Origin of the sequence: Burkholderia aenigmatica (assembly GCF_048627025.1) — a bacterium.
Lineage (GTDB): Bacteria > Pseudomonadota > Gammaproteobacteria > Burkholderiales > Burkholderiaceae > Burkholderia > Burkholderia aenigmatica.
The window spans coordinates 1,882,055-2,337,118 of sequence record NZ_CP184469.1 but is presented as its reverse complement, the minus strand read 5'-3'; the positions used below and the strand labels follow the sequence as shown (position 1 = coordinate 2,337,118).

The 455,064-nt window shown below is 65.8% G+C and carries 404 protein-coding genes, 2 tRNA genes, 5 pseudogenes and 1 riboswitch (2 of these 412 only partly in view); of the genes and pseudogenes, 235 read left to right on the top strand and 176 right to left on the bottom strand.

Annotated elements, in window-relative coordinates; genetic code table 11:
* Positions 1-1,519, bottom strand: the 5' portion of a protein-coding gene (locus ACN8ZM_RS27435) for a GMC family oxidoreductase (protein ID WP_420211295.1). Its footprint begins 197 nt before the window's first position; the window shows 1,519 of its 1,716 coding nt (coding positions 1-1,519); the start codon lies at positions 1,517-1,519; its stop codon lies off the left edge, out of view.
* 26 nt (positions 1,520-1,545) lie between these two features.
* Positions 1,546-1,683, bottom strand: coding sequence for a hypothetical protein (locus ACN8ZM_RS27430; protein ID WP_420211294.1), 138 nt, complete (start codon positions 1,681-1,683; stop codon positions 1,546-1,548).
* 145 nt (positions 1,684-1,828) lie between these two features.
* On the opposite strand from ACN8ZM_RS27430, the gene ACN8ZM_RS27425 reads away from it, so the two are divergent.
* The 3 genes from ACN8ZM_RS27425 (at position 1,829) to ACN8ZM_RS27415 (ending at position 4,766) form a co-directional block, all read left to right on the top strand.
* Positions 1,829-2,860, top strand: coding sequence for an AraC family transcriptional regulator (locus tag ACN8ZM_RS27425; RefSeq protein ID WP_043178283.1), 1,032 nt, complete (start codon positions 1,829-1,831; stop codon positions 2,858-2,860).
* A 55-nt stretch (positions 2,861-2,915) separates the two neighbouring features.
* Positions 2,916-3,425 carry a GNAT family N-acetyltransferase gene (locus tag ACN8ZM_RS27420; protein ID WP_089453615.1) on the top strand — a complete coding sequence of 170 codons (510 nt, stop codon included), beginning with the start codon at positions 2,916-2,918 and terminating at the stop codon, positions 3,423-3,425.
* A 78-nt stretch (positions 3,426-3,503) separates the two neighbouring features.
* Positions 3,504-4,766, top strand: coding sequence for a YbfB/YjiJ family MFS transporter (locus tag ACN8ZM_RS27415; protein WP_420211293.1), 1,263 nt, complete (start codon positions 3,504-3,506; stop codon positions 4,764-4,766).
* Positions 4,767-4,786: 20 nt separating this feature from the next.
* On the opposite strand, the gene hpaC is transcribed toward ACN8ZM_RS27415, so the two are convergent.
* A complete protein-coding gene (gene hpaC, locus ACN8ZM_RS27410; RefSeq protein WP_043179186.1) occupies positions 4,787-5,332 on the bottom strand; it encodes a 4-hydroxyphenylacetate 3-monooxygenase, reductase component in 546 nt (181 codons plus the stop codon).
* Between the two features lie 352 nt (positions 5,333-5,684).
* Here hpaC and ACN8ZM_RS27405 point away from each other — a divergent pair, with 352 nt between their 5' ends.
* Entirely contained in the window at positions 5,685-6,317 is a 633-nt protein-coding gene (locus ACN8ZM_RS27405) for a response regulator transcription factor (protein ID WP_043178278.1), read from the top strand.
* A 46-nt stretch (positions 6,318-6,363) separates the two neighbouring features.
* Here the strand turns inward: ACN8ZM_RS27405 and ACN8ZM_RS27400 are convergent, their stop codons facing one another.
* The 5 genes from ACN8ZM_RS27400 to ACN8ZM_RS27380 form a co-directional block, all read right to left on the bottom strand.
* Entirely contained in the window at positions 6,364-7,107 is a 744-nt protein-coding gene (locus ACN8ZM_RS27400) for an SDR family NAD(P)-dependent oxidoreductase (protein ID WP_205824756.1), read from the bottom strand.
* A 59-nt stretch (positions 7,108-7,166) separates the two neighbouring features.
* Positions 7,167-8,291 (bottom strand): amidase, encoded by a 1,125-nt coding sequence (locus ACN8ZM_RS27395; RefSeq protein WP_420211292.1) that lies wholly within the window; start codon positions 8,289-8,291, stop codon positions 7,167-7,169.
* A gap of 38 nt (positions 8,292-8,329) precedes the next feature.
* A complete protein-coding gene (locus ACN8ZM_RS27390) occupies positions 8,330-8,851 on the bottom strand; it encodes a nuclear transport factor 2 family protein (RefSeq protein WP_420211291.1) in 522 nt (173 codons plus the stop codon).
* Positions 8,852-8,859: 8 nt separating this feature from the next.
* Positions 8,860-9,237: a hypothetical protein gene (locus ACN8ZM_RS27385; protein ID WP_011356094.1), complete on the bottom strand. Its 378-nt coding sequence runs from the start codon at positions 9,235-9,237 to the stop codon at positions 8,860-8,862.
* Positions 9,238-9,331: 94 nt separating this feature from the next.
* The gene (locus ACN8ZM_RS27380; protein WP_420211290.1) at positions 9,332-10,525 is read right to left on the bottom strand and encodes an acyl-CoA dehydrogenase family protein; all 1,194 of its coding nucleotides are present in this window, start codon (positions 10,523-10,525) and stop codon (positions 9,332-9,334) included.
* 166 nt (positions 10,526-10,691) lie between these two features.
* On the opposite strand from ACN8ZM_RS27380, the gene ACN8ZM_RS27375 reads away from it, so the two are divergent.
* On the top strand, positions 10,692-12,257 hold the full coding sequence (locus ACN8ZM_RS27375) for an ATP-binding protein (protein ID WP_420211289.1): 1,566 nt from the start codon (positions 10,692-10,694) through the stop codon (positions 12,255-12,257).
* Between the two features lie 77 nt (positions 12,258-12,334).
* Here the strand turns inward: ACN8ZM_RS27375 and ACN8ZM_RS27370 are convergent, their stop codons facing one another.
* The 3 genes from ACN8ZM_RS27370 to ACN8ZM_RS27360 all read right to left on the bottom strand — a co-directional run bounded on the left by ACN8ZM_RS27370 (position 12,335) and on the right by ACN8ZM_RS27360 (position 14,684).
* The gene (locus tag ACN8ZM_RS27370; protein WP_011356091.1) at positions 12,335-12,721 is read right to left on the bottom strand and encodes a tautomerase family protein; all 387 of its coding nucleotides are present in this window, start codon (positions 12,719-12,721) and stop codon (positions 12,335-12,337) included.
* Positions 12,722-12,900: 179 nt separating this feature from the next.
* Positions 12,901-13,404, bottom strand: a complete 504-nt coding sequence (locus ACN8ZM_RS27365) for an aromatic-ring-hydroxylating dioxygenase subunit beta (RefSeq protein ID WP_043179185.1) — start codon at positions 13,402-13,404, stop codon at positions 12,901-12,903.
* Positions 13,401-14,684: an aromatic ring-hydroxylating oxygenase subunit alpha gene (locus ACN8ZM_RS27360; RefSeq protein ID WP_043178265.1), complete on the bottom strand. Its 1,284-nt coding sequence runs from the start codon at positions 14,682-14,684 to the stop codon at positions 13,401-13,403. Before ACN8ZM_RS27360 ends, ACN8ZM_RS27365 begins: the two co-directional genes overlap by 4 nt.
* Before the next feature lie 139 nt (positions 14,685-14,823).
* Here ACN8ZM_RS27360 and ACN8ZM_RS27355 point away from each other — a divergent pair, with 139 nt between their 5' ends.
* Positions 14,824-15,744 (top strand): LysR family transcriptional regulator, encoded by a 921-nt coding sequence (locus ACN8ZM_RS27355; protein ID WP_043178263.1) that lies wholly within the window; start codon positions 14,824-14,826, stop codon positions 15,742-15,744.
* A gap of 108 nt (positions 15,745-15,852) precedes the next feature.
* Here ACN8ZM_RS27355 and ACN8ZM_RS27350 read toward each other — a convergent pair whose 3' ends face one another.
* Entirely contained in the window at positions 15,853-16,827 is a 975-nt protein-coding gene (locus tag ACN8ZM_RS27350; RefSeq protein WP_420211288.1) for a PDR/VanB family oxidoreductase, read from the bottom strand.
* A 157-nt stretch (positions 16,828-16,984) separates the two neighbouring features.
* Positions 16,985-18,382, bottom strand: coding sequence for a spinster family MFS transporter (locus tag ACN8ZM_RS27345; RefSeq protein ID WP_043178259.1), 1,398 nt, complete (start codon positions 18,380-18,382; stop codon positions 16,985-16,987).
* Positions 18,383-18,794: 412 nt separating this feature from the next.
* Here ACN8ZM_RS27345 and ACN8ZM_RS27340 point away from each other — a divergent pair, with 412 nt between their 5' ends.
* Positions 18,795-19,913: a porin gene (locus tag ACN8ZM_RS27340; protein ID WP_420211287.1), complete on the top strand. Its 1,119-nt coding sequence runs from the start codon at positions 18,795-18,797 to the stop codon at positions 19,911-19,913.
* A gap of 56 nt (positions 19,914-19,969) precedes the next feature.
* Here ACN8ZM_RS27340 and ACN8ZM_RS27335 read toward each other — a convergent pair whose 3' ends face one another.
* Entirely contained in the window at positions 19,970-21,004 is a 1,035-nt protein-coding gene (locus tag ACN8ZM_RS27335; RefSeq protein ID WP_420211286.1) for a LysR family transcriptional regulator, read from the bottom strand.
* Positions 21,001-21,975 carry an AraC family transcriptional regulator gene (locus ACN8ZM_RS27330; protein WP_420211285.1) on the bottom strand — a complete coding sequence of 325 codons (975 nt, stop codon included), beginning with the start codon at positions 21,973-21,975 and terminating at the stop codon, positions 21,001-21,003. Before ACN8ZM_RS27330 ends, ACN8ZM_RS27335 begins: the two co-directional genes overlap by 4 nt.
* Positions 21,976-22,124: 149 nt before the next feature.
* Here ACN8ZM_RS27330 and ACN8ZM_RS27325 point away from each other — a divergent pair, with 149 nt between their 5' ends.
* Together ACN8ZM_RS27325 and ACN8ZM_RS27320 are read left to right on the top strand one after the other, a co-directional pair.
* Positions 22,125-23,240 carry an NAD/NADP octopine/nopaline dehydrogenase family protein gene (locus ACN8ZM_RS27325; RefSeq protein ID WP_420211284.1) on the top strand — a complete coding sequence of 372 codons (1,116 nt, stop codon included), beginning with the start codon at positions 22,125-22,127 and terminating at the stop codon, positions 23,238-23,240.
* Entirely contained in the window at positions 23,237-24,247 is a 1,011-nt protein-coding gene (locus ACN8ZM_RS27320) for a 3-hydroxybutyryl-CoA dehydrogenase (RefSeq protein WP_420211283.1), read from the top strand. The genes ACN8ZM_RS27325 and ACN8ZM_RS27320 overlap by 4 nt, the downstream gene beginning before the upstream one ends.
* Positions 24,248-24,369: 122 nt before the next feature.
* Here the strand turns inward: ACN8ZM_RS27320 and ACN8ZM_RS27315 are convergent, their stop codons facing one another.
* Entirely contained in the window at positions 24,370-25,707 is a 1,338-nt protein-coding gene (locus tag ACN8ZM_RS27315) for an MFS transporter (protein WP_420211282.1), read from the bottom strand.
* A gap of 499 nt (positions 25,708-26,206) precedes the next feature.
* Between ACN8ZM_RS27315 and ACN8ZM_RS27310 the strand changes: the two genes are divergently transcribed.
* The 5 genes from ACN8ZM_RS27310 (at position 26,207) to ACN8ZM_RS27290 (ending at position 31,145) form a co-directional block, all read left to right on the top strand.
* Complete coding sequence (locus ACN8ZM_RS27310) at positions 26,207-27,334, top strand: porin (protein WP_420211281.1); 1,128 nt, start codon at positions 26,207-26,209, stop codon at positions 27,332-27,334.
* 39 nt (positions 27,335-27,373) lie between these two features.
* Positions 27,374-27,586, top strand: a complete 213-nt coding sequence (locus tag ACN8ZM_RS27305) for a DUF3311 domain-containing protein (RefSeq protein WP_043178234.1) — start codon at positions 27,374-27,376, stop codon at positions 27,584-27,586.
* Positions 27,583-29,061, top strand: coding sequence for a sodium:solute symporter family protein (locus ACN8ZM_RS27300; protein WP_420211280.1), 1,479 nt, complete (start codon positions 27,583-27,585; stop codon positions 29,059-29,061). The genes ACN8ZM_RS27305 and ACN8ZM_RS27300 overlap by 4 nt, the downstream gene beginning before the upstream one ends.
* A 64-nt stretch (positions 29,062-29,125) precedes the next feature.
* Positions 29,126-30,598: an amidohydrolase family protein gene (locus ACN8ZM_RS27295; protein WP_420211279.1), complete on the top strand. Its 1,473-nt coding sequence runs from the start codon at positions 29,126-29,128 to the stop codon at positions 30,596-30,598.
* A 172-nt stretch (positions 30,599-30,770) separates the two neighbouring features.
* The gene (locus ACN8ZM_RS27290) at positions 30,771-31,145 is read left to right on the top strand and encodes an Ivy family C-type lysozyme inhibitor (RefSeq protein WP_420211278.1); all 375 of its coding nucleotides are present in this window, start codon (positions 30,771-30,773) and stop codon (positions 31,143-31,145) included.
* A 229-nt stretch (positions 31,146-31,374) separates the two neighbouring features.
* On the opposite strand, the gene ACN8ZM_RS27285 is transcribed toward ACN8ZM_RS27290, so the two are convergent.
* Positions 31,375-32,460, bottom strand: a complete 1,086-nt coding sequence (locus ACN8ZM_RS27285; RefSeq protein WP_420211277.1) for a DUF1176 domain-containing protein — start codon at positions 32,458-32,460, stop codon at positions 31,375-31,377.
* A gap of 166 nt (positions 32,461-32,626) precedes the next feature.
* Positions 32,627-33,148, bottom strand: coding sequence for a GNAT family N-acetyltransferase (locus ACN8ZM_RS27280; protein WP_420211276.1), 522 nt, complete (start codon positions 33,146-33,148; stop codon positions 32,627-32,629).
* 203 nt (positions 33,149-33,351) lie between these two features.
* Between ACN8ZM_RS27280 and ACN8ZM_RS27275 the strand changes: the two genes are divergently transcribed.
* Positions 33,352-33,735 (top strand): hypothetical protein, encoded by a 384-nt coding sequence (locus ACN8ZM_RS27275; protein ID WP_043178226.1) that lies wholly within the window; start codon positions 33,352-33,354, stop codon positions 33,733-33,735.
* Positions 33,736-33,789: 54 nt separating this feature from the next.
* On the opposite strand, the gene ACN8ZM_RS27270 is transcribed toward ACN8ZM_RS27275, so the two are convergent.
* The 4 genes from ACN8ZM_RS27270 to ACN8ZM_RS27255 all read right to left on the bottom strand — a co-directional run bounded on the left by ACN8ZM_RS27270 (position 33,790) and on the right by ACN8ZM_RS27255 (position 37,788).
* Positions 33,790-34,278: a RidA family protein gene (locus tag ACN8ZM_RS27270; protein WP_420211275.1), complete on the bottom strand. Its 489-nt coding sequence runs from the start codon at positions 34,276-34,278 to the stop codon at positions 33,790-33,792.
* A gap of 277 nt (positions 34,279-34,555) precedes the next feature.
* Positions 34,556-35,326 carry an ABC transporter substrate-binding protein gene (locus tag ACN8ZM_RS27265; RefSeq protein ID WP_043178224.1) on the bottom strand — a complete coding sequence of 257 codons (771 nt, stop codon included), beginning with the start codon at positions 35,324-35,326 and terminating at the stop codon, positions 34,556-34,558.
* 158 nt (positions 35,327-35,484) lie between these two features.
* Positions 35,485-36,714 carry a cyanate transporter gene (locus tag ACN8ZM_RS27260; protein WP_420211274.1) on the bottom strand — a complete coding sequence of 410 codons (1,230 nt, stop codon included), beginning with the start codon at positions 36,712-36,714 and terminating at the stop codon, positions 35,485-35,487.
* Between the two features lie 216 nt (positions 36,715-36,930).
* Entirely contained in the window at positions 36,931-37,788 is an 858-nt protein-coding gene (locus ACN8ZM_RS27255) for a helix-turn-helix transcriptional regulator (RefSeq protein WP_420211273.1), read from the bottom strand.
* 95 nt (positions 37,789-37,883) lie between these two features.
* Between ACN8ZM_RS27255 and ACN8ZM_RS27250 the strand changes: the two genes are divergently transcribed.
* On the top strand, positions 37,884-38,777 hold the full coding sequence (locus ACN8ZM_RS27250; RefSeq protein ID WP_089453587.1) for an SDR family oxidoreductase: 894 nt from the start codon (positions 37,884-37,886) through the stop codon (positions 38,775-38,777).
* Positions 38,778-38,853: 76 nt separating this feature from the next.
* Here the strand turns inward: ACN8ZM_RS27250 and ACN8ZM_RS27245 are convergent, their stop codons facing one another.
* Both ACN8ZM_RS27245 and ACN8ZM_RS27240 read right to left on the bottom strand, forming a co-directional pair.
* The gene (locus ACN8ZM_RS27245) at positions 38,854-40,230 is read right to left on the bottom strand and encodes an FAD-containing oxidoreductase (RefSeq protein WP_420211272.1); all 1,377 of its coding nucleotides are present in this window, start codon (positions 40,228-40,230) and stop codon (positions 38,854-38,856) included.
* A gap of 217 nt (positions 40,231-40,447) precedes the next feature.
* The gene (locus ACN8ZM_RS27240) at positions 40,448-41,026 is read right to left on the bottom strand and encodes a hypothetical protein (RefSeq protein WP_420211271.1); all 579 of its coding nucleotides are present in this window, start codon (positions 41,024-41,026) and stop codon (positions 40,448-40,450) included.
* A 272-nt stretch (positions 41,027-41,298) separates the two neighbouring features.
* On the opposite strand from ACN8ZM_RS27240, the gene ACN8ZM_RS27235 reads away from it, so the two are divergent.
* On the top strand, positions 41,299-41,937 hold the full coding sequence (locus ACN8ZM_RS27235) for a LysE family translocator (RefSeq protein ID WP_043179179.1): 639 nt from the start codon (positions 41,299-41,301) through the stop codon (positions 41,935-41,937).
* Between the two features lie 87 nt (positions 41,938-42,024).
* On the opposite strand, the gene ACN8ZM_RS27230 is transcribed toward ACN8ZM_RS27235, so the two are convergent.
* Complete coding sequence (locus ACN8ZM_RS27230; RefSeq protein ID WP_420211270.1) at positions 42,025-43,236, bottom strand: hypothetical protein; 1,212 nt, start codon at positions 43,234-43,236, stop codon at positions 42,025-42,027.
* Positions 43,237-43,701: 465 nt separating this feature from the next.
* Here ACN8ZM_RS27230 and ACN8ZM_RS27225 point away from each other — a divergent pair, with 465 nt between their 5' ends.
* The 4 genes from ACN8ZM_RS27225 to ACN8ZM_RS27210 are packed head-to-tail and all read left to right on the top strand — an operon-like array spanning position 43,702 to position 48,807.
* Positions 43,702-44,490: a DUF3348 domain-containing protein gene (locus ACN8ZM_RS27225; protein ID WP_420212679.1), complete on the top strand. Its 789-nt coding sequence runs from the start codon at positions 43,702-43,704 to the stop codon at positions 44,488-44,490.
* Positions 44,491-44,500: 10 nt separating this feature from the next.
* Complete coding sequence (locus ACN8ZM_RS27220) at positions 44,501-47,548, top strand: DUF802 domain-containing protein (RefSeq protein ID WP_420211269.1); 3,048 nt, start codon at positions 44,501-44,503, stop codon at positions 47,546-47,548.
* A 3-nt stretch (positions 47,549-47,551) separates the two neighbouring features.
* Positions 47,552-48,196, top strand: coding sequence for an OmpA family protein (locus tag ACN8ZM_RS27215; RefSeq protein ID WP_043178214.1), 645 nt, complete (start codon positions 47,552-47,554; stop codon positions 48,194-48,196).
* A complete protein-coding gene (locus ACN8ZM_RS27210) occupies positions 48,193-48,807 on the top strand; it encodes a DUF2894 domain-containing protein (protein ID WP_301767023.1) in 615 nt (204 codons plus the stop codon). Before ACN8ZM_RS27215 ends, ACN8ZM_RS27210 begins: the two co-directional genes overlap by 4 nt.
* Positions 48,808-48,839: 32 nt before the next feature.
* Here the strand turns inward: ACN8ZM_RS27210 and ACN8ZM_RS27205 are convergent, their stop codons facing one another.
* A complete protein-coding gene (locus tag ACN8ZM_RS27205) occupies positions 48,840-49,412 on the bottom strand; it encodes an NADPH-dependent FMN reductase (protein WP_420211268.1) in 573 nt (190 codons plus the stop codon).
* A gap of 286 nt (positions 49,413-49,698) precedes the next feature.
* Between ACN8ZM_RS27205 and ACN8ZM_RS27200 the strand changes: the two genes are divergently transcribed.
* Positions 49,699-50,388 carry a hypothetical protein gene (locus tag ACN8ZM_RS27200; protein WP_420211267.1) on the top strand — a complete coding sequence of 230 codons (690 nt, stop codon included), beginning with the start codon at positions 49,699-49,701 and terminating at the stop codon, positions 50,386-50,388.
* Positions 50,389-50,415: 27 nt separating this feature from the next.
* Here ACN8ZM_RS27200 and ACN8ZM_RS27195 read toward each other — a convergent pair whose 3' ends face one another.
* Positions 50,416-50,997 carry a histone acetyltransferase gene (locus tag ACN8ZM_RS27195; RefSeq protein ID WP_420211266.1) on the bottom strand — a complete coding sequence of 194 codons (582 nt, stop codon included), beginning with the start codon at positions 50,995-50,997 and terminating at the stop codon, positions 50,416-50,418.
* 1,013 nt (positions 50,998-52,010) lie between these two features.
* On the opposite strand from ACN8ZM_RS27195, the gene ACN8ZM_RS27190 reads away from it, so the two are divergent.
* Positions 52,011-52,601 carry a hypothetical protein gene (locus ACN8ZM_RS27190; RefSeq protein ID WP_043178201.1) on the top strand — a complete coding sequence of 197 codons (591 nt, stop codon included), beginning with the start codon at positions 52,011-52,013 and terminating at the stop codon, positions 52,599-52,601.
* Between the two features lie 399 nt (positions 52,602-53,000).
* Complete coding sequence (cml, locus tag ACN8ZM_RS27185) at positions 53,001-54,233, top strand: CmlA/FloR family chloramphenicol efflux MFS transporter (RefSeq protein WP_420212678.1); 1,233 nt, start codon at positions 53,001-53,003, stop codon at positions 54,231-54,233.
* 89 nt (positions 54,234-54,322) lie between these two features.
* Here cml and ACN8ZM_RS27180 read toward each other — a convergent pair whose 3' ends face one another.
* Together ACN8ZM_RS27180 and ACN8ZM_RS27175 are read right to left on the bottom strand one after the other, a co-directional pair.
* A complete protein-coding gene (locus ACN8ZM_RS27180; protein WP_043178193.1) occupies positions 54,323-55,606 on the bottom strand; it encodes an isoprenylcysteine carboxylmethyltransferase family protein in 1,284 nt (427 codons plus the stop codon).
* Positions 55,607-55,726: 120 nt separating this feature from the next.
* The gene (locus tag ACN8ZM_RS27175; protein ID WP_043178189.1) at positions 55,727-57,031 is read right to left on the bottom strand and encodes a collagen-like triple helix repeat-containing protein; all 1,305 of its coding nucleotides are present in this window, start codon (positions 57,029-57,031) and stop codon (positions 55,727-55,729) included.
* On the opposite strand from ACN8ZM_RS27175, the gene ACN8ZM_RS27170 reads away from it, so the two are divergent.
* Together ACN8ZM_RS27170 and ACN8ZM_RS27165 are read left to right on the top strand one after the other, a co-directional pair.
* Positions 56,925-57,809 (top strand): highly repetitive protein, encoded by an 885-nt coding sequence (locus ACN8ZM_RS27170; protein WP_420211265.1) that lies wholly within the window; start codon positions 56,925-56,927, stop codon positions 57,807-57,809. The two genes, ACN8ZM_RS27175 and ACN8ZM_RS27170, sit on opposite strands and share 107 nt — an antisense overlap.
* A gap of 415 nt (positions 57,810-58,224) precedes the next feature.
* Positions 58,225-58,623, top strand: coding sequence for a carboxymuconolactone decarboxylase family protein (locus ACN8ZM_RS27165; protein ID WP_043178187.1), 399 nt, complete (start codon positions 58,225-58,227; stop codon positions 58,621-58,623).
* A gap of 57 nt (positions 58,624-58,680) precedes the next feature.
* Here ACN8ZM_RS27165 and ACN8ZM_RS27160 read toward each other — a convergent pair whose 3' ends face one another.
* The 3 genes from ACN8ZM_RS27160 to ACN8ZM_RS27150 are packed head-to-tail and all read right to left on the bottom strand — an operon-like array spanning position 58,681 to position 62,145.
* Positions 58,681-59,664, bottom strand: a complete 984-nt coding sequence (locus ACN8ZM_RS27160) for an alpha/beta fold hydrolase (RefSeq protein ID WP_420211264.1) — start codon at positions 59,662-59,664, stop codon at positions 58,681-58,683.
* 7 nt (positions 59,665-59,671) lie between these two features.
* A complete protein-coding gene (locus ACN8ZM_RS27155) occupies positions 59,672-61,246 on the bottom strand; it encodes a flavin-containing monooxygenase (protein WP_420211263.1) in 1,575 nt (524 codons plus the stop codon).
* Positions 61,243-62,145: an SDR family NAD(P)-dependent oxidoreductase gene (locus ACN8ZM_RS27150; protein ID WP_043178180.1), complete on the bottom strand. Its 903-nt coding sequence runs from the start codon at positions 62,143-62,145 to the stop codon at positions 61,243-61,245. The genes ACN8ZM_RS27155 and ACN8ZM_RS27150 overlap by 4 nt, the downstream gene beginning before the upstream one ends.
* 103 nt (positions 62,146-62,248) lie before the next feature.
* Here ACN8ZM_RS27150 and ACN8ZM_RS27145 point away from each other — a divergent pair, with 103 nt between their 5' ends.
* The gene (locus ACN8ZM_RS27145) at positions 62,249-62,890 is read left to right on the top strand and encodes a TetR/AcrR family transcriptional regulator (RefSeq protein ID WP_241018071.1); all 642 of its coding nucleotides are present in this window, start codon (positions 62,249-62,251) and stop codon (positions 62,888-62,890) included.
* A 109-nt stretch (positions 62,891-62,999) separates the two neighbouring features.
* Positions 63,000-63,422 (top strand): hypothetical protein, encoded by a 423-nt coding sequence (locus ACN8ZM_RS27140; RefSeq protein WP_420211262.1) that lies wholly within the window; start codon positions 63,000-63,002, stop codon positions 63,420-63,422.
* 129 nt (positions 63,423-63,551) lie between these two features.
* Here ACN8ZM_RS27140 and ACN8ZM_RS27135 read toward each other — a convergent pair whose 3' ends face one another.
* On the bottom strand, positions 63,552-64,493 hold the full coding sequence (locus ACN8ZM_RS27135) for a LysR family transcriptional regulator (RefSeq protein ID WP_420211261.1): 942 nt from the start codon (positions 64,491-64,493) through the stop codon (positions 63,552-63,554).
* A gap of 126 nt (positions 64,494-64,619) precedes the next feature.
* On the opposite strand from ACN8ZM_RS27135, the gene ACN8ZM_RS27130 reads away from it, so the two are divergent.
* The 3 genes from ACN8ZM_RS27130 to ACN8ZM_RS27120 all read left to right on the top strand — a co-directional run bounded on the left by ACN8ZM_RS27130 (position 64,620) and on the right by ACN8ZM_RS27120 (position 67,768).
* Complete coding sequence (locus ACN8ZM_RS27130) at positions 64,620-65,264, top strand: glutathione S-transferase family protein (RefSeq protein WP_043178169.1); 645 nt, start codon at positions 64,620-64,622, stop codon at positions 65,262-65,264.
* A 36-nt stretch (positions 65,265-65,300) separates the two neighbouring features.
* Positions 65,301-67,442 carry a pyridoxamine 5'-phosphate oxidase family protein gene (locus ACN8ZM_RS27125; RefSeq protein ID WP_420211260.1) on the top strand — a complete coding sequence of 714 codons (2,142 nt, stop codon included), beginning with the start codon at positions 65,301-65,303 and terminating at the stop codon, positions 67,440-67,442.
* A 122-nt stretch (positions 67,443-67,564) separates the two neighbouring features.
* Positions 67,565-67,768: a DUF2970 domain-containing protein gene (locus ACN8ZM_RS27120; RefSeq protein WP_043178166.1), complete on the top strand. Its 204-nt coding sequence runs from the start codon at positions 67,565-67,567 to the stop codon at positions 67,766-67,768.
* A 49-nt stretch (positions 67,769-67,817) separates the two neighbouring features.
* Here the strand turns inward: ACN8ZM_RS27120 and ACN8ZM_RS27115 are convergent, their stop codons facing one another.
* The 7 genes from ACN8ZM_RS27115 to ACN8ZM_RS27085 all read right to left on the bottom strand — a co-directional run bounded on the left by ACN8ZM_RS27115 (position 67,818) and on the right by ACN8ZM_RS27085 (position 77,413).
* Complete coding sequence (locus ACN8ZM_RS27115) at positions 67,818-68,957, bottom strand: porin (protein WP_420211259.1); 1,140 nt, start codon at positions 68,955-68,957, stop codon at positions 67,818-67,820.
* Between the two features lie 575 nt (positions 68,958-69,532).
* Positions 69,533-70,858 carry an NAD(P)/FAD-dependent oxidoreductase gene (locus ACN8ZM_RS27110; RefSeq protein WP_420211258.1) on the bottom strand — a complete coding sequence of 442 codons (1,326 nt, stop codon included), beginning with the start codon at positions 70,856-70,858 and terminating at the stop codon, positions 69,533-69,535.
* Positions 70,855-71,547 (bottom strand): S8 family serine peptidase, encoded by a 693-nt coding sequence (locus tag ACN8ZM_RS27105; protein ID WP_420211257.1) that lies wholly within the window; start codon positions 71,545-71,547, stop codon positions 70,855-70,857. The genes ACN8ZM_RS27110 and ACN8ZM_RS27105 overlap by 4 nt, the downstream gene beginning before the upstream one ends.
* On the bottom strand, positions 71,540-73,267 hold the full coding sequence (locus ACN8ZM_RS27100; RefSeq protein ID WP_420211256.1) for an ABC transporter ATP-binding protein: 1,728 nt from the start codon (positions 73,265-73,267) through the stop codon (positions 71,540-71,542). Before ACN8ZM_RS27100 ends, ACN8ZM_RS27105 begins: the two co-directional genes overlap by 8 nt.
* A 49-nt stretch (positions 73,268-73,316) precedes the next feature.
* Entirely contained in the window at positions 73,317-75,248 is a 1,932-nt protein-coding gene (locus ACN8ZM_RS27095) for a sigma-54-dependent Fis family transcriptional regulator (RefSeq protein WP_420211255.1), read from the bottom strand.
* A 232-nt stretch (positions 75,249-75,480) separates the two neighbouring features.
* Positions 75,481-75,801 carry a high-potential iron-sulfur protein gene (locus ACN8ZM_RS27090; RefSeq protein WP_080741423.1) on the bottom strand — a complete coding sequence of 107 codons (321 nt, stop codon included), beginning with the start codon at positions 75,799-75,801 and terminating at the stop codon, positions 75,481-75,483.
* A 118-nt stretch (positions 75,802-75,919) separates the two neighbouring features.
* A complete protein-coding gene (locus ACN8ZM_RS27085) occupies positions 75,920-77,413 on the bottom strand; it encodes an aldehyde dehydrogenase family protein (protein ID WP_420211254.1) in 1,494 nt (497 codons plus the stop codon).
* Positions 77,414-77,860: 447 nt separating this feature from the next.
* On the opposite strand from ACN8ZM_RS27085, the gene peaA reads away from it, so the two are divergent.
* The 8 genes from peaA (at position 77,861) to ACN8ZM_RS27045 (ending at position 88,846) form a co-directional block, all read left to right on the top strand.
* Positions 77,861-79,468, top strand: coding sequence for a quinohemoprotein amine dehydrogenase subunit alpha (gene peaA / locus ACN8ZM_RS27080; RefSeq protein ID WP_420211253.1), 1,608 nt, complete (start codon positions 77,861-77,863; stop codon positions 79,466-79,468).
* 71 nt (positions 79,469-79,539) lie between these two features.
* Positions 79,540-80,970: a quinohemoprotein amine dehydrogenase maturation protein gene (gene peaB / locus ACN8ZM_RS27075; protein WP_089453578.1), complete on the top strand. Its 1,431-nt coding sequence runs from the start codon at positions 79,540-79,542 to the stop codon at positions 80,968-80,970.
* A gap of 1 nt (position 80,971) precedes the next feature.
* A complete protein-coding gene (gene qhpC, locus ACN8ZM_RS27070; protein ID WP_014900223.1) occupies positions 80,972-81,295 on the top strand; it encodes a quinohemoprotein amine dehydrogenase subunit gamma in 324 nt (107 codons plus the stop codon).
* Positions 81,296-81,323: 28 nt separating this feature from the next.
* Positions 81,324-82,442 carry a quinohemoprotein amine dehydrogenase subunit beta gene (gene peaD / locus ACN8ZM_RS27065; protein WP_420211252.1) on the top strand — a complete coding sequence of 373 codons (1,119 nt, stop codon included), beginning with the start codon at positions 81,324-81,326 and terminating at the stop codon, positions 82,440-82,442.
* 45 nt (positions 82,443-82,487) lie between these two features.
* Positions 82,488-84,206, top strand: coding sequence for an AMP-binding protein (locus ACN8ZM_RS27060; RefSeq protein ID WP_420211251.1), 1,719 nt, complete (start codon positions 82,488-82,490; stop codon positions 84,204-84,206).
* Between the two features lie 484 nt (positions 84,207-84,690).
* Positions 84,691-86,922, top strand: coding sequence for a TonB-dependent siderophore receptor (locus ACN8ZM_RS27055; protein WP_420211250.1), 2,232 nt, complete (start codon positions 84,691-84,693; stop codon positions 86,920-86,922).
* A gap of 59 nt (positions 86,923-86,981) precedes the next feature.
* Positions 86,982-87,614 (top strand): nicotinamide riboside transporter PnuC, encoded by a 633-nt coding sequence (gene pnuC, locus ACN8ZM_RS27050; RefSeq protein WP_089453540.1) that lies wholly within the window; start codon positions 86,982-86,984, stop codon positions 87,612-87,614.
* A gap of 41 nt (positions 87,615-87,655) precedes the next feature.
* Entirely contained in the window at positions 87,656-88,846 is a 1,191-nt protein-coding gene (locus tag ACN8ZM_RS27045; RefSeq protein ID WP_420211249.1) for a phosphotransferase enzyme family protein, read from the top strand.
* A 143-nt stretch (positions 88,847-88,989) separates the two neighbouring features.
* Here the strand turns inward: ACN8ZM_RS27045 and ACN8ZM_RS27040 are convergent, their stop codons facing one another.
* Entirely contained in the window at positions 88,990-89,439 is a 450-nt protein-coding gene (locus ACN8ZM_RS27040) for a hypothetical protein (protein ID WP_420211248.1), read from the bottom strand.
* A 15-nt stretch (positions 89,440-89,454) separates the two neighbouring features.
* Positions 89,455-90,171 carry a M35 family metallo-endopeptidase gene (locus ACN8ZM_RS27035; RefSeq protein ID WP_420211247.1) on the bottom strand — a complete coding sequence of 239 codons (717 nt, stop codon included), beginning with the start codon at positions 90,169-90,171 and terminating at the stop codon, positions 89,455-89,457.
* 404 nt (positions 90,172-90,575) lie between these two features.
* On the opposite strand from ACN8ZM_RS27035, the gene ACN8ZM_RS27030 reads away from it, so the two are divergent.
* From ACN8ZM_RS27030 to ACN8ZM_RS27010, 5 genes are all read left to right on the top strand, one after another.
* Positions 90,576-91,898 (top strand): TolC family protein, encoded by a 1,323-nt coding sequence (locus ACN8ZM_RS27030; protein ID WP_420211246.1) that lies wholly within the window; start codon positions 90,576-90,578, stop codon positions 91,896-91,898.
* Positions 91,899-91,932: 34 nt separating this feature from the next.
* On the top strand, positions 91,933-93,405 hold the full coding sequence (locus ACN8ZM_RS27025) for an efflux RND transporter periplasmic adaptor subunit (protein ID WP_043178139.1): 1,473 nt from the start codon (positions 91,933-91,935) through the stop codon (positions 93,403-93,405).
* Between the two features lie 125 nt (positions 93,406-93,530).
* A complete protein-coding gene (locus tag ACN8ZM_RS27020; protein ID WP_420211245.1) occupies positions 93,531-96,743 on the top strand; it encodes an efflux RND transporter permease subunit in 3,213 nt (1,070 codons plus the stop codon).
* Positions 96,743-97,426: a heavy metal response regulator transcription factor IrlR gene (irlR, locus tag ACN8ZM_RS27015; protein WP_089497548.1), complete on the top strand. Its 684-nt coding sequence runs from the start codon at positions 96,743-96,745 to the stop codon at positions 97,424-97,426. The genes ACN8ZM_RS27020 and irlR overlap by 1 nt, the downstream gene beginning before the upstream one ends.
* Positions 97,423-98,859 (top strand): heavy metal sensor histidine kinase, encoded by a 1,437-nt coding sequence (locus tag ACN8ZM_RS27010; RefSeq protein WP_420211244.1) that lies wholly within the window; start codon positions 97,423-97,425, stop codon positions 98,857-98,859. Before irlR ends, ACN8ZM_RS27010 begins: the two co-directional genes overlap by 4 nt.
* A 79-nt stretch (positions 98,860-98,938) precedes the next feature.
* On the opposite strand, the gene ACN8ZM_RS27005 is transcribed toward ACN8ZM_RS27010, so the two are convergent.
* Positions 98,939-99,226, bottom strand: a complete 288-nt coding sequence (locus tag ACN8ZM_RS27005; protein ID WP_420211243.1) for a DUF4148 domain-containing protein — start codon at positions 99,224-99,226, stop codon at positions 98,939-98,941.
* Positions 99,227-99,367: 141 nt separating this feature from the next.
* Here ACN8ZM_RS27005 and ACN8ZM_RS27000 point away from each other — a divergent pair, with 141 nt between their 5' ends.
* Positions 99,368-99,772, top strand: coding sequence for a hypothetical protein (locus ACN8ZM_RS27000; protein ID WP_420211242.1), 405 nt, complete (start codon positions 99,368-99,370; stop codon positions 99,770-99,772).
* Positions 99,773-99,971: 199 nt separating this feature from the next.
* Here ACN8ZM_RS27000 and ACN8ZM_RS26995 read toward each other — a convergent pair whose 3' ends face one another.
* Positions 99,972-101,132 carry a porin gene (locus tag ACN8ZM_RS26995; RefSeq protein ID WP_420211241.1) on the bottom strand — a complete coding sequence of 387 codons (1,161 nt, stop codon included), beginning with the start codon at positions 101,130-101,132 and terminating at the stop codon, positions 99,972-99,974.
* A 317-nt stretch (positions 101,133-101,449) separates the two neighbouring features.
* Here ACN8ZM_RS26995 and ACN8ZM_RS26990 point away from each other — a divergent pair, with 317 nt between their 5' ends.
* Both ACN8ZM_RS26990 and ACN8ZM_RS26985 read left to right on the top strand, forming a co-directional pair.
* Positions 101,450-101,725: a DUF4148 domain-containing protein gene (locus tag ACN8ZM_RS26990; protein WP_420211240.1), complete on the top strand. Its 276-nt coding sequence runs from the start codon at positions 101,450-101,452 to the stop codon at positions 101,723-101,725.
* Between the two features lie 64 nt (positions 101,726-101,789).
* Positions 101,790-102,293, top strand: a complete 504-nt coding sequence (locus ACN8ZM_RS26985; RefSeq protein WP_420211239.1) for a hypothetical protein — start codon at positions 101,790-101,792, stop codon at positions 102,291-102,293.
* Positions 102,294-102,315: 22 nt separating this feature from the next.
* Here ACN8ZM_RS26985 and ACN8ZM_RS26980 read toward each other — a convergent pair whose 3' ends face one another.
* Both ACN8ZM_RS26980 and ACN8ZM_RS26975 read right to left on the bottom strand, forming a co-directional pair.
* On the bottom strand, positions 102,316-103,041 hold the full coding sequence (locus ACN8ZM_RS26980; protein WP_420211238.1) for a ZIP family metal transporter: 726 nt from the start codon (positions 103,039-103,041) through the stop codon (positions 102,316-102,318).
* Between the two features lie 183 nt (positions 103,042-103,224).
* The gene (locus tag ACN8ZM_RS26975) at positions 103,225-104,520 is read right to left on the bottom strand and encodes an O-acetylhomoserine aminocarboxypropyltransferase/cysteine synthase family protein (protein ID WP_420211237.1); all 1,296 of its coding nucleotides are present in this window, start codon (positions 104,518-104,520) and stop codon (positions 103,225-103,227) included.
* Between the two features lie 132 nt (positions 104,521-104,652).
* Here ACN8ZM_RS26975 and ACN8ZM_RS26970 point away from each other — a divergent pair, with 132 nt between their 5' ends.
* Entirely contained in the window at positions 104,653-105,321 is a 669-nt protein-coding gene (locus tag ACN8ZM_RS26970) for an O-methyltransferase (protein ID WP_420211236.1), read from the top strand.
* 9 nt (positions 105,322-105,330) lie between these two features.
* Here the strand turns inward: ACN8ZM_RS26970 and ACN8ZM_RS26965 are convergent, their stop codons facing one another.
* The 5 genes from ACN8ZM_RS26965 to ACN8ZM_RS26945 all read right to left on the bottom strand — a co-directional run bounded on the left by ACN8ZM_RS26965 (position 105,331) and on the right by ACN8ZM_RS26945 (position 110,376).
* Complete coding sequence (locus tag ACN8ZM_RS26965; protein WP_420211235.1) at positions 105,331-106,491, bottom strand: DUF1176 domain-containing protein; 1,161 nt, start codon at positions 106,489-106,491, stop codon at positions 105,331-105,333.
* Between the two features lie 260 nt (positions 106,492-106,751).
* Positions 106,752-107,564, bottom strand: coding sequence for a nucleotidyltransferase domain-containing protein (locus ACN8ZM_RS26960; protein ID WP_174916075.1), 813 nt, complete (start codon positions 107,562-107,564; stop codon positions 106,752-106,754).
* A gap of 55 nt (positions 107,565-107,619) precedes the next feature.
* Positions 107,620-108,843 carry an RtcB family protein gene (locus tag ACN8ZM_RS26955; protein WP_043179171.1) on the bottom strand — a complete coding sequence of 408 codons (1,224 nt, stop codon included), beginning with the start codon at positions 108,841-108,843 and terminating at the stop codon, positions 107,620-107,622.
* A gap of 62 nt (positions 108,844-108,905) precedes the next feature.
* Complete coding sequence (locus ACN8ZM_RS26950) at positions 108,906-110,045, bottom strand: slipin family protein (RefSeq protein ID WP_089453576.1); 1,140 nt, start codon at positions 110,043-110,045, stop codon at positions 108,906-108,908.
* A 258-nt stretch (positions 110,046-110,303) separates the two neighbouring features.
* Positions 110,304-110,376 (bottom strand) — tRNA-Phe (locus ACN8ZM_RS26945).
* 337 nt (positions 110,377-110,713) lie between these two features.
* Here ACN8ZM_RS26945 and rtcR point away from each other — a divergent pair.
* Together rtcR and ACN8ZM_RS26935 are read left to right on the top strand one after the other, a co-directional pair.
* Positions 110,714-112,333 (top strand): RNA repair transcriptional activator RtcR, encoded by a 1,620-nt coding sequence (rtcR, locus tag ACN8ZM_RS26940; protein WP_420211234.1) that lies wholly within the window; start codon positions 110,714-110,716, stop codon positions 112,331-112,333.
* 78 nt (positions 112,334-112,411) lie between these two features.
* Entirely contained in the window at positions 112,412-112,939 is a 528-nt protein-coding gene (locus tag ACN8ZM_RS26935) for an SUKH-3 domain-containing protein (RefSeq protein WP_420211233.1), read from the top strand.
* 38 nt (positions 112,940-112,977) lie between these two features.
* Here ACN8ZM_RS26935 and ACN8ZM_RS26930 read toward each other — a convergent pair whose 3' ends face one another.
* Positions 112,978-113,568 (bottom strand): nuclear transport factor 2 family protein, encoded by a 591-nt coding sequence (locus tag ACN8ZM_RS26930; RefSeq protein ID WP_420211232.1) that lies wholly within the window; start codon positions 113,566-113,568, stop codon positions 112,978-112,980.
* A 128-nt stretch (positions 113,569-113,696) separates the two neighbouring features.
* On the opposite strand from ACN8ZM_RS26930, the gene ACN8ZM_RS26925 reads away from it, so the two are divergent.
* Positions 113,697-114,239 (top strand): MarR family winged helix-turn-helix transcriptional regulator, encoded by a 543-nt coding sequence (locus tag ACN8ZM_RS26925; RefSeq protein WP_043178107.1) that lies wholly within the window; start codon positions 113,697-113,699, stop codon positions 114,237-114,239.
* 58 nt (positions 114,240-114,297) lie between these two features.
* On the opposite strand, the gene ACN8ZM_RS26920 is transcribed toward ACN8ZM_RS26925, so the two are convergent.
* Positions 114,298-115,509, bottom strand: coding sequence for an IscS subfamily cysteine desulfurase (locus tag ACN8ZM_RS26920; RefSeq protein ID WP_420211231.1), 1,212 nt, complete (start codon positions 115,507-115,509; stop codon positions 114,298-114,300).
* Between the two features lie 255 nt (positions 115,510-115,764).
* On the opposite strand from ACN8ZM_RS26920, the gene ACN8ZM_RS26915 reads away from it, so the two are divergent.
* From ACN8ZM_RS26915 to ACN8ZM_RS26895, 5 genes are all read left to right on the top strand, one after another.
* On the top strand, positions 115,765-116,313 hold the full coding sequence (locus ACN8ZM_RS26915) for a flavin reductase family protein (RefSeq protein WP_205823405.1): 549 nt from the start codon (positions 115,765-115,767) through the stop codon (positions 116,311-116,313).
* A 36-nt stretch (positions 116,314-116,349) separates the two neighbouring features.
* Positions 116,350-117,828: a 4-hydroxyphenylacetate 3-hydroxylase family protein gene (locus ACN8ZM_RS26910; RefSeq protein ID WP_043178102.1), complete on the top strand. Its 1,479-nt coding sequence runs from the start codon at positions 116,350-116,352 to the stop codon at positions 117,826-117,828.
* 48 nt (positions 117,829-117,876) lie between these two features.
* Complete coding sequence (locus ACN8ZM_RS26905; protein WP_089453518.1) at positions 117,877-118,263, top strand: cupin; 387 nt, start codon at positions 117,877-117,879, stop codon at positions 118,261-118,263.
* 72 nt (positions 118,264-118,335) lie between these two features.
* On the top strand, positions 118,336-119,025 hold the full coding sequence (locus tag ACN8ZM_RS26900; protein WP_174958266.1) for a DUF2848 domain-containing protein: 690 nt from the start codon (positions 118,336-118,338) through the stop codon (positions 119,023-119,025).
* A 319-nt stretch (positions 119,026-119,344) separates the two neighbouring features.
* Complete coding sequence (locus ACN8ZM_RS26895; protein WP_043178095.1) at positions 119,345-119,887, top strand: MarR family winged helix-turn-helix transcriptional regulator; 543 nt, start codon at positions 119,345-119,347, stop codon at positions 119,885-119,887.
* Positions 119,888-120,104: 217 nt separating this feature from the next.
* Here the strand turns inward: ACN8ZM_RS26895 and ACN8ZM_RS26890 are convergent, their stop codons facing one another.
* The 5 genes from ACN8ZM_RS26890 to ACN8ZM_RS26870 form a co-directional block, all read right to left on the bottom strand.
* The gene (locus tag ACN8ZM_RS26890; RefSeq protein WP_420211230.1) at positions 120,105-121,289 is read right to left on the bottom strand and encodes an OmpP1/FadL family transporter; all 1,185 of its coding nucleotides are present in this window, start codon (positions 121,287-121,289) and stop codon (positions 120,105-120,107) included.
* A gap of 476 nt (positions 121,290-121,765) precedes the next feature.
* On the bottom strand, positions 121,766-122,191 hold the full coding sequence (locus ACN8ZM_RS26885) for a nuclear transport factor 2 family protein (RefSeq protein ID WP_420211229.1): 426 nt from the start codon (positions 122,189-122,191) through the stop codon (positions 121,766-121,768).
* 23 nt (positions 122,192-122,214) lie between these two features.
* Complete coding sequence (locus tag ACN8ZM_RS26880; protein WP_420211228.1) at positions 122,215-122,967, bottom strand: alpha/beta fold hydrolase; 753 nt, start codon at positions 122,965-122,967, stop codon at positions 122,215-122,217.
* Positions 122,968-123,339: 372 nt separating this feature from the next.
* A complete protein-coding gene (locus ACN8ZM_RS26875; RefSeq protein WP_420211227.1) occupies positions 123,340-124,329 on the bottom strand; it encodes a helix-turn-helix domain-containing protein in 990 nt (329 codons plus the stop codon).
* A gap of 173 nt (positions 124,330-124,502) precedes the next feature.
* Complete coding sequence (locus ACN8ZM_RS26870) at positions 124,503-125,129, bottom strand: LysE family translocator (protein WP_420211226.1); 627 nt, start codon at positions 125,127-125,129, stop codon at positions 124,503-124,505.
* Positions 125,130-125,307: 178 nt separating this feature from the next.
* Here ACN8ZM_RS26870 and ACN8ZM_RS26865 point away from each other — a divergent pair, with 178 nt between their 5' ends.
* The 3 genes from ACN8ZM_RS26865 to ACN8ZM_RS26855 all read left to right on the top strand — a co-directional run bounded on the left by ACN8ZM_RS26865 (position 125,308) and on the right by ACN8ZM_RS26855 (position 127,743).
* On the top strand, positions 125,308-126,108 hold the full coding sequence (locus ACN8ZM_RS26865; protein ID WP_043178085.1) for an AraC family transcriptional regulator: 801 nt from the start codon (positions 125,308-125,310) through the stop codon (positions 126,106-126,108).
* Positions 126,109-126,232: 124 nt separating this feature from the next.
* On the top strand, positions 126,233-126,652 hold the full coding sequence (locus ACN8ZM_RS26860; RefSeq protein WP_301767070.1) for an ATP--cob(I)alamin adenosyltransferase: 420 nt from the start codon (positions 126,233-126,235) through the stop codon (positions 126,650-126,652).
* A gap of 95 nt (positions 126,653-126,747) precedes the next feature.
* On the top strand, positions 126,748-127,743 hold the full coding sequence (locus ACN8ZM_RS26855) for a LysR family transcriptional regulator (protein ID WP_420211225.1): 996 nt from the start codon (positions 126,748-126,750) through the stop codon (positions 127,741-127,743).
* 275 nt (positions 127,744-128,018) lie between these two features.
* Here ACN8ZM_RS26855 and ACN8ZM_RS26850 read toward each other — a convergent pair whose 3' ends face one another.
* Positions 128,019-128,927, bottom strand: a complete 909-nt coding sequence (locus tag ACN8ZM_RS26850; RefSeq protein ID WP_089453508.1) for a LysR substrate-binding domain-containing protein — start codon at positions 128,925-128,927, stop codon at positions 128,019-128,021.
* 108 nt (positions 128,928-129,035) lie between these two features.
* On the opposite strand from ACN8ZM_RS26850, the gene ACN8ZM_RS26845 reads away from it, so the two are divergent.
* The 3 genes from ACN8ZM_RS26845 (at position 129,036) to ACN8ZM_RS26835 (ending at position 132,140) form a co-directional block, all read left to right on the top strand.
* A complete protein-coding gene (locus tag ACN8ZM_RS26845) occupies positions 129,036-130,118 on the top strand; it encodes a tartrate dehydrogenase (protein WP_043178082.1) in 1,083 nt (360 codons plus the stop codon).
* A 219-nt stretch (positions 130,119-130,337) separates the two neighbouring features.
* Positions 130,338-131,648, top strand: a complete 1,311-nt coding sequence (locus tag ACN8ZM_RS26840) for an MFS transporter (RefSeq protein ID WP_420211224.1) — start codon at positions 130,338-130,340, stop codon at positions 131,646-131,648.
* Positions 131,649-131,774: 126 nt separating this feature from the next.
* Complete coding sequence (locus ACN8ZM_RS26835) at positions 131,775-132,140, top strand: nuclear transport factor 2 family protein (RefSeq protein WP_043179168.1); 366 nt, start codon at positions 131,775-131,777, stop codon at positions 132,138-132,140.
* A 33-nt stretch (positions 132,141-132,173) separates the two neighbouring features.
* On the opposite strand, the pseudogene ACN8ZM_RS26830 reads toward ACN8ZM_RS26835, so the two are convergent.
* The 6 genes and pseudogenes from ACN8ZM_RS26830 to ACN8ZM_RS26805 all read right to left on the bottom strand — a co-directional run.
* A pseudogene (locus ACN8ZM_RS26830) lies at positions 132,174-132,434 on the bottom strand (shikimate kinase); the annotation flags it as partial.
* Positions 132,435-132,528: 94 nt separating this feature from the next.
* Positions 132,529-133,902 (bottom strand): DUF6138 family protein, encoded by a 1,374-nt coding sequence (locus ACN8ZM_RS26825; protein WP_420211223.1) that lies wholly within the window; start codon positions 133,900-133,902, stop codon positions 132,529-132,531.
* A gap of 128 nt (positions 133,903-134,030) precedes the next feature.
* Positions 134,031-134,528 carry a shikimate kinase gene (locus tag ACN8ZM_RS26820; protein ID WP_420211222.1) on the bottom strand — a complete coding sequence of 166 codons (498 nt, stop codon included), beginning with the start codon at positions 134,526-134,528 and terminating at the stop codon, positions 134,031-134,033.
* Between the two features lie 300 nt (positions 134,529-134,828).
* The gene (argG, locus tag ACN8ZM_RS26815; protein ID WP_011355992.1) at positions 134,829-136,163 is read right to left on the bottom strand and encodes an argininosuccinate synthase; all 1,335 of its coding nucleotides are present in this window, start codon (positions 136,161-136,163) and stop codon (positions 134,829-134,831) included.
* A gap of 329 nt (positions 136,164-136,492) precedes the next feature.
* On the bottom strand, positions 136,493-137,563 hold the full coding sequence (locus ACN8ZM_RS26810; protein WP_420211221.1) for an FUSC family protein: 1,071 nt from the start codon (positions 137,561-137,563) through the stop codon (positions 136,493-136,495).
* Between the two features lie 163 nt (positions 137,564-137,726).
* Complete coding sequence (locus tag ACN8ZM_RS26805; protein ID WP_043178078.1) at positions 137,727-139,259, bottom strand: sensor domain-containing diguanylate cyclase; 1,533 nt, start codon at positions 139,257-139,259, stop codon at positions 137,727-137,729.
* On the opposite strand from ACN8ZM_RS26805, the gene ACN8ZM_RS26800 reads away from it, so the two are divergent.
* The 8 genes from ACN8ZM_RS26800 to ACN8ZM_RS26765 all read left to right on the top strand — a co-directional run bounded on the left by ACN8ZM_RS26800 (position 139,246) and on the right by ACN8ZM_RS26765 (position 146,765).
* Entirely contained in the window at positions 139,246-139,440 is a 195-nt protein-coding gene (locus ACN8ZM_RS26800) for a hypothetical protein (protein ID WP_155291760.1), read from the top strand. The two genes, ACN8ZM_RS26805 and ACN8ZM_RS26800, sit on opposite strands and share 14 nt — an antisense overlap.
* Positions 139,441-139,848: 408 nt before the next feature.
* Positions 139,849-141,384 (top strand): amino acid permease, encoded by a 1,536-nt coding sequence (locus tag ACN8ZM_RS26795; RefSeq protein WP_089453502.1) that lies wholly within the window; start codon positions 139,849-139,851, stop codon positions 141,382-141,384.
* A 264-nt stretch (positions 141,385-141,648) separates the two neighbouring features.
* Positions 141,649-141,894 carry a DUF3717 domain-containing protein gene (locus tag ACN8ZM_RS26790; protein WP_043178075.1) on the top strand — a complete coding sequence of 82 codons (246 nt, stop codon included), beginning with the start codon at positions 141,649-141,651 and terminating at the stop codon, positions 141,892-141,894.
* Between the two features lie 181 nt (positions 141,895-142,075).
* A complete protein-coding gene (locus ACN8ZM_RS26785) occupies positions 142,076-142,993 on the top strand; it encodes a LysR family transcriptional regulator (protein WP_011355987.1) in 918 nt (305 codons plus the stop codon).
* A 109-nt stretch (positions 142,994-143,102) separates the two neighbouring features.
* Entirely contained in the window at positions 143,103-143,948 is an 846-nt protein-coding gene (locus tag ACN8ZM_RS26780) for an alpha/beta fold hydrolase (protein ID WP_420211220.1), read from the top strand.
* A gap of 281 nt (positions 143,949-144,229) precedes the next feature.
* Positions 144,230-145,132 carry a hypothetical protein gene (locus ACN8ZM_RS26775; RefSeq protein WP_420211219.1) on the top strand — a complete coding sequence of 301 codons (903 nt, stop codon included), beginning with the start codon at positions 144,230-144,232 and terminating at the stop codon, positions 145,130-145,132.
* Positions 145,133-145,204: 72 nt separating this feature from the next.
* The gene (locus tag ACN8ZM_RS26770; protein ID WP_143331161.1) at positions 145,205-145,807 is read left to right on the top strand and encodes a hypothetical protein; all 603 of its coding nucleotides are present in this window, start codon (positions 145,205-145,207) and stop codon (positions 145,805-145,807) included.
* Positions 145,794-146,765 (top strand): WD40/YVTN/BNR-like repeat-containing protein, encoded by a 972-nt coding sequence (locus ACN8ZM_RS26765; protein ID WP_420211218.1) that lies wholly within the window; start codon positions 145,794-145,796, stop codon positions 146,763-146,765. The genes ACN8ZM_RS26770 and ACN8ZM_RS26765 overlap by 14 nt, the downstream gene beginning before the upstream one ends.
* Positions 146,766-146,867: 102 nt before the next feature.
* Here ACN8ZM_RS26765 and ACN8ZM_RS26760 read toward each other — a convergent pair whose 3' ends face one another.
* From ACN8ZM_RS26760 to ACN8ZM_RS26750, 3 genes are all read right to left on the bottom strand, one after another.
* Complete coding sequence (locus ACN8ZM_RS26760; RefSeq protein WP_043178067.1) at positions 146,868-147,221, bottom strand: hypothetical protein; 354 nt, start codon at positions 147,219-147,221, stop codon at positions 146,868-146,870.
* A gap of 179 nt (positions 147,222-147,400) precedes the next feature.
* A complete protein-coding gene (locus tag ACN8ZM_RS26755) occupies positions 147,401-149,011 on the bottom strand; it encodes an intermembrane transport protein PqiB (RefSeq protein ID WP_420212677.1) in 1,611 nt (536 codons plus the stop codon).
* 26 nt (positions 149,012-149,037) lie between these two features.
* Positions 149,038-149,700 (bottom strand): DUF3313 domain-containing protein, encoded by a 663-nt coding sequence (locus ACN8ZM_RS26750; RefSeq protein WP_420211217.1) that lies wholly within the window; start codon positions 149,698-149,700, stop codon positions 149,038-149,040.
* A 396-nt stretch (positions 149,701-150,096) separates the two neighbouring features.
* On the opposite strand from ACN8ZM_RS26750, the gene ACN8ZM_RS26745 reads away from it, so the two are divergent.
* Complete coding sequence (locus tag ACN8ZM_RS26745) at positions 150,097-150,705, top strand: TetR family transcriptional regulator (protein WP_089453495.1); 609 nt, start codon at positions 150,097-150,099, stop codon at positions 150,703-150,705.
* A gap of 120 nt (positions 150,706-150,825) precedes the next feature.
* On the opposite strand, the gene ACN8ZM_RS26740 is transcribed toward ACN8ZM_RS26745, so the two are convergent.
* Complete coding sequence (locus tag ACN8ZM_RS26740; RefSeq protein ID WP_420211216.1) at positions 150,826-151,446, bottom strand: TetR/AcrR family transcriptional regulator; 621 nt, start codon at positions 151,444-151,446, stop codon at positions 150,826-150,828.
* Positions 151,447-151,540: 94 nt separating this feature from the next.
* On the opposite strand from ACN8ZM_RS26740, the gene ACN8ZM_RS26735 reads away from it, so the two are divergent.
* Positions 151,541-152,782 carry a glycosyltransferase gene (locus ACN8ZM_RS26735; RefSeq protein WP_420211215.1) on the top strand — a complete coding sequence of 414 codons (1,242 nt, stop codon included), beginning with the start codon at positions 151,541-151,543 and terminating at the stop codon, positions 152,780-152,782.
* A 15-nt stretch (positions 152,783-152,797) separates the two neighbouring features.
* Here ACN8ZM_RS26735 and hutC read toward each other — a convergent pair whose 3' ends face one another.
* From hutC to ACN8ZM_RS26720, 3 genes are all read right to left on the bottom strand, one after another.
* Positions 152,798-153,493 carry a histidine utilization repressor gene (hutC, locus tag ACN8ZM_RS26730; protein WP_420211214.1) on the bottom strand — a complete coding sequence of 232 codons (696 nt, stop codon included), beginning with the start codon at positions 153,491-153,493 and terminating at the stop codon, positions 152,798-152,800.
* A gap of 182 nt (positions 153,494-153,675) precedes the next feature.
* Complete coding sequence (locus tag ACN8ZM_RS26725) at positions 153,676-154,803, bottom strand: porin (RefSeq protein ID WP_420211213.1); 1,128 nt, start codon at positions 154,801-154,803, stop codon at positions 153,676-153,678.
* A gap of 178 nt (positions 154,804-154,981) precedes the next feature.
* Entirely contained in the window at positions 154,982-155,296 is a 315-nt protein-coding gene (locus ACN8ZM_RS26720) for a hypothetical protein (RefSeq protein ID WP_080741418.1), read from the bottom strand.
* Positions 155,297-155,632: 336 nt separating this feature from the next.
* Here ACN8ZM_RS26720 and kdpF point away from each other — a divergent pair, with 336 nt between their 5' ends.
* From kdpF to ACN8ZM_RS26670, 10 genes are all read left to right on the top strand, one after another.
* Positions 155,633-155,713 carry a K(+)-transporting ATPase subunit F gene (gene kdpF, locus ACN8ZM_RS26715; protein ID WP_063623159.1) on the top strand — a complete coding sequence of 27 codons (81 nt, stop codon included), beginning with the start codon at positions 155,633-155,635 and terminating at the stop codon, positions 155,711-155,713.
* Positions 155,714-155,851: 138 nt separating this feature from the next.
* A complete protein-coding gene (gene kdpA, locus ACN8ZM_RS26710; RefSeq protein WP_205824249.1) occupies positions 155,852-157,555 on the top strand; it encodes a potassium-transporting ATPase subunit KdpA in 1,704 nt (567 codons plus the stop codon).
* Positions 157,556-157,565: 10 nt separating this feature from the next.
* The gene (gene kdpC / locus ACN8ZM_RS26705; protein WP_179258832.1) at positions 157,566-158,267 is read left to right on the top strand and encodes a potassium-transporting ATPase subunit KdpC; all 702 of its coding nucleotides are present in this window, start codon (positions 157,566-157,568) and stop codon (positions 158,265-158,267) included.
* 56 nt (positions 158,268-158,323) lie between these two features.
* Positions 158,324-160,372, top strand: a complete 2,049-nt coding sequence (kdpB, locus tag ACN8ZM_RS26700) for a potassium-transporting ATPase subunit KdpB (protein ID WP_420212676.1) — start codon at positions 158,324-158,326, stop codon at positions 160,370-160,372.
* An 80-nt stretch (positions 160,373-160,452) separates the two neighbouring features.
* On the top strand, positions 160,453-162,159 hold the full coding sequence (locus ACN8ZM_RS26695) for a DUF4118 domain-containing protein (RefSeq protein ID WP_420211212.1): 1,707 nt from the start codon (positions 160,453-160,455) through the stop codon (positions 162,157-162,159).
* Entirely contained in the window at positions 162,156-162,890 is a 735-nt protein-coding gene (locus ACN8ZM_RS26690; protein WP_301767088.1) for a response regulator, read from the top strand. The genes ACN8ZM_RS26695 and ACN8ZM_RS26690 overlap by 4 nt, the downstream gene beginning before the upstream one ends.
* A 291-nt stretch (positions 162,891-163,181) precedes the next feature.
* Positions 163,182-163,955, top strand: a complete 774-nt coding sequence (locus ACN8ZM_RS26685; RefSeq protein WP_043178037.1) for an ABC transporter substrate-binding protein — start codon at positions 163,182-163,184, stop codon at positions 163,953-163,955.
* A gap of 174 nt (positions 163,956-164,129) precedes the next feature.
* Complete coding sequence (locus ACN8ZM_RS26680; protein WP_043178036.1) at positions 164,130-164,819, top strand: ABC transporter permease; 690 nt, start codon at positions 164,130-164,132, stop codon at positions 164,817-164,819.
* Positions 164,816-165,529: an ABC transporter permease gene (locus ACN8ZM_RS26675; RefSeq protein WP_043178033.1), complete on the top strand. Its 714-nt coding sequence runs from the start codon at positions 164,816-164,818 to the stop codon at positions 165,527-165,529. Before ACN8ZM_RS26680 ends, ACN8ZM_RS26675 begins: the two co-directional genes overlap by 4 nt.
* A gap of 33 nt (positions 165,530-165,562) precedes the next feature.
* Positions 165,563-166,330, top strand: coding sequence for an ABC transporter ATP-binding protein (locus ACN8ZM_RS26670; RefSeq protein WP_043178030.1), 768 nt, complete (start codon positions 165,563-165,565; stop codon positions 166,328-166,330).
* Between the two features lie 33 nt (positions 166,331-166,363).
* On the opposite strand, the gene ACN8ZM_RS26665 is transcribed toward ACN8ZM_RS26670, so the two are convergent.
* Positions 166,364-166,636, bottom strand: coding sequence for a hypothetical protein (locus tag ACN8ZM_RS26665; RefSeq protein ID WP_420211211.1), 273 nt, complete (start codon positions 166,634-166,636; stop codon positions 166,364-166,366).
* Between the two features lie 137 nt (positions 166,637-166,773).
* On the opposite strand from ACN8ZM_RS26665, the gene ACN8ZM_RS26660 reads away from it, so the two are divergent.
* Together ACN8ZM_RS26660 and ACN8ZM_RS26655 are read left to right on the top strand one after the other, a co-directional pair.
* Positions 166,774-166,911, top strand: a complete 138-nt coding sequence (locus ACN8ZM_RS26660) for an HHHH-motif protein (protein WP_420211210.1) — start codon at positions 166,774-166,776, stop codon at positions 166,909-166,911.
* 61 nt (positions 166,912-166,972) lie between these two features.
* On the top strand, positions 166,973-167,440 hold the full coding sequence (locus ACN8ZM_RS26655; protein ID WP_420211209.1) for a hypothetical protein: 468 nt from the start codon (positions 166,973-166,975) through the stop codon (positions 167,438-167,440).
* A gap of 105 nt (positions 167,441-167,545) precedes the next feature.
* Here the strand turns inward: ACN8ZM_RS26655 and ACN8ZM_RS26650 are convergent, their stop codons facing one another.
* Positions 167,546-168,901, bottom strand: coding sequence for a polyhydroxyalkanoate depolymerase (locus tag ACN8ZM_RS26650; protein ID WP_420211208.1), 1,356 nt, complete (start codon positions 168,899-168,901; stop codon positions 167,546-167,548).
* A gap of 289 nt (positions 168,902-169,190) precedes the next feature.
* Here ACN8ZM_RS26650 and ACN8ZM_RS26645 point away from each other — a divergent pair, with 289 nt between their 5' ends.
* From ACN8ZM_RS26645 to ACN8ZM_RS26615, 7 genes are all read left to right on the top strand, one after another.
* Positions 169,191-169,853 (top strand): glutathione S-transferase family protein, encoded by a 663-nt coding sequence (locus tag ACN8ZM_RS26645; RefSeq protein WP_043178023.1) that lies wholly within the window; start codon positions 169,191-169,193, stop codon positions 169,851-169,853.
* 237 nt (positions 169,854-170,090) lie between these two features.
* A complete protein-coding gene (locus ACN8ZM_RS26640; RefSeq protein ID WP_043178021.1) occupies positions 170,091-171,335 on the top strand; it encodes a Crp/Fnr family transcriptional regulator in 1,245 nt (414 codons plus the stop codon).
* Positions 171,336-171,348: 13 nt separating this feature from the next.
* A complete protein-coding gene (locus ACN8ZM_RS26635) occupies positions 171,349-172,113 on the top strand; it encodes a flagellar motor protein (RefSeq protein WP_089453483.1) in 765 nt (254 codons plus the stop codon).
* A gap of 39 nt (positions 172,114-172,152) precedes the next feature.
* Positions 172,153-172,830, top strand: a complete 678-nt coding sequence (locus ACN8ZM_RS26630) for an OmpA/MotB family protein (RefSeq protein ID WP_420211207.1) — start codon at positions 172,153-172,155, stop codon at positions 172,828-172,830.
* A gap of 169 nt (positions 172,831-172,999) precedes the next feature.
* Entirely contained in the window at positions 173,000-174,862 is a 1,863-nt protein-coding gene (locus ACN8ZM_RS26625) for a methyl-accepting chemotaxis protein (RefSeq protein WP_420211206.1), read from the top strand.
* 105 nt (positions 174,863-174,967) lie between these two features.
* Complete coding sequence (locus ACN8ZM_RS26620) at positions 174,968-175,756, top strand: hypothetical protein (protein WP_420211205.1); 789 nt, start codon at positions 174,968-174,970, stop codon at positions 175,754-175,756.
* 192 nt (positions 175,757-175,948) lie between these two features.
* On the top strand, positions 175,949-176,404 hold the full coding sequence (locus ACN8ZM_RS26615; RefSeq protein WP_420211204.1) for a GNAT family N-acetyltransferase: 456 nt from the start codon (positions 175,949-175,951) through the stop codon (positions 176,402-176,404).
* Between the two features lie 246 nt (positions 176,405-176,650).
* Here ACN8ZM_RS26615 and ACN8ZM_RS26610 read toward each other — a convergent pair whose 3' ends face one another.
* Positions 176,651-177,625, bottom strand: a complete 975-nt coding sequence (locus ACN8ZM_RS26610) for a hypothetical protein (protein WP_420211203.1) — start codon at positions 177,623-177,625, stop codon at positions 176,651-176,653.
* A 260-nt stretch (positions 177,626-177,885) separates the two neighbouring features.
* Between ACN8ZM_RS26610 and ACN8ZM_RS26605 the strand changes: the two genes are divergently transcribed.
* The 8 genes and pseudogenes from ACN8ZM_RS26605 to ACN8ZM_RS26570 all read left to right on the top strand — a co-directional run bounded on the left by ACN8ZM_RS26605 (position 177,886) and on the right by ACN8ZM_RS26570 (position 182,576).
* Entirely contained in the window at positions 177,886-178,296 is a 411-nt protein-coding gene (locus tag ACN8ZM_RS26605) for a TIGR02594 family protein (protein WP_089428115.1), read from the top strand.
* Positions 178,293-179,393 carry a hypothetical protein gene (locus ACN8ZM_RS26600; RefSeq protein WP_420211202.1) on the top strand — a complete coding sequence of 367 codons (1,101 nt, stop codon included), beginning with the start codon at positions 178,293-178,295 and terminating at the stop codon, positions 179,391-179,393. The genes ACN8ZM_RS26605 and ACN8ZM_RS26600 overlap by 4 nt, the downstream gene beginning before the upstream one ends.
* 100 nt (positions 179,394-179,493) lie before the next feature.
* Positions 179,494-179,586: pseudogene (locus ACN8ZM_RS26595) on the top strand (TIGR02594 family protein); the annotation flags it as partial.
* A 173-nt stretch (positions 179,587-179,759) separates the two neighbouring features.
* Positions 179,760-180,335 carry a glutathione transferase gene (yfcF, locus tag ACN8ZM_RS26590; RefSeq protein ID WP_050781633.1) on the top strand — a complete coding sequence of 192 codons (576 nt, stop codon included), beginning with the start codon at positions 179,760-179,762 and terminating at the stop codon, positions 180,333-180,335.
* 141 nt (positions 180,336-180,476) lie between these two features.
* Complete coding sequence (locus tag ACN8ZM_RS26585) at positions 180,477-180,983, top strand: hypothetical protein (protein WP_420211201.1); 507 nt, start codon at positions 180,477-180,479, stop codon at positions 180,981-180,983.
* A 25-nt stretch (positions 180,984-181,008) separates the two neighbouring features.
* Positions 181,009-181,668: a hypothetical protein gene (locus ACN8ZM_RS26580; RefSeq protein WP_420211200.1), complete on the top strand. Its 660-nt coding sequence runs from the start codon at positions 181,009-181,011 to the stop codon at positions 181,666-181,668.
* Between the two features lie 82 nt (positions 181,669-181,750).
* On the top strand, positions 181,751-182,374 hold the full coding sequence (locus ACN8ZM_RS26575; protein ID WP_043177994.1) for a LysE family transporter: 624 nt from the start codon (positions 181,751-181,753) through the stop codon (positions 182,372-182,374).
* 7 nt (positions 182,375-182,381) lie between these two features.
* Entirely contained in the window at positions 182,382-182,576 is a 195-nt protein-coding gene (locus ACN8ZM_RS26570) for a hypothetical protein (RefSeq protein ID WP_043177992.1), read from the top strand.
* 50 nt (positions 182,577-182,626) lie between these two features.
* Here ACN8ZM_RS26570 and ACN8ZM_RS26565 read toward each other — a convergent pair whose 3' ends face one another.
* The 5 genes from ACN8ZM_RS26565 to ACN8ZM_RS26545 form a co-directional block, all read right to left on the bottom strand.
* On the bottom strand, positions 182,627-184,063 hold the full coding sequence (locus ACN8ZM_RS26565) for an efflux transporter outer membrane subunit (RefSeq protein WP_420211199.1): 1,437 nt from the start codon (positions 184,061-184,063) through the stop codon (positions 182,627-182,629).
* A gap of 19 nt (positions 184,064-184,082) precedes the next feature.
* Positions 184,083-185,657 carry a DHA2 family efflux MFS transporter permease subunit gene (locus ACN8ZM_RS26560; RefSeq protein WP_043177988.1) on the bottom strand — a complete coding sequence of 525 codons (1,575 nt, stop codon included), beginning with the start codon at positions 185,655-185,657 and terminating at the stop codon, positions 184,083-184,085.
* Between the two features lie 13 nt (positions 185,658-185,670).
* On the bottom strand, positions 185,671-186,765 hold the full coding sequence (locus tag ACN8ZM_RS26555; protein ID WP_420211198.1) for an HlyD family secretion protein: 1,095 nt from the start codon (positions 186,763-186,765) through the stop codon (positions 185,671-185,673).
* A gap of 64 nt (positions 186,766-186,829) precedes the next feature.
* On the bottom strand, positions 186,830-187,261 hold the full coding sequence (locus ACN8ZM_RS26550) for a MarR family winged helix-turn-helix transcriptional regulator (RefSeq protein WP_043177984.1): 432 nt from the start codon (positions 187,259-187,261) through the stop codon (positions 186,830-186,832).
* A gap of 81 nt (positions 187,262-187,342) precedes the next feature.
* Positions 187,343-188,263, bottom strand: coding sequence for a LysR family transcriptional regulator (locus ACN8ZM_RS26545; RefSeq protein ID WP_043177982.1), 921 nt, complete (start codon positions 188,261-188,263; stop codon positions 187,343-187,345).
* A 91-nt stretch (positions 188,264-188,354) separates the two neighbouring features.
* Here ACN8ZM_RS26545 and ACN8ZM_RS26540 point away from each other — a divergent pair, with 91 nt between their 5' ends.
* The 3 genes from ACN8ZM_RS26540 (at position 188,355) to ACN8ZM_RS26530 (ending at position 190,703) form a co-directional block, all read left to right on the top strand.
* On the top strand, positions 188,355-188,783 hold the full coding sequence (locus tag ACN8ZM_RS26540; protein ID WP_043177981.1) for a MarR family winged helix-turn-helix transcriptional regulator: 429 nt from the start codon (positions 188,355-188,357) through the stop codon (positions 188,781-188,783).
* 185 nt (positions 188,784-188,968) lie between these two features.
* Positions 188,969-190,216, top strand: a complete 1,248-nt coding sequence (locus tag ACN8ZM_RS26535) for an aconitase X (protein WP_420211197.1) — start codon at positions 188,969-188,971, stop codon at positions 190,214-190,216.
* The gene (locus ACN8ZM_RS26530) at positions 190,209-190,703 is read left to right on the top strand and encodes an aconitase X swivel domain-containing protein (RefSeq protein WP_420211196.1); all 495 of its coding nucleotides are present in this window, start codon (positions 190,209-190,211) and stop codon (positions 190,701-190,703) included. Before ACN8ZM_RS26535 ends, ACN8ZM_RS26530 begins: the two co-directional genes overlap by 8 nt.
* Here ACN8ZM_RS26530 and ACN8ZM_RS26525 read toward each other — a convergent pair.
* On the bottom strand, positions 190,643-191,749 hold the full coding sequence (locus tag ACN8ZM_RS26525) for an AraC family transcriptional regulator (protein WP_420211195.1): 1,107 nt from the start codon (positions 191,747-191,749) through the stop codon (positions 190,643-190,645). The two genes, ACN8ZM_RS26530 and ACN8ZM_RS26525, sit on opposite strands and share 61 nt — an antisense overlap.
* Positions 191,750-191,834: 85 nt before the next feature.
* On the opposite strand from ACN8ZM_RS26525, the gene ACN8ZM_RS26520 reads away from it, so the two are divergent.
* Positions 191,835-193,868: an FAD-dependent oxidoreductase gene (locus ACN8ZM_RS26520; protein ID WP_420211194.1), complete on the top strand. Its 2,034-nt coding sequence runs from the start codon at positions 191,835-191,837 to the stop codon at positions 193,866-193,868.
* A gap of 258 nt (positions 193,869-194,126) precedes the next feature.
* Here the strand turns inward: ACN8ZM_RS26520 and ACN8ZM_RS26515 are convergent, their stop codons facing one another.
* Together ACN8ZM_RS26515 and ACN8ZM_RS26510 are read right to left on the bottom strand one after the other, a co-directional pair.
* Positions 194,127-194,531: a DUF2471 family protein gene (locus ACN8ZM_RS26515; RefSeq protein ID WP_011355927.1), complete on the bottom strand. Its 405-nt coding sequence runs from the start codon at positions 194,529-194,531 to the stop codon at positions 194,127-194,129.
* Between the two features lie 163 nt (positions 194,532-194,694).
* Positions 194,695-195,588, bottom strand: a complete 894-nt coding sequence (locus ACN8ZM_RS26510) for a LysR family transcriptional regulator (protein ID WP_420211193.1) — start codon at positions 195,586-195,588, stop codon at positions 194,695-194,697.
* Positions 195,589-195,674: 86 nt separating this feature from the next.
* Here ACN8ZM_RS26510 and ACN8ZM_RS26505 point away from each other — a divergent pair, with 86 nt between their 5' ends.
* Positions 195,675-196,460, top strand: a complete 786-nt coding sequence (locus tag ACN8ZM_RS26505) for an NAD(P)H-dependent oxidoreductase (protein WP_043177973.1) — start codon at positions 195,675-195,677, stop codon at positions 196,458-196,460.
* A gap of 152 nt (positions 196,461-196,612) precedes the next feature.
* Positions 196,613-197,797, top strand: coding sequence for a hypothetical protein (locus tag ACN8ZM_RS26500; protein ID WP_420211192.1), 1,185 nt, complete (start codon positions 196,613-196,615; stop codon positions 197,795-197,797).
* 101 nt (positions 197,798-197,898) lie between these two features.
* Here ACN8ZM_RS26500 and catC read toward each other — a convergent pair whose 3' ends face one another.
* From catC to ACN8ZM_RS26485, 3 genes are read right to left on the bottom strand one after another with little or no spacing between them, the layout of a single operon-like run.
* The gene (gene catC / locus ACN8ZM_RS26495) at positions 197,899-198,189 is read right to left on the bottom strand and encodes a muconolactone Delta-isomerase (RefSeq protein ID WP_011355923.1); all 291 of its coding nucleotides are present in this window, start codon (positions 198,187-198,189) and stop codon (positions 197,899-197,901) included.
* A gap of 43 nt (positions 198,190-198,232) precedes the next feature.
* Positions 198,233-199,135, bottom strand: coding sequence for a catechol 1,2-dioxygenase (gene catA, locus ACN8ZM_RS26490; protein WP_043177969.1), 903 nt, complete (start codon positions 199,133-199,135; stop codon positions 198,233-198,235).
* A 31-nt stretch (positions 199,136-199,166) separates the two neighbouring features.
* Positions 199,167-200,300, bottom strand: a complete 1,134-nt coding sequence (locus tag ACN8ZM_RS26485; RefSeq protein ID WP_043177967.1) for a muconate/chloromuconate family cycloisomerase — start codon at positions 200,298-200,300, stop codon at positions 199,167-199,169.
* Between the two features lie 91 nt (positions 200,301-200,391).
* Here ACN8ZM_RS26485 and ACN8ZM_RS26480 point away from each other — a divergent pair, with 91 nt between their 5' ends.
* Positions 200,392-201,282, top strand: coding sequence for a LysR family transcriptional regulator (locus tag ACN8ZM_RS26480; protein ID WP_043177965.1), 891 nt, complete (start codon positions 200,392-200,394; stop codon positions 201,280-201,282).
* A gap of 146 nt (positions 201,283-201,428) precedes the next feature.
* On the opposite strand, the gene andR is transcribed toward ACN8ZM_RS26480, so the two are convergent.
* On the bottom strand, positions 201,429-202,388 hold the full coding sequence (andR, locus tag ACN8ZM_RS26475) for an anthranilate 1,2-dioxygenase regulatory protein AndR (protein ID WP_420211191.1): 960 nt from the start codon (positions 202,386-202,388) through the stop codon (positions 201,429-201,431).
* Positions 202,389-202,601: 213 nt separating this feature from the next.
* Between andR and andAc the strand changes: the two genes are divergently transcribed.
* The 5 genes from andAc to ACN8ZM_RS26450 all read left to right on the top strand — a co-directional run bounded on the left by andAc (position 202,602) and on the right by ACN8ZM_RS26450 (position 207,389).
* Entirely contained in the window at positions 202,602-203,873 is a 1,272-nt protein-coding gene (gene andAc, locus ACN8ZM_RS26470) for an anthranilate 1,2-dioxygenase large subunit AndAc (RefSeq protein ID WP_043177962.1), read from the top strand.
* A 14-nt stretch (positions 203,874-203,887) separates the two neighbouring features.
* On the top strand, positions 203,888-204,376 hold the full coding sequence (gene andAd, locus ACN8ZM_RS26465) for an anthranilate 1,2-dioxygenase small subunit AndAd (RefSeq protein ID WP_011355917.1): 489 nt from the start codon (positions 203,888-203,890) through the stop codon (positions 204,374-204,376).
* Positions 204,377-204,396: 20 nt separating this feature from the next.
* Entirely contained in the window at positions 204,397-204,723 is a 327-nt protein-coding gene (gene andAb / locus ACN8ZM_RS26460) for an anthranilate 1,2-dioxygenase ferredoxin subunit AndAb (protein WP_282511195.1), read from the top strand.
* Positions 204,713-205,933, top strand: a complete 1,221-nt coding sequence (andAa, locus tag ACN8ZM_RS26455; RefSeq protein ID WP_420211190.1) for an anthranilate 1,2-dioxygenase system ferredoxin--NAD(+) reductase — start codon at positions 204,713-204,715, stop codon at positions 205,931-205,933. The genes andAb and andAa overlap by 11 nt, the downstream gene beginning before the upstream one ends.
* A 169-nt stretch (positions 205,934-206,102) precedes the next feature.
* Positions 206,103-207,389 (top strand): DUF445 domain-containing protein, encoded by a 1,287-nt coding sequence (locus ACN8ZM_RS26450; RefSeq protein WP_420211189.1) that lies wholly within the window; start codon positions 206,103-206,105, stop codon positions 207,387-207,389.
* A 48-nt stretch (positions 207,390-207,437) separates the two neighbouring features.
* Here the strand turns inward: ACN8ZM_RS26450 and ACN8ZM_RS26445 are convergent, their stop codons facing one another.
* Together ACN8ZM_RS26445 and ACN8ZM_RS26440 are read right to left on the bottom strand one after the other, a co-directional pair.
* Positions 207,438-207,737 (bottom strand): addiction module antidote protein, encoded by a 300-nt coding sequence (locus ACN8ZM_RS26445; protein ID WP_021157290.1) that lies wholly within the window; start codon positions 207,735-207,737, stop codon positions 207,438-207,440.
* Positions 207,738-207,740: 3 nt separating this feature from the next.
* Positions 207,741-208,058, bottom strand: coding sequence for a type II toxin-antitoxin system RelE/ParE family toxin (locus ACN8ZM_RS26440; RefSeq protein ID WP_301806174.1), 318 nt, complete (start codon positions 208,056-208,058; stop codon positions 207,741-207,743).
* A 357-nt stretch (positions 208,059-208,415) separates the two neighbouring features.
* Between ACN8ZM_RS26440 and ACN8ZM_RS26435 the strand changes: the two genes are divergently transcribed.
* From ACN8ZM_RS26435 to ACN8ZM_RS26380, 12 genes are all read left to right on the top strand, one after another.
* A complete protein-coding gene (locus tag ACN8ZM_RS26435; RefSeq protein WP_043177949.1) occupies positions 208,416-210,056 on the top strand; it encodes an acetolactate synthase large subunit in 1,641 nt (546 codons plus the stop codon).
* Positions 210,057-210,085: 29 nt separating this feature from the next.
* Positions 210,086-211,519, top strand: a complete 1,434-nt coding sequence (locus ACN8ZM_RS26430) for an aldehyde dehydrogenase family protein (RefSeq protein ID WP_205823808.1) — start codon at positions 210,086-210,088, stop codon at positions 211,517-211,519.
* Positions 211,520-211,759: 240 nt separating this feature from the next.
* Positions 211,760-213,343 (top strand): Na+/H+ antiporter, encoded by a 1,584-nt coding sequence (locus ACN8ZM_RS26425; RefSeq protein ID WP_420211188.1) that lies wholly within the window; start codon positions 211,760-211,762, stop codon positions 213,341-213,343.
* Between the two features lie 481 nt (positions 213,344-213,824).
* Positions 213,825-214,958, top strand: coding sequence for a hybrid sensor histidine kinase/response regulator (locus ACN8ZM_RS26420; RefSeq protein ID WP_043177943.1), 1,134 nt, complete (start codon positions 213,825-213,827; stop codon positions 214,956-214,958).
* Positions 214,959-215,081: 123 nt separating this feature from the next.
* Positions 215,082-216,758 (top strand): methyl-accepting chemotaxis protein, encoded by a 1,677-nt coding sequence (locus tag ACN8ZM_RS26415; protein ID WP_043177940.1) that lies wholly within the window; start codon positions 215,082-215,084, stop codon positions 216,756-216,758.
* Positions 216,755-217,267, top strand: coding sequence for a chemotaxis protein CheW (locus ACN8ZM_RS26410; protein WP_043177938.1), 513 nt, complete (start codon positions 216,755-216,757; stop codon positions 217,265-217,267). Before ACN8ZM_RS26415 ends, ACN8ZM_RS26410 begins: the two co-directional genes overlap by 4 nt.
* Positions 217,264-218,664 carry a CheR family methyltransferase gene (locus ACN8ZM_RS26405; RefSeq protein WP_420211187.1) on the top strand — a complete coding sequence of 467 codons (1,401 nt, stop codon included), beginning with the start codon at positions 217,264-217,266 and terminating at the stop codon, positions 218,662-218,664. Before ACN8ZM_RS26410 ends, ACN8ZM_RS26405 begins: the two co-directional genes overlap by 4 nt.
* Positions 218,665-218,709: 45 nt before the next feature.
* Positions 218,710-219,417, top strand: a complete 708-nt coding sequence (locus ACN8ZM_RS26400) for a chemotaxis protein CheW (protein ID WP_420211186.1) — start codon at positions 218,710-218,712, stop codon at positions 219,415-219,417.
* Positions 219,414-221,726, top strand: a complete 2,313-nt coding sequence (locus ACN8ZM_RS26395; protein ID WP_420211185.1) for a hybrid sensor histidine kinase/response regulator — start codon at positions 219,414-219,416, stop codon at positions 221,724-221,726. The genes ACN8ZM_RS26400 and ACN8ZM_RS26395 overlap by 4 nt, the downstream gene beginning before the upstream one ends.
* Complete coding sequence (locus ACN8ZM_RS26390) at positions 221,723-222,742, top strand: chemotaxis response regulator protein-glutamate methylesterase (RefSeq protein ID WP_043177930.1); 1,020 nt, start codon at positions 221,723-221,725, stop codon at positions 222,740-222,742. The genes ACN8ZM_RS26395 and ACN8ZM_RS26390 overlap by 4 nt, the downstream gene beginning before the upstream one ends.
* Positions 222,743-222,831: 89 nt before the next feature.
* Positions 222,832-222,935: riboswitch (Fluoride riboswitch) on the top strand.
* A gap of 79 nt (positions 222,936-223,014) precedes the next feature.
* Positions 223,015-224,256 carry a voltage-gated chloride channel family protein gene (locus ACN8ZM_RS26385; protein ID WP_420211184.1) on the top strand — a complete coding sequence of 414 codons (1,242 nt, stop codon included), beginning with the start codon at positions 223,015-223,017 and terminating at the stop codon, positions 224,254-224,256.
* Positions 224,257-224,326: 70 nt separating this feature from the next.
* On the top strand, positions 224,327-224,914 hold the full coding sequence (locus ACN8ZM_RS26380; RefSeq protein ID WP_420211183.1) for a shikimate kinase: 588 nt from the start codon (positions 224,327-224,329) through the stop codon (positions 224,912-224,914).
* A gap of 29 nt (positions 224,915-224,943) precedes the next feature.
* On the opposite strand, the gene ACN8ZM_RS26375 is transcribed toward ACN8ZM_RS26380, so the two are convergent.
* On the bottom strand, positions 224,944-225,657 hold the full coding sequence (locus tag ACN8ZM_RS26375) for a riboflavin synthase subunit alpha (RefSeq protein WP_175025044.1): 714 nt from the start codon (positions 225,655-225,657) through the stop codon (positions 224,944-224,946).
* A gap of 214 nt (positions 225,658-225,871) precedes the next feature.
* Positions 225,872-227,734: an ABC transporter ATP-binding protein gene (locus ACN8ZM_RS26370; protein WP_420211182.1), complete on the bottom strand. Its 1,863-nt coding sequence runs from the start codon at positions 227,732-227,734 to the stop codon at positions 225,872-225,874.
* A gap of 489 nt (positions 227,735-228,223) precedes the next feature.
* On the opposite strand from ACN8ZM_RS26370, the gene ACN8ZM_RS26365 reads away from it, so the two are divergent.
* Positions 228,224-229,105, top strand: a complete 882-nt coding sequence (locus tag ACN8ZM_RS26365) for a Dyp-type peroxidase (protein ID WP_420211181.1) — start codon at positions 228,224-228,226, stop codon at positions 229,103-229,105.
* 101 nt (positions 229,106-229,206) lie between these two features.
* Here the strand turns inward: ACN8ZM_RS26365 and ACN8ZM_RS26360 are convergent, their stop codons facing one another.
* Together ACN8ZM_RS26360 and ACN8ZM_RS26355 are read right to left on the bottom strand one after the other, a co-directional pair.
* The gene (locus ACN8ZM_RS26360; RefSeq protein WP_301768032.1) at positions 229,207-229,608 is read right to left on the bottom strand and encodes an OsmC family protein; all 402 of its coding nucleotides are present in this window, start codon (positions 229,606-229,608) and stop codon (positions 229,207-229,209) included.
* 98 nt (positions 229,609-229,706) lie between these two features.
* Positions 229,707-230,630, bottom strand: a complete 924-nt coding sequence (locus tag ACN8ZM_RS26355; protein WP_043179151.1) for a LysR family transcriptional regulator — start codon at positions 230,628-230,630, stop codon at positions 229,707-229,709.
* Between the two features lie 496 nt (positions 230,631-231,126).
* On the opposite strand from ACN8ZM_RS26355, the gene ACN8ZM_RS26350 reads away from it, so the two are divergent.
* The 6 genes from ACN8ZM_RS26350 to ACN8ZM_RS26325 all read left to right on the top strand — a co-directional run bounded on the left by ACN8ZM_RS26350 (position 231,127) and on the right by ACN8ZM_RS26325 (position 237,123).
* On the top strand, positions 231,127-232,179 hold the full coding sequence (locus tag ACN8ZM_RS26350) for a helix-turn-helix domain-containing protein (RefSeq protein ID WP_420211180.1): 1,053 nt from the start codon (positions 231,127-231,129) through the stop codon (positions 232,177-232,179).
* On the top strand, positions 232,128-233,444 hold the full coding sequence (locus ACN8ZM_RS26345) for an Nramp family divalent metal transporter (RefSeq protein ID WP_043177919.1): 1,317 nt from the start codon (positions 232,128-232,130) through the stop codon (positions 233,442-233,444). Before ACN8ZM_RS26350 ends, ACN8ZM_RS26345 begins: the two co-directional genes overlap by 52 nt.
* An 81-nt stretch (positions 233,445-233,525) precedes the next feature.
* The gene (locus ACN8ZM_RS26340) at positions 233,526-234,116 is read left to right on the top strand and encodes a phosphatase PAP2 family protein (RefSeq protein ID WP_043177918.1); all 591 of its coding nucleotides are present in this window, start codon (positions 233,526-233,528) and stop codon (positions 234,114-234,116) included.
* Between the two features lie 441 nt (positions 234,117-234,557).
* A complete protein-coding gene (locus tag ACN8ZM_RS26335; RefSeq protein ID WP_043177917.1) occupies positions 234,558-235,346 on the top strand; it encodes an SDR family oxidoreductase in 789 nt (262 codons plus the stop codon).
* Positions 235,347-235,383: 37 nt separating this feature from the next.
* Positions 235,384-236,400, top strand: coding sequence for an NADP-dependent oxidoreductase (locus ACN8ZM_RS26330; protein WP_043177915.1), 1,017 nt, complete (start codon positions 235,384-235,386; stop codon positions 236,398-236,400).
* A gap of 207 nt (positions 236,401-236,607) precedes the next feature.
* Entirely contained in the window at positions 236,608-237,123 is a 516-nt protein-coding gene (locus ACN8ZM_RS26325) for a thioesterase (protein ID WP_420211179.1), read from the top strand.
* 43 nt (positions 237,124-237,166) lie between these two features.
* On the opposite strand, the gene ACN8ZM_RS26320 is transcribed toward ACN8ZM_RS26325, so the two are convergent.
* From ACN8ZM_RS26320 to ACN8ZM_RS26305, 4 genes are all read right to left on the bottom strand, one after another.
* The gene (locus tag ACN8ZM_RS26320) at positions 237,167-238,219 is read right to left on the bottom strand and encodes an AI-2E family transporter (protein WP_420211178.1); all 1,053 of its coding nucleotides are present in this window, start codon (positions 238,217-238,219) and stop codon (positions 237,167-237,169) included.
* A gap of 251 nt (positions 238,220-238,470) precedes the next feature.
* Positions 238,471-239,055 carry a BPSL1445 family SYLF domain-containing lipoprotein gene (locus tag ACN8ZM_RS26315; protein ID WP_089453450.1) on the bottom strand — a complete coding sequence of 195 codons (585 nt, stop codon included), beginning with the start codon at positions 239,053-239,055 and terminating at the stop codon, positions 238,471-238,473.
* A 64-nt stretch (positions 239,056-239,119) separates the two neighbouring features.
* Positions 239,120-239,506 carry a DUF883 family protein gene (locus ACN8ZM_RS26310; RefSeq protein ID WP_043177905.1) on the bottom strand — a complete coding sequence of 129 codons (387 nt, stop codon included), beginning with the start codon at positions 239,504-239,506 and terminating at the stop codon, positions 239,120-239,122.
* Positions 239,507-239,838: 332 nt separating this feature from the next.
* The gene (locus tag ACN8ZM_RS26305; RefSeq protein WP_420211177.1) at positions 239,839-241,674 is read right to left on the bottom strand and encodes an ExeM/NucH family extracellular endonuclease; all 1,836 of its coding nucleotides are present in this window, start codon (positions 241,672-241,674) and stop codon (positions 239,839-239,841) included.
* A gap of 203 nt (positions 241,675-241,877) precedes the next feature.
* Here ACN8ZM_RS26305 and ACN8ZM_RS26300 point away from each other — a divergent pair, with 203 nt between their 5' ends.
* The 8 genes from ACN8ZM_RS26300 (at position 241,878) to ACN8ZM_RS26265 (ending at position 249,017) form a co-directional block, all read left to right on the top strand.
* Positions 241,878-242,231: a YciI family protein gene (locus ACN8ZM_RS26300; RefSeq protein ID WP_034185206.1), complete on the top strand. Its 354-nt coding sequence runs from the start codon at positions 241,878-241,880 to the stop codon at positions 242,229-242,231.
* A gap of 125 nt (positions 242,232-242,356) precedes the next feature.
* A complete protein-coding gene (locus ACN8ZM_RS26295; protein WP_420211176.1) occupies positions 242,357-242,776 on the top strand; it encodes a YciI family protein in 420 nt (139 codons plus the stop codon).
* 42 nt (positions 242,777-242,818) lie between these two features.
* Complete coding sequence (locus tag ACN8ZM_RS26290; protein WP_420211175.1) at positions 242,819-243,235, top strand: VOC family protein; 417 nt, start codon at positions 242,819-242,821, stop codon at positions 243,233-243,235.
* On the top strand, positions 243,232-244,500 hold the full coding sequence (locus tag ACN8ZM_RS26285) for an RNA polymerase sigma factor (protein WP_089443032.1): 1,269 nt from the start codon (positions 243,232-243,234) through the stop codon (positions 244,498-244,500). Before ACN8ZM_RS26290 ends, ACN8ZM_RS26285 begins: the two co-directional genes overlap by 4 nt.
* Before the next feature lie 345 nt (positions 244,501-244,845).
* On the top strand, positions 244,846-245,268 hold the full coding sequence (locus ACN8ZM_RS26280) for a rubrerythrin family protein (protein WP_043177896.1): 423 nt from the start codon (positions 244,846-244,848) through the stop codon (positions 245,266-245,268).
* Between the two features lie 123 nt (positions 245,269-245,391).
* Positions 245,392-246,729: a heterodisulfide reductase-related iron-sulfur binding cluster gene (locus ACN8ZM_RS26275; RefSeq protein WP_089453445.1), complete on the top strand. Its 1,338-nt coding sequence runs from the start codon at positions 245,392-245,394 to the stop codon at positions 246,727-246,729.
* Positions 246,730-246,760: 31 nt separating this feature from the next.
* A complete protein-coding gene (locus ACN8ZM_RS26270; protein ID WP_420211174.1) occupies positions 246,761-247,342 on the top strand; it encodes a DUF3501 family protein in 582 nt (193 codons plus the stop codon).
* 733 nt (positions 247,343-248,075) lie between these two features.
* Positions 248,076-249,017, top strand: coding sequence for a transposase (locus tag ACN8ZM_RS26265; protein WP_043177893.1), 942 nt, complete (start codon positions 248,076-248,078; stop codon positions 249,015-249,017).
* 126 nt (positions 249,018-249,143) lie between these two features.
* On the opposite strand, the gene ACN8ZM_RS26260 is transcribed toward ACN8ZM_RS26265, so the two are convergent.
* Entirely contained in the window at positions 249,144-250,670 is a 1,527-nt protein-coding gene (locus ACN8ZM_RS26260; RefSeq protein ID WP_420211173.1) for a mannose-1-phosphate guanylyltransferase/mannose-6-phosphate isomerase, read from the bottom strand.
* 428 nt (positions 250,671-251,098) lie between these two features.
* Here ACN8ZM_RS26260 and ACN8ZM_RS26255 point away from each other — a divergent pair, with 428 nt between their 5' ends.
* From ACN8ZM_RS26255 to ACN8ZM_RS26210, 10 genes are all read left to right on the top strand, one after another.
* Positions 251,099-252,472 carry an undecaprenyl-phosphate glucose phosphotransferase gene (locus ACN8ZM_RS26255; RefSeq protein WP_122949728.1) on the top strand — a complete coding sequence of 458 codons (1,374 nt, stop codon included), beginning with the start codon at positions 251,099-251,101 and terminating at the stop codon, positions 252,470-252,472.
* Between the two features lie 73 nt (positions 252,473-252,545).
* The gene (locus tag ACN8ZM_RS26250) at positions 252,546-253,958 is read left to right on the top strand and encodes a UDP-glucose dehydrogenase family protein (protein ID WP_043177890.1); all 1,413 of its coding nucleotides are present in this window, start codon (positions 252,546-252,548) and stop codon (positions 253,956-253,958) included.
* A gap of 30 nt (positions 253,959-253,988) precedes the next feature.
* Positions 253,989-254,432 (top strand): low molecular weight protein-tyrosine-phosphatase, encoded by a 444-nt coding sequence (locus ACN8ZM_RS26245; protein ID WP_043177889.1) that lies wholly within the window; start codon positions 253,989-253,991, stop codon positions 254,430-254,432.
* The gene (locus ACN8ZM_RS26240; RefSeq protein WP_043177888.1) at positions 254,426-255,604 is read left to right on the top strand and encodes a polysaccharide biosynthesis/export family protein; all 1,179 of its coding nucleotides are present in this window, start codon (positions 254,426-254,428) and stop codon (positions 255,602-255,604) included. Before ACN8ZM_RS26245 ends, ACN8ZM_RS26240 begins: the two co-directional genes overlap by 7 nt.
* Positions 255,605-255,654: 50 nt before the next feature.
* On the top strand, positions 255,655-257,880 hold the full coding sequence (locus ACN8ZM_RS26235; RefSeq protein ID WP_043177886.1) for a polysaccharide biosynthesis tyrosine autokinase: 2,226 nt from the start codon (positions 255,655-255,657) through the stop codon (positions 257,878-257,880).
* A gap of 64 nt (positions 257,881-257,944) precedes the next feature.
* The gene (locus ACN8ZM_RS26230) at positions 257,945-258,904 is read left to right on the top strand and encodes a glycosyltransferase family 2 protein (protein WP_301768041.1); all 960 of its coding nucleotides are present in this window, start codon (positions 257,945-257,947) and stop codon (positions 258,902-258,904) included.
* 46 nt (positions 258,905-258,950) lie between these two features.
* Positions 258,951-260,087, top strand: coding sequence for a glycosyltransferase family 4 protein (locus tag ACN8ZM_RS26225; protein ID WP_420211172.1), 1,137 nt, complete (start codon positions 258,951-258,953; stop codon positions 260,085-260,087).
* Positions 260,088-260,097: 10 nt separating this feature from the next.
* On the top strand, positions 260,098-261,570 hold the full coding sequence (locus tag ACN8ZM_RS26220; RefSeq protein ID WP_420211171.1) for an O-antigen ligase family protein: 1,473 nt from the start codon (positions 260,098-260,100) through the stop codon (positions 261,568-261,570).
* On the top strand, positions 261,567-262,751 hold the full coding sequence (locus tag ACN8ZM_RS26215) for a glycosyltransferase family 4 protein (protein WP_043177882.1): 1,185 nt from the start codon (positions 261,567-261,569) through the stop codon (positions 262,749-262,751). Before ACN8ZM_RS26220 ends, ACN8ZM_RS26215 begins: the two co-directional genes overlap by 4 nt.
* Positions 262,751-263,917 (top strand): glycosyltransferase family 4 protein, encoded by a 1,167-nt coding sequence (locus ACN8ZM_RS26210; RefSeq protein ID WP_043177880.1) that lies wholly within the window; start codon positions 262,751-262,753, stop codon positions 263,915-263,917. Before ACN8ZM_RS26215 ends, ACN8ZM_RS26210 begins: the two co-directional genes overlap by 1 nt.
* A gap of 130 nt (positions 263,918-264,047) precedes the next feature.
* Here the strand turns inward: ACN8ZM_RS26210 and ACN8ZM_RS26205 are convergent, their stop codons facing one another.
* On the bottom strand, positions 264,048-265,283 hold the full coding sequence (locus ACN8ZM_RS26205; protein ID WP_301768044.1) for an MFS transporter: 1,236 nt from the start codon (positions 265,281-265,283) through the stop codon (positions 264,048-264,050).
* A gap of 154 nt (positions 265,284-265,437) precedes the next feature.
* Here ACN8ZM_RS26205 and ACN8ZM_RS26200 point away from each other — a divergent pair, with 154 nt between their 5' ends.
* Both ACN8ZM_RS26200 and ACN8ZM_RS26195 read left to right on the top strand, forming a co-directional pair.
* Positions 265,438-265,908 carry a winged helix-turn-helix transcriptional regulator gene (locus ACN8ZM_RS26200; RefSeq protein ID WP_196249761.1) on the top strand — a complete coding sequence of 157 codons (471 nt, stop codon included), beginning with the start codon at positions 265,438-265,440 and terminating at the stop codon, positions 265,906-265,908.
* Positions 265,909-265,976: 68 nt separating this feature from the next.
* A complete protein-coding gene (locus ACN8ZM_RS26195) occupies positions 265,977-266,912 on the top strand; it encodes a hypothetical protein (RefSeq protein WP_420211170.1) in 936 nt (311 codons plus the stop codon).
* A gap of 10 nt (positions 266,913-266,922) precedes the next feature.
* On the opposite strand, the gene ACN8ZM_RS26190 is transcribed toward ACN8ZM_RS26195, so the two are convergent.
* The 3 genes from ACN8ZM_RS26190 to ACN8ZM_RS26180 all read right to left on the bottom strand — a co-directional run bounded on the left by ACN8ZM_RS26190 (position 266,923) and on the right by ACN8ZM_RS26180 (position 269,719).
* Positions 266,923-268,371, bottom strand: a complete 1,449-nt coding sequence (locus ACN8ZM_RS26190; protein WP_420211169.1) for an MFS transporter — start codon at positions 268,369-268,371, stop codon at positions 266,923-266,925.
* Between the two features lie 197 nt (positions 268,372-268,568).
* Positions 268,569-269,342, bottom strand: coding sequence for a helix-turn-helix transcriptional regulator (locus ACN8ZM_RS26185; RefSeq protein ID WP_205823257.1), 774 nt, complete (start codon positions 269,340-269,342; stop codon positions 268,569-268,571).
* Positions 269,343-269,377: 35 nt separating this feature from the next.
* Complete coding sequence (locus tag ACN8ZM_RS26180; RefSeq protein WP_420211168.1) at positions 269,378-269,719, bottom strand: FKBP-type peptidyl-prolyl cis-trans isomerase; 342 nt, start codon at positions 269,717-269,719, stop codon at positions 269,378-269,380.
* Positions 269,720-270,300: 581 nt separating this feature from the next.
* On the opposite strand from ACN8ZM_RS26180, the gene ACN8ZM_RS26175 reads away from it, so the two are divergent.
* Both ACN8ZM_RS26175 and ACN8ZM_RS26170 read left to right on the top strand, forming a co-directional pair.
* Positions 270,301-271,218 (top strand): metal-dependent hydrolase, encoded by a 918-nt coding sequence (locus tag ACN8ZM_RS26175; RefSeq protein ID WP_043179148.1) that lies wholly within the window; start codon positions 270,301-270,303, stop codon positions 271,216-271,218.
* Between the two features lie 453 nt (positions 271,219-271,671).
* Positions 271,672-273,153 (top strand): annotated as a pseudogene (locus tag ACN8ZM_RS26170) (sigma 54-interacting transcriptional regulator).
* Positions 273,154-274,223: 1,070 nt separating this feature from the next.
* On the opposite strand, the gene ACN8ZM_RS26165 reads toward ACN8ZM_RS26170, so the two are convergent.
* On the bottom strand, positions 274,224-275,006 hold the full coding sequence (locus tag ACN8ZM_RS26165) for an ABC transporter substrate-binding protein (protein ID WP_175025070.1): 783 nt from the start codon (positions 275,004-275,006) through the stop codon (positions 274,224-274,226).
* 234 nt (positions 275,007-275,240) lie between these two features.
* On the opposite strand from ACN8ZM_RS26165, the gene ACN8ZM_RS26160 reads away from it, so the two are divergent.
* Together ACN8ZM_RS26160 and ACN8ZM_RS26155 are read left to right on the top strand one after the other, a co-directional pair.
* Positions 275,241-275,660: an MbcA/ParS/Xre antitoxin family protein gene (locus tag ACN8ZM_RS26160; protein ID WP_043177863.1), complete on the top strand. Its 420-nt coding sequence runs from the start codon at positions 275,241-275,243 to the stop codon at positions 275,658-275,660.
* Positions 275,661-275,662: 2 nt separating this feature from the next.
* The gene (locus ACN8ZM_RS26155) at positions 275,663-276,358 is read left to right on the top strand and encodes an RES family NAD+ phosphorylase (RefSeq protein WP_043177860.1); all 696 of its coding nucleotides are present in this window, start codon (positions 275,663-275,665) and stop codon (positions 276,356-276,358) included.
* Between the two features lie 40 nt (positions 276,359-276,398).
* Here ACN8ZM_RS26155 and ACN8ZM_RS26150 read toward each other — a convergent pair whose 3' ends face one another.
* Positions 276,399-277,130, bottom strand: a complete 732-nt coding sequence (locus tag ACN8ZM_RS26150) for a metallophosphoesterase (protein WP_089453433.1) — start codon at positions 277,128-277,130, stop codon at positions 276,399-276,401.
* A gap of 136 nt (positions 277,131-277,266) precedes the next feature.
* Between ACN8ZM_RS26150 and ACN8ZM_RS26145 the strand changes: the two genes are divergently transcribed.
* Positions 277,267-277,920 (top strand): DUF1345 domain-containing protein, encoded by a 654-nt coding sequence (locus ACN8ZM_RS26145; RefSeq protein ID WP_043177847.1) that lies wholly within the window; start codon positions 277,267-277,269, stop codon positions 277,918-277,920.
* Between the two features lie 6 nt (positions 277,921-277,926).
* Here the strand turns inward: ACN8ZM_RS26145 and ACN8ZM_RS26140 are convergent, their stop codons facing one another.
* Together ACN8ZM_RS26140 and ACN8ZM_RS26135 are read right to left on the bottom strand one after the other, a co-directional pair.
* On the bottom strand, positions 277,927-278,595 hold the full coding sequence (locus ACN8ZM_RS26140) for a glutathione S-transferase (RefSeq protein ID WP_043177845.1): 669 nt from the start codon (positions 278,593-278,595) through the stop codon (positions 277,927-277,929).
* Between the two features lie 125 nt (positions 278,596-278,720).
* The gene (locus ACN8ZM_RS26135) at positions 278,721-279,428 is read right to left on the bottom strand and encodes an SAM-dependent methyltransferase (protein ID WP_420211167.1); all 708 of its coding nucleotides are present in this window, start codon (positions 279,426-279,428) and stop codon (positions 278,721-278,723) included.
* 308 nt (positions 279,429-279,736) lie between these two features.
* On the opposite strand from ACN8ZM_RS26135, the gene ACN8ZM_RS26130 reads away from it, so the two are divergent.
* Positions 279,737-281,389: a DUF3459 domain-containing protein gene (locus tag ACN8ZM_RS26130; RefSeq protein WP_043179147.1), complete on the top strand. Its 1,653-nt coding sequence runs from the start codon at positions 279,737-279,739 to the stop codon at positions 281,387-281,389.
* Between the two features lie 74 nt (positions 281,390-281,463).
* Here ACN8ZM_RS26130 and ACN8ZM_RS26125 read toward each other — a convergent pair whose 3' ends face one another.
* From ACN8ZM_RS26125 to ACN8ZM_RS26105, 5 genes are all read right to left on the bottom strand, one after another.
* Positions 281,464-282,048, bottom strand: a complete 585-nt coding sequence (locus ACN8ZM_RS26125; protein WP_420211166.1) for a thiamine phosphate synthase — start codon at positions 282,046-282,048, stop codon at positions 281,464-281,466.
* A 22-nt stretch (positions 282,049-282,070) separates the two neighbouring features.
* The gene (locus ACN8ZM_RS26120; RefSeq protein WP_043177841.1) at positions 282,071-283,414 is read right to left on the bottom strand and encodes a hemolysin family protein; all 1,344 of its coding nucleotides are present in this window, start codon (positions 283,412-283,414) and stop codon (positions 282,071-282,073) included.
* 76 nt (positions 283,415-283,490) lie between these two features.
* Positions 283,491-284,270 (bottom strand): sensor histidine kinase, encoded by a 780-nt coding sequence (locus tag ACN8ZM_RS26115; protein WP_420211165.1) that lies wholly within the window; start codon positions 284,268-284,270, stop codon positions 283,491-283,493.
* A gap of 67 nt (positions 284,271-284,337) precedes the next feature.
* Positions 284,338-285,261: a DMT family transporter gene (locus tag ACN8ZM_RS26110; RefSeq protein WP_175025077.1), complete on the bottom strand. Its 924-nt coding sequence runs from the start codon at positions 285,259-285,261 to the stop codon at positions 284,338-284,340.
* Positions 285,262-285,302: 41 nt separating this feature from the next.
* Positions 285,303-286,160, bottom strand: coding sequence for a LysR family transcriptional regulator (locus tag ACN8ZM_RS26105; RefSeq protein ID WP_420211164.1), 858 nt, complete (start codon positions 286,158-286,160; stop codon positions 285,303-285,305).
* 115 nt (positions 286,161-286,275) lie between these two features.
* Here ACN8ZM_RS26105 and ACN8ZM_RS26100 point away from each other — a divergent pair, with 115 nt between their 5' ends.
* The 3 genes from ACN8ZM_RS26100 (at position 286,276) to ACN8ZM_RS26090 (ending at position 289,308) form a co-directional block, all read left to right on the top strand.
* On the top strand, positions 286,276-286,659 hold the full coding sequence (locus tag ACN8ZM_RS26100; protein ID WP_043177833.1) for a tautomerase family protein: 384 nt from the start codon (positions 286,276-286,278) through the stop codon (positions 286,657-286,659).
* 126 nt (positions 286,660-286,785) lie between these two features.
* A complete protein-coding gene (locus ACN8ZM_RS26095) occupies positions 286,786-288,423 on the top strand; it encodes a CHAD domain-containing protein (protein ID WP_301768050.1) in 1,638 nt (545 codons plus the stop codon).
* A 48-nt stretch (positions 288,424-288,471) separates the two neighbouring features.
* Positions 288,472-289,308: a TOBE domain-containing protein gene (locus ACN8ZM_RS26090; protein WP_043177829.1), complete on the top strand. Its 837-nt coding sequence runs from the start codon at positions 288,472-288,474 to the stop codon at positions 289,306-289,308.
* Positions 289,309-289,473: 165 nt separating this feature from the next.
* On the opposite strand, the gene ACN8ZM_RS26085 is transcribed toward ACN8ZM_RS26090, so the two are convergent.
* From ACN8ZM_RS26085 to ACN8ZM_RS26070, 4 genes are all read right to left on the bottom strand, one after another.
* Complete coding sequence (locus ACN8ZM_RS26085; RefSeq protein WP_043177825.1) at positions 289,474-290,175, bottom strand: sulfate/molybdate ABC transporter ATP-binding protein; 702 nt, start codon at positions 290,173-290,175, stop codon at positions 289,474-289,476.
* A 64-nt stretch (positions 290,176-290,239) separates the two neighbouring features.
* Positions 290,240-290,917, bottom strand: coding sequence for a molybdate ABC transporter permease subunit (gene modB, locus ACN8ZM_RS26080; RefSeq protein WP_043177823.1), 678 nt, complete (start codon positions 290,915-290,917; stop codon positions 290,240-290,242).
* 10 nt (positions 290,918-290,927) lie between these two features.
* Positions 290,928-291,728, bottom strand: a complete 801-nt coding sequence (gene modA / locus ACN8ZM_RS26075; protein WP_043177813.1) for a molybdate ABC transporter substrate-binding protein — start codon at positions 291,726-291,728, stop codon at positions 290,928-290,930.
* A 133-nt stretch (positions 291,729-291,861) separates the two neighbouring features.
* Positions 291,862-292,560 carry a phosphatase PAP2 family protein gene (locus ACN8ZM_RS26070; RefSeq protein WP_089453426.1) on the bottom strand — a complete coding sequence of 233 codons (699 nt, stop codon included), beginning with the start codon at positions 292,558-292,560 and terminating at the stop codon, positions 291,862-291,864.
* Between the two features lie 248 nt (positions 292,561-292,808).
* Between ACN8ZM_RS26070 and ACN8ZM_RS26065 the strand changes: the two genes are divergently transcribed.
* Positions 292,809-293,918, top strand: a complete 1,110-nt coding sequence (locus tag ACN8ZM_RS26065; RefSeq protein ID WP_420211163.1) for a PHB depolymerase family esterase — start codon at positions 292,809-292,811, stop codon at positions 293,916-293,918.
* A gap of 81 nt (positions 293,919-293,999) precedes the next feature.
* Positions 294,000-294,176, top strand: coding sequence for a DUF3563 family protein (locus ACN8ZM_RS26060; RefSeq protein WP_080741415.1), 177 nt, complete (start codon positions 294,000-294,002; stop codon positions 294,174-294,176).
* A 113-nt stretch (positions 294,177-294,289) separates the two neighbouring features.
* On the opposite strand, the gene ACN8ZM_RS26055 is transcribed toward ACN8ZM_RS26060, so the two are convergent.
* From ACN8ZM_RS26055 to ACN8ZM_RS26035, 5 genes are all read right to left on the bottom strand, one after another.
* Positions 294,290-294,709, bottom strand: a complete 420-nt coding sequence (locus ACN8ZM_RS26055) for an organic hydroperoxide resistance protein (RefSeq protein WP_011355825.1) — start codon at positions 294,707-294,709, stop codon at positions 294,290-294,292.
* A gap of 157 nt (positions 294,710-294,866) precedes the next feature.
* A complete protein-coding gene (locus ACN8ZM_RS26050; RefSeq protein ID WP_043177808.1) occupies positions 294,867-295,319 on the bottom strand; it encodes a MarR family winged helix-turn-helix transcriptional regulator in 453 nt (150 codons plus the stop codon).
* A gap of 187 nt (positions 295,320-295,506) precedes the next feature.
* Positions 295,507-296,316 (bottom strand): BPSS1780 family membrane protein, encoded by an 810-nt coding sequence (locus ACN8ZM_RS26045; protein ID WP_043177806.1) that lies wholly within the window; start codon positions 296,314-296,316, stop codon positions 295,507-295,509.
* Positions 296,307-297,305, bottom strand: a complete 999-nt coding sequence (locus ACN8ZM_RS26040) for a homoserine kinase (protein ID WP_089453423.1) — start codon at positions 297,303-297,305, stop codon at positions 296,307-296,309. Before ACN8ZM_RS26040 ends, ACN8ZM_RS26045 begins: the two co-directional genes overlap by 10 nt.
* 102 nt (positions 297,306-297,407) lie before the next feature.
* The gene (locus ACN8ZM_RS26035) at positions 297,408-297,803 is read right to left on the bottom strand and encodes a hypothetical protein (protein WP_021160838.1); all 396 of its coding nucleotides are present in this window, start codon (positions 297,801-297,803) and stop codon (positions 297,408-297,410) included.
* 129 nt (positions 297,804-297,932) lie between these two features.
* On the opposite strand from ACN8ZM_RS26035, the gene ACN8ZM_RS26030 reads away from it, so the two are divergent.
* Both ACN8ZM_RS26030 and ACN8ZM_RS26025 read left to right on the top strand, forming a co-directional pair.
* Positions 297,933-299,459: an AMP nucleosidase gene (locus ACN8ZM_RS26030; RefSeq protein WP_060309694.1), complete on the top strand. Its 1,527-nt coding sequence runs from the start codon at positions 297,933-297,935 to the stop codon at positions 299,457-299,459.
* A 163-nt stretch (positions 299,460-299,622) separates the two neighbouring features.
* Positions 299,623-300,249, top strand: a complete 627-nt coding sequence (locus ACN8ZM_RS26025) for a hypothetical protein (RefSeq protein WP_155291756.1) — start codon at positions 299,623-299,625, stop codon at positions 300,247-300,249.
* A gap of 163 nt (positions 300,250-300,412) precedes the next feature.
* Here ACN8ZM_RS26025 and ACN8ZM_RS26020 read toward each other — a convergent pair whose 3' ends face one another.
* The 3 genes from ACN8ZM_RS26020 to ACN8ZM_RS26010 all read right to left on the bottom strand — a co-directional run bounded on the left by ACN8ZM_RS26020 (position 300,413) and on the right by ACN8ZM_RS26010 (position 302,743).
* Positions 300,413-301,384: an aldo/keto reductase gene (locus ACN8ZM_RS26020; RefSeq protein ID WP_089453422.1), complete on the bottom strand. Its 972-nt coding sequence runs from the start codon at positions 301,382-301,384 to the stop codon at positions 300,413-300,415.
* A 26-nt stretch (positions 301,385-301,410) separates the two neighbouring features.
* A complete protein-coding gene (locus tag ACN8ZM_RS26015) occupies positions 301,411-302,220 on the bottom strand; it encodes an SDR family NAD(P)-dependent oxidoreductase (RefSeq protein WP_420211162.1) in 810 nt (269 codons plus the stop codon).
* Between the two features lie 64 nt (positions 302,221-302,284).
* Complete coding sequence (locus tag ACN8ZM_RS26010; RefSeq protein WP_089453421.1) at positions 302,285-302,743, bottom strand: cupin domain-containing protein; 459 nt, start codon at positions 302,741-302,743, stop codon at positions 302,285-302,287.
* 165 nt (positions 302,744-302,908) lie between these two features.
* Between ACN8ZM_RS26010 and ACN8ZM_RS26005 the strand changes: the two genes are divergently transcribed.
* Positions 302,909-303,841, top strand: coding sequence for a LysR family transcriptional regulator (locus ACN8ZM_RS26005; RefSeq protein ID WP_043177791.1), 933 nt, complete (start codon positions 302,909-302,911; stop codon positions 303,839-303,841).
* A gap of 260 nt (positions 303,842-304,101) precedes the next feature.
* Here the strand turns inward: ACN8ZM_RS26005 and ACN8ZM_RS26000 are convergent, their stop codons facing one another.
* The 4 genes from ACN8ZM_RS26000 to ACN8ZM_RS25985 form a co-directional block, all read right to left on the bottom strand.
* Positions 304,102-304,665, bottom strand: coding sequence for a tautomerase family protein (locus ACN8ZM_RS26000; protein ID WP_420211161.1), 564 nt, complete (start codon positions 304,663-304,665; stop codon positions 304,102-304,104).
* 146 nt (positions 304,666-304,811) lie between these two features.
* Positions 304,812-305,804 carry a GlxA family transcriptional regulator gene (locus ACN8ZM_RS25995; protein ID WP_420211160.1) on the bottom strand — a complete coding sequence of 331 codons (993 nt, stop codon included), beginning with the start codon at positions 305,802-305,804 and terminating at the stop codon, positions 304,812-304,814.
* Between the two features lie 169 nt (positions 305,805-305,973).
* On the bottom strand, positions 305,974-306,270 hold the full coding sequence (locus tag ACN8ZM_RS25990; protein ID WP_420211159.1) for a hypothetical protein: 297 nt from the start codon (positions 306,268-306,270) through the stop codon (positions 305,974-305,976).
* Between the two features lie 391 nt (positions 306,271-306,661).
* Positions 306,662-307,420, bottom strand: a complete 759-nt coding sequence (locus tag ACN8ZM_RS25985) for a TIGR00730 family Rossman fold protein (RefSeq protein ID WP_039358092.1) — start codon at positions 307,418-307,420, stop codon at positions 306,662-306,664.
* Between the two features lies 1 nt (position 307,421).
* On the opposite strand from ACN8ZM_RS25985, the gene polA reads away from it, so the two are divergent.
* From polA to ACN8ZM_RS25970, 3 genes are all read left to right on the top strand, one after another.
* The gene (gene polA / locus ACN8ZM_RS25980) at positions 307,422-310,175 is read left to right on the top strand and encodes a DNA polymerase I (RefSeq protein ID WP_420211158.1); all 2,754 of its coding nucleotides are present in this window, start codon (positions 307,422-307,424) and stop codon (positions 310,173-310,175) included.
* A gap of 270 nt (positions 310,176-310,445) precedes the next feature.
* Positions 310,446-311,780 (top strand): NAD(P)/FAD-dependent oxidoreductase, encoded by a 1,335-nt coding sequence (locus ACN8ZM_RS25975; protein WP_043177783.1) that lies wholly within the window; start codon positions 310,446-310,448, stop codon positions 311,778-311,780.
* A gap of 421 nt (positions 311,781-312,201) precedes the next feature.
* Positions 312,202-313,077: a dienelactone hydrolase family protein gene (locus ACN8ZM_RS25970; protein ID WP_089453416.1), complete on the top strand. Its 876-nt coding sequence runs from the start codon at positions 312,202-312,204 to the stop codon at positions 313,075-313,077.
* Between the two features lie 54 nt (positions 313,078-313,131).
* Here ACN8ZM_RS25970 and ACN8ZM_RS25965 read toward each other — a convergent pair whose 3' ends face one another.
* Together ACN8ZM_RS25965 and ACN8ZM_RS25960 are read right to left on the bottom strand one after the other, a co-directional pair.
* Positions 313,132-314,001, bottom strand: coding sequence for a sulfurtransferase (locus ACN8ZM_RS25965; RefSeq protein WP_043177780.1), 870 nt, complete (start codon positions 313,999-314,001; stop codon positions 313,132-313,134).
* Between the two features lie 117 nt (positions 314,002-314,118).
* Positions 314,119-315,225, bottom strand: coding sequence for an aromatic ring-hydroxylating oxygenase subunit alpha (locus tag ACN8ZM_RS25960; RefSeq protein WP_043177779.1), 1,107 nt, complete (start codon positions 315,223-315,225; stop codon positions 314,119-314,121).
* A gap of 271 nt (positions 315,226-315,496) precedes the next feature.
* Here ACN8ZM_RS25960 and ACN8ZM_RS25955 point away from each other — a divergent pair, with 271 nt between their 5' ends.
* The 4 genes from ACN8ZM_RS25955 to folE2 all read left to right on the top strand — a co-directional run bounded on the left by ACN8ZM_RS25955 (position 315,497) and on the right by folE2 (position 319,621).
* Complete coding sequence (locus ACN8ZM_RS25955) at positions 315,497-315,790, top strand: exodeoxyribonuclease VII small subunit (RefSeq protein ID WP_006479428.1); 294 nt, start codon at positions 315,497-315,499, stop codon at positions 315,788-315,790.
* The gene (locus ACN8ZM_RS25950; protein WP_043177777.1) at positions 315,787-316,671 is read left to right on the top strand and encodes a polyprenyl synthetase family protein; all 885 of its coding nucleotides are present in this window, start codon (positions 315,787-315,789) and stop codon (positions 316,669-316,671) included. Before ACN8ZM_RS25955 ends, ACN8ZM_RS25950 begins: the two co-directional genes overlap by 4 nt.
* 81 nt (positions 316,672-316,752) lie before the next feature.
* Entirely contained in the window at positions 316,753-318,657 is a 1,905-nt protein-coding gene (gene dxs, locus ACN8ZM_RS25945) for a 1-deoxy-D-xylulose-5-phosphate synthase (protein WP_043177775.1), read from the top strand.
* A gap of 154 nt (positions 318,658-318,811) precedes the next feature.
* Positions 318,812-319,621: a GTP cyclohydrolase FolE2 gene (gene folE2 / locus ACN8ZM_RS25940; protein ID WP_006486446.1), complete on the top strand. Its 810-nt coding sequence runs from the start codon at positions 318,812-318,814 to the stop codon at positions 319,619-319,621.
* A 92-nt stretch (positions 319,622-319,713) separates the two neighbouring features.
* On the opposite strand, the gene tsaD is transcribed toward folE2, so the two are convergent.
* On the bottom strand, positions 319,714-320,754 hold the full coding sequence (tsaD, locus tag ACN8ZM_RS25935) for a tRNA (adenosine(37)-N6)-threonylcarbamoyltransferase complex transferase subunit TsaD (RefSeq protein WP_039358123.1): 1,041 nt from the start codon (positions 320,752-320,754) through the stop codon (positions 319,714-319,716).
* A gap of 130 nt (positions 320,755-320,884) precedes the next feature.
* On the opposite strand from tsaD, the gene ACN8ZM_RS25930 reads away from it, so the two are divergent.
* The 6 genes from ACN8ZM_RS25930 to ACN8ZM_RS25905 all read left to right on the top strand — a co-directional run bounded on the left by ACN8ZM_RS25930 (position 320,885) and on the right by ACN8ZM_RS25905 (position 327,739).
* Positions 320,885-322,105, top strand: a complete 1,221-nt coding sequence (locus ACN8ZM_RS25930; protein WP_420211157.1) for an NAD(P)/FAD-dependent oxidoreductase — start codon at positions 320,885-320,887, stop codon at positions 322,103-322,105.
* A gap of 107 nt (positions 322,106-322,212) precedes the next feature.
* Positions 322,213-322,425 (top strand): 30S ribosomal protein S21, encoded by a 213-nt coding sequence (gene rpsU, locus ACN8ZM_RS25925; RefSeq protein WP_006479415.1) that lies wholly within the window; start codon positions 322,213-322,215, stop codon positions 322,423-322,425.
* Positions 322,426-322,626: 201 nt separating this feature from the next.
* Positions 322,627-323,073, top strand: coding sequence for a GatB/YqeY domain-containing protein (locus ACN8ZM_RS25920; RefSeq protein WP_043177763.1), 447 nt, complete (start codon positions 322,627-322,629; stop codon positions 323,071-323,073).
* Between the two features lie 71 nt (positions 323,074-323,144).
* The gene (gene dnaG, locus ACN8ZM_RS25915) at positions 323,145-325,022 is read left to right on the top strand and encodes a DNA primase (protein WP_089453413.1); all 1,878 of its coding nucleotides are present in this window, start codon (positions 323,145-323,147) and stop codon (positions 325,020-325,022) included.
* Positions 325,023-325,110: 88 nt separating this feature from the next.
* The gene (rpoD, locus tag ACN8ZM_RS25910; RefSeq protein ID WP_080741414.1) at positions 325,111-327,534 is read left to right on the top strand and encodes an RNA polymerase sigma factor RpoD; all 2,424 of its coding nucleotides are present in this window, start codon (positions 325,111-325,113) and stop codon (positions 327,532-327,534) included.
* A gap of 129 nt (positions 327,535-327,663) precedes the next feature.
* Positions 327,664-327,739, top strand: a tRNA-Ile gene (locus ACN8ZM_RS25905).
* A gap of 406 nt (positions 327,740-328,145) precedes the next feature.
* On the opposite strand, the gene ACN8ZM_RS25900 is transcribed toward ACN8ZM_RS25905, so the two are convergent.
* Both ACN8ZM_RS25900 and ACN8ZM_RS25895 read right to left on the bottom strand, forming a co-directional pair.
* Positions 328,146-328,715 (bottom strand): hypothetical protein, encoded by a 570-nt coding sequence (locus tag ACN8ZM_RS25900; RefSeq protein ID WP_420211156.1) that lies wholly within the window; start codon positions 328,713-328,715, stop codon positions 328,146-328,148.
* Between the two features lie 239 nt (positions 328,716-328,954).
* Positions 328,955-329,425, bottom strand: coding sequence for a hypothetical protein (locus tag ACN8ZM_RS25895; RefSeq protein WP_420211155.1), 471 nt, complete (start codon positions 329,423-329,425; stop codon positions 328,955-328,957).
* 340 nt (positions 329,426-329,765) lie between these two features.
* Here ACN8ZM_RS25895 and ACN8ZM_RS25890 point away from each other — a divergent pair, with 340 nt between their 5' ends.
* Positions 329,766-329,951: a hypothetical protein gene (locus tag ACN8ZM_RS25890; RefSeq protein ID WP_420211154.1), complete on the top strand. Its 186-nt coding sequence runs from the start codon at positions 329,766-329,768 to the stop codon at positions 329,949-329,951.
* A gap of 673 nt (positions 329,952-330,624) precedes the next feature.
* On the opposite strand, the gene ACN8ZM_RS25885 is transcribed toward ACN8ZM_RS25890, so the two are convergent.
* Genes ACN8ZM_RS25885 through ACN8ZM_RS25875 form a run of 3 tightly spaced genes read right to left on the bottom strand, consistent with a single transcriptional unit; the run spans position 330,625 to position 335,729 of the window.
* A complete protein-coding gene (locus tag ACN8ZM_RS25885; RefSeq protein ID WP_420211153.1) occupies positions 330,625-331,893 on the bottom strand; it encodes a TniQ family protein in 1,269 nt (422 codons plus the stop codon).
* A 26-nt stretch (positions 331,894-331,919) separates the two neighbouring features.
* Positions 331,920-332,963 (bottom strand): ATP-binding protein, encoded by a 1,044-nt coding sequence (locus tag ACN8ZM_RS25880; protein ID WP_420211152.1) that lies wholly within the window; start codon positions 332,961-332,963, stop codon positions 331,920-331,922.
* A gap of 9 nt (positions 332,964-332,972) precedes the next feature.
* Positions 332,973-335,729: a transposase gene (locus ACN8ZM_RS25875; protein WP_420211151.1), complete on the bottom strand. Its 2,757-nt coding sequence runs from the start codon at positions 335,727-335,729 to the stop codon at positions 332,973-332,975.
* 92 nt (positions 335,730-335,821) lie between these two features.
* On the opposite strand from ACN8ZM_RS25875, the gene ACN8ZM_RS25870 reads away from it, so the two are divergent.
* Together ACN8ZM_RS25870 and ACN8ZM_RS25865 are read left to right on the top strand one after the other, a co-directional pair.
* The gene (locus tag ACN8ZM_RS25870) at positions 335,822-336,079 is read left to right on the top strand and encodes a DUF6471 domain-containing protein (RefSeq protein ID WP_420211150.1); all 258 of its coding nucleotides are present in this window, start codon (positions 335,822-335,824) and stop codon (positions 336,077-336,079) included.
* A 1,533-nt stretch (positions 336,080-337,612) separates the two neighbouring features.
* The gene (locus tag ACN8ZM_RS25865) at positions 337,613-338,275 is read left to right on the top strand and encodes a hypothetical protein (RefSeq protein ID WP_234621223.1); all 663 of its coding nucleotides are present in this window, start codon (positions 337,613-337,615) and stop codon (positions 338,273-338,275) included.
* A 205-nt stretch (positions 338,276-338,480) separates the two neighbouring features.
* Here the strand turns inward: ACN8ZM_RS25865 and ACN8ZM_RS25860 are convergent.
* Positions 338,481-338,595 (bottom strand): annotated as a pseudogene (locus ACN8ZM_RS25860) (H-NS histone family protein); the annotation flags it as partial.
* A 368-nt stretch (positions 338,596-338,963) separates the two neighbouring features.
* On the opposite strand from ACN8ZM_RS25860, the gene ACN8ZM_RS25855 reads away from it, so the two are divergent.
* From ACN8ZM_RS25855 to ACN8ZM_RS25810, 10 genes are all read left to right on the top strand, one after another.
* Positions 338,964-339,986 carry a porin gene (locus ACN8ZM_RS25855; RefSeq protein WP_420212675.1) on the top strand — a complete coding sequence of 341 codons (1,023 nt, stop codon included), beginning with the start codon at positions 338,964-338,966 and terminating at the stop codon, positions 339,984-339,986.
* A gap of 422 nt (positions 339,987-340,408) precedes the next feature.
* On the top strand, positions 340,409-342,604 hold the full coding sequence (locus ACN8ZM_RS25850) for a hydantoinase/oxoprolinase family protein (protein WP_420211149.1): 2,196 nt from the start codon (positions 340,409-340,411) through the stop codon (positions 342,602-342,604).
* Positions 342,604-343,068 carry an acetone carboxylase subunit gamma gene (locus ACN8ZM_RS25845; protein WP_420211148.1) on the top strand — a complete coding sequence of 155 codons (465 nt, stop codon included), beginning with the start codon at positions 342,604-342,606 and terminating at the stop codon, positions 343,066-343,068. The genes ACN8ZM_RS25850 and ACN8ZM_RS25845 overlap by 1 nt, the downstream gene beginning before the upstream one ends.
* 19 nt (positions 343,069-343,087) lie before the next feature.
* A complete protein-coding gene (locus ACN8ZM_RS25840) occupies positions 343,088-345,217 on the top strand; it encodes a hydantoinase/oxoprolinase family protein (protein WP_420211147.1) in 2,130 nt (709 codons plus the stop codon).
* 14 nt (positions 345,218-345,231) lie between these two features.
* Positions 345,232-347,493 carry a hydantoinase B/oxoprolinase family protein gene (locus ACN8ZM_RS25835; RefSeq protein WP_420211146.1) on the top strand — a complete coding sequence of 754 codons (2,262 nt, stop codon included), beginning with the start codon at positions 345,232-345,234 and terminating at the stop codon, positions 347,491-347,493.
* A 146-nt stretch (positions 347,494-347,639) separates the two neighbouring features.
* Positions 347,640-348,329, top strand: coding sequence for a hypothetical protein (locus ACN8ZM_RS25830; RefSeq protein ID WP_420211145.1), 690 nt, complete (start codon positions 347,640-347,642; stop codon positions 348,327-348,329).
* 1 nt (position 348,330) lies between these two features.
* Entirely contained in the window at positions 348,331-350,331 is a 2,001-nt protein-coding gene (locus ACN8ZM_RS25825) for an acetoacetate--CoA ligase (protein WP_420211144.1), read from the top strand.
* A 302-nt stretch (positions 350,332-350,633) separates the two neighbouring features.
* On the top strand, positions 350,634-353,216 hold the full coding sequence (locus tag ACN8ZM_RS25820; protein ID WP_420211143.1) for a LuxR C-terminal-related transcriptional regulator: 2,583 nt from the start codon (positions 350,634-350,636) through the stop codon (positions 353,214-353,216).
* A 186-nt stretch (positions 353,217-353,402) separates the two neighbouring features.
* On the top strand, positions 353,403-354,416 hold the full coding sequence (locus ACN8ZM_RS25815; RefSeq protein ID WP_321812064.1) for a LysR family transcriptional regulator: 1,014 nt from the start codon (positions 353,403-353,405) through the stop codon (positions 354,414-354,416).
* 49 nt (positions 354,417-354,465) lie between these two features.
* Complete coding sequence (locus tag ACN8ZM_RS25810; RefSeq protein WP_234621215.1) at positions 354,466-355,479, top strand: AraC family transcriptional regulator; 1,014 nt, start codon at positions 354,466-354,468, stop codon at positions 355,477-355,479.
* A gap of 45 nt (positions 355,480-355,524) precedes the next feature.
* Here the strand turns inward: ACN8ZM_RS25810 and ACN8ZM_RS25805 are convergent, their stop codons facing one another.
* The 4 genes from ACN8ZM_RS25805 to ACN8ZM_RS25790 are packed head-to-tail and all read right to left on the bottom strand — an operon-like array spanning position 355,525 to position 359,391.
* Positions 355,525-356,310 (bottom strand): enoyl-CoA hydratase-related protein, encoded by a 786-nt coding sequence (locus ACN8ZM_RS25805; RefSeq protein WP_175691120.1) that lies wholly within the window; start codon positions 356,308-356,310, stop codon positions 355,525-355,527.
* A gap of 60 nt (positions 356,311-356,370) precedes the next feature.
* On the bottom strand, positions 356,371-357,306 hold the full coding sequence (locus ACN8ZM_RS25800) for a 3-hydroxyacyl-CoA dehydrogenase NAD-binding domain-containing protein (protein ID WP_234621213.1): 936 nt from the start codon (positions 357,304-357,306) through the stop codon (positions 356,371-356,373).
* A gap of 43 nt (positions 357,307-357,349) precedes the next feature.
* Positions 357,350-358,114, bottom strand: a complete 765-nt coding sequence (locus tag ACN8ZM_RS25795; RefSeq protein ID WP_175691119.1) for an acetoacetate decarboxylase — start codon at positions 358,112-358,114, stop codon at positions 357,350-357,352.
* A gap of 44 nt (positions 358,115-358,158) precedes the next feature.
* Positions 358,159-359,391: a CoA transferase gene (locus tag ACN8ZM_RS25790; RefSeq protein ID WP_321812065.1), complete on the bottom strand. Its 1,233-nt coding sequence runs from the start codon at positions 359,389-359,391 to the stop codon at positions 358,159-358,161.
* Between the two features lie 202 nt (positions 359,392-359,593).
* Between ACN8ZM_RS25790 and ACN8ZM_RS25785 the strand changes: the two genes are divergently transcribed.
* From ACN8ZM_RS25785 to ACN8ZM_RS25760, 6 genes are all read left to right on the top strand, one after another.
* Entirely contained in the window at positions 359,594-360,883 is a 1,290-nt protein-coding gene (locus ACN8ZM_RS25785) for a PucR family transcriptional regulator (RefSeq protein ID WP_244100125.1), read from the top strand.
* Between the two features lie 562 nt (positions 360,884-361,445).
* Entirely contained in the window at positions 361,446-363,236 is a 1,791-nt protein-coding gene (locus tag ACN8ZM_RS25780) for an acyl-CoA dehydrogenase (protein WP_420211142.1), read from the top strand.
* Between the two features lie 13 nt (positions 363,237-363,249).
* Positions 363,250-364,947 carry an electron transfer flavoprotein-ubiquinone oxidoreductase gene (locus tag ACN8ZM_RS25775; RefSeq protein WP_420211141.1) on the top strand — a complete coding sequence of 566 codons (1,698 nt, stop codon included), beginning with the start codon at positions 363,250-363,252 and terminating at the stop codon, positions 364,945-364,947.
* A 201-nt stretch (positions 364,948-365,148) separates the two neighbouring features.
* Positions 365,149-365,898 (top strand): electron transfer flavoprotein subunit beta/FixA family protein, encoded by a 750-nt coding sequence (locus ACN8ZM_RS25770; protein ID WP_420211140.1) that lies wholly within the window; start codon positions 365,149-365,151, stop codon positions 365,896-365,898.
* A gap of 16 nt (positions 365,899-365,914) precedes the next feature.
* A complete protein-coding gene (locus ACN8ZM_RS25765) occupies positions 365,915-366,850 on the top strand; it encodes an electron transfer flavoprotein subunit alpha/FixB family protein (RefSeq protein ID WP_420211139.1) in 936 nt (311 codons plus the stop codon).
* Positions 366,851-367,083: 233 nt separating this feature from the next.
* Positions 367,084-368,595 (top strand): complex I subunit 4 family protein, encoded by a 1,512-nt coding sequence (locus ACN8ZM_RS25760; protein ID WP_420211138.1) that lies wholly within the window; start codon positions 367,084-367,086, stop codon positions 368,593-368,595.
* Positions 368,596-368,702: 107 nt separating this feature from the next.
* Here ACN8ZM_RS25760 and ACN8ZM_RS25755 read toward each other — a convergent pair whose 3' ends face one another.
* The 14 genes from ACN8ZM_RS25755 to ACN8ZM_RS25690 form a co-directional block, all read right to left on the bottom strand.
* Positions 368,703-370,187 (bottom strand): mechanosensitive ion channel family protein, encoded by a 1,485-nt coding sequence (locus tag ACN8ZM_RS25755; RefSeq protein WP_321812911.1) that lies wholly within the window; start codon positions 370,185-370,187, stop codon positions 368,703-368,705.
* Positions 370,188-370,398: 211 nt separating this feature from the next.
* Positions 370,399-371,334 (bottom strand): 3-hydroxyacyl-CoA dehydrogenase NAD-binding domain-containing protein, encoded by a 936-nt coding sequence (locus ACN8ZM_RS25750; RefSeq protein WP_420211137.1) that lies wholly within the window; start codon positions 371,332-371,334, stop codon positions 370,399-370,401.
* 28 nt (positions 371,335-371,362) lie between these two features.
* Positions 371,363-372,568, bottom strand: coding sequence for an acyl-CoA dehydrogenase family protein (locus ACN8ZM_RS25745; RefSeq protein WP_234621204.1), 1,206 nt, complete (start codon positions 372,566-372,568; stop codon positions 371,363-371,365).
* A 21-nt stretch (positions 372,569-372,589) separates the two neighbouring features.
* Complete coding sequence (locus ACN8ZM_RS25740; protein ID WP_175691109.1) at positions 372,590-373,345, bottom strand: acetoacetate decarboxylase; 756 nt, start codon at positions 373,343-373,345, stop codon at positions 372,590-372,592.
* A gap of 86 nt (positions 373,346-373,431) precedes the next feature.
* Positions 373,432-374,664, bottom strand: coding sequence for a CaiB/BaiF CoA transferase family protein (locus tag ACN8ZM_RS25735; protein ID WP_420211136.1), 1,233 nt, complete (start codon positions 374,662-374,664; stop codon positions 373,432-373,434).
* Between the two features lie 88 nt (positions 374,665-374,752).
* Positions 374,753-375,556 carry an enoyl-CoA hydratase/isomerase family protein gene (locus ACN8ZM_RS25730; RefSeq protein WP_420211135.1) on the bottom strand — a complete coding sequence of 268 codons (804 nt, stop codon included), beginning with the start codon at positions 375,554-375,556 and terminating at the stop codon, positions 374,753-374,755.
* A 119-nt stretch (positions 375,557-375,675) separates the two neighbouring features.
* Entirely contained in the window at positions 375,676-376,080 is a 405-nt protein-coding gene (locus ACN8ZM_RS25725; protein ID WP_420211134.1) for a DUF3331 domain-containing protein, read from the bottom strand.
* A gap of 297 nt (positions 376,081-376,377) precedes the next feature.
* Positions 376,378-376,842, bottom strand: coding sequence for a two pore domain potassium channel family protein (locus ACN8ZM_RS25720; RefSeq protein ID WP_420211133.1), 465 nt, complete (start codon positions 376,840-376,842; stop codon positions 376,378-376,380).
* Positions 376,843-377,099: 257 nt separating this feature from the next.
* Complete coding sequence (locus ACN8ZM_RS25715; protein ID WP_420211131.1) at positions 377,100-378,341, bottom strand: PucR family transcriptional regulator; 1,242 nt, start codon at positions 378,339-378,341, stop codon at positions 377,100-377,102.
* A 298-nt stretch (positions 378,342-378,639) separates the two neighbouring features.
* Complete coding sequence (locus ACN8ZM_RS25710) at positions 378,640-379,917, bottom strand: c-type cytochrome (protein ID WP_420211130.1); 1,278 nt, start codon at positions 379,915-379,917, stop codon at positions 378,640-378,642.
* A gap of 2 nt (positions 379,918-379,919) precedes the next feature.
* A complete protein-coding gene (locus ACN8ZM_RS25705; protein WP_043184375.1) occupies positions 379,920-381,539 on the bottom strand; it encodes a GMC family oxidoreductase in 1,620 nt (539 codons plus the stop codon).
* Positions 381,539-382,045 (bottom strand): sugar dehydrogenase complex small subunit, encoded by a 507-nt coding sequence (locus tag ACN8ZM_RS25700; RefSeq protein ID WP_420211129.1) that lies wholly within the window; start codon positions 382,043-382,045, stop codon positions 381,539-381,541. Before ACN8ZM_RS25700 ends, ACN8ZM_RS25705 begins: the two co-directional genes overlap by 1 nt.
* Before the next feature lie 43 nt (positions 382,046-382,088).
* Positions 382,089-383,096, bottom strand: a complete 1,008-nt coding sequence (gene cydB / locus ACN8ZM_RS25695) for a cytochrome d ubiquinol oxidase subunit II (protein ID WP_420211128.1) — start codon at positions 383,094-383,096, stop codon at positions 382,089-382,091.
* A gap of 3 nt (positions 383,097-383,099) precedes the next feature.
* A complete protein-coding gene (locus ACN8ZM_RS25690; protein WP_321819606.1) occupies positions 383,100-384,500 on the bottom strand; it encodes a cytochrome ubiquinol oxidase subunit I in 1,401 nt (466 codons plus the stop codon).
* Between the two features lie 424 nt (positions 384,501-384,924).
* Between ACN8ZM_RS25690 and ACN8ZM_RS25685 the strand changes: the two genes are divergently transcribed.
* The 10 genes from ACN8ZM_RS25685 (at position 384,925) to ACN8ZM_RS25640 (ending at position 395,122) form a co-directional block, all read left to right on the top strand.
* Entirely contained in the window at positions 384,925-385,245 is a 321-nt protein-coding gene (locus ACN8ZM_RS25685; RefSeq protein WP_234621197.1) for a YtcA family lipoprotein, read from the top strand.
* A 14-nt stretch (positions 385,246-385,259) separates the two neighbouring features.
* On the top strand, positions 385,260-386,315 hold the full coding sequence (gene mdtN, locus ACN8ZM_RS25680) for a multidrug transporter subunit MdtN (protein ID WP_234621196.1): 1,056 nt from the start codon (positions 385,260-385,262) through the stop codon (positions 386,313-386,315).
* Positions 386,316-386,322: 7 nt separating this feature from the next.
* Entirely contained in the window at positions 386,323-388,419 is a 2,097-nt protein-coding gene (mdtO, locus tag ACN8ZM_RS25675; protein ID WP_420211127.1) for a multidrug efflux transporter permease subunit MdtO, read from the top strand.
* Positions 388,416-389,900, top strand: coding sequence for an MdtP family multidrug efflux transporter outer membrane subunit (locus tag ACN8ZM_RS25670; protein WP_420211126.1), 1,485 nt, complete (start codon positions 388,416-388,418; stop codon positions 389,898-389,900). The genes mdtO and ACN8ZM_RS25670 overlap by 4 nt, the downstream gene beginning before the upstream one ends.
* Positions 389,901-389,908: 8 nt before the next feature.
* The gene (locus tag ACN8ZM_RS25665) at positions 389,909-390,370 is read left to right on the top strand and encodes a MarR family winged helix-turn-helix transcriptional regulator (protein ID WP_321812421.1); all 462 of its coding nucleotides are present in this window, start codon (positions 389,909-389,911) and stop codon (positions 390,368-390,370) included.
* Between the two features lie 97 nt (positions 390,371-390,467).
* Positions 390,468-391,109 carry a paraquat-inducible protein A gene (locus ACN8ZM_RS25660; protein WP_175689078.1) on the top strand — a complete coding sequence of 214 codons (642 nt, stop codon included), beginning with the start codon at positions 390,468-390,470 and terminating at the stop codon, positions 391,107-391,109.
* Complete coding sequence (locus tag ACN8ZM_RS25655) at positions 391,106-391,747, top strand: paraquat-inducible protein A (protein WP_175689079.1); 642 nt, start codon at positions 391,106-391,108, stop codon at positions 391,745-391,747. Before ACN8ZM_RS25660 ends, ACN8ZM_RS25655 begins: the two co-directional genes overlap by 4 nt.
* On the top strand, positions 391,740-393,380 hold the full coding sequence (locus tag ACN8ZM_RS25650; protein ID WP_234621191.1) for an intermembrane transport protein PqiB: 1,641 nt from the start codon (positions 391,740-391,742) through the stop codon (positions 393,378-393,380). The genes ACN8ZM_RS25655 and ACN8ZM_RS25650 overlap by 8 nt, the downstream gene beginning before the upstream one ends.
* The gene (locus ACN8ZM_RS25645) at positions 393,377-394,072 is read left to right on the top strand and encodes a PqiC family protein (RefSeq protein ID WP_420211123.1); all 696 of its coding nucleotides are present in this window, start codon (positions 393,377-393,379) and stop codon (positions 394,070-394,072) included. The genes ACN8ZM_RS25650 and ACN8ZM_RS25645 overlap by 4 nt, the downstream gene beginning before the upstream one ends.
* Before the next feature lie 129 nt (positions 394,073-394,201).
* Positions 394,202-395,122: a LysR family transcriptional regulator gene (locus ACN8ZM_RS25640; protein WP_175689082.1), complete on the top strand. Its 921-nt coding sequence runs from the start codon at positions 394,202-394,204 to the stop codon at positions 395,120-395,122.
* Between the two features lie 193 nt (positions 395,123-395,315).
* On the opposite strand, the gene ACN8ZM_RS25635 is transcribed toward ACN8ZM_RS25640, so the two are convergent.
* The gene (locus ACN8ZM_RS25635) at positions 395,316-398,036 is read right to left on the bottom strand and encodes a LuxR C-terminal-related transcriptional regulator (RefSeq protein WP_420211122.1); all 2,721 of its coding nucleotides are present in this window, start codon (positions 398,034-398,036) and stop codon (positions 395,316-395,318) included.
* Between the two features lie 363 nt (positions 398,037-398,399).
* Here ACN8ZM_RS25635 and ACN8ZM_RS25630 point away from each other — a divergent pair, with 363 nt between their 5' ends.
* The 6 genes from ACN8ZM_RS25630 (at position 398,400) to ACN8ZM_RS25605 (ending at position 405,052) form a co-directional block, all read left to right on the top strand.
* On the top strand, positions 398,400-400,046 hold the full coding sequence (locus tag ACN8ZM_RS25630) for a fatty acid--CoA ligase (protein ID WP_321812425.1): 1,647 nt from the start codon (positions 398,400-398,402) through the stop codon (positions 400,044-400,046).
* Between the two features lie 246 nt (positions 400,047-400,292).
* Positions 400,293-400,757, top strand: a complete 465-nt coding sequence (locus ACN8ZM_RS25625) for a MaoC family dehydratase (RefSeq protein ID WP_234621186.1) — start codon at positions 400,293-400,295, stop codon at positions 400,755-400,757.
* Positions 400,758-400,775: 18 nt separating this feature from the next.
* Positions 400,776-402,494 (top strand): alpha/beta fold hydrolase, encoded by a 1,719-nt coding sequence (locus ACN8ZM_RS25620; protein ID WP_321812426.1) that lies wholly within the window; start codon positions 400,776-400,778, stop codon positions 402,492-402,494.
* A 56-nt stretch (positions 402,495-402,550) separates the two neighbouring features.
* Positions 402,551-402,979 carry a phasin family protein gene (locus ACN8ZM_RS25615; protein ID WP_175689087.1) on the top strand — a complete coding sequence of 143 codons (429 nt, stop codon included), beginning with the start codon at positions 402,551-402,553 and terminating at the stop codon, positions 402,977-402,979.
* Positions 402,976-403,878 (top strand): poly(3-hydroxyalkanoate) depolymerase, encoded by a 903-nt coding sequence (gene phaZ / locus ACN8ZM_RS25610; protein ID WP_420211121.1) that lies wholly within the window; start codon positions 402,976-402,978, stop codon positions 403,876-403,878. Before ACN8ZM_RS25615 ends, phaZ begins: the two co-directional genes overlap by 4 nt.
* Before the next feature lie 151 nt (positions 403,879-404,029).
* Positions 404,030-405,052 carry a porin gene (locus ACN8ZM_RS25605; RefSeq protein WP_420212674.1) on the top strand — a complete coding sequence of 341 codons (1,023 nt, stop codon included), beginning with the start codon at positions 404,030-404,032 and terminating at the stop codon, positions 405,050-405,052.
* 555 nt (positions 405,053-405,607) lie between these two features.
* Here ACN8ZM_RS25605 and ACN8ZM_RS25600 read toward each other — a convergent pair.
* Entirely contained in the window at positions 405,608-406,456 is an 849-nt protein-coding gene (locus ACN8ZM_RS25600) for a WYL domain-containing protein (RefSeq protein ID WP_420211120.1), read from the bottom strand.
* A 374-nt stretch (positions 406,457-406,830) separates the two neighbouring features.
* Here ACN8ZM_RS25600 and ACN8ZM_RS25595 point away from each other — a divergent pair, with 374 nt between their 5' ends.
* The 9 genes from ACN8ZM_RS25595 (at position 406,831) to ACN8ZM_RS25555 (ending at position 417,433) form a co-directional block, all read left to right on the top strand.
* The gene (locus tag ACN8ZM_RS25595) at positions 406,831-408,582 is read left to right on the top strand and encodes a ThiF family adenylyltransferase (RefSeq protein ID WP_420211118.1); all 1,752 of its coding nucleotides are present in this window, start codon (positions 406,831-406,833) and stop codon (positions 408,580-408,582) included.
* Positions 408,579-409,061 (top strand): Mov34/MPN/PAD-1 family protein, encoded by a 483-nt coding sequence (locus ACN8ZM_RS25590; RefSeq protein WP_420211117.1) that lies wholly within the window; start codon positions 408,579-408,581, stop codon positions 409,059-409,061. Before ACN8ZM_RS25595 ends, ACN8ZM_RS25590 begins: the two co-directional genes overlap by 4 nt.
* A gap of 120 nt (positions 409,062-409,181) precedes the next feature.
* Complete coding sequence (locus ACN8ZM_RS25585) at positions 409,182-409,946, top strand: hypothetical protein (RefSeq protein ID WP_420211116.1); 765 nt, start codon at positions 409,182-409,184, stop codon at positions 409,944-409,946.
* Positions 409,947-410,296: 350 nt separating this feature from the next.
* Positions 410,297-410,500 (top strand): hypothetical protein, encoded by a 204-nt coding sequence (locus ACN8ZM_RS25580; protein WP_420211115.1) that lies wholly within the window; start codon positions 410,297-410,299, stop codon positions 410,498-410,500.
* 1,176 nt (positions 410,501-411,676) lie between these two features.
* On the top strand, positions 411,677-413,269 hold the full coding sequence (locus ACN8ZM_RS25575) for an adenylate/guanylate cyclase domain-containing protein (RefSeq protein WP_420211114.1): 1,593 nt from the start codon (positions 411,677-411,679) through the stop codon (positions 413,267-413,269).
* On the top strand, positions 413,269-415,008 hold the full coding sequence (locus ACN8ZM_RS25570) for an E2/E1-associated domain-containing protein (RefSeq protein WP_420211113.1): 1,740 nt from the start codon (positions 413,269-413,271) through the stop codon (positions 415,006-415,008). The genes ACN8ZM_RS25575 and ACN8ZM_RS25570 overlap by 1 nt, the downstream gene beginning before the upstream one ends.
* Positions 415,001-415,570, top strand: a complete 570-nt coding sequence (locus ACN8ZM_RS25565; protein ID WP_420211112.1) for a Mov34/MPN/PAD-1 family protein — start codon at positions 415,001-415,003, stop codon at positions 415,568-415,570. The genes ACN8ZM_RS25570 and ACN8ZM_RS25565 overlap by 8 nt, the downstream gene beginning before the upstream one ends.
* A 47-nt stretch (positions 415,571-415,617) precedes the next feature.
* Positions 415,618-416,547, top strand: a complete 930-nt coding sequence (locus tag ACN8ZM_RS25560) for a TIR domain-containing protein (RefSeq protein ID WP_420211110.1) — start codon at positions 415,618-415,620, stop codon at positions 416,545-416,547.
* 262 nt (positions 416,548-416,809) lie between these two features.
* On the top strand, positions 416,810-417,433 hold the full coding sequence (locus tag ACN8ZM_RS25555) for a hypothetical protein (RefSeq protein WP_420211109.1): 624 nt from the start codon (positions 416,810-416,812) through the stop codon (positions 417,431-417,433).
* Between the two features lie 153 nt (positions 417,434-417,586).
* Here ACN8ZM_RS25555 and pycC read toward each other — a convergent pair whose 3' ends face one another.
* The 5 genes and pseudogenes from pycC to ACN8ZM_RS25530 form a co-directional block, all read right to left on the bottom strand.
* Positions 417,587-418,276, bottom strand: coding sequence for a Pycsar phage resistance system uridylate cyclase PycC (pycC, locus tag ACN8ZM_RS25550; protein ID WP_420211108.1), 690 nt, complete (start codon positions 418,274-418,276; stop codon positions 417,587-417,589).
* A 92-nt stretch (positions 418,277-418,368) separates the two neighbouring features.
* Positions 418,369-419,280 carry a Pycsar phage resistance system effector protein PycTIR gene (pycTIR, locus tag ACN8ZM_RS25545; RefSeq protein WP_420211107.1) on the bottom strand — a complete coding sequence of 304 codons (912 nt, stop codon included), beginning with the start codon at positions 419,278-419,280 and terminating at the stop codon, positions 418,369-418,371.
* A gap of 263 nt (positions 419,281-419,543) precedes the next feature.
* Positions 419,544-419,738: pseudogene (locus ACN8ZM_RS25540) on the bottom strand (hypothetical protein); the annotation flags it as partial.
* A 24-nt stretch (positions 419,739-419,762) separates the two neighbouring features.
* Positions 419,763-420,302: a hypothetical protein gene (locus ACN8ZM_RS25535; RefSeq protein ID WP_420211106.1), complete on the bottom strand. Its 540-nt coding sequence runs from the start codon at positions 420,300-420,302 to the stop codon at positions 419,763-419,765.
* A gap of 101 nt (positions 420,303-420,403) precedes the next feature.
* Positions 420,404-420,979: a hypothetical protein gene (locus ACN8ZM_RS25530; protein ID WP_420211105.1), complete on the bottom strand. Its 576-nt coding sequence runs from the start codon at positions 420,977-420,979 to the stop codon at positions 420,404-420,406.
* An 831-nt stretch (positions 420,980-421,810) separates the two neighbouring features.
* Here ACN8ZM_RS25530 and ACN8ZM_RS25525 point away from each other — a divergent pair.
* On the top strand, positions 421,811-422,293 hold the full coding sequence (locus tag ACN8ZM_RS25525) for a hypothetical protein (protein ID WP_234621164.1): 483 nt from the start codon (positions 421,811-421,813) through the stop codon (positions 422,291-422,293).
* A gap of 149 nt (positions 422,294-422,442) precedes the next feature.
* On the opposite strand, the gene ACN8ZM_RS25520 is transcribed toward ACN8ZM_RS25525, so the two are convergent.
* Positions 422,443-422,586, bottom strand: coding sequence for a hypothetical protein (locus ACN8ZM_RS25520; protein WP_321119254.1), 144 nt, complete (start codon positions 422,584-422,586; stop codon positions 422,443-422,445).
* Positions 422,587-423,461: 875 nt separating this feature from the next.
* Here ACN8ZM_RS25520 and ACN8ZM_RS25515 point away from each other — a divergent pair.
* Positions 423,462-425,012: a phospholipase D family protein gene (locus ACN8ZM_RS25515; RefSeq protein WP_420211104.1), complete on the top strand. Its 1,551-nt coding sequence runs from the start codon at positions 423,462-423,464 to the stop codon at positions 425,010-425,012.
* A 22-nt stretch (positions 425,013-425,034) separates the two neighbouring features.
* Here the strand turns inward: ACN8ZM_RS25515 and ACN8ZM_RS25510 are convergent, their stop codons facing one another.
* Positions 425,035-426,501 (bottom strand): PLP-dependent aminotransferase family protein, encoded by a 1,467-nt coding sequence (locus ACN8ZM_RS25510; RefSeq protein WP_420211103.1) that lies wholly within the window; start codon positions 426,499-426,501, stop codon positions 425,035-425,037.
* Positions 426,502-426,815: 314 nt separating this feature from the next.
* Here ACN8ZM_RS25510 and ACN8ZM_RS25505 point away from each other — a divergent pair, with 314 nt between their 5' ends.
* Positions 426,816-427,466, top strand: coding sequence for a pyridoxamine 5'-phosphate oxidase family protein (locus ACN8ZM_RS25505; protein WP_420211102.1), 651 nt, complete (start codon positions 426,816-426,818; stop codon positions 427,464-427,466).
* Between the two features lie 138 nt (positions 427,467-427,604).
* On the opposite strand, the gene ACN8ZM_RS25500 is transcribed toward ACN8ZM_RS25505, so the two are convergent.
* The 3 genes from ACN8ZM_RS25500 to ACN8ZM_RS25490 form a co-directional block, all read right to left on the bottom strand.
* Positions 427,605-429,308: a DUF3300 domain-containing protein gene (locus ACN8ZM_RS25500; RefSeq protein ID WP_420211101.1), complete on the bottom strand. Its 1,704-nt coding sequence runs from the start codon at positions 429,306-429,308 to the stop codon at positions 427,605-427,607.
* A 450-nt stretch (positions 429,309-429,758) separates the two neighbouring features.
* Positions 429,759-431,591: a S53 family peptidase gene (locus ACN8ZM_RS25495; RefSeq protein WP_420211100.1), complete on the bottom strand. Its 1,833-nt coding sequence runs from the start codon at positions 431,589-431,591 to the stop codon at positions 429,759-429,761.
* A 63-nt stretch (positions 431,592-431,654) separates the two neighbouring features.
* Positions 431,655-432,326, bottom strand: coding sequence for a hypothetical protein (locus tag ACN8ZM_RS25490; protein WP_420211099.1), 672 nt, complete (start codon positions 432,324-432,326; stop codon positions 431,655-431,657).
* 38 nt (positions 432,327-432,364) lie between these two features.
* Here ACN8ZM_RS25490 and ACN8ZM_RS25485 point away from each other — a divergent pair, with 38 nt between their 5' ends.
* Positions 432,365-433,159 carry an APH(3')-II family aminoglycoside O-phosphotransferase gene (locus ACN8ZM_RS25485; protein WP_420211098.1) on the top strand — a complete coding sequence of 265 codons (795 nt, stop codon included), beginning with the start codon at positions 432,365-432,367 and terminating at the stop codon, positions 433,157-433,159.
* Between the two features lie 79 nt (positions 433,160-433,238).
* On the opposite strand, the gene ACN8ZM_RS25480 is transcribed toward ACN8ZM_RS25485, so the two are convergent.
* The 5 genes from ACN8ZM_RS25480 to ACN8ZM_RS25460 form a co-directional block, all read right to left on the bottom strand.
* On the bottom strand, positions 433,239-433,850 hold the full coding sequence (locus ACN8ZM_RS25480) for an ankyrin repeat domain-containing protein (RefSeq protein ID WP_420211097.1): 612 nt from the start codon (positions 433,848-433,850) through the stop codon (positions 433,239-433,241).
* Positions 433,851-433,927: 77 nt separating this feature from the next.
* Positions 433,928-435,463, bottom strand: coding sequence for a catalase (locus ACN8ZM_RS25475; protein WP_420211096.1), 1,536 nt, complete (start codon positions 435,461-435,463; stop codon positions 433,928-433,930).
* Between the two features lie 327 nt (positions 435,464-435,790).
* On the bottom strand, positions 435,791-437,278 hold the full coding sequence (locus tag ACN8ZM_RS25470) for an efflux transporter outer membrane subunit (RefSeq protein ID WP_420211095.1): 1,488 nt from the start codon (positions 437,276-437,278) through the stop codon (positions 435,791-435,793).
* A 13-nt stretch (positions 437,279-437,291) separates the two neighbouring features.
* The gene (locus ACN8ZM_RS25465; RefSeq protein ID WP_205822809.1) at positions 437,292-438,878 is read right to left on the bottom strand and encodes an MDR family MFS transporter; all 1,587 of its coding nucleotides are present in this window, start codon (positions 438,876-438,878) and stop codon (positions 437,292-437,294) included.
* Positions 438,871-439,992 carry an HlyD family secretion protein gene (locus ACN8ZM_RS25460; RefSeq protein WP_420211094.1) on the bottom strand — a complete coding sequence of 374 codons (1,122 nt, stop codon included), beginning with the start codon at positions 439,990-439,992 and terminating at the stop codon, positions 438,871-438,873. The genes ACN8ZM_RS25465 and ACN8ZM_RS25460 overlap by 8 nt, the downstream gene beginning before the upstream one ends.
* A gap of 92 nt (positions 439,993-440,084) precedes the next feature.
* Between ACN8ZM_RS25460 and ACN8ZM_RS25455 the strand changes: the two genes are divergently transcribed.
* Positions 440,085-440,918 carry a CerR family C-terminal domain-containing protein gene (locus ACN8ZM_RS25455; protein ID WP_089453401.1) on the top strand — a complete coding sequence of 278 codons (834 nt, stop codon included), beginning with the start codon at positions 440,085-440,087 and terminating at the stop codon, positions 440,916-440,918.
* Between the two features lie 27 nt (positions 440,919-440,945).
* Here ACN8ZM_RS25455 and ACN8ZM_RS25450 read toward each other — a convergent pair whose 3' ends face one another.
* Both ACN8ZM_RS25450 and ACN8ZM_RS25445 read right to left on the bottom strand, forming a co-directional pair.
* Positions 440,946-443,393, bottom strand: a complete 2,448-nt coding sequence (locus ACN8ZM_RS25450) for a mechanosensitive ion channel domain-containing protein (protein WP_420211093.1) — start codon at positions 443,391-443,393, stop codon at positions 440,946-440,948.
* A 303-nt stretch (positions 443,394-443,696) separates the two neighbouring features.
* Positions 443,697-444,656, bottom strand: coding sequence for an LLM class oxidoreductase (locus tag ACN8ZM_RS25445; protein ID WP_420211092.1), 960 nt, complete (start codon positions 444,654-444,656; stop codon positions 443,697-443,699).
* 182 nt (positions 444,657-444,838) lie between these two features.
* On the opposite strand from ACN8ZM_RS25445, the gene ACN8ZM_RS25440 reads away from it, so the two are divergent.
* Complete coding sequence (locus tag ACN8ZM_RS25440) at positions 444,839-445,237, top strand: lysozyme inhibitor LprI family protein (RefSeq protein WP_420211091.1); 399 nt, start codon at positions 444,839-444,841, stop codon at positions 445,235-445,237.
* A gap of 31 nt (positions 445,238-445,268) precedes the next feature.
* On the opposite strand, the gene ACN8ZM_RS25435 is transcribed toward ACN8ZM_RS25440, so the two are convergent.
* Positions 445,269-446,000 (bottom strand): GNAT family N-acetyltransferase, encoded by a 732-nt coding sequence (locus ACN8ZM_RS25435; RefSeq protein ID WP_420211090.1) that lies wholly within the window; start codon positions 445,998-446,000, stop codon positions 445,269-445,271.
* Positions 446,001-447,037: 1,037 nt separating this feature from the next.
* On the opposite strand from ACN8ZM_RS25435, the gene ACN8ZM_RS25430 reads away from it, so the two are divergent.
* The 4 genes from ACN8ZM_RS25430 to ACN8ZM_RS25415 all read left to right on the top strand — a co-directional run bounded on the left by ACN8ZM_RS25430 (position 447,038) and on the right by ACN8ZM_RS25415 (position 450,627).
* A complete protein-coding gene (locus ACN8ZM_RS25430) occupies positions 447,038-447,934 on the top strand; it encodes an NAD-dependent protein deacetylase (protein ID WP_175023026.1) in 897 nt (298 codons plus the stop codon).
* Positions 447,931-448,572, top strand: a complete 642-nt coding sequence (locus ACN8ZM_RS25425; RefSeq protein WP_420211088.1) for a DUF938 domain-containing protein — start codon at positions 447,931-447,933, stop codon at positions 448,570-448,572. The genes ACN8ZM_RS25430 and ACN8ZM_RS25425 overlap by 4 nt, the downstream gene beginning before the upstream one ends.
* Before the next feature lie 97 nt (positions 448,573-448,669).
* Entirely contained in the window at positions 448,670-450,082 is a 1,413-nt protein-coding gene (gene gndA, locus ACN8ZM_RS25420; RefSeq protein WP_043177729.1) for an NADP-dependent phosphogluconate dehydrogenase, read from the top strand.
* Positions 450,083-450,282: 200 nt separating this feature from the next.
* Positions 450,283-450,627 (top strand): DUF4148 domain-containing protein, encoded by a 345-nt coding sequence (locus ACN8ZM_RS25415; protein ID WP_043177725.1) that lies wholly within the window; start codon positions 450,283-450,285, stop codon positions 450,625-450,627.
* A 118-nt stretch (positions 450,628-450,745) separates the two neighbouring features.
* Here the strand turns inward: ACN8ZM_RS25415 and ACN8ZM_RS25410 are convergent, their stop codons facing one another.
* On the bottom strand, positions 450,746-451,066 hold the full coding sequence (locus ACN8ZM_RS25410; RefSeq protein WP_043177723.1) for a hypothetical protein: 321 nt from the start codon (positions 451,064-451,066) through the stop codon (positions 450,746-450,748).
* A 425-nt stretch (positions 451,067-451,491) separates the two neighbouring features.
* Here ACN8ZM_RS25410 and ACN8ZM_RS25405 point away from each other — a divergent pair, with 425 nt between their 5' ends.
* Positions 451,492-452,226, top strand: a complete 735-nt coding sequence (locus ACN8ZM_RS25405) for a peptidoglycan DD-metalloendopeptidase family protein (RefSeq protein ID WP_043177721.1) — start codon at positions 451,492-451,494, stop codon at positions 452,224-452,226.
* 48 nt (positions 452,227-452,274) lie between these two features.
* On the opposite strand, the gene ACN8ZM_RS25400 is transcribed toward ACN8ZM_RS25405, so the two are convergent.
* On the bottom strand, positions 452,275-452,913 hold the full coding sequence (locus ACN8ZM_RS25400; RefSeq protein WP_043179140.1) for a Pr6Pr family membrane protein: 639 nt from the start codon (positions 452,911-452,913) through the stop codon (positions 452,275-452,277).
* Positions 452,914-453,138: 225 nt separating this feature from the next.
* Between ACN8ZM_RS25400 and ACN8ZM_RS25395 the strand changes: the two genes are divergently transcribed.
* The 3 genes from ACN8ZM_RS25395 to ACN8ZM_RS25385 all read left to right on the top strand — a co-directional run.
* The gene (locus ACN8ZM_RS25395; protein WP_089453395.1) at positions 453,139-453,675 is read left to right on the top strand and encodes a cytochrome b; all 537 of its coding nucleotides are present in this window, start codon (positions 453,139-453,141) and stop codon (positions 453,673-453,675) included.
* A gap of 155 nt (positions 453,676-453,830) precedes the next feature.
* On the top strand, positions 453,831-454,199 hold the full coding sequence (locus tag ACN8ZM_RS25390) for a DUF2946 domain-containing protein (protein WP_420211087.1): 369 nt from the start codon (positions 453,831-453,833) through the stop codon (positions 454,197-454,199).
* A gap of 82 nt (positions 454,200-454,281) precedes the next feature.
* Positions 454,282-455,064, top strand: the 5' end (the start) of a protein-coding gene (locus tag ACN8ZM_RS25385) for a TonB-dependent copper receptor (protein WP_420211086.1). Its footprint extends 1,350 nt past the window's final position; 783 of the gene's 2,133 nt are visible here — the first part of the coding sequence; the start codon lies at positions 454,282-454,284; the stop codon falls past the right edge of the window.

The window sequence follows — 455,064 nt, the reverse complement described above, 5'->3', positions numbered from 1 at the left end:
GCGTCGGCATGATCGATGCATCGACGATCCGCAGCCCCTGCAGGCCGCGCACGCGCAGTTGCGGATCGACGACGGCGAGCGCGTCGTGCCCCATCCGGCACGTGCCGACCGGGTGATACACGGTGTCGGTGCGCCGCCGCAGCACGTCGCGGATTTCATCGTCGGTGTGGACGTTCGCGGTGAACAGGTCCTGCGTGGTCCAGCCGGCAAGCGCCGGCGCTTCCATCAGCCGGCGCGTGAGGCGGAAGCCCGCGACCATGTCGTCGAGGTCGCGCGGATCGTCGAAGAACGCGGGATCGATGCGCGGCGCCGCGAGCGGATCGGTGCCGTTGAGCGTGACCGAGCCGCGGCTGCGCGGCCGCAGCAGGCACACGTGGCACGACAGCCCGTGGCCGGCATGCAGCTTGCGCGCGTGATCGTCGACGAGCGCGACGACGAAGTGCAGCTGGATGTCCGGTGCATCGAGCTCGGCGCGGGTCTTCAGGAAGCCGCCGCCTTCCGCGAAATTCGACGTCAGCATGCCGCGCCGTTCGCGGCGAAAACGCGCAAGCTCGCGCAGCATCCTCAGGCCGCCGCGCGCGGACACGCCCATCGTGTCGACGCTGCGCGTGCGATAGCCGAAGATGAAATCCGGATGATCCTGCAGGTTGCGGCCGACGCCGGGCAGGTCGGCGTGCACGGCGATGCCGTGCTGCTGGAGTTCGCGGCCCGGGCCGACGCCCGACAGCATCAGCAGCTGCGGCGTCTGCAGCGCGCCGGCCGCGAGCACGACTTCCCGCCGTGCGCGCAGCGTGCGGACCTCGCCATGCTGCCGCACCTCGACGCCGATCGCGCGCGTGCCGTCGAACAGGATGCGCAACACCTGCGCGTGCGTCTCGACCGTCAGGTTGTCGCGGCGGCCGACGTGCGGCAGCAGGTACGCGCGCGCCGCGCTCCACCGTTCGCCGTGCTTCTGCGTGACCTGGTAGAGACCGATGCCTTCCTGCTGCGCGCCGTTGAAATCGTCGGTGAGCGGCAGGCCGGCCTGCTGCGCGGCTTCCAGGTAGCGCGCATGGAACGGGTTCCCGGTGCGCAGGTCGCTCACCCACAGCGGGCCGTCGCGGCCGTGCCACGCGTCGTCGAAGCGCTCGTTGTGCTCGCTCAGGCGGAAGTACGGCAGCACGTCGTCGTAGCCCCAGCCTTCGTTGCCGAGCGCGGCCCAGCCGTCGTAGTCGACGCGATGGCCGCGGATATAGACCATCGCATTGATGCCCGACGAACCGCCGAGCATCTTGCCGCGCGGCTGATAGCCGATGCGCCCGCCGAGGCCCGGCTGCGGCACCGTGTCGAAGGCCCAGTTGTTGATGCGGGTCGGCATCATCGCGACCGCGCCGGTCGGCACGTTGACGAGCGTGCCGTCGCCGCGGCCGCCGGCCTCGAGCACGCAGACGGTCACGGCCGGGTCTTCGGTCAGCCGCCCGGCGACGACGCAGCCGCCCGAACCGCCGCCGACGACGATGTAGTCGAAAGTCTTGCTCATGGAATCGTCCTCAGATGGTCGATGGATCAGGCGGGGCGCGGCGGCGCGCACCGGCGGGCGAGGTGCGGCGGGCGGATCGCGAGCGGCGGGGCGGGATCGCGGGCGAACGCGGCGCGCTGGCGTGCGAAGCGGGCTGCGGTATCGGTCGGGCGACGTTGTCGCATGGTGTCTCCTCCGGAGGGCGATGGGGTCGTTCGGATGACGACTGGATGACGCCGATGGTGCTGGCCGCATGGGAAAACACCAATGCTGCTTCGGGACAATTGTTTTAGTATTTGGGCCAAATTGGCGCTTCGAGGGTTTCTCCGCATGAGCTTCTGGGATTTCACCCGGAGTCCGGCCAGCGCCCGGCTGCTGGTCGATTTCGGCGACGAACGCGGTGTGCCGCACACGACGCTGCTGGCCGGCACCGGGCTCGCGGACGCGCAGCTCGACGATCCGAAGGTCGAGGTGACGGCCGCGCAGGAGCTGCGGCTGACCGGCAACCTGCTGCGCGCGCTCGGGCGCGCGCAGGGCCTCGGGTTCGAGGTGGGCCAGCGCTACCATTTCTCCGCCTACGGCGTGTGGGGCTACGGGCTGATCGCCAGCGCGAGCGCGCGCGACGCGCTTGCGCTGGCGATGCGTTTCCTGCCGCTCACCTATGCGTTCACCGTCATCACGTACCGCGAGGAAGACGGAACGTGCGTGCTCAATTTCGGCGCGCCGGAACTCGATGGCGCACTGAGCCGGTTCCTCGTCGAGCGCGACATGACGGCCGCGGCCGTGCTGCTGCAGGAAATCGGCGGCGACGCTTTCGCGTTGTCGCGCTTCACGGTGCAGGCGACGCGCGTACCGTCCGCGCCGGTGCCGCGCATCGCCGGCGTCGAACCCGCTTTCTCGGCGCGCGCGAACAGCCTCGCCTTCGACCGCGTGTTTCTCGACCGGCTGCTGCCGCATGCGAATCCGCTGACGGTGTCGATGTGCGAGCAGATGTGCGGCCAGCTGCTCGATGCGCGACGCGCGCGCGTGGGCACGTCGGAGATGGTGCGCCAGTACCTGACCGCGACGCCCGGCTCCGCGCCGTTCTCGCTCGAGGACATGGCACGGCTGATGAACACGAGCCCGCGCACGCTCAAGCGCCGGCTGCAGGAGGAGGGCACGACGTTCCGGGCGCTGCTCGCGCAGGCGCGCGGCGCGATGGCCGAGACGCTGCTCGGCGATGCGCGCCTGTCGCTCGCGGAGGTGGCCGAGCGGCTCGGCTTCAGCGACCTGTCGAGTTTTTCGCAGGCATTCAAGCGCTGGTACGGCGTGCCGCCGGGTGCGTATCGCAGCGCGGCGCAACGGGACAGCGGCCATCCGTGAATCACGGTACGATCGCTGGCGTTCCTGCCGACATTCCAATCACGAGAGACACTGCATGATCACGATTCGCCCGATGACCCACGACGATTTCCCGCGCTTCTGGCCGAGCTACCGCGCCATCGTCGCTGCTCAGGAAACCTATGCATTCGATCCGGAGCCGACACCCGAGGCGGCGCGCGCGCTGTGGCTCGACGCGCCGCTCTGCACGTGGATCGCCGAAGAGGACGGCGTGGTGCTTGGCTCGTACTACCTGAAGGCGAATGCGGCCGGCCCCGGCAACCACGTGTGCAATTGCGGCTACATGGTGAGCGAGGCCGCGCGGGGCCGGGGCGTGGCGCGCCTGATGTGCGAGCACTCGCAGCAGGTCGCGCGCGAGCGCGGCTTCCTCGCGATGCAGTTCAATTCGGTGGTGTCGACGAACGAGGTGGCGGTCGCGCTGTGGCAGAAGCTGGGATTCGACATCGTCGGCCGCCTGCCGCGTGCGTACCGTCACGCGCGGCTCGGCTTCGTCGACTGCCTCGTGATGTATAAGTGGCTCGGCGACACGGGGGCCACTGAAGCCTGAGTACGCCGCGGTTTCGTCAGACGGTGAACGCGCTGTCTACCCGACAGCCGCCACACGAACAACGATGGAGACGACCCGATGCGTGTAGCGCCGCCACCGGAGCACGCCGTCCCGCCGGGGCGGGACGGCGGTGCGACCGGCCCCGACCGTGACCCCGATCGCATGGCCGCGTGGCGGCTCGCGATCGGCCTGTCGCTCGGCAGCGCGATCGCGCTCGGCCTCGCGCGCTTTTCGTACGCGCTGCTGCTGCCGCCGATGAAGGCCGATCTCGGCTGGACGTTCGCGCAGGCCGGCGCGCTGAACACCGCGAACGCGGCCGGCTACCTGGTCGGTGCACTCGCGTTTCCGTTGCTGTCGCGGCGCTGGCGAGCAGGCTCGCTGCTGGCGGCCGGATGCGTGCTGACCGCGTTGCTGATGGCCGCGTGCGGGGTCACGTCCGGCATGCACGCGCTGCTCGTGCAGCGGCTCGCGACCGGCGTCGGCAGCGCACTGATCTTCATCAGCGGCGGCGTGCTGGCCGCGCGGCTCGCGTCGGCGTCGCCGCGCGATGCGGGGCTGTTGCTCGGGCTCTATTACGGCGGCACGGGATGGGGCATCGTCGCATCGTCACTGCTCGTGCCGGCCACGCTGACGCAGGGTGTCCATGGCTGGCAGCCCGCGTGGTTCGCGCTCGCGTGCGCGTGCGTGCTGTTTTCTGCGGTGGCCGTGTCGGCTGCACGCCGTATCGAGCACGTTCACGCGGCACCGACCGTGCCGCGCGACGGCGCGGTGCCGGCCGCAACCGCGAGCCCCGTGCGCTTCGCACTCGCGCTGGCCGGCTACGGCCTGTTCGGCGTGGGCTACATCGGCTACATGACGTTCATCGTCGCGCTGCTGCGCGGCGCGGGGATGAGCGGCACGGTGGTCGCCGCGTTCTACGTGATGCTCGGCGTCGCGACCGTCGTGTCGGCGCGGCTGTGGTCGGGGCTGCTCGACCGGATGCGCGGCGGCCAGGCGCTCGCCGTGCTCAACGCGCTGCTCGGCATCGCGACGCTGATGCCGGCGATGTTCGTGCATCCGGTGGCCGCGTTCGCGTCGGGCGTGCTGTTCGGCGCGACGTTCCTGTCGGCCGTCGCGTCGACGACGGCCTTCGTGCGCCACAACCTGCCGCCCGACGGCTGGGCGAAAGGGATCAGCGCGTTCACGACGGTCTTTGCGTTCGGGCAGATCGCCGGGCCGGTCGCGATCGGCTGGGTGTCGGACAGCGCGGGGCTCGCGCGCGGGCTCGTGTATTCGGCGCTGACGCTGTTCGCGGGCGCCGCGCTCGCGGCCGGGCAGCGCGCGTTGCGGGCCGCCGCGTAGTCACGCGCGCCACGCGCCATTCATCGCACGCAGGCCGTGCGCGACACGCGATGAAACGCACGGCTGAAGTAGATCAGGCTGTCACCGTCGTCGCGTACGCGGATCGACGTCGCCTCGATGAACATCACCGAATGCGAGCCGACTTCCTTCATGTCGGCGATCGTGCCCTGCAGGCTCGCGAGTGCGTCGCGCAGCACGGGCACGTCCTGCTCGCCGCGATCCCACACCGGCAGATCGAAGCGCCGTTCCATCGACAGGTCGGTGAGCCCCGCGAAATGCCGCGCGAGTTGCTCGTGTTCGGCTGGCAGCACGTTGATGCAGACATGGCGGTTGCGTTCGAACGTTGCACGCATCGCGCTCGACCGGTTGAGGCACACGAGCAGCGTCGGCGGCGTGTCGGTGACGGAGCACACGGCGCTCGCGGTGATCCCGCAGCGGCCGTGCGGCCCGGCGGTGGTGATCACGTTGACGGCCGCGCCGAGGTGGGCCATCGCCTGGCGGAAGGCCTTCTGCGCGTCGGTCGGTTCGACGCGAGCCGGTCGCTGGATATCGGTCGTGGAAGACATGGGCGCTCCTGAGTGGACGAAAGCGGCGGTCGTGCGGCGCTGCCGGTGCAGCGCCGGATCGCCGACGATGATCCAAGCGTACGTCGCGAAAATGCCGGCGACCATTCGCACGATTGACGATGGAGATGGCGTTCTCGCCAACGCGTCTAAAGGTTCTACCTAGATGCGCGGCATACCGCGCGAAAAAAATCGAGATTGCACGTTCATGCGGCCCGTGAAGGGGTTTTCAGCGGGTTTTCGGCTCGTTATGATGTGCCGCACACCCCAGCGAACGACGCGCGCGACGAGCCGGAACCCGGCCCCGTATGCGGCGCGTGCGATACCCATACCGATATTCAGTGAGACACCCGCGATGACGTCACCCGCACCGATCGTATACATCGTCGACGACGACAACGGCATGCGGACGTCGCTCGCGTGGCTGCTCGAATCGGTCGGCATCGCGTCCGAGGGATTCGCGAACGCCACCGATTTTCTCGCTCGCTTCGACGTGAACCTGCCGGCGTGCCTGGTGCTCGACGTCCGGATGCCGGAGAAGAGCGGCTTCGACGTGCAGGCGGAACTGAACGCGCGTGGCGCGACGCTGCCGGTGATCTTCGTCAGCGGGCACGGCGATATTCCGATGTCCGTGCGCGCGCTGCAGAACGGCGCGATCGATTTCGTCGAGAAGCCGTACAACTCGCAACAGATGCTCGAGCGCGTGCAACGCGCGCTGCGGCTCGCGCAGCAACGGCATGCGGTCAGCCAGCGTCACCGCGAGCTGCGCCAGCGGCTCGATGCGCTGACCGCGCGCGAGAAGGAAGTGCTGCGCGGCGTGGTGGACGGCAAGGGCAGCAAGCAGATCGCGTCGGATCTGTCGATCAGCGTGAAGACCGTCGACGTGCATCGCGCGAGCATCAAGGAGAAGCTCGGCGCGACGTCGATCGCCGCGCTCGTGCGCGACGTGATGGTCGTGTGGGGCGACGACGGCGAGTCGTCGCGATAGGGCCTCGCCGGCGCTTCCGCGAAGCGCCGCACGCAACGCTCGACGCTCAGCGCATGTACAACCCGCCGTTGATGTCCCAGCATGCGCCGTTCGCGAAATGCGCGTCGCCCGACGCGAGCAGCACGGCCGCATCCGCAACGAAGCCGGCCGAGCCGAGCTTGCCGCCCGGCAGGCTCGCGAGCACCTGGCGCAGCTTCTCCGGCGCGACGCTTTCATGGACGATCGGCAGATCGAGCGGGCCCGGCGAGATCGCGTTGACGGTCACGCCCTGTGCGGCGAGATCGCGCGCGAACACCTTGGTCAGCGTCAGCGTGCCGCCTTTCGCGGCCGCGTAGTGCGCGCCCGTCGCCGAGCCGCCGTTCTGCCCGGCGAGCGACGCGATGTTGACGATACGGCCCGCGCCGCGGGTCGCGAAGAACTGGCCGAACACCTGGCAGCCGAACAGCACGCTGCGCAGGTTCACGTCGATCACCTGGTCGAACTGCTCGGCCGTGATCTCCATCGCGGGCACGACCTTCGATGCGCCCGCGTTGTTCACCAGCACGTCGATCGTGCCCCAGCGCGCGACGAGCGCATCGCGCGCGGCTTCGAAATCGCGTTTCGACGTGACGTCGAGCGGCAGCGCGATCGCGCGTTCGCCGCTCGGGTCGAGTTCGCGTGCATGCGCCTGAATGGCGTCGGCGGCGATATCGGCCAGCGCGACGCGGTAGCCGGCCGCATGAAAGCGTTCGGCGATGACGGCGCCGAGCCCGCGCGCGGCGCCGGTGACGAGGACGACTCGGTCTGACATGGTGCGTATTTCCCTGGTTCGCGGGCGCGTGCAGCGTGCCGCCGCGCCCGCATCGTGATTCATGCGGCGAGTGCCGCCTCGAAATGTGCCGCGATCGCGCAGACCTGCTCGTCGGCGCCCTTGCGCCCGACGATCTGCAGGCCAGCCTTCAGCGGCGAACCGGCCAGCGGCAGCGGCAGGCTGAGCGCCGGATGGCCGCTCAGGTTGAACGGCCGGATCAGCGACGACATCGCGATCACCGACACGCCGTCGCGTGCCTGCTGCAGCGTGATCGGCAGCGCGGGCAGCGTCGGCAGCACGAGCACGTCCGCGTGTTCGAGCGCGGCGTCGACCTGCGCGGTGAAGCGTGCGCGGACGGCTTCGGCTTCCGCGAGGGCGGCAGGCGTCGTCGTGGCGGCCGTGCGCAAGCGCGCATCGAGATCGGCGCCGAGCTGGCCGGTCGCGACCAGATGGCCGAACGCGCGCGACGTTTCCGCATTGATCACGGTGAGTCCCGCCGCGAATGACGCGGGCATTTCGTCGAGCACGACCGCGTGCGAACGCAGGCCCGACGCGCGCACGGCCGCGTCGAGCGCGGCGGCGATCGCCGGATCGGCGTCGACCGTGATGTGCGCGACCGTGCAGCCCGCGGCAGAGGCCGCCGCTTGCGCGCGATCGAAGCCCGGCGCGATCGCGGCCATCACCGCGACCAGCGTGCGGATATCGCGCGCGAACGGCCCGACGCAATCGAGCGTGGTGACGGCCGGGGCGACGCCGCGCCGCGACACGCGGCCGAACGTCGGCTTCAGCCCGGCCACGCCACAGCAGGCGGCCGGCCCGCGGATCGAGCCGCCCGTGTCGGTGCCGAGCGCCGCGTCGACCGTGCCGAGCCCGACGAGCGATGCGGAACCGCTCGACGAGCCGCCCGGAATGCGCGTCGCATCCTGCGGATTGACGGGCGTGCCCGTGTAGTCGTTGATGCCGGTCATGCCGAACGCGAGCTCGTGCATGTTCGCCTTGCCGGCGATCTGCCAGCCGGCGTCGAGCAGCAGGCGGACGACGTCCGCGTGTTGTTCCGCCGGCGGTGCATCGGCGAGCGCGCGGCTCGCCGCGCGGGTCGGATGGCCCGCGATGTCGATCGTGTCCTTGATCGCGATCGTGGGGCCGGGGCCGCCGAGCGTAAAGGTGTCGATGAAGCCTGTCATGGTCGGTATCGTGAGCAAGCGTTGGAAAGCATCGGGAATCAGGACCGTGGCGCGGCAGCGAGCGGCCACGGGCCGTCGAGCACGCGTTCGGTGCGGAAGTGGTGGATCAGCCAGGTCGAACCGTCGCCAGCTGGCGCGAAATCGACGGTCAGCCGCGCGGCGATCAGTTCCGCCGTGCCATCGGCATAACGCGACGCCTGCAGCATGATCCAGCGGCCGCGCGCGCTCGCGTTGCCGGCGCCGATCTCGATCGACTCCGAGGTCAGGAAATGCAGGTTGGCCGAGAAATGCGGATCGGGCGGCAGGTAGCGGCCCAGCATCGCGATGATCGCGGCCGTGCCTTCGAGGCGGCCGAACTTGTGCGCGTACTGCGGGCCGATGCCTTCCCATACGGCATCGGCGGTGAACAGCTCGGCGAGCGACGGGCCGTCGCCGGCATCCTCGGGCACGTCGCACAGCGCCATGTAGCGCGTGATCGTCGCGCGCACCGCGCGCTCGGCGTCGAGCGCTGCCAGGCGCTGTGCGAGCGCATCGATCAGGCCGGGAGACAGGTCGGTCATCGCGCGCCTCACGCGGCGGGCTTCGCGGCCGGCGGCACCGTCAGCGCGCGGCCGACGCGCGCTTCGATCTTGCCGTAGCGCCACAGGTTGTATTCGCCGACCGGCGTCGTGCGGTACAGGTTGCACACGGCGACCGTCGTGTCGAAGTCGGCGACGTCGGCCATGATGTAGAAGGTCCACGGCGCGCCGTCGGCCTGGCCGACCACGAGGCGGTCGTCGTCCATCACGCCGAGCACGCGCACGCCGGGCATCGCTTCGACGGCCGCGAGCATCGCGCCGTACGCCTGCCACACTTCACCGATCTTCTCGCGCGGCAGGTCGAAGAAGTTTTGCGACACGCCGCAGCAGAACAGGACGCGCAGCGGCAGCGGATTGGAATCGGACATGTGAGGTTCTCCAGAGGAATCGGTGGGGTGCATGAACCGGCCAGCGACGGCGCTTCGGCTTCATGCGTGTTAAAAAAAATTCGGTCGATGCAGGTTACAGATAGCCGGGAAACGGCGTGACGCCGGTGAACACCGCGCCCGCGCCGTCGAAGTTGCCTTCGCCGAGAAACGCGTGCTGCGTGACGACCATGGCATCGCGCAGCAGCCGCTGCAGCGGGTGCGTGCGATAGATCGCCGCCGTGCCGCCGAGGCGGTACGCGCGTTCGACGACGCTCGCGCCTTCGCGTGCGATCTGCGTGGCCGCGAGCCGCAGCAGGCTGACCTGGTCGGGCGTCACCGGGTTGCCGGCGAGGATCGATTGCCACACGCCGTCGGTCGCGTCGTAGAAGAACGCGCGCGCCGAGCGCAGTTGCGCCTCGGCCTTCGCGAGTTCGATGCGGTAGTACGCGCGATCGGCGAGACGCGGTGCGCCGGTCGTCGTCTGCCGGCCGCCCGACATCCGGTTCACGACGTCGAGCGCCGCGCGCGCGAGGCCGAGGTTCACGACGGCGAGCACCTGCGCCGCATACGCGACGGTCGGGTAGCGGTACAGCGGCTCGTCGACGGTCGGCTCGCCGCCGCGCACGAAGGTCCATGCTTCAGGCACGAAGCGGTCGTCGACGCGCAGGTCGTGGCTGCCGGTGCCCTGCATGCCGACCACGCTCCAGTTCTCGACGATCTCGACCTGGTCGGCGCGAAACACGGCCGTGCGCGGCTTGTTCGGCGCGGCGTCCTGTGCGCCCGGCACCGCGATGCCGACGCCGAGCCAGTCGGCGCCCTTGCAGCCGCTCGCGAATTTCCACGTGCCGTTCACGCGCCAGCCGCCCGGCGCGGGCTGGGCCGGCTGCACCGGAAACAGGCCGCCCGCGAACACCTGGTCGGGGCCGCTCGCATACAGCTCGGCCTGGGTCTCGAGCGGCAGCGCGGCCAGATAGACGTTCGCGGAGCCGAAGCTCGCGACCCACGCGGCGGAACCGTCGGCGGTCGCGATCCGTTCGATCATGTCGAGGAACGCGGTCGGCGCGAGCGCATCGCCGCCGAAGCGGCGCGGCGTGCCGGCGCGATAGATGCCGGCCTGCTTGAACAGCGCGATCACGTCGCGCGGCACGTGCGACAGGCGGTCGAATTCTTCGCGGCGCGCGGCGACGGTCTCGATCACGGCGTCGAGCGGCGACAGCCGGGCGGCCGGTTCGCTGGCCGCGTGGGGGGCGCTCGGTGCGGAGTCGAGGGCGAGGGCGGCGTGGGGCATGGCTGTCTCCTGGGGCGGATTGGGGTTCGAATTCGGGGTGGCATGCATGCCGCGCGGAAAGCGGCACGACGATGCAACCAGTCTAGAAACGCCGAAAACGCGCAGCAATTGGTGCGTTGGGCCGTGCGACTGGTGACGTTCCGTGCCGCACTAAAGAAATCTTCAGATGCGGGCGGCGCGCGCCGGTGCTATGTTGGGTTTCCGGTCGCGCGATGCCGCGCGGCCTCATCCGAAGCCGATCATGAGTTTCCCCGACGACGACGATTTCCACCGGCTGCTCGACGCGCTGACGACCTGCGTGCTGCTGCACGACGCGCATACCAAGGCGATCGTGTGGGCGAACCGCGCCGCGTGCATCGCGCTCGGTTTTTCCGTCGAGGAACTGCTGCCGCTGAAGGCGCCGGACATGACGCGCCCCGAACCGAAATACCAGCGCGAGATCGCGGTGAGTGCGTGGGATCGCGCGCTCGTCGACGGGCCGCAGGTGTACGAGTGGTGCTACCGGTCGCGCACGGGCGTCGACATGCTGTCCGAGGCGACCGCCACCTACGTGCCGCTGCGCGGGCGCGACGTCGTGATGGTGCAGTTCCGCGACATCAGCGCGGAAGAGGCGGTGCGCCAGCAACTGCGCCGCTACGAGGCGCGGCTGCGCGAGTTCATGCAGGATCTCGACGAAGGCATCGCGGTCGTCACGCCGCACGGCGGCGTGCAGTTCATCAGCGAGTCGGGCCGCCGCGTGCTCGGGCTCGCGCCCGACGAAGCGCTCGGCGAGGTGCTCGACTACTGCTCCGAGGCCGATCGCGACCGGCTCGTCGCGCAGCTGCGCGATGCGCCGTCCGCGTATCCATCCGCGCCGCAGCGCTACCGGATCGTGCGGCGCGACGGCTCGACGTGCTGGCTGCGCATCCTGTGCCGGCAGGTCGAGATCGAGGACGATCTCGACGGGCTGCTCGTGCAGTTCCGTGACGTGAGCGACGAAGTCGCGATCGAGGACGCCCGCCGCGCCGAAGCACGCATGCTCGAACACGCGGGCCGTTACAACGCGATGGGCGAGATGGCGAGCGTGATCGCGCACGAGCTGAGCCAGCCGCTCGCGGCCGTGCGCAATTTCATCGAGGGCGCGGTGCAGCGGTTGAACGGGCGCGGCGCGATCGACGACGCGATCTGGGGGCTGCGCAGCGCCGACCGGCAGGCCGAGCATGCGGCGCTGATCATCAAGAGCGTGCGCGAGTTCATCGTGAAGCGCGAGCCGGTCGTCGCGCTCGCCGACCTGCGCGACATCCTCGCGGACGTCGCGTATTTCATCGAGCTGCGCGCGAAGGAGGCTGGCGTGACGGTTGCGATCGTGCAGGCCGACGCACCGCTGCCGATCCGCTGCGAGCGCGTGCTGATCGGGCAGGTGATCCTGAATCTCGCGTTCAATGCGATCGAGGCGTTCGCCGGTTGCGAACGTGTGCCGCGCACGCTGACGCTCGGCACCGCGAATGTCGGCGGGCATGCGGAGCTGCGCGCGATCGACAACGGCCCGGGCATCGCGGCCGGCGCGCACGACCGGCTGTTCGACGGCTTCTCGTCGTCGAAGGCCGGCGGCAACGGAATCGGGCTGTCGCTGTGCAAGAGCATCGTGACGCGCCACGGCGGCCGGATCGGCGCGAGCCCGGCCGAGGGCGGCGGGCTCGACTGCCGCGTGACGCTGCCGCTCGCCGGTACGCACGCGAACGCAAGCGCGTAGGCGCGGCGGCGCGCATGGCGCTGCTGCGGCCCGGTGGTCGTCGCGCATGAGCGGGCAGGCTCGCACGCAGCGCATGGTCAGCGCCCGAGCGCCCGTGCGGTTTGCCCGCCGATGCCGAAATCGGTGTTCGGGATGTCCTTGATCATCACGCGGGTGGCTTGCAGGGGCGCGTCGAGCACGCTGGCGCTCGTCTCCGACAACGCGGCGATCAGCGCGCGCTTTTGTTCGTCGGTGCGGCCGGCGATCAGGATCGCGACGATCACGGGCAGCGACGGCGGCGCGCCGTCCGCGGCGCTGCGACCGCCGAGGCCGATGTGCGTCGCGGGCAATTCGGTGAGCAGCACGCGCACCGATTCGATCGGTGCGCCGATCGAATCGACGGTCGCACCGGTCAGCCGGGCAATCAGTTCGGCCTTGCGGGCGTCGTCATGGCCGGCCGGCAGGAAAACTTCGAGTGTGGGCATGGTGGTCCGGAAAGGTGAAGGTTGCCGGCTCACCGTTGCGCTGGCGATGGCGAATCGGTGGCCGCTTACAGGTGAAGGTGGCCGGCTCACCGTTGCGTTGGCGATGGCGAACCGGTGGCCGCTTACAGGTGAAGGTGACCGGTTCACCGTTGCGACGGCGACGGCGAACCGGCGGCCGCTTACAGCAGGAAGCCGATTGCGCTGAGCGCTTCGGTCGAGTCGATCAGGCGCACGACCTTTTCAGCGATCCGCATCTCGCCGTCGGCGTCGACGTGCAGCTTGTGCGTGACGTCGGCCGCGAACAGCGTCGCGACGCCGCGCTTGTACGCGACGACGACCTGCGCCGATTTCAGTTCGACGGTGTCGGCGCTGCCGCTTTCCAGCGTGAAGCGCGACACGGTGCGCACCGTGCGCGCCGCGTCGGTCGCCGACGCCGAATAGCCGGACACCATCCGCTGCACGCGCTTCTCGCGCATGTCCTGGTCGTCGAACACGTAGTTCAGCGTCGCGGCGAAATCGGTCGCATCGGGATCGATCGGCACCACGTAATGGCCGGCCGGCTCCCACAGGTCGAGCCATGCGCGATAGTCGCGGCGGTCGAGCATCTCGGCTTCGCGCCACACGAATTCGACCGCGCGGGCGAAGGTCTGCTCGGAAAAGAGGGCGTTGCGGTCGTCCATTATTGTTGCTCCATCATCTTGCGCCATTGCTGGTAGGCCTCGCGCATGCCGGTCTCGTCGGTCGCATGCGCGGTCTTTTCGCCGTTCGCGGCGGTCGTCTCGCGGTTCAGCCCGCGATTCACGAGGATCGGCACGTCGGGGCCCGCGTGCGCGCCGCGTTGGACGCGTTCCCACGCTTCCGCGTCGTCGGGGCTGCCGAAGCCGAACGGGCCCTGGAAGTGCTCGTGGATGCGCAGCCGCTCGCGGTTCGCTTCGTCGGGGCCGCCGTCCATCGCGAGCGCGACGTGGCGGATCTCGGTTTCGTTCGCGGAGATCGGCCGCAGCACGCGGAAGAACGCCATCGACAGCGCGAGGTTCGGGAACAGGTTCAGGTTGAAGCCGACGCCCATCAGCGAGCGCACGATGCGGCGCACTTCTTCCGGCGTATGGCGCTCGGCGAGCTTCGCCGCGAGCGGCGCGAAGCGCTCGGGCAGCGGCGCACCGTCGTCCTGGTCGAGGTCGATCAGCTCGGGCATCAGCACCGCGAGGCTGTGGCCGTTGCCGAGCCCGCGGCAGAACGCGTCCTCGCTCGTCATGAAGCTCGTGATCGCGGCGGCCGTCTCGTCGTCGATCGACTTCATCCACGACTTGTGCACGACCGGGAAGTGATAGAGGTCGGTCGTGTTCTCGAGCTGGATCTTCCAGTTGCCCTTGAACTTGAACTTGTGCTCGCCGTTGGCCTTGATCGGGTAGCCGGCGCCCTGTTTCATGAACAGGTCGATCCACGGCTTGGCACCGCCGAGGAAATCCTCGAGCGATTCGATGTCGTCGTTGAAGCTCGCGAAGATCAGCCCCTGGTACACGCCGACGCGCAGCTTCACGAGCGGCAGGTCGCCTTTCTCGCACACGCCTTCGTAGCCGTCGCCGTACGGCAGCGCGCGCAGCGTGCCGTCGAGTGCGTACGACCAGCTGTGATACGGGCACGTGAAGCCCTTCGCATTGCCCTTGTGCGATTCGCACACGGTCGCGCCGCGATGGCGGCAGCGGTTCTGCAGCACGTTGATCTCGCCGGTCTTGTCGCGCACGACGATCACCGGCTGGCGGCCGATCGTCGTCGTGATGAAGTCGCCCGGGTTCGGCAGCTCGCTCTCGTGCGCGACCCAGATCCAGGTGCGGTAGAAGATGCGGTCGAGCTCGGCTTCGAACAGCGCGGGATCGTGATACATCGCGGGCGCGATGCGGTCGGGTTGCGCGAGACCGTGCAGCGCGCTGGTGTCGATCGTCTGGTAGGAAAGGTCGCTCATCGTTGTCGTGGGGAAAGAGTCGCGAAATCGGGCCGCGCAGCGCGCGGTGTCGAGTACCCAGTCTCGTCTTCCACTACATATCCGTCAAATTGATCTAAAATTATCCAGTCAATAAATACGGCAAATAATGGAGGCTGCGATGACATCGGTCGATCATCTCGATCTGAACCTGCTGCGCGTATTCCAGGCGATCGTCGAGGAACGCAGCCTGACGAAGGCCGGCGAGCGGCTCGCGCTGTCGCAGCCGGCCGTCAGCTATTCGCTCGGCCGGTTGCGCACGCTGTTCGACGATCCGCTGTTCGTGCGTACGCGCTCGGGCATGCAGCCGACGCCGGTCGCGCTCGAGCTCGCGGGCATCGTCGGCAAGGCGCTCGACATGGTGCGCGTGGCGCTGCGCTACGCGGAGCGCTTCGATCCGGCCACCAGCACGCGCACGTTCCGGCTGTCGCTGTCGGATGCGGGCGAGATGGCGTACCTGCCGGCGATCTGCCAGGCGCTGCGCGAGCGCGCGCCGCGCGTGACGCTGAGCGTGCAGCCGCTGCCGGTGGAGGAGATCGAGGAAGCGCTGCGCGCGAGCCGGCTGGATTTCGCGATCGGCAACCTGCCCGAACTGATGCCGCGCACGCGCCACCAGGTGCTGTTCGAGGAAACCTATGTGTGCATGACGGGCCGCCGGCGCGGGTTGCCGAGCGGCGCCGCGCTGAGCCTCGACCAGTTCGTGCGCGCCGCGCACGTCAACGTGAAATCGGTCGAGCACAGCCACCACGCGCTCGACGATGCGCTGCGCACGCAGGGCGTGGGCCGCAACATCGCGCTCGAAGTGCCGCACTTCGTCGCGCTGCCGAGCGTGCTGTCGGTCACGGATCTCTACGCGACGCTGCCGAAGCGGCTTGCGCAGATCCTGAACCGCGACAATGCGTTTCGCCTGTATGACCTGCCCGTCACGTTGCCGCCCGCGCCGGTGACGATGCACTGGCACGAGCATTTCCATGAGGACGAGGGCAACGCGTGGATGCGCACGCTGCTGGTCGAGCTCGTCGAGCGGTTCGACGATGCGTGACCGATGAGGACGAGGGCAACGCGCGGGATGCGCGCGTTGCTGGCCGAGGGCGTCGAGCAGTTCGACGGTGCGCGACGTCGTGAGCCGGCAGCGCTCGCGCCGCGTGCGTCAGAGATCCAGAACGAGCACCGCCGAACGCGCACGCGACACGCAGCAGCAGATCACCGTGTTGCTCGCGCGCTCGGCCTTGCTGAGACAGTGATCGCGATGATCGGGCTCGCCGTCGATCACAGGCACCATGCAGGTGCCGCACACGCCTTCGCCGCATGACGTGTCGACCTCGATGCCGATGCGCGCGAGCGCGTCGACGATCGACGTGTCGGGCGTGACGCGTACCGATTGTCCGCTGCGCTGCAGACGCACTTCGAAGCCGTCGGCCGGGCCGGCGCCCGCATCGGCGGCGGCCGGTTCCGCCGCGAAGCGTTCGAGATGGATCGAATCGTCGGGCAAGCGCGTCGCGGCTGCCGCGACGACCGCATCCATGAACGGCCCCGGGCCGCACGTATAGACGTGGGCGTGCGCGTCGACCGATTCGACGCAGCGGCCCAGCTCGGCCGCGAGCGCGTCGGGCTCGATGCCGTAGTGGAACGTCACGTGCGACGCGAACGGCTCGGCCGACAGTTCGTCGACGAAGGCCGCATGCTCGCGGCTGCGGGCGAAATAATGCAGCCGGTAACGCGTGCCGCGCTGGTGCAGCGCATACGCCATCGACAGCAGCGGTGTAATGCCGATGCCGGCCGCGATCAGCACGTGCTCGCTCGCGTCATCCGTCAGACGAAACAGGTTGCGCGGCGCGCCGATCGACAGCTCGGCGCCGACCTGCACGTCGTCGTGCAGCGAACGCGAGCCGCCGCGCGACTGCGCTTCCTTCTTCACCGCGAACAGGTAGCTGCCGCGTTCGTCGGGGTTGCCGCACAGCGAGTACTGCCGCGTGATGCCGGACGGCGCGGTCACATCGATATGGGCGCCCGGTTCGTATGCGTCGAACGGCTGGCCGTCGACGCGCGAAACCCGGAAACAGCGGATGTCCTGCGCCGCGTCGATCAGCGCGTCGATCCGGACTTGGTGGCGGTTCGCTTGCATGGGGAAATCCGTGGGGTAGGGGAAACGCGGCGCGGCAGACACCGCGCCGTCATGCGATCGAGAATAGGGATGGGCATCGCATAAATCAAATCGATTAAAAAGCGATGCCTGAATCAGTGGGATGGATGATGGTCGGGCGACGGAATGCGCCCGACGTTCAGCGCGCGGCGATCGGATTGCCCGCTTCGGCCGCCTGCGGCGCCGCTGCCGACGCATGGCCACGTTCGCGATCGAGGCTGCGGCGATAGTGCCGGCACCCGGCGGCGAGCAGCAGCGCGGCGAGCGTGGCCGCCGCGACGTTGACGATCGACATCGAATGGCCGACCGCCGCCGGCGCGCCGAACACGCGATCGGTGAACAGCGCGACGACGGTCGTGCCGATCCCGAGCGCGATCAGGTTCGACACGAGCAGGAACAGCGCGGAGATCTGCGCGCGCATCTGGTTCGGCGCGAGCGTCTGCATCGCGGCGGTGGATGTCGGCATCGGGAACGACGCGAAGAACATCGCGACGACGAGCATCGCGAGCGATGCGGGCAGCGAGTCGAGCTGCGTGAACAGCGTCGCGGGGATCACCATGCACGCGGCGCCGATCGCGCCGGCACGCATCGGTGCATCGTGGCGGCCGCGCCGCAGCAGCCAGTCGTTGAGCCATCCGCCGCAGAACACGCCGGCGGTGTTCGCCACCAGCAGCACGATGCCGAGCGTGTAGCCGGCTTCGACGGCCGTCATCCCGAAGTGGCGGATATAGAACGCGGGCGTCCAGCTCAGCAGGCAGTACAGCGTCATCGCGTAGAACGAGAAGCCGAGGTAGTGGCACGTGAAGGTCGCGCGATGCGTGCCGACGAAGCGCAGCGAATCGCGCATCGACACGCGCCGCACGGCGCCCGAGCGATCCTGCGCGAGCCCCTTGCGCTGCGGGTCGCGCACGGTCGCGGCGAACAGCAGGGCGACCAGCAGCCCCGGCAGCCCGACGATCAGGAACGTGACCTGCCACGCATGCACCTGCCCGACCACCGGCAGCGTGAATGCGCTCGCATGCTTGAGCAGCGCGATCACGTAGCCGCCGATCAGGAACGCGATGCCGCCGCCGATGAACGAGCCGAGCGAATACACGGCGATCGCGCGCCCGAGTTTCTCCTTCGGGAAGTAGTCGGCGAGCATCGAATACGCGCCGGGCGACAGCGCGGCCTCGCCGACGCCGACGCCCATCCGTGCGATGAACATCTGCACGAAATGCTGGCTGAGCCCGCACGCGGCGGTCGCGACGCTCCACAGCGCGATGCCGAGCGAGATGATTCGCGGGCGCGCGTAGCGATCGGCGAGATACGCGACGGGCAGCCCCATCACCGCATAGAACAGCGAGAACGCGAAGCCGTTCAGCAGGCTGAACTGCGTATCGGACAGGTGCAGGTCGCGCTTGATCGGCTCGATCATCAGCACGAGGACCTGGCGGTCGACGAACGAAAAGATGTACGCGAGCATGCAGATGACGACGACATACCATTCGTACGTATAGCGCTTGCCGTCGGCAGCGCGGGCCGTGGATGCGGACATGCGGATTCTCCAGGAGCGGGCGGTGGAAACGCGCGGCAGCGGCCTTGGCGGCAAGGGCGCCGTCGCGGCGCGAAAGCGTGCGGGGGGCACGTGTCGGAGACGCAGCGTAGTCGGCCAATTTCAGCCGCCATAGCCGGAGTGACAGCCGCGCCACATGGGCATTTACCGACCCGGATAAAGAAAACACCAGGGTCGCGCGCGCCGGCCGCCGCGCAGCGCGCTTGCGGCGGGGCGCGCACGCATCATGCGGCGCATCTATAAGCGTTATAGAGCGCATTGCGTCGACGTCCGAAATTGTCGTTCCTAGACTCGGCCCGGTTTTGATCGGCAGCGTTGGCCCTTCGCGGCGAACGCGCTTCACACCATGCGGCGCAAGGCCGACAGGCGCCGGAAACTCTACGGGACGACGACGATGAACCAACCGAACGGGCGGGCCGACCGGCTTGCCGTACCGCTTGCCGCGCTGCTTGCCTGCGCGGCGCTGCCCGCTTTCGCACAATCGAGCGTGACGCTCTACGGCCGCGTCGACACCGCGATCGAATACGCGAACGCCGGGCCGAACCACGTGACGCGCATGGGCAGCGGCAACCTGTGGGCATCGCAGTGGGGGCTGAGGGGTGTCGAGGATCTCGGCGGCGGCTACGCGACGATCTTCAAGCTGGAAGACGGCTTCAATGCGGGCAGCGGTGCGCTGTCGAACAGCAGCGCACTGTTCGGCCGCGAGGCGTGGGTCGGCATCACGGGGCCGTTCGGCGGCGTGCAGGTCGGCGAGCTCTACACGATCCTGCACACGACGCTCGTCACGTACAGCCTGCCGGGCCTCGGCGCGGGGCTCGCCTGGGGCAACGCGACCAACAACTTCGTCGGGCCCGCGTTCCTGCGCGTGCGCAACTCGATGCGCTATACGTCGCCGCGCTACGCGGGCTTCATGCTGCGGGCGATGGCCGCACGCGGCACCAACGGCGCGGCCGGACAGCCGGCGACGCTCGGCGATACCTACGGCGCAGGGCTCAACTACGTGCGCGGCGGCCTGTCGGTCGACGTCGACTACATGCAGCAGAAGTTCAGCCCGGTGGCCGCGTCCGCGCTCGGCGACTCGAGCCCGGCTGCGAACGGCAACTACACGCTGGGCGCGATTTCGTACGATTTCAGCGTCGTGAAGGTGGCCGCGCTGTACATGCGCCATCGCGGCGGCCCCGACGTCGCGACCGCGATCGACAGCCAGAGCGCGTATCCGCACAGCGACATCATGGAGCTGAGCGCGACGGTGCCGATCGGGCGTGCGTCGCTGCTGCTGAGCGTCGGCCATTACCGCAAGGTCGCGGACAGCGACGGCAACGCCGATTCGTATGGCATCCGCTTCGACTATCCGCTGTCGAAGCGCACGGTGCTGTACACGGGCGCCGCGATGGTGCGCAACGGCGCGCACGCGCGCTTCGTCGTCAACGGCGCGGCCGGTGGCGGCGTCGCGGTCGCGAAGCCGGGCGCGACCGCCAGCTCGATCGTCGCGGGCATCCTCACGGCGTTCTGACCGGCCCGCGCCGGTGCACGCTCGCGCTGCGTGCGCCGCGCGCGGCGTTCGCGTCGTTATGCGCAGGCGGGCGGCTGCGGCGCAAGCCATGCGTCGAACGGCGCCAGCTCGCCGATGTTGAACAGTTCGAGCAGCAGCGCGCGCAGCCAGCGATGGCCGGGGTCGGCGTCGAAGCGCCGGTGCCAGTACGCGTTGACGGCCCATTCGCTTGCGCCGGCGATCTCGTACAGCGTGCACGGCTGCCGCGCCGCAAACGTGATCGCGATCGTCTCCGGCAGGATCAGCGCGTAGTCGCCGTCCTGCAGCAACGCGGGCACCACCATGAAATCGGGTAGCGCCGCGCGCACGCGCGGCATCAGCCCGTGCCGCTCCAGCAGCTGCATCGATTGCGGATGCGACGTGACCGCGACGAAGCGCAGCGCGTCGGGCGCCTCGCCATCGAGCACGTAGTCGTCGGGCAACGCGACGCGCTGCGCGGTGCGGCGCGGCATCAGCAGCACGCAGCGCTCGTGCAGCAGCGCGGCGCGCTGGAAATGGCTCGACGCGTCGGCGAAATGCCCGAGCGCGAAGTCGATGCGCCCCGATTCGAGCGCGACGTTGAGCTGGCATTCGTCGACGTGCAGCGTCTCGATCACCGCGCCCGGCGCGCAACGGGCGAATTCGGCGAGCAGCGTCGGCAGGAACGCGCTCGCCGCGAAATCGCTCATGTGCAGGCGGAACACGCGCTGCGTGCTGTCGGGCGTGAAGCGCGAGCCTTCGTCGAGCACGTCCTGCAGGATCGCGAGCGCCTTGTCGACCGACAGCGCGAGCCGCTGCGCGCGCGGCGTCGGCTCGACGCCGGTGCCGGTGCGCACGAACAGCGCGTCGCGGAACATCAGCCGCAGCCGGCCGAGCGCATAGCTGACGGACGGCTGCGTGACGCCGAGCCGCAGCGCCGCGCGGCCGACGTGCCGCTCCTCGTAGACCGCGCGAAACGTCTTCAGCAAATTGAGATCGAGATCCTGCACGCGCAGTTCGGACGGGTCGCTGTCGTGCGGCGCGGATTCGGCGCGGGCCGGGGCCGCCGGGCGGCCGGTTGCGGAGTGCGTCATCGGGGTTGCCTCGCGGTGACGGAAGGCGCGTGGCCGTAACGCCGCGCATACGCCTTCGCGAAATGGCCGAAGCCATGGATGCCGTGCGCGATCAGCACGTCGGTCACGCTGCGCGCGTCGCCGCGTTGCAGCGCCGTGTGCACGGCGGCGAGCCGGCGTTCGCGCACGTAGGCGGCCGGCGTGGTGTGCAGGAACGCGCGAAACGCGTGCTGCAGCGTGCGTGGCGCGACGCCCGCGACCGCCGCGAGCGCGGCGAGTGCGAGCGGTTCGCCGAGGTGCGCATCGACGTGATCGCACGCGCGGCGCACGTGGGCCGGCAAGGGCGGCGTGCCGCGCGCGAGCGCATCGCTGTACGAATGCGGCAGGTGCGTGAGCAGCAGCGACATCAGCCACGCGGTGAGGTCGGCGCCGAAGGTCGTCGCGGCCGTGCCGATACCCGGCTGCGCCCCGAGCCGGCACAGGTATTCGAAGGTCGGCAGCAGCAGCGCGGCGCCCGCGCCGGCGCCGCCGGCCGCGAGATCGAACTGCAGCGGCCGCGTGAGCGTGGCCTGCAGCATGTCCTGCAGCTTGCGTTCGAGCGCGCCGCGTTCGAGCCGCAGCACGAGGTTGCGGCAATCGGGGCTCGTGCTCAGGCGGCTCGCGAGTGCGGGCGACGACACGGTCAGCTCGCCGGGGCCGGCGCGCGCGACGACGCTGCCGGCCTGCAGCTCGCAGGCACCGGCGAGCGTCAGCCGGAACAGGAAGTGATCGGCATCGCCGCCGAAATCGATGCGCGTTTCGCGGCCGTAGCAGAGTTCGAGCAGCGCGCCGTGATGCAGCGGCACCTCGTACAGCTCCGCCTGAAACGGATCGCGGCCACGTGCGGCCATCCGGTGCGGCCCGAGCCGGTGCGCGACCGCGCGTTCGACTTCGTCGGGGGCGTGCAGCGTGCCGAGCCGGTTCGGCGCATGGCGGGACAGGGCGATATCCATTCACGGACCTCGTAGCGGATGCAGGGGCTTGGCGGCAGGCGCATCGCCGCGATTGCGTTGCGCGAACGGGCGTGCCGTTGCGCGTTTTGAAGCGACGCGGCGAAAGCCGCCGCGTAGTCTCGACAACACTCAATCACCGGGAGAAGACGATGAAGGTATGTGTTCTGGGCGGCGGCCACGGCTGCCATGCGGCGGCCATCGACCTGCTCGAGAAGGGCCACGACGTGACGTGGTGGCGGCGCGACCGCGAGCCGCATGCGCGGGTGCGCGAACTCGGCGTGCTGAACGTGACCGACTATCGCGGCAAGCGCACGGTGCCGCTCGGCGATGCGCCGGGTGCGATCCGCCTGACCGGCGATCTCGCGGCCGCACTGCGCGGCGCGCAACTCGTCGTGGTGCCGCTGCCTGCCACGTCGCACGACGCGCTCGCCGCGCAGGTCGCGCCGTTGCTGGAGGACGGCCAGGTCGTCTTCCTGCCGCCCGGCACGTTCGGCAGCTTCGTGTTCGCGCAGGCGGCGGCCGACGCCGGCAACCGTTCGCGCGTCGCATTCGCCGAGACGGGCACGTTGCCGTACCTGGTGCGCAAGCATGGCGACAACGACGTCGTGATCAGTGCCTACGCGACGCGCTTGCCGACCGGCGTGTTTCCGGCGAATGCCGCCGGTTGGGCATTCGACGTGCTGCGCGCGGGCTATCCGTCGGTCGAGCCGGTCGAGGATGCGTTGTCCGGTGCGTTGATGAACGCGGGGCCCGTGATCCATCCGCCGCTGATCCTGATGAATGCCGGGCCGCTCGAACACTTCGACGCATGGGACATCCACAACGAAGGCACGCAGCCGTCGATCCGTCGCGTGACGAACGCGCTCGACGCCGAACGCATCGCGGTGCGCGAAGCGCTCGGCTACCGCGCGCCGCATTTCCCGCTCGCGGATCACTACGCGGCCGAAGGCGACGAATGGATGTACGGGCGCGGCGCGCACGGCAAGCTGACCGATAGCGGCGACTGGCGCGAGAAGATCGATCTGCGCACCCATCGCTACATGCTCGAGGACACCCGGCTCGGGCTGTCGTTCATCGTGTCGTGCGGGCGCTGGGCCGGGGTGCCGACGCCGGTTGCGCAGGGGCTGTTGAGCATCGCGAGCGCGGTCGCGGTGCGCGACCTGTATGCGGAAGGGCGCACGCTGGAGCGGCTCGGGATCGCAGCGCTGTCGAAGGATGCGATGCGCACGCTGCTCGACAAGGGAGTCGCCGGAGTCGCGGCATGAGCGCGGCCGCCGAAGTGACGCGCGTGCACGTGCTCGGCGCAGGGCGCATGGGGCAGGGGATCGCGCTCGTGTTCGCGTTCGCGGGCCTCGACGTGACGCTGATCGACTTCAAGCGGCGCGATGCGACTGGCCAAAGCGCGTTCGACGATCGCACGCGCGACGAGATCGCCAGGCCGCTGCACGCGCAGGTCGCGCTCGGCCGTATCGATGCCGCGCAGGCCGATGCGATCGTCGCGCGCATCGCGCTCGTCGCGCGGGAAGGTGCGGCGGAGGCCGTGCGCGATGCAGACGTCGTGTTCGAGGCGCTGCCCGAAGTGCTCGATGCGAAGGCTGACGCGCTGCGCTGGCTCGGCGCGCATGTCGATGCGCGCGCAACGATTGCGTCGACCACGTCGACGTTCGTCGTCACCGAATTGCAGCGCCATGTCGCGCATCCGGAGCGGATGCTGAACGCGCACTGGCTGAATCCCGCGCTGCTGATGCCGCTCGTCGAGATCAGCCGCAGCGATGCGACCGACCAGTCGGTGGTCGACGCGCTTGCCGCGCTGCTCGAACGCGTCGGCAAGAAACCGGTGATCTGCGGGCCGGCGCCCGGCTACATCGTGCCGCGCATCCAGGCGCTCGCGATGAACGAGGCAGCGCGGATGGTCGAGGAAGGTGTCGCGAGCGCGGAGGACATCGACACGGCCATCCGCACCGGCTTCGGCCCGCGTTTCGCGGTGCTCGGGCTGCTCGAATTCATCGACTGGGGCGGCTGCGACATCCTGTACTACGCGTCGAAGTATCTGGCCGGCGAGATCGGCCCGCGCTTCGCACCGGCCGCGAGCGTCGTACGCAACATGGAAACCGGGCGCGACGGGGTGCGCACGGGGACCGGCTTCCACGACTATGCAAACGTGGATGTGCCCGCGTACATGCGGCAGCGGCTCGGCGAATTCGCGCGGCTGCTCGATCATCTCGGGCTGGCGCCGGTGTTCGACGGCGCGCGGCGCAACCCGGACGCGTAGCCCGGACGTCGCAGACGCGTGAGCTTGCGGTGCCACGAAAGCGCGCACGTGGCACCGTGAACCGGCGGGGCGCTCGCCCGTCGGCAAAGGCACGGGCGTGGCGGCCGGCACGGGCCGCGCGCTCATGCCGCCTCGCCGCGCGCGTCGGCGGCCGGGGCGGTACGCGTCTCGCGCATCACGCACAGCGTCGCGACGGTCACGAGGCCGAGCGCGATGAGGAACAGCGACACCGGCCACGACGCGTGATAGTGCGCGAGCAGCGCCGTCGCGATCAGCGGCGACATCCCGCCCGCGAAGATCGATGCGACTTCATGCCCGAGCGCGACGCCCGAGTAACGCACCTCGGTGCTGAACAGCTCGCCGACGAGCGCGGGCAGCGTGCCGATCATCGCGCCGTGACTCACCGCCGTGCCGACCGTGAGCGCGAGCCACACGAGCGGCGTCACGCGTGTGTCGAGCAGCCAGAAGAACGGGAACGCGCATGCGACGAGGCTCAGCGCGCCGATCAGGTACACGGGCTTGCGGCCGATCCGGTCGGACAGCCGGCCCCACGCGAGCATTGCCCCCATCTCGACGATCATCGCGATCATCACGCCGGTCAGCATCACGCCGTTCGGAATGCCGACGTACTTGCCGTAGACGAGCGAGAACGCGAGGAAGATGTACGCGCTGCCGTTCTCGGCCACGCGCAGCCCCATCGCCAGCAGGATTTCCTTCGGGTGGCGACGGACGCATTCGACGATCGGCAGATGCGTGTGCGCGCCGCGCTTGCCGGCCTGCTCGAAGTCGCGGCTTTCCGGCAGATGGCGGCGGATATAGATGCCGATCGCGAAGATGACGATGCTCGCGAGGAACGGCAGCCGCCAGCCCCACGTGCGGAACGCGTCGTCGGGCAGCGCCTGCGCGGCGAGAAACGCGGCCGACGACAGCACGAAGCCGCCGCCCACGCCGAGCTGGCTCCACGCGGCGTAGTAGCCGCGCTGTTCCGGCGGTGCGTTTTCGCTGATCATCAGCACGCCGCCGCCCCATTCGCCGCCGGACGCGATCCCTTGCAGCAGGCGCAGCGCGACGAGCGCGGCCGGCGCCCACACGCCGACCTGCGCATAGGTCGGCAGCAGGCCGATCGCGAAGGTCGACGCGCCCATGATCAGCAGCGTCCACACGAGCGACGCCTTGCGCCCGTAACGATCGCCGACGTGGCCGAACACGATTCCGCCGAGCGGCCGCGCGACGAAGCCGAGCGCGAAGGCCGCGAACGCGGCGAGGCTGCCTGCGAGCGGCGACGCGCCGGGCGGGAAGAACACATGGCCGAACACGAGCGCCGCGGCCGTGCCGTACACGAAGAAGTCGTACCACTCCATCGCGTTGCCGGCGACGGAAGCGATGACGATCCGGCGCAGCTGCCGGTCGGCGAGCGGCCGGGCGGCGCTCGGGAATTGCACGGTGTCGGTCGGGACCATGGCGGACTCTGAAGGGGAGGCGGGCGCGTGCCGTCTTTGCAGCACTGCGGGCTAGTGTTGTCGGCACCGTGCCCCCGGTCAAATCCGCAGAAAAAGGGGAGGGTCATCACTCCGGCTGATGATGGCGATGGCGCGGCCGCGCATGGATCCGTTCGCCGCCGCGCTACCCCTGCCATCCGGGAAAACCACATCGGCACATCGCCCGTCGCCGTTTCGTCAGCTTGCTTACGCAGGCCATTCACGTCCGATCAAAACGCCCCGCGTCCAGCGGACTCGCGCGCTTTCGTTTCTCTTGCAGGGGCGCACCGTCCCTGCTCATCTCCCCGCTATTCGATTTTCAACTGTCGCCCAGTTGAACATTTCATTTCTTGATGTGATTGCGGCTGGATACCATCCAGCAAATGTCTATACAACCCGAACCCGATCGGCGCGTATGGGCAGGATCAAAAAAAAACACAACACAACATCGATGAACAGGTTTGGAGAAGAGGAGACGGAGATGGTGCGAATGAAGGGTGGGAAAACAGGCGCCGCAGGCGTGGGCGCGGCGGTCGCGATGCTGTTCGCCGGCGCCGCGCATGCGCAGTCGACGGTGACGCTGTACGGGATCGTCGACGCGGGCGTGACCTACACGAACAACGCGAAGGGCCATGCATTGTGGCAATTCACGGGCGGCAACGAATCGGGCCCGCGCTGGGGCTTGATCGGCACCGAGGATCTCGGCGGTGGCCTGAAGGCGAACTTCCGCCTCGAGAACGGCTTCAACGTCGCGAACGGCGCGCTCGGGCAGGGCGGCCGGATGTTCGGGCGTTCGGCGTGGGTCGGCCTGAGCGGCGCGAACTGGGGCGCGGTGACGCTCGGCCGTCAGTACAACTCGGTGCAGGACATCCTCGGCTCGCTGCAGATGAGCAGCTTCCTCGCGCAGTACTCGACGCACCCGTTCGACAACGACGACGTCAACAACACGTTCCGCACCAACAACGCGGTGAAGTACGTGTCGCCGACGATCGCGGGCCTGCAGGCGAACCTCGTGTACGGCTTCTCGAACTCGACGGGCTTTGCGAACGACAACAGCTGGAGCGCCGGCGTCACGTACGCGAACGGGCCGCTCAACGCGGGGGCCGCGTATGCGCGCGTGAACCATCCGGCGGTCAGCACGACCGGTGCTGTGGCGTCGGACAACTACTATCCGGCGTCGGAATCGGTGTTCGGTGCGAGCCTAGGGAACGCGATTCGCCAGCAGATCTGGGGCGCGGGCGGCAGCTACGCGATCGGGCCGGCGACGCTCGGCCTGCTGTACACCGGCTCGAACTTCGGGCAGGCGACGGGCGGCGCGCTGCGCTTCAACAATTACGAAGGCAGCCTGCGCTACATGGTGACGCCGGCGCTGATGGCCGCAGCCGGCTACACCTATACGCAGGTCGCGCGCGGCAGCGACAGCGGCCACTACCACCAGGTATCGGCCGGCGTGCAGTACCTGCTGTCCAAGCGCACCGACGTGTACGTGAACGGCTTTTACCAGAAGGCGTCGTCGGGTATCGGCCAGGCGTGGATCGACGGCACCGACAGCGCGTCGTCGACGACGTCGCAGGTGGCGGTGGTGGTCGGCATCCGCCAGAAGTTCTGATGTTCTGACGCGTTCGCGCGTCTTCCGGAGGAGACACTCATGAAACTCAAACTGTTGCTGGCGGCGTTGCCGTTCGTCGGGATGTACGCCGGCGGCTCGCTCGCCGAGGCGCGGCCGCTGCTGTTCGGCTTGCCGTTCCTGCTCGTGTGGAACCTGATCTGGATGGCGGCGACCGCCGCGATCCTCGCGATCCTGTTCCATCTCGACGAACGCGACGCAGCACGCGACGGCCGCCCGGGAGACGCGCGATGAACGCTTCGATCGTCATCATCGCGGCGTTCGCCGTGTTCGCGCTCGCCATTGGCGTGATGGCGCGCCGCGGCCGCAAGCTCACGCTCGAGCAGTGGGCGGTCGGCGGGCGCGGCTTCGGCTCGCTGCTGACGTTCCTGCTGATGGCCGGCGAGGCGTTCTCGACGTTCTCGTTCCTCGGCGCGAGCGGCTGGACCTACAGCAAGGGCGTGCCCGCGTTCTACATCCTGACGTACGGCTGTCTCGCGTGCGTGATCGGCTACTGGATGCTGCCCGCGATCTGGCGCCACGCGAAAGCGCGCGGGCTCGTGTCGTTCGCCGACTACTTCGCGTCGAAGTACGACAGCCGCGCGATCGGCGTGCTGGTGTCGGTCGTCGCGGTGTTCGCGATGGTGTCGCTGCTGATGATCCAGCTGCGCGGGCTCGGCGTGATCGTGTCGGAGATGTCGTACGGGCTGATCCCGCAGGCGGCCGCGATCTGGATCGCCGCGACGCTGATGGCCGTCTACATGGTCGTGTCGGGCATTCACGGCTCGGCGAACATCGCGATCGTCAAGGACGTGCTGATCCTCGGCATCGCGATCTTTCTTGGCTTGTACCTGCCGATCCACTACTACGGCGGCCTCGGCGCGATGTTCGCGAAGATCGACGCCGTGCATCCGGAACTGCTTCGGATGCCGGAACATGGCTTCAACCTGAGCTGGTACAACTCGACGATCCTGCTCACGTCGCTCGGCTACTACCTGTATCCGCACGGCTTCACGGCGATCTACGTCGCGAAGGACGAGCGCGCGTTGCGCCGCAACGTGATCCTGATGCCGCTGTACCAGGTGCTGATCGCGTTCCTGTTCCTGGTCGGCTTCGCGGCCGTGATGACCGTGCACGGGCTCGAAGGCGCACAGACCGATCTCGCGCTGCTGCGGCTCGTGAAGCAGACGTTCCCCGCGTGGTTCGTCGGCATCGTCGGCGGCACGGGCCTGCTGACCGCGCTGGTGCCGGGTTCGCTGATCATGCTGAACGCGTCGACGACGGTCGCGCGCAACATCTACCGCGAAGGCTTCGCACCGAACGCGACCGACCGCGAGGTGACGCGCGTCGCACGCATCGCGCTGCCGATCTTCACGCTGGTGGTCGTCTACTTCGTGCTGCGCGGTGGCGCGACCTTCGTCACGCTCGCGATCTTCTCGTCGAGCCTGCTCACGCAGCTCGTGCCGATGCTCGCATCGAGCTTCCTGAAGCGGCCGTTCGGCACGCGCGAAGGCGCGTTCGCGGGCATTGCAGCCGGTGCGATCGTGATCGCGATGACGAACTACTATGGCGTGACGCTCGCGTCGCTGTTCCCCGGCGCATCGACCACGCTGACGTCGATCAACCCCGGGCTCGTCGCGCTCGCGGTGAATGCGGTGGTGTTCATCGCGATCAGCGCGGGGCAGCGCAAGCTGAAGGCGCGTGTCGCGGCGCCGGTCGGTTCCGCGTGACCGCTTTCGTGCAGGGCCGCTGGACGGCCACCCGATCAATCGAACACCAACAGGACACCGAGCGATGACTACCGAGGACCAGCAACAAGACAACCGCGAAGCGATCGACACGCTGATCGCGCATGGCTGCGTGATCACGATGGACCCGCAGCGGCGTGTGATCGAGAACGGCGCGGTCGCCGTGAAGGGCGATCGCATCGTCGCCGTGGGCGGCACCGATGAGTTGCAGGCCCGTTACCGCGCCGTGCGCACGATCGACGCACGCCGCAAGGCCGTGCTGCCGGGCCTGATCGATGCGCATGCGCATGCGGGCCACGCGATGCTGCGCACGATCGGCGGCGCGGATGGCGACGCGTGGTCGGCCGCGGCCGAGACGATCTACACGCGCGCATCGGACGAGGCGTTCTGGGAAACCGAATCGCATCTCGCGGCGCTCGAACGGTTGAAGGCCGGTGTGACGACGGGCGTGTCGCTGCTCGGCGGCGGCAATTCGATCATGCGCGTCGACGATCCGGTCTATGCGCGGCGCCATTGCGATGCGGTCGTGCGTACCGGCACGCGTTCGATCGTCGCGGTCGGCCCGTCGCGTCCGCCCGCACCGCGTGTGTACACGCGCCACACGCCGGACGGCAGCGTCACGCGCGACATCGATTTCGACACGATGCTCGAAGTGTCGAAAAGCATCGTCGACCAATGCCACGGCGATGCCGACGGCCGGATCCGCATCGCACTCACGCTGCCCGTGTACGGGCCCGAACACGATCCCGAACTCGCGCAGTACGAACGCGACTTCCGCGATCAGGCCGCGTGCTACGGCGCGCTCGCGCGCGAGCGCGGGCTGACGTTCACGCAGGACGGCCACCGCGCGGGCACGCTCGCGTTCGCGCATCGCGAGCTCGGGCTGCTCGGCCCGACGTCGTTCATGTCGCACAGCATCGACCTGACTGACGACGACATCGCGGCGTGCGTCGAGACGGGCACTGCGATCGTCCACAACCCGAGCGCGATCATGTCGATCATCGGGCGCTGCCCGGTGCCCGAGCTGATCGATGCGGGCGTGACGGTGGCGATCGCGTCGGACGGCGCGGCGCCCGATCGCGGCTACGACATGTTCCGCCACATGTGGCAATGCATGCATTACCACCGCCGGCATTTCCGCGATCCGGACGTGCTGCCGCATGGCAAGGTGCTGGAGATGGTGACGATCGACGCGGCGAAGGCGCTGTCGGTCGATCACGAAGTCGGTTCGCTCGAAGCCGGCAAGCTTGCCGACCTCATCCTCGTCGACCTGTTCCGGCCGCACATGATGCCGATGAACATGCCCGTGTATCGCGTGACGTGTTTCGCGAATGCGGCCGACGTGTGCATGACGATGGTCGGCGGAAGGGTGCTGATGGAGGATCGGCGCGTGCTGTCGGTCGATGAGGAGGCGATTCTCGAACGGGTGAACGAGGTCGCTGCGATCACGATCGAGCGCGGCGGGTTGCGTCATTTGCTCGACGAGCCGAAGACGCTGTGGGGGCGCAGCCGCTATTGATTTACAAAAGTTGACGCGACGGGCAGAACTCTTTTCGGTGTTACGGCGACTAAGGAGTCGCCATATTGATAGGAGTGGATATATGAACTTGAGGATTCCTCTCGCCGCTGCCGCGCTGATCCTCGCCCAGGCCGCATGGGCCGCGGGCCCCGCGCCCACGAAAACATGGACGATGAGTGCAATCCCCGGCGATCGCGCGGCGAGCGACGCGTTCACCGCAATGAAGAAAGGTCACGCAGTGCCGGCATGGGTGACGAACGGCACCGAATCTCCGGGAACCACCGTCGTGTTCGGCGAGCACGACGTCTACGTGATGACTGCCTGTAAGCCGCACAACTGCGGCTCGGAGCGCATCGCGGTGCTGTACGATCCGCAGAAGAAGGTGATGTACGGCGTGCTGTCCGTCGCAGGTCCGAAGGATGGTGCCGAGAAGCTGACTTGGCTCAATATCGGCGGCGGTAGCGAATCGATCGACGGACGGACGATTCTGTATGCGGCACTGACGGGCAGCCTCGAGAACCACCCTGAAGCGTTCAATTACAAGTGACGCCGGCCGCTTGCCGGCCTGTCATGCATCCGTCGTCATCGCTGCACGAACGGGCTGTCCGAAGCACGGGTGCGGGGGCAGGTCGGTGAGTATGTCGATCCGCGGTCGGTCTGGCGGTCGCACAATCTCGTCTTTGCGTGGGACGACCTGGCGAATCTCGTCATTCGTTGAGGTCCGGTGACGGAAGCGCGGTGGTGTGGAACCGGCGATATCGAAGGTGCTCGTCGGCTTACTTTCTTCGCGACCGATAAAGCGTGGGCCAGTCGCCCGGTTCGACACCGCCGCAGGTCTCCTGTCGCGACGCGGCGGCAATCTGAAATGCCTGGCCATCCCAGATCCAGTCGGCCCGAAAACCGCAGTCAGCCAGGCCGCGCCCCTTGGCAACCGTCGACAGGGTGCCGGTAGCCGGATCAAAGTCTGGTTCGACCAGCGAGGGATTCAGAACGCCGCCCGCGGGATCCGTCAGCTTGATCGGCTCCGGTGCGCCGCCCCCCGCTCGCGGGGCGATGAACACGTCCGACGATCCCTGGTACGCCCCCGCGATGCATGGAAGAAACACCAGCGCCTTCCGTGAGTCGAGTGCATGGGCGGCTTCTTCGAGATGGTTTGACGCATTCTCCTCACAGCTGCTCGCGTCCCGGATGCGTTTCGTGCGTGCGATCAGGCTTTCCTCCTCCTGATCGGACAACCGCGCAGCGATCTTCCGTGCCGGCACGACCGGCAGTGACGGTGCGGGTGTCACCTGGGAGGCGGGCGTAGGGCCCGTGCGGATCCACGCGGTCACACCGCCGATGCGCCCCTGCCGGTCATCGATGCGCAGGAGGGCGGCGGCCAGGCCGTCGAGCGGAATATAGGCGTTCTTGTCCGAACCGACCTGAAGCCTGGCGCCGTTGCGTAGCCGCGATACGAAGGCTGCCACGGCCGCCGGCCGCTTTGTCGACAACGTCGCGAGATTGCTGGTGGAGTCGACGTTCACGCGCCAGGCCGACTCGTCCAGCCGCAGCGGCTTCCCATCTACACGCAGGTCATCGAGATCGACACTGTCGTTGGTGACGACATTCAGCCGTGCTTCGAGCGAACCGTCCGGCCCGGCGCTGCGAATGAAGCGCAAGTCTGCGCTGGCTTCCCCGCCGCTCGCGAAACCCTTCGCCTCGCAGGCCAGGCCGTTGTCGCAGGCGACCAGCCATGACTTGAAGGTGTCGTAGCTGCCCGCACTGACCGCTTGGGGAGGCGTTGCCCTGGCGACGTGCGGGACGGCTGCGCTGGCGCAAAGCGCAATGAGTGCCGCGCTCAGCTCGATGGCGCGAGTTTTCATGGGCTTCCATGGAGTTGAGGATGACGTGCATCGTAACGCGCGTGATGCCACGGGAACGAAAGGGTCGCGGTGTCGCGTTTGTTCGACATCGGATCGAGCCGCGCACGGTCAGGACAATCCGATCGGCCGCGACGTGTCGATTGCACCGGCGTTTCCATCCATCGCGTCAGCGACGGAAGATGAATTCCAGATCGGTCGCGTCGCCGACCTTGAATTCGTACGTGCCGACGCGCTTGAAACCGGCCTTCTCGTAGAAGGCGATGGCCTTCGCGTTGCCGGACCACACGCCCAGCCATACCGGGCCGGGGCGTTCCGTTGTCAGATAATCCAGTGCGGAGTCGAACAACGCGCGCCCGGCGCCGGTCCCTTGCGTCCCCCGTCGAAGGTAGATTTGATGGATCTCCCCCGAACCGTCGGCCACTTCCGGGTGCGGGAGCTTGCATGGCCCCGCGTGGGCATACCCCACCAGCTGGCCGTCGTCGCTTTCGGCGACCCACGTACGGCACTCGGGATCGTTGAGCTGGCCCGTGATCGTTTCGACCGAGTAGGTCTCGGCCTCGTACGCAGCCAGATCGTTCGGCGGGTAGTCGATGCCGAATCCGTCGTGCAGAAAGGTTTCGCGAAACGTGTCGCGCTTCAGTTCGGCAAGCGGGATGGCATCGGACAGGGTGGCAACGCGGATCAACATGGAGGCGGGTTCGGTTCGTCGGTCGGGCAGACAGTTTATCCCGGGTGACGAGAGGTTTGCGATCGCCTGGTTGACCTGCGTGCGCGGCGTGCAAAGGGCTTTTGCGCTCGACCTTGATCACCCGCACTGCATTCATGCGGATGCCGGTGGTTGACCGCCGACGGACATGCTAGGATTTCCGACAAATAACTTCGGAGACTGCCATGCCGTTCATCTGCGAAAACGTTGAATGCCGCGCCGTGCTCGCGCGTGGGCAGGTCAGGCCCCATCAAGAGGACGGGGGGTGGTGCTTCTACTGCCCGGACTGCAAAGCCAGGAACGAGTTGATGCATGTCGACGGGGCCGGCGGCGCTGTCGAGCTGGTTCAGCCGGAGCGAGCCAGCCCTCCGCATAAGGTCGTTGCGACGGCTCGACCGCTGGAGGATGGCAAATACGCGGCGCAATTGAGCGTTCAGCGGGCGCTCGCCGTGAGAGGAACGTACGCGGCCGAAGAGCACTGGGATCAGCTCGGTGTATTCGGCGACGAACAGGAAGCCGTCGCGCACGCGAAGTCGTTCGCCACCGACCTGTTGCAGCGAGCGGCATAGTCGCCCCATTCGATGCTGACGGGCCGTGCAGGTCGCGATCGTTCGCGACATGTGTCATCGCTTGTCCAGCACGGCGATACAGTCGATTTCCACGAGGAAGTCCGGATTCGGCAATGACGCCACGATAGCGGTACTTCGGGCCGGGAATTTCCCGGCCTGGAAGTATCCCGCGTAAATGCGGTTCATCTCCTTGAAGTCTTCACGCCGCACCAGCATCACATCCACCTTCACCACGCGACCCCATCCCGTGCCCGCGGCCTTGAGGATGCCCGTGACGTTCTCCATCGCCTGATTCATCTGTCGGCTGAAGTCACCGACGGCGAGCTTGCCGTTCCGGTCATAAGCGGGAATGCCCGAAACGAACAGAAGATTGCCGGCTTTGACGGCCGGGGCGAGCGGTACGGGGATCGTGTACTGGTCGGCGGCCTGCACATATTCCAGCGGTGCTCGTGCGGAAGCGGCTTGCTGACCGAAGGGGGGCGTGCAGCCGCATAGAAGGAGGCCGGATCCGATGAATCCGGCAACAAGGCAGCGCGTTCGCATCGTGTTTTCTCCCGGGATCGGTCCTGTGCGCGATCCGGCAGTGGGGACGTTGCGAGACAGCGGATCGTGAACTCCTCCAAACAGTTTAGGAAATCGAAGCACGAACGGTTAGGCCGCGCCGTGCGGGATGGCTTCGTATCGCGAAGCACGGATTGCCGGCGCGCCGTTTGTCCTACGAAACAGCCGCCTGACGATCGGCGTCGACAAGTCGAGAACGTGAAGAAGGGGCGTCGTGCATTCGCGCATGGCGCCCCTTCTCGTTGTCCGCTTTCGTCGGTCAGTTATAGATATCGAACGAAAAATACTTCTTCGCGATTCGCTGGTACGTGCCGTCCTGGATCAGGCTCGCGAGCGCCTGGTTGATCTGCGTGCGCAGCGCGTCGTCGTCCTTGCGCACGCCGATCGCGGACCCCACGCCGAGCGTCTTCGGATCGTGCAACGGCGGCCCCGCGAACGCGAAGTTCGCGCCCTTCGCGGTTTTCAGGAAACCGAGGTCGGCCTGCACCGACGATTGCAGCGATGCGTCGAGCCGCCCCGACAGCAGGTCCTGGTAGACGAGATCCTGCGTCTGGTACGTGCGGACGACCACGCCCTTCGGCTCCCAGTACGTGCGCGCATACGTCTCCTGCGTCGAACCCTGCTCGACGCCGACGCTCTTGCCCTGCAGCGATTCGGGCGTCGGCTGCAGGTTCGCGCCGCGCCGCGCGACGAGCCGGGGCGGCACGTTGTTGATCTTGTCCGTGAACGCGATCTGCGCGAGGCGCTTCTCGGTCACGCTCATCGACGACAGCACGCCGTCGAACTTGCGCGCCTTCAGCGCCGGGATCATCCCGTCGAACGCGTTCTCGACCCACACGCAGCGCACCTTCATCCGTTCGCAGATCGCGTTGCCGAGATCGATGTCGAAGCCGACGAGCTTGCCGTCAGGCGCGAGCGATTCGAACGGCGCATAGCTGGGGTCGACGCCGAGGCGCAGGACCGCCGGATCCTTCGCGGCGGCGACGCTGGCCGTCAGCGCGAGCGCAACGGCCAGAACGAGCTTTTTCATGACTGTCTCCATGTTTGATTTTCGATCTTCGATCGATGTGGTTGGTCGTAATGCGAATCAGTGGCCGTCGGGCGTGACTACCCGCGCCCGGCCATGCGCGGGCGGCTGGACAGTGCGCCGGAAGCGGCCGGCGAAAAGTCCGGATTCGAAAGGGGGCGTTAGCGGGCGGCGCCGGTGATGCGCGCCATGCTGTGCCGGTAGCCGGCGGGCGTGAACGCGGCGTTCAGCGTGGCCATCGCGGCGATCACGCCGAGATGCATCCACCACGCGATCGCGAAGCCGCCGCCCGCGTCGCGCAGCCAGCCGATCAGCCAGGGGCTCGCCGCGACGGTCAGGAAGCCGATGCCCTGCACGAATGCGGCGAGCGCGCCCGCGAGCCGCGCATCGGGCAGGTGGTCGAGCGTGACGATCAGGCTCATCGAGAAGAAGCCGCCGAGACCGAGGCCGACGCTCGCGACCCACAGCCACGGCGCGAGCGCGGGCAGCGTCGCGAACCCGGCGAAGCCGGCCGCCTGCAGTGCGAGCGTGAGCCACAGCACGGCGCGGCGGTCGGGCGAACGCTTCGCGAGCATCGGCATCGCGAGCGCGCCGGTCGCCTGGAACAGCGCCATCCACGCGAGCAGGTTGCCGCTCGCTTGCGGACTCATGCCGATGCTGCGGTAGAACGCGGGCAGCCACGCGACGAGGCTGGCGTAGCCGCTGTTGCTGAGCCCGAAGAACAGCGCGAGCTGCCACGCGCGCGGAATGCGGGCGAACGCGAGGATCGGCGCCGACACGGCTGTTGCGGGCACGGCGTCGCGCGGTGCCTTCGCGCGCCACAGCGCGAGCGTGACGAGCGCGGGCACGGCCCACACGGCGAGCGACAGATGCCAGCCGCCGTGCGCGGCGAGCCACGGGCTCGCGACCGCGCCGAAGGCGCCGCCGCCGACCAGCGCGGCCGAATAGAGGCCCATCGCGAGCGGCAGCCGGTCGATGAACCAGCGCTTCGCGAGGCCGGGCACGAGCGCCTGGACCACCGCGACGCCGGCCCCTGCGACGATCGCGGTCGCGATCAGGCCCGCGCTGCCGCCGGTCCACAGGCGCGCCGTGCAGCCGGCCGCGATCAGCGCCAGCGCGACGGTCAGCGCGCGCTGCTCGCCGACGCGCCGCGCGAGCCCGACGCCGATTCCGGCGACGACACCCATCAGCACGAACGGCAGCGTGGTCAGCAGCGCGGCCGCGCGAAAGCCGAGGCCCGTGTCGGCGCGCACGACGTCGAGCACGGGGCCGAAGGCGGTCAGGAACGGGCGCAGGTTGAGGCCGGCCAGCACCAGCAGCGCGAGCGCGCCATAGGACACGGAAGCCGCATGCGGGCGGGGGACGGCTTGCGCGGTGCCGGGTTCGGACATCGGGATGCTCCAGGGAGGGGCCGGTGGCCCGGTGATGCGATGCCGAAAGGGTAAGCGCGCGCTACGCCAGGTGAAAATTAAATATTCGACTGGGAATCAGTGCGGAATGCGATGGATTCTCACGGGGCGACGGGGACGGATGGGGGCGGCCGGCGGCGGCGGGCGATACAGCGCGATGGCGCGCGACGGCGCGTTCGTCAGACGAAACGCGTACCGTCATGCGACGGGTATCTGCTCGGCCCGGGCTTGCTCGCGTGCGGCCACCAGTTTCCGGACGAGCGCGCGATCGGCCGCCGTTTCCGGCGTAAAGATCACGAGCGTCTGGTCGGGCCGGCCGCTCACCGCGAACGCCGAGTATTCGAGCGCGATTCGCCCGACTGCGGGGTGGTGGATTTCCTTGGTCCCTTCTTCGTGCGAGCGGACATCGTGGTCGCGCCACAGCGCGTCGAACTCGGCGCTCGTCGCGCGCATCTCGTCGACGAACGCCTGCACGGCCTGCGTCGCGCCGCCGCGCGCGACGTCGGCGCGAAACGCGCCTACCGCGAACCGCGCGACGCGTGCCCAGTTCGCCTGCACGCCGCGCACGTGCGGATCGATGAAGATGAGCCGCAGGATGTTGCGCCGTTCCGGCGGCAGCGTCGTGTAGTCGGTCAGCGTCGCGGCCGCCGCGTCGTTCCACGCGACGACGTCCCACGTCGCCGAGCGCACGATCGCGGGGCTCGCCTCGAGCGAATCGAGCACGTGCTGCACGCGCGGCGACACATGGTCGGTCGCGTGATAGCGCACTTCCGGCAGGTGGCCGACGCCGATCAGGAACAGGTGCTCGCGCTCGGCGTCGTTCAGCAGCAGCGCGCGGGCGAGCCGGTCGAGCACGTCGGCCGACGGCGCGCCGCCGCGCCCCTGTTCGAGCCACGTGTACCACGCGGTGCTCACGTGCGCGCGCTGCGCGACTTCCTCGCGCCGCAGGCCCGGCGTGCGGCGGCGCGTGGCCGGCAGCCCGAGCGCGGCCGGGTCGAGTTTCTCGCGGCGGTCCCGCAGGTACGCGCCGAGCAGGTTGTCGGGGGCGTCTGGCATAGCCTGTTAGTTCGTTTACCGGTAAACCGTCACGACTTCACCGTGCGCGGCGGTCGACAGATAGTAAGCCTCCATGCCATTCGGAGGGGTTGAACATGCGTGTCTTTGTTACTGGAGCGTCGGGGTTCGTCGGCTCGGCCGTCGTGGCCGAACTCGTTGCCGCCGGGCACTCGGTGCTCGGCCTTGCGCGGTCCGATGCGGCTGCCGAGTCGGTCGCGGCGGCTGGCGCCGACGTCCTTCGCGGGTCGCTGGAGGATCTCGACAGCCTCACGCGCGGCGCCGAAGCCGCCGATGCGGTGATCCATACGGGATTCAATCACGACTTCTCGCGCTTCGCGCAGAACTGCGAGCTCGATCGTCGCGCGATCGAGACGATCGGCGCGGCGCTCGCGGGCTCGGCGCGCCCGCTGGTCGTCACGTCGGGGCTCGCGCTCGTCGCACCCGGGCGCGCGGCGACGGAAGACGATCCGCACGTGCCGGTGTCGTCGGCCTACCCGCGTGCGTCCGAAGCGACCGCGGTCGCGCTGGAAGCGCGCGGCGTGCACGCGTCGGTCGTGCGCCTGCCGCCGTCCGTGCACGGCGACGGCGATCACGGCTTCGTGCCGCGCCTGATTGCATTCGCGCGGGAGAAGGGCGCGTCGGCCTATCTCGGCGAGGGCGACAACCGCTGGCCGGCCGTGCACCGGCTCGATGCGGCGCGCGTGTACCGGCTCGCGGTCGAACGCGGTGCGGCCGGCGCGCGCTATCACGCGGTCGACGATACGGGCGTGCGGTTCCGCGACATTGCGGACGTGATCGGCCGGCGGCTGAACGTGCCGGTCGTCGCGAAAACGGCGGCAGAAGCCGGCGAACACTTCGGCTGGTTCGCGATGTTCGCGGGGATGGATGCGCCCGCAACGAGCGCGCGCACGCGTGCATCGCTCGACTGGGCGCCGACGCAGCCGGGGCTGCTGGCCGATATCGACCGGCCGCGGTATTTCGAAGGCTGAGCGGGCGGGTGGCGGTCGTGCCGTCGCTGACGACAGGCACGCCCGCCGCCCGCATGACACCCATGCGGGCCGCGCGTCATTCCGCCGGATGCAGATCCTGCAGCAGCGTCGGCACGAGCTCCGACACGGTCGGGTGGATGTGCATCGCGCGGCTGATCGTCGTGTACGGCGCACCCGCGGCCATCACGTCGAGCATCCCGTGCACGACTTCGTCGCCCGTCACGCCGAGGATCGACGCGCCGAGGATCGCATGGCTGTCCGCGTCGACGATCACCTTCATGAAACCCTGGCTCTCGCCTTTTTCCACCGCGCGGCCGACGCGCGTCATCGGGCGCGTGCCGACGAGCAGCCGGCGGCCCGTCTGCTTCGCTTCCGCGAGCGTCATGCCGACGCGGCCGAGCGGCGGATCGATATACATCGCGTACGCGGTGATGCGATCGGACACCTTGCGCGGATCGCCGTCGAGCAGATTGGCCGCGACGATTTCGTAGTCGTTGTACGCGGTGTGCGTGAACGCGCCGCGCCCGTTGCAGTCGCCGAGCGCCCAGATGCCGGGCACGTTGGTGCGCAACTGGTCGTCGACCTCGATATAGCCGCGTGCGTCGATCGCGACGCCCGCACGGTCGAGCCCGAGATCGTCGGTGTTCGGCACGCGTCCGACCGCAAGCAGCAGGTGCGAGCCCGCGACCTCGCGGCCGCCGCCCGCGCAGTCGAGGCCGACCGCGATGCCGTCGCCGTCGCGCCGTGCGCTCAGGCAGGTCGCATCGAGCTGCACGTCGATCCCTTCGTTTTCGAGAATCTCGCGCACGGCCTGCGACACGTCCTCGTCCTCGCGGCGGATCAGGCGCGCGCCCTTCTCGACGATCGTGACCCGCGACCCGAAGCGGCGATACATCTGGCCGAATTCGAGCCCGACATAGCTGCCGCCGACGATCACGAGATGCTCGGGCAGGAAGTCGACGTCCATCATCGTCGAGTTGGTCAGGTACGACACCGAGTCGAGGCCCGGCATGGCCGGCACCTGCGCGCGTCCGCCGACGTTGATGAAGATGCGTTCCGCTTCGAGCACGTCGTCGCCCACGCGCACCGCATCGGCGCGCTCGAACCGGGCGTGCCCCTGCAACACGGTCGTGTTCGCGAGGCCGCGCACCCATTGCTCGACGCCGTGGTTCGAGCGGCCGGAGATCTGGTCCTTGCGCGCCTTCACGGCTTTCATGTCGACGGTGACGGGGCCGACCGACACGCCGTATTCGCCGGCGCGTCGCGCGAGCTGCGCGGCGTATGCGCTCGCGATCAGCGTCTTGGTCGGAATGCAGCCGGTGTTCACGCAGGTGCCGCCGAAGCGGCCGCGCTCGATGATCGCGACCTTCATCCCGGCGGCGGACAGCCGCGCGGCGAGTGGCGGCCCGGCCTGCCCGGTGCCGATGACGATCGCGTCGAAGTGTTGCGTCATGACGTCCTCCTGTGCGGGTGCAGCGAGGGAACGCGTGCGGGCGAGCCGCGTGCGATGCCGGCGCACGGTCGCGCGACGGCGAGCGCCTATGGTAGCCCTGTTGGCGTGCGCTCGCGAGTGCGGGCAGGGCGGGGGCAGCGGGGCGTGACGGCGTCGGGTCGTGCCCGCGCCGGCCGGCGTGCGATGCAACCGGCCGCAGCGCGTCGCCCCGGCCGCGTCAGTCCTTGCGTTGCCACTGACTGAACGACACCGGCCGGTGCGCGTCGGCGCGCGTGACGGTGACGTGGTCGGGCTGGTCGTCGAGCGGAAACGATTCGGTGACGATCCGGTTCGAAAACAGCCACCCGTGCGTGTGCGGGTCGTAGCGGAACGTCACGTAGTCGCTCCAGTGCTGCCCGCACGCGACGAAGTTCTGCACGGTGAAATAGCGGCCTTTTACGGCAAAGCCGTTGTCGCCGGCATCTTCGGGATCGAACGGGTCGCACTGGCCGCCTTCGTTCGCGCGCAGCACGACCTGGTCGTTGCGCGCGACGAGCCGGAACGCGTGATCCGGTTGTTCCTCGAAGATCAGCAGCGGACGCGGCGACGGCTGCTCGCGCGTATCAACCGCCCGATGCACGACCACGAGAAAGCTGTGCCGCCCGTTGTCGAGATCCGGCCCGGCCTGCGCGAGCAGCGGCTGGTAGCCGGGCGGCAACTGCGTGGCGATCGATTTCGGCAGGTCGCCGGCGCGGGCGTCGAGCGACAGCGCGGCGAGCAGCGGGAGGAGCACGAAGGGCAGTCGGGAAACGCGCATGACGGGGTGTCCGGTCGAAAGGAGGAAGGGCGCGTCGAGCGCGCGGGTCTACCGATCTCGCCCGAGAAATTCGGTGCCCGGCATCGGATTGAACGCGACGGGCGGCGCGGATCTCGATCATGGGCGGCGGCGCGAATGACGGGAAAGAGGGCCAGCATAGCAGCGCAAGGCCGCTTTCGGCCATGCGCGAAGCGTGCCAGAATCAGCGGCTCGACCGTCGGAAACGACACGCAGGCGTCGGCGATTCGGCGTCGCTCATCAAGGAGACTTCGATGACTGCATCGGCTGCCGTACTCGCCATCCTGGCTGCGCTGTTTCTCGGCGCGATGATTCCGGGCCCGAGCTTCGTGCTGGTTGCCCGCAATTCGATCGGGCTGTCGCGCCGCGACGGGCTGGCCACCGCGCTCGGCATGGGCATCGGCGGCATCGTGTTCGGCGGCGTCGCGCTGGCCGGGCTCTATACGCTGCTGCAGGCGGTCGAATGGCTGTACGTGGGCCTCAAGGTGGCGGGCGGCGCGTACCTGATCTACATGGCGTCGAAGATCTGGCGCGGCGCCGACCGGCCGATCGCGATGGACGATCCGCAGGCGATGGCCGGCGGCAGCGCGCGCAAGTCGTTCTGGACGGGCCTCACGACCCAGCTCAGCAACCCGAAGACGGCGATCTGGTACGGCAGCATCTTCGCGGCGCTGCTCCCGCAGCATCCGCCGCTGTGGTGCTATCTGGCGCTGCCGCCGCTCGTGTTCGGCGTCGAGTTCGGCTGGTACACGATCGTCGCGCTGTGCTTTTCCACGCGCCGGCCGCGCGAGCTTTACCTGCGCGCGAAAAAGTGGGTCGACCGCGTCGCGGCCGGCGCGATCACGCTGCTCGGGCTGCGATTGATCCTGAACGCGCCGAAAGCGGGGATCTGACCGCTTCCATTCCCGATCTGCATCGCACGGCGGCCGGCCATTCCCGTGGCTGGCTGCTGGCGCGCACCGCGCGTACGCGCATCGGCATCAGGCTTCGCTGAACCGCTCCAGCAGCGCCGCGAACCGCGTGTCGTCCGGAAATTCCTTCACTTCATACCGCACCGGGTGATGCCCGGTGGCCGTCATCAGGTCGCCGCACGTGCGCTGCAACTCGGCCATCGGCACGTAGGCCGACTGTCCGGTCGACGCGCGATGGAGCGCGACGATATCCGTCTCGGGCAGCAGGGACGGCACGCCGTCGCTCCACACGCCGATGCTGAACAGGCTGCCGTCCTGGCGCTTGTATACCGAGTAGGTCGCCACGAAGATGTCGGTGCCGTCGCGCTCATGCAGGTCGTTGAGCAGCATCCGCTGATCCTGGTAGTCGCCCGCGAGCTCGCCGATGCGCAGCGCGTGGAGTTTCGATGCGAGTCCTTCCGGCACGAAGCGCCGCCAGGCGGCGCCGTCCCAGCGCAGCATCAGCGGCGGTAGCGGGCGCGGCTGCGCCTGCGCCTGTTCGGCAAGGTCGACCATGGCGGCGAGCCCGGCCGGATTGCGGTCGCCGGTGAGCAGCAGCACCGCTCGGTTCGGTGCCATCACGACCGGCGCGCCGGCGATCGGCTGCCGGTGGAGCAGGTCGGTCAGCAGCAGCCGCGCCGCGTCGTAGGAGTCGTCGAATTGCGACAGGAATACCCCGTTCGGCAGCGCGGCCCACGGCTTCGACGATGCGGCCCGCAGGTTGTCGATCGCGATGTCGCATGCGTCGTCGAACGAGACGCCCCATTGGTCGAGCGTCGCGGTCGGCAGGCGTGCGATGTTGAACTCGCCGTCGTACGCGATGCCGATCTCGATGTTCTCGCACAGCGGCCGGAACGCCAGCTCCGTGATGCCGAACTGCCCGGCCGTTTGCAGCGCGGTCACGCAGCGTTCGGTCGCGCTGCGGATCACGGGGCGCAGCCTGGCGCGCGCGGCGGCGAAATCCGCCGGGATCTCGTGCTGCATCATCGCGTTCGCCTGGCGCTTCAGCACGGTGTCCCGTTCGGACGGCTTCGCGGCCGCGTAGTCGCGGAACAGGTTGTTCAGGTTGATGATGTTCGACGGGGCATCCGACTGGACGAGACAGCCCTTCTCGTCCTCGTGGCGCCAGGTGCGTGTGTCGCCCGATGCGCGCAGCGTGGCGATCAGACGTTCGGCGAAAGCCTGCGGGGTCGGCGGTTTGCCGAAACGGTCGCGCAGGCGCGTGACGAGATTGGCAAGCATCGTAGGCGGTCGGGACGGGCCCGTCTGTTGTCGTTGTGGGTCGGTGGCGCCCGGTCTCGGCGGCGCAGCCCGCGGCCGGCACGCGTGGCTCGGCGGGTGCTGCGATGGTAGCGCAACGCGGCAGGTATCGTCGGAGGATATTCGCGATCGGCGGGCGACACTGCTGTGGGCGAGGGCGAGGGCGAGGGCGAGGGCGAGGGCGAGGGCGAGGGCGAGGGCGAGGGCGAGGGCGAGGGCGAGGGCAAGGGCAAGGGCAAGGGCAAGGGCAAGGGCAAGGGCAAGGGCAAGGGCAAGGGCAAGGGCGCGGCAGGACCGTCGCCGCAGCAGCCCCCGGTTGCCCGCCAAGCCTTGCGCGGCGGGCGTTCGCGTATGTTGCGCGCCGCACCGAACGGCGCCGCTTCCCCGATTCTGGCGGCCGACCTCCCGGCGACGTGTAAACTGCTGCCTTTTTTGACGGTTTGCAGCATGGTGCAAGCACCTCCGCGCCCGGCGCTGAGCGGACCGACGCTCGTCCGGCTGCTCGCGCGCCTGGCCGATGCCGACGTCGCGGAATCCCGGCAGACGCTGTCCGACCGGCTGAGCCAGTGGCTCGGCTGGACCGACGCGATCACGCTGTCGTCCGCGCTGAACGCGAGCCCGCCCGGCGTCGCGGCCGGCGTGCGCGGCTACGACGCGGAGCGCGACTTCGCGCGCGTGCGCCACGAGCTCGCGCAGGCGATCACGTCCACCAACCGGCCGCGCGCGCGGCGCCGGCCCGGCGATCCGCCGCCGCCAGCCGCCGACACGGCCGATTTCGCGGACTTCCGCCAGCGTTACCTGTCCCTGCAGCAGGACATGGAAACGGCGATCGGCCAGTTGCGCGGCCGCCTGCGGGTCGCGGTCGCCGCGCGCTCGTCCGGGATGGCGCGGCTCGCGACGCTCGACGCGATCATGGAGCGCGTGCTCGGTGCGCGCGAGCGCAGCCTGCTGTCGGCCATCCCCGCGCTGCTCGGCACGCGTTTCGGGCGGCTGCGCGACGCGGAGCGGCAGGCGCTGGCCGATGCCGAATCCGCTGCTGCTGCCGCCGAATCCGCTGCCGCAGCCACCCCGGCCGATGACGGCGCGGTGGTGGCCGACGGCACGGCCGTCGCGGCGATCGTGCCCGGCGCATGGCTCGATACGTTTCGCGACGAGATGCAAAGCATTCTGCTTGCCGAACTCGAAGTCCGGTTTCAAACGGTAGACGGGCTGCTCGCGGCCCTTCGCACCAGCTAATCAACACGCTATGTCCAGAATTCGCCTTGATCTCGTTGTCTTCGTCGCCGGTCTGCTCGCTGTGGGCTGGATCGGCGTCGGCTATGTCGCGTCGAACCCGCTGGCGTCGGCCGTCACGCTGCTAATCGCCGCGTGCTATGTCGCCGGCGCATGGGAGCTGCTGCGCTACCGGCAGGCCACCGCGACGCTGTCGCGCGCGGTCGCCGGCCTCACCGAGCCGCCCGCGAAGCTCGACACGTGGCTCGACACGCTGCCCCCGGGCCTGCGCAGCGCGGTGCGTGCGCGGGTCGAAGGCGCGCGCGTCGCGCTGCCGGGCCCGTCGCTCACGCCTTACCTCGTCGGCCTGCTCGTGCTGCTCGGCATGCTCGGCACGCTGCTCGGGATGGTCGTCACGCTGAAGGGCACGGGCGCCGCACTCGAAAGCGCGACCGATCTCGACGCGATCCGCGCGTCGCTGATCGCGCCGGTGAAGGGCCTCGGGTTCGCGTTCGGCACGTCGATCGCCGGCGTCGCGACGTCCGCGATGCTCGGGCTGCTGTCCGCGCTCGTGCGCCGCGAACGGATCGACGCGGCCCAGCAGCTCGACGCGAAGATCGCGACGACGTTGCGCGTGCATTCGTCCGCGCACCAGCGCGACGAATCGTTCCGGCTGCTGCAGCGCCAGGCCGACGTGATGCCGGCGCTGGTCGACCGGCTGCAGACGATGATGACGACGCTCGAGGCGCGCAGCGTCGCGCTGCACGATCGCCAGATCGAAAGCCAGCAGGCGTTTTTCGAGCGGACCGAGCGCGCGTATGCGGGCCTCGCGTCGAATGTCGGCGACGCGCTGAAGGAAAGCGCCGTCGAAAGCGCGCGCGTGGCGGGTGCCGCGCTGCAGCCGGTCGTCGCCGCGACGATGACGGGGCTCGCGCAGGAGATGGCCGCGTTGCGCGACACCGTGACGGGCGCCGTGCAGCGTCAGCTCGACGGGCTGACGGACGGCTTCGAGAAGACCACCGGCAACGTGACGGCCGTCTGGAACCGCGCGCTCGACGAACAGCGCCGCGCGGGCGAGGCCGTCGCGCAGCAGCTGCAGACGACGCTCGGTCAGTTCACCGACACCTTCACGCAGCGTTCGACGGATCTGCTCGACGGCGTGGCGACGCGCCTCGAATCGACTGAAAGCCGCCTGTCGGACGCCTGGCGCGATGCGCTGGCGCGCCAGGAGCAGGTCGGCGAGACGCTGGCCGGCCAGCATGCGCGCGCGCTGGGCGAGGCCGCCGCGACGTTCGAACGCCATTCGGGCGCGACGCTTGCCGCGATGCGCGAGTCGCACGCGGGGCTGCAGACCGACCTGGCGGCGCGCGACGAACAGCGCCTCACCGCATGGCACGACTCGCTCGCGGCGATGGCGGCGAAGCTCGGCGACGAATGGCAACGCGCAGGCGTGCACAGCGCGGGCCGTCAGCAGGACATCTGCGACGCACTCGCACATACGACGCGCGATCTCACGGCACAGGCGTCGACCTTCGAGCAGCGCTCGAACGATCTGCTGTCGACGATCCGCGAGTCGCACACGGGGCTGCAGACGCAACTGGCCGCGCGCGACGAAGCACGCCTGTCGGCATGGAACGACTCGCTGGCCGCGATGGCCACGAAGCTCGGCGACGAATGGCAGCGCGCGGGCGTGCATAGCGCGGGCCGCCAGCAGGAAATCTGCGACGCCCTCGCACACACGACGCGCGACCTCGCTACGCAGGCTTCGACGTTCGAGCAGCGCTCGAACGATCTGCTGTCGACGATTCGCGAGTCGCACACGGGCTTGCAGACGCAACTGGCTGCGCGCGACGAAGCACGCCTGTCGGCATGGAACGATTCGCTGGCCGCGATGGCCACGAAGCTCGGCGACGAATGGCAGCGCGCAGGCGTGCACAGCGCGGGCCGTCAGCAGGAAATCTGCGACGCACTCGCACACACGACGCGCGACCTCACGGCACAGGCGTCGACCTTCGAACAACGCTCGAACGACCTGCTGTCGACGATCCGCGATTCGCACACGGGCCTGCAGACGCAACTGGCCGCACGCGACGAAGAACGTCTGTCGGCATGGAACGATTCGCTGGCCGCGATGGCCACGAAGCTCGGCGACGAATGGCAACGCGCGGGCGTGCACAGCGCGGGCCGTCAGCAGGAAATCTGCGACGCACTCGCACAAACGACACGCGATCTGACTGCGCAGGCATCGACCTTCGAACAGCGCTCGAATGACCTGCTGTCGACGATCCGCGAGTCGCACGCAGGCCTGCAGACGCAACTGGCCGCGCGCGACGAACAGCGCCTGTCCGCGTGGAACGACTCGCTCGCCGCGATGGCCGCCGCGCTGCGCGACGAATGGGCGAACACGAGCGCGCAGGCCGCGACGCGCCAGCAGGACATCTGCGACACGCTGGCCCGCACCGCGAACGACATCACCGCACAGGCACAGGTGCATGCGAGCGACACGATCAACGAGATCGCGCGCCTCGTGCAGGCTGCGTCGGAGGCGCCGAAGGCCGCGGCCGACGTCGTCGCCGAGTTGCGCCAGCGCCTGTCCGACAGCCTCACGCACGACACCGCGATGCTCGAGGAACGCAGCCGCCTGCTCGCGACGCTCGAAACGCTGCTCGGCGCGGTCAACCACGCGTCGACCGAACAGCGCACCGCGATCGATGCGCTCGTCAGCACGTCGGCCGACCTGCTCGACCGCGTCGGTGCGCGCTTCAACGACACCGTCGATGCCGAAACGCGCAAGCTCGACTCGGTCGCCGCGCAAGTCACGGCGGGCGCCGTCGAGGTCGCGAGCCTCGGCGACGCGTTCGGGATGGCCGTACAGGTATTCGGCGAGTCGAACGACAAGCTGCTGACCCATCTGCAACGCATCGAGGCCGCGCTCGAGAAATCGCTCGCGCGCAGTGACGAGCAGCTCGAGTACTACGTCGCGCAGGCGCGCGAGGTGATCGACCTGAGCATGATGTCGCAGAAGCAGATCGTCGAAGACCTGCAGCAGCTCGCCGGCCGGCGGGCGAGCGTCGGAGCGTAACGCATGCACGACGAAATCGACGACGGCGCGCCCGCCGCGCCGGTGTGGCCCGCGTTCGCCGACCTGATGTCGGTGCTGCTCGGCGCGTTCGTGCTGATCCTCGTTGGCGTGATCGGCATGCAGCTGCAGCTCACGTCGAAGCTCGAGGAGGCCGTGCGCGCGCGCCAGCAGGAAGCGCAGCAGCGCAAGTCGCTCGAGCAGGCGCTCGCCGGGCCGCTCGCGGCCGGCCGCGTGACGCTCGTCAACGGTCGCATCGGCATCAGCGGCAACGTGCTGTTCGCATTGAACTCCGACCAGTTGCAGCCCGCGGGCCGTGACCTGCTGACGACGCTGGCCGCCCCGCTGGGCGCGTACCTGAAGACGCGCGACGAGATCCTGATGATCAGCGGCTTCGCCGACGACCAGCAGGTGCATGCCGGCAACCGCCAGTTCGCGGACAACTGGGAGCTGTCGGCCAAGCGTGCGTTGACGGTCACGCGTGCGCTGATCGACGCTGGCGTGCCGGCGTCGTCGGTGTTCGCGGCCGCGTTCGGCTCCGAACAGCCGGTCAGCTCGAATGCGGACGATGAGGGCCGCGCGAAGAACCGTCGCGTGGAGATTGCGCCGGTGCCGCGCAAGTCGGCTTCGAACGGAGGGAAGGCGCAGTGACCGGCGATGCGACGCACGTCCGCGCGACGCTCGACGCATGGCGCGAGCAGGGCGCCGACCGGCTCGATCCGGTGCGCTTTCACCGGATCGACGCGCTCGAACGGCGCGCGGCCGCGCTCGACGGCGACGCGCGTGCGTTGCTCGACGCACGGCTGGCGACACTGCTCGACGCTTTCGCGGAGGTTGTAGCGCACGCGGGTGAAGCGGCAGCCGTGAGCGACGCAACAGGTGCGCCCGCACGCGGTGCGCTGGCGGAACTCGTCGAGCGGCTTGCGCGCGATGCGCAGGCCGACCGGCGCGGGCTCGATCCCGAGCTGGTCGACTACTTCCGCACGATGTGGTCGAAGGTCCGCACGGAACAGCAGTATCGCCAGTCGCTCGACCAGGTGCCGCGCAACGCGGGGCCGCTCAATTCGAACAGCCTCGTGCACCGGTCGCTCGCGACGATGCGCGAGTTGTCGCCGGCCTATCTGCAGCAGTTCCTGTCGTATGTCGATGCGCTCGCATGGCTCGAGGATCTCGCCGGCGGCGGCGCGCAGCCCGAGAAGGAAGCGCCGCGCGCGAAGGCGGCCAAACCGGCGAAGAAGGTGACGCGCGCCAAGGCGCGGTAACGCGACGCGCGCTCACGAACGAACGCAAGTTGCTACCGGCCCGGCTCCGCCTCGTGGATCGCCGTACGCAGCGCATGCAACGCGTCAGCCAGCGCCGACGCGAACGGCGGATGCGCGGCGATGCCCGTCGCGTCGAGCTGGCTCCCGAGGATCGGCAGCGTGATCGACGCGGGTTCGACGATGCGTGCCGACATTACCGACAGCGTTTCCCGCAGCGCTGCGTCCGCATGCGTCGCGCGCGGCGACGCATTCAGCACGGCGACCGGTTTGTACACGACGGCTTCGCATCCCACGATCCAGTCCAGCGCGTTTTTCATCACACCCGTTACGCCGTGCGCGTATTCCGGGCTGGCAATCAGCAGGCCGTCGGCGGCATTCACGCGGTCGATCAGGTCGCGCACCGCGGCGGGCGACGGATATTCTGCATCGGGATTGAACAGCGGGAATTCGCCGAGACGATCGAAGCGCACGATGCGCATGCCGCGCGGCGCGACTATCGCGGCTGCATCGAGCAGCGCGGCGTTGTACGACTGGGCGCGGAGGCTGCCGCACAGTGCGACGATGTCGAGGTGGCGGGTGACGTCGGTTCGGGGATCGGTGGTCATCGATGGGCGTGTCGGTTGGCGCGTGGCGCAGCGGTGAGCGTCGCACGGATTATCGCACTGGCGTTCAGGTAGCGTTGTGCGCGAGCGCAGGCGCTACAATCGCCAGGATCGATCCTGCACGCGTGAGAGGGCGGATGCCTGGAAACGAAATAAGACAACTGAGGGCTGGCATGAACCCGTGTTCCGGAATGACTGCCGCAGCGCTGTCCGCTGCAATCAGGGGCGAGCGCGCGGCGAGGTGTCGCGCTGTCGTCCTGCCGTCGAACGGCAAGCGACGGTGAAGCCGATGCCGTTCCGCAAATACATCGACCATACCGACCTGCCGCCGACGGTGGCGGCAGCGATTCCGGCGGAAAGCTACCTGACCGCATACGATCGTCCCGACACCGCGACACTGGTCATCTGGGTCGTCGATCCGTCACTCAACCGCCAGCGCGAACGCGAGTATTCGCATGCAACCGGCGCATTCCTGACCGTCGCCGAGCGGCACGCGCTGTGTCCGCCGAACCGGACGTTCGCGATGCCGGACGGGCGCGTGACCGTCCACGTCGGTTATCGCTTCGATCCCGATACGGATGTCTGCAGCGAGACCTATGCGGCATTCGACAACGCAACGTCAGCCTTGCTCGTACAGAGCGAGCAGATGTGTTTCTCGCCCGCGATGAGCGATCCGGAAGACGTCGTGCGCGATGCGCTGCGCAAGACCGAGTTCCCGCGCACCTATGCCGGCTGGATCGTGCCGGAGCGCATCGGCTACTGGGTCGGCGTGCTGTACCGGCAGCGCCGTCAGGCTGGCGAATCCGGCACGCACGAGGATGCGGCGTTCACGGCCGCGCTGGCCGCGCAGATGAAGCGTGTCGATCCGAACATCGACTGGCTGCTTCCGTCGGTGCTCGCCGAGCTCGCCCGGATGGAGATGACGGACGAGCACGCATTGCGTGCGGCGTTCAGCGAACGAACAGGCATCGCGATCTAGCCGCAGCCGTGCCCGGCGCGCGAACGCTCACATGCAGACGGCGCCAGCCATCCCCGCGACGCGCGCGAATTCCCCGATTTCCCACCCGTTGCCGAGCATCAGCCGCCGCGTATGCAGCGCGCCATGCACGTCGTCGGCAACGGTTTCGCCGAGATAACGGAGCGCACGCCCGTCGATATCGACGAAGCCGTGCCGGTAATCCTGCGCGAGCGCCGTCCATAAATGCGCGGCGCCGACCGACTGGCGAGCGCCGCTGATCAGGCACAGGCCCGCGTCGAGCCCCCAGCGATACAGCGTCGTCGCAAGCCCCTTGCGTTGCGCGGACCCGCGCAGCCGCGTATGCGGCGCGCGCAGGTAGCGGTCGGCGCGGCGCGGGATTTCGGGCAAGCGGTTGAACACCGTATAGCCGGCGAGCTGGCGCGCGGCCGGATCTTCGACATACAGGAAGTATTCGCCGTCCGCCTCGCGGTGGCGGACGATCAGGCCGGAGCGGCCGAGCGCGACGGCCGGCAGGCCGTGCAGGCGGTGGCCTGGCTGGTGCAGGCGTGCGTAGAGCGTGTCGAGTTCATCGTCGATGTCGTGTTGGGAATGCTGTACGTCGATGCGCATGGCAAAGGTCGCCCGTCCCGGGCGGTCCGAGAAAGTGGTTCATCGCAAATGGGGAAAAGAATGGCTGCGGCCCCCGGGCTCGGCGAAGCGAGCCGGGGCCGCGAATCAGCTGGGGATGTGCTGGAAACCGGCGGCGATCGCGGCGAGGCCCGCGATGCAGAGTGCGAACAGGATCAGGACTTTGTGGATCACGTCTCTCTCCTCATGAATGCGCGGCGCCGAAGGGCGGCATCGCGGAGACGGTGAGCGGCGGGCGAGGCCCGCGCGGCCGTCGTGCGTGACGACGGTCGTAGGTCCGGGCGACAAGCGCGCGGACGGTCAGCACCATACGCGACAGGCACGGAGCGGGCAATCGGACTGGCGGAGAAAAGCGACGAAACGCGGGGGAATCGGGTGTTTCGCGACGATTGGTCGCAACGGCGGATGCCGATGCGTCCACGCGAACAGCGCGTGCATTGTGACCTCGTGCGCGTGTTGCGGTGGCACGTTCACGACGTGACTGACGGGTTGCCGATCATGAGGCTGCCGCGTATCGAGTTATCTCAAATATAAGGCCTGTTTTTAGCAATCGCTTCCGATTGTTAAAGAACGGTGGGAAATAACGAAGTTTTTTTGGGCGGTACTTGGCGCTGATACGTCGAAAAATGAGGAATACCGATCAGGAAAATCGATGGTGGTGCATTTCCGAGTGCCGCGACTTTATCAATTCCTGACACTGTGCCGACAGATGTTTCGATATATTTCGACGCGAGATACTCATTAGATTCACGACGACCTGAGTGAAGAAAACGCGGGGAAATCCAGACAGGTCGATTCCGGCGTTGCCACCTCTTCATCACCGGCTGTGGCGTTCCAAACGTATTCGACCGGTGCGTAAAAGCGCGCCCGCCGCACCTTGAACAAGAATTCAACTCGCCTGGTATTCAGCCGCGCATGCCGCCGGGCAGTCGACAGAAAACCGATCACGAGGGAGATGTTTTGTTAGTTGTATTGATCAATAGAGAGAGTGGAAGATGAAAAACAATATTATTCTGGCGATCCTGGCGGGTTCTACCGTCCTGTTGTCGGCATGCGGTGGGGGCGGTGACGGCGGCGGGAGCAACGCGACGAGTAGCGACAGCGCGACGGGAACCCCTTCGCCGACCGCACCGGACCCGCAGCCTGTGACGTTCAAGTGTCCGGACGGCTACAAGTCGATCCAGCTCACCAAGAGTGCCGTTGCGAATGCGACGATGACGCTGGTCACCGACGACGGCATCGCGACGTTGACCTTCAAGACCCCGCCGGATGGCGTGGTTCGCGACGGATTGATTTGCCTGGGCAAACCGGATCCGGTGCCTGCAGGCGTGAATGCGGACTTTGTCTACGAGATCAAGTCCTACGGTGGGTTCGACAACATGTACAACCGTACGCTGACCCTGAACTTCACGTCGAACATCATTCCCAATCCGAGCCCGGCGGTTATCGAAATGGCCGACATCTCGGGCGGGACCGTCACCTACAAGCCGACCATCATGGAGTCGATCATTTCGACCCCGCCGAACTTCAGTCTGGCGGTGGCTGCAAACTTCACCGGCCTGTACGTTGTGCGTCTGAAGCATTAACGCCCGGCGACGCGAGCCGGGGCCGCGAATCCGCCGGGGACGGGGCGATTCGCGGCGAGGCCCGCCATGCAGCGGGCGAGCAAAGTCGGGACTTTGTGGATCACGTCCCGTTCCACCGGCATGCGCGGCGCCGTATCGCACGCGGCTCGTCAGCACGATACGCGAGCCGGCCGGATCGCAACCACCCGGCCATGCGTGCACGGCTGGCACCCTTCTGTCGAACCGACTACACTGCACGGTCATCGCACACCACCAGGATTCCTCCATGGGAGCCGGCCCGTCCACGGATCGCTAAGCCGCAACGACCTTCGTCAACCGGTCGTTGCGGCGATCTCCCGTTGTCCCTCGCTGACCAGGCAGATCGCCGCCAGATTCCCTTTTCTGAGCGGATGCCTTGTCATGCCTGAACAATCCACGCCCGTCTGGGCCTATTCGTTGCCGTCGGCGCTCCTGCTGATGGCGCCTTTCGATCTCCTCGCTTCGCTGGCGATGGACGTGTACCTGCCGGTGATCCCCGAGATGCCGTCCGCGCTCGGCACGTCGCCGGCGATCGTCCAGTTGACGCTGAGCGTCTACCTGGTCGTCCTCGGCCTGGGCCAGCTGATTTTCGGCCCGTTGTCGGACCGCGTCGGCAGACGGTCGGTGGTGCTGGGCGGCGCGCTGTGTTTTGCGGCGGCTTCCCTGGCGCTTGCGGTTGCCACCGGGGGCGGCCTGTTCGTCGCACTGCGCGTGCTGCAGGCGCTGGGTGCGTCGGCGGCCCTCGTCGCCACGTTCGCGACGGTTCGCGATGTCTATGCCGACCGCCCCGAAGGCCGCATCATCTACAGCCAGTTCGGCGCGATGCTGGCGTTCGTGCCCGCGCTGGGGCCGCTGCTCGGCGCGGCCATCGCGATGGCCTGCGGATGGCGCGCGATCTTCATGACGCTCGGCGTGCTGGGTGTGCTCGCGTGCGGTCGCGCGTGGCCACGCTGGCACGAAACGCGGCCGCGGACGGCGAACCCGCAGGGGCCGTCCGTCGTATCGATTCTGGGCAGCCGGCCCTTTCAGGTTCACACGCTCGCGTTTGCTGCCGCGATGGGGGCGTTCTTCGTGTTCTTCTCCACCGCGCCGCGCGTGCTGGTCGGCGGCGCCGGCTATTCCCGCGTGGCGTTCAGCGCGGCCTTTGCGACCGTCGCGATCGTGATGGTCATCGTGTCGCGCTTCGCCGGGACGTTCGTGTCGCGGTGGGGCGAGGCAGGGTGCATTGCGCGCGGGGCGCTCACGATGATGACGGGGGCGATCGTGCTGGCGGTCTGCACGGTCCTGACGAAGCCGTCGTTCGCGACGTTCGTGATGCCGATGTGGCTGGTGGCGGTCGGCATCGTGCTGATGTCGTCGGTGACGGCGAACGGCGCGCTGCGCGACTTCGGCGATGCCGCCGGCAAGGCGGTCGCGCTCTACTACGCGGTGCAGAGCGTGATCACCACCGGCGTGGGCACGTTCGCGACGCTGGTCTTCGACGGCGCGACCGCGTGGCCGCTGGCGGCCTCCTGCTTCGGCATGGGCCTCGCGAGCTTCGTCGCAATCAAGGGGCTGACGCGCTCGACCGGGCGTGAGCGTGACGGAAGCGCTCGCGGCGTCTCGTTCGACTGAGCACGCGCGCGGCGATGCGCGGCGGTTTCGGGTGGCGCGGCGCCCCGGTGAAGTCAAGGCGGCGTCAGGCCCCGCCTTGCGCCGCCGCGTCAGGCCGGCGCGCGCTGCCCGAATGCCTGCCTGATCCGCGCGAACAACCCGTGTTGCGCGATCCATTCGGCATACGCGCGATAGTCGGGGTCGCGCATCAGGTGACGCTCTTCGGTCTTCGCCCGCGTGTAGTAGATCAGGTTGACCGCGACGAGCCCGGCGCAGTGCATGAGCCCGACCTGCCAGCCGAGCGGCTCGACGAACGGCACCGACACCATCCAGTACGACAGGTTCTTCGTGATGTACGCCGGATGTTTCGTGAAGCGGTACGGGCCCGACGTGATGATCCCGCGGTTGGTGAGGTTCGAGAAACGCAGGCCGAACGAGATCGTGCACAGCGCGTAGGTCAGCAGCAGCAGGATGATCACCGTGCCCCAGATCACGCGCAGCGTCGGGGCCGACAGCAGCCAGTTGTCCCAGAACATCGAGCCTTCGTAGCGGATGTAGTTGTTCGAGAACAGCGACCAGAACGGCTGGTAGCACATCAGCGCGGCCACCCAGCCGAGCGTCGTCGGCTCGACGGTGCGCACGTGGCTGTCGAGGATGCGGAACGTGCACAGGTAGCCGACGGTGCCGAACATCAGGTCCATCGTGAACGACAGGTCGTACATGAACACGAAGGTCGCGAGCGTCATCGGCGCGTGCATCGCGTTCGCGAGCGACGCAGTGAGGTGATCGGCGTCCTTCGACAGGTAGACGGTCATCAGCGGCAGGAAGAACGCCTTCACGCCCCAGCCGGCCAGCATCTCGCGCACCGGCTTCCAGCTCGCGGGCTGCGCGCGGCGGAACAGGAAGCGCCCCCACAGCAGGTACGCGTCGTCGGTTTCGCGCTGGTGGCGGTCCATCCACGCGAAGTAGAACGGCGCGGCGACGATCACGTACGGCGCGAGCGAGCGCAGCAGCGACCAGAACGGCAGGTAGAACGCGCCGTGGTATTCGGGCAGCAGCCAGTAGATCGCGCCGATGCCCGCGTAGATCGACGCCAGTGCACCGAGCCGCGTCGCGACGCGCGCGATGCCGAGCGGCCGGACGGCCTGCCGCGACAGGCCCGCGCTCGGGCGCAGGTAGACGCGCGAGATGAAGATTTCGTGCAGCGCGATCGTGCCGATGATCGCGAGGCTGGCGATGACCGCGCGCGTGGCTGCATCGAGCGTGGGATGGTCGCGCGTGATCCACAGCGCGCAGAGCCCGGCGGCGATGCCGAGCAGGCCGGCGCGGAGGGGCGTGGCGGAACGGGGTGGGCGGTCCTGGGCCGCGGCGATGCCGTCGAGCGTGGAATTCATGATCGGATCCTCGTACGGATGAGGGCCGGCGCCCCCGCTTGGCGGGTGACGCCGGCCATCGGCCGGGCTTGGTATGGATGCGCGCCCGGCCATTGGCCTGTGGTTCTGATAGGTAAAGCGTTACTTCTTGGTGCCGCCGCCCAGCAGACCGCCGACGAGGTTCGTCACCGGCGACAGCAGGTTGGCGGCGCCGCCCGCGGCACCACCGTTCGAGCCGCCGGTCAGGCCGCCCACCACGGTGCCGCCGCCAGCCGGTGTCGTGACCGTGCCGGCCGCGCCGGTCGGGCTGGCCGTGCCGGTGGCGCCCGCGGCGCCCGCCGGCGTCGTCAGTGCACCCGCCACCGTGCCGACCGGGCCGCTCGACAGCAGGCCGCCGAGCGTGCCCGTCACGTTGCCGCCCGGCGTCGTGACCGTGCCGGTGAGGCTGGCGCCGAGCGGCGTCAGCGAGTTGACGAGGTTGGTGACCGGCGCCAGCAGGCCGCCGACCCCCGAGCCACCGGTACCGCTGGTGCCACTCGTTCCGCCGGTGCCGCTCGAACCGAGGCCGCCGAGCGCACCCGTTACCGTGCCGAGCAGGTTCGTGACCGGGGCGAGCGGGCTGCCGCTCGTCCCGCTGGTGCCGCCGGTGCCGCTCGAGCTGCTGCCGCCGAGCGCGCCCGTCAGCGTGCCGAGCAGGCCCGTGACCGGCGCGAGCGGGTTGCTGCCGCTCGTGCCGCTGGTGCCGCCCGACCCGCTGCTGGAACTGCCCGCGGGGCTGTTCAGGAGGCCGCCGACGGACGTCACCGTGTTGCCGAGCTGGGTCACGGATCCGCCGAGACTCGTACCGGTCGGGTTGCCGGTTGCGCCGCTGACCTGCGAGCCGACGAGGCCCAGGCCGCTGCCGAGCGTGCCCAGCAGGTTGCTGAGCGGCGCGCCGAGCTGGGTCACGCTGCCGAGCGTCTGCGTGGCGCCCGGCGTCGTGACGCCGCCCGTCAGCGCGTTCGTGATCGGGTTGATCAGCGTGCCGACCTGCGTGCCGAGCTGCTGGACCGGTGCGCTGTTCAGCGCGGTGTTGAGGCCCGATGCGGTGGAGTTGACCGCGCCGCCGACCGTGTTGACGAGCCCGCCGACCAGCGTCGTCACCGGCGAGAGCGGCGCCAGCGGCCCCGAGCCGAGGCTCGTCACCGCGTTGCCGAGGTTGTTGACCGCGCCGCCGGCGCCGGTCAGCAGGCCGGTGGTCGACGTGAGCGTCGGTCCGAGCGGGTTCGCCGACACGCCGATCGAGCCGAGGCCGGCCGCGACGCCGTTGCCGAGCGACTGCACACCGTTGCCGAGGCTCGTGACGGCATTGCCGACGCTGGTAGCCGTCGTCGGGTTCGTGCCGGGGATCTGCACGCCGCCGATCTGCGCGCCGCCGTTCGCGACCGTCGTGCCGAGTCCCGTCACGAGCGTGCCGGTTTGCTGGAGGACATTGCCGAGCGGGGTGACGCCGGTGCCGGAGGTGCCCGAGGTGCCGGAGGTGCCGGACGTGCCGGAAGTGCCCGAGGTGCCGGAGGTGCCCGAGGTGCCGGAAGTACCCGAGGTTCCGGAAGTGCCCGACGTACCGGAGGTGCCCGACGTACCGGAGGTGCCCGACGTACCGGAAGTACCCGAGGTACCGGAAGTACCCGAGGTACCGGAAGTGCCCGAGGTACCGGAGGTGCCCGACGTACCGGAAGTGCCCGACGTGCCGGAGGTGCCGGAGGTGCCGGAGGTGCCGGACGTACCGGAGGTGCCCGAGGTACCCGAGGTACCGGAGGTGCCGGACGTGCCGGAAGTGCCCGACGTACCGGAAGTGCCTGACGTGCCGGAAGTGCCCGACGTACCGGAAGTGCCTGACGTGCCGGAGGTGCCCGACGTGCCGGAAGTACCCGAGGTACCAGAAGTGCCCGAGGTACCGGAGGTGCCCGACGTACCGGAGGTGCCCGAGGTACCGGAAGTGCCCGACGTACCGGAAGTGCCCGACGTACCGGAGGTGCCCGAGGTACCGGAGGTGCCCGAGGTGCCGGAAGTGCCCGACGTACCGGAGGTGCCAGACGTACCGGAAGTACCCGAAGTGCCCGAGCTACCCGAAGTACCGGAGCTACCCGACGTACCCGAAGTCCCCGAGCTGCCGCCCGTCCCTGACGTGCTCGGCTTGATCGTCGGCGGGGTCGTCGGTCCATCGACCGAGCCGCAACCATAGAGTGCGAGCAGCGACGAGACGGCCATCGTTACCGTCGTCTTCTTGAAGAATTTATGCATGTTGGCCTCGACATTGGAAGTGTGTCCAAGCCTCCACTGCAAATTCCGCGCCACGCCAGCTTTCCCGAAACGGTGTCGCGCTTTATTGCAGGAATCGGGGATATACGCGCGATTTAAACGGAGTAACGGTGCTTTCGCGCGACGGGTACGCACGGCGCGCCGGCGCGGCGGTTGCGATGTTCCCGTAAGCCGCCGTAACGCGCGGCGCGATGTTACGTAGCGCGCGATAGCGCGTGACGCGGCCAGCCTCGAACCGAGGGCCGCATCTTTGACGAAACGTGCCGGCCCGATGAACATGGCGCGACATCCCCGGCTGCCGGCGAAGCCGCGGCCACGACTCCAAACAGGACACGGACATGAGCGAACAGGACAGGGAATACGGCAAGGCGCGACGCATCGACGTGATGGGCGAGGCGTTCGTCGAGCGTGCGATGCACGACCTCGACGGGTTTTCGCGCCCGCTGCAGAACTGGTTGAACGAGCACGCGTGGGGCAGCACCTGGCAGCGGGGCGGGATCGATCTGAAGACGCGCAGCCTGTGCACGTGCGCGATGCTGGCGGCGCTGGGCCGCAGCACGGAACTGAAGGGTCACATTCGCGGCGCGCTCAACAACGGCGCGAGCCTCGTCGAAATCCGCGAGGTATTGCTGCACAGCGCGCTGTACGCGGGCGCGCCGGCCGCGGTCGAGGCATTCCGCAGCGCGCGCGAGGTGATCGCGGATCTCGGGCTGTCGGTGCCCGACGACGAAGCCTGATTCCGCCGCAGCGCTGGCTGCGCAGCACGGAATCAGGCCCTGTTACGCGGTCGCGGCTTACGCGATGCGTGCCGTCGGTGCGGCCACCTCGGCCGGTGCAGCAGCGACTTCAAGCAGCCAGTCGGCGGTGGCCTCCGGAATCGTGACCGGCAACATGTGTCCGCCTTCGACGACCTTCAGCCGCACGCGCGCCGACTTCTTCGCGAGCGCTTCGCCGTGCTCGCGCCAGTTCAGGATCGGATCGGCGCGGCCGTACAGCACGTCGACCGGCAGTGCGAGGTCCGCGTAGCGGCGCACCATCGCAGGCAGGTCGACGGGTGCCGACAGCAGGTCGGTCGCGGTCGCGTAGAACACGTGCGGGCGCATCCCGAGCAACCCGCCGCCCTTGACCGGGAAGTCGCGCGGCACGTCTTCCGGCGCGAACACCTGCGTGACCGCCTTGCGGCCGGTCAGGATCGTCAGCGGAATCGCGAAGGTCCACGACACGAAGCGGCGCACCAGCGGCGACGGCAGCATCAGCGGCTTGAACGGCGCCGGCGGCTCGGTCTGCTCGTGCGACAACGGCGCGATCAGCGCAAGCCGGCTCACGCGATCCGCATGATTGAGGCCGACCGCGAGCGCGATGGCGCCGCCGAGCGAGTGGCCGACCAGCACCGGTTTGTCGAGCCGCAGCGCGTCGATGAATGCGGCGACCGTGCGGGCCTGCGCGAACACGTTCGCCTGCGAGCTTGCGCCGCGGATCGAGCGGCCGGCGCCCGGCCGGTCGATGAGGATCACGCGATGCTGCTGCGCGAGCCGCGCGAGCGGCAGGTACGCAAAGTTGCGCAGTTGCCCCGCGAGCCCGTGGACGAACACGAGCGGCGGGCCATTGCCGTATTCGACGTAGTGGATGCGGTCGCCGCCGATGTCGACGAAGCGGCCTTCGGGCGGAAACGCGCGCGTCACGCGACGGGCCACGTAAGCGGTAAACAGCGCGAGCGCGGCGAGCACCGCGACGACGCCGAACAGCACGTTCTGGAACAGATGGAGCGTATGGGTCATGTCGGCCTCAGCGGGTTTCGAGTGCGGGTTCGGCAACCGGCGTCGTGGCGGCCGGGCCGGCTTTCGCGCGGCGTTCGAACTGCATCGCCGAATCGGCGAGTCCGCTGAACTTCAGCGATGCGAGATCGAGCACGTAGTTCTGGTGGAACTTCCACGGCTTGCTGTGCCCCTGCTTCGGCAGGATGCCGGCCGCGCGCTGGATGTAGCCCGAGCTCAGGTTGACGGCCGGCACGTCGCCGAGGTCGCCGGCGCCGAGCCGCGGCACGCAGGTGTCGTAGCCGTTCGCGCGCATGTGGTTGAGCAGCCGGCACACGTAGCGCGCGATCAGTTCGGCCTTCAGCGTCCACGACGCATTCGTGTAGCCGAACGACGACGCGAGGTTCGGCACGTCGCTGTACATCATCCCCTTGTACGACACGGTGTCCGGCAGGTCGACCGCGCGGCCGTCGACCGTGACGCGTGCGCCGCCGAGCATCTTCACTTTCAGCCCGGTCGCGGTGACGATCACGTCCGCGTCGAGCTGCTGGCCGCTCTTCAGCTTGAGGCCGGTCGGCGTGAAGCGCTCGATCTCGTCGGTGACGATCGATGCGCGGCCCGAGCGGATCGACTTGAACAGGTCGCCGTTCGGCACGAGGCACACGCGCTGGTCCCACGGCATGTAGCGCGGCGTCAGGTGCTTCGCGACATCGAAGCCGGGCCCGACCTGCTTGCTGGCCGCGCGGATGATGAACCGCTTCGTTCGGTCGGGCTTGCGGCGCGACACGTTGTACAGGTACATCGTCAGCAGCACGTTCTTCACGCGCACGAGCCGGTGTGCGAGCCGCGACGGCAGCACGCTGCGCAGCGCATTCGCGATCTTGTCGCGGGCGGGCAGCGACACGATGTAGGTCGGCGAGCGCTGCAGCATCGTCACGTGCTGCGCGTCGGCCGCCATCGACGGCACCAGCGTGACGGCCGTCGCGCCGCTGCCGATCACGACGACGCGCCGGTTCGCGTACGACAGGTCCTTCGGCCAGTGCTGCGGATGCACGAGCTTGCCTTCGAACGTGTCCATGCCGGCCCAGTCGGGCAGGTAGCCGGCGTCGTAGTCGTAGTAGCCGCTGCACATGAACAGGAAGCGGCAGGTGTAGACGAGCTTGTCGGTCGCGCCGTCGCGCGTGCGCTCGATGCGGACCGTCCAGCGCGCGCGGTTCGAGTCCCAGTCGGCCGCGACCACCTTCTGGCCGTAGCGGATCGTCTTGTCGATGCCGTACGCGCGCGCGGTGTCGCGGATGTAGTCGAGGATCGTCTGGCCGTCCGAGATCGCCTTGTCGCTGTGCCACGGGCGGAAGCTGTAGCCGAGCGTGAACATGTCGGAATCCGAACGGACGCCCGGATAGCGGAACAGGTCCCAGGTGCCGCCGATCGCGTCGCGCGCCTCGACGATCGCCACGCTTGCATACGGGCAGCGCTGCTTCAGGTGATACGCGGCGCCGATGCCGGACAGGCCGGCGCCGACGATCAGCACGTCGAGGTCGTAACTGTCGCCACGGGCGCCGGGGGCGGACGGCGCGTCGCGCCGGTCGGTCGTCGTCGAGGTCATGCGGGATCCTTGGTCGGCGTGGTCGGGAGCGCAGCCGGGGCGTGCGCGCGTTCGAGGTTGCGGGCACGGGCGCGGCGCACGTGGCGCAGCATCAGCCTTTGGTAGCCGGCGCCGAGCAGGCGCGCGATCCGGTCGAGCCGGCGCGCGTCGGCGCCGACGAGCACGCGGCGCGCATTGCGTTCGACGCCCGCGAGGATTTGCCGCGCGGCGTCGTCGGCCGTCGTCGCGTTGATCAGGCGGTTCGCCTGGCGGCGATGGGTCGCTTCGTCCTGCCCGGTCAGCGCATGGATGCTGGTATCGACGCGGCTCGCGTCGACGATGCTCGTCGCGACGCCGCCCGGATGCACGCAGGTCGCGCTTACGGGCGCGCCGTCGAGTTCGAGCTCCATCCGCAGCGCCTCGGTGAAGCCGCGCACGGCGAACTTGGTCGCGTTGTACGCGCTTTGCGTCGGCATCGCGACGAGCCCGAACAGGCTCGACGTGTTGACGACGTGACCGTCGCCCGACGCGCGCAGGTGCGGCAGGAACGCCTGCGTGCCGTGCACGACGCCCCAGAAGTTGATGCCGACGATCCATTCGAGATCGGCGACGCGCGCGGTCTCGGCGCTGGCGGCCAGCGACACGCCCGCATTGTTGAAGATCAGGTTGACCTTGCCGTGCTCGGCGCGCACGAAACCGGCCCACGCGAACACCGCCTCGCGGTCGGACACGTCGAGCCGCCGCGTGCTCACGCGCACGCCGTGCTGCGCGCAGGCGGCCGCCGTGCCGGCGAGCCCGACGTCGTTGACGTCGCTCAGCGCGACTTCACAGCCGCGCCGCGCGAGCTCGACCGCGAGGCTGCGGCCCATGCCCGAACCGGCGCCCGTGATCGCGGCAACCTTGCCGGAAAACCTGTTCATCCGTCGCTCCTCCTGTTCCGCTTGCACTGCGTCGGCGGCACGTCTAATGTGGTGTTGGTCGTCACCACTTTAGTTTTCGGGTGTCCTGATGTCAAATAGCGGAATGGAGAAAGCACTCGAAACGGAAAAACGGGGCCGCTCGTATGGCGGCGTGGCGCCCGAGGTACGGGCCGCCGAGCGGCGCGACGCGCTGATTCGCGCGGCGACGCGCGTGTTCGGCACGGTCGGGTTCCGCAAGGCGACCGTGCGGTCGATCTGCCAGGAAGCGAAGCTGAACGATCGCTATTTCTATGCGGCGTTCGACAGCACCGAGGATTTGCTGCGCCACACCTACCTGCATCACGCGCAGCAGTTGCACGAAGCGGTCGCGCGGGCGGTGGCCGCGCGCGGCGGCGATCTGCGCGAGAGCGTCGACGCGGGGCTCGCCGCGTTCTTCGCGTTCCTGCGCGACCCGTGCGCGGCGCGCGTGCTGCTGCTCGAGGTGATGGGCGTGAGCGCGGACACCGACATGACGTACCAGCGCATGCTGATCGATTTCGGCAAGCTGATCATGGCGATCGGCGTGTCGCGCGAAGCGACGACGCCCGCGGAACGTACCGAGCAGCGGCTGATCGGGCTCGCGCTCGTCGGCGCGATGACGAACGTCGGCGCGGCGTGGCTGCTCACCGACTATCGCGATCCGGAGGCGCAGATGATCGCGAGTTGCCGGAAGGTGTTGCTGGGGACGTTGCGGGAGGCGGGGTAGATTCGCGGGAACGGGGCCGGTTGCCCGCGATCATGCACGGCCGATAATCAATAACAAGGAACCTATGCAAGTACGAAACCGATGGTTGCGCCGCATGACGTCGGCGGGGATGGCTGTTTCCGTCCTGGGGCTGACGGGCTGCGGCTGCTGGCCGTTCAGCGAGTCCACGACGTATGAAACCGTATGGAAGTCGCAGACTTTCGCGGCGAAGTTCAAGAACCGGGACCAGGAAGGGGATCGATGCCGCGACGCGGTCTACACGCGACACCTCAATGAGGCCATCGCGGCCTGCAAGAGCGGGGAATATGAAAAGATCCGCAACGTCATTACCGGGGAGCCCGTGAAGCTCAGCCTGGCCAAGGCGACCTGCGAAGAGGCGCAGGACGAACTGGATCATGGCCTGCCCACCGCGCTCGACCAGCGGATCTTCAATCTGAAGCCGTTGCCCGACGAATACGAAGCGTGCATGGCCGACAGCGGATTCAAGCGCGAACAGGTCGAGAAGAAGGCGTGCTACGTCAAGTTCATGTGACGGGCTTGTTGCCTGGCGAGACTGGAGTCGGACCATGGCAGCGGCGAAGCGGAACTTGCCGTCATGGAGGTCGGATCATGCGACGCGTATGACGAGATGCTGCGTCGTCCCGCCGCGCCGTCTTCTTTGTTAAGCAGGGCGTGAGCGCTTCGTCGTTGGCGCCCCCGCCGTCTCCCCGATCCTCGCCTTCATCGCCTCGACAAACGCCCGTACCTTCGGCGACGGCAGCCGCGTCGACGGATACACCGCATGAATCCCGGCCGGCGCCGAGCGCCACGCCGGCAGCAGCCGCACGAGCCGGCCGGCCGCGACGTCGTCGGCGGTCGAGAAATCCGTCAGCAGCCCGAAGCCGCCGCCCGCGAGCACGATCGCGCGGCACGTGGTGGCGGTGTTCGACACGACCGGCGCGACGCAGCGCACCGACGCATTGCCGCCGTTCGCGTTTTCGAGTTCGATCGTATGCGGGCGCGGCAACGTCGACAGCATCACGAACGGCAGCGCGGCGAGCGCATCCGGATCGTGCGGCCGCCCGTGGCGTGCGACGAACGCGGGGCTCGCGACCAGCCATTTCTCGTACGTGCCGAGCTGCGCCGCGCGATAGTTCGAATCGGCGAGGCGGCCGATGCGGATCGCGACATCGAGATTGTCGGCGACGAGATCGACCACGCGGTCGTTCGCGACGAGTTCGACGTCGAGCCCCGGATGCCGGTCGCGCAACGCGACGACGGCCGGCGCGACGACCAGCGCGCCGTAGTCGATCGGCACGCTCACGCGCAGCGTGCCGCGCAGCGGCCCCGCGTCGGACGATACCGCGTCGAGCGCGCTCTCGGTGGCGCGCACGATATCGCGGCACGCGTCGTAGAACGCGCGCCCCGCGTCGGTCACGCTCAGCCGCCGCGTCGTGCGTACCAGCAGGTTCGCGCCGACCTCGGATTCGAGGCGCTGCATGTGCGTGCTGACGACCGTCTTCGCCAGGCCGAGCCGCTCGGCCGCGGCCGTCAGCGAGCCGGCGTCGACCACCGCGACGAAGATCGCCAGCCGGTTCAGGTTCACGTCGCGCAGATCGGCCATCGTCGATTGTCCTATGGGAAAGGATAATGTTTCCGCGATTATCCGTCTTCTGGCGACGAACGGCGAGCGCTACGCTGCGGTTGTGCGTCGCCGATCCCCGGCGGCGCGAGATACCGGAGCGTACCCATGTCTGCCGCCAACAAGCCTGCCGCACCCATCCGCGTCTACTCGTTCCTGCTGTCCGGGCACGCGCATCGCGTCCGGTTGTTCCTGTCGCTGCTTGGCCTGTCGTCCGAGACCGTCGACGTCGATCTGGCGGCGGGTGCGCAGCGCGAACCGGCGTTCCTCGCACTCAATCCGCTCGGGCAGGTGCCCGTGATCGACGACGGCGGCACGGTGATCGCCGATTCGAATGCCATTCTCGTGTACCTCGCGAAGCGCTACGGCGACGCGCACTGGCTGCCCGACGACCCGGTCGGCGCGGCGATCGTGCAGCGCTGGCTGTCGTATGCGGCCGGGCCGATCGCTTCGGGGCCGGCTGCCGCGCGGCTCGTGACCGTGTTCGGCGCGACGCTCGACCAGGAGGCCGCCAAGCTGACGGCCGCGAAGGTGCTCGACGTGATCGATCGCGAGCTGGCCGGCAAGCCGTTCGCGGCCGGCGCGCAGCCGACGATCGCCGACATCGCCGCGTACTCGTACATCGCACACGCGCCGGAGGGCGGCGTGTCGCTCGAACCGTATCCGCACGTGCGGGCGTGGCTGGCGCGCATCGAGGCGCTGCCGGGCTTCGTCGCGATGCCGACGACGCGCGTGGGCCTGCTCGCCGCGTAACGCCCACCGAAGCCGCGCCTGCTCAGGGAGAACGCGATGAATGCCCCGATTGCCCCGACCGCCGTCGTACCGGGCTGGGAACTCGACGCCGCGCCGTTTCACGCGGGCGAGCTCGCCGTGCAGCAGCGCGCGGGTGTGACCGAGGCCGCGGGCTCGGCCGGCCGGCGCGGGATCCGGCGTTTCATGCCGGATCAGCACCGGACGTTTTTTGCGCAACTGCCGTTCTTCGTGCTCGGCGGCGTCGATGCGCACGGCCAGCCGTGGGCGACGCTGCGGGCCGGCGCGCCGGGGTTCGTGACGTCGCCGGATGCGCGCACGCTGCGCATCGCGGCGCACGCGTTGCCGGGCGATCCGCTGGCCGGCACGTGGCGGCCGGGCGCGCCGCTCGGCGGGCTCGGCATCGAATTCGATACGCGGCGGCGCAATCGCGTCAACGGCGTCGTGCGTGCGGTCGACGGCGATGCGCTGACGATCGCGGTCGAGCAGAGCTTCGGCAACTGCGCGAAATACATTCAGGGCCGCAAGCCGACGTTGGTCGCACGGGAAGTCGATGCGTCCGCCGGGCCCGACGTGTCGGATGAGTTGGACGATGCCGATCGCGCGCTGCTGGCGCAGGCCGATACGTTCTTCGTCGCGAGCGCGAACACGTCGGCGGACGCGGGCGCCGCGCGCGGGGCGGACGTGTCGCATCGCGGCGGGATGCCGGGGTTCGTGCGCGTCGAGGATGCGCGCACGCTGACGACGCCGGATTTCAGCGGCAACCGCTTCTTCAATACGCTCGGCAACCTGCAGCACGATCCGCGCGCGGGGCTGCTGTTCGTCGATTTCGACAACGGCGACCTGCTGTATGTGGCTGCGCGCGCCGAGATCGTGTGGGACGGGCCGCTCGTCGCGTCGTTCGTCGGCGCGCAGCGGGTCGTGCGGTTCCATGTGCGGGAAGTGCGGCGCATGCGCGCGGTGCTGCCGTTCCGGTGGTCGGCGGTTGAGCGTGCGCCGCAGTTCGCGGCGATGGCGGCGGCGGGGGCGGGGGCAAGCGCCGTCGCAGGGGCGGTGGTGGTGCCGTCCACGTCCGCACCCGAATCGGCATCGACACCGGCGATCGCACCCGCACCCGCACCCGCACCCGCACCCGCACCCGCACCCGCACCCGCACCGGCATGGCGGCCGCTGCGCATCGCGAAGATCGTCGACGAAGCGCGCGCGATCCGCTCGTTCCATTTCGAACCGGCGGACGGCGGCGCGTTGCCCGCCTACGAAGCCGGGCAGCACCTGACGCTGCGCGTCGCGCTGCCGGGCAGCGATTCGCCGGCGATCCGCAGCTACACGCTGTCCGATGCACCGGGCGGCGCGCATTACCGGATCACCGTGAAGCGCGAAGGGCGCGTATCGGCGTGGCTGCACGATCACGCGCAGGCGGGCATGACGCTCGACGCGCAGATGCCGCGCGGCCGCTTCACGTTCGATCTCGCGAGCCCGCGCCCGGCCGTGCTCGTGTCGGCCGGCATCGGCATCACGCCGATGGTCGCGATGCTGCGCCGTGCGTTGGCCGACGATCAGCCGTCGCGCCGCGTGATGTTCGTGCACGGCGCGCGCGAAGCGGCCGACCGGCCGTTCGCGGCGGAGCTGGCGCGCCTTGCGGCCAACGACGAACGGTTGTCGCTCCACTGCTTCGACAGTCGTCTGCACGACGGCTCGGCCGCGCGGGCAGGCCGTATCGACATCGCGCAACTGAAGCGCGTCCTGCCGTTCGACGACTACGACTTCTACCTGTGCGGGCCGTCGGCATTCATGCGCGACCTGTACGACGGGCTGCGCGCACTGAACGTGCCGGACGAACGCATCCGTTTCGAGGCGTTCGGGCCGTCGAGCGTGGCGCGCAGCACGACCCGCGCGGCCGACATGCCGGCGGCGGCAAGCGTGCCCGTCGTATTCCGGCGCACGGGGCGCGATGCCGCATGGACGCCCGCCGACGGCACGCTGCTCGAATTCGCGGAAGGGCAGCGCATCGCCGTGCCGTCCGAATGCCGCTCCGGTTCATGCGGGACGTGTGCGACGCGCGTGCTGTCCGGTGCGGTCGACTACGAGCAGGTGCCCGATGCACCGGTCGAGCCCGGCTGCGCGCTGCTGTGCGTCGCGCGGCCCGCACAAGGGTCGGAACCGCTCGTGCTCGACCGCTGACGCACCCTGCGGCATGCCGCCGCAGATGGCCTGCTGCGCGAAAAGCACGCGCAACTGCTTCTTTTTCCGGATGCCGGTCGGATCGACGATAGCGTCAACCGATAGATGAAAGGAGCGCAATCATGAAACTGCTCGGCATGATCAAACTGGTCCTGTGGAGTTTCTTCGGCGTACGCAACAGCAAGGCGCACGCAACCGATCTCGCGAACGCCAACTTCACGATGCTGCCGTTCGTGGCGATCATCCTCGCGGTGCTCGTCGGCGCGGTCATCTACGGCGTCGTCCACCTGGTCGTCGATCCGACCGTGACGATGCAGGGGTTCTGAGCGTCGCGCGTGCCGCACGCGTTCCCGTGTCGGCACGCGGCGCACGCGCTCAGAACGTGTGGTTCACCGCGACGCGGGCGACGAGCTGGTGCCCGTTCGACGACGCGCCGGGCGAACCGGGCACGAGCCCGCCGTCGAGCGGCGTGCCGGTCGCGCTGCCGCCCGCCAGTTGATACGCGACCTGCGTATAGACCGAGGTGCGCTTCGACAGCAGGTACTGCGCCATCGCGCCGAACTGGTTCCAGTGGAGCGACGACTTCGCGCCGGCCCGATCGAGGCCGCCGCGCGTGTACGTGTACATGCCGCCGACGAGGAACGCCGGCGTCACGTTGTACTTCGCATTGACTTCGACATTGTCGAACGTGAGCCGCGCATTCGCGAGGCCCAGGCTGCCCGCATAGATCGACGCGTCGGGCTGGCCGACGTTCACGTGCGAATAGACCGCGCCCAGCGTTGCAGGCCCGATTCCGTAGTTCACGCCGATCCCGTAGATCTTCTGGTTGCCCGCGACGAAATCCGTGTCGTCCGGCGTCAGCGCGCCGCCCGTCGTGGTGCCGGGGTTCGACATGTTTTCGTAGACGGCGGCGACCGACAGCGTCTGGTACGTGTAGTTCAAGCCTACGCCGAGCATCCGGTTCTGCGCGAAGCCGCCGGCCTGGTTGCTCAGTCCGTAGATGACCGTGCCGGAAAAACCGCCAAACGTGGGGCTCGTGTACTTCACCGCGTTGTTCGCGTGGAACGACGCATCGGTGTTGTCGTTGTCGAGCGGATGCGAGAACAGGAAGCCTGCCCAGCTGCCGTTGGCGGTCAGCGGCCCGATCGTGTCGGCGACGGTATCGAACTGGCGGCCGAGCGTCAGCGTGCCGAGTTGGTCTGACTGCAGCCCGACATACGACTGGTAGCCGAACAAACGGCCGCCGTAGCCGAGCTGGCCGTTTTCGACCAGGAAGCCGCTCTCGAGGTCGAAGATCGCGCGCAGCCCGCCACCGAGATCCTCGTTGCCCTTGATGCCCCAGCGGCTCGTCGCGAGATCGCCGCTCGCCATCTGCCATGACGACTTGCCGCCGACATTGCTGGTGTAGTTGATGCCTTCGTCGAGAATGCCGAACATCAGGACGGAGCTTTGCGCATGCGCGTTCGTGAAACCGATCAGGAATCCTGCTGAAAGGATGAGGCGTGATTTTTTCATGTGGGGTGCGGGCTGGAAAGGTGAAACGGTCGATGGTCCGGCGCGCGGCGTGAGCGGCGCGTGACCTTCGACAAGCAGATGGCGTGCCATCACGCGTTTCAAGACCGCGATGCGCGGGCTGCGTTCCGTTTCATGGTGATGTGATCGTCGAACGGGCTTGATCGCGCGCAAATCGCGTAGCAATTCGCATCGCGTGTCGCATGTTGCGTCTCAGATTGAGACGGGCGGCGATGCGGGATCGTGCGGGCGCGAAGGCGCGTGCCGCGATGCGTGAGTCGCGGAGCGATGAAGTGGCGGAAGCGGAGAAAGCGGAGGAAGCGGAGAAAGCGGAGGAAGCGGAGAAAGCGGAGGAAGCGGAGGAAGCGGAGGAAGCGGAGGAAGCAGAAGAGGCAGAAGAGGCAGAAGAGGCAGAAGAGGCAGAAGAGGCAGAAGAGGCAGAAGAGGCAGAAGAGGCAGAAGAGGCAGAAGAGGCAGAAGAGGCAGAAGAGGCAGAAGAGGCAGAAGAGGCAGAAGAGGCAGAAGAGGCAGAAGAGGCAGAAGAGGCAGAAGAGGCAGAAGAGGCAGAGGCGCGCGCGTCACGCGCGTACGAACGGATATCCCTGCGTTTCGAGCCAGTGCCGCACCAGCGCGGCTTGCGGTGGCGCGAACTCCGCCAGCACCTGCGCCACTGGCCGCTCGCGCAGCGCCGCGACGATCGGCGCGAGCGGGATGCCTTGCAGATGCCAGCTGCCGAGCGGCTGATCGGGGCTCGTGACGACGTCGGCCTCGACGATCGTGTCGCCGTCGATCACGGGCGCACGCTCGATCGCGAGCGCGTCGAAATCGGGGGCGCGATGCGACGGCGCATCGTCAGGCCACGCGCGGCGCGCATCCCAGAACGGCCGGTCGGCCCATTGCGTGTCGAGCGCGTAGAAGTCGCGGCCGATCCGCGCGAAACGCATGAACAGCGCGGTGATGCGGCGCGCGTGAAAGCGCAGCGCGAGTGCCGCACGCTCGGGATGCGCGAGCAGCGTATGGATGACGGCCGGCGCCTGCAGTGCCGACGACAGCGACTGGAAGATGCCGTTGCCTGACAGCGGATCGACGGCCATCGCCGCGTCGCCGACGCGCAGCCAGTTCGCGCCGCCGGTATCGCCGCACAGCGTCGCGCTGCTGGTGCGCGCGAACACGCGCGCATCGGCGCCGGTATCCGCGCCTCCCGCACCGAAGAAGTCACGCGCGAGCGGCGTCTGCCGCAGCGTCGCGCACCACGCGGGTAGCGCGTCGCGTGGCGGCAGCGTCGTGGTCGCGACGTCGAGCGTCGCCTGCCAGTAGCAGCGGCCGTCAGGCAGGCGCGCCATCCACGCCCAGCCGTCGGGCATGCTCTCGATCGCGGAAGCCGCATCGCCGGGCGTGCCTTGCCACACGTTCAGCAGGCTCAGCGTCTGCGGGCCGCGCATCGCATCGCGCGCGTGGGGCGCGAGCCGGCCGCGCGCCTCGACGACGAACGCCGCGTGCAGCGTTGCGTCACCGGCGGGCGTGTCGATGCGGATCGCATGCCCGTCGCCGTCGGCTTGCACCGCGCGTACGGTCGCTTCGCGCACCGCAATGCCCGCATCGGCCAGATCGCGGCGCAGCGCCGCGTCGAAACGGCGGCGGTCGATCAGGTGTTCGTGATTGAGCGTACGCGTGTCGCCGTTCCAGCGCGTCGTGCGGGCACAGGGCGGCAGCGCACAGGCGGCGGCCTGCGCGAGCCCGGCATGACGCAGCCCCTGCAGCACGCGCTCGGACACGCCTTCGACCGCATCGAAGCGTCGCCATTCGCTGACGACCGTGACCGGATAGCCGAGCCGCGCGAGCCCGAGCGCGGTGGCGGCGCCGGCCGGCCCCGCGCCGAGCACGACGACCGATGCGCGGTTCATGATGCGTGCGTGCGTCGCTCGACGCCGATGTAGGTAGCGTCCGTGCGCAGATGATCGAGCAGGGCAGCCGTATCGTCGTCCGGGTGACGTGCGAACCAGTCCGCCGCATGGCCGCTGAGCGCCGCGCACGCGATGCTCGCGCCGGCCGGTGCGCGCGGTGCGCCGCTCGACACGACCGCGCCGAAATCGGCCTGCGCACTGTCGAGCCACGACCATTGGCCCGACACGCAGCGCGCATCGCCCGTGACGCGCACGATGCCCGGATAGCTGGCCGGAAACACCGGCGTGCCTTGCGCGGGGCTCGACGCGAAGACGGTCACGCGTTGCGCGACGGCTGCCGCGCACGCATCGCGCAGCGTGTCGCGATCGGCGCGCACGCCGAGGCTCAGGTTGATCACGCGAACGCGCTGCAGGAGCAGCCAGTCGATGGCGTCGGCGATCTGCGCGGCGCTCGTCACGCCGCGCGCCTCGAACACCTGCGCGACGCACAACGCCGCCTCGGGTGCGGCGGCCGCGATCGTCGTGCAGATCGCGCTGCCGTGACCGATCCGGTCGGGCTCGACGGCACCGGCCTGCACCACGGAAGCCGCGTCGAACGAGAAGCGCCGCGCGGCGGCGACGCGTGCGTCCAGTGCAGGCGGATAGCCGCTGTCGACGACGCCCACGCGCACGGCCCGATCGTCACGCATGCGCGACATCCCGGTGCGTGCGCCGCGCGAGTCGTCCGTCCGCGAGCTCGAAATGCAGGTCGACGCCGGCGAGCGTCGACGCGCGGTGACTGACCAGGATGCGCGTGCGGTCGCCGAACAGCGTGTCGATCTGCGCGATGACCTGCCGCTCGGTCGCTTCGTCGACGGCCGACGTCGCTTCGTCGAGCACGAGGATCGCCGGCGCCTGCAGCAGTGCGCGTGCGATCGCGATCCGCTGCTTCTGGCCGCCGGACAGTTGCTGTCCGCGTTCGCCGACCGGCCCGTCGAGCCCGCCCGGCAGCGTCGCGATCAGTTCGTCGAGCTGCGCGGCGCGCGCGGCATGCACGATGTCGTCATGGGTCGCGAGCGGCGCCGCGTAGCGAATGTTGTCGGCGAGACTGCCGCGAAACAGCACGATGTCCTGGCTGACGACCGCGACGTGGCGGCGCAGCGCGTCGAGATCGACGTCGCGCAAATCGATGCCGTCGATCCGCACGCTGCCGCGCTGCGGGTCGTAGAAGCGCTGTATCAGGTCGATCAGCGTCGACTTCCCGCTGCCCGACAGCCCGGACAGCGCGACCTTGCTGCCGGCCGGCACGCGTGCACCGGCGCCGCGCAGCACCGGTTGCGCGCGCTCGTCGTGCGCGAACCACACGTCGACGAACTCGAGATCGCCGCGCGCGGGCAGCTCGCGTGCGTCGGCCGGCGGCTGGACGGCGACCGGCGCGCGCTGCAGCTCCATCACGCGCCCGAGGCTGACCGTCATCCGCTGCAGCGCGACGTAGAGCCCGAGCAGGCTCTTCACGGGGCCGATCGCCATCCCGAGATAGCTCGAGAACGCGATCAGCGAACCGAGCGGCCAGTCGCCGCGAATCACCCAGTAGCCGCCGACGATGAAGGCGCCCGCGCGCGACAGCGACGTCAGCGTGCCGGGCACCGATTGCGTGATGAACTCGGTGACCTGCAGCTTCAGCAGGCGTTCCATGTAGCGATCGCCGAGGCCGTCGAGCCGCGCCTGTTCCGCGCGCTGGCGACCGGCGGCCTGGATGAACTTCATCGCGGGCAGCGTCTCGACGAGGAACGACGACACGTCGGCCGCGCCTTCGCGCACCGATCGCGCGTCGCGCTCGACCTTGCGGCGCATCGTGCGCAGCCACAGGATCTCGAACGGAATCAGCAGCAGCGCGAGCAGCGACAGCTTCCACGACAGCGTGACGAGCAGCACCAGCGTGCCGACGAGCCCGATCACGTTCGACACCGCGGAGAACAGCGCGTCGAGCGCGAAGCGCTGGATCTCGGCGACGTCGCCGTCGAGACGCGACAGCAGGTCGCCGAGGCGGCGCTGGCCGTAGAACGACGGCGACAGCCGCTGCAGGTGCGCATAGACGGCGCTGCGCAGCGAGAACAGCACGCGGCCGGACAGCCGCGTGTGCAGATAGCGGTTGATGCCGCCGAGCAGCGTGCCGACGAAGCCCGCGAACACCATCGCGAACGCGACCACCACCAGCATCCGGAAATCCTTGCCGACCAGCCCGCGGTCGATCAGCTCCTTCGTGAGCCACGGTTGCGCGAGCGCGAGCAGCGATGCGCAGGCCGACAGCGCGAGCAGCCCGGCGATCGCGAGCCGGTGCGGCCGCACGAAACCGTACAGCCAGCCGAACGCGCGCGCGAGCTGCGCGCGGTCGTCGGTCTTCACGAAACGCAGGACGAGTTTCAGCATCGGCGCGACCGGCCCGTCACGAACGCAGCGGACGAACGCGCGCGCGACCTCATGACTGCAGCCGCTTGAGGCGACGGTACAGCGTCGCGCGGCTGATGCCGAGCGTCTGCGCGGCGGCCGCGACGTTGCCGTCGTGGCGCGCGAGCGATTCGCGGATCAGGTCGTCCTCGTGGCGGCGGATCAGCCCGAACGACGCGTCCGGTGCCGGGCATACGCCGTCGATGAAGCCGTCGCACAGATGGTCGAGGCCGAGCACGTCGTCGTGCTCGTCGCGCACGGCGAGCGCGGTGCGCAACACCATCTCGAGCTGGCGGATGTTGCCGGGCCAGCGATGCTGGCGGAACACGTCGGCGAGTTCGGCGTTCACGCTCACATGCGGCGCGCCGAGCCGCGCGAGCAGCGCCGTGACGATCAGGTCGACGTCGTCGCGTTCGCGCAGCGCGGGCAGCAGCACGTTCACGCCGTGAATCCGGTAGTAGAGGTCTTCGCGGAAGGACTTGTCGCGCACCATCGTCGGCAGGTCGCGGTGCGTCGCGCAGATCACCGCGATGTCGATCGCCTGCTCGTCGCCCGCGCCGAGCGGCGCAACCTTGCGTTCCTGCAGCACGCGCAGCAGGCGCGCCTGAAGGTGCAGCGGCATGTCGCCGATCTCGTCGAGGAACAGCGTGCCGCCGTGCGCCTGCATCAGCCGGCCCGTCATCCCGCCCTTGCGGGCGCCCGTGAACGCGCCGTCGCGATAGCCGAACAGCTCCGACTCGATCAGCCCTTCCGGAATCGACGCGCAGTTCACCGCGACGAACGGCTTGCCGGCGCGCGTGCTCGCATCGTGCAGCGCACGTGCGACGACTTCCTTGCCGGTGCCCGTCTCGCCCTGCACGAGCACGGGCAGCCCGTTGTTGAGACCTTGCCGCGCCATCGTCAGCGCGCGCAGCAGGCGCGGCTGGCGGCCGGCGAGGGTCGCGAGCGCCTGCGCGCCGGCATCGTCGCGGACGGCGGCAGCCGGGGCCGGCCCGCGTCCGCGCAACGCCGGCACCGCGGTTGCGCGCGGCAGGCGCAGCGCCTTGCAATGGAACGCGGCGTCGACGCCTTCGACGCGCAGCATCCCGCCTTGCTCGGCGAACGCGACGAACGACGGCATGCGCGTGACCGCCGCGCTTTCGCAGCGGCGGCCGACGAGCGCGTCGCGCGCGGTGCCGAGCAGGTCGCACGCATGCGGGCTCGCGGCGACGATGCGGCCGTCTTCCGACACGGCAAGCACGCCGCTCCAGCTCGAACCGAGATACGCATGGCGCGGGTGGAACACGAGCACGACGTGCTCGGGGAAATAGACATCGAACAGGCGCGTCTCGATGTGCGTGGCCGCCGCGCTCATCAGCATCGACATGTCGTCGAGCGTGAGCGGCAGTTCGCCTTCGCGGGTGAGGTCGAGCACGCCGATCGGCTTGCCGTGCGGGTCGCACAGCGGCAGCGAGCGGCACGAGAAGCGGCTCAGCCGGCCGAGGAAATGCTCGCCGCTGTCGATCGCGACCGCGCGGCCTTCGACGAGCGCGGTGCCGAGCGCGTTCGTGCCGCGCAGCGATTCGCACCAGCTCGCGCCGGCGCGGATGTCGCCGATGCCGAGCGCGGCGAGCTGGCTCGCGTCGCCGTCGACCGACAGGATCGTTGCGCGCGCATCGGCCAGCAGGATCATCCCGTCGCGTCCGCAGCGCTCGGCGAGGAATTCGAGTTCGGGGGCGGCCGCGGCGAGCAGCAGGCGGTTCGCGTCGTGCAGCTCGTCGAGGTTGCAGAATTCATGCAGGTTCAGCCGCGCGTCGTCGTCCCAGCGCACGCCGTGATCGAGGCTGCGCCGCCACGACTGGTCGATTTCGATGCGCAGGCAACCCTGCGGCAGCACGCCGTCGGAACTGAGGCGCTCGCGAATCAGGCGGGTTGCCTGCAGCCGGTCCGGAAGTCGTTGGCCGGAAGGGAAGTAGTCTTGCACGTCGCCCCTCCTCAGGAGAATGTCGGGCCGTCCGATCCGGCGCGGCCGCACGCAAAAAGGCCCGGCGAGTCTGGCATAAGCCCGGGCATAAATCCATCCGGTCAAAAACCTAAGGCCCAGGCGCGGCGCGGCCGTGCGGGCGATTCGCGCGGGCGGGCGGACCGCAATCGACGTGCGTGACGGGGCGGCGTGCATGGCTCGAGGGCGTGCGGAATGCTTGCGGCGGCGGCGCTTACGTTCGCGGGTTGTACGCGTTGCACCAGCCGCCGTTCGCGACCCGTTTTCCGGCGAACAGCGGGCACGGTGCGTTCGGATCCGCGGCCTTGCCCTGGTACAAGCTGCAGCGGCCGCAGTCCTGGCCAGGGGTATAGCGTGCGAACGCGGCGCGGTTCACGTGAGCGGCGTCGGTGCGATAACCGAGCGCTTTCGCGGCCGGATCGGTTTCGTCGAGCAGCGCCGGCGCGGCAGAGGCGGCGCGCGGCAGCGCGGCGGCCGACAGCAGGCCGGCCGCGGCGATCATGAAGGTACGGCGGGAAGCGGGGAGGCGGGGCATCGGGTGTCTCGTTGTAGTTAAAGTTTGGGAACAGCGCAGCGGAAGACGAACACGGGCCGACCTGCGCGCCGCGCGATCGTGTCGCGCGGCGCGGGCGTCGCTCAGCTCGGCGACGCGATCACACGTTCATCAGCACCGATTTCAACTCGGTGTAATGCTCGATCGCGGCCGCGCCCATTTCGCGGCCGAAGCCCGACATCCGGTAGCCGCCGAACGGCAGCGCCGGATCGAGCGCGCTGTGGCAATTGACCCAGACCGAACCCGAGCGGATCTTCGGGATCATCCGGTGCGCGGCCGACAGGTTGTTGGTCCAGATGCTCGCGCCGAGCCCGTAGCGCGTGTCGTTCGCGAGGCGGATCGCGTCGTCGATCGTGTCGAACGGCATCGCGACCAGCACCGGCCCGAAGATTTCCTCCTGCACGAGCGGCCCTTTCTGGTCGACGTCGACGAGCACGGTCGGCTTCACGAAGAAGCCGGGGCCGTACGCTTCGCCGCCGCACGCGAGCTGCGCGCCCAGTTCGCGGCCGCGCTCGATGTAGCCGGCCACGCGCTGTTGCTGCTTCGCCGAAATCAGCGGGCCCATGTCGACCGACGGGTCGAGCGCGTTGCCGAGCTTCATGTTGCTCGCGATGCCCGCGATGTCGCCGACCACGCGATCGAAGTGCTTGCGCTGCACGTACAGGCGCGAGCCCGCGCAGCACACCTGGCCGTGATTGAAGAAGATCGCGGTGGCCGCGCCCGCGGCCGCGACGGCCGGGTCCGCATCGTCGAACACGATCGTCGGCGATTTGCCGCCGAGCTCGAGCGTCACGCGCGTCATCGATTCCATCGCGGCCTTGCCGATCAGCTTGCCGACTTCGGTCGAGCCCGTGAACGTCAGCTTGTCGACGTCGGGGTGGTGCGCGAGCGCGGCGCCCGCTTCGACGCCGGTGCCGGTGACGACGTTGAACACGCCGGCCGGATAACCGGCTTCCTGCACGAGTTCCGCGAGCCGCAGGGCGGAGAGCGGCGTTTCGTCGGCCGGTTTCAGCACCATCGTGCAGCCCGTCGCGAGCGCGGGGCCGAGCTTCCAGCACGCGAGCAGCAGCGGGAAATTCCACGCGACGATCGCGCCGACCACGCCCACGGCCTCGCGGCGGATGAAGCCGTGGAACTGGCTGTCGGGCATCAGCGGCATCGACACGTCGACGGTCGCGCCTTCGATCTTGGTCGCCCAGCCGGCCATGTAGCGCAGGAAGTCGATCGACAGCTGCACGTCCATCGCGCGCGCGATCTGCTCGCTCTTGCCGTTGTTCACGCATTCGAGCTCGGCGAGCTGCTGCGCGTCGCGTTCGAGCAGATCCGCGAGACGCCACAGCAGGTTCTGCCGTTCGCGCGGCCGCATGCGGCTCCATGCGGAATCGTCGAACGCCTGGCGGGCGGCGCGGACCGCGCGGTCGACGTCGGCCGCGCCGGAGGCCGGCACGCGACACAGCTCGTCGCCGGTCGCGGGGTTGTGGACGGCCAGGGTGGCGCCGCTTTCGGCGCCGCGCCACGTCTCGCCGATCAGCATCGACGGCGTGCGTGCGATGAACGACTGGGTTTGCGGAAGTAACGACAACGTTGCCTGCATGGAAGCTCCTCGCTCATCGGGGTTCGGGTGTCGAGGCGAAAAGCAGCTTCCATACCAACGTTGACGCGGCGGCCTGCATGCGGGCCGCACACGCCATGCGGCGCGGGGCGCGCGGCGTGACGGCCCGCGATCGCGCACCCGTCCGGCGTCGCGCCGCGTTGGCCGAGCGGCGTCTCAATTTGAGAATCCGGATGCAACGTGAGACGCGACATGCGGCACGCGCGCGGCCGGCCGTCATGGCCACACCGCGGCAAAGGCGCGCGAATGCCGGTTTGGCGCGCCGGTTTGAATCGGGATTTTCCCGAGCGTTCGGCGGTAAAAGCGCGTGTTTTCCTTGTGGCAAACCCGACGTCGGCAATTGGCACGGCCTGTGCTTGAAGAGCATGAGACAAGCGCCGCAGCGCTGCAGGCCGGACGATTCGAGACCCCACGTAAAGGAGCAGAGCCTTGTTCAAGACTTTCATTCGACGCAGCCGGCCGCCCCGCGCGGCCGCCGCCGTCGCCGCCGCCGGTGCGCTCGCGCTGGCCTCGGGCGCCGCCCAGGCCCAGGCCCAGGCGCCGCGCGACGCTCACGCGATCCTGAGCCAGACATGCGCGGCGTGTCACGCGGCCGAGTCGAAGGATTCGTGGAGCCGCATCAGCCATCAGCGCAAGACGCCGGAAGGCTGGCTGATGACGATCGCGCGGATGCAGACGATGCACGGCCTCACGATCAGCGACGACGAACGACGCATCCTCGTGAAGTACCTGTCGGATACGCAGGGCCTCGCGCCGTCGGAGTCGAAGGATTTCCGCTACGCGCCCGAGCGCCGCCTGAACACGCAGGAGACCGTCGGCAACGAGGAGTTCAAGCAGATGTGCGCGCGTTGCCACTCGGCCGCGCGCCCGCTGCTGCAGCGCCGCCCGGTCGCCGAATGGGACAAGCTCGTGAACTTCCACCTCGGGCAGTGGCCGTCGATCGAGTATTCGGCGATGGGCCGCGACCGCGACTGGTTCAAGATCGCGCTGACCGACATGGCGCCGCTGCTCGCGAAGGACTACCCGTACAACAGCAGCGCATGGACCGCGTGGAAGCAGCACCATCCGCCCGCGACCGCGCTGGCCGGCACGTGGAGCTTCGGCGGCCACATGCCGGGCAAGGGCGATGCGTACGGCACGATGACCGTGAAGGGCGGCGCGGGCGACCGCTTCGACGTCGAGCTGAAGGGCCGCTTCGCCGACGGCAGCCCGCTCGTCGGCACCGGCACCGCGACGCTTTATACCGGCTACGAATGGCGGGCGAGCGTGAAGGTCGGCGACACGACGATGCGCCAGGTGCTGATGGCGAGCGACGGCACGCTGCGCGGCCGGATGTTCGACGATGCGCACGACGAACGCGGCCTCGACTTCAACGCGGCGAAGCTCGGCAACGCGCAGATCGTGGCGGTGCAGCCGGCTTACGTGAAGGCGGGCGAGGAGACCGATGTGACGATCGTCGGCGCGAACCTGCAGGGCACGCCTGCGTTCGGCACGGGCGTGACGGTTGCATCGGTGCTCGAGCGCACGCCGGAATACCTGCGGGTGCGCGTGAAGGCCGCCGACGGCAGCGCGGCCGGCGCGCGCCGGGTGAGCGTCGGCGCCGCGCATGCGGACGGCTTCGCGGTCTATCGCGAGATCCACGACGTGAAGGTCGAACCCGACTACGCGGTCGCGCGCATCGGCGGCAACGGCGGCTCGACGCCGAAGGTCGAAGGGCGTTTCGACGCGGTGGCATGGGGTGTCGACGGCGCGGGCAAGCCGTTCCGCATCGGCGTGGTGCCCGCGCAATGGTCGGTCGCCCCGTTCGACGATCAGTCGAAGGGCGATCGCGACACGCAGTTCGCCGGCACGATGCAGGCGTCGACCGGCATCTTCACGCCGGGCAACGCGGGCCCGAACCCCGCGCGCCGAATGGGCACCAACAACACGGGCAACCTGAACGTCGTCGCGACGGTGACGGACGGGGCACGCACGGTGACGGGCACCGGGCGCATGATCGTCGGCGTGCAGCGCTGGAACAACCCGCCGCTGCCCTGACCGGTCCGCCTGTCCGCACGCCGGGCCGCGACGCGGCCCGGTCCGAATCCGACGAACGCAAGGAGAATCCGATGAGCGCCATGCTGAACGTGGTCGAACGCAACGTGCACGAAGTGCGCGTCGACGACGAGCGCCTGATGTTTCATGTGCCGAGCAGCTCGCTGTTCGCGGCCGATCGCGTGACGGCCGACATCATCGACGCGCTGCGTGCGAGCAGCTGCACGGCCGATGAGCTGTTCGCGCGGCTGGCCGGCCGCTCGCCGCACGGCGAACTCGCCGAGACGCTCGGCGAGCTGATGGCCCTCGAGGTCGTCAGCGACGGCTCGCCGCTTACGCCCGAGATCGCGGTGAAGCGCGTCGAGCGCACCGCGATCGACACGGTCGTGCTGAACGTGAACACCGGCTGCAACCTGAGCTGCACGTATTGCTACAAGGAAGACCTCGACACGCCGTCCGCCGGCCGGCGGATGGACATCGACACCGCGAAGGCGTCGGTCGAGATGCTGCTGAAGGAATCGCCCGACCTGCCGCGCTACACGGTCGTGTTCTTCGGCGGCGAGCCGCTCAGCAACCGCAAGCTGATCGAGTGCATGGTCGAGTATTGCGAGCTGCGCTTCGGCGCGCTCGGCAAGCAGGTCGAGTTCGTGATGACGACCAACGCGACGCTGCTGACCGAGGAGGTCGTCGACTGGCTCGACGCGCATCGCTTCGGGCTGTCGGTCAGCATCGACGGGCCGCGCTCGATCCACGACCTGAACCGCCGCACGGTCGGCGGCGCGGGCACCTACGACGTCGTGCGCCGCAAGGCCGAGATGCTGCTCAAGCGCTACCGCAGCCGCCCGGTCGGCGCGCGCGTGACGCTGACGAGCGGCGTGACCGACATCGAAGGCATCTGGGATCACCTGTTCAACGAACTCGGTTTCGCGGAAGTCGGCTTCGCGCCGGTCACGTCGGGACAGCTCGATACGTTCAACCTGCAGACCGATGAACTCGCGCAGGTGTTCGCGAACATGAAGGCGCTCGGCCGGCGCTACCTGGCCGCCGCGCTCGAGAACCGCAACATCGGCTTCTCGAACCTGCACCAGCTGATCACCGATCTGCACGAAGGGCACAAGAAGTCGCTGCCATGCGGCGCGGGGCTCAAGATGCTGGCGGTCGATCACAAGGGCGACCTGAACCTGTGCCACCGCTTCACCGGCTCGGCGCTGCCGACTTTCGGCAACGTGCATGAGGGCGTCGCGCAGGCGGAGCTCAACGACTTCCTGTCGCAACGCCTCGAGCGCAGCGGCACCGGCTGCGAAACCTGCCGGATCCGCAACCTGTGCTCGGGCGGCTGCTATCACGAGAGCTATGCGCGTTACGGCGACCCCGCGCATCCGACCTACCACTACTGCGAGCTGATGCGCGACTGGATCGATTTCGGCATCGAGGTCTACAGCCGGATCATCGCCGGCAACCCGGCGTTCATCGACAACCACATCACTCCGCGCAAGGCGAACTGACATGAAACATCTGAAGCCGCTCAACAACAAGGCGAAAAAGCTCGAGGAGGCCGTGCAGCAGGACCGCCTCGAGGAAGTCGTCGCGATGACGTCCGTCGCGGGCTGCACGTCGACGACCGACCCTGGCTGGGAAACGGACGTGTTCGGCGGGGTCGCGTCGCTGTGCCAGCCGATGGAGGCCGACCTGTACGGTTGCTCCGACCCGTGCTGGTGGCCCGCGCAGGTGCCCGACATGATGAGCACCTATCCCGACTGGAACAAGCACGCGACCGATTCGGGCGCGGACTGGCGCCAGCTCGGCAGCGTGTTCCCCAAAGACAAGTGATCCACCTGGCACCGATCAAGGATTCTCCATGCGATTCACGACACCCCTGAGCCGCGCGCTCCTCGCCGCCGCGCTCGCCTCGGCCGCGTCGCTGTCGGCCGCGGCCGACCGCCCGCTGCAGGCCGGCCACGAGTACCTCGCCGTTACGAACTATCCGAACAACCTGACGGTGATCGACACGGGCACCGACAGCATCGTCAAGACCTGCTCGCTGCCCGACGCGTTCGGCCCCGGCACGATCCAGATCAGCCCGGACCGCACGCGCGCCTACGTGCTGAACAACCATTACGGCGACCTGTACGGTGTCGATCTCGATTCGTGCAAGACCGTGTTCCATGCGGAGCTCGCGGAAGCCGGCAACGAGCGGGCGCGCGCGATGTTCTCGATCGGGCTGAGCCCCGACGGCAAGGAGATCTACAGCGTCGTCAACCCGACGAAGCTGAACCGCGACAGCTACGAAGTGCAGTCGCCGCGCCTGCAGGTGTACCGCACCGATGGCGGGCTCGACGCGAAGCCGGTGCGCACCTTCCCCGCACCGCGCCAGACGACGATGCTGCAGGCCGCCGACGACGGCTCGCTGTTCGTCGTCGGCGCGGACATCTACCGGATGAACGCGCAGACCGGCAAGTACGACGTCGCGGTGCCGCTGCGCAACTGGAAGCGGCCGCTGCACGGCCAGCCGGACGTGCTGTACGTGTGGCCGCAGCAGCGTCCGCAGCATACGTTGAACCTGCTTTATACGGCCGATCGCTTCAAGGACGAGAAGAAAGACCCGGCCTCCGCGCAGACGATGTATGGCTACGTCGACATCGACCTGAAGACGGGCAACGCGACGGTCAAGGATTTCACGCCGGTGACCGAGGTGTATTTCACGGGCGGGCTGTCGCCGAAGGATCCGAACGCGATGTACGGCGTGCTGAACCGGCTCGCGAAGTACGACGTGAAGAACGAGAAGCTGGTCGAGGCCGCGCCGCTCGATCATTCGTACTACTGCCTGTCGTTCAATCGCGAAGGCAGCAAGCTCTACCTCGCGGGCACCTTCAACACCGTCGCGGTGTATGACGCCGATACGCTGAAGAAGCTGAAGGACATTCGCGTGCCGGGCGGCGACATGGCGATCACGACCGCGCAGATGTTTACACGATGATGCACGCGCCGGCCCGCGGGCCGGCGCGGCCGATCAGGAGACACCATGACCACCGCCATCGCCACCGGCGCGCCGCTCGACGGCCTGTCGATCGTGCGGGGCCGCACCGACGTGCCGCTGTCGGATGCGACCGTCGCCACGCTGCTGCACGACACCGCGTCGCGCTTTCCGGCGCGGCCGGCCGTCGTGTTCCGCGAGCAGGGCATTCGCTGGGACTGGCGCACGTTCGCGCACGAGATCGACGTACTCGCGGCCGGCCTCGTCGCACTCGGGATCGAGCCGGGCGACCGCGTCGGCATCTGGTCGCCGAACCGCGTCGAATGGCTGCTCACCCAGTTTGCGACCGCGCGCATCGGCGCGATCCTCGTCAACATCAACCCGGCGTACCGGCTCGCGGAACTCGACTACGCGCTGAACAAGGCCGGTTGCCGCGCGCTGATCGCGGCCGAGCAGTTCAAGTCGTCGAAGTACCTGGAGATGCTGCAGGCGCTCGCGCCGGAACTCGCGCATTGCGCGCCGGGCGAGCTGCATGCCGCGCGGCTGCCGGCGCTGCGCATCGTGATCCGGATGGGCGACGGCCGCACGCCGGGCATGCTGTGCTACCCGGACGTCGTCGCGCGCGGCCGCGACACGCTCGATGTCGCGCGGCTCGATGCGATCGGTGCGACGCTCGCAGCCGCCGATCCGATCAACATCCAGTTCACGAGCGGCACGACCGGCAGCCCGAAGGGCGCGACGCTCACGCACCGCAACGTCGTCAACAACGCGCGCTTCATCGCGATGGCGATGCGGTTCAGCGAGCAGGACACGCTGTGCATCCCGGTGCCGCTGTATCACTGCTTCGGGATGGTGCTGGCCGTGCTCGCATGCGTGTCGACGGGCGCGGCGATGGTGTTCCCCGGCGAGGCGTTCGACCCGGCCGCGACGCTTGCGGCGGTGGCCGATGAACGCTGCACCGCGCTGCACGGCGTGCCGACGATGTTCATCGCGGAGCTCGATCATCCGGAATTCGCTCGATTCGACCTGTCGACGCTGCGCACCGGGATCATGGCCGGCTCGCCGTGCCCGATCGAGACGATGAAGCGCGTCGTGTCGCAGATGCACCTGTCGGAGATCACGATTGCGTACGGGATGACGGAGACGAGCCCCGTGTCGTTCCAGAGCTCGACCGACGATCCGCTCGAGAAGCGCACGACAACGGTCGGCCGCGTGCAGCCGCATCTGGAAGTGAAGATCGTCGATCCGGACGGGCGTATCGTGCCGGTCGGCGCGACAGGGGAGCTGTGCACGAAGGGCTATTCGGTGATGCTCGGCTACTGGGAAGACGAAGCGAAAACGCAGGAAACGATCGTCGACGGCTGGATGCACACCGGCGACCTCGCGACGCTCGACGCGGATGGCTACTGCAACATCGTGGGCCGGCTGAAGGACATGGTGATCCGCGGCGGCGAGAACATCTATCCGCGCGAGATCGAGGAATTCCTGTTCCGCCATCCGAAGATCCAGAGCGTGCAGGTGTTCGGCGTGCCCGACGCGAAGTACGGCGAAGAGCTGTGCGCGTGGATCGTGTTGCGCGCGGACGAGCAGATGTCGGAGGACGACGTGCGCGGGTTCTGTCACGGACAGATCGCGCACTACAAGATTCCGCGCTACATCCGCTTCGTCGACGAACTGCCGATGACGGTGACAGGCAAGGTGCAGAAGTTCGTGATGCGCCAGCAGATGATCGACGCATGGGGGCTGAAAGCCGCCGATACCGCGTAGTACCGGACGGGCGGCCGCCGTGCCGCCCGCTACGCTGCGACAACCACCCGCCGGGCGGCTTTCCCTGCCGCCCCGTCCGCCCGGGGTAAAATGCGCGCCACGCCGCGATGTCGCGCGCGACGGACATCCGCCGTTCCGACGAACGGCGCACGCAAATGCCCGGCGCCCGCACCGGGGCGTTCGAAGCGTCCCCCCGCATGACAAGACCGCGCGAGGCAGCCGGCCGCCCGACAGGCACGCGATCCACGGATCGGCGGCTGCGGCGGCGCCCGGCGCGTCGCCGGCCTCCGATGCCCATCCTGCGCTTTCCCGATCGAACGGCACGCATGCGGCCGGATCGTCCGATTCGTCAGATGAATGTCGTGCCGATTTGCCGACGGTGTCCGGCGGTTCGCCGGGATCGTCGCGGGTTCATGCGCGGGCACGCTTCGCAACGGCGTAGTGGTTTAGACAGGGTCGAGTGGCGAGTTTTCCATCCAGAACAATGACGGTGAATAGAACAACAGCGTCGCCCGCACGGCGGCGGCGCGCGAAGGTCGGGCTTGGCGTCGGTCTCGGCATCACGCTTTTCGCGGCACAGGCCGCCGCGGCGCAGGGCGACACGCCGGCGCCGGACGCCGAGGCAGCCGGTAGCGCGACGCTGCCGACGATCACGGTGAGCGGCGAGCGCGGCAACGCGCTGCGCGCCCGCAACGCCTCGGTGGCGGGGCTCGACGACACGCCGCTGCGCGACACGCCGGCGTCGGTGAGCGTCGTCACGCGCGCGCAGCTCGACGACCAGCAGGCGAAGCGGCTGAGCGACGTCGTGCGCAACGACGCGTCGGTCGTCAACGACTATGCACCGGTCGGCTATTTCGAAGGCTTTGCGATCCGCGGTTTTCCGGTCGATCTCGCGAGTGCGATCCGGATCGACGGGCTGACGGTGTCCGGCGAGCAGAACGTGCCGCTCGAGAACAAGGAGCGCGTCGAGATCCTGAAAGGGCTCGCCGGTATCGACAGTGGCGTCGTCGCGCCGGGCGGCGTGATCAACTTCGTGACGAAGCGTTCGGCGAACGTCGCGAGCGTGACCGGTGGCGTCGACAGCCGCGGCTCGACGTCGGCGGCCGTCGATCTCGGCCGCCGCTTCGGCCCCGACAACCAGTTCGGCTTCCGGATCAATGCCGCGAAGGAGAACATGCACTCCTACATCGACGGCACCAACGGGCGGCGCACGTTCGGCTCGATCGCCGCCGACTGGGACATCAGCCCGCGCGCGAGCCTGCAGCTGAACGCTGAATTCCAGCAGTGGATCCAGCGTTCCGCACCCGGCTACCAGCTGCTCGGCGGCACCGTCGTGCCGTCGATCAAGACGACGTCGAAGGCGCTCGGCACGCGGCCGTGGGCGAAACCGGTGACGACCGACGCGCTGAACCTGAACGCGCGCTTCGACTACCAGTTCAACGACGACTGGAAGGCCTATATCGCCGCCGGCCGCAGCCGCACGATGATCGACGACAACAGCGCGTTCGCGTACGGCTGCTCGTATGCGGCGAGCTGCGCGGCCGGCGCGACGTCGCCGTTCTTCTTCGGCGCTAACGGCGACTACGACGTCTACGACTTCCGCAGCCCCGGCGAATACCGGCGCAACGACGACCTGCGTGCGGTCACGACGGGCAAGTTCGCAACGGGCCCGCTGCGGCACGAGCTGACGCTCGGCGTGAGCGTGCAGCGCCGCGTCGTGAGCATGGCCGACGCGGTGTACGACTACGTGGGCAGCGAGAACATCTACGGGCCCGACACGACGTTCTCGCCGTCGCCGAATTCGCCCGGCCCGTCGTATCCGCGCCTCGACGCGTGGCAGTACGGCGTGTTCGGGCTCGACCGCATCAGCATCGGCGAACACTGGCAGGTGCTCGCGGGCGGCAAGGAAGTGCTGCTGCGCCAGCGCAGCTGGAGCAGCCTCGACGGCGACGCGACGCATACCGACCGCTCGGTGTTCTTGCCGCAGGTCGCGCTCGTCTACAAGCCGGTGAACGTGCTGTCGCTGTACGCGTCGTACAGCAAGGCGCTGTCGCTCGGCGACCAGGCGCCGGTGCGCGCGACCAATGCGTATGCGTTCCTGCCGCCCGTCGAATCGCACCAGATCGAGGTCGGCGCGAAATACGACTGGCTCGACCGGTTGAGCCTCACGGCTGCCGTGTTCTCGATCAGCAAGCCGTTCCAGTTCGCCGACCCGGACCCGTCGGGTACGAGCTACACGTTCGTGCAGCGCGGCACGCAGCGGCACCAGGGGATCGAGCTCGGCGCGGCCGGGCGCGTGACCGAGCGGCTCGGGCTGACGGCCAGTGTCGCGGCGATTCGTGCACGTGCGTACGATTCGGGTTCGCCGGCGTACGAAGGGCACCAGATCATCAACGTGCCGGCGCTGCGCGCGTCGCTGTATGCGGACTACGCGGTGCCGGGCGTCGCGGGGCTGAACGTGCTGGGCGGCGTCGAGTACAGCGCGGCCCGCAATGCGAACGAGGAGGGCACCGCGCGCGTGCCGTCGTGGTTCGTGTTCAATCTCGGCGCGCGCTATACGACGAAGATCGGCGGCCATCGCACGGTGTTGCGCGTGTCGGTGGACAATCTGTTCAACAAGTTCTACTGGCGTGACGCGGGCGAGCAGCAGGGCGATGCGTACCTGTTCCCGGGTGCGCCGCGCACCGCGCGCGTGTCGTTGACCTATGATTTCTGACCGTCCGGAACCGGCTGCGTGACGCGCGGCCCCGGCAGCTAACCTGGAGAGCACAGACGATGTCCCCACTCGAAATCGCCGGCGTGATCGTCAGCGCGCTCGCGATCTGGCTGACCGCGAAGCGGCGCATGCTGTGCTGGCCGGTCGGGCTCGTGTCGGTCGCGCTGTACGGCTGGATCTTCTTCGACGCGAAGCTGTATTCGGACATGCTGCTGCAGGGCGCGTTCGCGGTGCTGCAGGTGTACGGCTGGCAACGCTGGCTCGCGCAGCGCGCGAGCGAGGCCGATGGCGGCGCGGCGCCGGCAGGCGACGTCGCGCCCGTCACGGGCGTGCGGCCGCTGCAGATGCTGCCCGACCTGATCGCGGCCGTCGTCGGCAGCGCGCTGCTGGGCGGCATGATGGCGCGCTGGACCGACGCGGCGCTGCCGTTCGTCGATGCGTCGCTGACCGCGTTCAGCCTCGTCGCGCAATACTGGACCGCGCGACGCTACATCGCGTCGTGGGGGCTGTGGATCGTCGTGAACGTCGTGTACGTCGGGATGTTCGTGTTCAAGGAACTGTATCTGACGGCCGGACTCTATGCGCTGTTCATCGGGCTGGCCGTCGTCGGCTGGCGCGACTGGAGCCGGACGGCCGCGGCGCTGCGCGCGGCGGCCGGCGGCGCGCTGGCAACGGGCGGCGGCGCGCGCTGAGCCACGCGCCGATCTGAATCAACCACGGAGCAACGTCGTTCATGTCATTCCCACTCGAGCCGGACGGATCCCTGTCGCGTGACGTCGCGCCGCCGCAATTCGGTGTCGACGGCGAACAGGCCGAACGCGACTGGCCGCTGATGACGCACGACGAAGTGGCGGCGGTGCTCGCACGCATCGACGGCGCCGGCGAGCCGGCGCGGTTGACGTGGCACAGCCCGCGGCAGTTCGCGGCGGCCGTCCTGGTGCAGATGACGGACGGGCGCGGGCTGTTCGTCAAGCGCCATCACGTGAGCCTGCGCGATGTCGCAGGGCTCGAGGAAGAGCATCGCTTCATCGCGCATCTGCGCGAACGCGGGATGCCCGTGGTGGACATTCTCGCGGATCGCGACGGTGCGACCGCGTTCGCGTCAGGCGACTGGACCTACGAGGTGCACGTGCGGGCGCCCGGCGTCGACCCGTATCGCGGCGTGATGTCGTGGCAGCCGTTCACGCATCCGTCGCACGCGTACGCGGCCGGACGCGCGCTGGCCGAACTGCATTGCGCGTCGGCCGGCTACGATGCGCCGGCGCGGCCGGTGCGCACGCTGCTGTCGAGCTTTCGCGTGCTGTCGTCCCCCGATCTGGCGGGTGCGCTCGAACGCTGGGTCGACGCGCAGCCGCTGCTCGTGCGCGCGCTCGGCGCGCGCGACTGGCGCGGTGACGTGGCCGACGCGATCGGCCCGTATCACGCACGCCTCGTGCCGCTGCTGCCCGCGTTGCCGCCGCTGTGGACGCACGGTGACTGGCATGCGTCGAACCTGTTGTGGACCGAGGCGGGGCCCGGCGCGCAGGTGCGGACCGTGCTCGATTTCGGGCTGTCGGATCGCACCTGCGCGGTGATGGATCTCGCGCTCGCGATCGAGCGCAATACGGTCGACTGGATGGCGCCGGCTGATGCGCGCCGCGTCGAGTACGCGCAGATCGGCGCGCTGCTCGACGGGTATGAATCGCTTGAGCCGCTGGGCGACGAAGCCTATGCGGCGCTGGTCGCGCTGCTGCCGATCGTGCATACGGAGTTCGCGCTGTCGGAAGTCGCTTATTTCGGTTGCATCATCGATGCGCCAGCCATCGTCGACATCGCGTACGACGGCTATCTGATCGGGCACGCGCGCTGGTTCGGCGAACGCGACGGGCGGCAACTGCTTGAATGGCTCGTGCAGCGTCGGCGGGTGAGGCAAGGGGCGGTTTGATTCATGAGAACACCCTGATAGCTGCTATTTCGCTCGAATCATTATCGATTCGAACATCGAAATCTCGCCCGGATAGATTCGATGGGCCGTCGCACAGCTGCGCTGGACGTGTGGGGTTCAACGCAAGCGCGGTGGCGTTCATGTCAATGGCCCGTACAGCAGTTGTCGAGGCAGCCGGGGCTCACTTGAACGGTGACCTCACGGGTGTCCGACGTTGACTCGGTTGTGCTATTGGCTGGATAAATTTGCGTTTTTATCAGAAGTGGCGCGTTTATCAGGCCATCATCTATGACCACCTTCGCCGTCGCGGAAGCACGTTTCGTTGCAAGTTGATCGGGGCCAGTTTCATTTCTTGATGCGCTGCCAATGATGTCGATCCAGTTTTGAATTGGATACTTGGCGTTCATTGCTGAGACCCATCGTCCAATTCGCATCCGTTCGGATTTGGAGACTTCGTGACTGTCAGGTGAGAAGGCCACGAAAAATTGCTGTGACGGCAGATTTTGTGACCCCTGGCACTCTGCTGCAGCATTTGTGGAAAAAAAGAACGATGTTGTGATGGGTGCGATTAGTGCCGAGATAAAAATTTTCATGCTGATGCCGGCTCCTTACTCTGCAAATAAATCTTCGCCGTAGATCACGAATCCGGTGAGTGTGTCCGCATTTCTCAACGCCAGGCCGGGATTAGCTCTTGCCCATGCAGCTGCTGTGGGGTCGAGCCCGTAACGAGGGTCACGGCTGCCGAAGGTGTCAATGAAATGTGTTACTTCGTGAATGAGCGTAGATAGGCGGGAATCTCCGTACATATTCTGGTCGCGCAAGCCGGTGCAAAATTTCGCGGCGATACTTATAAGCCTGCGCTCCGTGTTAGGCCCGCAAACATGAGCGGCCTCGTTGTCAATGTCACCCATATTCGGGACGCAACCTAACATTCTATCGAGATTCGGATCAGATCGAACGAAGTTGTGTGGCGTTAGTGTTTTAAGAACGGAGAGTTGTCGTGAGAAGCCGTTGATAAGATATTGTCTTGTATTCTCATCACATCGATTGAGCCAATAGATCATTCTTTCTTTGGTTCTTTCGTCATGTCGCTTCAGGTCGGCGATCCTTCGATCCACTAGAATTGTGGACCATTTAATCAGTCGGTCGACCATAGTTCTAAATTCTCTATTGGTCATGTTGGGGCAAATGGGTGTCGTGTTGATGTAAACATGAACCACTGACCCTGGATTTGTGTTGGTGACGGCCCCAGAGTGAACGACAAACCATTCGTTGTCTTCATCGGCATCAAAATCGTAATCGTTTCGATCGGGGAAATTGTTCATCTATTTAGAGATCTGCTGTCTAGGTTTTCAAGGATTTCGCCCGCCCGAGGGGGCATGGGGTGGCATGGTTGCGTTCGTGTTCCCGGAACCTTGAACAGTCATATTTTCGAGTGACTCTGTCTATAGAACTCGTTCGAAATTTTAGAATTCAAAATATTTTTATGATTTTGACGCGACCGAATTGAATGATCGGGAGCGATGCGACGAGTCCGATGAACTTTGACGGCATCGTCGGATCGGCGCGCGGCGCTTGGACGTCGCGTACAGTTGGCCACCAGGGCAGATGTGCACGCTGGCTCGGCGAGTACGGCGCACCCAAGATGACGGAAATATCATCTTCGCCTCATGTTCGCACTGCGGCCGAACCGTAGCATCGGTCGCGAACCGTTACCGCAGAACCGAACATGCTCAAGCTCAACCTCGCCGTGGCCGTCGTCTTCGCGATGGCCGCGACGGCTCATGCGCAGCCGTCGCTGTCGCCGGGGCCGGCGCCGGCTGCCTCCGGCAGCGCCGCGCCGATCGGCGCACCGCCACCCGACACCCTTCCTTCCCCCTCGTTGACGCTTGCCGATGCGCTGTCGATCGCGGCCCGGAACAATCCGGCGCTGCGCGGCGCGCGTGCGGACGTCGATGCATCGGCCGGCGCGCTGCTGCAGGCCGGCGCGCGCCCCAATCCCGAAGTGTCGTTCCTGCAGGAAGGCTTCCGTCGCGCCGAACGCACGTCGACCGCGCTGATCAACCAGACGATCGAGCTTGGCGGCAAGCGCAGCGCGCGGCTCGACGTCGCGTCGTACGGCCGGGAATCGGCCAATGCGTCGCTCGACGAGCAGGGCGCCGTCGTGCGCGCCGACGTGACCGCCGCGTTCTACGGGCTGCTCGCCGCGCAGCGCCAGCTTCGGGTGACCGAGGAATCGGCCGCGATCGCCGCGCGTTCCGCGGATCTCGCGAACCGCCGTGCGCAGGCCGGCAAGGTGTCGCCGGTCGAGGCGACCAAGGCGCACGTGGCGGCGGCCGGCGTGCAGATCGAAGTCGTGACCGCGCGCGGCCGTGTCGAGGTCGCGAGCGAGAAGCTGAACGCGGTGATGGGCGAAGCGCGCGACAGCCGGCTTGCGGTGCAGGGCGACCTCGAAGCCGTGCCGCCGGTCGAGCCGCTGTCCGCGCTGACCGTGCTGCTCGACGATGCGCCGCTCGCGCGGATCGCACGCGCCGAAATGCTGCGCTCGAACGCGGCCGTGTCGCTCGAACGCGCGCGGCGCATGCCGGACGTGACGATCAGTGCAGGCGTGAAGCGCGTGACCACGGGCGGCGTGCCGGACAACCAGGCCGTGGTCGGCGTGTCGATCCCGATCCCGCTCTTCAACACGAACAAGGGCGCATTGCTCGAAGCGACACACAAGGCCGAGCGCGCAAATGCCGATCTCGATCGCGAACGCACGCGCCTGCGGCTGGACCTCACGCAGGCGTACACGAATTTCGAAGCTGCCGCGCAGGAAGCGCAGCGCCTGAAGGCCGACATCCTGCCGGCCGCGCGCCTTGCGCTCGACGCGATGTCGCGCGGCTACGAGCTCGGGAAGTTCAGCTTCCTCGACGTGCTCGACGCGCAGCGCACGCTGTTCCAGGGCCAGTCGCAATACGTGCGCGCGCTCGCCGATGCCCATACGGCCCGCGCCGACATCGGCCGGCTCGTCGGTACGCCGCTCTCACCGCTTGCACCGGTCGCGCAATAGCGCAACGGACGCCTCTTTTACCTGAAGGATCACCATGTCACGCAGCAGAATCCTGATCATCGCGGCGGTCGTGCTCGGCAGTGCCGGAATCGTCATCGGCGCACTCGGCGTCACGCGCAACGGCGGCAACGGCGCGTCCGCGTCGGCGGCTGCCGAAGCCGCTTCGTCCGTCGAAGCCGCCGGGGAGCGCGGCGGTGTCGTGCTCAAGCGCGGCAAGCTGTCCGTCGAAATCGTGATGACGGAGAAGCCCGGCGATGCGCGCCTCATCGTCTATCCGTTCGTCGATGGCAAGCCGGCCGACAAGGGCGTGACCGTGTCCGGCACGCTGGTCCGCTACGACCGCACGCACGAACCCTTGCGTTTCGACGCGGCCGGCCAGAAGTTCGTGTCCGCGCAGTCGATCGGCAAGCCGCACGTGTTCGACGCGACGATCGACGTGAAGGCGGGCAACGAAGCCGCGTCGTTCCCGTTCGCCCGCGCCGACGGCGCGATCGCGCTGACCGATGCGCAGCTGGCGACCTCGAAGATCGCGCTCGCGAAGGCCGGCCCCGCGCAGATCGCGACGCCGTTCCAGTTGCCGGGCGAGATCAAGTTCAACGAGGATCGCACCGCGCACGTGGTGCCGCGCGTGGCCGGCATCGTCGAGCAGGTGTCGGTGTCGCTCGGACAGAACGTCGCGAAAGGGCAGGTGCTGGCCGTGATCGCGAGCACCGATCTTGCCGACCGGCGCAGCGAGCTGCTGACGGCCGAGCGCCGGCTGTCGGGCGCACGCGCGACCTACGAGCGCGAACGGACGCTGTGGCAGGAGCGCATCTCGGCCGAGCAGGACTACCAGCAGGCGCAGGTGCAATTGCGTGAAGCCGAGATCGCCGTGCAGAACGCGCGGCAGAAGCTCGCGGCGCTGAACGCGCCGGTCGGCGCGGGTGCGCTGAACCGCTACGAACTGCGCGCGCCGTTCGCCGGCACGATCGTCGAGAAGCACGCGACGCCGGGCGAAGCGATCGCCGCCGATGCCAGCATGTTCGTGATCTCCGATCTGTCGACGGTATGGGCCGAGATGGCCGTGCCGGCGCAGCGGTTGAACGACGTGCGGGTCGGCCGCGACGCGACGGTCGTCGCGACCGCGTTCGAATCGCGTTCGAGCGGCCCGATCGCGTACGTGGGTTCGCTGCTCGGCGAACAGACGCGCACCGCGCCGGCGCGCGTCGTGCTGCCGAACCCGGACGGCGTGTGGCGGCCCGGGATGTTCGTGAACGTATCGGTCGACGCGGGCAAGCAGGGCGTGCCGCTTGCGGTCGCGAGCGATGCGCTGCAGGACGTCGACGGCGCACCGTCCGTCTTCGTGCGCTCGTCGAAGGGTTTCGTCGCCCAGGCGGTCGAAACCGGGCGGCGCGACGAACGGGCGACCGAGGTGTTGAAGGGGCTCAAGCCGGGCCAGGAATACGCGGCGTCGAACAGCTTCGTGCTGAAGGCCGAACTCGGCAAGGGGAGTGCGGAACATGAATGAGCGTTACGTGTGTGCCGTTGCACGACTCGCGGCCCGCTATGCGGCCCGCTTTCCGGCCCGCCGCGTGACCGGCCGGGCGGCCCGTCCGTCGACGGTGACCGTGCCCCGTTTCAAGGAATCCCGTCATGTTTGAACGCCTGATCCGCTTTGCGATTGCGCACCGCTGGCTCGTGATGCTGGCGATCGCGGCCGTGGCCGCGCTGGGCGTGTTCAGCTATCAGAAGCTGCCGATCGACGCGGTGCCCGACATCACCAACGTGCAGGTCCAGATCAACACGTCCGCGCCCGGTTATTCGCCGCTCGAAGCCGAGCAGCGCATCACCTATCCGGTCGAAACCGTGATGGCCGGCCTGCCGGGCCTCGAGCAGACGCGTTCGATCTCGCGCTACGGGCTGTCGCAGGTCACCGTGATCTTCAAGGACGGCACCGACATCTATTTCGCGCGGCAGCTCGTCAACGAGCGCATCCAGGAGGCGAAGGACAAGCTGCCGGCCGGCATCGCGCCTGCGATGGGGCCGACGTCGACGGGCCTCGGCGAGATCTACCTGTGGACCGTCGAGGCCGACGCGGCCGCGCGCAAGCCCGACGGCACGCGCTATACCGCGGCCGACCTGCGCGAGCTGCAGGACTGGGTCGTCAGGCCGCAACTCCGCAACGTGCGCGGCGTGACCGAGGTGAACTCGATCGGCGGCTACGTGAAGGAATACCGCGTCGCGCCGAACCCGGCGAAGCTGATGTCGTACGGGCTGACGCTCGCCGACGTCGTGCGCGCGCTCGAACGCAACAACGACAACGTCGGGGCCGGCTACATCGAGAAGCGCGGCGAACAGTATCTCGTGCGCGTGCCGGGTCAGGCGCGCACTGTCGACGACATTGCCAACATCGTACTGACCAACGTTGGCGGCGTGCCGGTGCGGATGAAGGACGTCGGGCTGGTCGACATCGGTCGCGAGCTGCGCACCGGCGCGGCGACGTCGGACGGCGAGGAGGTCGTGCTCGGCACGGTCTTCATGCTGATGGGCGAGAACAGCCGCACGGTCGCGAAGGCCGTCGCCGCGAAGATGGACGACGTGAACCGCACGCTGCCGTCGGGCGTGAAGGCGATTCCCGTGTATGACCGCACGGTGCTCGTCGAGAAGGCCGTCGCGACGGTGAAGAAGAACCTGCTCGAAGGCGCGATCCTCGTGATTGCCGTGCTGTTCCTGTTCCTCGGCAACATGCGCGCGGCGCTGATCACCGCGCTCGTGATCCCGCTGTCGATGCTGATGACCTTTACCGGGATGGTCAACGCGAAAGTGAGCGCGAACTTGATGAGCCTCGGCGCGCTCGACTTCGGGATCATCGTCGACGGCGCGGTGGTGATCGTCGAGAACTGCGTGAGGCGGCTCGCGCATGCGCAGGCGGCCGCCGGCCGGCCGCTCACGCGCGACGAGCGCTTCTCGGAGGTGTTCGGCGCGTCGCAGGAAGCGCGCCGCGCGCTGATCTTCGGGCAACTGATCATCATGGTCGTGTACCTGCCGATCTTTGCGCTGACGGGCGTCGAAGGCAAGATGTTCCACCCGATGGCGATTACCGTCGTGATGGCGCTCGCGGCCGCGATGGTACTGACCGTCACGTTCATTCCGGCGGCTGTCGCGCTGTTCATCGGCGAGCGCGTCGAGGAGAAGGAGAACCGGCTGATGGGCTGGGCGCGGCGCGCGTACGAGCCGGTGCTCGCCGCGTTCATGACGCGCCCGGCGCGCGTGATGATCGGCGCGGGTGCGATCGTGCTGGTCACGCTCGGGCTTGCTACGCGGCTCGGCAGCGAGTTCATCCCGAGCCTCAACGAAGGCGATCTGGCCGTGTCCGCGCTGCGGATTCCCGGCACGAGCCTGTCGCAGTCGGTCGAGATGCAGAAGTCGATCGAGAAGACGCTGAAGGCGCGCTTCCCCGAGATCGAGCGCGTGTTCGCGCGCACCGGCACGGCCGAGATCGCGGCCGACCCGATGCCGCCGAACCTGTCGGACGGCTACATCATGCTGAAGCCCGCCGACCAGTGGCCCGATCCGAAGAAGCCGCGTGACCAGCTCGTGCGCGAGATCGAGGAAGCGCTCGCCGAGCTGCCGGGCAACGCCTACGAGTTCTCGCAGCCGATCCAGCTGCGCTTCAACGAACTGATTTCGGGCGTGCGCAGCGACGTCGCCGTGAAGATCTTCGGTGACGACATGGCCGTGTTGAACCAGACCGGCGAGCAGATCGCGGCCGCGTTGCAGAAGGTACCGGGCGCGTCCGAAGTGAAGGTCGAGCAGACCACCGGCCTGCCCGTGCTGACCGTCAACCTCGACCGCGACAAGCTCGCGCGCTACGGCGTGAGCGTGGCCGACCTGCAGGACTCGGTGGCCGCGGCGGTCGGCGGGCAGAAGGCCGGCACGCTGTTCCAGGGCGATCGCCGCTTCGACATCGTCGTGCGGCTGCCCGACGAGCTGCGCTCGGACATCGAGGCGATCAAGCGGCTGCCGATCGCGCTGCCCGCGCCGGCGGCCGGTGCCAGCGCACCGCTCGCGGCGGCGCCGTATGTGCCGCTCGCGGAGCTCGCGACGATCGACGTCGCGCCGGGCCCGAACCAGATCAGCCGCGAGGACGGCAAGCGGCGGGTGGTCGTCAGCGCGAACGTGCGCGGCCGCGACGTCGGCTCGTTCGTCGCCGATGCGCGCGAGCAGTTGCAGCAGGACGTGCGCGTGCCGGCCGGCTACTGGGTGTCGTGGGGCGGGCAGTTCGAACAGCTGCAAAGCGCGAGCGAGCGCCTGAAGCTGGTCGTGCCGCTCGCGCTGTTCATGGTGTTCGTGCTGCTGTTCGTGATGTTCAACAACGTGAAGGACGGGCTGCTCGTGTTCACCGGCATTCCGTTCGCGCTGAGCGGCGGCGTGGTGTCGCTGTGGCTGCGCGGGATTCCGCTGTCGATCACGGCGGCGGTCGGCTTCATCGCGCTGTCGGGCGTGGCCGTGCTCAACGGGCTCGTGATGATCTCGTTCATCCGCAACCTGCGGGACGAAGGGATGCCGCTCGAGGCCGCCGTGCGCGACGGCGCGCTCACGCGGCTGCGGCCGGTGCTGATGACCGCGCTCGTCGCGTCGCTCGGCTTCCTGCCGATGGCGTTCGCGACCGGCACCGGCGCCGAGGTGCAGCGCCCGCTCGCGACGGTCGTGATCGGCGGTATCCTGTCGTCCACGGCGCTGACGCTGCTGGTGCTGCCCGTGCTGTACCGCGTGAGCCATGCGGTGTCGTGGCGCGCGGCGTTGCGCGGCGGCTTCGGCTCGGGCGTGCTGCGTCGCCTGGGTTTCTTCAAGGGTAATGCGTGATGCGAATTCTGATTGTCGAAGATGAACCGAAGACGGGCGCGTACCTGCGCAAGGGGCTGACCGAGGCCGGCTATGTCGTCGACTGGGTCGAGGACGGCATCACGGGCCAGCACCAGGCCGAAACCGAGGAATACGACCTGCTCGTGCTCGACGTGATGCTGCCCGGGCAGGACGGCTGGACGCTGCTGCAGAACCTGCGGCGCAGCAAGTCGACGCCCGTGCTGTTCCTGACCGCGCGCGACGACGTCGGCGATCGCGTGAAGGGGCTCGAGCTCGGCGCCGACGACTACCTCGCGAAGCCGTTCGACTTCGTCGAGCTGACCGCGCGCATCAAGTCGATCCTGCGGCGCGGCCAGCCGCGCGATTCGAACACGCTGCGCGTGGCCGACCTCGAACTCGACCTGACGCGCCGCAAGGCCACGCGGCAGGGCGACACGATCCTGCTGACCGCGAAGGAATTCGCGCTGCTGTGGCTGCTGATGCGTCGCGAGGGCGAGATCCTGCCGCGCGCGACGATCGCGTCGCAGGTGTGGGACATGAACTTCAACAGCGACACGAACGTCGTCGATTCGGCGATCCGGCGCCTGCGCTCGAAGATCGACGACGCGTACGACCCGAAGCTGATCCACACCGTGCGCGGGATGGGCTACGTGCTCGAGGCGCGCGGCGGCAGCGCGACATGATCGCGCGCCTGCTGCCGCGCACGCTGCGCGGACGCCTGACCGCATTGATCATCCTGTCGACGTCGGTGATCCTCGCGTCGAGCGGTGTCGCGCTGTACGAGGCGCTGAGCAATCGCGTCGAAACGACGGCGGCCGAGCAGATGGCCGGGATTTCCGCCGCGCTGGGTGCGCACCTGGCCGAAGCCCGTTCGACGGCCGACGTCGCGCGCAACACCGATATCTGGATCGACCAGCTGCACGGCCATCCGAACATGGATCTGTCGATCTACGATGCCACGGGGATGCGCCTGGTCGGCACGCCCGGTTTCCGCCCGTATGGGCCGCTGATGTCGCTGGATGCGGGGCGCGTGCCGGTCGGCGTCGCGCCACCCGGCGCGCGGCATCAGTATCTGGTGACGAATGTGCCGCTGGCCGGTGCAGGTGCCGGCGCAGGTGCGCCCGTGGTGCGCGTCGTGGTGCAGTACGACCGCAGCGCCGACGTGCTGCTGCTGCGCACGCACGCTTATACGATCGTCGTGATCGAGGTGTTCGGCGTGGTGCTCGCGGCGGCGATCGCGTACGGCATCGCGGCGCTCGGGCTGAGCCCGCTGCGGCGGTTCGCGGCGCGCGCCGAGCAGATGTCGACGAGCCGGCTTGCCCATCCGCTGCCGGCGCTCGACACGGCCGGCGAGCTGAAGGAGCTCGAGCATGCGTTCAACGGCATGCTCGAGCGGCTGAACGAGTCGTTCACGCGGCTGAGCCAGTTCTCATCGAATCTCGCGCACGACATGCGCACGCCGCTCACGAACCTGCAGGCGGCTGCGCAGGTCGTGCTGTCGCAGCCGCGCAGTGCGGACGAATACCGGAACGTGATCGAGTCGAGCATCGACGAATACCAGCGGCTGTCGCGGATGATCGAGGACATGCTGTTTCTGGCGCGCTCGGAACAGGCCGGCACGTCGATCGACGTGCGGCGGCTGGATGCGGCGGAGGAGGCCGGCCGTGTCGCCGGCTACTACGAGCCACTGGCGGAGGATGCGGGCGTGCAGGTGAAGGTCGACGGCCATGCGTGGGTCGATGCCGATCTGACGCTGTACCAGCGCGCGCTGAGCAACCTGCTGTCCAACGCGCTGAGGTACGCGCCGCGCGGCAGCGTCGTGACGATCGACTGTGTGGAGCAGGGCGGCGCGACGACGATCGCCGTGTCGGATACGGGGCCCGGCATCGCCGCGGAGCATGTCGGGCGGATCTTCGAGCGCTTCTATCGCGTCGATCCGTCGCGGCACAATTCGGCGTCGGGGACCGGGCTCGGCCTTGCGATCGTCCGGTCGATCATGGACAACCACGGCGGCGAATGCGGCGTCGACAGCGACCCGGGCCGGCGCACGACGTTCTGGCTGCGCTTTCCGCGACGGCCGGCCGAGCTGAAACGGCCGGCGGCCATCAGTACCTGACACCGCGGGCGGACCCGCCCGCGCGTTCGCCATGAGGCGGCCGCGCGCGGCGCGCTGCCTGCGGTCGCGTACCCGAGCGTCATTGCTGCGCAGTCAGGTTGTCGTGGTTGTCGGTCTGCGGCTTCCTCTCGCCGCCATGCACCGAAATCCCGTGAAGTTCCTTGTTGCGCGCGACGAGTTCGCCGGTCGGCGGGTACTGCGTCTTGCTCACCGGCACGACGCCGTCGTGCTGCGCCTGCTTCAGTTCATTGACGACCTGCGTGCGGGTCTTGCCCTGCGTTTGCGTCTGCGCGAATGCGGCCTGCGTGGCCATGCCGAGCGACAGCGTGGCGGAGACGAACAGTGCTGCGAGTTTTGCGGTTTTCATCGAGTGCTCTCCTTGATCGGGGCCGCCGGTTGGCGAACCGTGGACCCAGTATGCGAAAGCAGCCGTGCGTGATCGTGATCGCGAGATGAAAAATGCGTCAGATTGCGTGATGCGGAGATGCGTCGTTCGGATGCGACCGACATGACGCAAGTGTCATGTTCGCGTCATGGGTGCGATGAGCGGGAAGCGGAACATGAAGTCTGCCGATGGTCGACGTGGCCCACGGCATTCACGCCGTTCGCGACATCGGTATCGAAAGCGGGCGGCCTTGTTCAGACTTTCCTTCCGGACCGAAAAGTGCATCGTCCCGCCATTCGCCTAGCCTTGATCGCAGTCCTGATCGTACCGTTGTTCGCCGGCTGCGCATCGACACGTTCCGGCACCACGCCAACCGCGCAGACTGCACCGACCGCCGCAAAAAAGCCGGTGCCGACCGACCTCATGCCTGGCGAGCAGATCGACTATGCCGGGCATCGCTGCGGCAATCCGAACCTCTATGTGAAAACGCATAACTGCCTGTTTCCACAGCGCAATTCAACGCCCTGATCATCGGGGTGCAACCAAAAAAAAGCCCGGCACTCGACGTGTCCGGGCCTAACGCGTGACGTGCCGTGCGGCAGCGACCCGCTTGCGTGGTCTGGAACGGGGGCTGCCCGTCACGTCTTCGATCGTAGCGATACGACGCTTCGCGAACCTGATCGGAACATGAAATTTTCGTCACGTGGCGCGCGTATCGCCGCCGCGCTCAGAACCGGTGGCGCAACCCGAGATTGACGATGCCCTGCGTGCGCGTGCCGCCATAGCCATAGGAACCGATCGACGCCTGCGCCGTTTGCGTGCCGCCGTCGAGTGTGCGTTGCTCGCCGTTCGCGCGTTGCCATGCCCCGACCGCGTAGAGATCGGTGCGCTTCGACAGCACGTAATCGGCGCCGGCCGACACCTGATGGTAGGTCGCGCTCGTATCGCCGCGGGCGCGCGTGTAGCTGTAGCCGACGCCGACGAGCACGCTGGGCGTCGCCTGGTAGTTGAAGAAACCGCGCGCGGTGTCGTACTTCTGCGTGCTGCGAAACGCGGACATCGCATCGGCCTTGTACAGCGCATTGCTGTAGTCGATGCCGACCGCGAACGGCGCGAAGCTGTAGCGCAACGCGCCACGCGCGATGCCGATCGATTTTGCCGAGATGTAGCCGCCGTTGACCAGCGACCCGTCGAACGTGCCGTCGGAGGTGCCGTTCCAGCCGGTGCGGATGCCGTTGGCGAGCGACGAACGATTGGCCGCGTAGTAGTAGCCGCCAGCCACGTCGACCGGCCCGTTGCTGTACGACAGGCCGGCCGACCAGGTTTGCCCGGCGCCGCTCTTGCCGGCCACGCCGCCGAGTGCGTACATGCCGACGAACTGGAATCCGTTGATCATCGGCGAGGAGTATTTCACCGCGTTGTCGGTGCGCGACGACGTGTCGTAGTTGTCGACGTCGCCGGGTGTCGCGTAGACGCTGCCGAAGTAGAAGTCGCCGGTGACCGGCCATGCGACATCCGCGAGCGCGTCGTACTGGCGGCCGAGCGTCAGCGTGCCCCAGCGCGCGCTTTCCAGGCCGACGAATGCCTGCCGGCCGAACATCCGGTTGCCTTGCCCGAGCGCGCCGGTATTCGGATTGAAGCCGTTTTCCAGCGTGAAGATCGCCTTCAGCCCGCTGCCCAGATCTTCCGCGCCCTTCACGCCGAAGCGGTTGCCGAGCAGGTTGCCGTTGCCGAGGCCGACGAGATTCTTGCCTTCCGCGTTGGCGTTCCATACATAAGTCAGCGACGTATCGAACAGGCCGTATAGCGTGACTTCCGACGCATGTGCCGCGTGAGTGGCCGCGAGCAGCGCACCCGACATCATGGCGAGCCGAACTGGAGTTTTCATGGTGTGCCCCTGGAGTTCAAGATGATCGTTTTGTGCATCGCTCAATTTCGGTACCGCGTGCTTGGCCGGCGGGTGGGAAATATCGCGATCGCGTTGCCGATTCTGGAAAGCGGTTGAATCGTGAAGGTGAGGGACAAATGAGAAAAATGTCATCGCCGCGTCACGAGCGCAGAAACGCGTGAAGAATGTTCATTCGCAGTGCGATGCAGAAGATGTCTCGGTGGTGACGAAACCGTCATGCGGCAATCACGATTCCGCACCGCCGCCGGATCAAAGTGAAGGCTCCTGTCTCGGATCTACATCAAGGAGCAAACGACATGAACATTCCGCGACCGATGATCGTCGCCGCCGCTGCCGCACTGTCGATGGCGGCGCTCTCGCAAGCGATGGCCGCACCGCAGAAGACCCGGCAGGAAGTCCTTCAGGAACTGGTGCGGGCGCGCCACGACGGCGTGATCCCGAGCCCGAATCACGACTACCCGGCGAGCCCGGCCGCCGTCGCGCGCAACCAGGAAATCCATCGCGCGACGGTGCATCGCGGCGAGACGGCGCCGCTGGTCGATGCGCACGACAACCGGTTTGCGGTGCGTTGATCGTCATTCACGGCCGACCGGCGTAGTGCCCGCCGGCCGCACCCCACAAGAAGAGGAGCGTGCCATGCGCAATGTTGCGAAAGGAATCGTGCTCGCGGCGTGCCTGATGTCGACGGCCGCGATGGCGGCCGGCTGGCCGGAACGTGCGCTGTCGCACGCGTCGGCGCATGATGTCGGCCGGCGCACGAACGAACGGATGCGCTGCGAGTTCGCGGCCGTGCCGGCCGGCGAGTGGAGCGCGACGTTCACGCGCGGTCAATGCGAGGTCGACAACGGCCGGCTGACGTTCGTGGCGGCCGATGCCGGCGGCGGATCGACCGTCGCGGAGAGGCGGATCCTGCTCGGCGAAATCCGCAGCGCGTCGCATCAGTCGCGCAAGCTGAAGGAGCAGCTGCAACTGACGACACGCGACGAAGTGATCGCGCTGAACGTGCTGACCGACGACGGCAGCCGCAAGTCGCGCGAGCATGCGATCGACCTGTGGGCCGCGCTGCGCAACGAAGGTGTGACGCCCGTCAACGGCACGCGCATCGTCGAACCGTATCCGACGGGCGCGACGACGTGGTAGCCGGTGCGCGGCTGTGCGCGGCTTATCCGGCCTTCACCGATCCTTCGATCAGGAAGAACACGATGAAGCCGATGAAGAACGCGGCTGTCGCGAACGGTGTTTCGGGGACCTCGTGCGCTTCGACCAGCAGTTCTTCGGTGACGAGGTACAGCAGCGCGACGGTGCCTAGCCCGAGAAGCGCCGCGTAGAGATTGGCCGGAAGCCCGGCGAACGCCGCGTTACCGGCCACGGCGGCGATGCTCAATAGCGCCGCGAGCCCGACAGGTACGACGATCGACAGCAAGCGGCCGACGCCGGCGGCCGCGAGCGCCGCGCTGACCGACAGTGCGAGGAACAGCACCTCGAGCGTCAGCGCGACGGTCAGGATGATGCCGCTTTCGTCGCTCGCGGAGAACGCGATGCCGAGCACGAGGCCGTCGACGACGAGATCGATCGCGGTGACGATGATCAGGCTCACGGGCAGTTGCGCTGCCTCGAAGCGCGTCTCGATCGCGCCCGACAGCGCACGGATCGCGAGCATCAGCGCGATGCCGAGCACGAAGCCGACGACGACCGGAAACAGCGCATGCGCGCGGTCCTGCGGCAACAGCTCGAGTGCGGCGGCCGAGAACACGATGCCGCCGGTGAAATGCTGGATGACGCTCGACGTTTTCGGGCCGGGGGCGCGCCATGCCGCTGCGAGGGCCCCGAAGCAGGCCGCCAGCACGGGCGGTAACGTGAGCAGCGCAAGCTTCGCGGTCGGTGTCATGAGGCCTCTCGAACGGTTGGCGTACCGCAGCAGGGCCGGCGTCTGGCTACTCGGCTGCCTGATGCGGTTCGTACGCGCCGGGCGGGTGCCCCGGCTTCAACCGGGGATTGAACACCTTGAAGCCGCTTCAAGGTCAACCCATTCGATGCCGGGTGCACCGGCCAGCCGGAGCGCCCGTCCCGGTCAAAGCTGCGCGAGCGCCTGGTCGATATCCGCGAGCAGGTCGTCGATATGCTCGATGCCGATCGACAGCCGTACCGTTTCTTCCTTCACGCCGGCCTTCGCGAGTTCGGCCGGCGACAGTTGCCGGTGCGTCGTCGATGCCGGGTGCGTCGCGAGCGATTTCGTGTCGCCGATGTTGACGAGCCGCGTGAACAGTTTCAGCGCGTCCTGGAACTTCGCACCGCCGTCGCGACCGCCCTTCACGCCGAACGTCAGGATGCCCGGCGCGCGGCCCGACAGGTAACGCGCGACGAGCGCATGGTCGGGATGATCGGGCAGGCCCGCGTAGTTCACCCACTCGACGTTTTCGTGGCGTGCGAGATGCTGCGCGATCTTCAGCGCGTTGTCGGTGATCCGCTCGACGCGCAGCGCCAGTGTTTCGATCCCCTGCAGGATCTGGAACGCATTGAACGGCGAGATCGCCGCGCCCATGTTGCGCAGCGGCACCACGCGCGCGCGGCCGATATAGGCGGCCGGCCCGAACGCTTCCGTATAGACGACGCCGTGATAGCTGACGTCGGGCTGGTTCAGCCGCTTGAAGCGGTCCGCATGCTCGGCCCACGGGAATTTGCCCGAATCGACGATCGCGCCGCCGAGGCTCGTGCCGTGCCCGCCGAGATACTTCGTCAGCGAGTGGACGACGATATCCGCGCCGTGCTCGAACGGGCGCAGCAGGTACGGCGACGGCACCGTGTTGTCGACGATCAGCGGGATCCCGTGGCGATGCGCGACTTCCGCGAGCGCGGCGATGTCGGTGACGTTGCCGAGCGGGTTGCCGACCGATTCCGCGAAGATCGCCTTCGTGCGCGCGTCGATCAGCGGTTCGAACGACGCGGGGTCGCGCGGATCGGCGAAGCGCGTGGTGATCCCGTATTGCGGCAGCGTATGCGCGAACAGGTTGTAGGTGCCGCCGTACAGCGAACTCGCGGACACGATGTTGTCGCCGGCTTCCGCGATCGTCTGGATCGCATACGTGACGGCCGATTGCCCCGAGGCGAGCGCGAGCGCGCCGATGCCGCCTTCGAGTGCGGCGATCCGCTGCTCGAGCACGTCCGTCGTCGGATTCATGATCCGCGTGTAGATGTTGCCCTGCACCTTCAGGTCGAACAGGTCGGCGCCGTGCTGCGTGTCGTCGAATGCGTACGCAACGGTCTGGTAGATCGGTACGGCGACCGCGCGCGTGGTCGGGTCGGGACGATAACCGCCGTGCACGGCGATGGTTTCGAGACGCCAGTTCGAAGAGGCCTGATCGGTCATGGGTGCTCCGTGTGTTGTTGTGGTGGTCGAGCGATTATAGGAGCACGCGCGCGACGGCTCTTAGAACGAATGGTTTGTTGCTTATGGCCGGGTGCCGCATAAAATGCCTGTTCCGCAAACAAGGGGTGCGCGATGAATCAGGATCATTGGAACCAGGTGGATGCGTATTTCTCCGCGACGCTCGTGCCGTCCGACGACGCGCTCGACGCCGCGCTGGCGGCGAGCGACGCGGCCGGGCTGCCCGCGATCAACGTCGCGCCGAACCAGGGCAAGCTGCTGCAAGTGCTCGCGACGATCCGCGGCGCGCGCCGGATCCTCGAAGTCGGCACGCTTGGCGGCTACAGCACGATCTGGCTCGCGCGCGCATTGCCGCCGGGCGGCACGCTCGTGACGCTCGAACTGAATCCCGAACACGCGAAGGTCGCGACGCAGAACATCGCGCGTGCCGGGTTCGCGGAGGCCGTGACGGTGGTGGTGGGTAGCGCGAAGGACAGCCTCGCGCGGCTCGTCGACGCGGGTGGCGCGCCGTTCGATTTCATCTTCATCGATGCCGACAAGGACAACAACCCGGTCTATCTCGACGCGGCGCTGAAGCTGTCGCGGCCCGGCACGGTGATCGTCGTCGACAACGTCGTGCGCGCCGGGCGCGTGGCCGATCCGGACAATCGCGAGCCCGACGTGGCCGGCGTGCGCGACGGGTTCGCGCGTCTCGTGGCCGCCCCGAACGTCACGACCACGGCCGTGCAGACGGTCGGGCAGAAGGGCTGGGACGGGTTCTCGATCTCGATCGTCGGCGCGTAACGGGGTGCGTCAGCGCGGGCTGGCTGGCGCGTCGGCCCGTCGATACAGGCGTGGCCACTGATCGTCGGACAGGCCGTTGCAGGTGCCGTGCGTGGCGATATCGCTGAGCATGAAGTGCCGGCCGTCGAAGATCCACGTGGCGGTCGAGCCGCAATCGCCGGCACTGCGCAGCTTGACCTTGCTCGACAGCATCGCGCCGATCGTGGCGTAGCCGGCGTCGGTCAGTTCGTTCGCGAATGACGCCGAATCGAGCCCCGCATTCGCGTTCTCGCCGAAATTCATCGCCGTCGGCGTGAACGGTGCCGTCCGTCGCACGCGATACCACAGGTCGGTGTGGTTATACAGGCTGCTGGTCTGGCACGGAATCGAGACGAGCGCCTCGTCGGCGGAGATCGCATAGGCGAACGACGCCTTCCTGCGATCGCTGGCGGACATTTCGTCTTCGACATCGGCCGCACATTGCTTCACGTCGCCGCCGAATTTCGCGAGCACCGCGTCGACGAGCGGGCCCTGCTCGGCGGCCGACACGGCGCCGCCCGGCAGCGGCGCCGGCACGACGGCGGGCGGTAGTGCCGGTGCGGCCGGCACCGACGACGCGGGCCGGGTGCCGGGGTGCAGCAGCGCCGTGACCGTGCCGACGCGGCCCTGCGTGTCGTCGATCAGCAGCAGCGCGGCGCTCAATCCCGACAACGGCGTGCGGGCGGGTTGGGCCGACGCGGGATCGCCGAAGCTCAGCAGTTGCCCGTTGCGCGATGCGGCGAGCCAGGCGGCAACCGTTGCCGGATCGCTGGTCCGGATCCGGACACGCGTCCAGAACGAGGGCGCGTCGTCGTTCTTGTCGCCGGACGGCTGCCATTGTGCGGGCGCCGCATCGAACGGCCGGCCGTCGACGCGTGCGGTGCGCAGGTCCAGCGGCACCGTCGCGTAGAGGTCGAGCGAGGCTTGTGCGTCCGGGCCGGCATCGCGCGTCACGCGCAGGATGACGCGCGTGCGTGCGTCGTCGATATCGTCCGTGTGGCTTTCGGCAATGCAACGGTTGCTGTTGTCGCAGACGACCGACCAGTTCTTGAAGTTGCGCTCGACCGGCGGCCGCGCGAGCGGGCGAGCCTGGGCAACGATCGGGGAAACGGCGAGGAGGGCGGCGATGGCGAGCGAAAGGCGGTGCGACATGACGGTTCGGATCGGCTGTGGATGGGCGGGCGGAAGACGTCGGACTGCAAGCGCATCGTCAGCAAGCGGGGCAGGTCGAGGGCTGCAGCGCATGCGGCGGCGCGCGTGACCGAACGGCATCGAGTATACCGCCGCCATGCGTGGCGATCGCGACGACGACGCGTAGTGTGCAGGCACGGACATTGCTGCCCGGTATGGGTCGGACAAGTGAGGGTGCAAAAAAACGGTGCGATCCCCGCAGGCATCGCACCGTTCGCTTTTCATCGACCGTCGACCACGTCGCGCAAGAACGCGTCGAGCATCGCCACGTCGCCCCATGGCCGCTTGTATTCGCGATCGTGTTCGGCATCGGCGAGCATCGTCTCGACGAGCGCGTGGATTGCCGGCCGGCGCGGCCCGTATTCGCTTTCGTTCGCGCTCATCTTCAGCGCGAGCAACGCGTCGAGCTCCGCGCGCACCGCCGGCTCATGCACGGTGCCGTCGACGAGATCCACGAAGCGCATCGGCGGCATCCCGAGCCCCGAGTCGATCCAGCGTACCGCGAGCAGCGGCCGCAGCACGTACAGGTACTTCTTGTAACGCACCGTGTCGCCTTGCAGATAGCCGCGAAAGTTCTTCTTCGCCATCGCGAGGTAGTGATGACGGCCGCGCACCGGCGAGAAGAACGCCGACGCCAGCGACCTGAGCCGCGGCGCCCAGCGCGCGTCTTCGCGATACACGACGGGCGAGTCGAGCCATTCGAGCAGCGTCGGGTTCGAGCGGCGCAGCAGTTGCAGCGCCTTGCGCAGTTCCCAGCCGCTGACGTCGAGCTCGTCGTCGAGCGGCCGCTCGATCACGTCGCGTTGCGGTTCGACGCTCAGGTACCAGTCGCGTCGGTGCGCATACACGAAGCGCACGTCGTAATCGCTGTCGGGCGATGCGAAGCCCCAGCCGCGGCTGCCCGATTCGCACGCGAACAGCACGCTCACGTCGTGGCGTCGCTCGACTTCCGCGAGCTCCGCCATCACGCGCGCTCGCACGGCCGGGTCGACCGGATGCGCGCTGCGCACGGTCGTCAATTTTTCCGTTTTCATTATTGTTGTTTCCCTTTCGTTGTGCGCGGCCGCCGGCCATCGGCCGCGCACCGCGCTATCCTTTCACGCACACCACCTGGCGCAGCGTGTGCACCACTTCGACGAGGCTGCGCTGGGCCGCCATCACCGCGTCGATGTCCTTGTAGGCCATCGGGATTTCGTCGACGACGCCCGCGTCCTTCCGGCATTCGACGCCCTGGGTTGCCTTGACCTGGTCGTCGACCGTGAAGCGGCGCTTCGCTTCGGTACGGCTCATCGTCCGGCCTGCACCGTGGCTGCACGAGCAGAAGCTGTCCGGGTTGCCGAGCCCGCGCACGATGAAGCTCTTCGCGCCCATCGAGCCCGGAATGATCCCGAGCTGCCCCTTCTGCGCGGACACCGCGCCCTTGCGCGTCACGAGCACGTCTTCGCCGAAGTGGCGTTCGCGCTGCACATAGTTGTGGTGGCAGTTCACCGCGTGTTCGTCGACCGAGAACGGCTTCGCGATCACGCCGCGCGCCGCGCCGATCACCGCATCCATCATGGCCTGCCGGTTGCGGCGCGCGTAGTCCTGCGCCCAGCCGACCGCTTCGACGTAATCGTCGAAGTGTCGGCTGCCCTCGGTGAAATACGCGAGGTTGCGATCCGGCAGGTTCGCGATGTGCTGCCGCATGTCCGCCTGCGCGAGTTCGATGAACAGGCTGCCGATCGCGTTGCCGACGCCGCGCGAGCCGCTGTGCAGCATGAACCACACGTGGTCCGCTTCATCGACGCACACTTCGATGAAGTGGTTGCCGGTGCCGAGCGTGCCGAGATGCGCGTAGTGGTTCGTCTTTTCCAGCTTCGGATACTTGTCGACGATCCGCTGGAAGCCCGGTTGCAGCGACTTCCACGATTCGGTCACGGCGGCCGGCGTGCGGTCGCCCCATGCGCCCGGATCGCGGCGGCCCGGCGCGCGGCCGTGCGGCACCGCGCGTTCGATCGCACTGCGCAGGCCCGCGAGCGAATCCGGCAGGTCGGACGCCGTCAGCGTCGTGCGCGCGGCCATCATCCCGCAGCCGATGTCGACGCCGACCGCGGCCGGAATGATCGCGCCCTTCGTCGGGATCACGCTGCCGATCGTCGAGCCCTTGCCGAGGTGGACGTCCGGCATCACCGCGACGTGGCTGAAGATGAACGGCATCTGCGCGGTGTTGCGCAGTTGCGCGCGCGCTTCGTCTTCGACGGCGACGCCTTGCGTCCACATCTTCACCGGCTTGCCGTTGGCCAGTTCCATTACCTGGTAATCCATGTCAGTCATTTGCTTCACCTGATTCATTCGTTCGTCTGGCGCGGCACACGTGTGCCGCGCCGTTTGATGCATTACGCACCCTTGATGCTGACGAGTCCGTTCAGCACCTGGTCGAGACCGCCGAACACCGAGATGCGGTCGATCCGTTCCGCGACGCGCTCGAGCGTTTCCAGCTCCTTGAGCCGCAGCGCGGTCGGGTTTTCTTCCATCACCTTCGCGGTGTTCAGCAGCGAACGCGTGGCCGCGGTTTCCTCGCGGCGGCGAATCACGTTCGCCTGCGCGGACTTTTCCGCTTCGACCACCTGCGCAAGAATCGTCTTCATGTCGCCCGGCAGCACGATATCCTTCACGCCGACGCTGCGCACCTCCACGCCCGAATGGCCGAGGCGATCACGCACCTGGGCGATCACGACGTCGTCGATCGACTGCTTGTCCTCCAGCAGCTCGTCGAGCGAACGCGTGCCGACCGCCGATCGCAGTGCGAACTGCAGCTCGCGATACAGGTGTTCGACCGGCTTCTGCAGCTGGCCGAACGCGTGCAGCACGTCCGCATAGCACCACGTCGCCGACAGGTTCAGCCGCAGCGCGACCTTGTCGCGCGTCAGGATTTCCTGTCCGCCGACTTCGATCGCCTGCAAACGCAGGTCGACGAGTTCGACCGTGACGTCACGGTTGAAGCGCCAGAACGCCGAAGTACCCGCGTCCAGCAACCGCTCGATCTTGCCGTCGATCTTCAGCACGCCGACGTGGTACGCCGGCACCTGCGCCAGCAGCACGCCCGTCAGGCCCGCCACACCGCGCGCCCGCAGTGCCGGTTGCGCGATGCGCTTCACGAGCGCGGCCGGCAGCATGCTGTCCTGCGCGAGATCGACGCGTTCGAGTCGGTGCGTGGCCAGGCCGCGCCAGTACAGCCGGCGCGTGCCCGGCGCCAGGATCTCGACGAGCACGTCGTCTTCGTAGCGCAGGCCGGCTTCATCGTCGGCGAGATCCATCGCGACGAAGTGCCGGGCGAGCACGTCCGGTGCGTCGTGACGCAGGTAATTGGCCAGTGCCGTGTCGGCGAGCGGCGCGTCGAGACGCGCGGTCTGCACCGACAGGCGCTTGAACGGATCGAAGGCCTTGAACACGCCCGGTTCCAGCACCTTCACGAAATCGCCCTCATTCATCAGCAGCGCGCGTTCGTTCTTTTTCACGACATGTCGCATCCACATATTCTTGTCCTTTTCTTCAATGACCGCCGGGTGACACGCATCGTGCGGATCGCGGGGCGACGCAACCGGGCGGGCGGCGCGCTGGCCCGGCGTCGAAGGGCACGGCGACACATCCTGCATCGCGTCGTCGTGCGCCTTCGCGCGGGCCGTGCGGCCGTCCGGCCGATCGCGCGGAACCGCAACCGGTCCGACGCGCGGCGGGCCTTGCGGCCCGCACCGGCGGGTACTGCTTCTATCAACAGACTGTCGTTACGGACAGTGTTCGAGCGGGATTCGAACCCGCCACCGGCCGGCTTTCGCCGGCTGCTCCACCTGGCTGAGCTTCCGAACAATGGGCGCCCCGGGATTCGAACCCGGACGAAGCATCCTGGCGCGCGCCCGTTTGCCTTCATCTGTCCATGGCGGCATGCGCTGCCGCAACGAACCAAGTTCGGCGGCGGCGCACCAGCAGGGCTTGTTGAACCCTGGCTCGCGGGCCAGCGGGACATCCGGCGCTTTCTATTTAGCGAGGAGCGTGCCAGTGGGCGCGTTTGGGCTTCGAATATTTTTTAAGCAATTGAAAATAAAGGGAATTTATTTTTTCGGTGGGCTGGGTGTCGATGCTTCCCGCATCGCGTTATCGAGAAAATCCGATACAATCAGATCGCTTCTTATCCCATGAGATAAACATGCGAAAGACTGTTGCCATCGGTTTTCTCGGCACCGTGCTCGATCAGGGCGGCCGCGCGCCGCGCCGTTACCGCAAATGGCGGCCGACGATTTCGCTGTGCGAGCAGCCCGAGCTGCCGATCGACCGGCTCGAACTGCTGCATTCGCTGGACTACACGCGTCTCGCCGACCAGGTGCGGGACGATCTCGCGCGACTGTCGCCGCAGACCGACGTGCGGCTCACGCCGGTCACGCTCCACGATCCCTGGGATTTCGAAGAGGTTTATGCGACGTTGCACGACTACGCGCGTGCGTATCCGTTCGACCTCGAACGCGAGGATTACCTGATCCACATCACGACCGGCACGCACGTCGCGCAGATCTGCTGGTTCCTGCTGGCGGAAGCGCGTTACCTGCCCGCGCGACTCGTGCAGACGGGGCCGCCGAAGCAGACCGACGAGGGACCGAGCGGGCCGGGCACGATATCGGTGATCGATCTCGACCTGTCGCGCTACAACCGGATCGCGCAGCGCTTCACGCGCGAGCGGGACGAAACGGTGTCGTTCCTGAAGGCCGGCATTGCGACCCGCAACGCGCGCTTCAATGCACTGATCGAGCAACTGGAGCGCGTGGCCGTGCGTTCGCGCGCGCCGATGCTGCTGGTCGGGCCGACGGGCGCCGGCAAGTCGTTTCTCGCGAAACGCGTGTACGAGCTGAAGCGCGGCCGCCATCGGCTCGCGGGGCCGTTCATCGAGATCAACTGCGCGACGCTGCGCGGCGACGCGGCGATGTCGACGCTGTTCGGTCACGTGAAGGGCGCGTTCACGGGCGCGCAGACGGCGCGGGCCGGGCTGCTGCGCGCGGCGGACGGCGGCCTGCTGTTTCTCGACGAGATCGGCGAACTCGGGCTCGACGAACAGGCGATGCTGCTGAAGGCGATCGAGGAAAAGCGCTTCCTGCCGGTCGGCGCGGACGTCGAGGCGACCAGCGATTTCGAGCTGATCGCGGGCACGCACCGCGACCTGCGGCAGATGGTGGCCGCCGGCTCGTTCCGCGAGGATCTCTATGCGCGGATCAACCTGTGGACATACGAATTGCCGGGGCTGGCCGAGCGCCGTGAGGACATCGAACCGAACCTCGAATTCGAACTCGACCGTTTCGGCCGCGAGCAGGGCGAGCAGGTACGGTTCAACGTCGAGGCGAAGCGGCGCTATCTCGCGTTCGCCGCGTCGCCGCGCGCGGCGTGGGCCGGCAACTTCCGCGAGCTGTCGGCATCGGTCACGCGGATGGCGACGCTGGCCGATGCGGGGCGGATCACCGAGGCGCTCGCGGAACAGGAAGTCGAACGGCTGACGCGCACGTGGTCGTCGCCGGGCGGCGCGGGTGCGTCCGATGCCTGCGTCGACGCGGTGTTCGGCGCGCGTGCGGCGGAACTCGACCTGTTCGACCGCGCGCAGCTCGAACGCGTGCTCGACGTGTGCCGCGTGTCGGCCAGCCTGTCGGAAGCCGGGCGCACGCTGTTCGCGGTATCGCGGCAGAGCAAGAAGCAGCCGAACGATGCGGACCGGCTGCGCAAGTATCTCGCGCGGTTCGGGCTGGAGTGGGAAGGCGTGCGGAAGGCGCTCGACGGGGTGCGGTGAAGGGCCGGTAGGGGTGATGCCTCAACGGCGGCGGGCGTTCACGTGTGCCGTATCGTGTGCGAAAACTTCAGGAGCGTTGTGTTGATCGAGATTCCTTCGACTGTCAGGCCGCTATTCGTCGCGGCCGGTTGGCGCGGCGATGCAGAGGGCCGCGTGTCGTCGCACGATGGCGACCATCCGGGCGATACGATCCTGCGCGCGTTCGACGGGTTGATCGTGGGAACGGATCGCGCCGATCGCCGCGGGGAAACCTGCGCGCGGATGGGGCTCGCGTTTCATCCGCTGGCGCACCGGGATCGCCAGATTGCCGCGTGGGAACAGGCGCTCGGGACGACGATGATCGGCGTCGCCGAGGACGATCTCGGGTACGTCGAGTTTTATGTCGATGCGCACGGGCGTGTGTTCGCGACGAACTGCGTGGTCGACGGCGTGTATCTGTGCGGATTCACGTTCGGCGAAGCGGTCGAGCGGACGTTGTGCGGGCGGGTCGCGATTCCGCTATTGCTCGACGAACGCGCGACGATCGCCTATTACGGCGGGGATCTGACGAGTGACGATCCCCGCGTGATGACGGCCGCGCAGCTCCTTGCCGGGCGCGACGGTTAGCGGCCGCGCCGTGATGCGGTGGCTCGTCCGGCCGTCCTTCAGCCGGCCGCGGCTGCCTGCCGGAACGGCGCGAGGAACGCCCATTCCGGTTGCATCGCCGCGACATCCGCGAGCCCGTGCGCGAACGCGTGCGCCGGCAGCCACGGATACCCGAGCGCCGCGTGCAGCGCATCGAGTTTCGCCGACTGCGGATCGTCGATCGTATCCATTCGTGCGATATGAATATGCAGCGCGGCAATCCGCGTGGCATGTTCGCTTTCGCCGTTGCCCGCGAACTGCCAGCGGTACGTGCCATGCCCGATCCGCAACGCGCCGTTGTCCTTCTGCCGCATCACGACGAGCCACGACATCCCGCTGACGCCGTGTGAGTCGATTTCGGGTTCCGTGCAAACGTAATACGTCCGGCAGCGCTCGAACCGCTCGCCGAATTCCTCCACCAGCGTGCGTGCAATCGCGGCCGCGCCGGTCACGCGCGGCGGAAAATCGATATCGTCGTTCGCGAGCGAAAAGCTCAGCTCGGCATCGGCCGCGAAGCAGTCGGCGATCAGCGCGGGCCGGTTCAGGTCCTTTGCGCGCAGATAGCATTCGAGCAGCGCGCGAACCGTTGCGGGATGAAGCGGGAAGGGCATGGACGAGCCTCCTGTATCGGGAAATCGGGCCGCATGCGCCGGCCGGCCTTGGCCGGGAGCGGATGTGCCTTTGCCGTATAATTTCGTTTCAAAGCTAAATTCGCATGACCGTACGGAGCGTCGAAGTCATGGCCAAGCAGCAAGAGGAGTCCGTTCTGACCATTACCAACCCGGCCTGCCTGATCGACGGCACGGACACGGAATTTCGCCATCTGATCAACGGGCTGCTGCCGTTCGCGGCCCGCCTGCTGTCGGTGCGCGACGGCTTCGGTTCGCTGATGGGCCTCACCGGCATCCAGTATTCGTTGCTCGTATCGGTCGCGCATCTGTCGCACGACGACGTCGTGACCGTCAACCGCCTCGCCGATCACCTGCACCTGAGCGGCGCCTTCGTCACGATCGAGACCGGCAAGCTGAAGAAGCTCGGCCTGATCGATAAACGTTCGGATCCCGACGACAAGCGCAAGATGCGGCTCACGGTCACGCCGGCCGGCTCGAAGCTGCTGAAGGCCCTCGCCGATACGCAGCAGCGCATCAACAACGTGCTGTTCGAAGGCGTGACGAAGACCGAATTCAAGGCACTCTGCTCGGTGATCGACCGCCTCGTCACCAACGGCGACCGCGCGACGCTCGATCTCGCACACCTGATCGCGCGCCAGGAAAAAGGCTGACGCGCGCGAGCCGCAGGCCGGCCCGCGATCGCCGGGCGGCCTGACGCATCGGCCATGCTCAGTGCGCGGCCCACTCGATCGTATTGAGGTCGACCCCTTCGAGATGCATGTCCCACAGCGGGCTCAGCGCACGCAGCTTGCCGACCGTGTCGCGCACCTGCGCGATCACGCTGTCCACTTCGGCTTCGGTCGTGAAGCGGCCGAGCGTGAAGCGGATCGAGCTGTGCGCGAGCTCGTCGCTGCGGCCCAGCGCGCGCAGCACGTATGACGGTTCCAGCGACGCCGACGTGCATGCGGAGCCTGACGATACCGCGACACCCTTGATTCCCATGATCAGCGATTCGCCTTCGACGAAATTGAAGCTGACGTTCAGGTTGTGCGGAATCCGGCGAGCGAGATCGCCGTTCACGTAAACCTCGTCGAGCGTCGACAGGCCCGCCAGCAACCGGTCGCGCAATGCGCCGACGCGGCGGCTTTCTTCCCCCATCTCTTTCTTCGCGAGCCGGAACGCCTCGCCCATCCCGACAATCTGGTGCGTCGGCAGCGTGCCTGAGCGCATCCCGCGCTCATGGCCGCCGCCGTGCATCTGCGCCTCGATCCGCACGCGCGGCTTGCGGCGCACGTACAGCGCGCCGATGCCCTTCGGGCCGTAGACCTTGTGCGCGGTCACCGTCAGCAGGTCGACGTTCAACGCATTCACGTCGACCGGAATCTTGCCGGCCGCCTGCACGGCATCGCAGTGGAACACGATGCCGCGCGCGCGGCACAGCGCGCCGATTTCGGCGACGGGCTGGATCACGCCCGTTTCATTGTTCGCGAGCATCACCGACACCAGGATCGTGTCGGCGCGCAGCGCCCGCTGCACCGTATCGAGATCGAGCAGGCCGTCTTCCCGTACGTCGAGATACGTGACGTCGAAGCCCTGGCGTTCGAGTTCGCGGCACGTATCGAGCACGGCCTTGTGCTCGGTCTTCACCGTGACGAGGTGCTTGCCCTTGCCCTGGTAGAAGTGCGCGGCGCCCTTGATCGCGAGGTTGTTGCCTTCGGTCGCGCCGGAGGTCCACACGATTTCGCGCGGATCGGCGCCGAGCAGTGCCGCGACGTGCGCGCGCGCTTCCTCGACGGCCTGCTCGGCATCCCAGCCGTAGCTGTGGCTGCGTGAAGCCGGATTGCCGAACTGCTCGTGCAGGAACGGCACCATTTTGTCGACCACGCGCGGATCGACGGGCGTCGTCGCGCTGTAGTCCATGTAGATCGGACGGGATTGCATCGAAGCGGCTCCGGAAAGCGGTGTCTCCCGCGGGGCATGAAAGCCCCGCGGCACAGGGTAGCCGCAGTGTACGTGGACATTCGCGGGCGCCGCGCAACATCCATCACGCCAGTAGGGTTGTCTTTCAAACAAAGCTTTCAAGGTCAGGGTTTACGACAACTTGAACCTGCCTTTGTGTTTACATTTAATAAAAGCTAAATAACAAAGCTAAATAACGGTGCTTTGTTGGGCTGGATTCCGCAGCGGAATCCAGCGATGCAACCCAAGGAGGACGAGATGAGCGAGAACCATGCCGGAACCGGTGCGGGTGCCGACGCGCAGCGGCGCTTTCGCACCGCGCTGTCGATGTTCGCGACGGGCGTCGCGGTGATTACCGCCCCGCGCAAAGAGGGGATGCCGATCGGCATCACGGTCGCGTCATTCAATTCGGTGTCGCTGGATCCGCCGCTGATCCTGTTCTCGGTCGACCGTCGCAGCCTGAGCCTCGGCGACCTGGCCGGTGCGGGCGGCTATGCGGTCAACGTGCTCGACGAGACGCAGCAGCACCTGTCGAACTGCTTCGCGAAAGCGAACGGCGACAAGTGGGGCTGGCGGGCCGACGCGGCCGATGACGACGGCGCGGTGCTGCTGCCCGACGCGCTCGCGACGTTCGAATGCGAACCCTATGCGCAGTACGACGGCGGCGATCACGTGATCTTCGTCGGCCGCGTGACGCGGCATTGCGCGCGCTCGGAAGGGCGCCCGCTGATCTTCTTCGGCGGCCGTTACCGCACGCTCGACGGCGTGCACGCGCCGTCTGCCTGAATGCAATCCACGCTTCATTCCACCCAGGAGGACATCATGATCAAGAACGGGACTCAGCACATCGCGTCGCTGCGCGACGGGCGGCAGGTCTACCTGAACGGCCAGCCGGTCGGCGACGTGACCGCGCATGCGGCATTCCGCAATTCGATCCGCAGCTACGCAAGCTTGTACGACTACCAGGCGCGCGACGAGAACGTCGAGAAGATGACGTTCGTGTCACCCGACACGGGCAACCGCGTCAGCCGGATCTGGCAACTGCCGACGTCCTACGACGAACTCGTCGAACGCCGTGCCGCGATGGAAGCGTGGTCGGAGCTGCATTACGGCTTCATGGGCCGCTCGCCTGACCACGTCGCGTCCTGTCTTTCCGGTATGTACATGGGCGCCGACGTGTTCGAACAATACGATCCGGCGCGCGCGGGCGCGCTGCGCGACTACTACCGCTATGCGCGCGACAACGACCTGTTCCTGACTTACGTGATCGTGAATCCGCAGGCGAACCAGTCGAAGGCCGCGCATGAGCAGGAGGACAAGTACCTCGCGGTCGGCATCGTCGATCAGGATGCCGAAGGCATCACGGTGCGCGGCGCGAAGATGCTCGCGACGAGCGGGATCATGGCGAACGAAGTGTTCTGCAGCTGCATCCAGCCGTTGCGCGAAGGCGACGAGATGTACGCGCTGTCGTTCGCGGTGCCGATGAACGCGAAGGGCATGAAGATCCTGTCGCGCAAGTCGTACGAGGAAAACGCGACGTCGGTGTTCGACAACCCGCTGTCGAGCCGCTTCGACGAGAACGACGCGGTGCTGTATTTCGACGACGTGAAGGTGCCGTGGGAACGGATCTTCGTCGCCGGCAACCCGGCGATGTGCGCGAAGCAGTTCCACGCGACGCCCGCGCACGTGTACCAGAACTACCAGTGCCAGGTGCGGCTGATGACGAAGCTGCGCTTCCTCGTCGGGCTCGGCCTGAAGATCTCCGAGGTCAACGGCACGAATGCGTTCCCGCAGGTGCGCGAAACGCTGGGCCAGCTCGCGGCCGAAGCGTCGATGGTCGAGGCGTGGGTCTACGGGATGGAAGCGAAGGGCACCGTCGTCAACGGCTTCTACGTGCCCGACCGCAACATGCTGTACGGCTCGCAGGTCGTCACGCAGCAGCTCTATTCGAAGGTGCTCAACACGCTGCGCGAGCTCGCCGGCGGCGGAATGATCATGCTGCCGTCGAGCGTGCGCGACTTCGAGAACCCCGACCTGCTGCGCATCATCGAGAAGACGCAGAAGTCGCCGGTGTGCTCGTCCGAGGAGCGCGTGAAATTCTTCAAGCTCGCGTGGGACGCGGTCGGCTCCGAATTCGCGTCGCGCCACAACCAGTACGAACTGTTCTATGCCGGCGCGTCGTTCGTCACGAAGGGGCACGCGTATCGCACGTACGACTGGCAGCGCGCGTCGCATCTGGTCGATTCGATGCTCGGCAGCTATTCGCTGAACCAGGAACTGTCGACGCCGCGCGCCGCCTGATGTGTCGCATCGCGCCCGACTTACCCGCTATCGCAACAGGAGAGACAGATGGCCATCAACAAGCTTCACGACGAATTCCATACGCTGGACATGCAGCGCGACTGGCGGCTGCCGGAAGGCTATGACCCGGCGTCCGGCGCGCAGGAACTGATCCTGTCCGGCGCGCTCGACACCGAGCGCAAGCGCGGCAGCCGCACGCGCCTGCTGCGCCTGCCGGCCGGGCTGCACACGAAGAAGCCGTTCGTCCACGACTACTGGGAAGAGGTGTTTCTCGTCGAGGGCGACCTGACCGTCGGCAACGACGAGCACGGCAACGGCGGCACGCCGTTCAACGGCTACACGTACGCGGTGCGACCGCCCGGCGCATGGCACGGCCCGTTCAAGTCGAATGGCGGCTGCGTGCTGCTCGAGATCCACTACTACGACCCGGCGTAAGCGCGGCCGATCCATGACATACGGCGGGCGGCGGCGCATCCCGTGTGCGCTGCCCGCCACGAGGAGTATTCGATGAAAACCATCACGTTCGCGATCGACGGTCGCGACGGCCGCACCGAGCGCGCGATCGCGATCGACACGCTCGTGATCGCAGGCTGGACGGGCCGCGACACGGTCGCCATGGAGAAGCACATCCGCGAGCTGGAGGAACTCGGCGTCAAGCGTCCGGCGACGACGCCGGTGTTCTACCGCGTCGCGGCCGATCGTCTCGATCCGGCGCCCGCGATCCAGGTATCGGGCGGGCAGAGCAGCGGCGAAGCCGAGTTCGTGCTGGTGCGCGACGGCGGCGAGACCTTCGTCGGCATCGCGTCCGACCACACCGATCGTGAAGTCGAGACGTACGGGATCACGGTGTCGAAGCAGATGTGCGGCAAGCCGTGCGCGAACACGCTGTGGAAGTTCGACGACGTGGCCGGGCACTGGGATCAGCTCGTGCTGCGCGCGTACGCGACGATCGACGGCGAGCGCGTGCTGTACCAGGAAGGCAAGGTAACCGCGATGCGCGCACCGGACGACCTGCTCGCGCAGTTCGCACGTCACGACGGCCGTTTCGTCGACGGCACCGCGATGCTGTGCGGCACGCTTGCGGCGATCGGCGGCATTCGGCCGGCCGAGCGGTTCGAGGTCGAGCTGGAGGATCCGGTGCTGGGCCGCACGATCCGGCACGCGTATGCGGTGGATACGCTGCCTGTCGCGGGCTGACGCGTTCTCCGCGAACACACCATCACGCGCGGCAGATCGCGATGACCTTTGCGCGGGGCACTGTGCTTGCGCGACCCGGTGGCCACAACGAATCGTGGCGCCGGTCTCGTTCGCGGTGGCTCTGCCGACGGATTTCTCGTCGGTTCAACGCGATCGCGCAAGCGGTTGGCGTCTCTTTGCTTGAATGCGGCGATCTGCGGGCACGACGGAAGACGTCGCTTGGCTTGGCAGTCTCCAAAAATGACACTGGTTATCAAAAAAGATTTGATCTATACCTATTCAACAAAGCTAAATGATGTGCCATCAAGGAGCGACTGCCATGGCGAACTTGAACGACGAGCGCATTCTGTCCATCACCACCGGAGCGTGTCTGGTTGACGGGACGGATGCGGCGTTTCGGTGCCTGGTCAACGGGCTGTTGCCGTTCGCGGTGCGGTTGCAGTCGGTGCGCGACGGTTTCGGGTCATTGATTGGGCTGACGGGCATCCAGTACTCGTTGCTGATCTCGATTGCGCATCTTTCGTCGGATGGCTCGGTGACGGTAGATCGTCTGGCGGACCAGTTGCACCTCAGTGTCGGGTACGTCACGGTCGAAACCGACAAGCTCAAGAAATACGGGCTGGTCGACAAACAGCGCCGTCCGGAGGACAGGCGGCGAACGCTGTTGACGATCACGTCCGCCGGTTCAGCGCTGCTTCGGGGGCTGGCGCGCCGGCAACAGGACATCAATAACGTACTGTTCGAGGGCGTCACATCGGCCGAGTTCAAGGTGCTTTGCTCGCTGGTCGACCGCCTCGTGATCAATGGCGATCGGGCGACGCTCAATCTGAACCAGTATCTGGCAGACCTGGGAACGATCTGACCAGCGCATTCATGCCGATGGCGAAGCGCCGTCGGGTTACGCTGCCGCAACTGGCAGGATCGGATGCGCGTCGCGTCACCCGTGTCCGCTGCAATGTCCTTGGTCGATTGGTTCGCACGCACGGGTTCCATCGGTCACATCGCGCACTCGATGAACAATGCAACGGCTCGCCCGCCGTGCATTGTTCATGCGTTCGTTTTTTCAGCATCGTCCGCCGTCAAAATTTCCTTGTGTACGTGAGCGCAACGTAATTGTTTTGCAAAAACGGGTTGGTCCCCGCACTCAGACCGGTTCCATTCACCTGCACACGCGGCGAGATGGCATACGCGAATGACAGCTCCGACTGCTTGTTCATCCGATACGTCGCGCCAACCGTGTAGGTGCGCTTGAGCGTGATGGGAACGAGGAACGTAAATGCCGTATTCGCCGGTGTCACGAGCTGGTTCGTGATCTCGAAGCCTCCCCGCAACGTGAGCTTGTCAGTCACGTCGTATTGCACGCCGATGCGGTAAGCGTTGATATTGGTCAGGCCGAACCCCGGGCCGTTCGCTGCACCGAGCGGCGCGGAGAAGGTGACCGGATTGCCGAGCACACGCGTGCCGCCGTAGTTGAAGCGAATCCAGTCGAACCCGATCAGCCACTTCGGCGTCGGACGGAAGGCGATGCCGATGCCGTATTGTTCCGGTTCGGCGAACCGGCCCCCGTCAGGGAAGATCGCGCGGTACTTGTGCCAGGGCGTGTAGCGGATCTTCGATGCGTAGAACGCACCCATCGACAGCTGAGACGTGATCTGGCTCATCCACCCGATCTTGAAGCCGTAGCCCGGCGTCCAGTTGCGCCCCTGGTTCGGTAGCCCGGTCTGCGCCTCGACACCTTCGACGTCGATGGTCGACAGCGCGCCGACCACGGACAACGCAATCGCGTGGTTCCGTGCCGCGCCGAAGCGATACGCGACGGTGGGCGCGACGTGCACGAAGACGCCTTGCGCAAACGTGTTCGAATTTCCCGGGATGCCGCCGTAGGGTGTTCGGTAACTCATCAATGCACCCGATGCCCAGGATGCCACCCCGAACACGAGCGACGGAGACAGCGACTTGACATAGCCGAATTCGGGCATCGGCACGATGCCCGTTCGCGTGTCGTATGTCGCTCCGTTGACTTGTGCGCCGCCGTGGATCGCGAACAAACCGCCGCCAATCTCCACCCGATCGCCGGAAAATGCGATGCCGGCCGGGTTCACTGCCGGTGCCAGCGCCGACTCTCCGGTCGCGATGCCGACGCCGCCCATCCCTTGCTCACGGGTGCCATAGCCGGTCGTATAAATTCCGGTGCTGGCGACACAGACATTCGCGACGCCGGCCGATAATGCCACGGCCAGCGAAATGACTTTACGCTGTTCCATCCTGTCTCACTTGTCCTGTTGTTGCTTTTGTTCGGTTCGCAATAGCATTGCGACTTGTTATGTCGACATGGGGTTAATATGTTCGTGAATATGAATACGTAATCCTAATCATGATGATGAGGTGGATTTCCTGAGCGATTGATCTGCTGCGGAAGTCCTTGCTACGACGAAGCGATACCTATCGATTTCCACCCGTGGTGACGACGTCTACGCGAATGTCGGTTTCAGTCATGGCAGGAAGCCAAGGCGCGGTGTATCGAGAAGACGATTGACCCGCATCGCAAGCGCGTCGCCCTTGTGCGATCGTGCGCACCGCTTGCGCCTGACGCTATCGAAAGCAGGCCAACGTCGTTGCCGGGAGGCTTGCGCCGTGGTGTACCGACGTGAGCGAATGCCGGCAGAGGCGCGTTGTTGCTCCAGCGATGTCCGACACAAGGCGGCATGCGTGGAGCAACCCATCCGACATGCGCGACGGCCTACTCGGTCGGCATCGCGGGCGAAGGCGCCGTAAGCGTGATGGCCAACGTCAGGTGCTCGAACATCCACCGTCCGGCTTGCCGTGTCATCCGGCCGATCAGCTTTGCGCAACCGAGGATCTCGACGGGGCGCCGATCCATGCCGAACTTCACGACGTATCCATGAATCACCGGCGCATCGTTGCTGCCCTCGACAACGAAGTTGGTCACGGTATGCATCGCGCCGGTCTCCGCTCCCTTGTCGATATGGCTCTGAATGAATGCTTCGATTTCCCCGCGCCCGTGGAACGCGCCATAGATCGCTTCGAACTTGCCGTCCTGGGTGAAGGACTCGGCCCAAGCACGCGCGTTGTGACCGTCGAGCGCCTGATAGGCACGCGCGACGGCTTCCTGGACTTCAAGTTTGGTTTCTGCCGATAACGTCATGTTGATTCTCCTTGGGGGTGGCTTCAGGCGGGTGCACGCGCAGCGCTTTGCCAGAACTGTTCGAGCACATCGTTGAAAGGTTTGCCGATCCGCTGTACTGCGTGCGTCGAGCCGGGGAAGACTGCTCGTTGGGCGCTCAGCTCTGCAGCCAGCGTGTCGCAGATCGCTTCGAACACCGGGCTGCACTGCCCCGAGACGATCAGCTTCGGGAACCGGGCGCGCTTGAGCTGCGCGAGCGGAATGTAGGTTGCCCACGGTGTCTCGGTCTTCAGGTTGGCCGTTGCCGCAGCAAGCCCCGGCGGAAGCGGCGAGGGCAGTTGCAACGGCATCTGCAGCGCGGCGGCAAAGCCGTCGAGGAAGGTGGCGGCGGTTGCCGTCGACGAGCTGGCCCAGTGCCTTTGCATCGCCAGCGATGCTTCGGCCACGACCGGATGGCCCGCCGCGTTGGGGAATGCCGGTGGTTCGATGAGTGTGAGTGAACGAACACGATCCGGCGCGAGCGCCGCCGCACGCGCTGAAATGACGCCGCCCATCGATGTGCCGACCAGATGCGCGCCGTCTTCCAGCAGTTCGACGATATCCAGGGCGTCCGCTTCGGGATCGACGCAGATGATCGGCGGATTGTCGCCGTATCCGCGTCGATTCACGATGACCAGCCTGACTCGCTCGGCCAGCGAACGCTGTTCCGAAAAGGCCGCTCGCCCGTCGTTCAGGCTGCCGTGAACCATCACGACCCGGTCGCCGTGGTCTCCCAGTGTCTCGATATCGAGTTTCATTGCCTTTGTCCCCATCACGTTGAATTCGCTCGTGACGGCGCCGAAGCATGTGATTGCCTCAGCGCACCACGATTCAGGAGGATTGCGGTGCCGTTTCAGCGGTGGTTGGCCGAAACAGCCAGGTGCGCAATTTCTGAAGACAGGGTAGGTGGCCGGAAATCCGTGAACTATCGGAAACGCGAAGACTTGCTATCGGAATCGCGCAATTCGCAGCAACGTGATGGAGGCGACCGGACGCATCGCCCCGTTGAACCGGGAGCGGCACAGGGCAGGCGCGGGTGAGGACGTGAGGTCAGGCCGAATGGGTGGCGTGCAACGCGGGGCGCAGCTGCGTTCAGAAGGAGGAGGGCAGGAGCAGGTGCCCGGTCTCGCCTATTTGTTCAGGACTTCGGAGGGCTTTTTTCCGTAGCGACGCTTGAAACTCGTCGAGAACTCGCCGAGATGGGTGAAGCCGCACTGGAGCGCGACATCCGTCACGGACGTGCCGCCCGGTGTGGCAAAAGCAAGCGATTCGTACGCGCGTTCGAGGCGCTGGGTGCGCAGCCACTGGGCTGGCGTCACGCCAAGATCTCGCTGGAAGCCCAGTTGCATGCTGCGCAGGCTGACGTTGCATGCGCGGGCGACTTCGCTGAGTCTGACGGGCTCGCCAAGGCGCTCGAGCATGTATGTCATGGCCCGCCGGATCTGTGCGGCAGGCGCCCGCTGTTGATTCGCGTTGATCGACGCACTGAAATTGTGGGGTTGTGCCAGAAGGAGCGTTTCGATCAACAGCTCTTCGATCTGAACGAAAAGCCGCGGGTGAGCGTGCGCGTTGTCGAGTGCGGTCAGGCCCACGGCGGTTTCAATGAGCGTCAGCCAGGGCGTGGGCAGCTCGACTAATGAAAGATTGAAATGCACGGGCTCGAAGGTGGTCTTCCCCAGCATGCTCGCGCAGACCGACTCGACTCGCCGTCGATCCAGACGCAGCATGAGCTGGTCAAAACTCGCGCCGATATCAAGCTTGAAGTCGTGGTACGGTCCGACGATCGTGCCGCACCCCCTGGATAAGGGGGCCATCGACGAACCATAAGAGAAGCTGGCTTTCCCGCCCAGCGGGATCGAAACGATGAACGTGTCTTCTTCCGGCATGGCCGGCACGATCGTGACATCGCCACCGTAAAGTAACCGGCTGAGCGATAACGGCCCCATTGGCAGGTGATGAAGACGCGCGGCAATCCGTCCATGCCGACGCCTCAGAACGAGCTGGTGCGGGCGAAGCGCTTCGGCACAGCCGCGTACGACAGCGTCCGGGTCTTCGCTGGCGAGCATGAGGTGCTCGGCCTGGAAGAGATTATCGGCAATTCTCGATATGGACGTGCTCATCGACTCGCTCCATCGTCGGCGGTCCTGACTGATCGCTCATGCGTTCTGGCGTTCGCTGTTTTGCGGCCGTTGGCGCTTGTCCAGGCCCGATGTTTCGCGGTGATTGGCGGCGCGGGTCGGTGTAGAGGGCTTCGCCGGCGCGCGCCACGGCAGACGTCATGCGGCCGCGTGCGTCAGCGCTGCTGCACGGCCACGCGCAGCCCGAGCGCGATGAAGATCGAGCCGATGATCTTCCCCTGCCAGCGCGTGAGCCACGTGAGCCGCTTCACGAGGCGGCCGAGCGGGCGGATCGAGCACGCGATCAGCGTCGTGTAGAGCGAACTGAGCACGACGAAGATCAGCCCGAGCACCGCGAACTGCACGAACGTCGAGCCGCGTTCCGGATGCACGAACTGCGGCATGAACGCGAGGAAGAACAGCGCGGTCTTCGGATTCAGCACTTCGGCGGGAATCGCCTGCAAGTACGCCTTGAGCGGCGTGACGGGCGCTACGCTCGGCAGCGACGGATCGGACGGCTTCTCCAGCAGCGCACGCGCGCCGAGATAGATCAGGTAGGCGGCGCCGACCACCTTCACGACGTTGAACGCGAGCGCCGACGTCATCAGCAGCGCCGACAGGCCGACGGCCGCGAACAGCGTATGCACGAAGTCGCCGCTCGCGACGCCGAGGCCGGTCAGGATGCCGGTCTTGCGGCCGCCCTGCACGGTGCGGCTCAGCACCAGCAGCACGGCGGGGCCGGGAATCAGGAACAGGCCCAGGACGACGGCCGTGAAGGTGGTCAGCGTGGTCAGGTCGAACATGGCGGCTCCGGCAGGTGGGCGCAGCGGGGGGATCGGGGCATTGTATGCGCTTCGGCGCGCGGCTGCTGACGGAGCGCGGGCACCCGCCCGACGGCAGGGCCGCGCCGGCGCCTTTCTGGTATAAGCACGACAGGACGCGCGGGCAGCGCGTCCGGCTTCCTCCAACGTCCACCGTTTCATGCGCAAGCTTCCACCGACCACCGATCCCGCAGCGGATGACGACATCTTCCACGTGCCGCGCCCGCTCGTCGTGTTCGGCGGCTCGGTCGTCGAGCCCGAATGGCGGCTGGAGCGGCACAGCCATCCGCAGGCGCAACTCCTTTACACGCTGAGCGGCGTCATCTACTGCGAGATCGACGGCGGCGTGTGGAGCGCGCCGCCGCAATGCACGGTGTGGATTCCCGGCGATGTCCCGCATGCGGCGCGCGGCTCGGCCGGCGCGACGTTCTACGCGGTGCTGGTCGAACCGGACGCCGCGCTCGACCTGCCGGCGCGCTGCTGCACGCTGTCGGTGTCGCCGCTGCTGCGCGAACTGCTGCTGAAGGCGGCGAGCTTTCCGAACCTGTACGACGTCGACGGGCCGCAGGGGCGGCTGATGGCGACGCTGCTCGACGAACTCGTCGCGGCGCCGGTCGAGGATCTGTACCTGCCGATGCCGGCCGATCGCCGGCTGCGCAAGCTGATCGACCATCTGCTCGACGATCCGGCCGACAAGTCGCCGCTGCCCGAACTCGCGCGCCGCGCGGGCATCAGCGAGCGCAGCCTGACGCGGCTCGCGGCGAAGGAGCTCGGGATGAGCCTCGGCGACTGGCGCCGGCGGCTGCACGTCGCGCTGTCGCTGCGGATGCTGACGACCGGCCGCCGCGTGCACCAGATCGCGATCGACCTCGGCTACGAGAGCGCGAGCAGCTTCGTGACGATGTTCCGCAAGGCGACCGGCAAGTCGCCGACGCAATTCCTGACCGACCGGCAACGCTGACGTTGAAGGTCGCGCCACCCTTTGTGCGCGATTGGCCGGATTGAGCAAGCGGTTGGCCGGGACGATAAATGACGCGATGGGCCTCGATCCATAAAATGAGAATCGTTCTCATCTGGAGGCCAACATGCAGATCATCACGACCGAATTCCCGTTTGTCTGGTTGCGTTACAGCGGTTCGACGCACACCGATCCCGCCCGTCTGATCGCCGAACTCGACGCGTTGCTCGCGCGTCGCGAGCCGTTCGTGCTTCTGACCGACGATGCGCCGTCCGGCGACGATCGCGGCGCGGACGATCACGAGTTGCGCAAGCAGCTCGCGAAGTGGAGCAAGGCCAACCGTGCGCAGTCGCGCGAGTGGATCCCCGCGATGATCGCGATCGAGCCGGACGCGTCGCGGCGCGTGGCGCTCAACGCCTTCTCGGGCGCATTCGAGAAGGTGTGGGGCTATCCGCTGAACGCGACCGAAAACCGCGACGATGCGCTCGCGCTGGCGCGGCGGCTGCTCGACGAACCGGCGCGCGGCGCCGTGGCGGCGAACGGCTGAACCGTCTGCCGCGCCGGCGGCGCGGCGTTCCTCGATACGCATGCACGGTGCGCAAGCGCGCGCCGCGGCATGCGGCAAACATGCAGGGGTGTCCGGTGGACAATCCGATCCGCGCGATGCGCATCTTCACGCGCATCGTCGAAATGAACAGCTTTACGCGTGCCGCGCAGGCGCTCGGCATTTCGCGCGCCACCGCGACGCGGACCGTGCAGGAACTTGAAACGGCGCTCGGCATGCCTTTGCTGGTGCGTACGACGCGCGCGCTGCGGGCGACGCCCGAAGGCGACGCGTACTACCGGCGCTGCGTGCGCATCACGGCGGACGTCGACGAGCTTGAAGCCAGCATTCGCGGCGCCGCGCTGCATCCGAGCGGGCCGCTGCGCGTCGAGCTGCCGCCGGCGGTCGCGGACGCGATCGTGCTGCCGGCGCTCGGCGAGTTTCATGCACGGTATCCCGACCTGGTGCTGACGTTGGGCGTGTCCGGCCGCGCGGCCGATCGCGCCGGCGACGCGATCGACTGCAGCGTGCGGCTCGGCGAACTGCCCGACTCGTCGCTCGTCGCGCGCCGGCTCGGCATGCTCGAGCGCGTGACCTGCGCGAGCCCCGCCTATCTCGACCGCTACGGCGTGCCGCGCACGCTCGACGAGCTGGCCGCGCATCGCGCGGTCAGCGCGTCGTCCATTCCGGGCCAGCGCACGGCCGAACTCGAATGCCTCGTCGATGGCGCGGTGCGCAAGGTGCGGCTCGACGGGATCGTCAGCGTGGACGACGAGCAGGCGTATCTGGCGTGCGGCGTGCACGGCCTCGGGCTGATCCAGCCGCCGCGCGTCGCCGCGCAGCCGCTGATCGACCCGGGGCGGTTGCGGGAAGTGTTGTCGCAGTGGCAGCCGGCGGCGATGCCCGTGTCGGCGGTGTATGTGAAGCGCCCGCATGTGTCGCCCGGCGTGCGCGCGTTCGTCGACTGGATCGCGGAGAGGTTCGATGCGGCGGTGAGCGGCTATGCGGGCATGGTCACCGCACGAGTGTGGCGGCCGATGGTGGGCGCCGCGGACAGGGTTGATCAGGTGGACGCCCAGATGGCCGCAGCTTGATCAGCAAGTGTCGAGTCGGGCGCGGGCAACGGTTCGCAATCGTCGTGGGTGCGCTCTCTTGACCGACGATATTGCGGAAGCAGATCGATGATCCCGCCGGGTTGCCGTGGCGGAGCGGACGGCGCCGGCCGCGCGTGAATCCAGGGGATGCCGGCTCATATGAAAGTGTCAATATTCTGGCGATTTTTTGACGAAATAGCTGAAATATTGGCTCTTTTGACCGAGCCGCACGTTTGTCTCTCTCGAATCGACGTGCGTCGTTTCCTGCGTCCCGATCACCGCCCGAGCTCACCCGCCAGAAAATCGACGAACGCCCGAATGCGCGTGGACATCTGGTGCCGCTGCGCATACACCGCATAGATATCGGCGCTTGGCGTCTCGTGGTCGGGCAGCACGACGACCAGGCGGCCGTCGGCGAGATAGTCGCGCAGGTCCCATTCCGCGCGCATCAGGATCCCGTGCCCGTCGAGCGCCCATTTCACGGCGATCTCGCCGTCGTTCGTTGTCAGGTTGCCGTTGATCCGCACGGCTTCCGTGTGGCGTGCCGTGCCGCGCCCGCTCGTCAGGCGCCAGACGCCGTAACCTTCGTCCCCCTGCCGGATGCCGATGCAGTTGTGCCGCGTCAGGTCGTGCGGCGTGACGGGGGTGCCGTGCTGGGCGAGATACGCGGGCGCCGCGCACAGCAGCCGGCGGTTCGGCGCGAGCCGCCGCGCGACGACGCGCGTATCGGGCGGCTCGCCGAAGCGGATGCACACGTCGAACGCGTCGTCGGTGAGCGGCGGCGGCATCACCGACAATTGCAGTTGCACCGACACCTCCGGATAACGCGCGACGAAGCGCGAGATCGCGGGGCCGACTTGGTTGCGCCCGAAACCGAGCGTCGCGTTCACGCGCAGCAGCCCCTTCGGACGCTGCTTCGCGCTGCCGAGCAGTTCGCCGAGTTCGTCCATCTGGTCGAGGATCCGGCGCGCGTAGTCGAGATACACGTCACCTTCCGGCGTCAGCATCATTCGCCGCGTCGTGCGGTTCACGAGCGTCACGCCCGCGCGCCGCTCCATCTGCGTGAGCCGTTTGCTGACGGCCGCCGCGGTCAACCCGAGTTCGCGCGCGGCCGCGCTCAGGCTGCCCGACGCGGCGAGCGTCGAGAAGAAGCCGAGATCGGCCGGCTGGACGGTATCCGCCATGACGAGATTCGTGAATTAAAGTTAAAGATGCTTTGAGTTTAGCACCGGTTCCAGCACTTCTGGTTCGGTAAAGTGCATCCACGCTTACGATCAATCGAGGATGTCCGCATGAAGACCTACCGTATCGCAACGATTCCCGGCGACGGCATCGGCAAGGAAGTGGTGCCGGCCGGCAAGCAGGTGCTAGAAGCGCTGGCCCGCGGCAGCGACCGCTTTGGGTTCGAGTTCGAGGATTTCGACTGGGGCGCCGATTACTACCGCCAGCACGGCGCGATGATGCCGGCCGATGGTCTCGACGCATTGCGCGGCAAGGACGCGATCCTGTTCGGCTCGGCGGGCGACCCCGACGTGCCCGATCACGTGACGCTGTGGGGGCTGCGCCTGAAGATCTGCCAGGGCTTCGACCAGTATGCGAACGTGCGCCCGACGCGCATCCTGCCCGGCATCGACGCGCCGCTGAAGCGCTGCGGGCCCGACGACCTGAACTGGGTGATCGTCCGCGAGAACTCCGAAGGCGAATACGCGGGCGTCGGCGGCCGCGTGCACCAGGGCCATCCGATCGAGGTTGCGACCGACGTATCGATCCTCACGCGCGCCGGCGTCGAACGCATCATGCGCTTCGCGTTCCGGCTCGCACAGTCGCGTCCGCGCAAGCTGTTGACCGTGATCACGAAGAGCAACGCGCAGCGGCACGCGATGGTGATGTGGGACGAGATCGCGAAGCAGGTCGCGCAGGAATTCCCCGACGTGACGTGGGACAAGGAGCTCGTCGATGCGGCGACCGCGCGCATGGTCAACCGGCCGGCGTCGCTCGACACGATCGTCGCGACCAACCTGCATGCGGACATCCTCAGCGATCTCGCCGCCGCGCTCGCCGGCAGCCTCGGCATCGCGCCGACCGGCAACATCGATCCCGAGCGCCGTTATCCGTCGATGTTCGAACCGATCCACGGTTCTGCGTTCGACATCATGGGCAAGGGGCTCGCGAATCCGGTCGGCACGTTCTGGTCGGTCGTGATGCTGCTCGAGCACCTTGGCGAAACGGAAGCCGCCGCGCGCGTGATGCAGGCGATCGAGGCGGTGACGGCCGACCCGTCGCTGCACACGCGCGATCTCGGCGGCAGTGCGACGACTGCGCAGGTGACTGCGGCCGTCTGCGAGCGCGTCGCTAACGCGGCGGTCGCAGCCTGATGACGAGGGCGGCAATGGGCATGCCGGCTGCGACCTAGCGGCTAGCGGCGGCGCGCTTGCGCAACCGGTCACCGGCCGTCGCCCGTTCATCGCCCCCCGGATTTTCCTGCCCCGAGACTCGCGCATCCGACGCGAGCCGGGCGTCGGCCCGCCCGCTTCGCGGTGGCGCCGGCGAGCATTCACAGACAGAGCACGGCTCGACCTCGAAGGAGGAGACACATGCAAGCGGATCTGGAAACCCGCGTCGCGCGGAAACTGATGTGGCGCATCATTCCGTTCGTGATGCTGCTTTACTTCGTCAGCTTTCTCGATCGCGTCAACGTCGGCTTCGCCGCGATGACGATGAACAAGGCGATCGGCCTGTCGCCGACCGCGTTCGGGTTCGGCGGCGGCCTGTTCTTCATCGGCTACTTCCTGTTCGAAGTGCCGTCCAACCTGATTCTTCATCGCGTCGGCGCGCGCATCTGGATCGCGCGCGTGATGATCACGTGGGGCATCGTGTCGGCCGTGTCCGCATTCGCGGCCGGGCCGACGAGCTTCTACGTGCTGCGCTTCCTGCTCGGCATGGCCGAAGCCGGATTCTTCCCCGGCATCATCCTGTACCTGAGCCTGTGGTTTCCCGCGAAGCAGCGTGCGGTGGCGGCCGCGTGGTTCATGGCAGCCGCGCCGATCTCGACCGCAATCGGTTCGCCGATGTCGGGCGCGATCATGCAGATGCCACCGATGTTCGGGCTCGCGGACTGGCAGTTGCTGTACATCATCGAAGCGCTGCCGGCGGTCGTGCTCGGCTTCGTCGTGCTCAGGTGCCTGATCGATTCGCCGTCGCAGGCCGCGTGGTTGCGCGCGGACGAGCGTGACTGGCTGATCGCGAAGCTGAAAGCCGAAGCCGATGCGCGCCACACGCATGCCGGGCATACGGCCGGCGCGTGGCAGGCGCTGCGCGATCCACGCGTGCTGGCGCTTGCGCTGATCTACTTCGGTACGTCGGCGGGGCTGTACACGCTCGGCCTGTGGGCGCCGCTGATGGTCAAGCAGTTCGGCTTCACGGCGCTGCAGACGGGCTTGCTCACCGGGATCCCGAGCATCGCGGCCGTCGTCGCGATGATCGGGTGGGCGCGGCATTCGGATCGTACCGGCGAGCGTACGTGGCACGTCGTGATTCCGTGCGTGCTTGCATGCATCGGCTTCGTGTTCGCGGGGCAGGCGAGCACCGCGCTGCTGACCGTGCTCGCGCTGGTCGTCGTCAACATCGGGATCAGCGCGGCGAAGGCGCCGCTGTGGGCGATGCCGAGCGCATTCCTGTCGGGCGCCGGCGCGGCAGCGGGCATCGCGATGATCAACTCGATCGGCAATCTCGGCGGGTTCGTCGGGCCGTTCGCGATCGGCTGGCTGAAGCACGTGACGGGCGGGTATGCCGCGGGGCTCTATGTGGTGGCGGGCACGCTCGCGGTGTCGGCAGTCGTCACGCTGATGCTGAGCCGCAAGGGGGCACGCGGGCAGGTCGTGTCGGGCGTGCAGCACCATCATTGACGATGCGCTTCGTTGGTGTAGCGTGTCGAACGAGGCGACTGCGTGCGGGCTCCGCGGATGCGGCTACACTCGTGTGCGCGGGCCGGCATGCAGGCAGCGTTCGACGACAGGGAGGCGACGAACCGGATGGAACCGATCACCGATGCATTCGCGCAGCACTTCGCACAGGAATGGGTCGACGCGTGGAATGCGCACGATCTCGACCGCATCCTGTCGCACTACGACGACGCGTTCGTCATGCATTCGCCGATGATTGTCCGGATCGCCGGCGAGCCGAGCGGGTGTCTGCGTGGCAAAAACGCGGTGCGTGCATACTGGGCGAAGGCGCTGCAATTGATCCCCGAGCTGCGTTTCGAGTTCATCTCGGCGCTGGCGGGTGTGGACAGCGTTGCGATTCACTATCGCGGCGCGAACGGGCGCGGCGCGGTCGAGGTGTTCCACTTCGGCGCCGATCATCGTGTGCGGGAAGCCTTCGCACACTATGCGGCGTGACGTGTCGGCAACGTCGCTCCTTCCGCGGCAAGGCTAGGTGCCGAGCGCCTCGATGCTTCGTGCAATCTCCTGCGCGCACGCATCGGACGATGTGCGCGACGTATCGAGGAAACGATTGCTGAACGCCCGCGCCGCATACCCTTCGCGATACATCTCGGCAACACGTTGGCGCTCCCAGTCCGTCAGCGCGCGCGAGCCGCGATTCGACGAGGCGACCGCTTCAGGCGGCGCGAGCGTCACGACGAACAACCGCGCATCACGCGCATCGCAGGCGGCGCGCAGCCGCTCGAACTCCGGATGGCGTGGAGCGCAAGGTGCGGCTCGCCAGTCATATGAGCGAGTGCCGATATTCTGGCGATTATCGCCATGAGATCGCCAGAACGGCGCGCTATGCCAGCACCGCCTCGTACAACGCCCGGAGTTCGTCCGGCGCGCCGGCAATCAGCTTGTCGGGATGACGGTTCGCGGCTTCGCCCCAGATCGCATGCACGACCGCCTTCCACACATGTTCAGGCACGCGGCGATCGCCGTCGAGGCTGGCCTTCAACTGGCCGATCGCCGAAGGCGCTTGCTGCGAGGCCGCTCCGCGCGCATCGGCGAGTGCGGCGAGGCTGTCGCGGTTGGCGATCGCCGACGCGTAAGCCTTGATCGGTTCGAGGTGCTGGATGTTGCCCGCGCACGCCACCAGCAGCGCGATCGCGTTCGGCGTGAAGCCGTGCGCGGCGATGTATGCGTGCAGGAATTTCGCCTGGATCGACTGGTGTTCGCCGTCGCACCGATGCAGATAGTCGAGCGCGAGCGGCAGGTAGCGATCGTCGGCCAGCGCGAGCGCGAACACGGCGAACGTGCCGGGCATCGCCGCGTCTTCGCCGTCGAAGTTGGTGTACCACTCGTACTCGCGCATCGCCGATCGCGCGTAGTGCTCGATCAGCGGCCACAGCGCAGGATGGCCGGACGCACTCGCGAACAACGCGTGAACGCCTTTCTTCGGCAGCCCCTTGACCGGCAGGTATTGGCTGGCCGGGCTGCGGAACTCGATGGCGTACGAGCGCGGGAAATCCGCTTCGAGCAGCCGGCACAGCAGCGTCAGTGCCGTGCGGTAGCTGTTTTCCGCATCGTCCTTCAGCGTGATCCTGATCGTGCCGAATGCGTCGTTCGCGACACAGGAAACCGTATCGTCCCGGTGCCGCACGAGATCGGCCGGCAACTGGCCGGACCCGTGCGCCTTCAGGCGCGCGGGCAGGTCGGAGCCGAGCGCGGTCACCTGGTCGAAGATCGCGTTCGCATTGACCGAGTCGAAGCTCATCCCGTACTTCATGAAGCCCACCGCGATCCAGCACGCGAAACGCAGCCATGCCGGATTCACGCGGGCGAGATCGGCGTCCGGTTTCAAGACCCAACGCTGCACGGAGAGCCAGCCGCCGCCCGCTTCGTCGTGGAGAAACGGATCGCGCACGGTCGGCTCGTACCAGCTCGACGTCAGCGTGTAGCTGATCGACGTCCAGCCGAGCAACTTGCGCATCTTGTCGGTGAAGGCCTGTGCGGCATCAGCGTCGAAGCCCTCGGCGTTCTGGCCGGCCAGGAAATATTCGAGCACGGCCTCGCCGAGCACACCCTGTCCGTCGACCTTGAAGCCTTCAGCGCGGCTCAGCTTGCGAACCCGCGCGGTGCCGGCCTCGATCTGCGCGACGATCGCGTCGAATACCGGTTTCGTGTCGGGTCGGCGAATCGTGTCTTCGTAGATCAGGTAGTCAATCGACATCGGGGCTCCGTTCAGGGGAAGGCGTCGGGTTGAAGGTCGGTGGCTGGGCGGTGTTCGACCGGGCGAGGGTTCGTCGACGGCAGCCGTGCAACGCACGCGGGGCGTGCTTCACGCGGCCACGCGTACCGCTAGGCGCTGGTCGCCGCGACGCGTCGCGCGATGTCGTCCGTGCACGCGTCCGCCGATGCGGTCGACGTATCGATCAGGCAATCGCTGAACGCACGCGACGCATACCCTTCGCGATACATGTCGGCAACACGTTGGCGCTCCCAGTCCGTCAGCGCACGCAAGCCGCGATTCGACGAGGCGACCGCTTCAGGTGGCGCGAGCGTCACGACGAACAACCGCGCATCACGCGCATCGCAGGCGGCGCGCAGCCGCTCGAACTCCGTTTCGCCGATCGGATAGGCGATGACCAGATGACGCTCGCGAGCGTTGGCGATCTGCGTGACGAGACGTTCGAGCGCGATGGCCCACTGCACGTCGAACGGTGCGTCTTCGGGCGCATCGTGGTCGTCGCCGTCGATGAAGCGCGCATCGGGCAGCACGCGGGCGAGCGCGAGACCGATCGTCGTCTTGCCGCTGTTGATTGGGCCGTTCAGGTGGATGACGGTAAGGGCGGTCATGAGTCGGCGCGGGAATCGGAAGACTCGCAGCTTGCCATGACTGGCGCGGCGGTGCAGTACCGTTGGTCCGTCACGCGGGGCGATGCGATGAGCGGAAGCGGAAAGGCGGAAAGGCGGAAAGGCGGAAAGGCGGAAAGGCGGAAAGGCGGAAAGGCGGAAAGGCGGAAAGGCGGAAAGGCGGAAAGGCGGAAAGGCGGGGAGAGAAGAAGCGGCAGACTGCGCGCGTGGTGATGCGCAACGCACGCAGCCTGCCCGGCCGTGCCGCATTCGACGATGCGGCACGGCGTCGAGCGAAGCGACTTACTTGTCGTCGCCCTTGATCTGCGGCAGCGCCGACGTTTCACCCGGCGTCAGCAGGCCGACTTGCGAATACACGCGCAGCTTGTCGCGCGTATCGGTGATGTCGAGGTTGCGCATCGTCAGCTGGCCGATCCGGTCGCGCGGCGAGAACGTCGATGCCACCTTCTCCATCGACAGGCGTTCCGGCTGGTACGTGAGGTTCGGCGACTTCGTGCTCAGGATCGAGTAGTCGTTGCCGCGGCGCAGTTCGATCTTCACTTCGCCGGTGATCGCGCGCGCGACCCAGCGCTGCGCGGTTTCACGCAGCATGATCGCCTGCGGGTCGAACCAGCGGCCCTGGTACAGCAGGCGGCCGAGGCGGCGGCCGTTCTCGCGGTACTGCTCGATCGTGTCTTCGTTGTGGATGCCGGTGACAAGACGCTCGTATGCGATGTACAGCAGCGCGAGGCCCGGGGCTTCATAGATGCCGCGGCTCTTCGCCTCGATGATGCGGTTCTCGATCTGGTCGCTCATGCCGAGGCCGTGGCGGCCGCCGATGCGGTTCGCTTCCAGCAGCAGCTCGACCGGGTCGCTGAATTCGACGCCATTCAGCGCGACCGGCTGGCCGGCTTCGAAGCGCACCGTCACTTCTTCTGCGGCGATCTTCACGTCGTCGCGCCAGAACGCGACGCCCATGATCGGGTTCACGATCTTGATGCCGCTTTCGAGGCTTTCCAGATCCTTCGCTTCGTGCGTCGCGCCGAGCAGGTTCGAATCGGTCGAGTAGGCCTTCTCGGCCGACATCTTGTACGCGAAACCGGCCTGGTTCATGAATTCGGACATTTCGGCACGGCCGCCGAGCTCGTCGATGAACGTCTGGTCGAGCCACGGCTTGTAGATCTTCAGATCCGGGTTCACGAGCAGGCCGTAGCGGTAGAAGCGCTCGATGTCGTTGCCCTTGTACGTGCTGCCGTCGCCCCAGATGTTGACGCCGTCTTCCTTCATCGCGGCGACGAGCATCGTGCCCGTCACGGCGCGGCCGATCGGCGTGGTATTGAAGTACGTGACGCCGGCCGTCGTGATGTGGAACGCGCCGCTTTGCAGCGCTGCGATGCCTTCGGCGACGAGCTGCGCGCGGCAGTCGATCAGGCGGGCGCCGGCTGCGCCGTATTCGATCGCGCGTTTCGGGATCGCGTCGTAATCGTCTTCGTCGGGCTGGCCGAGGTTCGCCGTGTATGCGTACGGGACGGCGCCCTTGAGTTTCATCCAGTGCAGCGCTGCGCTGGTGTCCAGGCCGCCGGAGAAGGCGATACCGACCTTCTGGCCGGTCGGGAGGCTTTCGAGAATCGTGCTCATAGGAATAACCGTGGATTGAAGCCGGTGGGATCGTATTTCGCGGAATATGCGAGTATCGGCTGTCCGGGAGGTTGGGGCAAGGGTTGATTTTGGTGCGGAACCGTCGTCGGGCCTGTCGCAGCGGGCCTGACGGGCGGTTAACCGGGCGGAGAATGCCGTGCAAGCCGGGGCGAAATCGCGGCAGAAACAGGCATCGACGCGCCCGGCCGAGCGCCGTGTTTCCGGGGCCGGATCGGCCGAAGGGCGGGGCTGTCGCCGTCAGGATGCCGGTTTGCCATCAAGAAAGGCAAATGAAAGATTGATGCGCGAAGCCCGGATTCTCGCGAGCCTCAGATATTCCACGACTGCGCGGTATCGAGCAGCTTCTCGCGCAACTGGTCGACTTCCCCGGCCAGTTTGGCCGTGATCGACACGTACCCGGACAGCTGCGGCGGCGGTGCGTCGTGCGGCGGGTCGGCCGGCCGGCGGCGCGCGGCGAGCCGGCTCGGCGTGCCGAACTTGAGCGCGCGGCTCGCGCCGACCAGCGTGTCGCGGATGCGCCGGTTCACGGCCTTCATGTCGACGCGCATGTATTCGCGCGCCGCGACGTCGTCGCGGGCCGGCACCGCGCTCGACAGGATCTCCAGATAGCCGATGCACAGGCGCAGGCTGCGCTGGATCGCCTCGAGCTGCGTCATCGACGTCTCGCATTCCTTCGATACCGACGGCATCAGCGAGCGCAACTGCACCAGCAGCGCGCTCAGTGCGGCCATTTCCTTCAGGTGCGTGTCGTCGCTCACGTGGCGATCGCCCGCGAGCCGCGCATGCACGGCCGCGCACGCGCGCAGCGCATCGGCGAGCTTGTAGCGCCACGAGTAGGTCGCATAGAGCGGCAGCGCGAACGAGAACGCCAGCGCGATCGCGATGCCGGTCAGCACGTTCACCGCGCGCCACAGGCCATCGACGATCTCGTTGTCGCCGTGCCCGGCGACGATCACCATCGTGATCGCCGACAGCAGCGCGATGTAGCCGGCCTTGCCGATCGCGTGATACGCGCAGAAGCCGCACGCGAGCGCCATCAGCAGGTAGATCGCGAGCGGCGCGTGCAAGAACGAATAGAGCAGGATCAGCCCGAGCCCCGCGAGCGCGCCGATCGACGTGCCGAGCGCGCGCTCGGCCGCCTTCTTGCGGATGTTGCCGTGGTGCTGCAGCCCGCCGACGACGATCAGCACGGTGATCGTCGACCATTCGCCGTGCGGCACGTTCAGGCCGGTGGACAGCGCGATCGACACGAGAATCGCAAGCGAGACGCGTGCCGCATGGATCAGCTTCGCGTGCCGGTAGCGGCGGTACGGGTCGAGCAGCGGGCGGAGCGCGTTGCGCAGGAGCGGCGGCAGCCGGGTAGGGAGCGGGGCGGTCATGTCGGAGCTGGGGTGGCCGGAACGCGCACGGCGGCCTGCGCGGGCCGGCGCCGCGCCGCATGTGCAGCAGACGTAACGCTAGCCGAACGCGGGAGGACTGTCCACGGCGCGGTCATCCGGCCTGGCCGGCCGCCGAGCGACTTCACGTCGCGTCAGGGCGATGTCATGCGTCCGCGGCGGTCGGCTGCGCCTCCAGCACGCGGTTGCGGCCGCCGGACTTCGCGCGGTACAGCGCCTCGTCGGCACGCCGCAGCAGCGTCGCGGCGCTCAGGCGGCCGTCGGCGGCGGTCGCCGCGCCGATGCTCGCCGTGACCCGCCCGTACGGGCTGTTCATGTGCTCGATGTCGAGCCCCACGATCGCGCGCCGGATGGCCTCGGCGACGATCGCGGCGCCTTTCGCATCGGTGTCGGGCAGCGTGACGACGAATTCCTCGCCGCCGTAGCGCGCGACGTGATCGCTGTCGCGGCGCAGGCAGCGCGACGCGGTTTGCGCGACGCGCCGCAGCACGTCGTCGCCGGCCGGGTGGCCGTAGTAGTCGTTGAACGCCTTGAAGTGATCGACGTCGACGAACAGCACCGACAGCGGGCGGCCGCTGCGCGACGCACGCTGCGCCTCCTTCGCGAGCACCGTGTCGAACGTGCCGCGATTGTCGAGGCCCGTCAGCGCATCGGTGTGCGCGAGCCGGTACAGCTTCGATTCGGCGATCTGCCGGCGCTTCAGCTCGCGCGACAGCGCCAGCGACCCCCACGCGATGAAGCCGGTGAACAGGCACATCAGCACGACGGTCCAGATCGCGCGGTGGTGCCACGACGCGTAGATGTCGATCTCGGCGGGCGCGACGTCGACGATCAGCGGCAGGCCGGCGAGATGCTTGTAAACATAGATGCGCCGGATGCCGTCGATCGCGCCGATGCCGGTCAGCGCGCCGGTGCGGGCGCGCTGCGATTCGATGAACAGCGGCGAGTCGTGCAGGTCGAGGCCGACCACGTGCGCGTCGTACGGCAGGCGCGACACGAGCGTGCCGTTGTCCTCGACGATTGCCGCGCTGCCGTGCTTGCCGACCGCGAGGCCGTCGAGCAGCGCGTGAAAGTAATCGATGCTGAGCGTGCCGACGACGATGCCGGCGAACGTGCCGTCGGGCCGGCTGATCCGGCGGCTGAGCGCGATCGTCAGTGCGCCGCCACGCAGCCGGGCCGCATACGGCCGGCTGATGTAGAGGCCCTGCGTGAGCCCGTCGCGATGCACGGCGAAGTAGTCGCGGTCGGCGAAATTACCTTGCCGCGCGGGCGACGCGCTCGAATCGATCGCGATATTGCCGTGCGCGTCCATCACGAAGATCGATCCGAGATACTCGCCGGTCGCCGCGCGGTCGAACAGCAGCCGGTGGCGCTGGCGCGGCGGCAAGGTCATCAGTTCCGGGTCGGCCATGCCGTCGACGACGTTCTGCAGCGACAAATCGTAGAGTTCGATATTGCGCGCGATATCGCGTTCGATCAGCAGCATCAGGTTGCGCGCATTTTCGACCGCATGGTCATATGCGTCGCGCCGCGCCTCGATTAAAAGCGACGTGGAAAGCCCCCAGCTGAACATCAGCAGCACGATCCCCGCAACGAGTACGCCGCGGGGCGACAGAATGCGTGCCACGATCGACGCGGTATGGCGGCGCAGCGCGGCGGGCAGCGTGAATGACTTCATCCTCGGGGGCGGCGGGCGGCGGATTTTCGCGTCGTTGGCGATTCCGCGTGCTGTTTATTTCGAATTGGCTCGCATTATCTCGCGATTTCCTGACATTCGCGTGCGCATGCAAAACATGCATGCGGATACGGCGATTCAGAATTGTTACGCATCATTACCGCTTTACGCGCGGGTGATTTGATTTGAATCAATCGTCGATATCGGTTGTTTTGTCTGAATAATCCCGTGATTACCCGGCGATTATGTAGGTCGGCGCGGGGGCGGGAGGATGGCGACAGGACAGCAGCGAAATACCGGGCGGATCGGAAACCGGATAACCACCGGGCGCATGTGGTTTTTATGCCGGCCTGCGGCGACGCCCCGGTTCGACGCGGCCAACTCCTTGATTCTGCGAAATCTCCGCGGCGGCGGCGGGTGGCGGAACCTGAGCTGTCCCCGTGACGAATCAGGTAGAATCCGCGCTTCGCCGCAGGCGCCCGCCGCGCAACGCGTATCGGGGCCGCATCGAATGCATCGCAGGACGCGCACCGCGCTCCGATTCCGCATGCGCCGGCTACGGATGCCGGCCCGCTCAACGTTCGTCTCGTTTATGTCCGCAATTCCGAAATCCGACCCACCCGGTTCGCCCGCGAACCCACCCAAGCTTCATCGCGCGCTGAAGGCGCGCCACCTGACGATGATCGCCATCGGCGGCTCGATCGGCACGGGCCTGTTCGTCGCGTCCGGCGCGTCGATCTCGCAGGCCGGCCCCGGCGGCGCGATGGTCGCGTACATGGCGATCGGCCTGATGGTCTATTTCCTGATGACGAGCCTCGGCGAAATGGCGGCGTTCATGCCCGTGTCGGGCTCGTTCGCGACCTACGGCGCGAAATACGTGGACGAAGGCTTCGGCTTCGCGCTCGGCTGGAACTACTGGTACAACTGGGCCGTGACGATCGCGGTGGAGCTCGTCGCCGCGCAGCTCGTGATGCATTACTGGTTTCCGGACGTGCCGGGCGTGTGGTGGAGCGCGGCCTTCCTCGGCGTGATGTTCCTGCTCAACGCGCTGACCGTGCGCGGCTTCGGTGAAGCCGAATACTGGTTCGCGCTGATCAAGGTCGTCACCGTGGTCGCGTTCATCGGTGTCGGCCTGCTGATGATCTTCGGCATTCTGAAGGGCGCGCCGAGCAACGGCTGGGGCAACCTGACGATCGGCGACGCGCCGTTCGCGGGCGGCCTGCCGGCGTTGATGGGCGTCGCGATGATCGCCGGCTTCTCGTTCCAGGGCACCGAGCTGATCGGCGTCGCGGCCGGCGAATCGGAAAACCCGCGTACGACGATCCCGCGCGCGGTGCGCCAGGTGTTCTGGCGGATCCTGCTGTTCTACGTATTCGCGATCTTCGTGATCGGCGTGCTGATTCCCTATACTGACCCGAACCTGCTGAAGACGGACGTGACCGACATCGGCGTGAGCCCGTTCACGCTGGTGTTCCGCCACGCGGGCCTCGCGTTCGCGGCCGGCGTGATGAACGCGGTGATCCTGACGGCCGTGCTGTCGGCCGGCAACTCGGGCATGTACGCGTCCACGCGGATGCTCTACAACCTCGCGACCGAAGGCCGTGCGCCGAAGATCTTCGCGAAGCTGTCGCGCGGCGGCGTGCCGCGCAACGCGCTGTACGCGACGACGGCCGTCGGCGCGTTGTGCTTCTTCACGTCGCTGTACGGCGACAAGACCGTGTACCTGTGGCTGCTGAACACGTCGGGGATGACGGGCTTCATCGCGTGGCTCGGCATCGCGGTCAGCCATTACCGGTTCCGCAAGGGCTACGTGAAGCAGGGCTACTCGCTCGACCAGTTGCCGTACCAGTCGAAGTGGTTCCCGTTCGGCCCGCTGTTCGCGTTCGTGCTGTGCCTCGTGATCGCGCTGGGCCAGGACTATCAGGCGTTCCTCGCGAACCGGATCGACTGGGCCGGCGTCGCCGCGACCTATGTCGGCATTCCGCTGTTCCTCGTCGTGTGGCTCGGCTTCCGGTTCCTGAAGAAGAGCCGCTTCGTGCGCTACGAAGACATGGAAATCGCGCCGTGGATCGCCGCGAGCCGCGGCGCGCAGCGGGAGCCGGTGGCGAACCGCGAAACCGTGGGCTGACGCAGGCGCGGCCAGCGGCCGCACGACATGCGACGAAACGGGAAGCCTTGCGCTTCCCGTTTTTTTTGCCCGGCTTTTGCCTGCACGGGGTCAAAGCCGGTTATATTGCCCGACCCTACCGGGCCACGGCCCGGCCGGCGCGAGGCGCGCCGCGCGGATCGGCATCCGGCGCGCGCGAGGTGCGGCGGCCGGCGACATGTCCGGCGTTTTCATCGTTCCATCCGGGCTGCTCCAGCCCGCGGAGCGCGCAACCCAGAGGAATCCATGAGCGCATCACCCGCCGAGCGGAAGGCCGGACCCGTTTCCATCGTGCGACTCGAAGCCGCGATCAACGCGTGGCGCGAAGTGTACCCGCCGGCGCCGGACGGCGAGGACGGCTACGCGCTCGACGCCGGCAGCAATTGCCTCGCGGAGCTGTACGGCACGATGATCTGCTATCAGTTGCCGGACGTGCCGCTCGACTCGCTGAGCGACGCGCAGCGCGACGCGCTCTACGCGACCGAGGTGTGACGGACGGCGCGTGACGCCGCCGTGCCGCGGCGTCGATGAAACAACGGGAAGCTCGCGGGCTTCCCGTTTTGCTTTGGGCGGCGCGGGGCCGTGCGCGTGGCGGTTGGCGCTGCCTGCGGTATCGTGACGACATCATCCGGCCCGGGTTGAACGCCGGATCGCTGTCCGGGAGGCATCGAACATGGAGTTGAGACACCTCCGCTACTTCGTCGCGGTTGCCGAAGAGCGGAATTTCACGCGGGCGGCCGAACGGCTGCACATCGCGCAGCCGCCGCTGAGCCGCCAGATCCAGCAGCTCGAGGAAGCGCTCGGCGTGCCGCTGTTCGAGCGCAACGCGCGCCCGCTGAAGCTGACCGACGCGGGGCGCTTCTTCTATTCGCACGCGGTGCAGCTGCTCGCGCAGACGACCGAGCTCGAATCGATGACGAAGCGGGTCGGCAAGATCGAGCGCAGCATGTCGGTCGGTTTCGTCGGCTCGACGCTGTACGGGATGCTGCCGAAGATCATCCGGCGCTTTCGCAGCGAGTATCCGGCCGTCGAGCTGAGCCTGCACGAGATGTCGACGATGGACCAGATCAAGGCGCTGAAGGAAGGGCGCATCGACGTCGGGTTCGGACGCATCCGCCACGAGGATCCGAGCGTGCGGCGCGTCGTGCTGCGCGAGGAGCGGATGATCGTCGCGCTGCCGGTCGGCCATCCGCTCGACAGCGCGAAGCCCGTGCTGTCGCTGCACGATCTCGTGAACGACACGCTGATCATCTTTCCGAAGGCGCCGCGCCCGAGCTATGCGGACCAGGTGCTCGCGGCGTTTCACGATCGCGCGTTGCAGCCGCGCAAGATCTACGAGACGCGCGAGCTGCAGATCGCGCTCGGCCTCGTCGCGATGGGCGAGGGCGTGTCGGTCGTGCCGCACAGCGTGTACGGGCTGAAGCGCGACGACATCAGCTACAAGCCGCTCGACGATCCGAACCTCGTGTCGCCGATCATCATGAGCATGCGGATGCTCGACGAATCGGAGGATCTCCGCGCGATGCAGGCGCTGATCTACCGGCTGTACGACGAGGCGCAGATGGAGTATCTGCCGCCGCAGCCCGAATGAACGCGCGGGCGGTGGGGGCTTGCTTGACGCTGTGTGCGGACGCGGGCCAACATCGCAGGATCCAGTGGGGCCGCCGAGGGGCGGCCGCTTTCATGCAGACGACAGACACATGACCGACATCGTGACCGAGGAGACAACCGTCGAGACGCCGCAAGGGCGCCTCTTTGCGAAACGCTGGCGCGGTGGTCCGGCGCAACAGGCAGCGGGTGCGTTGAATGTAGGCGCGCCTGGGCCGGCCGCGCCTAAGCCGGTCGCACCGATCGTGCTGCTGCACGATTCGCTCGGCTGCGTCGACCTGTGGCGCGACTTCCCCGCGCAGCTTGCGAGCGCCACGCAGCGCGACGTGATCGCATACGATCGCCTCGGCTTCGGCCGTTCCGATCGTCACCCGGGGACACTCGGCACGACGTTCGTGCGCGACGAGGCCGATCGTGCGTTCGCGGCGCTGCTCGAACAACTGGGCGTCGACGCGTTCGTCGCGCTCGGGCACAGCGTCGGCGGCGGGATGGCGGTCGGGTGTGCGGCCGCGCATCCGGAGCGTTGTCGCGCGCTCGTGACGATCGCCGCGCAGGCGTACGTCGAGGAGCGCACGCTGGCCGGCATTCGCGACGCGGGGCAACAGTTCGACGAACCGGGCCAGCTCGACCGGCTCGCGCGCTATCACGGCGACAAGGCCGAATGGGTGCTGCGCGCGTGGGTCGATACGTGGCTGTCGCCGGCCTTTCGCGACTGGAGCCTCGACGACGTGCTGCCGCACGTGCGTTGCCCGACGCTGGCGATCCACGGTTCGCAGGACGAATACGGCTCGTCCGTGCACCCGAACCGCATCGCGTCGCGCGTGGCCGGAATGTCGTCCGTCGTGATGCTGAAGGAATGCGGGCATGTGCCGCACCGCGAGCGCACGGCCGACGTGCTCGACGCGGTGAAGGATTTCCTGACGCGGCATGGGGTGTGAGCGCAGGATGGTCGTGCGATGAGTTGTCGATCCGCCGTCCTGGCCTGAAAACAGGGGAATCGTTCGCGCCTGCGCAGCGTATATTGGCCCGCGCGAGACCGACGAGGGGGACTGCATAAGACGACAACCATCGGGTTGAAACAAAAAATGGCGACCTCACGGACGCCGAATTGAGAATGTGACCGCGCGGTGTCGGTATTTTTTCTGAACATCGAAGTATTTCGGAGCGATCCGTACACGGTGTATCGATACTACATCCTTCCGTCTGCCGAAGATTGCAAATGATGAAGAGTGCGAAGCGATTTTTGATCGGGGCGGTTATGGCGATGGCGGCCACCTGCGCACAGGCCTTCGAGTTCGAAGATGCGGTGCCGCTGACGATCGGCGCGATACAGCGCAACGCCCGGCCATCTGACGTCGAGGTGTCGCTGGATGGGAAAACAATCACCGTCTCGGCGCGATTGAGCAATGAAACGCATGCTTTGGTGAAGAGGGGGTATTACGCATACACGCCACTGTTTCACCGTCTTGGCGCTGGCGAGGAGAATGATGACAAAAGCTTTTCTGATTTGAAGGTGACCTTCGACGGAAAAGCGATTCCGCTCGTCACCGGGCGGCGCGCGTTCTTTCTCGGCAAGGACGTGACCGGCGAGGTAAGGGCGGCAGGCCTGGATCCGCTTCCGAGTGAAGAGAGCGATCTCGCGAAAGTTGCTCGAATTAAACCTCAGTTGGGAATGAAACTGAGCGATGGCCGCGATTGGGAAGGTTTCGTGTCGTACTCCTGGGTCATTCCGGTGCCGGCTGAGTCGACGGGCGTATTGACCATCCGCTATCAGGCGCTGCCGCAGTTCAGTCTGGATGAGGTGACGAGTGCGCGTTTTGCCCGTCTCGTCGAGCAGCACTGCGGTGACGTCGCGCAAGTGACACAAAGGCTGCACGCGATGGATGCGGGATCCGGACAGATTCTGGTTCAGCGATACGTCGTGCCCGTTTCCTTCATAAACAGGGCGCCGGTCAAAGTGAGCCTGTCGCAGCCAAGCCCCGACTGGATGGGCGGACGACCGTTGTTGTCGCTCACGTGCGGCTTGACCCCGCGCGACGGTGCGTCGCTTCCTGCAACAGGCCGGATCGACGATTCGGATGCGAAGTTATCGATTCTGGTTATTTCGAGCCCGGCCCGTTAACTATCGCTGTAAATCAGCAAATCGTACGAAGAACGGCTTACAGTTCTGCAAGTGCATCAGGAGAAACAGGCAATGGCCCAGGCACAAGGAAAGGTCACCCCTAAAAATGATTCGGCAGGCGTTGAGGTCAATATTTGTCAACCCCAATGGATCGCTGAGCAAGAAACGTTCAAGATCGCCAACAGTCCTCCGCGTACGGCAAATCTGACGTTCTCTGGGGCAGACCTGAATTACCTGGCCCGGGTGTTGTATGCGGAGTCGAGCGGGGCAGGGATACTGCCCGATGAAAGCGATCGCCGGATCGAGAAAGAGGCGCTGCTGAACGTTTTCTATTTCAGATTGAATCGAAAGGGCTATCCAAGAAACGATTACATTGCCAAGAATTTTTCCATGGTTTGCAATGCTGCTGGTCAATTTGACTCGTTGCAACCGAAGCCGAGGCCGAAATTCATTAATTCTGGAAATCCGAAGTATAAGGCGTTGGGAAAGAGCGAGTGTTCTGATTTGCAGGAATCAATCGACGCAGTGCAGGCTTTCATTGCGGGTGGGCCGAACTCGAAATATATATACGATAACTTCAGATCCCGCTCGGCGCGTCATAGTGGCACGATTATCGGCAACTCAAAGTTTTGGCTTTCGGAATTGGGTAAGGAAGAATCCGATGCAGTGCGCTAAATGGATCAAGACTACGCTCGCTGCAGCCTTGTTTGCATTCGGGGGCGCGGCAAGCGTCGCTGATGCGGCGAATTCAGGCGCAGACAATCCGGTACACAAGCTGGAGATCGGTCGGCTGACGATTTTCCAGAAGTACTCGGAGTACCTGCGGTTCGTCTTGACTGATGGCCGGCAAATCGCCGTGACAGATACGGCGGGTTTCTATTGGCCATTGGTGAGCGCCGACATGCAGGGGCGCTTCTACATCGGCAACAGGGTCATCGATAGCGCCAATGGTCGTGTGGTAAAAACCGACGCAGATCGACGAGCCATCGTCCTCGGCGCTCATTACACCGTGTCTGCTGACGATGTTCGTCATTCGGTGAAGGTCCGGCGTGGTGGGCACGTGTGCGAAGTCGATGTCAGGAAACTGGGCCTTGATCCGGCAGACGGAAGTGCCAGCGAGTTCCTGCGCGGTGTCATCCGCTTCGTCGATGCGGACGGGCCGCTGGTCGGCCTGGTGACGTTGGGCGGCAATCAGGCCGGCGATACCCGTTATCTTGCCGTCAGTATTTCGCCCGAGACATGCGCCGTAAAATCGACCGATCTCGGCAACCCGGATTATCTGTTTGAACTGGGTTGGACACCGAACGGACATTGGTGGATAACGGGCACGACCGAGGGAACGTTGATCCGCTCCGACGATGGCATGACGTGGGTCACGACCCAATTGCCCGATACGATATCCCAGGCTGTCAGTGCGTACGTTGCCGATCCGAACCATGTCTGGCTCGCAGCCAATTATGCGCATATGGCGGACAAGGACACTCCCGAGATCGTGTATTCGGAGGATGGTGGCAAGACATGGACGCCGCTCACGTGGCAGAGCAGCTTGATGTCCCGTATCCCGCCATACTGGCTGGAAGGGCAAATGCGTTCTAGAAGCAAGCCTGTCATGAACGAGTCCAAGACTCGCTGACGCAAGTCATCGAGCGACGATGCGGACGGTCGACGTGCTCGCCGCGGTCTGCGAGTTCCTGCACCGCTCGGGCGCCTGAGCCCCCGAGCGGGCAGCGGGCCCTCAGAACGCGAGCTGGATCGCGAGGTCGATCGCGAGCAGTGCGATCGAGCAGCCGATACCGAGGACCACGTTCGGCAGCCGGTGCTCGAAGTCGCGATTGTCGCGGCGCATCGCGGCGCCGAGCAGGAAGATCGCTTCGACGAATATCTGCAGCCCGACGAACAGCAGCATCAACAGATACTCGTAACCCATCTGCTTGAACCCGGCGAAGTGCATCCCGTGATCGCGGATCCATTGGCCGACGCGCAGCAGTTCGTAAACGAACAGCAAGGCGGGAAACAGGTAGCTGATGAAATAGGTCGGCGCGGTGGCGTGCCGTAGTTCGAGGTGGAAGTGCTGATGCGTGGTTGCCATCACGAATCCCTCCTTGCAACGCATGATTGCGGTCGCGACGGCGGCGCGACAACGTGCAAATAAAGGGATTACCCGAGGCGTCGTGCGCAGCCGTACGACATCAGCATACTGCTGCACGGGAAATTTGGCATGCGGTGCGTGCGGTCGTCGTAAAAATGCATCTGCGCCGCGCGCCGCGTTTATTGCGCCGCATTCGCTGCATTCGCCGGATGCGCGGCGCCAGTCGGTCGTGTGGTGCTCGATGCATGCGGCCGCCACCACTCGGGATGCTGCTCCAGATCGCCGGCCAACGCGCGCAGCGCGCGCGAGGTGCGCGCGAATTGCGTCAGCGTGAGGCGGACGTTCGATGTATTGGCACCTTGTTGCGCGAGCATGGCCTGCGCGGCCGCGAACGACTGCCGCGCGGTGCCCAGCGCCGCGCGTGCATGCGGGGCGAGTTCGGTATCGAGTTGCTTGAACAGCGCATCGGTATTCACGAGCGCGGCGCTCAGATCCGTACCCATGCGATCGAGCGGCAACCGGGAAAGCGTGCCGGCGATATCGGTCATCTGGATGCGCAGGACGTCGAGTGTGCCGGGCACGGTCGGCAACACGATTGGCTCGCGATGCGTGTCGACCGAGGCGGGCGGGGCATTCGGGAACATGTCGAGCGCGACATACGAGCGGTTCGCGATCGGGTTGCCGACGCGCAGCTGGCCGCGCAAACCGCGCGCGACGAGCGTGCGCAGCAGTGCCTTGCCGGCTTCGCTGGCGCCGTTGCCGAGCGTGTCGCGGTAGCGCTGCCCGAGGCGATCGGGGTAGAGCGCCATCGTCACGCGCATCGCGACGTCGCCGCGTGCCGCATCGTATTCGGTACCGACGGCCGTCACGTTGCCGAGTTCGATGCCGCGAAACTCCACCGGTGCGCCGATCTCGAGGCCACGCAGCGAACGATCGAAACGCATCACGACGGGGGCGGCCGGCGCGTTCGGCGTGCGCATCGCGTCGATTTCGTCGTCGGCCACGCGAAAGCGCGCGCCGTCCGGTGCCGCGACACCCGTTGCGTGTCCGAGCGGCGAGGCGAACGCAAGTGCGCCGCCGAGCAGCGCGGCGAGCGACGGCGTGTCGAGCTGCATGCCGCCCGCGCCGAGCCGCAGGCCGAGGCCGCCGGCCTGCCACCAGCGCGCATCGACGTCGACCGCTCGATCGAATGGCGCGGCGACGAACACGTCGATCGAGACGCCGTGCCCGTCGGCATCGAGCGCATAGCCGGTCACCTGGCCGACGCGTGCGCGCCGGTGATAGACGGGCGAACCGATCGCAACCGAGCCGAGCGAGGTCGCGCGCAGCGTGTAGTGACGGCCGCCGTCTTCGGTGACGGGCGGCGCATCGAGCCCGGTGAACGTCGTGCGCGGTTCGCGCGAATGGCCAAGCGCGGCCGCGATGTACGAACCGGACAGCGCCGCATCGAGACCGGAGAGGCCGCCGGGCCCGATGCGCGGCCGCACGATCCAGAAGCGTGAGTCCGCCGCCGCCAGTGCGTGCGCGTCGGCGTCCAGCCGCACATCGATCGTCACGCCCGGTTGTCCGCGCAACGCGCGAACGCGCGTGACGCGGCCGATGTCGACATTGCGCAGCCGCAGCGTCGATCGGCCGGCGGCCAGCCCGTCGGCGCTTGCGAAGGCGATCGAGATCGTCGGCCCGCGGTGGCCGAGCGACGCGATGCCCCATGCGAGACAGAGCGCAGCGGCCGCGAGCGGCACGATCCAGACGAGCGCCGCCCGCGTGCGGGCCGGCACGCCTCTGCGCATCACGGGCTACCGTGTGCCGGCGGGTTTCAGTCGAATTGCGCGACGAGTGCATCGGCGCCCTTGTCGATGCCCGTCCTGGCCGCGCTGAGTGCGCCGAAACTCGCGCCGATGTTCATCGCATTCGGATACTGCTTCGTCACGTACGCGTTGATCAGCCGGTTCGTCGCCGCATCGCGAATCTCCACCGCATACATGACCGAGCCCGTGAACGCGCCTTCGCGGCCACGAATCGCCTGCACGCCGTTGTACACGTTGCCTGCGAGATCGAAGTGCGCGAACGCGCCGGCAAACGTCGTCGTCGTCGCGGCACCCGTCAGCGTCAGCTTCACGCGCAGCGTGTCGGGGCCGGGCGTGCTCGTCAGTTCGAAGCGCTTGCCGAGCTTCTTCGCGAACGTGTCGCCCATGTACGCAGCGAGCGTCGATTTGTCCTGGTCGGTCAGGTCGCCGAACTGGTGGTCGGTGCCGCGATAGATGGCCACCGGGTCGAGGATCAGCTTCCGGTAGGTGTGCCAGTCCGCCGGCAACGCGTAGCGGTAGGGCACGTGGCCGGACTTGTCCTGCGGATCGCTGCGCAGGTACGGCGACGATTCGATGCCGCTGTAGCGGGCGGGCTGGACGCCGGCGCATCCGGCGAGCGCGACGCAGAGCGCGGCGTTGAGCAGGTGGCTGGGCTTGATCGATCGGTTCATCTGACTCTCCGGGTCGGGGTTCGCGCCGGTAGCGCCGGGCGAAGGGGGGTGAAACAGGGCGGTATCGCCACGTCGTGTTGATGGAAGAAAACCAACCAGACGGTTTGTTTTTGGGGCGCAGTCACCCCATGAATGCCGGGTACAACAAGCCGTCGGGCACGGGGCATTGGCCGGACAGCCAGGCTGCAGGCTGCGCGCACATCGCACCACGCGATGCGCGGTGCGATCCGGTATCCGGACGGGGCCGATGCGGGAGCCGATCGTAGCACCGCCATTTCTTGAAGTAAACCGTCCAGGCGGTTTGTTTGTGATAGACTCCGCGCACTTCCTTCATACGATCACGATCGCGCCGGTTCGGCGCGTTCGCCTTGCATGACTCCATAGCGGGGAAATTTCATGGACAACCCGACGCGTTCCGAGCGAACGCGCACTGCCGCGATCCAGGCGGCGCTCGCGATTCTCGAGCGCGACGGCCCGGGCAAGCTCACGTTCGATGCGATTTCGCGCGAAAGCGGCATCAGCAAGGGCGGGCTGATGCATCAGTTCCGCACGAAAGGCGACGTGCTGAACGCGCTGATGGAACATCAGCAGGACTACTACCAACGATTCCAGCGCGATTACCTGGCCGCGCGCGATCCAGGGGCCGCGCAGCCCACGCTGTCCGCGCAGATCGCGACGATGCGCGAAGTGATCGACCAGCAGCCGTCGGCGGCGCTGGCGATCATGGCGGCGCTGGTCGAGGATCCCGCGCCGCTGCAGCAGGTACGCGATATCGACGCCGAGAACGCGAAGCGCATCGCGGCCGAATCGGGCGATCCCGATCTTGCGCTGCTGCGCTGGAAGGCGGCTTGGGGGCTCGCGCTATCGGCGATGTTCGGGTTGTGCCCGCTGTCGTCCGACGAGCGCGCGCGGCTGTTCGACCGGCTGCTCGACGAGACGCAATGGCCGTCGGGCGGCGGCGCTGCCGCTGCCGCGCCGGCCGCGAAAGCGTCGCGGAAAAAATGAAGCGGGCATTCGTCGCATGCGGGGTAGCGGTCGCCCGTTTCGGGCGCTCGCTGCTCGCGGTCGTGCTCGGGCGCTTGTGATCCGGTGAGCGCCTGGCCGGCCACCGGCCTCCGGCGCTGCTCAGTTTTTCGCTTCCGCGCCTTCGACGAACAGCTTCGCGACCGCCTGGAACTCCCGTTTCAGCGACAGCCCCGGCACGGTCAGCCAGCGCAGCATCGCCGCGAGATACAGGTGATGGAACCACGTCGCGAGCTGGTCGGCTCGCAGCGTGCCGTTCAGTTCGCCGGATTGCTGCCCGGCTGCGATCAGTTGCTGCCACACGAGCGCGATATCGCTGCCGTTCTCTCCACCGCTTGCCGGTTCAACCGCGCCGATGCTCAGGAAGCGATGGCGCAAATACGCGAGCAGGTACGCGGGATGCTGCTCGCACCACGCGGCCGACGCATCGAGCACGCAGCCGATGCGCGACGCGAAGGTCTTGCGCCGCGCGACGTCGCGCTGCAGATGTGCGAGATCGCGCGCGAGTTCGCCTTCCAGCCAGTGCGCGAGCACGGCTTCCTTCGTTGCAAAGTGGTTGTACAGCGTGCGCTTCGCGACATCGGCCTGTGCGGCGATCTGTTCCATCGTGACGGCGTCGTAGCCGTGCGCGTCGAACAGGCGTGCGCCGGTGGCGGCGAGATGCGCGAGCATCTGGATGCGCTTGCGCGCGCGACGGCCCGGATCGTCGGTCGGAATCGGCATGGCGGGGGATTGACTGAAAGTGTACGAGTTGCATTAGTATACGACGTGCATTTTTTAGAATCCACCCGTTCCCGCCGTGTACGAGGAGTCACGCATGAAGCTCGTCATCGCCACCTACGGCACCGAAGGCGACACGCGCCCGCTTGCGGCGCTCGGCCGTGCGCTGATCGACGCCGGCCATGAGGTCCGGTTGCTGGCCGACGCGGCGACGCTCGGGGCGGCCACGGCGCTTGGCGTGCCGTCGGCGCCGTTGTCCGGCGACATCCGCCGGGCGATTGCGCCGGATGGCGCGTTGGCGGATGCGGTGCGCGGGCGCGGTGGTTTCAACGACACGTCGAAGGCGCTCGCGGCGATCGCCAATGCGAACACGACCGCCTGGATGCGGGAAATCGCGGAGGCGTCGGAAGGCTGCGATGCGATCCTCGTGTCCGGGCTCGCATCGTTCGTTGGCTTGTCGGTCGCCGAGTTTCGCGGCGTGCCGGCGATCGGCACCGGCATGATCCCGATCACACCCACTACGGCATTCGCGTCGCCGTTCCTGCCGCCGCAGACGCTGCCGCGCTGGCTGAACCGCGCGAGCCACCGGTTCGTGAACGCGCTGTTGTGGCAGGCGTTCAGGAAGGCGACGAATGCGGCACGTGCGAGCGTGTGCGGGTTGCCGCCGCGCAGGCAGGTATGGACCGATCATCCGATGCTGTACGGCGTGTCGCCAGCGCTGTTGTCCGGCCCTGGCGACTGGCCGTCGAACGTGCAGGCGTGCGGCCAGTGGCGGATCGATGCGCATGCCTGGGCGCCGCCGTCCGAGCTCTCGGCTTTTCTCGAAGCGGGCGATCCGCCCGTGTACATCGGCTTCGGCAGCATGGCCGGCTTTGATCGCGTCGCGATGGTCGATGCGCTCGTGCGCGCGCTCGCCGGCCGGCGAGCGTTGTTCTATCCGGGCTGGAGCGGTATCGACGTGTCGATGCTGCCCGCGCACGTTCACGTGATCGGCGATACGCCGCACGACTGGCTGTTCCCGCGCGTGTCGATGGCGATCCATCACGGCGGGTCGGGCACCACGCATTCGGCCGCACGGGCCGGCATTCCGTCGGTCGTCGTGCCGTTCGCGGGCGATCAATTCTTCTGGGCGAACCGGCTGCAAAAACTCGGCGTGGCCGATGCGCCGGTTGCGGGGCGGCGCATGGACGCTGCCGCGCTGGCGCAGGCCATCGCGTTTGCCGAACGGGACGAAACGAAAGCGCGTGCGCTCGAACTCGGCGCGCGCATCGCGCAAGAGGAAGGTCTGAAGCGGGCCGTCAGTGCGATCGAGCGGTGGGGGCAGCCGGGCGCGCGGTAAGCCCGCGCATCACCGTCAGAAATGCCCGGTGAACCGGTAACGGCTGCCCGGGTGCCACAGGTTGGCGACCGACGCGACCAGCCCCTGCGACCACGTGCGCCGATGCAGCAGCAGGCACGGCTCGCGGTCGTCCACCGTCAGGTGGCGGCGCGTTTCGGTGTCGGGCATCGCGGCCTCGATCCGGTATTCGACCCGCTGCAGTGGCGCGACGCGCGTCAGGTACTGGTTCGGCGTCGTCGTCGTGAAGTCCTGCAACGCGTATTCCGGCGCGCAGGCCGGATTGACCCAGCGCTCCTCGAGCTGCACGGGCGTGTCGTTCTCGAAGTGCAGCACGCGCGAATGGAAGATCGGGCTGCCGGTGTCGATCTGCAGTTCGTCGGCGAGCTTCGTATCGGCGACGGCCGCGCCCACTTGCAGCACCTGCGCGCGATAGCCGTGGCCGCGCGCGGCGACTTCGTCCGAGATGCTGCGGATCGCGACGAGCGTCGATTCGTACTTCGGCGACGCGACATACGTGCCGGAGCCGCGCGTGCGCGTGAGCACCTGCTCGGCGGTCAGCTCGCGCAGCGCGCGGTTGACGGTCATCCGCGCGACGTTGAATTCGCGCGCGAGCTCGTTCTCCGACGGCACCTGGTCGCCTTCCGCCCATTCGCCGGCATGAATGCGCGCGAGGATGAAGTCCTTGATTTCCTGATAGATCGGTGTGGTCATGGGATCACGATTCCAGAGTCGGCAGCGGCCCGCCGCCGAATGCCGATCCGGCGCGCGCCCGGCGCCGAGTGTACCGGTTTCGCGGACGCGTGGGCCCGGATTTCCCGAATGATCCCTGTTCGGCCGGCGCGCGTCCATGCGGGATTGCACAGAGCGGCCGGCCTTTCGCAGCCGGCGCGCGGTCAGAACCGATGCCGGATGCCGACCGTCCCGACCACCTGCGTGTGGTTCGACGAAGCCGCGAGCCCCGTGACGTTCGCGAAGCCGAGCGTCGCGCCCGACGGCACGCCGAACTGGTGCTGGTAGACGGTTTCCGCGTACACGTCGGTGCGCTTGCTCAGCGCATAGTCGGCCATCAGCGTCACCTGATGCCATTTCGGCCGGTGGCTGCCGGTTGCGTCGTCGTAGCGGCCGTTGGTAAACGTGTAGGCGCCCGCGAACGAGACGGCCGGTGTCAGCGCATAGCGTGCGTTGACCTCGAAGTTGTCGAAGCGCAGCGCGTTCAGCGCGCCGGCCAGCGACGACGCGGCCGTTTCATCGAACATCGAATGCGTCCACAGCGCGCCGACCGTCAGCCGGTCGAATGCGTAGCTGCCGCCTGCGCCCATCACGCGCTGGCGCACGGCCGGGAAGTTCGGCCCGTCGTTGGTCGACAGCGCACCGCCGGCCGTCAGCCCGCCGCGGTTGAGCTGCAGGTACGCGGCGCCGAGGCTGACCGGCCCGTTCGCATACGACACGCCCGCGCTGTACGCGCGGTTGTTCGCGAAGCCGCCGGCCGCGTTGCTGAACCCGTACAGGCCGCCGAACTGCCAGCCGGCGAGTGTCGGGCTCGTGTATTTCACCGCGTTGTCGATGTAGAACGAATCGTCGATGTTGTCGTTGTCGAATGGGTGCGACGCGAGGTTGTTGCCGTCGCCGTTGTTCGCCATCGCGAGCGGGCCGAGGTAGTCGACCACGGCGTCGTATTGGCGGCCGAGCGTCAGTGCGCCGTACTGGTCGCTCTGCAGGCCGACGTACGCGCGGCGGCCGAACATCGTGTTCTTGTAGGACTGCGTGCCGTTGTTCAGGTTGAAGCCGTTCTCGAGGCGGAACAGCGCATGCAGGCCGCCGCCGAGATCCTCGTTGCCGCTCAGCCCGAAGACCGTATTCGACAGCAGGCCGCTGCCTTGCTGCCACGCGCTTTTACCCGACTGGTTGTTCGTATAGACGATACCCGCATCGAGCATCCCGTAGAGCGTGACGCTGCTTTGCGCATGCGCGGCGGCGCTGAGGAATGCGAGGGAGAGGGTACCGGCGACTGCTTTTTTCATTGTGAGTGCTTCCTGGAAAGGCCCGTAGCGACGGGAACGACGATCCGGCGCGCGTGCCGGCGGCGGACGGGCGCGGCTCGTGACGAACCGCGCGCGCTCGCAACGGAAACGCGCGTTCGAATCGATGAAAGGGGAGCGGGCGCGTGACGCGTGTCACGCGCGACGCAATGGATGCCGGCTAGTGCTGCAGCAGGCGGATCGTGCCGAATTCGGCGGCCGGCAGCACGCGGAGGATCGACAGGATGGCCGGCGACGCCTGCGAACGCGCGACTTCGAGCTCGATGCAGGCGCGCCCGGTGCGTTTGTCGATCGCGGCCGTGTAGAAATTGAGCGCGGCGCCGACGGCCTGGTGCAGCAGGCGCCGCACGACGGCGAGGTTGTCCGATTCGACGCGGATCGACAGCAGCACGCGTTCGTCGGCAGGGTACCGGCGTCGCGAACGAACGGGCGGCAGGGCGCGTGAACTGGCGGATTCGATTCTGGTCGGTTTCATGCTGGCACCCCCGGGTCGCATCGTGCTCCGCACCGCGGAGATTTCGTCTTGGACATGCCGCCCATTCTAGGAATCGCGGCGGCGATACGGTGTATAGACTCGAACCGGCCCTGAAAAGAACGCATAAAAACGCTATCGCCCCCGGCTTTCGTCTTTACAGCTTTTTTATTCCTTGTAAAGAAATTGAACACCGCTTTGATACGTGGATTTCTACACTGTCGCATCCCATTCGCCAGATGAGCATGGGGGCGTCACACGGGCCTGCGCCGACACGGCGAGGCCCGGTACGCCGACGATCGCGCGGCGAGGCCGCGCATATGAAAAAAGGGGAAAGCCATGTTGTGGATCACCGGCGCGTTGTCGCTCGCGCTCTTTATCTATCTGTTTCATGCGTTGATCAAGCCCGAGCGGTATTGATCGGCGCGATTCAACAGGAATTCGAAAATATCGGTGAATGTCATGAGCGATCTGCTTTTCATTTTGTTCACGCTCGCGTTCTTTGCCTTGACGGCCGGTTTCATCACCGGCCTTGACCGGATCTGAGCGAGCGTCGACATGTTCAACAATCTCATTCAATTCGCGATCGTTCTCGCGATCATGCTGGCGCTGGTGCCCGTCGTCGGGAAGTGGCTCGCGCACGCCTTTACGAGCCCGCGCCACGCGTGGGTCGAACGCCGTACCTATGCGCTGCTCGGCGTGAATCCCGACGAAGCGATGTCGTGGCAGCGCTACGGCATGGTGCTGCTGCTCAGCAATGCCGGGATGATGCTGGTCGGCTACCTGCTGCTGCGCATCCAGGACGCGCTGCCATTCGACGCACTGCAGCGCGCGGCGCAAAGCCCCGACCTCGCGTTCAACACCGCTGCGTCGTTCATCACGAACACGAACTGGCAGGCGTATGCGGGCGAGAGCAGCCTGTCGAACTTCTCGCAGATGGCCGTCATCACGTTCCTGATGGTGGTCAGCGCGGCGACCGGCGTCGCGGCCGCGGGCGGCTTCATCCGCGGGCTGAGCCGCAAGAGCGCGGCGGACATCGGCAACTACTGGGTCGACTTCACGCGCGTGACCTATCGCGTGCTGCTGCCGCTCAGCTTCGTGATGGCGCTCGTGTACGTGTGGCAGGGCATGCCGCAGACGCTCGCGTCCGATGCGTGGGCGACCACGCTCGAAGGCGCACGCCAGCAGATCGTGATGGGGCCGGTTGCGAGCCTCGAATCGATCAAGCATATCGGCACGAACGGCGGCGGCTTCTTCAGCATGAACGCCGCGCACCCGTTCGAGAACCCGACGCCGCTCACCAACACGCTGCACATGCTGTCGATGCTGCTGATTCCGTCCGCGCTGACCTACGCGCTCGGCACGATGATCGGCCGGCGCCGCCAGGGCTGGGTGATTCTCGGTGCGTTCGTCGTGATGTTCGTCGGCTTCCTGGCCGTGATCTATTCGGCGGAGCAGCACGGCAATCCGCTCGTGACCGGGCTCGGCGTCGACCAGCAGATGAGCGCCGTGCAGCCGGGCGGCAACATGGAAGGCAAGGAGATGCGCTTCGGCATCGCGCAGACGAGCCTGTTCGCCACCGTCACGACGGCCGCGACCACCGGGTCGGTCGATGCGATGCATGACTCGCTGACGCCGCTCGGCGGGCTCGTGCCGATCGCGCAGATGATGCTGAACAACGTGTTCGGCGGCGACGGCGTGGGGCTGATCAACCTGTTCACGTTCGCGATCCTCACGGTGTTCCTGGTCGGGATGATGATCGGGCGCACGCCGGAATTCCTCGGCAAGAAGATCGAGGCGCGCGAGATGAAGCTCGTGATGCTCGCGGTGCTCGCGCATCCGTTCAGCATCCTCGGCTTCACCGCGGTGGCGTCGATGCTGCACTCGACGATGGACAGCCTCGCGAACCTCGGCCCGCACGGCTTCAGCGAAGTGCTGTACGCATACACGTCGGGCACGGCCAACAACGGTTCGGCATTCGCGGGCCTGAACGCGAACACGCCGTTCTTCAACACGACGATCGGCTTCGCGATGCTGATCGGCCGTTACCTGACGCTGCTGCCGATGCTCGCGGTCGCGGGCAGCCTCGCCGCGAAGAAGAGCGTGCCGGAAAGCGCGGGCACGCTGTCGACGTCGACGGGCCTGTTCGCCGGCCTGCTGATCTTCGTGATCCTGGTCGTCGGTGGCCTCACGTTCCTGCCGGCGCTCGCGCTCGGCCCGGTCGTCGAGCACCTGATGATGTCGGGCGGCCAACTGTTCTGAGGAAAACATCATGATGCAAGGCAATCGCCAGGCAGCGGCCGCCGCCGCGCCGGCACCCGGTTCTTCGTTCGGCGCGGCGACGCGCGGCCTCGTGCGGCCCGTGATCGCGTCGTCGGTGCTGTTCATGCTCGTCACGGGGATCGCGTATCCGCTGCTCACCACGGGCGTCGCGAACGTGCTGTTCCCGTCGCAGGCGCGCGGCAGTCTCGTGCAGCAGAACGGCACGACGGTCGGCTCGGCGGTGATCGGGCAGTACTTCACGCGCGCCGGCTACTTCCACGGGCGGCCGAGCGCGACGACCGGCACCGATCCGGCCGATCCGTCGAAGACGGTCGACCAGCCGTACAACGCGGCCGGCAGCGGCGCCAGCAACCAGGGCGCCACCAGCAAGAAGCTGCTCGCGGATATCGCGCAGCGTGTGCGTGCGTACCGGCAGGAGAACGCGCTCGCCGCCGGCACGCCGGTGCCGGCGGATGCCGTGACCGCGTCGGCATCGGGGCTCGATCCCGAGATCTCGGTCGCGAACGCGCGGCTGCAGGCGGTGCGGGTGGCGCAGGCGCGCGGCGTCGACGCCGCGCAGGTCACGGCGCTGGTCGACCGGATCGCCTCGCCGCGCCAGCTCGGCGTGCTCGGCGAACCGCGCGTGCGCGTGCTCGACCTGAACCTGGCGCTGGACCGCGCATTCGGCCAGGCGGCCGGCGCGAAGCAATAGCAGGAACCACGGAGTCACTCATGTCCCATATCGAAACCCCGATCAATCCGGCGGCGATGCCGGTCGGCGGCGTGCCGCCGATGCGCTGGACGGCCGTGCTGCGCGAGGCATTCCGCAAGCTTGCGCCGCGCGTGCAGTTGAAGAATCCCGTGATGTTCGTCGTGTATCTCGGCAGCATCGTCACGACCGTGCTGTGGCTGCAGGCGCTGACCGGCACGGGCGATGCGCCGGCCGGCTTCATCTTCGCGGTCGCGTGCTGGCTGTGGTTCACCGTGCTGTTCGCGAACGCGGCCGAGGCGCTGGCCGAAGGGCGCGGCAAGGCACAGGCCGACGCGCTGCGCGCGGCGCGCAAGCGCGTGTACGCGAAGGTGCTCGACGAGCCGAAGCAATTCGGCAGCACCAGCCATCGCGTGCCGAGCGACGAGCTCGCCGCCGGCAGCGTCGTGCTCGTCGAAGCCGGCGACACGATCCCCGCCGACGGCGAAGTGATCGACGGCGTCGCGTCGGTCGACGAATCGGCGATCACCGGCGAATCCGCGCCGGTGATCCGCGAGTCGGGCGGCGATTTCTCGTCGGTGACGGGCGGCACGCGCGTGCTGTCCGACTGGATGATCGTGAAGATCACCGCGCAACCGGGCGAGGCCTTTCTTGACCGGATGATCGCGATGGTCGAAGGCGCGAAGCGCGGCAAGACGCCGAACGAAGTCGCACTGACGATCCTGCTCGTCGCGCTGACGATCATCTTCCTGCTCGTGTGCGTGACGCTGCTGCCGTTCTCGCAGTTCAGCGTGCTGCTGAACGCGTCGGGCACGGCGGTGAGCCTGACCGTGCTGATCGCGCTGCTCGTGTGCCTGATTCCGACGACGATCGGTGCGCTGCTGTCGGCGATCGGCATCGCGGGGATGAGCCGCATGATGCGCGCAAACGTGCTCGCGACGTCGGGCCGCGCAATCGAGGCGGCGGGCGACGTCGACGTGCTGCTGCTCGACAAGACCGGCACGATCACGCTCGGCAACCGCGAGGCCGTGCAGTTCCGGCCGGCGCCGGGCGTGGACGAGCGTGCGCTGGCCGAGGCCGCGCAGCTGTCGTCGCTGGCCGACGAGACGCCCGAGGGGCGCTCGATCGTCGCGCTCGCGAAGCAGCGCTTCTCGCTGGACGTGTCGGCGGCCGCCGGCAGCATCACGGTGCCGTTCAGCGCACGCACGCGGATGAGCGGCCTCGACATCGGCGAGCGTCAGGTGCGCAAGGGTGCGGCGTCCGCGATTCGTGCACACGTCGATGCGCTCGGCGGCGCGTTTCCTCACGCGGTCGAGACGGCCGTCAACGATATCGCACGACGTGGTGGTACGCCGCTCGTCGTCGCCGACGGTTCGCGCGTGCTCGGCGCGATCGAACTGAAGGACATCGTCAAGCACGGGATCGGCGCGCGCTTCGCGGAGCTGCGCAAGGTCGGCGTGAAGACCGTGATGATCACCGGCGACAACCGGCTCACCGCGGCCGCGATCGCGGCGGAAGCCGGCGTCGACGACTACCTTGCCGAAGCGACGCCCGAAGACAAGCTGCGGCTGATCCGCGAGCACCAGGCGAAGGGCCATCTCGTCGCGATGACGGGCGACGGCACCAACGACGCGCCGGCACTTGCGCAGGCCGACGTGGCCGTCGCGATGCACAGCGGCACGCAGGCGGCGAAGGAAGCGGCCAACATGGTCGACCTCGACAGCAACCCGACCAAGCTGATGCAGGTGGTCGAGGTCGGCAAGCAGATGATCATGACGCGCGGCGCGCTGACCACGTTCAGCGTCGCCAACGATCTCGCGAAGTATTTCGCGATCATCCCGGCCGCGTTCGTCGCGACCTATCCGGCGCTCGGCGCGCTGAACGTGATGGGGCTGCACAGCCCGACGTCGGCGATCCTGTCGGCGGTGATCTTCAATGCGCTGATCATCGTCGCGCTGATCCCGCTCGCGCTGAAAGGCGTGAAGTATCGCGCGGAGCCGGCCGAGAAGCTGCTGGGGCGCAACCTGCTGATCTACGGCGTGGGCGGGATCATCGCGCCGTTCATCGGCATCAAGCTGATCGACATGCTGTTGACGCCGTTTATCTGACCGAACGCGCCGTCGCGGCCCCGCTCACGCCTTCGCGGCGTGCGCGGGGCCGTTCGGCGTTTCAATTGCCGGAAGCGATCATGGATGTGAATGTGAACGTGAGCGAAGCGAATCGACGGGCAACGGGGCCGCGGGACACCGCCACCCGGCGCAGCGGGGACGGCGTGCGCCGCGACCGCTGGCGCGGCGTGCTGCGCGCGTGCGCGGCGCTGGCCGACCGCATCGCGGGCGCGGGGCCCGATCCGCGGCCGGCGCTGGCCGTGCGCGAAGCGCGACCGCGCACGCACGTTTGGGTATCGCAGTACGCGGTGCCGCTGCTGCTCGCCACGCTCGTGTGCGCGCTGGCGACGCTCGCGGCGAGCGCGCTGCTGCGCGTGTTCGACCTGTCGAACGTCGTGATGCTGTTCCTGATGACCGTCGTGCTGATCGCGCTGCGGCTCGGCCGGCTGGCCGGCGCATGGGCCGCGTTCGTGTGCGTCGGCTGCTTCGACTTCTTCTTCGTCGAGCCGAGGCTGTCGTTCGCGGTGTCCGATACGCAATACGTGTTCACGTTCGCGCTGATGCTGGCCGTCGCGCTCGCGATCGGCCAGCTCGCGGCGCGCCTGCGCGCGGAGGCGCGGGCCGCACGCGCGAACGAGAAGCGCTCGGCCGCGCTCGCGCGGGTCGCACACGACCTGTCGGCTGCGATCGAGACCGAGCAGATCGCATCCATTTGCACCGGCACGATCGCGCCGCTGCTCGGCGTGCGCGTCGCGCTCGTGCTGCCGGATGCGGATGACCATCTGATGCCGGCGCAGCACGCGCGGTTCGTCGAAGCGCCGATCGCGCGCTGGGTCTACGAGAATGCGCGCGGCGCCGGGTGCGGGCTGCCGCCGTTCGAGCGCGCGGCCGCGCAATACCTGCCGCTGAAGGCGCCGATGCGCGTGCGCGGCGTGCTCGTGCTGTTCGGTGATGCGCAGCCGGTCCCCACCGACCCCGACGATCGCCGCCTGATCGACGCGCTGTGTTCGTCGATCGCGATGGCGCTCGAACGTGTGCACTACGTCGGCGTCGCGCAGCACACGCTCGTCCGCATCGAAGGGGAGCGGCTGCGCAATGCGTTGCTCGCCGCGGTGTCGCACGACCTGAAGACGCCGCTGACCGCGATCCGCGGGCTCGCCGAGACGCTGGAGCGGCCCGAGCGGCTGGCCGACGGGCAGCCGGCCGCGCTCGCGCACGGCATTCGCAACCAGGCCGAGGCGCTGCACGGGCTCGTCGTGAACCTGCTCGATCTCGCGCGGATGCAGAGCGAGGGCGTGCGGCTGAATCGCGAGTGGCACATGCTCGACGAGATCGTCGGCAGCGCGCTCGCGCATTCGGCCGGCGTGCTGGCCGGCCGCGACGTGAGCGCCGACCTGCCGGCCGACCTGCCGCTGATCGACGTCGACGCGCTGCTGATCGAGCGCGTGCTGATGAACCTGCTCGACAACGCGTCGAAGTACGCGGGCGCGGACGCGGCCGTGGCGGTGCGTGCGCGCGTGTTCGGCGAAACGCTGTACGTGTTCGTCGAGGACGACGGGCCCGGCTTCGTCGCGCGCAACACCGAACCGCTGTTCGAGCCGTTCGAGCGCGAACGCAAGGAATCGTCGATCAGCGGCGTCGGGCTCGGGCTCGCGCTGTGCCGCAGCATCGTCAACGCGCACGGCGGCTCGATCCGCGCGGTGCCGCTCGATCCGCACGGCGCGCGGTTCGAGATTCGCCTGCCCCTGGGCGCGCCGCCCGATATCGAACACGAGAGCCGGACATGATCAGATCGCGCGTACTTATCGTCGAGGACGAATCGGACATTCGCCGTTTCGTGCGGATGGCGCTGGAACAGGAAGGGCTCGACACCTGCGAGGCGTCGACGGCCCGCGAGGCGCGGATGTATGCGTCGAGCAGCAAGCCCGATCTCGTGATCGTCGATCTCGGGCTGCCGGACGATGACGGCAAGACGTTCATCCGCGAGCTGCGCGAATGGTCGACGGTGCCGGTGATCGTGCTGTCGGCGCGGCAGCAGGAAGTGGAGAAGGTCGCGGCGCTCGACGCGGGCGCGGACGATTACCTGCCGAAGCCGTTCGGCGTGCCCGAACTGCTCGCGCGGGCGCGCGCGCAGTTGCGGCGCGCGGCGTTCGTGTCGGCCGACGGGCAATCGTCGTCGATCGTGCGGTTCGGTGACGTGACGGTCGATCTCGGCAAGCACGAAGTCGCGCGTGGCGGCGAGCCCGTCCATCTGACGCGCCTCGAATTCCGGCTGCTCGCCGCGCTGATTCGCGCGCGCGGCGGTGTGATCGCCGCGCGGCAATTGCTGGCGGAGGTCTGGGGCATCCACGACGCGGAGCGCGCGCACTACGTGCGTGTGTACATGACGAACCTGCGGCAGAAGCTCGAACCGGTGCCGGCGCGCCCGCGGCACCTGCTGACGGAGCTGCAATTCGGCTACCGGCTGGTCGGTCTGGAAACGGTCGGGGTGGCGGACGGGCCGCGCGCTGCGGTGTAGCCAGGTCTAGACAAGTGAAAGCCGGCGCATGGCGGCGCATGTACGCCTGGAGAAAGCTGTTGTTTAGCTTCGCGAAACCCGTAATTAATTGAAATTTAAGGAAAAATCCCATTGTCGAAACAATCCGCCGACAACTAGAGATAAACACGGATTGCTGGCGAACCTGCAGAAAAGGCAAAGTTGTATGTACAACTTGGGGTGTCGCCGAAAGGGGCGGTCTCCGGGTTGGAAGGGTTCACGGCGGCGCCGCCCGACGGGACCCCAGCCCAGTTCGCCTCTGACAGGAACGCCATGAAGAAACTCGCGCTCAGTATTGCCCTTGCCTGCATCGCGGTCGGTGCCCACGCCAAGGATTGGTCGACGATCCGGTTCGGCGTCGACGCCAGCTATCCGCCGTTCGAATCGAAGGACGCAAGCGGCAAGGTCGTCGGCTTCGACGTCGATCTCGGCAACGAGATCTGCGCCCGCCTGAAGGCGAAATGCGTGTGGATCGAGAACGACTTCGACGGGATGATTCCCGCGCTGAAGGCGAAGAAGTTCGACGGCGTGCTGTCGTCGATGTCGATGACGCCGGCGCGTGCCGAGCAGATCGCGTTCTCCGACAAGCTGTTCAACACGCCGACGCGCCTCGTCACGAAGAAGGGCGCGAACCTGCAGCCGACGGCCGAATCGTTGAAGGGCAAGTCGATCGGCGTCGAGCAGGGCACCATCCAGGAAACCTACGCGAAGGCGTACTGGGCGCCGAAGGGCGTACAGGTCGTGCCTTACCAGAACCAGGACGGCGTTTACCAGGACCTGATGTCGGGCCGCCTCGACGCAGCGCTGCAGGACGCGGTGCAGGCGGACATCGGCTTCCTGAAGACGCCGCGCGGCGCGAACTTCGAATTCGCCGGCAAGGACATCGACGATCCGAAGACGCTCGGCAACGGCGCCGGCATCGGCCTGCGCAAGGACGACGCCGACCTGAAGGCGAAGATCGACCATGCGATCGCCGACATCATCAAGGACGGCACGTACAAGAAGCTCGAGAAGAAGTACTTCGCGTTCGACGTCTACGGCGGCTGATCGTCCATGCGGCGCGCACCGGCTGTGGCGCGCGCCGCGTCTGTTGTGGGTGCAACCCGCTTCGCGTGATGCGTCCGACTTGATGAGCAGGTTGCATCAGGTAGTGCGCAGATATCGTTTGATGCGGGGTTAATGGCTGTCGAAAATCCAGCCACCTCGTTCTGGATCCCTCATATGATCTTCCAAGGATTTGGTCCGCTGCTGTGGGCCGGCACGGTGGAAACCGTGAAGCTCGCGGTGCTGTCGCTTGCCGCGTCGCTCGTGCTGGGCCTCGTCGGCGCGAGCGCGAAACTGTCGACGAACCGCGTGCTCAAGGCGATCGGCACCTTCTACACGACGCTGATCCGCGCGGTGCCGGACCTCGTGCTGATGCTGCTGCTGTTCTACGGGATCCAGATCCTGCTGAACAACTTCACCGACATGCTCGGCTGGGACCAGATCGACATCGATCCGTTCGTGGCGGGCGTCATCACGCTCGGCTTCATCTACGGCGCGTACTTCACCGAGACGTTCCGCGGCGCGTTCCTCGCGGTGCCGCGCGGCCAGCTCGAAGCGGGCTTCGCGTACGGGATGAGCGGCTGGCGCGTGTTCCACCGCATCCTGTTCCCGCAGATGATGCGCTTCGCGCTGCCCGGGATCGGCAACAACTGGCAGGTGCTCGTGAAGGCCACCGCGCTGGTGTCGATCATCGGCCTCGCCGACGTCGTCAAGGCGTCGCAGGACGCGGGCAAGAGCACGCTCGATTTCTTCTTCTTCACGCTGGCTGCAGGCGCGATCTACCTCGCGATCACGACGGTGTCCAACGTCGTGCTGCATCGCCTCGAGAAGCGTTATTCCGTTGGCGTCCGGAGGCTCGCACTGTGATCGAACTCGTCAGCCAGTACTGGCAAAGCTATCTCTACACCGACGGCTACCGCTTCAGCGGCCTCGCGATCACGCTGTGGCTGCTGGTCGTGTCGATCGCGCTGGGCTTCGCGCTCGCCGTGCCGCTCGCGATTGCGCGCGCGTCGTCGAACCGCTGGATCTCCGGCCCGGTGTGGCTCTATACGTACGTGTTCCGCGGCACGCCGCTCTACGTGCAGCTGCTGATGTGCTACACGGGCATCTACAGCCTGCAGGTCGTGCACAACCATGTGCTGCTCGACACGTTCTTCCGCAACGCGATGAACTGCACGCTGCTCGCGTTCGTGCTGAACGAATGCGCGTATGCGACGGAGATCTTCGCGGGCGCGATCAAGGCGACGTCGGCCGGCGAGATCGAGGCCGGCATGGCCTACGGGATGTCGCGCTTCAAGCTCTATACGCGGATCATCCTGCCTTCCGCGCTGCGCCGCTCGCTGCCGAGCTACAGCAACGAAGTGATCCTGATGCTGCACGCGACGACGCTCGCGTTTACCGCGACCGTGCCTGACATCCTGAAGGTCACGCGCGACGTCAATTCGGCGACGTACATGTCGTTCCAGGCCTACGGCATCGCGGCCGTGCTGTACGCCATCGTCGTGTTCACGCTCATCTGGGCGTTCCGCAAGCTCGAGACGCGCTGGCTCGCGTATCTCTCGCCGCGCGGCCATTAACGCTTTCGCAAGATTCGCAAGGAAGGACCAAGCATGTACAAGCTCACCGTTGACAACCTGCACAAGAAGTTCGGCGACAACGAGGTGTTGAAGGGCGTGTCGATGAAGGCGAAGGCCGGCGACGTGATCAGCATCATCGGCTCGAGCGGCTCCGGCAAGAGCACGTTCCTGCGCTGCATCAACTTCCTCGAGCAGCCGTGCTCGGGGCAGATCACGATCGGCAGCGAGCCGATCCAGACCACCCGCGACCGCAACGGCTCGCTGCGCGTGACCGACCAGAAGCAGCTGCAGCGGATGCGCACCAAGCTGTCGATGGTGTTCCAGCACTTCAACCTGTGGGCACACATGACGGTGCTCGAGAACGTGATCGAAGCGCCGATGGCCGTGCTCGGCGTCAGCAAGGACGAAGCGATCGCACGGGCGCGCAAGTATCTCGAGAAGGTCGGCCTCGCGTCGCGCGTCGAGGGCATGTACCCGTCGCACCTGTCGGGCGGCCAGCAGCAGCGCGTCGCGATCGCGCGCGCGCTCGCGATGGAGCCGGAAGTGATGCTGTTCGACGAGCCGACGTCGGCGCTCGATCCGGAGCTCGTCGGCGAAGTGCTGAAGGTGATGCAGAAGCTCGCCGAGGAAGGCCGCACGATGGTCGTCGTCACGCACGAGATGGGCTTCGCGCGCAACGTGTCGAATCACGTGATCTTCCTGCATCAGGGGAAGATCGAGGAGGAAGGGAATCCGCAGGACATTCTCGTGAATCCGAAGAGCGAACGGCTCGGGCAGTTCCTGTCGGGACGGTTGAAGTAAGCCGGCTGACGGCGTCGCGGATTACCAGGGACGCTAGAGGCTTGCCACGCGGGATTCTTTCGACGAAGGACCGTGCGCCGTGCCGCTGTCGACGCCGTGGGGGAGACGGGTGCATAGCTTGATGATTTTCCGACGGGCGTCATCCGTCCTCTTGCGATAAACCGCCTTCGGGCGGTTTTTTGTTGCGCGTTCCACGAACGCCGCCGTGTGCGCCGCTCGCACCGGCGATCCGCTTGCCCCTTCGTCACATTCTTTCGAATTCCGAATGGTCGCGAAGCTGAAGATCCGGAAAGAAAAGAAAGACATTCGTCAGCTTCGATGCGTTGACCGCGCTGCGATGTCAAAGATCGTCAATTGCGCGTGGACGCGGTGCACGGCTTGTCGACGACCGGCGTTAAGGAGGTACCAGCCGGATCACCGGTTGACCTACCCGGGAGAGTTTCATGAAGCGCATCGCGAAGATCCTGCCGGCCGCCGCAGTCGCATGTGCCGTTCTTGCTCCGGCACTGGCCGAAGCGCATTCGCACCGTGTGTGCCACGTCGATCATCACCACCATCGCGTGTGCCGCTGGGTGCGGTAACCGTGACTTTCCCGGGGATACCCGGAACGCATTCTTCATTCAGGCAAATCAGGAGAGGACTATGAAAAAGACGATGTTGATCGCCGCGCTGGTCGCCGGCATGGGTATGTCGATCGGTGCGTTCGCGCAGGTTCCGGCCAGCGCGCCGGCCGGTACGACCGGTCTGTGCAAGGACGGCTCGTTCTACTCGGGCGCGTCGAAGAAGGGCGCATGCGCGGGCCACAAGGGTGTGAAGACCTGGTACGGCGCATCGTCGGCGGTAGCCGCGAGCGCACCGGCCGCAGCGCCGGCCATGGCGGCTTCCGCTGCCCCTGCATCCGGCACCGCGCCGGCGAAGAGCGCGGCCGCGACGACCACGGCGGCAGCGCCGGGCGGCGGCGCGGGCAAGGTGTGGGCCAACGACAGCACGAAGGTCTATCACTGCTCGACCGACAAGTACTACGGCAAGACGAAGCACGGCAGCTACATGTCGGAAGCCGATGCGAAGGCGAAGGGCTACCACGCGTCGCACGGCAAGGCCTGTTCGTAAACCGGCTGACGCACGAGGCCGCTTCCTCGCGCGTCGTCCGCACGCCGCAGCACCTCACGCCCCGCCACCCCCGGCGGGGCGTTTCATTTTCAGCGCCGTCGGGCTTCAGTGAGCGTGGTCCGACGGCGTGTCGGCCGACGCCTCGTGCGCTGCTGCGCGGGCATCGAGCAGCGCGCGCAGCGTCACGTAGTGCGTGCCGTCCGCGTCGCCTTCCGCACCCGCGGTGCGATCGTACGGCTCGTTGTCGTGGATCGTCGCGCGCACGATCGGATAGATCTGCGTTTCCCAGCGGCTGCCGTTGAACACGCCGTAGTGGCCTGCCCCCGTCTGCACGTGGTGCGTCTTCAGATACGGCGGCAACCCCGAGCACAGTTCCTGCGCGGCCACCGTCTGGCCGACCGCGCAGATGTCGTCCTTCTCGCCTTCGATCGTCAGCAGCGCGGTGCGATGAATCGCCGCCGGCTCGACGAGCCGATCACCGACCGTCAGCTCGCCGCGTGCGAGCGCGTATTGCTGGAACACCTTCTCGACCGTTTCCAGATAGAACTCCGCGGTGAGATCGGCGGTCGCGAAGTATTCGTCGTAGAAGTGCCGCAGCGTGTCGGCTTTCGCCGGGTCACCTTTCGCGCGCTCGTAATACAGGTCGGCAAACGACGCCGCATGGCGATCCGGATTCATCGACATGAACGCGCCGACTTGCACGAAGCCCGGATACACGCAGCGCTGCGCACCGACGAAGCCCGCCGGCACGACGCTGATCAGGTTGCGCGCGAACCATTCGATCGGCTGGCTCGTCGCGAGCGCGTTGACCTTCGTCGGATTGACGCGGCAGTCGATCGGCCCGGCCATCAGCGTCAGGCTCGCGGGCTGCGCCGGATCGCCGCCGGCGGCCATCAGCGCGACCGCCGCGAGCGCGGCGACGGTCGGCTGGCAGATCGCGAGCACATGCGCGTCCGGCCCGATCTGGCGGATGAAGTCGATCACGTGCGCGACGTATTCGTCGAAGCCGAATCGTCCGGCCATCAGCGGGATGTCGCGCGGGTTGTGCCAGTCGGTGATGTACACGTCGTGGTCGGCGAGCATCGTGTGCACGGTGCCGCGCAACAGCGTCGCGAAATGCCCGGACATTGGCGCGACGATCAGCACGCGCGGCTGGCGCGCAACCGGCAGCGCCTTGCGGAAATGCAGCAGTGTGCCGAACGGTGTGGCCGCGGCGGCTTCCTCGACGATCGGCACCGTTTCGCCGTCGACGACGATCGACGCGATGCCGAACGGCGGACGCCGGTGCGAGAACGCGCAGCATTCGAGCAGTTCGCACAGCGCGTCGAGCATGCGGCCGGTCGGCGTCGCGGTGGCGGGCGGCCACAGCGACATCGTCGCGCGCGCGGCGGCGGCCCATGCGCGCGCCGGGCGCACGCATTCGGCAGACCATTGATAGAACGGATAGGCAAGCAGATTCATGGCGGTCGCTCGTTGTGCCGCGTTGCATGGAACGAGGCAAGCGATGTGCCAGCCTGCGGCTGGCACGCGCGTTGCACGCGGTTCGGGAACGCGGCGACGCAGGCCGCAGGCGACAACCGGCAGCCGCACCCGATGCATGGCCGCGCCGATCTGGCGGGCGGCACGTGCCGCGACAGTGTGCGGCGCTGCGCCAGTTTGGCGAATGCGCCGCACCGGCATGGTGCGGGTGACGCCACGCGGCGTCCGTTTTCGGTGCAGGGGCACGAACGGCTTTGGACAGGGGAGCGACATGGAAGTCACCGGACAGACGACGCTGACCATCAGCAGCCGCAATTACTCGTCGTGGTCGATGCGCGGCTGGCTGCTCGCGAAGCTGAGCGGGCTCGTGTTCGAGACGGTCAGCGTGCCGATCGATGCCGCGTCGCGCGCGGAGCTGCTGCTGCTGTCGCCGTCGATTCTCGTGCCGTGCCTGACGCACGACGGCAACACGGTGTGGGACACCCTCGCGATCGCCGAATACCTGAACGAGATCCGGCCACAGGCGCGGCTGCTGCCCGAAGACCGGCAAGCCCGTGCGCATTGCCGGTCGATCTGCGGCGAGATGCATTCCGGTTTCAGCGCGTTGCGATCCGCGTTGCCGATGAACCTGCGCGCGCATTTCCCCGGCTTCCGGATCTGGTCGCGCGCACAGCACGACATCCAGCGGATCGTGACGATCTGGCGCGAGTGCCTGGCCGCGTACGGCGGCCCCTGGCTGTTCGGCGCGGAGATCGGCATCGCCGACGCGATGTATGCGCCGGTCGTCACGCGCTTCCTGACCTATGACGTGAAACTCGAGCCCGATGTGGCCGAGTACTGCATGCGGGTGCTCGCGCATCCGTTCGTCATGGAGTGGATCGAGGCCGCGAAGGCGGAGCACGAAGACATCGACGAACTCGACATGGAGTTTTGACGAACGGGGTGGCGTGGCGCTTTCAATTGCACTACACGAACACGCATAAAAACGAACTTTCTGGTGTGGCTGCGCGACCCGCAAACGTTTTACCTTGATTTCGCGTCGAAACGAGGACGAATTCCCTAAAGGATGTTGAGCCCGATGACGTAAACGGGTCACGGGGATGACTCGTGATCGCATGCTTCCGACGTGCGACGCGCGGTCCGCAACATTCAGCGCAGCAGGGGAATCGACTTGAATCGTCAGCAATCGTGGACGCGTACGGCGGCGCCCGGGGAAATCATTTATTCCGAGGGGTTCGCCGGCGAGCCCGTCATCTTTCTGATCACCGACGGCAAGGTCGAGCTGTCCACGCGCTGCGACGACAAGCGTGTCGTCGTCGCGACGCTCGGCCGTGGCGAGTTCTTCGGTGAGTCGGCGCTGCTCGGGGCCGAGCCGCGTGCCCAAACCGCGAAGGCGCTTTCATTCTGTCAGCTCACGGTCGTGCCGGCCGGCACGCTCGACGAAGAAATCGAGCGCGTGTCGGCGCTGCTGCGTCACATCGTGCGGACGATGATCCGTCGCGTGAAGCGCAAGGACGACCAGCTCGCCACCTATACGCACGCCGACTTCATGCCCGGCGTGCTGTCGTACGCGCATGTGCTGGCGCTGATGGCGGGTGCCGATGCGCGCGAGGGCGGCGACGCGTGGACGCGCCGGCCGATGCAGGCCCATGCGGCCGAAACCTCGGTGCCGCTCGCCGACGTGATCCGCAAATGCCGCGCGATTGCCGGCCACTCGCGGCCGCACGTGCTCGCGATGCTGCGACGCATGGAGAAGCTCAATCTCGTCACGATCGAAGCCGCGCAAGCGGATCACGCCGGCGCGGCAACCGACTATGCGGCGTCGTCGGATGCGCGCCAGGTCGTCACGTTCGACGCCGCGCGCGTGATCGATCGCGCGCAGCAGGTTGCCGATCACGATCTCGACCTGTCGATCAACAGCGAACTTGAACTCATCGAGCTGGCCGATCTCGAATCGCTGATCGGCGTCGAGAAGACCATGCTGCTCAACAAGCTGTCGAACGGTGAGATCGCCGAAGAGGTGTTCGCGTTCCGCAAATCGAAGGTGCTCAGTTACGTCGAGCAGAAGGGTGTCGCGTACTTCTCGCGGCGCAATGCGCGTCGCGGCGGCGACGTGCGCGCGCTGGCGGATCTCGTGTGGATCGACTCGCGCACGCTGTTCGACGTCGTCAGCGCGTTCGATACCTACGATCTCGCGAAGCTGATCGCGAATCTCGACGATCGCGCGGTGGCCGACAAGCTGTTTTCCGTGATGACCGAGGCTCGACGCAACGAGGTGTCGTGGGTGATGCGTCGCGAACTCAAGCTCGATCCGGTCGAGATCGAGGACATCGAGCGGCGCGTGCTGGATGCCGTTCGCGCGGCGAAGGCGCCGGCGGCGGGCGCAGCGCCCGTCGCGTCGGCATCGGATGCATGACAAGGGGGCGCGCATGGATCTGTTGACCCTGGCCGGTGTAGTGCTTGGCGGTGCGGCGATCGTGTTCGGTTTCGCGCTGGAAGGCGGGCATTTCTCGATGCTGTTCCAGTTCGAGGCGCTCGTCATCGTGCTCGGCGGCACGCTCGGCGCGGTGATGATCCAGAACACCTGGGCGCGCTTCTTCGACGCGGTGAAACAGTTGCGGCTCGCGTTCGTGCGGGCGCGCGAAGTCGATCGCAAGAACCTGTCCGACCTGCTCGAATGGGGCGACCGCGCGAAGCTCGACGGGCTGCTCGCGTTCGAATCGATGGACGTGAGCGGCATCCATCCGTTCGCGCGCCGCGGGCTCGAACTGCTGGCGAACGGCGTATCGACCGCCGTGCTCGAGGACGCCTTGCAGCGCGAACTCGATGCCTACGAACGCAGCCGCTTGGCTGCCGCGCGCGTGTGGCAGCAGGCCGGCGGCTATGCGCCGACGTTCGGCATTCTCGGCTCGGTGCTCGGGCTCGTGCAGGTGACCAGCCATATTCTCGAACCGGCGCAGCTCGGGCCCGGCATCGCGGTCGCGTTCATCGCGACGTTGTATGGGTTGGCGTTCGCTAACCTCGTGTTCCTGCCGCTGTACGGCAAGCTGCGCGCGCAGATCGACAGCGAGCTGCGGTTTCGCAAGCTGTATCTCGACGGCTTGCTGGCGATTTCGCGCAAGGAATCGCCGCATACGATCGAAACGCGCCTGACCGGCGACGTGCGCGGGCGCGCGGCCGAGTCGCTCGCGTGATGGGCGAGTGTCGAACGACGAACCCGGAATTCCGACCGCATGACTGCTCGAACTGACGGCGCTTCCGCTGCCGATCGCGACGACGACGACGCACACGACGGCGCGCAATCCGGCCGCTGGCTGATTTCGTACGCGGATCTCATCACGACGCTGATGGTGCTGTTTCTCGCGCTGTATGTGCTCCAGCTCGCGAAATACAACGCGCTCGATGCGCGGTACCAGACGCTCGCACGGCATGCCGAAAGCGCAGCGAGCGCATCCGCTGCCGCTGCCGTGACGCCTGAGCACTCACCGCCCTGGCTCGCATTGCTCGATTCGTTGAAGTCGAACGGCCGGATCTCGCTCGTGAAAGCGCCGCATGGCGTCGAGATCGGCATCGACGCGAAGATCCTGTTCAACGTCGGCGATGCGCGCTTGCTGCCCGATTCGTCGCCCGTGCTGAACCAGATCGCGCAGGCACTGAGCGATCACGCGACCGGCGACATTCTCGTCGAAGGGCATACCGACAGCGTGCCGATCGCGAACGCGAAATACGAATCGAACTGGGAGCTGTCGTCGGCGCGCGCGGGGAGCGTCGTGCGCTACCTGACCGAGCGCGGTATCGCACCGCACCGGCTCGCGGCGATCGGGCGGGCCGATACGCAGCCGCTCGTCGCGGGAGACGATGCGGCCGCGCGGGCGCGAAACCGGCGGGTCACGATCTTCGTTGCATACTGATTGACGCTGAATTTTCGTTGATCGCGCATCTATAGGCGGCCGCTTATGCCCGCCTGACAACAACATAACGAATCTCGTATGATGAACATCTGAAATCAGCGATGCGGTTCTGCGCGTGCATGCCGATAACCCAAACTGGCTCAGACCGAGCGGTTATCGAGGGTTCCCCATGCATTTCTGGCGCAAGCTTTCCATTCAGAACAAGCTGATTCTCAGCATGACAAGTTGCCTGCTCGTGTTCGTCGCGATCTCGAGCGGACTCAGCCTCCGTCTGATCGGCAACGCGGTGCGCGATCGCGTCGTCCGCGAAGAGCTGCCGACGGCCGTGAACGGCATCCGCGCCGACGTGCAGCGGCAGATGGCCGGGCCGATCGCCGCGTCGCGGATTCTCGCGCGCGACGCGTTCCTGCTGCAATGGGAAGCCGACGGCGAACCCGACGCCGGCACGCGTAACTGGATCCAGCTCGCGAAGAACGTGAAGGACGAGCAGAAGGCTGCGTCGGTGCAGTGGGTGTCCGTGAAGAGCGGCAACTACTACAACGAATCGGGCCTGCAGCGGAAGGTGACCGACCAGGATCAGTGGCTGACCGGTTTCCTGTCGTCCGGCAAGGCGTTCGACGTGAACATGGACCGTGAGGTGACGGTCGGTGGCTACATGATGTTCATCAACAGCCGTGTTGAGCTCGATGGTGTGCCGATTGGCGCGGCGTGCATGAGCCTGTCTGTCGATGCGCTCGCGAAGGGTATCGCGGCTTACCGGATCGGTGAGACCGGGTTCGCGTATCTCGTGCGTCCCGACGGCGCGATCATGATGCATCGCGATTCGTCGCTGATCGACGGCAAGCATTTCATGAAGGATGAGCCGGGGCTGCCGGGTGATGCGTCGTCTACCCTGCTGGGCGGCAAGCCGTATGCGTACCTGAGCTACAACGGCGATGGCGGTGCGCGTTTTATCGCGACGTCGTTTATTCCGGAATTGAATGCGTATGTTGTCGTTGAGGTGCCGCAGGCCGAGCTGCTCGGGCCGGTGACGCGTGCGATTCGTAGCGCGGCGCTGGTTGCGGCGGTGGTGGGCCTCGGTGTCGCACTGCTTGTGATCTGGCTGGTGGGGCGCGCGATTGCCGCGCCGATTCGTCGCGCGGCGACGCTGCTGTCGGAGATCGCCAGCGGCCAGGGCGACCTGACGCGCCGGATGACCGTTGAGAGCCAGGACGAGATCGGGCAGTTGTCGGATGCGTTCAACCGGTTCGTGTCGTCGCTTTCGACGTTGGTGCATAGCATTCGCGCGGCGTCCGCGTCGATTGCGACCGGGTCGGCGCAGATTGCGACGGGGAATGCGGACCTCAGTGAACGTACGGAAGGACAGTCGAGCAACCTGGAGCGCACGGCTTCGTCGATGGAAGAGATTACGGCCGTGGTGCGGAACAACACCGAGACGGCGACGACTGCGGCGAAGATGATCAATGGCGCTTCCGATACGGCGGCGCGCGGCGGGCAGGTGGTGGGTGAGGTCGTGACGACGATGGAGCAGATCAGCGACGCGTCGCAGCGAATCTCCGAGATCATTGTGATGATCGACAGCATCTCGTTCCAGACGAATATTCTTGCGTTGAATGCGGCGGTGGAAGCAGCGCGGGCCGGGGAGCAGGGGCGCGGGTTCGCGGTGGTGGCGTCGGAAGTGCGGAATCTGGCGCAGCGCAGCGCGCAGGCGGCGAAGGAGATCAAGGCGCTGATCGAACATAGCGCGGGGACGGTGAATACCGGGTCGCGGCTGGTTACGGAAGCCGGGAAGGTGATGAGCGACGTTGTCTCGCAGGTTCAAGGAGTCAGCGCGATGATGAGCGAGATCGCTGAGGCGAGCCTGGAGCAGAGCGCCGGTATCGACCAGATCGGGGATGCGGTGCAGTCGCTCGATCAGATGACACAGCAGAATGCGGCGTTGGTGGAAGAAAGTGCGGCGGCTGCGGCGAGTTTGAAGCAGCAGGCGGCGGAATTGACCCGGCTGGTGTCGGCTTTCAAGGTGGATGAGTAAAGTCTGATTCGCGATTTAGAATAAGGCGTTTCTGAGGGACGGCTGCCGTGGGTTCACGGCAGCCGTTTTTGCATGTCGGCGCGGGATTCGGTGGCGGTTATAAAAATGAAACGCATTTCCAAGTGGAAGATCGGGGTGGGGGCGGTGGTGCTCGTCGCGGTAGCGGCTGCGGTGGGGGCGAAGGTGATTGCGTCGCCTACCGATTCTTATCTTGCCTATCGGAAGAAAGCCGTCGACGCGATTACAGCGGCGCGGATGGAAGATCAGGCGGATCTGGACAAGAAATACACGGCTGAGGTGAATGCGCGGCTGGTTAAGCTTGTTGGGACGGTCAGGGCGAGAGGTTTTTCCGCGAAGGCGGGGAGTACCGTGGATACCCTCTACATCGACAACGGGATGACGCCCGGGCCGGATGGACTGCTCTTGCAGTCGAATGACGGGAAGGTGAGTCTCGTTGTGACGACTGTTCCGCTTTTGAAGGCCTGGGTGGCGACGGCGGATGCGGGGATCAAGTCGGCGGATGATGTTGCGGCGATTTTCGACAACGAGACGTTTTACACCGACGTGCTCGGTGGCGACGCTGCGGAGTATCGGTTTGCGGAATTGCCAGTGAAGCGGAAACCGACTGATGCGGTGGTGAAGGCGTTGCTGCTGGGTGACAGCCAGGACGGGATGCCGGATGGGCCGAATACGTTGATGGTGTCGGTCAGGCAGGGCACACGGGTTTATCTCATGTGGCGGGATGCGACGTTGCCGGCGATTGTCGCTTGCAGTGCGGGGCACGTGGCTGAGGAGCAGCGGCCAGCCTGTTACGCGCAGCAATTACCTAAGCAGAGGCGCTATTCACGGTTTGTCTCCGAAGCGCAGGCAATGGTCGATGCCGTTGTTCAGTAGGATGGAATTGTCTTGATGGTCGGTGAATCGGGCGATATCACGAGGTGATCGGATTCGCCCGCAATTTTGAGAGGTTCGACAACATTGGACACATCGCTGACAATCAGCGGCTGAAGACCGGGCAGCCTTCGATGTCGAGCACTGCGCTGTCGCTGGGTACTTCAACTTCCCATTTGCCCAGCTTCGTCTGCCATGACTATCGCTTTCGAGTCCCCCGACCAGCCCGACGTGATTGCCCTTATCGCCGATCTGGACGCGTACCAAGACACCCTGTACCCGCCTGAGAGCCGGCACGCTCTGGATATCGCGTCGCTGAAGCAATCCAATGTGCTGTTCGCCGTTGCGCGGGACAGCGAGGGCAACGCAATCGGGTGCGGGGCGATTGTCCTCAACCCCGAATTCGGCGAATTGAAGCGGATGTTTGTCAGCCCGCGCGGCCGCGGGCAGGGCGTCGCGAGGAAACTCATCGGCGTGCTCGAGGCACGGGCGATCGACCTGGGTTGCAAGTTGCTCACGCTTGAAACCGGACCTTATCAAAACGAAGCGCTGGCTTTGTATGCGTCTGCGGGGTATCAGCGCCGAGGGCCGTTTGGCGATTACAAAAATGACCCGTTGAGCGTATTCATGCAGAAGCACATTGCAGTCTGAGGGGCTGGTTTGTGTGGACACGGCGGCGGGGATTTCCAGTCGGTCGGCCGGTTTCGGCCAATAACTGCCAGCCTGCAATCACGGGGAACGGTCATTTGAATGATTGTTCCCCGTCCGAAGGCAGTCGTTGACTAATGGCATCCAGTGTTTCCAATGCTAGGTCGGCAGCGAGCAACACCTTGGTGTCACGTGAGCGACGGAATGCGTGCATTTCCCCGAGCAGGCCCGCTGCGTGCGCCCGCTGCTTCAACGGCCGCTTTCGTCGGCCGTCTCGCTATCGTCGATGCGAAAAACGATCGGCCCTCGCGGATAGTTCTTGATATCCGGAGAGAAGTTGTGCTTCCCCTCGCCGCAATAATATAAAAACGTAACGATCCAGATCGCGAAGGAGAAGATCAGCGAGAGGCGTCCCCAGATGAAGAAAGCCAGCAGGCCGAGCGCGGCGAGAGTGGAGAAAAAGACGACGGCCTTGCGCCACGGCGTCCTGAGCTTCTGCCAGGTCTCCGGGTGAATGCCGGCGGCAATGAAGGTATTGCGATTGAAGCGCAGCCCCTGGTGTGCGAGGCCGCACAGAATGGCGACGAGCAGATCGTGACGATTCTTGAAGCCCGCGCAGCGAATGACATCATCGGCGTCGGTCGAGATGAGATTCATGCGCAGCGTATAGGCCGTGGCGGGTTCGCGCGTGGCGCGTCGCCAGAACTGGAAGTTCGCGGGGCTCCTGGTGATGCTGGACGCCATGTTGTATTCGACGTCATAGGGGCGGTCGGGGTTGGCAACGGCTTCGCGCCATTCGACGCACTGTTCTTTCGGGATGGCGGCCGGTTCCGGACGCGTGCCGAGGCCATAGCGAAAGCCGGTCGAGTCGACCTCGAACCAGGCGCCGGCATGTCTCGCGCCACGCATGAAAATCTTCACGGCCCACGCGAGCACGCCCAGCAGCACGAGCCACAGGACGAACACGATGAAGCCTTTGTTGAAAAAGGCGCCGTCGTAAAACGGACTGACGAGCAACCCCGTGAACATCGTGCCGAACATCAGCGTCAGGCCGATATTGATCAGGTAGGTGGTGAACAGGTCGGGAACGCCTTCGCAGGCAGGGATGCTGCGCAGGTGCGCCGGCAGCGTGATGACGCGCGGCTGCGATTCCGCATCCCCATCCGGGCGAGCCGATGCGCTGTCGAGTTCGGGCGAGGCGGAGTCGTCGGAAGGTGTCGTCATGGTGCGCGGATGAGGCGGTCGAGACCGGTTGGATTTGTCATATGGTAGTCGATCTGGCGGGCGTGTCTGCCCACTACCCGGAGGCCGGTAGACGGTAAAAAGCGATACGACCGGCGCGGACTGAAAGGCAATCACAAGCCGAAAGGGCGCTGTCGCGCTGCCGTATTCATGCGAAGATTGACCGCACAACACACTCGCCCGAGAACGACGTGACCCTATTCAATCCTGAGAGCAAACCGGACGCCGCCCATCCGCCGTGGATGCCCGTCGCGATGGCCGAACTCGGCATCCGCCGCCACCCGCCCGGCAGCATCAACCCGCGCATCGTCGAATACAACAACCAGACGAACCTGGTCGGCTACGACGACAAGATTTCCTGGTGTTCGTCGTTCGTCAACTGGTGCATGACGCACGCCGGCATTCGCGGCACCGGCTCGGCACTCGCACGCTCATGGCTCGAATGGGGCCGTCCGCTTGAACGCCCCGTCTACGGCTGCATCGCGATCCTGACCCGCGACGACCCCGCGAGCTGGAAAGGGCATGTCGGTTTCTACCTGCGTCACGACGATGAACAGGTGTATCTCTTCGGCGGCAACCAGCTGGAAGAAGTCCGCGAACTCGCGTACCCGTTGAACGAAGTGATCGGCTACCGCTGGCCCGACGCCGCATGATCCCATCGCTGCAGCACACCCAACAACATTGGGTCCAAGCATTTGGCAATGCCATCTTGAAAGACTCGGCGCTAAAACTGACGAAGCCACGTGTTCCGTTGTTTCGGGAAGGTACCCCTTGCAGGCTTGTCACGCATGTCGGAACGATGCTCGCGATGACCATGCTTTGGTCAGGTCTTGCAAGCGCAGCACCGCAGTCCACTCTACGTTTTGCATTGCCTGGCGGAGCAGCGGTGATCTATAGCAATGCTGCGAACCCTCAGGCACCTTTGTCCAACCGATCTTGGAAGCGCGCGGTATTTGTGTTCCCCGATGGAACGACGTTCGGTGTGTTGCCGCGTACCGGCCAAACGAATACGGAAGGTACCGAGATTGAGCCGCCGAAAGCCGAGGACATTTCGCCGTCTGGGCAATATGTTGTCATCGGGCGAGTGGAGACTGGAACAGTATGGCAAGGGCAAGGGAAACCCGAATCTGTCCTGAGCCGGGAATATTGCCCAGTCGTCGAGGTACGCACGGGGTGCATTACCTCAGATCAAACGGGTGAAATTTGCGGGCAAGGTTGGACTGCTGGTCAGCCTGCTCAATGGGGAACGGACGAGCAAACTTCCACGATGCTGAAGAGCGATCGTCCATCGGTAAGTAACGTCCTCCGCTACATCGAAGCAGGGCATCCGGCGGATTGGGTTCTTCGCGACGATTCTGGGGCCGACAATGTGCTTCGTTGTGACCCGTTGTCGTCGAGTAATCGTGCATCCTATCGAAAGATAGCAGCAGCTTTGCTCACGAAAAGTGCAACGAGTGATGCACGTTTGATCGAAGCGGCGCTTTCGAAAGGCCTCGGCGGCTCTCTTGGTACGCGAGAGTCGAAAGACGCGGATGCCGAACGCCGGACCGCTATCGTATCGGTCGCAAAAGCAACGCTGTTCACAGCTCCCGACGACGCGACCGTAAGTCGAGCCTATCTCGTCCAGAATGATGTCGTAACCGTACTGAAGCAATCTCCGGCTGGGTGGGCCTATGTGGACTACGTCAACGCATCCGGTAAGCATGTGCTTCGTTGGATCAAAGCCGATCAGATCTCGATCAAGCAATGATGCAAGTTGCCAAGCCCCGCTCGAGAATATGAGTTTCATTCAAGCTGTCGAAGTGAAATTTCGAACGGGTTGGAGCATTGAGCAGTTTGGGGAGCAGGCGTATCGCCTCGGTGGCAATCAACTGGAAGAAGTCCGCGAACTTGCGTACCCGTTGAACGAAGTGATCGGCTATCGTTGGCTCGACGCCGCATGACCACGTAGCAACAGCACACGCAAAACCACAAGCATGACGAAACCAGCCGCTGCTAACCTGTCACGCAACCGCATCAACCAGCAGCCGCGAACATCCGTACCCACAAGGAGCCTTCAGTGCAAACCGGTCATCTCCGCCTTTACGCAGATACGCAATACGCGAGCCCTTACGCAATGTCGGTCTTCGTTGCGCTCGAGGAAAAATCGCTGCCTTACGAACTGGTGACCGTCGATCTCGGCAACCGCGCGCATTTCGCGCCCGACTACGCGGCGACATCGCTGACGCAACGCGTGCCGACGCTCGTGCACGACGATTTCGCGCTGTCGGAATCGTCGGCGATTACCGAGTATCTCGACGAGACCTTCCCGGGCACGCGGCTCTATCCGGTCGAGCCGCGCCAGCGCGCACGCGCACGACAGGTGCAAGCGTGGCTGCGCAGCGACCTGATGCCGGTTCGTACGGAGCGGTCGACCGAAGTGCTGTTCTACGGGCCGTCGAGCGAGCCGCTGTCGAGCTTGGCGCAGGCCGCCGCGCAGAAGCTGTTCGCGGCCGCCGACAAGCTGCTTGCGCCGGGCGCGGCCAACCTGTTCGGCGAGTGGAGCATTGCCGATGTCGACCTGGCGGTGATGCTGAACCGTCTGGTGCTGAATGACGATCCGGTGCCGCAGCGTCTCGCCGACTATGCACGTGCGCAATGGGAGCGGCCGTCGGTGCAGCGCTGGGTGAAGTTGAAGCGTCCGCCGCTGTAAATCGCGGGGTAGGGGGCGGCGGCGCGGTCGTTTGCGCCGCGCGCCGATGCGTCGTATCTCGGTCCGCCCAGCCCACGTCGGGAGGCAGCATACCCGCGTGACGTCATTCCGCCCACCGACTCTGAGTGGGAGTGATTCCCGATGAAGAAAATTTGTTTGACTGGCGTGGTCATGGCCGCTTACAGCATCGGATGGGCGGCATCTCCGGGCGAGGGCTTGGTTAAAAGCTGCCTTCTGGCGCAGTCCGTTTCTCAGTCCGTCGCGATCGGGGGCATCAATACGCACGAGGTGTCACAAGAGGACGACTACGCAGCCGGCTTTAACGCAAGCTATCTCGTCAAACATGACCGTGTCGACGTCGGCTACGCGGAAGGGACGTCGACGCAGGCGTTGATCTATGCTGGAAAACTCTACCGATTGCCGGCTGCCATGCCTGTTGGAAATAACGGCGGAATCAAGCCAACGGCATTCAATCCCGCGCTGGCAGAGTGGAGCATCGCAAGAGCAGGCCGTCAGCGTTATCTATGTGTGAGCTTCAATTTTGACGGGCTTGGGAGAAGTGGGTCATTCCAGAGGGTTCGTGGTGGATATCTCCTGGATTCGGTGAGTAGAGTGTTGTATTTCTTTGTTCGCAATGTAGATGGGTAATTTTTGTATTTTCCTTGGAGGAGAGATGCGGTTTTTGATTGTTTTTCTTCTTTTCTTCGGGATTGGAAAGGTTTTTGCAGAGGATCAGTCGTCTTCCCAGTCTCTATCGGTTGTGTCGGGCGGAAAGACGCTTGTCTTTGTGTGTGATCGTGCACGATCGGAAGTCATGGTGTTTGATGGTGATGGAGCGGGAAAGGCGGGAGATTGGGTAGCGAATCAAAAATTGGATGATTCGGATAGTTGCAGTGGTGGTGTGTGGGTTGTGAACGAGCTAACCGGCACTGATACGAAGTTGGTCATGATAAATCTCGGTAGGTCGGGGGCTAACGCCAAAATGAACGTTTATGCGGTTCGAGGCGGGGGCGTGACGTTTGCAGGGTATTTGCCGGTGGGAGCAGATTATGTGGGAGGGAGTCAGTATTCCTACGATTTTGACCAGGCAGATGGCCGGTGGCGGGATTTTTATGAGGTGTCTGACGGAAAAATCCGCTTGTCGAAAGAAATCTGGCTGGTGCAGTCTGGTGGGGTGTGTGTTGACAAAGCAGGGGGCGTAATGGATGGATCTGAGTGTAAGGGGAAGACGATGCACGCCAGTGAAGATAGGCCGTTATGTGTCCTTTATGGAGGGCGAAATGGAAAAATTGCTCCAATTGAAGCGTGTTCACAGTTGATCGATCGCCCATGAGCGTGCCATTCCGCATGCACCCATAATTGGCATGCTAGAGTAGATCGGCTTTCCCCCTTTACCCAAATCCTCCCGAACCGCCATGAGCTATCTTCCCCAACTCGCCGCAGTCGGCGGCGTGATGTTGCTGGCGTGCGTCAGCCCCGGCCCCGACCTGATCGCCGTTTCATCCCACGCACTCGGCAATCGCCGAGCGGGCCTGCTGGCCGCGCTGGGCATCGCGTCGTCGCATGCGGTCTGGGCCGCGATGGCGATTTTCGGGCTCGGGCTGATCGTCGCGAAGCTTGCGTGGCTGTACGAGGCGATTCGCATCGCCGGTGCCGCGTATCTGATCTATCTGGGTATCAAGACGCTGTCGGGCCTGCGCCAGTCGGCACAGCAGGCTGAAGCCGCGAGCCAGCCGGTCATTCGCGGCGGCGTGCATGCCTACCGGAAAGGGCTGCTGGTCGGCCTGACCAACCCGAAAGCCGCGGCGTTCTTCGGCAGCCTGTTCGTCACGCTGCTGCCCGCGCATGCGCCGGCATGGGTGCATGGCGCGACGCTGGCCGTGGTCGTCGCCGTATCGGTGACGTGGTTCTGCACGATCGCCGTGCTGTTCTCGACGAACCGCGTGCAGACGGGCTACGCGAAACTGCGCAAGCCGATCGACGCGGTGATGGGGACGATCCTGCTGGGGCTCGGCGCAAAGCTGGCACTCGACCGATAACGCTGCAATGAATGTGCTCGGCCCGATCCTCATCGGGCTCCTGCTGGCTGCCGGCGTGTTCGTTGCGATCCGGTTCTGGCACAAGCCCATCACGCGTATCTTCACCGTTATCGTCGCCGTTATCGCAGGACTGGGTATTGCGTGGGCGGCGGTTTATCTGATCGCGTTGTCGTCGGTCCAATGTCTGGGATCGTGTGGCTGACGGGCGGGGCGCCGGCAAGTGTTGATGCCGGCGCCGTATCGTGATCACGCTTAGTTTTTCGCCACGGCCTCCACCTCCGGCCCGCCCGCCGCGTCATTCCTGTTCCACCCACCCCCAAGCGACCGATACAGCGCCACCGCTGCCAGCGCATGCTCGCGCTTGACCTGATTCAGCGAATCCGAATCCCGCAGATACACCTCCTGCGCGGACAGCACATCCAGAAAATCCGTCGCGCCGCCCTTATAGAGCTGATTCGCCAACCCAAGCGCCTTGTCCGAAGCAGCAAGCGCACTACCCAGCCTCCGCGACGCCTCATCGGAACTAACGAGATTCGCCCGCGCATCCTCGACTTCCCTCAACGCCTGCAGCATCGTCTGCCTTAACCCGAGTTCCGACTCGCGCATCCGGCTTTCGCTCTGCGAGATATCGGCGGTAATCCGCCCCGCATTGAAGATCGGGCTCGTCGCACTCAACGCGGCGCTGAACAGGTTATCGGTCAACGTAGGTAACCCGAGATAAGAAGCGGCCAGAATCCCGTCCGTCAGGTTCAACGAAAACTTCGGATACCGCTCGGCCTTCGCCACACCGACTTGCGCCGCCCGCCGCTCGACCTGCGCATACGCAGTCAGCACATCGGGCCGGCGCAACAGCGCCTGCGAGGGCAACGTCCCCGGCGAGCCCACCGGCGGCGCCGGAATCTCCCCGGCCTGCGCAAGCACGAGCCGATCGACCGATTCCGGCGTGCGCCCCGAATACACGGCGATCAGATTGAGCTGATGCGCAATCTGCGCCTGCGTCGGCGGAATCCGCGCTTCGAGCGCATCGAGCTGGTTCTGCGCGCGGGTAACGTCGAGTTCCGTCGACAGCCCGAACGCCTGCCGCTTGCGCGTGAGTTCGAGCGCATGCTGCCGGATCTTCGCGTTGTCCTGCAGGATCTTCAATTCCTGCTGCGCCCAGCGCAGATCGACATACGCGGAAGCCGCATCCGCCGCGAGCGCGAGCCGCATCGCATCTTCCGCATGCTTCTGCCCGACGAGCTCGGCCTGCGCGGCGAGCAGGTCGAGCCGTTCGCCGCCGAACACATCGGGCGACCAGCTCAGCGCGAGTCCCGCACCGGCCTGTCGCACATAGCCGAGCGGCGGCGGCGTGTTCTGGCGCGCGTCGGCCGCATGCGCGGTCGCGTCGAGTTCGGGCAGCAGCACCGCGCGCTTCTGCACGGTCAGCGCCTGCGCCTGCTTCACGCGTTCGGCGGCTGCCTGCAGATCGAGGTTGCCGTCGAGCACGGTGGCGATCAGCCGGTCGAGCACGGGATCGTGGAATTGCGCCCACCACGCGGCGGCGTCGATGTCCGCGCGCGGTACATCGGTATCCCAACCATCCGGCGCGAGCGTGCGAACCGAATCCTGAAGCGCCGGATGCTGCGCGGGCTGCACCGCACATCCTGCGGCGAGTGCGCTGACGGCGAGGGCGACGAGAAGTTTTTTCATGATGGCGATGACCTCAACCTCAGTGCGCGTCCGGCGGCGGCGCGTTCAGGGAAATGGGTTTGGAGAAGACGACGGCGAGCAGCGCGACGACGAAGCACAGCGACAGCGCGTAATACGCATCCGCATACGTGAGCGTCAGCGCTTCGCGATAGATCAGGTGGTGCAGGTTAGCGAGCCCGGCTTGCGCGGTGTCCAGCGTGTTGCCGGCCACCGACGACCAGTACGCGGCCTGGCGATCGAGCAGCGAGGCGATCTGCGGCTGGCCGGCGCTCACGTGCTCGTTCAGGCGCAGGTAATGAAAGTTCAGCCGGTCGTTGAGCATCGTCGCGCTCACCGCGATGCCGATTGCCCCGCCGAGATTGCGCATCAGGTTGAACAGGCCGCTGGCCGATTTCAGGCGCGACTGCGGCAGCGAGCCGAGCGCCATCGTCACGATCGGCGGCACGCTGAACTGCTGGCCGATGCCGCGCAGTGCCTGCGGCAGCAGCAGTTCGCGCCAGCCCCAGTCGTGCGTGATGGGCGTGTACAGGTAGCAGCCAAGCCCGAAACAGATCAGCCCGAACACGAGCAGCGCGCGCAGGCTGAAGTAGCGCGCGGCGAACGCATACGCACCGAGCGCGACCAGTTGGAACGCGCCGACCGACAGCAGCGCCATGCCGATCTGCAGCGAGCTGAACGCACGCACCTGCGCGAGAAACAGCGGCGTCAGGAACACGGTCACGAAGATCCCGATGCCGGTCACGAACGACAGCAGGCTGCCGATCCCGAAGTTGCGCACGGCGAGTGCGCGCAGGTCGACGACCGGATCCTTCGCGGTCAGCGCATGCACGATGAACAGGAAACCGCAGATGCCGGAGATCCACGCGCAGATCACGATCACGTCGTCGCCGAACCAGTTCTTGCGCGGGCCTTCTTCCAGCACGTATTCGAGGCAGCCGAGGAAGCCCGACATCAGCACGATGCCGAGATAGTCGCCGCGCTTGATGAGGCTGAGATCGGGCTCGTCGATGTGCACGTAGCGCGGCACGAGCGCGGCCACCGCGATGCCCGGCACGAGGTTCAGGTAGAACAGCCAGTGCCACGACCATTGATCGGTGATCCAGCCGCCGATCACGGGGCCGATTGCCGGCGCGAGCGATGCGAGCGCGCCGATGGTCGTCGACGCGATCAGCCGCTGCTTGCCGGGGAACAGCACGAACGCGGTGGTGAACACGGTCGGGATCATCGCGGCGCCGAGCGCGCCCTGCAGCCCGCGAAACAGGATCATCGAGTTGATGTCCCACGCGAGCCCGCACAGCATGCTCGTGATCGTGAAGCCGATGGCCGACGCGACGAACAGCCAGCGCGTCGACATCACCTTCGACAGCCAGCCGGACATCGGGATCACGATGATCTCGGCGATCAGGTAGGCGGTCTGCACCCACGACAATTCGTCCTGGCTGGCAGAGAGGCCGCCGCCGATGTCGCGCAGCGACGATGCGACGATCTGGATGTCGAGCGTCGCCATGAAGAAGCCGACGCACATCAGCGCGAACGCGAACACGCGCTGCTTGGTCGGTTGCGACGCCGGGTCGCCGGAAAACGCGGTGGTCATCGTCGTCTCCCGTTCAGCTCGCGCGGCCGGTATGCACGGTCACGACGGCGGACAGGCCGGGGCGCAGCACATGGTCGAGGCCCGGCTGCGGATCGAGATGCACGCGCACGGGCACGCGCTGGACGATCTTCGTGAAGTTGCCGGTCGCGTTCTCGGGCGGGAGCACGCTGAAAGTCGCGCCGGTGGCGGGCGCGAGGCTGTCGACGCGGCCGCGCAGGCGCGTGCTCGACGCATCGAGCGACACGTCGACGCGATCGCCCGCGTGCATCTTGCGCAGCTGGTCTTCCTTGAAGTTCGCGTCGATCCACAGCCCGGAAGCCGGCACGACCGTCAGCAGCGGCACACCGACGTTCGCGAGCATCCCGACGCGGCCCGTGCGATTGCCGACGTAGCCGTCGACCGGCGAGCGGATCGTCGTGTATTCGACGTTGAGCGCGGCGACGCGCTGCGCGGCGAGCGCGGTGTTCACGCGAGCTTGCGCATCGGCGAGCTGCGCGCCGAGCACGTCGAGCTGCCGCTTCGACGCGAGCAGCGCGGCGTCGCTGCGTTCGACGGCGGCGCCGGCCTTCGAGTAATCGGCGTCCGCGCGTTCGACGATCTGGTTCGACACGGCGTCGGATTTCACGAGCTCGCGGTAGCGCACGCGATCCGATGCGGCACGCGTCAGCTCGGCCGACGACGCGTTCTTGTCGGCCGCCTGCTGGCCGATCACCGCGTATTGCAGTTGCTGCTTCGCCGCGAGTTCGGTCACGGCGGAGCGCGCGCTGTCGACTTCGGCGCTGGCCTGCGCGAGCTTCGCGTCGTAGTCGCGTGCATCGAGCTGCACGAGCACGTCGCCGGCCTTCACGCGCTGGTTGTCGGTCACAAGGATCTTGTCGACGAAGCCGTTGACCTTCGGCGCGAGCACCGTCACGTTGCCGCCGACATACGCATCGTCGGTGCTCTCCTGGAAACGCAGCACGAACAGCCAGTCGAGCGCGGCGGCGGCAACGACGATGACGACGGCACCCACCGCGATGCGCATCCACGGCACGCGGCGCTGTTGCTTCGCGGGCCGGTCGAGTGTGGCTGCTTCACGGGATGAGGCAGCGGCTTGGGTCGTTTCCATCGATTCACCTATGTATATGCACTTATCAAGTCGATCGACGAAGTGTCGTCGATCGGGGAAGGGGCTAGCGTTCCGGCAGGTTGTGCGTGATCCGGAACAATTCGTCTCTCAGGCGGGCCGCCTGCGTCGACCCGAACCGCTGCTCGAACGCTTCCTGCGCGGCGAGCCAGTGCACTTGCGCGTCGGCGACCTTCGTTTCGCCGTGCGCGGTCAGCGCGAACGTCTGGCGGCGGCACGGCGGCTCGATCCGGCCGGCCACCAGCGCCGCGCCGACGAGCGGCTTGAGCGCGCGCAGCAGCGCGGTGCGCTCGATCACCAGCACGGCCGACAGCGTCGCCATCGTCAGGCCTGGCCGATCGCGCAGCAGCGCGAGAATGCTGTACTGCGACGGCGTCACGCCCGCCCGCGACAGATAGCGCTCGTAAAACTGCGAGATCCGGCGGGCGGCTTGCCGGACCGCGAAGCAATCGTCATCGGTGAGCGTCGTCTTGTGCATGTACACATGTTAGGGGGCAATACGGCGCGAAGCGAGCGGCGGGGCGCGATCAGATTGTTGTCATGGCTGTACCAATCGGCGTCAGGCCGCCGCGGGCACGATCCAGCCTTCGCGGTCGCAGTAGGCGGCCGTGTAGTCGATGAACGCCTTGACCTTCGCGGGCAGCAGCGCGCGGTTCGCGTAGGCGAGCTTGATCTCGACGAACGCGTCGACGAGATCGGCGTTCGGCAGCAACTGCACGAGCGCGCCCGATGCGAGTTCGGCCTGAACGAGCGTTTTCGGCACGACGCCGATCCCGAAGTCGTGCATCACCATCTCGCGATTGAAGACGGGGCTGTTCGACGAGATGTCGAAGCGGAACGGCACGGTCAGCAGGTCGCCATCGACGCGGAACGACAGCGCAGGCCGGCGCAGCGACGGCGACATCGGCACGAACGGATGGTCGGCGAGATCGGCCGGCGCGGCCGGGTGCGGATGGGCGCGCAGGTAGGCGGGCGTCGCGACGATCACGAGCGGGATCCGCTCGACCAGCCGCACGACGGTCGATTCGTTCGTCAGCATGTACGGCACGACGATGGCGATGTCGTAGCCTTCGCCGACGAGATCGATGGGCCGCTCGGTCAGCGTCACGTCGAGGCGCACCTTCGGGTGCGCGGCCTTGAAGCCGGCAATCAGCGGCACCAGCCGGTTCAGCGTGGCCGTCGTGTGCGCGACGAGCCGCAGCAGGCCTTCGGGCTCGCGCGTTGGCGCCTGCGCTTCCGCTTCGAGCGAGTCGAGTTCGTCGAGCACGGCCGCGCAGCGCTCGTAGATGCGCTCGGCCGTTTCGGTCAGCGACACCTGGCGCGTGGTCCGGTGCAGCAGCCGGCTGCCGAAGCGCGCTTCCAGATCCGCGACCGCGCGCGACACGACAGGCCGCGCGAGGCCGTGCATGTCGGCGGCGCGCGTGAAGCTGCGCATCTCCACCACCGACCGGAAAATCCGCAGCTTGTCGATGTAGTCCATGTCCGTCTCCTTGACGCGAGGGCCGGCCACCGGCCTTGTTACGGCGGAGTGTACATTGACTTTATGCATATGCACATATAAATTGCCAAGCATGAACGACACCTCGATTGCCCAGGCGTGCAACTGCCTCGCGCTGCGTCAGGCGGCGCGCTTCGTCACGCAACTGTACGAGCGCCATCTGGCCCCGGTTGGCGTCACGCCGGCCCAGTTCTCGATCATGGCGAACCTGACGCGCAGGCCCGGCTTGCTGATGAGCGAACTCGCCGATGCGCTCGTGATGGATCGCACGACGCTGCTGCGCGCACTGAAGCCGCTGCAGCGCGACGGGTTCGTCGCGACGGCCGCCTCCGAGCACGATGCGCGCGCGCATGCGCTGAGCCTCACGAAGCTGGGCGAGCGCACGTTCGCGCAGGCGCTGGTCGCATGGCAGGCCGCGCAGGACGAATTCGAGACGCAGTTCGGCCGCGACCGCGCGAAGGCGCTGCGCGATGAGCTGTTCAGTGTGACCGCGGAACGCTAGACGGCGCGGCGGCAAACTGGAGCGGAATTCGAGCCATTGCCCACTTCGGTGGCGCTCAAGAGCGGAAATTGGTTTTTGAAACTGTCCGGATCGATGGCGATCTGGACAGTTTTTATTTCCAGTTGTAGAGTCCCCTGACGGATTTCACGGGCCGGCGCCGCCGGCACGCGTCAGAGGAGCCACCGATGCTGCAGTTGAGTGACCGCGACAGCGCGATGCTGCGCGGGGATTTCGGCGAGGGCGTCGCGCGTGCGATGCGGATCGTCGCGCGCACGGCGCAAGTGATGTCCGCGCCGCACCTGATCGACATCACGTCCGCGCATATCGACGGCTGTCTGTACCACGGCCAGACCAGCCTCGACTTCGTCGAGTATTTCGTCGACACCGGCGCGAAGGTCGCGGTGCCGACCACGCTGAACGTCGGGTCGCTCGACCTGATCCATCCCGAGCTGTACCACGGCGACCGCGCGATCCAGCGCGACGCGCAGCGCCTGATGGATGCGCATCTGCAGCTCGGCTGCGAATCGAGCTTCACGTGCGCGCCGTACCAGCTGAAGAACCGTCCCGCGAAAGGCGAGCAGATCGCCTGGGCCGAATCGAACGCGATCGTGTTCGCGAACTCGGTGCTCGGCGCGCGGACGAGCCGGTACGGCGATTTTCTCGACCTGGCCGCCGCGATCACCGGGCGTGCGCCGTATGCGGGGCTGCATGTCGAAGCGAACCGTGTCGCTCGGATCGTGTTCAACGCACCGGACTTCAGCCACCTGTCGTCGCGCGACATCTATTTCGCCGCACTTGGGCTGCTGATCGGCAGGATCGCGGGCGCGGTCGTGCCGGCGATCGTCGGGCTGCCGGCGGACACCACCGAAGACGAACTCAAGGCGCTGGGCGCGGCTGCCGCGTCGAGCGGTGCCGTCGCGCTGTTCCATGCAGTCGGCGTGACCCCCGAGGCGCCGACGCTCGAGGCCGCGTTGCACGGGCAAGCGGCGCAACGCACGGTCGACGTCACGATGGCCGATCTCGACGCGATTCGTCACACGCTGAACCACGGCGCGGCCGGCGACGCGCTCGTCGCGGTGGCGCTCGGCACGCCGCATTTCTCGCTGGCCGAATTCCGCACGCTCGATACCTTGCTCGATGCATTCGACGGCAAGCCGGCCTGCGATTTCTACGTGAACACGAGCCGGTTCATCCTGTGGGAACTGGAGGAGGCCGGCCTCGCGGAGAAATTCGCTGCGCGCGGCATTCAGATCGTCGTCGATACCTGCACGTACATCACGCCGGTGATGAAGCAACTGTCGGGGCTCGTGATGACCAATTCGGGGAAATGGGCGTCGTATGCGCCCGCGAACATCGGCGTGACGGTCGCGTACGGCAGCATGCGCGAATGCGTGCGTTCGGCGTATGAAGGAAAGGTGCGATTCGATGACTGAAGCGACGGGCAAGCTGTTGACGGGCGACACGCTCGTGCCGGGCAGCGCATGCGCGCGGCCGTTCGTGCTCGACAAGCCGCTCAGCTTCTGGGGCGGCTACGACTCCGGCGCGGGAAAGATCGTCGATCGCGGGCATCCGCAGGCCGGCGCGAGCCTCGCCGGCCAGGTGATGGTGTTGCCGCACGCGAAAGGCTCGAGCTCGAGCAGCAGCGTGCTCGCGGAAGCCGTGCGCAACGGCACGGGGCCGGTCGGGATCGTGCTGAAGGAGCGCGACCTGATCATCTCGATCGGCGCGATCGTGGCCGCCGAACTGTATGCGATCGCGGTGCCGGTGGTGTGCGTGACCGATGACGTGTACGACGCGATCGTCGCCGCGACGGGGGAGGTGCGGATCGAAGCGGCCGAGGGCGACGGCGGTGCGAGGATCTATCTCGGCGACGCGGAACTCGACGCCGGCTTTCCCAATCCGCCTGCTGCCTCCCGGTAAGCACTCGGCGTCTGCCCGGCCCAGCGCCGGAACGCACGCGTGAAATTCGCCGGATCGGTGAATTGCAGCCGCTCGGCGATCGTCTTCAGGTCGAGATCCGACGCGGCGAGCAACTGCTTCGCGTCGCGAAACCGCGCTTCGTCGAGCAATTGCCGATAGCTCGAACCGGCTTCCTCCAGCCGGCGCCGCAGCGTACGCGTCGACACGAGCAGCGCATCGGCGAGCGTCTCCGGCCCCGGGTAGGCACCGGCCCCGCGTGCCAGCTCCGCGCGCACGCGCTCGACGAGATCGCCTTCCTCCTGGCGCACCTGCGCGTACTCGCGCTCCACCTGCACGAGCGCCTGCCGGTGCGCGACTTCGTCGGCGAGCGGTAGCGGCCAGTCGAGCACGTCGTGCGCGATCCACAGCGCGTTGGCGGCGCAGCCGAATTCGACCGGCGGCAACTGGCCGCGATAGCGCGCGAAATAGGGCGGCTCCGGCCACGCGAATTGCAGCTGGATCGGCGGCGACGCGCGCCCGGCCCATTGCGAGATGTTCTGCGCGAGCCCGGTCAACACGAACTCGAACATCACGTGATGCTGCAGCACGGGGCTGGCCTGCACGCCGTGCAGTTCGAGCGTCGCACCGCGTGCGTCTTCCTCGTAGGTCAGCCGATATTGGCGGTTGCGCATCCGGAAGTAGCGCTGCGTGACGGACAGCGCCTCGCGGATGTCCCGCGCGGTCAGCGTCGCGTAGCCGAGAAAGCCGTGCACGGTCGGCTTCAGCAGCAGCCCGAACGCGAGCCCGATGCCCGGATCGCCACCGATCTCGATCGCATTGAGCACGAGCCGCCCCCATTGCGACGGCGCGACACGCGCGTCCGGTTCGGCCAGCACCGCGTCGCGCAGGCCCGTGCCGGCGCGCACGGCGGCCAGGTCGACGCCGCGCGCGGCCAGCGCCTGCAGCAGCAGGCGCGTATAGGCGACCGGAATCGTCGGCCGGCGCAGCCCGAGGCGGTCCTTGGCGAGAGGGGAAGTCATGTCGTCTTGGCCGGAAATGACAAGCATTATGGCTGTTTGCCCCCTCACGTTCAAGGCGGCGCGCGCCTACGATGTCACGCATCGCTCATTGGCACGCATTGGCACGAACATCATGACCACGACCTTTCCCCACCTGCTCGCCCCGCTCGATCTCGGCTTCACGACGCTGAAGAACCGCGTGCTGATGGGCTCGATGCACACGGGCCTCGAGGACAGCCGCAAGACGCTGCCGCGGCTCGCCGAATATTTCGCCGAACGCGCCCGCGGCGGCGTCGGCCTGATCGTGACGGGCGGTTTCGCGCCGAACGTGGCCGGCTGGACCAAGCCGTTCGGCGGCACGCTGATGACGTCGGCCGCCGCGCGGCGGCATCGCCAGATCACGGAGGCCGTGCACGCGGAAGACGGCAAGATCGCGCTGCAGATCCTGCATACGGGCCGCTACGGCTATCACCCGTTCGCGGTCGCGCCGTCGAAGATCAAGTCGCCGATCTCGCCGTTCGCGCCGCACGAACTGAGCGCGGCCGGCGTCGAGCGGCAGATCCGCGCGTTCGTCCGCTGCGCGAAGCTCGCGCGTGAAGCCGGGTATGACGGCGTCGAGATCATGGGCTCCGAGGGCTACCTGATCAACCAGTTCATCTCGATGCACACGAACAAGCGCACCGACCAGTGGGGCGGTTCGTACGAGAACCGCATCCGGCTGCCGATCGAGATCATCGAGCGCACGCGCGAAGCGGTCGGCCGCGATTTCATCCTGATCTACCGGCTGTCGATGCTCGACCTGATTCCGGACGGCAGCGACTGGAGCGAAACCGTGCAGCTCGCGAAGGCCGTCGAGCGCGCGGGCGCAACGATCATCAACACGGGGATCGGCTGGCACGAGGCGCGCGTGCCGACGATCGCGACGTCGGTGCCGCGCGGCGCGTTCGCGTGGGTGACGAAGAAGATGAAGGGCGAGGTCGGCATTCCGCTCGTGACCACCAACCGGATCAACCGTCCCGAAGTGGCCGAGCAGATCCTCGCGGACGGCTGCGCGGACATGGTGTCGATGGCGCGCCCGCTGCTCGCGGATGCGGAGTTCGTGGTCAAGGCCGCGCAGGGCCGCGCCGACGAGATCAATACCTGTATCGGCTGCAACCAGGCGTGTCTCGATCATGCGTTCAAGAACAAGATCGCGTCGTGCCTGCTGAATCCGCGCGCGTGCCACGAGACGGAGCTGAAATACACGCCCGCCGCGCAGCCGAAGCGCATCGCGGTGGTCGGCGCGGGGCCGGCCGGGCTCGCATGCTCGACCGTGCTCGCGCAGCGCGGCCATCAGGTCGACCTGTTCGACGGCGCGGCCGAGATCGGCGGCCAGTTCAACATGGCGAAGCGGATTCCGGGCAAGGAAGAGTTTCACGAAGCGCTGAGTTACTTCGGCCGCCAGGTCGAGCTGACCGGCGTGAATCTGCACCTGAACCGCCGCGTCGACGCGAGCGACCTGATCGCGGGCGGCTACGACGAGATCGTGCTCGCGACCGGCGTCGCGCCGCGCGACCCGAAGATTCCGGGGCAGGACGGGCCGAACGTGCTCAGCTACATCGACGTGCTCGCGGGCAGGCAGCCGGTCGGCCGGCGTGTCGTGGTGGTCGGCGCGGGCGGGATCGGCTTCGATGTCGCCGAGTATCTGGTGCAGGAGGGTGAATCGCCGGCGCTCGATCTGGACGAGTGGAAGGCCGAGTGGGGCGTGACCGACCCGGCCGCGACGCGTGGCGGTGTGACGCGTGCGCAGGTGACGGCGCCGGCGCGCGACGTGACGCTGCTGCAGCGCAAGGCCGCGCCGCTCGGCAAGGGGCTCGGCAAGACGACCGGCTGGATTCACCGCGCGACGCTGAAGATGAAGCAGGTGAAGATGATCGGCGGCGTGAACTATGAACTGATCGACGCGCGCGGGCTGCACGTGTCGTACGGCGAGCAGCGTACCGATCACGAGCTGATCGAGGCCGACACGATCGTGCTCTGCACGGGGCAGGAGCCGCAGCGCGCACTGCTCGCGCCGCTGCAGGCGGCCGGGCGCTCGGTGCACCTGATCGGCGGCGCGGAACTGGCCGCCGAACTCGACGCGAAGCGCGCGATCGATCAGGGCTCACGGCTTGCGGCGCGGTTGTAACGGGTGGTTGCTGCGGCGTTCGTGACGATGTTCGTCGCTTGACGGCGCGACGAACCACAATTTGCCATCTGATCCGCTGATCCGCTGATCCGCTGATCCGCTGATCCGCTGATCCGCCGATCCGCCGATCCGCCGGTCCGCCGGTCCGCCGATACGCCGATACGCGCGCGCATGTGGTCAATGTAGCGGGTGTCCCGCGCCACCACGCAACGTGGCGGCACGATCCCGGCAAGCGCGAGCGGCCGGCGTCGGCGCCGTTCAGGCCGCTTCGGCCCGTTCTTCCTCTTCCGCGTCGAGCATCGCCTTGACGATCAGATAGATGGCCGGCAGGTCGTCATCGTCGCGGCGCCAATCGACCGGTTCCTCGACGTCCGCGGCGACCAGGCGGCTGTCGCGCAGCCGGATGAACGCGTCGACGACGGCCGGCTCGTTGCGGTTCAGGAAGCCGGCATTCGAGAATGCCAGCTCTTCGACGTTCAGCAGCGCCTGCCAGCTCATCGTGCGGACGGCCGCAGGATGGGTGCGGCGCCGCAGGCCGAGCGCCCGCTGCGCGGGGCCGCCGGCGACACGCTGCAGATCGACGACCGCCCGCTGCGCGGCGCGTTCGAAGTGGACGGGGTTGAAGCCGGGTTGCTCGGGATCGAATGCGGATGCCTGGAACATGGTCGCCTCACAAAGGTCCGTCCGTCTGTGATGACGGAATTCGGGTCAAATGGTGCAAAAGCACTGTAAATATATACAGTGTTTGGCGCGGTTTCAAGCCCCGGATGAAGGATTTTGTGCGATGGCCATCGAAGCGGGCGGCCGCACCGGGCAGGCGAACGTTCTACACCGCTGCCGCGATCGTCTCCCGCAACCACCGGTGGGCCGGATCGCGATGCACGCGTTCGTGCCACAGCATCGACATTTCGTAGCCAGGCACGTCGACGGGCGCTTCCACGACCCGCAACGCGGGCACGTTGCGCACCAGCCGCTCGGGCACCATCGCGACGAGATCGGTGCTGGCGACGGCCGACATCACGAACAGGAAGTGCGGCACCGACAGCACGACGCGCCGCGTGGCGCCCACCTTCGCGAGCGCTTCGTCCGTCACGCCGAAGAAGCCGGCGCCGTCGGGCGACGTGATCACGTGCTCGAGCGTACTGAACTGCGCGAGCGTGGGGCGCCGCTTCAGCTTCGGGTGACCGGCGCGGCCGATGAGCACGTAACGCTCGACGAACAGCGGCAGCCGCCGCATGCCGGCCGGTGATTCGTCGGTCGTGTGAAAGGCGAGGTCGATGCCGTTTCGTTCGGTATCCTGTTCGATTCTCGGCGGGACGAGCTCGACGATCGCGAGCCGCGTACCGGGCGCGGTCGAACGCAGCGCGTTCAGCGCGGGCAGGACGATCGTCGATTCGCCGTAGTCGGTCGCCGCCACGCGCCACGTGTTCTGCGCGGTGGCGGGATCGAACGGCGTGGCGGGGATCACCGCGCGTTCGATCGCTTCGATGGCGTCCCGCAACGGCTCGCGCAGCGCCTCCGCGCGCGCGGTCGGCCGCATCCCGCGCGGCCCCGGCAGCAGCAGTGGATCGCCGAACAGGTCGCGCAGCTTCTGCAACTGCACGCTCACCGACGGCTGCGACATGTTCAGCTTCTCGGCCGTGCGCGTGACGTTGTGCTCGGCGAGCAGCACGTCCAGCGTGACGAGCAGATTGAGATCGAGTCGCCTGAGATTATTCATGGCTATACCTGCAATATCAGGAATTCATTTCAAATATACCTTCGGTCACGGCATCCTGCAGTCATTCAATCAACGGAGTACCGAACATGAATGTGCTGATCGTCTATGCCCATCCCGAACCGCGTTCGCTGACCGGCTCGTTGCGCGACTTCACCGTCGAGCATCTCGAAGCGGCCGGCCATACGGTGCAGGTGAGCGACCTGTATGCGATGAACTGGAAGGCGGCCTTCGACGCGGACGACATGACCGGGCGTGAGCCGGACGCGCGTTTCGATCCGTCGAACGACTCGAAGCACGCGTTCGCAACCGGCACGCAGCGCGACGACATCGTGCGCGAGCAGGACAAGCTGAGGTGGGCCGATGCGGTGATCCTGCAGTTCCCGCTGTGGTGGTTCTCGATGCCGGCGATCATGAAGGGCTGGTTCGAGCGCGTGTATGCGTGCGGCTTTGCCTACGGGGTGGGCGAGCATTCCGACACGCATTGGGGCAATCGTTATGGCGAGGGTTCGTTCGTCGGCAAGCGCGCGATGGTGATCGTCACGGCAGGCGGGTGGCAGTCGCATTACAGCCCGCGTGGCATCAACGGACCGATCGACGACGTGCTGTTCCCGATCCAGCACGGGATGCTGTATTACCCGGGCTTCTCCGTGCTGCCGCCGTTCGTGATCTACCGCTCGGGGAAGATGAACGAAGCACGCTTCGACGAAACGCGTGCAGCGCTCGGCCAGCGTCTGGATGAGCTTTGGACCACGCAGCCGATCCCGTTCCGGCGCCAGAACATGGGCGATTACGAGATTCCGGCGTTGACGCTGAAGGACGAGATCGCACCGGGGAAGGTGGGGTATGCGGCGCATCTGACGCACGAGGCTTGATGTCGGATGGCGGGCCCGCGCGCACACGCGACGCGCGGGCATATCGACACATGCGCTCGAATCAAGTAGTTTCCGGGGATCGACGCGATTCGTCTGCACAATGGGCCGGCGTGGCCCGCGCAGCGAATCGGTCTCGACGGAGAACTACAACCATGTCTTTCGAACAACCGGGCCAGGCAGAACCGATCGATGACCCGCGCGCGCCGCTGCTGATCGCACTCGAAGCCGGCGGCTATCTGACGGAGGAGCAGGCGGCACGCGTCACCCAGCGTCTGCGGGACGCACCGGCCGCGCTTCCCGATACCGATTCCGTGCGCGTCATGCTCGACTGGCTGATCGCCGAGGGCTACACGACGGCGGACGCCGAGGCGAAAGCGACGCATGAGCTGCTGGATGGCCACTATGCGACCGGCAACGCGAAACTCATCCTGCTGACGGTGCTGGAGGAGATCGATCCGCCGCGGTTCGAACAGCGTCGGAACGAAACGGTCGCATCGATGCAGCGCGAGCAAAAGAAGAAGCAGATGCTGATCGGCTTCGGCGGCCTGGCTGCCGCGCTCGCGGTGGGCGCCTACCTGTTGTGGCCCGCATCGGCGCCCGCGTGCGGCGCGTCGAGCACCACCAAGGCGCTGAATTCGCTGTTGTTCGACGCGCGCAGGGACATGATGCTCAAGAACCCGATGCAGATGCTCGACCAGGGCAGCAAGTCGTTTCCGCACGTCAGCAACCCGCGTGAAGTCGGCTACGACGAGGCGAATCGCGCGCGCGGCTGCCTGGTGGACGTGAGTATCGCCGACGAGCAAGCGACGATCGGCTATGTGGTCCGGCACGACGACAAGGACAAGAGCGCCTTTGTCGTGCAGATGTTCCCGCCAGAGTACGTGACGGTTCGCTACAGTGCGCAGGGCCTCAATCCGAAGCTCGGCGCACCGCTCGGCCGCGACGTCATCAGCACGGCTTTCATGGCGGGCGTCGCGCAATTCGACAAGGCGGTGTCGGCGCGCATGCCGAGCTACGGCAAGCCGATGTTCGGCGACGACAAGCCGACGACGCTGACGAGCAACGTGCTGGGCGTCATGCCGGCCGCCGATTGCCGGCAGATCGACGGCGACCACGTGTCGTGTCCGCTGCTGATCGATTATCGCGACCGGCTGCTCGGCGCGATCGGCGCGCCGTCGATGCTGCAGTTGAAGGGCGATTTCACGTTCGTCAAGGACGGTAGCGGCTGGAAAACCACCGACGATTTCGACAAGACGCTGATGGAGGCGATCGTCGCGCGACGCATCGCGAAGGTGTACGGCGATGAAGCCGCCGACAAGATGGAGGCGCAGAAGTAAGCCGCGCGGCAACCCGATTCACCGCTGCGGATGACGCAATGAAACGGGCGGCCTGCGAGGCAATCGCAGGCCGCCCGTATCGTCAGTGCTCGACCGCCTGCTTAGCGATCGTCTTCCCGTACCGAAGACGGATGCCGGCACAGCGCCCGCACTTCCATTTCCATATACGGGAACAGCGGCAGCTGGCTCAGCAGGTCATGCAGTTGCTGCACGCTTTCGACGTCGAAGATGCTGACGTTCGCATACTGCCCGGCGATCCGCCACAGATGCCGCCAGGTTCCTTCGTTCATCAACCGCTGGCACATCGCCTTTTCTTCCGCCTTCAGCGTGGCCGCCTTGACCGGATCCATGTCCGTCGGCAGACGGACGGTCATTTCCACATGAAACAGCATCCTGCACTCCTTGCGTTATCGGTTCGTCGAATCGGAAGGCCGCTCACGCCTGCGCGCGGGCCCGCTCGACTTCGCTGCCCGGCACGTCCTGCTTTTCCTTGAGCAGCGAGAAATCGAAGTCGATCAGCGCGAACTGCCCGTCGACGCCATACGGCTTGCCTTCCGCGCCTTCGGCCTGCTTCACCGGCGGGATCAACCCGTCGCGCGTCGCGAAGGCGAAGTCGTCCCACAGATGCGGATCGCCATCGATGTTGATCTGCGTCGTCAGCTTACGATAACCGTCCGCCGAAACGAAGAAGTGAATGTGCGCCGGACGATGGCCGTGGCGGCCGAGCTGGTCGAGCAGTTGCTCGGTCTTGCTGCCCGGCGGCACGCTGTAGCCGACCGGCAGCACGCTGCGGAAGCTGTAGCGGCCATCGGCATCGGTGCGGATCGAGCGACGCAGGTTGAACGCGGGCTGCGACTGATCGAAGTACGAGTAGTTGCCGAGATGGTTCGCGTGCCACACCTCGACCAGCGCGTTCGCGAGCGGCGCACCGTCCTGGCCGAGCACCTGGCCGCGCATGATGAGCGTCTGGCCCGGATCGGTGCCGTCGTCCAGACGTGCATGGCCGACCGATTCCGGCGCACCGGCGACGTACAGCGGCCCTTCGATCGTGCGCGGCGTGCCGCCCTGGATGCCGGCCTTTTCCTCGGCTTCGTCCATGCGCACGTCGAGGAAGCGCTCGAGGCCGAGGCCCGCGGCGATCAGCCCGAATTCGCGGCCGGCTTCGTTCAGGTAGTTCAGCGCCGTCCAGAATTCGCTCGGCTGCACGTCGAAGTCCTCGATCGTGTAGCAGATGTCCTGCACGATCCGGTTGACGATCGCACGCACGCGCGGGTTGCCCGGCTTTTCTGCGGCGTCGTCGAAGGTCTTCAGCAGTGCGTCGATGGCTTGCTTGTTCATCTGTGTCTCCGGTTTCGGTTGTCGTGTGGGGTCAGCGGGCGTCGCGTCGCATCCGTTCGATGCGGGCCCAGTCGAAGGTGATGCCGAGGCCGGGCGCTGCCGGCAGGTGCAGCTTGAAATCCTCGTAACGCAGCGGCTCGACGAGGATTTCCTCGGTGAGCAGCAGCGGGCCGAACAGTTCGGTGCCCCATTTCAGCGAGTCGAACGTGCTGAACAGTTGCGCGGACGCCATCGTGCCGGCCGCGCCTTCGAGCATCGTGCCGCCGTACAGTTCGATGCCGGCCGCCGCCGCGATCGACGCGACGCTCGCCGCGCCCTGCAGGCCGCCCGATTGCGCGATCTTCACCGCGAACACGTCGGCCGCGCGGTCCTGCGCGAGCGCGAACGCATCGACGGGGCCGTGCAGCGCCTCGTCGGCCATGATCGGCACCTGCGCGAGTTGCGTGAGGCGTTTCAGCCCCGCACGGTTGGTCGCGGCGATCGGCTGCTCGACGAGGCTCACGCCGGCTTCCGCAAGCCGTGCGCCGGCCCAGATCGCGTCGGTTTCGCTCCATGCCTGGTTCACGTCGACGCGCACGTCGCCCCGCTCGCCGAGCGCGCGCTTGATCGCGATCACGTGCGCGACGTCGTCGGCCACGGCGTTCGAGCCGATCTTCAGCTTGAACGCGCGGTGGCGACGGGCGTCGAGCATCGCTTCGGCTTCCGCGATGTCGCGCTGCGTGTCGCCGCTCGCCAGCGTCCATGCGACGTCCACCGCATCGGTCCGGCGGCCGCCGAACAGCTCGGACAGCGGCACGCCGAGGCGGCGCGCCTGCGCGTCGAACAGCGCGGTCTCGATCGCGCATTTTGCGAAGCGGTTGCCCTGGAACAGCTTGCGGGCGCGCGCCAGCGCGGCGCCCGGACGCGTCGCGTCCATGCCCTGCAGCAGCGGTGCGAAGTAGGTGTCGATGTTGACCTTGATGCTTTCGGGGCTCTCCTCGCCATACGCGAGACCGCCGATGGTCGTCGCCTCGCCGACGCCTTCGATACCGTCCGTGCATCGAACACGCACCAGCACGAGGGTCTGGCAATTCATCGTGGCGACCGACAATTTGTGGGGCCGAATCGTTGGCACGTCGACGAGCAGCGTCTCGATGCGTTCGATGGTGGCGGCAGTTGCTATCATGCGATTCCTCCTGTTGGTGCACATGGTAGGAATTCCCGCCCCGCGTCGTCCAACACTCTTTCCGACTACTTCCATACCTTTGAGGCATGAAATGGAATTGCGTCAGCTCCGCTACTTCATCGCCGTCGCCGAGGAAATGAACATCACGCGGGCGGCCGAGCGGCTGCACATGACGCAGCCGCCGCTGAGCCGCCAGCTTCAGGCGATCGAGGACGAGATCGGGTTGCCGCTGTTCGAGCGCGGTGCGCGGCCGCTGAAACTGACGGATGCGGGGCGCGTGTTCTATGCGCAGGCGAAGCGCCTCGTCGACCAGGCCGACGAGCTCGGCCCGCTGACGCGGCGGCTCGCGCAGCTGTCGGAGCGGATCGTGATCGGCTTCGTGCCTTCGACGCTGTACGGCGCGCTGCCGGACGTGATCCGCGCGTTTCGCGAGGCGCAGCCGGACGTCGAGCTGTCGCTGATCGAAATGTTCACGCTCGAACAGCTCGGCGCGTTGAAGGGCGGGCGGATCGACGTGGGGTTCGGCCGGCTGCGGTTCGACGACGATCAACTGGTGCGCGAGGCGCTGATCGAGGAAAAGCTGATCGCGGCGCTGCCGGTCGGGCATCCGCTCGCCGATCCGGCCCGGCCGCTGACGCTCGCGGATATCGCGAACGAGACGCTGATCGTCTATCCGAGCACGCCGCGGCCGAGCTTTGCCGATCAGCAGCTGTCCGCGCTGCGCGACGGCGCGCTGGTGCCGACGGCCGTTCACGAGGTGCGCGAGCTGCAGACGGCGCTCGGGCTCGTGGCCGCGCAGGTCGGCGTGTCGCTGGTGCCGGAGAGTGTGGAGGGGGTGCGGGTGAAGGGCGTGGTCTACCGGCGGTTGCCGGAGCCGGCCGCGACGTCGCCGATCATCATGAGCCGCCGGCTGCACGGCGAAAGCGCCGCCACGGCGGCGTTTTGCGCGATTGCGCGGGAGATGATCGTGCCGGTGGCGTAACGATCGCTATTGTTTTCGCAGATCGCAACTAACGGTCTGTCTCGGCAGGCGCAGGCAAAGGCGGGGAGGGCGTCGCGGTTTCAGGTCGTGCCGTGCAACGTCCCGACCGGCCAGGCAAGCCGCCGGGCGCGCGAGCATAGGCGGCGCTAGCGCTTCCCGTCGAGCGTTTCCGACGGCGATTCCCCGAACTTTTCCCGATACGCGATCGCGAACCGCCCAAGGTGCGTAAACCCGCAATCGAGCGCGACATCGGCGATCCGCCGGTCGGACACCGCGCCGCGCAGCAGCTCGCGTGCATGGTCGAGCCGGGTCGCGCGCAGGTATTGCATCGGGCTCATCCCGCGGAACTGCAGGAACGCGTCGCGCAGCGTCCGTTCCGGCACGTTGGCGGCCTGGACGATATCGGCGAGTTGCAGCGGCTGCGTGTAGTGCGCGTTCACGAATTCCTGCGCGCGCCGGACGAAACCCGGCGCCGGGTCGCGGTGCGACGCCTGCAGCACGGACGGCGGGTGGCCTTCGATCAGCAGGTCGATCAGCAGGTGTTCGAGCTGCGATGCGACGCGCGGGTTCGCGTTCGCGCGTTCGAGCAGTTCAGGTGAGCGTGCGACCAGCATCAGTTGCTGGCGCCATGCGGCGAGCGCGGCGTCGCTGACATGCAGCACCGGATCGAGCGTCGCGCGCGGGTCGCCCGTCAGCGAGCCGACGGTCGCCGCGTCGATGCGCAGCACGAACTGCTCGCAATCGGCGGACAGCACCGCGTCGAAGCGCTCGCCGGGGGCGCACAGCACGCCCGTCTGGCCGTCGACGCCGAGTTGCCGGCCCATCGCGCGCACCTCGGCCTGGCCGGACAGGCAGAACATCAGCAGGTAATAGCCGTCGACCGCGTCGACCTGCACGCGCATCGCGTCGCCGAACGCGATCGTGCCGATCCCGAGCCCGCCCAGCTTGACGAAATCCATGTGCGACGCACCATGCGTGCGGCCGCTCGGCAGCAGCGCATGCGGCTGCATCACGCGCGAGATCCGCTCGCGCGTCTCGTCGAGATCGCGGGATTCGAACAGCCGGTGCGCGCGCAGCGCGAGCGGCTCGAACGACGTTGGGGACATGGGCCTCAGCCTTGGTATGGGCGACGTGCGCTTCGATCCGATCAATGGGTCGCGATCGTGCGCCGGGTCGTGTGTGCCGTCATGCTAGCGCAGAAATCCGCCGAAAGTGGATATTGCACCGCCGCAATCGCACTTTCCGGATAGACGGCGAATATTAGCTTTTCAAAAATCGGCTCCATGCATTCAACGAAACGGATCGACCAGGAGTCCGACATGGAGCAGACAGAATCCCCCGTCGTTTTCGCCGCGCGCGGCGACGCGTCCGACGTGACCTTTCCGCACGACGACGGCTCGCGCGTGCCGTACAAGGTGTTCAGTTCGCGCGCGGTCTACGATCGCGAACAGGAACGCATCTTCCGCGGCCCGACGTGGAACTTCGTCGCGCTGGAAGCGGAAATTCCGAACGCCGGCGACTTCAAGAGCACGTTCGTCGGCGATACGCCGGTGGTCGTCACGCGTACCGAGGACGGCACGCTTTCCGCGTGGGTGAACCGCTGCGCGCACCGCGGCGCGCAGGTGTGCCGCAAGTCGCGCGGCAACGCGAGCTCGCATACGTGCGTCTATCACCAGTGGAGCTTCGACAACTCGGGCAACCTGCTCGGCGTGCCGTTCCGGCGCGGCCAGAAGGGGATGTCCGGGATGCCGGCCGACTTCGACCCGAAGCAGCACGGGCTGCGCAAGCTGCGCGTCGACAGCTATCGCGGGCTCGTGTTCGCCACCTTCAGCGACGACGTGATGCCGCTGCCCGAGTATCTCGGCGAGCAGATGCGCCCGTGGATCGACCGGATCTTCCACAAGCCGATCGAGTATCTCGGCTGTACGCGCCAGTATTCGAAGTCGAACTGGAAGCTGTACATGGAGAACGTGAAGGATCCGTATCACGCGAGCATGCTGCACCTGTTCCATACGACCTTCAACATCTTCCGCGTGGGGATGAAGGCGCGCTCGATTCCGGATGCGAACCACGGGCTGCACAGCATCATCACGGTGACGAAGACCGGTGACGACACGTCGGCCGCGTACAAGCAGCAGAACATCCGTTCGTTCGACGAAGGCTTCCATCTGGAGGACGAATCGATCCTCGATCTCGTGTCGGAATACGACGAGGACTGCACGAATCATATCCAGCCGATCTTCCCGCAGCTCGTGATCCAGCAGATTCACAACACGCTGGTCGCACGCCAGATCCTGCCGAAAGGCCCCGACAACTTCGAACTGATCTTCCACTTCTTCGGCTACGCGGACGATACACCCGAGCTGCGCGCGCTGCGCATCAAGCAGGCGAACCTCGTCGGGCCGGCCGGCTATATCTCGATGGAGGACACGGAGGCGACCGAGCTCGTGCAGCGCGGCACGGTGCGCGACGGCGACGCGACGTCGGTGATCGAGATGTCGCGCGGCAATCCGGACCAGCAGGACACGGTGATCACCGAAAGCCTGATCCGCAAGTTCTGGGTCGGCTACCAGAAGCTGATGGGCTATTGACGCGGGAGCGCGGAATGATGGAAAACCTGACGGAAGACATGAAGACGTGGTTCGAGATTTACATGCTCCAGAACCGCTATATCGGGCACCTCGACAACAACCGGCTCGAAGCATGGCCGACGATGTTCACCGAGGACTGCACGTACGAAATCGTGCCGAAGGAAAACGCCGACCTCGGGCTGCCGGTCGGGATCGTCCACTGCACGAACCAGCGGATGCTGCGCGACCGCGTGGTGTCGCTGCGGCACGCGAACATCTACGAAGAGCATACGTACCGGCACATGACGTCGGGCCTGACGATCGTGGCGGAACGTGACGGCGAGATCGACACGGAAAGCAACTACGTCGTCGTGCAGACGCGCAGCAACGGCGAGTCGAACGTGTACCAGGCCGGCAAGTACTACGACACGGTCGTGCGCACGCCGGACGGGCTGCGCTACAAGACCAAGCGGGTGATCTACGACACGTCGCGCGTGCAGACGCTGCTCGCCACCCCGATCTGATACGGATGCAAGGAACAGACATGACCGAAGCAACGCTCGCCGAGTGGCATCCGCTTGGCGCTTTCGACGAATTCTCCGAAGACGAACCGGCGGCGCGGGTCGCCGGCCAGAAGCCGATCGCCGTGTTCCGGATCGGCGACGAACTGTTCGCGATGCACGACCTCTGCACGCACGGCCATGCGCGGCTGTCCGAAGGCTATGTGGAGGATGGCTGCGTCGAATGCCCGCTGCACCAGGGGCTGATCGACATCCGCACCGGCGCGCCGAAATGCGCGCCGATCACCGAACCGGTGCGGACCTATCCGATCCGGATCGTCGACGGGCAGGTGGAAGTCAATGTCGACTGATCCGTTCGTGATCGTCGGCGCCGGCCACGCGGCGCGGCGCACGGCCGAAGCGCTGCGCGAACGCGACGCCGCGGCGCGCATCGTGATGATCGGCGCGGAACGCGAGCTGCCGTACGACCGGCCCGCGTTGTCGAAGGATGCGCTGCTGAGCGATGGCGGCGAGCAGCGTGCGTTCGTGCGCGATGCCGCGTGGTATGACGCGCAGCGTATCGAGCTGCGGCTCGGCACGCGTGTCGATGCGATCGAGCGGGAGGCGCAGCGCGTGCGGCTCGACGACGGCGCAACGCTGCCCTATGCGCGGCTCGTGCTCGCGACGGGCTCGCGGGTGCGCACGTTCGGCGGGGCGATCGACGAAGGCGTCAAGCCGCATTACGTCCGTACCGTCGACGATGCGCGTGCGTTGCGCGCGCAGCTTTCGCCGGGCCGCCGCGTGGCGGTGCTCGGCGGCGGTTTCATCGGTCTCGAGGTCGCCGCCGCGGCGCGTCAGCTCGGTTGCGACGTGACGGTGATCGATCCGGCGCCGCGCTTGCTGCAGCGTGCGTTGCCGGAGGTGGTCGGCGCGTACGCGCATCGGTTGCACGATGCACGCGGCGTGCTCTTTCAGATGGCGACGCTGCCGCGCGCGATCCGTCGCGCACCGGGCGGCGGCGCGATCGTCGAGACCGATCGTGGCGACGTGCCGGCTGACCTCGTCGTGGTCGGCATCGGTGTGGTGCCCAATGCCGAGCTGGCACAGGCGGCGGGGCTCGAGGTCGACAACGGGATCCGCGTCGACGCGGGCTGCCGCACGGTCGATCCGGCGATCTTTGCGGCCGGCGAGGTGACGATGCACTTCAATCCGCTGCTCGGGCGTCACGTGCGGATCGAATCGTGGCAGGTCGCCGAAAACCAGCCGGCCGTCGCGGCCGCGAACCTGCTCGGTGCCGACGAGACTTATGCCGAGTTGCCGTGGCTGTGGTCCGATCAGTACGACTGCAACCTGCAGATGCTCGGGCTGTTCGGCAGCGAACGCACGATCGCCGTGCGCGGCGATCCCGCGAACGGGCCGTTCACGGTGTTCGGGCTGGGCGATGACGGCAGGATCGTCGCGGTGGCCGCGGCGAACCTGGGGCGCGACATCGGTGCATCGCGCCGGCTGATCGCGGCGGGGGCGGTGCCGGACCCGGTGAAGCTCGCCGATCCGGCCGTGAACCTGAAGACGTTTCTGTAGCACGCGCATGGTGATCCGGCCCGGCTGGCGGTGACGACGCCGGCCGGCATCGTGCGCGCCCCGCCGGTTCGTTCCGGCGGGTTGCGGCCGGAGCGATGCGCGTCGCAATGTTTGTCGGCAACACCGCAACCGGTGCATATTAGCGGCATCGTTCGCCCGACCGTTGCCCATGACGCCAGACAAAGCCCTCGAACTGAAACGCAGCAAGCGCCGTGCGCTATGGCTGCTGCTGGCCGCCGTCGCGGTGTTCGTCACGACGATCCTGCTGCCGCGCGGCCCGTGGGTCGACGGCATCAAGGCCGTGGCCGAAGCCGCGATGGTCGGCGCGCTCGCCGACTGGTTCGCGGTGGTCGCGCTGTTCCGTCGCGTGCCGATCCCGTTCGTGTCGCGCCATACCGAGATCATTCCGAAGAACAAGGACAAGATCGCCGACAACCTCGCGGTGTTCGTGCGCGAGAAGTTCCTCGGCCCCGACGCGCTTGCCGCGCAGATCCGCCAGCACGATCCCGCGCAGAAACTCGGTGCGTGGCTCGGCGAGCCGGCGAACACCGAGGCGCTCGGCGGCTATGTGACGAAGCTGATGAGCTTCGCGCTCGACATGACCGACGACGCACGGATCCAGTCGTTCGTGCACGACGCGTTTCGCGCGGTGATCGACCGGGTCGACCTGTCGCAATCGGCCGGCGCGGTCCTCGACACGCTGACGAAGGACGGCCGCCACCAGGCGCTGCTCGACGACGCGATCGAGCAGGTGGTCGATGTGCTCGACAAGGAGGAGAACCGCGAGGTGATCGCCGGCTTCATCGTCGAATGGCTGAAGACGCAGTACCCGAAGGTCGAGAAGATCATGCCGACGCAGTGGTTCGGCGAGAACGGCGCGCGGATGCTGGCGAACGCGGTGAGCCGCGTGCTGGAAGGCGTGGCGGCCGACCCCGAGCACGAACTGCGGCAGCGCTTCGACCGGACGGTCGTGCGGCTGACCGAGCGGTTGAAGCACGATCCCGCGTTCATCGCGAAGGGCGAGGAGATCAAGCACTATATCCGCGACGGCGCTGCGTTCAACGAGTACGTGCGCGACTTGTGGGATCAGTTGCGCGCGTGGCTGAAGGCCGATCTCGCGCGCCCCGATTCGGCGCTGCACCGGCAGGCCGCGACGCTCGGCGGCTGGCTCGGCGCGCGGCTGGCGGAGAGCCCGGCATTGCGCGCGTCGCTGAACGAGCACGTCGAGAAGGCGGTGCACGAGATGGCGCCGGATTTCGCGGATTTCCTGATGCGTCACATTCGCGACACGGTGCGCAACTGGGATGCGCGCGAGATGTCGCGGCAGATCGAGCTGAATATCGGCAAGGATCTGCAATACATCCGCATCAACGGCACGCTGGTCGGCGGGCTGATCGGGCTCGGGCTGTATCTGGTGTCGCTGGTGCCGCGCTGGGCGGCCGGCTGGCTGCACTGACGCGGCCACGGGTATCGCGCGGCGGGCGCGCCGGGCCGCGCCCGCGCATCATGCGTGCGCTTTTGCGCCGTGCAGTTGCAGGCCGAGCGCCTTGATGACCTTCAGGATCGTGCCGAAGCTCGGGTTGCCGTCGTGCGACAGCGCCTTGTACAGCCCCTCGCGCGACAGGCCCGCATCGCGGGCGACCTGCGACATGCCGCGTGCGCGCGCGATCACGCCGAGCGCGTGCGCGATGAAGGCCGGATCGTCGCCGGCTTCCTGCAGGCACGCTTCGAAGTAGTCGGCCATGTCGTCTTCGGTTTTCAGGTGGTCGGCCGAATCCCACGGCCGGGTGCTGATCTTGTCCATCGATTACTCCATGTCGAGATGCGCGAGCATCGCGTGGGCGGCGCGGATGTCGGCCTGTTGCGTCGATTTATCGCCGCCGCAGAGCAGGACGACCCAGATCGTTCCGCGCCGGACGTAGTAGACGCGATAGCCGGGGCCGTGGTCGATCCGCATCTCGACGACCGGCGAGCCGGCGGACTTCCAGTCGCCCGGATTGCCCATCGAGAGGCGGTCGATGCGTGCCTGGATGCGGCGCTTCGCGACGCGATCCGGCAGGCCGGCAAACCAGGCGTCGAAGACGTCGGTGGTCCGGATGCTGAACGTAGGCGCACTGTAGGGCATGGATTGAAGTGTGTCAACCATGGTTCACATGTCTGATCGGTTGATTGCGTTGCCGCTACAGTAGGGCCACGCGCTGTGTTTGCGTGCTAAATGGCCGTTTGGCCGAAGTCGGGATCTTCCGAATCCGTCTACAATCAAAAACGTCTTTGCCGCCCGTGCGCGCCTGCCGCGCGCGGGCGGATCCGTTTGTCCTCCGGTATCCGGAGGCGCCGCCGCGCAGCGCGTGTTGCGCGGCGGGCAGTGCCGTGGTTTGTGTCCAGTAGGTAAAGCGTCCGCGTGCCGTAGGCCGGCGCGCGTTCTGAACGTGAACGCTGCGTGTCCGTAGGCCGGGCAGGCGGCATCAACCGAGAGTCCCCCATGAAAGCATCGGATCTGTTCGTGAAGGCGCTGGAAGCCGAAGGCGTCGAGTACGTGTTCGGCATTCCCGGCGAAGAAAACCTCGATCTGCTCGAATCGCTGCGGCGATCGAAGATCAAGCTCGTGCTGACCCGGCACGAGCAGGCGGCCGGGTTCATGGCCGCCACCTACGGCCGCCTGACGGGCCGCACCGGCGTGTGTATCGCCACGCTCGGGCCTGGCGCGACCAACTTCGTGACGGCCGCCGCCTATGCGCAACTCGGCGGCATGCCGATGCTGATGATCACCGGGCAGAAGCCGATCAAGTCCAGCAAGCAGGGCCACTTCCAGATCGTCGACGTGGTCGACATGATGCAGCCGCTCACGAAGTTCACGCGGCAGATCGTGTCGATCGGCAACATCCCGTCGGCCATACGCGAGGCGTTCCGCCGCGCGGAGGAAGAGCGCCCGGGCGCCGCGCACCTCGAGCTGCCGGAAGACATCGCGCACGAGGAGGGTGACGGCAAGCCGATTCCGCGCAGCTACAGCCGCCGGCCGGTGGCCGAGGAGAAGGCGGTCGCGCATGCGGTCGACGCGATCCAGGCCGCGCGCCATCCGCTGCTGATGATCGGCGCGGGCGGCAACCGCAAGACCACGTGCAAGATGCTGCTCGAATTCGTCGACAAGACGGGCATCCCGTTCTTCACGACGCAGATGGGCAAGGGCGTGATCGACGAGACGCACCCGCTGTGGCTCGGCAACGCGACGCTGTCCGACGGCGATTTCGTGCACCGCGCGATCGAGCAGGCGGACTGCATCATCAACGTCGGCCACGACGTGATCGAGAAGCCGCCGTTCTTCATGCGTACCGACGACAAGACCGTGATCCACGTGAACTTCCTCGGCGCGCAGGTCGACCCCGTCTACTTTCCGCAGATCGAGGTGGTCGGCGACATCGCGAACGCGGTGTGGCAGATGAAAGAGGCGCTCGCGCCGCAGCCGCACTGGGATTTCGCGCGCTTCGCGATGATCAAGGAGCATTTCGACGCCCATCTGGAGAAGGGCCAGCACGATCCGCGCTTCCCGATGTACCCGGTGCGGATCGTCAACGATCTGTACAACGCATTGCCGCTCGACGGCATCGTCTGTCTCGACAACGGGATGTACAAGATCTGGTTCGCGCGCTACTGGCGCGCGCACGAGCCGAATTCGCTGCTGCTCGACAACGCGCTCGCGTCGATGGGCGCCGGCCTGCCGTCGGCGATCGCGACCAAGATCGTGCATCCGCAGCGCAAGGTGATCGCCGTGTGCGGCGACGGCGGCTTCATGATGAATTCGCAGGAGCTCGAAACGGCCGTGCGGCTGAAGCTCGACATCGTCGTGATGATCCTGCGCGACGACGCGTTCGGGATGATCCGCTGGAAGCAGGAGAACATGAACTTCCCCGATTTCGCGATGACGCTGCAGAACCCCGATTTCGTGTCGTATGCGCAAAGCTACGGCGCGCACGGGCATCGTGTCGAATCGGCCGACGATCTCGAGCCGCTGCTGCGCGAGTGTTTCTCGTCGCCGGGCGTGCACGTGATCGACGTGCCGATCGACTACTCGGACAACGAGCGCGTGCTGAACCGCGAAATCAAGCGCCTGTCGGCGCAACTCTGAATGTCCCGTTCACAGGAAGGAGTCGTTCCATGTTGAAGGAAACCTATCCGTACTACCTCGCCAACGAAGCCGTCTACGCGAACACCGATCTGGACGTGACGGACAAGTTCAGCGGCAAGGTCGCGACACGCGTCGCGCTGGCCGACGCGAAGGCCATCGACGCGGCGATCGGCGCGGCGGTCGAGGCCGCGAAGCCGATGCGCGAGCTGCCGGCCTACAAGCGGCAGGCCGTGCTCGACCATTGCGTCGCGCGCTTTCGTGAGCGCTTCGACGAGCTGGCCGAGGCGCTGTGCATCGAGGCCGGCAAGCCGATCAACGATTCGAAGGGCGAAGTGACGCGTCTGATCGACACGTTCCGCGTGGCGTCCGAAGAATCGGTGCGCATCGACGGCGAAATCATCAACCTCGAGATCTCCGCGCGTGCGCAGGGCTATACGGGCTACACGAAGCGCGTGCCGGTCGGCCCGTGCTCGTTCATCTCGCCGTTCAACTTTCCGCTGAACCTCGCCGCGCACAAGGTCGCGCCCGCGCTCGCGGCCGGTTGTCCGTTCGTGCTGAAGCCCGCGAGCCGCACGCCGATCGGCGCGCTGATCATCGGCGAGGTGCTCGCGGAAACCGATCTGCCGAAGGGCGCGTTCTCGGTGCTGCCCGCGCATCGCGACGGCGCCGACCTGTTCACGACCGACGAGCGTTTCAAGCTGCTGTCGTTCACGGGTTCGCCGGCCGTCGGCTGGGCGCTGAAGGAGAAGGCCGGCAAGAAGAAAGTCGTGCTGGAGCTCGGCGGCAACGCGGCCGCGATCGTCGATGCGGACCAGCGTGACCAGCTCGACTACGTGGTCGAGCGTCTGGCGTTCGGCGCGTACTACCAGTCGGGCCAGAGCTGTATCGGTGTGCAGCGGATCCTCGTGCATGCCGATCTTTACGACGCGCTGCGCGAGAAGCTGATCGCGAAGACGCGTTCGCTGAAAATGGGCGATCCGAAGGATCCGTCGACGTTCGTCGGCCCGATGATCTCCGAATCCGAATCGCGCCGGCTGTCGGGCTGGATGGACGCAGCCGTCGCGGCGGGCGCGAAGATCGTCGCGGGCGGCAAGGTCGACGGCGCGATGTTCGAGGCGACGCTGCTGGAAAACGTCGGGCATGAGCAGGACCTGTACCGGAAGGAGGCGTTCGGCCCCGTTGCGATCCTCGAGAAGTTCGACCGGTTCGACGATGCGCTCGCGCGCGTGAACGACAGCGATTTCGGGCTGCAGGCCGGCGTGTTCACCGATTCGCTGACGCACGCACAGCGCGCGTGGGACGAGCTGGAGGTCGGCGGCGTCGTGATCAACGACGTGCCATCGTTCCGCGTCGACAACATGCCCTATGGCGGCGTGAAGGATTCAGGCCTCGGCCGCGAAGGGATCCGTTACGCGATCGAGGACATGACCGAGCCGCGGCTGATGGTCGTGCGGCGCCGGTAACGCGCGGGCAGCAGCAGGGTGCCGCGACGGCACGCGGGCGGGCGATCGGGCCGGCCCGCGTGCCGTTTTTCATGGCGGCGCGCGTATCGGGCCGGCACCGGGCGTGCGCCGTGCCCGCGCTGCGTGGTCGCCAGCCCGACCGCGCTCGACTGCGGGCCTCGCCTCGTGATGTAATCGCGCGAAACTGCCGACCGGGGTACGACGCCGGAAAGCGCAATTCATTCTTCACGAGGTCGATTCATGTCTCCCGTCTCGGCATTCAAGCTGGTTTTGTTGTCATTCCTTGCGATCGTCGCGCTCGAATGCATCGCCAAGCGGCTGCGGCTGCCGCTCGCGGCCGCGCTGCTGATCGGCGGCATCGGCATCGCGTTCATCCCCGGCCTGCCGCCGATCAATCTCGATCCCGAACTGGTGCTGCTGGTGTTCCTGCCGCCATTGCTGATGGATGGTGCGTATTTCTCGGTGTGGGAAGAGTTCAAGCGCAATGTCGGCGGCATCCTGCTGCTCGCGATCGGCGCGGTCGTGTTCACGACGTTCGCAGTCGGCTTCGCCGTGCACTGGGTGGCGCCGTCGCTGCCGTGGGCCGCGTGCTTCGCGCTCGGTGCGATCGTGTCGCCGCCCGACGCCGTTGCAGCGAAGGCCGTGCTGGAACGCGTCGCGCTGCCGCGCCGGCTGATGGTGCTGCTCGAAGGCGAGAGCCTGCTGAACGATGCGGCCGGCCTCGTGCTGTTCCGCTTCGCGGTCGCGGCCGCGCTCACCGGCGCGTTCAGCCTCGAGCACGCGGTCGTGCGCTTCGCGGAGCTCGGGCTCGGCGGCGTGGCGATCGGCTTCGCGGTCGGCAAGCTCGTCGTGTGGTTCCTGAAGCAGCTCGACGACGACTACCTCGTGATCACCGTCGCGGTGATCGCCGGCTGGATCGCCTATATCGCGGGCGAAATGGTCGAGGTGTCCGGCGTGATCGCCACCGTCACGGCCGGCATGATCGTCGGCTGGCATCAGCACGAGGTGTTCTCGGCGGCCGTGCGCACGCGCGGCACCGCATTCTGGCAGGTCATCGTGTTCCTGCTCGAAGCGATGGTGTTCGTGCTGATCGGGCTGTCGCTGCGCGGCGCGATCCACCGGCTCGGCGGCTTCGAGCAGGTGCTCGCCACGATGGTGCCGCCGATGCTCGCGGTGCTGGCGGCGGTGATCGTGTCGCGTTTCGTGTGGATCTACGCGGTCGAGGCATTGAAGTGGCCGGTGCGCGGGATCGCGCGGCGCGGCGAAGCGCCCGACTGGAAGGCCGCGACGATCATGAGCTGGGCCGGGATGCGCGGCGTCGTCACGCTGGCGATCGCGCTGTCGCTGCCCGAGGCGATGCCCGGCCGCGACGTGATCCTGGTCGCGTCGTTCGCGGTGATCCTCGTCACCGTGCTGCTGCAGGGCACGACGATCGGGCCGTTGATCCGGCTGCTGCGCCTGCCGGAGCGTGAAGAGCGCGAGGCACATCACCTGACCGAGCCGCAGACGTGGGCGTACGTCGAGGCTGCCCAGCTCGCGGCGATCCAGCCGCTCGTGCGCGACGAAAACGGGGTCGTGATTCATCCGCGCCTGCTCGAGCAGTACACGTATCGCGCGGAACTGACCGAGCGGGCGAAGGACGAGCCCGCGTTTCCGGCAGAAGTGCGTACCGCGCACTACGACGTCGTGCTGGCCGCGATCCGGGCCGGGCGCGCGGAATTGTTGCGCCTGCACCGTTCGGGGCACATCCACGACGAGATGCTGCACGCGCTCGAACGCGACCTCGATCTGCAGGAAGTGTCCGCGCAGCACGCGCGCGGGTAAGGCCGCACACCGCCGTCATACCGCCGTCGCGTGGCCGGCTCCGGCCGGCGCGACGCGCGCGGGCCGATCGTTGCCCGGCGCGCAATTTTTTCTTCCGCCTGCGCGCCGATTCGGCGCTTTTTCATCCGGCCCCCAATGCGACGGGCAGCCGGCCTTGCAGCGCATGCAAACCTTATGGCACTGGTCTCGCAAACGTTATCGTCTTTCGGATCCGGAAATGATCTGATTTAACTGTTTCCGGCTCCTTCGTCATATTTGGCAAAACTAAACCGGAAGGAGATAGATGCTGTGTTCTAATTTCATTTAGAATCAGCCGGTTATGTTTATTGAGAGAAAGGATGCGGAGGTAATGCGGCCGTCAACGGGGAGAAATCGGCGTCCGAAGCCCCGCTAGGCAGTGCCGACAGGCCAAATCGGCGGAATCGGGCGGGATTTTCAACCGCTGAAATAAGATAGCGTCCAAGCCGGATAAACAACTCCTATGAAAGAATCGATTGGAGAATCGGCGTTTGAAACTGTATTTATGAAAGAATCGAGCGGTGATAATGCCTCGGATTGTCTTGAATCGGGGTTATCGGTCCTTCTCGTCGACGATCAACCGTTCGTCGGCGAGGTGATCCGCCGCGCGCTGCGCAGCGAACACGACATCGACCTGCACGTGTGCACTGACGCGCACCGGGCGATGGCGGTCGCGCGCGACGTGAAGCCGACGGTCATCCTGCAGGATCTCGTGATGCCGGAGATCGACGGCCTCGATCTCGTCCGCGCGTGGCGCGCGGATGCCGGCACCGCACGCGTGCCGATCATCGTGCTGTCCGCGAAGGAGGAGCCGATCGTCAAGCGCGAGGCGTTCATTGCCGGTGCGAACGACTATCTGGTGAAGCTCCCCGACGCGATGGAGCTGGCCGCCCGGATCCGCTATCACTCGAATTCGTACCTGATGTCGCGGCAGCGCGACGAGGCGCTCGATTTCCTGTCGCACGACATGCGTTCGCCGCAGACCTCGATCCTTGCGCTGCTCGACGTCTACCGGGCCGAGCACGGCGACATGCCGGCGATCATGGAGCGCATCGCCGGCCATGCGCGGCGCGCGCTCGCACTGGCCGACGGCTTCATCCACCTGACCCGCGCGCAGTCCGAGCGCCGCGCGCACGAGGTCGTGAGTCTCAACGAGATCGTGCTCGACGCCGTCGACCAGCTGTGGGAGAAGGCGGCCGGGCTCGGCAGCCGGGTCGCCGCGCAGGTGCCCGATACCGAGTGCGTGACGATGGGCGACCGCATGATGCTCACGCGCGCGGTCGCGAACCTGATCGACAACGGGCTGAAGTACGGCCCGGCCGGCACGGACGTGCACTGCACGCTGGGCGGCGAGGATGGTGCCTGGCTGATCGGCGTCGAGGATACCGGCGCCGGGATCGCACCGGAGCAGCGCACGGCCGCGACCGAGTCGTTCGTGCAGCTCGAATCCGTGCATGGCGCGGCGCGCAGCGGCTTCGGCCTCGGGCTCGCGTTCGTCCGCGCGACGGCGGCGCGGCATCGCGGCCAGATCCTGATGCGCAATACGGCGCGCGGCTTCATGGTCGCGCTTCGGCTGCCGGCGCAAGCGGAGCGGTGATTTCGCGGCGCGGCCTGCCGGCGCCGCGCTGCCCGCAGACCCCGATGCGCTCGTGGCGCGCCGTCCGGCGCACAGGCGGGCGCGAATTTTTTCAACGCTGATTTTAGAAAGCCCATAACGAACATGGCCACCGTGACGCCCCGCGCGACCAATGAAAGCCTGCATCCGACGATCGGCGCTGCCCGGCTGACGCTCGGCAATCGCATCCTGCTCAGCTTCGGCGTGCTGTTCGTGCTGATGCTGGTGACAGCCGGCGTGTCGTACGAGCGACTGCGCGCGATCAATACCGAAGCCATCAGCATCGAGCGCGACTCGCTGCCCGGCGTCTACCTCGCGTCGACGCTGCGCGGTTCGGTCAACGAATCGTTCACGCTGCTGCAGCAGGCGACCTTCGTCGACACCGAGCCCGAAACCGTGCAACGCGATCTCGCGAAGATCTCCGACGCGCTGAAGGACATCGAGTCGCTGACCGCCGACTATCAGAGCACGACGTTCCGCGACGACGACCGGCAGCGCTTCGCGGCGTTCCGCGGCGCGTACGACCACTACGTGCCGCTGCTGAACGAAGCCGTGCAGAAGAGCCGCGTGTCGCGCGAGGAGGCCGTCGCCGCGTACGCGAAAACGCTGCCCGCGTGGACCGAGGTCGTGCGCAACGCGAACGTGCTGGTGCAGGAAAACCGCAAGTTCGCCGAGCAATCCGCGAAGCTGATCCGCGAATCCGTGCAGGATACCGAGGTCGTGCTCGCGGTCTCGGTGACGTTCGTGCTGCTGTCCGCGCTCGCGCTCGGCTACGTGCTGTACCGTTCGGTGACCGTACCGATGGCGCGGCTCGTCGAGGTGCACGACGTGATGCGCACCGGCAACCTGACGCGCCGCCTCGACCTGCGCCGCCGCGACGAATTCGGCACGCTCGAGACGGGCTTCAACCGGATGGCCGACGAGCTGACCGAGCTCGTCGCACGCGCCCAGCAGTCGTCGCTGCAGGTTACGACGTCGGTGGCCGAGATCGCGGCGACGTCGCGCGAGCAGCAGGCAACCGCGAACGAAACCGCAGCGACGACGACCGAGATCGGCGCGACCTCGCGCGAGATCTTCGCGACGTCGCGCGACCTGCTGCGCACGATGAACGAGGTGGCCGGCGTGGCCGAGCAGTCGGCGACGCTCGCGGGCGTGAGCCAGAGCGGGCTCACGCGGATGGGCGAGACGATGCGCAGCGTGATGGACGCGGCCGGTTCGGTGAACGCGAAGCTCGCGATCCTCAACGAGAAGGCGCTGAACATCAACCAGGTGGTCGCGACGATCACCAAGGTGGCCGACCAGACCAACCTGCTGTCGCTGAACGCGGCGATCGAGGCCGAGAAGGCCGGCGAGTACGGCCGCGGCTTCGCGGTCGTCGCGACCGAGATCCGCCGCCTTGCCGACCAGACGGCAGTGGCGACCTACGACATCGAGCAGACGGTGAAGGAAATCCAGTCGGCGGTGTCGGCGGGCGTGATGGGGATGGACAAGTTCTCCGAGGAAGTGCGCCGCGGCATGCTCGACGTGCAGCAGGTCGGCGGGCAGCTGTCGCAGATCATTGCCGAGGTGCAGACGCTCGCGCCGCGCTTCCAGATGGTCAACGAAGGGATGCAGACGCAGGCGAACGGCGCCGAGCAGATCACGCAGGCGCTGTCGCAACTGTCGGAGGCCGCGCAGCAGACGGCCGAGTCGCTGCGCCAGTCGTCGCAGGCGATCGACGACCTGACGCTCGTCGCGAACCAGTTGCGTACCAGCGTGTCGCGTTTCAAGGTCGACGCGTGACGCGCGCCGACACGCAGAACGGCGCCCACGCGCTGTTCCTGATGTTCGAGCTCGACGGCGAACGCTATGCGCTCGACGCGGCCGGCATCGACGAGGTGCTGCCGCTCGCGGTCACGAAGGCCGTGCCCGGCGCACCCGACTGGATCGCCGGGCTGCTGATGCGCGGCGGCCAGCCGGTGCCGGTGATCGACGTGCCGATGCTGGCGCTCGGGCGCCGCGCGCATGCATTGCGTTCGACGCGGCTCGTGATGGTTCGCTACCGCGCGGACGAGGCCGGCGGCGAGCGCACGATCGGGCTGATCGTCGAGCGCGCGACGCAGACGATGCGGATCGACCGCGCCGCGTTTCGCACGAGCGGCATCTCGACCGCGCGCACGCGCTGGCTCGGGCCGGTCGCGAACACGCCCGACGGCGTCGTGCAACAGGTGTCGGTATCCGACCTGATCGACGACGTCGCGCGCCTGTATCTGTTCGACGGCCTGCCGGGCCACGGGGGAGAGTCTGCATGAAAGAGTCCGAATCGCGATTTCGCGGCTGGCTGCTGCGCGAGACCGGCATCGACCCCGATTCGCTCGGTAACGATTTCCTGAGCCGCGCGCTGACGGAACGTGTGCATGCGCTGCAGGCGGACGGCGAGCGCCTGCCGTCGGCCGCGCGGCCGCCCGTGACGCAGGACGCGCTCGATGCCTACTGGCAGCAGCTCAACGCGTCGGCCGACGAGCGGCGCGCGCTGATCGAGCTGTTCGTCGTGCCCGAGACCTGGTTCTTCCGCGACCGCGAGGCGTTCGCGACGCTCGCGCGGCTCGCGGCGGAGCGGCTCGCCGCGCTGCCCGGCCGCGTGATCCGCGTGCTGAGCGCGCCGTGCTCGACGGGCGAGGAGCCGTATTCGGCGGCGATGGCGCTGCTCGACGCGGGGCTCGACCCGGCCAGCTTCACGATCGACGCGATCGACCTCAGCGCGCGCGCGATCGAGCAGGCGCGGCTCGGCTGCTACGGGCGCAATGCGTTCCGCGGCACCGCGACGGAATTTCGCGCGCGGCACTTCACGCCGACCCGCGATGGCTGGCTGCTCGACGAGCGCGTGCGCGCGTGCGTGCAGTTCAGTCAGGCGAACCTCGTCGAACCGGCCGTCGATACCGGCATTCGCTACGATTTCGTGTTCTGCCGCAACGTGCTGATCTACTTCGATCGCGACGCGCAGGATCGCGTGATCCGCTCGCTCGACGCGCGTCTTGCTGGCGACGGCATGCTGTTCGTCGGGCCGGCCGAAACGGGTGTCGCGATGCGGCACGGGATGCGCTCGGCGCGCGTGCCGCTGGCATTCGCGTTCCATCGCGAGCCCGCCGGCGCGACGGCCGACGCCTGCGCGGCCCGCCCGGTGGCGTCGTTGTCGGCGGCGGCGTCGAATCGGCGCACGGAGCGCTTCACGGTCGCGCCGCTCGCGGCGGCGCGCTCGGTGCTGGCGGTCGCGCCGCCGCCCTGGCTCGGCGGCGCACGCCAGCCGTTCGCGGCGCCGCAGCCGGCCATGCACGCGGCCGCGTTCGACACACGGGCCGACCTGCCAGTGGCCGTGGCCGAACCGGCTGTACCGGTCGCCGAAAGCGCCGCGCCGACGCTGGAAGAGGCGCAGGCGCTGGCGAATGCCGGCGCGTTCGACGAGGCCGAGCGCGTGCTCGCGCAGTTCTCGGCGCGCGTCGGGCCGCATGCCGATGCGTTCTACCTGAACGGGCTGATCGCGGATGCGCGCGGACGCGCCGCGGAAGCCGGCGACTTCTACCGGAAGGCGCTGTACCTGCGGCCCACGCACCACGAAGCGCTGACCCATCTTGCGACGCTGCTCGACGTCGGCGGCGATCGCGCGGGCGCGCAATGGCTGCTCGAGCGCGCACGGCGCTCGGCCGGCTGACGACACCAAGGTTGGGGACCGATATCGCGATGACCAGAGGAATTCATGAACCGCGCCGCCGCTGCCATTGACGAGACGACGATCGACGTCGACGATTGCTGGAACCGGATCGGCACGCGCGGCGACCGCTCGTGCGAGCGGCTGAACGACTGCCTGCGCTGTCTGAACTGCCCGGTGTACGCGTATCACGCGGCGAAGCTGCTCGAGCGTCCGCTCGACGGGGCCGAGATGGCCGACGCCACGCGCCGGATGAGCGCATTCGGTGCGCCGCACGTGCGCGATGCCGACGCCGATACGCACCATGCGGCGCTGGCGTTCCGGGTGGCCGACGAATGGCTCGCGCTGCCGATCGGCGTGCTGCGCGAGATTGCCGGCACGCGCCCGATCCATTCGCTGCCGCATCGCCGTAATTCGGCCGTGCGCGGCGTGGTCAACATCCGCGGCACGCTGCGCATCGCGATCTCGATCGGCGCGCTGCTCGGCCTCGACGCCGGCAAGGGCGGCAACGGCGGCGGCGATGGCCGCTTCACGCGGCTGCTGGTGGCGGCGCACCAGGGCGAGCCGGTCGTGTTCCCGGTCGACGAAGTCGAGGGCGTGCTGCGCTTCGGCGCATCCGACTGGGTGCCGGTGCCGGCGACGGTCGGGCGCGCGAGCGCCGGCCTGTCGCGCGGCGTGCTGTCGTGGCGCGGCAAGTCGGTGGGCCTGCTCGACGACGACCGCCTGTTCGACGCCGTGACACGGAGCATGCGATGAGCGGCGATGACGACCTGAGCCACCTGTCGCTGCTCGAGCTGTATCGCGAGGAGACCCGCACGCAGACCCAGGCGCTGTCCGAGCGGCTGCTCGCGCTCGAATCGGGCGAGCCCGATTCCGTCGCGCTCGAGGCATGCATGCGCGCCGCGCATTCGCTGAAGGGCGCCGCGCGCATCGTCGGCGTGCCGCTCGGCGTCGAGATTGCGGGGCGGATGGAAGAGTGCTTCGTCGCCGCGCAGTCCGGCACGATCGCACTGACGGCCACGCACGTCGACGTATTGCTGGCCGGTGTCGATTTGCTGGTGCGCGTCGGCGATCCGCAGGGGCCGCCCGTGTCGCAGACGGAGATCGACGTGTTCGCGGCAGCGCTGACGGGTGCCGATGGCGTGCAGACGATGCAGGCGCCGGCCGCCGTCCCGCCGCCGATGCCGCCGTCGATCGTGCCGCCGTATCGCGAGCACGACGGTGCCGCGAACGAGCCCGTCGGGGCCGGCGCCACCGTGCCGCCGCTCGCCGTGTCGGGCACGGTGCCCGATCCGGCCCAGGCCGGCCGCGTGGCCGGCGCCGGCGCGATGCGCCGCGTGCGGGCGGACACGCTGAACCGGCTGCTGAGTCTGTCCGGCGAATCGCTGGTCGAATCGCGCTGGCTCAAGCCGTTCGCCGAATCGATGCTGCGCGTGAAGCGCGCGCAGCGCGACGCGGCCCGCTCGCTCGATTTGATGTACGAACAATTCGCCGACGATCTCGACGCGGGCATGCTTGCGTCGATGAACGAAGTGCGGCACATGCTGAACGACCTGCAGCGTTCGCTCGCCGAGCGCATGGACGAATTCGACCGCTTCGAGCGGCGCAGCACGCATATCGCCGAGCAGCTTTACGACGAGGCGCTGCAGTGCCGGATGCGGCCGTTCGGCGATGCGACGCGCGCGTACCCGCGCATCGTCCGCGATCTCGCGCGCTCGCTCGGCAAGCAGGTGCGTTTCTCGATCGTCGGCGAGGGCACGCAGGTCGACCGCGACATCCTCGACCTGCTCGACGCGCCGCTCGGCCACCTGCTGCGCAACGCCATCGATCACGGCGTCGATTCGCCGGAAGCACGGCGTGCGCGCGGCAAGCCGGCCGAGGCGAGCGTGACGCTGGAGGCGCGCCACAGCGCCGGCTCGCTGCTGGTCAGCGTGATCGACGACGGCCCGGGCGTCGACATGGACGCGCTGCGTGCGGCCGTCGTGCGCCAGCGCCTGACCGACGACGAGACGGCCGCGCGGCTGTCCGATCCCGAGCTGCTCGAATTCCTGTTGCTGCCGGGCTTCTCGATGCGCGATGCGGTGACCGACGTGTCGGGTCGCGGCGTCGGCCTCGACGCGGTGCAGGAGATGGTGCGCGGCGTGCGTGGCGCGGTGCGGATCTTCAACGAGCCGGGCGCGGGGATGCGCTTCGTGCTGCAGTTGCCGCTCACGCTGTCGGTGATCCGCAGCCTGCTCGTCGAGGTCGGCGGCGAACCGTATGCGTTCCCGCTCGCGCACGTGCGCCGCACGCTCGAACTTCCGCACGACAATATCGACGTGCTCGAAGGGCAGCCGCATTTCCCGTTCGACGGCCGGCGCGCGGGCCTCGTGGCCGCGCACCAGCTGCTCGACGCAGGCGAACCCGATGCGGCGCGCACGAGCACGGCGGTGGTGGTCGTCGGCGGCGAGCCCGAACTGTACGGCGTCGCGGTCGACCGCTTCCTCGGCGAACGGATGCTCGTCGTGCAGCCGCTCGACAGCCGTTTGCACAAGATCCAGAACATCGCGGCCGGCGCGCTGCTCGAGAACGGCGACCCGGTGCTGATCGTCGATGTCGAAGACATGATCCGCTCGGTCGACAAGCTCGTGCGCGGCGGGCAGCTCGCGCGGCTCACGCGCGACCCGCAACTAGCGCTGGCCGACCGGCGCCGCCGCGTGCTCGTCGTCGACGACTCGCTGACGGTACGCGAGCTCGAACGCAAGTTGCTGGAAAAGCGCGGCTACGACGTGACGGTCGCGGTCGACGGGATGGAGGGCTGGAATGCGGTGCGCAGCGATGCGTTCGATCTGGTCGTCACGGACGTCGACATGCCGCGCATGGATGGCATCGAGCTCGTCACGCTGATCAAGAGCGATCCGATGCTCAAGCGCGTGCCGGTGATGATCGTGTCGTACAAGGATCGCGATGAGGACCGCCGGCGCGGGCTCGATGCGGGCGCCGACTACTACCTCGCGAAGAGCAGCTTCCACGACGAAGCGTTGCTCGATGCCGTGCACGACCTGATCGGAGATGCGCGCGGATGAACATCGGCATCGTCAACGACCTGCCGCTGGCCGTGGAGGCGCTGCGCCGCGTGATCGCGCTGCGCACGGACCACCGCGTGCTGTGGGTCGCGACCGACGGCGACGAGGCGGTGGATTTCTGCGTCGCGCATCCGCCCGATGTCGTGCTGATGGATCTGGTGATGCCGAAGGTCGACGGCGTCGCCGCGACGCGCCGGATCATGGCGCGCGCGCCGTGCGCGATCCTGATCGTGACGGCGAGCGTCAGCGCGAACACGTCGTCGGTCTACGAGGCGATGGGCGCCGGGGCGCTCGATGCGGTCGACACGCCGACGCTCGCGCTCGGGCTGTCGGCCGACGCGTCGCCGCAGGCGCTGCTCGCGAAGATCGACCAGATCGGCCGGCTGCTCGAAAGCCGCACCGCGGTGCTCGTGCCGCCGGGGCCGACGCCCGAGCGCGGCCAGCCGACGCTCGTCGCGATCGGCGCGTCGGCGGGCGGGCCAACCGCGCTGACCGCGCTGTTGCGGGCGCTGCCGGCCGACTTTCCGGCGGCGATCGTGATCGTCCAGCACGTCGACCAGGCGTTCGCGCTCGGGATGGCCGAGTGGCTCGACGGCTATACGCGGCTGCCGGTGCGCGTCGCCCGGCAGGGCAGCGTGCCGCAGGCCGGCGAGGTGCTGCTCGCGGCGACCAACGATCACCTGTATCTGTCGCCGCGCGGCGTGCTCGGCTACACGCGGCATCCGGCCGAGACACCGTACCGGCCGTCGATCGACGTGTTCTTCAACAGCGTCGCCGACGGCTGGCAGGGCGAGGCGTTCGGCGTGCTGCTGACGGGCATGGGGCGCGACGGTGCGCTCGGCCTGAAGGCGATGCGCGCGAAGGGCTGCCACACGATCGCGCAGGACGAGGCGACCAGCGCCGTCTACGGGATGCCGAAGGCGGCCGCGGCGATCGGTGCGGCGTCGGCGATCCTGCCGCTCGAGCGGATCGCGCCCCAGCTGATTTCGCGGATCACGCGCCCGCTGCGCGACTGACGGCGCTCGCGGGGCGCGCGACGCGGTCTTGCCCGGTTTCGATGCGTCGGTGGCCGCATTGCGGGCGGCGCGCGGCGTCGCGTACAATGGCGGCCAGCGGAGATGGCATGCCTCCCTGCGGTCGTACGCGGCGCGTTGCGCACGGTGCGGCCCTCAACCGCCGGTTCGCCCGGCTGATGATGCCTGCGTGTTCCTGGGTCGTCAGGAGGTCGCAGGCCGTCCATGCGGGTTTCTACCGCCCAGGTTTTGATGTTCCGTCGAATCTGGAAATCATGTTTTTCACGACTTCTGCCGATCTTCTCGCGACCGTGCGCTATGTGTGCCGCTGGCTCGCGCTCTCGGCCCTGCTTGGCACGCTGGCCGGCACGGCTTCCGCGTTGTTCCTGATCGCGCTCGACTGGGCGACCGGCACGCGCGTGGCGCATCCGTGGCTGCTGTGGGGGCTGCCGGCCGCCGGTTTCGCGACCGGCTGGATCTACCATCGCTTCGGCCAGTCCGTCGCGCGCGGCAACAACCTGCTGATCGACGAGATTCACGACCCGAAGGCGCTCGTGCCGAAGCGGATGGCGCCGCTCGTGCTCGTCGCGACCGTCGTCACGCATCTGTTCGGCGGCTCGGCCGGCCGCGAGGGCACGGCCGTGCAGATGGGCGGCGCGCTCGCCGATCGCGTCACGCAGGTGTTCCGCCTCGATCGCGAGCATCGCCGCGTGCTGCTGATGGGTGGCATCGCGGCCGGGTTCGCGTCGGTGTTCGGCACACCGCTCGCGGGCGCCGTGTTCGGGCTCGAGGTGCTCGCGATCGGGCGCGTGCGGTACGACGCGCTGCTGACCTGCGTCGCCTCCGCGATCGTCGCGGACGTCGTCTGCCGCGCGTGGGGCGTGCATCACACGGCCTATGCGATGCCGTTCGTGCCGGCCGTGTCGGCGACGGGGCTCGCCGTGACGGTCGTCGCGGGCATTGCGTTCGGCGTAGTCGGGCGGCTGTTCGCGTTTGCGACGCATGCGCTGACCGCGTGGTTCCGGCGCGTCGTCCGCTATGCGCCGCTGCAGCCGGTGCTCGGCGGCCTGCTGGTCGCCGTGGCCGCCACCGTGCTGAACGTGCCGCAGTATCTCGGCCTCGGTATCCCGACGATCGAGGCCGCGTTTCACGGTCCGCTGCCGCTCTACGATTTCGCGGGCAAGTTCGCGTTCACCGTCGTCACGCTCGCGTCGGGGTTCAAGGGCGGCGAAGTGACGCCGCTGTTCTACATCGGCGCGACGCTCGGCAACGCGCTCGGCCAGGTGCTGGCGCTGCCGGTGCCCGTGCTCGCGGGGCTCGGCTTTGTCGCGGTGTTTGCCGGTGCGGCGAATACGCCGATCGCGTCGACGATCATGGCGATCGAACTGTTTGGCGCGGATATCGGCGTGTATGCGATCGTCGCGTGCGTCGTCGCGTATCTGTTCTCGGGGCACGCGGGGATTTATCGCGCGCAGCGCGTGGCGGTGGGGAAGGGCGCGCAGGCGGAGGCGGAATGACGCGGGCGCGGGAGGCTGAATCGTCGCGGTGCGTGCGGGAACGCGATGCATGCGATGCCGGAGGGGAAACGTGTCGTTGCGGGTACATCTGATCGGGCCGGGCGGCGCCGGCAAGACCACGGTCGGGGAGATCGTCGCGGCGCGCCTGAACTGGCGGTTCGTCGATGTGGATCGGTGCTTCCTGGCCGCGCACGGGAACATCGCCGATTTCATCCGGGAGCGCGGCTATGCCGAGTATGCGTCGCACAACGTCCGGCTGTACGAGCAACTCAGGCGCGGGATGTCGGCGCCCACGATCTGCGCGGTGTCGTCCGGTTTCATGCTGTATCCGGACGATGTCGCGCCGGCCTATCCGGCACTTCGCCGTGACATCGAGGCGGACGGATTCACTGCGCTCCTGCTGCCGTCGTTCGACCTCGAACGCTGCGCGAACCTGATCGTGGCCCGGCAGGTGTCCCGGCCGTATCTCCATGCGAACGAAGCCGACGAGACGCGCAAGATCCGCGCTCGGTTCCCTGCGTTCATGCGCCTGAACTGCAAGCGGTTTGCGAGCGACGGCCCACCCGAACATGTGGCGGCCGACATCGAACGCTTTATCGTGGCGTCGATGGCTTCGCGCGAACACGGTTCGCATGCGGTCGCGGGCGGTACGCGGTGATCCAGCGGATCACCGCGTACCGGCACCCGTTACGGCTTCGGCAGGCGCGCGACATGGCGCGCCAGTACTTCCTCGATATCGATGCCTTTTTCCGCCAGCAATGCGGTCACGACGCCGTTCAGTTCGCCGAGCGTTTCCTTGACCGATTCCCGGATCGTATCGACGACCACCTGCGTGCTGCGCTCGATCTCGATGTTGACCGTGTCGTTGACGCCCTTCCCGTCGAAGGTCGTCGCGCGTCGCGTTTCGGGAATCAGCCAGACATCGAACCAGCCTTCGTCGCGGTTGACGTCGGACACCGTCAGGCTGCAGCCGTTGATCGCGATATAGCCCTTTGCGAACACATACCGCTTGAAGGCGTCCGGCACGCCGATGCGCACCATCCGGTTATGTTCGGACACGGCGATGTGCCGGATGGTCCCGGTGAAGTCGACATGGCCGGACAGCGGATGCCCGCCGATCTCCGCGCCGTCCTTCGCGGCTCGCTCCACGTTGACGGGCGCGCCCGTCACGAGATCGGCCAGCGTGGTGATCCGCAGGCTCGGCAGCATCACGTCGAAGTCGATCAGCTCCGGCGAATGGATGGTCGTCACCGTCAGGCAGACGCCGTCGACCGAGACGCTGGCGCCGATCTCGATGTCGTCGGTAAACCGCTCCGGGAATTCGATGCTGAAGGTTCTCAGTTCCCCGTGATCGGCGATCGTCTTGATGGTGGCAACGCCCTGGACAATTCCTGTAAACATGGTCGATCCCTTGTCGCGAATTTGCTGGCCGACATGATAAGGGATCCCGGAAAGGGACACCTCGCGGCGCGCAGTTGCGGGGCGGCAGGCGTGAGGCGCTGACGTAAAAAAGGCCGTGCACCTGGCACGGCCTCGATCCGGATCCATTATCCATGTGCAGACGCGCGCCGGCGGTGATGACCGCACCGCCGACGCGCACCGCGACGCGCTTGGGTCACACCTCGGCCGGCTCGCCCAGCGGCCCGGTGTCGTCGTCCGCCGTGCGCCGCGGCGAATCGGCGAGCCCCTTCGCGAGTTCCAGCGCCTGCCGCTCGAACAGCCGGCGATAGATGCCGCCTTCGATCCGGATCAGCGCGTCGTGGCTGCCTTCCTCGATCACCTTGCCGCGATCGAGCACGAGCAGCCGGTCGAGCGCGCGCACGGTCGACAGCCGGTGCGCGACCACGAGCGTCGTGCGGCCGACCATCAGCCGTTCCATCGCCTGCTGGATCAGCAGCTCGCTTTCGCTGTCGAGGCTCGACGTCGCTTCGTCGAGGATCAGGATCGGCGCATCGGCGAGGAACGCGCGCGCGATCGCGACCCGCTGGCGTTCGCCGCCCGACAGCTTGATCCCGCGTTCGCCGACCAGCGTGTCATAGCCGTCCGGCAGCGTGGCGATGAAATCGTGCGCGCTGGCCAGCCGCGCGGCGCGCTCGATGTCGGCCCGGCTCGCGTCGGGGCGCGCATACGCGATGTTCTCCGCGAGCGTGCGGTGGAACAGCACGGGCTCCTGCTGGACGATCGCGATCTGGCTGCGCAGCGAATCCTGCCGCACCCGCGCGATGTCCTGGCCGTCGATCGTGATGCGGCCGCCCGACACGTCGTACAGGCGCTGGATCAGCTTGATGAACGACGTCTTGCCCGACCCCGAGTGGCCGACGAGGCCCACGCGCTCGCCCGGCGCGATCCGCATCGAGAAATCGTCGTACAGCGGCACCGGATGGTTGTCGTAGCGGAACGTCACGTGCTCGAAGCGGATTTCGCCTTGCCCGATCCGGATGGCCGGCGCGCCGGGACGATCGTCGATGCCGAGCGGCTGGCGTTCGAGCGCGACGAGTTCTTCCATGTCGTTCACCGAGCGTTGCAGGTTGCGGATGTGCATGCCGACGTCGCGCAGGTAGCCCTGCAGCATGAAGAACATCGTCAACGCGAATGCGATGTCGCCGACGCTCGCCTCGTCGTTCGCCCACAGCCGCAGCGCGACGCCGATCATCGCGGCCTGCATCGCGACGAGCATCGCGCCCTGCAACCCGCCGTTGAGCGTGCCGCGCACCCAGGTGCGGCGCGTGCGCTGCCGCCACTTGCCGATCACGCGCGCGAGCCGCGCTTCCTCGCGCGTTTCCGCGCCGAACGCCTTCACGACCGCGTTGCAGCTCACGGCATCGGCGAGCGCGCCGCCCATGCGCGTATCCCACAGGTTGCCGAGCCGCGCGGCCGGCGCGACGATGCCGAGCGACACGGCCACCGTCACCGCGATGTACAGCAGCGAACCCGCGCCGACGACGAGCCCCATCACGGGCCAGTGCGTGCCGAGCAGCACGGTGGCACCGACGAGCATCGTGACCGATGGCAGCAGCGCAATCAGCACGGTGTCGTTCAGCAGGTCGATCGCCCAGATCCCGCGCGTGATCTTGCGCACGGTCGAGCCCGCGAAGCTGTTCGCGTGCCAGTCGGTCGAGAAGCGCTGCACGCGATGGAACGACGCGGCCGCGATCTCGCTCATCATCTTCAGCGTGAGCTTGATGATGTTCAGGTAGACGCCTTGCCGCAGCACCGTCGCGCCGAGGCCGAGCGCGGCGAGCGTGCCGAACGCGACGAGGGCCGCATGCCACGCGGCGGCGCGGTCGGTCACGCCCATCGACAGCGCGTCGACGAGGCGACCGGCGAACAGTGGCGTGAGCACGTCGGCGAGTGCGGCGAGCAGCGCGAGGCCCGCGACCGTGGCGGTGCGGGCCGGCTGCTTGCGCCAGTAACGGAAGGTGAAGCCGAAGACGGCCTGGAATGCCTGGCCGCCCAGATGGGAGGTTTTTCTGGTCATTTATCGTTGCCCGGCGCATCGCGCGACGGGACTTTCCGGTTCGGAGAACATCGAAAACGCAACAGCCGGGCCGCGCGAAAATGGCGGGTGGAAAACGAAACAGGCTGTCGGGAAACGGCGCGGCTGACGGGTTAGCGGAAAACTCGGGAGCCGGCGCGGACGGCGGGCTGGATCAGCTGTGCCGTGGGACCACGTTCGGGAAGGTTGCTGGCATTGGGAACATCTGCACCTCCCCTGAAGTGAACGGTTGAAAGGACGCCGAAAAGACGTGAAAAGATTCTATCAGCAGAGTCGGGCGCGCCGCAACGTCTGACGAATGGGCGTGGCCGCGTCGATACGGTTAGTATTCAGGGTTTCGGCCCTTCTTTTGCGGCCCTTCCACAGTGCGGCAACGCAAGGGCCGGCACGCGCATCGATTACACTCCAGCGTCTGCGGCGCACGCCGCCGCGGCCCTCGCAGATTCACCACGATACATTCCTGAGGAAACGATGAGCGACGTTCAGCAAGGCATCCTGACCCCGATCGATACGGTGTCCCGATACCTCACTTTTACGATTTCGAATGACGGCAATGTGGCAGCGGCGCTGGCCGCGCTGCGCGAGATCGTCGACGGACGCGACACGGTGGTCGGGTTCGGGCACGCGCTGGCGGCGCACCTCGGGCGCCCGGTGCCGGGCCTGACCGAATTCCCGGCGTTCGCGGTGAAGGACCGCACGCTGCCGGCCACGCCGGCCGACGTGTGGGTCTGGCTGCGCGGTAATGACCGCGGCGAGATCGTGCTGCGCGCGCGGACGATCGAACGCGCGCTGGCGCCGGCGTTCGCGTTGCAGGACGCGGTCGACGGTTTCCGCTATTCGACCGATCGCGACCTGTCCGGCTATGAAGACGGCACCGAGAATCCGGACGGCGACGAAGCAGTCGCCGCGGCGATCGTGACGGGGCAGGGCGCGGGGCTCGACGGTGCGAGCTTCGTCGCGGTTCAGCAGTGGCTGCACGACTTCGACCAGATGGAGCGCATCCCGTCGGGCGACATGGACAACATCATCGGCCGCCGCCGCTCGGACAACGAAGAACTCGACGACGCGCCCGAGTTCGCGCACGTGAAGCGCACCGCGCAGGAAAGCTTCGAGCCCGAGGCGTTCATGCTGCGCCGTTCGTCGCCGTGGTCGGACGCGCGCCGCGCGGGCCTCTATTTCGTGGCGTTCGGCTGTTCGTTCCGCGCGTTCGACGTGCAGATGCGCCGGATGAGCGGCGCGGAAGACGGCATCGTCGACGGCCTGTTCCGCTTCACGCGGCCGCTGACGGGCGCGTATTTCTGGTGCCCGCCGTTGAAGGACGGCAAGCTCGACCTGTTCGCGCTCGGACTGTAAGCGCCTGACGGGTTCGACGAAACGGGGGGCCGCGCATCGTGCGCGGCCCCCCGTTTTTTTGCGCGGCGATCGTGCGCCGCGTGCGCTGTGTGCGTTGCGGGTCAGCTCAACGTGGTGTCGATCCGCGTGCCGCGCTTGATGAACAGCGTGACCGGCGTCTTCTCGCAGATTTCGGCGAGGCGCTGGCGTTGCGCGTCGTCGAGCGGGCCGTCGAGCGTCACGACGCGGCGCACGTATTGCGTGCCGTCGCGATCCGCATGCAGCTCGGTGCGCACGTCGATGCGCGCGGCCGGCCACGCCTTGCGCTGCATATACATGCGCAGCGTCGCGGCCGTGCATTGCGCGAGGCCGGCCAGCACGAACGCGAACGGTGCCGGCCCGCGATCCTGGCCGCCTTCGCGTGGCGCTTCGTCGCCGGTCAGCGCGTGGGTGCCGGCTTGCAGCTGGACGACGTAGTCGGGCGCTTCGGCGTCGAGGACGGCGGCGGCATGGATGAGCGACATGGCAGGTCTCCGGTCAGCGGGAACAAGAAAGCGGGCGCCGCGGGGCGGCGTGCAGCCGTCAGCATACCGTCCCGATCGCAATGGCGCGCGCGGTGCGGCTACGCGTCGGCGACGCCGGCGCTGCTGCGGACGAGCGCGGCGATGCGTTCGCGCACCCACTGGTGCGCGCGATCGGCGTCGCGCGATTCGTGCCAGTACGCGAGCAGCGGGAACGGCTTGAGCCGCAACGGCAGCGGCCGCACGACGATCGGCAGCAGCGCGGCCATCCGCAACGCATAGGTGTGCGGCAGCGTGACCAGCAGGTTGCCGGTCGCGGCGATCTGGCACGCGGCGAAATAGTGCTGGCAGGTGAGCCGGATGTCGCGGAAGCGTCCGTCGTTGCCGAGCAGCACGTCGAGCGATTGCGGCTCGCCGAGCGACGACACCGCGACATGCTGCGCCGCGAAATAGTCGCCGCGCCGCAGCGGGTCGCGCGCCAGCGGGTGATCGCCGCGCAGCGCGACGACCAGCGAATCGTCGAGCAGGTGTTCGGTGGCGATGCGCGGGCCGGTCGGCACGCGGCGATCGACGGCGAGATCGAGGTTGCCCGATGCGAGTTCGCGCTCGATGTCGGCCACCGCGATGCGGCGGCTCACGAGCCGCAGGCCCGGCGCTTCGTCGGCGAACGCGGCGACGATCCGCGGCAGCGCGATCGATTCGAGCACGTCGCGAATGCCTACCGCGATGCTCAGGTCGAGCGTCGCGGGATCGAATGCCGACGACGCGCGCGCGGTGCCTTGCAGGCCCTTCAGGTGGACCTGCACGTCCGCGATGATCGAACGCGTGCGTTCGGTGGCCACGACGCGGTTGCCCTGCCGCACGAACAGCGGATCGTCGAAATGCGCGCGCAGCCGGTTGAGCGCATGCGTGACGGCCGGCTGCGTGAGATGCAGCGCGCGGGCGGCCGCGCCGATGCCGCCATGTACGTAGACGGCGTCGAGCACGCGAAACAGGTTCAGGTCGAGACGGTGATCGGCGGGCACGGGCACGGGCGGCGTGGTGAATCGTGGCTCGATTCTAAAGGATGCGCAGGCAACGGATACGCAGGCGTTCCGGCGTGGCGATCGATGGCGCGGGACAGGTGCCGATATCGTTTGGGCCGATATCCGGCTGCGCATTTATCCGGATACCCGAGGCATCCTGTCGTCATGAAATGCGCAGCGTGCGACGCACATCATCGCAATAATCGGCGAGAACGGCCGGTGCGACTTCACGCAGGCCCGCCAGTCACCCCCGACAGCCTGTAGTAATCCGCCATCATGCTGTCCGCGTCGGCCATTTCGCGCCAAAGGCGCGACCCGTTCGGCTAAGATGCCGTCGCTTCATATTTCGGGATAGCCGTCCTGTCGCACGCATTCAAACCAAATATAAGCCTGACAGTTCGACGGTAATAAAAGAAGTCGAAACAAGTCGGGGGCTTGGCCAGTGAATGCAGCAGATCAGAGGTGGGTCGTTATCTATTTGAGTACGGGGTTTTCGTTGGCCCAGGCCGCGCGTCTTGGCGAGGCTTTCAACCTGGCGAATCGCCTGCACGCATACAGTGCGGATTACCAGTTGAAGTACGTATCCGAAAGCGGGGGGCTGTTGCAGTCGTCGTCCGGCGTGAGCATCGCGGCCGATCCGCTCGGCGACGAGCACGGCCGCCGTGCGCTCGCGTTCTTTCATCTCCACGGCGACCGCGCGGCCGTCAACTGGGACGGCGCATTGCAGCGTCGCCTGACCGACATTCGCCGTCATGCGCGCTGGATCGTCGACGCGATGGACCTGCCCGCGCTCGCGGCCATGCAGCGGCCGTCGGCGACGCTCGAAGAGCGGCCCGGCCGGGCCGGGCGCCGGGTCGCCACGACGGTCGAGCTGCAGGCCGGCGAAACCGACGTGTTCGCCGCCGTGCTCGACATGTTCCGCGTCGATCTCGGCGACAGCGCCGCGCAGGAGATCGCCAGCAACATGCTGCGGCCCGTCGAGCAACGCTATACGCAGTCGATGTGGGCCTTTCGCGAGCTGAGCGCGAGCCCGTCGATCCGGATGTCGGCGCAGCGGCTGCGCGCGCAGAGCGTGAACCGCATCTCGATCGCGAACGCCGCTCAGGCCGCCGCGATGAGCGAACGCAACTTCCTGCGGCGCTTCAAGAAGGAGATCGGCGTGACGCCGACCGAGTTCGTCCAGCACGTGCGGCTCGAGCGCGCCTGCCACATGCTGGTCCACACGACGCTGCCGGCCGACAAGGTCGCGCGCCGCACCGGGTTCGGCAGCGGCGAGCGGCTCGCGAAACTGTTTCGTCAGCGCATGCTGATGTCGCCGACGGAATTTCGCGTCACCGAACGCGAAAGGATCCTCACCCGAAGCGCCACGCCACCCGATGCGGACGGGGGGGCCTGCGACGACGCCGGGGGGCAGTGCGCCGCATGCACCGCCGCGCGGGAGAAAACCGGACGGATACCCGTAGAATCGTCGTGTCGCGATCTCGATCCCCGGTTTACATGCCCCTCCTCCCCACTACCGCCACCGCCCCTTTCTGCCCGTCGGAAGTAAAGGGCAGCATCACGATCGATGCCGGCGCGCCGCGCTGGCAGAAGCTCAAGCGCTTCTTCGGCCCCGGCCTGCTGGTCGCGATCGGCTACATGGATCCCGGCAACTGGGCGACCGATATCCAGGCCGGCTCGCAGTTCGGCTATTCGCTGCTGTGGGTCGTCGCGTTCTCGAGTCTCGCGGCGATCTTCCTGCAGATGCTGGCGGCGCGGCTCGGCCTCGTCGCGGGCAGGGATCTCGCGCAGGCCAGCTACGACCGCTACGGCCGGCTCGGCCGCATCGTGCAGTGGGTGACCGCCGAAGTGTCGATCATCGCGTGCGACATCGCGGAAGTGCTCGGCTGCGCGCTCGCGTTCAAGCTGCTGCTCGGCGTGCCGCTCGCGTGGGGGATCGTGCTGACCGCGCTCGACACCGTGATCGTGCTCGGCCTGCAGGGCAAGGGGTTCCGGCAGATCGAGGCGATCGTGCTCGCGCTGATCGCGACGATGGCGTTCTGCTTCGTCGCACAGGTCGCGATCACGCCGCCCGACTGGCATGCGGTGGTCGGCGGGCTGGTGCCGGGCGATCCGGGCCACGACCGCAAGGACGCGATCGTGCTCGCGCTCGGCATCGTCGGCGCGACGATCATGCCGCACAACCTGTACCTGCATTCGTCGGTCGTGCAGACGCGGCGCGTGGTGGGCGGTGCGCGCGGGACGATTCGCGACACGCTCGCGCTGGTGCGCATCGATACGTTCGTGTCGCTGTTCGTCGCGATGCTCGTCAACGCGGCGATCCTGGTCGTCGCGGGTGCGGCGTTCCATGCGACGGGCCAGCACAACGTGACCGACATCGAGCAGGCCTACAAGCTGATTACGCCGATCGCGGGCGGCGCGGCCGCACTGCTGTTCGGGATCGCGCTGCTCGCGTCGGGGCAGAGCTCGACGCTCACCGGCACGATCGCCGGCCAGGTGATCATGGATGGCTTCCTGCATACGAAGATCCCGTGCTACCAGCGCCGGCTGATCACGCGCGGGCTCGCGCTCGTGCCGGCGCTGATCGGCGTGCTGTGGCTCGGCGACGGCTCGGTCGGGCAGCTGCTGGTGTGGAGCCAGGTGCTGCTGAGCCTGCAGCTGCCGTTCGCGATGTGGCCGCTGATCCGCTCGGTCAGCGATCGCAATACGATGGGCGAGCACACGATCGGGCGCGGGATGCAAATCGCCGCGTGGGCGCTGTTCGTCGTCATCACCGGTACGAACCTGTTGCTGATTACCGGTGTGGCGGGCTGATACAGCCTGTCACAGGCTGACACAGTCGCGCGGCGCGCATGCGGTAAACTGCGGCCTTTCGATCGTCGTCCGAAGTCCGTTATGTGGAGTGAAATCAGCAACATCGGCGATGCCGCGCTGACCCTGCCGATCGCGCTGACGTGCGCGGCGTGGCTCGCGCTGACCGACTGGCGCCTCGCCGCCCGCTGGGGCGTGCTGCTCGCCGCCGGCATGGGCCTCGTCGGCGCAACGAAGATCCTGTATGCCGGGTGCGGCATCGAGCTGCCGCAATTCGATTTCCGCGTGATCAGCGGCCATACGATGCTGTCGACGTCCGTATGGACGGTCGCACTGTCGATGCTGTGGCAGGCGTTCCGGCCGGGCAAGGCGCCCGGCATCGCGGCCGGGCTGGCCATCGGCGCGGTCACGGCCGTTGCGCGCGTGTTCGATCATTCGCACACCGTCCCGGAAGTGATCGTCGGCTGGATGCTCGGTGCGCTCGTCGCGCTGGTGTTCCTGCGCGGTTACGACGGCGCGCGGCAGCGTGCGTTCTCGCCGCGCGTCGCGGCCGTCTGCCTGCTGCTCGTGTCGGGCATTGCGTACGGGCACCGCGCGCCGTTCCAGCAAATGATCGATACTCATTCGCCGCAACTCTGCGCGTTCGTGCGCGCGCCGTCGGGCGACGGTTTCTGACGATAGCCTGCCGCGGCGCCCCGGCGCCGCTTGCTTGCCGCCGGCGTTCGCCCGGCGGTGCCACGATTCCACACCGCTTCATCTTCCCGAGCGCTTCCTCGCCCGCGCGGAACGCATCCCCCGTCATTCCCCGAATCATTGAATCAGCCGGCCCGTGCGCGCATGCCGGCAAACGAAGGTCATGAACCAGGTCTATGACCGGGCATAAGGAATATTCATTTCATCGATTGGCGCCATTCGCGTACGCTGGCTGTCGTTCAACCGGGGCCGGCTACCCGGCCTGCCCGGTGCGCGTCGCGTTCATCTCGATATACTCGCGGAAACCGTGCGGTGCCTCGTGAGGTCGAGGCACGGCCAACCGGTCCGCAGCGGCCGGAGCAGGCACGGCCAACCCGTCGCGGCAGCGGTTCGCGACGACGATTCACGATAGGAGCAGGTCACATGACAGTCGTTTCTTCGCGCCTTGCCGGCAAGTGCGCATACATCACGGGCGCCGCGGGCGGCCTCGGCCGCGCGATCGCGCGCCGGATGGTCGAGCAGGGCGCGCGCGTGTTCGTGACCGACATCGCCGACGCCGCGGTGCTCGACGCGTTCGCGCAGGAACTCAACGCGGGCCATGCGGCGCCGGTCGCGTTCGCCGCGACGCAGGACGTGCGCGACGAAGCGCGCTGGCAGGCGTTGCTCGCGCAGGCGGTCGATGCGATGGGCGGGCTGTCGGTGCTCGTCAACAACGCGGGCGTCGGCTCGATCGGCTCGCCCGCGCAGATCGAACTGGACGAATGGCGGCGCGTGATGGCGATCAACGTCGAGAGCATCGTGCTCGGCTGCAAGCATGCGCTGTCGTATCTGGCCGAGAGTCATCCCGCGTCGATCATCAACATCTCGTCGGTCGCCGCGTTCAAGGTCGAGCCGGATTTCACCGCGTACAACGCGTCGAAGGCGGCGGTCGCGTCGCTGACGAAGTCGGTCGCGATCGACTGCGCCCGCCGCGAGATCGACGTGCGCTGCAACTCGATTCACCCGGCGTTCATCCGCACGGGGATCGTCGAGCCGCTGTTCCAGTCGCTCGGCGAACGCGACGCCACGCGCAAGCTCGCGCGCGGCATTCCGCTGCGCCGGCTCGGCGAACCGGACGACGTCGCGCACGCGGCCGTGTATCTCGCATCCGACGAGAGCCGCTTCATGACGGCCGCCGAACTCGTGATCGACGGCGGCATGTGCGCGGTCTGACGCGCATCCCGAACAACAACGCCTGGAGGAGAACATCGTGTCGACACCCGTGAACCGCCAACTGCTGCTGAAGACGCGCCCGGAAGGGCGGGTCGGCCGCGAACACTTTTCGCTCGTCGAGACGCCGGTGCCGGCGCTCGCGGACGGCGAGGTGCTTGTGCGTGTGCTGTATCTGTCGATGGACCCGACCAACCGCGTGTGGATGAGCGACGTGCCGCAGTACCTACCGCCCGTCGCGATCGGCGAGGTGATGCGCGCGCTCGGCATCGGGCGCGTGGTCGCGTCGCGCCATGCGGGGTTCGCGGAAGGCGATCTCGTGCAGGGGCTGGTCGGCTGGCAGGACTATGCGGTCGTGCCGGCCGAGCAGGCCGCGCAACTCGTGAAGCTGCCCGCGCAGTCGGGCCTGCCGCTGCCGACGCTGCTCGGCGCGTGCGGGATGAGCGGGCTGACCGCTTACTACGGGCTGACGGACATCGCGCCGGTGCAGCCCGGCGAGACGCTCGTGGTATCGGCGGCGGCCGGCTCGGTCGGCTCGATTGCCGGGCAGATCGGCAAGATCCACGGCGCGCGCGTGGTCGGCATCGCGGGCGGTGCGGACAAGTGCCGCTACCTGACCGAGACGCTCGGCTTCGACGCGGCCGTCGACTACAAAGCCGACGATTTCCGACAGCAGCTGAAGGCGGCGACGCCGGACGGCGTGCACGTGAACTTCGAGAACGTCGGCGGCGAGGTGATGCGCGCGGTGCTGTCGCGGATGGTGATCGGCGGGCGCGTCGCGCTGTGCGGCGTGATCTCGAACTACAACAGCGGGCGCGCGGCGGATGACGTCGGCGTGCTGATCTCGAAGCGGCTGACGATGCGCGGCTTCCTGATCCTCGACTATCGCAAGAGCCGCGAGGCGGTGCAGACGCTCGCGGGCTGGCTGCGCGACGGCCGGCTCAAGGCCGAGGAGACGGTGGCGGACGGTCTCGAAAACGCGCCCGACGTGCTGAATCGCCTGTTCGACGGCGATCATCGCGGCAAGCTCGTGCTGCGCGTCGATCCAGACGCGTGACCGGCCCGCGGCACGGCGTGCGCGGCCGTTCGTGCGCCGCCGCGAGCGGGTGTCGAACGCGGTGCGTTCGATCGATCGTTTCTTAGTTTCGGACTTGTCCCATATATCGTCCGGGCTTCTCTCCCTAAAGTGACTGCCAGCAGACAGGCGGCGTGACCGATGCGTCACGCCGCCTTTTTTCTGGTCACGCGGCAGAGGAGAGGGAACATGCGAAACGACACGAAGCGGGCGGTATCGGTGGCGATGCGCAATCGAACGGTGCAGGGTGCCGGTGCCGTGCGGAGGATCGCGATCGGGCTGGGCGTGGCGTTCGCGATGTCGAATGCGGTGGCGGCCGGGCACGCCGCGTCAGGCGGCATCGTGCGGTTCACCGGCGCGCTCGTCGATTGCTACGACGTGACGCTCGATGCGCGGTCGCGCGTGGTGGTCGAGGGACGAGAGCGGGCGAACGGCGAGGTGGCGGCAACGCTGCGATTCGATGCGCATGGCCGGCGTTTGCCGGGTGCCCATGTAGCGCTGGTCGCGCCCGACGGCGCGCCGTTCGCGCCGGATGTCGCTGCGGGTGTGCGTGCAACCTGGCGCGATGCACACGACGATCGAAGCGTGCCGCTGGTATCGGGCCGTACGTATCGCGTGGGGCCGTATGGCGGTGTGATGAGGCTGGCGGTGGATGAAGAAACGGGCGCCGTGGCGCCCGTCGTGATCCGCATTCGTCATCCGTGACGGCGAATGTCCGCCGATGCGCGGCACGTGGCCGCGCGGCGTGTCATTCGGCCTGTTCCGCGCGTGCGTAGATGTCCCAGCTCGCCATGAACAGCGCGGCGACGAGCGGCCCGATCACGAAGCCGGTGATGCCGAACAGCGCCATCCCGCCGAGCGTCGAAATCAGCACGACCCAGTCGGGCATCTTCGTATCCTTGCCGACGAGGATCGGGCGCAGCAGGTTGTCGACGAGGCCGATCACGCCGACGCAGAACGCGACGAGGATCGCGCATTTCCACACCGCGCCGATCATCAGGAAGTAGAGCGCGGCCGGCACCCATACGAGGCTCGCGCCGATCGCGGGCAGCAGCGACAGGAACGCCATCAGCGCGCCCCACAGCACGACGCCTTCGATCCCGAGGATCCAGAAGATCAGGCCGCCGAGCGCACCCTGCACGAGCGCGACCGCGATGTTGCCCTTCACGGTCGCGCGCACGACCGTCGTGAATTTCGCCAGCAGCAGGTTCTTGTGCTCGTCGTCAAGCGGCAATGCGCGGTGCACGCGACGGCCGATCTCGCCGCCGTCGCGCAGCAGGAAGAACACCATGTACAGCATCACGCCGAAGCTCACGACGAACTGGAACGTGTTCTGGCCGATGCTGAGTGCCTGCGCTGCCGCGAGCTGGCTGATCTGCGCGGCGCCATCGGTCAGTCTCTTCTGGATGCCCGGGAGGTTGCTCAGCCCGTATTTCTGCAGCAGGTGCTGGATCGACGACGGCAGCGCGTGGATGATGTCCTGGAAGTATTGCGAATAGTTAGGCTGCGCGGTCTTGATTTCCTGGTACACGTACGCGATTTCCTGCACGAGCGTCGCGGCGACGAACACGAGCGGCAGGATCACGATCAGGACGATCAGCGACAGCGTCACGAGCGCGGCCAGGTTGCGCCGCTTGCCGAAGCGCGCGGCGAGCCAGCGCTGCACGGGCTGGAACAGGATCGCGAGAATGGTGCCCCAGAACACCGCACCGGAAAACGGCGCGAGGATCCAGCAGAGTCCGACGGTGACCGCGGCCAGCAGGAAATAGAAGAATTTTTGGTGGTCGTGTCCGCTTTCCATGGATGACATTCGCGCAGATTGATGCGTGGTTTGATTGAATCTCGTTGTCCCGCGCGCGATCGGTTCGCGATCGTCACGGGTTCGCGGCGAAACGCGCCGCGGGGCGGCCGTCCGCCGGTCGGCTCGATCCGGAGTATGCCCGCAAAGGTGCCGCCATCATAGCCGCTGCGCGCGGCACATGCGAAAACGCCGCGGCCGGGGCCGCGGCGCTGCCGGGAAGCCGACGCGGCGCAACACCGCGTGTCGCATCGTCAGATATTGAGCTTCGTGACCTTGGTGCCGTTCACCGACAGGTCGCCCATCAGGCCGGCGTTGGTCAGGACCAGCACCTCGACCGGTGCGGTGGCCGTGGTCGTATCGACCGCGCCGTTCGCGCCGACCTTCACGACCGCGACCGATGCGTCGGCGCCGGCGGCCCAGCCTTCGGACTTGCGGAACGAGTCGAGCGCGTCCTGCGTCATGAACAGGAACACGATCGCCTTCGATTGCGCGCCGGCCTGCAGGCCGACCGACAGCGACGACGTGTTGTAGTAGCCGACCGTGCTGCCGCCGACGCGCAGCGCGCCGTTGCCGGACTGGCCGCCGACGATGAAGCCGGCCTGCAGCACGCTCGGGAACACGAGCACGCCGCGCGATTTCCCGACGAGTTCACGCGAACCCGGCACCGTCGAATAGAGGCGCGACAGCGTCGCGTTGACGCTGGCGTCGATCGACTGGCGCTTCGACGCGCTGGCCGCGGCGCCTTCCGGTTTGTCCGGGGTGGTCGTGCAGCCGGCGAGCGCGAGGCCGCCGAGCAGGACGGCGGCGGCGGCTTTCATGGCAAAGGTCTTCTGCATGGCGTTTCTCCTTCGTTATCTGATTGAGGACGGACGGTGCGGGCAGCGGAGCGGCCGGCCCCGTTCAACGGCGGGCAAGGAGCAGGCCCGCAACGAACGCGAGGCCGGCGACGACGCCGGCGGTTTGCCACGGGTTGTCGTGCACGACCTGCGACACGCGTTCGGCCGAATCGCGCAGCCGGGCCGCCGCGCTGCCCGACGCATGGTCGAGCGCGCTGCGCGCTTCATCGAGCCTGGATTGCACGCGCTTGCGCAGCGCGGCGATATCGCCGTCGCCGTCGTTTTTCAGCAGATCTTCGAGTTCGTCGACCAGCCCGCGCAGATCGTCGGTGACGTCGGCATGCAGGTCGCGGGCGGCCGAGCGCGTCGTGCGGCCCACGCGCCGGCCCGTGCGACGAATGTCGGCGAGGCCGCGATCCAGCTTGTGTTCAATCGAGTCGGTGAGCGCCATGGTGTTTATCCTCCTTCGATTCAAGGCAAATTTGAAGATAAGACGAATCCCAGCAACTTATGTGATTCACGTGGCCCAATTTTGTTTCGAGACAAATTTTCAATTCGTCGGCAGGATCGCCGCGAAGCCCCGCCACATGGGGCGGCACGGCGGTTGAAAAAAATTCGCATGCCGGGCGAAGCGGCGTATCGGGCTGCCGTACGCGGTGAAAGCCTGGTAAATATGGCGTCGCCAGGGTGGTTCGGTAAATAGTGCCGTTGCAGGCCTTGTGCTGATGCAAATGCACTAGTCGATGCTGTGTGGACGCGCACGGTTCGTGCCCGCGGCCGCCCCTATGCGCTGTCGCCAAGCGCGACGTCGATCACGACGGGATCGTGGTCCGATGAGCGGTACGCGTCGGGTGCGTAATAGGACGACCGTTGCGCGGACGTTTTGTAATCGGGCAAGGGTTGCAGGGCCACCGGTTCGTCGGCGTTGATGTGCCAGACGTGCACGGCTTTCACGCGCGCGGCGAGTGAAGGCGTGGCGAGCGCGTGGTCGAGGTTGCCCGCTTCGCCGTGAAATACGTAGCTGTACGCAGCATCGCCGCCGAAGCGGGCAACCAGGTTCGCGTAGCCGCGCGATTCGAGCGCGCGAACCGGATCTTCCTTCGCGTAGCTGTTCAGGTCGCCGATCAGCAATATGCCGTCGGCCGCGGTGCCTGTCGGCGACGTGGCGAGCCAGTCGGCGACGCGCGCGGCGGCCTGCGTGCGCGCTGCGTTCCAGCAGCCCTGGCCGTCCGACTGGTCGCGATCGGCGCCGGTCGCGTTCGGGCAGTTCTTCGATTTCAGGTGATTGACCGCGACCGCGAAGGCGCGCGAGCCGCCGATGCGCCGGAATGTCTGCGCAAGCGGCGGGCGGTGCCGGCCGCCGAGCGCGACGGTCGCCGCGCGCCCGGCCGGCTCGACCGTGCGGCTGTCGTACAGCAGCGCGACCGCGATCGTATCGAGGCCGAGCCGCGCGGTGCCGGGCTCGACCGCACGCCAGCCGTCGCCAAGTTGCGCGGCGAGACGCCGCACGGCGCTCGCGTCGCCGTAGCCGTTGTTCGCGATTTCCATCAGCCCGATCACGTCGGCACGCAACGCGCGCAATGCCGCGACGATCTTCGCCTCCTGCCGCGCGAACGCGGCGGGTGTTTTCGCGCCGCGGTTGGCCGGGGCATCGAATCCGCCGCCTGTCCCGTCGCCGTTGAAATAGTTGAATACGTTGAACGACACGATGCGCACGTCGGCAGCGGGATGCCGGGCCGGCGCATCGGTACGCGGGTTCGCGGCGGCATCGAACACCGGTGCCGCACCGGCAACCGGTTGCAGCCGCCACGCGCCGTGGCGCAGTTCGAGCACGCCTTCGACGCCGCGCACCGTGTAGCCCGCGCGCAGCGTGTTGGCGGCACTCAGCGCGGGCGGCGGATAGCGCACGGTCGCGGGATCGCGGCGGTTCGAGCCGTCGTCGAGCACGATGCGGTTGCGTGCGTTGGCGGCCGCGAGCGCGACGGCCTCGGCCGGCGGTGCGACGTGGGTCGGGATGCGCAGCCGGCCGTTGCTGAGGACGATGCTGCCGTAGCGGCCGAGTTCGTGCGTGTCGCTGACCGTCAGCGTTTGCGGCAGGCGCACCCGCATGCCTTCATGTGCGGCCAGCACGGCGGGCGTGGCGACCGGCAGCGTGAGTGTTGCCGGTGTGACCGTCTGTTCGCGTGCGCAGACGGTCATGCCGCCCGACAGCGTGAATTGCGTCCGGCCGTATCGCTCGTCGACGCGGCCCGTGAGATGCACGAGATCGCCAGCCTTCGCGCGCGCGTTCGGTGCGTACACGAACACGCCTTCCGGGACGCCCGGCCGGTGCCGTCGCTGCGCGTCGGCCTGCTGGACGAAGAAGCCGCCCAGGCCGTCGGCGCCGCCGAATGCCGCGGTGACGACCGCTTCAATCGAAGTGGTTCGGCCGGAAAGCGGCGACGGGCCACCGGCGCCGCGGAGGTCGGCAATCGGCGTGGTTGCGCCGCCGCAGCCGGCGCTGATAGGCGGTGTGGCCGCGGCCGGCCGGGCGAAGAGGGTGGCGGACGCGGCGGGGGCGAAGAGGGTGGCCAGGGCGATGAACGGTGCAACGACAAGCGGCGCAAGCAGGCGTGACATGGGGCGGTCCACAGGAAGAAAATCCGAAGGTTCGGGAAGGCATCTTGACGGCAAAATGTCAGGAAGCGGCCGAAATGGCCGTCCGGCCAGTACCGATTGGCCGACGATGCAAGCCACCCGGCGGCTGCTACGCTTTTGCATCGGTCGGCGCATCCCGATCGCGCAGCGCACGCTGCCGCGCCCCGTTCCCACAGGAGAAATCCATGTCTTACATGCTGTTGATTGTCGAGCCGACCGACCAGCGCGCCGAACGCACGCTCGACGAAGGTCAGGCGCTGTACGCGCGGATGGTCGATTTCGCCGAGACGCTGAAGGCGCGCGGCGTGCTGCGCGGCGTCGAGTCGCTGGAGCGTTCCGAGCGCGGGACGCGCGTGCAGGTGCGCGACGGCGAGACGCGCCTGCTCGACGGCCCGTTCGCGGAGGCGAAGGAGATGGTCGGCGGCTTCTTCCTCGTCGACGTCGACACGCGCGAGGAGGCGATCGAGATCGCGCGCCAGTGCCCGGCTGCGCAATGGTGCACGGTCGAGGTGCGCGCGGTCGGCCCGTGCTTCCTGTGAAGGTCGCGACTCGGTAGATACCCTGATCTGTCGCGGAATGTGTCGATCCGGCCGTCTTCCGGCCGTCGTCCGGATAAGGCGCCGAAGAACGGGCGCCGCCTGCCACCGATGACAAGGAGTCAACGATGCGATTCATGATCATGATCCGGGCGAACGCCGTCAGCGAGTCCGACGCGCTGCCCGACAACCGGCTGGTCGAGGCCATGACCGTCTATCACGAGGAACTGGCCAGGGCCGGCGTGCTGCTCGACGCAAACGGGCTGCGACCGAGCGCGAGCGGCTGGCGCGTGCGCTACACGGGCGGCCAGGGCACGGTGGTCGACGGCCCGTTCGCCGAAACGAAGGAACTGATCGCCGGCTATACGCTGATCCAGGTGCGTTCGCGCGAAGAAGCGCTCGAATGGACGCGCCGGTTTCCCGCGCCGTTCGGCGCCGAGATGGATTGCGAGATCGAGGTGCGGCCGCTGTTCGAGCTTGACGACCTCACGCCGAGCGACGCGGTCGAGCGGTTTCGCGAACTCCACGTCGGCCGCACCGGCGCCTGATTGATTGCCCACCTGAATCCAACCTCACCGGGAGTACCCGACATGCACAAGATGGTCTTCATCAACCTGCCCGTGGCCGACCTGCCGCGTTCGAAGGCGTTCTACCAGGCGCTCGGCTTCGAGGTCGTGCCGGCCTATACCAACGAACAGGCCGCCTGCATCAAGATCAGCGACACGATCTTCGCGATGCTGCTCGTGCGACCGTTCTTCCAGACGTTTACCGGCAAGACCATCATCGATCCGGCGACGCAGGTGCAGGTGTTGTCGTGCCTGTCGTGCGAAAGCCGCGCCGAGGTCGACGCAATCGTCGCGAAGGCGCTGGCGGCCGGCGGGTCCGCACCGCAAGCGCCGCGCGAGTACCCGAACATGTACGGTCACGGGTTCGACGATCCGGACGGCCATGCATGGGAGCTGATGGCCATGCCGCTGGATGCGTCCGCCCAGGGGCAGGCGTCGTGACGCGTGAGGCGACTCACCGTGCGATCGAAGCGGTCTGGCGGATCGAGGCGCCCAAGATCATCGCGCGCGCCGCGCGCGTGGTGCGCGACGTCGGCGTGGCCGAGGAGCTGGCGCAGGACACGCTCGTCGCGGCGCTCGAGCACTGGCCCGTCGACGGCGTGCCCGACAACCCGGCCGCCTGGCTGATGACGGCCGTGAAGCGTCGCGCGCTCGACCGTGTGCGCCAGGAGTCGCTCCATGCGGCCAAGCGCGACCAGCTCGGCCACGAGATGGACGCGCTCGAAGCGCATGTCGTCCCCGACATCGCGGAGGCGCTTGCCGACGCGAGCGACGACGACATCGGCGACGATCTGCTGCGGCTGATCTTCACGTCGTGCCACCCGGTGCTGTCGACCGATGCGCGCGTCGCGCTGACGCTGCGGCTGCTCGGCGGGCTGACGACGGGCGAGATCGCGCGTGCGTTCCTGACGCCCGAGCCGACGATCGCGCAGCGGATCGTGCGCGCCAAGCGCACGCTCGCGGCGGCGCACGTGCCGTTCGAGGTGCCGGCCGCCGATGCGCGGCCCGCGCGGCTCGCGTCGGTGCTCGAAGTGATCTATCTCGTGTTCAACGAAGGCCATGCGGCGACCTCGGGCGACGACTGGACCCGCCCGGCTCTGTGCGACGAGGCGTTGCGGCTCGGTCGCGTGCTGGCGGGGCTGGCGCCGGACGAAAGCGAGGTGCTCGGGCTCGTCGCGCTGATGGAACTGCAGGCGTCGCGCATGCATGCGCGCACCGACGCGCAGGGCCGGCCCGTGCTGCTGCTCGACCAGGATCGCAGCCGCTGGGATCCGCTGCTGATCCGGCGCGGCCTCGCGGCGCTCGAACGCGCGACGAAGCTCGGCGGCGTACGCGGGCCGTATGCGCTGCAGGCCGCGCTGGCCGCCTGCCATGCGCGCGCGCGGCATGCGTCGGATACGGACTGGGCGCAGATCGTCGCGCTGTATGACGCGCTCGCCGAAGTCGCGCCGTCGCCCGTCGTCGAACTGAATCGCGCGGTGGCCGTCGGGATGGCGTTCGGGCCCGCTGCGGCGCTCGAACTCGTCGACGCGCTGCGCGACGATCCCGCGCTCGCGCGCTATCACTGGCTGCCGAGCGTGCGCGGCGACCTGCTGGCGAAGCTTGGCCGCGCCGACGAGGCCAAGGCCGAATTCCGCCGCGCGGCGGAACTGACGCGCAACGAGCGCGAACGCGAATTGCTGCTCAGGCGCGCGACGGACGCGTGACGCACGCAGGACGCACGCAGGACGCACGCAGCCCGCACGGATGCACGGACGCAGCCCGAAGCCCGAGGCCCGAGGCCCGAAGGGCGCAGCCCGCAGGACGCCCGCCTGCGGCGCACCGTGCGCCGGGCTCCATGCACTGATGTACCGAGCGCGCCCGGCCGCACGCCCCGCGCGTCGCATCCCACCCGGCACTATCGCCCGGATTGAAAAAGCCTATTGGGGGATGCGAACGCGAGCGCCTAGATTGAAGAGCACGATGCGCGCGCCCCGGCACACGCATCGTTCCCCACATACCTGATCGGCCCGGCTTCGCATGCGGCCGCGCCGACTCGAACGGAGGCGCAAATGGCTCAACTCAAGGGCAGCAAAACCGAAGAGAACCTGAAGGCCGCATTCGCGGGCGAATCGCAGGCGAACCGGCGCTATCTGTATTTCGCTTCGAAGGCTGACGTCGAAGGCCAGAACGACATCGCCGCGCTGTTCCGCTCGACCGCCGAAGGCGAAACCGGCCATGCGCACGGCCACCTCGAATACCTGGAAGCCGTCGGCGATCCGGCCACGGGCTTGCCGTTCGGTTCGTCGCGGCAGAATCTCGAATCGGCGATCGCCGGCGAAACGCACGAATACACCGACATGTATCCGGGCATGGCGAAGGCGGCGCGCGACGAAGGCTTCGACGAAATCGCGAACTGGTTCGAGACGCTCGCGAAGGCTGAACGCAGCCACGCGAACCGCTATACGAAGGCGCTGGACAGTCTCGTCGACTGACGGGCCGCCGCGGGTCGCACGGCAGGCGGTGCGATCGGCAAGCGGCCGGCTGTTCGTTCATCGCTGCCCGCATCGCGCGGGCGGCGCTGGCGCGCATGCGCGCCACGCTGGATGGAGCGCCCCATGCCCCACAAGGAAGGCAGTCTCGAAGCCCCGACCCGGCATCCGCTCGACTGGCAGTCCGAAGCGTTCTACGACCAGGCCGCGATCGATGCGGAAATGACGCGCGTGTTCGACATCTGCGCCGGATGCCGGCGCTGCGTGTCGTTGTGCGGCGCGTTTCCGACGCTGTTCGATCTGGTCGACGACACGCCGATGGGCGATATCGAGGAGGTGCCGAAGGACGCGTTCGGCAAGGTCGTCGACCAGTGCTACCTGTGCGACCTCTGCTACATGACGAAATGTCCGTACGTGCCGCCGCACGCGTGGAACGTCGACTTCCCGCACCTGATGCTGCGCGGCAAGGCCGCGCGCTACAAGCGCGGCGAAGCGACGCTGCGCGACAAGGTGCTGTCGAACACCGATGCGCTCGGCCATTTCGCCGGCATTCCGATCGTCACGCAGGCGGTGAACGCGGTGAACCGCACGCCGCCCGCGCGCCATGCGCTCGAAGCGGCGCTCGGCGTCGATCGCGATGCATGGCTGCCGGAATTCGCGCCGCGCAAGTTCCGGCGCACGGCGAAGCCCTCGGACGGCCTGCCCGTGCGCGACGGCGAACGCACGCCCGGCAAGGTCGCGATCTACGCGACGTGCTACGTGAATTTCAACGAGCCGGGCATCGGTCACGACCTGCTCGCGATCCTCGCGCACAACGAGATCCCGTACGAACTCGTCACGCGCGAAGCCTGCTGCGGGATGCCGCTGCTCGAGCAGGGCAACCTCGCCGGCGTGGCCGCGAAGAAGGCCGTGAACCTGCCCGTGCTCGAACGCTATGCGCGCGAAGGCTATGCGCTGATCGGCGCGATCCCGAGCTGCGTGCTGATGTACAAGAGCGAGCTGCCGCTGATGTTCCCCGGCGACGAAGCCGTGCGCGCGGTGGCCGACGCATTCTGGGATCCGTTCGAGTACGTGATCGCGCGCCATCGCGACGGACTGCTGAAGACCGATTTCAAGACGGGCCTCGGCACCGTGTCGTATCACGTGCCATGCCACGCGCGCGTGCAGAACATCGGCCGCAAGACGGCTGACGCGCTGTCGCTCGTGCCCGATACGCGCGTGAATGTCGTCGAGCGCTGCTCGGGCCATGCGGGCACCTTTGGCGTGAAGAAGGAATTCCATGCGGACGCGATGCGGATCGGCGGGCCCGTGTTCAAGGCGATGGCCGAGCCGCAGCCGGATTTCGTGTCGTCGGACTGCGCGCTGGCCGGCCATCACATCGTGCAGGGCATCGACGACAAGGGGCTGCCGTCCGCGCCGCTCGCGCATCCGCTTACGCTGCTGCGCCGTGCGTACGGCATCTGAGCCGCCGCCGGCCGACCCACGAGGACCTCCCATGACGTTGACCCGCGACTCCCTGCTGACGCTCGAAGCGTACGCAAAGATCCGCAAGGCCGAACACGCGCGGCTCGTCGCGTACAAGCGCCGCCGCGCGGTGGCGCTCGGCAATCACCTGCGCTTCCTGTTCGAGGACGAGACGACGATCCGCTACCAGATCCAGGAGATGCTGCACATCGAGAAGATCTTCGACCAGGCGGGCATCGAAGGGGAGCTGGAAGCGTATCTGCCGCTCGTGCCCGACGGCACGAACCTGAAGGCGACGATGCAGATCGAGTACGAGCACGAGATCGAACGGCGCGCGGCGCTCGCGCGGCTGATCGGCGTCGAGGATCGCGTGTACCTGCAGGTCGACGGGTACCCCGGCGTCTACGCGATCGCCGACGAGGATCTCGAGCGCGACAACGCCGAGAAGACGTCGGCCGTGCACTTCGTGCGCTTCGAGTTCGGCGCGCCGATGCGTGCGGCGCTCAAGGGCGGGGCGGCGCTGTCGATCGGCTGCGATCACCCGGCCTACACGATGCCGGCGCAGCGGGTGGACGCGGACGTGACCGCATCGCTGGCCGGCGATCTGCGCTGACGCGTCCGCTGCGCATCCGGCACGACCTGCGCACCGTTTTCCGTTTTTCCGTTCCGACCCGAAACAGGATTTCCGCAGACGATGCGGCGCTGTCGCGCGCCTGCCGCCGCCAAGATGTAACAGACGTCACGAGTTTGCATGTGGCGAAAAACGTGCATCGCGCGTCGCCGTGCTTTCATCACCCGCAGAGAAACAATAAAAAGATTGTGCACGGAGATAATTAAAATCGGCAGAATTTGAATGATTTACCGATTCGTGAATATCTTGTTACGCTTTTTCCCCTGATTTACCGATGTCGGGCAGCAATGCGCCGGATTGTTGCCGGCAGGGGTCGGAGCGGCCCGAAAATGCACATAAAAAGCTATTCTTCATACGCTGCAGAGCCCCGCCAGACGGGGCTTTCCAGCGACGGGCATAAAGATCTCGCAAAAAAATTCATGCGTAAATACATTACGCATCCATGGCTGGTTGTTTCAGTGCGTAACATTAAGTCATTGTCATATTGAGATTAACCCTAGGGATGGTATGCTTCGTGCACAAAAATTCCCACATTGGAGTGAGACCGTGATTTGTGCGTCATAGCCGGGAATCGCGGCACCGTGAAAGTGCGGTGCGGCACCGGCATGCACAACCCCGGATAACCATAATGTGCAACCTGGCCGCCCCGCGACGCGATGTGTCGCGACGGCGCCGCCAATCGCAGCCCCGGCCTGGCTGCGTGGAGAGATCTACTATGTTCTTCGATGAGCTTAACGATGAAGAGTGGTTTCGTCTTTCAACGCTGATCGCCGATGAACCCATCCGGCTGAACCGTCGTGGGCGTCCACGCGCCGAACCGCGCGTCGTTGCCAATGCGGTGCTCTGGATCCTGACGACCGGTGAAGCCTGGTCGAAGCTGCCCGGTCGTTACCCGTCCGGGCCGACGTGCCGTCGCCGCTACGAAGAGTGGCTCGCGTCCGGCACGCTGCTGCAGATGATCGACGTGCTGACCCAGTTCAGCGGGCGCACGTTCGCGTATATCCCGCCGCCGCCGGTGCCGGTCGTGCCCGCGCGTCGTGCCGAGCCCGTGCCCGACAACGACCGTTTGCGCGGCGTGTTCTGGCAAAACCCCGAATCGTGGCAATTGCCGGTCGCGCAGGCAAACGTTTGGGAGGGCGAGGGCGCGTCGCTGAGCGCGATGCCGGTCGACGAAGTGGTCGATCCGTCGGCCGCGTCGTTCACGGTGCCGGGCGCACCGTCGACGGAGTTGCGCCATGCGCATGCGTCGTCGGCGAGCTTCGCCGCGGCCGAACCGCAAGTCGACGAATATCGCGGCTATACGATCTGCGGTATCGCGCAGCCCGTGCAGAACCTGATGTATCGCGCGTGGGCCGAGATTACGCGGGACGACCGGCGCGTCGAGCGCTCGGGCCTCATCGGCCCGCGCTTCACCGATGCCGAGGAAGCCGAGCAGTTCGCGCTCGACTGGGCGCGCCAGTGGATCGATCGCCATGGCGCGAGCGACGAACCGGTGCGCGAGCCGCAAGGCGAGGTGCTGGCCGGCCTGTCCGCGCTTGCGCGTGCGGAGTCGGACATCAAGCGCTTCATCGCCGAGCGTCATGCGGGCGCGCTGTCCGAAAGCCGCAACGATCCGGTGCAGTCGGAGCGTCGCGAATACGTGTACCGCGTAGGCTGATCGCCGTTCCGATGCAACGCGCGGGCGGTCGTGTGCCACGACGCCCGCGCGGAAATTCCGTCTTTCCATGTCTGCCTTGCCCGGGGCGCCGCTGTCGAAGCGGCGCCCCGGGCATACCACGCGTTGTTACTGCCGGCCGTAGGTATCGTCGAAGCGGACGATGTCGTCCTCGCCGAGATACGCGCCCGACTGCACCTCGATCAGCTCGAGCGGCATCTTGCCCGGGTTCTCCAGGCGGTGCGACACGCCGAGCGGGATGTACGTCGATTCGTTTTCCGACAGCAGGAACGTTTCGTCGCCGCGCGTGATGCGCGCGGTGCCGCGCACGACGATCCAGTGTTCGGCGCGGTGGTGGTGCATCTGCAGCGACAGTCGCGCACCCGGCTTCACGACGATGCGTTTCACCTGGAAGCGTTCGCCCATGTCGACCGAGTCGTAGTGGCCCCACGGGCGATGGACCTTGCGGTGATCGGCAGCTTCCGCGCCGCGTTGCGCCTTGATTAGCCCGACGATTTTCTTCACGTCCTGCACGCGCGACTTGTCCGCGACCAGCACGGCGTCGGGCGTTTCGACGACGACGAGGTTCTGCGTGCCGACGCAGGCGACGAGCCGGCTTTCCGAATGCGCGAACGTCGATTCCGCGCCTTCGAGCAGCACGTGCCCGCGGCCGACGTTACCGGCTTCGTCCTTCGGCGAGATCTGCCAGATCGCGTCCCACGAGCCGACGTCCGACCAGCCCGCGTCGAGCGGCACGACGACGCTCTCGCACAGTTGCGGCAGGGTCGCGAGCGGCTCCATCACCGCGTAGTCGATCGAATTCGACGGCGACGCGGCGAATGCGTCGCGATCGACGCGGAAGAAATCGCCATCGGCCTTGCCCTGGGCGACGGCCTGTTCGCAGGCTGCGTAGATCGCCGGTTCGAGCTGGCGGATCGCTTTCAGCCAGACCGACGCGCGAACGATGAAGATCCCGCTGTTCCACCAGTATTCGCCCGATGCGACGTACTGCTGAGCGAGTTCGAGATGCGGCTTCTCGACGAAACGGTCGAGGCGGCGCACGTCGAGGCTGCCCGTTCCGGCATCGCCGAGCGGCGCGCCGACGCGGATGTAGCCGTAGCCGGTTTCCGCGTGCTTGGGGACGATGCCCATCGTCGCGATCTTGCCTTGCATCGCGCAGTGCACGCCGGCTGCGACAGCCGCGTGAAAGCGCGGCAGGTCGGCGACTGCATGGTCGGCCGGCATCACGGTCATCACCGCATCGTTGCCGCCGGCGACGAGCCGCAGGGCGGCGAGCGTCAGCGCGGGCGCGGTGTCGCGGCCGATCGGCTCGAGCATGATCGATGCCGATTTGCCGGTCAGGCGCAGCTGTTCGGCGGTCGTGAAGCGGTGATCCTCGCCGCATACGATCAGCACGTCGTCGTTCAGCGGATAGGCGGCCGTCAGGCCGTCGAGGCGCAGCGCGGTCGACTGCAGCAGCGAATGTTCGCCGAGCAGGCCGATCAGCTGTTTTGGAAAACGTTCGCGCGACATCGGCCACAGGCGCGTGCCGGAACCGCCGGCGAGAATCACCGGTTGCACGGCGACGCGCGTGCCGGCGGCGGGCGCGGTGGAAGAAGAATGGCGCGTTTCGGCAGCCACGGCCGGAGCATTCATGAGGACACTCTCCACGGTTGAAGTCAGTGCCTATCTTTGTAGCACGAAGTAAATCGACAATAAAACCGGGTCCATTGTTTGATATTCGCCAGGCATTCATCAGGAAGAATTTTCCGCGCTAGCATCCGATGCAAATAAAAAAATAAAAAATAAATCGGGGAATCGGCCGGTCTTGACCGCCCGCAAAGGGTGCGCGGAAATCGTAAAGGTTCCGAAAAATTCCCGATTCCTGAGCATTTCGGGAAAACCTGCCGATTTAATTCAAAAACTTCGCGGCAAGAATTTCCGATTATTTTTCGAAATACTTGTGCGCTTGAGGAGGAATTTTCTTACCGCTTCAATAGCGTCATGCAACGTTTGAATCGAATGTGCGGCACGGGTCGCACAAGGAGCTGTTCGGCAAACGCCTGTTCAAAGAGGAAGCAGACATGTTGAGCGTGCTGGCGAGAGTCATCGATATCGCGATGGTCGTGATGGGGGCGTTGATCGCCGCCACGCTGCACGGTGGCAGCATCTGGCTCAACGACCTGCAGCGCACGATGATGCTGTTCGACTGCCTGCTCGTCGTCGTGTGCTTTCCTGCCTTCGGCATCTACCAGTCGTGGCGCGGCAAGCGTCTCGTCGGGCTGGTGGGGCGGGTTGCGTTCGCGTGGCTCGTGGTCGAGCTCGCGGGCATCCTGTTGAGCTTCAGCTTTCATCAGTCGGGCGACCTGTCGCGGCTGTGGCTGGGTTACTGGGCGCTCGTGACGATGGCGCTGCTCGTCGGTTCGAAGGCCTGCGTGCACGTCGTGCTGCGGCAGCTGCGTCGCGGCGGCTACAACCTGAAGGCGGTCGCGATCGTCGGCGGTACGCCGGCGGCGCGGCGGCTGATTGCGCAGATGCGGGCGCGGCCGGAAGCCGGTTTCAATCCGGTGTGCGTGTACGACGAAAGCGAAGCGCCGGGCGAAGTCGCGCTCGACGACGTGCGCATCGAGCGGCAGTTCGACTCGCTGGTGTGGCTGGTGCGCAGCCGTGCGATCAGCGAGCTGTGGCTCACGCTGCCGATCACGGAGGAGCGCCGGATTCACCAGATCGTGACGGTGTTCCGCCACGACTTCGTGAACATCCGCTTCATCCCGGACGTGCGCACGCTGTCGTTCTTCAACCAGGAAGTGGTCGAGGTGCTCGGCGTGCCGGCGATCAACCTTGCGGCGTCGCCGATCACCGACGTGCGGATCCTGCCGAAGTTCGTGTTCGACCGGGCGTTCGCGCTGGTGGCGCTCACGGGCCTCGCACCGGTGATGCTGCTGATCGCGTGCCTGATCAAGCTGACGTCGCGCGGGCCGGTGTTCTTCCGCCAGAAGCGCAAGGGCATCGACGGGCACGAGTTCGAGATCTACAAGTTTCGCTCGATGAAGGTGCACCAGGAAGTGGCGGGGCAGGTCACGCAGGCGAAGAAGAACGATTCGCGCGTGACGCCGGTCGGCCGGTTCCTGCGTCGCACGAGCCTCGACGAGCTGCCGCAGTTCATCAACGTGCTGAAGGGCGAGATGTCGGTGGTCGGCCCGCGCCCGCATGCGCTTGCGCACGACGACATCTACAAGGATCTGGTCAAGGGCTACATGTTCCGCTACCGGATCAAGCCGGGCATCACCGGGTGGGCGCAGATCAACGGCTTTCGCGGCGAGACCGACCAGATCGAGAAGATGATGGGACGCGTGAAGCTCGATCTGTACTACATGCAGAACTGGTCGTTCTGGCTCGACATCAAGATCGTCGTGCTGACGCTCTGGAAAGGCTTCACCGGCAGCAACGCTTACTGAGTCTCGAGGCCGCGCCACGCAGGCATTCCGGCTTTACGAATTTCGAATCATTGGTCAAGAGGTCCGACACATCATGAATCTGACTATCATCGGCAGCGGTTACGTAGGTCTTGTCACCGGCGCCTGTCTCGCCGACATCGGGCACGACGTGTTCTGTCTCGACGTCGACCAGGCAAAGATCGACATCCTGAACAACGGCGGCGTGCCGATCCACGAGCCGGGACTCAAGGAAGTGATCGCGCGCAACCGCTCGGCGGGCCGCCTGCGGTTCTCGACCGACATCGAGGCCGCGGTCGCGCACGGCGACGTGCAGTTCATCGCGGTCGGCACGCCGCCCGACGAGGACGGCTCGGCCGACCTGCAATACGTGCTCGCGGCGGCGCGCAACATCGGCCGCCACATGACGGGCTTCAAGGTGATCGTCGACAAGTCGACGGTGCCGGTCGGCACGGCCGAGCGCGTGCGCGCGGCGGTGGCGGAAGAGCTCGCGAAGCGCGGCGCCGACCAGATGTTCTCGGTCGTGTCGAATCCGGAATTCCTGAAGGAAGGCGCCGCGGTCGACGATTTCACGCGGCCGGACCGCATCGTGATCGGCTGCGACGACGACGTGCCGGGCGAGCGCGCCCGCGAGCTGATGAAGAAGCTGTACGCGCCGTTCAACCGCAACCACGAACGCACGCTGTACATGGACGTGCGCTCGGCCGAGTTCACGAAATACGCGGCGAACGCGATGCTCGCGACCCGCATTTCGTTCATGAACGAACTGGCGAACCTCGCCGACCGCTTCGGCGCGGACATCGAGGCCGTGCGCCGCGGGATCGGCTCCGATCCGCGCATCGGCTATCACTTCCTGTATGCCGGCTGCGGCTACGGCGGCTCGTGCTTCCCGAAGGACGTCGAGGCGCTGATCCGCACGGCCGACGAGAACGGGCAGGCCCTGCAGATCCTGAAGGCGGTGTCGTCGGTCAATGCGACGCAAAAGCGCGTGCTCGCCGACAAGATCGTCGCGCGCTTCGGCGAAGACCTGACCGGCCGCACGTTCGCCATCTGGGGCCTCGCGTTCAAGCCGAACACCGACGACATGCGCGAGGCGCCGAGCCGTGAGCTGATCGCCGAGCTGCTGTCGCGCGGGGCGCGCATCGCCGCGTACGACCCGGTCGCGCAACAGGAAGCGCGCCGCGTAATCGCGCTCGATCTCGCCGATCACCCGAGCTGGCTCGAGCGCCTGAGCTTCGTCGACGACGAGGCGCAGGCCGCCCGCGATGCCGACGCGCTCGTGATCGTCACCGAATGGAAGATTTTCAAGAGCCCCGACTTCATCGCGCTCGGCCGCCTGTGGAAGACGCCGGTGATCTTCGACGGCCGCAACCTGTACGAGCCGGAGACGATGAGCGAGCAGGGCATCGAATACCACCCGATCGGCCGGCCGGGCTCGCGCCAGGCCGTCGCCGCCCGTGTGCCGGGCACCGCGCCTGCAAGCGCGTAACCCGTTTCCCGTCACTCGTTACGAGACGCCATGTTCCGGAACATCCTGATCGTCTGCCACGCGAACGTCTGCCGCAGCCCGGCAGCGGAAATGCTGTTCAAGTCGCACGTCGCGTCACGCGGCGGCCCGCGCCCGACGTTCCACTCGGCGGGCGTGCATGCGAACGACGGCGACGGCATCGATCCGGTGATGCGTCAGCTGCTTGCCGAGCGGGGCGTCGATGCGACGACCCACCGCTCGCGGCGGCTGTCGCGCCGGATCGTGCGCGACGCCGACCTGATTCTCGTCAGCGAGCGTGGACAGATCAAGGCCGTCGAATCGGTCGATCCGTTCGCGCGCGGCAAGGTCCACCTGCTCGGCAAGTGGGAAGGGGCCGAGATTGCCGACCCGCACGGCGGCCCCGAGGCCGATTACCGCGAGAGCTACTCACTGATCGAACGTCTGGTTCAAGGATGGCTACAGAAACTATGCTGAAACGCCCGATGCGCCCGGTGGCGCTTGCCGTCGCGCTGACGACTTTCCTGTCAGCCTGTGCAACCGCTCCCGGCAACTACCTCGACTCGTCGAACCTGAAGGACGAAGGCCGGCAGGAAGCGGCCGAAACCTATCCGGTTCATTACATCGACGCCAAAGTGGTGATGGACCAGCTGCAGAAAGCGCAGGTCGACCATCCGCTGCCGCCCGGACGTTACACCGATCCGTCGGAGTACGTGTACCGCGTCGGCCCGCAGGACATCCTCGGCGTCACCGTGTGGGACCACCCCGAGCTGACGACGCCGCAGGGCCAGTCGTTCTCGAGCGGCGGCAACACGACGCAGTCGGTCGCCGGCGCGCTGCAGCAGCCGTATACGACCGCGCTGCCGGGCCAGGCCGATCCGTACGGCCAGACGGTCGCATCCGACGGCACGATCTTCTTCCCGTTCGTCGGCCGCATCAAGGTGGCCGGCAAGACGGTCGCGCAGATCCGCGAGCAGATGGCCACCACGCTGTCGCGCTACGTGAAGAATCCGCAGCTCGACGTGCGCGTGCTGTCGTTCCGCAGCCAGAAGGTGCAGGTGACGGGCGAGGTGAAGCAGCCGGGCCCGCTCGCGGTGAGCGACGTGCCGCTGACGCTCGTCGACGCGATCTCGCGCTCGGGCGGCTCGACCAACGAGGCCGACCTGCAGCGCGTGCGCCTGACGCGCGACGGCAAGCTCTACACGCTCGACGCGAACGGCGTGCTCGATCGCGGCGAAGTGAAGCAGAACGTGATGCTGCAGCCGGGTGACATCATCAACGTGCCGGACCGCAGCGACAGCCGCGTGTTCATCATGGGCGAGGTCAAGACGCCGGTCACGGTGCCGATGCTCAAGGGCAAGCTGACCCTCGCCGATGCGCTGACGTCCGGCGGCGGCATCCTCGACACGGATGCGAACCCGCGCAAGATCTACGTGATGCGCGGGATGCATGACAACCCGACGAAGCCGGAAGTGTTCCGTCTCGACATGACGCAGCCGGATGCGCTGATGCTGTCGAGCCGCTTCCCGCTTCAGCCGCTCGACGTCGTCTACGTCAGCACGGCCAGCTCGGTGCAGTTCAACCGTGTGCTGCAGCAGGTGCTGCCGACGATCCAGACGATCTTCTTCATGCGACAAATCACGCGCTGATAGCCCGCCGGGGCGGCGCCTCCGCCCCGGCACCACTCAAGCGGGAACGAATGGTGAACACGCAAGCGAAACACTCCTACGCGGATCTGTCCGCGAAAACCGAGGAAGAGGACGTCGTCCTCGGCCAGTTGCTCCAGGTGATCATGGACGACATCTGGCTGCTGCTCGGCATCGCGGTGACGGTCGTCGCGCTCGCCGGCCTCTACTGCTTCGTCGCGAAGCCGGTCTATCAGGCCGACGTGCACGTGCGGGTCGAGGGCAACGACAACACGTCGCAGGCGCTCACGCAGACGCAGACGGGCGCGTCGATCAACAGCGGCCCGCAGCAGGCGCCGACCGACGCGGAAATCGAGATCATCAAGAGCCGCGGCGTGGTCGCACCGGTGGTCGAGCAGTTCAAGCTGAACTTCTCGGTCGTGCCTAAGACGCTGCCGGTGATCGGCAGCTTCGCCGCGCGCGTCGCGACCCCGGGCGAACCGGCGCGGCCGTGGCTCGGCCTGAAGTCGTACGCCTGGGGCGGTGAAGTCGCCGACGTCGATTCGATCAACGTCGTGCCCGCGCTCGAAGGCAAGAAGCTGACGCTGACAGCCGGCCCGAACGGCACCTATTCGATCGTCGACCAGAACGGCATGCGGCTGCTGTCGGGTCATGTCGGCGAATCGGCGCAGGGCGGCGGTGTGACGCTGCTCGTGTCGAAGCTCGTCGCGCGCCCCGGTACGCAGTTCACGGTGGTCCGCTACAACGATCTCGACGCGATCAGCGGCTTCCAGACCGGCATCCAGGTGACCGAGCAGGGCAAGCAGACGGGCGTCGTGCAGATCTCGCTCGAAGGCAAGGACCCGGACCAGACCGCCGCGATCGCGAACGCACTCGCGCAGTCGTACCTGAACCAGCACGTGGTCGCGAAGCAGGCCGAAGCGACCAAGATGCTCGACTTCCTGAAGGGCGAGGAGCCGCGCCTGAAGGCCGACCTCGAACGCGCGGAAGCCGCGCTGACGCAGTATCAGCGCACGTCGGGCTCGATCAACGCGAGCGACGAGGCGAAGGTCTACCTCGAAGGCAGCGTGCAGTACGAGCAGCAGATCGCCGCGCAGCGCCTGCAACTCGCGTCGCTCGCGCAGCGCTTCACCGATTCGCACCCGATGGTGATCGCCGCGAAGCAGCAGCTCGCGGAGCTGCAGGGCGAGAAGGACAAGTTCAGCAACCGCTTCCGCAGCCTGCCGGCCACCGAAGTGAAGGCCGTCCAGCTGCAGCGTGACGCGAAGGTTGCCGAGGACATCTACGTGCTGCTGCTGAACCGCGTGCAGGAGCTGTCGGTGCAGAAGGCCGGCACGGGCGGCAACATCCACCTCGTCGACTCGGCGCTGCGTCCGGGCGATCCGGTCAAGCCGAAGAAGGTGCTGATCCTGTCGGCCGCGGTGTTCCTCGGGCTGATCCTCGGCACGGGCGTCGTGTTCCTGCGCCGCAACATGTTCCAGGGCATCGAGGATCCGGACCGCATCGAGCGCGCGTTCAACCTGCCGCTGTACGGGCTGGTGCCGCAAAGCGCCGAGCAGGTGAAGCTCGACGCGCAGGCCGAGAAGGGCGGCAGCCGTGCGCGGCCGATCCTCGCGAGCCTGCGTCCGAAGGATCTCAGTGTCGAGAGCCTGCGCAGCCTGCGCACTGCAATGCAGTTCGCGATGATGGACGCGAAGAACCGCGTGATCGTGCTGACGGGCCCGACGCCCGGCATCGGCAAGAGCTTCCTGACGGTCAACCTCGCGGTGCTGCTCGCCCATTCGGGCAAGCGTGTGCTGCTGATCGACGCCGACATGCGTCGCGGCCTGCTCGACCGTTACTTCGGCCTTACGTCGCAGCCGGGCCTGTCCGAGCTGCTGAGCGACCAGTCGGCGCTCGAAGATGCCGTGCGCGAGACGCCGGTGCAGGGTCTGTCGTTCATCTCGGCCGGCACGCGCCCGCCGAACCCGTCGGAGCTGCTGATGTCGACGCGCCTGCCGCAATACCTCGAAGGGCTCGGCAAGCGCTACGACGTCGTGCTGATCGATTCGCCGCCGGTGCTGGCGGTGACCGACGCGACCATCATCGGCCGCATGGCCGGCTCGACGTTCCTCGTGCTGCGCTCGGGCATGCATACCGAGGGCGAGATCGCCGACGCGATCAAGCGCCTGCGCACCGCGGGTGTCGACCTGGAAGGCGGGATCTTCAACGGCGTGCCGCCGAAGGCGCGTGGCTACGGCCGCGGCTATGCGGCCGTGCATGAATACCTGAGCGCCTGATCCGCATCGCACGTAACCGGGCGGGCAGCGAGCGTTGCCCGCCCGGCCGACAGGAGAACCAACGATGAAAATTTCCGTGCTCGTTCCGACCTATCGGCGTCCCGCCGACCTCGCGCGCTGCCTGGCGGCGCTGCAGCGGCAGCATCGGCTGCCCGACGAGGTGATCGTCGTCGCGCGCCCGGAGGACGACGCCACGCACGAACGGCTCGCCGATCCGGCGGTCGGCGGCGCGCTGCCGCTGCGCATCGTGCCGGTCGAGGTGCCGGGCCAGGTCGCCGCACTGAACAAGGGGCTCGACTCGGCGAACGGCGACGTCGTCGCAATCACCGACGACGACGCGGCGCCGCATCCCGACTGGCTTGCCCGCGTCGAGTCGGTGTTCGCAGCCGATCCGCGCGTGGGCGCGGTCGGCGGGCGCGACTGGGTGCACGAGAAGGGCCGCGTGCTCGACGAATCGCGCGAACTCGTCGGCCAGCTCACGCTGTCCGGCAAGATCGTCGGCAATCATCATCTCGGCGTCGGCGGTGCGCGCGAAGTCGACATGCTGAAAGGCGCGAACATGAGCTATCGCCGTGCCGCGATCGAGCGGCTGCGCTTCGACACGCGGCTGCGCGGCGCCGGGGCGCAGGTGCACAACGACATGGGTTTCAGCATGCGCGTGCAGCGCGACGGCTGGAAGCTCGTCTACGACCCGGCAATCGCGGTCGATCATTTCCCGGCCGAGCGCTTCGACGACGACCGGCGCGATGCCGCGTCGCTGAATGCGATCAGCAACGGCGCGTACAACATGCACCTGATCCTGCGCGAGCATCTGTCGCCGGTCCGGCGCGAGATCGCGTGGTGGTGGTGGACGCTGGTCGGTACGCGCGTCTACCCGGGCCTCGCGCACGTGCTGCTGTCGCTGCATACGGCCAAGCGCGAGCGGATCCGCGAGCACTGGCGCGCGGTGCGCCGCGGCGCGCGCGATGCCCGCCGCGCGAACCTTGCCCCCCATCGTGCGGCGATGCCGCCGGTGACGTCTTGAACGAGCCGCGCGCGCAACGTCGCGCGGCCACCCTCGGAGGGCTCGAATGACTGCAACCAAGGTCCACGTTCACCTGTTTTACGGCGCCGATCCGCGTACCTACCGGAAAGGCGAGGACATCGGCTGCCTGTACGGCTATCACCATGCCGAATCCGACGAATTCCGGCTGACCTATTCGCAGGATGGCGGCGAGAACCGCGTAGCCAGCCTTGCGCGCCGTGCGCTGAAGGCGGCGCTCGGCTTCGACGTCGTGCATGCGTGGCGCAACCGCGCGGCGCTGCTGAACACCGACGTGATCTGGACGCACACGGAGCAGGAGCATCTCGCCGCTTCGCTGATCCTGAAGCTCGCCGGTGCACAGGGCAAGCGCCCGCTGCTGCTCGCGCAGAGCGTGTGGCTGTTCGACAAGTGGGGCAGCTTCGGCGGCCCGCGCCGCTGGCTGTACCGCAAGCTGATCGCGCGCGCCGACGCGCTGACCACGCTGGCGCGCGACAACGCCGACCTGTGCCGCCGCTATCTCGGCCGCGACGCCGAGTTCGTCTACTACGGGCTGAACACGCAGGACTTCCCGATCAACGAGCCGCAGCAATGGCAACCGAACCGGCCGCTGCGGATCGCGGCGATCGGCAACGACCGCGACCGCGACTGGCGCACGTTCCTCGCCGCGTTCGGCGGCGACGAGCGCTACGACGTGCGGCTCGCGACGCGCCGCCGCGTGCCGCGCGAGTGGCATGCGCCGAACGTGAAGATCGGCTCGGCGTCGGGACTCGCGAAGCAGCACGAGCTGTACGCGTGGGCCGACGTGATCGTCGTGCCGCTGCGGCCGAACTTCCACGCGTCGGGCATTACCGTGATGCTCGAGGCGGCGGCCGTCGGCAAGCCGATGATCGTGTCCGACGTCGGCGGGCTCAGCGACTACTTTCCGCACGATACGGCCGCCTATGTGCCGGCGTTCGACGCACAGGCGATGCGTCAGGCCGCCGATCGCTTCGTGGCCGATCCGGCCGCGGCGCTGGGCTGCGCGCAGGCCGCTGCCGCGTGCCTGCGCGAGCGCGACCTGACCACGCAGGCGTTCGCCGAGCAGCACGTGCGGATCACGCGCGACATGCTGCGCCGGCGCCGGACGCCGGCAGCCGCGGGCCTGGCGATGCCGCTCGCGGATTCGCGACCGTCGTCGCGGTGAGAGCGGATCGATGAGTACGATTACCGCCGAACGCGCGCCGTCGCGCAACCGCAACCGCAGCTGGCTACCCGAGCCGAAGCACTGGGTCGGGCAGGCCGGGCTGTGGACGTTCACCGCCGCGCTGATCGCCATTCACCAGGGCAAGGTGCTGACGCTCGCGTTTCCGGTGCTGGCCATCGCGGTCGGCATCTGGCTGTATTTCAAGAGTCCGGCGCGCTACGTCGGCTTCATGTGGTGGGTGTGGTTCCTGAGCCCGGAAGTGCGGCGTCTCGCCGACTGGTCGAAGGGCGCGTTCACGCCAACGAGCCTGATCCAGGTCGCGCCGCTCGCGGTGACGATGATCGCCGGCCTCGGGCTGATCCGGCATTACCGCGTGCTCGCGCAGCGGCGCGGGATCCCGATTCTGCTGATGCTGTTCGGGCTCGCGTACGCGTACCTCGTCGGGATCGTGTCGAGCGGCGTGATGGCCGCGACCTACGACCTCGCGAACTGGGTGTACCCGGTGCTGATCGGCTTTCACATCATGGTCAACGCGCGCGACTACCCCGAGTACCGCGACGTGCTGCTGTCCACGTTCATGTGGGGCATGCTGGTGATGGGCGTGTACGGCGTCGTGCAGTACTTCGTGATGCCGCAGTGGGACGTGCTGTGGATGATCGGTTCCGACATGGGTTCGCAGGGTGAGCCGGTGCCGTACGGCGTGCGCGTGTTCAGCACGATGAACTCGTCGGGGCCGTTCGCGTTCGCGATGATGGGCGCGCTGGTGTTCGTGCTCGCGGCACCGCAGAAGATCCGCTGGTTCGCGGGGGCGGCCGGCTTCGTGTCGTTCGCGCTGTGTCTCGTGCGCTCGACGTGGGGCGGCTGGGTGATCGCGCTCGCGATCCAGCTCGTGCAGTCGAACAACCGCGTGCGGATGCGGATCCTGATCAGCGGCGTCGTGCTGGTCGGGCTGTGCGTGCCGCTGCTGACCGTCGGGCCGGTGGCCGATCGCCTCGGCCAGCGTCTCCAGTCGATCACGAACCTGAAGGACGACCGCAGCTACGACGACCGCAACAAGTTCTACGCGACCTTCGCGCAGACGGCGTTTACCGACGTCGCCGGCGAAGGGATGGGCGCGACGGGCGCATCCACGAAGCTGTCGAGCGACAGCGGCGAACTCGGCAAGTACGGCAGCTTCGACAGCGGCGTGATGAACGTGCCGTTCGTGCTCGGCTGGCCCGGCACGCTGCTGTATCTCGCCGGCGTCGTGATGCTGTTCGGCCGCACGTTGCGCGCGGCGTTCAAGCTGCGCAAGGACAAGTTCGTCGGCGCGTGCCTGAGCCTGTGCCTGTCGACCTTCGCGATGCTCGTGTTCACGAACTCGCTGATCGGCACGGGCGGCCTGCTGATGTTCACAGCCATTTTTTCGATTCTTTCCGCGGCGCACTGGCAAAAGGCACAACGCCTGCTGGCCGCCGCGCGTTTACGGGGAGGCGACCATTGAGAATCGCGATCGTCACGCACGTCGTGCGACATAACGACGGGCAGGGCCGCGTCAATTACGAAATCGCGCGCGCGGCGCTGGCCGAGAACTACGAGGTCACGCTGGTCGCGTCGCACGTCGCGCCCGAGCTGCTGGCCGACCCGCGCGTGCGCTGGGTGCCGGTGAAGGTCGGCGGCTTCTGGCCGTCGAACCTCGTCAAGCAGCAGGTGTTCGCGCTGAAGAGCGCGGCCTGGCTGCGCGCGCACCGCGACGAGTACGACGTGCTGCACGTGAACGGCTTCATTTCGTGGATCAAGGCCGACGTGAATACCGCGCACTTCGTGCACGGCGGCTGGTTCAAGAGTCCGTACTATCCGTTCGGGCCGACGAAGGGGCTGTGGTCGGCTTACCAGTACGTCTATACGCGCGTGAACACCACGCTCGAGCGCTGGGCATACCGGCGTTCGCGCGCGATCACGGCCGTGTCGCAGAAGGTGGCCGACGAGATCGCCGGGCTCGGCATCGACAGCCGCAAGATCAGCGTGATCTACAACGGCGTCGACACCAGCGCCTTCGCGGGCGCGCAGGCCGATCGCGCGGCGTTCAAGCTGCCGGACGATGCGTTCCTGCTGCTGTTCGTCGGCGACCTGCGCACGCCGCGCAAGAACCTCGGCACCGTGCTGAAGGCGCTGACGAAGCTGCCGGCGAACGTGCATCTCGCGGTGGCGGGCTATCTGCCCGGCAGCCCGTATCCGGACGAGGCGCGCGCGCTCGGCATCGATTCGCGCGTGCATTTCCTCGGTCTCGTGAAAAACATGCCGACGCTGATGCGCTCGGTCGACGCATACGTATTCCCGTCGCGCTATGAAGCGATGAGCCTGTCGCTGCTCGAGGCGATGGCGGCCGGGCTGCCGGTCGTCACCGCGCGCACGGCGGGCGGCGCGGAAATCATTACGCGCGAATGCGGGATCGTGCTGGAGGATCCGGACGATCCGGCCGCGCTCGCGCAGGCGATCGGCACGCTCGCGGCATCGCGCGACACCTGTCGCGCGATGGGCGCCGCCGCCCGCGAACTGATGACCCGTTTCGGCTGGGCGCACATGGGCGCCCAGTATGTCGCGCTCTATCGGCGCATCGGCCAACCTTCGCAGCCGTCCGCTTTCGAGCGGGTCGAGCATGCGGTCACGCAGGAGCAGTCGTGATGTCCCAATCTTCCCGGCCGATCAAATCGTTGCAAATCGGCATGCACTGGTTCCCCGAACGCGCGGGCGGCCTCGACCGGATGTACTACTCGCTCGTCGGCGCGCTGCCGGGCGCGGGTGTCGAGGTGCGCGGGCTCGTTGCCGGCTCGCCGAAGGTCGCCGACGACACGGATGGTGCGATCCAGGGTTTCGGCCCCGCAACGGAATCGCTTGCGCGCCGGATGCTCGCCGCGCGGCGCGCGCTGCGCGAGGAGGTTCGCAGCGAGCGGCCGGACGTGATCTCGTCGCACTTCGCGCTGTACACGTTCCCCGGCCTCGACGTCACGCGCGGGATTCCGCAGGTGTCGCACTTCCAGGGGCCGTGGGCCGACGAAAGCCAGGTCGAGGGTGCCGCGTCGCTCGGGCAGCGCGCGAAGCGCTATCTCGAACAGGCCGTCTATACGCGTTCGTCGCGGCTGATCGTGCTGTCGCAGGCGTTCGGCCAGATCCTGACGAATCGCTACGGAATCGATCCGTCGCGTGTGCGCGTGATTCCCGGCTGCGTCGATACCGCGCAGTTCGACACGCCGCTCACGCCCGGCGAGGCGCGGCACAAGCTGCAACTGCCGCAGGACCGGCCGATCGTGCTGGCCGTGCGCCGGCTCGTGCGGCGCATGGGGCTGGAGGACCTGATCGACGCGATCGGCCTCCTCAAGCACCGTCACCCGGACGTGCTGCTGCTGATCGCCGGCAAGGGCAAGATCGGCGAGGAACTGCAGCAGCGCATCGATGCGGCCGGGCTGCAGGACAACGTGAAGCTGCTCGGCTTCGTGCCCGACAACCATCTCGCGGCGCTGTACCGCGCGGCGACGGTCAGTGTCGTGCCGACGGTCGCGCTCGAAGGCTTCGGGCTGATCACCGTCGAATCGCTCGCGTCCGGCACGCCCGTGCTGGTCACGCCGGTCGGCGGGCTGCCGGAGGCGGTCGCCGGGTTGTCCAGCGATCTCGTGCTGCCGTCCACCGGCGCGGACGCGATTGCGGAAGGTCTCGGCGCCGCACTGTCGGGCGCGATCACGCTACCCGACGAGGCTGCGTGCAAGCGCTATGCGCGCGATCATTTCGACAACGCGGTGATCGCGCGGCGCGTGGCCGGCGTGTACGAAGAGGCGATCCAGGCAGCGGGTTGAGTGCCCCCGGCGCGCAACCTGCGCGCCGAACCGAAAGCCGAACCGGTGCGCGTGCGCGGCCGGTTCGCGTGCCGGCCGCCTGCGAAGGGCAGGCGGGCCTTCTCCATCCGATACGCGGCGCCGGCACGCATCACGCGCGCCTGAGCGTCGCGGCCCAGACGCCGAGCGCCGCCACGCTCACGACGGCGCCGAGCACACAGACGCCCGTCCATCCGGCGCGTGCATACATCATCGTCGACGCAATCGCGCCGAGCCCGCTGCCGGCCGAATAGAACAGCATGTAGCAGCCGACGAGGCGCGCATGCGCATCGGGCCGCGCGCCGAGAATCATGCTCTGGTTGACGACGTGGACGGCCTGTCCGCCGATATCGAGCAGCACGATGCCGACGATCAGCCATGCAATCGACGTATTGCCGAACGCGAGCGGCAACCACGAACACGCGAGCAGCGCGAGCGCGGCGCCGGTCGTCGCTTCGCCGCGCCCGCGATCCGCGAGCCGGCCCGCGCGGGCGGCCGCCGCCGCACCCAGCGCGCCGACCAGGCCGAACGCGCCGATCTGCGTATGCGACATCGCGTGCGGCGGCGCGCTCAGCGGCAGCACCAGCGCGCTCCAGAAGATGCTGAATGCCGCGAACATCAGCAGCGCGATCGCGCCACGCACGCGCAGCACGCGTTCATTGCGCAGCAGCGACACCATCGATCGCAGCAGCGCCGCGTAGCCGATGCGCTCGCGCGGCCCGTTCTCGTCCGGCAACAGCCGCGACAGCACGACGAGCATGGCGATTGCGAGCGCGCCCGACACCAGATAGACGGCCCGCCAGCCCGCGATATCGGTGACGACGCCGGCCAGCGAGCGTGCGGCCAGCAACCCGACCACGACGCCGCCTTGCGCGGCCCCCACCACACGCCCGCGTTCGCCGGCGCCCGCCAGCGCGGCCGAGCACGCGATCAGCCCTTGCGTCATCGCGGTGCCGAGCAGCCCGACGGCGACCATCCCTGCCAGCAGCGCGACGCGCGTCGACGAGGCGGCGACACCGATGCAGGCCGCCGTCAGCAACAGGAGTTGCACGGTGATCAGGCGCTTGCGGTTCAGCAGGTCGCCGAGCGGGACGACGAACAGCAGCGCGAGCGCACAGCCGAGCTGCGTCGCGGTGATGACGCCGCCGACGGCCGCCTGCGACACGCCGAAATCCCGCGCGATCGAATCGAGCAGCGGCTGCGCGTAGTAGACGTTCGCGACACTGGTCGCGCAGCAGATGGCCAGCAACGCGACGCGCGCCGCGGACAGGCGGCCGTCGGCGGCCGGATGTGCTGCATGGGCAGGTGCGTTCGATGCAACGCTGCCGGAATGACAGGAAGAATCCATGAGTTCCCTTACGCAAAGTAGTTGCAAATTGAAACCAAAATGGAGTGTAGGAAAAGTAGTTTTAAAATGCAACTTGTTGTGCGGCGGGCGGAACGTCCGCGCACGGATGGCCGGCGGTGCCGAGAAGGCGGCCGGCGCGATGGCGGAGAGGAACATGGCCAGGCAGAAAAGTCTTGCGGATTCGCCGTGCCCGGTGGCACGGGCGACCGATATCGTCGGCGATCGCTGGGCATTGCTGATCGTGCGCGACGCATTCGACGGCGTGCGCCGGTTCGGCGATTTCCGCGCGAGCCTCGGCGTTGCGAGCAACATCCTGTCCGACCGGCTCAGGATGCTGGTGGACGCCGGCGTGTTCGACGTCGTGCCGGCGTCGGACGGTAGCGCGTATCAGGAGTACGCGCTGACCAAAAAGGGCGAAGGGCTGTTTCCGGTGATCGTGATGCTGCGGCAGTGGGGCGAGGCGAACCTGTTCGCGCGCGGCGAACCGCATTCGGTGCTGCTCGACCGCAGCACCGGGCGCGCGATCCGCAAGCTCGCGCTGCGGCATGACGACGGCCGGCCGTTGAAGGCGGCGGAGACGATCGTGAAGAAGATCGGCGACGCAGCCGGTACGACGCGACAGTGAGCGTCATGCGCGACGGCTGGGCCGTCGGATAGACTGTCGCGATCGTCGTCGACCGGAGCCGCATCGTCATGTCCCACCCGCTGGATTCCGCCGGTTATCGGCTGCTGCTCGACCTGCAGCGTCGCATCCACGACTACTGCGAGCGCGAGGGCGCCGAGGACGGGCGCGACCATGCCGATCCGGCTGAGCCGCTGTGGCAGACCGATTTCAACCATGTCACCGTCGCGCCGATGCGGGCCGGGCTGCATGTCCGGTACTTCGGCGGCGCCTGGGAGGAGCCGTTCGATTGGACGCTGCAATGTCTGGCCGAGCGGGACGTCGCGGCGCTCGTGACCGATCTCGCGTTCAGCGGCCTCGACGAAGGCGCGAACGGCACGCTCGAATGGGATTTCGGTCCGCTGCTCGATTCGGATGCGCGCTTCCCGATGCTGCGCTCGCTGTATGTGCGGCCGACCGAGCCGGCCGATCACAACCAGTCGATGATCGTGCGCCGCGACCTGATCATGCAGGAGGGCGGCGAGATTGCCCGCTTTGCCGCGAAGGCGCCGTTTCTCACCGAGCTGACGGTGCCGAATGCACCCGGCGCGCGCTTTTTCGACGTGCCGCTTGCGCATCTCCAGCGGCTGCGCATCGGCGGTGGAGACGACACGCAGCAGTTCATCGAGCGTCTTGCCGGCAGCGACAACCTGTCGTCGCTCGGCTGGCTCGATTTCTCCGAATCGACCGCGTTGCATTCGACCTGGAAGCGCGTGCGCGACGCCGGCAGCGTCACGTCGTTCGAGGCCTACGAGCGCTTGCTGAAGAGCCAGGCCGGCCAGCGGCTCCATACGCTGACGCTGAGAAATACCTGTCTCGATCGGGACGCGCTCGACGCGCTGCAGGCGCTGCATCCGCGGCTGTCGTTCATGGTGATCCAGGCCGGCCACGGCGGCTACGTGAGTCACTTCAAGGACAACGTGTTCCCGTGGCGTCACCTGGTCCAGCGCGACCCCGGCGACGCCTGACCGCCTTCGTTTAATCGGCCGCCGCCACGGCCTGACGCGCGGGCGATGCACCGCGATGCGCATCGGGCCGCACCCGCGTCGCGAGCAGCGCGGCGGCGACCAGCAGCGCGACCGACACGGCCGTTTCGATCCGCAACCCGGTCACGACCTGCGCCGCGCCGCCACCGCCGGCGAGCGCGCCGAACGCTGCGACACCCATCGCGCCGCCGGCCTGCCGCGCGGTATTCAGCACGGCCGACGCGATGCCGGCCCGCTCGGGCGCGACCGACGCGAGCACGGCGGTCGTCATCGCCGGCACCGCGAAACCCATGCCCGACGGAATCAGCAGGAACGGCACCAGCAGCACGGCCAGCGGCGTCGACGCGTCGATGAAATGCAGCGACCCGTAGCCGAGTGCGGCGACGAGCGCGCCCGCAAGCATCGGCGCACGCGGGCCGTGACGCGCCACGACGCGGCCGCTCGCGAGGTTCGACAGCAGGAAGCCGCCCGTCAGCGGCAGGAACGCGAGGCCCGCCTGCAACGCCGATTCGCCGCGTGCGCGCTGCAGGTACAGCGCGAGCACGAACACGGTGCCGTAGTACGTGAAGTTCACGCAGATCCCGAACAGCACGGCCGCGCTGAACGTGCGATGGCGGAACAGCGACAACGGCAGCATCGGCGTGGCCGTGCGCGCTTCCACCGCGACGAATGCGAGCGCGGCGAGTGCGGCCAGCGCGAAGCCGCCGGCGACGACCGGATGCGCGAAGCCGAGCGGCCGCCATTCGATCACCGCGCCGGTCAGCGCGGTCAGCATCGCGATCGCGATGAACTGGCCGCGCAGGTCGAGTGCACGGACGGAACGGGAAGGCGCGGCCGGCGTAGCCCCCACGCGGCGCGCGGGTACCCATGCCAAGGCGGCCGCCAGCCCGGCCGCACACAGCGGCAGGTTCACGAGGAAGATGCCGCGCCAGCCCCACGCCGCGATCAGCAGGCCGCCGACGACCGGGCCGGCCGCGATCGAAATCGACCCGGCTGCCGTCCATCCGCCGACGGCTCGCGCACGCAGGAGCGGGTCGTGCCGGCACGCGTCGTTGAGCAGTGCGAGCGAATTGGGCAGCATCGCCGCGGCGCCGACGCCCTGCAGCGCGCGCGCAGCGATCAGCATCGCGGGCGTGCTTGCGGCACCGCAGGCGAGCGACGCGAGCGCGAACAGCGCGAGGCCCGCGATGTACAGGCGGCGCGCGCCGAAGCGGTCGCCGAGCGCGCCGCCCGACAGCATCAGTACCGCGAACGCGAGCGTGTATGCATCGACGACCCACTGCAGGCCGGCGACCGGCAAGTGCAGGTCGCCGGCGAGATGCGCGAGTGCGATGTTGACGATCGTCACGTCGAGTTGCGTGACGACGAAGCCGGTGCTGACGGTCGCGACGATGCGGGCGAGCGCGGGCGGGAAGGCGGGGGAGGGGGCGGTCGTATCCATGAGTCAATCGTAGGACGCGGCGGCGGGCGATGTTTCAGCGGAACGTGAAGCGTCGAAGCGGGCGACAGGATGTGATGAGACGGTGAACGGGAGCGGCGAAGGCTGCGACTGGCTGGACGCCCGCGCGAATGCGGTTTGCCGAACCGTGCCGCTACGACGTGCGTTGACGCGGATTCACCGCCGGCACGCGGCTGCGCTCAATGCCGCGCGCCGCGCCAGCGTCCCGGTGCCACGCCGAAGCGCTTCGTGAACGCGTGCGTGAACGTGCTTTGATCCGCGAAGCCGACCATTCCGGCGATATCGACGAGCGGATACCGGCCGTCCGCGAGCAGGATCACGGCCGCGTCGAGCCTGAGCCGCTGCAGGTAGCGATGCGGCGTTTCGCCGAACGCATCGACGAACAGTTGATGAAAACGGCGCATTCCGTAGCCGCAGTGCGCGGCGAGATCGGCGATGCGTAGCGGCTCCGCAAGCCGTGCGCGCAGCCAGCGGTCGATGCGCGCGAAATCGAGGCCCGGTGCGGGCGTGGCGATGCCGCGTTCGTCGAGCAGCGCGCCGCACAGCCGCGCGGCCGCCTGCCACTGAAAACGGTGCGCGGCCGCGTGCTGTGCGTCGCCGGCGGGTGCGTCGAGTTGCGCGGCTGCCGCCGCGATCTGCGCGACCAGTGACGTCAGTGCCGGATCGATCGCCACGGCGCGCGCGTTGTCGAACAGCCGCTGCGGCACCGCGAGCGACGCGGGCGGGAGATTGAGCACGAGCTGGCGGTTCTCGCCCAGGCCCGCGTAATCGTGGCGCGCGCCGGCCGGAATCAGCCAGGCGCCGTGCCGGTCGAGACGCTGGCTGACGCCGTCCACCGCCATCACCATCGCGCCGTCGATGCCGAGCACGATCTGGTGAAAGTCGTGCACGTCCGACGCTTCGAGCGTGTCGTAGCGTTGCAGTGCGACGGTGGGGGACGGAAGGTGTGCCATGGGGCAGGGCGTCAGCCGGCGGCTCGTGTGCCGTGTCAGAGGGCGAGCAGTTCGACTTCGAACACGAGCGTCGCATTCGGCGGAATCACGCCGCCTGCGCCGCGCGGGCCGTAGCCGAGTTGCGGCGGGATCGTCAGGCGACGCACGCCGCCGACCTTCATGCCCTGCACGCCTTCGTCCCAGCCCTTGATGACCATGCCGCCGTCGAGCACGAACGCGAACGGGTCGTTGCGATCCTTGCTCGAATCGAATTTCTGACCGTCGGTCAGCCAGCCCGTGTAGTGGACGCTGACGGTCTGGCCGGCTTGTGCAACGTCGCCGGTGCCTTCGGTCAGGTCTTCGTATTTGAGGCCCGATTCGGTCGTGATGACAGACATGACTTCTCCTGAAAAAGGATGGGTAAAACCGCTATTGTAGGCGAGCACGCAGCGGGCCGCCGCTCGTGGTTTTCGGCCGGTCGCACGCGTGTCGCGGATGGCGGCGGGCCGCCGCGGCCGCGATCGCGCGAAACGCAAATGGAACGCCTGTTTGAATTTTTCGCGAGCCGTGCGACCGAGGTTGCACCGCGCGAGTGCGACGCGTGTATGAATCGGTGCTACCGGGGCGTTCGCCCGCCTGCTGCGCGGCTTCGCCGGATTCCGTGAAACGCCCGCCACACGGGGCTTTCAGGCCACGGCTGCGAGGCGGCGCCGGCCGCCGCAAACGGCACGCGTGCGGTCTCGCGCGTTCGAATCCCGACCCGCCCGGATACCGTTCGAGCGCCGTTTTTTCCGCCTTTTCGACCGTGCCCTGTTTGGAAGCGCGCATCTACCGCGCGGCTTGCGTGCGCCGCCGCGGGCGGCCTATCTTTACAGCTGTCGATGTCAAGATTTTGGCGGTGCGCGACGCGCCGCCCGGGCCCGCGCCGGCCGCGTCGAACGACGCGCCGGGCCGCGCCGGAACCAGGAGAACGATGAACATGAAGTCAGCCGCTTCCGCCACCGCAGCCGGGATCATGCCGGTGCGCCGCGACCTGCGCTTCGACCTGCCGGTCGAACGCGCGAAGGACTGGCATGGCCTCGGGTCGCACGTGACCCATTTCTTCAACGCATTGTCGCTGCTGTTCCCGGCCGGCGAGCGTTTCTTCATGGATTCGGTGCGCAACTACCGCGACCGGATCGACGATCCCGTGCTGAAGCAGCAGGTGCTCGGCTTCATCGGCCAGGAGGCGATGCACACGCGCGAGCACATCGAATACAACGAGCTGATGCAGGCGAATCACCTGCCCGCGCGCAAGCTCGACAAGCGCGTGTGGACGGTGCTCGGCTACATGAAGCGCAAGCTGCCGCATTCGGTGCAGCTCGCGCACACGGTCGCGGCGGAGCACTACACGGCGATGCTGGCCGACTGGCTGCTGCGCGACCCGACGCGCCTCGACGGCTCGGTCGAAGGCTACCGCCAGATGTGGATCTGGCACGCGCTCGAGGAAACCGAGCACAAGGCCGTGTCGTTCGACGTATGGAATGCCGCGATGGAACCGGGGTTGCGCCGTTACCTGATCCGGATCGGCGTGTATCTGCTGACGACGCTGACGTTCTGGCCGACCGTGTTCCTGATGCATGCGACGCTGCTGTGGCGCGATCGCGGCGCCGGCCACCACGTGCGCGGCATGCTGCGGATGATGGCGTTCCTGTACGGGCCGCGCCGCGGGCTGTTCCCGCGCATCGCCGGCGAATGGCTGAGCTTCTTCCGGCCGGGCTTCCATCCGTGGGATCACGACAACCACCACCATCTCGCGCGGGTCGACGCGCTCGCCGCCACCTATGGCGAACACGGCGGCACGCCGGCCGGCCGTGGCCGCGCGAACGCGCCGGCGCCGCTCGCGTCGGGCCGCTGATACCGCCGCCGCGCCAGCGCGCGCGGCAGCGGGCCGCGCATGTTGCGTTCGTGCATCAGCCGGCTTCCTCTGACGATTGACCGAAATCAATTCGAACCGGATGGCCGGGTGTCCGGCCGGCCGGTCGACCGCCCGCGCAAGCCTGCGCGGGCGAGCCGATGCTGCATGCGCCGCCTCGCCCGCGAACCCCGCGCGCCAGCACCGGCGCGGCTTTGCGCGTCGCGCGGCCGCCCGCTCGGGGCTCGCGCCGCACACGCCACCGGGATAACACCCATCTAGCCGCGCACCGGCCGCATCGATATACCGTTCATGACAATGTCCACCTCACGTGCGATTCATGCGCGGGGGGATTTTATTCGGACGGAAATGCGGCCAATATGTCGTTTCGATCGTGGTCCGTCGCACGCGATGGCGACGACGGCGCGCGATACCAATGCCAAGCGGGGAACAACGATGGTTGCTAGGTCACCTGACGCAAACGGGCATGCGGTGCCCGAGATGACGCATGTGTCCATTACCGCGCCCGAAGACGGACGCAAGCTGTTCGTGATCATGCGTTCGCCCGACGAGCCGTTGCTTGCGCAACTGCGCGGGCTCGGCTGGGAAATCTCCGTCGCGAAGACGGCCGGCGCCGCGCAGAACATGACGTCCGGCGTGACCGTCGCCGCCGGGCTGGTCGATTTCACCGGGTTCACGTCGCGCGATTATCCCGCGCTGAAGGCATGCCTGAGCCAGCCGTCGATCGGCTGGATCTCCATCGCGCAAGCCGGCATCACGATCAGTCCCGCCGTGCGCGAACTGATCCGCAGCTATTGCTTCGATTACGTGACCCTGCCGTTGCCCTACGAATGGATTTCGCACGTGCTCGGCCATGCGCGCGGGATGGCCGCGCTCGATCGCGTCGATGGCGCGGCCTATGCGGCGTCGATCGGCGAACACGGGATGATCGGCAACTGCGAGGCGATGCAGCAGCTGTTCAGCACGATCCGCAAGGTTGCGAAGACCGACGCGAGCGTGTTCATCTCGGGCGAGTCGGGCACCGGCAAGGAGCTGACGGCGCTCGCGATTCACGAGCGTTCCGGCCGCGGCAAGGGGCCGTTCGTCGCGATCAATTGCGGCGCGATTCCGCATCACCTGCTGCAGTCGGAACTGTTCGGCTACGAGCGCGGCGCGTTCACCGGCGCGAACCAGCGGCGCGCGGGCCGGATCGAATCGGCGAACGGCGGCACGCTGTTTCTCGACGAAATCGGCGACATGCCGGTCGAAAGCCAGGCGAGCCTGCTGCGCTTCCTGTAGGAGGGGAAGATCGAGCGGCTCGGCGGGCAGGAATCGATTCCGGTGGACGTGCGGATCATCTCGGCCACCCACGTGGATCTCGACGGCGCGGTCGAGGCCGGGCGCTTCCGCGCAGACCTCTATCACCGCCTGTGCGTGCTGCGCATCCACGAGCCGCCGCTGCGCGCGCGCGGCAAGGACATCGACATCCTCGCGCACTACGTGCTGCAGAAGTACAAGGCCGACAGCGGCCGCAAGATCAGCGGCTTCACGTCGGCCGCGCTCGACGCGATGCGGCGCTACGAATGGCCCGGCAACGTGCGCGAGCTGATCAACCGCGTGCGGCGCGCGATCGTGATGGCCGAGAGCCGGCTGCTGACGCCGCACGATCTCGGGCTCGACACGCCGGGCGAAACCGAGCCCGTGACGCTCGAACAGGCGCGGGCGCTCGCCGAGCGCACCGCGATCGAGAATGCGCTGCTGCGCAACGATCACCGCATCAACAAGGCCGCGGCCGAACTCGGCATTTCGCGCGTGACGCTCTACCGGATGATGATCGAGCACGGCCTGAACGATCACGACAACAACGGCGGGAACGGCGACAACGGCGGGCACGATGGCGCGCCGTCCGGCGACGCGGGGCATCAGCGGGTCGGCTGAGCGGCGCACGCGTGACGCGTGAACCGATACGGCGCACGCCGGGTTCGCCCGATCGCCGTGCAGTCGGCCGGCCCGGCGCCGGCCGATTCCTGCCGTGCGCGGCCCGCGATTTTCGCGCCGCCGACGGCATGTAAAGCGCATGAAACGTTTCGCCTCGGCGGCCAGGCAAATTGGCGCGGCAAATCGGGGTGAACGGCCGGCCGCGTTTCGGTAAAAATGCCGCACTGCATTGTTCAGCCTTATCCGGCAAGGCAGGGCCGCCACGCGCCCGATGCGTGCCGCGCACCGCGTGTTTCAGTTTCGCAACTTCCCGTATTCCGCCCCCGTTCCGGGCGCCGCGCTGCCCGGTCAACCCCTTGTCCGGCCGGGCTCGCGCGAAGCTGGCCCGCTCCTTGCGGAAGAGAGCGTGCGAGAGTCGACGATGCACGGTCCGTCCGGTTCGGCAGCGAACCCTGTCAGTACCGGCCAGGACCCAGTCCGCGGGGATGCGGCGGCGCGCGGCACTACAGCCGCGCTCCGGCGAGCACGGAGCGTCGTCGCCTGATCGTCGGGGCACCGGCCTCGCCCGGTTGCCGGAACAACCATCAGACTGATACGGGGAAGAAAAATGATCGATCGCCACACGCCGCGGCCGGCAGGCCGCGATCGCAGTGATTCGGAGCATCGCCGGTCGAACGTCGTTCTCGCAGCCGGCCGGCATGCATCGACAGGCCATCTCTCCGCGCCCGGTGCGAGGCGGATCCGGCTGATTGCCGGTCATCCGCGCCGGGTCGGCACTTTCCTGCACGCGAACCCGATTCGCAAGGGCATGTGCGCACGGGCGCCGGTACCTCGACGCCCGGTCTTCGCCTACTGACCGAAGCCGCACGACATCCGTTCGCGCCGGGCATCGTCGTCGCGAACGATCAATCTGCAATCCGAATGAAATGCGTGGTGTCGTGCTGTATGTGCGACGGATGTTGCATTCGATGTGACGGCAAACGGCATCGTGCCGTTGCCGTCAGGTGGTGAGGGGAGGGGCGGTCGGACGCGCGCGACGGGAGTGGCGCCCGTACGCGCGCGACGCCGTTTCAGCCGCCGTAGATGTCGAAGTCGAAGTACTTCGACGCGAGCCGCTTGTAGGTGCCGTCCTTGACGATGTCGAGAATGGCGCCGTCGATCTTCGCCTTCAGGTCGGTGTCCTCCTTGCGCAGCCCGATGCCGGCGCCGATGCCGAGCACCTTGTCGTCGACGAGCTCGGGGCCGACGAACGTGTAGTTCGCGCCGCGCGACGATTTCAGGAACCCGATGGCCGCCTGCACTTCATCCTGCAGCGCCGCGTCGAGGCGGCCCGAGGTCAGGTCCGCGTACACGCCGTCCTGGTTCTGGTACGACACGACGTTCGCGCCTTGCTTGCCCCAGTACGCCTTCGCATACGTTTCCTGCGTCGTGCCCTGCTCGACGCCGATCGATTTGCCCTTCAGCGATTCGGCCGTCGGCAGCAGCGGCGAGCCCTTCTTCACGACGAGCCGCGTCGGCTGGTTGTAGATCTTCGTCGTGAAGCCGATCTGTTGCGCGCGTTGCGGCGTGATCGACATCGACGACAGCACCGCGTCGAACTTCTTCGCCTTCAGCGCCGGAATCATCCCGTCGAAATCGTTCTCGAGCCACACGCACTTCGCCTTCAGGCGCGCGCAGATCTCGTTGCCGAGGTCGATATCGAAGCCGACCAGCTTGCCGTCGGGCGCCTTCGACTCGAACGGCGCGTAGCTGGCATCGGTGCCGAAGCGGATCGTGGTCCAGTCCTTCGCGACGGCGGGGCCTGCGGATACCGCGAGCAGGGCGATCGAAACAGCGGCAATCAGTCTCTTCATGGTGCGTTCCTTGGCGGGTGCTTCCGGTTTCTGTGCGACACGGTTTCACGGACACGAACCGCGTCTGCGCGCGGTGTCCGCACGGCCATTAACGCAGAAAATAAAATCAGAGTCCAGAATGGACAAAAAATATCGTTTTTGGCGGGTGTGCCGGCCGGTCGCCGGGTGTCGACCCTTGCAAAAATACGAAAATGGACTAATCTTGTTAGTAAATTCGTTTCGAGACTAACGATCATGTCACAACCCGCCTACGATTCGCATTCCGCCCCGCCGCAGGCCTCGGTCGCGCAGATGTCGGCGGCCGGCCTGCGTGCGTTTTTCAACATCGCGCGCGACTGGGAGCTGACGATCGACGAGCAGATCGTGCTGCTCGGTTCGCCCGGCCGTTCGACGTTCTTCAAGTGGAAGGCCACGCCGGAATCGGCGCGGCTACCGCGCGATACGCTCGAACGGCTATCGCTGCTGCTCGGCATCTACAAGGCGCTGCAGATCCTGCTGCCGCAGCCGGCCGCGGCCGATGCGTGGGTCAAGCGGCCCAACGACGCAGCGCCGTTCGGCGGCAAGCGCGCACTCGACCGGATGCTCGCCGGCAATGTCGGCGATCTGGTCGCCGTCCGGCAATATCTCGACGCGATGCGAGGTGGCTGGGCGTGACGATGCCGATTCAAGTACAACAATGGCCCACGACCGCGGTCGACTGGGCGCCTGCCTATCGCGTGATCCCCACCCGTTTTCCGGCGATCAACCTGTTCGACCGCGTGGCGTCGGCGGACGACTTCGACGCGCTTTATGCGCTCGAGTCGCTGACCAACGATCGCATCCGCAACGAAGTCGGTTCGCTCGACCTTGTGCCGCCCGCCGAGCGCCGCTACGGGCAGGGCTGGGGGCCGATCATGGCCGCGTTCACGCACCTGAATCCGCAGGGCAGCCGCTTTTCCGACGGCAGCTATGGCGTGTTCTACTGCGCGCGCTCGCGCGATACGGCGATCGCCGAAACGCGTTATCACAGCGCACTGTTCCTGGCCGCGACGAAGGAGCCGCCGATGCGGCAGCAGATGCGGCTCTACACGGTAATCGCACAAGGCGACGTGGCCGATGTGCGCCTGTGGCCGAAACGCGATCCGGCGTTGCTGCATCCGCTCGATTACAGCGCCGGGCAGGCGCTCGGCCGCGCCGTGCGCAATGCCGGCGGCGCGGGGATCGTCTATCCGTCGGTGCGCGACCCGCGCGGCGAGTGCCTGGCGGCGTTCCGGACCGCGCTGCTGCGCGACTGCCATCACGCGGCCTATCTCGAATACAACTGGAACGGCTCGGCCGTCGATGCGGTGTTCGAACTGAACCAGGTCGGCTAGGTCGGGCCCGCTCGCACGCGGGCCTCAGCGCGTCAGCGCGTCACGGCAGCGGCCAGTCGCCCGCGTGGCGTTCGCGCGCTTCGGCTTGCGTCATCGACCAGGTGCGCCCGGTGCGCGGCTCGGCGAGCGTGAGCCGTCCGGCCGGTGCGAACGCGCCCGTGTCGATGAACCACTGCGCGCCGATCCGCTGCGGCGCGCGCACCGGCGTGTGTCCGGTGCAGGTCAGCGACAGCCCGGCCTGCCGCGCCGGATCGGCAAGCCCCTGGACGAGATCGCGGCCCCAGATCAAGCGCTCGCGCACGTCGTGCGCATAGCTGCCCGTGTCGAGATCGGCGTCCGAGCCGAAGAATTCCGCATGCAGCACGTTGAAGCGCCCGGGGCCGTCGCCGATCACGCGCACCAGCGGCAGCGCGTCGACGCGCGCCGCATGCGCGTGCAGCCGTTCCGGCGGCAGGTCGGCGCCCCAGTCGCCGCCGATCCCGCGCCACGCGTCGGGCGACAGCTTGCCGCGCGCCACGAGGCTCAGCACTTCCTCGTGATTGCCGCGCACGACGTGGCACCACGGGCGATCGAGCAGGTCGAGGGTGGTTTCGGAGGCCGGGCCGCGGTCGACGAGGTCGCCGACCGAGAACAGGCGGTCGCGAGCCGGATCGAAGCGGAGGTCGTGCAGCAGTGCGCGCAGCACATCCACGCAGCCGTGCAGGTCGCCGACGACCAGGTCGCGGCCGGCCGTGTTCGCCGGATGGTGGCAGAGGGGGGCGGTGGCAGTCATCCCAATATCTTAGGCGCTCGCGCCCATCGCCACGTCACGATGGAATGACGATAATCGGGGCGGTACCCGCCGGTACGGCGCGAAGGGCTGCTCCGCGCGCCGGCCGAACCTTTCCATTTGCTTTCGGAATCACACGATGACGTTTTATCCGCAGGTATTACGCAACCGGCCGCGCCTGGTCGCGGCGTTCGTCGCCGGCCTGCTGTGCGCGGTGCTGCTGCCGTTTCCGCTGCGTCCGACGGTGCGTGCGCTGATCGGCTGGGATTGCGCGATCTGGCTGTATCTCGCGCTGATGTGGGTGCGCATGGTCACCGCGCACCATCACAAGGTGCGCGAAATCGCGATCCGCGACGACGAAAACGCGACCACCGTGCTCACGGTCATCTGCATCGCGACCGTCGCGAGCGTGGCCGCGATCGCGATCGAGCTCGCGACCGCCAAGAGCGTCGGCTTTCGCGCAGGTCTCAGCCATTACGCGATCACGGGCGCGACGCTGTTCGGCGCGTGGTTCCTGATCCCGACGATCTTCACGTTGCACTACGCGCGGCTCTATTACGGCTCGCCGAGCAACGATCGCGCGCTGCGCTTCCCGGACCAGAAGCCCGAACCCGATTACTGGGATTTCCTGTATTTCGCGTTCACGCTCGCGGTTGCGTCGCAGACAGCCGACGTGTCGCTGACGAACCGTTCCGCGCGGCGCTCGGTGCTCGCGCAGTCGATCCTGTCGTTCTACTTCAACATGGCCGTGCTCGGGCTGTCGATCAACGTCGCGGCGGGCCTGCTGAGTTGACGCGGGCTACTTGAGCAGTTCGTACGGGCCGCCGCGTTCCAGCGCCCGCCGGTATGCCGGCCGCGCGTGGATCGCGTCGAGAAAGCGCGCGATCGCGGGGTGCCGGCCGTCGCCCCCGCGCGCGGTCGCGGCTTCGAGCGGAAAGCTCATCTGGATGTCGGCGGCGCTGAAGCCGTCGCCGACGAACCAGCCGGTGCGGCTCAGCGTGTCGTCGATATAGCCGAGATGCAGCGCGATCTGCGGATCGACGAAGCTCGACTGCAGCGTCGCGGCGATCTTGCGCGCGATCGGCCTGGCGAAGAACGGCATCGGCGCGTGCGCGATCCGCAGCGCGACGAGCTTGAGCAGCAGCGGCGGCATCGCCGACCCTTCCGCGTAGTGCAGCCAGTACGTGTAGTCGTGCCGCTCGGGCGTGCCGGGCGGCGGCGCCAAGCGGCCGTTGCCGTAGCGTTCGACCAGGTACTCGATGATCGCGCCCGATTCGGCGTACGTGCGGCCGTCGTCGGTGACGACAGGCGACTTGCCGAGCGGATGGATCGCGCGCAACTCGGGTGGCGCGAGCATCGTCTTCGGATCGCGCGCGTAGCGCACGATCTCGTACGGCACGTCCAGTTCTTCGAGCAGCCAGAGCACGCGCTGCGAGCGCGAGTTGTTCAGGTGATGGACCGTGAGCATGTCGGCACCGGAAGTGGGGGCGGGAACGCCATCATACCCAGCACGTGTGGCGCGTACGCGAAACGCGTCGTGCGCCGTTTCGGGCCGGGTCTGGCCGGCTGCGCCTGGCCGGCCGCCCCGATCCATCATGCGCGCCGCACCGCGATCCACGCGCCCCAGAACAGGCTCGCAAAAAAGCGCAGCGGCGCATCGAAGCCCGCATCGCGCAGCAGCCCGAACACGGCGTCCTCGGACACGGGCGGATCGGCACCCTGCAGGATCTTCGCGAGTTGCGTGCGCACGGCGTCGGGCGTCGCGCCCTTCATGCGCCAGCGCTGCTGCCACGCGTCGAGCAGGCGAGGGTGGTCCGCGTAGCGGCGATGATTGCCGGCGAGCACGAGCGGTGCGCCGGGTTTCAGGCGCCGCGCGATTGCTTGCAGCAGCGCCGCCTTCGCTTCGTCGCCCGGGACGTGATGCAGCACGCCGATCAGCGTCGCGCCGTCGAACGCGGGCGTGTCGGCCAACGCATCGACACCGTCCTCGACGAACGCCGTGCGCGCACCGAAGCCCGCGGCGTCGACGTTCGAGCGCGCGAGCGCGAGCATCGGCGCGGAAGGGTCGACGGCCGTGAACCGCCAGCCTGGCTCGAGCGCGGCCGCCACGCAGATTTCCTTCCCCGTGCCGCCCGCGCCCGCGACGAGGATTCGCGCATCGGGGGCATCGATCGCCGACGCGAGCATGCACGCGGTGAGTTCGTGGCAGGCATCGTAGCCGGCGAGCGCGATGCGGGATTGCTCGGCGTATTCGTGTGCGCGTGCCGGATCGAATTTGGCGGCGCTGGCGGGAAGCGACATGGCGGGTTCCTCGGGTCGGGCGCGGACGACGTGTCCGCGAGCATGGCGCAGAGCGTAAGCGTGCGCAGCCGGTGCAACAAGGCGAGCGATCATTCCGGTATGCCGGCTACCTGACTCGCCGGCACCTGCCGGAATGCGGGTTTTCCCCGGGGTCGATTCGTATTTAAAAATGTCCGGGAACGATGCATCGCGGTGGCGAATCCGGCGCATACTCGGTTCTCTCCCCCCGCCTGGCCGTCGCATGCCGGGCCCCGATGTGTCGCGCCGCTGGCGCGGCCATGCCGCTCGGTACGCACGAGGAGCGCATGATGTCCGATTGTCCGCACGATCCGTATGCGCAGCACCACATTCACTGCTTGCCGTTCGGCGCACAGCCCTGTGGCGCGCTCAGCGCGACGCCGCGCACGCATTTTCGCGTGTGGGCGCCGGGCAGCGCGCAGGTCCAGCTCGAACTCGATACCGGCTTCGGCCCGTTGCTCGTCCCGATGACGGCCGCCGGCACGAACTGGTTCGAAGTCTTTGCCGATTGTGGTGCGGGTGCGCTTTACCGCTATCGCCTCGACGATACGGTATCGATTCCCGATCCCGCGTCGCGCTCGCAACCCGAAGGGCTCAACGGCCCGAGCGAGGTCGTCGATCCGCGCGCGTTCACGTGGCGCAACACGTTCTGGCACGGACGCGCGTGGGAAGACATCGCGCTCTATGCGATTCGTCCGCACGCGGTAGGCGGCTTCGACGGCGTGCGCCGGCGCCTGCCGCAACTCGCGCGCCTCGGCGTGACTGCACTGGAACTGCTGGCGTCGCCGCACGACAGCCTGCCGTTCGCGCCGCTCGCGGCCGAAGGCGGCCCCGACGCGCTGAAGGCGCTGATCGACGGTGCGCATGGCTACGGTCTCGCGGTGCTGCTGGAGCTCGACTACGCGCGCTTCGGCAGCGGCACCGACGCGCTGCGCCACTACGCGGCGCCGTTCTTCCATACGCGCGACGATCCACTGCAGGCGCCGCCGCTCGCGCTCGATCATCCGGAAGTCTGCGATTTCTTCTGCGACAACGCGCTGTACTGGATCGACGAGTACCGTTGCGACGGGCTGCGCCTGCGCGAAGCCGACCGGATCGGCGCGTCGTGGCTGCGCGAGATCGCGGATCGCGTGCGCGCGGCCGTGCCGGCCGACCGGCTGATCCATCTCGTACTCGGCAGCGAGCGGCATCCGGCGCATCTTGCCGATACCCATTTCGATGCGCAGTGGAACGGGTGCGGCGAACGCGCGTTGCACCGGCTGACGGGGCGCGACACGTCGGCCCACGAAGGCATTTCCACGCACCAGTCGATCCACACGCTCGCCCGCGCGCTGACCGCGGCCGGGGCTGCGTTCCAGCCGGCCGCATCGGGAGAAGGCATGGCTGCCGACAGCGGGCTGTCGTTGACGTCGCTGGTGCTGTCCGATGGCGCGTGGCGCGACAGCGGGCAGGGCGACCACGGGCAGGAGGCCGGTCTGGCCGCGCTTGCGCTGTCGCTGCTCACGCCGCAGATTCCGTTGATCTTCGACGAAACCGCGCGCGATATCGATCGCGCGCATTTCGTGCAGTCGGCGCTGGCCGTGCGCGCGAAGCTGATCGCGCCGCGGCTGTCCGATTGCCGGCCGCAGGAAGCGCGTGCGCTGAAGTCGGACGGCGACGGCGATGCCGACGCGCTGCTTGCCTCATGGCGGCTCGCCGACGACGAGACGCTGACGATCGCGTTGAACCTGTCGCCCGAGGCGCTGCCGTTCGACGCACCGAAAGGGCGGGTCGTGTTCGAGACGCCGGCCCGTGCGCGCGACCGGATCGATGAACGGGTATTGCCGCCGTATTCGCTCGTCGCATGGCTGACGGGCGACGTCAACCGGTATGCGCTCACGCACGATGCGCGCCGCATCGACGACGGTGCGTGGCGAGAAATGCGTCCGAACCTGAACGCTTGAGCGTGTGAGCAGATAAGAAACCGAACGGCCGGGCGCATCTGCGCCCGGTTGCACCGCTGCAGGAAATCCCCGAACTACCAGAACCCGCGAATGCCTGCGACGCCGTATGCGCCGTGGCGGCGCGCATCGTCGAGGTGCGTGCGCGTCATGCCGCCGAGTGCGAAGACGGGCATCGCGGCTTCAGCAGCCAGCGTTTCGAACTGCGCCCAGCCGAGCGTCGGCGCACCGGGGTGGCTGAGCGTCGGCAACACGGGCGACAGCGTGACGAAATCCGCGCCGGCGCGCGCGGCCAGCAGCAGGTCGTCGTGCGTGTGACAGGCGGCGGACATCCATCTTCCGGCTGGCAAAGGCCGCTGCGCGGCGGCGCGCAACGCGGTGCCGTCGAGATGCCAGCCGGCGTTGTCGAGCCGCATTACGCCGGCCGCATCGATCGGGCCGTTCAGCATCAGGTGCGCGCCGGCCGCGTTGCAGCGCGCGAGCGCTTCGGCGGCGAGTGACGCGAACGCGGTTGCGTCGAGCGATTTCACGCGCAGTTGCACGAGTGTTTCGCCGCGCGCGAGCACGGCCGACAATCGATCGAGGAACGCCGCGCAATCGGCCGCCGAAGCGGACGCCGGCTCCGGCGTGATCACGCAGCAGCGCGGCAGCGTGGCGTTCATCGCGTGCGGCGACGCGCGGCCGTCATTCGTCGGCCTCTTTCGCGATCTTCGGGTAGACGCGCACGAGCACGATGCGCGGCCCGTTCATCTTCTTCACGACGACATCGAAGCGGTCGAACGACACGCGCTGCCCTTCGGTCGGCAGGTCGCTGAGCGCCTGGATCACGAGGCCGCCGACGGATTCCGCGCGGCCTTCGTCGATGTCGATGCCGAGCGCCTGTTCGAGCGACACGACGGGCAGGCTGCCCTTGCCCATCAGCGTGCCGTCGTCGAGGCGGCTCCAGTCGGCGTCGCCCTGGCGGAACTCGTCGTGGATCTGGCCGACCAGCGCGCCGAGCAGGTTGTCGAGCGTCAGGAAGCCGATCGGCTTCTCGCCCTTGTTGCCGACCAGCGCGAAGTGCGGCGCGCCCTTGCGGAAGCGGCGGAACAGGTCGAGCGCCGGCGTGTCGGGCTTCACGTACTGCACGGGGCGCACGTAGTCGGACAGGTCTTCGAGGGCTGCGCCGGCATGACGCGCGAGCAGCAGGTCCTTCAGGTGGATCAGTCCGCTCACCTGTTCGCGCGACGCATCCTCGAACAGCGGATAGCGGCTGAAACGGTGCCGCGCGACGATCTCCATGTTGTCGGGCAGCGGCAGGTCGCGGCGCAGGCCGATCATTTCATGGGCCGGCCGCATCAGGTCCGACACGGTCATCGACGAAAAATCGAGCGAATGCGCGAGCGTGTTCCACTCGTCGTTGCTGTACGTGCCGCGCGCCGGCTGGGCCGGATTGCCGGCCGTGCTGCGGCGGCTGCGCAGGATCAGCTTCAGCTCGTCGGTCGAGTAGTGCGCATCGCTGCCGTGGTCGGTGGACAGCCCCGCGAGTCGCAGCACCGCGTTGGCGCTGTTGTTGAGCACCCAGATCGCCGGATACATCGCCCAGTAGAACGCGTACAGCGGCAGCGCGACCCACAGGCCGACCTTTTCCGACTGGCGGATCGCCATCGATTTCGGCGCGAGCTCGCCGACGACGATGTGCAGGAACGAGATCAGCGAGAACGCGAACACCAGCGAGACCAGGTGCACGACGCGTTCGGACTGCACGCCGATCAGGTCGAGCAGCGGGCCGAGCAGTTGCGCGAAGGCCGGTTCGCCGACCCAGCCGAGGCCGAGCGACGCAAGCGTGATGCCGAGCTGGCACGCGGAAAGATACGCGTCGAGCCGGCCGTGCACGATGCCGAGGATGCGGCCGCGCAGGCCGTGCTTGCGGGCCAGTGTCTTGACGCGCGTGGCGCGCAGTTTGACGAGGCCGAATTCGGCCGCGACGAAGAACCCGTTCAGGGCCACCAGGAACAACGCGCCGATGAGCGCGAAGATCTGTAACAAAGAAACACTCCGGTTATGACAGGCCCATCAGTATAGAGCCAGAAAGGAATTTGTAATGTGCTGGGCGGCCGATTGCTTACACCGGCGCCTCACCGGGGACGGAGAACGTGATGGTGGCGGTCGCGCCATCGGCGAACGCGTCGTGCGAGAACGTGCCGCCGTGTGCGAGCGCGACCCGCTGGCAGAGCGCGAGCGTCCAGGCGATCCGCTTGGCGTCGCGCTCGCGCAGCATTTCGCGGCGAGCGAACGACTCGAACGCGTGCGGCTGCGCGGGATCGGCGAGCGCGCCGGCGTTCACGGTGCAGGTGGCGCGCGCGGTGAACTGCACGGCGTCGCGGGCGCACGCGAACGTCACGCGGCCGCCGGCGGCGCTGACTTCGACCGCGGCCGTCAGCATCGTCCAGAGCGCCTGCGCGATGCGTTCGCGGTCGGCGGTCAACGACGGTTCGCCGTCCGGCAGCGTCGCGTCGAGCGCGACCTGCCGTGCGTCGGCGAGCGCGACACGCACGAGCGCGATCGTGTCGTCGAGCAACGGGCGCAGCGCGAACGGCTGCGGCTTGAGTGCGAGCGTGCGCGTTTCCGCGCGCGGCGCGTCGAGCACGTCGTCGATCAGTGCAACTTGCTGGTCGATACCCGTGCGGATGCCTGCGAGCGCGCGCTGCAGGTTCGGATCGGCGTTGGCGAGCTGGCGCTCGAGCACGTATGCCCAGCTGTGCATGGCATTCAGCGGGCTGCGCAGGTCGTGCGACGCGGTGGAGAGTGCCTGGTCGCGCAGGAACAGCGCCGCCTGGGTGGCGTAATGCGCTGCGCGTTCGCGCAGCAGGTCGGCGGCGGGATCGACGGAAGTGGACGTCACGGAGCTGGCCTGTCGGAAGCGGTTGGCGTGGAAGTCACGCGAACCGCCATTATAGGGACGGTGCGTGTCACGCCGGCAGCGCGTCCTCGTCCTTTTTCCGGGCGTCGCCGTTCGGCAGCAACTGGCACGCGAGCAGGCCGGCCAGCATCAGCGCGCAGCCGACGAGCGCGCGCAGCGTCAGCGTTTCGCCGAGCGCGGCCCAGCCGGCGATCGCCGCGAACACGCCTTCCATGCTGAAGATCACGGCCGCGTGCGCGGGCGCCGCGTGGCGTTGCGCGACGACCTGCAGCGTATAGCCGACGCCGACCGACAGCAGTCCGCCGTACAGCAGCGTCGGCAGCGCGCCGCGCAGCATCGCGCCGCTGACCGGCTCGACGGCGAGGCCGACCGCGAGGCACGCCACGCCGCACACGAGGAACTGCAGGAACGCGAGCACGAGCGGATTGTGGCGCTTCGCGAAATGGCCGACGGCCATCACGTGGGCGGCGATGATCACGGCGCCGGCGAGCTGGAACCAGTCGCCGTACAGCACCGAGAAGTGCTCGTCGATGCTGAGGAAATACAGGCCGATCGCCGCGAGCAGCGCGCCGAACCACGTGCCCGCGCCGATCCGGTGGCGTGCGAACACGCCCATCAGCGGCACGAGCACGACGTACAGCGAGCTGATGAAGCCCGCGTTGGCGATGCGCGTGTATTGCAGGCCGATCTGCTGCAGCGAGATCGATACCGCGAGCAGCCCGCCGAGCGTGAGGCCCGGCAAGAGCAGTGCCGGCTCGCGGCGGATGGCCGCGAGCTGCGCGCGTGACGCCGTGTTCAGCATCAGCAGCGGCACCAGCACCAGCGCGCCGAGCAGGAAACGCAGCCCCGTGAACAGGAACGGCCCGATCACGTCGAGGCTCAGGCGTTGCGCGACAAAAGCCGAACCCCAGATCGCGGCGGCGGCGAGCATCAGCAGGTTGGCGCGGAGGTGCATGCGGGCTTCGGGCTTCATTGGAATTCTTCTGGAGATTGCGGGCGGCGAAACCAGCTAGTTTACGCCGAGATTGCAAGGCTGTCGGCAAACCTGCGCAATGCGGCGGCGGCGCGCGCATCGCGCACGCGTGAATACAGCACGACCTGCGACAGCGGCAGCGGCGGCAGTCCGAATTTCGCGCCGACGTCGACCAGGGTGCGTGGCGCGACCCGTCGCGCCAGCGGGCAGACGGCGAGGCCCGCGGCGGCGGCGGCCGTGACCGCTGCCACGCCGCCGCCCGTGAAGCGCTCGCGCCACGGCCGCCCCGCATGGTCGAGCGCGCGCAGCGCGGCGGCCCGCACGCCGCACGGGCCGGCCAGCACCGCGAGCGGCAGCGGTTCCCCCGCGCGCGGCACCCAGTCCGGCGCGGCGAGCCAGGCCAGCGGTTCGGAAAACAGCAGCGTGCCGTCTTCGCGCGGCGGGTCTTCACTCGGCTCGTGCCGCACGATCACCGCATCGAACCGGCGTTCGTCGTATTGCGCGAGCAGGTTCGTCGACGTGCCGAGATGCATTTCCAGCGACAACCCCGGATCCTGACGATGCAGGCTCGTGAGCACGGCCGGCAGGTCGGGCACCGCGACATGCTCGCTGACGCCGAGCGACAGCCGGTGCGTGCCGGCCGAGATCGCGCCGAGCGCGTGGTCGTGCGCGTCGAGCAGCGCGCGGGCGGCCGGCAGGAAATTCTCGCCGTCGGCGGCCAGCTTGACGACGCGCGGCGTGCGCGCGAGCAGCGGCTTGCCGAGGTGCGCTTCCAGCCGCTTCAGCTTCAGGCTGACGGCCGACTGCGTGGTGCCGAGCGCATCGGCGGCGCGCGTGAAGCTGGCGAGATCGGCAACCAGCACGAACGCGCGGACGGCATCGAGGTCGAGGACTTTCATTTCAGATGTAAATGGATGAAATATTCATCGATGACTGTTTATTATAGTTCGGCGAGCCTAACCTGACGCTGCGTTTCCGTTCTTCAACGTCAACTTCACCGACAGGAGCAGGACCATGCCATTCACCCGTATCGCAGTGCGCGAAGGCAAGCCGGCCGCCTACCGCGCGGCGCTCGTCGACGGCGTGCATCGCGCGCTGATGCACACGTTCAACGTGCCCGAGGACGACATCTTCATGGTCGTCACCGAGCATGCGGCCGAGAACTTCGTGTTCGGTCGCCACTACCTCGATATCGAACGCAGCGACGATCTCGTGATGGTCCAGATCACCGCGAACAACACGCGCACGCTCGAGCAGAAGCGGGCACTGTACCGGGCGATCGCGGACAACCTCGCGCAGCAGCCCGGCGTGCGGCAGCAGGACGTATTCATCAGTCTTGTCGAGGTGCTGAAGGAGGACTGGTCGTTCGGCAACGGCCTCGCACAATACGCCGTTTGATCTGCGACAGCGCGACAGGGACAGATCGTCGCCTGCGAGTTTTGGCGACGTGTACTATGGAAGCAGCTTCACGAGTGACGCCGGCGCGATCGATGCGCCGGCGATTCTTCATGTGCAGGAGCCTCCATGTCGCGTGTGCTGGAAATCGTGTTGTCGCTGTCGCTGGAAGGGTGGCCGGTCGAGGCTGGAAGTCGTGCTCGCGGCGCGCAGCGTGATTTCGGCGCCGAACTCGTGCGCGCGTGGCGGATCTGCCCTCAGGTCAGGATGCGCCGCGGCCATGAGCGCGTGACGATCGAGCCGTGCCAGATCGAGGAGGCCGAGCTGAGTCCCGGCGCGAGCTGGTGGACGTGGGTCGAGTCGAATGCGCATGGCAGGCGGGTCGTCGCGTCGCGCACGAAGGCGTTTGCGCCGGGTGTCACGGAGCGTGAACTGTTCGACGCGGAGCACGCGGGCATCGCCGTCTCGATGCCGTTACCCGTGCCCGAGGCGGCCGTCGCGGCCGAGGCCGGCGCAGTGGCGGGCGAAGTCGACGGCGCCGCGCCGGATACGACCGGGCGCGCGGAGGAGGCCGGTACCCAGCCGGAATCGTCGGCGCTGCGCCTCGTCAGCGAACGGCGGCGCGGGCGGTGGGCCGACGACAGCGGGGTCGTGGTCGAGATGACGCTCGACGACGTCACGCTGCATCGCGGTAGCGAGCCGCCGCGCCGCTTCGTCGAGCTGCGTCTCACGGCGCCCGACTGGGAAACCCTGCCCGCGCGCACGGCCGCGCTGCATGCGCTGTTTGCCGCGGCGCGCGAACTGAGCGGCGCATGGCCCGCATTCGTGCAACTGACGAGCGTGATCGATCGCGCATGTGCGGCCGAGCCGGCCGCCGGCGGGCCCGTCAAGGCGCGGCTCGTCGATCTGACCGGCGTGCGCACGCAGCGCGCCGCGCTGTTCGCGCTGTCCGGCGACATCACCGCGCAATGGCTCGGCAACGAAGGCGGTGTGCTCGAGCACGACGATCCGGAATTCGTGCACCAGATGCGTGTCGCGCTACGCCGCCTGCGCACGCTGATGCGCTTCTTCCCGCTCTTTGCCGACCGCCAGTGGCGCGACACGCTCGGCGTCGACCTGCGCTGGCTTGCGGCGCTGCTCGGCACGGTGCGCGACTGGGACGTGTTCGCGACCGAGAGCCTGCCCGCGCTGATCGCGGCCGACGGCGGCGACGGCGAGTGGAACGGCACGCTCGACGCCGCGCGGGCGCAGTGCGCGGCCGCACGGGTCGAGTTGCGGCAGGCGCTGCATTCGGCCCGCTATGCGCGGCTGACGCTCGGCTGGCTCGAATGGCTGAGCTCGCTGGCGCTGCCGCCGGCCGAAGCCGGCGACGCACCTTCGCTGAGGCGCCACGCGACGAAGCGCGTGCGGCGGCTGTTCGGTCATCTGTACGCGTCGCCGTCGCTCACGTCGCTCGACACGGCCGCCCGTCATCAGGTGCGGATCGATGCGAAACGGCTGCGCTATGCGCTCGAATTCTTCGCGTCGCTGGCGTCGCGCCGCACCCGCACCGAGACGGTCAAGACGCTCACGCGCGTGCAGAGCGTGCTCGGCGAAGCGAACGACACGATGGTCGCGCTGCATCATCTCGAAAAACTCGCGGCGCCGCCGTACCAGCTCGGATTCGTGCGCGGCTACGGCGCGGCGCTCGAGCAGCGCGCGGCGCGCGATGCCGAGACGCTGCTGGCCAGCCTGCGGCCGCCGAAGCTCGACGGCAAGCCCGGTTGAGCGGCACGCGCTGACTATAATGGCCGCCCGATTCCCGCACCCATCCCGATGACCGACGCACCGCATTCTTCCCCGTCCGCCGAACCGCTCGAACTGGGCGGCGAGCTGTGGCTGCGCGCCGGCGAGCAGACGCTCGGCGGCGCCACGCGCATCGCGCTGCTTGCGGCGATCGGCGATACCGGTTCGATCACGCGCGCGGCGAAGGCCGTCGGCCTCAGCTACAAGGCCGCGTGGGATGCCGTCGACACGATGAACAATCTCGCCGGCGAACCGCTCGTCGCGCGTTCGACGGGCGGCAAGGGCGGCGGCGGCACGACGCTGACGCCGCGCGCGACGTCGCTGATCGCCGCGTTTCGCACGATCGAGCGCGAGCACCGCCGTTTCATCGAGGCCGCGAGCGCGGCCGTGGCCGGGTTCGATGTCGACTGGGCGCTGATCGGCCGGATCGGGATGAAGACCAGCGCGCGCAACCAGTTGTTCGGCAAGGTCGCGTCGATCGTGCGGGGCACCGTCAACGACGAGGTCACGCTCACGCTGCCCGGCGGACAGCCGATCGTTGCGGTGCTGACGCACGAAAGCGCCGACGCGCTCGGTCTGCAGATTGGCGCGGACGCGTGCGCGCTGGTGAAGGCTTCGTGGGTCGTGCTCGCGGTCGACGAGGGCGAGCCCGAACTCAAGGTGTCCGCGCGGAACCAGTTGCGCGGCCGCGTGGAAACCGTCGCGACGGGCGCGGTGAACAGCGAGGTGACGCTCGCGCTCGACGGCGGTGGGACGCTGACGGCCGTCGTGACCAACGACAGCGTCGATGCGCTGCAGCTCGATGCGGGCCGGCCGGCGATCGCGCTGTTCAAGGCGTCGAGCGTGATTCTTGCGGTGACGGGCTGACGCAGCAGGCCGGGCGGCGCTTCGACGATCGTGTGACGGGCGGGGCGAAGCCGGCATCGCACAGCGCGTGCACGGCACCGGCTTCGTTTCCGCTTTCAGCATATGCCGCTACGCGCGGCTTCTCTCAGGCTCCAACCTGCCTACCACGACCACAGCCTCGCGCGCTCACGCGACGCGCGTCGGCCACTCGGCGTGCGGCGGAGCCGCCTGCACGCGTCCTTCGCTCAACTGCACGACCTGGTCGCCGAACGCGGCGACGTCGTCGGGATCGTGCGAGATCAGCACCATCGGGATATCGAGCCGCGCCTGCAGCTCGGCGAGCTCGTGACGCATGCGCTGGCGCATGGCGCCGTCGAGCGCCGCGAACGGCTCGTCGAGCAGCAGGATCCGCGGCTGCGCGACCAGTGCGCGCGCCAGCGCGACGCGCTGTTTCTGCCCGCCCGACAGTTGCGACGGATACTGCCCCGCGAGCGCTTCGAGATCGAACGCCTGCAGCCAGTACGCGACTTCCGGCGGCACCGTTTTCGCGCGCGGGTTGCGCAGGCCCGACGTGAGCCCGAATGCGATGTTCTGACGCACGTTCAGATGCGGAAACAGCGCGTAGTCCTGGAACAGGTACGCGACGCGGCGTTCGCGGGTCGGCACGTCGATGCGGCGCGCAGCGTCGAACAGCGGTTCGCCGTTCAGCACGATCGTGCCTTCGTCGGGCGACAGCAGGCCGGCGATCGCCTGCAGCGTCATGCTCTTGCCCGCGCCGGACGGCCCGAACAGCACGACACGCTGAGTCGTCGCCGTGAACGACATGTCGAGCGTGAAGCGGCGCTCGGCGTTCGCGTAGGTCTTGCGGATGTCGACGACGAGGCTCATGCGGGCCTCCGCCGCAGCCATCCGGCTGCCGAGCGAAGCAGGCGATTCGGACGAGACACGCGTTTCATGTCAGTTGACTCCGCCGCGCACGCGACGGCACGAGCCAGCCGGTCGCGAGCAGCACGAGCACGCAGGTGATCGATGTCACCAGCACGAGGAAGTTGGCCGTGCTGTCGTCACCGGCCTGCACGGCCGCGTAGATCGCGACCGACAGCGTCTGCGTGCGGCCGGGCAGGTTGCCCGCGATCATCAGCGTCGCGCCGAACTCGCCGAGCGCGCGTGCGAACGCGAGCAGCGCGCCCGCGAGAATGCCGCGCGTGGCGAGCGGCAGCGTCACGCGGAAGAACACCGCCGCTTCGCCGAGCCCGAGCGTGCGTGCCGCGCGCTCGAGGTGCGGATCGACGCCTTCGAACGCGGCGCGCGCCGACTTCAGGATCAGCGGAAACGCGACGACCATCGACGCGATCACCGCGCCTTGCCACGTGAAGACGAGCTCGATGCCGAGCTGGTCGAGCCACGCGCCGAACACGCCGCGCCGGCCGAGCAGCACGAGCAGGTAATAGCCGAGTACCGTCGGCGGCAGCACGAGCGGCAGCGTCAGCACGGAATCGACGACGTCGCGCAGCGGCGAGCGCCAGCGCGCGAGCATGAACGCGGCCGCGACGCCGAGCACGATGTCGAGCGCGGTCGCCCAGCCGGCAACCTTCAACGACAGCAGCAGCGGTACCCAGGCGTCTTGCATCGCGCTACGCTCACTTGCCCGCGGGCTTGAAGCCGAACGTCGACAGCACGGCCTGGCCCTGCGGCGACGCGACGAAGTCGATGAACGACTGCGCCTGCACGGCGTGGCGGCTGTCCTTGACCACGGCGATCGGATAGGTGATGACCGTCTTCGTCGGCACCGTCAGCGCAACCTTCACGCGGCCCGGCATGATCGCGGCGTCGGTACCGAACACGAAGCCTGCGTCGACTTCGCCGCGCGCGACATAGTCGAGGCTCTGGCGCACGTTGGCGGCCAGCACGCCCTTCGCGCTGACGGCATCCCACACGCCGGCCGCGCGCAGTGCGCCTTCCGTGTAGCGGCCGACCGGCACCGACGCCGGGTCGCCGTACGCGATGCGCTTCACGCCGGGCGCCGTCAGGTCGTTCAGCGATGTCGGCGCGGCGGCCTTGCTGTCCGCCGGCACGATCAGTACGAGCGAGTTCGCCGCGAAATCTCGACGCGTGCCGGGCACGATCACCTTTTCGTCGACGGCCCGATCCATCGCCTTCTGGTCGGCCGACGCGAACACGTCGGCCGGCGCGCCCTTCGCGATCTGCTGCATCAGCACGTCCGACGCGCCGAAGTTGAACAGCACCTTGGTATCCGGGTGCTGCTTCTCGTACGCATCGCCGACGGCCTTGAACGCGTTCGTCAGGCTGGCGGCGGCCGACACGACGAGTTCGTCGGCGGCGGAAGCGGGCGCGCTGAACGCGATACCGGCAGCGGCAAGCGTGGCGAGCGGCAGCAGGCGAAGCAGGGTGCGGCGAAGCGGACGGACGGTTGAGCGCATGGCGAGTTCGTTTGTATGGGTGGAAACCGTAATCGTAATATAGGGTGGGTTATAACGCTCGACATACCGCACATGCGACGGTGCGCATGTAATGGTCAGACGTGAAAAGGGGGGATGACGGCCGGGCGGCCGGTCACGTACGGAGCGTTTGCGGCGACGACTGGGTGCGCTGCAGCGACGACGGCTGCGATGCCGGGCGGTAGTTCGGGTTGGCCTTCCAGCGCGCGCGGACGAACGGGCGCTCGTGGCCCGACAGCTGCAGCGCCACCTTGGTGACCCAGCGATGCGACGGCACCGTGATGCCGTGCAGCGCCACGGTGACGAGCGCGAGGCTTGCGACGACCGCGGGCACCGACCAGCGGTGCGGCACTGCGCGCCACGAACCGGCGATGAACGCGAGCGCGGCGATCGCGCCGACGATACAGCCGGTGATCGATTCGGACGGCGAATGCGCGTCGAGCGCGACGCGCGACACGCCGACCGCGACGCCGGCCGCGAGCCCGAGCGCGATGCCGGCGATCCGCAGCGGCGTGCGCGTGCGGATCAGCGCCAGGAAAATCGCGACCGGATAGACCGACGTCGACAGCATCGCATGGCCGCTGAACCCCGTGAAATCCCACTTGCGGATGCCGATCCCCCAGCCGAGGAACGCGATCTTCGTGAGCGCGACCACGCCGATCGCGGCCGCGAGCACGCCGAGCCACGCGGCCGCGCGCTGCCACGAGTAGCCGAGCGCGAGCCAGACGGCGATCGTGATCGCGAGCGGCAAGGTCAGGCCGGCGCCGCCGAACGCGGTGATCATGATCCACAGGTGAGACGACAGGTCGAACATCGGGAAGGGGACAAACGAAGGCGGGGAAGATGCTTAAATCAACGCGCGAGCCGGAAAGAACGACTACAACGGATACAAGCGGCGAAACCCCAGTATAGCGCCGCGTGCGCATGAGCCCCGTTTTTTGCGCGGCCGGGAACTATCCGCGTGCAGGAAAAATCCCAGAAACAATGTTATGGTGCATTGCACAAAGACGCACGATGCATCCGCTGTGGTGCCCCTATTTTTCCTGACTGCGAGCCCGATCGATGACCAAAAGTCTGACCAAGGTGTGGCTGGGCGGCATGAAACGCATGCTGTCTCCGGCCGCCAAGCGCGCGGCGCGCGATGCGCAGCGCATCACACGCGACGCACTCGAAGCGGCGGCCACTGCCGCCGTATCCGATCTGTCCCCACCGCGTGAATCGCGCGTGCGGCCACGCGCGGCCGCATGGGCGGCTGGCGAGTGGACGCGCGGCGAACATCCGATGGCGCCCGCGCTCGGGCGCCTCGTCCAGAATCTCGCGTACGGCCTCTACGTGCCGCCCGGCCGCCGGCGTGGCGCGATGCCGCTCGTCGTGATGCTGCACGGCTGCCAGCAGTCCGTCGACGAATTCGTGCAGGGCACGCGGATGAACCTGCTGGCCGACAAGCACGGCTTCGCGGTGCTGTATCCGGAGCAGTCGCTGCGCGCGCACGCGCACGGCTGCTGGCACTGGTATGAAGACACCGACCGCGCGGGGCGCGGCGAGGCGAACGCGGTCGCCTCGCTCGTCGACGTGCTCGTCGACGAACACGGTTTCGACGCGTCGCGCGTCTATGTCGCGGGGCTGTCGGCCGGCGCGGGCCTCGCGGCGCTGCTTGCGCTGCATCATCCGGACCGTTTTGCGGCGGTGGCGCTGCACTCGGGCCCCGCGCTCGGCGAGGCGAGCTCGGGCATCACGGCGATGGACGTGATGCGGCGCGGCGTGCGGCAGAACCCGGCCGCGGCCGTCGATGCGCTGGTCGATGCCGCCGCGTATCCGGGCATGCCCGCGCTGATCGTCCAGGGCGACGGCGACCATGTCGTCGCACCGAAGAATGCCGATCAACTCACGGTGCAGTTCATGCGCCTGAACGGGCTCGCCGACAGCCGCGGCGCACTGCGCGGCGGCGAACGGGTCGAGACGCGCGACGCGGGCGCGCAGATCACCGATGTCTGCCGCGACGGCGAGCCGGTCGTGCGGCTCTGCCATGTGAAAGGGCTCGATCATGCGTGGGCCGGCGGCGATGAAGCCGTGCCGTTTCATGCAGCGGTCGGCCCCGATGCGAGCGCAATGATCTGGGCCTTTTTCGAAGCGAATCGCCGCACTGTGGCGACCGAACGACGCATCGGTTGATCGACGCTGGTCAATGACTAGGGTTTTCCCTATAATTCGGGAAAACCCTAGTCAAAGAACCTTTGGATTGCGAGATCAACCATGTACCTGCTGAGCCACCTCTTCCTGATGCTGACCAAGAACGCTGAAACGGCCTCGAAAGAGCGCGCCGAGGCGTATCTGGCTGATGCGACCGACATCTACGATCTCGAATTCCGTATGCGCAAGATCGACCGCGAAGCGGCGATGAACCGCCCGTATTCGTTCGGTTCGCGCTAAGCAGCGCAGGGCGGGCAATCAGGTCCGCCGCTCCGGCGAGTCACGCAGCAGAAAAGGGCGCGTGCGGCTACATGCCGCACGCGCCCTTTTTGTATTCCTGGTCTCGTATTGCGTCAGACGACCGTCAGGCGCACCGGCACGTTGTTACGCGTCGCGTTCGAATACGGGCACACGTGGTGCGCCTTTTCGACCAGCGCCTGCGCGTCGGCCTTGTCGAACCCCGGCAGCGACACGCGCAGTTCGACGTCGAGCCCGAAGCCGCCCGCGTCGTTCGGGCCGATGCCCACTTCCGCCGTGACCTGCGTGTCGGCCGGCAGTGCCTTCTTGTCCTGGCCGGCGACGAATTTCATCGCGCTCAGGAAACAGGCCGAGTAACCTGCGGCAAACAGTTGCTCCGGATTCGTGCCTTCCGCGCCCGTGCCGCCGAGTTCGCGCGGCGCCGCCAGCTTCACTTCCAGCTTGTTGTCAGCGGATACCGCGCGGCCGTCGCGGCCACCCGTGCTCGTGGCGCTGGTCTTGTACAGAATGTTCATCGTGCAGCTCCTGTCTGGAAAAGGGAGGAAAAGCGGTCCGGTCGAACGGGATGTCGCCGGCCACGAGGAAAATATAGAACACAAATCATTAGTGTGCAAATGAAATTTTGAAGAAAAAGCCCGGCGGTACCGGGCCAGTTCGCGGGGGCTTCGCCTGTCAGCGTTCGTTGGCGGCCGACAGCGCGTCGCGCAGCTGCTGGAGATCGGCGCGCAGCCTGATCAGGAACTCGGGGGATTGCTGCATCGCGCAAAAGAGATCGGCGGGTACCGAGCGCGCGCGGTCCTTCAGCGCACGGCCTTCCGGTGTCACCCGCACGTTCACGACGCGTTCGTCGGTGGCGCTGCGCACGCGCTCGACGTAGCCGAGCGCTTCCAGCCGCTTCAGCAGCGGCGTGACCGTGGCCGGATCGAGGTCCAGCCGCGCGGCGATGTCCTTCACGGCGATGTCGTCGCGCTCCCACAGGACGAGCATCGCGAGATATTGGGGATAGGTCAGCGACAGCTTGTCGAGCAGCGGCTTGTACGCCTTCGTCATCGCGTGCGAAGTCGAGTAGAGCGCGAAGCAGAGTTGCGCGTCGAGCGTCTGGGGCAGCGGGGGCAGGCGGTCCATGATTCGGGAAGCGCGGCGAACGCGCGAACAATTTGTACGCAAATTATTTTGCGCGCAAAAGATCGGGATGAACAGGGGGCAGCCGGCGAGGGGCGGTGGCCGACGGAGGCGGGGGAAGGGAGGGGCGCCGGGAGACAACCCGGCGCGGAGAACGGCAGGCCGGCGACGCGCGCCGGCCGGAAAGACTTCAGCGGCCCGACGTGGTCGTCGTCGCGCCCGGTTCCTGTACGCCGAAGCAGCCGCGATAGGTCGCGTAGAACGAGCAGTACAGCATCGTGACGATGATGATCGTCACCGGCATCATGATCGTCAGCGCGTAGGCGCCGGCGCCGAGCGCCTGCAGCAGCAGCGACAGCGCGAGCGACGTGCCGAGCGCGACGCCGAACCACAGGACGCCGTACACGACGAATGCGCCGCGGTTGCGCCAGCAGCTGACGACGCTGAAGAACAGCGCCTTGGCGGGCGGGACGTCATGCCACGCGACCAGCACCGGCGCGAACCAGAACAGCATCGCGACCGGCAGGTACAGCAGCGTCGCGAAGAACAGCGCGCCGAGCGTGCCTTGCGCGGCGAGCGCCTCCGGCGTCGTGCTGGCTTCGTCCGCCGCGCCCATCATCACGTGGAACAGCGCGCCGCCGTCCACGAACGACGAAGCGGCGAACACGAGCACCATCGACGCGACGTAGATCACGCCGAGCACGAGCAGCCGCTGGGTCGCGACGGTGCCGTACGAGCGGAAGCCGTCGACGAGGATCGTCGGCATCACGGGCTTGCCGGCCACGGTGTCGCGGCACGCGGCCATGAAGCCGACCGCGATGCCGGGAATGAACACCAGCGGCAGCGCGGAGCCGATCACGGGCACCATCGACACCAGCGTGATCGCCAGCAGGTACGTGAAGAACAGCGTGATGAACGCGAGCGGGTTCCGGCGGAACAGCCAGACGCCTTGACGGAACCAGACATAGCCCGTTTTGGCGGGCACTTCGATCAGTTGCATGCGGTTTGGATCTCGGGAAGCGCGGGCGTATGCGCGATACGCTCGCGCAGGATGCGTTCGAAATGGCCGGGGTCGTGCGGCTTGAGCATCTCGGCCGCGCGCGGCAGGTGGAAGTCGTACAGGCGCGACACCCAGAAGCGGTACGCGCCCGCGCGCAGCATGTCGCTCCAGTGGCGGCGCTCCTCGGCCGTGAACGGTCGCACCGTCTGGTATGCGCGCAGCAGCGCGTCGGCGCGCGCGACGTCGAGCACGCCGGTCGCGAGGTCGACGCACCAGTCGTTGACCGTGACCGCGACGTCGAACAGCCACTTGTCGCAGCCGGCGAAATAGAAGTCGAAGAAGCCGCCGAGCCGCACGTCGTGGCCGGTGCCGGGCGCCGCGTGCGCGAACAGCACGTTGTCGCGGAACAGGTCGCAATGGCACGGCCCGGCCGGCAGAGCCGCGTAGTCGTCCGACGCGAAGAAGCTGGCCTGGTGTGCGAGCTCGCCTTCCAGCAGCGCGCGCTGCTCATCCGTGATGAACGGCACGATCGCCGGCACGTTCTCCTGCCACCACGGCAGGCTGCGCAGGTTCGGCTGGTGGCGCGGATAGTCGCGGCCGGCGAGGTGCAGGCGCGCGAGCATCTGCCCGACCTCGATGCAGTGTTCGACCCCCGGCGCGAGTTCGGCCGAGCCGTCGAGCTTCGTGACGATCGCGGCCGGCTTGCCGTGCAGCATGCCGAACAGCGCGCCGTCGTCGCGCGGGATCGGATCCGGCACCGGCACGCCGTGGCCGGCCAGATGGCGCATCAGGTCGAGGTAGAACGGCAGTTGTTCCGCCGTCAGCTTTTCGAAGATCGTGAGGACGTACTCGCCGCGCGTCGTCGTCAGGAAGAAATTGCTGTTTTCGATACCGGACGGAATGCCGCGGAACGCAAGCACGTCGCCCAGTTCGTAGTGGCGCATCCATTGCGCGAGATCGGAGTCGGAAACAGCAGTGAAAACGGCCATGCGGGATGCGTCAGGTCAGGGTGTCGGCACGCGGGCGGCGTGCGTCGCGACAACAGGTGAAGGGGACGTGGCGCGCGGCGTTCGGTGCGGCGCGCCACGGAATCAGTAGCGCAGGTTCAGCGACGGCAGGCGCGTGATCGGGATGCCCGCGTCGTGCGGCTTCGGCGACGTGTCGGGCGTCGAGCTCATCTGGTAGCGCGTGCCGAAGTTCGACTTCACGTCGATCTCGACCGGTTTGCCGCGATCGCGGTACTCGGTGACTTCGGTGCCGTTCTTGCTCTTTTCGTGGAAGCTCGGCGTGCGGCGGATGTCGGCGAAGTCGACTTTCGACGTGACTTCGGCGCCCGGCCGGTTGATCTTGCGGAGATCCGGCAGGCCGGCGGCCTCGTTGGCCTCGGCCCGTGCCTGCGCGTCGGCGTCAGGCGTGCCGCCGGCGGCGTAAGCGGCGCTGGCGGCGGCAAACGCGGCGGCAGCGACGACGAGAATGAGCGGCTTCATGATGAGTCTCCAGTGAACCCATCGATTTTAGCAAATACTGCGCCGCATCCGGCCCTCGCGTGCGTAGGGGCAGCCATAAGGGCGACCGGGTTCCGTGGTAATGTCGTCGGATCAGACGAGGTAATCAAAATGAAGAACGATTTGAGCCGCCGGCACCGAGTGCTGACGCCCGAAAGCCCGTCGGTCGAGGCTTTCGACGATCCGATCGCCGCCGTCGCGCGGCTGTCCGCCATTTACGACACGAACACCGGCTTCCTGCGCGACGCCTTCGCGCGCTATCGCCGCCACGAGCCGATTACCGAGCACGTCCGCGCGTGCTACCCGTTCGTGCGGATCCGCACCGACGTCAACACGCATGTCGATTCGCGCCGCTCGTACGGTTTCGTCGCGGGCCCCGGCGTGTTCGAGACGACGGTCACGCGCCCCGATCTCTTCGCGAACTACTATCGCGAGCAACTGCGCCTGCTCGCGAAGAACCACCATGTGAAGATCGAGATCGGCGTGTCGTCGCAGCCGATTCCGATCCATTTCGCGTTTCCGGAAGGCATCCATCTCGAGGGCGAGCTCGACCGCGACCGCCTGCTCGCGATGCGCGACATCTTCGATACGCCCGACCTGTCGTATCTCGACGACCGCATCGTCAACGGGACGTTCGAACCGGCGCCGGGCGAGCCGCATCCGCTCGCGCTGTTCACCGCCGCGCGCGTCGACTTCTCGCTGCACCGGCTGCGCCACTACACGGCGACGTCGCCCACGCATTTCCAGAACTACGTGCTCTACACGAACTACCAGTTCTACATCGACGAGTTCGTGAAGCTCGGCCGCACGGTGATGACGGAGAGCGACGATCCCGAGGTGCGCGCATACCGGAGCCAGTACAGCTCGTTCGTCGAGCCGGGCGATGTCGTTACGTACAACGCGAACCTCGGCAGCGAGCCGGCCGAGGGCGCCGCACCGCCGCGCCTGCCGCAGATGCCCGCGTATCACCTGAAGCGCGCGGACGGCAGCGGGATCACGATGGTCAACATCGGCGTCGGCCCGTCGAATGCGAAGACGATCACCGATCACATCGCGGTGCTGCGTCCGCATGCGTGGGTGATGCTCGGTCACTGCGCGGGGCTGCGCAACACGCAGCGTCTCGGCGACTACGTGCTCGCACATGGCTACGTGCGCGAGGATCACGTGCTCGACGCCGACCTGCCGCTGTGGGTGCCGATTCCGGCGCTGGCCGAAGTGCAGCTCGCGCTCGAACGCGGGGTGGCCGACGTCACGCAGCTTGATGGCGTCGAACTGAAGCGCGTGATGCGTACGGGTACGGTCGCGAGCGTCGACAACCGCAACTGGGAGCTGCGCGATCATCGCGAACCGGTGCAGCGCTTGTCGCAGAGCCGCGCGATCGCGCTCGACATGGAAAGCGCGACGATCGCCGCGAACGGTTTCCGCTTCCGCGTGCCGTACGGCACGCTGCTGTGCGTGTCGGACAAGCCGCTGCACGGCGAGCTCAAGTTGCCGGGCATGGCCGACACGTTCTATCGCGGGCAGGTCGACCAGCATCTGCAGATCGGCGTGAAGGCGATGGAGATCCTGCGCACGAACGGGCTCGACAAGCTGCATAGCCGGAAGTTGAGGAGCTTTGCGGAAGTGGCGTTTCAGTAATCCCCTTGCCTTATATGGCCCCCGGCTAGTCCGGGGAGCCCTCTCTTCCAACATGGACGTCATCGTCAACCTGTATGCATCAGCGGGACGGGTTAGGCTGTCTTGCAGGCGACGTTGTGAGTACTCGATGTAATCTGATTTCGTGATGCCTGCAAAATTGATCATGGCTGTTCTGGCCTTGCTGATTGCGAAGGCTGCCTATCCGTTTCCAGCCGCACTGGCACCGTCTCCATGTGACTCTGACTATTTGGAAGCAGCAAAAAGCAACTTCACGAAGTTGCTCGATGCAACCGACAAGGTTGTGCCGGCCGTATCGCCAAAAAAAATAGCCGAATTCGAAGCGAAACGAAGCGAGATCAATCAATTCTGCCCGTTGGCTTCGATGGGACTGCCGTTAGAGGTGATGTGCCGTACGCACGACGACTACATGAAATATCAGCCGATATGGCAAAGGCTGACCGACGATCCTGTCTACATGCAGTGGACAATTAACAAGCAGGTTGCCTTCCTGCGTGGCGTCCCGGCGGAATTTGATCGGTTTGCACGCACGGACAATGTCGAGAGACTCTTTAACTATATCCAAGGCAACATATGGCTTCTCGGCCTGCTCGACAGTTACTACTGGACATTGGAGCGGTTGCAAGTGGGGCAGCCGAAGTCTGCGGAGTCGACGTTGGCCGACATGAAGCGGGGGGAAGCAGACTCCGATGCGAGACAAAGCTTGTTTGACGTCCTGAAATGCACCGCGCTCAAGAATAGGCCGTCGTCGAATACAGTGACCGACAAATAGCGCTAACCATTGATTCGCATCGCAGGACTGTGGCGCGCGTCGTACTCCTGCCCCGTCGGTACAAGTGCATGTGCGATTTTCCGGGCCGGCAACGTACAACTGCGTGCCGGTCTCGATTGACGCGGCTTTGAAACGCCGGCACTACCGAATTCCGGCGCCGTGATCACCATTGCACCGGTTCGACCGTTCGGTCGAATGGGGCTTCGAGCAACGCGGTCTCGCAATCGTCGAGTCTCAGGTCGAGTGCCGCGAGCGCGTCGGTCAGGTGATGCGGCTTCGACAACCCGACGATCGGCGCGGTGATGCCTGGCCGTCTCAGCGCCCATGCCAGTGCGATCCGGGCAGGCGCCACCCCGCGCGCCTGCGCCACCTGCCTGACCGCATCGACGGTCGCCGCGACCGCGTCGCGCCCGTCGTACCAGGACACCATTTGCTGGTCGGTTGCGGCCCGCGTCGTCGCCGCATCGCGCGAGCCGGCCAGTAGCCCGCGGCCGAGCGGGGACCACGGCGTGTAGGCCATCCCTTCTTCGATGCAAAGCGGCAGCATGTCGCGCTCGTCGTCGCGGCAGATCAGGCTGTACTGGCTCTGCATCGAGACGAATCGGGCGAGTCCGTGATGCCGTTGAAACGCGAGCATCTTCATGAATTGCCACGCATGCATCGACGACGCGCCGAGGTAGCGGACCTTGCCGCTCCTCACGAGGGTATCGAGCGCATCGAGCGTTTCTTCGATCGGCGTGTCCGGATCGAACCGGTGGATCACGTAGAGATCGATGTAGTCCGTCCCGAGGCGCTGCAGCGACGCATCGATGCTGGTGAGCAGATGCTTGCGCGACAGCCCGCGCGCATTCGGTCCGTCGCCGGTTGGAAAGAACGCCTTGGTTGCAATCACCACGTCGTCGCGCGTCGTGAAATCGCGCAGCGCACGTCCGAGAATGCGCTCGCTCTCGCCGCCCGAGTAGATGTCGGCCGTGTCGAAGAAATTCACACCCGCATCGAGTGCCGAGCGGATGAAAGGGCGGGCCGTCTCCTCGGTCGCGACCCACGGACGCCATGACGGATCGCCGTAGGTCATGCAGCCCAGGCACAGCTTCGAAACCTTCAGCCCGGACCTTCCCAGTCTCACGTATTCCATCGGTTCTTCCTCCGTTCCGGCGCCGGTCAGCGCATGCCGCCGATCGTGTAGCCGCCGTCGACCAGGAGCGATTCGCCCGTCACGAAACGTGCTTCGTCGCTGCACAGCCAGACGGCCACGTCGGCCACGTCTTCGGGCGTGCCGATCCGCCGTGCGGGCGTGAATGCGGCGAACGGGCGGAACATGTCGTCGTCGCCGAAACGGCGCGCCATCGGCGTATCGATGATGCCGGGGTTCACGTTGTTGATCCGGATGCCGTGCGGGCCGCCTTCCAGCGCGACCGCGCGCACCAGCGCATCGAGCGCGCCCTTGCTGGCCGAATAGGTCGACGAGCCGGCAAGCGCGCCTTTCGCGAGCCACGACGACGTATTGACGATCGCACCGCCGCCGTGCGCGAGCATTGCCTCCATTTCGTACTTGATCGACAGCCACGTACCCTTGAGATTGGTGGCGATCACCGTGTCGAAGTCGGCCTCGGTCTGTTCCACGATCGGCGCGAACGTGCCTTCCGTACCCGCATTGTTGAATGCCGCATGCAAGGCGCCGTAGCGTCCGATCGTTGCGTCGACGAGCGCGCGCACGCCATCGGCGGAGGCGACGTCGATAGCTATCGCGAAGGCTTCGCCGCCGCGCTCGGTAATCGCGCGCACGGTTTCGTCGAGCGGCGCCGCGCGCCGCCCGGCCACGACGACTTGGGCGCCTTCACGCGCGAATGCGAGCGCGGCCGCCTGGCCGATGCCGGTGCCGCCGCCGGTGACGAGCGCGACGCGTCCGTCGAGCCGGGGTCGAGTCGTGGCGGAGGAGGATGACGATGACGAGCTTCGTGAATCGGGCATGACGAGCGTGGCTCCATGTAAAGGGACGCGAGCTGGCCGACGGGCCGGCGCATGGTCGAAGTGCTTAGTCCTGGCGGTCGGGCACCGTCAGGGGCGCGCCGGGCGTGCCGGCGTAGAACACGATCAGTTCGGCGCGCTCGTCGCCGGTTTCGCCGCGATGGGCGCCGTCGACCATTTCCGGCACCACGTCGCCGGGGCCGAGCGCCAGCCGCTTGCCGTCGCTGCGGCGCACGGCGGTCAAGTGGCCCGACAGCACGTAACCGATGTTGATCGACGGATGCGTATGCCACGGCAATACCGCGTGCGGCGGAATCGTGTAGCGTACGACCGTGATCTCCGGTTGTCCTGACGGATAGGCGCGATACCGAGAGCCGTCCCATGCATGCGTGGTTTGCAGCAGCACCGTCTCGGCCACGCGGTTGCCCGCGTCCGTTTCCTGTGCGGTCACGCGCGGCGAACCAGCGACGATCAATGCGGCCGCGACGACGGTTCGCGAAACGGCTGAAAATGAATGGCTGTTCATGGTGGCGGGCCGTTTGGCCCCGGGGGATCGAAGACAGCACCATTGTGCGAAGCAGGGTGCCGTGCGAATAGCACTCGACCGGTTGAAACCGATTCAACCGGTTGGACAGGCGTTGCGATGCCATGGACGATTGCCCGGGCGTTCCGGGCTTGACGGGAGCTGCGAATGGATCGGTTGAAGGCGCTGACGGTATTCGTCCGTATCGCGGCCGCGGGCGGAATCAGTGCGGGTGCCCGCGAGCTGGGCATGACGCCGCAAGCGGCCAGCAAGCAGGTCGCTGCGCTCGAAGCGCTGCTGAACGTGCGGCTGCTCCAGCGCTCGACGCGCGGGATCGTGCTGACGCTCGAGGGCGAACGCCTGCTTGCACAGTGTCGCGGTGCTGTCGGGGAACTGGAGAGCGCGCTGCGCATGCTCGACGACGATCAGGCGCACGCAACCGGCACGATCCGTGTTGCGGCGCCGTATTCGCTGGCCCGGCGCTTTCTCGCGCCGCTGCTCGGCGAATTCTGCGACCGTCAGCCGGGCGTCACGGCCGAACTGATCGTCAGCGACGACATGGCCGACATCGTCGAACAGCGGATCGACATCGCCGTGCGGACCGGCAATCTGCCCGATAGCGGGCTCGTTGCACGGCGCATCGCCGATCTGCAATTGATCGTCTGCGCGGCGCCTGCGTATCTGCGTCGCCACGGCGAGCCGCAGACGATCGACGCGCTGCGCGATCATCGTTGCACCGCGTTCCTGTATCCGCGCACGGGCAAGCCGTTTCCGTGGGAATTCCTCGTCGATGGCCGTGTCGATGCACGACAGATCGACCCGTTCATCGCGACCAACGACATCGACGCGGAACTCGACACGGTGCTGAGCGGTGCCGCGATCGGCCAGTTCTTCGGCTATTCGGTCAGCGCGCACATTCGCGAGGGGCGTCTCGTGCCATTGCTGACCCGGCACATGACCTGCCGTTACGGCCTGCACCTGTGCATGCCGCAGCGCATGCACCTGCCGCGGAGGAGCCGCTTGCTGATGGATTTCCTCGCTGACCGGCTTGGCGCGCATCCGGATCTGGCACCGCTTTCGTTTGCGGACGCGCCGGCATGACGCGCGCCTGATCGCGGACGCGCCTCCGGGCGGCTGCGTGTCGTTGCGCCGCGCTCGCGCTTCTTCACGCTTCCCGGCAGGCAATGGCAGCCGTCATGGCCTCGATCGGCGCGTTCGTCGGGCCGCGCGACGTCACCACGTACAACGCGAACCCCGGGGGCCGGCCGGGCAAGGGCGCCGTGCGATTGTGCGCGCCGCAGATGCCCGCATTGCCTGACGCCGGGTGCGGGCGCCGGGAGGCGGCACGCGCTCGCCGAGCATCAGTCCGCGGGCTCGGTGCTGCGAGCGTGCGACAGGTCTTGATGCGTCTCGCGCATCGCGGCGAGCGCGGCTTCGAGCATCGCGATCGCATCCGTGCGCCGCTTGTTCGCCAGCCGCTGTTCCCCGAGTGCCCGCAGCGGCGCGCCGCCGAAGTAGGCCATGATGTCCGGCAGGTGGCGCACGACGCCGCGGCTGCCCCAGCAGCCGTCGTCGATTTCGGACGGAAACACCCACACGCGTGCCGCAATGGCGTCGACCGGCACGCCTTCCGCGCGAGCCACAGCGGCAGTCACGTCTGCAATCAACGCGGCACGCGCGGCGTCCGTGTACTGTCCTTCCGGCACGGTCGGCACGATCCGGTAAATGGGTGCTGGCGCGACAGCCCCGGCGCGATACACGGCCGCGGGCCGATGGACGAAGATCCATGTCACGTCGCGCACGCGCGGATTGTCGGGATCGAGTCCCTCGTGGCGGATCAGCGTGTCCGTCAGTTCTTCCATCAGTTGTGCTTCGGCATGCGGTGCGAGCGCACCTTCGGGAATGTATACGTCGATCATCGGCATGAGGGTGTCCTGGTTCGGTGGAGAGGTCGCTCCGGGGCGGGGCGACGTGAACCCAGTGTACGAACCTCATGCTGACGCGCAGAGTGGCGAAACTGCCATTCGACGATGCCATTTCCGACATCACGTCCGATGCCGGTTGCGCGCGCTCAGGGCGTGAAGCGACGGCGATATTCGCCCGGGGAGATGCCGGTCTCGCGCTTGAACAATTGCCGAAAGCCGCTGATGTCCGCGTAGCCGACGCGCTCGCAAACCGTGTCGATCGCGAGCTTCGTTTCCGCGAGCAGCCGCTTCGCGACTTCGATCCTGAGCGTCTGCAGATACTTGAGCGGCGGCGCGCCCACGGCGTCCCTGAAGCGGCGATGAAGCGTGCGTTCGCTCATCGCGACGTGATCGCTCAGACGGGCGAGGCTGAAGGGTTCCCGCAGGTGCTTTTCCATCCAGCGTTGGGCGCGCGCGATGGTTGCATCGTCGTGCTCGCGATGACCCATGCTGTCGAGATCGATGAACGAATCCTGCGAGACGCGGTTCATGTCGATCAGCATGAGCCTGGCGACCGACGCGGCAAGGCGCGGATTCGCCAGTTTGTCGATGACTCGCAGCGCGAGATTCTGGTACGAGGTGACGGCGCCGCCGCACAGTAGGCCGTCCTGCTCGGTCAGGATGTCCGACGCACGCAGCGCCACGTCCGGATAGCGGGCGCGGAAGCTCGATGCTTTCGACCAGTGCGTCGTGGCAAGGCGGCCGTCGAGCAAGCCGGCCTCCGCGAGCAGGAATGTACCGGTGCAGTACGTCGCGATCAGCGTGCCGCGCGCGTGTTGCCGGCGCAGCGCGTCGAACAGTGGTGCGAGTGAGGCGGGCCTGTCGAGCAGCCGCTCGAGATCCGCGACGAACGGGCTGGTCAGCCAGATCGCATCGGCAGGACTGCCGCCGTCGATCGCGCCATCGACCGGGATGATCTGGCCGGAGGTCGCGCGCACCGGCCGCCCGCCGATCGATTCGACGCGCCAGCGAAACGGTGCGCGCGTACGGCCCTGCGAGGTCGTCGAGGCGAGATGGTTGGCCGCCGTGAACATGTCGGTCGGCGCGGCGACGCCGGATGCAAGGGCCTGGTCGATGACCCAGATTCGAATGAGCGGCATGAGTGGCGGAATTGGCCTCGGACAAGGGCAATGCTACCACCCGGTGCTCAGCGATTCCGCCGGTCGTCAGGCCGTCGATAACATGCGGTCGGCGCTCGCCAACAAAAAGGCCGCCCGGCGCCGAAGCGCACGGGCGGCCTTGCATGCGTCGAGCGGCCGCGCTGGGTGCTCAGCACTCACCCTTCTTCGCGTGTCCCGGCGGGCAGTGATAGCCGCGATCGTCGTGACCGTGATGGCGCTCGTGATCGTCCCACTCGCGACGTTCCCAGTAGCGGTGGCCGTCCCAGTAGCGGTCGCCATGCCAGCCGACGATCACGGCGGGCGCCGGGGCGACCACGACGGGCGCAGGTGCGACGACGACCGGTGCGGGCGTACCGATGTTGACGTCGACGTTGACGGCGTGGGCGAGGCCGGACAGCGAAAGGCCGAGGCCGGCAAAGGCAAGGGCGATCAGCGAGCGTTGCATGTTCTTTTCCGTGATGGCGTTGTAAGAGGCCGGCGCGACGCGATGGAAGCGAGGGGGACCGTTCCACCGGGGGGAACGCCGCACCGACACATGCAGTGTGCTGGCGCGCGACGGAAAAGGCGAGGCGGGTTTGTTACGGCGGATTGGTGGCCAGCAGGCGCGGGGTACGGGCGTCGGGGCGCGTCATTTGACAATGGCGGCCCGCACGTGCGGATGATGTGGCGCGCGTCGCACGGCACCGGCTGCGCGAATTTGACATTCGGCGGCGCGAGGGCACCAAGCGCGATTAATGGCGCGTTACAAAGTGACACGCGGCAGGTGGCGGGATCGCCATGCCTGCCGCGCGGGAAGCGGTACGCCGGCCGTCGGGCCGGCGGTCGTCACGGAGGGGTTACAGATAGAACATCCGGTCTTCTTCGGGGCGCGGCGGATGGCCTTCATCGTCCGAACCTTCTTCCTCGCCGCTGTCCTCGTAGAACGCGAGCACCGCGTCGAGCACCTGGTCGGGATCGTCGATCACCTGCATCAGATCCATGTCTTCCGGATTGATGAGGCCCATCGGGATCAGCTGATCGCGGAACCACTGCAGCAGCCCCTTCCAGAACTCGCTGCCGACGAGGATGATCGGCACGAGGCGCGACTTCTTCGTCTGGATCAGCGTGAGCACTTCGGACAGCTCGTCGAGCGTGCCGAAGCCGCCCGGCATCACGATCACCGCATCCGAATTCTTCACGAACGTGACCTTGCGCGTGAAGAAGTGGCGGAAGCGCAGCGAGATGTCCTGGTAGTGGTTGCCGGCCTGCTCGTGCGGCAGCTCGATGTTCAGGCCGACCGACGGCGCCTTGCCGGCGTGCGCACCCTTGTTCGCGGCTTCCATGATGCCGGGGCCGCCGCCGGAGATCACGGCGAAGCCGGCGTCGGACAGCTTGCGCGCGATCTGCGCGGCGAGCTTGTAGTGCGGCGTATCGGGCTTGAGGCGGGCAGAACCGTAGATGCTGACAGCCGGGCGGATCTCCGACAGGTACTCGGTCGCCTCGATAAACTCTGCCATAATCGTGAACATCTGCCACGATGCGCGCGCCTTCTTGGCCGTCGCGCGTTCTTGATCTGCGAGCGAACGCAGACTCGGAATCACTTTTCTCTTGTTCATAATGCCTGAAGAACGAAATCTGGAAGGTAAGACCCTGCTATTGGTTGACGGTTCGAGCTATCTGTATCGGGCTTACCATGCGATGCCTGATTTGCGTGGCCCTGGCGGGGAGCCGACCGGAGCGCTCTACGGAATCATCAACATGCTGCGCCGTATGCGCAAGGAAGTCAGTGCAGAGTATAGCGCTTGCGTGTTCGATGCAAAGGGCAAGACGTTCCGTGACGACCTTTATGCCGACTATAAGGCAAACCGTCCGTCGATGCCGCCTGACCTCGCATTGCAGGTCGAACCGATCCACGGCGCGGTGCGCGCGCTCGGCTGGCCGCTGCTGATGGTCGAAGGCGTCGAGGCCGACGACGTGATCGGCACGCTCGCCCGCGAAGCCGAGCGGCACGGCATGAACGTGATCGTGTCGACCGGCGACAAGGATCTCGCGCAGCTCGTCACCGACCACGTCACGCTCGTCAACACGATGACCAACGAGACGCTCGACCGCGACGGCGTGATCGCGAAGTTCGGCGTGCCGCCCGAGCGCATCATCGACTACCTCGCACTGATCGGCGACACCGTCGACAACGTGCCAGGCGTCGAGAAGTGCGGGCCGAAGACGGCCGTGAAATGGCTGGCGCAGTACGACAGCCTCGACGGCGTGATCGAGCATGCGGGCGACATCAAGGGCGTGGTCGGCGACAACCTGCGCCGTGCGCTCGACTTCCTGCCGCTCGGCCGCACGCTCGTGACGGTCGACACGGCCTGCGATCTCACGCCGCATCTCGAATCGATCGAAGCATCGTTGAAGACCGACGGCGAAGCGCGCGACCTGATGCGCGACATCTTTGCGCGCTATGGCTTCAAGACCTGGCTGCGCGAAGTCGACAGCGCGCCGGCGGAAGGCGGCGGCGCCGATGCGCCGGAAGGCGAGCCGGCGCCGGTGGTGGCGGCCGACATCGTCCGCGAATACGACACGATCCAGACCTGGGATCAATTCGACGCGTGGTTCGCGAAGATCGACGCGGCCGCGCTGACCGCGTTCGACACCGAGACGACCTCGCTCGACCCGATGCTCGCGCGGCTCGTCGGCCTGTCGTTCTCGGTCGAGCCGGGCAAGGCGGCCTACCTGCCGGTTGGGCACCGCGGCCCCGACATGCCCGAACAGCTTCCGCTCGACGAAGTGCTCGCGCGCCTGAAGCCGTGGCTCGAATCGGCCGATCGGAAGAAGGTCGGCCAGCACCTGAAGTACGACGCGCAGGTGCTCGCGAACTACGACATCGCACTGAACGGCATCGAGCACGACACGCTGCTCGAATCGTACGTGGTCGAATCGCACCGCACGCACGACATGGACAGCCTCGCGCTGCGTCATCTGGGCGTCAAGACGATCAAGTATGAAGACGTGGCCGGCAAGGGCGCGAAGCAGATCGGTTTCGACGACGTCGCGCTCACGCAGGCCGCCGAATATGCGGCCGAGGATGCGGACATCACGCTGCAGCTGCATCACGCGCTGTATCCGCAGGTGGTGCGCGAACCGGGCCTCGAGCGCGTGTATCGCGAGATCGAGATGCCCGTGTCGCTCGTGCTGCGCAAGATGGAGCGCACGGGCGTGCTGATCGACGATGCGCGCCTGCAGGCGCAGAGTACCGAAATCGCGACGCGGCTGATCGAGCTCGAAGCGCAGGCGTACGAACTGGCGGGCGGCGAATTCAATCTCGGCTCGCCGAAGCAGATCGGGCAGATCTTCTTCGAAAAGCTGCAGTTGCCGGTCGTGAAAAAGACGCCGAGCGGCGCGCCGTCGACCGACGAAGAAGTGCTGCAGAAGCTGGCCGAGGACTACCCGCTGCCGAAGCTGCTGCTCGAGCATCGCGGGCTGTCGAAGCTGAAGTCGACCTATACCGACAAACTGCCGCGCATGGTGAACCCGTCGACCGGCCGCGTGCACACGAACTACGCGCAGGCCGTCGCGGTCACGGGCCGCCTTGCGTCGAACGATCCGAATCTTCAGAACATTCCGGTTCGCACGGCCGAAGGCCGGCGGATCCGCGAGGCGTTCATCGCGTCGCCGGGCCACCGGATCGTGTCGGCCGATTATTCGCAGATCGAACTGCGGATCATGGCGCACATCTCGGGCGACGCGGCGCTGCTGCGCGCGTTCTCGCAGGGCGAGGACATCCACCGCGCGACCGCCGCCGAGGTGTTCGGCGTGACGCCGCTGGAGGTCAATTCCGACCAGCGCCGGATCGCGAAGGTGATCAACTTCGGGCTCATCTACGGGATGAGCGCGTTCGGGCTCGCGTCGAACCTCGGTATCACGCGCGATGCGGCGAAGCTCTATATCGACCGTTATTTCGCCCGTTATCCGGGCGTTGCGCAGTACATGGAAGACACGCGCTCGGTTGCGAAGGAGAAGGGCTACGTCGAAACCGTTTTCGGCCGCCGCCTGTGGCTGCCCGAGATCAACGGCGGCAACGGCCCGCGCCGCCAGGCGGCCGAGCGCGCGGCAATCAATGCGCCGATGCAGGGTACCGCGGCCGACCTGATCAAGCTGTCGATGATCGCGGTGGACGACTGGCTCACCCGCGACAAGCTTGCCTCGCGGATGATCATGCAGGTGCACGATGAACTGGTGCTCGAGGTACCCGACGGCGAACTGTCGCTGGTGCGCGAGAAGCTGCCGGAAATGATGTGTGGCGTGGCGAAGCTGAAGGTGCCGCTCGTTGCCGAAGTGGGTGCCGGCGCGAACTGGGAAGAGGCACACTGACGCACCGCGGCGCGGTTCCCGATTCCTGCGGCATATTGTTGCAGGGATGCTGAATATCGAGATGGTTTGCTTGTGGTCAACGCGCAAGCTCCCGGACAATGCATGTCATTGACGCGGGGGCGGCGCGCCCCGCGTTCCGGGGGCGGACGCATCGAAGTGCTTCGAACTGCACATCGATGATGTCCGAACCGGTTAATCCACCGGGTGGCGCGAATGCATCGCGTTCGCACTGTCCGGCGGCAGCAGTTTCGAATCGCAAAGGGGGAACAGATGCATCGGATCATCATCGTAGGCGGAGGCGCGGGCGGCCTGGAACTGGCGACGCGGCTCGGCGACCGTTACGGCGCGCGCGGCAATCGTTCCGCGCGTGCGCTTGTCACGCTCGTCGACCGCAATCCGACCCACATCTGGAAACCGCTGCTGCACGAGGTCGCGGCCGGCAGCATGGATCCGTTCACGCAGGAGCTCGAATATGCGGCGCAGGCGCGCTGGCATGGCTTCGAGTTCCAGCAGGGCGGGCTGACCGGGCTCGACCGCGCGGCGAAGCGCATCACGCTGTCGCCGGTCAACGACAGCGACGGCGAGGAACTGCTGCCGGCGCGCGAGCTGGAATACGACACGCTCGTGATCGCGATCGGCAGCACGACTCACTTCTTCGGCGTGCAGGGTGCATCGGAAAACGCGATTGCGCTCGATACCGTTGGCGAGGCCGAGCGCTTCCGCAAGCGGCTGATCGCCGCGTGCATGCGCGCCGAGCACCAGGCGCCGGCGCCGACCGCGCCGGGTGAGGCGGCCGAGCCGCGCATCCAGGTTGCCATCGTCGGTGGCGGCGCGACCGGCGTCGAGCTGTCCGCCGAGCTGCGCAACACCGCGCAGGTGTTGTCGGCCTACGGGCTGCACAAGCTCGACCCGCGGCACGACGTCGGCATCGTGCTGATCGAATCGGGGCCGCGGATCCTCCCGGCGTTGCCGGAGCGCGTGTCGTCGGCGACGGCCGAACTGCTCGAAAAGATCGGCGTGCGGCTGATGCTCGCCGAGCGCGTGACCGAGGTGGCGCCCGGGGCCGTCCATACGGCGAGCGGCAAGACGGTGCGCGCCGACCTGACGGTCTGGGCCGCCGGCATCAAGGCGCCGTCCGTGCTCGCCAATCTCGATGGTCTCCAGGTCAACAAGCTCGGCCAGCTCGACGTGCGCCGTACGCTGCAGACCTTCACCGACGACAACGTGTTCGCGCTCGGCGATTGCGCGGCATGCGCGTGGCCCGGCAACGAGCGCAACGTGCCGCCGCGTGCACAGGCTGCGCACCAGCAGGCCAACTTCCTGCTGAAGGCAATCGGCTGCCGGCTCGACGGGCGCCCGCTGCCCGAATTCACGTATCGCGACCTCGGCTCGCTCGTGTCGCTCGGCCATTTCAGCGCGGTCGGCAACCTGATGGGCGGGCTGATCGGCGGCAACATGCTGATCGAAGGGCTGTTCGCACGCTTCATGTACATGTCGCTGTACCGGATGCACATCGCCGCGCTGCACGGCTATCCGAGGATGATGCTCGACACGGTCGCGCACTGGCTGCGGCGCACGACGCTGCCGCGCGTCAAGCTGCACTGAGCGCGCGTTCGCGCGGGGAGCGGGCGGGGACTGCGCACGTCGTGCGTGGTCTCCGCCCGTTGTCTTTTTGCGGGCGGCAGGGCTTGCGTGCGTTCGACGCGCCTGATCGACCGCGTGTTTTTCGTTTCAATTCGCAAGTATCCGTTCGCGTAACGGCGGTCGACACGTGGCTTGCTGCATCGCGATTCGACGGGCCGCCGGCGGGTTTCCTCGCGACGATCGACGTGTCGAATCGACGCGTCGTAATTGAGTCTTACATATCTGACAGTTGACGCGACAACGGATTATTGGGCATCGTGTCCGGGTTTCCGCTTGCGGCGGTGTGCCAATCGCCGCGACATCCGCGCCGCGCGCCGGCGCGATGCCCCGTCATGCCGTGTCCGTGATCGTGACGGCGGCACCCAATCGAGGAGTGCAATTCATGTTGAAACCCGAAGTCGACAGCCTGGTTCCCCACGTTCCGTTCTCGCGCCGCAAGTTCATGCAGGCCGCGCTGGGCGGGGCCTTCGCGGCGGCTGTACTGCCCGTGTCGGCGCAGACGGTCACGACCGACAGCGAAGGGCTGGACGTCGACACCGTCGAGATCCGCTCGGGCGACTCGAGCGTGCCCGCGTATCGCGCGCAGCCGAAGGACAAGACGAACCTGCCGGTCGTCGTCGTGATTCACGAGATCTTCGGCGTGCACGCGCACATTGCCGATGTCTGCCGCCGCTTCGCGAAGCTCGGTTATCTCGCGATCGCGCCCGACCTGTTCGCGCGGCAGGGCAATGCGGCGAAGTACCCGACGATCAAGGAACTCGACGAGCACATCATCAGCAAGGTGCCGGACCGGCAAGTTTCCGAGGATCTCGATGCGACCGTCGCGTGGGCCGGCAAGAACGGCGGCGACCTGTCGCGTCTCGGCGTGGTCGGGTTCTGCTGGGGTGGCCGTCAGAGCTGGCTGTATGCGGAGCACAACCCGCACGTGCGGGCGGCCGTTGCATGGTACGGGTTCGTCGAAGGCAAGACCGACGAGATGACGCCGTTCAACCCGGTCGATCATGCATCGCTGCTGAAGGTGCCGGTGCTCGGGTTGTATGGCGAGAAGGACACGAACATCACGCAGGCGTCGCTCGCCGACATGCGCAAGGCGATCCAGGCGAGCGATTCGAAGCTCGCGCGCGAATCGGAGATCGTCGTGTATCCGGATGCCGGCCATGCGTTCTTTGCCGATTACCGGCCGAGCTATGTGAAGGCCGATGCGGAGGAGAGCTGGAAACGCGCGATCGCGTGGCTCCGCAAGTACGGCGTGATGTAAACGGCAAGCGGCGGCACATGCCGCCGCTTCGTTGCGCCTGCGCCGTGCGGGTGCTTACGGTGTCGGGCCGGTTGCGATCGGCCGCGACGGGTCGGCACTCCATTCGCTCCACGAGCCCGGATACAGCGACGCGCCGTGCAGGCCCGCAACCTCCAGCGCAAGCGCGTTGTGACATGCGGTGACGCCGGAGCCGCATTGCAGGATCACGCGGTTCGGTTCGGTGCCCGCCAGCACGGCGGAAAATGCCTCGCGCAGTTCATGGCCGGTCTTGAAGCGGCCGTCGGCGGTCAGGTTGTCCTTGAAGAAGCGGTTGCGCGCGCCGGGGATGTGGCCGCCCACACGATCGATCGTTTCATTTTCGCCGCGGTAGCGATCGGGTGCGCGTGCATCGATCACGATGCGCGTGGGTGCGTTCACGTTGGCGAGCACGGCGGCCGCATCGACCGTCGATTCGAGCGGTGCGGCCGCGCGGAAATCGCCGGCGGCCGGATGCGGCACGTCGGTTGCCAGCGGCTGGCCGGCTGCTTCCCAGGCCTGCAGGCCGCCGTCGAGCACGGCGACCGAATCGTGGCCGAGCCAGCGCAGCAGCCACCACAGGCGCGCCGCATAGGCGCCGCCTTGCGCGTCGTACGCGACGACCTGCTGGCCCTGCTTGAGGCCGCGGCTCGCGAGCAGCGTGGCGAGTGCGTCGCGGGTCGGCAGTGGATGGCGACCGTTGGTGCCCGTCTTGCGGCCCGACAGATCGCGGTCGAGATGGAGGTACTGGGCGCCGGGGAGATGGCCGGCTGCATACGCGGCTTCGCCGGCGGCGGGATCGACGAGATCGAAGCGGCAGTCGAACAGCGCGACGCTGCCGGGCGCCGCCGCCAGGCGCTCGGCGAGATTGGCGGCGGAGATGAGCGTGGTGTAGTGGGTGTGTGGCATGACGGCTCCCTGGAGTGCGAATGGCCTGACATTCCAAGTCTAAACAAAAAAAGACGGGCCGAAGCCCGTCTTTTCGTCTGCCGGATGCCGGGCGGCGTCAAAGCGCCGCACCTGCCGTCAGATGTCGCCGAGGTGGCGGCGCAGGAACTCGTGGAAGTGCTGCATGCCGTCTTCCATCGGGCTCTGGTACGGGCCGACCTGCGACTCGCCGCGTGCCATCAGCGCACGGCGGCCTGCGTCCATCCGCATCGCGATCTCGTCGTCCTCGACGGCCGTTTCCATATAGGCGGCGCGTTCGGCCTCGACGAATTCGCGTTCGAACAGCGCGATTTCCTCGGGGTAATAGAATTCGACGATGTTGGTCGTCTTCTGCGGGCCCTGCGGAATCAGCCATGACACGACGAGCACGTGCGGATACCACTCGATCATCAGGCCCGGGTAGTAGACCATCCAGATCGCGCCGAACTCCGGCGGCACGCCGTTACGGAACTTCAGCACCTGCTCGTGCCATTTCTGGTAAGTCGCGCTGCCCGGTTTCGCGAGGGCGTTGTGCACGCCGACCGTCTGCACGCTGTACCAGTCGCCGAACTCCCACTTGAGATCGTCGCACGACACGAAGCTGCCGAGGCCCGGGTGGAACGGGACGACGTGGTAATCCTCGAGGTAGACCTCGATGAACGTCTTCCAGTTGTAATCGCACTCGTGCACTTCGACGTGATCGAAGAGGTACTCGGAGAAGTCGAAGTGATGCTTCGTGCCGAGGTTGGCGAGGTCGCGCGCGACATGCCGGCCTTCGGCCTCGAACAGCAGCCCCTGCCAGTTCTGCAGCGGGCTCTTGCCGAGGTTCAGGCAGGGCTTGTCGGGGAAGTGCGGCGCGCCGAGCAGCTCGCCTTCCAGATCGTACGTCCAGCGGTGCAGCGGACACACGATGTTCTGCGTGTGGCCGCGCCCGTTGAGCATGATCGCCTGCCGGTGGCGGCAGACGTTCGACAGCAGTTCGATCTGATTCGCCTGGTTGCGAACCAGCACGCGGCCTTCCTTCTCGGACGGCAACGCAAAATAATCCCCCGCCTCGGGCACCATCAACTCGTGCCCGACGTAACGAGGTCCTTTCTTGAAGAGGGTTTCGATCTCGCGCTCGAGTAGCGCCTCATCGAAGTATGCAGTGACTGGAAGCTGGCTGTGAGCCGACTTCAACTGAAGCGCATCGCTCAGATTGGACATTCCCACTCCCGGTGTTAGCGTGAAAGCAGTGAACAACCCAACCATCGAAAAATCGATTTAGGGAAACGGGGAATTATACCCGGTTCGCCTCGCAAGGCTAGGATTAAGTGCCTGATTTGTGTCAATTTTTTGTCGGGCGACAATCGGAGGGCGCACAATGTGTGTCGAAGATGGGGCCGGAATATGTACCCGGGTGCCCACGACGGCAGGTCGGAAAATTCTCTTTTGCCGTAGAATGTCCGACTTGTTTTGAAATTTGACACCCTCGTCCATGGCGAAAACCGCATCCCCAGGCGCCACGCCGCCCGGCAATGGCACCGAACCGTTGCCGGACAATTACGAGATGGCGCTCGCGGAACTCGAGACGCTGGTTGCCCGGATGGAAGGCGGCGCGTTGAGCCTCGAGGATTCACTGGCGGCGTATCGCCGCGGTGCGACCCTCGTTGCGTTTTGCCAACAGCAGCTTGAGAAAGTGGAGCAGCAGGTTCGCGTGCTCGACGGCGCGACGCTGAAGCCGCTTTCGTCCGGAACGGCCGCCACGGACGGCGAAGACGACGATCTATGACATTCGAACAATGGATGCGGTCCGTGCTTGACCGCGTCGAGGACGCACTCGGCCACTATCTGCCCGCTGAAACCGCGATGCCGGCGAAACTTCACGAGGCGATGCGTTATGCGGTCCTCGGCGGCGGCAAACGCGTTCGCCCGCTGCTGTGCCATGCAGCAGGCGAACTGACCGGCGCGACGGAAGCGGCGCGCAATGCGGCGGCAGCGGCACTGGAGATGATCCACGTCTACTCGCTCGTGCACGACGACATGCCGTGCATGGACGACGACGCGCTGCGTCGCGGCAAGCCGACCGTGCACGTGCAGTACGACGAGCCGACGGCACTGCTGGTCGGCGACGCGCTGCAGTCGCAGGCGTTCGTTGCGCTGACCGATGCCGCGGCGCTGTCGCCGGTGCAGCAGGCTGCGCTCGTGCGCGAACTGGCGCTGGCGAGCGGCTCGATCGGCATGGCCGGCGGGCAGGCGATCGACCTGGCGAGCGTCGGCCTCAAGCTGACGCGCGAGCAGCTCGAGACGATGCACCGGATGAAGACGGGCGCACTGTTGCGCGCGGCCGTGCGGATGGGCGCGCTGGCCGGCGAGACGCCGTCCGCGGAAACGATGGCGGCGCTCGATGTGTACGCGGGGGCCGTGGGTCTGGCCTTCCAGGTCGTCGACGATATTCTCGACGTCACGACCGATTCGGCGACGCTCGGCAAGACGGCCGGCAAGGACGCGGCGAACGACAAGCCGACCTATGTATCGATCCTCGGCCTCGAGGCGTCGCGTGAGCTCGCAGCGCAACTGCGCGCCGAAGCGCACGACGCGCTGAAACCGTTCGGCGCACGCGCACAGCGTCTCGCCGAACTTGCCGACCTGGTAGTGAACCGGGTCAGCTGACGCGAAAGCCCGCCGCCGCGCACACGCTACGGTGCGTGCAACAGAATGCGGGCGCGTTTGATTTCCTACAATGGAACGACGATGTACGACTTGCTGAAAACCATCGACGACCCGGCGGATTTGCGCCGCCTCGATCGTCGCCAACTTCAACCGCTCGCGGATGAACTGCGCGCGTTCGTGCTCGACAGTGTGTCGAAGACGGGCGGCCATTTGTCGTCCAACCTCGGGACGGTCGAGCTGACGATCGCGTTGCACTACGTGTTCAACACGCCGAACGATCGCATCGTCTGGGATGTGGGTCACCAGACCTATCCGCACAAGATCCTGACGGGCCGCCGCGACCAGATGCATTCGCTGCGCCAGCAGGACGGCATCTCGGGCTTCCCGCGCCGCAGCGAATCCGAATTCGACACGTTCGGCACCGCGCACTCGAGCACGTCGATCTCGGCCGCACTCGGCATGGCGATCGGCAGCCAGCTGAACGGCGACGACCGCTTCTCGATCGCCGTGATCGGCGACGGTGCGATGACGGCCGGCATGGCGTTCGAGGCGATGAACAATGCAGGCGTGTCGGAAGATGCGAAGCTGCTCGTGATCCTGAACGACAACGACATGTCGATTTCGCCGCCGGTCGGCGCGCTGAATCGCCATCTCGCCCGCCTGATGTCGGGCCGCTTCTATGCGGCTGCGCGCGCGGGCGTCGAGCGCGTGTTGAGCGTGGCGCCGCCGGTGCTCGAACTCGCGCGCAAGCTCGAGGAGCACGCGAAGGGCATGGTCGTGCCGGCCACGCTGTTCGAAGAGTTCGGCTTCAACTACATCGGCCCGATCGACGGTCACGATCTCGATTCGCTGATCCCGACGCTGCAGAACATCCGCGAACTGCGCGGTCCGCAGTTCCTGCACGTGGTCACGAAGAAAGGCCAGGGCTACAAGCTCGCCGAAGCGGATCCCGTGCTCTACCACGGCCCCGGCAAGTTCAACCCGGCCGAAGGCATCAAGCCGTCGACCGCACCCGCGAAGAAGACGTACACGCAGGTGTTCGGCGAGTGGCTGTGCGATGAAGCCGAGCGCGATACGCGCGTCGTCGGCATCACGCCCGCGATGCGCGAAGGCTCGGGCATGGTCGAGTTCGAGAAGCGCTTCAAGGATCGCTACTACGACGTCGGCATCGCCGAGCAGCACGCGGTGACGTTCGCGGGCGGCATGGCAACCGAAGGCCTCAAGCCGGTCGTCGCGATCTACTCGACGTTCCTGCAGCGTGCGTACGATCAACTGATCCACGACGTCGCGCTGCAGAACCTGCCGGTCGTGTTCGCGATCGACCGCGCGGGCCTCGTCGGCGCGGACGGCGCGACGCACGCGGGCGCGTACGATCTCGCGTTCATGCGCTGCATCCCGAACATGACGATCATGGCTGCGTCCGACGAGAACGAATGCCGCCAGATGCTGCACACGGCGCTGCAGCAGCCGAACCCGACCGCAGTGCGCTATCCGCGCGGCGCGGGCACGGGCGTGGCGACGGTGAAGGAATTCACCGAAATTCCGCTCGGCAAGGGTGAAGTGCGTCGCCAGACGTCGCAGCCGGAAGGCAAGCGCGTCGCAATCCTCGCGTTCGGCACGATGGTCGCACCGTCGCTCGCCGCGGCCGAGGAGCTCGATGCAACCGTCGCGAACATGCGCTTCGTGAAGCCGGTCGATGCGGCGCTCGTGCGTGAACTCGCCGAGACGCACGACTACCTCGTCACGGTCGAGGAAGGTTGCGTGATGGGTGGCGCGGGCTCGGCCTGCGTGGAAGCCCTGATGGAGAGTGGGGTTATCCGACCCGTACTACAATTGGGCCTCCCTGACCTGTTCATCGATCACGGCGACCCCGCGAAGCTGCTGTCGCAATGCGGCCTCGACGGCGCGGGTATCGCGAAATCGATTCGCGAACGCTTTCTGAATCCGGCGGCCGACGTCGCCGGTCAGGCGAAGCGCGTCGCATAAGCTGGCGCCGCCCGCGGGCGGCGTCGGTGCGACTGGCGCAACCGGTCTTCATTGATGCGGAAAACATGGGCCTGCGGGCCCATGTTGCTTTTCCGGCTGCCGCATGATGCGGCGTGCGCGTCGTCGAACGCGCGGCTTACAAGGATTGAACAAGATGAACCAGATGAATCCCGCCTTCGTGATGCCCGACGTGCAGAGCACGGTGGATACCCGTCAGATTCCGATTCAGCGCGTGGGCGTGAAGGCGGTCCGGCATCCGTTGACGGTGTGTACCGAAAGCGGCGACGTGCAGCCGACCGTCGGTGTCTGGAACCTCGACGTCCGCCTGCCGGCCGACCAGAAGGGCACGCACATGTCGCGTTTCGTCGCGCTGCTCGAAGAGAACCGCGCACCGCTGACGGTCGAGCGTTTTCGCGCGATGCTCGCGTCGATGCTCGAGAAGCTGGAAGCCGAGGCCGGCCGCATCGAGGTCACGTTCCCGTACTTCGTGAACAAGACGGCGCCGGTGTCGGGCGTGCAGAGCCTGCTCGACTATGAAGTGACGCTCGCGGGCGAAAGCCGCAACGGCGACACGCGCCTGTTCCTGAAGGTGCTGGTGCCGGTGACGAGCCTGTGCCCGTGCTCGAAGAAGATCTCGCAGTACGGCGCGCACAACCAGCGCTCGCACGTGACGATCGACGCGGAGCTCGCGGCCGACCTGCCGGTCGAGGCGCTGATCCGCATCGCTGAGGAAGAGGCATCGTGCGAGCTGTGGGGCCTGCTGAAGCGTCCGGACGAGAAGTTCGTCACCGAGCGTGCGTACGAGAATCCGAAGTTCGTCGAGGATCTCGTGCGCGACGTCGCGCAGCGTCTCGACGCGGACGAGCGCGTGGTGGCTTACGTGCTCGAAGCCGAGAACTTCGAGTCGATCCACAATCACAGCGCGTATGCGCTGATCGAACGCGACAAGCGGCAGGCAGCATAACGCCGCGGCGTTTTGTCGCGCCGATGAAAAAAGGCCGCTCGAATGAGCGGCCTTTTTGTTTGCCGGTGCGACCTTGCGTCGCACGGTGCGGCTCAGCGTGCGAGCGACGCGAGATCCCAGCGCGGCTTCACCGTGAATGCGTAGTCGGCATTTGCCTGCTCGGGCCAGCGGCCGAGCCGCAATGCGCCCGCGAGTGCGATCATCGCGCCGTTGTCGGTGCAGAGTGCGAGATCGGGGTAGTGCACGTCGAAACCGCGCTTGGCCGCGGCGGCCGACAGCGCGGCGCGCAACTGGCGGTTCGCGCCGACGCCGCCCGCGACCACGAGGCGCTTGAGCTTGGTCTTCTTCAGCGCGGCGAGCGACTTGGCGACGAGCACGTCGACGGCCGCGTCGACGAAGCCGCGTGCAAGGTCGGCCTTCGCGCGTTCGAGCGCTTCGCCTTCCAGCTTCGCCGCTTCGAACTTCTTCATCTGCGTGAGCACGGCCGTCTTCAGGCCGCTGAAGCTGAAGTCGAGGTCGCCCGAATGCAGCATCGGACGCGGCAGCACGACCGCGCCCGGCGTGCCGGTTTCGGCGAGTTTCGATACTTCCGGGCCGCCCGGGTAGCCGAGGCCGATCAGCTTCGCCGTCTTGTCGAATGCTTCGCCGGCGGCATCGTCGAGCGTTTCGCCGAGCGTCTCGTACACGCCGACGTCGGTCACGCGCATCAGCTGCGTGTGGCCGCCGGACACCAGCAGCGCGACGAATGGGAACGGCGGCGGCTCGTCGACGAGCAGCGGCGACAGCAGGTGGCCTTCGAGGTGATGGATGCCGACGGTCGGCTTGTTCCAGGCGAGCGCGAGCGCATTCGCGATGCTCGCGCCGACCAGCAGCGCGCCGGCGAGGCCGGGCCCTTGCGTGAACGCGATCGCGTCGATGTCGTCGCGGCGCGTGCCGCTTTGCGCCATCACTTCCTCGAGCAGCGGCAGCGCGCGGCGGATGTGGTCGCGCGACGCGAGCTCGGGCACGACGCCGCCGTACTCGCGGTGCATGGCGATCTGCGAGTGGAGCGCGTGCGCGAGCAGGCCGCGCTGCGTGTCGTAGAGCGCGAGGCCGGTTTCGTCACAGGAGCTTTCGATGCCGAGAACGAGCATGGGTGCGGGCAGGGCGCGCCTTATCGGACGCGCCGCAGGAAGGTCAACGTAACCGGAAATTATAGCAGGCGAGGGCCTGCCGCCGCTGGCGGCGGCCCGGGCCCGATGCCGGGCAGGTACAATCCGCGCCATGGAAACTTATGATATCGCCGTGATCGGCGCCGGCGCGGCCGGGATGATGAGCGCCGCGGTTGCCGGGCAGCTCGGCCGCCGCGTCGTGCTGATCGATCACGCGCCGCGGCTCGCCGAGAAGATCCGCATCTCGGGCGGCGGCCGCTGCAACTTCACGAACCTGTACGCCGGCCCTGACAACTATCTGTCGTCGAATCCGCATTTCGCGCGCTCGGCCCTGGCGCGCTATACGCCGCGCGATTTCCTCGGGCTGCTCAAGCGTCATCATGTGACCTGGCACGAAAAGCACAAGGGCCAGCTTTTTTGCGATCACGGCAGCGACGCGGTCATCGACGTGCTGAAGCACGAGTGCGATGCGGGCGGCATCGCGTGGCGCCGGCCGGTCGTCGTCGACGCGGTGCGCCACGCCCCGGCCGACGGTTTCATGCTCGACACGCAGCAGGCGGGGACGATCGGTGCGCGCGCACTGATCGTCGCGACCGGCGGCCTGTCGATCCCGAAGATCGGCGCGACCGACTTCGGCTACCGGCTGGCCAAGCAGTTCGGCCACAAGCTCATCGATACGCGGCCCGCGCTCGTGCCATTGACGTTCGCGCAGCAGGACTGGGAGCCGTTCGCGGCGTTGTCCGGCGTATCGCTCGAAGTGCGCGTCTCGACCGGCGACAAGAAGCGCGGCGGCGAATTCGTCGAGGACCTGCTGCTGACCCATCGCGGCCTGTCCGGGCCCGGAATCCTGCAGATCTCGAGTTACTGGCAGCCTGGCGACCCGATTCGCGTCGATCTGTTGCCGCAACGCGACACGGTCGCCGACCTGCTCGACGCGAAGCGCACGTCGAAGCGCCAGATCGGTTCGCTGCTCGCGGACTGGGTGCCGTCGCGCCTCGCGCATGCGTGGCTCGACACGCATCGCGTCGCGGCCGACGCGCGGCTCGCGGACCTGCCCGACAAGACGCTGCGCCAGATCGGCGACGCGCTGTCCGGCTGGGCGCTGACGCCGAACGGCACCGAGGGCTACAAGAAGGCCGAAGTGACGAAGGGCGGGGTCGATACGCGCGACCTGTCGTCGGCGACGATGATGAGCACGCGCGTGCCCGGACTGTTCTTCGTCGGCGAGGCGGTGGACGTGACGGGCTGGCTCGGCGGCTACAACTTTCAGTGGGCGTGGGCGTCCGGCACGGCGGCCGGGCAGGCCGCGGCGGAGTATGCGCGCGGCGCCTGACGGGGCCGGGCTGGCGCCGTTTTGACGGGACCAGGCCCCGTGCCTTTAGGCAATCGCTCTGCTATACTCGGTAGTCTTTCCCTGCAAACCTTTATTCGTGTCGGATCATGACGATCATTCGCGTTAAAGAGAACGAGCCGTTCGAAGTTGCAATGCGTCGCTTCAAGCGCACGATCGAGAAGAACGGTCTGCTGACCGAGCTCCGAGCGCGCGAGTTTTACGAGAAGCCGACCGCGGAGCGCAAACGCAAGAAGGCTGCTGCAGTGAAGCGTCATTACAAGCGTATCCGCAGCCAGACGCTGCCGAAGAAGCTGTACTGAACGATTGGGCGCCGCGCGGTTCGCTGAGCGGCGCACCGGCGACTCCGTACGATCGAGGAAGATCGAGCATGATCGTGCGACCGATCAGGCGAGCCGCCGATGCCGGATTCGAGCAACCCGCTTGAGACACTGTCCCAAGCGGGTTTTTGTGTTGACGTCCGTTCGCGGGCGTCGAATTCACGTTTCCTTCCCGGGTGAAAGATGAGTTTGAAAGAGCAGATCAGCGAAGACATGAAGGCCGCGATGCGCGCGAAGGAAAGCGAGCGCCTGGCAACGATTCGCCTGCTGATGGCCGCGATCAAGCAGCGCGAAGTCGACGATCAGATCACCCTCGACGACGCGGGCATCACGGCCGTGATCGACAAGATGATCAAGCAGCGCAAGGATTCGATCAGCCAGTTCCAGGCAGCCGCCCGTGACGACCTCGTCGCGAAGGAGCAGGCTGAACTGGTCGTGCTGAGCGGCTACATGCCCGAGCAGCTGTCGGAAGCCGAAGTGGCTGCCGAAGTCCAGGCTGCGGTCGCGCAGACGGGCGCCGCCGGCCCGCAGGACATGGGCAAGGTGATGGGCGTGCTGAAGGGCAAGCTCGCTGGCCGTGCCGACATGACGGCGATTTCCGCGCTGGTCAAGGCCGCGCTGACGAAGTAACCCCTGTTTCCCCGGCGCGCGCAATGCGTGGGCCGGGGTGCCGTATTGTCTTTTTTTCGCTCGATCCCACGGTGATTCCGCATTCGTTCCTGCAGGACTTGCTGAACCGCGTCGATATCGTCGACGTGGTGGGTCGGTACGTGCAGCTCAAGAAGGGCGGCGCCAACTTCATGGGGCTGTGCCCGTTCCACAACGAGAAGAGCCCGTCGTTTACCGTCAGTCCGACCAAGCAGTTCTATCACTGCTTCGGTTGTGGCGCGCACGGCACGGCGATCGGCTTCCTGATGGAACACGCGGGGCTTACGTTTCCCGAAGCCGTGCAGGAACTCGCGCAGTCCGTCGGGCTGACCGTGCCGCACGAGCCGTCGATGCGCGGCGGCGGTGGGGGCGGAGGCGGTGGCGGCGACTATCCGGCGCCGGTGTCGAAATCGGTCGCGACCGCGTTGTCCGATGCGATGACCGCTGCATGTGACTACTACCGCAAGCAGTTGCGCGGTGCGACCGTCGCGATCCAGTACCTGAAGAACCGGGGCCTGACCGGCGAGATCGCCGCGCGCTTCGGTCTTGGTTATGCGCCGGACGGCTGGCAGAACCTCGAAGCCGCGTTCCCGGACTATCGCGACGAGTCGCTCGTCGAGTCGGGGCTCGTGATCGTCAGCGAGAAGACCGATGCGCAGGGCGTCGCACGCCGCTACGACCGGTTCCGCGAGCGGATCATGTTCCCGATCCGCAACGTGAAGGGCCAGGTGATCGGCTTCGGCGGTCGCGTGCTCGGCAGCGGCGAGCCGAAGTACCTGAACTCGCCCGAAACCCCGCTGTTCAACAAGGGCAGCGAGCTGTACGGCCTGTTCGAGGCGCGGCTCGCGATTCGCGAGCGCAAGTACGTGCTGGTCGTCGAAGGCTACATGGACGTCGTCGCGCTCGCGCAGCTCGGGTTCCCGAATGCGGTCGCGACGCTCGGCACCGCGTGCACGCCGATTCACGTGCAGAAGCTGCTGCGCCAGACCGATACGGTCATTTTCAGTTTCGACGGCGATTCGGCCGGGCGGCGGGCGGCCCGGCGCGCGCTCGAGGCCTGCCTGCCGCACGCGGGCGACAACCGCACGATCCGGTTCCTTTTTCTGCCGGCCGAGCACGATCCGGACAGCTATGTACGCGAGTTCGGCGAGGCGGCGTTCTCCGAGCAGGTCGAGCGCGCGATGCCGCTGTCACAATTTCTGCTGAACGAAGCAATTTCCGGCAAGGCGCTCGACCAGCCGGAAGGCCGCGCGAAGGCGCTGTTCGACGCGAAGCCGCTGTTGCAGGCGTTGCCCGCGAACGCGTTGCGCGCGCAGATCATGCACATGTTCGCCGATCGCCTCGACATCCCGTTCGAAGAGGTCGCGGGGCTGTCCGACGTCGATACGCGGATCGCGGCACCGCCGCGCCAGGCGCCCCCGCGCAGCGAGCGGCGTCGCGTGACGGACAGCGAAAAGCGTGCGTTGCGCACGCTGGTGATGCATCCGCGCATCGCGACTCAGCTCGACGACGAGCAGCTCGCGACCCTGCGCGCGTTGCCGCGCATCGGCGAACTGTTCGCGGAAGTCGTCGATCACGCGCGCGCGCTGGGCGACGGCGCGGAGTTTCGGCTGCTGTCGGATGTCCTGCGGACGTCCTCGAATGGAGCGACTTACGAGGAAATCTTCCGCGAAATTCTGGACTATGATGAAAACGTCCGCGACTTGCTGTTACAGAATCCGGAAGACGAGACGGTGCCCGAGCGGCAGCGTGAACAGGAACGGATCGCGGGGGAGGAACTGCAGGCGGCGGTACTCAAGATGCGTTACGACGCCTGCTGCGACCGGCTTGACAGGCTGGCGCGGCAATCCACCTTCACACCCGAGGAATTGGCCGAATTGACGGAATTGAACCAGCAGCGAACCGACATGAAGCGTCGGCTCGGGCTGTAGGCGGCCGGGGAGCTTAGAGAGGGTTCCCCAGCGTGCTATAATATAAGGTTTCCAGCGGTTTGTTTTCTAAGCAGAGGCGAGAATCGCGATGGCAAAGACGACAGGCGGAAAGAAAGCAGCAGGCAAGGGCTCGACGGAGCCGACCAAGAAGGTCACAGCGGCCAAGTCTGCTTCTTCCACCAGGACAACGTCTTCAGCCACGTCAGCCCCAGCAGGAAAGAAAACCGCGGCCGGCACTGCTCAAGCTGCGCCGGCGCAGGCAGCCAGAACACGGGCTGCCGCCAGACCCGACTCCGGGCCGGCCAAGCCGGCGGCGAAGCGGGCAAGTGCGAAAAGCGCAAGGGACACGACTGCCGCCGCGGACGAAACGGCAGTACGTACTACTCATGCACCCACGGTTCAACCGGCTGTCGTCCAGCAGCCGCGAGTCGATATAGCCGGTACGGCGAACTCCATGACCAAAAAGCTGAACGAAGTATCCGTCGAAGACGACGCAAATCAGAGCGACGAGCAGCCCGCAGCAGCAGCGGCGGCTGCACCGGGCAAGTCCAAGGTGCGCGATCGTCGTGCCAAGGAAAAGGCGCTACTGAAGGAAGCGTTCGCGACGAGCACGCCGGGTACGGCCGAGGAGCTCGAAGAGCGCCGCGTGAAGCTGCGCGCGCTGATCAAGCTCGGCAAGGAGCGCGGCTTCCTGACGTACGCCGAAATCAACGACCACCTGCCGGACAACTTCACCGAGACCGAAGCCCTCGAAGGCATCATCGGTACGTTCAACGACATGGGCGTGGCGGTCTACGAGCAGGCGCCGGACGCGGAAACGCTGCTCCTGAACGACAACGCGCCGGCCGCGTCGTCGGACGATGAAGTCGAAGAGGAAGCGGAAGTCGCGCTGTCCACCGTCGATTCGGAATTCGGCCGCACGACCGATCCGGTCCGGATGTACATGCGTGAAATGGGCACGGTCGAGCTGCTCACGCGCGAAGGCGAAATCGAGATCGCGAAGCGGATCGAGGACGGCCTGCGCCACATGGTGATGGCAATCTCCGCATGCCCGACGACGATCGCCGACATCCTCGCGATGGCTGAACGCGTCGCAAACGAAGAGATCCGCGTCGATGAGCTCGTCGACGGCCTGCTCGATCCGAATGCTTCGGACTCCGCCGATACCGACGGCTTCTCCGCGAAGGAAGCGGAAGCCATCGAGAACGAGGACGAGGAAGCTGAAGAGGAAGAGGAAGAAGAGGAAGAGGAGGAAGATGACGGTGCCGCACAGGCATCGGCCAACGCCGCCCAGCTCGAAGCCCTCAAGCGCGCCTCGCTCGACAAGTTCTCGCAGATCAGCGAGTGGTTCGACAAGATGCGCCGCGCGTTCGAAAAGGAAGGCTACAAGTCGAAGGCCTACCTGAAGGCGCAGGAAACGATCCAGACCGAACTGATGACGATCCGCTTCACCGCGCGTACCGTCGAACGCCTGTGCGACACGCTGCGTGCGCAGGTGGACGAAGTGCGTCAGGTCGAACGTCAGATCCTGCACATCGTCGTCGACAAGTGCGGCATGCCGCGTTCGGAATTCATCGCGCGCTTCCCGGGCAGCGAGACGGATCTCGACTGGTCCGAGAAGGTCATGGCCGAAGGCCATTCGTACAGCGCGGTGCTGTCGCGTAACGTTCCGGCGATCCGCGAACAGCAGCAGCGCCTGCTCGACCTGCAGGCGCGCGTCGTGCTGCCGCTGAAGGATCTGAAGGAAACCAACCGCCAGATGGCGGCGGGCGAACTGAAGGCGCGCCAGGCGAAGCGCGAAATGACCGAGGCGAACCTGCGTCTCGTGATCTCGATCGCGAAGAAGTACACGAACCGCGGCCTGCAGTTCCTCGACCTGATCCAGGAAGGCAACATCGGCCTGATGAAGGCGGTGGACAAGTTCGAATACCGTCGCGGCTACAAGTTCTCGACCTATGCGACGTGGTGGATCCGTCAGGCCATCACGCGCTCGATCGCGGACCAGGCGCGCACGATCCGTATTCCGGTTCACATGATCGAGACGATCAACAAGATGAACCGCATCTCGCGGCAGATCCTGCAGGAAACCGGTCTCGAGCCGGATCCGGCAACGCTCGCCGAGAAGATGGAGATGCCGGAAGACAAGATCCGCAAGATCATGAAGATCGCGAAGGAGCCGATCTCGATGGAAACGCCGATCGGTGACGACGACGATTCCCATCTCGGCGACTTCATCGAGGACACCAACACGGTCGCGCCGGCGGATGCCGCGCTGCATGCAAGCATGCGCGACGTCGTGAAGGACGTGCTCGATTCGCTGACGCCGCGCGAGGCGAAGGTGCTGCGGATGCGCTTCGGTATCGAGATGAGCACCGATCACACGCTCGAGGAAGTCGGTAAGCAATTCGACGTCACGCGTGAGCGGATCCGTCAGATCGAGGCCAAGGCGCTGCGCAAGCTGCGTCACCCGAGCCGTTCCGACAAGCTGAAGTCGTTCCTCGAAGGGAACTGATTTCCAGCGTCTCTCCTGCGAACGCCGCCGGTATCTGCATGATGCCGGTGGCGTTTCTCCCCTTTGTTGTTACAATGCCGGCCCGGCTTCTTTGTCGGGGCAGCGTGTGACACGCTTTGCTTCTCATCAGGGCTTGTAGCTCAGCGGTTAGAGCAGTCGACTCATAATCGATTGGTCGCGGGTTCGAACCCCGCCGGGCCCACCAGATTTCATGCGCGCGATTGCGTGGCATGCCTGTGCCGTTAAGCATAAGTTGTCCACCTGGACACGTTATGCCTTATTTCCCGATCGGCCACGTTTTGCTTTATCGGGAATTGGCTGTACGTTTGAAGGTTTGGTTCGCGGTGGCAATCGACCGCGATTCGACGTGAAAAAGCCGACCCGGTGGGTCGGCTTTTTCGTTTCTGATTACGGGCATGCCTAGCTCAGTCCGGGCGCCTCCTAGCCCCTCTGACGTCTGTCTATGGCGCCTCGGATGCTGGTCACGGCCTCAGGGGGCATCCGGGTGAACGACTGCGCCGGCGACTGATCGACCGGCACGCAGCACTCGCCTGACGATGGCCGTCTGCGCGTTGGTTTTCGGAGGGCAGTGCCCCGGGCGTCGTCTACGCTCAAAAAGGCGCGCGCCTTTCCATAACGGAGTCGCGATAGACACGAGCGACGAGAGTCCCAGTTCTGTCGACGGTGCGTCCCTGAGCGGCTTCCTCAAGACAGTGAAGAACCTCGAGTGCATGATTACCGCAGGCATCGCGGTCTCGCCTCGCGAACTCGAGTTCCGTCTCCAGTCCGTTTCTAGCAAATTGAGCGCAAAGCCAATCGAATGCAGAGGAAGCGTCGGATGGCCGCTCGTGAGCCGGCAGCGTCAGCAACATTTCGGCGTTAGCTTCATCGAACGCATTGAGTCGCAAGAATTCGTTGACGTCCCGCAGTAACTCGTTTACACCACGGCCGGTGCCTTCGAGAGCAATTTGCCAATGGGGGATACATCGGGTCATTGCAGTGACGAGATACATCAGGTCGAAATCCTGCCAGAACCGCGGACGTGGTTGATACACGTATTCCAACGCCAGCGAAAGGCACATCGAAGTCAGGTGGAGTTCGTTAAATTGGCAGTCCGCCATATAGGTGTACAGCGCATTGGTCGTCTCGGCGTGAAGGTCTGGAGTGGTTTCGGGTCGCATGTTTGTCGTCTTTAGAGAAGGGGGCTTGGTCAAGGTAGGTACGCCGACCTAGCACGACCTTGTTAAGCAGTCGGGCCCGAAAAGCCGGCCGATCGCGATGTACCGGCGGCAGACCGGTGACAAAGTGATTTCTTGCTTCTCGTACAGATTGGTCAGCGTTGACGGCTCGTAGGTCGGTACCTGTTCGGTTAGCTGGTGCGGAGCCGCAATCGACCCTGCGTACCGGTTAAGATGAGTTCTCAAATGTCCTCGTCGTCGTCCCAAGGATTCGGAAGGCTTCCCTTCTGTTCTGGTCGGAACTCATAGGGAACGGTTTCTGTTGCGCCGTTGAAATACAGAACGCCTGCAGTGGCTTCCGAGATGAGGACGCGTGCGCTCGAGTACGACCGATAGAATTCGGCATCCGCATAATTGCGAGCGCGCTCGTCCCATTCGTCAAAATCGTTCCGCAATTTTTCTGCGACCGTGGTGCCGAAGTGCGCTCGCTGCAGGCCGTACCGAAGCAGTTCAAAGAACGGTTTTGGTCCGTTGGGTGTCGTCATATCCTTATCGTGACCGACCATTTCGCCTAATTTCACAAGGAAGGACAAATACGAGCCTTTCGAATAAATTGAATCGTAGGCGTATCGATATTCCCATGAATAGATGGCGCCGATTTCCAATCCTGCGCTGAGTTGTGGATACTCTGGTATTCCTTCAATACGAATCAATTCTGGGAGGCGCTTTCCTGTTTTTGGACAGAGTAGTGCTGTATCGGGTGTTCCGGTGTCTGCTTGTTTCTGAAGGCCTAAGTATACAATGTAGTATCCGAGGTGGGATTTCGAAAACACAATGGGCTCCAAAAGTTCGTGTTAGTTAGTGACGAAATTCAGCACATGCTGGTTTTTCGGCGGTCAAAGCGTGATCGGTGCTTGCGTGCGAAATTTCATGGGGCCAATTTAATGGTTGCAAATCATGATGTAGGTGTGGCTGGTCTGTTGACGTTTCCGTCATCACTGGATTGCAGTACTTCACAGGATGCGTATAGCACCGGTGATGATGGATGAGGCCATGAAAAACAGCTTATTTAAAAAAAATTTGGGGAGTTTTGAAAACGCGCTGGTAGAAAGGGAGATTTTCGAGAAATGCGAAAACTCGCAAGCCGGTATGGCGTTTTTCGTGAATGACTGGCCGAGCGTCATTGGCATCGGCTGGCTTGAGGGGAAACGGGCGGAATCAAATGCAGGTCGAGGGTGAATTGTCTGCATAACCCGCGCAACCACTGCGATCGCGCCCTGGTGAGTCTAGGCAGCTGACGGTCGACTTTCCCGCGATTAGTGTGAGTAGGTCTTGGCGACCCTTAACCAGAGCGCCGAAGCGACTTACGGAATTCTGCCTCGGGCTGCACCCTGCCTGCGAGTGCATCCGCCAGCCCCTGCTCGGCATCACCCAACATGACCAGCCAAGCGTGCTTTGCTTCGAGGGCGTGGTAGTAATCCAGCTTCCGGCATCCACAATCGCGACGTACGCTGAACCGTTCTTCGTCAGAATCTTCTCTGCGCCGGCAACCACTTCCTCCGCCAGTTCCAGCAGCCGCGAGCTCGCCTCGCTAATCGGCACTATGTCGTGAGCAGGAACTGGCATAGACGTATCCCGTATGAAATCGGATTTCGACAAGACTAAGAATAGTCACGTATGCGGTCAGGTGCTGTTCAACATGTCTCATACCGCCGGGAAGGGCGCTCTCCACTTCCAGCAGTATGCCGCGAGCGCGTCGTTAGCTCGTTCCGTTCGCCGCCGGAAAGATCGGTGGACAAGCGAATCGCCTGCGCAGTTTGTGACTCGCGGCCACAAGGGCGGGCCTTGGCGGACGCGAAAGCGTCTTAGGTGACGGCCGAGGCATGGCGGGCTGCACCTTTCGGTGAGGAGCTCAGCTCTCTCCGCTCTTGCTCTTGGTCTCCTGCAGCAGTCCGATGACCCCCCTGAAACTGCCGAGGACCTCATTTGGGACCCGTCCTTTCAATTCTCGGAGATTGAGGGCTTTTCCATCGGCCACAATATCTCGGCATGCGGTTTCGATAGTCGTACGAGCAGTTTCTTGGCGTTGCGTACTTTGCCGCAGCCTGTTCTGCCTCCGTTGCTCTGCGAGCATTCGGGCTTCGCCGTTGGCATTGAGATAGAGCTGGCGCTTGGTGATGCCGAGGCGCCGCGCAGCCTCCTCGACACTGATGGCATCCGGTGATTGGCTCAGCGCGGTTAGCTCCGCGCGGACGCAATCCCAATCCAGAATGCGTGGTGCCGCACGCTTCGTGTGGTCAGGAAATAGCGACTTCAAAGAATGGATTTCTGCGGTGGCCGATGGCCAGTCAGAAATGTCGCCAGTCAGAAGCTTCGGAAGCGCCACTCCGGTCTGCGAGGCAATACGCAGATGGCCAGATAGGCTGGGAATGCCGCCCTCTTTTAGCCAGTAGTGCACGTTGACCTTGTTAAGCCCAATGCGTCGGGCAAACAACGCGCTTTTCCCGGTATCCAAGCGGTTGACCAATTCGCGAATGGTGCCATGCAGAATCTGACGCGTCGGCAACATATCCAACGTAGCTTGTACTTCCAGCATTGCACCGACTTGAGACGCTATCCACGTTGCTTCCGGGGACGCAGGTGTAAGGCTTTCGGCGTCGCCGAGGAATGCGCCGCAGTGCGCACACCATCCCGGAATGACAAAGGCCGAATTGTGCCGTGCATCTGGACGGCCGCAGTCCGGACAGACATGAACCAGTTTCGTTTTGTGGCGAGGGCAAGCGGTCACGGTGCCGATGTCCCATGCCAGCCGGAAATACGGCTTCTGACCTGCAGCACGGTCCTCCACCAGGCATTGCGGACACCAGTGAGGCGACGCAGACGCCAATCCATGCTGACCGACAACATCACGCCACGTTAGCAGGGTCAGTTTGTCCAGGTGCTTAACGCTCGTCAATGCAGATAAGGCACTCGACCAGTTGGTTGCTGCATCGGCCATCCCGCTGAGATTGACAGCGTTCCAGTTGTACCTTCCAGCAATTTGCCACCCCATAGCGGTTGCGACTACGCGCGAAAGCTCGGCAGCAGAGATGCTGTGAGATACCGCCAGGCGACAGAAGTAGCTGAACAGACTCTCGATTTCGGGAGTACCTATCCCGATCGGAACGAGGGGGTTCAGCATCGAACGTGGAGATATCGGTTGCATAGTCATTCAGCACCCCCGCCCGGATTTGCCACTGAACGCTTCGGCTTCGGCATGACGCGCGTGAGGCTTGGACCGATAGCGGCTTCTCCGTCGAGGATTTCCTCCAATATTCGCTTGCGTTGTGCTTCGTTGAGCAGGGCGCGCTTCAATGCCTCGACCGACCATGCACCGTCTGCGTCGGCCAGCTTGGCGGCGCGGACCAGCACGCTGCTCAACGTTCCAACGCATCCCAACGTATTGTCGTGGAGTGCCATGGTGTGGCGCGAGAGCTCGTTTCCCCAAAGGTCGGGCAACGTTTTCTCGAACGCCTGGATGCAGCGTTGGAAGGCTCGCACGTCTTCTGGCTTATCTTCTCGATAGCGCTCGAAATGAAGCACGTGTGTGCGCCGCGCGAGTTGCCCGGACAACGTAACCAATTGGTAGAGGTCGTACGAGCCAATCAGGACCATTTGCGTACCGCATTGATTTGCCAGCGACTTCAGCGTGTCGAGCTGGATTTCCAGCCGATGTTGACCTCGTGTCTGGCGAATGATGTGGGCCGCCTCGTCGATGACGAGGAACTGCACCTGTCGCTCTCGTAATCCGCGCTCGACTGCGGTACGCAGCGCGGCCAAGCTGCTTCCGTTGCTGCTACCGCGAGGGCGAACCATCCGGCCAGTCTGTGAATCTATTCCGTATGTCACTTTCGGCGAGTCGAGATTGTCCCCGAGCTGAGCCAGAATCCGTTGGTAGAACAGCCGCCACGAGAAGTCGCTCTCGCCGGAGGCCGGTGCTTCAACGTAGATGGCCGGAATCACACCGGCATTCGATTCCATCTGATGGTGAGCATGTTCAAGCGCAGTGTCGACCATATGTCTGGCAAGCGTCGTTTTGCCAGCACCTGTTGGGCCGCAAACAAGAAGAATGCTGTCCTGGCTTCCAGGATAAATCAGGGTGCCGAGGTCGGCCATTACTTCGACGACGCGGGTGTGCTTTATGCGTTTGGACGAGAGCGCATTGGCAGAGTCATTTCGCGCCGGCGGGAATGTATGGTTTTGTTGAGGCATAGGACCACCTTAGAACTCTTCAAAGTCAGGAAGATCGTCATCCCCTGCGACTTCTTGCTGCGCTTTCGGCGGGTGAGGCATCATTGGCTCTGGCTTCGCCGGGGCGCTATTTGTAGTCGATGACTCATCGATGAGGCGGAATCGACGAGGGGCAGCGACCGGTTCGATATTTCCGAATCGGAGGCTGCTGTAGAGAGCCTTGTTTTCCGACTGGCGCTCGAACTCCATGGCTAACGCACCTTCCGGTGTGAACGTCGACACGAACTCTCGAAGTCGTTGCGCGGCCCGTTCGTCACCAGCAGACGTGCAGCTGCCGCGGTTGTATTCCGCAGTGATGGCACGTTGCTCCACGTCGGTCAGCTGTCCTAGGCCATGCAGGTTTCGGCAAATGGCCCGAACCCATTCGTCCTTTACGCGTACATAGACCGACGAGGCATCCCAGGGGTCGTAACGGACCGGCAAGCTTTGGCCGCCGAGATGGGCGGATTTAAACGTGTCGTTCCAATAGAGTCGACCGCTTACCTTGACGCCGCGTTGGCGATCAACCTCGCGCACGCCAGAGCGGTCAACGGGCGGGCAGGTGGCAATCAGGAAGTCCCGGTTGAAGAGAATTTGTCGCTGCGGGCGTGTGCCGCTCTCGCGCAGGCCACGGAGGTAGGCGTCTCTTGGGGATTCATCGAGCGCGGGGTGGGTCGCTTCGTCGTAGTAGTCGCAGGCCCAGTGCCGAATCCCATAATAGAGTTGCTCGAGCGTCCACTCCGCAAGCTTTTGCGGCAGATGGGAGCCAGTGACCATTCGCACGTTCTTCGTCGCTTTGGTATTGCCATCCAGGTTGTGGACGTATTCGGTGTGCAACCGACCGAACATCCGCTCGAGGACGGCGCCGTGTCGTGGTTGTCCCGCGGGACGGAAACGCAGATGCGTGCCCATCACGCGGAGAAACGACTCGAACGCTTGGGACATGAAGTCGCGGCCGTTATCGACAACAATGAATTCAGGGAGACGCTTGAAGCGGCGTACCATGTCGCGGACGACCATCATGACCGAGTGATACGACGGCGGGTCGAACGTCAGGTAGAACGCAACGATGCGCCGCGACCAGGCGTCCACCGCCAGCGACAACCAGGGGCGGCCCAGTGGCTTGCCAGTCCGGCTCGAAATCAGTTCGATATCGAGTTGGGTATGGTCGATATGAACATACTGAAACGGCCGACTACCATGCGCCGGCGTGTCGTAATACAGGACGTCCACAAACACGTTCTTCTGATAGGCCATGCGTTTCCCGTGGCGCGTACGAACGTCCTCGTTCGTCTCGAGTGCCTTGATTCGTGCAATCAACGTCGGATATGACGGGGCCGTCACGCCGGCTTTGTCGCATGCCACTTTCAATAGCAGGTGGCATGCCTTGTAATTGATGGCATTGCTGGCGCGCCACGCAGTGTCGATAATACGGTCCATCAATTCGAGCTGGTCGCCGCTCAAGCGGGGCGTACGGTTGCCCTTGGCACTGGTCCGCGGCACCAGCGCCACGACTTCATTGTCGCCATTGGCGAGAGCGGCCAGTCTGCGTGATTCCCAGCGCCGGAGTGTGCGAGAGGTGACGACCTTCTGGACCTCTCGGGATTCGAGAAGGGACTGCCGCTGAAGAGCAAGTTCAAGGTCTTCTTTGGAGTAGCGGCTCAAATCCGCATGTGGTTTCTGGTCGCTTTGGAGCACCTTGATTTGATGCTTCTCGTGAGCGTCCTCGAGCCATGCCCGGGACAATTGCATGCTGGACCCGTCTTGTCGATTGCAGACGACGTTTTCTTCGCCCACCATCACGATGGTCAGCTCTTGGCCTTCAAACTGGAATTTCGATCCTTCGGCGACATCGAAGGCGAACCGGTCGAGGCCGGGCAACTGGCCGGCGTGGGTATCTGCAAGCATGAAATCACGCAGCACCTCGTCACGATAGAGGCGAAACCGCCGCTTGTCGCTGAACGACTCCCGGTCGATGTCGGTTGCCACGTGATTGCCGGCGATGGCCTGGTTCAGCGAGTCCGCGTCGAATTCGTATGGAGCGGCGAGCAGTTCCCAGAAGGACAGGGACCCGTGCTCGCGAAGCACATCATGGAGCCGTGCCACCACATCCGCCGGGCATGGCTCTGCACCCGGATGAAGGTAATCGGCTAGATACAGAAGGTTTTCGACGCGGCGGCGAGGGATGGATTCATCGCTGCAAACGCGATAACGAATGCCGAGTCCGGCAAGCTGCTTTTCAATTTGTTGGGCGTACCATTGGCCGTCACTGCCCTTGGCATAGCGATAGGGATACCGCTCGGCCAATCGTGCGAGTTTGGCCTCGGATTTCCATTCCTCGAGCGTGAAACCATCGTTGCGAATGGTGAGGAAATCCGGGACGTGCGTGATGGACCGGATTTCGCCAGTGGACTCGTCAATCAACTCAAGCTTCAGCTCACACGGCTGAGCGTAATACTCGAGCACATCGGCCGCATGCTCCTTGGTCACCGCGGCTGCAAATTCGATGTGGCGGCTCTCTGTCCGGATGTCACGTAGCATCTTCTGACTGGCCAGGATGGTGATGACATTGCCGACCTCAGACTTCACCGGGCGAACCGGCGCCTTGATTCGGGCGTCGAGAATAAGCGCTCGGCCGGCGGGCGGCGTGCCCAGTCGGTCGAAGAGGTCAGTCAGTTGTGCCTTGTCCAGCATCACGGCGTCCAGAAAAATGGTGGATATGGACGTGTAGAGATCCTGGCAAGCCATGAATGCCATATCGGTCGTATATGACCGATTTCAGTCTGAGAGAATGTTGCAGAGGTGGCCGTCGAGCGTCGGCACAAACTGGAGAAGAATGGATGGGAGCGATGTCGCCCGAGGACTACGCGCAGGAGTCCCCGTATGGGCAATGGGAGGACCGAGCGAAGGAGTTGATCGTATCGGCGATGGTGCAGCGGGACCTGAGCTACAAGGATCTGGCGAGGCTGTTGGAGCCGCATGGAATAGAGGAGACTGCCGACCAGATCAACCGCAAGATCAACCGGAAGCGGTTTTCGGCGGCGTTCCTGTTGGCTTGCCTGGCCGCGATGGAGGTTGAATCCGTCCCCGTTTTCTAGTAAGGACCACGGTCCGGCGATAGTTTGCCCTATCGGAGCTCGGCCGCCCCCCATTCTTGCCTGTCGCATCGCGTCCCCCGCCATCGTACCCTTTCATAAAAAGGGGACTGGCGGAACCTGGCGTTCCGCGACGGAGGATTCTGTACGACGTCGGTCAAGTTGGCGTTGAGCCTTTGAACAAACTAGTAAATTTGTGGGGTTCGTTCAAGGATGCAGCGCACATAATTTCGACGACGCTTTTTTTATAAGTCCTCGACGAATAAGGGAGTTTTGAGCGATGTACATTCGGAACCCGAACTTTTCGTCGAAATTGCGTTGACGCGATGCTTTTGGACGCTATACGTGTCTGTCACGCGTCGGCCGAGCACGAGCCGCCCGACGAGAGGGCCGCCCCTTCCGCTTGTAGGGCTTCGGCGAGTGACCGCTGGCGCGGACGGGCATGACCGGTGGCGCGCTGGGGAAAACCGGACGACCACGGGGGTAGGGTTGAGACAGTCCGGCGCGGTGGCGAAGACAGAGCCGCGACCCGAACGTCTATCGGAACCATTCGACACGGAATGGTGGAAGGGCGGCGAGCGACAGCTGGCGGGGGCTCTGGCCATCCCGGCTCTGCTTAAGTGAGGATATCCTCACAAGCAATTCTCAAGGAAACATATCCTCACCCGTGGATATGCTCGACTTTCAAAAGGATATGCTTACGTAAGCATATCGCCCGGGCGCGCGAATCCAGTGTTGCGGCCGCTGCGCGGCTGCTGACCAGAGGAGCGGTGAAGCGCAGGCTCTCCGTCGTTATTGGTTATTTGGTGCCGCGTAGGCAGCAGTGATCGCTCGGTGAACTGCCCGAGTGCGGTCCGAATGTCGTTGGGGCGCGACTGGCGCCCACGTCGGCGAAAGCTCAAAACGGACGGGTTGGTGCTTCAGAGGCCGCAGGCGCGGGTTGCATTGACTGCACGGTAGGAGCCTACGCGTCCGATGGTCGGGCTGGCACGGGGCGCAGGTGTGTCGAGTGCAGGCGGGCTGCCGAGCTCGCGTCGATTAGCGACGCGTCGCGGTGCGGTCGCCGGGTTCGAACTGCTTCCGACAGCTTCGCTCATTCTGAGCCTTGAGTCGTCAAATCGACCTCAACTTTCATCCGCAGGTGCCGTTACCAAGAAATGTGCAGCCCCCGCCGTTTGCTACCCGCTGTGCGTCCATAGCTCGACGACGTCGTGGTGTAGTGGCATTCGCAGAGGTCGTTGAAGCGTCCCGCGGGGTGTCCTGTTCCTTTGATGTTGAGCTCACATGCTCCCTCGCTTGCTGATCACACGAGATCACGAGCGTAGAGATTCCCAAGGCGAGTTCGCCTGGTGTTGAAGCGGTTGCCACATATCGGCACCGCATTTATTTCCCGTCATGCAGCCGCTATGCAGCTATACGCGTATGCGGAACTCGAGGCTACGGCTTCACACGACGTCCCGCGTGACGGAAATACATCGGCGCGGCGGCATTCATGCCGTCTCAGAACTATCAATGGGAATCAAAAGGAGCAGAAGTATGGAAGCTACGGTCCACCTCACCCTCGACGCGGGGTTCGTCGCAATTGGCCACCTGAATAAGCTGCGAGACTATCGAGAAGGGCTCAAGTCGGCAAAGGGCCTGCCAGATGACCTCCCGGTGTTGACCTGCCCTGTCGCAGAAGAGGACACGCATCGATTCTCGGGGCCCAATTTCGAAATTTGTTTCGGCTTTGGAACAACGGAGGTGTTTGGCATCCGTCTGATGACCATCCGTCTGCAACTGGGCGGGACACAGCTCTATTGGCTGGCGGATTTGACTGACCCCGAGGTCTGGTCCGCGTATGACATGTGGAAGCGAGTCGGGCGTGCTCCGATTGCGCTCCTGCTGGAATCTGGAAACAACGTGTCATGCAAGTTCGTCGTGCAGGAAGTTTCCGGAGAACCGACGAGAATGGAAAACTTCCGGGTCTACGCAGGTAAGCCAGTGTCGGGGGATGTCTGGAAGACCATGGTATTCCTGTCGAAAAGCGGATTGATGGAAATGCAGGCTACAACGGACATCCCCGGGGAGCCTCTGACACATGTGCTCGTCAATCTCTTGCTGACGAAGCGGCTGGAGCCGTTCGTAGGAGGTCCATCGTACGTGACGAAGCCAAATATCGTTGTGTCGCCGCACGGGGCCGGTAGAGCCGGCCGATAGTCACTCTCGTACCTCGAAATGCGCGGCCATCATCGGTCGCGCATTTCTTTGCCAACGAAGTGCTCTGGCTGCGCTCGCGTTTCTGCTCCGTGCGCACCTCGTCAAGGATGATCGCGGGCATTCCGTTCCGCTGCTACCGTTAATTCGCGCGAGCGATCACGGGTTCAACTGAAGCAGTGAGCGCCGCGATGTCAACTGACGAGGGTTACTCCTGGACGATGAATCGATTGCGGTTCTTCGCGTTCTTGATCCATGCTGGCGCGCGACCATGTCGTGCCGATCTTCGGATCGCGATGCTTCGCTTCTACTGGTGCTTTGGCCGCGATTTCGCGCTACGTCTGCAATTGAGCGGTCCCGAACCGACTGGAGGTCCCGGGCAGTGCGAACCCTTAGAGTCTAGGCATTCTTTAACGCATCGGACCCGGGGAATCCATGGCTCCAGACTACCCGAACGGGTAGGGACCGTTCGTGCCCCCATCCCTAAACTGCTTTCCTGAGGATTTCGCGGCGAGCGATCGCTTGTCCGCGTATTCGATGACAGACCGACGCGCATTGAAGCGAACCATCGGCATAGGCAGGCGAGTCACCGCCTTCCAACTTCGAAAAACATCAGGAGACGTAGTAGATGAAGCATGTCCTTTCCCCCATCAACCTCGTCGTCACTCCCCTTATTTGCCTTGCTGTCGGCATGCCGGCCGCCCGTGCGCAAAGCAGTGTCACGCTGTACGGCGTCGTCGACGCCGGCATTCTCTATACGAGCAAGAGCGTAAATCCCGCGACCGGGCAGAACGCTGGCCATCAGTTTTCGATGGTGACGGGTGGCATGACTCCGTCGCTGTTCGGCCTGAAAGGTACCGAGGATCTCGGCGGCGGGGTGAAGGCGATCTTCACGCTCGAAAGCGGGATCGATATCGCGAAAGGCAGCTTTACGGATTCGAACGGCAACATGTTCGGCCGGCAGGCGTGGGTGGGGCTCGCCAGTCCATACGGGACGGTGAAGGCCGGTGTGCAGTTCTCGCCGTTCGTGTTGTCGCTCATCTCGACCGATGCGCGCGATGTGTCTTACTTCGGCAGCGGCGTGCCGATCTACGTCGGTAGCGTGTTTGTGACCGGCATCTTCAATTCGAACGCGGTGTCCTATACGAGCCCGACGATCGGCGGATTCCAGGGCGCCGCGATGCTCGCGCTCGGCGGCGTCGCGGGTGACTTCCAGGCGGGGCGGCAGTATTCGGCGAGCCTTAAATATACGTATGGGCCGCTGCTGGTCAGCGCTGCCATGTACAACGGCAACGCGGGCGGCACCGCCGCATCGACACCGGTGCCGAGCACGGTGCCGTTTACTGGTCGCACGATCGGCGCTACTTATCAGTATCGCGACCTGACCGTGAAGGCGTCATTCGTCAGCTACAAGATTTCCGGGTCGTTCGACAACCGTGTCTACAGCGGCGGCCTGAGCTATCAGATCACGCCCGCCGTGAATGCGGATGCCGGGGTCTGGTATACGAGCGACGGCAACGACACGGGCAACCACTCGATCATGGCTGCGACCGGCGTGACTTACAGCCTGTCGAAGGCAACCCTGCTGTACGGACAGTTCGGTTTCGTCAATAACCACGGGAAGATGAATACCGGTCTGTCGACGAACGACGCGTTGTTCGGTGCGTCGGGTTCGACGTTCGGCTCGGCCGTTGGCATCCGTCACCTGTTCTGACCGGCACGCGCCGAATCCGAAACGTGTGCGGTTGATATGTTGCCGTCGACTTCGGCGGACGTCGAGCGGGCTCGGTCGTGTGACGGGCCGCATCCATGTGGGGACTGCGCGTGACGTGCCGCGCACAGCACCGCCTTTTCCCGCTTGCCGCGCCGATTTTCGGCGCGGTGTCCCTCTTCCAGTGTCACTCCGACGCGATGTCGGCGGACGAGCTTTGCCCGTTCGTCGCCATTGATCCGAGCCGGCAGCTTGGCACGATGTGCCAGGCATAGTCGCGGCGCATGCACGCCGCGCATCTCCCTTTCTCTTCACTGCATCGCGCACGACGGCGCCGGGGCGCGACTCGGCACGCCTGGCCGACAAGGTCGCATACACACGTGCACCGCATACGGGCAATCCATATCTCGAGACTACCCGGACGGGTGGCGTGGTGCGTCAAGCAGACACCTAGACTGATTTCACGACAGACACAACAACAGGAGACGACATGTATCACCCATCCCATTCACCGTTGCGTGGTCGCCGAGCCGCGCAGCCGGTGCCGCTCGACCTTTCCGTCGACCCGCCGACACCGCGGATTCGTCAGGTCTGACCCGACCCTTCACCCAGCGAGACAGTTCATGACTCACTCATCCGATTTCACGCGCGATGTGCGGTCGGGTTCGGCAAGCGCCGGGCCTGGGCGGCATCGCCTGATCAACATCGACAACGGCGGCACGCTGACCGATATTTGCGTGATGGACAGCGACAAGGTGGTGCGCACGAAGACGCTGACGACGCCGCACGATCTGTCGCAATGTCTGTTCGACGGATTGCGTAAGGCATCCGAAGCAATCTACGGACGCGAGGATCTCGAGGCGCTGCTGCTGTCGACGGCGGCAATCCGCTATTCGACGACGCAGGGTACCAACGCGCTGGTCGAACGCAAGGGGCCGCGGCTCGGCCTGGTGGTTGGCGGCACGCTGACGGCCGATCGGGTTCGCGACGCGGACGGTGCGGCGAGCCTGTTCGACACGGTGATCGGCGAGCGCACGGTTTCGCTGGGCAGCGAGCCGTCCGAAGCGGAGATCGTCCGTATCGTCGGCGAGCTCGCGGCGGCGGGCGCGAACCGGCTGGTCGTGGCGATCGGCGGCCCGCGGCGTGCGGAGCTCGAACAGCGGCTGAAGAGCCGGCTGCTGCGCAGTTTTCCGCCGCACCTGCTCGGCGCGCTTCCGATCCTGTATGCGCACGAAGTCGCCGACGATGCCGACGATGTGCGCCGCACGTGGACCGCGCTGTTTAACGCATTCCTGCATCCGGCGATGGAGCGCTTCCTGTACAGCGCCGAGCAGAAGCTGCGCGACGCGCGAGCGCAAAGTCCGTTGCTGGTGTTCCGCAACGACGGCCATGCGGGCCGCGTCGCGAAGACGATCGCGCTGAAGACCTACAGTTCGGGCCCGCGCGGCGGGATGGAAGGCGCGCGCGTGCTGGCCGCGCACTACGGACTGACACACCTGTTGTCGATGGACATCGGCGGCACGACGACCGATATCGGCGTTGTGGACGAGCACGGCGTACGCGCGAATCGGTATGGCAACGTCGAGGGCGTGGCGACATCGTTCGCGTTGTGCGACGTAGTCAGCGCCGGCGTAGGCGGCAGTTCGATCCTGCGCGCAGACGGCGACAGGATCGTGGTTGGACCGGAGAGCGTCGGCAGTGCGCCGGGGCCAGCATGCTTCGGCCTGGGCGGTACCCAGGCGACGATCACCGATGCGTTCGCGCTGGCGGGATTGCTCGATCCGGCGTCGTTCTTCGGCGGCAAGCTGCACCTCGACAAGGAGCGCGCACGGCAGGCCATTCATGCGCACGTCGCCGATCCGATGAAGATGGGCGACAAGGAGGCACTCGCTGCGATGGAAGCTGCGTGGGTGAAGAAGGTCGCCGACAGCCTCGTCGCGTACACGGAAATCCGCGCCGATACGACGCTCGCCGCATTCGGCGGCGCGGGCGCGTTCGTCGCGTGCCGGGTCGCGGACGCGATCGGCGTGAAGCGCGTGTTGATTCCCGGGCTGGCGGCAGTGTTCTCCGCATACGGAATCGGCTTTTCGGATGTGGGCCATAGCTTCTCGGCGCCGCTGACCGACACGACCGGCGACGCGCTCGCCGTGACGATGGACGTGTTGCTCACGCAAGCATCGCGAGCGATGTTCGGGGAAGGTGCCGCAGTCGAAGACTGCCGGCTGATCTACACGCTCGAGGCCACCGGCGCCGACGGCAAGACGGTCGAACACGCGTTGACGGGCCCGACGTTGCCGCCGGGCGTCGCGCCGGGCGCCACGTTGTCGGTGACGCTTACCGCGATCAAGCGTATGCCGCAGGCGGCGCTCGACGGCCGGTTCGGCGAGGGTGGACAGCAGGCGGCGATCGCGCGTGGCACGCGTGTGGTGGTTGTCGATGGCCGCGAAGCGGAACTGCCGCTGTATCGCGTGGAAGATCAGCCGAAGGGCGTCGCGGTGTATGCGGCTGGTCCGGCCGTGCTCGAGGAAGACTTCTTCACTGGGCGCATCGACGCGGGCTGGCACTTCGAAATCAACTCCACCGGAGACATCCTGCTGAGCAGCGGCAAGGAGAGCGAATAATGAAGGTTCTGATTACTGAAACCCTGCGCATCGACCTGGATGCGGAACAGTGGGAATGCCGGCGTTGCGGTCATGCACACGGTAGCGCACGCGACAACTATAAGCGCGGGCTGCTTGTCCATGATCGCGACCCGCGCGAGATCCACAAGCCGCTGCTCGATCCGGCGCTGTACGAGCGTACCTATTCACCCGACCCGGACTGGTGCCGGATTCTCGAATACTACTGTCCGGGGTGCGGTGTTCTGGTCGAAGCCGAGTATCTGCCGCCGGGCCATCCACCGCTGCACGACATCGAACTCGATATCGACGCGCTGAAGGCGCAATGGAAGGACCGGCCGGAGATGATTGAGCCCGCGCGGGCACCCGACCTCGCGCTCGAACGCGTGAAGCTGCAGCGCGCGCTGCATGCGGCCGTGCATCATAGGCATGCGCTCGCCGGTGCCGCCGATGAATCGTCTACTTGAGATACGGGGAGAACCGCTCATGAAACGTGTTTCCGTCGACATCGGCGGCACCTTCACGGATTGCTTTGTCGCGTGGGGCGAGCAGTGCGTCGAGGGCAAATCGCTGACCACTCATCACAATCTCGCGGTCGGCTTCAACGACTCGCTCGCGGACGCGTGTCGCCAGCTCGAACTGACGCCGACGCAGCTTCTGTCCGAGGTCGATTCCGTGCGTTATGCGACGACGCTCGGTACCAATGCGCTGATCGAGCGCAAGGGGCCGCGGGTCGGCTTGCTCGTGACCACGGGTTTCAAGCACACGGTTCCGTTGTCCCGTGCGCGTGGTTACGGTGAAGGGCTGTCCGAGCCCGAGCAGATGGATATCCCGAATGCCGCGCGGCCGGATCCGCTCGTCCCCATTCCGCTGATCCGCGAGGTGCGCGAGCGCATCGACTATGCGGGCCAGGTATTCTGGACGCTCGACGAGGACGACGTGCGGCTGCGCATTCGCGAACTCGTCGATGCCGGCGCGCAGGCGCTCGTCGTGATGTTCACGAACAGCGTGGTGAATCCCGTGCATGAACTGCGAGTGCGCGAAATTTTCCTCGACGAATATCCGGCGCACATGCTCGGTGCGATTCCGATGCTGCTGTCGCATCAGGTCGTCGGGCGAAAGGGCGAGTACTCGCGGGCGACATCGTCGATTATCGACGCGTTCCTGCATCAGATCATGTATCACGGGCTCGGCACGCTGGAGCTGAACCTGCGCCAGCAGGGCTACGCGAAGCCGATGCTGGTGAATCACAACTCGGGCGGGATGGCGCAGCTCAACTCGACCGATGCGCTGCAGACGGTCCATTCGGGACCCGTGTCGGGGATCGCCGCGAGCGAATACCTGGCCGCCGCCGCAGAGCTCGGCAACGTCGTCGCGACCGACATGGGCGGCACCAGTTTCGACATCGGGATTGTCGTGAGCGGCGGGCAGAAATTCTACGATTTCAACCCGGTGATCGATCGCTGGCTCGTCAGTGTGCCGATGGTGCATCTCGTCGCGCTTGGCGCGGGCGGCGGCTCGATTGCGCGTTACGAGCGCATGTACAAGACCGTCGAGATCGGTCCGCAATCGGCCGGCTCCGACCCCGGGCCGGCCTGCTACGACCGCGGCGGCCAGCATCCGACCGTCACCGATGCAGACTTGCTGCTCGGCTATCTCGATCCGGAAAACTATGCAAACGGCCGCATCCCGCTGAACCCGCGTCGCGCAAAGCAGGCGATGCAGGACGACTTGTGCGACGAGCTGGATCTCGACGTGATCGAGACCGCGAAGCTGATCAAGAAGCAGGTCGACGCGTCGATGGCGAACGGGATCGCGACCGAGCTGCGCACGCGCGGCTACGAGCCGAGGGATTTCACGGTGCTCGCTTACGGCGGTAACGGCCCGCTGCACGCGTGCGGGATCGCGGCCGCGCTCGGCATCAGTCGTGTCCTCGCACCGCCGTATTCGTCGACCTTCTCCGCGTGCGGTGCCGGTACGGTGAACCAGATGCATATTCACGAGATGAATACGTGGACGGTGTTGTTCAATCCGAACACGAAATCGTTCTTCGCGGATTTCGACGCGTTCAACCGCGGTGTCGAGGAATTGGAGCGGCGCGGGCGCGAGGATCTCGAACGGCAGGGCATGGATCCGGCGCAGATCCGCTACCGGCTCGAACTGGACATGCGCTACGGCAACCAGCGCGTGCAGACGGCGGTGGTGACGCCGCTGTCGCGGCTAAAGAGCCAGCGTGACGTGCTGACCCTGATGGAGCTGTTCCACGAAAGCTACGGCTCGCGCTTCGGCGAAGGCTCGCAGAGCCCCGAAACGGGCGTGCGGATCAATACGCTACGCGTGTGCGCGTATGTCGAACAACCGTCGGTGAAGTTCGCGAAGCTGACGGTCAGTGACGATCCGCTGCCGCCGCCGGAGCCGGTCGGTCATCGCGACTGCCACTTCGTCGGACACGACGGGCCGCTGCGCACCGCAATCTACGACGACCGCGCGCGCGCCGAGCGTACGCGGATCGAAGGGCCGGCCGTCATCACCACACGCGCGACGACGTTCCTCGTCGAACCGGGATGGATCTACCAGGCGACGGCCCAGGGCGGCGCGTGGTTCCTGCGCAAGTAAGCAAGGAGTTCGACATGCAAAACGACATCAATGCGGAAGACCGGGCACTGCTCGACAAGTTCATCGCCGACAACACGCTGTTCCTCGGGCCGGATCCGGAGATCATGCGCAACCACAGCATCCTGCCGCGCTCGAAGGCCGAGCAGGAAGTGCTGGAGCAGGGCGTCGATCCGCACCAGGTTCACCATGTACGCGGATTGATCAACTCGGCGCTGTCCGAGGCGTTCACGATGGTGAACCAGATGGGGGCGGCGCCGGGTGCGAAATGGGGCGACCTCGTGACCGCGATCTACACTGCACAGGGCGACCTGTCGATGATCGCGCCGCACGGGATCATCGCGTTCGCCGCGTGCTGCTTCTACCCAATCCGCTTCATCATCAAGAACTGGACCGACGATCCGACCGTCGGCGTGAAGGACGGCGACGGGTTCATCCACAACGACGCGCGCTATGGCGGCATTCACAACACCGACCAGTCGATGATGATGCCGCTGTTCTACAAGGGCGAACTGGTCTGCTGGCTGTCGTCGACGATTCACGAGGGCGAAAACGGCTCGACCGAGCCGGGCGGGTTGCCCGCAAAGGCGGAGAGCAAGTACGACGAAGGCATCAAGATGCCGCCGTTCAAGATCGTCGAGAATTTCGAGCTGAAGCGCGATCTCGTCACGTTCCTGCAGAACTCGGTGCGCGATCCGCGGCTGCAGCTCGAAGACATGAAGGTCAAGCTGCATGCGGTGCTTCGGCTGCGCGACCGGATCATCGCATTGCTCGACCAGTATGGCCGCGATGCGCTGATCGGCACGCTGCGCTCGCATCTGGAAGACGTCGAAACGGAGATGCGTCGGCGGATTCGCGAGCTGCCCGACGGCACGACGCGCGTGCTGCAGTTCATGGATTCGAGCCTGCGCGAGAACGCGCTGCAGAAAATCTCCTGTGCGATCACCGTGAAGGGCGACCGGATGATCATGGATTTTCGCGGCTCGGCACCGCAGTTCCTGAACCGCTCGGTGAACACCAACATCGCATCTTTCAAGGCGGCGCTGTGTACCGGGCTGTTGCAGAACATCTGGCCGGATCTGCCGCACACGATGGCCGTGCTGTCGCCGATCGAGATCATCACCGATCGCAACTCCATCCTCGACGCCGAGGGCGAGATGCCGCAGGCGATGAGCCTGATGCCGCTGTTCAAGGGCTGCGTGGTCTGGACGATCCCGATGAACAAGCTCAGCTACAGCCTGCCGCATCGCTACTCCGCGGTGATCGCGTCGCAATACGATCAGGCAGCGACGTTCATCTACGGCGGCCTCACGCAACACGGCGACGTGACAGGCAATTTCTGCGCGGACATCAACGGTAACGGGCAAGGTGCGCGCAGCCATGCGGACGGCGAACATTCGATCTCGCCCGTGTTCGGCTTCATGTGCGATACCGGCGAGCACGAGATCGCGGAAGAGGATACGCCGATCATCCGCCTCGGCGCGCAGCGACTCGCGAAGGACCGGATCGGCTGGGGCAAGTATCGCGGCGGGATGGGCTACGAGCAGATCGCGACCGCTCGCGGGTCGGGGCTGTGGGGCTTCATGACCGGCTGCGAGGGTTCGAAGTTTCCGTCCGCGCAGGGGCTGTTCGGCGGCTATTCGTGCCCGAGCTATCAGCTGATGAAGATCAAGGGCATCAACATCTTCAAGGTGCTGGAGGAAAATCCGAAAGCCGTCGATGCGTTCGACATCGTCGACCTGATGAACAACCGCCCGATTCCAGGCGCGAAGTACAGCAGCCACGACATGGGCATGACGTTCGAGATCTGTAACGAAGGCGAGATCTACATGATCTGCCAGGGCTCGGGCGGCGGTTACGGCGACGTGCTCGAACGCGATCCGGCGCTCGTGATGAAGGATCTGCGCGAGGAACTGATGTCGCACGAGAATGCACGCGACATCTACAAGGTCGTCTACGACGAGCAGACTCTGGTCGTGGACGTCGAGGCGACCGCCGACGCACGGGCTGCCGAGCGGCTTGCGCGTATTGCCCGTGCCCGGCCGTTCGATGCGTTCTGCGCGGAATGGGTGACGCCCGAACCGCCTGCGTCGTTGCCGTACTTCGGGAGCTGGAGCGACAACGCGGAGATCTACGCGACGACGATGGGCCAGCGCGTCACGATGCCGGCCGACCAGCTTCAGGGCGCGTACATGCTCGATCCGAAGGACGTGCGAATCGCGGAACTGGAAGCGCGTCTCGACGCATTGAACACGGAGGCGTCATCATGCCCGGGTTGACGCAAGCCAGCCGCGCGCGTCGCCTGTTATGGCTCGATCACGCCGGCTATAGCGCGCCGCTGCTCACGGGTGACGCGCCACCGTGGCTCGACAGTGCCGCGTGCGTGGCGTGGGCGCGGCATGCGCGTGGCCTGCTGCGCCCGGACGTGCTCACGCTGCCGCTCGCGGAGGTGGCCGATGCGTGGCTCACACGCGATTCGGCGCTTGCCGCCGAGCTGATAGGCAAGACAAAGCGCGCGCATCTGCCGCTGAAAACGTATCTTTCAAGCGAGCCGGTGCGTGCGCACGTGGCGGCGCTGGCGGTCGCGCTGCGCGCAGCGTTGCCCGACGCGATCTTTGTGCTGGATCTGCCGTCGCCGCGCGACTGGGCGGCGCGCGCATTCGCTTTCGCGAGCGGCACGCCGCGCGTCGAAGTCGACGAAGACGCGGCCGACGCGGCGGCGGCGTGCGTGGCGGATTTCATGCGCACTTTCGCGACCGCCGGAGTGGACGCAGTTCTGATGCGCGAATCGCTCCGATGGGATGCCGACGTCGCCGTGCACGGGCTGGAACTGCTTCAGCCGGTCGCGAACGTCGCGCGGCATTATGGCTGGGAATGGGGGCTGCGGGTTCCGGCTTCGGTCGCCTTCACTGGTGCTGCGGCGCCGGACTTCGCGATCGCGCCGGCGACGTGCGGCCCGGGGCCGACCGGAGTCGTTGTGCCCGCGGCGTTCTGGTTCGGCGAAGACGATTTGCCGGCAGCGGGCCCCGACACATTCGACGTCGCGGAAATTCCCGCGTTGGCACATCCCGAAACGGTCCTCGCGCGCATTGCGCTATTACGTGAAAGGCATTGACATGACGAACGAAGGCGAACTGATGTGGACGCCGGATGACGCGTTCATGCGCGGTTCCAATCTGGCGCGTTTCATGGACTGGCTCGCGGCCGATCGAGACCTGGCGTTTGCCGACTACGATGCGCTGTGGCGATGGTCGACCGATGAACCGGACGCGTTCTGGGCGTCGATCTGGCAGTGGTTCGACGTGCAGTTCGACGGATCGGCGCGTCGCGTGACCGATGGCGCGCCGATGCCGCACACGCGCTGGTTTCCCGATGCGCGCGTGAACTACGCAGAACACGTGCTGCAGCATGCCGCGCATGCGGACGCGGCGCAGCCGGCGTTCCATTACGCGAGCGAAACGCAACCGCTGCGCACGCTGTCGCTGGTCGAGCTCGCCGGCCAGGTGCGGCGCGTTGCGACGCGCTTGCGCGAGATGGGCGTGCAGCCCGGCGACCGCGTCGTCGCGTATCTGCCGAACGTGCCCGAATGCGCGATCGCGATGCTCGCCGCCACCAGCATCGGAGCAGTATGGTCGTCGGCTGCGATCGATTTCGGCGTGCGTACGGTGGTCGACCGCTTCCGGCAGATCGAGCCGAAGGTGCTGATCACGGCCGATCGCTACAGCTTCGGCGGCCGGATGTTCGAGCGCACGGAGGAAGCGTTCCAGATCGCGCGCGCGCTGCCGTCGCTGGAGACGCTCGTATGGCTGTCGTCCGACACCGATGTGCTGCCGGACGGCGCCGCGACACTGCCGTGCGCGACGCATCCGTGGCACGCGCTTCTGGACGGCCCCGAAGTGCCGCCCGACGCATTTCGCTTCGAACGCGTGGGTCCCGATCATCCGCTCTGGATCGTGTTTTCGTCGGGAACGACCGGTTTGCCGAAGGCGATCGTCCACAGCCACGTCGGCATCCTCGTCGAGCATTTGAAGCTGATGCACCTGCATATGGATCTGCACGCCGGCGACGTGATGTTCTTCTACAGCACGACCGGCTGGATGATGTGGAACCTGTTGGTTGCGTCGCTGATGACGGGCGCGGCTGCGGTGCTCTACGATGGCAGCCCGATGCATGGTGGGCCGGGTTGCCTGTGGCGGCTTGCCGCCGATGCGGGAGCGACCTGTTTCGGTGGCAGCCCGACGTTCGTGCAGATGATGGAGAAGGCCGGCCTCGAGCCCGGCCGCGAATTCGACCTGTCGCGCGTCAGGAGCGTGATCCTGAGCGGTGCGCCGAGCACGCCGGAAACATTCTCGTGGTTCTATCGCTGCGTGAAGCCGGATTTGTGGGTTACGTCGCAGTCTGGCGGCACCGAGTTGTGCAGCGGGCTCGTCGGTGCCGTGCCGCTGCTGCCGGTGCGGGCGGGGGAGATCCAGGCGCGCATGCTCGGCATGGCGGTCGACGTGTGGAACGACGCCGGCGAGCCGGTCGTCGACGAGATCGGCGAGCTCGTCGTCACGCGGCCGGCGCCCTCCATGCCGATCTATTTCTGGAACGACGAGGGCGGCACACGTTATCGGGAGTCCTATTTCGACTATTTCCCCGGCGTGTGGCGGCACGGCGATTTCATGAAGATCGTGCCGCACGGCGGTTGCTACATCTATGGGCGGGCCGATTCGACGCTGAATCGCCACGGCGTGCGCATCGGCTCGGCGGAAATCTATCGCGTCGTCGAGGAGATCGAAGCCGTGGCCGACAGTCTCGTCGTCTGCTGTGAATTGCCCGGTGGCCGCTACTTCATGCCGCTGTTTCTGCGCCTGCGCGACGGCGGGGCGCTCGACGACGCGCTGCGCGCGCGGATCGCGGAGAGGCTGCGCACGCTGTGCAGCCCGCGCCACGTGCCGGACGTGATGGTTGCGATGGAGCAGATTCCGTACACGCTGACCGGCAAGAAGATGGAGGTGCCGGTGCGCAAGATCCTGATGGGGCAGCGCGTCGAAAGCGCGGCGAGTCGCGATGCGATGGCCAATCCGGCGGCGCTCGACGCATACGTTGCCTTTGCCGGCACGGTGCCGCGATGACGGAGTCGCTCGTAACCGGTGCGCGGGCGGCGGGGGGCGATAGCCGAGACGACGGAACGTCGAATGATGCAGGCTGCCTGCGCCCGTTCTGCTGCAATCCGTTCGCGGCATTCTCGGCATTTTCGCGTGTCGGGGGCTGGACGCCGCCGCTGCCGGACGAGCGTGCGGCGGAGCCGGCGGCCGGCGATGCTTGAAGCGGCTTCGCGATTGAGGCACGATGCCTTCTCTTCCACGCCATCCGGACGATTGTGACTGCTTCCCCGAATTCGACGCGACGCAGGCCACGCCGCCACGGCGCGGACTTGCGCGAACACAAGTTCTTTCCGCCCGTCGCGCGTCGCGGCGCGATCGTCCGGCGCGCGTTGCTCGATCGCGTGACGGGGCTCGGCGTGCCGCACATCGTGGTCCTGCAGGCCCCGCTCGGCAGCGGCAAGTCGACGCTGCTGCAGCAGATCATGGAGGCAGGGCGCGCGAAGCGCTGGACGATGGCGTGGCTCGCGCTCGACGAGAACGACAACGATCCACGCCGTTTCGAAGCGTATTTCATCTCGCTGATCGCGCAGATGGTCGAGGAGGCCGGCGTGGCTGCGACCGGGCAGCCGGTGCGCCCGTCCGACAACATGCTCGACTGGGTGTTCGACCAGCTCGCGCGGATCGACGGTCCGATCGGCATCTGCATCGACGATTTCCAGTGGATTCACGAGCCGGCGATTCTGCATTTCTTTCGCGATCTGCTGGATGCGCTGCCCGGGCGCTGTCGCGTTTACATCGGATCTCGCAACCTGCCGGACGTCGGCGTGAGCGCGTTGCAGGTTGCCGAAGAGGCGCTCGTGTTGCGGATGGAGGATCTGCGTTTCTCGACGGACGAAGCGGCCGTGTTCCTCGCGGATGCCGCCGACACGATCGATGCGGAAACGGAGGCGTTCATCCAGTCGCGCACCGAGGGATGGCCGGCGGGGCTCCAACTGTTCAAGCTGGCGCTTGCGCGCGACGAGATCCGGGATGCGCTTGACGAGATGCGCGACTGCACGCCGCTCGAGCTGGTTCGCTACCTGTCGGAGAATACGCTCGCGCTACAGCCGCCCGACGTGCGGACGTTCCTGCTGAAAACGTCGCCATTGCGGCGCCTGAACGGCTCGCTCTGCGAGGAAGTGACCGGGTTCGAGCACGCGGACGCGGTGCTGCGGCAGCTCGAGCGCGACGGGTTGTTCGTGGAGGCGCTGGACGGCAGCCCGGGATGGTATCGCTATCACGGGCTGTTCGCCCGCTTCCTGTCCGATCGGCTCACGCATGAGGATGCGGCGCGCGTGATCGACGTGCACCGCCGCGCCGCGCACTGGTACGTGCGCCATGGCGTGCCGGAAGAGGCGATGTTCCATGCCGTCGAGGCACGGGAGTATTCGCTCGCGATCACGACGCTGGACGACTGGGCGTCCCGGCTCGTCGAGGGTGCCGAGTTGGTGACGGTCGCATACTGGTTCGACCGGCTGCCGTTGCAGGAGGTGCTCGGCTGCCGGAGCCTCGCGGTGAAGATCGCGTGGGCGCTGGTGTTCCTGCGGCGCGGCGGGCCGACCCATCCGCTGCTGTCATATCTTGCCGAAACGCGCGACGGGCACGGCGCCGACGTCGTGCTCGCGATGGCGTTGCTATTCGGGAACGACCTGCGCGGCGCGGCGCGGCTCGCCGACGTGCCTGCGCTGCGTCAGCCGGCGTCCGGCCTGTTCGAGGCCTTCGAGCTCGGCGCGGCGGCCAATCTCCTTGCGTTCAGCGCGATGGCCGAGTGGGAGGACGAACGGGCCCATCACCTGCTGGTGCTGGCGAACAGCCACAACGATCATGCACAGGCCGCGTTCAGTCATGGCTATACGCTCGCGTTGCGCTGCATCCTGCAGGTGATGAGCGCGCAGCCGCGGCTGGCTACCGATGCTCCGCATGCGACTCGCGGCATGCGACGCGACGCGGGCAGTCCGTACGTGAACCGGGGCATGTCGGCCGCGGCGCTGGCGGCGTCGCGCATCTGGGCCTGTTACGAGGCAGACCAGTTTGACACGGTTGAGCGACTCTCCGCGCAGTTCGGCGAGGATATCGCACTCGCGACGGTGCCGGAATTCGTCGCGTTGTCGATGGTGTCGATCGCGCGCGTGCATGCCGCGCGCGGCCGGATGCTTCAGGCGCGCGACGCGCTCGACACGCTCGAGCGTCTGAGCTTTCACAATCGTTGGTCGAGCGTGCGGGAGATGATTGTGTGGGAGCGTCTGTATCTTGCGGGGCGCAGCGGCGAGACGACGCGCATCGATGCGTTGCTGTCGCAGGTATCGGGCGATGCCGCATCGCCGGATCCAGCATGGATTCCGGTGACGGAGATGCTGAGCGGCCCGCTGCTTGGCCGCATCCGGCTTGCGTTGTCGCAACAGCAGCTCGACCGGGCCTCCGAATTGCTGAAGTCGGCGCTCGGCATCGTGCCGGCGCGACCGCTCCTGTCTGTCAAGCTGCAGGTATTGCAGGCGCTGGTTCAGCATCGGCAAGGGCACACGCGGCTGGCGCTGCGCACGTTGCAAGGTGCGCAGGACGCCGCTCGGGCGGGCGGCTGTACGCGTGCGTTGTTCGACGAGGGCGCGGAGTTGGCGGCGATGCTCGATGGCGTGGAGTGTGCAGAGAGAAATCCGAAAGCAAACGTCCAGAAGACGGCGTGGTCGAACCTGTTGTCGCAGCGAGAAGATGAAATCCTGCGGTTACTGTGCAGCGGAGCGTCGAATCGCGAGATATCCGAGAAGCTGTTCCTGTCCGAGAACACGGTGAAGTTTCACCTGAAGAACCTTTATCTGAAGCTGGACGTCAAGAGTCGGGCGCAGGCGATTCTCAAGGCGCAGTCGGACGCGCGGTAACCAAAGGGGTAACGGGCACGGATTTGCCGGCACAGTTCGAGAAGGCGGTGCGGAGAATCGAGCACTTTCGCACAACCGGAATTGTGCAAAACGACAAAGCGATACGTAACGCAATTTTGCGAACGTTGCGGGCAATCGATCAGGATTCCCGTGCAAAAATTCCGTTTATTCCAAACGGAAGAAACCATGGTCACGCTTCAACACATGCGCCTGTTCGTTGGTGTGGTCAACGCCGGCGGATTTTCGGCGGCGGCCCGGCAACTCGGCATAAGCACCACGCGGATTTCACGCGTGGTGTCGGATCTCGAACGGCACCTGACGGTCCGATTGTTGAACCGGACGACGCGCCGCGTCTCGTTGACCGAGGCCGGCGAACGATACTGGCGGCGATGCGACCAGATACTCGCCTACCTCGAACAGGCAGAGGCAGAGACGTGCGACGCCCATGCGCGGCCGTCCGGAAAGCTGAAGCTGCATTGCGCGAACGGGTTGGACCGGCACTATGTGATGTCGCTCGTCGCAGGCTATCGGCAACGTTTTCCAGAGGTCAGGATCGACTTGCTGACGACCCGGCGGCGGCCCGACCTGATTGGAGAGGGCCTGGACGTGTCGATCGCGCTCGAACGCCATCTTCCGGAATCCGGCGTGGTTTCCGAGCGACTCGGGGCGACCTTCAGCATCCTGTGTGCGTCGCGCGGATATGTCGACACACACGGTGCGCCGGCCACGCTCCAGGATCTCGAGAGGCATGCCTGCCTTGGTTTGCTCGCGACGCCGACTGGGCATGACGCGTGGAAACTGATCGGCCCGGATGGTGTACAGGCGAGCGCGCCGGTCACGCCCGCCTTTCGCGTCAACGACGCAGATGCGCTGGCGGCGGGGATTCGGAGCGGCATGGGCATCGGTCTACTGCCGCTTTACTCAGCGGTCGCCGGGTTGCGCGATGGGCAGCTTGCATGTGTGCTGCCGCACTATCGCACCCACGACATGAATGTGTATGTGCTGTACTCGTCACGCCAGTATCTGGATGCGAAAATCCGGACATGGGTCGATTTGATGCGTGACACGTTGCCGTCGATGCTGGCACGCGACGAGCAGACGTTTGCGGCGTATGCCGGGCCGGGAGCCGACGGCGAGCCAGCAAGACCAGTGGAAGGCGTGGATGCCGGCGCAGATGCGCGGTACGCGAGCGCGCTGTGAGCAGCGCACACGACAGCATGGCCTTCCTTCGACATTGCGGGTAGCCGACTTGAATCCACTGACCGCCACCGTTCCCATTACCGTCGTGAACGGCTTCCTTTCCGGCGCCGAGCGGGAGACGATTGCCAGACTGGCCGAGCTGTCGGGCATTCCACACGAGTTGCTTGGCAAGCCAGGGGCCCGTGTGACGCAGGAGCAATTCTCCACGCTCTACCGTCTGCTGGCCAGTGAGCTGGACGACGAAATGCCGGGTATTTTCAGCCGACGATTGAGAAAGGGCACGCTCAAATTTCTCTGTCTGAGCTTGCTGGACGCGCCCCGGCTCGAGGTCGCGCTATATCGACTCACGCAGTTCTTTCATATCCTCCTGGAAGAATTCACACTCGAATCCAGGCAGGACGGCAGGACCGGCATGGTTCGATTGACCATCGAGCCTCAAGGCCCGGGTGTGAGCGCGCTCGGTTGCGAACTGGTGCTGAAGCTGATTCATGGCATCGCATCGTGGCTGATTCGCCAGAAGATTCCGCTTGTCGAAGTGAATTTCCAGTTTCCTCGCTCGGCACAGGCGGGCGATCATCTTTACCTGTTTCCAGGCCCGGTGAAGTTCGATCAAGCCATGACCTGTCTTCGCTTCGATGCGAACTATCTCACGATGCCCATCAGGCAGCGCAAACCGGATCTTCAGGCGTTCCTGAAGCGAGCGCCCGAAGACTGGATATTTGTCACGTTCGTGGACCAGATGGTGTGCCACCAGGTCTGGCGTTACATGGCGGATTGCCTTCCTGAGACACCTACGATCGATCAGGTCGCGCACGCGCTGAATTATTCGACGCGTACGCTCGGCCGGCGTCTGGAAGTCGAAGGCACGACTTTTCAGGCCATCAAGGACGAAGTGCGGCGCGACATCGCGATTCAGCGGCTGACTCACTCCAACGATACGATCGCGGGAATCGCGTACGACGTCGGGTTCGACAATCCGACTGCATTTCATCGCGCGTTTCGTCACTGGACGGGTAGTACGCCGGCCGCGTATCGCAATACCGAGCGATCCGTCGGCCGGTGACGGCGAAGGCGCCGAGCGCGCGAACGCCGTGCCGCCCCGGTAGCGTCAACGGGCGCTGAAGTTGGCGACCCGCTTTTCGAGGAACGCCGACGTACCTTCTCGTTTGTCGTCGGTTGCCGCGCAGATCGAGAACAGTGCGCTTTCCAGGAGCATGCCCTGGTCCTGGCTCATGTCGAGCCCCCGGTTGATGGCCTGAATGGCGAATCGGGTCGCGAGCGGCGCGTTGGCGACGATCTGCCCGAGCAGCGCTTCGGCCCGAGCGAGGAGCGCATCGGCCGGCACCACCTCGTTGACGAGGCCGATCCTGTAGGCTTCGGCAGCGTCGATCATGGTCGCGGTGAGGATCAGCTGCATTGCGCGGCCCTTGCCGATCAGGCGCGGCAGGCGTTGCGTGCCGCCGAACCCCGGGATGACACCGAGCTTCACTTCGGGTTGCCCGAAGTGCGCACGTTCCGTCGCAAGACGGATTGTGCAGGCCATCGCAAGCTCGCAGCCGCCACCGAGCGCAAAGCCGTTGATCGCTGCGATGACCGGCTTGCCCAGGTTTTCGATCAGATCGAACGTGGTTTGTCCCTGACGCGTGAACGTCGCGGCATCGACGGCGCCGAGCGGGGCGATTTCGCTGATGTCCGCGCCGGCAACGAACGCCTTGTCGCCGGCGCCCGTCAGGATCACGCCGTGAATGGCGGAATCGTCGCGCGCGTCTTCCATGACCGCGCGAATTTCGTCGAGCGTTGCATGGTTCAGCGCGTTGAGCGACTTCGGGCGGTTCACGGTGACGTATGCGATGCCAGCGCGCTTTTCGTATGACAGATTCAGAAGAGATTGCATGAGGGTCGATGATCGAGTGGAAAGAGGCCGCCGCGATCTGCACGGCGGCTGTCGGATGCGTCAGCGTTCTTCGGAGCGCAGCGCAAGCAGGCCGAGCAGCACTTCATCGCGGCGCGCGGCCAGTTGGTCGATCGACCGGCCAGCCACTTCTTCCCGAACGCCGGTGGTCATTTTCTGTCGCACTTCCGCTGTAATCTGCGGCGAGCCGAGCACTTCCCACCATGCGGTCATCGGGCCGGTGAACTGGTCGAAGAAGTGTTCGATGCCGCCTTGGCCGCCGCCAAGATGGAACAGCATGTTCGGACCCATGACGCCCCAGCGCAAGCCGGGTCCCCAGCACACCGCGGTATCGGCATCCTCGACGCTCACGACGTCCGTGGCGACCAGGTGGACGATCTCGCGCCAGAGCGCAGCCTGCAGGCGGTTCGCGACATGGCCGGGCACTTCCTTGTTGAGCCGGATGGTTTTCTTGCCGAGGCTCGTATAGAACGCGATGGTGCGTTCGATGGTGTCCTGCGAGGTCTGCTTGCCGCCGACGATCTCGACGAGCGGGATCAGGTGCGGCGGATTGAACGGATGGCCGATCACGCAGCGCTCGGGATGGCGTTCGCAGGCCGACTGGATCTCGCTCATCGTCAGACCGGAAGAGCTCGACGCGATGATCACGTCGGCCGGCAGCGTTTCGTCCAGCAGCGAATAGAGCGCCTGCTTGACGGCAATCCGCTCCGGGCCGTTTTCCTGGACGAGGTCCGCGCCGGCGATGGCGGTCCGCGTATCGGCGGTGAACGTCAGCCGGTCGCGCGACGCGCCGGGGGCGAGACCGAACTTTTCGAGGGCCGGCCACGCGTTGTCGACATACTGACGGAGCTTGGCTTCGGCATCCGGCGCAATATCGGTGGCGACAACGTCCAGACCCTTCGCGAGAAAGAGCGCGGTCCAGCTCGCGCCGATCACGCCGGTGCCGATCACGGCAACACGCTTGATTTGCTTCGACATCTTCAACTCTCCAGAGTCGTTCATGATGACGCGGGTCGTGGCATCAACGGAATCGATGGTCACGACGCGACGGTGCCAGGTAGTCGTGTACGACTTCACCTGCACCCAGGGTGAGATCCGTGAGGATGTGCGTCGCCGAAAGCACCTCGAGCACCGGCAGCTGCGCGACGGGCGCAAAGCAGTGCGGATGCAACTCGAGCGTGGCGGGGCCTGTCCATGCACCCTTGACGACCAGGTCGCTCAGCCGGTACTTGACCAGCTCGCAGATGCGCGGCTTGCCATCGACGTGCGGAATGATCTTCAGCAGATAGCCGGGGCCGTCGAGTGAACGGCGGACTTCTTCCGTGTCGAGCGCCTGATACTTGTAGCCCATCGTGGCCGTCGCGACGCGCACGCCGTTGTAGTCGAGCGTGCCGACGAGCGTATCGCTGCGCACCTCGAGCTTCGGCTGCGCGAGGGTCTTCGGAAAGCCGAGGAGCTCGCGTCCCGCCGCAATGCCCGGCAGGTTGTCGAGGTACATCGCGTGGGTATAGCCGCCCGCCACGCCGTCGAGCGTCACGGGGATGACCTGGCCCGACTCGGTGTAGGAGCCGAGCCCCGACGAGTCAGGCATCTTGATGAATTCGTACTTCACGATCGGTTCGACGATCTTCAGCGGCGCGGGAACGAGCCGCTCGAGCGCGGCGGGATCGGTCCGATACGTGATGATGATGAATTCGCGATCGACGAAGCGATACGGCGGCTTCGCGTAGGCCGGGCCGACGAGCGGCATCGCATAGGCCTGTTCAAGCAATTCCTGTTCGGTCACTTTGTTGTCCTGTCAATTCGAGGGAGAGTCGAACGGCTGACGCGTCATGCGCTCGTGCCGTGCTTCGATACGACGCCTTCGGCCAGCAGTCGGGCGATTTCGTCGGCGCCGTAACCGAGATCGGCGAGCACGCTATCGCTGTGTTCGCCGAGCTGCGGTGCAGGCCCGGGCGAGACCTTCTGCACGCCCGCGACCTGGACGGGGCTGTTCACCGTGTGCGTCGCTTTGCCGGTCGGCTCGGCGAGCGGCACGAAGATGTCGTTCTCGTACATTTGCCGGTCGTTGATGATTTCGTCCGCAATCTGGACGACGCCGTAGATCACGCGGCCTGCGTCGAAGGTCTTCTTCCAGTACTCGAGCGGCTGCCGGGCAAACGCTTCGTCGAGAATCGCGACGAGTGCGGCCGCGTTTTCTGCGCGGGCCGCCTCGTTGGCGAAGCGCGGATCGTCGAGCAGCGCGGGCAACTGCATTGCGTTGACGAGCAGCGGCCAGTCCTTGCTCGCCGGCAGCACGACCAGGAGCCACCGATCGTCGGCGGTGCGATACGGGTTCAGCAGCGCGTTCGGCGGCGACTTGCGGCCCTGCCGCTCGCGATAGCGCGCGCCATTGAGGCCGCCTTCGATCCACGCGGCGGCTGCCCATGCGCCTTCGGCGATCAGCGAGGTGCTGACGTGGCTGCCCTTGCCGGTTTTTTCGCGTCGATAAAGGCCTGTCACGATCGCGGAATACAGCGTGCTCGCGGTCGCGTGATCGCCGATGCCCGGCACCGGCAGCGTCGGCGGGCTGTCGCCGTCGCGCGTGACCTGCATCAGACCGGTGCGCGCCCAGTAGGCGGTGATGTCGAAGCCGGGCTTGTCGGCTTCCGGGCCTTTCGTGCCGTAGCCGGTGAGGTCGGCGTAGACGAGGCGCTCGTTGAGCGGCGCGAGCGCCTCATAGGTGAGGCCGAGCTTTTCCTTGATCTTCGGCGGGAAGTTGACGACGATGACGTCCGCCCATTGGGCGAGGCGGGTGACGATGTCGCGAGCGGCGGGCGACTTGAGGTCGAGGGCGAGGCCGCGCTTGTTACGGTTGGTCAGTTGCCACGCGTAGTTGTGTTCGCTGATCGGGTTCGGCGGGATCGCGTAGAAATGCCGATAGGGGTCGCCCGTGCCGGGCGGCTCCACTTTGATGACCGTGGCGCCGAAATCTGAAAGAATCGTCGTCGCTGCCGGTCCGGCAATGTAGCTGGCGAAATCGACGACCTTCAGGCCGGAAAATATACTCTCGGGGGTTTGCATGGGGCCTCTGGCGAGTGACACGGGGACATATCCGTCAATCGGACGCAATGTCCGATCGGCTTGCTGTGAACGTTATCCGGTCGCCCCCGGGCGGCGAAATGGGAGAACTGGGCGTTCCGAATGGAACTTTTCACAACGCCCCGTCGGGCGACGGGTGTCGTTCGGCGCGGGGCGTCGACCGGACTGCCCCTGGAAGCCCGCGATGGCGGCCGAGCGCCGCCGAACCGAAAGAAGAGGAAAGATGCATATAGGACATGTCCAGATTCCGGAAACGTCGGCACTAATGCGCGACAAGATTCGGGAATTGACGCTGAATCCGACGGAAGTGATCGATCGGACCTATGCGGCCCTGATTCGCATCGAGGGCTACGAAGATCTGTCGGCCGCGGTCAGGCAGGACATCATGGCGTCGATCGCGTTGTCGGAGCGACTGTGGTTCGAGTCCGTATTTACCGGCTCGTTTCCGTCGGACAAGGATCTCGAGGTGTTCCAGGAATGCGGCCGCCGGCGCGTCCACCAAGGCATTCCGCTGCCGTCGCTGCTGCGTGCATTTCGCGTCGGGGTGAGGGAGGTGTGGCGTAGTTGTGCCGAGCTCGGCAGCGCATGCGATGAGTTGCGCGACGAGCTGTTCTTCGTGATCTCGCCGTACCTGATGGATTTTTTCGACGAGATGGCGCAGTTGATCTCGCGTGCCTATCTCGACGAGCAGTATCAGCAGGCGCGCTGGAAAGAGTCGCTGCGTTATCAACTGCATGAAATCATCTTCAACCACACGGTCGACGACGACGCGTTCCGCAAGGCCACCAAGGCGCTGGGGCTCGATCCCACGATGCGCCGAATCGCAATCGCGATCGAATCGGCGCACCTGGATCGCAGTGCGCTGCATGCGGAGGAGGAGACCGACCGACTGGTGCTCGCCGTCGCACGGCACCTGAAAACGCCCCGGGACAGCCTGCTCGACGTCTGGCATCGGGATCGGCTGATCGTGTGGGCGCCGTGCCTCCATGACGAATCTGCCAGCGCGAGCGACAGGCGGGTCGCGGGCAGCGTGGGTGCATGGCTCGGCAGTGCGTCATCCGACGCGTCGGTCGGCATCGGTCTGGCGAGCATCGGGGCGAAAGGCTGGGCGGCGTCCGCGGAGGAGGCGATTCGCGCACTGGCATTCGGCCAGAGCGCAAATGCAGGGCATCGCGCGCATCGTTATTCGGACATCGTCCTCGAGGAGTGTGTGCGCGGCAATGACGGCGCGCTGAACTACCTGCTGTCGTTGATCGAGGAACTGGCGGGGGAGCCGGAAATCATTGCGACGCTGGAGACGTTCTTTGCGAACCGGCAACGTCGCAAGGTTACGGCCGCCGCGCTGGATATCCACCCGAACACGCTGGACCATCGACTCGAACGTGTGGAAAACATTACCGGTGCGAAACTCGACGACGCCGCCTGGATCGCTCGGCTCGAGATCGCGCTGAAGCTTCGGGGGGCGCGCGCATAGAGGTTCGAGGCGCGGCGAGGTCTTCGTCGAACCGCCGGCAAATCGAGGCATCAATTGTCATATCAGGCGACCGGCCCGGCCGCGAACGCGCGCGGATGACAGCGCCGTGTGCGGCTACCCGTCGCATGACTTGTAGCACTCCATGCCAGTTGCCGTGCTGCGCGGCAACGAGTCGCCGCCGCCGGGCGCGACGCGCTTTGTCGCGATTGCCTGGCGCCAGTTTCTCCACTCCATCCCCATCGCATTGCGGTCGAATCGGCTCGTCGTGCGTATGTGTCGGCGACAGCCAACCAACGGAGCCCGATCGCCGCACCGGGTATCCGCGTTCGGAAGAGGCCGTCGGCAGTGACCGAATCGGTCTCGGAAGTGACAAATCGCGTCAACCTGTGCGCAGGTTTGAGGATTCGCATTGATTTGGCGTGTTTTGTCAGTCATTGGGCAGGTTTGGGTATCCGGATAAGCCAGGGCCGGGACTAGGATGAGCGCATCACTCGGACGCGCTCGACCCGTAGCGCGTCTTCCCGCGTGTTATTGCACGCATCACAAAATGTGGAGATGCGCGATGAGCTATATCGCCCCGGTCAAAGACATCCTCTTTGCGATTAACGAACTGGCGGACCTGGAACAGATCGCCACGCTGCCGGGCTTCGAAGATGCCACGGCTGAAACCGCTCAGGCCGTCATCGAGGAGTCCGCGAAATTCTGCGGCGAAGTCGTGGCGCCGCTCAACGTGTCGGGCGACCGGAACGGGACGATCTGGAAGGACGGTGCCGTGACGGCATCGCCGGGCTTCGCTGACGCGTTTCGCCAATTTACGGCAGGCGGCTGGCAAGGCGTGAAGCATCCGGTTGAATTCGGCGGTCAAGGCCTGCCGAAGCTGCTCGCGACGCCGTGTGCCGAAATGCTGGATGCATCGAACCTCGCCTTTGCTCTGTGCCCGTTGCTGACCGACGGTGCGATCGAGGCGCTGCTGACGGCAGGTACCGACGAGCAAAAGCAACGCTATCTGCCGAAGCTGATCTCGGGCGAATGGACCGGCACGATGAACCTGACTGAGCCGCAGGCCGGTTCGGACTTGGCGCTGGTGCGCTCGCGCGCCGAGCCGCAGGGCGACGGATCGTACAAGGTGTTCGGCACGAAGATCTTCATCACGTGGGGCGAGCACGATATGGCGGACAACATCGTCCACCTGGTGCTCGCGCGCACGCCGAACGCGCCGGAAGGCGTGAAGGGGATTTCGCTGTTCATCGTGCCGAAGTTCCTGGTCAACGAAGACGGCTCGCTCGGCGCGCGCAACGATGTGCACTGCGTGTCGATCGAGCACAAGCTAGGGATCAAGGCGAGCCCGACCGCGGTGCTGCAGTACGGCGATAACGGTGGCGCGATCGGCTACCTGGTCGGCGAAGAGAATCGCGGCCTCGAATACATGTTCATCATGATGAACGCAGCGCGGTTCTCGGTCGGGATGCAGGGCATCGGTATCTCCGACCGCGCCTATCAGCAGGCAGTGCAATATGCAAAGGACCGCGTACAGAGCCGCCCGGTGGACGGGTCGGCCAAGGAGTCGGTAACGATCATTCATCATCCGGACGTACGCCGCATGCTCGGCACGATGCGTGCGATGACCGAAGGCGCACGGGCACTGGCGTATGTGGCGGCCGCGCATAGCGATCTCGCGCACGGCCATCCTGACGAAGCGACGCGCGCCCGGAACGAGGCGATCTACGAATTCCTGGTGCCGATCGTCAAGGGCTGGAGTACGGAAGCATCGCTGGAAGCGACAAGCCTGGGTGTGCAGGTGCACGGCGGGATGGGTTTCATCGAGGAAACGGGTGCGGCACAGTACTACCGCGACGCGCGCATTCTGACCATCTATGAAGGCACGACGGCGATCCAGGCGAACGACCTCGTGGGACGCAAGACGCTGCGTGACGGCGGCGCGGTGGCCTCGGCACTGCTCGCCGAGATCGGCAAGACCGTCGACGCGCTTGCGGCCGAGCAAGGCGCGCCATTCGAGTCGATGCGTCGACATCTCGAGGCGGGTGCACAGGCGCTGAAGACGGCGGTCGAGCATGTCGTTGCGAATACGAAGCGCGATCCCAATGGCGTATTCGCCGGTAGCGTGTCGTATCTGAAGCTGGCCGGCATCGTGCTGAGCGGGTGGCAGATGGCGCGTGCAATGCTGGTTGCGTTGCACAAGCAAGCGGAGGATCCGTCGTTCTACGGCGCCAAGATCGCTACCGCGCAGTGCTTCGCAGAATTCATCCTGCCGCAGGCGCTGGGGTTGAGCGCATCGATCGTCAGCGTGAAGGGCGGAGAAGGCATCCTGACCCTGTCGGAAGACCAGTTCTGAACTGGGCGCCATCATGGAAGCGATAGATCGTTGCACGCGCCGTACGGCCGAACTCGTTCAGCAATACGGCCCACGCGAATCGATGGAATACGACGTCGTGATCGTCGGCGGCGGCCCCGCCGGGCTGTCGGCCGCGATCCGGCTCAAGCAGCTGGCCGCCGAGAAAGGCACCGAGATCGGCGTGTGCGTGCTCGAGAAGGGTTCCGAGATCGGCGCGCACATCCTGTCGGGCGCGGTGATGGACCCGCGCGCGATCAACGAACTGTTCCCCGACTGGAAGGAACGCGGCGCGCCGCTCGACGTCGAGGTGACGGAAGACCGCTTCCTGTTCCTGTCCGAGAAAAGCGCGGTCACCACGCCGAACTGGGCGCTGCCCGCCAACTTCCAGAACCACGGCAACTACGTGATCTCGCTGGGCAACGTCACGCGCTGGCTGGGCCAGCAGGCCGAAGCGCTGGGCGTGGAGATCTTCCCGGGCTTCCCGGCCGCCGAGATCCTGTACAACGACGACGGCTCGGTCAAAGGCGTCGCGACCGGCAACATGGGCGTGGGCAAGGACGGCGAGCCGACCGAGAACTTCCAGCTCGGCATGGAGCTGCACGCGAAGTACACGCTGTTCGCCGAAGGCTGCCGCGGCCACCTCGGCCGCCAGCTGATCTCGAAGTTCAAGCTCGACGCGAATGCCGATCCGCAGGCGTACGGGATCGGCATCAAGGAGCTTTGGGAGATCGATCCGGCCAAGCACAAGCCGGGCCTCGTGATCCACACGGCCGGCTGGCCGCTGAAGTCGGATACGTACGGCGGCTCGTTCCTGTATCACATGGACAACAACCAGGTCGTGGTCGGCTTCGTGGTGGGCCTCGGCTACACGAACCCGTACCTGTCGCCGTTCGAGGAATTCCAGCGCTACAAGACGCACCCGTCGATCCGCGCGTTCCTCGAAGGCGGCAAGCGCGTGTCGTACGGCGCGCGCGCGATCACCGCGGGCGGGCTGGTGTCGCTGCCGAGGACGGTGTTCCCGGGCGGCGCGCTGATCGGCGACGACGCGGGCTTCCTGAACGCATCGCGGATCAAGGGCAGCCACGCGGCGATCAAGACCGGCATGCTGGCGGCGGATGCAGCATTCGACGCGGTGCGGGCCGGCCGCCAGTCGGACGAACTCAACGCGTACCCGGACGCCTTCAGGCAATCGTGGCTGTACACCGAGCTGTACCGTGCGCGCAACTTCAAGCAGTGGATGGCCAAGGGCCTGTACCTCGGCACGCTGATGGTCGGGCTGGAGCAGAAGGTGATGGGCGGCAACGTGCCGTGGACGCTGCATCACAAGCACGCGGACCACGAGATGCTGAAGCCGGCGTCGCAGTGCGAGCCGATCGCGTATCCGAAGCCGGACGGCAAGCTGACGTTCGACCGGTTGTCGTCGGTGTTCATCTCGAACACGAACCACGAGGAGAACCAGCCGGCGCACCTGACGCTGAAGGATGCGAACGTGCCGGTGAACGTGAACCTGCGCACGTACGCGGGGCCGGAAGGCCGCTTCTGCCCGGCGGCGGTCTATGAATTCGTGAAGAACGACGACGGCAGCGACCGGCTGGTGATCAACGCGCAGAACTGCGTGCACTGCAAGACCTGCGACATCAAGGACCCGACGCAGAACATCGTGTGGGTCACGCCCGAAGGCGGCGGCGGGCCGAATTACCCGAACATGTAACGCATCGCGCCCGTGGGGCCGGATGACATGAGTGGCTACCCGGTGCTCGTCGATGTTCTTCACGAACGCATATACAGGCACCGCATGGAGGGTGGCACGCATACATGTCAAATCGTAAAAGGTGGCGGGGGCCGCGTAGTACAGGTTTGTCTTTCCAATGCCCCTGGTGAATGTGGTGGTGTTGATATTCAGGAGAATGCCTTGAAGATTTTTGTTGCAGTAAAGAGAGTCGTTGACGCGAATGTCAAAGTCGGCGTGAAGTCGGACAACACGGGCGTCGACATCGCGAACGTGAAGATGTCGATGAACCCGTTCGACGAAATCGCCGTTGAAGAAGCGGTGCGCCTGAAGGAAGCGGGCGTGGCGACCGAAGTGATCGCCGTGTCGGTGGGCGTCGCGCAAGCGCAGGAAACGCTGCGCACGGCGCTGGCGATCGGCGCGGATCGCGCGATCCTCGTCGAGTCGAACGACAGCGTCGAGCCGCTGGCCGTCGCGAAGATCCTGAAGGCGCTGGTCGACAAGGAACAGCCGCAACTGGTGATCCTCGGCAAGCAGGCGATCGACGACGATTCGAACCAGACGGGTCAGATGCTGGCCGCGCTGGCCGGTCTCCCGCAAGCGACGTTCGCATCGAAGGTCACGATCGCCGACGGCAAGGCAACGGTCGCACGTGAAGTCGACGGCGGCGCGGAAACGCTGTCGCTGACGCTGCCGGCGGTCGTGACGACCGACCTGCGCCTGAACGAGCCGCGCTACGTGACGCTGCCGAACATCATGAAGGCGAAGAAGAAGCCGCTGGAAACGGTGAAGCCGGAAGACCTCGGCGTGGACGTCGCGCCGCGTCTGAAGACGCTGAAGGTGGCCGAGCCGCCGAAGCGTGCAGCCGGCGTGAAGGTGCCGGACGTGAAGACGCTGGTCGAGAAGCTGAAGACCGAAGCCAAGGTGCTGTAAGAGGGAGCGGAAAGAAATGACGATTCTGGTGATTGCAGAACACGACAACGCGTCGATCAAGGCCGCGACGCTGAACACGGTGGCGGCGGCAGCGAAGATCGGCGGTGACATTCACGTGCTGGTCGCGGGCCACAACGCGCAAGCGGCTGCCGACGCGGCAGCGAAGATCGCAGGTGTCTCGAAGGTGCTGCTGGCCGACGCGCCGCAACTGGCCGAAGGCCTGGCGGAAAACGTCGAAGCGACCGCGCTGAACATCACGAAGGACTACTCGCACATCCTCGCGCCGGCGACGGCCTACGGCAAGAACATCGCGCCGCGCATCGCCGCGAAGCTGGACGTCGCGCAGATCTCGGACATCACGGCAGTCGATTCGGCCGACACGTTCGAGCGCCCGATCTACGCGGGCAACGCGATCGCGACGGTGCAGTCGAGCGACCCGATCAAGGTCATCACGGTGCGCGCGACGGGCTTCGATCCGGTTGCAGCGGAAGGCGGCAGCGCAGCGGTCGAGAAGATCGAAGCGGCGGCAGACGCCGGCAAGTCGCAGTTCGTGAGCCGTGAAGTGACGAAGCTGGACCGTCCGGAGCTGACGAGCGCGAAGATCATCGTGTCGGGCGGCCGCGGTCTGGGCAGCGGCGAAAACTACACGAAGGTGCTGGAGCCGCTGGCCGACAAGCTGTCGGCGGCGCTCGGCGCATCGCGCGCGGCAGTCGACGCCGGCTACGTGCCGAACGACTACCAGGTCGGCCAGACCGGCAAGATCGTCGCACCGCAGCTGTACATCGCGGTGGGCATCTCGGGTGCGATCCAGCATCTGGCCGGCATGAAGGATTCGAAGGTGATCGTCGCGATCAACAAGGATCCGGAAGCGCCGATCTTCAGCGTGGCCGATTACGGCCTCGTCGGCGACCTGTTCGCGCTCGTGCCGGAGCTCGTGAACGAGCTCGGCTGATCACTTCGGGATTGGCCTGCTCCATTCGGTTCCGGACGCGATGATCGTGTCCGGAACCGCAGGGCCCCGGAGTCCGGAGCCTTCCGGTCGACCGCCGGCTGTCGGCCGGACATTCAGAATGATCCGGAAGAGATAGGGTTTGGAAGCAAGCGCGCCGGGAAGTGATGGCGATCGATAACTTCGGAATACTATCTGAACAATAAAATAACCGATTTCGCACACACGCGTACCGTATGCATTCAATCCCCTTTGTTACTTTATCCGTATGGACGCCAGTGTTATTTGGCGTCGCCGTTCGCTGCGCGGGATCGGATGGCCGCCCGACGCTGACGCGCATGCTGGCGCTGGTGGGCGCACTGGCCGGGCTTGTGGCCACGATGCCGCTGCTGTTTGAATTCGATACGCAAGCGCCGGCGATGCAGTTCGTGGAGAACCGGCCCTGGCTGGCAACGCTCGGGATGAGCTGGCGAGTGGGCGTGGATGGTGTGTCGCTCTGGATGGTCGTATTGACCGCGCTCACGACGCTGTTGATCGTGGGCGCATCATGGCAGGCCGTTACGACGCGCGTCGCCCAGTATTTCGGCGCGGTGCTGATCCTTTCCGGATTGATGGTCGGCGTGTTCGTGTCGCTCGACGGGATGCTGTTCTTTGTGTTTTTCGAATCGACGCTGATTCCGCTGTATCTCCTGATCGGAGCGTGGGGCGGCAAGCACCGTTCGTATGCGGCCGTGAAGTTTTTCTTCATGTCGTTCGCCGGTTCGCTTCTGTTGCTGGCCTCGATGCTGTATCTATTCGGCCTCTCCCATACTTTCGATATGCACGTCTGGCATGAGATGAAGCTCGATCTCGTGCCGCAACTGCTGATTTTCTGCGGCTTCCTCGCAGCCTTCGCGGTGAAGCTGCCGATGTGGCCGGTCCATGGCTGGCTGAAGAACGCTTACGCGGAGGGGCCGATCGGCGCGGCAATCATGCTGGGGATGGTCAAGATCGGCGGATATGGGTTCCTCAGGTTCATGCTGCCGATTGCACCGGACGCGAGCCGCATCCTTGCGCCCGCAATGATCGCGATATCGCTGTTCACGGTCGTTTATGCAAGCCTCATCGCTTTGGTCCAGACGGAACTGACCGCCTTGCTGGCGTATTCGACGATTGCGCATATGGGGCTCGTCACGCTCGGCTTGTTCCTGTTCAACCAGATTGCCGTCGAGGGTGCGATCGTCCAGATGATTTCATACGGCCTCGTTTCGGGAGCGCTGCTGATATGCACAGGGATGTTGTATGAACGGACGCAGACACGTTCGCTCGATGCGCTCGGCGGTGTCGCGAACGTCATGCCCCGCTATGCGACCCTGGCAGTGCTGTTTTCCATGGCCAATCTCGGGCTACCCGGCACCTCGGGATTCGTTGGAGAGTTTCTTGTGATCGTGGGCGCGATCAAGGCGAATTTCTGGATCGGGGGCGCTGCTGCACTGACGCTCATCCTCGGTGCGGCCTATACGCTGCGTGGCGTCAGGCAGGTAATATTCGGCGCCGTCAAGAACGAGCGCGTTGCGCGACTCGCGGATCTTAGCCGGCGGGAGCGCGCACTGCTCGTTCCGCTGGCAGTCATCGTACTCGGACTGGGTGTGGCACCCAAGTACTTCATCGCGACCCTGGAGCAGACGACATCGGCCGTCGTTCAGGATTCGATGCGATCCAAGCTCACGGAAACGTCACGCCTCGGTGAAAGCATGACGGTTCGCTAGGGCACCGCCATTTCGCGGAAAGTGAACGTAGTAACCGAGGGCTCGGCGTCGATTCGGAACACTTCATGTGCCGGCGTACGCAGGTGACGTATGGAATGGGTAACGCGCTACGTTTTCTGAGCGGGATTGCTGTCGAAATGAAACATGTTGCGAATGCGTAGCAGCAGTTGACCTTTCGCCCCGATGTCCGGAGATGCGCGAACCGCGACATCGCGATGGAGGATTTGCATTCCGCGGCGAACCGATTGGGCAAATGCGGCCGCGAGTTCGACGTTCTGTGCCAGTAGCGGGGCGATTGCTTCACGCGGGAGACGATAAATTGTGCAATAGGTGAGTGCCACCGCAGTGGCTGCGTGCGGCGCTGCCGTGAGCATGCCGATTTCGCCGACATACTCACCGGCACTGATGCGGCCGATTGTCCCGTCAGCGGAACCGGACGTCCGCGTCAATTCGAGAATGCCTGATGCGACGACATAGAGCCCGTCGTCCTCTGCGCCTTGCGAAAAAAGCAATTCGCCTGGTTCCAGGCGAAGTAACCCGAAACGACTGGCGAGACTGTCGAGTTGCTGTTCGTCGAGGCACTCGAACAAGACGACGTCGCGAATAAGTCGGCGCACCGCAAACAGTTTGTTTGCCGCTTCGGCTGATACGGTTTTGCCCGAGTTATCGTGGGTGAGATGGCCCGCATAGTGCAACTGACGGTGCACGGCTCGCAGCAGGGTGTCCTTGGTGGACGACAGGTGCTGCGTGTTGGCGACGAAAAACGAGATTCGATAAATGTTCCGGTCCGTTCCGAGCTGACTGAGGACGGCTTTGGGAGCGGGTATTCGAAGGATGTCGGGGCAAACGAGCGTCGCTTGAGAAAGCGCTTCGATGACGCGTTCGGGAGATGCGCTTTCCGCACAGGCGACTTCGACGGATGCCGCCCTGCGTTGACTCGGGAAGCTCCTGTTGACGATCTCCGCCTTGGCAATCAAGCTGTTCGGGATAATTGCGATGTCGTCGCCATCGGTATGGATCCGGATCGAGCGCCAGTTGATCTGTGCGACGATACCTTCGATCCTGTCCGCAATCTGGATCCGGTCTCCGACGCCAAACGGCGCTTCGACGCCAACGGCGATTCCGGAAAAGACATCGGCCAGTGTGTTTTGAAGCGCGAGACCGAGGACGATCGCCACGACGCCCGAAGTGGCCACCACGCCTGTCACCGGCAGTGCGTAGACCGAGTTCAGTACGGTAGCGGCGGTCCCAAGATAGACGGCGGCGGCGAACAAGTCGGAAAAAAGCCTGGCGCCTCGCGAGTTCCGATCACGATGAAACCCGAACGACAGGCCGGCGACCACGATCCGCGAGCCTAGCAGCCACCATGCGCCGCCGATTGCGCGCAGCCACATGCTTGCGGTGTCTGCGGGGGCCTGCAGTGGAGGAAACACGGGAAGGACGATACCTTGCCCGTGAAAATAAATGCTGATGGCGAGAAAACAGGCTACATCGAAGCTGATTCGAACTTTGTCAGAAAAATGCCGAAGCCCGAGCACGCCGGCAACCGTGATTGCGATCAGCATCGCGGCGGAGATAAGCGTCAGATTCACCACTGTCCTCGTTCGAATTCATTCAGCAGCGAACTGACGCGGGCCGAGTCAGCGCTCGCACGGGACGCGCGATACATGGCACGCGTGTATTTGTCTCGCCAGCGCATCGCCGAGTCGAGCGCGGCTGACGACAGGCGCGCTCGATACATCGGGATGGCAGAGGATACGTGCCGCTGGGCCAGTCGGCCCAGCAGTCACGGCAACGGCAGCTTTAGTTTGCGTCTCGTCGCAGGGCAAGAAGCCCGAGCAGCACTTCGTCGCGGCGGGCCGCCAGTTGGTCGATCGACTTGCCGGCGACCTCTTCATGAACACCCGCGATCACCTTCTGACGAAGTTCGGGCGTGATCTTCGGCGAACCGAGCACGTTCCACCACGCAGTCATCGGGCCGGTGAACTGGTCGAAGAAGTGTTCGATGCCGCCTTGACCGCCGCCAAGATGGAACAACATGTTCGGACCCATGATGCCCCAACGCAGGCCCGGTCCCCAGCACACCGCGGTATCTGCGTCCTCGACGCTCACGACGTCTTCCGAGATCAGGTGGACGATCTCGCGCCAGAGCGCGGCCTGAAGACGATTGGCGACGTGGCCGGGCACTTCCTTGTTGAGCTGGATGGTTTTCTTGCCCAGGCTCGTATAGAACGCCGTTGCCCGTTCGATCGTTTCCCGTGACGTCTTCGCGCCGCCGACGATTTCGACGAGCGGAATCAGGTGCGGCGGATTGAACGGATGGCCGATCACGCAGCGCTCGGGGTGGAGCTCGCAGGCCGACTGGATCTCGCTCATCGTCAGGCCCGAAGAGCTCGACGCGATGATTGCGTCCGGTGCCAGAATGGCATCGAGATGCTTGTAGAGCTCCTTCTTGAAGTCGATCCGTTCGGGGCCGTTTTCCTGCACGAAATCACTGCCGGTAACAGCTTCGTCGAGATTGGCGGTGAACTGCAGGCGCTCCCGGGATGCATTCGGCGCGAGCCCAAACTGCTCGAGAGCAGGCCAGGCCGCATCGATGAATGCCCGGAGTTTCGGCTCGGCATCCGGGGCGATGTCGGTCGCCACGACATCCAGGCCCTTGGCCAGAAACAGCGCAGCCCAGCTTGCGCCGATGACACCGGTGCCGATGATGGCGACGCGTTTGATTTCCTTGCTCATGGCTTTTGATCCTTCGAATGGAGTGAGGTCAGACGAACGCGCTGAAACCGGTAACCGCCTTGCCGACGATCAGGTGATTCATTTCGCGCGTGCCTTCGTACGAGTAGAGTGCTTCCGCGTCAGCGAAGAAACGTGCGACGTTGTAGTCGAGAACGATGCCGTTGCCGCCGAAGATCTCGCGCGCCCACGCGACGGTCTCGCGCATGCGGCTCGTGCAGAAAGCCTTGGCCAGCGACGACTGCTGGTCGAGCAGCTTGCCCTCGTCCTGCAATTCGGCGAGCCGTACTACCATGCATTGCGACGCCGTGATATTGCCGAGCATCTTGGCGAGGTGATCCTGGATCATCTGGAACGACGCAATCGGGCGGCCGAACTGCTCGCGGGTCTGCGCGTAACGCAGCGCGTGTTCATAAGCGCCCATGCTGCAACCGACGGCTTCCCACGCGACGTATTGACGGGTGAGGCGCAGCACGCGTGCCGTGTCGCGAAACGACACGTCGCCCTGAAGGCGGTTCTCTTCAGGAACACGGCAGTTGTCGAGCGTGATCACGCCGTTCTGTACGACGCGAAGCGCGATCTTGTTCTCGATCTTCTCGACGGAGAAGCCGGGGGTCGTCTTGTTCTCGACGATGAATCCCTTGACCTGATTGTCGTCGACATCGCGTGCCCAGATGATCGAGATGTCGCACCACGGCGAGTTGCCGATCCACCGCTTCTGGCCATTGAGAACCCACGTATCGCCTTCGCGCTTGGCGGTCGTCAGCAGGCCGCCGCCGGCACCCGATCCGACCAGCGGTTCGGTCAATCCGAAGCACCCGATCTTCTCCAGCCGTGCCATCGGGGGCAGCCATTTCTGTTTCTGCTCTTCCGATCCGCCGAGATAGATCGACCCCATGGCCAGACCGCTATGGACGCCGTAGAAGGTCGAGATGGACGAGTCGACGCGCGCGAGCTCCATCGCGATGAAGCCATCGAGAAGCGTGCTGCCGCCGGCGCACCCGTAGCCTTCGAATCCGACGCCGACGATGTTGAGGTCCCTGATTTCGGGGATCAGCTCGAAGGGGAACGCATCCGCGGCCCAGAACTTGTTGATTACCGGCGCAACGCGTTCTTCCATGAACGTGCGCACGCGCTTCAGCAGTGCGCGTTCGTCCTCGCTCAGGAACTCGCGAATCAGGTAGAAGTCGCTATCGGGGGCCGGAAGCGGGTGGTTGGGCTTCGAGGTGGCGGTCATGATGATGTCCTAGATACGTTTTCAGGATGCGTTCGCGGGTGCTTGCAGATAGTCGTGGACGACTTCCGCGCCCGCGATCGTCAGATCGGTGAGGATATGGATAGCGGACAGCACCTCGAGCACCGGGAGTTTGGCGACCGGCGCGAAACAATGCGGATGCAGTTCCAGGGAGGCGGGACCGGTCCACGCACCCTTCACGGTGACGTCGCTCACGTAATACTTGACCAGTTCGCAGACGCGGGCCGAGCCGTCGACGTGCGGCAGGATCTTCAGCAGGAAGCCGGGCGCTTCGAGGGTCTTCTTGACAGCGGCAAGATCCAGCGGCTCGTATTTGTATCCCATGGTCGCGGTTGCGACCCGCACGCCGTTGTAGTCGAGCGTGCCCACCAGCGCGTCGTTGCGGATTTCGAGCTTCGGCTGGGCCAGTACCTTCGGAAAGCCGAGTAATTCGCGACCGGAAGCGATGCCGGCTTCGCTGTCGAGGTACATCGCATGAGTGAAGCCACCGGGTGCGCCGTTGAACGATACGGGGACGACCTGGCCCGATTCGGTGTAGGAACCGAGGCCGCTCGAGTCCGGCATCTTGATGAACTCGTATTTGACGATCGGTTCAGTCGGAAGCAGCGGAGCGGGTATCACACGAGCCAGCGCTTCGGGATCGGTGCGATAGGTGATGATGATGAATTCGCGATCGATGAACCGGAACGGCGGCTTCGGATAAGCCGGGCTGCCGATCGGCATGGCATACGCGCTAGCGCGGATTTCGTCTTCAGTCATGAAAGGCTCCGTGTGTACGGCTGGCGTCGGCCAGCCGGTGGGTGGTTGCCAGGGGAGGCATTCAAGCCATGTGGCCGCGCAATGTGTCAGGTCTTGTCGCCGAAGCGGGCAACCACGCCCGCATCCTGCAGACTGGCGATCTCGGCATCGTCGAAACCCATTTCGGTCAGAATCTCCGTGCCGTGTTCGCCAAGATGCGGTGCCGCGACAGGCTTGACCTTTTTCTGACTCGCGATATGGATCGGATTGCTGACCGTCTTCGTGGCAGGCTGACCAGGTACCTCAAGCGGCACGACGATCCCGTTGATCTCGAGTTGCGGGTCGTTGATGATTTCCTCGGCGATCTGGACGACACCGAAAATCACACGCTGAGCGGTGAGCGCCTGTTTCCAGTAGGCCAGCGTTTGGCTGGCGAACAGCGGATCGAGGATGTCGACCAGCGCGGCTGCGTTTTTCACGCGCAATTGCTCGTCGGCGAAGCGGGGATCGTCCAGAAGTTCGGGCCTGTCGATTGCTCGGACGAACGGCGCCCATTCCTTGCGTTGCGCAGCGACCAGCAGGATCCAGCGCCCGTCACTCGTCTGGTACGGATTGAGCAGCGCATTCGGAGGGCTTTTGCGATCATGCTGCGGGAAGAACTTGCCGCCGTTGAGTCCGCCTTCGACCCATGCCGCTGCGGCCCAGATGCCATTGGCGATCAGGGAAGTCGTGACGTGGCCGCCCTTGCCGGTCTTGGTGCGCTCGTAAAGTGCAGTGACGATCGCGGCATAGAGGGTCGTCGCTGTCGCGTGATCGCCGATGCCGGGAATGGGAAGCGTCGGCGGACTACCGGCGTCGTGGGTGACTTCCATGAGGCCGGAACGTGCCCAGTACGCCGTGACGTCGAAGCCCGGGGTATCGGCTTCCGGACCCTGCGCGCCGTAGCCGGTAATGTCGGCGTAGATCAACTTCGGATTGAGCGGCGCGAGATCTTCGTAGGTGACGCCCAGCGCCGCCCGCACGCGCGGCGGGAAATTGACGACCAGGACGTCGGCCCACCGAACGAGGCGTGTCAGCACTTCGCGCGCACCTTCCGATTTGAGATCGAGAGCGATGCTGCGCTTGTTGCGGTTCGTCAACTGCCACGCGTAGTTCGTATCGGCGACGGGGTTCGGGGGAATGATCGAAAAGAAGCGATAGACGTCCCCGGTGCCGGGCGGCTCAATCTTGATGACATCCGCGCCGAAGTCGGCGAGGATCGTCGTGGCCGCGGGGCCGGCAATGTAGCTCGCGAGGTCGAGTACCTTGAGGCCTGAAAACACGTGTTTTCCGTCAGACATGGAAGTGTTCCGAATTCGAGGTTGAGAGAGGAGCGGCGTCGATGGGGCGCACCCCGATTACCGCTCCGGGCGAAGGTGCCGGTGCGGGTCAGCGCCCGCGAAATACAGGCACACGCTTCTCGAGAAAGGCCGTGGTGCCCTCTTTTTTGTCGTCGGTCGCGGCGCACAGCGCAAACAGTTTTCCTTCCAGCGCCAGTCCTTCCGGCATCGCCGCATTCAAACCGAGGTGGACGGCGTCCATCGCATACGCGACGGCCAGCGGCCCATTGGCGGCGATTTGCGCCAGGATCGTCTCTGCGCGGGCAATCAGCTGGTCGGCTGCCACGACCTCATTCACCAGGCCGATCCGATATGCCTCTTCTGCCGACACCATTTCTCCGGTGAGGATGAGTTGCAGCGCGATACCCTTGCCGACGAGACGCGGCAGTCGCTGGGTGCCGCCGAAGCCGGGAATGAGCCCGAGCCGGACCTCGGGTTGGCCGAACTTCGCGCCGGGACTCGCGAGCCGGATCGTGCAAGCCAACGCGGTCTCGCATCCGCCGCCGAGCGCGAGGCCGTTCACCGCGGCGATGACCGGTTTGCCGAGACGTTCGATGAAATCGAGCAGCGCCTGGCCGGCACGCGTGCGCTGCTCGGCCTCGACTGGCGTGGCGCTGGCCAGTTCGCCGATATCGGCGCCGGCGATGAAGGCACGGTTGCCTGCACCGGTGAGGATGACGCCGCGAATCGATGCATCGTTACGCGCATCCGTGAATGCCGCATGTAGCTCCTCGATCGCCCGTTGGTTCAACGCGTTCATCACGTCGGGACGGTTCAACGTCACATAGGCGACCGACGCTTTCTTTTCGTAGAGGAGTGTGCTGAAACTTGGAAGTGACAGGCTATTAGGCATGGAATGGATTTCTCCAAAAGATGGCGCGCGATGATGCTTGGCCTACGGCAATCGGAAGGTGTGAACGAATCGTCTCGTGGTGGCGTCTTGTCGCGCGGAGGAACGGGTGGAAGAAGAGGTTAGAGATCCTGAATCCGGGTGTTCTCGACAGCGGAAGCCAAGATCATGAAATTTCGGTTGACGGGTTTCGATTGCAACCTCGCGTGGATCGGCCGATAGACAAGGTCACCGACGTGGATGGCGCAGTGCGACAGCGCACACGTGCCGGGCATTTTGGCGATACGGAGCTTCCACATCTGGTCACCGTAGTGGCACGCGGTTGGATCGAGCCAGGAGACGTAGATGGTCGAGTCGCTTTTGCGGCCCAATATGCGGACGGTGGGGGCAGACGAAGCTCCGTTCGGATGACAACTTCGCCCGCCTTCGTTGACGGATGATGGCGCGTGGTTGTTGCGCCGAATACCGCCGTCAAGCATGTCAACTGTGTGTGTCCAGATCACGCTACTTGGTACGCCACTATCCATCCATGCGACTCCTCTTACCGCGGTTCATTGAAGTAAGTGGTGCTGACTACGATTGATCTTAAGGTGACGCTGATCCGATGCATATGTGAGATCTCACAATGAAGCTAGCTCTTTTTCCAATTGGCATAGGATCGACGAACGAATCCAGGCCGTGGAGGACTGGTCGCTCGCCAGGTGTGAATAATGGGGACGTTTCGCGACGGGGCGAAGTGGCGCAGATAGAGCGATGGCCGTGCGACGCACGGCGCGCCGTGGAGCTCGACACCGACTCACGGGCCGGTATCCGGTGTGCGGACGCTATCGAGAAGAGGCTGGACGACGCAGCGCATGCGCTATCGCTGTGAAATCGGCTTGAATCACGGCGAATATAAAAGCGGTGGACATCCCGAACAGGAGTACGCCATCAGACGATTCGATCGCACCGAGCATCCGCCAGTTTTCCGTCAAGGAAAGGCCTGACGCGCCGCGTGTCGCCATGGTATCGATCGAGAAGAACAGCGCGTCGCCGAACGAGTTGAGTGCCTTGAGTTGAACGAACACAACGGCCCACAGAGCCGATTCCAGCGTATGAAGCAGACCGAGCGCGATGCAGATGAAGGCAACGATGCCGACCAGTTTACGCAGTTGCACGTGAATGGTGTCGCGTTGCATATCGAGCACACGGCGAAGCCGACGCGCGACGACAGCCAGAAATACCATCGCTGCTGCGTGAATCAGAATGTTGGCCATGCCAAGAAAAATGCCAATTGTCCAGCTTTCCATGGAGATATTTACGTACGGAAATGAGAATGAAAAACGGCGTCAGGTACGCGCCTTGCATGTGGAAACGCGCGGCTACGGTGTCGCCGCGCGAGGGAAGACGTTATGCTGGCGCTGAACGTGTTACGTTGACTAGACAAGGTTTGGCCAGCGGAAAACTACCGGTGGTCAGGTCATGTAAGTGCTCGGACCTGGTTCGCCGAGCGCTGTTTCGACAAGCGACCACCTCGCTGCGTCGATGGTTCGCTTAATGTCTGTTGTCATTTGACCGCGCCGCGCAGCTTGATCGCGATATCGAGCTTCGAGATCCAGCCGGCGTCATCAAGGCGCGCCCCGAGGATGTTCTCGATGCGCTCCAGGCGATAGTTGAGCGTGTTGGGATGGATTCCCAATACGCTCGCGGTTGCCTTTCGTCGCTGAAGCTGGTCGAAGTAAGTTCGAAGCGTTTCGAGTAAATCGGGTTCGCCTGCCAGTTGCTCGACCATGGATGTGAGGTAAGTCAGCGTACGTTTGGTGCCGCGTATGCTTTCCTCGACCGCGATTTCGGAATACAGGCGCACGCGCTCCTCGTCGAGATGGCTTCGGCCGAAACTGAGTGCCCGGCCTGCTTCATCGGCGGACATGGCCCAGCCCGATGCGCCTTCGCCCGGCAGCCCGACACCGATCGCCTTGACTTCAGGCAATGTGTCGGCAATCGATGCAATCTGCTTGGCCAACTGACTATCGTTCGGCCCGCTCGTCTCTCCCAGGCGCTCCGGTATCCACAGGAGCAATTGCCCGCGAAACCAGATGTCGAAAATATCGTCGATAGGGACTCTGAGGCGCCGGGCGGCTGCCGCAACGATGCGGTCGATCTCGGTCTTGAAGGTGGCCGAGTTGCTGTCGATCGATTCGACATCGATGGCCAATGCCACTCTCGGCACTGTCACGTCGAGGCGTAGTGCTGCCGCCGTCTTGTTGAATGCATCGATATCGTCGGGAAAATTGAAGATGATGCTATGCAACTGATAGCGCAGCGATTCCCGCCAGCGGGCTTGCCTGTATTGCTCCTCGAGAAAGGTCTGGGCGATTTCCTGCGACATGATGTCGAAGAACTCCAGCAGATACGGGGAGATTCGAAGCAGAAGTTCATCGCGAAGCGCGTCGTCGGCCTCGGCAATCTGGATATAGAAGCACCACAGTTCGCGGGATCCGAGTCGGAATGCACGAAGCAATGCTTCGAGCGGAACACCCTGGTAGACGCGTCGGCGTCCGTATGCGCGGAAGCCTTCGAGCGTATTTTCGGACGGCATCTTGCCCGACATGAGGCTGTCGAGCCAGAGTTTCGACGACAAGACGATGGAGTCTCGAATATCGAGCTTGGTCGTCGAATCGAGGTCCGCATAGGGCTTGATGTTCATCAATGCCTTGTACACTCGTTCCACAAATGCGGCGTTATTTTCGGCGACGCTGGCGGTCCACCGACGCAAGGCCGGGGAAATCTCGGGGATGGCAGTTGTCATACGATTTGACTCCTAGCGAACGCTCCGCGCAATCGGGCAGTGCTCCGATATGCCTAAATGGTAGGTACGGGGCGATCGTGCTGCTGAACTAGCTAAACAAAGGATCACAAAATAGGGTTGGAACAGAGCGGGTGGTTTGTGCGTGGCGAGGTCATTGATGCTGGCATGTGGTGGTTTTACTGAGGCTGCAGCAGCAGGTCGAGCCGGTCAACATGACCGCTCGAACCTGCCGCATATGAGCACTATGCGAGCGCAGCCGAGATGAGTCTGCGTACTGAATTACATTGAGCTTGTAACGTCAACGCAGCTTTACGATGTCTTGCTCGGTGACTTTCGCGGCGGGATTGCCGAACTGGCCGGTCAGGTAGTTCGTCAGCGCGGCGATCTGCGCATCCGACAGCTCGTTGCGGAACGCGGGCATCCCGACATCCTCGCTGCCGGCCTTGCGCTGCACGCCGTTCAGGATCACCTGCATCAGGTTCGCCGGATTCGGCGCGCCGACCGTCGAGTTGTGGAACAGCGACGGGTAGTAACCGTCCGGCGTGCCCTTGCCCTGCATCTGGTGACACGTCGCGCAATTGCCGAGGTACAGCCGCGCTGGGTCGATTCCCGACGACGTGAACGCGACGCCGCGCAGCTTCTGGCCATCCTCGGCCGGCTTGCCCCACGACGACCGCGGCTGCTTCGCGCTGCTGTCGACCACCGCTGGTACCGTGCGGATGTACGTCGCGATGGCGCCGATGTCGGCTTCCGTCATCTTCGAGAAGCTGTGCTCGACGGCTTCGGCCATCGGGCCGGCCGCCTGCGCGAGACCCGGCACGGTGCCGGTGCGCAGGTACTGCACGAGCTGTTTCTGGGTCCAGCCGCCGATCCCCGCATTCGGGTCGGACGTGATGTTGTAGCCGTCCCAGCCCGCCAGCACCGAACCCGACAGGAAGCTGCCGCCCGTCTCGTCGAGCGACTTCTCCTGCATCGCGATGCCACGCGGCGTGTGGCACGTGCTGCAGTGAGCGAGGCCCTGTACCAGGTACGCGCCGCGGTTCCACTCGGCGCTCTGCGATGGCTTCGACTCGTACGCGCCGTCCTTCAGGAACAGCCAGTTCCAGATCTTCATCGGCCAGCGCATGCTCAGCAGCGCGGGGATCTCGTTCTTCGGCGGCGCCTGCTTGACCGGTTCGACGCCGTGCATGAAGTACGCATACAGCGCCCGCACATCGTCGTCGTTGATCTTCGCGTACGACACGTATGGCATCGCCGGATACAGGTTGCTGCCGTCCTTCGAGACGCCGTGACGCACCGCGCGCTCGAAGTCGTCGAACGTCCAGTTGCCGATGCCGGTATCCGGGTCGGGCGTGATGTTGCTCGTGTAGATCTTGCCGAGCATCGGCACCGGCATGCCGAGCCCGCCGGCGAACGGCTTGCCGCCCTTCGCGGTGTGGCAGGCCATGCAGTCGCCGGCGACTGCGAGATATTCGCCGCGCTTGACCTGCGCGGGGTCGGCCGAATCGGCCGCGCGCACGAGCCCCGACAGCGCGAGGCAGCCGGCGAGGAGGAAGGTGAGAGTAGATTTCCGCACGGTCAGACTTCCTTCTTCAGCGTGTCCGACATCCGCAGCGCGAGCGCCGCGATCGTCAGCGTCACGTTCACCGTACCGACGGTCGGCATCGTCGAGCTGCTCGAGATGAACAGGTTCGGATGGTCGAACGTTCGGCAATCTTTGTCGACGACCGAGTCGCGTGCATCCGCGCCCATGATCGTCGCGCCCGTGATGTGGTTGTTCGGCGCGAACTCGTCGTTGAAGACGACTTCGGTGCCGCCGAGCACCTTCGCGGCCGTCGCGTAGACCTCGCGCGTGTGCACGGCGCCGCGCTTCACGTAGTCGTCGATCGCATAGGTGATCTCCGGGCGCGGGATGCCGATCGCGTCGGTGGCCGTCTTGCTCGGCACGATGCGGTTCTCGGGCTGCGGCAGGATTTCGTGGAAGCAGTCGAACTGCACGAAGCGCGCGGAACGGTCGCGGATCTGCGCGTCGAGCTCCTCGGGCTTCATCAGCTTGCCGCCCTTGAAGATCTTCTGCGTCTCCTGGTTGATGCGCGACATGTTCGACAGGTGGATCTTCTTCGCGGCTTCGGTCGCGCGGAACGGGCCGTCGCGGAAGCCGATCAGCGACGTCATCTCCTGCGGGCCGCGGCCCGGCCACAGCTTCTCGTTCGCGTAGAACGACACGCCGGTGCCCGGATGGTCCATCAGGTTGCGGCCGACCATGTCCGAGCTGTTCGCGACACCGTTCGGGAAATCGCGGTTCGCGGACATCAGCAGGATCTTCGGCGTCTCGATACCGTTCGCGGCAATCACGAAATACTTGCCTTCGACGCGATGGTCGGCACCCGTCTTGTCCTTGTAGACCGCGGCGGTGATGCGCTTGTCCGGCCCGGTCTCGAGCTTGTAGACGACCGCGCTGTCGATCAGCTTCGCGCCGGCCTGCTCGGCCTTCTCGACGTGCACGATGCCGTTGTACATCGCGCCGATCGGGCAGATCGGCATGCAGTTGTTGTTCCCGCAACAAGTGGGCCGGCCGTCGTACGGGCGGCTGTTGCGCGCGACCGGCTCGGTCACCACGTGGAACTTCGGGTCGTAGCCGTTGAGCGCGCTCTTGATCGTCTGCTCGTTGAACGACAACGGCAGCGGCGGCATCGGGTACGGCTCCTTGCGCGGCGAGTACAGGTCTTCCTCGGGGCCCGGGCCCCACACGCCGAGCTCTTCCTCGGCGCGCTGGTAGTAATGCTCGATGTCGTCGTACTGGATCGGCCAGTCGCGGCCGACACCGTACACGGTCTTCATCTTGAAGTCGTTCGGGATGAAGCGCCACGCCGACGCGGCCCAGTGCCACGTCGTGCCGCCCACCGCGCGGATGTACTGCGAGTTGAACTTGTGCTCGCCCTTCAGGATCAGGTAGTCGTTCGGCGGGCCGTATTCCGGGTGCGGCGCCCACGCGCTCGACGGGTACGGGGCCATGAAGTCGGTCTTGTCGACCTGGTTGCGGAAGCGCTCGACGATTTCCCAGCGCGGCATGCGCGGGCCGGCTTCCAGCAGGATCACGGACTTGCCCGCCATCGCGAGCTGGTGTGCGACGATCGCGCCTGCGACACCCGAGCCGACGACGACGACGTCGGCCTTTTGCGTATCGGTATCGGCCATCAGGCTTGCCTCTCGATCGGTTTTTCGGCCCAGAAGCCGGGTTTGTTGGGGCAATACGAAGGGATCACGAGCGTATCGGATACGACGCTGAACATTAATGCTTCTTCGTAGGTAATCACGACGTTGTCGACGATGCCGATGTACCAGGCTCCGAGAATCTTCAGCGCGAGCGCTTCCTGATCGGGAGTCAATGAACCGGACGCGAGCGCACCGGCGAGTTGCGACAGACCGTCGGCCGCCTTGAGTGAACCCTTCTGCAAGGCTTGAAGGAAGCGTTCGCCGGTCACGCGGCTCAGCCCGTTCTTGCCTGTCAGTGCTTCGGAGAGCGTCATGAACGTATCGAGCGGCGCGGTGCCGGGATCGTTCGCGAGGGCCCGCAACGCCAGTGAGCCGGTGAGGCCCGCCGCCGTCAGCGCCAGTGCGCCCTGTAGCCATTGACGCCGCGTGATGCCGGATACGGCTTCGTCGTTGTCACGACGCGAGTGGGGAACCGTTCTGTGGGTCATGTTGGTAATGTTCCGGTAGTCATACGGCAAGCCAATGTCGACATCAGTAATGCTTTGCGTCCGTTTCGCGCACTTTGCCGCGAAACACGTGGTACTGCATCGCGTTGTAGACGAGGATGACCGGCAGGATTACGACGGTGCCGACGAGTGCAAACAACTGGCTTGAATGGCTCGACGAGGCTTCCCAGATCGTCAGCGATGGCGGCACGATGTTCGGCCAGATGCTGATCACGAATCCCGTATAGCCGAGGAAGACCAATCCGAGCGTCAACAGGAACGGCGTTGCTTCGCGTTCGGTCCGTAGCGCTCGGGCGATTCCCGCGACGCATGCGAGCACGAGGACCGGCACCGGCATGAACCAGACGAGATTGCCGCTGCCGAACCAGCGATGGGCGACGGCGGGCAGGCCGATCACGGTCCACAGGCTGACTACACCCATCACGCCGAGTAGTACGCCGGTCAGTGGCTTCATCAGCGAGCGCATCCTGTGCTGAAGTTCTCCCTCGACCTTGAGTATCAGCCAGCCGCAGCCGAGCGTTGCGTACGTGACCAGCACGCCGATTCCACAGAGGAGGCTGAACGGCGATAGCCAGTCGAACGGGCCGCCCGCGAACTGGTTGTTCACGATCCGGATGCCCTGAAGCAGCGAGCCGAGCACGATCCCTTGGCAGAATGCCGCGAGCGCGGAGCCTCCGATGAACGCGAGATCCCACAGGTGTTGGGTGCGGACCGCTTTCGCTCGTAGTTCGAATGCTGCGCCGCGGAAGATCAGCCCGACTACCATCAGGATCAACGGCAGGTAGTTGGCAGGAAGCAGCGTCGAATATACGACGGGAAACGCCCCGTACAGACCGGCGCCGCCGAGCACGAGGAATGTCTCGTTGCCATCCCACACCGGCGCGATCGTATGGAGCATCACGTCGCGATCGCGTTTCTCCTCGAAGAACGGAAACAGCAGGCCGATACCGAGGTCGAAGCCGTCCAGCATCACGTAGAGAAACACGCCGAGCCCGATGATCGCGGCCCATACGACAGGAAGGTCGATCTGCATGGGTCACTCCGTTTCGGTAGTGTCCAGCGGTGTGGACAGGGCGCTTTTATGCAAACCGGGATGCCGGCGAACCTCGACAAGCCCGGCTTTGGCCGTTGGCCCACGAAACATCAGCTTCATCATGTAATAGACCCCCGCGCCGAACACCAGGAAATAGACCACGACGAAGATCAGCAACGACACGCCGGCTTGTTGTGCGCTGATGGGCGACACGGAATCCGCCGTACGCAGCACGCCGTAGACCGTCCACGGCTGGCGTCCGACTTCGGTCGTGATCCAGCCGGCAAGTAACGCGACGAGGCCCGACGGTCCCATGCACAGAACGAACCGCTGGTACCAGCGCGCTTCGTAAAGCCGGCCGCCGGGCCTAAGCAGCAGGCCGAGCAGGGCGGTCAGAAGCATCAGCATCCCGAGGCCGGCCATGATCCGGAACGTCCAGAATACGATTGGCGAATACGGGCGGTCCTGCGGAGGGAATTCCTTCAGGCCGCGAATCTCGCCATCCCAGCTGTGCGTGAGGATCAGGCTGCCGAGATGCGGCACCTGGATCGCATAGCGCGTGACTTCGGCCTGCATGTCGGGCAGGCCGACGAGATTAAGCGCGGTGCCGCCTTTCTCGGTTTCCCACAGCCCCTCGATTGCCGCGATCTTCGCGGGCTGGTACTTGCGCGTATTGAGGCCGTGCGCATCGCCGACGACGATTTGTACCGGCGTCAGGATCAGCAGCAGCCAGAGCGCCATCGAGAAGCTGCGCTTGACGGGCTCGTCGCGACGTCCCTTCAGTAGATGCCATGCGCCGCACGAAGCGACGATGAAACCCGCGACGATGAACGCGGCGATCGCCATGTGGGCAAGGCGGTACGGAAACGACGGATTGAAGATGACGGCGAGCCAGTCGACCGGAACGATGCGACCGTTCCGGATCGCGTAGCCTTGCGGCGTCTGCATGAAGCTGTTCGAGGCGAGGATCCAGAATGTCGACACGAGCGTGCCGGCCGCGACCATGAGCGTGGCGAAGAAGTGTGCTCGCTCGCTCACGCGCTGCCAGCCGAACAGCATCACGCCGAGAAAGCCGGCTTCGAGGAAGAACGCGGTCAACACTTCATACGTGAGCAGCGGCCCGGTGATGTTGCCGGCGACGCTGGAGAACCCGCTCCAGTTCGTGCCGAACTCGTAGGCCATCACGACGCCCGAGACCACGCCCATGCCGAAGCCGATCGCGAAGATCTTCGACCAGAACAGGAACATGGCCTTGTAGGCGTTATCGCGCGTCACGAGCCAGCGCCATTCGAGCACGGCCAGAAAACTGGCCATGCCGATGCTGATGGCGGGGAAGATGATGTGGACGGAGACTGTGAACGCGAACTGTAGCCGCGCGAGATGAAGTGCGTCGAATATCTCCATCACCGCTCCGTCTCAAGTTTGAATTCACGTTCTTATAATCAATAGCAGTACGCAAAGTCAACGTAAATATCTGGATTGCAAAATTTGTACGATACGGGGGTACGGGCCAGTGAAGGCCGATCGTGCCTTATGTGAGAAGGGGGTTTTGCGAGTTTTGCAGACTGGCCATGACCCGGGTGTTGTGATTATCTACAAATCGGTTTGTGTGAAATCACAGTATTGTGAAAGGCCACAATCGCAATATGATGTTTCACAGTTTCATCGACCGAATACCGCGATTACTATCAACAGCCGAATCGCGCACTGCTCATGCTGGGCCAGTTGAGTACTCTCGATCAAAAAGCCGAAATAGGTGTCCGGCACTGGTAGTTGTGTGTCCGCCCGAGCCTCTTTTCACAGCGTTGGTTCGATCGCTGAATCATCCTTGCGTCATGTCCTCATGCCGCTTTCGTTCGTTGCCTTGAGTAATTTGCCGATGCGTCTGTCTACCGCCCTGAGTTTCGTTTCGATCGCGGCCAGCCTGTTGCTCGAAGGATGTGCAGCCGCGCCGTCGGTTGCCGTATTCGGCGCGGCTTTTCCTGACTGGCTGTTCTGCATCGTTGGCGGTGTATTGGGGACCGCGATCGTTCACGTCGTGCTGGGCAAGCGCGGCAAGCGCGCGCTGCTCGCGCCGCTGGCGATCAGCTATCCCGCGCTCGCCGCAGCGCTCGCGATGGCGTTCTGGCTGCTTTTCTTTCCCCACTGATCTCGCGTACCGTTATGTCCGACGCTTCCGGCGCATCGCGCAAAAAGTCCCTGCCTGCATGGCTCATCGTGATTGCCGCGCTGGTGTTGCTCGGCGTTGTCGTGTGGCGTCTCGACCAGTCGCCGACGACCGATGACGCATACGTCTACGCGGACACGATCAACGTCGTGCCGGAAGTCAACGGCAAGATCGTCGAGATGCCGGTACGCGACAACCAGCCGGTGAAGCAGGGCGACCTGCTGTTCCGGATCGATCCTCGGCCGTACCAGGACGCGCTGAACCAGGCGCGCGCACGGCTGGTTACGCTCGACAAGCAGATTGGGCTGACGCAACGCACGGTCAATGCGCAGCAGTACAACGCAGATTCCGTCAAGGCGGCTGTCGAACGCTCGCGCGCGCAGGCTGCGCAGGCAGCCGATACGCTGCACCGGATGGAGCCGCTGCTCGCGCCGGGCTACACGTCGGCGGAGGACGTCGACCGGGCGCGAACCGCGCAGCGCGCGGCGCAGGCGGAACTGAACGCGGCGATGCTGCAGGCGCAGCAGGCATCCGCAGCGGTGAGCGGTGTGGATGCGCTGGTCGCGCAGCGTGCGGAAGTCGAGGCACAGATCGCGATCGCCGAATTGAATCTCGAGTACACCGAAGTTCGTGCGCCGTTCGACGGACGGGTGGCTTCCTTGCGCACGACGGTCGGCCAGTTCGCTTCGGCGCTCAAGCCGGTCTTTACGTTGATCGACACGCGTCATTGGTACGTTGTCGCGAATTTTCGCGAAACCGATCTGAAGGGCATACGCGCCGGAATGCCGGCCACTGTCTATCTGACGAGTGACACCGGCAAACGCTTCGGCGGTACGATCGATTCGATCAGCTACGGCGTGCTGCCTGACGACGGCGGCGTGGTGCTGGACGGGTTGCCGCGCGTGGCGCGCAGCATCAACTGGGTGCATGTGTCGCAGCGGTTCCCGGTCAAGATCGCGGTGCGTGACCCGGATCCGAACCTGTTCCGGGTCGGCACCTCGGCGGTCGCGACGCTCAGGCGCGACGCTGCTGCACACGACACGGCACGGTGAGCGCGGCATGAGCACCGCGCAATTCTCGCCGAGCCGTATGCAGCGCTTCGCGGGCTTCGTCGGCGGAGAGATTCGCCCGTACCCGGGGCGCATGAACGTGATGCTGCGCTGCGTGCTTGCCAGCGCAATCGTCATCGTTGCGTCGATGGCGCTGGAGGTGCCGTTGCTGGCGGTGTCGCTGATCGTGGTGTTCTTCGTGACGCAGGCGAACGTCGTGGTGACGCGCCTGATCGGCATCCTGTTCGTCGTCGGTTCGACACTCGCCGTCGGCAGTTCGATCCTGGTGTTCAAGTTCACCTACGACTATCCGCTGTTGCGGATACTGCTGGCGGGTGCGTTGTTTTTCTTCAGCGTCTACATGATGCGGGTGGCAAAGATCGGCGTGGTGTTCTTCATCGTCGCCATCATCGTCATTTACTCGCAGACCTTCGTCGATCGAACCGATCAGGCTGAACTGCTGGTACGCGCGGTGCTGTGGGTATGGGTCGCGGTCAACTATGCGATCGCAGTGACGCTCGTCATCAATACGCTGTTCCTGCCGGCGGAACCTGTGCATCAGCTTCGAGCGGCCCTGTGCGGGCAACTCAACGCCGTCGACTCGCGTCTGGCCGCGCTCGAACAGCGTGCACCGACGGTGGGTGGCCCAACGGCACGCGACATCCAGGTCGGTGCGCTGACGCTACAGAAATTGCTCCGCTTTGCGACGATGCGCGACCCTGTGTATCGCTCGAGCCAGGCATTGCATCTCGCCCGCGTGGCGACGGTGTCGCGCCTGTACGCGGCGGCGGGCCATCTGCCGGGCTCTGCCACGGGATCGGCGGCCGATGCGCTTCCGGTGCTGCGCGACGCCGTTCGGCGCCTGACCGAGGCAGCTGGGACGGGCGCCCGTTTTGTTGCGCCGGACGCGCTGGTTGGACTGGCGGCGGAAGGGTTGCCGGGTGCGCTGGCAGAAATGCGCGACGCTTTGCTGATGTTCTCGGACCGGTCGGCCGCCCCGCCTGAAGCACAGTCCAAGGCCGAGAAGGAGCGCATGTTGGTGCCGGATGCCGTCACCAACCCCGTTTACGCGCAGTTCGCACTGAAGACGCTTATGGCGGCCATGTGCAGCTACGTTTTCTACGTCGCGACCGACTGGCAAGGCATCCATACGATGATGCTGACCTGCCTGATCGTCGCGCAACCCAGCCTCGGCGCATCCGCGCAGCGTGCCGTACTGCGGATCGGCGGCGCGGCGGTCGGCAGCGTGCTGGCGCTCGCGATGGTCGTCTGGGTCATGCCGCATCTGGACGGCATTGTCGGCTTGCTGATGATGACGTTGCCGGTGATCGCACTGGCCGCGTGGGTATCGGCGGGTTCGGAACGCATTAGCTACGCGGGTACGCAGATCATGTTTACGTTCTCGCTCGCCGTGCTCGAGCATTTCGGCCCGACCACGAATCTCACGGAAATCCGGGACCGGATGATCGGGATTCTGCTCGGCGTTGTCGTGTCCGCGGTAGCTCATGCGTTTCTATGGCCAGAGGCCGAGGGTGAGGCGCTGCGTCAGCGGGCGGCGAAGCTGCTGCGCCGGATTGGTACGCAACTTCGCTCGGATACGACCGGGCCGGTGCCGGTCGGGCTGTGGGCGGAACTGGGCGACAGCGAGGCAATGTCGGCACGTGTCGCGCTCGAGCCGGGCTGGCAGATGGCGGACGGCGAGCACGAAGGCCTGACCTTGCGGGTGCAGACCCTGCTGGCTCATACGCGCGAAATCCTGTTGGCGACCGATGCGTTCGGCGCGGAGCGGGATGCACAGCACCTACCGGCCGAGGTTGCTGTCGCGACGGCAGCGTTCCAGGCCGAACTGGCCGGTGCGCTGGACAGTTATGCAGACGCGCTGGTCGAGCACCCGTTGACGATAGACGCGCCATCGCGTGCATCGATTGCAGCTCTCTCGGATCGCTGCACGGAGGATCTGTCCGGCCGGCGGGGCGATGCGTCGCAGACGGCGTACGACCGACTGCTGACCCGCGCCGGCGATCTCGCCGGCCAGATAGCAGGGCTGCCCGCCTGGGCGCCAGAACCCGTCGCTTCAGTATTGACTTCCCGAGCTTCCCAAGCATGACCGATTCGTTGATTCGACCTTCCTGTTCATCGTTGCGCCGCATAGCCGTCGCGGTGCTGCTGTGCGGGCTGTCCGCATGTGCGCTGATTCGTCACGACACCAAGCCCACGACGACACTCGATCCGGATCGGATCCGCATCGCTGACGACATCCACCTGGCGCGGGACGGCTGGCCGTCGGCGCGCTGGTGGACGCGCTACGGCGATCCGCAGCTCGACGCGCTGGTCGGTCGGGCACTGGCCGATTCGCCGACGATGGCGATCGCGCGCACCCGCGTATCGCAGGCCAAATCCGACGTCGATCTCGTGAAAGCGGGGACCAATCTGCAGGTGAGCGCGCTCGGGTCGGTCGATCGGGAGCGCGTGTCGAGCAACGGCTTCTTGGGCGCCTATTCCGGCAATCAGCCGCTGCTGGGCGCGACCGGGCCGTGGTACACGGAAGGCATCGTTGGCCTGAGTGCAAGCCTCGATATCGATATCTGGGGCAAGCAGCGTGCGCAGGTCGAGGCCGCGCTGGGTATGCACAACGCGCGGGTGGTCGAGACTTCGGCGATCGAGCTGGAGGTATCCGCCGACGTCGCGCAGCTCTACTACGGTATTCAGACGACCTATCGTCTCATCGGTCTGCTGGAACAATTGCATGACGTGGCTGCGTTCTCGATGGATGCACACGCCGCACGCGCGGCCCGTGGGCTCGAGCCACAGACGCAGGCGGAACTCGCCCGCGCGCAGAAGCTGGCGACGGAGCGGCAGCTGGTGGCTGCTCGCGGGCGCATCGTGCAGTTGCGTGAAGCGCTGCGTGCGCTGCTCGGTGCCGGGCCAACGGATCTGCCGGAGATCACGCCCGTGCCGTTGCCGCAGCCGCCGTCGTCGCTGCCGTCGACGCTGTCGTATGAACTGCTGGCGCGGCGCCCGGATTTGCAGGCGATGCGCTGGTATGTCGAAGCGTCGTTCGACAAGATCGACGCGGCGAAGGCCGCGTTCTATCCGAGTTTCGACATCAAGGCATTTTTCGGCGTCAACGCGCTGCATCTGGGTGACCTGTTCACGCATGCGAGTCAGCAGATCAATCTCGTCCCCGGCCTTTACCTGCCGGTATTCGATGGTGGCCGACTCAACGCGAATCTCGGCAATGCGCGCCATGCGAGCAACCTGCTGATCCTGCAATACAACCAGTCAGTCCTGAACGCCGTGCGCGACGTTGCCACGACGGGCAGCCAACTGCAGGATCTCGACGCTGAAGCGAAGCTGCAGACGCAGAAGATCCAAGCCGTGACGTTTGCGCAGGACAGCGCCGATGCGCATTACCGTAGCGGGCTGGGCAGCCGCTTGACTGCGGAGGAAGCGAAGCAGGCCGTGCTTCTGGAGCAGGTCGCACTGCTCGATCTCGACGGTCGTCGGATCGGCCAGGACATCGCGTTGACCAAAGCGCTCGGTGGTGGCTACCGGTCGGATGCGCCGGTTGTCCTCAACCCGAGGTAATGCCGTTCATGTTCGAACAGTCACTACGATCGCCCGTTCGTGATGTGCCGCGTGAGGTCGACGGCTTTCGCACGATGATGGCCGTTCAGATCTCGATTCGGAACGTGCTGAACGACAGAATGCTGACGGCGCTCGGGGTTCAGTTCTCGCAGGGCAACGCGCTGGCCCATCTCGCGCGCAGCGAAGCGACGTCATGCCAGGAGCTTGCGAAGTCGCTCGGCTGCGGAACAAGCCGCCTCACACGACTTGCCCAGGATCTGGAACGTCGCGGGCTGATCGTGAGGCGTCGGGATGGCCGGGACCGCCGCACGCTGAATCTGTCGCTTACGTCGAAGGGGCGAGAGATCGCGGAGCGGGTTCCGCCCGTCGTCGAGGAGGCCGAGCGGATCGTGCTGGGACGATTGTCGGAGGAGGAACGGATGTTTCTCAGACGATTTCTCCGGCGAATCATTTGCGAGATCGAGGCATGAACGGTTACGCCCCGATTGCGCCACGCCAACGGACGCCGATGCGTGCGTCGTCGATCCGTGGTCCATGGCCCGAAACCTGTAGAGCGAGTGTCGCCACATGTCTCGCACCGCATTGATCGCTTGCCATACCTGCGACACGTTGCTGCGCAAGCTGCCGCTCGCCGGGAACACGCAAGCGCGCTGTCCGCGTTGCAATGAACTGCTTTACCGAGGCGGCGTTTCGAAGCTCGACCGCGTCTGCGCGCTCACGCTGGCCGCGCTGATCACGTTCGTGATCGCGCAGGGTTTTCCGATCCTCGAAATGAACGTGAACGGCATGCACGTGCAGACGACGCTGTTGGGTGCGGTGCGGGCGCTGTGGGATCAAGGTATGGGCATCGTTGCCGTGATGGTGTTCTGCGCGACGCTGCTGTTTCCGCTCACCGAGATGGCAGCGCTGCTGTACGTGATGCTGCCGCTGCGCGCCGGCCGCATTCCGCGTGGTTTTGGCACGGTGTTGCGCGCGATCGGATTGGTGCGCCCTTGGGGGATGATCGAGGTATTCATGCTCGGCATCCTCGTCACGATCGTCAAGATGGTGAGCCTTGCGCAGGTGGTGCCTGAAGCGGCGCTGTTCGCGTTCGCGGCGCTCACGCTGATGTTGACCGTCGTCGTGATGTTCGATCCGCGTGCACTGTGGGATCTGGCTGACGAACTGCGCGGCGACAACCACGCCGGCGACGAGGCGACGATCCAATGAGGACGACGACCGCTGCCCGTGAAGGCATGGCGAGCTGCCACGTCTGTGGCCAGGTTCAGACGCTTGCCGTCGATCGGCGTGAGGTGCCGGCCCATTGTGCGCGCTGTGGAAGCATGCTGCACCAGCGCTTCCCGAACAGCCTTGCACGCACCTGGGCGTTTCTGCTTGCGGCAATGATCCTGTACATCCCCGCCAATCTGCTCCCGATGATGCGTACGTCGTCGATCGTCGGCTCGCAGTCGGACACGATCATGAGTGGCGTGGTGTATTTCTGGGTGTCGGGTGACTGGCCGCTCGCGGTGGTCGTGTTCGTCGCCAGCATTCTCGTGCCGATGCTCAAGCTCTGCGTACTGCTGATCCTGGTCATCACCGCCCAGTGTCGTTCCACTTGGCGGCCGATGCAGCGCACCACGCTCTATCGGGTCGTCGAGCACATCGGCCGCTGGTCGATGCTCGACATCTTCGTCGTGACGCTTACCGTCGCGCTCGTCCACTTCCGGTCGCTCGCCGTCATCACCGCCGGTCCCGGCGCGCTGGCGTTCGGCTCGGTCGTGATCCTGACGATGCTCGCGTCGTTGCAGTTCGATCCCCGTCTGATCTGGGATCCCGTTGAAATCTCTGGAAATCACCATGAATAGTCCGCAAGGCCCACAACGCGATTCCAATCCAGGTGCCGGCCAACCACCGACCATTGCCGATCCGGCGATCGCGAAGCGCGCCGGTTGGCTGCCGTCGCTCGTGTGGCTTGTGCCGCTGATTGCGGCGCTGATCGGCATCGGTCTCGTGGTCAAGTCGGTGCGCGAACGAGGCCCGGAAATCACGATCAGCTTCGCCAATGCGGAAGGGCTCGAGCCCGGCAAGACGCAGGTGAAATACAAGGATGTCGAGGTTGGCACGGTTGACGCGATCCGTCTTGCAAAGGATCTTTCGCATGTGCTGGTCGACGTCCGGCTCAAGAAGGAAGCCGAAGACTTCGCAGTGAAGGGGTCGCGCTTCTGGGTCGTGCGCCCGCGCATTGGCGCGACCGGCGTATCGGGCCTCGGCACGTTGCTGTCGGGCGCATACATCGGCGTCGACGCGGGCCGTTCGCAGGATAGCGAGCGCGCGTTCAGCGGCCTCGATACACCGCCTGCCGTGACGGGCGACCAGCGCGGTACGCAGTACACGCTGCGCGGCGATTCGCTTGGCTCGGTCGATATCGGCTCGCCCGTGTACTACCGGCGCGTGCAGGTCGGGCAGGTGGTCGGCTTCTCGCTGGACAAGCTCGGCACGGGCGTTACGTTCACGGTGTTCGTCAACGCGCCGTACGACCAGTACGTTCACGAAAATTCGCGCTGGTGGCAGGCGAGCGGCGTCGATCTGCGTCTCGATTCGAGCGGCCTGAAACTGAACACGCAATCGCTCGCCACTGTGATTCTCGGCGGCATCGCGTTCCAGTCTCCGGCCGATCAACCGCCTGGGGAAGTGGCTGCGCACGACACGGTATTCCAGCTGGCATCGGACGAGGGGCAGGCGATGCGCGACCCCGACGGTGAACGCGTGCCGGTCGTGATGAACTTCAATCAGTCGCTGCGCGGACTCGCGGTGGGTGCGCCGGTCGACTTCCGCGGCATCGTGCTCGGCGAAGTGACCAACATCGGCATCGACTACGACGCGAAGGCGAAGAGCTTCAAGATGCCGGTGACGATGAATCTGTATCCGGAACGGCTCGGCAAGAGTTTCCGGGACGCGATTCGCAGCAAGGGCGAACCGGAACGTCGACAGATCCTGCAGCGACTCGTCGAGCACGGGCTGCGCGGCCAGCTCCGCACTGGCAACCTGTTGACCAGCCAGCTATACGTCGCGCTCGATTTCTTCCCGACGGCGCCGGCCGTGAAGCTCGATGTCAGTCACGAGACTGTCGAACTGCCGACCGTGGCGAACACGCTCGACGAGCTGCAGTCCCAGGTGGCCGACATCGCGAAGAAGCTCGACAAGGTGCCGTTCGACCAGATCGGTGCAAATCTGAACAGCGCGCTGTCGAACGCCGACAAGCTGTTCAAGCAACTCGACACGCAGGTCGCGCCACAGGCACGCGACACATTGTCGGCGGCGAAGCAGACGTTCACGGCCGCCGAGGCGACGCTGCAGCAGGACTCGCCGCTGCAGTCCGACGTGCGCGGCGCGCTGAAGGAGCTGACGCACACACTGCAATCGCTGAATGCGCTCGCCGACTATCTCGAGCGTCACCCCGAATCGCTGCTCAAGGGCAAGCCAGGAGATCAACAATGACGACACGCGTGAACGGCTTCTCGAGCGGCGCTGCGGCTGCCTTCGCCGTGCTGGCGCTCGCCGCGTGCAGCTCACCCCCCGCGAGGTTCTATACGCTGAGCCCGGCCGACGCTGCGGCGCCCGTGCACACCGCGCCCGCCAACCCGCCGTTCCTGATCGAGGTGCCGTCCGTCGGTGTGCCCGAGCAGGTCGCGAGGAACCAACTGGTCGTGCAGAAGAACGCCGCGCAGGTGGATGTGCTCGAGCAGGAACGCTGGGCATCCCCACCCGCCGACGAGATCCGTCGTGCGCTGTCCGATGATCTTGCCGCGCGGCTCGGCACGATCGACGTCGCGAACTCCGCGACTCCACCCGGCGTGCCCGTGTACCGCATCAGCGTGAACGTGCAGCGCTTCGAGTCGTGGCCGGGCAAGCGCGCGGCGGTCGATGCGGTGTGGAGCGTGCGCTCGCTCGCCACGCAGGCCGTGATGACCTGCCGCACGAGCGTCGCGGAACCGGTTGACGACGGCTACGACGCGCTCGTGGTCGGCCACCGGCGTGCACTCGCGGCACTGGCGAGCCAGATTACCGGGGGTGTCGAGGCGATTGAAACGTTGCGTATCAGATTCGTGAAAGTGCCTGTCTCTGGACAATCCAGGGCGGTGAATCTGTCACAGGCTTCGACTGTGCCTTGCCTCAATTTATCGCGCTGAACGCGACCATCGGGCTGATGCCGAAAAGCGCGGCCCGGCTGTAGACGCCATGCAGGCGTGGCACGGGACCATGACGTGACGAAAGTACCGTCGATTTACCGGGCGATGCAATCGTAAAAAGGAGACGTTATGGACCGCCTGGTGGCTATGAAGGCCTTTGTTCGCGTGGTCGACTGTTTGAGCTTCACCACGGCGGCCAGACATCTGCATCTCGCGCCAGCCACCGTATCGCGCCTCGTTCAGTATCTCGAGAAGCAGGCCAACGTGCGCCTTCTGAATCGAAGCACGCGCACCGTCAGTCCGACTGAAGAGGGCCGTGCCTACTACGATGCCTGCGTTCGCGTGTTGGAACAGATCGACAACATGAACGCGGAGGCTGCAAACGCCGGGTGCGCGCCGGAGGGGCGGATCAAGGTCGGACTTTCCTCCGCGATTGCGAAGAGTGTGCTGATTCCCGCGCTGCCGTCGCTGCTTGATGCGTTTCCGAAACTCGATGTGGAGATGGCGATCTCCGACAACCCGTTCGATTTCGCAAAGGACGCGGTGGATTGCACGATCCATATCGGTACCGTACGGGAGAACAGCGTGATCGCGAAGGGAGTGGGGTGGATCGATCGAATCATGGTTGCGTCGCCGGCCTATCTGGCGCGCTACGGTGAACCTCGTAAACACGCAGAACTGAAAGACCATATGACCGTGGCAGCCGCATGGGATGACGGAACTGGACTGAAACCCTGGGAGGTCCATGTCGGCGGTAAAGCGGCGCCGATTGTGATGAAGAGCCGGATCATGGTGAACGACGCGGATGCGGTCATTTCGTGCGCGCTAGCAGGACTGGGCATCATCTCGGGCTACCGCTTTGCGCTCCGCTCCTATCTTGACGATGGCTCGCTCACGGAGATAATGCGAGGCAGCTTCGCGGAGGCGAAGCCGGTGAGCATCGTGTATTACCCGAGTCGCCATATGCCAAACAAGCTACGCACTTTCATCGATTGGTTCAAAGCAGTATTCGAAGAGGCGATCGAGGATTCCGGTCATTCCCCCCGGTGATCCCGGGAAGCAGAAAACAAGTGGTCGTTGTTAGCTGTTGCTTTGGCTTCAACTGGCCCCAGGCGGGCTGTCTTTGCGGGCGACGACAATCAGTCGTCCGGGCGTCTATACGGAGAATAGCGAAGGCGGTTGTGGCCAAACGCCCTCGACACAGACGTATCGCGCGGGGATCCAGCAGTCCGACTTGCCGACGCTACGTCGCTCGGTGCCGGGACGGTGTTTCATCAGATTCCGCCGCTTCACCGCGATCGGCCAAGGTGACGCCCAGTGCGCTCTGGACAGCCTCGAATCGCGAGCTGACATTGAGTTTCTCGAAGATATTCTTCAAGTGCCACTTGATGGTTTCTGGCGCAACGCGCAATGCACGTCCGATTTCCTTATTGGAAAGACCATGAGCGATATGGCCCAAGATTTCGATCTCGCGAGAACTGAGCAGGTCTCGGGCCGTGCGCGATTGGTCGTCGCTCGTCGGTATCCACTGTTCTTCGAACGCGGCGAGCAGTCGATCCAGAAAGGCTTTTTGAATACCTGCAAGATCGGGCGTATCACGCGCCCATTTCCTGAGCAGGTGCAGCAACGGCTCGCCCTCGTCGACGAAGCTCCCGATCATATCGTTTGCCTGCGCATAGCGCAGTGCGTCTTCCAGTGCCTTGAATGCCGCGTCACACGTGTTGTCCTGCAGGAGCGCCAACGCGCGCAGTAGGGATATCCGGGCTTCGTGGTACTTCATCCCGGCCTGGGCTAGCGTGCTTCTCAATGCGTCGAGCCGCTCGACAGCTCGGCCCGGCTGACCGGTCGCAATTTCGAGCCGTGCCTTCACCTCGCACCAGCTTGCCCACGTGATGATGAAGCTGCCCATCGGCATCGGAATCTGCTCTGGCATGAGCGGATCGAGCGCATCAGCGGTTTCTCTTGCTCGATCGATCCAGCCACGCTGAAGACAGAGCCGCACGATGTCGGCATCGCACGCTGCACGCAAGCGCAGCCAGCTTCGGGTGATGGCGATTTCGGTCGCCTGTGTCAGGCAGAGCAAGGCAGACGCAATATCATTTCTCCTCGCATACAGTCGGGCAGCGGTACGACAGAAGTTCGACAGTGAGCCGAGCGGACACGCTTCCGCCGCGATGGTCGACCGGTCGTCGATCAACTGCCATGCGCGGGACAAATCGTTCTGTTCGTAGCAAACAGCAGCCAGATAGCCGGCTGGCACCGCTGCCGCCGCGGAGTTGCGGAATACGTTTGCTTCCGCATAAGCGATGGCGGAGGAGAACAACGCTTTGGCCTCCGCCAGGCGGCCGCACACGAGCATGTTCAGCCCGAACATGCATTCACGATAGACGCTCGCGTAGAGACATTCGGGATCGTCAATCCTGATTCCGGATCTTTCGAGCCTGATGTGCTCAACCTCGTCGAAGCGACCGGCGTAGATCAGGCCGAAGATGTGGGCCGTCTCCCCGATTCGCCTGACCCACGCCGACAGCGGCAATGGCGAGGCTGCGACTTGTCCCCCGAACTCGAGCGACTGACAGCTGTCGTCTCCAAATCCGGAAATCGCTGCGTCTACCGCAGTCAGCTCGATGGGGAACGTCGAGTTTCGTTCATCTTCAATTTGCGCGCTGTCAGTGCCGCGGTGCGAGAAGTCGGCTTTCACGGGCCGCAACACCTCGTCGGCTTCCGAGACGCGCATCAGGAATGCCAGCGCCCAGGCTTTGGCAAGCTGCAATCGTATTCTCGACTGCACCAATTGAGGTGGAAGCCTGCCGATCAAACTCAGTAACGCGCTGATGTCGCTACGATCCATCAACGTCATCGCGCAGCTTTCGACCCAGGTCGCTGCCTGTTGCGTCTCACCGGCAGCCAGGGCATGACGCACGGCGTCCTGCCATTGGCGCTTGTTCGCGAACCACTGACTGGCACGATGATGAAGTTTCGGCAGATCGTCGGGTAGCTGCCGGGCGGCTCGCCGTCTGAGCGCGTCGGACAGCAGTGAGTGATACCGGAACCATTGCCGTTCGTCGTCGAGCGATCGGATAAACAGGTTGTTCCGCTCCAGCCAATCGAGTTTTTCCCAACTATGGGCGTTGGCTCCGATGATGGCATCACACAATTCGGCATTCATGCGATCGAGAATCGACGTCCGAAGCAGAAATTGATAGACGGCGGACGGCAGGCGCGTAAGGACGGCTTCGTCGAGATAGGCGTCGATGCCGAATCGGTTGCCGGTGAGATCGTGCGCTACCTTGATTGTGTCCGGTTCACCCTTCAGCGACAGTGCTGCGAGCTGCAAACCTGCAATCCATCCCTCGGTTGCTTCGTGCAGTAATTCGACGGCGGAGCGGTCGAGCATCGCGTTGCCTGCATGCGCGAAGAACGTTTGTGCATCGTCGGCTGAAAAGCGCAGGTCGGAAGCGTCGATCCGCTGCAGTTGGTCCTGGGCCTGGAATTGTGCAAGTGCCAACTTGGGTTCTCCACGCGCGCCGAGCAAGACGTGAAAATTCTCAGGCGCATAGCGCAATAGTCGTAGCACGACCGCGCATACCGCGGTGGATGTGAGACGGTCGAAGTCGTCCAGGATCAGGAAGACCTGTTTGCCGCAGATGGCGATTTCGTTGAGCAGAACAGAGATGACGATTCTGCTCGGGGTCAACGGATCCTTGCGCAGCAATTTTTCGGCTTGTTGCCCGACCCCCCGCGTACCTTGGCTCAGCGAAGCGACGAGGTAGGCGCCGAACTGATCGGGATCGTCATCGTCATTGTCCAGACTGAGCCAGGCGACGAGCTGGTGGCGCGCGCGTAGCACTTCGCACCATTCGGACAGCGTCGTCGTTTTTCCGAATCCCGCAGGTGCGGTAATCAGGGTAACCGTGTGTTCGGCCGCCGCGGCCAGCTTTTTCAGCAGCGTGCGGCGCGACACTCGGCACCGCGGCGGACGCGGTGGCGCCATCTTCGTTTGTATTAACGAAAGATTCCAGATGTGCTCGTTAGAATCGGTCGGTGACGTCATTGCAATCGGTGCGAAATTCACCTTGTCATGATAATAGGTGCCGTAGTCAGGACGGTGAGGGTTTTCCCACGGGAGGGGACGCTTACCTTCCTTCCCCCCCAGTGTTCGGCTTCTAACCCCCCCTTCGCCAGGCACACGCGCCTCCCACCTGCCCGTAGTCTTTCAGTCAGGTTCACGCCCACGCCGCTCGACAACGCGTTCATCGCATTGCGTCGTGCTGGTAGGGCGCGATTCGTCAGGTCAAGCGTTTCCCAACTGTCCGTCGAGGAATCAATGGTAGCTACCGCTTCGCTGATCGACCAATCGTCGTCGGCCTACGCCTATCCGCTGCTGATTAAGCAACTGTTACATACGCCCCTCGCGGTTAGCCCGGAGCAGGAGATTGTTTACCGGGGACAGGTGCGGCACAACTATTGGACGCTGCGTCACCGCATCGGGCAAGTGGCCAACTACTTGCAGGCATTGGGCGTAAGACCGGGAGACACGGTTGCTGTCATGGACTGGGACAGCCATCGCTATCTGGAGTGCTACTTCGCCATCCCGATGATGGGTGCCACGCTGATGACGGTCAACGTCAGGCTGTCGCCGGATCAGATCGCATACACGTTGAATCATTCTGGCGCGTCCGTTCTGCTGATCAATGCGGAGTTTCTGTCTGCACTCGACAAGATTCGCGGAGAACTACGTCACATCGATCGGTTCGTGCTGATTGACGATAGCGGAACGGTCGAGGTGCCCGCATATTTCGTGAACGAATACGAAGCGCTGCTGGAAGAAGCGTCACCGGAGTTCGATTTCGCCGACTTCGACGAGAACACGCGGGCGACGACCTTCTACACGACTGGCACGACGGGTGCGCCGAAGGGTGTCTATTTTTCGCATCGACAGATCGTCCTTCATACGTTGGCGACCATGGCTGCTCTCGCCAGCTCGCCGAGGCAGGGGCGCATCGATCGGGACGATGTCTACATGCCGATCACGCCGATGTTTCATGTCCATGCGTGGGGCATGCCATACATTGCGACCGTTCTCGGAATCAAGCAGGTGTATCCCGGGCGCTATTTGCCGGAGACGCTGCTGGAGTTGATTCGACGCGAGAAGGTCAGTTTTTCACACTGTGTGCCGACCGTCATGCAAATGTTGCTGACCCATCCCGCCGGAAAGGATATCGATCTGAGCGGGTGGAAAGTGATCATCGGCGGTTCGGCGTTGCCAACGGGGCTCGCCCAACTCGCGCTGGCGCGCGGCATCGACATTTTCGCGGGCTACGGCATGTCGGAGACCTGTCCGGTTCTGACCTTGGCGCAAGTCAAGACATCGATGCTCGATGACGAATCGCAGTCGGTCGATATCCGGACGAAGGCTGGCGTGCCGATCCCGTTGGTCGACCTGCGCATCGTCGATACCGAGATGCACGATGTCGCGCACGACGGCAAGACGCCTGGCGAAGTCGTCGTGCGCGCCCCGTGGCTGACGCAAGGATACCTCGACGACCCGAAGGCGTCCGAGACGCTCTGGGAGGGCGGGTATCTGCATACCAACGACATCGGGGTTGTCGACAGCGACGGGTATTTGCAAATCACGGATCGCATCAAGGACGTGATCAAGACGGGTGGCGAATGGGTGTCTTCGCTCGAGGTCGAGAGCCTGATTTCTCGTCATCCGGCTGTCAGTGAAGTTGCCGTCGTTGGCATCAAGGATGAGAAATGGGGAGAGCGGCCGCTGGCGCTGGTCGTGCTCAAGCCTGACGGCGTCGCGGACAAGAGCGCGATTCAGGAACATCTGGCCGAGTTTGTTGAACGCGGGATGATTTCCAAATATGCGATTCCCCAATCGATTCTGTTCGTCGAATCGTTGGAAAAGACCAGCGTCGGAAAGATCAACAAGAAGGCATTGCGCAGCCTGTACGCGAACGCGTGACCAGTCGGTACCCGCCAGGGTCGGCCTGCATGCCTGACATGGCGAAATCAAAAGAAGGCATTCACCGCTTCGTCTCGTCATGGGCGGCGACGGTGAATCAGCCTGTAAAACTGGAGACGGAAGAATGACAACAGTGCTCGATTCGAGAGACTCGTACGTGGTGCCGTTCGTGCGGTGCTTCGCCCGGTGATGCGTCGTCGGCCGAATCCATTTCACTAACCTGCATCAGTTTGCAACGAGAGCGATATGACTGGCATAAGCGCGGGCCTCGACGGCATTCAGCAATTGATTGGCAAGGAACTTGGCGTGTCTGCTTGGGAACAAGTCGACCAGGCGCGTATCGACGCGTTTGCTCACTGTACCGGCGACCATCAGTGGATTCACATCGACCAGAACCGCGCCCGGCGCGAGAGCCCGGTCGGCACGACCATCGCGCACGGTTATCTACTGTTGTCCTTGATTGCGCCGACTTCGTTCGAGGTCTTCATCAAGCCCGCCGGCGTGAGCATGGCGCTCAACTACGGGCTCGACAAGGTTCGTTTTCTGACGCCCGTGCCGGCCGGCGCACGTGTACGCAATCGCATCACGTTGCTGTCGGTTGACGACAAGGGCGCAGGCAGAACGCTGCTGGTCACGGAGAACGCATTCGAGGTCGAAGGCGAAACCAAACCGGCCCTCGTCGCGCAAGCGCTGACGATGGTGCTCAGGTAAGTCGGGAGCAAACGAATCATGGCGACTCGAAAGAACGATGACAGCGCGACACCTCAATCGCGCGACTCCCATGATGATCTTGGCGCCGCAGCAGCCGATCGCGTGCTGGGCCCGAATCCCTTTGTCGGCCTGCGTGGGCGGGATGTAGTGGTTGGCGCGAGTGAGCTCGCGATCGCCGCGGCCAGGAATCCGTCGCTGTTGCTTGAGCAGGAAGCAGCGCTCATCCGTGAGCTGACGGCCATCCTGATTGGCAAGTCCGACGTCGTGCCGGATGCGTCGGACAAACGGTTTCAAGAGCCCGCGTGGACGTCGAATCCGCTCTATCGAGCGGTACTGCAGGGACACCTTGCGTGGTCTCGTGCGCTCGGTCAACTGGTCGAGCATTCGGGGCTGTCCGGCAGCGCCCGGGAGCGAGCGCAGTTTGTCGTATCGATGCTGACCAGCGCGGCGGCGCCGACCAATACGTTGCTCGGCAACCCGGGCGCACTCAAGCGACTCATCGATACGGGTGGCGCGAACGTCGTCTCGGGTGTGCTGAATATGCTGAAGGACGTCGCGGTCAATGGGGGGATGCCCGCCCAGGTCGATACCGGTGCGTTCAAGGTCGGTAAAAATCTTGCGCTGACGCCGGGGGCCGTCGTGTTCCGCAACGAAGTGCTGGAACTGATTCAGTACAGTCCGGCTACCGAGTCGGTGCATGCGCGCCCGCACTTGCTCGTTCCACCTCAGATCAACAAGTTCTACGTATATGACTTGGCACCGGGCAGGAGCGTGGCCGAGTTTCTCGTGAAGCACGGCTTCCAGGTATTCATGGTCAGTTGGAGAAATCCCAAGTCTACCCAACGGAATTGGGATTTCGATACATACGTCAAGGCACTGATAGAGGCAATTGCGGCGATACGTGACATCTCCGGAGCCGAGGACGTCAATGTTCATGGCGCGTGTTCCGGCGCCATGACGATCTCTGCGTTGCTGGGGCATCTCGCGGCATCGAATCAGCCGCTTGTCAACGCGGCGACGCTGATGGTGGCCGTGCTCGACAGCCGTGCTGAATCGCAATTGGGGCATTTCATCGATGCCGATACGATTGCGCTCGCAAAAAAAGGATCGGCCGCGAAAGGTGTGCTCGAGGGCAGGGAAATGGGGCGCGTTTTCGCGTGGATGCGCCCAAACGATCTGATCTGGAATTACTGGGTCAACAACTACCTGATGGGCAATGCCCCGCCGGTATTCGACATCCTGTACTGGAACAACGACACGACGCGATTGCCAGCCGCATTCCATGGCCGGTTGCTCGACATCTATGCGAACAACCTGCTCACCACGCCATCGGCGATGACCGTGCTCGGCACGCCGATCGATCTGTCGAAGGTGACCTGCGACAAATATCTGCTCGCAGGTACTACCGACCATATCACGCCGTGGCAAGGCGTGTTCAATACGTCGAAGGCGTTTGGTGGTGCGAATGAATTCGTATTGAGCTCGAGTGGACACATCCAGAGCATCATCAACCCGCCAGGAAACGCGAAGGCGAAGTTTCTTACCGGGAGCCATTCGGCCGAGGCCGCGGATGAGTGGTTGGCCGGAGCAACCAGCAACGCGGGTTCATGGTGGGGCCATTGGGCCGAGTGGCTGGAAGCCAGATCCGGGCCTAAGCGCGAGGCGACGGAAAAGCTCGGCAGCACGAACTACCCAAAACTTGACACTGCACCTGGACGATACGTAGTTGAAGGTTAGTGAAATCCTCGATTCTGATGATATTGCCTTTTTTTTGACCGCCACGGAGGTGAACCATGGATAACGCTTCTCAACTATTTGACGACATCGTCAAGCTGGTTAAGCAATACAACGTCCCAGGCATCCAACTCGATGCCATTCTGAGTTCGAGGCGCAAGGATCTCGAAGCGATGCTGGAAATCGGGAAGACGCTGCAAGGCGGTGGTCAGTCGATCGCGCAAAAGCAGGCGGAGATTCTGCGTACATCCCTCGAGGATTTGCGCAACGTGCTGACCGCGCAGACGAGCGCGGAGCGAGACAAGGTTGCCGCCGCGAACGAGACGATTCAACGCGCGTTCGGCAATGTCAGTGAACTTGTCCAGATCGCGCTGCAGTCGCAGTCCGCTGCATTCGACACGCTGCGTGCGCGGACGGAGGCAAGCCTTGCGGAGTGGCGCGCGTTGTTGCCGATCGATATCGGACGGCCTCAAGGAGGGAAGGAATGAGCGATCGCCATTCCAGCGGCACCGAGTCTCCGGGCGAAGCGTGTCGGATCGGGGAGGCGGAGGTCAGGACGCTGGAGGTGGACGGCCAGAGCCTGAAAGTCGTCATCCGAACGGGTTCGCTCGAGGGCGCACCGCTGTTGATCTTCAACGGCATCGGCGCAAACCTGGAATTGCTGGAACCCTTCACCACCGAACTCACGGGCATTGAGACGATCGCCTTCGACGTGCCGGGCGTCGGTGGATCGCCCGCACCGACCCTGCCTTACCGATTCTGGGGACTGGCGCGGCTGATCAACCGCATGATGCTGCAGCTTGGCTATGACGGGCAGATCGACGTGATGGGTATTTCTTGGGGGGGAGCGCTCGCGCAGCAGTTTGCCTTCCAGTTTCCGGGGCGGTGTCGGCGCTTGGTACTGGCGGCGACGTCTCCGGGCGTGCTGATGGTGCCGGGCAAACTGTCGGTGCTCAGCAAGATGGTGAATCCCCGCCGCTACTCGGACGCAAGATTTCTCGAACGGGTGGGTGCCGATCTGTACGGTGGCGCCTTTCGCGATCACCCTGAACGGTTGCGCGAACACGGCCGCCATTTGCGTCCTCCCCGCGGCCGCGGCTACCTCTATCAACTGCTTGCGGCCTGGGGCTGGAGCAGCCTGCCGTGGTTGCCGATGCTGAGCCAACCCACGCTGGTGATCGCGGGCAACGACGATCCAATCATTCCGATGGTGAATGCCAAAGTGCTTGCCACGATGATTCGGAAAGCGAAGCTGAACGTCGTCGATGATGGTCATCTGTTCATCGTCAATCGACCTCAGGAGATCGCATCGATGGTCCGGCAATTTCTGTCGGACGAGGTTGCGTCGAGCCCGCCACTGCCAGCCCTGCACGAGGGCGAGCAGTGACCGTGTTATCAGGACGTGCACGGGAATTGCAGACCGATGCGCGGCAACAAGGGTGTTAATGAAAATAAAGATCGGAGTTTGGAGGATCAGAATGAAATCGACATGGCGTCAGGGAGCATTCGCTTTTTGTGTTGCAGGATCGCTGGGGGTAATGTCCGGAACGGCGCATGCGCAGAGCAGCGTCACGCTATACGGCGTGGTCGATGCGGCGCTGCTGTATACGAGCAAATCGTTGAATACGCACACGGGGGCAAATGACGGCCACAAGTTTGCGATGATCGACGGGGCTGCGTCGGCGTCGCGATTCGGCATGAGAGGCGTCGAAGATCTCGGTGGTGGAATGAAGGCGACCTTTGTTCTCGAGAGCGGCATAGATATTTCGAATGGCGGCTTCGGTAATTCGAACGGCAATATGTTCGGCCGTCAGGCGTGGATCGGATTGAGCGGAGATTTCGGGACGGTCAAGGCAGGTCTGCAATACTCGCCATTCGTGCTATCGTTGATTTCGACTGACCCGCGTGATATCGCATATTTTGGCAGCGGCGCGGTCCTATACGTCGACAACGTGCTGGTCACGGGTCTATTCAATCAGAATGCCGTTTCCTATACCAGCCCGGTGATTGCAGGCTTTCAGGGAAGCGCGATGTTCGGACTTGGCGGGAAGGCGGGGGACTTCCAGTCGGGAAGGCAATATTCAGCCAGTCTGAAATACCAGTCCGGCGGGCTCCTGGTTACGGTCGCGCTTTATAGCGGTAACGCGGGCGGCACGGCAGGTACGCCGATTCCCAGCACCGTGCCGTTTACCGGACGGACCATTGGCGCCGCGTATAGCTTCGGTAATTTGACCGTTAAAGGGTCATATGCGCTCTACAAAGTGAGTGGGTCGTTTGATAATCGGGTGTATGGAGCCGGGGCGAGCTACACCATTACACCTGCAGTCGAAGTCGACGCGGGTGCCTGGTTCACGAGCGACGGCAACGATACGGGGAATCGATCGATCCTGGCCGCGACGGGGTTGAAGTATTTCCTGTCGAAGGCGACGACCATTTATGGACAGGTCGCGATGGTCCATAACCACGGCCAAATGAACACGGGACTGTCGATTAATGGTGCTTTGCACGAGGTGCCCGGAACTTCGGTGGGTACCACGGTGGGCCTTCGCCATACCTTCTAGGTAAAGGTGCAGGGTCCTGACGCCGCATAAGTGTCGAATCGCGCTGCGTCCATCGAATATGTGGTCTCGATGGATGTCTGGCCGCCTTTCCTACCCGCTTCCAGCTGGTGACCGTCCGTAGAAATTCTGCTTCGTGTCTGAGGATGGCTGGCGGTCTAAGCAAGCAGCGGATTCGCCCTCGTGGGACGGACACGCCAGCGTGGCGACCAACCGTACGTGGTAATACTTTGCCTGGAGTTCTACGCGCTTGAATGATGTTTTCTTGCACGCGGCGTGCTATTTGCTGTGCGCGGACGGATACCGGCGCGGAGTCAGGAGCTTATCTCGGCGTGTCTTAACCCCCGCGCAGCTGTCGCAGCGTTGCACTGTCTGGTACGCACCCAAGCCGGTCAATGCCCGTTGGGCACGGTGGCAGCGGCCCTACACTGGGGGGCAGTGGGTCGAATTACGCGCGTTGATCGATGCGTTAGCCTATGCGTTGGGCATTGAGGATAACCAGCTATAACGCTCGTGTTGCCAGGGGATTGGCGTCCACAGGGCGTCGAAGGACGTCTCCTACGGCTGCAGCGCCCATGCAGGAACGCCGGCGTCAAGCACCTCACTGCGGTTCGCGAGATAGAGCTGTTGCGCGCGCGGGTTGCCGGATGCGTCTGGGGAGTAGTCAACATGCCAATGACGTAAAAAATATCCCACCAGGCAGGCACGAAGCGTGACAGTCTTGGCGCCGCCTTTCATGTCATAGTCGGCATATGTAGTTTCCGGGTGAAGGGCCCGGGGATGTGGGGTAAGACGTAATACTATTTCGGTGTTCCAGTCACGATCTATTGACAAGTCGACATCAGAACTGCCACGTTCCTCGACACTCGCGAATCGCGTGAGCCCGAAATCCCGAAACTCTTCCTTTTCGTGGTCGAAACACCGAATGTGCCAGCGTAGGCCGTCATTCACGAGAGCTAGCGGTGAGAGTTTTCGGGAGTGAGATCCAGTAGTTAGTGAGGTGTACTCAGCAATAACAAACTGTCGCTGATCGATAGCGCGGGTGAGAGTCGCAGCGATTTCCAGCGGAACCTGACGCTTGATGCTTGTGCTTACCCAACCAGGGATTCGCTTTGTTCTCGAAGGATCGAAATCGACAGCGCCGTCGCCCGCTAACGCATGCAGAGCCTGCTCGACGTTGTGTTCGAAGTATGGCTGTCCGCCGTCAAAAACGTAGCATTTCCGGCGCAGGTCGTATCTCAGCACCGAAGGGGCTAGCTCTGCATAGAGCGATAGGTCCTTGGTTGCAGCAGGCTCGCTAATCCCGAACCGGAAAGTCAGGTCCTTCCTGCTCACTTGTCCAGAAAATAGGGCCAGAAATTCGATGTAGTACAGCCGCTCGCGCTGGGTGTCTCGGGGCAAGTTCATATAGGTGTTCCTCCGCACCGCATTGTAGGCCAAGATTGATTTTATGTCGTCGCTTAAAATACGTGGTCATAAAAAGTAGTTGCATTTTCCTTTCGCGCCGATAAAATGGTTCCGTCGGCCGTGGATGGCGGCCGATCAGCATCGAGAGACGCTGCCGGCGATCTATCAGGAAAAGCGACTATGAGCGAGCATGACCAGAAGGGTGCGCACGAACAGCGCGGCCATGAAGACGGTTCCAAGCACGGTCACCATGGTGACCACGCGCATCACGGCCATCATGATCATGGCCACCAACCACCGCCGAACCCGCCGGGGCGGCCGGACCCTGGATCGGGTGCGCCGAAGCCCCCTGGTCATCGGCCGGTGGGTTAATCATGGAAGCCTGGTGGGACCGCTATCCGGCTGCGCTCTCCAGGGAGAAGGAGGCGCTGGACCGACTGGGATATCGTTGGTCGATTGACGCCGCTGCGACGGAGGCGGGGCAGCTGGTGGTACATGTTGACGTGCCGCATGGAGATGGGGTGTTGGCACTCACGGCCAGTTACCCGGATATGTATCCATACTTCGTGCCAGCGGTGACGACGGATTCCGGTCAGTTTCAGCGCCACCAGCACCCTCTCGGGCAAAATCTGTGCCTTTTGGCGCGAGAGGGTGAGGAGTGGCGTCCCGGACACGATTCGCTGGCGACGCTTATTCAGGAGCAACTGCCAGCGATTTTGGAAGTTAACGACAGTAGCGCAGCTGCTGAGGCCATCGCGAAAGCAGAGGATCATGTTGGTGAACCTTTGTCGTCGTTCTTGCCGTATGCGGTGGAATGTGCGGTCATCGTTCCGGACGAAACCCCGCCGGCGGAGGTGTCAGCAGGGCGGCTTAACCTACTGCTTCGTGCTGCGCCTCCCGGATGGTCGGATCGGTGTTTCGTCAATGGCGTCGTTGCGTCGATGAGCGACATGCACAACAAGCCGCTCGTGACTTTCGCGGCGAAGATACCGGCCTTCGCAGTCCGTTCGAACGGTTTTTGGCTGAGGCTGGAGAGAAGGCCGGAGATCAGTTCCTTCGAGACCGCCACGCAAGATGTATTCCGCCAGATAGAAGCTAAGCTTCCCGAACTGGGAAAAATGCTTTCGTCTGCGAAGCGGGGCGACGTCATCGTAGTTGGTGTGGTTTATCCTGACGAAGTGTCCTGGCGGCACGCCGCGGATGACTGGATATTCTTGTCCGTGCGTGTGACGCGAGAAGCAAAGCGATCGCGTCAGGCCGACGTTCGCGTGGACTTTGTGCGAGCGGATTGGGGAGGCCAGCAAGCTTGGCTGCGGCGCGCGCCATTTTTGACACCGATGCGCGACAAGGCTGCATTGATTGTTGGGCTAGGCAGCTTGGGATCACCCGTCTGTCTCCAACTGGCAAGGGCAGGAATCGGCCGGCTTGAACTCGTCGATTGCGACAACTTGCAGGTCGGAAATACGGTGCGGTGGGCGTTGGGATGGCAGTATGCGGGGCTCCAGAAGACGACCGCTCTGGCGTCACACATCGGCAATGAATATCCATACACGACCGTGCGTGGCTGTAATCTTCGCATCGGAGTGCCCTCACTCCCGGGAGACAATCGCGTTTCTGATTATGCGATCCTCCGGCAACTGGCGACCGAGGCAGATATTGTCATCGACGCAGCCGCGAATCACCGGGTAAGTCACTTCCTGGCCGATCTCGCTCGTGAACTCGGGAAGCCGTATGTTTGGCTGACGACGACGCACGGCGCTGCAGGCGGCATCGTTGGTCGAATCAGGGCGGGCAGTTCGAACGGCTGTTGGCATTGTTTTCTTCGCGGTCTCGAGGATAAAACGATCGGACTGCCGGCAGATGCCGGCACAGACGAAATCCAGCCCGGCGGGTGCTCCCAACCCACGTTCATTGGTGCAGGGATCGATAGTGATGCGATCGCCAACCTCGCCAGCCGTTTGGCGGTCGCGACTCTATGTTCGGGAGCGCATGACGGATATCCAGACTTTTCGTGGGACGTCGCGGTTGCCGATATCCAGAGAGAAGGGATGTCAATTGCGCCCGATTGGACGACTCATGTTTTGTCTGCGAGACAAGACTGCTTGGTCTGCAGCTCGCGGGTATGAGCCCGCTTTGGATTGACGCGCCCGCGTTCGACGAGATGCTTGATGAGGCTCGTCGCGCGTATCCGCTCGAAACGGGGGGCGTCCTAGTTGGATATGTCGCCAGTAACAATGAGCCGGTTGTTCAGCACATTATCGGACCGGGACCGGCCGCCCGGCACAAGCGCCAGCGTTTTCATCCCGATCATGACTGGCAGTGCTATCGGCTCGACGATATTTTCGAGGCATCATCGGGACACGCGGTTTATCTGGGAGACTGGCATACGCATCCTGATGGAAGGCCACATATGAGTTGGCTTGACAGGCGAACACTACGCGGCATCGCCCGACATCGAGAGGCAGGGCTTGCACGCCCATTGATGCTCATCGGCGGCGGCGGGCCCGAAGATTGGGAGTGGCGAGTGCATCGGTACGTCAGCGATTGCATGGCCGGTTTCGACATTCGGTACGACGTGCTCGATATTCGGGCATACGCGGCCTGATTCGGTGCGGCTCGGTGCCTGGCTGCCGATGCCTTGACGGCAGCAGGCTTCTCATGGCCGTTGGCGAGACGACACTCTGAATTTTGAGCACTTAAATCGACATATTAATAAGGATGGCGTATGAAAAACATAAATGTTGACATCTTGGGAAATGGGAATGTTGTCGGAAATGGTAACCGCACGATCAGCGTTACCAATAACACGCGGATTAACAATAGTGGAGGGTCTGGCGGATCGGGCGGTAGTGGCGGTGGCGGTGGCGGGAGCGCGGGTGGAGAGATTGCCGTCCTCGCAGCCGTGGTATCGATCGTCATGTGCTGGCTGTACGTGCGACACATCGATGGAATTTATGACGTCCTGACGAAGGCTGCGCTTCTGTCGAGTTTGCCCGTCTTGCCTCTTGTCATCGGATTTCTCTGGCGACTTCGCACCGAAGAGGGAACATGGGGGGATATGGCCAAATTGTTTATCAACCCTGTTGTTACGATCATCGTTTTGAGCTTGCTCAACTTCGGTTATGGTCGATTGGACGGGCAGGTTATTCAGATGGCAACTCATATGCAGGCGCGTGACTTTTGGAACGGCCTATCGGAATACGGACATCGCGTAGTGTTCGAGAACATCGTTGGAACGGCCGCGATTGTGGGTGTCTTGCTTTCGAATGCGTTGATGGCAGTTTTCCAGTGCGCGGAAAGTATGGCTCAGCGTACAGGGGGCGTGATGGCCATCAGGCTGGTTGGCCTGACATTCAATTTCAGGCCGGCGCGTATGGTCGTGGTCTTTGCCGTATTTCTTGGAGGTTCGTTCGTGGCTTTCTCAGGAAAAGGCTTTGATTGGTGGTCATCTACCGTTGGCGGTATTACGGCTGCTGCTTTGAAGGGGTAGTCAATCAGATTATCCGGCCAATACCATTGCGAGACGAACTTAGGAGCTGTTGGCCGGACCGGGTGCAGTCGCCTCGGCGAAGGAACTAAATCGCCAACCCCAGCGGGGCCCATCGGGCTATGATGCTCGATCGCCAATAAGGCGCCGCCCCGTCGGGCGGCTCAATTGCCACGATCATGAGCCGGAATATCCCTGACCATCCCACGGCGCCTCTCACTTACGAGGCCGGCAATACATTTAAGCGAGTCGCGCTGCAGCATCATTAGGCATCGCGCGCGATGCTCCGCACGACATCAGGGTGGAAGTTGTTGTAGAGCAGTTCTCATGTAAAAGCTACAAGGAGCGCTATCATGAAGCAACCAGGACTCGATGGTCGCCATCGTGACAAGGACGGAAAGATTGATCTCAAGCACGGCAACACGATGAACAAGAACCTGGCGAATCCCATCCCGGGCTTCGGACCGAATACAACGCTGAAAGAGATGCGCGACAAGACTGGCAAGGTCAGCGAGAAAGATATCAGAGCCGTAATGGTGAAGAAGCGCGGGGGATGAGGCAGCAGGTCATGCGGCGGCTTCCGAAGCCGCCTGCCATTCAACGCCGTGGTTGAGCGGGTCACCTTGTGGCAGACTTTATCAAATACTCAGCTTCTGCCTGCACGACCGGCCATCCGTCGCGCAACATTCGCACGGCTTCGTCGACCACCTCATAGCTCAGTCCGCAGCTTTCGATGTCCGTGACGCCCATGTGCGCGAGGTCGGAGGCCGATGCCTCTCCAAAGGAAATTCTGCAAAACAGGGTATCTTCGTGTGGAAAGGAGGGTCTCCGTCGACATCTAGGCGCTGAAAAGAAACGGCGACCTTGCGGGTTTTTCCTTCCAGTTTTGAGTACATCCCCCCATACCCGAGGACTGCCAGTGGATAGCACTTGTCCGGAATTCCCGGAATCTGGTCGGTGCTTACCGGGTGCCTGATCCATCTGTAGCTCATGAACTACGTCCTCATATTGCGGTGTTGAAGCCGACTCAATACGGCGAAAACGTTTTTTTAATCAGTGCGTGGTCGTTTGCGCCCGTAAATCGAATAGGAGCCTGCGGGATGTTTGGCGCTGATGCCTTTGTGAAAGAGTGTATCCGAGGGTGTCCCGCGTAAAACCAACCTTCGCAAACGTTTGGCTTGCAGAAGCGGCGATTTCGGTAAAAACGCCACATTTCGGTGGCCGGCCGTTGACATCGATCAAGAATCGAAGACGGCTATAAGTTCGATAGTGTTGCACTAGATCTTGTGATAGATTGAATATCACATCAACATCTAGTCGATGTCGCATCTTTCGGTCTGGGAGAGGAGTGGGTAAAAATTACCGTATCTTTTGAGGCGCAGGTCCTCAAAGGCTTCCTAAGGATGGTCACCCATGGCAACGCCGGAGATTACATTTTCCACGTGGGCAACGGGGGATATGGCGCTCATCGAGCTATTGAACGGACAGACCATTCTTATTGCATTAATACGTGATGAATTGCCTCGCTGAGGATTGCAGGCGCGTTCGCTATCTCGATCACACCGCCTTTACTGGCTCACGAATTTCAAACTTGTTCGTTCGATCTCTCGGCCGGTTGAACAACAAAAGAATCCTGGCCCAACGGTCGTTGATTGTCCGTATTCGCATGTTATAGCACCGCGTTCTGGTCTCCGCGATTGAGTCCAGGCAGCTAACTCATTGGGGTAGAACATATGGCAGGCAGGAATTGGAAGAAGGATCGCGCCCAAGAGCGCATTCGCGGCTGGGTCAACCAGGTCAGCAAGGTCGAGATCAAGGAATACCGTCGCGACACGGATCTGACCGGGCTCGGCAACGGCGTCGCCTATCGCATCGACGGCGTACACCTGTATGTCGACATTCTCAACATTAACGAGATGCTCGGGGTCACGGACACAGAGGGTGTGCGGGCGCACAGCCGCACGCTGCGCTTCCTGGACCGGCACTACCGCGCGGTGCGTGACATCCTGAAGGACGTCGACGCGATTCAGGTCGATTTCCACAACCAGCGGCTTCACGCTGTCGTTGCCAAACCGTACGGCGACGAGGCCGGCCGAATCCATAAAGCGGTGGCGACGGCACAACTGATCATCGACGTGCTCGCGCGCACGGGCGAAAGCGGCGACGACCCGCTGCCTGCGGCCAAGGTGAGGGCCGGCATCGACTCCGGCATGGCGCTAGCCGTCAACAACGGGCGTCGCGGCAATCGCGAGCCGCTTTTCCTGGGCGAGCCGGCTAACCTGGCCGCCAAGCGCTCGGGTGGCGGCGTCGACACCGGCATCTACATGACCAACACCGCGCGTGCGGTCGTGGGCTGGAGCACGGTCAAGGACGAGGACAAGACAGCGTTGACCAAGGTGCAGATCGAGCAGTCCGAGGATGAAGCGGATCTCGAAGTCACTGCGGATGATGTGGTCGAGGACTGGGAAGAGGGTCTCGCGAACCAGCCGCTCGGCTCGTTTGAGTTCACGCGGCACACGCCGCCGTTCGCCGATCTCGACTTGGAAACACTGACCCCGGCGAATTCGCGACGCCAGGAGTCGACGTCCATCTACGCTGACATCGACGGCTTTACCGCCTACGTGTCGGACAGGATCGATGACGACGATTCGGCCAAAGATGTCGTCCGGGCGCTGCACGTGCTGCGAGCCGAACTCGACGCCGTCCTCCATGCCGACTTCGCTGGCCGCAAGATCCGATTTATTGGCGACTGCGTTCACGGTGTGCTAATCGAAGGGACGTCCCAGACCACCGACGACACTGAGACGGCCAAAAACGCCATGCTGTGCGCGGCCGCTATGCGCAGCAGCTTCGAGGAGGCAATTACCATCCTCGAGGAAGAGGGCATCGACACCGGCGATCTCGGCATCCAGATCGGTCTGGAGCACGGCCCGACGGCAATCACCCGGCTGGGCTACAAGGGCGAGCGGATCCGGTGCTGCATCAGCCGCGCGGTACTGCGCTCCGAAGATGAGCAGCGCCGTTGCAAGGGCAACGAAACTGCGATTGGCCAGGCCACATACAAGCATGCGCCTGAGGCATTCCGCACGTTGTTCGGTGACAGCCGGATCCGGGAGGATTTTGACTACGACGAAGCGACCGACGCGCTCGCTGGTAAGAATACTAGCCAGAAGGCTGCTTCGGCGTCGGGGCTTGCCGCCACGTTGCCGTCTACCCAGCCGAGCCGGCTCGGTCGCGCACCAGCGACGGCCGCTGCGGCGTTCACGCTGCCGGCTCAGGCCGCCGGCCCCACTAATCCGAACAAGGTTCCGGCGGGGTTTGCCTGATGTGGTGGTTCATCACCGACCAGCCTCGTCTCCTGGCCGAGCGGGCGGCGATCGACGAGCTCGTCACCGAAGGGATCGGCATCGAAAATGCCCGATGGGGTGTATCGGGGCCCAACCTTGCCTTGAAGGTCGACGTAGATCTGCGGATCGCCGACAAGGCTCGCACGGTCACCATGATTTACCCCCTGATTTTCCCGAACGCGCCTCCCGTGGTGCGCCCCATCGGGGAGACCACAGAGTGGGGCGCTCACCAGTACCTCGTCAGTGGCGATCTCTGCCTTGAGTACCGTGCGGACAACTGGCATCCGGACCTGAGCGGCGCCGTAATGCTGCGCAGTGCGCTGAAGCTGATGGCCGCCGACCTAGGCATTACCCACACGTCGGGATGGGCGTTACCGTCGGCGCACCACGTGACGGACGGTCAGCAAATTCGCGGGAACTGGTGTCGGATGAATATGACCGCTGCCGGCCAAGCAAAGCTTGCCAATGTGACCGGGACCCAGCCGATCAAGCTGCACCGATGCTGGAGCCCAAAGACGGTGATGGTCACGCTCACCAATGTCATCGAACAGGACGATACGCAGTGGATCGATCCGACGGTGCCCACGGCGCTCGTGGAGGACGCACGCCTAGATGGCTTGGCCATGGCAATAGCTCCCGACGACGCACGTCTGAAAGCCATCGATAGCTTTCTCAAGGACGGTGCGAACAGTAGCGTCTTCTGGAGTATGTTCGTCGCGGAACCCATCGCCAACGACGAAGATCGGTGCCTCATGCTGGTCATGCCAACGGGGGTGCGCGCTTTCTATGTGCGGCCTGACGACGGAAGGCCGTACGAGTTCGCACTAGTTCTTCCGGACTCGGGCAATCGCCTCCCAACCCGCAACGCCGGCCTAGCCGATAAGACGTTTGCCATCCTAGGGTGTGGCTCCCTCGGCTCCAAAGTAGCCACGACCCTGGCGCGCAGCGGTGCGCGCAAATTCATCTTGATCGACGCCGACGTCCTGAAGCTCGAAAACCTTGTTCGCAATGACCTTGACGCCAAACAAGCAGGTGCATTAAAGGCGTATGCCGTCGCTCAGCGCTTGAAGCGCGTGGCTGCTGGCGTCGACGTAAAGGTGCACAACTTTCTGCTGGGCGGCCAGGAGCCCGGTAGTAAGGACGATGCGTTAGTGCGTGAGATTGCCAACGCGGATGTCATCGTCGACGCCACTGGCGACCACGACGTCTTCAACTATGCTGCTGCGGCAGCCAGGCTTAACCAGAAGACAATGTGCTGGGCACGCATCTTCGCCGGCGGCTATGGCGGCCTGATTGCACGCGCACGCCCCGGGCTGGATCCCAATCCGTTCGACGCGCGTTCGATGATCGACCAGTGGTGTGCCCAGCCAGATTTTCCCGAGCCGCCGCAGCCAGAGAAGGACTATGCATCGCGGCCAGAGGATGGGCCGCCAATGATTGCCGACGATGCAGACGTGTCTGCCATCGCCGCACATTTTGCTCGCCTGCTCATCGATTCCGCCGTCGCCGGCGACAGCTCCGAGTTCGAGTGCTCGGCCTACATGATCGGGCTACGTAAGGAGTGGATTTTCGAAGGGCCCTTTGATACCTGGCCGATCAATCTCGGTTCGAGCCCGTGGATGCACCCCGCTGAAGTCGGCCCCGGCGTGCGCGACGAGGGTAATAAAGCGCTGCTGGAAATATTCAGCACGGTAGCGCGGGGGCAAACCAATGATTGAGGTTCAATTGGCGCCGGAATGCGCCGCCAAGCTACTGCGCGAGCTTCGGCGTGCTCGCACCGATGAGATTGGCGGCGTCTTGGCGACTGAGCGCGTTGCCGACCGCGTCTTCCGTATCGTTGATCTGTCTGTTCAGCGTACGGGGGGCTCCTTCGGGGCGTTCTCGCGAGACGCCAGCCTCCATAAGCGCTTCATGCGGCGATTCCACGACCTGACTGGGCACCAATACGAGAGATTCAACTATCTCGGTGAGTGGCACTCACACCCGAGTTTTCCGGCGCTGCCAAGTCCAAAGGACATCCGTACGATGCATTCGCTGCTCGAGGCGCCGGACCAGGTGGCCAACTTCCTCGTACTGTTGATCGTCAAACGATCGAGTGCCGGCAAGCTCGAAGCATCTGCGCACGCCTTCGTACCTGACCTCGCGCCGATGCGCGTGCCGTTGACCATGCTCGAGCAAAACGACGCGCTCACCGAGGTGACTGCTTCTCCTCGATTATCGCTGCGCAAGAGACTTGCTATGCGTGCGGAAAGCGGCTGTTCGCGACCGTCACGGCGTTAGGCTTCCCCAAATCCAGGATTTCGCTAAGTCTAAGTAAAAGAGACAAAATGAATCTAATCGATCGCTTCAAAGAACCCACCACGCTCGTGCAGGCAATGCTCGCGCAGACCATAATTCAGGGAGACCGCGACGTTGCCGCAGCGCTTGCTGGCGCTGGACAATTGACAGAATACTCTGCTGGAGAAGTGCTCATTAAGGAGGGCGAGGCTGATCGAGAAATGTACTTCCTGCTGATGGGAAAGGTCGGAATCTCTGTAAAGGGCAAGTACCTGTACCAGCGTGAACGTAACCTCACGGTCGGAGAAATGTCGGCGGTCAACCCGTCCATCGTGCGAAGCGCAACGGTGACAGCACTGGAGCCGACCGTAACGCTGAAGGTTTCGCCGGACACGCTTGATAAAATCGCGAACGTGCACCCTACGTTGTATAAACTCATTGCCGCTGAACTGGCAAATCGCATTCTGCAGCGGAACACGTTTATCCGCTCGCCTAACGACAGGCCGCGAGTATTTTTTATTAGCTCCAAGGAGAGCCTGGAAGTCGCCAAGGCACTTCGGCATGGACTGAGATACACTGACGCCGATTCGATTCTCTGGTCCGACGACGAAATCTTTCCCGCTGGAGCTTATCCTCTTGAGGCGCTGGAGGCAGAGGTGGATCGAGCCGACTTCGGTGTAGCCATTGCCCATCCGGATGACATTGTTCGATCAAGAAAGCACCAGACTGCAGCCCCTCGAGATAACGTCATCTTCGAGCTGGGTTTCTTCATGTCGCGGCTAGGTCGCAAACGCACGTTCTTGCTGGTTCCCACGATGAGCGAGGAATTGAAGATGCCATCGGACTTCAAAGGTATTACACCGATCATGTACCCGCCGCTCAGCGGAAAGGCTGACGAAGTAGCTACTCAGGTGCTGACCTCGCCCATCTACGAGCTTGAGACGAAGATCCGTAAGGGAGGCTGCCGGGAGCTGCAATAACGTAGCCTTACGCAGATTGGGGAAACGGCGCCGCGTTGAGCCTTTGTTGGATAAGCGAGCGCTTGCGCAACAAACGCTGCGGCGAGCATAGAGTTCTGGTGGTATTCGCGCGGACTTATGCATGACGCGCATGGTATCGTGCGTTGGCACCACGCGAATCCGCCCACAACTCCCTGATAACTCAATTGGCGAAATGGCAGTCGTCCAGTCGATCCAGCAACGATCCGCGACGGTGGGCCAACTTGAAGAATCCTGACACGAAATGGAGATTCCACCGCTTCAGCATTTCCCGGCGTTCTCAATGATCGTCGACGTTAACAGCTTCACAGCATTGGTTGCACAAAACAAGCTTGGCGCCGGCGTCGCACAGTTCGTGGGAGACATCTTGTTGGGTCCGATTGCCGTAGTGGAGAGAGAAGGTGGCAGCGTCATCGGAGTCAATGGCGATGCAATATTCGCAATTCTGCCCGACGCCGATAGTACCTACATGGCTTGCGTAGGCATTGCGAAAGATCTCAACAACATGTGCAGCTACCTAGCGGACACCGACTACATCACGAGTATTCCGGCGCCACCATCGCTAAAGATTGGCGTCGAATATGGTATTTTGGATAGCTCCACTATCACGACGAAGGCGCTGGGCACGATTCCGTTTTGTATCGGGCCAGCCACCAACTACGCAGCACGGATTATTGCCGCTGGAGCAGGCAACCGATGCCATATCGGACCAGCCGCATACAACGCCGGAATGGACGCGTGGTTATCGGGGCAAACAACTCTCGAAGTCGACGGCAAGCGAGGCGAACCAGCCTATTCATACTACGAGCTCGACCTCGGCGACATATGGATCGAAGGTCAACGTGACGACGGCGAATATTACTGGTAGCCCGTTTGTCCAGACGGCCAGCAGAAGGGCTGTCAGACTTTTCGTATTCGGGGTGGATCGAAAAACACTCGGTTGGCCAGACGGATCGTCGCTCGTAAAGGGTGCCGGGTCTGTAAAAGCGACATCAGGTCGGCCAGTAGCTGACATTTACGGTTACACGGTCCATTTCCACGTCGATGTGTATGTCCAGATTCCCATGTCGTCCCAATACTCTGGAGCCCACATGTCAACGCCATTCGTGTACTTCAACTGGTCAGCCAACTTGTTGTAGACGTCGGCGGTGATGCGAGTTGGCTTGCCGGCGAGATTTGTGAGCTTGGCGGCGTAGTTCGCGGCCCGCCCAATCCAAACGAGATCATTGTCTCCGCGTACACCGATTCGCGCAGTTCTCAGTTGACTTGTGTCGATGCCCACGACGTGTCTCAGTACAAAATCCGTCTGCCACTTTCTCGCAATTGCCGGCTGGATGATGTCTAGAACGGCAGAGTTGATTTTCAGTGCACATCGGGCTGCGGACGTATTCTTCGAGTCCCCGGTGAAGACCGCCATCACTCGGTCCCCGTCATAGGCAGTAATGTTTCCCCCTTCATTCCTGATGATGTCAGAAGCGCATTTCAGAAAGGTCTTGTAGATCTGTGCGCTGAACTGCCACTTCTTGGTGTTCACCATGTCGGTCGACCCGTCCAAGTCCGCGTAAAGGACCGTCGCGGCCTTAAGATCTTTCGCGTGGTTGGAGTTGAGACGCAAATCCTCGGGATTTGGGACACCAGTAGTCTCTTGAACTTCCCACTCACCAGTAAACGTTTCTCCAACCCATTTTTTTAAATCGTCGGCCAAAGCCATTGATATCCCTAGTTTGTTGTTCAGCCGAAGTCGGATGCTACGTTGGCAGTGACACGATCCAGCTTTGGCTTCGAGATCGATTTACGGGTTATTCAGGAGATCGTCCCTAGGCTCATGATGTGCTTGCGGAGCGCAGTCGCGGCCGGGCCAAACTTCGCTTCTGTATCGTTCTTTTCGTCATAGACGTAGGGGATCGTCGTCACGCCGGCCATGTCGCTCGGAAGCTTGACGCCCTCGCCGCGCGGTTCCATCAGGATCGCACGCTTGCGGCCGAGGCGTCCCATGAATAGGCCGAGCTCGAACACTACGTTATCGCGTGGGGCTGGCCATTCAGTTCCGCGGGCATTAGTGACGTCGTCGCCATGCGCGATCGCCACCGCAAAATCGCATTGATCCAGCTCACGTTCGATATCGTCGAGCGTATAGTTTGCGACCTTGAACACACCTTGGTTCCACGGCACGGTCAGGAACTTGTCGTGTGCGAACATGGATTGGAGCAGGTGCGCGACGCCAAGCGCTTCAGCGCTTGAAATCACGAAAACGCGGATTTTTTCGCGCTTCGCATTCACGAACTGATTGCGCTCGATCAAGCGTTTCGAGAGTTCTTTTGCCATCCGGCGCCAGATGTCCGGATAGCGGGTGCCAAGTTCGCTCAATTGTTGTTCTGTGATTTTCGCGACAAGGGAATCCGCAGCCGCGCTAACCGTCGCAGACCGCTTCTGGACCGGCTCAACGGCGGCCATCTCCCCGACCGAATCGCCGGGGAACCGCCGGCGGATCGGCGTAGCGTTGACGATGATGTCGAACGCTCCGGTGATGATGAAATACAAGTCATTGTCGGTTGCGTCCTGCTGGATGATGACGTCTCCCGCCTTGACGGAAATCAGTTCAGCCATGTCAGCCAGCTCCGCGGCCAGATCTTTGTCGCCACCGACCAGCTTTTGGCCCGTGAACGCTTCAACACGCAGGCGTTTGCCCGCTTCCCCCGAAAATCTCTCAATCATTATTGTGCTCTCCTGGCCGCCTTTGGGAAACAAACCGCAGTGATGATTCTAATGGACAATCGACGGCTTTTGCGCGCCCGTTGGGAGCCAACAATCGTACGTGGCACGGTATGATTGAAATGCCTGTTTCTGGTTGACTTGCGGCCACTGGAAGCCGATCGGAATCCATGCCCGTGACGGGTCGAGCAGAGACATTGAAGCGATGCGGACCGGCTAACTATCGTACTGCTAACCCCCGATTTATCTGGGCAGCCCGTCGCTCGCAGGTAAATGGTGGTGGTCGCGATTGATGCACGACGCAGGTTATCGCTCGCCATCGTCAGTTCGGCTCCGCGGGCGAGAGCGCATGTTTTGTGGGTGTGGCGGGCCCGATGCGAGTTCGCGCGTCGCAACTTTTCGGCGATCACGGGATGGTGCACGCCGATCACATGGGCAGCCTGCCGGAGAAATCGCCGCATCGCACGCTGGAGGCGGGTGATGTCTCACACCATTTCGTAGCACGCCGGGTCTGCTTGCGCGGCCTTTATCAAATACTCGGCTTCTTCCTGCACGACCGGCCATCCCTCGCGCAGCATCCGCACGGCCTCGTCGACCACCTCATAGCTCAGTCCGCAGTTTTCGATATCCGTGACGCCCATGTGCGCGAGGTCGGAGGGCGATGCCTCTCCAAAGGAAATTCTGAGAAACAGGGTATCCGCCATGGCGCCCGTATCATCCGTCTCGCCGCTCAGGATGTCCTCGGCCAACAGGCCTGCCATGCCGACGAGCACCTTCCAATTCTCAGGTAGCTCGGCAGCGGGAAACCCATGGTTCAACGCCGTTCTGCGCATCTCCTCGGGGCAGGTGCGCGGACGGAACTGGCCGAGCCACGCGCTCTCATCTGGATTGCCACTCTCGTTTTTCCACACGACTGCGTCGCCAGCGCCGCCGAAGCGCTCGTAAAGCATCTTGTGGCCCGCTTCGTGGTATGCGGTGTTTCGGAGCTCTCTGGCAGCTATCTGCTCTTCCGTAAAATAAATCATGTTCGTCGAATGTGGTCGGTATGATTAGACTAGGGCATAGCTCAGTGAAAGGGCTGCGGCGCCGGGCAAGATGCTCGGTGCCGCGCTATTCCAGCTTCAACTCAAATATCTGTGGGGGATAAGGCGAACTTTGCACGAAACCCATCGGGCCGTGGCAATGGTGGCACGCGAGCGGACAAGAGCGGGTATGCAGCCCGATGGCTCTTGACGTGCTCGACCATGCTGAGCCACAGCTCCATGTCTCCCCAAACGTAATGCGTGTCTATCAGTTCTCCGGCATTCAGAGCGATATTCGGCATCTCTGGGAGATAGAGCCGGTAGACCCAGTCAGTACCCTGTTCGATGCCGACCACAATCGGCACGACCTTCCGGTCCTCCCAGTGGGCGATATACATCCAAACATCCGGGTCTTTCGCATCGGCAAGCCAGTGAATCTCCAGGTCGCCGATGGATAGTGTCATGTCAATGACTGGATGCGAGCCAAGCTTCAGGCTCTCGAAAGTCATTATCGCCGGCGAGAAGTCCCGCGGCAGGCTGGCCAAGGCCGAAGCGTCCATCGGACATGTCAGCGCACAGACGTGGAAAGGCAGCCCTTTCGGCATCTTCCGCTTGCGCCAGAATCGCGCCAAAAAGTCAAAACTACCTACGGCATGCACATTGTCGCCAAAGTTGTTCATTTTTCGGGTTCATTGGGATGCGAGTCCAGCCGGTCGGTTGCTCGCACAGGCGGTGCGTTGCCTGCATATGAGTGTAGGTTCGCAGAAGGGGCATGATTTGCTCAAAATTGAGCAGATCGGCTTTTGCACCCGTGCTGGCATCGGCGAGAACCGAAAGGCAAAGAACTCACGCGGCAGAATTTCGACGCAGGAGGGGCTAGATTTCGTCTGGGTCGCCAAGCTAATCTTGTTGAGAGCCTATTGACGTGCAGGTGGAAACGAGACCGCGCATCTCGACTGGATTCCGAACCGTATTCGATTAGATTCGGATAGGCCTTGTGCCACGGGCGTGCCGGGCAGGTGTTGCGTACCCATATCCGTATCCAGTCGAAGCTCACGGTCATCTGGCTGGAGGCGATTTTGCCCCCACATTTGTGGGCCATGCAGCCCAAGTACAGCGTGCGCGCCGCATATTTGTAGGCCATGAGCGGAGCGGACCTGCCGCGCGATCTGGCCCTTTAATCTGATCCCGAGCAAGTCCGACTGCACGAGGTCACTTACATCCATGGGTGCTCGCGGGACTGGGGCGGAAAACAGGCTTATTTGTCGGGCAGTTATTTTTAAATCAAAAACTTCCTTGATTTATCTGTTGTTTTTTCCCTTCGAGGAAATTCCGTCTATTTAAGGGGCATTTTTTTCGCGTCATCTGCTCCGACCGACACTATACGTCCTATGCCCGATTCGACAAATCGAGGTGATAACTCTGCTCGATCTACCTTCGTAGCAGGGAACTGAATTATGCGGATGAAAGATAGCCGATTGCATGACTTCCGCACATTTATGGAGAATGTTATGAGCGTTTTGTTTTGGGCTGGCAGAGGGCTGACGAAGCTTGATGAAGCCGCGTTAAAGGAGCTTACGAGCAATGATTACGCGACGGCGGACCTGATGGTCGTGGAAGGCAATCCGAAAGTCCCGCAGCTGGCCGAAGGCGTTGAGGTTGGCGCCACCTACCGGTTTGCGGAAGTCTGCTTCTTCTGCTTCCCTCACTGGCGCGTTTGCCGTGACTGGGTAATAAAATTGAAGGACATGGTCGGCTGCACTGCCGAGCTCTTGAATACAGGTGGTCCTGTCGCTTTCAGAGATTTCTTCATGTGGATTCAAGAGGGAACGGTTGGCCCGAAGGCTTCGATGAAGCTGGCGGCGGAGTTCGCGGAATGGGACGAGCGCGCGAAGACGTTTGCGGACCAGGATTTCTATGAAATCTTCACAGACATGCACGCGATGTTCGCCTGGGGTGCGGAGGATGGTTTGATTTGCCTTCGTTGCGCGTAATCACTGAGCGAATCGCATATCGCTTTGCAAGAGGAGAGCACCGAGCGGATAGTTCTCTTACGAGCAGCAACCGTGACAGACTCGCACGTTAGCAATAGCGAATCGGAAAACTGTCGAGCGCGGCACGATGCCGCGCTCGCATTTTCGATCTAGAGCCCGCAAACGGCCCAGACTCCGGGCAACGCAGCAGCCGAAACATCGAGGTCGATGTTCAGCGGGTAGTGCCTGAGCAGATGTTCCGCGACTGATTGAACGTTGCCATGGCAATCGACACGGTCAGCGGAAGCAAGCATCTGCAGGAACTCGCGAGTATCCGTGACCGCCTTCGTGCGCTCATATGGAGTTGTCATCAGCGGCTCGGATAAGCAGTTGCTGGGTAACGTCAACGTATGCCGTCACGGAATTCAATTCGCACCAGCGCTTCCATACATAGTCCGCATTGTCTGACTGGCCAGGTCCCCCGATGAGCTGATAAATGCGGCCGGACCGTGTCTTGCCACGTAAGCTTTGAGGGTCGAACGTCACGACCTCGGAGCTTACGCGTCCTGTGCGGTCGCGGTTGTCTGCGCCGACAAAATGTCGAGTCCCGTCCGCTGTCTCCAAGATTCTCCAGCGCGATAGCGAGACCCCCGGCTCGTCAATTACGGGGGCGATTCTCCAAATAGGCATGAGCATCTCCTGTTCGCCGCTGAGGGCCTGGCGGGAAGACGTCGTCTCCCACACTGGCGGCACGTCATTCATGGTATTCGAATTCGCGTCGCGTTAAAGTTAAAAACTAGATTATTTTATCGGTAATTTTTTTGGACGGGATATGCTTTATATTTAACCGATTGGTCGATTTATGGTTTTTTGAGGAAAAGGTGATTGCGGGTGGTGGCATAATGCGCGGACCGCTTATTCTTTATCTCGAGGACAATTTATGCTTAACGGCACAATGCCGAAAACCCGCGATGGCTTCATGCGTCGCGGGTTTTTCTTTGCGTGGACGCGTGACGCGCGTCCGGATCGGGAAATTACCGAGAAAGTGCCGCGCCGCTGTCAATCCAAGTATGCTGTAGCGCGGCCGTTTCACACGCAACACCGGTTGCGGCCGAAGGAAAACCAGACAGCCCCGCGATCCATCCGGCGGCAAGAATAAACAGACTTCGGCGGGAGTGGGACGGCAATCATGACCATGCTGCGTTCGTGGGGTGCGATTCTCTCGTTGCTGGCGCTCGTTGCATGCGCGAGCCTGCCGCCGCAGGCCGATCGCGTACAGACGCACGCGTACACCGATACCGACAACACGCGACTGGGCGTTGCGTTCCAGCGGCAGGCCAGTACGCACCCGGGGCAGGACGCGTTCCATCTGTTGATCGATCCGGTCGACGCGCTGGATGCGCGCGTGTTGCTTGCCGATCGCGCGGACCGCTCGCTCGACCTTCAGTACTACATCTGGCACGACGACCTGACCGGGCACGAACTGGCCGACGCGATCATTCGCGCGGCCGATCGCGGCGTGCGCGTTCGTGCGCTGCTCGACGATCTCGGCACGAACGCGGACGACCGCAAGCTGCTCGAGATCAGTTCGCATCCGAACATCGAAATCCGGCTGTTCAATCCGGTCGCCACGCGCCGGTTCAAGAAGATCGGCACGGTGTTCGAGTTCTCGCGCGTCAACCGGCGCATGCACAACAAGGCGATGATCGCGGACAACCAGGCAGCGATCATCGGCGGCCGCAATATCGGCGACGAGTATTTCGGCGCTTCGTCGATGCTGGAATTCGGCGATCTCGATGTCGTCGTCCATGGTCCGGTCGTGAAGAACATCTCGACCGAATTCGACACGTTCTGGAATTCCCCGTACGCGTATCCGATCGGTGCACTGGTCGGACACGATGCGGCGCCGGGCGGGCTGGACCGCGAGCGTGAACGATTGCGCGACTACCTGAGGGCCATGGAGGACAACCCGTACGTACTCGAGGCGAGGCAACGGCTCGACCAGATTGTTCACGGGGCGGGCACGGAATTGTCGTGGGGCCACGCGACGGTGCTGTACGACGATCCGTCGAAGATCGCGCACGCGCCGAAGGACAGCGACGGGCACCTGATGCCGCAGTTGCGGGCGCTCGCATTGCAGCCCGAACATGACCTGCTGATCGTGTCGCCGTATTTCGTGCCGGGCAAGGAGGTCGTCGAGCGGCTGCGCGCGCTCACGGCGCGCGGCGTGCGCGTCACGGTGCTGACCAACTCGCTCGCGTCGACCGACGTGGCGGCCGTGCATGCGGGCTACCGGCAATACCGCAGCGATCTCGTGGCGGCCGGCGTGCGGCTTTACGAACGGCGGCCGTCGGGCGACAAGAGCATTTCGAAGAAGGTGATCATCGGGTCGTCGCGCGCGTCGCTGCATGCCAAGACCTACGTGTTCGACCACAAGAGCATTTTCATCGGATCGATGAATCTCGATCCGCGCTCGCTGAACCTCAATACGGAAATCGGCGTGTACTGCGAGAGTCCGGCGATTGCGTCGCAAGTGGCAAACGATCTGGAAGGGCGGCTCGATCGAATTGCGTGGCGGGTCGAGCCGAGGACCGATCCGGCGGGCAAAGGGCAGCTCAAATGGATTCAGACCGATTCGGACGGGAAGGTCACGGAGCTCGATCACGAACCGGAAGTGTCGGCCGCGCGGCGGATGGAAATCTGGTTTCTCGGGCTGCTTCCGATCGAATCGCAACTGTGAGTGGCGATGCCACGTGCGACGCTCAGCAACGTGTGCGGCCGAACTGCTCGATGACGGCCGCGAGCTGCATCGTCGCGGTCTCGATCGTCGCGTTGTTCAGGCCGGCGTATCCCAGCACGAAGCCGTTGTACGGCCGGCCGTCGCCGACGCGATAGCTGCTCAGCGGCTGAAGCAGCAGGCCATGCGCGGCCGCGGCGCGGGCGACGTCGGTATCGTGCAGCGGCATCGCGAGATCCGCCGACAGATGCATGCCGCCCGGACTTTCGCGAACGCTCAGCGCGGTGCCGAGGTGGCGGGCGAGTGCCGCTTCGAGGCTGCTCCGTCGCTCGGCGTACAGCATCCGCATCTTGCGCAGGTGCCGCGCAAAGAGGCCCGTGTCGATGAATTCGGCCATCGCCAGTTGGTCGGCCGAGTGGCCGCGATGGACGAGTTCGCGCAGCGTTCGGGTGAAGCGTTCGACCAACACCGGCGGAACCACCATGAAGCCGAGCCGCAGGGCGGGAAACATCGTCTTGCTGAAGGTGCCGAGATAGCAGACCGGGGCGTCGGCATGCAGGCCCTGGATCGCCGGCAGCGGCTGGCCGCCGTGGCGGAACTCGCTGTCGTAATCGTCCTCGATGATCCACGCGCCGCACGCACGTGCGTGCTCGACGAGCGCCGCGCGCCGCCGGGGGCTCATCAGCGCGCCAAGCGGGTATTGATGCGATGGCGTCGCATAGATCAGCCGCGGCGGCCGGGTGCGCCACTGTTCGTCGGTGGGCGCCATCCCTTCGTGGTCGACCTCGATCGGCACGAGCGCCAGGCCGGTCGACCGGAATGCGGTTCGGGCGCCGTTGTAGCAGGGGTTCTCGAGCCAGCCGTATTCACCGGGATTCGCCAGCATGCGCGCGCATAGTTCGAGGCTGCTTTGCGTGCCGTCGGTGATGAATACCTGGCCTGTGTCGCAGCGTACGCCTCGCGAGACCCGGATATAGGCGGCCACGGCGCGCCGCAATTCGGGCAGCCCTTCGACCGGGCCATAGGCAAGCTGCGCGGGCTTGATGACTTTCCATGCGCGCTCGATGCAACGGCGCCATGCGGTAACGGGAAATTCATCGAGCGACGGAAGGCCGGGCACGAACGGCAGCATGCGTTCGGGTTCGGGATCGGCGTTCTCCAGCCCATGCACGCGCTCGGACAATTGAACCGGGGCCGGGCCGCTGTCGAGCCCGGCGCTCGAACGGCCGTATCCGTCCCAGAGCGTGATGGTGCCGTTGCGCGTCGCCGCCACGAAGCCTTCTTCGGCAAGGCGCTCGTACGCATAGACTGCCGAATTGCGCGCGATGCCCAGCTCCGCCGCGAGCACGCGCGTCGACACGAGCCGTGTGCCGGACGGAATGTGTCCGTCCAGCAGCAGGTTGCGCAGGCTCCGGTAGAGGGCTTCCTGCTGGCTGTGTCGGGTCGTGCCGTCCTGTCTGGAAAGCGATGAGATGAGCAGCGCGAGATCCATGGGCTGGTTCTAGAATTTTTCGTTGAGCTGGTTCTTTTGAAGATTCGACGCGCATCGTATCGTTCACGTTCTCGCGGTGCCGGCCGGCGCGCGGGTCATTCCGGCGATCGTCCACGATAGCGGCACGCGGTATTTTGATCGATTTGGCAAGCGACTGTCGATGGGCCGATCGACAGGGCGGCGCAGCCGTGGAAGCCGCACGCATCCGATTCGAGCAACTTCGGAGTGCAAAACTATTCAAAGTGGATGCCCGCGTCGTGTCGGAACGCGGGCCGCTCGATGCGTGCAAGCGCGCGCGAACAGGAACACGAAACATGAAAGACCAGACCGCCATCTCTCCCACGTCCCGCACCACCATTCGCCGCCTGCCGGAACTGGCGAACCGCGATCGCACGATGCTTCATTGCATCGTGGACGAGGCCTACGTCTGCCATGTCGCGTTCGGTGCAGGCGACGACACGCACTGCATCCCGACCGCGCACTGGAGACGGGGCGATGACCTCTATATTCACGGGTCCAACGGCAGCCGGATGATCAAGGCGCTGTCGGCGGGCGCGCAGGCGTCCATCGCGATTACGTTGCTGGACGGTCTCGTGTTGGCCAGGTCGGCCTTCAACCATTCGATGAATTATCGATCCGCGGTGATCTACGGACGGTTCGAGGTGGTGGAGGGCAGTGCGGACAAGCTGATGGCGCTGGATGCATTGATGGACAAGATCGCGCCCGGTCGCAAGCATGACGCGCGGCCCGGCAATGAGAAGGAACTCAATGCGACCAGCGTGCTGCGGATTGCGCTTGAGGAAGCCGCCGTGAAAGTCAGCGATTCAATGCCGTCCGACAAGGACGAAGATCTCGCGCTCGCTGTCTGGACGGGGATCCTGCCGCTGAAGACGACGCGCGGTGCACCGGTTCACGCCGACGGCACCATGCCGGTGCCGGACTACGTCCGCAACTGGGTCGAGTGAGTTGCGCGACAAGGCCGCGCGGTTTTGCGGAAAGCGGCAACGCGCGGTGTTTTGAGCCGTGTCGCTTTCGCATGGCAGCGAGGCGCGACCTTCGCCGGGCGACAGCGCGAATGTCGCGCTGTCGTGACGGCGTGCGTTTCACTCGGTGCGATGCTCATGCGCGTCGTGCGGCGGATGCGACTCCGCAGCGTGCGGATGCGGTGCGGGCGCGTGCTCGGGGGCCGGTTGCCGCGGCGGTTGTGCCGCGTGTTCCTGAGGGTGCGCTTCGTTGTGCGGCGGCGTCTCCTTGTGCAGTTGCTGCTGGGCCTCGTTACGTTGTTGCGTTGCTTCGCGCTCCTGCTGCTGCGCCGCATCGTGTTGCTGCATCTCCTCGCGCTGCTGTTGCTCCGCTGCGTTGTGTTGCTGCATTTCCGCGCGTTGCTGCTGCTGTGCCGCGTTGTGTTGTTGCAGTTCCTCGCGTTGCTGCAGTGCCTCGTTGCGCTGTTGTTGCTGCAATTGCTGTTGCTGCACGGCTGCGCGATTTTCCTGCGCGGCGCGCTCCTGCTGCAGCGCCTGCTGATGCTCGTCACGCATCGCGCCGGGCGCATGCGGCGCCGGTGTTTCGGCATGCGGTTCGTTTGCACGGTTCTGCGCGAATGCGTCGGGCGACGGCCGCGCGCCGGGGCGCGTATCGTTCGCGCCGAAGTGCGGCATCGTCATCGGCACGGCGCCCGGGCGCTGCTCCATGGCCTGCTCGCGCATCGGCGTCGCGCCCGGCTGCATCGTGTTGCGTTCGATCGTCGTGTTCGTCGTGTTGTTGGTGACGTTGCCGCCGTAGTTGTTCGTGATGCGCGTGTTGCGGATATTGGTGATGTTGTTGATCACGGTGGTCGACTTCGTCACGTACGTGGTGTGGTTGTACACCACGGCCGGGCGCTGCCAGCCGCCGTTCCAGCCGGGGCCTTCCGGACGCGGCGCGCCCCAGTTCATGCCCCATGCATGCCAGCCCCAGTCGTGGTGCCCGAAGATCGCGGCGCCGACGGCGATGCCGACGCCGAACGTGATCACGCCGGCGGCAACGACTTCACCCGTGCTGTATGAAGGCGGCCGATACACGTAGCCGGGGTAGGACGAGACCGGCTCGCCGTAGACGACCGTCGGGTTGTAAGTCGGGACATAGACGACGTCGGGCTGGGCCGATTCGATCTCGATGGACTGCGCGGGCGGCGGCACGATCGCGGGCCCGGCGTAGACCACGGGCGCGTCGGTGGCCGGCGTATAGCCGGAGGGTGCGGCCTGCGCGACTTGCGTGACGCGCATCTGGCCGCCCGAGCGGAGATGGCCGGACGTCTGCGCGCGCTGGCGCATCGCCTGGATCGCGTTCATTACGTCGGTCGGATCGTTGTAGTACGCCTGGCCGAGCGACGTGGTCCAGGCCGGGTTCGACGCCATCTGCGACAGCACCGCGGGGAACGCGGTCAAGGCCTTGACGGACGGATCCCACGGCTGCGTATCGGCGGCGGTGGCGAGTGCCTGTCCCTTCAATGACGGATTCTGCGTCACCCAGTTGTTGGCGGCCGTGACCTGGTCCGGGTACGTTGCCCCCGCGAGCACCAGCGCGACGAGCTTGTCGGGGAACAGCGCGATCGGCGCGACCATCTGGTAGAGCTGATCGGCAGTCGGCGGCGTGTAGGCGACCGGCGTCGAAGCGGGCTGGGCCGCCGCGGCCGCGCTCGCGTCGCTGGCCGGCGCGGCGGCGCTGCTGTCGCCGTTCTTGTTGCAGGCCGAGAGGCCGAGCAGCGACACGATGAGGGACGACGCGATCAGCGTTCTGACGGGGCGGTGTGCACGTGTGTTGTTCATGTTGTTCGTTCGGTGTTGTGTCGGCATTGGCAGGCACGCGGGCCGCGCGATCGGCTTGAGCACTGTGCCGCGACCGTCCGCGTCTGCTCCGGGGGCATCGGCCGGTGCAGGTGGCAGGGTCGTGTTCGCATGATGGTGGTCCCGCGACGAATCGATATATCCAGTTAAACGCGTGACACGCGCGGAAGTTGTCTGAGTGTTGTGTAACAGTGTGTGTACCTTGCAGTCCGTAAGCAGGCTGGCGCTGCCCGGGTAATGGATCTGAAAGTTGTTCGCGCAACGATTGCAAGGTCGGCGAGTGTGTCGTCGCGCCGGATGCTGCTCCGCGAGATTGCGCGGAACGCAAAAAACCCGCGAGGGCTTGGCAGCCCTCGCGGGTCGTTCAAACGATCACATCCGGTTCGATGCGTGCGCTGGCGCGCACGCGGAACCGGGGTGGTCATCGGTACATCAGCGCGCGAAATCCGGCGTGCTCTGGATGAACGCGTTCAGCTTCGAGATGTTCACGCTGCCGAAGCCCGTCGTCGCGTCCCAGCCGGCCTTCGCCTTGTAGCCGTAGGTGCCGCTGCCGTTGTTGCCGGACGTGACGTCGTGCAGCAGCGCCGCGTTGGTCGGGAAGTACTTGTAGATGCTCGACGCGGGGAATCCGAGCGCATTGTTGTTCGCGGACTGCAGCCGCGCCCAGATGCCCGTGAAGATCGGCGCGGCAAGGCTCGTGCCGCCTTCGTTGTTCAGGTAGCCCGAGCCCCACAGCGTGTTGGACGTCTGGCCGTTCACGACGAGGATCGCACCGGTGCGCAGGTCCGCATCGAAGCCGACGTCAGGCAGTGCGCGCTTGGTCGATCCGGTGAGGCTCGACGATTGCCACGACGGCGCGGCTTCGTACTTGCTGTACCCGCCGCCCGTCGACCACACGGTGCCCGGCTGCCAGCTCGGATCGTTCCACACGATCTCGCTGTTGTACGCGTGGGTCGACGTATTCGTGAACAGTGTCGTGCCGCCGACCGCGATCACGTACGGCGACGTTGCCGGCTCGCTGACCGTGTAGGTCGAGCGCGACGGTGTGCCGCCCGCACATTCGTACGCACCATGGTCGCCGGCGGATACCGAGAAGGTTTGCCCCTGCGCGATCGCCTGCTTGAAGATGGTGTCGTCGGTGGCCTGCGAGCCGGTGCTGTTCGCGGACGATTCGCACACGCCGAGCGACACGTTGATCACCTTCGCGACGTTGTCGGTCACGGCCTTGTTGTAGGCGGCGGTGATTGCCGTGAGCGTCATCGACGGTGCGACGTAGAACACGACCTGCTTCACGCTGCCGCCGGCCGCGCCGACGATCGACTGGCTGTCGAGGTTCCATTCGACGGTGCCGTCGGTGTCGGTGTACGAGCTGCCGGACGGGCCCGTCTGCACGATGCTGCTGCTGATCGTGCCGAGGCTGTTGTTCGCGGCGAACGTATTGAGGTCGCTCACCGTCTGCGACAGGTCGCCTTCGGAGATGATGCCGACGGTGGTCTGCGAGGCCGTCGGCGTGCCGTCGCCGCCGTAGATCGACGAGAATTCGGTCGGGTTGTGCGGCACCGCCGATGCGCCGGCCGGAATCGTCAGGTTGCTGGTGTTGCCTTGCGGCTGGCTGCCCGCGCCCGTGTGCATCAGCTCGACGTTCTGCAGGCCGAGCACCGCGCCCACGACGCCGCCGATCGCGTTCGGCACTTGCGCGGCATCGGTATTCGCATAGACGCTGCGGCCGTTATGCGTGAAACGCTTGAGCGTCGTGCGGAACGCGGACTTGATGGTCGCCGCGGTGCCGGACGCGGATACCAGCAGGCGGTTCGGCTCGACCACGATGTTCACGAAGCCTGCCTTGCGCAGATGCGCGACGACCGAGGCGACCTGCTGGTCGGTCGGCGCATATTGCGTCGCGAACTGCGCCGGCGTGAGGAACTGCCGGTAATGCGGTGAACCAGGCGTATGCAGGTCGTGCAGGTATTGGTCGAGTTGTGCTTCGTTGCGCAGGTTCAGCCCGAGCACGATGTCCACCGATTCGCCCGGCGCCAGCTCGACCGCCGCGGCGGCAGCGGCGGCCGTGCTCGCGGCAGGCGCACCGGCCGTGCCGGCTTCGCTCTGCTGCACGAGCGGCAGGAAGCCCTTGGTGCGCGTTTCCGTCCAGCCGGCCGCCGGCGCGGCATGGACCGTCGCCATGCCGAACGACGCGGCGGCAGCGGCGGCGAATGCGAGCTTGACGAAGCGAATGTGCTTTTGTTTCTTGTCTGCAACCTGGTTCATTTGAATTACCCCTCCGGTTGAACATCGAACGGCACGAACAACAACGGTCGACAGCGGTGCGGATCATGCACCGCCGATTTCTGTCGCACGCGTGCGGATGGCGCGGACGCGACAGGGCCTTTCGCCCGATCCGGAAAGGTGTTTTTTCTCCGGAGGCGAAATACGGTAAACGCGGTAACGGGAAGGCTGCGCCGCGAAACGACGCAACTGCGCAGCGAATGGCGCGGGCGGAATTGCTAGAGCAACAGTTTCGGTGTCCTGCTCATTTGATTCGATCCTTAGGCCCGCTGCCGGATGGCAGTTGTCCAATGAGATGCATCGGGATGTTGCATGCACCGGCGCGCGAACGATACGGCCGGCGGCGAGCACTTCGGTGCGGCGGAAGCGAAAAAACGTAGAGCGGAAGCGATTGTGTAGTGAGCAATTCGTCAGATTGCGTGCATCTGACGGTATCAAGAACGAAAGCGAGGTGTAAAACTTTTTTTGATTATATGAAACTAAATTAAAGCGAATAAGTGCAATGTTTTTGAAAATATTGGCAGTGTTTTGTAATATTCGGAGCTGCCAAAGAAAGTAATGCTGAATGCGATTTGCCGATCGTTTCTGGTTCGATGCGTAATGGGCGCAACGGGCGAATCGTGTTCGAGGCGTGACTCGAATCGCCGGGGCGCGGCGGCGAGAGTCGAGTTCGCGGGCAGCAGGAAGCGTGGCATGAAGTCGCGAGGTGTCCGACATGCCGCATGCCGGCCCAGTCAACGAGGATCGAACCTGACGTGATCGATAACGACAAGCTTTGCATCGAAGTGCCTGCGACCTGGAAGGCCGCGCTGGCGGATGCCCGATGGACGCGACAGACGGAAGGGCAGTCGGATGCCGCGGTGTTCCGGCTCGATGCGCGCGACGGATCGCGCCGATTCATCAAGACGGAACCAGTGGGGCCGCTGGGCGAACTGCGCGACGAGGCGGCGCGACTGCGTTGGCTGGTGACGACGGGTTTGCCGGGTGCGCAGGTGCTCGACGTGGCGTCGGCGGCGGGGCGCGAGTGGATGCTGGTGAGTGCCGTGCGCGGTGAAAATCTCGAAGTCGCGCAGCTCGCGCCGGCGGCGAAGGTCGCGATCATGGCCGACGCACTGCGGGCGCTACATCGGCTGGATCCGGCAACCTGCCCGTTCGATCACGGCGTTGCGTCTCGCATCGAGCGTGCCCGTGCGCGGATGCACGCGGGGCTCGTCGACGAAGATAACCTCGACGATGCGAATACGGGCGTACCGATCGACGAACTGTTCGTCAGGCTTCAGGCGAGCCGACCGTCGATCGAAGACAAGGTCGTCACGCACGGTGACGCGTGTCTGCCCAACTTCATGGTCGAAGACGGTCGCTTCTCGGGCTTCATCGACTGCGGACGCCTCGGCGTGGCCGATCGCTATCAGGATCTGGCGCTGGCGGCGCGTGATATCGAAGCAGATCTCGGCAGCGAATGGATCGCGCCGTTCTTCGCGCGATACGGGATCGGGCAGCCCGATCCGGATCGGATCGCTTTCTACCGGCTGCTCGATGAATTTTTCTGAGACCGTTTGATGTTGCGGATGGCGCAGGAGATTGCTGCCTTGTTTCCCGTTTCACCTGAAATCAGCAGGAATCCTGCTTTTAATGTCGTGCGCCAGCATGTCGTAGCGCATCCACAGCTTCCGCGTTGTCGTGCGACTGCGCGAGCTGCAGCAGCGACTGGCCGCGCCGGTCGACATGATTCGGATTCGCACCGTGTGCGACGAGGAGCGGAATCAGTTCGAATCGATTGAACAGCGTGGCGAATCCCAGCGCGGTTTCTCCGGCGCCGTTCGTCTGGTCGATCGGGCATGGTGTGTCGATCAGGCGCCTCGCAATATTGGGTTCGTTCTTGAAGAGGGCGCCCATCAGCGCCGTGTTGCCGTGACGGTCGCCCGCGCATGCGTTTGCACCGGCCGACAGCAGGTAGTCGAGCGCGGCCGGCTGGCCGTCGTAGGACGCGAGTATCACGGCCGTAAAGCCGTGACCGTCGGTGGCGTCGACGGGATAGCCGGCGTCGTGCAATGCGCGCAGGATGTCGACGCGTCCGACGCGGGCGGCATCGAACCAGTCGCCGTCGTAACGGCGCAGCGCGGCAGGATCGGCTCGCGAATACGCGGGCCGGTCGGGGAGGTGCGCGCAACCGGCGATCGCGGCCAGCGCCAGGGCCGTTGCGGTCGAACGGATCGCGCGCGTCAGGCGTTTGGATTGCATGTGGATGTCCTGATGTGTGGGTCAGGTCGACGCGCGCGGCGCAGCCCCGCACGTCGACAGCGACCGGAGCCGCGGGATCAGTTCTCGCTCAGCTTTGCCGCGAGCGCTTGCACTTGCCCGACGTCGGCATGAACGGCCTGCGCGAGACGCGTGCCGTAGTCGGCATCGGCCTTGTAGAAGTACGACAGCATGGCGTACTGGTTGTGCGCGTTCGTGACCTTGCCGAGATCGCCGGACAGCGCGGTGATCAGGTCGTCCCTGTCCTGCTGCGAGAGGCTGCGGTAGTACTCGCCCGCCTGACGGAACCGCAGCTTCTTGTGGATCGCTTCCTGTTGCGTCGTTCCGCCGAGCGCCATGCGCACGGACTTGTACTGCGGATCCGGCGCGAGTTCATGCAGCGTCGACGGTTCGTAGTTCACCTCGCCCTTGCGGTCGCCGGCGTTCATCTTGCCGTCCTGGTTGTTGTTGACCACCGGCACGACGGGCCGGTTGATCGGCAGATCCATGTAGTTCGCGCCGAGCCGGTACATCTGCGTGTCGGCGTACGCGAACAGGCGATCCTGCAGCATCCGGTCTTCGGACGGCTCGATGCCCGGCACGAGTCGCGACGGCGCGAACGCCGATTCCTCGGTCGACTGGAAGTAGTTGTCGGGCACGCGGTTCAGCGTCATCGTGCCGATCTTGCGCTCGGGCACACCGGTCCACACCTTCGTGTCGTCCAGCGCATCGAAGTCGAACCGGTTCAGGTCCTGCGGCGTGAGCACCTGCACGTACAGATCCCACTTCGGGAAGTCGCCTTGCTTCAGTGCGCCGTACAGGTCGTTCGTCATCATGTTCCAGTCGCGCCCGATCGATGCGTCGATGTCTTGCGGACGCAGGCCGTGCACGCCTTGCTGGCTTTTCCAGTGGAATTTCACGTAGTGCACGTCGCCCTGCGCATTGACGAACTTGAACGCATGCACCGCGAAGCCGTCCATGTGACGATACGAATCGGGCATGCCCGCATTCGTGTACAGCATCGTCAGCATGTTCGTCGCTTCGGGCGTGTTCGCGAAGAAGTCGAACGCGAGGTTCGGATCCTGCACGCCGGTCACGGCGCTCGGCTTGTTCGCGTGAACGAAGTCGGGGAACTTGATCCCGTCGCGAATGAAGAACACCGGCCAGTTGATGCCGACCATGTCCCAGTTGCCCTGCTGCGTATAGAACTTCACCGCGAAGCCGCGCGGATCGCGCGCCTGTTCGGGCGAGCCGCGATAGCCCATCACGGTGGAGAAGCGCACGAACACAGGTGTGCGGGTGCCCGGCGTGAAGACCTTTGCTTTCGTCAGGCTCGAGATGTCGGCGGTCGGCACGAACTCGCCGAATGCACCGGTGCCGCGCGCATGCACGACGCGTTCCGGAATGCGTTCGCGGTCGAAGCGCTGCAGTTTCTCGATGAGTGCGGAGTCTTGCAGGAGCACGGGGCCGGCAGGGCCGGCCGTCTGCGAATTCGCGTTGTCGCCGACGGGGGCGCCCGTGTCTCGAGTGAGTTCGGCGGCATGAGGCGACGCGGAAAGTGCCACGCAGATAGCGGCGACTGCGTGTCTCAGCACACGACTGGAGGATGAAGACATGACGATGGAACTCCTTGAATCCGATCGGTGGTGGGGAAGCCGACTGAATTAGAAGAGATCGTCAGATGATTGGCTAATTGATATTCGATATGTTTCCGATAGCGGCGTCGCCGATGCGGCGCGAGCCCGCTTGTTGTCGGCGCAGACGGTGAATATTGTTGCGCACGCAATGAGTTGTTGCGTCGCGCTTCGCAAAGCGATCCGCGAGCGTCGAACACCGACGCTTGAACGTGCGATGCCTTGCGTGGGTGATGCGGTCTGCAGACCGAGCATCGGCGCCGCGACAGCCTCGGCGAACCCGGCTGCGCGGCACCGATCGACTCGACGTCAACCCGCGCCAGTTTGCCACCCGAGCCCGAGGCTCTTCTGCACCGACACGTAGTCCTTGATCAGTTCCGCCTGCCCGGCGATCACGTTCTGCTGGGCGGACAGCGCTTCGCGTTGCGTATCGAGCAGGTCGATCATCGATGCGACGCCCGCGCGATAGCGCTCGTCCATCAGCGATCGGGAATGCACGGCCGACGTCTGCACCTTGGTGAGCGCAGCGACGTGCTCGCGCTGGTGCCCGTAGCGCTGCAATGCCGTGTTCGCATCCTGCAACGCACCGAGTACCGCCTTCTGATAATTCGCTTCCGCTTCGTCGCGCGATGCTTCGGCCGCGCGCACGGCGCCGCGCGTACGCCCGAAGTCGAGAATGTTCCATTGCAGATAGGGCGCACCGACCCACGTGAAGTTCTGCTTGCGGAACAGATGGCCCGGGTCGGTCGCGCTGAAGCCGAGATCGCCGAGCAGCGTCACCTTCGGGAAATAGTCGGCGACGTGCTCGCCGATCTGCGCATTGCTCGATGCGAGCCGGCGCTCGGCCGCGCGAATGTCGGGGCGCTGTTTCAGCAGCGTGGCCGGATCGCCGATCGCGACGCTGCCGGGTAGCGTCGGCAGCGGTGCATCCGGTGTCGACAAGGTTGCGTCGAGCGCACCGGGTGCGCGGCCCGTCAGGATCGCGAGCCGGTCGAGCGATTCCGTCACCTGCGCGTCGAGCGGGATCAGTGATGCGCGCGTGGTTTCGACTTGCGTCGTCAGGCGTTCGATGTCGACATCGGCGGCGACGCCGCGCGCGCGACGCTGCTGCGTGAGTTCGAGCATCGTCTGCTGCAACTCGGCGGTGCGCTGCGACAGCGCCAGCCGCTGCTGCTGGTCGCGCAGGTCGACATACGCGTTCGCGACTTCGGCTGCGATCGACACCTGCGTATCGGCGAGATCGGCGTCGACCGCTTCCGCCTGCGCGGACGCGGCTTCAACTGCGCGGCGCGTGCCGCCGAACAGGTCGATTTCCCAGGTTGCGTCGAAGCCTGCCGAATAGAGCTGCAGCGGGCCTGAGCCGCCCAGCGACGGCGACGTCCCGCCCGGCTGGTTCGAGCCGTTCGACGGCAGCAGCGAACCGAGCGCGCTGACGTCCGGCTCGCGCATGCGGATCGCGGCGGCGGTGGCCGACGATTTCGGCAACTGCGCCGCGCGCTGTTGCGACAGCTGCGCGCGCGATGCGCGCAAGCGGGCCTGCGCAGCGTGCAGATCGGGGTTGTACACGAGTGCGGCGGTGATCAGGTCGTCGAGCTGGCGATCGTTGAGCGCGTGCCACCACGCGCTCGGCGCGGGCGCAGCCGTGTCGATGCCGGCGGCCGGCGCGCGCACGAAGGTCGGGGCATCCGGTGCGGCGGGCGCGCCGCGGTAATCGGGGCCGACCGTGCAGCCGGCGAGCAGGCACGCAGCCGCGCAAAGCGTGAGCGCAGGGCGACGGGGCAGGGGGAAGGGTTTCATCGCATCAGACGGTTCAGTGGCCGGACGACATCGGCTGCGGCCCGCGCGGCGTTCTCAGCAGCAGCGCGAGCGGTACGCAGGCGAGCAGCGCGAGGCCCAGCAGATAAAAGGTTTCGGAATAGGTCATCACGACGGCCTGGATCTGGATCTGCTGCGCCAGTTGCCCGAGCGCGCGCATGTTCGAATACGCGAGGTCGCCGGTGTGCGCGAACCAGTTGGCTGCATAGGCGGACAGCCGGTCCTGCCCGATCAGCGAGTTGGCCGTCACCGATTCGCGGAGCGCGGCCGTATGGAAGGTCGTGCGCCGGTCGATCACGGTGCCGATGATCGCGAGCCCGATCGAGCCGCCCAGATTGCGCGCCATGTTGTAGAGCCCGGCCGCATCGCCCGAGTCTTCGCGTGCGACCGCCGCCATCGATGCCTGGTTCAGCGGCATCATCGCGAGCATCTGTGCGACGCCGCGGATCAGTTGCGACCAGACGAAGTCGTGGCCGACACTTTGCGCGGTCAGGCTGATGTCGAGCATGCAACTCAGGCAGAACAGCAGCAGCCCCGAGATCACGAGGATGCGGAAATCGACCTTGCCGAGCAGGCGCGGCAGGATCGGCATCACGAGAAAGGCGGGGAGCCCCGACAGCAGCATGATCGCGCCCGCCTGTTCCGCGTTGTAGCCGGCGACGATCGCGAGGAACTGCGGCAGCAGGTAGGACACGCCGTACAGCCCGGCACCGACCGCGGACACGATCACGATCACGCTCGCATAGCGCGGGTTGCGCATCAGCGACAGCCGCATGATTGGTCGCTTCGCAAAGATCTGCGACAACGCGATCAGGATCATCCCGGCGAGCGATACGAGGCTCAGCGTGACGATCATCTGCGATTCGAACCAGCGTTCGCGCTGGCCTTCCTCGAGCACGACGGTGAGCGAGCTCAGCCCGATTGCGAGGCCGAAGATCCCGAGCCAGTCCGCGTTCAGGAACGAGTGCCATTGCGGGCGGTCCGACGGCAGCCCGAAGATCAACAGTGCCATCAGCAACAGGCACACCGGCAGGTTCAGGAAAAAGCACCAGCTCCAGCTGACGTTCTCAGCAAGCCAGCCGCCGAGCACGGGGCCGAACAGCGGCCCGAGCAGCACGATCAGGCCAAACAGCGTCATGCCGACCGGCAACTGCGACAGCGGCAGCCGCGTGCGGATGATGGTCTGCGCGGTCGGGATCAGCGCACCGCCGGTGAAGCCCTGGCCGATCCGGCCGGCGATCATCATCGGCAATGAATGCGACCAGCCGCACATCATCGAGAACGCGATGAACAGCGCGGAGTTCGTCAGCAGGAAATTGCGCAGCCCGAACACGCGCGTGAGCCACGCAGCGAGCGGGATCATCACGATTTCGGACATCAGGTAGCCGGTCGAGATCCACGTGCCTTCGGTGCCGGTCGCGCCGATTTCGCCCTGGATCTGCGGCAGCGCCGAGTTCGTGATCGAGATGTCGAGGGTCGCCATCAGCGCGCCGAGCGCGCCGGCCGCGACTGCGATCCAGTCGGTCATGCTCGCGCGGCCTTCGTGCGGCGGCGTGGGCATCGTGGCGGACGGTTCAGCCATGGTGTGTCTCGTCGCGGGTCGAGCGCGTATCGACGTCGACCGTCACCGACAGCCCCGGCAGCAGCATGCGCTGCGCGCGGGCGTTCGCGGCGAGGCGGATGCGCACCGGCACGCGCTGGACGATTTTCGTGAAGTTGCCGGTCGCGTTCTCGGGCGGCAGCAGCGCGAACTGCGCACCCGTGCCGGGCGCGAAGCTGTCGACGACGCCGGACAACGCGCCGTCCGGCAACGCGTCGACATGCAGTTCGACGGGCTGGCCGATGCGCATGTTGCTGATCTGCGTTTCCTTGAAGTTCGCGACGAGGTAGATCGCGTCGATGGGCACCACGGTCAGCATGCGCGTGCCCGGCTGCACGTATTGACCGACCCGCACCGTGCGATCGCCGACGCGGCCGGCGAGGGTGCTGCGCACGATCGTGTTGTCGAGGTCGAGCTGCGCCTGCGCGGCGCTGGCCTGCGCGGCTTCGAGCTGCGCGCGTGCCTGCTGGAGCTGCGCGGTGAACGATGCGATCTGCGTGCGCGCGGCAGCGATCGACGCAGTGTTCGCGGCGAGCGTCGCGGTCGCCTGGTCGCGCGTGCTCTTCAGGTCGGCCACGCGTTCGTGCGTTTCCGCACCGGTCGCCGCGAGCGGCGCATAGCGCGTGTATTCGTCGCTGGCGTGCTGCGCATTGATCCGCGACACCTTCGCCTGCGCGTCGGCCTGTTCGAGATTCGCGTGCTGCTGGCTGATGTCGGCCTCGGCGCGTGCGATATCCGCACGGCGCGCGTCGACGGTCGCAAGCGACTGCGCGAGCGCGACCTGGTACTGGCGGACGTCGAGCCGCACGAGCGGATCGCCGGCCTTCACGGCCTGGTTGTCGCGCACATACACGTCGGTCACGTAGCCGGCGACCTTCGGCGCGGCAGTCATGCTGTCCGCCTGCAGGTACGCGTCGTTGGTGCTCTCGATGAAGCGACCGACCGTCCACCAGCGGCCGAGCCAGACGGCGCCGCCGATGGCAGCGAGCACGACGGCGACGAGCAGGACGCGCCGCTTCGCGCCCGTGCCGTTGCGCGACGTTGTTCCGTTTTCCTGACGATTTGCTTTCTGTGGAGGGTCTTGCAGCGTCGACATGCTGGCGTCCAATTTATTCCAAGTGGAAGAATTATTCCAGTTGATAAAATTGTGTCAAGTAGAATGTCGATCGATCGAATGACGAGGAAGGCATGAACGAAGCGAAGAAGCTGCGCCGTACGTCGGCGGGCGGCTACGCCCGCGGCGACGAAACGCGCCAGCGGATCATCGAGGCGGCGATCGAACTGTTCGGCGAGCGCGGGTTCGCGGGTGCATCGACACGCGAGATCGCCGCGATGGCCGGCGTGAACGCGCCGGCGCTCCAGTACTACTTCGAGAACAAGGAGGGCGTGTACCGCGCGTGCGTGGAGACGATCGCGGAGCACGGCTGGGAGGTGTTCGCGCCGTCGGTCGGCCATGCGTGGGCGATGCTCGATGCGGACGCGGACGTCGACGTGCTGATCGACGCATTCGTCGGGCTGCTGCGCGCGCTGTCGGACCGGATGTTCACGGCGCCGAAGACGATGAACCAGCGGATGTTCTTCGCGCGCGAGCAAGGCGGCCAGGAGCCGGCGAGCGCGAGCGAAATCCTGATGACGCGCATGCGCAAGCCGCTCAACGACGTGAGCGCCGAACTGATCGGCCGCATCTCGGGGCGGCCGGCCGACGATCCCGTCACGCGATTGCGCGCGCTGAGCCTGTTCGGGCAGATCACGGTGTTCCACATCGCGCAGCGTTCGGCGCTGCAGTTGCTCGAATGGGAGGCATTCGAGGGCGAGCGCGCGGCGCTGTTGATCGACACGATCGCCGAACAGACGCGCATGCTGCTCGAGCAATGGCACGCGCAGCGCGACGTAGCGGCTGCGGCGCCTGAAGCCGGCCCGAAGCGCGGGCCGGGTGCGGCGGCGAAACGCACGGTGAAGGCGAAGGCGTCGGCACCTGCCGCGACAAGCACCCGGCGCGTGAACAAGCCCGCCGCGCGCTGAACGCGGCGCGTCGTCAGCCCCGGCCGGTCAATTCGGCTTGCGCGCGGGTTCGGCCGGCGACGGCGGCCGGGTCGTCGCTTCGACGGCATGGCCGTTGTTGCCGTTGCTGTCGTTTTCGCCATCGACGACCGGCCGCGATCCGTCCGCGTACGCGACGACGCTGCGCTGCGGATTGGCGATCCGGATGCCGCGTTCGCGGAACGTCTCCGCGATCCGCCGGTTGAATTCACGCTGCACGCTCCAGCGCGTGGAGTCCGTGCATTGCATCTGTCCGGCCAGCGCGAGCGTTGCGCCGTCGACCTGATCGATACCCCAGTAGCTGAAGTCCGACAGGATGCCGTCGCGGTATTTCGGATCGTCGCGCAACGCGGCGCCGATCTCCTTCAGCGTCGCGATCGCGCGATCGATATCCTCGCCGTAGGCAATGCTGATCTTGACGGCCGCGTTGCCGAGCCCGCGATTCGTGTTGTTGACGGTGGTCACCGAACTGAACGGGATCGTGTACAGCGACCCGTCGCCGGCGCGCAGTCGCACGGTGCGGATCGACAGGTACTCGACCGTGCCCGACACGCCGGCGAGCGTGACCCAGTCGCCGACCTGCATCGCGTTTTCCATCAGCAGGAAGATCCCGGTGATGAAATCCTGCACGAGCTTCTGCGAGCCGAAGCCGAGCGCGACGCCGAAGATGCTGGCGCCGGCAAGCAGCGGGCCGACGTTCACACCGAGCTGGCTGAGGCCCGTCAGTACGACGACGAGCGCGATCATCACGAACAGCAGCGAGCGCAGCATCGGCAGCAGCGTGCGCAGCCGCGCCGCGCGCATGAGATTACCTTCGCGCGTCCATCGTTGCAGCCGGCGCTCGATCGCGATGTTCGCGGCTTCCCACACGATGAGCGCGACGATGGCCGCTATCGCGATCGTCACCAGTGCCGACGCGAGCCGGTGGCCGATCGTGCCGGTTTCGAACGCGCGGAAGATCGGTACGCCCCAGATCTGCAGCAGCAGCGCGACGGTCACGATGCCGATCGCGCCCGACAGGATCTGGCGTAGCAGCGGGTAGTAGCGGTACGCGTGCGCATGGACGAGCGTGCGGTCTTCGTCGCGGCCCTGGAACAGCCGCGCGAGCGCACCGAACACGACGATCGACACCATCCGCATGCCGATCATCACGGCGATCGAGCGGCCGCCGAGCGTGATCAAAACGCGGTAGCCGTTGTGGACGTCGAGCGCCCACACGAACCACAGCGCCATCACGATGAATACCGACACGGGCGCCCATGCGTCCGCGAGCGCGTTGCCGATCATCGCGAACGACGGACGGTCCTCGCCGGCCGCGCGGATCCGCGCGGCGACGGGCCGGCGGCACTGCAGGATCAGCGCCGAGACCATCAGGTGCCCGACGAGTGCGACGGCTTTCAGCAGTGCGAGGTGACCGGCGTCGCTGAGACCGAAGTTCGCGGCGACCTCGACCGCCGCCGTGCAGGCGCCGACGACGATCGCGATCCGCGCGATCGAGCGTTGGGCGAAGTCGGCCCACGCGTCGCTGATATGCAGCAGCCGCAATTGCCGTGCATCGGGCTGGAAGCACAGCTGGCTGACGATCGTGACGAGGCGGCAGATCACGTAGATGTCGATCAGTGCTTCGAGCGCGGATTCGATCGGGCCGCCGGCATCGCCGATCGCCGACATCGTCAGGCTCGCGACGCCGACGAACACGAGCAGCGGCACCGCGCGCAGCGCAAGGCTGACGAGCGCGCGCGGCATCCGGTACAGCAGCGTGGTGTGGCGACGTGCGTGGCCACGGCCTTCCGACGAGGCGGGCGCGGCGTCGGGGGTGTCCGGCGGCGCGTCGTCGTCGTCGGGCGTGGCGGATTCGACGGTAACGGACTCGGGCGCGGTGCGGCGCGACGTGTCGGCGCGCCGTGCGGCCACTGCGGCCAGCGCACGTCGCAACAGCCGCTTCGCGAACCATTCGACCAGGAGCGCGGGCACGAGCACGGCGATGATGATCCAGAGCGCGTGCGCGAGATCCGCGCGCGCGTCGGCGCGCACCAGCCGGTCATGCCACCAGCTTCCGACCGAGCCGACATCGAGCAGCGAGCGCAGCGATTCCTTCAGCGCATCGCCGATTTCGGTGGTCCAGCGCGATCCCTGCCGGACCAGCATCGACGCGAGCCCGTTCGACGTGAGCGCGGCCGGGGCCGCGGCAGCCGACGCGCCGCTGGCCGCAGCCGCATCGCTTGCCGAGACCGCGGGCGCGGCAAGCGCGCCGACGGCCGCGATCGCACGCAGCGTCGTTTCGACCTGCGCGCGATCGCGCGGATTCTCGAGCACATTGAGTGCCTGCTGCGCCTGTTGCGGCGTCAGCGCGGGCGCGGTGCCGGAAGCGGCCGACGCGGCGGCCGGGGCGGGCGTGGCCGCGTGGGCGGCCGAGACGACGGCGGCAAGCAGCCAGCCGAGGAGGAAATGTCGCATGGAGTTGGCATGCGGGCGCGCATCGGCGCGCGGCCCGCCGGGCTGAACGATGGACGGAAGTTAACATGATCGCGAGCGGAACCGAATAGTTCCGTCGACAATCATTCGAATCGGGCATACACGACGCGCTGCGGGCGATTGCGGCGCGTTTGCGCAGTCATGTGTCCGACGTGGACTGTAGGCAGTCAGACAGGTGGGAGCGTTTCAATTACCGAAATGTAGGGTATTTGTAATGATCGCCTGTCGGTAACGGTGAGTGACGCAACCATCGTATCGGAATAATTAATCTGGAATCCTGCTGAATTACGCGTGCCCGTCGTGAAAAACCGGCAGAACGTGCTCTGCGACTTCTTCGATGACTTCGCGCACGGGCCGGTCAGAGCCCGGATTCAGCGTGACGTGATGCGTGCCCGCCGCACGCATGTCCTGCAGGATGTCGATCAATGTGTGGCGTCCGGTTGCATAGCCGAGCGGCAACGCGGTGGCCGGCGCATCGGGATCCGCGGCGAGGTCGAGCCGCATCGACACGCCGAATGCGCGAAAGGCCGGCGACGCGAGCCGGTCGACCGCCGCGCGCCACATCGAATAGCGTGCGCGCTGCGTGTCCGGATCGCGGTGGTACGTCATCCAGCCGATCGAGTGACGCGCGATCCAGTCGACGCTTTGGCCGCCCGAGCCGACGGCCAGCATCGGCACCGCGTCGGCGCCGCGCGGCAGCAGCGTGAATTCGGGCGCATCGGGCGGCGCTTCGTCGGGGACGACGCGCGACGGCACGCCGAGCGCGGCCGCGACGACGTCCCAGTGCGCGCGGTAGCGGTCGCGCCGCGTCTCCGCATCGACGCCGAACGCCGCATATTCGGGCGGCCGGTCGCCGGAGCCGAGCCCGAGGATGAAGCGTCCACCCGACAGCGTCGCGACTGACAGCGCGCCTTTCGCGATATGCAGCGGATGACGCAGCGGCAGCACGATCGCGCCGCTGGCGAGCGCGATCCGGCGCGTGCGTGACGCCAGTGCACCGAGCAGGACCCACGGGTCGAGGTGGCCGACCGGGTCGGGGTAGTCGGCGCTGTTCAGCGGCACGTCGCGAATCCACAGCGCGCGAAAGCCGAGCGTGTCGGCCAGCGCCGCGAGTTCGAGCTGCTCGTCGAAGTCGGCGACGATATGGCCGGTGCGAAGCAGTGGAAGCGTGAGGCCGATCGACAACCGTCCGTCCGAAAAGACGCGATGCGCGATATCCGGTTGGGCAGGGGCGGGCGTGGTCATGGGGAATCCTTGGCGGCGGTGCGAAGCGAACACGCGACGTGGCGTGTCCGAATGCTAGCGTGTTTGGACGCCGGCTGCGCGGCATGGCAGGCTGACCGGTTGGCGTTGAGACCACGAGGGCCATGCGGGCAGCGGGCCGGGCATAATCGGTGCCCTTCCGTCATTGAAAACAACGAATCCGGATGAACGTCCTTCAACACACGATGATCGGTCTGGCGGCGAGCGCGATGCTCTTCGCGGTTGCATCCGATGCGCTCGCGGACGACGCGGAGCGCGCCGCTATCTGCAAGACCGCCGAGGAAACGAGCTACACGGCCGACGTCCGCAATTGCCTCCGGCTGAAATACGAAGCGGCCGACCAGCGGTTGAATGCCGTCTACAAGACGAAGATGGCGAACCTGGATGAGCCGGGCAAGGCGAGGTTGCGCCACGACGAGCGCCGCTGGCTCAAGGCGCGGGATGCCGCCTGCGCCGAATCGCGGCAGCCCGATGCAGGCGGCACGCTCGGGCTCGTGGAGGTCGACAGCTGCTTCGTCAACGAAACCGAGCGTCGCGTGAAGGTGATCGAAGCCTTTCGTTGAGGTGTGTCGAGGTGTCGCGCCGGCCCCGGCGCTAGGCCACCCGCAGCGTCGTGCCGCGCAGCGTGAGGCCAAGGCGCGACGCCACGCGTTGTGACGCGAGGTTGTCGCTGTCGGTGCTGTAGAACAGCGTGCGCGTTTGAAGCGACGGCAGCCGCGACCACGCGGCGGTTACCGCCGCCGCGAGGCCGCGCCCCCGAAACGCGGGGGCCGTCGCGAGACCGAGTTCGGCACCGACGTCGGACAGCCGCGCGGCGAACGCGACCGATGCGACCTCTCCGTCGACGACGGCCGCGCACCACGGCGTCCACAGATCGGCGACGCTCCGAAACCCCATCGAGCACAGGCCGTCGGGCATTCCGTGCGTGGACAGCGCATGCAGCAGATGCCGGCCTGCGTCGCTGTCGCCATCGATCAGCGCGACGCGCGCGTCGGTGTCGAAACCGAGGGCGTGCGGCAGCGCGTAGACGAAGCCGATGTTCCAGTGCGAAACAGGCGCGAGCAGCGCGAGATAGCGTTCGAGATGCGCGGGGGGCGTGCGATCCGCCAACAGCGGTTCGCTGTCGGCCACGCGCGCCAGTTCGTCCGCGACAGCGGCGGGCACGTCGGCGCGAACGCCCGCCAGGTTGCCGTCCGTGGATCGGCCGAGCCAGAAGCGTGGCCCGGGCGAGCAGTCGGGATCGTTCTCGCGTTCGATCCGGCGATCCGGATGCAGGCGGAACAGCGTGCGGAAGTCGATATCCAGCCAGTCGTGTGTGTCAGGCATGCGTCGGGTAGGAGGCTCCGGTCAGGTGGCGGCGAGCTGCGCGAGGAATGCCAGGGCGGGCCCGCGCATCCATTCGTGCGCGCGCCGCACTGTCGGGCGATTGTAAGCCGATCGACGATCGCGCGCAGATGCACCGCCGTGACGTCGGCACCGGCCGGGCCGGCCCGGCGTGACGGCCGGCCCGGCCGACGGCTGCCGATCCGGCAGGCGTTTCAGTTTCGAAACGTTCGCGCTGCTTGTCGGTGCGCGATTCGTGTCGCTGGCCCCGTTTCGGCCCGCGCGGCCTTGTGGCATGAAGCATGGTGCGCTCCTTGCATATCTGTGCAGGCCGTGAGCGCGGTCGCGGACGCAGTCGGTCCGGCAATCGCTTCAGTGGGTCGGACGTATCGGAGACGGGGACAAGAGAATGAAAACAGACCGAATCGCAACATGTCATGTTGCAAACATGAATCGCCGACCTGCCGGGTTGTTCGCTTCGCCGTTTTTCGAGGCGACGTGAGCGCGCGGCTTTCCGTTCCATCCGAGCAATCGGGTTCGTTCTGAACGACGACGTGCAGGTGTGACGCACGAGGCCGACTGGTGCCGGTCGGCCGTCGGGGATGAACCGTGAATGCCTGTGGATGGCCCGGCCCGGATCCCGGATCGTCATGCAGCCGCGCGCAACGCGAGTCGTCGCGCGGCGTAGGCGTGCGCGCGCCGTGCATCGTGTCGGCGCGACGGGTCCGAACCGGATCGCATCGGAAAGCCGGCAGCGCATCGATGCATTCGGCATCGCGGAACACAGGGTGTCCAGGGGAAGCGTTCGCCGGCCGTAGCAGGGCGGGCGCCGCGAAATTGTGCTGTCAGTTGATCCACTACCCCGATGGATCAATTGTTGAAGCGCCCATCGCCAAGTGGCGGATGGGCGTCTTTTTTTGTGCGCCGGTTTGCGACGCGAGCCATCGGCCCGATCGCGCGGCGTTCTGTATCATGTGCTGGCGTGCCTGGCCGCCCGTGCGGGCGCACGGCTTGCCGGCGCGCCCGATCACGCTGCCAACATGAACGACAAAGCCCTGCACGACTCTTCAACCGCCGACGTTGACCCGGCCGCGCTCGATGCGCTGCACACGTTCGTCGAGCGTCATCCGCGCCTGCTGGTGTTGACCGGCGCGGGCATCAGCACCGACTCCGGCATTCCCGGCTATCGCGACCGCAATGGCCAATGGATGCGCTCGCCGCCGATCCAGCTCCACGAATTCCTCGGCTCCGATGCCGCGCGGCGGCGCTACTGGGCGCGCAGCATGATCGGCTGGCCCGTCGTCGGCCGCGCGCAGCCGAACGGCTCGCACGTCGCGCTGGCGCGGCTCGGCGGCGCGGGGCGGATCGAGCGTCTCGTCACGCAGAACGTCGACGGCCTGCACCAGCGCGCGGGCAGCGGCGACGTGATCGAGCTGCATGGCGGCATCGACGGCGTCACGTGCCTCGGCTGCGGCGCGCATCATGCACGCGCGACGATCCAGGTCATGCTCGAGGCCGACAATCCCGATCTGCTGGGCGCGGAAGCCGAGCCGGCCGCGGATGGCGACGCGCACCTCGAATGGGCCGCGCTCGACACGTTCCGCATCCCGGCGTGCCCAGCGTGCGGCGGGCTGCTGAAGCCGGCGGTCGTGTTCTTCGGCGAAAACGTGCCGCGCGAGCGCGTGGCGCTCGCGTCGCAGGCGCTCGACGCGGCCGATGCGCTGCTCGTCGTCGGCTCGTCGCTGATGGTGTATTCCGGCTACCGTTTCTGCGTGTGGGCGCAGGCGCAGAACAAGCCGGTCGCCGCGCTCAATCTCGGCCATACGCGTGCCGATCCGATACTGACGCTGAAGGTCGAAGCGCGCTGCGCACCCGCGCTCGATGCGCTGACTGCGCGGCTGGGCCTCGCGGGCCACGCACCGGAGCAGGCATCGTGACCGGTCCGACATCTTCGCCCGATCCGTCCGAGCGGCTGTCGGCGCCGGCGGCCGAACGCAATCGCGGGCCGATCCTCGACGTGTTGCGCCGCGTGCTGCCGGCGAGCGGCCGCGTGCTCGAAATTGCGAGCGGCACGGGGCAGCACGCCGTCCACTTCGCGCAGGCGCTGCCGGGCCTGCACTGGCAGCCGAGCGATCCCGATGCGCAGGCGCGGCGCTCGATCGCCGCGTGGGTTGCCCATGCGGGCCTCGCCAACGTTGCCGGGCCGCTGGCGTTCGACGTGCGCGACGCGTCGTGGCCGGTCGACGCGCTCGATGCAATCGTCTGCATCAACATGATTCACATCTCGCCGTGGGCCTGCACCGACGCGCTGTTCGCGGGCGCGTCGCGCCTGCTGCGGCCGGGCGGCGTGCTGTTCCTGTACGGGCCGTACCGCCGCGAGGGCCGGCATACGGCGCCGTCGAACGAAGCGTTCGACCTGCAGTTGCGCAGCCGCGACCCGTCGTGGGGCGTGCGCGATCTCGAGACGGTCGTCGCGCTCGGCCTCGATCGCGGGCTCGACTGCATCGAGGTGGTCGAGATGCCGGCGAACAACCTGAGCGTCGTGTTCCGGCGGCTGCCGCACGCGGAGCAATGACACGGAAGCGCGCATCGCCGCCGGGTTTCCACTATCCTTTCGCCTGTGCGCGCGACCCGGCTCGGGTCGCGCCCCGTTTTTTCCGGAGAATTGACTAATGGGCAAACAAGCAATCGGTGTGATCGGGCTCGCGGTGATGGGCCGCAATCTCGCACTCAATATCGAGAGCCGCGGTTACGCGGTGTCGGTGTACAACCGCAGCCGCGAGAAAACCGACGAACTGATCGCCGAATTCCCCGGCCGCAATCTGGTGCCGACCTATACGCTCGAGGAGTTCGTCGCGTCGCTCGAAACGCCGCGCCGGATCCTGATGATGGTGAAGGCCGGCGAAGCGACCGATGCGACGATCGCTTCGCTCAAGCCGCTGCTCGAGAAGGGCGACGTGCTGATCGACGGCGGCAACACGCATTTCACCGACACGATCCGCCGTAACCAGGAGCTTGCGCAATCGGGCCTGCACTTCATCGGCACCGGCGTGTCGGGTGGCGAAGAGGGCGCGCTGCGCGGCCCGTCGATCATGCCCGGCGGCCAGCGTGACGCGTACGACCTCGTCGAGCCGATCCTCAAGCAGATCGCCGCGAAGGCGCCGTCGGACGGCGAGCCGTGCGTCGCGTACATGGGCCCGGACGGTGCGGGCCATTACGTGAAGATGGTCCACAACGGCATCGAGTACGGCGACATGCAGCTGATCGCCGAAAGCTATGCGGTGCTGAAGGACGTCGCGGGCCTGACCAACGACGAGCTCGGCGCGGTGTACACCGAGTGGAATCAGGGCGAGCTCGACAGCTACCTGATGGAGATCACGTCGAAGATCTTCGGCAAGAAGGACGAAGAGACCGGCAAGCACCTCGTCGACGTGATCCTCGATCGTGCCGCGCAGAAGGGCACCGGCAAGTGGACGAGCCAGAATGCGCTGGATCTCGGCGTGCCGCTGCCGCTGATCACCGAATCGGTGTTCGCGCGCGTGCTGTCGTCGCTGAAGACCGAGCGTGTCGCGGCCAGCAAGGTCTTGTCGGGCCCGGCGGCCGCGCCGTTCGACGGCGATCGCGCTGCGTTCGTCGAAGCGGTGCGCCGCGCGCTGTACCTGAGCAAGGTGATCTCGTACGCGCAGGGCTTCGCGCAACTGCGCACGGCGTCCGAAGAGTACGGCTGGAACCTCGATCTCGGGACGATCGCGAAGATCTTCCGCGCGGGCTGCATCATCCGCGCGCGCTTCCTGCAGAAGATCACCGACGCGTACGCGAAGGATTCGGCGCTCGCGAACCTGCTGCTCGATCCGTACTTCAAGGACATCGCCGCGAATTACCAGGCGTCGCTGCGCGACGTCGTGGTCGCCGCGGTGAAGGCCGGCGTGCCGGTACCGGCGTTCGCGTCGGCGGTCGCGTACTTCGACAGCTACCGCTCCGAGCGGCTGCCGGCGAACCTCGTGCAGGCGCAGCGAGATTTCTTCGGCGCGCACACGTTCGAGCGTACCGACAAGCCGGGCAGCTTCCACGCGAACTGGTCGTAACCGGCTGGCGGGGACAGCATTGTTGCGAAAATCTATTCTTTGAGTAGGGTTTTTCGATCCCGGATGCCGACATTGTTGGCTCCGGGGAAACAGTGTTTTCGTTGTTTCATGGTTTTCCCTAGGGGACGCCGGGACTAAACTCTGTTCCATCGCTGCAGACATGGTGTGTGCGGCGGAGCAAAAAAATCCCGGAGGTAATCATGAAATCGCTGATCGCAACGTTCGCCGCAGCTGCCGTCCTCGCCGTTCCCGCCGTCTCGTTCGCCCAACAGAATGCACCCGTCACCCGTGCACAGGTGAAGGCCGATCTGGTCGCCGTGCAACAGGCCGGCTACAAGCTGGGCAGCGACCGTACGAACTACCCGGAAGGCATCCAGGCTGCTGAAGCCCGCCTGAACCCGCAACAGAACGTCGCCGCTGCCGACACGACCGGCTACGGCGCCCAACCGGCTGCCGCACAAGAATCCGGTGCGCCGGCCAAGGCCAAGACCGGCTGGCAAGTCAAGCGTATCGCTGACGACGCCCCGATCTACAAGGGTCGTTAATGGTGCGGCCGCATCGGCGGCCTGATCCGACCCTGGAAGGTCAAACAGCCCGTCGTTCCGTCATGCGGAACGACGGGCTGTTTTCATTGGCGGCGCGTGTATCGCGCCAGCGGCCTGTTCAGTGCAGCGGGCGCCGGCCGCGCCCGATATCCCGGAACAGCGCTTCGGCCGGTTCCAGCACCTGCAGCCACGTTTCGTCGTAGCCGCTCAGCGTGTCGAGCGCATCGCGCAGCCGCTCGATCGCGAGGACCGGCAGCTCGACGCTATGGCGCGTGGCGCCGGTCATATGCGCGACGCTCGCCAGCTGGACGAGCGCATCGGCTGCCTCGGCGACATCGGTCGCGAACAGCAGGTGCCGGTTGAGCAATTCGACCAGGCCGCTGGAACCGGTGAAATCGTCGGCGTTGAGCTGCACGGAAAGAAACGTCGCGTTGTTCATTGTCATGCTCCTCGTTGTCGTTGGATCGCGCAGTGCATCACCGAGTATAGGTGGCGATCGAAGGGGAGAATGTGACGGGATCGATACGGCGGGCGAGGGCGGCGAGGCAGGCGGCGGATCCGCGACAGGCCCGCCCGGCGGCCCGCGCGGCGCGGCTTGCAGGCCGCCGGCACGCCGGTGCGGCGACGCAAGATTGTTGCCGGAGCGGGCACCTGACGCGGCCCTGACCGCGACAAATGGTATCTTTGCCGATTGGGACGACGCGAAAAAGGGGCCGGTGAGCCCGTTCGCGCCGACGTCCCACTGTGGAAACTGACGGCCGCGACAGCGGTCGGATAATGGTTGGTCCGGCCTTTCGGCCGGACATCGTGCGTCGCGCGCCGGGGGGCGGTGGGCGGCGCAGCGACGCAAATCCGGGAGGACCCTTGAGAGAAACTATTCCCATCCACGATGCGCTGACGCGCTGGCTGCCGCAGGCGGCGCTCGTTGCCGCGGCCATCGCGCTGACGGGCTGCACGATGACGCCGTGGACCGATAGCTGGCAGCCGGCGCGCCAGTCGGCACCGACGTCGGCCGCGACGCCGGGCGTGATCGCCGGCTATTACCGCGTGAACCCGGGCGATACGCTCGCGGGCATCGCGAATGCGTACGGGCAGCGCGTGCAGGACGTGGCCAGCTGGAACCACATGGCGCCGACCGATGCCGTGTATCCCGGCCAGGTGCTGCGCGTCGCGCCGCCGTCTGCCGCGACGTCGCTCGGGCAGCCGCCCGCGGCGGCCGCGCAGCCGGGCTCGCTCGCGTGGCCGGCCACCGGTGTCGTGGCGGCGCCGTTCGCGGCCGGCAAGACGCGCGGCGTCGTGATCGCCGCGTCCGGGCCCGACCATTCGGTGCGGGCCGCGGCGGCCGGGCGCGTGGTTTACGCCGGGTCCGGCGTCAAGGCCTACGGCCCGCTCGTGATCCTGAAGCATGAGAACGGGCTCATCACGGCCTACGGGCACAACGGCAAACTGCTCGTCAACGAAGGCGACGCGGTGCGCCAGGGCCAGCCGGTCGCCGAAATGGGCACCGACGCAAGCGGCCGTTCGACGTTCGAGTTCGAAGTCCGCCAGAACGGCAAGGTCGTCGATCCGATGAACTTCCTGCCGCGCAACGGCGGCTGACGATCCGCCTCACCCCGTGTGCGCCGGGCGGCGCACACGTTCCCGCCTTCATCCTTTCCTGAACGTTATCGCGCCGGACGCTCTCGCGTGATTGCCGAGCCAGCGAATGCCCAGTGCGAGCGCCACTGCGCCGATCGCAATCATCGAACACTGGATCGCGACCGGCAGGTAGCCGTGCGGCCGCGGATCGACGAACGGATAGGGATACCAGTTCTCCAGCGCGCCGCGCACGAGCGTATAGCCGAGATAGACGACCGGAAAGCCGAGCCACGCGACCGCGCTGCGCCACGGGATCGGCAAGCGCGGCTCCACGTACAGCCAGTCGCACAGCATGACGAGCGGCACGATCCGGTGCAGCACCCAGTTGTTGAACGCCGGCGTGACGTGGCGCAGCGCATCGAGCCGGGCGAGCAGGAGTTCGTAGACGATCGCGGTGATCAGGACGTACAGCACCGCGGCGCCGCGCATCGATTCGTAGCGGGCCGAGCCGGGGCGCGCGATGCGCCAGAGCCCGGCGGCGAGCATCACGGCCGCATAGAGGCTGCTCAGTTGCGTGAAGTAGCTGAGGTAGTTGCCGAGATGGAAGCCCGGCAGGTGCCAGTAGTCGGCGACGCTGTGCAGCGTGGTGGATACCGCGAGCAACGCGGCGGTCAGCCGATAGGCCGCAACGAAGAACGCCTTGCTCATGATGCCCGCGTGCCGTCGCACCAAAGCTCCATCGTGCCACAGCCGTCCGGGCGCGCGATGCGGATTTTCCATATGGCGCGCCGCGCGGCGCACGTTGACGATTCGTCGGATATTTGCGCGAGTCGTGCAAAACCGGGCGCACGTGCGGCTACAATCGGGGCAGCTTTGCCGGGCGCAGGCCGGTTGCCGCCTGCCCCCATCCCCGCATACAACACGAGACGAAGCATGAGAAACATCCTCGCGAAACAGACGCGCTACAGCTCGCCCGCGATCTTCTTCCACTGGGCCGTCTTCCTGCTGGTGGCGCTGGCCTACCTGGCCATCGAGATCCGCGGGCCGAAAGGCAGCGACAGCCGGGTGTTCTGGATGAACGTGCATCTCACCGCGGGCACGCTCGTGCTCGTGCTGTCGGTGTTGCGCGTGCTGTGGCGAGCCGTCAGCCGCGTGCCGGAGGCCATTCCGCAAGCGGCGCTGCTGCGCTGGCTGTCGAAGCTCGCACATGTCGCGCTCTACGTATTCATCATCGCGCAGCCGCTGCTCGGGATCATGATGATCAACCTGGGCGGCAAGCCGGTGTCGCTCGACTGGCTCGGCCTGTCGTTCACGCTGTTCGGCCCCGACAAGGCGCTGCGGCCGACGATCAAGGAAGCGCACGAGCTGATTGGCAACGCGTTCTACTTCGTGATCGGCCTGCACGCGCTGGCCGCGCTCTATCATCATTTCATCCGACGCGACGACGTGCTGCGGCGCATGGCGCCCTGAACGACACGCTCCGGAAGCATGCAGCAGGCGGGGGCGCATGGTTGTGTTGACAACCATGCGCCCCCGGTTCGTTTGCCGTCATCCGCGCTGGTCATCACGTTAAACATTCTGTAACATCTCGGCTGTTTTTACATTCCGCTTACTCGTTGCCGAGCATGCTGCCCCGACATCGTCACCTGACCGCCTGGCTTGGCGTGCTCGCGATCTGGTTCGCGATCGCGGCGCCGCTGGTGTCGCAGTGGCGCGTCGCGCAGGCGGCCACGCCTGACGCGATCGTCTGCAGTACAGAGCATGGCGCGCATCAGTCATCCGATGCGGGCCGCATGCACGATCATGCGTTGCATCTCGATGCGTGCGGCTACTGCGGCTTCTTCGCGCACAGCCCCGCGATCGGCGGGCCTGCCGCCGCGGCACTCGCTTCCGTTCCCGCCGTTTCTGTTTCCGCCGTCGCGCTGCCTGCCATCGCGGCGCACGCCGACCGCTATCCGCGCGCGTATCCACGCGCACCGCCCGAGCGCGCCTGACGCGCTGTTTCCGTTCTTTTCACCGCCGATATCCGTGCGGCCCGTCGAGGCCGCGTGGAGGGCGTCACTCGGGCTTTCGATCATGACCATTTTCCAGTTGCGTGCGCCGCGGGCGTCACGCAATGCCTGTGCGCGGCGCATGCCGCGCGTGCTGAAACTCACCGTTCCCGCGCTCGCTGTCGGCGCATTGGCCGCGAGCGCCGCGGCTGCCGAAACGGCGCGCGCACCCGGCACGCCGACCGACGATACGGCCGCGCCGCTGCCGGCCATCGAAGTCGTCGCATCGCCGCTGAGGACGCCGCTCGTCGTCGTCACGGATCCGAAGACCCCACGCCAGCCGCTGCCCGCCAGCGACGGCGCGGATTACCTGAAAACGATCCCCGGCTTCACGTCGATCCGCAGCGGCGGCACCAACGGCGACCTCGTGCTGCGCGGGATGTTCGGCTCGCGGCTGAACATCCTGGCGAACGGGATGTCGACGCTTGGCGCATGTCCAGGCCGGATGGATGCGCCGACGTCGTATATCGCACCGGAAAGCTATGACAAGGTCACGGTCGTGAAGGGGCCGCAGACCGTGCTGTACGGTCCCGGCGCATCGGCCGGCACCGTGATGTTCGAGCGCGTGACGCCGCGCTTCGACAAGCCCGGCATGCGCTTCGACGGCAGCCTGGTCGGCGGGTCGTTCGGCCGCAACGACCAGAACATCGACGTGACGGCCGGCACGCCGGACGTCTATGGCCGCGTGACCGCGAATCATGCCCATTCGCAGGACTACAAGGACGGTAACGGCAACACCGTGCCGTCGCAGTGGGACAAGTGGAACGCCGATGCGGCGCTGGGCTGGACGCCGGACGACCATACGCGC

Bases quoted from the DNA above. Each gene is read 5' to 3' on its own strand.
- ACN8ZM_RS27430 (WP_420211294.1), bottom strand. From the start codon at position 1,683: ATGCGACAACGTCGCCCGACCGATACCGCAGCCCGCTTCGCACGCCAG.
- ACN8ZM_RS27425 (WP_043178283.1), top strand. From the start codon at position 1,829: ATGAGCTTCTGGGATTTCACCCGGAGTCCGGCCAGCGCCCGGCTGCTG.
- ACN8ZM_RS27420 (WP_089453615.1), top strand. From the start codon at position 2,916: ATGATCACGATTCGCCCGATGACCCACGACGATTTCCCGCGCTTCTGG.
- ACN8ZM_RS27415 (WP_420211293.1), top strand. From the start codon at position 3,504: ATGCGTGTAGCGCCGCCACCGGAGCACGCCGTCCCGCCGGGGCGGGAC.
- hpaC (WP_043179186.1), bottom strand. From the start codon at position 5,332: ATGTCTTCCACGACCGATATCCAGCGACCGGCTCGCGTCGAACCGACC.
- ACN8ZM_RS27405 (WP_043178278.1), top strand. From the start codon at position 5,685: ATGACGTCACCCGCACCGATCGTATACATCGTCGACGACGACAACGGC.
- ACN8ZM_RS27400 (WP_205824756.1), bottom strand. From the start codon at position 7,107: ATGTCAGACCGAGTCGTCCTCGTCACCGGCGCCGCGCGCGGGCTCGGC.
- ACN8ZM_RS27395 (WP_420211292.1), bottom strand. From the start codon at position 8,291: ATGACAGGCTTCATCGACACCTTTACGCTCGGCGGCCCCGGCCCCACG.
- ACN8ZM_RS27390 (WP_420211291.1), bottom strand. From the start codon at position 8,851: ATGACCGACCTGTCTCCCGGCCTGATCGATGCGCTCGCACAGCGCCTG.
- ACN8ZM_RS27385 (WP_011356094.1), bottom strand. From the start codon at position 9,237: ATGTCCGATTCCAATCCGCTGCCGCTGCGCGTCCTGTTCTGCTGCGGC.
- ACN8ZM_RS27380 (WP_420211290.1), bottom strand. From the start codon at position 10,525: ATGCCCCACGCCGCCCTCGCCCTCGACTCCGCACCGAGCGCCCCCCAC.
- ACN8ZM_RS27375 (WP_420211289.1), top strand. From the start codon at position 10,692: ATGCGGGCGGCGCGCGCCGGTGCTATGTTGGGTTTCCGGTCGCGCGAT.
- ACN8ZM_RS27370 (WP_011356091.1), bottom strand. From the start codon at position 12,721: ATGCCCACACTCGAAGTTTTCCTGCCGGCCGGCCATGACGACGCCCGC.
- ACN8ZM_RS27360 (WP_043178265.1), bottom strand. From the start codon at position 14,684: ATGAGCGACCTTTCCTACCAGACGATCGACACCAGCGCGCTGCACGGT.
- ACN8ZM_RS27355 (WP_043178263.1), top strand. From the start codon at position 14,824: ATGACATCGGTCGATCATCTCGATCTGAACCTGCTGCGCGTATTCCAG.
- ACN8ZM_RS27350 (WP_420211288.1), bottom strand. From the start codon at position 16,827: ATGCAAGCGAACCGCCACCAAGTCCGGATCGACGCGCTGATCGACGCG.
- ACN8ZM_RS27345 (WP_043178259.1), bottom strand. From the start codon at position 18,382: ATGTCCGCATCCACGGCCCGCGCTGCCGACGGCAAGCGCTATACGTAC.
- ACN8ZM_RS27340 (WP_420211287.1), top strand. From the start codon at position 18,795: ATGAACCAACCGAACGGGCGGGCCGACCGGCTTGCCGTACCGCTTGCC.
- ACN8ZM_RS27335 (WP_420211286.1), bottom strand. From the start codon at position 21,004: ATGACGCACTCCGCAACCGGCCGCCCGGCGGCCCCGGCCCGCGCCGAA.
- ACN8ZM_RS27330 (WP_420211285.1), bottom strand. From the start codon at position 21,975: ATGGATATCGCCCTGTCCCGCCATGCGCCGAACCGGCTCGGCACGCTG.
- ACN8ZM_RS27325 (WP_420211284.1), top strand. From the start codon at position 22,125: ATGAAGGTATGTGTTCTGGGCGGCGGCCACGGCTGCCATGCGGCGGCC.
- ACN8ZM_RS27320 (WP_420211283.1), top strand. From the start codon at position 23,237: ATGAGCGCGGCCGCCGAAGTGACGCGCGTGCACGTGCTCGGCGCAGGG.
- ACN8ZM_RS27315 (WP_420211282.1), bottom strand. From the start codon at position 25,707: ATGGTCCCGACCGACACCGTGCAATTCCCGAGCGCCGCCCGGCCGCTC.
- ACN8ZM_RS27310 (WP_420211281.1), top strand. From the start codon at position 26,207: ATGGTGCGAATGAAGGGTGGGAAAACAGGCGCCGCAGGCGTGGGCGCG.
- ACN8ZM_RS27305 (WP_043178234.1), top strand. From the start codon at position 27,374: ATGAAACTCAAACTGTTGCTGGCGGCGTTGCCGTTCGTCGGGATGTAC.
- ACN8ZM_RS27300 (WP_420211280.1), top strand. From the start codon at position 27,583: ATGAACGCTTCGATCGTCATCATCGCGGCGTTCGCCGTGTTCGCGCTC.
- ACN8ZM_RS27295 (WP_420211279.1), top strand. From the start codon at position 29,126: ATGACTACCGAGGACCAGCAACAAGACAACCGCGAAGCGATCGACACG.
- ACN8ZM_RS27290 (WP_420211278.1), top strand. From the start codon at position 30,771: ATGAGTGCAATCCCCGGCGATCGCGCGGCGAGCGACGCGTTCACCGCA.
- ACN8ZM_RS27285 (WP_420211277.1), bottom strand. From the start codon at position 32,460: ATGAAAACTCGCGCCATCGAGCTGAGCGCGGCACTCATTGCGCTTTGC.
- ACN8ZM_RS27280 (WP_420211276.1), bottom strand. From the start codon at position 33,148: ATGTTGATCCGCGTTGCCACCCTGTCCGATGCCATCCCGCTTGCCGAA.
- ACN8ZM_RS27275 (WP_043178226.1), top strand. From the start codon at position 33,352: ATGCCGTTCATCTGCGAAAACGTTGAATGCCGCGCCGTGCTCGCGCGT.
- ACN8ZM_RS27270 (WP_420211275.1), bottom strand. From the start codon at position 34,278: ATGCGAACGCGCTGCCTTGTTGCCGGATTCATCGGATCCGGCCTCCTT.
- ACN8ZM_RS27265 (WP_043178224.1), bottom strand. From the start codon at position 35,326: ATGAAAAAGCTCGTTCTGGCCGTTGCGCTCGCGCTGACGGCCAGCGTC.
- ACN8ZM_RS27260 (WP_420211274.1), bottom strand. From the start codon at position 36,714: ATGTCCGAACCCGGCACCGCGCAAGCCGTCCCCCGCCCGCATGCGGCT.
- ACN8ZM_RS27255 (WP_420211273.1), bottom strand. From the start codon at position 37,788: ATGCCAGACGCCCCCGACAACCTGCTCGGCGCGTACCTGCGGGACCGC.
- ACN8ZM_RS27250 (WP_089453587.1), top strand. From the start codon at position 37,884: ATGCGTGTCTTTGTTACTGGAGCGTCGGGGTTCGTCGGCTCGGCCGTC.
- ACN8ZM_RS27245 (WP_420211272.1), bottom strand. From the start codon at position 40,230: ATGACGCAACACTTCGACGCGATCGTCATCGGCACCGGGCAGGCCGGG.
- ACN8ZM_RS27240 (WP_420211271.1), bottom strand. From the start codon at position 41,026: ATGCGCGTTTCCCGACTGCCCTTCGTGCTCCTCCCGCTGCTCGCCGCG.
- ACN8ZM_RS27235 (WP_043179179.1), top strand. From the start codon at position 41,299: ATGACTGCATCGGCTGCCGTACTCGCCATCCTGGCTGCGCTGTTTCTC.
- ACN8ZM_RS27230 (WP_420211270.1), bottom strand. From the start codon at position 43,236: ATGCTTGCCAATCTCGTCACGCGCCTGCGCGACCGTTTCGGCAAACCG.
- ACN8ZM_RS27225 (WP_420212679.1), top strand. From the start codon at position 43,702: ATGGTGCAAGCACCTCCGCGCCCGGCGCTGAGCGGACCGACGCTCGTC.
- ACN8ZM_RS27220 (WP_420211269.1), top strand. From the start codon at position 44,501: ATGTCCAGAATTCGCCTTGATCTCGTTGTCTTCGTCGCCGGTCTGCTC.
- ACN8ZM_RS27215 (WP_043178214.1), top strand. From the start codon at position 47,552: ATGCACGACGAAATCGACGACGGCGCGCCCGCCGCGCCGGTGTGGCCC.
- ACN8ZM_RS27205 (WP_420211268.1), bottom strand. From the start codon at position 49,412: ATGACCACCGATCCCCGAACCGACGTCACCCGCCACCTCGACATCGTC.
- ACN8ZM_RS27200 (WP_420211267.1), top strand. From the start codon at position 49,699: ATGCCGTTCCGCAAATACATCGACCATACCGACCTGCCGCCGACGGTG.
- ACN8ZM_RS27195 (WP_420211266.1), bottom strand. From the start codon at position 50,997: ATGCGCATCGACGTACAGCATTCCCAACACGACATCGACGATGAACTC.
- ACN8ZM_RS27190 (WP_043178201.1), top strand. From the start codon at position 52,011: ATGAAAAACAATATTATTCTGGCGATCCTGGCGGGTTCTACCGTCCTG.
- cml (WP_420212678.1), top strand. From the start codon at position 53,001: ATGCCTGAACAATCCACGCCCGTCTGGGCCTATTCGTTGCCGTCGGCG.
- ACN8ZM_RS27180 (WP_043178193.1), bottom strand. From the start codon at position 55,606: ATGAATTCCACGCTCGACGGCATCGCCGCGGCCCAGGACCGCCCACCC.
- ACN8ZM_RS27165 (WP_043178187.1), top strand. From the start codon at position 58,225: ATGAGCGAACAGGACAGGGAATACGGCAAGGCGCGACGCATCGACGTG.
- ACN8ZM_RS27160 (WP_420211264.1), bottom strand. From the start codon at position 59,664: ATGACCCATACGCTCCATCTGTTCCAGAACGTGCTGTTCGGCGTCGTC.
- ACN8ZM_RS27155 (WP_420211263.1), bottom strand. From the start codon at position 61,246: ATGACCTCGACGACGACCGACCGGCGCGACGCGCCGTCCGCCCCCGGC.
- ACN8ZM_RS27150 (WP_043178180.1), bottom strand. From the start codon at position 62,145: ATGAACAGGTTTTCCGGCAAGGTTGCCGCGATCACGGGCGCCGGTTCG.
- ACN8ZM_RS27145 (WP_241018071.1), top strand. From the start codon at position 62,249: ATGGAGAAAGCACTCGAAACGGAAAAACGGGGCCGCTCGTATGGCGGC.
- ACN8ZM_RS27140 (WP_420211262.1), top strand. From the start codon at position 63,000: ATGGCTGTTTCCGTCCTGGGGCTGACGGGCTGCGGCTGCTGGCCGTTC.
- ACN8ZM_RS27135 (WP_420211261.1), bottom strand. From the start codon at position 64,493: ATGGCCGATCTGCGCGACGTGAACCTGAACCGGCTGGCGATCTTCGTC.
- ACN8ZM_RS27130 (WP_043178169.1), top strand. From the start codon at position 64,620: ATGTCTGCCGCCAACAAGCCTGCCGCACCCATCCGCGTCTACTCGTTC.
- ACN8ZM_RS27125 (WP_420211260.1), top strand. From the start codon at position 65,301: ATGAATGCCCCGATTGCCCCGACCGCCGTCGTACCGGGCTGGGAACTC.
- ACN8ZM_RS27120 (WP_043178166.1), top strand. From the start codon at position 67,565: ATGAAACTGCTCGGCATGATCAAACTGGTCCTGTGGAGTTTCTTCGGC.
- ACN8ZM_RS27115 (WP_420211259.1), bottom strand. From the start codon at position 68,957: ATGAAAAAATCACGCCTCATCCTTTCAGCAGGATTCCTGATCGGTTTC.
- ACN8ZM_RS27110 (WP_420211258.1), bottom strand. From the start codon at position 70,858: ATGAACCGCGCATCGGTCGTCGTGCTCGGCGCGGGGCCGGCCGGCGCC.
- ACN8ZM_RS27105 (WP_420211257.1), bottom strand. From the start codon at position 71,547: ATGCGTGACGATCGGGCCGTGCGCGTGGGCGTCGTCGACAGCGGCTAT.
- ACN8ZM_RS27100 (WP_420211256.1), bottom strand. From the start codon at position 73,267: ATGCTGAAACTCGTCCTGCGTTTCGTGAAGACCGACGACCGCGCGCAG.
- ACN8ZM_RS27090 (WP_080741423.1), bottom strand. From the start codon at position 75,801: ATGCCCCGCCTCCCCGCTTCCCGCCGTACCTTCATGATCGCCGCGGCC.
- ACN8ZM_RS27085 (WP_420211254.1), bottom strand. From the start codon at position 77,413: ATGCAGGCAACGTTGTCGTTACTTCCGCAAACCCAGTCGTTCATCGCA.
- peaB (WP_089453578.1), top strand. From the start codon at position 79,540: ATGAGCGCCATGCTGAACGTGGTCGAACGCAACGTGCACGAAGTGCGC.
- qhpC (WP_014900223.1), top strand. From the start codon at position 80,972: ATGAAACATCTGAAGCCGCTCAACAACAAGGCGAAAAAGCTCGAGGAG.
- peaD (WP_420211252.1), top strand. From the start codon at position 81,324: ATGCGATTCACGACACCCCTGAGCCGCGCGCTCCTCGCCGCCGCGCTC.
- ACN8ZM_RS27060 (WP_420211251.1), top strand. From the start codon at position 82,488: ATGACCACCGCCATCGCCACCGGCGCGCCGCTCGACGGCCTGTCGATC.
- ACN8ZM_RS27055 (WP_420211250.1), top strand. From the start codon at position 84,691: ATGACGGTGAATAGAACAACAGCGTCGCCCGCACGGCGGCGGCGCGCG.
- pnuC (WP_089453540.1), top strand. From the start codon at position 86,982: ATGTCCCCACTCGAAATCGCCGGCGTGATCGTCAGCGCGCTCGCGATC.
- ACN8ZM_RS27045 (WP_420211249.1), top strand. From the start codon at position 87,656: ATGTCATTCCCACTCGAGCCGGACGGATCCCTGTCGCGTGACGTCGCG.
- ACN8ZM_RS27040 (WP_420211248.1), bottom strand. From the start codon at position 89,439: ATGAAAATTTTTATCTCGGCACTAATCGCACCCATCACAACATCGTTC.
- ACN8ZM_RS27035 (WP_420211247.1), bottom strand. From the start codon at position 90,171: ATGAACAATTTCCCCGATCGAAACGATTACGATTTTGATGCCGATGAA.
- ACN8ZM_RS27030 (WP_420211246.1), top strand. From the start codon at position 90,576: ATGCTCAAGCTCAACCTCGCCGTGGCCGTCGTCTTCGCGATGGCCGCG.
- ACN8ZM_RS27025 (WP_043178139.1), top strand. From the start codon at position 91,933: ATGTCACGCAGCAGAATCCTGATCATCGCGGCGGTCGTGCTCGGCAGT.
- ACN8ZM_RS27020 (WP_420211245.1), top strand. From the start codon at position 93,531: ATGTTTGAACGCCTGATCCGCTTTGCGATTGCGCACCGCTGGCTCGTG.
- irlR (WP_089497548.1), top strand. From the start codon at position 96,743: ATGCGAATTCTGATTGTCGAAGATGAACCGAAGACGGGCGCGTACCTG.
- ACN8ZM_RS27010 (WP_420211244.1), top strand. From the start codon at position 97,423: ATGATCGCGCGCCTGCTGCCGCGCACGCTGCGCGGACGCCTGACCGCA.
- ACN8ZM_RS27005 (WP_420211243.1), bottom strand. From the start codon at position 99,226: ATGAAAACCGCAAAACTCGCAGCACTGTTCGTCTCCGCCACGCTGTCG.
- ACN8ZM_RS27000 (WP_420211242.1), top strand. From the start codon at position 99,368: ATGACGCAAGTGTCATGTTCGCGTCATGGGTGCGATGAGCGGGAAGCG.
- ACN8ZM_RS26995 (WP_420211241.1), bottom strand. From the start codon at position 101,132: ATGAAAACTCCAGTTCGGCTCGCCATGATGTCGGGTGCGCTGCTCGCG.
- ACN8ZM_RS26990 (WP_420211240.1), top strand. From the start codon at position 101,450: ATGAACATTCCGCGACCGATGATCGTCGCCGCCGCTGCCGCACTGTCG.
- ACN8ZM_RS26985 (WP_420211239.1), top strand. From the start codon at position 101,790: ATGCGCAATGTTGCGAAAGGAATCGTGCTCGCGGCGTGCCTGATGTCG.
- ACN8ZM_RS26980 (WP_420211238.1), bottom strand. From the start codon at position 103,041: ATGACACCGACCGCGAAGCTTGCGCTGCTCACGTTACCGCCCGTGCTG.
- ACN8ZM_RS26975 (WP_420211237.1), bottom strand. From the start codon at position 104,520: ATGACCGATCAGGCCTCTTCGAACTGGCGTCTCGAAACCATCGCCGTG.
- ACN8ZM_RS26970 (WP_420211236.1), top strand. From the start codon at position 104,653: ATGAATCAGGATCATTGGAACCAGGTGGATGCGTATTTCTCCGCGACG.
- ACN8ZM_RS26965 (WP_420211235.1), bottom strand. From the start codon at position 106,491: ATGTCGCACCGCCTTTCGCTCGCCATCGCCGCCCTCCTCGCCGTTTCC.
- ACN8ZM_RS26960 (WP_174916075.1), bottom strand. From the start codon at position 107,564: ATGAAAACGGAAAAATTGACGACCGTGCGCAGCGCGCATCCGGTCGAC.
- ACN8ZM_RS26955 (WP_043179171.1), bottom strand. From the start codon at position 108,843: ATGACTGACATGGATTACCAGGTAATGGAACTGGCCAACGGCAAGCCG.
- ACN8ZM_RS26950 (WP_089453576.1), bottom strand. From the start codon at position 110,045: ATGTGGATGCGACATGTCGTGAAAAAGAACGAACGCGCGCTGCTGATG.
- rtcR (WP_420211234.1), top strand. From the start codon at position 110,714: ATGCGAAAGACTGTTGCCATCGGTTTTCTCGGCACCGTGCTCGATCAG.
- ACN8ZM_RS26930 (WP_420211232.1), bottom strand. From the start codon at position 113,568: ATGCCCTTCCCGCTTCATCCCGCAACGGTTCGCGCGCTGCTCGAATGC.
- ACN8ZM_RS26925 (WP_043178107.1), top strand. From the start codon at position 113,697: ATGGCCAAGCAGCAAGAGGAGTCCGTTCTGACCATTACCAACCCGGCC.
- ACN8ZM_RS26920 (WP_420211231.1), bottom strand. From the start codon at position 115,509: ATGCAATCCCGTCCGATCTACATGGACTACAGCGCGACGACGCCCGTC.
- ACN8ZM_RS26915 (WP_205823405.1), top strand. From the start codon at position 115,765: ATGCAACCCAAGGAGGACGAGATGAGCGAGAACCATGCCGGAACCGGT.
- ACN8ZM_RS26910 (WP_043178102.1), top strand. From the start codon at position 116,350: ATGATCAAGAACGGGACTCAGCACATCGCGTCGCTGCGCGACGGGCGG.
- ACN8ZM_RS26905 (WP_089453518.1), top strand. From the start codon at position 117,877: ATGGCCATCAACAAGCTTCACGACGAATTCCATACGCTGGACATGCAG.
- ACN8ZM_RS26900 (WP_174958266.1), top strand. From the start codon at position 118,336: ATGAAAACCATCACGTTCGCGATCGACGGTCGCGACGGCCGCACCGAG.
- ACN8ZM_RS26895 (WP_043178095.1), top strand. From the start codon at position 119,345: ATGGCGAACTTGAACGACGAGCGCATTCTGTCCATCACCACCGGAGCG.
- ACN8ZM_RS26890 (WP_420211230.1), bottom strand. From the start codon at position 121,289: ATGGAACAGCGTAAAGTCATTTCGCTGGCCGTGGCATTATCGGCCGGC.
- ACN8ZM_RS26885 (WP_420211229.1), bottom strand. From the start codon at position 122,191: ATGACGTTATCGGCAGAAACCAAACTTGAAGTCCAGGAAGCCGTCGCG.
- ACN8ZM_RS26880 (WP_420211228.1), bottom strand. From the start codon at position 122,967: ATGAAACTCGATATCGAGACACTGGGAGACCACGGCGACCGGGTCGTG.
- ACN8ZM_RS26875 (WP_420211227.1), bottom strand. From the start codon at position 124,329: ATGAGCACGTCCATATCGAGAATTGCCGATAATCTCTTCCAGGCCGAG.
- ACN8ZM_RS26870 (WP_420211226.1), bottom strand. From the start codon at position 125,129: ATGTTCGACCTGACCACGCTGACCACCTTCACGGCCGTCGTCCTGGGC.
- ACN8ZM_RS26865 (WP_043178085.1), top strand. From the start codon at position 125,308: ATGCGCAAGCTTCCACCGACCACCGATCCCGCAGCGGATGACGACATC.
- ACN8ZM_RS26860 (WP_301767070.1), top strand. From the start codon at position 126,233: ATGCAGATCATCACGACCGAATTCCCGTTTGTCTGGTTGCGTTACAGC.
- ACN8ZM_RS26850 (WP_089453508.1), bottom strand. From the start codon at position 128,927: ATGGCGGATACCGTCCAGCCGGCCGATCTCGGCTTCTTCTCGACGCTC.
- ACN8ZM_RS26845 (WP_043178082.1), top strand. From the start codon at position 129,036: ATGAAGACCTACCGTATCGCAACGATTCCCGGCGACGGCATCGGCAAG.
- ACN8ZM_RS26840 (WP_420211224.1), top strand. From the start codon at position 130,338: ATGCAAGCGGATCTGGAAACCCGCGTCGCGCGGAAACTGATGTGGCGC.
- ACN8ZM_RS26835 (WP_043179168.1), top strand. From the start codon at position 131,775: ATGGAACCGATCACCGATGCATTCGCGCAGCACTTCGCACAGGAATGG.
- ACN8ZM_RS26825 (WP_420211223.1), bottom strand. From the start codon at position 133,902: ATGTCGATTGACTACCTGATCTACGAAGACACGATTCGCCGACCCGAC.
- ACN8ZM_RS26820 (WP_420211222.1), bottom strand. From the start codon at position 134,528: ATGACCGCCCTTACCGTCATCCACCTGAACGGCCCAATCAACAGCGGC.
- argG (WP_011355992.1), bottom strand. From the start codon at position 136,163: ATGAGCACGATTCTCGAAAGCCTCCCGACCGGCCAGAAGGTCGGTATC.
- ACN8ZM_RS26810 (WP_420211221.1), bottom strand. From the start codon at position 137,563: ATGACCGCCCCGCTCCCTACCCGGCTGCCGCCGCTCCTGCGCAACGCG.
- ACN8ZM_RS26805 (WP_043178078.1), bottom strand. From the start codon at position 139,259: ATGAAGTCATTCACGCTGCCCGCCGCGCTGCGCCGCCATACCGCGTCG.
- ACN8ZM_RS26795 (WP_089453502.1), top strand. From the start codon at position 139,849: ATGTCCGCAATTCCGAAATCCGACCCACCCGGTTCGCCCGCGAACCCA.
- ACN8ZM_RS26790 (WP_043178075.1), top strand. From the start codon at position 141,649: ATGAGCGCATCACCCGCCGAGCGGAAGGCCGGACCCGTTTCCATCGTG.
- ACN8ZM_RS26785 (WP_011355987.1), top strand. From the start codon at position 142,076: ATGGAGTTGAGACACCTCCGCTACTTCGTCGCGGTTGCCGAAGAGCGG.
- ACN8ZM_RS26780 (WP_420211220.1), top strand. From the start codon at position 143,103: ATGACCGACATCGTGACCGAGGAGACAACCGTCGAGACGCCGCAAGGG.
- ACN8ZM_RS26775 (WP_420211219.1), top strand. From the start codon at position 144,230: ATGATGAAGAGTGCGAAGCGATTTTTGATCGGGGCGGTTATGGCGATG.
- ACN8ZM_RS26770 (WP_143331161.1), top strand. From the start codon at position 145,205: ATGGCCCAGGCACAAGGAAAGGTCACCCCTAAAAATGATTCGGCAGGC.
- ACN8ZM_RS26765 (WP_420211218.1), top strand. From the start codon at position 145,794: ATGCAGTGCGCTAAATGGATCAAGACTACGCTCGCTGCAGCCTTGTTT.
- ACN8ZM_RS26760 (WP_043178067.1), bottom strand. From the start codon at position 147,221: ATGGCAACCACGCATCAGCACTTCCACCTCGAACTACGGCACGCCACC.
- ACN8ZM_RS26755 (WP_420212677.1), bottom strand. From the start codon at position 149,011: ATGCGCAGAGGCGTGCCGGCCCGCACGCGGGCGGCGCTCGTCTGGATC.
- ACN8ZM_RS26750 (WP_420211217.1), bottom strand. From the start codon at position 149,700: ATGAACCGATCGATCAAGCCCAGCCACCTGCTCAACGCCGCGCTCTGC.
- ACN8ZM_RS26745 (WP_089453495.1), top strand. From the start codon at position 150,097: ATGGACAACCCGACGCGTTCCGAGCGAACGCGCACTGCCGCGATCCAG.
- ACN8ZM_RS26740 (WP_420211216.1), bottom strand. From the start codon at position 151,446: ATGCCGATTCCGACCGACGATCCGGGCCGTCGCGCGCGCAAGCGCATC.
- ACN8ZM_RS26735 (WP_420211215.1), top strand. From the start codon at position 151,541: ATGAAGCTCGTCATCGCCACCTACGGCACCGAAGGCGACACGCGCCCG.
- hutC (WP_420211214.1), bottom strand. From the start codon at position 153,493: ATGACCACACCGATCTATCAGGAAATCAAGGACTTCATCCTCGCGCGC.
- ACN8ZM_RS26725 (WP_420211213.1), bottom strand. From the start codon at position 154,803: ATGAAAAAAGCAGTCGCCGGTACCCTCTCCCTCGCATTCCTCAGCGCC.
- ACN8ZM_RS26720 (WP_080741418.1), bottom strand. From the start codon at position 155,296: ATGAAACCGACCAGAATCGAATCCGCCAGTTCACGCGCCCTGCCGCCC.
- kdpF (WP_063623159.1), top strand. From the start codon at position 155,633: ATGTTGTGGATCACCGGCGCGTTGTCGCTCGCGCTCTTTATCTATCTG.
- kdpA (WP_205824249.1), top strand. From the start codon at position 155,852: ATGTTCAACAATCTCATTCAATTCGCGATCGTTCTCGCGATCATGCTG.
- kdpC (WP_179258832.1), top strand. From the start codon at position 157,566: ATGATGCAAGGCAATCGCCAGGCAGCGGCCGCCGCCGCGCCGGCACCC.
- kdpB (WP_420212676.1), top strand. From the start codon at position 158,324: ATGCCGGTCGGCGGCGTGCCGCCGATGCGCTGGACGGCCGTGCTGCGC.
- ACN8ZM_RS26695 (WP_420211212.1), top strand. From the start codon at position 160,453: ATGGATGTGAATGTGAACGTGAGCGAAGCGAATCGACGGGCAACGGGG.
- ACN8ZM_RS26690 (WP_301767088.1), top strand. From the start codon at position 162,156: ATGATCAGATCGCGCGTACTTATCGTCGAGGACGAATCGGACATTCGC.
- ACN8ZM_RS26685 (WP_043178037.1), top strand. From the start codon at position 163,182: ATGAAGAAACTCGCGCTCAGTATTGCCCTTGCCTGCATCGCGGTCGGT.
- ACN8ZM_RS26680 (WP_043178036.1), top strand. From the start codon at position 164,130: ATGATCTTCCAAGGATTTGGTCCGCTGCTGTGGGCCGGCACGGTGGAA.
- ACN8ZM_RS26670 (WP_043178030.1), top strand. From the start codon at position 165,563: ATGTACAAGCTCACCGTTGACAACCTGCACAAGAAGTTCGGCGACAAC.
- ACN8ZM_RS26665 (WP_420211211.1), bottom strand. From the start codon at position 166,636: ATGTCTTTCTTTTCTTTCCGGATCTTCAGCTTCGCGACCATTCGGAAT.
- ACN8ZM_RS26660 (WP_420211210.1), top strand. From the start codon at position 166,774: ATGAAGCGCATCGCGAAGATCCTGCCGGCCGCCGCAGTCGCATGTGCC.
- ACN8ZM_RS26655 (WP_420211209.1), top strand. From the start codon at position 166,973: ATGAAAAAGACGATGTTGATCGCCGCGCTGGTCGCCGGCATGGGTATG.
- ACN8ZM_RS26650 (WP_420211208.1), bottom strand. From the start codon at position 168,901: ATGAATCTGCTTGCCTATCCGTTCTATCAATGGTCTGCCGAATGCGTG.
- ACN8ZM_RS26645 (WP_043178023.1), top strand. From the start codon at position 169,191: ATGGAAGTCACCGGACAGACGACGCTGACCATCAGCAGCCGCAATTAC.
- ACN8ZM_RS26635 (WP_089453483.1), top strand. From the start codon at position 171,349: ATGGATCTGTTGACCCTGGCCGGTGTAGTGCTTGGCGGTGCGGCGATC.
- ACN8ZM_RS26630 (WP_420211207.1), top strand. From the start codon at position 172,153: ATGACTGCTCGAACTGACGGCGCTTCCGCTGCCGATCGCGACGACGAC.
- ACN8ZM_RS26625 (WP_420211206.1), top strand. From the start codon at position 173,000: ATGCATTTCTGGCGCAAGCTTTCCATTCAGAACAAGCTGATTCTCAGC.
- ACN8ZM_RS26620 (WP_420211205.1), top strand. From the start codon at position 174,968: ATGAAACGCATTTCCAAGTGGAAGATCGGGGTGGGGGCGGTGGTGCTC.
- ACN8ZM_RS26615 (WP_420211204.1), top strand. From the start codon at position 175,949: ATGACTATCGCTTTCGAGTCCCCCGACCAGCCCGACGTGATTGCCCTT.
- ACN8ZM_RS26610 (WP_420211203.1), bottom strand. From the start codon at position 177,625: ATGACGACACCTTCCGACGACTCCGCCTCGCCCGAACTCGACAGCGCA.
- ACN8ZM_RS26605 (WP_089428115.1), top strand. From the start codon at position 177,886: ATGCCCGTCGCGATGGCCGAACTCGGCATCCGCCGCCACCCGCCCGGC.
- ACN8ZM_RS26600 (WP_420211202.1), top strand. From the start codon at position 178,293: ATGATCCCATCGCTGCAGCACACCCAACAACATTGGGTCCAAGCATTT.
- yfcF (WP_050781633.1), top strand. From the start codon at position 179,760: ATGTCGGTCTTCGTTGCGCTCGAGGAAAAATCGCTGCCTTACGAACTG.
- ACN8ZM_RS26585 (WP_420211201.1), top strand. From the start codon at position 180,477: ATGAAGAAAATTTGTTTGACTGGCGTGGTCATGGCCGCTTACAGCATC.
- ACN8ZM_RS26580 (WP_420211200.1), top strand. From the start codon at position 181,009: ATGCGGTTTTTGATTGTTTTTCTTCTTTTCTTCGGGATTGGAAAGGTT.
- ACN8ZM_RS26575 (WP_043177994.1), top strand. From the start codon at position 181,751: ATGAGCTATCTTCCCCAACTCGCCGCAGTCGGCGGCGTGATGTTGCTG.
- ACN8ZM_RS26570 (WP_043177992.1), top strand. From the start codon at position 182,382: ATGAATGTGCTCGGCCCGATCCTCATCGGGCTCCTGCTGGCTGCCGGC.
- ACN8ZM_RS26565 (WP_420211199.1), bottom strand. From the start codon at position 184,063: ATGAAAAAACTTCTCGTCGCCCTCGCCGTCAGCGCACTCGCCGCAGGA.
- ACN8ZM_RS26560 (WP_043177988.1), bottom strand. From the start codon at position 185,657: ATGACCACCGCGTTTTCCGGCGACCCGGCGTCGCAACCGACCAAGCAG.
- ACN8ZM_RS26555 (WP_420211198.1), bottom strand. From the start codon at position 186,765: ATGGAAACGACCCAAGCCGCTGCCTCATCCCGTGAAGCAGCCACACTC.
- ACN8ZM_RS26550 (WP_043177984.1), bottom strand. From the start codon at position 187,261: ATGCACAAGACGACGCTCACCGATGACGATTGCTTCGCGGTCCGGCAA.
- ACN8ZM_RS26545 (WP_043177982.1), bottom strand. From the start codon at position 188,263: ATGGACTACATCGACAAGCTGCGGATTTTCCGGTCGGTGGTGGAGATG.
- ACN8ZM_RS26540 (WP_043177981.1), top strand. From the start codon at position 188,355: ATGAACGACACCTCGATTGCCCAGGCGTGCAACTGCCTCGCGCTGCGT.
- ACN8ZM_RS26535 (WP_420211197.1), top strand. From the start codon at position 188,969: ATGCTGCAGTTGAGTGACCGCGACAGCGCGATGCTGCGCGGGGATTTC.
- ACN8ZM_RS26530 (WP_420211196.1), top strand. From the start codon at position 190,209: ATGACTGAAGCGACGGGCAAGCTGTTGACGGGCGACACGCTCGTGCCG.
- ACN8ZM_RS26525 (WP_420211195.1), bottom strand. From the start codon at position 191,749: ATGCTTGTCATTTCCGGCCAAGACGACATGACTTCCCCTCTCGCCAAG.
- ACN8ZM_RS26520 (WP_420211194.1), top strand. From the start codon at position 191,835: ATGACCACGACCTTTCCCCACCTGCTCGCCCCGCTCGATCTCGGCTTC.
- ACN8ZM_RS26515 (WP_011355927.1), bottom strand. From the start codon at position 194,531: ATGTTCCAGGCATCCGCATTCGATCCCGAGCAACCCGGCTTCAACCCC.
- ACN8ZM_RS26510 (WP_420211193.1), bottom strand. From the start codon at position 195,588: ATGAATAATCTCAGGCGACTCGATCTCAATCTGCTCGTCACGCTGGAC.
- ACN8ZM_RS26505 (WP_043177973.1), top strand. From the start codon at position 195,675: ATGAATGTGCTGATCGTCTATGCCCATCCCGAACCGCGTTCGCTGACC.
- ACN8ZM_RS26500 (WP_420211192.1), top strand. From the start codon at position 196,613: ATGTCTTTCGAACAACCGGGCCAGGCAGAACCGATCGATGACCCGCGC.
- catC (WP_011355923.1), bottom strand. From the start codon at position 198,189: ATGCTGTTTCATGTGGAAATGACCGTCCGTCTGCCGACGGACATGGAT.
- catA (WP_043177969.1), bottom strand. From the start codon at position 199,135: ATGAACAAGCAAGCCATCGACGCACTGCTGAAGACCTTCGACGACGCC.
- ACN8ZM_RS26485 (WP_043177967.1), bottom strand. From the start codon at position 200,300: ATGATAGCAACTGCCGCCACCATCGAACGCATCGAGACGCTGCTCGTC.
- ACN8ZM_RS26480 (WP_043177965.1), top strand. From the start codon at position 200,392: ATGGAATTGCGTCAGCTCCGCTACTTCATCGCCGTCGCCGAGGAAATG.
- andR (WP_420211191.1), bottom strand. From the start codon at position 202,388: ATGTCCCCAACGTCGTTCGAGCCGCTCGCGCTGCGCGCGCACCGGCTG.
- andAc (WP_043177962.1), top strand. From the start codon at position 202,602: ATGGAGCAGACAGAATCCCCCGTCGTTTTCGCCGCGCGCGGCGACGCG.
- andAd (WP_011355917.1), top strand. From the start codon at position 203,888: ATGATGGAAAACCTGACGGAAGACATGAAGACGTGGTTCGAGATTTAC.
- andAb (WP_282511195.1), top strand. From the start codon at position 204,397: ATGACCGAAGCAACGCTCGCCGAGTGGCATCCGCTTGGCGCTTTCGAC.
- andAa (WP_420211190.1), top strand. From the start codon at position 204,713: ATGTCGACTGATCCGTTCGTGATCGTCGGCGCCGGCCACGCGGCGCGG.
- ACN8ZM_RS26450 (WP_420211189.1), top strand. From the start codon at position 206,103: ATGACGCCAGACAAAGCCCTCGAACTGAAACGCAGCAAGCGCCGTGCG.
- ACN8ZM_RS26445 (WP_021157290.1), bottom strand. From the start codon at position 207,737: ATGGACAAGATCAGCACCCGGCCGTGGGATTCGGCCGACCACCTGAAA.
- ACN8ZM_RS26440 (WP_301806174.1), bottom strand. From the start codon at position 208,058: ATGCCCTACAGTGCGCCTACGTTCAGCATCCGGACCACCGACGTCTTC.
- ACN8ZM_RS26435 (WP_043177949.1), top strand. From the start codon at position 208,416: ATGAAAGCATCGGATCTGTTCGTGAAGGCGCTGGAAGCCGAAGGCGTC.
- ACN8ZM_RS26430 (WP_205823808.1), top strand. From the start codon at position 210,086: ATGTTGAAGGAAACCTATCCGTACTACCTCGCCAACGAAGCCGTCTAC.
- ACN8ZM_RS26425 (WP_420211188.1), top strand. From the start codon at position 211,760: ATGTCTCCCGTCTCGGCATTCAAGCTGGTTTTGTTGTCATTCCTTGCG.
- ACN8ZM_RS26420 (WP_043177943.1), top strand. From the start codon at position 213,825: ATGAAAGAATCGATTGGAGAATCGGCGTTTGAAACTGTATTTATGAAA.
- ACN8ZM_RS26415 (WP_043177940.1), top strand. From the start codon at position 215,082: ATGGCCACCGTGACGCCCCGCGCGACCAATGAAAGCCTGCATCCGACG.
- ACN8ZM_RS26405 (WP_420211187.1), top strand. From the start codon at position 217,264: ATGAAAGAGTCCGAATCGCGATTTCGCGGCTGGCTGCTGCGCGAGACC.
- ACN8ZM_RS26400 (WP_420211186.1), top strand. From the start codon at position 218,710: ATGAACCGCGCCGCCGCTGCCATTGACGAGACGACGATCGACGTCGAC.
- ACN8ZM_RS26395 (WP_420211185.1), top strand. From the start codon at position 219,414: ATGAGCGGCGATGACGACCTGAGCCACCTGTCGCTGCTCGAGCTGTAT.
- ACN8ZM_RS26390 (WP_043177930.1), top strand. From the start codon at position 221,723: ATGAACATCGGCATCGTCAACGACCTGCCGCTGGCCGTGGAGGCGCTG.
- ACN8ZM_RS26385 (WP_420211184.1), top strand. From the start codon at position 223,015: ATGTTTTTCACGACTTCTGCCGATCTTCTCGCGACCGTGCGCTATGTG.
- ACN8ZM_RS26375 (WP_175025044.1), bottom strand. From the start codon at position 225,657: ATGTTTACAGGAATTGTCCAGGGCGTTGCCACCATCAAGACGATCGCC.
- ACN8ZM_RS26370 (WP_420211182.1), bottom strand. From the start codon at position 227,734: ATGACCAGAAAAACCTCCCATCTGGGCGGCCAGGCATTCCAGGCCGTC.
- ACN8ZM_RS26365 (WP_420211181.1), top strand. From the start codon at position 228,224: ATGAGCGACGTTCAGCAAGGCATCCTGACCCCGATCGATACGGTGTCC.
- ACN8ZM_RS26360 (WP_301768032.1), bottom strand. From the start codon at position 229,608: ATGTCGCTCATCCATGCCGCCGCCGTCCTCGACGCCGAAGCGCCCGAC.
- ACN8ZM_RS26345 (WP_043177919.1), top strand. From the start codon at position 232,128: ATGCCCCTCCTCCCCACTACCGCCACCGCCCCTTTCTGCCCGTCGGAA.
- ACN8ZM_RS26340 (WP_043177918.1), top strand. From the start codon at position 233,526: ATGTGGAGTGAAATCAGCAACATCGGCGATGCCGCGCTGACCCTGCCG.
- ACN8ZM_RS26335 (WP_043177917.1), top strand. From the start codon at position 234,558: ATGACAGTCGTTTCTTCGCGCCTTGCCGGCAAGTGCGCATACATCACG.
- ACN8ZM_RS26325 (WP_420211179.1), top strand. From the start codon at position 236,608: ATGCGAAACGACACGAAGCGGGCGGTATCGGTGGCGATGCGCAATCGA.
- ACN8ZM_RS26320 (WP_420211178.1), bottom strand. From the start codon at position 238,219: ATGGAAAGCGGACACGACCACCAAAAATTCTTCTATTTCCTGCTGGCC.
- ACN8ZM_RS26315 (WP_089453450.1), bottom strand. From the start codon at position 239,055: ATGCAGAAGACCTTTGCCATGAAAGCCGCCGCCGCCGTCCTGCTCGGC.
- ACN8ZM_RS26310 (WP_043177905.1), bottom strand. From the start codon at position 239,506: ATGGCGCTCACCGACTCGATTGAACACAAGCTGGATCGCGGCCTCGCC.
- ACN8ZM_RS26305 (WP_420211177.1), bottom strand. From the start codon at position 241,674: ATGTCACGCCTGCTTGCGCCGCTTGTCGTTGCACCGTTCATCGCCCTG.
- ACN8ZM_RS26300 (WP_034185206.1), top strand. From the start codon at position 241,878: ATGTCTTACATGCTGTTGATTGTCGAGCCGACCGACCAGCGCGCCGAA.
- ACN8ZM_RS26295 (WP_420211176.1), top strand. From the start codon at position 242,357: ATGCGATTCATGATCATGATCCGGGCGAACGCCGTCAGCGAGTCCGAC.
- ACN8ZM_RS26290 (WP_420211175.1), top strand. From the start codon at position 242,819: ATGCACAAGATGGTCTTCATCAACCTGCCCGTGGCCGACCTGCCGCGT.
- ACN8ZM_RS26280 (WP_043177896.1), top strand. From the start codon at position 244,846: ATGGCTCAACTCAAGGGCAGCAAAACCGAAGAGAACCTGAAGGCCGCA.
- ACN8ZM_RS26275 (WP_089453445.1), top strand. From the start codon at position 245,392: ATGCCCCACAAGGAAGGCAGTCTCGAAGCCCCGACCCGGCATCCGCTC.
- ACN8ZM_RS26270 (WP_420211174.1), top strand. From the start codon at position 246,761: ATGACGTTGACCCGCGACTCCCTGCTGACGCTCGAAGCGTACGCAAAG.
- ACN8ZM_RS26265 (WP_043177893.1), top strand. From the start codon at position 248,076: ATGTTCTTCGATGAGCTTAACGATGAAGAGTGGTTTCGTCTTTCAACG.
- ACN8ZM_RS26260 (WP_420211173.1), bottom strand. From the start codon at position 250,670: ATGAATGCTCCGGCCGTGGCTGCCGAAACGCGCCATTCTTCTTCCACC.
- ACN8ZM_RS26255 (WP_122949728.1), top strand. From the start codon at position 251,099: ATGTTGAGCGTGCTGGCGAGAGTCATCGATATCGCGATGGTCGTGATG.
- ACN8ZM_RS26250 (WP_043177890.1), top strand. From the start codon at position 252,546: ATGAATCTGACTATCATCGGCAGCGGTTACGTAGGTCTTGTCACCGGC.
- ACN8ZM_RS26245 (WP_043177889.1), top strand. From the start codon at position 253,989: ATGTTCCGGAACATCCTGATCGTCTGCCACGCGAACGTCTGCCGCAGC.
- ACN8ZM_RS26240 (WP_043177888.1), top strand. From the start codon at position 254,426: ATGCTGAAACGCCCGATGCGCCCGGTGGCGCTTGCCGTCGCGCTGACG.
- ACN8ZM_RS26235 (WP_043177886.1), top strand. From the start codon at position 255,655: ATGGTGAACACGCAAGCGAAACACTCCTACGCGGATCTGTCCGCGAAA.
- ACN8ZM_RS26230 (WP_301768041.1), top strand. From the start codon at position 257,945: ATGAAAATTTCCGTGCTCGTTCCGACCTATCGGCGTCCCGCCGACCTC.
- ACN8ZM_RS26225 (WP_420211172.1), top strand. From the start codon at position 258,951: ATGACTGCAACCAAGGTCCACGTTCACCTGTTTTACGGCGCCGATCCG.
- ACN8ZM_RS26220 (WP_420211171.1), top strand. From the start codon at position 260,098: ATGAGTACGATTACCGCCGAACGCGCGCCGTCGCGCAACCGCAACCGC.
- ACN8ZM_RS26210 (WP_043177880.1), top strand. From the start codon at position 262,751: ATGTCCCAATCTTCCCGGCCGATCAAATCGTTGCAAATCGGCATGCAC.
- ACN8ZM_RS26205 (WP_301768044.1), bottom strand. From the start codon at position 265,283: ATGGATTCTTCCTGTCATTCCGGCAGCGTTGCATCGAACGCACCTGCC.
- ACN8ZM_RS26200 (WP_196249761.1), top strand. From the start codon at position 265,438: ATGGCCAGGCAGAAAAGTCTTGCGGATTCGCCGTGCCCGGTGGCACGG.
- ACN8ZM_RS26195 (WP_420211170.1), top strand. From the start codon at position 265,977: ATGTCCCACCCGCTGGATTCCGCCGGTTATCGGCTGCTGCTCGACCTG.
- ACN8ZM_RS26190 (WP_420211169.1), bottom strand. From the start codon at position 268,371: ATGGATACGACCGCCCCCTCCCCCGCCTTCCCGCCCGCGCTCGCCCGC.
- ACN8ZM_RS26185 (WP_205823257.1), bottom strand. From the start codon at position 269,342: ATGGCACACCTTCCGTCCCCCACCGTCGCACTGCAACGCTACGACACG.
- ACN8ZM_RS26180 (WP_420211168.1), bottom strand. From the start codon at position 269,719: ATGTCTGTCATCACGACCGAATCGGGCCTCAAATACGAAGACCTGACC.
- ACN8ZM_RS26175 (WP_043179148.1), top strand. From the start codon at position 270,301: ATGAAGTCAGCCGCTTCCGCCACCGCAGCCGGGATCATGCCGGTGCGC.
- ACN8ZM_RS26165 (WP_175025070.1), bottom strand. From the start codon at position 275,006: ATGAAGAGACTGATTGCCGCTGTTTCGATCGCCCTGCTCGCGGTATCC.
- ACN8ZM_RS26160 (WP_043177863.1), top strand. From the start codon at position 275,241: ATGTCACAACCCGCCTACGATTCGCATTCCGCCCCGCCGCAGGCCTCG.
- ACN8ZM_RS26155 (WP_043177860.1), top strand. From the start codon at position 275,663: ATGCCGATTCAAGTACAACAATGGCCCACGACCGCGGTCGACTGGGCG.
- ACN8ZM_RS26150 (WP_089453433.1), bottom strand. From the start codon at position 277,130: ATGACTGCCACCGCCCCCCTCTGCCACCATCCGGCGAACACGGCCGGC.
- ACN8ZM_RS26145 (WP_043177847.1), top strand. From the start codon at position 277,267: ATGACGTTTTATCCGCAGGTATTACGCAACCGGCCGCGCCTGGTCGCG.
- ACN8ZM_RS26140 (WP_043177845.1), bottom strand. From the start codon at position 278,595: ATGCTCACGGTCCATCACCTGAACAACTCGCGCTCGCAGCGCGTGCTC.
- ACN8ZM_RS26135 (WP_420211167.1), bottom strand. From the start codon at position 279,428: ATGTCGCTTCCCGCCAGCGCCGCCAAATTCGATCCGGCACGCGCACAC.
- ACN8ZM_RS26130 (WP_043179147.1), top strand. From the start codon at position 279,737: ATGTCCGATTGTCCGCACGATCCGTATGCGCAGCACCACATTCACTGC.
- ACN8ZM_RS26125 (WP_420211166.1), bottom strand. From the start codon at position 282,048: ATGAACGCCACGCTGCCGCGCTGCTGCGTGATCACGCCGGAGCCGGCG.
- ACN8ZM_RS26110 (WP_175025077.1), bottom strand. From the start codon at position 285,261: ATGAAGCCCGAAGCCCGCATGCACCTCCGCGCCAACCTGCTGATGCTC.
- ACN8ZM_RS26105 (WP_420211164.1), bottom strand. From the start codon at position 286,160: ATGAAAGTCCTCGACCTCGATGCCGTCCGCGCGTTCGTGCTGGTTGCC.
- ACN8ZM_RS26100 (WP_043177833.1), top strand. From the start codon at position 286,276: ATGCCATTCACCCGTATCGCAGTGCGCGAAGGCAAGCCGGCCGCCTAC.
- ACN8ZM_RS26095 (WP_301768050.1), top strand. From the start codon at position 286,786: ATGTCGCGTGTGCTGGAAATCGTGTTGTCGCTGTCGCTGGAAGGGTGG.
- ACN8ZM_RS26090 (WP_043177829.1), top strand. From the start codon at position 288,472: ATGACCGACGCACCGCATTCTTCCCCGTCCGCCGAACCGCTCGAACTG.
- ACN8ZM_RS26085 (WP_043177825.1), bottom strand. From the start codon at position 290,175: ATGAGCCTCGTCGTCGACATCCGCAAGACCTACGCGAACGCCGAGCGC.
- modB (WP_043177823.1), bottom strand. From the start codon at position 290,917: ATGCAAGACGCCTGGGTACCGCTGCTGCTGTCGTTGAAGGTTGCCGGC.
- modA (WP_043177813.1), bottom strand. From the start codon at position 291,728: ATGCGCTCAACCGTCCGTCCGCTTCGCCGCACCCTGCTTCGCCTGCTG.
- ACN8ZM_RS26070 (WP_089453426.1), bottom strand. From the start codon at position 292,560: ATGTTCGACCTGTCGTCTCACCTGTGGATCATGATCACCGCGTTCGGC.
- ACN8ZM_RS26065 (WP_420211163.1), top strand. From the start codon at position 292,809: ATGACCAAAAGTCTGACCAAGGTGTGGCTGGGCGGCATGAAACGCATG.
- ACN8ZM_RS26060 (WP_080741415.1), top strand. From the start codon at position 294,000: ATGTACCTGCTGAGCCACCTCTTCCTGATGCTGACCAAGAACGCTGAA.
- ACN8ZM_RS26055 (WP_011355825.1), bottom strand. From the start codon at position 294,709: ATGAACATTCTGTACAAGACCAGCGCCACGAGCACGGGTGGCCGCGAC.
- ACN8ZM_RS26050 (WP_043177808.1), bottom strand. From the start codon at position 295,319: ATGGACCGCCTGCCCCCGCTGCCCCAGACGCTCGACGCGCAACTCTGC.
- ACN8ZM_RS26045 (WP_043177806.1), bottom strand. From the start codon at position 296,316: ATGCAACTGATCGAAGTGCCCGCCAAAACGGGCTATGTCTGGTTCCGT.
- ACN8ZM_RS26040 (WP_089453423.1), bottom strand. From the start codon at position 297,305: ATGGCCGTTTTCACTGCTGTTTCCGACTCCGATCTCGCGCAATGGATG.
- ACN8ZM_RS26035 (WP_021160838.1), bottom strand. From the start codon at position 297,803: ATGAAGCCGCTCATTCTCGTCGTCGCTGCCGCCGCGTTTGCCGCCGCC.
- ACN8ZM_RS26030 (WP_060309694.1), top strand. From the start codon at position 297,933: ATGAAGAACGATTTGAGCCGCCGGCACCGAGTGCTGACGCCCGAAAGC.
- ACN8ZM_RS26025 (WP_155291756.1), top strand. From the start codon at position 299,623: ATGGCTGTTCTGGCCTTGCTGATTGCGAAGGCTGCCTATCCGTTTCCA.
- ACN8ZM_RS26020 (WP_089453422.1), bottom strand. From the start codon at position 301,384: ATGGAATACGTGAGACTGGGAAGGTCCGGGCTGAAGGTTTCGAAGCTG.
- ACN8ZM_RS26015 (WP_420211162.1), bottom strand. From the start codon at position 302,220: ATGCCCGATTCACGAAGCTCGTCATCGTCATCCTCCTCCGCCACGACT.
- ACN8ZM_RS26010 (WP_089453421.1), bottom strand. From the start codon at position 302,743: ATGAACAGCCATTCATTTTCAGCCGTTTCGCGAACCGTCGTCGCGGCC.
- ACN8ZM_RS26005 (WP_043177791.1), top strand. From the start codon at position 302,909: ATGGATCGGTTGAAGGCGCTGACGGTATTCGTCCGTATCGCGGCCGCG.
- ACN8ZM_RS26000 (WP_420211161.1), bottom strand. From the start codon at position 304,665: ATGCCGATGATCGACGTATACATTCCCGAAGGTGCGCTCGCACCGCAT.
- ACN8ZM_RS25995 (WP_420211160.1), bottom strand. From the start codon at position 305,804: ATGCCGCTCATTCGAATCTGGGTCATCGACCAGGCCCTTGCATCCGGC.
- ACN8ZM_RS25990 (WP_420211159.1), bottom strand. From the start codon at position 306,270: ATGCAACGCTCGCTGATCGCCCTTGCCTTTGCCGGCCTCGGCCTTTCG.
- ACN8ZM_RS25985 (WP_039358092.1), bottom strand. From the start codon at position 307,420: ATGAACAAGAGAAAAGTGATTCCGAGTCTGCGTTCGCTCGCAGATCAA.
- polA (WP_420211158.1), top strand. From the start codon at position 307,422: ATGCCTGAAGAACGAAATCTGGAAGGTAAGACCCTGCTATTGGTTGAC.
- ACN8ZM_RS25975 (WP_043177783.1), top strand. From the start codon at position 310,446: ATGCATCGGATCATCATCGTAGGCGGAGGCGCGGGCGGCCTGGAACTG.
- ACN8ZM_RS25970 (WP_089453416.1), top strand. From the start codon at position 312,202: ATGTTGAAACCCGAAGTCGACAGCCTGGTTCCCCACGTTCCGTTCTCG.
- ACN8ZM_RS25965 (WP_043177780.1), bottom strand. From the start codon at position 314,001: ATGCCACACACCCACTACACCACGCTCATCTCCGCCGCCAATCTCGCC.
- ACN8ZM_RS25960 (WP_043177779.1), bottom strand. From the start codon at position 315,225: ATGTCCAATCTGAGCGATGCGCTTCAGTTGAAGTCGGCTCACAGCCAG.
- ACN8ZM_RS25955 (WP_006479428.1), top strand. From the start codon at position 315,497: ATGGCGAAAACCGCATCCCCAGGCGCCACGCCGCCCGGCAATGGCACC.
- ACN8ZM_RS25950 (WP_043177777.1), top strand. From the start codon at position 315,787: ATGACATTCGAACAATGGATGCGGTCCGTGCTTGACCGCGTCGAGGAC.
- dxs (WP_043177775.1), top strand. From the start codon at position 316,753: ATGTACGACTTGCTGAAAACCATCGACGACCCGGCGGATTTGCGCCGC.
- folE2 (WP_006486446.1), top strand. From the start codon at position 318,812: ATGAACCAGATGAATCCCGCCTTCGTGATGCCCGACGTGCAGAGCACG.
- tsaD (WP_039358123.1), bottom strand. From the start codon at position 320,754: ATGCTCGTTCTCGGCATCGAAAGCTCCTGTGACGAAACCGGCCTCGCG.
- ACN8ZM_RS25930 (WP_420211157.1), top strand. From the start codon at position 320,885: ATGGAAACTTATGATATCGCCGTGATCGGCGCCGGCGCGGCCGGGATG.
- rpsU (WP_006479415.1), top strand. From the start codon at position 322,213: ATGACGATCATTCGCGTTAAAGAGAACGAGCCGTTCGAAGTTGCAATG.
- ACN8ZM_RS25920 (WP_043177763.1), top strand. From the start codon at position 322,627: ATGAGTTTGAAAGAGCAGATCAGCGAAGACATGAAGGCCGCGATGCGC.
- rpoD (WP_080741414.1), top strand. From the start codon at position 325,111: ATGGCAAAGACGACAGGCGGAAAGAAAGCAGCAGGCAAGGGCTCGACG.
- ACN8ZM_RS25900 (WP_420211156.1), bottom strand. From the start codon at position 328,715: ATGCGACCCGAAACCACTCCAGACCTTCACGCCGAGACGACCAATGCG.
- ACN8ZM_RS25890 (WP_420211154.1), top strand. From the start codon at position 329,766: ATGAAAAACAGCTTATTTAAAAAAAATTTGGGGAGTTTTGAAAACGCG.
- ACN8ZM_RS25885 (WP_420211153.1), bottom strand. From the start codon at position 331,893: ATGCTGAACCCCCTCGTTCCGATCGGGATAGGTACTCCCGAAATCGAG.
- ACN8ZM_RS25880 (WP_420211152.1), bottom strand. From the start codon at position 332,963: ATGCCTCAACAAAACCATACATTCCCGCCGGCGCGAAATGACTCTGCC.
- ACN8ZM_RS25875 (WP_420211151.1), bottom strand. From the start codon at position 335,729: ATGGCTTGCCAGGATCTCTACACGTCCATATCCACCATTTTTCTGGAC.
- ACN8ZM_RS25870 (WP_420211150.1), top strand. From the start codon at position 335,822: ATGGGAGCGATGTCGCCCGAGGACTACGCGCAGGAGTCCCCGTATGGG.
- ACN8ZM_RS25865 (WP_234621223.1), top strand. From the start codon at position 337,613: ATGGAAGCTACGGTCCACCTCACCCTCGACGCGGGGTTCGTCGCAATT.
- ACN8ZM_RS25855 (WP_420212675.1), top strand. From the start codon at position 338,964: ATGCCGGCCGCCCGTGCGCAAAGCAGTGTCACGCTGTACGGCGTCGTC.
- ACN8ZM_RS25845 (WP_420211148.1), top strand. From the start codon at position 342,604: ATGAAGGTTCTGATTACTGAAACCCTGCGCATCGACCTGGATGCGGAA.
- ACN8ZM_RS25840 (WP_420211147.1), top strand. From the start codon at position 343,088: ATGAAACGTGTTTCCGTCGACATCGGCGGCACCTTCACGGATTGCTTT.
- ACN8ZM_RS25835 (WP_420211146.1), top strand. From the start codon at position 345,232: ATGCAAAACGACATCAATGCGGAAGACCGGGCACTGCTCGACAAGTTC.
- ACN8ZM_RS25825 (WP_420211144.1), top strand. From the start codon at position 348,331: ATGACGAACGAAGGCGAACTGATGTGGACGCCGGATGACGCGTTCATG.
- ACN8ZM_RS25815 (WP_321812064.1), top strand. From the start codon at position 353,403: ATGGTCACGCTTCAACACATGCGCCTGTTCGTTGGTGTGGTCAACGCC.
- ACN8ZM_RS25805 (WP_175691120.1), bottom strand. From the start codon at position 356,310: ATGCAATCTCTTCTGAATCTGTCATACGAAAAGCGCGCTGGCATCGCA.
- ACN8ZM_RS25800 (WP_234621213.1), bottom strand. From the start codon at position 357,306: ATGTCGAAGCAAATCAAGCGTGTTGCCGTGATCGGCACCGGCGTGATC.
- ACN8ZM_RS25790 (WP_321812065.1), bottom strand. From the start codon at position 359,391: ATGCAAACCCCCGAGAGTATATTTTCCGGCCTGAAGGTCGTCGATTTC.
- ACN8ZM_RS25785 (WP_244100125.1), top strand. From the start codon at position 359,594: ATGGCGGCCGAGCGCCGCCGAACCGAAAGAAGAGGAAAGATGCATATA.
- ACN8ZM_RS25780 (WP_420211142.1), top strand. From the start codon at position 361,446: ATGAGCTATATCGCCCCGGTCAAAGACATCCTCTTTGCGATTAACGAA.
- ACN8ZM_RS25775 (WP_420211141.1), top strand. From the start codon at position 363,250: ATGGAAGCGATAGATCGTTGCACGCGCCGTACGGCCGAACTCGTTCAG.
- ACN8ZM_RS25765 (WP_420211139.1), top strand. From the start codon at position 365,915: ATGACGATTCTGGTGATTGCAGAACACGACAACGCGTCGATCAAGGCC.
- ACN8ZM_RS25760 (WP_420211138.1), top strand. From the start codon at position 367,084: ATGCATTCAATCCCCTTTGTTACTTTATCCGTATGGACGCCAGTGTTA.
- ACN8ZM_RS25750 (WP_420211137.1), bottom strand. From the start codon at position 371,334: ATGAGCAAGGAAATCAAACGCGTCGCCATCATCGGCACCGGTGTCATC.
- ACN8ZM_RS25745 (WP_234621204.1), bottom strand. From the start codon at position 372,568: ATGACCGCCACCTCGAAGCCCAACCACCCGCTTCCGGCCCCCGATAGC.
- ACN8ZM_RS25740 (WP_175691109.1), bottom strand. From the start codon at position 373,345: ATGACTGAAGACGAAATCCGCGCTAGCGCGTATGCCATGCCGATCGGC.
- ACN8ZM_RS25735 (WP_420211136.1), bottom strand. From the start codon at position 374,664: ATGTCTGACGGAAAACACGTGTTTTCAGGCCTCAAGGTACTCGACCTC.
- ACN8ZM_RS25730 (WP_420211135.1), bottom strand. From the start codon at position 375,556: ATGCCTAATAGCCTGTCACTTCCAAGTTTCAGCACACTCCTCTACGAA.
- ACN8ZM_RS25725 (WP_420211134.1), bottom strand. From the start codon at position 376,080: ATGGATAGTGGCGTACCAAGTAGCGTGATCTGGACACACACAGTTGAC.
- ACN8ZM_RS25720 (WP_420211133.1), bottom strand. From the start codon at position 376,842: ATGGAAAGCTGGACAATTGGCATTTTTCTTGGCATGGCCAACATTCTG.
- ACN8ZM_RS25715 (WP_420211131.1), bottom strand. From the start codon at position 378,341: ATGACAACTGCCATCCCCGAGATTTCCCCGGCCTTGCGTCGGTGGACC.
- ACN8ZM_RS25705 (WP_043184375.1), bottom strand. From the start codon at position 381,539: ATGGCCGATACCGATACGCAAAAGGCCGACGTCGTCGTCGTCGGCTCG.
- ACN8ZM_RS25700 (WP_420211129.1), bottom strand. From the start codon at position 382,045: ATGACCCACAGAACGGTTCCCCACTCGCGTCGTGACAACGACGAAGCC.
- cydB (WP_420211128.1), bottom strand. From the start codon at position 383,096: ATGCAGATCGACCTTCCTGTCGTATGGGCCGCGATCATCGGGCTCGGC.
- ACN8ZM_RS25690 (WP_321819606.1), bottom strand. From the start codon at position 384,500: ATGGAGATATTCGACGCACTTCATCTCGCGCGGCTACAGTTCGCGTTC.
- mdtN (WP_234621196.1), top strand. From the start codon at position 385,260: ATGTCCGACGCTTCCGGCGCATCGCGCAAAAAGTCCCTGCCTGCATGG.
- mdtO (WP_420211127.1), top strand. From the start codon at position 386,323: ATGAGCACCGCGCAATTCTCGCCGAGCCGTATGCAGCGCTTCGCGGGC.
- ACN8ZM_RS25670 (WP_420211126.1), top strand. From the start codon at position 388,416: ATGACCGATTCGTTGATTCGACCTTCCTGTTCATCGTTGCGCCGCATA.
- ACN8ZM_RS25665 (WP_321812421.1), top strand. From the start codon at position 389,909: ATGTTCGAACAGTCACTACGATCGCCCGTTCGTGATGTGCCGCGTGAG.
- ACN8ZM_RS25660 (WP_175689078.1), top strand. From the start codon at position 390,468: ATGTCTCGCACCGCATTGATCGCTTGCCATACCTGCGACACGTTGCTG.
- ACN8ZM_RS25655 (WP_175689079.1), top strand. From the start codon at position 391,106: ATGAGGACGACGACCGCTGCCCGTGAAGGCATGGCGAGCTGCCACGTC.
- ACN8ZM_RS25650 (WP_234621191.1), top strand. From the start codon at position 391,740: ATGAATAGTCCGCAAGGCCCACAACGCGATTCCAATCCAGGTGCCGGC.
- ACN8ZM_RS25645 (WP_420211123.1), top strand. From the start codon at position 393,377: ATGACGACACGCGTGAACGGCTTCTCGAGCGGCGCTGCGGCTGCCTTC.
- ACN8ZM_RS25640 (WP_175689082.1), top strand. From the start codon at position 394,202: ATGGACCGCCTGGTGGCTATGAAGGCCTTTGTTCGCGTGGTCGACTGT.
- ACN8ZM_RS25630 (WP_321812425.1), top strand. From the start codon at position 398,400: ATGGTAGCTACCGCTTCGCTGATCGACCAATCGTCGTCGGCCTACGCC.
- ACN8ZM_RS25625 (WP_234621186.1), top strand. From the start codon at position 400,293: ATGACTGGCATAAGCGCGGGCCTCGACGGCATTCAGCAATTGATTGGC.
- ACN8ZM_RS25620 (WP_321812426.1), top strand. From the start codon at position 400,776: ATGGCGACTCGAAAGAACGATGACAGCGCGACACCTCAATCGCGCGAC.
- ACN8ZM_RS25615 (WP_175689087.1), top strand. From the start codon at position 402,551: ATGGATAACGCTTCTCAACTATTTGACGACATCGTCAAGCTGGTTAAG.
- phaZ (WP_420211121.1), top strand. From the start codon at position 402,976: ATGAGCGATCGCCATTCCAGCGGCACCGAGTCTCCGGGCGAAGCGTGT.
- ACN8ZM_RS25605 (WP_420212674.1), top strand. From the start codon at position 404,030: ATGTCCGGAACGGCGCATGCGCAGAGCAGCGTCACGCTATACGGCGTG.
- ACN8ZM_RS25600 (WP_420211120.1), bottom strand. From the start codon at position 406,456: ATGAACTTGCCCCGAGACACCCAGCGCGAGCGGCTGTACTACATCGAA.
- ACN8ZM_RS25595 (WP_420211118.1), top strand. From the start codon at position 406,831: ATGGAAGCCTGGTGGGACCGCTATCCGGCTGCGCTCTCCAGGGAGAAG.
- ACN8ZM_RS25590 (WP_420211117.1), top strand. From the start codon at position 408,579: ATGAGCCCGCTTTGGATTGACGCGCCCGCGTTCGACGAGATGCTTGAT.
- ACN8ZM_RS25585 (WP_420211116.1), top strand. From the start codon at position 409,182: ATGAAAAACATAAATGTTGACATCTTGGGAAATGGGAATGTTGTCGGA.
- ACN8ZM_RS25580 (WP_420211115.1), top strand. From the start codon at position 410,297: ATGAAGCAACCAGGACTCGATGGTCGCCATCGTGACAAGGACGGAAAG.
- ACN8ZM_RS25575 (WP_420211114.1), top strand. From the start codon at position 411,677: ATGGCAGGCAGGAATTGGAAGAAGGATCGCGCCCAAGAGCGCATTCGC.
- ACN8ZM_RS25570 (WP_420211113.1), top strand. From the start codon at position 413,269: ATGTGGTGGTTCATCACCGACCAGCCTCGTCTCCTGGCCGAGCGGGCG.
- ACN8ZM_RS25565 (WP_420211112.1), top strand. From the start codon at position 415,001: ATGATTGAGGTTCAATTGGCGCCGGAATGCGCCGCCAAGCTACTGCGC.
- ACN8ZM_RS25560 (WP_420211110.1), top strand. From the start codon at position 415,618: ATGAATCTAATCGATCGCTTCAAAGAACCCACCACGCTCGTGCAGGCA.
- ACN8ZM_RS25555 (WP_420211109.1), top strand. From the start codon at position 416,810: ATGGAGATTCCACCGCTTCAGCATTTCCCGGCGTTCTCAATGATCGTC.
- pycC (WP_420211108.1), bottom strand. From the start codon at position 418,276: ATGGCTTTGGCCGACGATTTAAAAAAATGGGTTGGAGAAACGTTTACT.
- pycTIR (WP_420211107.1), bottom strand. From the start codon at position 419,280: ATGATTGAGAGATTTTCGGGGGAAGCGGGCAAACGCCTGCGTGTTGAA.
- ACN8ZM_RS25535 (WP_420211106.1), bottom strand. From the start codon at position 420,302: ATGATTTATTTTACGGAAGAGCAGATAGCTGCCAGAGAGCTCCGAAAC.
- ACN8ZM_RS25530 (WP_420211105.1), bottom strand. From the start codon at position 420,979: ATGAACAACTTTGGCGACAATGTGCATGCCGTAGGTAGTTTTGACTTT.
- ACN8ZM_RS25525 (WP_234621164.1), top strand. From the start codon at position 421,811: ATGAGCGTTTTGTTTTGGGCTGGCAGAGGGCTGACGAAGCTTGATGAA.
- ACN8ZM_RS25520 (WP_321119254.1), bottom strand. From the start codon at position 422,586: ATGCTTGCTTCCGCTGACCGTGTCGATTGCCATGGCAACGTTCAATCA.
- ACN8ZM_RS25515 (WP_420211104.1), top strand. From the start codon at position 423,462: ATGACCATGCTGCGTTCGTGGGGTGCGATTCTCTCGTTGCTGGCGCTC.
- ACN8ZM_RS25510 (WP_420211103.1), bottom strand. From the start codon at position 426,501: ATGGATCTCGCGCTGCTCATCTCATCGCTTTCCAGACAGGACGGCACG.
- ACN8ZM_RS25505 (WP_420211102.1), top strand. From the start codon at position 426,816: ATGAAAGACCAGACCGCCATCTCTCCCACGTCCCGCACCACCATTCGC.
- ACN8ZM_RS25500 (WP_420211101.1), bottom strand. From the start codon at position 429,308: ATGAACAACACACGTGCACACCGCCCCGTCAGAACGCTGATCGCGTCG.
- ACN8ZM_RS25495 (WP_420211100.1), bottom strand. From the start codon at position 431,591: ATGAACCAGGTTGCAGACAAGAAACAAAAGCACATTCGCTTCGTCAAG.
- ACN8ZM_RS25490 (WP_420211099.1), bottom strand. From the start codon at position 432,326: ATGTCGGACACCTCGCGACTTCATGCCACGCTTCCTGCTGCCCGCGAA.
- ACN8ZM_RS25480 (WP_420211097.1), bottom strand. From the start codon at position 433,850: ATGCAATCCAAACGCCTGACGCGCGCGATCCGTTCGACCGCAACGGCC.
- ACN8ZM_RS25475 (WP_420211096.1), bottom strand. From the start codon at position 435,463: ATGTCTTCATCCTCCAGTCGTGTGCTGAGACACGCAGTCGCCGCTATC.
- ACN8ZM_RS25470 (WP_420211095.1), bottom strand. From the start codon at position 437,278: ATGAAACCCTTCCCCCTGCCCCGTCGCCCTGCGCTCACGCTTTGCGCG.
- ACN8ZM_RS25465 (WP_205822809.1), bottom strand. From the start codon at position 438,878: ATGGCTGAACCGTCCGCCACGATGCCCACGCCGCCGCACGAAGGCCGC.
- ACN8ZM_RS25460 (WP_420211094.1), bottom strand. From the start codon at position 439,992: ATGTCGACGCTGCAAGACCCTCCACAGAAAGCAAATCGTCAGGAAAAC.
- ACN8ZM_RS25455 (WP_089453401.1), top strand. From the start codon at position 440,085: ATGAACGAAGCGAAGAAGCTGCGCCGTACGTCGGCGGGCGGCTACGCC.
- ACN8ZM_RS25450 (WP_420211093.1), bottom strand. From the start codon at position 443,393: ATGCGACATTTCCTCCTCGGCTGGCTGCTTGCCGCCGTCGTCTCGGCC.
- ACN8ZM_RS25445 (WP_420211092.1), bottom strand. From the start codon at position 444,656: ATGACCACGCCCGCCCCTGCCCAACCGGATATCGCGCATCGCGTCTTT.
- ACN8ZM_RS25440 (WP_420211091.1), top strand. From the start codon at position 444,839: ATGAACGTCCTTCAACACACGATGATCGGTCTGGCGGCGAGCGCGATG.
- ACN8ZM_RS25435 (WP_420211090.1), bottom strand. From the start codon at position 446,000: ATGCCTGACACACACGACTGGCTGGATATCGACTTCCGCACGCTGTTC.
- ACN8ZM_RS25430 (WP_175023026.1), top strand. From the start codon at position 447,038: ATGAACGACAAAGCCCTGCACGACTCTTCAACCGCCGACGTTGACCCG.
- gndA (WP_043177729.1), top strand. From the start codon at position 448,670: ATGGGCAAACAAGCAATCGGTGTGATCGGGCTCGCGGTGATGGGCCGC.
- ACN8ZM_RS25415 (WP_043177725.1), top strand. From the start codon at position 450,283: ATGAAATCGCTGATCGCAACGTTCGCCGCAGCTGCCGTCCTCGCCGTT.
- ACN8ZM_RS25410 (WP_043177723.1), bottom strand. From the start codon at position 451,066: ATGAACAACGCGACGTTTCTTTCCGTGCAGCTCAACGCCGACGATTTC.
- ACN8ZM_RS25400 (WP_043179140.1), bottom strand. From the start codon at position 452,913: ATGAGCAAGGCGTTCTTCGTTGCGGCCTATCGGCTGACCGCCGCGTTG.
- ACN8ZM_RS25395 (WP_089453395.1), top strand. From the start codon at position 453,139: ATGAGAAACATCCTCGCGAAACAGACGCGCTACAGCTCGCCCGCGATC.
- ACN8ZM_RS25390 (WP_420211087.1), top strand. From the start codon at position 453,831: ATGCTGCCCCGACATCGTCACCTGACCGCCTGGCTTGGCGTGCTCGCG.